Source organism: Faecalimicrobium sp. JNUCC 81, from assembly GCF_053667625.1.
In genome coordinates this window covers 2075408-2536780 of record NZ_CM132203.1, presented here as the reverse complement: position 1 = coordinate 2536780, position 461373 = coordinate 2075408, and the positions used below count along the sequence as shown (strand labels likewise).

The 461373-nt window shown below is 27.6% G+C and carries 488 protein-coding genes, 1 pseudogene, 7 riboswitches and 4 other annotated features (2 of these 500 only partly in view); of the genes and pseudogenes, 398 read left to right on the top strand and 91 right to left on the bottom strand.

Annotation, left to right across the window (positions count from 1 at the left end; genetic code table 11):
* A protein-coding gene (locus tag JNUCC81_RS12700; protein WP_454093816.1) for a hypothetical protein crosses the window boundary here: on the bottom strand, nt 1-677 show its start. It extends 844 nt beyond the left edge of the window; 677 of the gene's 1521 nt are visible here — the first part of the coding sequence; it begins with the start codon at nt 675-677; its stop codon lies off the left edge, out of view.
* Between the two features lie 288 nt (nt 678-965).
* Between JNUCC81_RS12700 and JNUCC81_RS12695 the strand changes: the two genes are divergently transcribed.
* From JNUCC81_RS12695 to JNUCC81_RS12680, 4 genes are all read left to right on the top strand, one after another.
* Nucleotides 966-2258, top strand: coding sequence for a conjugated bile salt MFS transporter (locus JNUCC81_RS12695; RefSeq protein WP_454093815.1), 1293 nt, complete (start codon nt 966-968; stop codon nt 2256-2258).
* A gap of 54 nt (nt 2259-2312) precedes the next feature.
* Entirely contained in the window at nt 2313-2564 is a 252-nt protein-coding gene (locus tag JNUCC81_RS12690; RefSeq protein ID WP_454093814.1) for a DUF975 family protein, read from the top strand.
* A gap of 88 nt (nt 2565-2652) precedes the next feature.
* Nucleotides 2653-3840, top strand: coding sequence for a M20 family metallopeptidase (locus JNUCC81_RS12685; protein WP_454093813.1), 1188 nt, complete (start codon nt 2653-2655; stop codon nt 3838-3840).
* 547 nt (nt 3841-4387) lie between these two features.
* On the top strand, nt 4388-5482 hold the full coding sequence (locus tag JNUCC81_RS12680) for a DUF871 domain-containing protein (RefSeq protein ID WP_454093812.1): 1095 nt from the start codon (nt 4388-4390) through the stop codon (nt 5480-5482).
* Between the two features lie 41 nt (nt 5483-5523).
* On the opposite strand, the gene JNUCC81_RS12675 is transcribed toward JNUCC81_RS12680, so the two are convergent.
* Nucleotides 5524-6798, bottom strand: a complete 1275-nt coding sequence (locus JNUCC81_RS12675) for a DUF1002 domain-containing protein (protein ID WP_454093811.1) — start codon at nt 6796-6798, stop codon at nt 5524-5526.
* A gap of 319 nt (nt 6799-7117) precedes the next feature.
* Between JNUCC81_RS12675 and JNUCC81_RS12670 the strand changes: the two genes are divergently transcribed.
* Together JNUCC81_RS12670 and JNUCC81_RS12665 are read left to right on the top strand one after the other, a co-directional pair.
* Nucleotides 7118-9016 carry a PAS domain-containing sensor histidine kinase gene (locus tag JNUCC81_RS12670; RefSeq protein ID WP_454093810.1) on the top strand — a complete coding sequence of 633 codons (1899 nt, stop codon included), beginning with the start codon at nt 7118-7120 and terminating at the stop codon, nt 9014-9016.
* Nucleotides 9017-9185: 169 nt separating this feature from the next.
* Entirely contained in the window at nt 9186-11075 is a 1890-nt protein-coding gene (locus JNUCC81_RS12665) for a PAS domain-containing sensor histidine kinase (protein ID WP_454093809.1), read from the top strand.
* Between the two features lie 57 nt (nt 11076-11132).
* Here JNUCC81_RS12665 and JNUCC81_RS12660 read toward each other — a convergent pair whose 3' ends face one another.
* Nucleotides 11133-11924, bottom strand: coding sequence for a CAP domain-containing protein (locus tag JNUCC81_RS12660; RefSeq protein WP_454093808.1), 792 nt, complete (start codon nt 11922-11924; stop codon nt 11133-11135).
* A gap of 360 nt (nt 11925-12284) precedes the next feature.
* On the opposite strand from JNUCC81_RS12660, the gene JNUCC81_RS12655 reads away from it, so the two are divergent.
* The 6 genes from JNUCC81_RS12655 to JNUCC81_RS12630 all read left to right on the top strand — a co-directional run bounded on the left by JNUCC81_RS12655 (nt 12285) and on the right by JNUCC81_RS12630 (nt 17798).
* Nucleotides 12285-12866, top strand: coding sequence for a hypothetical protein (locus JNUCC81_RS12655; protein ID WP_454093807.1), 582 nt, complete (start codon nt 12285-12287; stop codon nt 12864-12866).
* A gap of 365 nt (nt 12867-13231) precedes the next feature.
* The gene (locus JNUCC81_RS12650; RefSeq protein ID WP_042274989.1) at nt 13232-14116 is read left to right on the top strand and encodes a sigma-70 family RNA polymerase sigma factor; all 885 of its coding nucleotides are present in this window, start codon (nt 13232-13234) and stop codon (nt 14114-14116) included.
* A 207-nt stretch (nt 14117-14323) separates the two neighbouring features.
* Nucleotides 14324-14493: riboswitch (cobalamin riboswitch) on the top strand.
* 92 nt (nt 14494-14585) lie between these two features.
* Nucleotides 14586-15095, top strand: coding sequence for an ATP:cob(I)alamin adenosyltransferase (locus JNUCC81_RS12645; RefSeq protein ID WP_454093806.1), 510 nt, complete (start codon nt 14586-14588; stop codon nt 15093-15095).
* A 27-nt stretch (nt 15096-15122) separates the two neighbouring features.
* A complete protein-coding gene (locus tag JNUCC81_RS12640; protein ID WP_454093805.1) occupies nt 15123-16031 on the top strand; it encodes an ABC transporter substrate-binding protein in 909 nt (302 codons plus the stop codon).
* A complete protein-coding gene (locus JNUCC81_RS12635) occupies nt 16021-17037 on the top strand; it encodes a FecCD family ABC transporter permease (protein ID WP_454093804.1) in 1017 nt (338 codons plus the stop codon). The genes JNUCC81_RS12640 and JNUCC81_RS12635 overlap by 11 nt, the downstream gene beginning before the upstream one ends.
* A 5-nt stretch (nt 17038-17042) precedes the next feature.
* Nucleotides 17043-17798, top strand: coding sequence for an ABC transporter ATP-binding protein (locus tag JNUCC81_RS12630; protein ID WP_454093803.1), 756 nt, complete (start codon nt 17043-17045; stop codon nt 17796-17798).
* 71 nt (nt 17799-17869) lie between these two features.
* Here JNUCC81_RS12630 and JNUCC81_RS12625 read toward each other — a convergent pair whose 3' ends face one another.
* Nucleotides 17870-18286, bottom strand: a complete 417-nt coding sequence (locus tag JNUCC81_RS12625) for a DUF3783 domain-containing protein (RefSeq protein WP_454093802.1) — start codon at nt 18284-18286, stop codon at nt 17870-17872.
* Between the two features lie 183 nt (nt 18287-18469).
* Between JNUCC81_RS12625 and JNUCC81_RS12620 the strand changes: the two genes are divergently transcribed.
* The 3 genes from JNUCC81_RS12620 to JNUCC81_RS12610 are packed head-to-tail and all read left to right on the top strand — an operon-like array spanning nt 18470 to nt 20531.
* The gene (locus JNUCC81_RS12620; RefSeq protein ID WP_454093801.1) at nt 18470-18841 is read left to right on the top strand and encodes a GntR family transcriptional regulator; all 372 of its coding nucleotides are present in this window, start codon (nt 18470-18472) and stop codon (nt 18839-18841) included.
* A complete protein-coding gene (locus JNUCC81_RS12615; RefSeq protein ID WP_454093800.1) occupies nt 18842-19744 on the top strand; it encodes an ABC transporter ATP-binding protein in 903 nt (300 codons plus the stop codon).
* Nucleotides 19719-20531, top strand: a complete 813-nt coding sequence (locus JNUCC81_RS12610; protein ID WP_454093799.1) for a hypothetical protein — start codon at nt 19719-19721, stop codon at nt 20529-20531. The genes JNUCC81_RS12615 and JNUCC81_RS12610 overlap by 26 nt, the downstream gene beginning before the upstream one ends.
* Nucleotides 20532-20595: 64 nt before the next feature.
* Here JNUCC81_RS12610 and JNUCC81_RS12605 read toward each other — a convergent pair whose 3' ends face one another.
* Both JNUCC81_RS12605 and JNUCC81_RS12600 read right to left on the bottom strand, forming a co-directional pair.
* A complete protein-coding gene (locus JNUCC81_RS12605) occupies nt 20596-21921 on the bottom strand; it encodes an MATE family efflux transporter (RefSeq protein WP_454093798.1) in 1326 nt (441 codons plus the stop codon).
* Between the two features lie 142 nt (nt 21922-22063).
* The gene (locus JNUCC81_RS12600) at nt 22064-22879 is read right to left on the bottom strand and encodes a ZIP family metal transporter (RefSeq protein ID WP_454093797.1); all 816 of its coding nucleotides are present in this window, start codon (nt 22877-22879) and stop codon (nt 22064-22066) included.
* A gap of 162 nt (nt 22880-23041) precedes the next feature.
* Between JNUCC81_RS12600 and JNUCC81_RS12595 the strand changes: the two genes are divergently transcribed.
* The 7 genes from JNUCC81_RS12595 to JNUCC81_RS12565 all read left to right on the top strand — a co-directional run bounded on the left by JNUCC81_RS12595 (nt 23042) and on the right by JNUCC81_RS12565 (nt 30490).
* Nucleotides 23042-24766, top strand: coding sequence for a GTPase (locus JNUCC81_RS12595; protein WP_454093796.1), 1725 nt, complete (start codon nt 23042-23044; stop codon nt 24764-24766).
* A 5-nt stretch (nt 24767-24771) separates the two neighbouring features.
* Nucleotides 24772-26460, top strand: coding sequence for a dynamin family protein (locus tag JNUCC81_RS12590; protein ID WP_454093795.1), 1689 nt, complete (start codon nt 24772-24774; stop codon nt 26458-26460).
* Between the two features lie 122 nt (nt 26461-26582).
* On the top strand, nt 26583-27248 hold the full coding sequence (locus JNUCC81_RS12585) for a DUF969 domain-containing protein (protein WP_454093794.1): 666 nt from the start codon (nt 26583-26585) through the stop codon (nt 27246-27248).
* An 18-nt stretch (nt 27249-27266) separates the two neighbouring features.
* Nucleotides 27267-28199, top strand: coding sequence for a DUF979 domain-containing protein (locus tag JNUCC81_RS12580; protein WP_454093793.1), 933 nt, complete (start codon nt 27267-27269; stop codon nt 28197-28199).
* Between the two features lie 21 nt (nt 28200-28220).
* Nucleotides 28221-28862 (top strand): pyroglutamyl-peptidase I, encoded by a 642-nt coding sequence (gene pcp / locus JNUCC81_RS12575; RefSeq protein WP_454093792.1) that lies wholly within the window; start codon nt 28221-28223, stop codon nt 28860-28862.
* Nucleotides 28856-29272 carry a gamma-glutamylcyclotransferase family protein gene (locus tag JNUCC81_RS12570; protein WP_454093791.1) on the top strand — a complete coding sequence of 139 codons (417 nt, stop codon included), beginning with the start codon at nt 28856-28858 and terminating at the stop codon, nt 29270-29272. The genes pcp and JNUCC81_RS12570 overlap by 7 nt, the downstream gene beginning before the upstream one ends.
* A gap of 132 nt (nt 29273-29404) precedes the next feature.
* Complete coding sequence (locus JNUCC81_RS12565; RefSeq protein WP_454093790.1) at nt 29405-30490, top strand: glycosyltransferase; 1086 nt, start codon at nt 29405-29407, stop codon at nt 30488-30490.
* Nucleotides 30491-30523: 33 nt separating this feature from the next.
* On the opposite strand, the gene JNUCC81_RS12560 is transcribed toward JNUCC81_RS12565, so the two are convergent.
* The 3 genes from JNUCC81_RS12560 to JNUCC81_RS12550 form a co-directional block, all read right to left on the bottom strand.
* A complete protein-coding gene (locus JNUCC81_RS12560) occupies nt 30524-30748 on the bottom strand; it encodes a hypothetical protein (RefSeq protein ID WP_454093789.1) in 225 nt (74 codons plus the stop codon).
* A gap of 341 nt (nt 30749-31089) precedes the next feature.
* Nucleotides 31090-33210 carry a ferrous iron transport protein B gene (gene feoB / locus JNUCC81_RS12555; RefSeq protein WP_454093788.1) on the bottom strand — a complete coding sequence of 707 codons (2121 nt, stop codon included), beginning with the start codon at nt 33208-33210 and terminating at the stop codon, nt 31090-31092.
* A gap of 27 nt (nt 33211-33237) precedes the next feature.
* Nucleotides 33238-33474: a FeoA family protein gene (locus JNUCC81_RS12550; RefSeq protein ID WP_454093787.1), complete on the bottom strand. Its 237-nt coding sequence runs from the start codon at nt 33472-33474 to the stop codon at nt 33238-33240.
* Between the two features lie 148 nt (nt 33475-33622).
* Here JNUCC81_RS12550 and JNUCC81_RS12545 point away from each other — a divergent pair, with 148 nt between their 5' ends.
* The 7 genes from JNUCC81_RS12545 to JNUCC81_RS12515 all read left to right on the top strand — a co-directional run bounded on the left by JNUCC81_RS12545 (nt 33623) and on the right by JNUCC81_RS12515 (nt 42392).
* The gene (locus tag JNUCC81_RS12545; RefSeq protein WP_454093786.1) at nt 33623-34084 is read left to right on the top strand and encodes a metal-dependent transcriptional regulator; all 462 of its coding nucleotides are present in this window, start codon (nt 33623-33625) and stop codon (nt 34082-34084) included.
* 332 nt (nt 34085-34416) lie between these two features.
* Nucleotides 34417-35898 (top strand): UDP-N-acetylmuramoyl-L-alanyl-D-glutamate--2,6-diaminopimelate ligase, encoded by a 1482-nt coding sequence (locus JNUCC81_RS12540; protein ID WP_454093785.1) that lies wholly within the window; start codon nt 34417-34419, stop codon nt 35896-35898.
* Between the two features lie 120 nt (nt 35899-36018).
* The gene (locus tag JNUCC81_RS12535) at nt 36019-36987 is read left to right on the top strand and encodes a DUF2232 domain-containing protein (RefSeq protein ID WP_454093784.1); all 969 of its coding nucleotides are present in this window, start codon (nt 36019-36021) and stop codon (nt 36985-36987) included.
* Between the two features lie 18 nt (nt 36988-37005).
* Complete coding sequence (locus JNUCC81_RS12530) at nt 37006-37767, top strand: glycerophosphodiester phosphodiesterase family protein (protein WP_454093783.1); 762 nt, start codon at nt 37006-37008, stop codon at nt 37765-37767.
* 80 nt (nt 37768-37847) lie between these two features.
* Nucleotides 37848-38097: a binding site (T-box leader), on the top strand.
* Nucleotides 38098-38146: 49 nt separating this feature from the next.
* Nucleotides 38147-39352 (top strand): tyrosine--tRNA ligase, encoded by a 1206-nt coding sequence (gene tyrS, locus JNUCC81_RS12525; RefSeq protein ID WP_454093782.1) that lies wholly within the window; start codon nt 38147-38149, stop codon nt 39350-39352.
* 200 nt (nt 39353-39552) lie between these two features.
* Nucleotides 39553-41946: an ATP-binding protein gene (locus JNUCC81_RS12520; protein ID WP_454093781.1), complete on the top strand. Its 2394-nt coding sequence runs from the start codon at nt 39553-39555 to the stop codon at nt 41944-41946.
* Between the two features lie 98 nt (nt 41947-42044).
* Nucleotides 42045-42392 (top strand): DUF4870 domain-containing protein, encoded by a 348-nt coding sequence (locus JNUCC81_RS12515; protein WP_208334863.1) that lies wholly within the window; start codon nt 42045-42047, stop codon nt 42390-42392.
* A 52-nt stretch (nt 42393-42444) separates the two neighbouring features.
* On the opposite strand, the gene JNUCC81_RS12510 is transcribed toward JNUCC81_RS12515, so the two are convergent.
* The gene (locus JNUCC81_RS12510; protein ID WP_454093780.1) at nt 42445-43329 is read right to left on the bottom strand and encodes a polysaccharide deacetylase family protein; all 885 of its coding nucleotides are present in this window, start codon (nt 43327-43329) and stop codon (nt 42445-42447) included.
* Between the two features lie 197 nt (nt 43330-43526).
* Between JNUCC81_RS12510 and JNUCC81_RS12505 the strand changes: the two genes are divergently transcribed.
* Entirely contained in the window at nt 43527-44468 is a 942-nt protein-coding gene (locus JNUCC81_RS12505) for a DMT family transporter (protein ID WP_454093779.1), read from the top strand.
* 231 nt (nt 44469-44699) lie between these two features.
* The gene (locus JNUCC81_RS12500) at nt 44700-45245 is read left to right on the top strand and encodes an NADH peroxidase (RefSeq protein ID WP_454093778.1); all 546 of its coding nucleotides are present in this window, start codon (nt 44700-44702) and stop codon (nt 45243-45245) included.
* A gap of 34 nt (nt 45246-45279) precedes the next feature.
* On the opposite strand, the gene JNUCC81_RS12495 is transcribed toward JNUCC81_RS12500, so the two are convergent.
* Both JNUCC81_RS12495 and JNUCC81_RS12490 read right to left on the bottom strand, forming a co-directional pair.
* Entirely contained in the window at nt 45280-46071 is a 792-nt protein-coding gene (locus JNUCC81_RS12495; RefSeq protein WP_454093777.1) for a nitroreductase family protein, read from the bottom strand.
* Between the two features lie 117 nt (nt 46072-46188).
* On the bottom strand, nt 46189-46590 hold the full coding sequence (locus JNUCC81_RS12490) for a hypothetical protein (protein WP_454093776.1): 402 nt from the start codon (nt 46588-46590) through the stop codon (nt 46189-46191).
* A gap of 190 nt (nt 46591-46780) precedes the next feature.
* Here JNUCC81_RS12490 and JNUCC81_RS12485 point away from each other — a divergent pair, with 190 nt between their 5' ends.
* The 3 genes from JNUCC81_RS12485 to JNUCC81_RS12475 all read left to right on the top strand — a co-directional run bounded on the left by JNUCC81_RS12485 (nt 46781) and on the right by JNUCC81_RS12475 (nt 50548).
* Nucleotides 46781-47929 carry a DUF362 domain-containing protein gene (locus tag JNUCC81_RS12485; protein ID WP_454093775.1) on the top strand — a complete coding sequence of 383 codons (1149 nt, stop codon included), beginning with the start codon at nt 46781-46783 and terminating at the stop codon, nt 47927-47929.
* Between the two features lie 127 nt (nt 47930-48056).
* Nucleotides 48057-49271 (top strand): hydantoinase/carbamoylase family amidase, encoded by a 1215-nt coding sequence (locus JNUCC81_RS12480; RefSeq protein WP_454093774.1) that lies wholly within the window; start codon nt 48057-48059, stop codon nt 49269-49271.
* A 2-nt stretch (nt 49272-49273) separates the two neighbouring features.
* Nucleotides 49274-50548 carry a dihydroorotase gene (locus JNUCC81_RS12475; protein ID WP_454093773.1) on the top strand — a complete coding sequence of 425 codons (1275 nt, stop codon included), beginning with the start codon at nt 49274-49276 and terminating at the stop codon, nt 50546-50548.
* Between the two features lie 72 nt (nt 50549-50620).
* Here the strand turns inward: JNUCC81_RS12475 and JNUCC81_RS12470 are convergent, their stop codons facing one another.
* The 6 genes from JNUCC81_RS12470 to JNUCC81_RS12445 form a co-directional block, all read right to left on the bottom strand.
* Nucleotides 50621-51118 (bottom strand): hypothetical protein, encoded by a 498-nt coding sequence (locus tag JNUCC81_RS12470; RefSeq protein ID WP_454093772.1) that lies wholly within the window; start codon nt 51116-51118, stop codon nt 50621-50623.
* Nucleotides 51119-51282: 164 nt separating this feature from the next.
* Entirely contained in the window at nt 51283-52521 is a 1239-nt protein-coding gene (locus JNUCC81_RS12465) for an ABC transporter permease (protein WP_454093771.1), read from the bottom strand.
* 3 nt (nt 52522-52524) lie between these two features.
* Nucleotides 52525-53229: an ABC transporter ATP-binding protein gene (locus JNUCC81_RS12460; RefSeq protein ID WP_454093770.1), complete on the bottom strand. Its 705-nt coding sequence runs from the start codon at nt 53227-53229 to the stop codon at nt 52525-52527.
* On the bottom strand, nt 53198-54268 hold the full coding sequence (locus tag JNUCC81_RS12455; protein WP_454093769.1) for an efflux RND transporter periplasmic adaptor subunit: 1071 nt from the start codon (nt 54266-54268) through the stop codon (nt 53198-53200). Before JNUCC81_RS12455 ends, JNUCC81_RS12460 begins: the two co-directional genes overlap by 32 nt.
* Nucleotides 54269-54477: 209 nt before the next feature.
* Nucleotides 54478-55482: a sensor histidine kinase gene (locus JNUCC81_RS12450; RefSeq protein ID WP_454093768.1), complete on the bottom strand. Its 1005-nt coding sequence runs from the start codon at nt 55480-55482 to the stop codon at nt 54478-54480.
* A 19-nt stretch (nt 55483-55501) separates the two neighbouring features.
* On the bottom strand, nt 55502-56176 hold the full coding sequence (locus tag JNUCC81_RS12445) for a response regulator transcription factor (RefSeq protein WP_454093767.1): 675 nt from the start codon (nt 56174-56176) through the stop codon (nt 55502-55504).
* 184 nt (nt 56177-56360) lie between these two features.
* On the opposite strand from JNUCC81_RS12445, the gene JNUCC81_RS12440 reads away from it, so the two are divergent.
* Together JNUCC81_RS12440 and JNUCC81_RS12435 are read left to right on the top strand one after the other, a co-directional pair.
* Nucleotides 56361-57128: an ABC transporter ATP-binding protein gene (locus JNUCC81_RS12440; RefSeq protein WP_454093766.1), complete on the top strand. Its 768-nt coding sequence runs from the start codon at nt 56361-56363 to the stop codon at nt 57126-57128.
* A complete protein-coding gene (locus JNUCC81_RS12435) occupies nt 57115-59019 on the top strand; it encodes an FtsX-like permease family protein (RefSeq protein WP_454093765.1) in 1905 nt (634 codons plus the stop codon). Before JNUCC81_RS12440 ends, JNUCC81_RS12435 begins: the two co-directional genes overlap by 14 nt.
* 63 nt (nt 59020-59082) lie before the next feature.
* Here the strand turns inward: JNUCC81_RS12435 and JNUCC81_RS12430 are convergent, their stop codons facing one another.
* Entirely contained in the window at nt 59083-59676 is a 594-nt protein-coding gene (locus JNUCC81_RS12430) for a GNAT family N-acetyltransferase (protein ID WP_454093764.1), read from the bottom strand.
* 707 nt (nt 59677-60383) lie between these two features.
* Here JNUCC81_RS12430 and JNUCC81_RS12425 point away from each other — a divergent pair.
* Complete coding sequence (locus JNUCC81_RS12425) at nt 60384-61622, top strand: VanW family protein (protein ID WP_454093763.1); 1239 nt, start codon at nt 60384-60386, stop codon at nt 61620-61622.
* 38 nt (nt 61623-61660) lie between these two features.
* Here the strand turns inward: JNUCC81_RS12425 and JNUCC81_RS12420 are convergent, their stop codons facing one another.
* Nucleotides 61661-62275, bottom strand: a complete 615-nt coding sequence (locus JNUCC81_RS12420; RefSeq protein ID WP_454093762.1) for a PH domain-containing protein — start codon at nt 62273-62275, stop codon at nt 61661-61663.
* A 214-nt stretch (nt 62276-62489) separates the two neighbouring features.
* Here JNUCC81_RS12420 and JNUCC81_RS12415 point away from each other — a divergent pair, with 214 nt between their 5' ends.
* The 3 genes from JNUCC81_RS12415 to JNUCC81_RS12405 all read left to right on the top strand — a co-directional run bounded on the left by JNUCC81_RS12415 (nt 62490) and on the right by JNUCC81_RS12405 (nt 64443).
* Nucleotides 62490-63041 carry an NADH peroxidase gene (locus tag JNUCC81_RS12415; RefSeq protein ID WP_208334585.1) on the top strand — a complete coding sequence of 184 codons (552 nt, stop codon included), beginning with the start codon at nt 62490-62492 and terminating at the stop codon, nt 63039-63041.
* 182 nt (nt 63042-63223) lie between these two features.
* Entirely contained in the window at nt 63224-63769 is a 546-nt protein-coding gene (locus JNUCC81_RS12410) for an NADH peroxidase (RefSeq protein ID WP_454093761.1), read from the top strand.
* A gap of 128 nt (nt 63770-63897) precedes the next feature.
* On the top strand, nt 63898-64443 hold the full coding sequence (locus JNUCC81_RS12405) for an NADH peroxidase (RefSeq protein ID WP_454093760.1): 546 nt from the start codon (nt 63898-63900) through the stop codon (nt 64441-64443).
* Between the two features lie 40 nt (nt 64444-64483).
* Here JNUCC81_RS12405 and JNUCC81_RS12400 read toward each other — a convergent pair whose 3' ends face one another.
* On the bottom strand, nt 64484-64678 hold the full coding sequence (locus tag JNUCC81_RS12400; protein ID WP_208333534.1) for a hypothetical protein: 195 nt from the start codon (nt 64676-64678) through the stop codon (nt 64484-64486).
* 279 nt (nt 64679-64957) lie between these two features.
* Between JNUCC81_RS12400 and JNUCC81_RS12395 the strand changes: the two genes are divergently transcribed.
* The 14 genes from JNUCC81_RS12395 (at nt 64958) to JNUCC81_RS12330 (ending at nt 80808) form a co-directional block, all read left to right on the top strand.
* A complete protein-coding gene (locus JNUCC81_RS12395; RefSeq protein WP_454093759.1) occupies nt 64958-66382 on the top strand; it encodes an MATE family efflux transporter in 1425 nt (474 codons plus the stop codon).
* A gap of 77 nt (nt 66383-66459) precedes the next feature.
* Entirely contained in the window at nt 66460-67107 is a 648-nt protein-coding gene (locus JNUCC81_RS12390) for an FMN-dependent NADH-azoreductase (protein WP_454093758.1), read from the top strand.
* A gap of 132 nt (nt 67108-67239) precedes the next feature.
* Nucleotides 67240-68586 (top strand): APC family permease, encoded by a 1347-nt coding sequence (locus JNUCC81_RS12385; protein WP_454093757.1) that lies wholly within the window; start codon nt 67240-67242, stop codon nt 68584-68586.
* 188 nt (nt 68587-68774) lie between these two features.
* The gene (locus JNUCC81_RS12380; RefSeq protein ID WP_454093756.1) at nt 68775-69584 is read left to right on the top strand and encodes a polysaccharide deacetylase family protein; all 810 of its coding nucleotides are present in this window, start codon (nt 68775-68777) and stop codon (nt 69582-69584) included.
* A 37-nt stretch (nt 69585-69621) separates the two neighbouring features.
* On the top strand, nt 69622-70572 hold the full coding sequence (locus JNUCC81_RS12375; protein ID WP_454093755.1) for a peptidylprolyl isomerase: 951 nt from the start codon (nt 69622-69624) through the stop codon (nt 70570-70572).
* A gap of 181 nt (nt 70573-70753) precedes the next feature.
* Complete coding sequence (locus tag JNUCC81_RS12370; protein ID WP_454093754.1) at nt 70754-71062, top strand: YhdT family protein; 309 nt, start codon at nt 70754-70756, stop codon at nt 71060-71062.
* Entirely contained in the window at nt 71062-72564 is a 1503-nt protein-coding gene (panF, locus tag JNUCC81_RS12365) for a sodium/pantothenate symporter (protein WP_454093753.1), read from the top strand. Before JNUCC81_RS12370 ends, panF begins: the two co-directional genes overlap by 1 nt.
* A gap of 123 nt (nt 72565-72687) precedes the next feature.
* Nucleotides 72688-73092, top strand: a complete 405-nt coding sequence (locus tag JNUCC81_RS12360) for a hypothetical protein (protein WP_454093752.1) — start codon at nt 72688-72690, stop codon at nt 73090-73092.
* 220 nt (nt 73093-73312) lie between these two features.
* Nucleotides 73313-74263: an alpha/beta hydrolase gene (locus JNUCC81_RS12355; protein WP_454093751.1), complete on the top strand. Its 951-nt coding sequence runs from the start codon at nt 73313-73315 to the stop codon at nt 74261-74263.
* Nucleotides 74264-74701: 438 nt separating this feature from the next.
* The gene (locus JNUCC81_RS12350) at nt 74702-76090 is read left to right on the top strand and encodes a cation:dicarboxylate symporter family transporter (protein ID WP_454093750.1); all 1389 of its coding nucleotides are present in this window, start codon (nt 74702-74704) and stop codon (nt 76088-76090) included.
* A 247-nt stretch (nt 76091-76337) separates the two neighbouring features.
* Nucleotides 76338-77129 carry a G5 domain-containing protein gene (locus tag JNUCC81_RS12345; RefSeq protein ID WP_454093749.1) on the top strand — a complete coding sequence of 264 codons (792 nt, stop codon included), beginning with the start codon at nt 76338-76340 and terminating at the stop codon, nt 77127-77129.
* A gap of 117 nt (nt 77130-77246) precedes the next feature.
* The gene (locus JNUCC81_RS12340) at nt 77247-78977 is read left to right on the top strand and encodes a phospho-sugar mutase (protein WP_454093748.1); all 1731 of its coding nucleotides are present in this window, start codon (nt 77247-77249) and stop codon (nt 78975-78977) included.
* A gap of 174 nt (nt 78978-79151) precedes the next feature.
* Nucleotides 79152-79979 (top strand): YihY/virulence factor BrkB family protein, encoded by an 828-nt coding sequence (locus JNUCC81_RS12335; RefSeq protein WP_208334728.1) that lies wholly within the window; start codon nt 79152-79154, stop codon nt 79977-79979.
* Between the two features lie 244 nt (nt 79980-80223).
* A complete protein-coding gene (locus JNUCC81_RS12330) occupies nt 80224-80808 on the top strand; it encodes a hypothetical protein (protein ID WP_454093747.1) in 585 nt (194 codons plus the stop codon).
* Nucleotides 80809-80877: 69 nt separating this feature from the next.
* On the opposite strand, the gene yaaA is transcribed toward JNUCC81_RS12330, so the two are convergent.
* On the bottom strand, nt 80878-81648 hold the full coding sequence (gene yaaA, locus JNUCC81_RS12325) for a peroxide stress protein YaaA (protein WP_454093746.1): 771 nt from the start codon (nt 81646-81648) through the stop codon (nt 80878-80880).
* Nucleotides 81649-82018: 370 nt separating this feature from the next.
* Between yaaA and JNUCC81_RS12320 the strand changes: the two genes are divergently transcribed.
* The 3 genes from JNUCC81_RS12320 to JNUCC81_RS12310 all read left to right on the top strand — a co-directional run bounded on the left by JNUCC81_RS12320 (nt 82019) and on the right by JNUCC81_RS12310 (nt 85239).
* A complete protein-coding gene (locus JNUCC81_RS12320; protein WP_454093745.1) occupies nt 82019-82645 on the top strand; it encodes a YitT family protein in 627 nt (208 codons plus the stop codon).
* Between the two features lie 210 nt (nt 82646-82855).
* Nucleotides 82856-83887, top strand: a complete 1032-nt coding sequence (gap, locus tag JNUCC81_RS12315) for a type I glyceraldehyde-3-phosphate dehydrogenase (RefSeq protein WP_454093744.1) — start codon at nt 82856-82858, stop codon at nt 83885-83887.
* Between the two features lie 182 nt (nt 83888-84069).
* Nucleotides 84070-85239, top strand: a complete 1170-nt coding sequence (locus JNUCC81_RS12310) for a CD0519/CD1768 family membrane protein (protein WP_208334749.1) — start codon at nt 84070-84072, stop codon at nt 85237-85239.
* A 48-nt stretch (nt 85240-85287) separates the two neighbouring features.
* On the opposite strand, the gene JNUCC81_RS12305 is transcribed toward JNUCC81_RS12310, so the two are convergent.
* Nucleotides 85288-86742, bottom strand: coding sequence for an amino acid permease (locus tag JNUCC81_RS12305; RefSeq protein ID WP_454093743.1), 1455 nt, complete (start codon nt 86740-86742; stop codon nt 85288-85290).
* A gap of 148 nt (nt 86743-86890) precedes the next feature.
* Nucleotides 86891-87060, bottom strand: a riboswitch (Lysine riboswitch).
* Nucleotides 87061-87220: 160 nt separating this feature from the next.
* Complete coding sequence (locus JNUCC81_RS12300) at nt 87221-87364, bottom strand: hypothetical protein (protein ID WP_154658896.1); 144 nt, start codon at nt 87362-87364, stop codon at nt 87221-87223.
* 184 nt (nt 87365-87548) lie between these two features.
* Between JNUCC81_RS12300 and JNUCC81_RS12295 the strand changes: the two genes are divergently transcribed.
* From JNUCC81_RS12295 to JNUCC81_RS12250, 10 genes are all read left to right on the top strand, one after another.
* Nucleotides 87549-89144, top strand: coding sequence for a Na/Pi cotransporter family protein (locus JNUCC81_RS12295; protein WP_454093742.1), 1596 nt, complete (start codon nt 87549-87551; stop codon nt 89142-89144).
* Nucleotides 89145-89346: 202 nt separating this feature from the next.
* Complete coding sequence (locus JNUCC81_RS12290) at nt 89347-93585, top strand: acyl-CoA dehydratase activase-related protein (protein ID WP_454093741.1); 4239 nt, start codon at nt 89347-89349, stop codon at nt 93583-93585.
* A gap of 94 nt (nt 93586-93679) precedes the next feature.
* The gene (locus JNUCC81_RS12285; protein WP_454093740.1) at nt 93680-94357 is read left to right on the top strand and encodes an NAD(P)/FAD-dependent oxidoreductase; all 678 of its coding nucleotides are present in this window, start codon (nt 93680-93682) and stop codon (nt 94355-94357) included.
* Nucleotides 94358-94543, top strand: a complete 186-nt coding sequence (locus JNUCC81_RS12280; protein ID WP_042274902.1) for a DUF1858 domain-containing protein — start codon at nt 94358-94360, stop codon at nt 94541-94543.
* A gap of 211 nt (nt 94544-94754) precedes the next feature.
* A complete protein-coding gene (locus tag JNUCC81_RS12275; protein WP_454093739.1) occupies nt 94755-96053 on the top strand; it encodes a hypothetical protein in 1299 nt (432 codons plus the stop codon).
* 72 nt (nt 96054-96125) lie between these two features.
* Nucleotides 96126-96390, top strand: a binding site (T-box leader).
* A gap of 131 nt (nt 96391-96521) precedes the next feature.
* Nucleotides 96522-97286 carry an amino acid ABC transporter substrate-binding protein gene (locus JNUCC81_RS12270; protein ID WP_454093738.1) on the top strand — a complete coding sequence of 255 codons (765 nt, stop codon included), beginning with the start codon at nt 96522-96524 and terminating at the stop codon, nt 97284-97286.
* Between the two features lie 11 nt (nt 97287-97297).
* A complete protein-coding gene (locus JNUCC81_RS12265) occupies nt 97298-97909 on the top strand; it encodes an amino acid ABC transporter permease (RefSeq protein ID WP_454093737.1) in 612 nt (203 codons plus the stop codon).
* A 9-nt stretch (nt 97910-97918) separates the two neighbouring features.
* A complete protein-coding gene (locus JNUCC81_RS12260) occupies nt 97919-98581 on the top strand; it encodes an amino acid ABC transporter ATP-binding protein (RefSeq protein ID WP_454093736.1) in 663 nt (220 codons plus the stop codon).
* Nucleotides 98582-98736: 155 nt separating this feature from the next.
* On the top strand, nt 98737-99003 hold the full coding sequence (locus JNUCC81_RS12255; protein WP_454096399.1) for an ArsC/Spx/MgsR family protein: 267 nt from the start codon (nt 98737-98739) through the stop codon (nt 99001-99003).
* 435 nt (nt 99004-99438) lie between these two features.
* On the top strand, nt 99439-99678 hold the full coding sequence (locus tag JNUCC81_RS12250) for a hypothetical protein (RefSeq protein WP_454093735.1): 240 nt from the start codon (nt 99439-99441) through the stop codon (nt 99676-99678).
* Nucleotides 99679-99716: 38 nt separating this feature from the next.
* On the opposite strand, the gene JNUCC81_RS12245 is transcribed toward JNUCC81_RS12250, so the two are convergent.
* Both JNUCC81_RS12245 and JNUCC81_RS12240 read right to left on the bottom strand, forming a co-directional pair.
* A complete protein-coding gene (locus tag JNUCC81_RS12245) occupies nt 99717-100226 on the bottom strand; it encodes an ImmA/IrrE family metallo-endopeptidase (protein WP_454093734.1) in 510 nt (169 codons plus the stop codon).
* 106 nt (nt 100227-100332) lie between these two features.
* Complete coding sequence (locus JNUCC81_RS12240; protein ID WP_454093733.1) at nt 100333-100683, bottom strand: helix-turn-helix domain-containing protein; 351 nt, start codon at nt 100681-100683, stop codon at nt 100333-100335.
* A gap of 183 nt (nt 100684-100866) precedes the next feature.
* Here JNUCC81_RS12240 and JNUCC81_RS12235 point away from each other — a divergent pair, with 183 nt between their 5' ends.
* The 34 genes from JNUCC81_RS12235 to JNUCC81_RS12070 all read left to right on the top strand — a co-directional run bounded on the left by JNUCC81_RS12235 (nt 100867) and on the right by JNUCC81_RS12070 (nt 123694).
* Entirely contained in the window at nt 100867-101082 is a 216-nt protein-coding gene (locus JNUCC81_RS12235; protein ID WP_454093732.1) for a helix-turn-helix transcriptional regulator, read from the top strand.
* A gap of 113 nt (nt 101083-101195) precedes the next feature.
* Entirely contained in the window at nt 101196-101396 is a 201-nt protein-coding gene (locus JNUCC81_RS12230; protein WP_454093731.1) for a Rha family transcriptional regulator, read from the top strand.
* Nucleotides 101397-101427: 31 nt separating this feature from the next.
* Nucleotides 101428-101631, top strand: coding sequence for a hypothetical protein (locus tag JNUCC81_RS12225; protein WP_454093730.1), 204 nt, complete (start codon nt 101428-101430; stop codon nt 101629-101631).
* Between the two features lie 196 nt (nt 101632-101827).
* On the top strand, nt 101828-102772 hold the full coding sequence (locus tag JNUCC81_RS12220; RefSeq protein WP_454093729.1) for a phage replisome organizer N-terminal domain-containing protein: 945 nt from the start codon (nt 101828-101830) through the stop codon (nt 102770-102772).
* Nucleotides 102699-103448, top strand: a complete 750-nt coding sequence (locus JNUCC81_RS12215; RefSeq protein WP_454093728.1) for an ATP-binding protein — start codon at nt 102699-102701, stop codon at nt 103446-103448. Before JNUCC81_RS12220 ends, JNUCC81_RS12215 begins: the two co-directional genes overlap by 74 nt.
* A gap of 565 nt (nt 103449-104013) precedes the next feature.
* Entirely contained in the window at nt 104014-104136 is a 123-nt protein-coding gene (locus JNUCC81_RS12210) for a hypothetical protein (RefSeq protein ID WP_454093727.1), read from the top strand.
* Between the two features lie 11 nt (nt 104137-104147).
* A complete protein-coding gene (locus JNUCC81_RS12205; RefSeq protein WP_454093726.1) occupies nt 104148-104648 on the top strand; it encodes a dUTP diphosphatase in 501 nt (166 codons plus the stop codon).
* A 183-nt stretch (nt 104649-104831) separates the two neighbouring features.
* Nucleotides 104832-105335, top strand: a complete 504-nt coding sequence (locus JNUCC81_RS12200; RefSeq protein WP_208333418.1) for a hypothetical protein — start codon at nt 104832-104834, stop codon at nt 105333-105335.
* 465 nt (nt 105336-105800) lie between these two features.
* Nucleotides 105801-106061 carry a hypothetical protein gene (locus tag JNUCC81_RS12195; protein ID WP_454093725.1) on the top strand — a complete coding sequence of 87 codons (261 nt, stop codon included), beginning with the start codon at nt 105801-105803 and terminating at the stop codon, nt 106059-106061.
* Entirely contained in the window at nt 106061-106489 is a 429-nt protein-coding gene (locus tag JNUCC81_RS12190) for a phage tail terminator family protein (RefSeq protein WP_454093724.1), read from the top strand. Before JNUCC81_RS12195 ends, JNUCC81_RS12190 begins: the two co-directional genes overlap by 1 nt.
* Before the next feature lie 4 nt (nt 106490-106493).
* The gene (locus JNUCC81_RS12185) at nt 106494-106673 is read left to right on the top strand and encodes a hypothetical protein (protein ID WP_208332415.1); all 180 of its coding nucleotides are present in this window, start codon (nt 106494-106496) and stop codon (nt 106671-106673) included.
* Nucleotides 106674-107984 (top strand): phage tail sheath family protein, encoded by a 1311-nt coding sequence (locus JNUCC81_RS12180; protein WP_454093723.1) that lies wholly within the window; start codon nt 106674-106676, stop codon nt 107982-107984. It abuts the gene before it with no gap.
* Between the two features lie 18 nt (nt 107985-108002).
* Nucleotides 108003-108473 (top strand): phage tail tube protein, encoded by a 471-nt coding sequence (locus JNUCC81_RS12175; protein ID WP_208332411.1) that lies wholly within the window; start codon nt 108003-108005, stop codon nt 108471-108473.
* A gap of 66 nt (nt 108474-108539) precedes the next feature.
* Entirely contained in the window at nt 108540-108962 is a 423-nt protein-coding gene (locus tag JNUCC81_RS12170; RefSeq protein WP_454093722.1) for a phage tail assembly chaperone, read from the top strand.
* 2 nt (nt 108963-108964) lie between these two features.
* On the top strand, nt 108965-109147 hold the full coding sequence (locus tag JNUCC81_RS12165) for a hypothetical protein (protein ID WP_454093721.1): 183 nt from the start codon (nt 108965-108967) through the stop codon (nt 109145-109147).
* A 61-nt stretch (nt 109148-109208) separates the two neighbouring features.
* Nucleotides 109209-111158 carry a tape measure protein gene (locus JNUCC81_RS12160; protein WP_454093720.1) on the top strand — a complete coding sequence of 650 codons (1950 nt, stop codon included), beginning with the start codon at nt 109209-109211 and terminating at the stop codon, nt 111156-111158.
* A gap of 12 nt (nt 111159-111170) precedes the next feature.
* Complete coding sequence (locus JNUCC81_RS12155) at nt 111171-111866, top strand: LysM peptidoglycan-binding domain-containing protein (protein WP_454093719.1); 696 nt, start codon at nt 111171-111173, stop codon at nt 111864-111866.
* Nucleotides 111859-113619: a C40 family peptidase gene (locus JNUCC81_RS12150; protein WP_454093718.1), complete on the top strand. Its 1761-nt coding sequence runs from the start codon at nt 111859-111861 to the stop codon at nt 113617-113619. Before JNUCC81_RS12155 ends, JNUCC81_RS12150 begins: the two co-directional genes overlap by 8 nt.
* A gap of 19 nt (nt 113620-113638) precedes the next feature.
* Nucleotides 113639-113944 carry a DUF2577 domain-containing protein gene (locus tag JNUCC81_RS12145; protein ID WP_454093717.1) on the top strand — a complete coding sequence of 102 codons (306 nt, stop codon included), beginning with the start codon at nt 113639-113641 and terminating at the stop codon, nt 113942-113944.
* Between the two features lie 5 nt (nt 113945-113949).
* The gene (locus tag JNUCC81_RS12140) at nt 113950-114345 is read left to right on the top strand and encodes a DUF2634 domain-containing protein (RefSeq protein WP_454093716.1); all 396 of its coding nucleotides are present in this window, start codon (nt 113950-113952) and stop codon (nt 114343-114345) included.
* Entirely contained in the window at nt 114346-115395 is a 1050-nt protein-coding gene (locus JNUCC81_RS12135; protein ID WP_454093715.1) for a baseplate J/gp47 family protein, read from the top strand.
* On the top strand, nt 115388-115936 hold the full coding sequence (locus tag JNUCC81_RS12130) for a putative phage tail protein (RefSeq protein ID WP_454093714.1): 549 nt from the start codon (nt 115388-115390) through the stop codon (nt 115934-115936). The genes JNUCC81_RS12135 and JNUCC81_RS12130 overlap by 8 nt, the downstream gene beginning before the upstream one ends.
* The gene (locus JNUCC81_RS12125) at nt 115936-116331 is read left to right on the top strand and encodes a hypothetical protein (protein WP_454093713.1); all 396 of its coding nucleotides are present in this window, start codon (nt 115936-115938) and stop codon (nt 116329-116331) included. The genes JNUCC81_RS12130 and JNUCC81_RS12125 overlap by 1 nt, the downstream gene beginning before the upstream one ends.
* A gap of 310 nt (nt 116332-116641) precedes the next feature.
* The gene (locus JNUCC81_RS12120; protein ID WP_454093712.1) at nt 116642-118090 is read left to right on the top strand and encodes a hypothetical protein; all 1449 of its coding nucleotides are present in this window, start codon (nt 116642-116644) and stop codon (nt 118088-118090) included.
* Nucleotides 118091-118106: 16 nt separating this feature from the next.
* Nucleotides 118107-118493 (top strand): hypothetical protein, encoded by a 387-nt coding sequence (locus tag JNUCC81_RS12115; RefSeq protein ID WP_454093711.1) that lies wholly within the window; start codon nt 118107-118109, stop codon nt 118491-118493.
* Between the two features lie 2 nt (nt 118494-118495).
* Nucleotides 118496-118630, top strand: coding sequence for an XkdX family protein (locus JNUCC81_RS12110; protein ID WP_454093710.1), 135 nt, complete (start codon nt 118496-118498; stop codon nt 118628-118630).
* Between the two features lie 37 nt (nt 118631-118667).
* Complete coding sequence (locus JNUCC81_RS12105; protein ID WP_454093709.1) at nt 118668-118952, top strand: hypothetical protein; 285 nt, start codon at nt 118668-118670, stop codon at nt 118950-118952.
* The gene (locus tag JNUCC81_RS12100) at nt 118949-119773 is read left to right on the top strand and encodes an N-acetylmuramoyl-L-alanine amidase (RefSeq protein ID WP_454096398.1); all 825 of its coding nucleotides are present in this window, start codon (nt 118949-118951) and stop codon (nt 119771-119773) included. The genes JNUCC81_RS12105 and JNUCC81_RS12100 overlap by 4 nt, the downstream gene beginning before the upstream one ends.
* Nucleotides 119774-119776: 3 nt before the next feature.
* Nucleotides 119777-119980 (top strand): hypothetical protein, encoded by a 204-nt coding sequence (locus JNUCC81_RS12095; RefSeq protein WP_454093708.1) that lies wholly within the window; start codon nt 119777-119779, stop codon nt 119978-119980.
* 57 nt (nt 119981-120037) lie between these two features.
* Entirely contained in the window at nt 120038-120430 is a 393-nt protein-coding gene (locus JNUCC81_RS12090) for a hypothetical protein (RefSeq protein ID WP_454093707.1), read from the top strand.
* Between the two features lie 678 nt (nt 120431-121108).
* The gene (locus JNUCC81_RS12085) at nt 121109-121483 is read left to right on the top strand and encodes a GntR family transcriptional regulator (RefSeq protein ID WP_454093706.1); all 375 of its coding nucleotides are present in this window, start codon (nt 121109-121111) and stop codon (nt 121481-121483) included.
* A 12-nt stretch (nt 121484-121495) separates the two neighbouring features.
* On the top strand, nt 121496-122347 hold the full coding sequence (locus tag JNUCC81_RS12080) for an ABC transporter ATP-binding protein (protein WP_454093705.1): 852 nt from the start codon (nt 121496-121498) through the stop codon (nt 122345-122347).
* Between the two features lie 4 nt (nt 122348-122351).
* On the top strand, nt 122352-122999 hold the full coding sequence (locus JNUCC81_RS12075) for an ABC-2 transporter permease (protein ID WP_454093704.1): 648 nt from the start codon (nt 122352-122354) through the stop codon (nt 122997-122999).
* A 116-nt stretch (nt 123000-123115) separates the two neighbouring features.
* Nucleotides 123116-123694 (top strand): hypothetical protein, encoded by a 579-nt coding sequence (locus tag JNUCC81_RS12070; protein ID WP_454093703.1) that lies wholly within the window; start codon nt 123116-123118, stop codon nt 123692-123694.
* A 19-nt stretch (nt 123695-123713) separates the two neighbouring features.
* Here the strand turns inward: JNUCC81_RS12070 and JNUCC81_RS12065 are convergent, their stop codons facing one another.
* The gene (locus JNUCC81_RS12065; RefSeq protein WP_454093702.1) at nt 123714-123947 is read right to left on the bottom strand and encodes a hypothetical protein; all 234 of its coding nucleotides are present in this window, start codon (nt 123945-123947) and stop codon (nt 123714-123716) included.
* 219 nt (nt 123948-124166) lie between these two features.
* Between JNUCC81_RS12065 and larE the strand changes: the two genes are divergently transcribed.
* The 9 genes from larE (at nt 124167) to JNUCC81_RS12020 (ending at nt 133811) form a co-directional block, all read left to right on the top strand.
* Nucleotides 124167-124976: an ATP-dependent sacrificial sulfur transferase LarE gene (gene larE / locus JNUCC81_RS12060; RefSeq protein ID WP_454093701.1), complete on the top strand. Its 810-nt coding sequence runs from the start codon at nt 124167-124169 to the stop codon at nt 124974-124976.
* 9 nt (nt 124977-124985) lie between these two features.
* Nucleotides 124986-126128 (top strand): THUMP domain-containing class I SAM-dependent RNA methyltransferase, encoded by a 1143-nt coding sequence (locus JNUCC81_RS12055; RefSeq protein WP_454093700.1) that lies wholly within the window; start codon nt 124986-124988, stop codon nt 126126-126128.
* Between the two features lie 64 nt (nt 126129-126192).
* A complete protein-coding gene (locus JNUCC81_RS12050) occupies nt 126193-126951 on the top strand; it encodes a hypothetical protein (protein WP_454093699.1) in 759 nt (252 codons plus the stop codon).
* Nucleotides 126952-127112: 161 nt separating this feature from the next.
* The gene (locus JNUCC81_RS12045; RefSeq protein ID WP_208332364.1) at nt 127113-127724 is read left to right on the top strand and encodes an HD domain-containing protein; all 612 of its coding nucleotides are present in this window, start codon (nt 127113-127115) and stop codon (nt 127722-127724) included.
* Between the two features lie 21 nt (nt 127725-127745).
* Nucleotides 127746-129119, top strand: a complete 1374-nt coding sequence (locus tag JNUCC81_RS12040; protein ID WP_454093698.1) for a hypothetical protein — start codon at nt 127746-127748, stop codon at nt 129117-129119.
* Between the two features lie 18 nt (nt 129120-129137).
* Nucleotides 129138-129836 (top strand): cell wall metabolism DNA-binding response regulator WalR, encoded by a 699-nt coding sequence (gene walR, locus JNUCC81_RS12035; RefSeq protein ID WP_454093697.1) that lies wholly within the window; start codon nt 129138-129140, stop codon nt 129834-129836.
* Between the two features lie 2 nt (nt 129837-129838).
* On the top strand, nt 129839-131269 hold the full coding sequence (locus tag JNUCC81_RS12030; RefSeq protein ID WP_454093696.1) for an ATP-binding protein: 1431 nt from the start codon (nt 129839-129841) through the stop codon (nt 131267-131269).
* A 37-nt stretch (nt 131270-131306) separates the two neighbouring features.
* Nucleotides 131307-132044 (top strand): tRNA pseudouridine(38-40) synthase TruA, encoded by a 738-nt coding sequence (truA, locus tag JNUCC81_RS12025; protein WP_454093695.1) that lies wholly within the window; start codon nt 131307-131309, stop codon nt 132042-132044.
* Nucleotides 132045-132130: 86 nt separating this feature from the next.
* Nucleotides 132131-132342: a binding site (T-box leader), on the top strand.
* A gap of 221 nt (nt 132343-132563) precedes the next feature.
* Complete coding sequence (locus tag JNUCC81_RS12020) at nt 132564-133811, top strand: argininosuccinate synthase (RefSeq protein WP_454093694.1); 1248 nt, start codon at nt 132564-132566, stop codon at nt 133809-133811.
* A gap of 44 nt (nt 133812-133855) precedes the next feature.
* Here JNUCC81_RS12020 and JNUCC81_RS12015 read toward each other — a convergent pair whose 3' ends face one another.
* Both JNUCC81_RS12015 and JNUCC81_RS12010 read right to left on the bottom strand, forming a co-directional pair.
* Complete coding sequence (locus tag JNUCC81_RS12015) at nt 133856-134236, bottom strand: DUF4363 family protein (RefSeq protein ID WP_454093693.1); 381 nt, start codon at nt 134234-134236, stop codon at nt 133856-133858.
* A 15-nt stretch (nt 134237-134251) separates the two neighbouring features.
* Nucleotides 134252-134911 carry a DUF421 domain-containing protein gene (locus JNUCC81_RS12010; protein WP_454093692.1) on the bottom strand — a complete coding sequence of 220 codons (660 nt, stop codon included), beginning with the start codon at nt 134909-134911 and terminating at the stop codon, nt 134252-134254.
* A 281-nt stretch (nt 134912-135192) separates the two neighbouring features.
* Here JNUCC81_RS12010 and miaB point away from each other — a divergent pair, with 281 nt between their 5' ends.
* Both miaB and JNUCC81_RS12000 read left to right on the top strand, forming a co-directional pair.
* Nucleotides 135193-136626, top strand: a complete 1434-nt coding sequence (miaB, locus tag JNUCC81_RS12005; RefSeq protein WP_454093691.1) for a tRNA (N6-isopentenyl adenosine(37)-C2)-methylthiotransferase MiaB — start codon at nt 135193-135195, stop codon at nt 136624-136626.
* 95 nt (nt 136627-136721) lie between these two features.
* Nucleotides 136722-138476 (top strand): sensor domain-containing diguanylate cyclase/phosphohydrolase, encoded by a 1755-nt coding sequence (locus tag JNUCC81_RS12000; protein WP_454093690.1) that lies wholly within the window; start codon nt 136722-136724, stop codon nt 138474-138476.
* Nucleotides 138477-138514: 38 nt separating this feature from the next.
* Here JNUCC81_RS12000 and JNUCC81_RS11995 read toward each other — a convergent pair whose 3' ends face one another.
* Nucleotides 138515-139888 (bottom strand): alanine/glycine:cation symporter family protein, encoded by a 1374-nt coding sequence (locus JNUCC81_RS11995; RefSeq protein WP_454093689.1) that lies wholly within the window; start codon nt 139886-139888, stop codon nt 138515-138517.
* Nucleotides 139889-140062: 174 nt separating this feature from the next.
* Nucleotides 140063-140151: riboswitch (glycine riboswitch) on the bottom strand.
* A 628-nt stretch (nt 140152-140779) separates the two neighbouring features.
* On the bottom strand, nt 140780-141391 hold the full coding sequence (locus tag JNUCC81_RS11990) for an NUDIX hydrolase (protein ID WP_454093688.1): 612 nt from the start codon (nt 141389-141391) through the stop codon (nt 140780-140782).
* A 186-nt stretch (nt 141392-141577) separates the two neighbouring features.
* Nucleotides 141578-141676, top strand: a riboswitch (TPP riboswitch).
* A gap of 135 nt (nt 141677-141811) precedes the next feature.
* On the opposite strand from JNUCC81_RS11990, the gene JNUCC81_RS11985 reads away from it, so the two are divergent.
* From JNUCC81_RS11985 to JNUCC81_RS11945, 9 genes are all read left to right on the top strand, one after another.
* Entirely contained in the window at nt 141812-142102 is a 291-nt protein-coding gene (locus JNUCC81_RS11985) for an MTH1187 family thiamine-binding protein (protein WP_208332352.1), read from the top strand.
* On the top strand, nt 142077-142841 hold the full coding sequence (locus JNUCC81_RS11980; protein ID WP_454093687.1) for an ABC transporter permease: 765 nt from the start codon (nt 142077-142079) through the stop codon (nt 142839-142841). Before JNUCC81_RS11985 ends, JNUCC81_RS11980 begins: the two co-directional genes overlap by 26 nt.
* 10 nt (nt 142842-142851) lie before the next feature.
* Nucleotides 142852-143859 (top strand): ABC transporter substrate-binding protein, encoded by a 1008-nt coding sequence (locus JNUCC81_RS11975; RefSeq protein WP_454093686.1) that lies wholly within the window; start codon nt 142852-142854, stop codon nt 143857-143859.
* Nucleotides 143840-144562 (top strand): ABC transporter ATP-binding protein, encoded by a 723-nt coding sequence (locus tag JNUCC81_RS11970; protein WP_454093685.1) that lies wholly within the window; start codon nt 143840-143842, stop codon nt 144560-144562. The genes JNUCC81_RS11975 and JNUCC81_RS11970 overlap by 20 nt, the downstream gene beginning before the upstream one ends.
* Nucleotides 144563-144689: 127 nt before the next feature.
* Nucleotides 144690-145775: a hypothetical protein gene (locus tag JNUCC81_RS11965; RefSeq protein WP_454093684.1), complete on the top strand. Its 1086-nt coding sequence runs from the start codon at nt 144690-144692 to the stop codon at nt 145773-145775.
* A gap of 158 nt (nt 145776-145933) precedes the next feature.
* A riboswitch (SAM riboswitch) is annotated at nt 145934-146038 on the top strand.
* A gap of 79 nt (nt 146039-146117) precedes the next feature.
* Complete coding sequence (locus JNUCC81_RS11960) at nt 146118-147191, top strand: methionine ABC transporter ATP-binding protein (RefSeq protein WP_454096397.1); 1074 nt, start codon at nt 146118-146120, stop codon at nt 147189-147191.
* Nucleotides 147151-147831, top strand: a complete 681-nt coding sequence (locus tag JNUCC81_RS11955; RefSeq protein WP_454093683.1) for a methionine ABC transporter permease — start codon at nt 147151-147153, stop codon at nt 147829-147831. The genes JNUCC81_RS11960 and JNUCC81_RS11955 overlap by 41 nt, the downstream gene beginning before the upstream one ends.
* A 20-nt stretch (nt 147832-147851) precedes the next feature.
* Complete coding sequence (locus tag JNUCC81_RS11950) at nt 147852-148664, top strand: MetQ/NlpA family ABC transporter substrate-binding protein (RefSeq protein ID WP_454093682.1); 813 nt, start codon at nt 147852-147854, stop codon at nt 148662-148664.
* Between the two features lie 24 nt (nt 148665-148688).
* The gene (locus JNUCC81_RS11945) at nt 148689-149915 is read left to right on the top strand and encodes a M20 family metallopeptidase (RefSeq protein WP_454093681.1); all 1227 of its coding nucleotides are present in this window, start codon (nt 148689-148691) and stop codon (nt 149913-149915) included.
* 57 nt (nt 149916-149972) lie between these two features.
* Here JNUCC81_RS11945 and JNUCC81_RS11940 read toward each other — a convergent pair whose 3' ends face one another.
* Nucleotides 149973-150506, bottom strand: coding sequence for a GNAT family N-acetyltransferase (locus tag JNUCC81_RS11940; RefSeq protein ID WP_454093680.1), 534 nt, complete (start codon nt 150504-150506; stop codon nt 149973-149975).
* An 18-nt stretch (nt 150507-150524) separates the two neighbouring features.
* Nucleotides 150525-150878, bottom strand: a complete 354-nt coding sequence (locus tag JNUCC81_RS11935; protein WP_454093679.1) for a hypothetical protein — start codon at nt 150876-150878, stop codon at nt 150525-150527.
* Nucleotides 150879-151043: 165 nt separating this feature from the next.
* Here JNUCC81_RS11935 and JNUCC81_RS11930 point away from each other — a divergent pair, with 165 nt between their 5' ends.
* From JNUCC81_RS11930 to JNUCC81_RS11825, 22 genes are all read left to right on the top strand, one after another.
* Nucleotides 151044-151739, top strand: a complete 696-nt coding sequence (locus JNUCC81_RS11930; protein WP_454093678.1) for a response regulator transcription factor — start codon at nt 151044-151046, stop codon at nt 151737-151739.
* On the top strand, nt 151736-152980 hold the full coding sequence (locus JNUCC81_RS11925) for a sensor histidine kinase (RefSeq protein WP_454093677.1): 1245 nt from the start codon (nt 151736-151738) through the stop codon (nt 152978-152980). Before JNUCC81_RS11930 ends, JNUCC81_RS11925 begins: the two co-directional genes overlap by 4 nt.
* A 62-nt stretch (nt 152981-153042) precedes the next feature.
* Nucleotides 153043-153726, top strand: a complete 684-nt coding sequence (locus JNUCC81_RS11920; protein WP_454093676.1) for an ABC transporter ATP-binding protein — start codon at nt 153043-153045, stop codon at nt 153724-153726.
* Nucleotides 153719-156133 (top strand): ABC transporter permease, encoded by a 2415-nt coding sequence (locus tag JNUCC81_RS11915; protein ID WP_454093675.1) that lies wholly within the window; start codon nt 153719-153721, stop codon nt 156131-156133. The genes JNUCC81_RS11920 and JNUCC81_RS11915 overlap by 8 nt, the downstream gene beginning before the upstream one ends.
* A 158-nt stretch (nt 156134-156291) precedes the next feature.
* Entirely contained in the window at nt 156292-156858 is a 567-nt protein-coding gene (locus JNUCC81_RS11910; RefSeq protein ID WP_454093674.1) for a helix-turn-helix domain-containing protein, read from the top strand.
* 8 nt (nt 156859-156866) lie between these two features.
* A complete protein-coding gene (locus JNUCC81_RS11905; protein WP_454093673.1) occupies nt 156867-157778 on the top strand; it encodes a trans-4-hydroxy-L-proline dehydratase activase in 912 nt (303 codons plus the stop codon).
* Nucleotides 157779-157782: 4 nt separating this feature from the next.
* Nucleotides 157783-160152 (top strand): trans-4-hydroxy-L-proline dehydratase, encoded by a 2370-nt coding sequence (gene hypD / locus JNUCC81_RS11900; protein ID WP_454093672.1) that lies wholly within the window; start codon nt 157783-157785, stop codon nt 160150-160152.
* Between the two features lie 25 nt (nt 160153-160177).
* Complete coding sequence (proC, locus tag JNUCC81_RS11895; protein ID WP_454093671.1) at nt 160178-160984, top strand: pyrroline-5-carboxylate reductase; 807 nt, start codon at nt 160178-160180, stop codon at nt 160982-160984.
* Between the two features lie 129 nt (nt 160985-161113).
* Complete coding sequence (locus JNUCC81_RS11890) at nt 161114-162139, top strand: AAA family ATPase (RefSeq protein WP_454093670.1); 1026 nt, start codon at nt 161114-161116, stop codon at nt 162137-162139.
* Nucleotides 162139-162930 carry a DUF3226 domain-containing protein gene (locus JNUCC81_RS11885; RefSeq protein ID WP_454093669.1) on the top strand — a complete coding sequence of 264 codons (792 nt, stop codon included), beginning with the start codon at nt 162139-162141 and terminating at the stop codon, nt 162928-162930. Before JNUCC81_RS11890 ends, JNUCC81_RS11885 begins: the two co-directional genes overlap by 1 nt.
* Before the next feature lie 138 nt (nt 162931-163068).
* Nucleotides 163069-163794 carry a TraX family protein gene (locus tag JNUCC81_RS11880; protein WP_454093668.1) on the top strand — a complete coding sequence of 242 codons (726 nt, stop codon included), beginning with the start codon at nt 163069-163071 and terminating at the stop codon, nt 163792-163794.
* A gap of 243 nt (nt 163795-164037) precedes the next feature.
* Entirely contained in the window at nt 164038-164277 is a 240-nt protein-coding gene (locus JNUCC81_RS11875) for a (2Fe-2S)-binding protein (RefSeq protein WP_208331362.1), read from the top strand.
* 115 nt (nt 164278-164392) lie between these two features.
* Nucleotides 164393-165121: a TMEM164-related integral membrane acyltransferase gene (locus JNUCC81_RS11870; RefSeq protein ID WP_454093667.1), complete on the top strand. Its 729-nt coding sequence runs from the start codon at nt 164393-164395 to the stop codon at nt 165119-165121.
* An 89-nt stretch (nt 165122-165210) separates the two neighbouring features.
* Nucleotides 165211-168084, top strand: coding sequence for a DNA mismatch repair protein MutS (mutS, locus tag JNUCC81_RS11865; protein WP_454093666.1), 2874 nt, complete (start codon nt 165211-165213; stop codon nt 168082-168084).
* Nucleotides 168085-168186: 102 nt separating this feature from the next.
* Nucleotides 168187-170208: a DNA mismatch repair endonuclease MutL gene (gene mutL / locus JNUCC81_RS11860; protein WP_454093665.1), complete on the top strand. Its 2022-nt coding sequence runs from the start codon at nt 168187-168189 to the stop codon at nt 170206-170208.
* A 16-nt stretch (nt 170209-170224) separates the two neighbouring features.
* Nucleotides 170225-171157 carry a tRNA (adenosine(37)-N6)-dimethylallyltransferase MiaA gene (gene miaA / locus JNUCC81_RS11855; RefSeq protein ID WP_454093664.1) on the top strand — a complete coding sequence of 311 codons (933 nt, stop codon included), beginning with the start codon at nt 170225-170227 and terminating at the stop codon, nt 171155-171157.
* 75 nt (nt 171158-171232) lie between these two features.
* On the top strand, nt 171233-171496 hold the full coding sequence (hfq, locus tag JNUCC81_RS11850; RefSeq protein ID WP_208331367.1) for an RNA chaperone Hfq: 264 nt from the start codon (nt 171233-171235) through the stop codon (nt 171494-171496).
* A 112-nt stretch (nt 171497-171608) separates the two neighbouring features.
* The gene (locus JNUCC81_RS11845) at nt 171609-172124 is read left to right on the top strand and encodes a 3H domain-containing protein (protein WP_454093663.1); all 516 of its coding nucleotides are present in this window, start codon (nt 171609-171611) and stop codon (nt 172122-172124) included.
* Nucleotides 172125-172199: 75 nt separating this feature from the next.
* Nucleotides 172200-172763, top strand: coding sequence for a hypothetical protein (locus JNUCC81_RS11840; RefSeq protein ID WP_454093662.1), 564 nt, complete (start codon nt 172200-172202; stop codon nt 172761-172763).
* Nucleotides 172764-172938: 175 nt separating this feature from the next.
* A complete protein-coding gene (locus JNUCC81_RS11835; RefSeq protein ID WP_454093661.1) occupies nt 172939-174216 on the top strand; it encodes a methionine gamma-lyase family protein in 1278 nt (425 codons plus the stop codon).
* Between the two features lie 13 nt (nt 174217-174229).
* A complete protein-coding gene (locus tag JNUCC81_RS11830) occupies nt 174230-174787 on the top strand; it encodes an NUDIX hydrolase (protein ID WP_454093660.1) in 558 nt (185 codons plus the stop codon).
* 130 nt (nt 174788-174917) lie between these two features.
* Nucleotides 174918-176288 carry an MATE family efflux transporter gene (locus tag JNUCC81_RS11825; protein WP_454093659.1) on the top strand — a complete coding sequence of 457 codons (1371 nt, stop codon included), beginning with the start codon at nt 174918-174920 and terminating at the stop codon, nt 176286-176288.
* Nucleotides 176289-176369: 81 nt separating this feature from the next.
* Here JNUCC81_RS11825 and JNUCC81_RS11820 read toward each other — a convergent pair whose 3' ends face one another.
* The 3 genes from JNUCC81_RS11820 to JNUCC81_RS11810 all read right to left on the bottom strand — a co-directional run bounded on the left by JNUCC81_RS11820 (nt 176370) and on the right by JNUCC81_RS11810 (nt 179200).
* A complete protein-coding gene (locus JNUCC81_RS11820; protein ID WP_454093658.1) occupies nt 176370-176759 on the bottom strand; it encodes a 4Fe-4S binding protein in 390 nt (129 codons plus the stop codon).
* Nucleotides 176760-176910: 151 nt separating this feature from the next.
* Nucleotides 176911-178515: a HAMP domain-containing sensor histidine kinase gene (locus JNUCC81_RS11815; protein ID WP_454093657.1), complete on the bottom strand. Its 1605-nt coding sequence runs from the start codon at nt 178513-178515 to the stop codon at nt 176911-176913.
* A complete protein-coding gene (locus tag JNUCC81_RS11810; RefSeq protein WP_454093656.1) occupies nt 178484-179200 on the bottom strand; it encodes a response regulator transcription factor in 717 nt (238 codons plus the stop codon). The genes JNUCC81_RS11815 and JNUCC81_RS11810 overlap by 32 nt, the downstream gene beginning before the upstream one ends.
* A gap of 286 nt (nt 179201-179486) precedes the next feature.
* Between JNUCC81_RS11810 and JNUCC81_RS11805 the strand changes: the two genes are divergently transcribed.
* On the top strand, nt 179487-180257 hold the full coding sequence (locus JNUCC81_RS11805; protein ID WP_454093655.1) for a class I SAM-dependent methyltransferase: 771 nt from the start codon (nt 179487-179489) through the stop codon (nt 180255-180257).
* Between the two features lie 88 nt (nt 180258-180345).
* A complete protein-coding gene (locus tag JNUCC81_RS11800; protein WP_454093654.1) occupies nt 180346-181251 on the top strand; it encodes a hypothetical protein in 906 nt (301 codons plus the stop codon).
* A 76-nt stretch (nt 181252-181327) separates the two neighbouring features.
* Here the strand turns inward: JNUCC81_RS11800 and JNUCC81_RS11795 are convergent, their stop codons facing one another.
* Entirely contained in the window at nt 181328-182299 is a 972-nt protein-coding gene (locus JNUCC81_RS11795; RefSeq protein ID WP_454093653.1) for a helix-turn-helix transcriptional regulator, read from the bottom strand.
* Nucleotides 182300-182392: 93 nt separating this feature from the next.
* On the opposite strand from JNUCC81_RS11795, the gene JNUCC81_RS11790 reads away from it, so the two are divergent.
* The 17 genes from JNUCC81_RS11790 to citG all read left to right on the top strand — a co-directional run bounded on the left by JNUCC81_RS11790 (nt 182393) and on the right by citG (nt 202227).
* Complete coding sequence (locus JNUCC81_RS11790; protein ID WP_454093652.1) at nt 182393-182932, top strand: dihydrofolate reductase family protein; 540 nt, start codon at nt 182393-182395, stop codon at nt 182930-182932.
* Between the two features lie 91 nt (nt 182933-183023).
* A complete protein-coding gene (locus JNUCC81_RS11785) occupies nt 183024-184052 on the top strand; it encodes a threonine aldolase family protein (RefSeq protein ID WP_454093651.1) in 1029 nt (342 codons plus the stop codon).
* A 356-nt stretch (nt 184053-184408) separates the two neighbouring features.
* Nucleotides 184409-184651, top strand: a complete 243-nt coding sequence (locus JNUCC81_RS11780) for a hypothetical protein (RefSeq protein ID WP_454093650.1) — start codon at nt 184409-184411, stop codon at nt 184649-184651.
* Nucleotides 184652-184814: 163 nt separating this feature from the next.
* Nucleotides 184815-186206, top strand: coding sequence for a TldD/PmbA family protein (locus tag JNUCC81_RS11775; protein WP_454093649.1), 1392 nt, complete (start codon nt 184815-184817; stop codon nt 186204-186206).
* A gap of 1 nt (nt 186207) precedes the next feature.
* Nucleotides 186208-187551, top strand: coding sequence for a TldD/PmbA family protein (locus JNUCC81_RS11770; protein WP_454093648.1), 1344 nt, complete (start codon nt 186208-186210; stop codon nt 187549-187551).
* Between the two features lie 173 nt (nt 187552-187724).
* The gene (locus tag JNUCC81_RS11765) at nt 187725-188414 is read left to right on the top strand and encodes a response regulator transcription factor (RefSeq protein WP_454093647.1); all 690 of its coding nucleotides are present in this window, start codon (nt 187725-187727) and stop codon (nt 188412-188414) included.
* Nucleotides 188395-190455, top strand: a complete 2061-nt coding sequence (locus JNUCC81_RS11760) for a histidine kinase dimerization/phospho-acceptor domain-containing protein (RefSeq protein WP_454093646.1) — start codon at nt 188395-188397, stop codon at nt 190453-190455. Before JNUCC81_RS11765 ends, JNUCC81_RS11760 begins: the two co-directional genes overlap by 20 nt.
* Nucleotides 190456-190709: 254 nt before the next feature.
* The gene (locus JNUCC81_RS11755; protein WP_454093645.1) at nt 190710-191366 is read left to right on the top strand and encodes an HAD family hydrolase; all 657 of its coding nucleotides are present in this window, start codon (nt 190710-190712) and stop codon (nt 191364-191366) included.
* 445 nt (nt 191367-191811) lie between these two features.
* On the top strand, nt 191812-193914 hold the full coding sequence (gene nrdE / locus JNUCC81_RS11750) for a class 1b ribonucleoside-diphosphate reductase subunit alpha (RefSeq protein ID WP_454093644.1): 2103 nt from the start codon (nt 191812-191814) through the stop codon (nt 193912-193914).
* Between the two features lie 14 nt (nt 193915-193928).
* Complete coding sequence (gene nrdF / locus JNUCC81_RS11745; RefSeq protein WP_454093643.1) at nt 193929-194888, top strand: class 1b ribonucleoside-diphosphate reductase subunit beta; 960 nt, start codon at nt 193929-193931, stop codon at nt 194886-194888.
* A 314-nt stretch (nt 194889-195202) separates the two neighbouring features.
* Nucleotides 195203-195487, top strand: coding sequence for a citrate lyase acyl carrier protein (gene citD, locus JNUCC81_RS11740; RefSeq protein WP_042274784.1), 285 nt, complete (start codon nt 195203-195205; stop codon nt 195485-195487).
* Between the two features lie 11 nt (nt 195488-195498).
* Nucleotides 195499-196401, top strand: coding sequence for an aldolase/citrate lyase family protein (locus JNUCC81_RS11735; protein WP_454093642.1), 903 nt, complete (start codon nt 195499-195501; stop codon nt 196399-196401).
* A 2-nt stretch (nt 196402-196403) separates the two neighbouring features.
* On the top strand, nt 196404-197954 hold the full coding sequence (citF, locus tag JNUCC81_RS11730; RefSeq protein WP_454093641.1) for a citrate lyase subunit alpha: 1551 nt from the start codon (nt 196404-196406) through the stop codon (nt 197952-197954).
* 117 nt (nt 197955-198071) lie between these two features.
* On the top strand, nt 198072-199424 hold the full coding sequence (gene citS, locus JNUCC81_RS11725) for a citrate/sodium symporter CitS (protein ID WP_454093640.1): 1353 nt from the start codon (nt 198072-198074) through the stop codon (nt 199422-199424).
* Nucleotides 199425-199569: 145 nt separating this feature from the next.
* Entirely contained in the window at nt 199570-199764 is a 195-nt protein-coding gene (locus tag JNUCC81_RS11720) for a hypothetical protein (RefSeq protein ID WP_454093639.1), read from the top strand.
* A 14-nt stretch (nt 199765-199778) separates the two neighbouring features.
* Complete coding sequence (gene citC, locus JNUCC81_RS11715; protein ID WP_454093638.1) at nt 199779-200795, top strand: [citrate (pro-3S)-lyase] ligase; 1017 nt, start codon at nt 199779-199781, stop codon at nt 200793-200795.
* A 70-nt stretch (nt 200796-200865) separates the two neighbouring features.
* Nucleotides 200866-202227 carry a triphosphoribosyl-dephospho-CoA synthase CitG gene (gene citG / locus JNUCC81_RS11710; RefSeq protein ID WP_454093637.1) on the top strand — a complete coding sequence of 454 codons (1362 nt, stop codon included), beginning with the start codon at nt 200866-200868 and terminating at the stop codon, nt 202225-202227.
* Nucleotides 202228-202315: 88 nt separating this feature from the next.
* On the opposite strand, the gene JNUCC81_RS11705 is transcribed toward citG, so the two are convergent.
* On the bottom strand, nt 202316-202996 hold the full coding sequence (locus JNUCC81_RS11705; protein ID WP_454093636.1) for a GntR family transcriptional regulator: 681 nt from the start codon (nt 202994-202996) through the stop codon (nt 202316-202318).
* A gap of 316 nt (nt 202997-203312) precedes the next feature.
* On the opposite strand from JNUCC81_RS11705, the gene JNUCC81_RS11700 reads away from it, so the two are divergent.
* The 11 genes from JNUCC81_RS11700 to JNUCC81_RS11650 all read left to right on the top strand — a co-directional run bounded on the left by JNUCC81_RS11700 (nt 203313) and on the right by JNUCC81_RS11650 (nt 213254).
* Nucleotides 203313-204716 carry an oxaloacetate decarboxylase subunit alpha gene (locus JNUCC81_RS11700; RefSeq protein ID WP_454093635.1) on the top strand — a complete coding sequence of 468 codons (1404 nt, stop codon included), beginning with the start codon at nt 203313-203315 and terminating at the stop codon, nt 204714-204716.
* Nucleotides 204717-204734: 18 nt separating this feature from the next.
* Nucleotides 204735-205013, top strand: coding sequence for an OadG family protein (locus tag JNUCC81_RS11695; RefSeq protein WP_454093634.1), 279 nt, complete (start codon nt 204735-204737; stop codon nt 205011-205013).
* Nucleotides 205014-205058: 45 nt separating this feature from the next.
* Nucleotides 205059-205409, top strand: a complete 351-nt coding sequence (locus JNUCC81_RS11690; protein WP_454093633.1) for a biotin/lipoyl-containing protein — start codon at nt 205059-205061, stop codon at nt 205407-205409.
* Nucleotides 205410-205434: 25 nt separating this feature from the next.
* A complete protein-coding gene (locus JNUCC81_RS11685; RefSeq protein ID WP_208334427.1) occupies nt 205435-206565 on the top strand; it encodes a sodium ion-translocating decarboxylase subunit beta in 1131 nt (376 codons plus the stop codon).
* Between the two features lie 234 nt (nt 206566-206799).
* Complete coding sequence (locus JNUCC81_RS11680) at nt 206800-207462, top strand: GntR family transcriptional regulator (RefSeq protein WP_286184222.1); 663 nt, start codon at nt 206800-206802, stop codon at nt 207460-207462.
* Between the two features lie 118 nt (nt 207463-207580).
* On the top strand, nt 207581-207946 hold the full coding sequence (locus tag JNUCC81_RS11675; protein ID WP_454093632.1) for a BlaI/MecI/CopY family transcriptional regulator: 366 nt from the start codon (nt 207581-207583) through the stop codon (nt 207944-207946).
* A 19-nt stretch (nt 207947-207965) separates the two neighbouring features.
* Nucleotides 207966-209186 (top strand): DUF4825 domain-containing protein, encoded by a 1221-nt coding sequence (locus JNUCC81_RS11670; RefSeq protein WP_454093631.1) that lies wholly within the window; start codon nt 207966-207968, stop codon nt 209184-209186.
* 164 nt (nt 209187-209350) lie between these two features.
* Complete coding sequence (locus JNUCC81_RS11665; protein ID WP_454093630.1) at nt 209351-211267, top strand: OPT family oligopeptide transporter; 1917 nt, start codon at nt 209351-209353, stop codon at nt 211265-211267.
* The gene (locus tag JNUCC81_RS11660) at nt 211260-211607 is read left to right on the top strand and encodes a PqqD family peptide modification chaperone (RefSeq protein ID WP_454093629.1); all 348 of its coding nucleotides are present in this window, start codon (nt 211260-211262) and stop codon (nt 211605-211607) included. Before JNUCC81_RS11665 ends, JNUCC81_RS11660 begins: the two co-directional genes overlap by 8 nt.
* A 195-nt stretch (nt 211608-211802) precedes the next feature.
* Nucleotides 211803-212657: a CPBP family intramembrane glutamic endopeptidase gene (locus JNUCC81_RS11655; RefSeq protein WP_454093628.1), complete on the top strand. Its 855-nt coding sequence runs from the start codon at nt 211803-211805 to the stop codon at nt 212655-212657.
* 39 nt (nt 212658-212696) lie between these two features.
* A complete protein-coding gene (locus tag JNUCC81_RS11650; protein ID WP_454093627.1) occupies nt 212697-213254 on the top strand; it encodes a beta-class carbonic anhydrase in 558 nt (185 codons plus the stop codon).
* Between the two features lie 74 nt (nt 213255-213328).
* On the opposite strand, the gene JNUCC81_RS11645 is transcribed toward JNUCC81_RS11650, so the two are convergent.
* A complete protein-coding gene (locus tag JNUCC81_RS11645; protein WP_454093626.1) occupies nt 213329-213925 on the bottom strand; it encodes a DUF3793 family protein in 597 nt (198 codons plus the stop codon).
* A 328-nt stretch (nt 213926-214253) separates the two neighbouring features.
* On the opposite strand from JNUCC81_RS11645, the gene JNUCC81_RS11640 reads away from it, so the two are divergent.
* The 4 genes from JNUCC81_RS11640 (at nt 214254) to JNUCC81_RS11625 (ending at nt 218660) form a co-directional block, all read left to right on the top strand.
* Nucleotides 214254-215600, top strand: a complete 1347-nt coding sequence (locus JNUCC81_RS11640) for a M20 family metallopeptidase (RefSeq protein WP_454093625.1) — start codon at nt 214254-214256, stop codon at nt 215598-215600.
* Nucleotides 215601-215742: 142 nt separating this feature from the next.
* Nucleotides 215743-216822, top strand: coding sequence for an SIR2 family protein (locus JNUCC81_RS11635; protein WP_454093624.1), 1080 nt, complete (start codon nt 215743-215745; stop codon nt 216820-216822).
* Nucleotides 216823-216974: 152 nt separating this feature from the next.
* Entirely contained in the window at nt 216975-217661 is a 687-nt protein-coding gene (locus JNUCC81_RS11630) for a DUF554 domain-containing protein (RefSeq protein WP_454093623.1), read from the top strand.
* 123 nt (nt 217662-217784) lie between these two features.
* Nucleotides 217785-218660, top strand: coding sequence for a kinase (locus JNUCC81_RS11625; RefSeq protein WP_454093622.1), 876 nt, complete (start codon nt 217785-217787; stop codon nt 218658-218660).
* Nucleotides 218661-218804: 144 nt separating this feature from the next.
* Here JNUCC81_RS11625 and JNUCC81_RS11620 read toward each other — a convergent pair whose 3' ends face one another.
* Entirely contained in the window at nt 218805-219011 is a 207-nt protein-coding gene (locus JNUCC81_RS11620; RefSeq protein WP_454093621.1) for a hypothetical protein, read from the bottom strand.
* Nucleotides 219012-219215: 204 nt separating this feature from the next.
* Between JNUCC81_RS11620 and JNUCC81_RS11615 the strand changes: the two genes are divergently transcribed.
* On the top strand, nt 219216-220184 hold the full coding sequence (locus JNUCC81_RS11615) for a DUF2804 domain-containing protein (protein ID WP_454093620.1): 969 nt from the start codon (nt 219216-219218) through the stop codon (nt 220182-220184).
* A 147-nt stretch (nt 220185-220331) separates the two neighbouring features.
* Here JNUCC81_RS11615 and JNUCC81_RS11610 read toward each other — a convergent pair whose 3' ends face one another.
* Entirely contained in the window at nt 220332-221408 is a 1077-nt protein-coding gene (locus tag JNUCC81_RS11610) for a M24 family metallopeptidase (protein ID WP_454093619.1), read from the bottom strand.
* Between the two features lie 233 nt (nt 221409-221641).
* Here JNUCC81_RS11610 and JNUCC81_RS11605 point away from each other — a divergent pair, with 233 nt between their 5' ends.
* Together JNUCC81_RS11605 and rfbC are read left to right on the top strand one after the other, a co-directional pair.
* Complete coding sequence (locus JNUCC81_RS11605; protein WP_454093618.1) at nt 221642-222376, top strand: tetratricopeptide repeat protein; 735 nt, start codon at nt 221642-221644, stop codon at nt 222374-222376.
* A gap of 138 nt (nt 222377-222514) precedes the next feature.
* Complete coding sequence (gene rfbC, locus JNUCC81_RS11600; protein WP_454093617.1) at nt 222515-223060, top strand: dTDP-4-dehydrorhamnose 3,5-epimerase; 546 nt, start codon at nt 222515-222517, stop codon at nt 223058-223060.
* A 43-nt stretch (nt 223061-223103) separates the two neighbouring features.
* On the opposite strand, the gene JNUCC81_RS11595 is transcribed toward rfbC, so the two are convergent.
* The 7 genes from JNUCC81_RS11595 to JNUCC81_RS11565 all read right to left on the bottom strand — a co-directional run bounded on the left by JNUCC81_RS11595 (nt 223104) and on the right by JNUCC81_RS11565 (nt 228071).
* Nucleotides 223104-223583 (bottom strand): ABC transporter substrate-binding protein, encoded by a 480-nt coding sequence (locus JNUCC81_RS11595; RefSeq protein WP_454093616.1) that lies wholly within the window; start codon nt 223581-223583, stop codon nt 223104-223106.
* 37 nt (nt 223584-223620) lie between these two features.
* Complete coding sequence (locus JNUCC81_RS11590) at nt 223621-225144, bottom strand: recombinase family protein (protein WP_454093615.1); 1524 nt, start codon at nt 225142-225144, stop codon at nt 223621-223623.
* A 206-nt stretch (nt 225145-225350) separates the two neighbouring features.
* On the bottom strand, nt 225351-226118 hold the full coding sequence (locus JNUCC81_RS11585) for a DUF1829 domain-containing protein (RefSeq protein WP_454093614.1): 768 nt from the start codon (nt 226116-226118) through the stop codon (nt 225351-225353).
* Between the two features lie 24 nt (nt 226119-226142).
* Nucleotides 226143-226586: a DUF6978 family protein gene (locus JNUCC81_RS11580; RefSeq protein WP_454093613.1), complete on the bottom strand. Its 444-nt coding sequence runs from the start codon at nt 226584-226586 to the stop codon at nt 226143-226145.
* 39 nt (nt 226587-226625) lie between these two features.
* Entirely contained in the window at nt 226626-226985 is a 360-nt protein-coding gene (locus JNUCC81_RS11575) for a helix-turn-helix domain-containing protein (protein ID WP_454093612.1), read from the bottom strand.
* Between the two features lie 114 nt (nt 226986-227099).
* Nucleotides 227100-227567 carry an ImmA/IrrE family metallo-endopeptidase gene (locus tag JNUCC81_RS11570; protein ID WP_454093611.1) on the bottom strand — a complete coding sequence of 156 codons (468 nt, stop codon included), beginning with the start codon at nt 227565-227567 and terminating at the stop codon, nt 227100-227102.
* 18 nt (nt 227568-227585) lie between these two features.
* A complete protein-coding gene (locus tag JNUCC81_RS11565; protein ID WP_454093610.1) occupies nt 227586-228071 on the bottom strand; it encodes a helix-turn-helix domain-containing protein in 486 nt (161 codons plus the stop codon).
* 105 nt (nt 228072-228176) lie between these two features.
* On the opposite strand from JNUCC81_RS11565, the gene JNUCC81_RS11560 reads away from it, so the two are divergent.
* Genes JNUCC81_RS11560 through JNUCC81_RS11550 form a run of 3 tightly spaced genes read left to right on the top strand, consistent with a single transcriptional unit; the run spans nt 228177 to nt 229425 of the window.
* On the top strand, nt 228177-228452 hold the full coding sequence (locus tag JNUCC81_RS11560; RefSeq protein WP_454093609.1) for a helix-turn-helix domain-containing protein: 276 nt from the start codon (nt 228177-228179) through the stop codon (nt 228450-228452).
* 12 nt (nt 228453-228464) lie between these two features.
* Nucleotides 228465-229217 carry a phage regulatory protein/antirepressor Ant gene (locus tag JNUCC81_RS11555; RefSeq protein ID WP_454093608.1) on the top strand — a complete coding sequence of 251 codons (753 nt, stop codon included), beginning with the start codon at nt 228465-228467 and terminating at the stop codon, nt 229215-229217.
* Nucleotides 229218-229263: 46 nt separating this feature from the next.
* Complete coding sequence (locus JNUCC81_RS11550) at nt 229264-229425, top strand: hypothetical protein (protein ID WP_454093607.1); 162 nt, start codon at nt 229264-229266, stop codon at nt 229423-229425.
* Here the strand turns inward: JNUCC81_RS11550 and JNUCC81_RS11545 are convergent.
* Nucleotides 229409-229681 (bottom strand): hypothetical protein, encoded by a 273-nt coding sequence (locus tag JNUCC81_RS11545; protein ID WP_454093606.1) that lies wholly within the window; start codon nt 229679-229681, stop codon nt 229409-229411. The two genes, JNUCC81_RS11550 and JNUCC81_RS11545, sit on opposite strands and share 17 nt — an antisense overlap.
* Nucleotides 229682-229794: 113 nt before the next feature.
* On the opposite strand from JNUCC81_RS11545, the gene JNUCC81_RS11540 reads away from it, so the two are divergent.
* The 20 genes from JNUCC81_RS11540 to JNUCC81_RS11445 all read left to right on the top strand — a co-directional run bounded on the left by JNUCC81_RS11540 (nt 229795) and on the right by JNUCC81_RS11445 (nt 238557).
* Nucleotides 229795-229992, top strand: a complete 198-nt coding sequence (locus tag JNUCC81_RS11540; RefSeq protein ID WP_454096396.1) for a helix-turn-helix domain-containing protein — start codon at nt 229795-229797, stop codon at nt 229990-229992.
* An 83-nt stretch (nt 229993-230075) separates the two neighbouring features.
* Nucleotides 230076-230264, top strand: a complete 189-nt coding sequence (locus tag JNUCC81_RS11535; RefSeq protein WP_454093605.1) for a hypothetical protein — start codon at nt 230076-230078, stop codon at nt 230262-230264.
* 149 nt (nt 230265-230413) lie between these two features.
* Nucleotides 230414-230692, top strand: a complete 279-nt coding sequence (locus JNUCC81_RS11530; RefSeq protein WP_454093604.1) for a hypothetical protein — start codon at nt 230414-230416, stop codon at nt 230690-230692.
* Nucleotides 230693-230781: 89 nt separating this feature from the next.
* Nucleotides 230782-231279, top strand: coding sequence for a siphovirus Gp157 family protein (locus JNUCC81_RS11525; RefSeq protein ID WP_454093603.1), 498 nt, complete (start codon nt 230782-230784; stop codon nt 231277-231279).
* A gap of 12 nt (nt 231280-231291) precedes the next feature.
* Complete coding sequence (locus JNUCC81_RS11520; protein WP_454093602.1) at nt 231292-231885, top strand: ERF family protein; 594 nt, start codon at nt 231292-231294, stop codon at nt 231883-231885.
* A 132-nt stretch (nt 231886-232017) separates the two neighbouring features.
* Entirely contained in the window at nt 232018-232974 is a 957-nt protein-coding gene (locus JNUCC81_RS11515) for a phage replisome organizer N-terminal domain-containing protein (RefSeq protein WP_454093601.1), read from the top strand.
* Nucleotides 232898-233650 carry an ATP-binding protein gene (locus tag JNUCC81_RS11510; RefSeq protein WP_454093600.1) on the top strand — a complete coding sequence of 251 codons (753 nt, stop codon included), beginning with the start codon at nt 232898-232900 and terminating at the stop codon, nt 233648-233650. Before JNUCC81_RS11515 ends, JNUCC81_RS11510 begins: the two co-directional genes overlap by 77 nt.
* A gap of 161 nt (nt 233651-233811) precedes the next feature.
* A complete protein-coding gene (locus JNUCC81_RS11505; RefSeq protein ID WP_454093599.1) occupies nt 233812-234063 on the top strand; it encodes a hypothetical protein in 252 nt (83 codons plus the stop codon).
* A 33-nt stretch (nt 234064-234096) separates the two neighbouring features.
* On the top strand, nt 234097-234675 hold the full coding sequence (locus JNUCC81_RS11500) for a sigma-70 family RNA polymerase sigma factor (RefSeq protein WP_454093598.1): 579 nt from the start codon (nt 234097-234099) through the stop codon (nt 234673-234675).
* 127 nt (nt 234676-234802) lie between these two features.
* The gene (locus JNUCC81_RS11495) at nt 234803-235360 is read left to right on the top strand and encodes a BC1881 family protein (protein WP_454093597.1); all 558 of its coding nucleotides are present in this window, start codon (nt 234803-234805) and stop codon (nt 235358-235360) included.
* 108 nt (nt 235361-235468) lie between these two features.
* Entirely contained in the window at nt 235469-236080 is a 612-nt protein-coding gene (locus tag JNUCC81_RS11490; RefSeq protein ID WP_454093596.1) for a DUF5662 family protein, read from the top strand.
* 26 nt (nt 236081-236106) lie between these two features.
* A complete protein-coding gene (locus tag JNUCC81_RS11485) occupies nt 236107-236514 on the top strand; it encodes a hypothetical protein (RefSeq protein WP_454093595.1) in 408 nt (135 codons plus the stop codon).
* A 21-nt stretch (nt 236515-236535) separates the two neighbouring features.
* Entirely contained in the window at nt 236536-236838 is a 303-nt protein-coding gene (locus JNUCC81_RS11480; protein ID WP_454093594.1) for a hypothetical protein, read from the top strand.
* A 12-nt stretch (nt 236839-236850) separates the two neighbouring features.
* On the top strand, nt 236851-237057 hold the full coding sequence (locus JNUCC81_RS11475; protein ID WP_454093593.1) for a hypothetical protein: 207 nt from the start codon (nt 236851-236853) through the stop codon (nt 237055-237057).
* Between the two features lie 28 nt (nt 237058-237085).
* Nucleotides 237086-237334, top strand: a complete 249-nt coding sequence (locus tag JNUCC81_RS11470; protein ID WP_454093592.1) for a hypothetical protein — start codon at nt 237086-237088, stop codon at nt 237332-237334.
* Between the two features lie 32 nt (nt 237335-237366).
* A complete protein-coding gene (locus JNUCC81_RS11465; RefSeq protein WP_454093591.1) occupies nt 237367-237702 on the top strand; it encodes a hypothetical protein in 336 nt (111 codons plus the stop codon).
* Nucleotides 237703-237715: 13 nt separating this feature from the next.
* Nucleotides 237716-237916, top strand: coding sequence for a hypothetical protein (locus JNUCC81_RS11460; protein WP_454093590.1), 201 nt, complete (start codon nt 237716-237718; stop codon nt 237914-237916).
* A gap of 27 nt (nt 237917-237943) precedes the next feature.
* Nucleotides 237944-238108 carry a hypothetical protein gene (locus JNUCC81_RS11455; protein WP_454093589.1) on the top strand — a complete coding sequence of 55 codons (165 nt, stop codon included), beginning with the start codon at nt 237944-237946 and terminating at the stop codon, nt 238106-238108.
* A gap of 22 nt (nt 238109-238130) precedes the next feature.
* Nucleotides 238131-238334 carry a hypothetical protein gene (locus tag JNUCC81_RS11450; RefSeq protein WP_454093588.1) on the top strand — a complete coding sequence of 68 codons (204 nt, stop codon included), beginning with the start codon at nt 238131-238133 and terminating at the stop codon, nt 238332-238334.
* A 34-nt stretch (nt 238335-238368) separates the two neighbouring features.
* A complete protein-coding gene (locus tag JNUCC81_RS11445; protein WP_454093587.1) occupies nt 238369-238557 on the top strand; it encodes a DUF7167 family protein in 189 nt (62 codons plus the stop codon).
* 129 nt (nt 238558-238686) lie between these two features.
* On the opposite strand, the gene JNUCC81_RS11440 is transcribed toward JNUCC81_RS11445, so the two are convergent.
* Nucleotides 238687-239025 carry a hypothetical protein gene (locus JNUCC81_RS11440; protein ID WP_454093586.1) on the bottom strand — a complete coding sequence of 113 codons (339 nt, stop codon included), beginning with the start codon at nt 239023-239025 and terminating at the stop codon, nt 238687-238689.
* 62 nt (nt 239026-239087) lie between these two features.
* On the opposite strand from JNUCC81_RS11440, the gene JNUCC81_RS11435 reads away from it, so the two are divergent.
* From JNUCC81_RS11435 to JNUCC81_RS11420, 4 genes are all read left to right on the top strand, one after another.
* Nucleotides 239088-239303 carry a helix-turn-helix domain-containing protein gene (locus JNUCC81_RS11435; RefSeq protein WP_454096395.1) on the top strand — a complete coding sequence of 72 codons (216 nt, stop codon included), beginning with the start codon at nt 239088-239090 and terminating at the stop codon, nt 239301-239303.
* Nucleotides 239304-239533: 230 nt separating this feature from the next.
* Complete coding sequence (locus tag JNUCC81_RS11430) at nt 239534-239938, top strand: RusA family crossover junction endodeoxyribonuclease (protein WP_454093585.1); 405 nt, start codon at nt 239534-239536, stop codon at nt 239936-239938.
* 16 nt (nt 239939-239954) lie between these two features.
* Complete coding sequence (locus tag JNUCC81_RS11425; protein WP_454093584.1) at nt 239955-240425, top strand: hypothetical protein; 471 nt, start codon at nt 239955-239957, stop codon at nt 240423-240425.
* Between the two features lie 258 nt (nt 240426-240683).
* Nucleotides 240684-240827 carry a hypothetical protein gene (locus JNUCC81_RS11420; protein WP_454093583.1) on the top strand — a complete coding sequence of 48 codons (144 nt, stop codon included), beginning with the start codon at nt 240684-240686 and terminating at the stop codon, nt 240825-240827.
* Between the two features lie 17 nt (nt 240828-240844).
* Here the strand turns inward: JNUCC81_RS11420 and JNUCC81_RS11415 are convergent, their stop codons facing one another.
* Nucleotides 240845-240970, bottom strand: coding sequence for a hypothetical protein (locus tag JNUCC81_RS11415; protein WP_454093582.1), 126 nt, complete (start codon nt 240968-240970; stop codon nt 240845-240847).
* 63 nt (nt 240971-241033) lie between these two features.
* Between JNUCC81_RS11415 and JNUCC81_RS11410 the strand changes: the two genes are divergently transcribed.
* The 7 genes from JNUCC81_RS11410 (at nt 241034) to JNUCC81_RS11380 (ending at nt 246364) form a co-directional block, all read left to right on the top strand.
* A complete protein-coding gene (locus tag JNUCC81_RS11410) occupies nt 241034-241330 on the top strand; it encodes a hypothetical protein (RefSeq protein ID WP_454093581.1) in 297 nt (98 codons plus the stop codon).
* 67 nt (nt 241331-241397) lie between these two features.
* Nucleotides 241398-241682 (top strand): YjcQ family protein, encoded by a 285-nt coding sequence (locus tag JNUCC81_RS11405; RefSeq protein WP_454093580.1) that lies wholly within the window; start codon nt 241398-241400, stop codon nt 241680-241682.
* Between the two features lie 56 nt (nt 241683-241738).
* Nucleotides 241739-242449 carry a phage terminase small subunit gene (gene terS, locus JNUCC81_RS11400; RefSeq protein ID WP_454093579.1) on the top strand — a complete coding sequence of 237 codons (711 nt, stop codon included), beginning with the start codon at nt 241739-241741 and terminating at the stop codon, nt 242447-242449.
* Nucleotides 242436-243707 (top strand): PBSX family phage terminase large subunit, encoded by a 1272-nt coding sequence (locus JNUCC81_RS11395; RefSeq protein ID WP_454093578.1) that lies wholly within the window; start codon nt 242436-242438, stop codon nt 243705-243707. Before terS ends, JNUCC81_RS11395 begins: the two co-directional genes overlap by 14 nt.
* Nucleotides 243708-243718: 11 nt before the next feature.
* Complete coding sequence (locus tag JNUCC81_RS11390) at nt 243719-245143, top strand: phage portal protein (RefSeq protein WP_454093577.1); 1425 nt, start codon at nt 243719-243721, stop codon at nt 245141-245143.
* On the top strand, nt 245136-245429 hold the full coding sequence (locus tag JNUCC81_RS11385) for a DUF2829 domain-containing protein (RefSeq protein WP_454093576.1): 294 nt from the start codon (nt 245136-245138) through the stop codon (nt 245427-245429). Before JNUCC81_RS11390 ends, JNUCC81_RS11385 begins: the two co-directional genes overlap by 8 nt.
* Entirely contained in the window at nt 245429-246364 is a 936-nt protein-coding gene (locus JNUCC81_RS11380; protein WP_454093575.1) for a hypothetical protein, read from the top strand. The genes JNUCC81_RS11385 and JNUCC81_RS11380 overlap by 1 nt, the downstream gene beginning before the upstream one ends.
* A 39-nt stretch (nt 246365-246403) precedes the next feature.
* Here JNUCC81_RS11380 and JNUCC81_RS11375 read toward each other — a convergent pair whose 3' ends face one another.
* Entirely contained in the window at nt 246404-246817 is a 414-nt protein-coding gene (locus JNUCC81_RS11375; protein WP_454093574.1) for a DUF2513 domain-containing protein, read from the bottom strand.
* A 75-nt stretch (nt 246818-246892) separates the two neighbouring features.
* Here JNUCC81_RS11375 and JNUCC81_RS11370 point away from each other — a divergent pair, with 75 nt between their 5' ends.
* From JNUCC81_RS11370 to JNUCC81_RS11265, 22 genes are all read left to right on the top strand, one after another.
* Complete coding sequence (locus tag JNUCC81_RS11370; RefSeq protein WP_454093573.1) at nt 246893-247462, top strand: phage scaffolding protein; 570 nt, start codon at nt 246893-246895, stop codon at nt 247460-247462.
* Nucleotides 247463-247482: 20 nt separating this feature from the next.
* Nucleotides 247483-248370, top strand: a complete 888-nt coding sequence (locus tag JNUCC81_RS11365; RefSeq protein ID WP_454093572.1) for a phage major capsid protein — start codon at nt 247483-247485, stop codon at nt 248368-248370.
* 28 nt (nt 248371-248398) lie between these two features.
* Nucleotides 248399-248533 carry a Rho termination factor N-terminal domain-containing protein gene (locus JNUCC81_RS11360; RefSeq protein WP_454093571.1) on the top strand — a complete coding sequence of 45 codons (135 nt, stop codon included), beginning with the start codon at nt 248399-248401 and terminating at the stop codon, nt 248531-248533.
* Between the two features lie 8 nt (nt 248534-248541).
* A complete protein-coding gene (locus tag JNUCC81_RS11355) occupies nt 248542-248790 on the top strand; it encodes a hypothetical protein (RefSeq protein ID WP_454093570.1) in 249 nt (82 codons plus the stop codon).
* The gene (locus tag JNUCC81_RS11350) at nt 248790-249152 is read left to right on the top strand and encodes a hypothetical protein (protein WP_454093569.1); all 363 of its coding nucleotides are present in this window, start codon (nt 248790-248792) and stop codon (nt 249150-249152) included. The genes JNUCC81_RS11355 and JNUCC81_RS11350 overlap by 1 nt, the downstream gene beginning before the upstream one ends.
* Nucleotide 249153: 1 nt before the next feature.
* Nucleotides 249154-249498 (top strand): hypothetical protein, encoded by a 345-nt coding sequence (locus JNUCC81_RS11345; protein ID WP_454093568.1) that lies wholly within the window; start codon nt 249154-249156, stop codon nt 249496-249498.
* Nucleotides 249499-249507: 9 nt separating this feature from the next.
* Complete coding sequence (locus JNUCC81_RS11340; RefSeq protein ID WP_454093567.1) at nt 249508-249855, top strand: hypothetical protein; 348 nt, start codon at nt 249508-249510, stop codon at nt 249853-249855.
* Entirely contained in the window at nt 249856-250413 is a 558-nt protein-coding gene (locus JNUCC81_RS11335; RefSeq protein ID WP_454093566.1) for a hypothetical protein, read from the top strand.
* A gap of 74 nt (nt 250414-250487) precedes the next feature.
* On the top strand, nt 250488-250952 hold the full coding sequence (locus JNUCC81_RS11330) for a hypothetical protein (RefSeq protein WP_454093565.1): 465 nt from the start codon (nt 250488-250490) through the stop codon (nt 250950-250952).
* A 4-nt stretch (nt 250953-250956) separates the two neighbouring features.
* The gene (locus JNUCC81_RS11325; protein ID WP_454093564.1) at nt 250957-251121 is read left to right on the top strand and encodes a hypothetical protein; all 165 of its coding nucleotides are present in this window, start codon (nt 250957-250959) and stop codon (nt 251119-251121) included.
* A gap of 12 nt (nt 251122-251133) precedes the next feature.
* Nucleotides 251134-254451 (top strand): phage tail tape measure protein, encoded by a 3318-nt coding sequence (locus tag JNUCC81_RS11320; protein ID WP_454093563.1) that lies wholly within the window; start codon nt 251134-251136, stop codon nt 254449-254451.
* A 13-nt stretch (nt 254452-254464) separates the two neighbouring features.
* Nucleotides 254465-255346, top strand: coding sequence for a phage tail family protein (locus JNUCC81_RS11315; RefSeq protein WP_454093562.1), 882 nt, complete (start codon nt 254465-254467; stop codon nt 255344-255346).
* 1 nt (nt 255347) lies between these two features.
* Nucleotides 255348-256460 (top strand): siphovirus ReqiPepy6 Gp37-like family protein, encoded by a 1113-nt coding sequence (locus JNUCC81_RS11310; protein ID WP_454093561.1) that lies wholly within the window; start codon nt 255348-255350, stop codon nt 256458-256460.
* Nucleotides 256461-256462: 2 nt separating this feature from the next.
* Complete coding sequence (locus JNUCC81_RS11305; RefSeq protein WP_454093560.1) at nt 256463-257374, top strand: hypothetical protein; 912 nt, start codon at nt 256463-256465, stop codon at nt 257372-257374.
* Nucleotides 257374-257877: a hypothetical protein gene (locus tag JNUCC81_RS11300; RefSeq protein WP_454093559.1), complete on the top strand. Its 504-nt coding sequence runs from the start codon at nt 257374-257376 to the stop codon at nt 257875-257877. The genes JNUCC81_RS11305 and JNUCC81_RS11300 overlap by 1 nt, the downstream gene beginning before the upstream one ends.
* A gap of 23 nt (nt 257878-257900) precedes the next feature.
* Complete coding sequence (locus JNUCC81_RS11295; protein WP_454093558.1) at nt 257901-258233, top strand: hypothetical protein; 333 nt, start codon at nt 257901-257903, stop codon at nt 258231-258233.
* Nucleotides 258234-258235: 2 nt separating this feature from the next.
* The gene (locus JNUCC81_RS11290) at nt 258236-258370 is read left to right on the top strand and encodes an XkdX family protein (protein ID WP_454093557.1); all 135 of its coding nucleotides are present in this window, start codon (nt 258236-258238) and stop codon (nt 258368-258370) included.
* Nucleotides 258371-258443: 73 nt separating this feature from the next.
* Nucleotides 258444-259103, top strand: a complete 660-nt coding sequence (locus JNUCC81_RS11285) for a Rha family transcriptional regulator (protein ID WP_454093556.1) — start codon at nt 258444-258446, stop codon at nt 259101-259103.
* A gap of 180 nt (nt 259104-259283) precedes the next feature.
* On the top strand, nt 259284-259496 hold the full coding sequence (locus JNUCC81_RS11280) for a BhlA/UviB family holin-like peptide (RefSeq protein WP_454093555.1): 213 nt from the start codon (nt 259284-259286) through the stop codon (nt 259494-259496).
* Between the two features lie 2 nt (nt 259497-259498).
* Nucleotides 259499-260248 carry a peptidoglycan recognition protein family protein gene (locus JNUCC81_RS11275; RefSeq protein ID WP_454093554.1) on the top strand — a complete coding sequence of 250 codons (750 nt, stop codon included), beginning with the start codon at nt 259499-259501 and terminating at the stop codon, nt 260246-260248.
* A gap of 243 nt (nt 260249-260491) precedes the next feature.
* Nucleotides 260492-262396 carry a cell wall-binding repeat-containing protein gene (locus tag JNUCC81_RS11270; RefSeq protein WP_454093553.1) on the top strand — a complete coding sequence of 635 codons (1905 nt, stop codon included), beginning with the start codon at nt 260492-260494 and terminating at the stop codon, nt 262394-262396.
* 94 nt (nt 262397-262490) lie between these two features.
* Nucleotides 262491-262628 (top strand): hypothetical protein, encoded by a 138-nt coding sequence (locus tag JNUCC81_RS11265; protein WP_454093552.1) that lies wholly within the window; start codon nt 262491-262493, stop codon nt 262626-262628.
* A 27-nt stretch (nt 262629-262655) separates the two neighbouring features.
* On the opposite strand, the gene JNUCC81_RS11260 is transcribed toward JNUCC81_RS11265, so the two are convergent.
* The 4 genes from JNUCC81_RS11260 to JNUCC81_RS11245 form a co-directional block, all read right to left on the bottom strand.
* Nucleotides 262656-263234, bottom strand: a complete 579-nt coding sequence (locus tag JNUCC81_RS11260; protein WP_454093551.1) for an ABC transporter substrate-binding protein — start codon at nt 263232-263234, stop codon at nt 262656-262658.
* A 158-nt stretch (nt 263235-263392) separates the two neighbouring features.
* On the bottom strand, nt 263393-264196 hold the full coding sequence (locus JNUCC81_RS11255) for an ABC transporter permease (RefSeq protein WP_454093550.1): 804 nt from the start codon (nt 264194-264196) through the stop codon (nt 263393-263395).
* Nucleotides 264183-264356, bottom strand: a complete 174-nt coding sequence (locus JNUCC81_RS11250) for a hypothetical protein (protein ID WP_454093549.1) — start codon at nt 264354-264356, stop codon at nt 264183-264185. The genes JNUCC81_RS11255 and JNUCC81_RS11250 overlap by 14 nt, the downstream gene beginning before the upstream one ends.
* Before the next feature lie 22 nt (nt 264357-264378).
* A complete protein-coding gene (locus tag JNUCC81_RS11245) occupies nt 264379-266007 on the bottom strand; it encodes a recombinase family protein (RefSeq protein WP_454093548.1) in 1629 nt (542 codons plus the stop codon).
* A gap of 171 nt (nt 266008-266178) precedes the next feature.
* Here JNUCC81_RS11245 and JNUCC81_RS11240 point away from each other — a divergent pair, with 171 nt between their 5' ends.
* From JNUCC81_RS11240 to grdF (JNUCC81_RS11215), 6 genes are all read left to right on the top strand, one after another.
* On the top strand, nt 266179-266418 hold the full coding sequence (locus tag JNUCC81_RS11240; protein ID WP_454093547.1) for a hypothetical protein: 240 nt from the start codon (nt 266179-266181) through the stop codon (nt 266416-266418).
* Between the two features lie 270 nt (nt 266419-266688).
* A complete protein-coding gene (locus tag JNUCC81_RS11235) occupies nt 266689-268068 on the top strand; it encodes a sigma-54 interaction domain-containing protein (protein ID WP_454093546.1) in 1380 nt (459 codons plus the stop codon).
* A 296-nt stretch (nt 268069-268364) separates the two neighbouring features.
* Nucleotides 268365-269102 (top strand): isochorismatase family protein, encoded by a 738-nt coding sequence (locus JNUCC81_RS11230; protein WP_454093545.1) that lies wholly within the window; start codon nt 268365-268367, stop codon nt 269100-269102.
* A 132-nt stretch (nt 269103-269234) separates the two neighbouring features.
* On the top strand, nt 269235-270632 hold the full coding sequence (hydA, locus tag JNUCC81_RS11225; protein ID WP_454093544.1) for a dihydropyrimidinase: 1398 nt from the start codon (nt 269235-269237) through the stop codon (nt 270630-270632).
* A 50-nt stretch (nt 270633-270682) separates the two neighbouring features.
* On the top strand, nt 270683-271969 hold the full coding sequence (grdG, locus tag JNUCC81_RS11220; RefSeq protein WP_208333528.1) for a sarcosine reductase complex component B subunit alpha: 1287 nt from the start codon (nt 270683-270685) through the stop codon (nt 271967-271969).
* Between the two features lie 21 nt (nt 271970-271990).
* Nucleotides 271991-273304, top strand: coding sequence for a sarcosine reductase complex component B subunit beta (gene grdF / locus JNUCC81_RS11215; RefSeq protein WP_454093543.1), 1314 nt, complete (start codon nt 271991-271993; stop codon nt 273302-273304).
* Between the two features lie 161 nt (nt 273305-273465).
* On the opposite strand, the gene JNUCC81_RS11210 is transcribed toward grdF (JNUCC81_RS11215), so the two are convergent.
* Complete coding sequence (locus tag JNUCC81_RS11210; RefSeq protein ID WP_454093548.1) at nt 273466-275094, bottom strand: recombinase family protein; 1629 nt, start codon at nt 275092-275094, stop codon at nt 273466-273468.
* A gap of 171 nt (nt 275095-275265) precedes the next feature.
* Here JNUCC81_RS11210 and JNUCC81_RS11205 point away from each other — a divergent pair, with 171 nt between their 5' ends.
* The 6 genes from JNUCC81_RS11205 to grdF (JNUCC81_RS11180) all read left to right on the top strand — a co-directional run bounded on the left by JNUCC81_RS11205 (nt 275266) and on the right by grdF (JNUCC81_RS11180) (nt 282391).
* Nucleotides 275266-275505 (top strand): hypothetical protein, encoded by a 240-nt coding sequence (locus tag JNUCC81_RS11205; protein ID WP_454093547.1) that lies wholly within the window; start codon nt 275266-275268, stop codon nt 275503-275505.
* Nucleotides 275506-275775: 270 nt separating this feature from the next.
* Nucleotides 275776-277155, top strand: a complete 1380-nt coding sequence (locus JNUCC81_RS11200) for a sigma-54 interaction domain-containing protein (protein ID WP_454093546.1) — start codon at nt 275776-275778, stop codon at nt 277153-277155.
* Nucleotides 277156-277451: 296 nt separating this feature from the next.
* Nucleotides 277452-278189, top strand: a complete 738-nt coding sequence (locus JNUCC81_RS11195) for an isochorismatase family protein (protein WP_454093545.1) — start codon at nt 277452-277454, stop codon at nt 278187-278189.
* A gap of 132 nt (nt 278190-278321) precedes the next feature.
* On the top strand, nt 278322-279719 hold the full coding sequence (gene hydA / locus JNUCC81_RS11190) for a dihydropyrimidinase (protein ID WP_454093544.1): 1398 nt from the start codon (nt 278322-278324) through the stop codon (nt 279717-279719).
* Nucleotides 279720-279769: 50 nt separating this feature from the next.
* Nucleotides 279770-281056 (top strand): sarcosine reductase complex component B subunit alpha, encoded by a 1287-nt coding sequence (gene grdG / locus JNUCC81_RS11185; RefSeq protein ID WP_208333528.1) that lies wholly within the window; start codon nt 279770-279772, stop codon nt 281054-281056.
* 21 nt (nt 281057-281077) lie between these two features.
* Nucleotides 281078-282391, top strand: coding sequence for a sarcosine reductase complex component B subunit beta (grdF, locus tag JNUCC81_RS11180; protein WP_454093543.1), 1314 nt, complete (start codon nt 281078-281080; stop codon nt 282389-282391).
* A gap of 106 nt (nt 282392-282497) precedes the next feature.
* On the opposite strand, the gene JNUCC81_RS11175 is transcribed toward grdF (JNUCC81_RS11180), so the two are convergent.
* Nucleotides 282498-283109, bottom strand: a complete 612-nt coding sequence (locus JNUCC81_RS11175; RefSeq protein ID WP_454093542.1) for an ABC transporter ATP-binding protein — start codon at nt 283107-283109, stop codon at nt 282498-282500.
* 491 nt (nt 283110-283600) lie between these two features.
* Here JNUCC81_RS11175 and JNUCC81_RS11170 point away from each other — a divergent pair, with 491 nt between their 5' ends.
* The 22 genes and pseudogenes from JNUCC81_RS11170 (at nt 283601) to JNUCC81_RS11065 (ending at nt 306649) form a co-directional block, all read left to right on the top strand.
* Nucleotides 283601-284404 carry an enoyl-CoA hydratase-related protein gene (locus JNUCC81_RS11170; protein ID WP_454093541.1) on the top strand — a complete coding sequence of 268 codons (804 nt, stop codon included), beginning with the start codon at nt 283601-283603 and terminating at the stop codon, nt 284402-284404.
* A 22-nt stretch (nt 284405-284426) separates the two neighbouring features.
* Complete coding sequence (locus JNUCC81_RS11165) at nt 284427-285269, top strand: 3-hydroxybutyryl-CoA dehydrogenase (RefSeq protein ID WP_454093540.1); 843 nt, start codon at nt 284427-284429, stop codon at nt 285267-285269.
* A gap of 63 nt (nt 285270-285332) precedes the next feature.
* Nucleotides 285333-286517 carry an acetyl-CoA C-acetyltransferase gene (locus JNUCC81_RS11160; RefSeq protein WP_454093539.1) on the top strand — a complete coding sequence of 395 codons (1185 nt, stop codon included), beginning with the start codon at nt 285333-285335 and terminating at the stop codon, nt 286515-286517.
* A gap of 30 nt (nt 286518-286547) precedes the next feature.
* Nucleotides 286548-287672: an acyl-CoA dehydrogenase gene (locus JNUCC81_RS11155; RefSeq protein ID WP_454093538.1), complete on the top strand. Its 1125-nt coding sequence runs from the start codon at nt 286548-286550 to the stop codon at nt 287670-287672.
* Between the two features lie 33 nt (nt 287673-287705).
* Nucleotides 287706-288503, top strand: a complete 798-nt coding sequence (locus JNUCC81_RS11150; protein ID WP_454093537.1) for an electron transfer flavoprotein subunit beta — start codon at nt 287706-287708, stop codon at nt 288501-288503.
* A gap of 59 nt (nt 288504-288562) precedes the next feature.
* Nucleotides 288563-289537, top strand: coding sequence for an electron transfer flavoprotein subunit alpha/FixB family protein (locus tag JNUCC81_RS11145; RefSeq protein ID WP_454093536.1), 975 nt, complete (start codon nt 288563-288565; stop codon nt 289535-289537).
* 91 nt (nt 289538-289628) lie between these two features.
* Complete coding sequence (gene kal / locus JNUCC81_RS11140) at nt 289629-290009, top strand: 3-aminobutyryl-CoA ammonia lyase (protein WP_208334606.1); 381 nt, start codon at nt 289629-289631, stop codon at nt 290007-290009.
* Between the two features lie 20 nt (nt 290010-290029).
* Nucleotides 290030-290875 (top strand): 3-keto-5-aminohexanoate cleavage enzyme, encoded by an 846-nt coding sequence (gene kce / locus JNUCC81_RS11135; RefSeq protein WP_208334605.1) that lies wholly within the window; start codon nt 290030-290032, stop codon nt 290873-290875.
* A 19-nt stretch (nt 290876-290894) separates the two neighbouring features.
* Nucleotides 290895-291548, top strand: coding sequence for a 3-oxoacid CoA-transferase subunit A (locus JNUCC81_RS11130; protein WP_454093535.1), 654 nt, complete (start codon nt 290895-290897; stop codon nt 291546-291548).
* The gene (locus tag JNUCC81_RS11125; protein ID WP_454093534.1) at nt 291549-292208 is read left to right on the top strand and encodes a 3-oxoacid CoA-transferase subunit B; all 660 of its coding nucleotides are present in this window, start codon (nt 291549-291551) and stop codon (nt 292206-292208) included.
* 14 nt (nt 292209-292222) lie between these two features.
* Nucleotides 292223-293254, top strand: a complete 1032-nt coding sequence (kdd, locus tag JNUCC81_RS11120; protein WP_454093533.1) for an L-erythro-3,5-diaminohexanoate dehydrogenase — start codon at nt 292223-292225, stop codon at nt 293252-293254.
* Nucleotides 293255-293273: 19 nt separating this feature from the next.
* Complete coding sequence (kamA, locus tag JNUCC81_RS11115; protein WP_454093532.1) at nt 293274-294524, top strand: lysine 2,3-aminomutase; 1251 nt, start codon at nt 293274-293276, stop codon at nt 294522-294524.
* Between the two features lie 114 nt (nt 294525-294638).
* Nucleotides 294639-295658 (top strand): lysine 5,6-aminomutase reactivase subunit KamB, encoded by a 1020-nt coding sequence (gene kamB / locus JNUCC81_RS11110; RefSeq protein ID WP_454093531.1) that lies wholly within the window; start codon nt 294639-294641, stop codon nt 295656-295658.
* Between the two features lie 33 nt (nt 295659-295691).
* Nucleotides 295692-297131, top strand: coding sequence for a lysine 5,6-aminomutase reactivase ATPase KamC (gene kamC, locus JNUCC81_RS11105; RefSeq protein WP_454096394.1), 1440 nt, complete (start codon nt 295692-295694; stop codon nt 297129-297131).
* 18 nt (nt 297132-297149) lie between these two features.
* Complete coding sequence (gene kamD / locus JNUCC81_RS11100; protein ID WP_454093530.1) at nt 297150-298745, top strand: lysine 5,6-aminomutase subunit alpha; 1596 nt, start codon at nt 297150-297152, stop codon at nt 298743-298745.
* A complete protein-coding gene (gene kamE / locus JNUCC81_RS11095; protein WP_208334392.1) occupies nt 298745-299530 on the top strand; it encodes a lysine 5,6-aminomutase subunit beta in 786 nt (261 codons plus the stop codon). The genes kamD and kamE overlap by 1 nt, the downstream gene beginning before the upstream one ends.
* Nucleotides 299531-299566: 36 nt before the next feature.
* Nucleotides 299567-301048 carry a Na+/H+ antiporter NhaC family protein gene (locus JNUCC81_RS11090; RefSeq protein WP_454093529.1) on the top strand — a complete coding sequence of 494 codons (1482 nt, stop codon included), beginning with the start codon at nt 299567-299569 and terminating at the stop codon, nt 301046-301048.
* A gap of 307 nt (nt 301049-301355) precedes the next feature.
* Nucleotides 301356-302567: a S41 family peptidase gene (locus JNUCC81_RS11085; RefSeq protein WP_454093528.1), complete on the top strand. Its 1212-nt coding sequence runs from the start codon at nt 301356-301358 to the stop codon at nt 302565-302567.
* Between the two features lie 45 nt (nt 302568-302612).
* Nucleotides 302613-303869, top strand: coding sequence for a sodium/glutamate symporter (gltS, locus tag JNUCC81_RS11080; protein ID WP_454093527.1), 1257 nt, complete (start codon nt 302613-302615; stop codon nt 303867-303869).
* A gap of 77 nt (nt 303870-303946) precedes the next feature.
* Nucleotides 303947-304558 carry a HutD family protein gene (locus JNUCC81_RS11075; RefSeq protein ID WP_454093526.1) on the top strand — a complete coding sequence of 204 codons (612 nt, stop codon included), beginning with the start codon at nt 303947-303949 and terminating at the stop codon, nt 304556-304558.
* A 420-nt stretch (nt 304559-304978) separates the two neighbouring features.
* A pseudogene (locus JNUCC81_RS11070) lies at nt 304979-306175 on the top strand (MFS transporter).
* A 144-nt stretch (nt 306176-306319) separates the two neighbouring features.
* Nucleotides 306320-306649, top strand: coding sequence for a hypothetical protein (locus tag JNUCC81_RS11065; RefSeq protein ID WP_454093525.1), 330 nt, complete (start codon nt 306320-306322; stop codon nt 306647-306649).
* 156 nt (nt 306650-306805) lie between these two features.
* Here JNUCC81_RS11065 and JNUCC81_RS11060 read toward each other — a convergent pair whose 3' ends face one another.
* From JNUCC81_RS11060 to JNUCC81_RS11040, 5 genes are all read right to left on the bottom strand, one after another.
* On the bottom strand, nt 306806-307141 hold the full coding sequence (locus JNUCC81_RS11060; protein WP_454093524.1) for an SdpI family protein: 336 nt from the start codon (nt 307139-307141) through the stop codon (nt 306806-306808).
* A 359-nt stretch (nt 307142-307500) separates the two neighbouring features.
* Entirely contained in the window at nt 307501-307779 is a 279-nt protein-coding gene (locus JNUCC81_RS11055) for a hypothetical protein (RefSeq protein ID WP_454093523.1), read from the bottom strand.
* 104 nt (nt 307780-307883) lie between these two features.
* Nucleotides 307884-308285: a hypothetical protein gene (locus JNUCC81_RS11050; protein WP_454093522.1), complete on the bottom strand. Its 402-nt coding sequence runs from the start codon at nt 308283-308285 to the stop codon at nt 307884-307886.
* A 227-nt stretch (nt 308286-308512) separates the two neighbouring features.
* A complete protein-coding gene (locus tag JNUCC81_RS11045; protein WP_454093521.1) occupies nt 308513-308989 on the bottom strand; it encodes a hypothetical protein in 477 nt (158 codons plus the stop codon).
* Between the two features lie 61 nt (nt 308990-309050).
* Nucleotides 309051-309695, bottom strand: a complete 645-nt coding sequence (locus JNUCC81_RS11040) for a hypothetical protein (RefSeq protein WP_454093520.1) — start codon at nt 309693-309695, stop codon at nt 309051-309053.
* A 289-nt stretch (nt 309696-309984) separates the two neighbouring features.
* On the opposite strand from JNUCC81_RS11040, the gene murJ reads away from it, so the two are divergent.
* From murJ to JNUCC81_RS11025, 3 genes are all read left to right on the top strand, one after another.
* Complete coding sequence (gene murJ, locus JNUCC81_RS11035) at nt 309985-311532, top strand: murein biosynthesis integral membrane protein MurJ (RefSeq protein WP_454093519.1); 1548 nt, start codon at nt 309985-309987, stop codon at nt 311530-311532.
* A 148-nt stretch (nt 311533-311680) separates the two neighbouring features.
* Complete coding sequence (locus JNUCC81_RS11030) at nt 311681-311983, top strand: hypothetical protein (protein ID WP_454093518.1); 303 nt, start codon at nt 311681-311683, stop codon at nt 311981-311983.
* Nucleotides 311984-311985: 2 nt separating this feature from the next.
* Nucleotides 311986-312180 carry a helix-turn-helix transcriptional regulator gene (locus tag JNUCC81_RS11025; RefSeq protein WP_208334404.1) on the top strand — a complete coding sequence of 65 codons (195 nt, stop codon included), beginning with the start codon at nt 311986-311988 and terminating at the stop codon, nt 312178-312180.
* Between the two features lie 135 nt (nt 312181-312315).
* On the opposite strand, the gene JNUCC81_RS11020 is transcribed toward JNUCC81_RS11025, so the two are convergent.
* Nucleotides 312316-312732 (bottom strand): helix-turn-helix domain-containing protein, encoded by a 417-nt coding sequence (locus tag JNUCC81_RS11020; protein ID WP_454093517.1) that lies wholly within the window; start codon nt 312730-312732, stop codon nt 312316-312318.
* Nucleotides 312733-313029: 297 nt separating this feature from the next.
* Here JNUCC81_RS11020 and JNUCC81_RS11015 point away from each other — a divergent pair, with 297 nt between their 5' ends.
* The 3 genes from JNUCC81_RS11015 (at nt 313030) to JNUCC81_RS11005 (ending at nt 315273) form a co-directional block, all read left to right on the top strand.
* Nucleotides 313030-313242, top strand: a complete 213-nt coding sequence (locus JNUCC81_RS11015) for a helix-turn-helix transcriptional regulator (protein ID WP_454093516.1) — start codon at nt 313030-313032, stop codon at nt 313240-313242.
* A gap of 158 nt (nt 313243-313400) precedes the next feature.
* On the top strand, nt 313401-314207 hold the full coding sequence (locus JNUCC81_RS11010; RefSeq protein ID WP_454093515.1) for a phage antirepressor KilAC domain-containing protein: 807 nt from the start codon (nt 313401-313403) through the stop codon (nt 314205-314207).
* A 34-nt stretch (nt 314208-314241) separates the two neighbouring features.
* The gene (locus JNUCC81_RS11005; protein ID WP_454093514.1) at nt 314242-315273 is read left to right on the top strand and encodes a YqaJ viral recombinase family nuclease; all 1032 of its coding nucleotides are present in this window, start codon (nt 314242-314244) and stop codon (nt 315271-315273) included.
* Here the strand turns inward: JNUCC81_RS11005 and JNUCC81_RS11000 are convergent.
* Entirely contained in the window at nt 315270-315524 is a 255-nt protein-coding gene (locus JNUCC81_RS11000; protein WP_454093513.1) for a hypothetical protein, read from the bottom strand. The two genes, JNUCC81_RS11005 and JNUCC81_RS11000, sit on opposite strands and share 4 nt — an antisense overlap.
* 76 nt (nt 315525-315600) lie before the next feature.
* Here JNUCC81_RS11000 and JNUCC81_RS10995 point away from each other — a divergent pair, with 76 nt between their 5' ends.
* The 6 genes from JNUCC81_RS10995 to JNUCC81_RS10970 all read left to right on the top strand — a co-directional run bounded on the left by JNUCC81_RS10995 (nt 315601) and on the right by JNUCC81_RS10970 (nt 320838).
* The gene (locus JNUCC81_RS10995) at nt 315601-316380 is read left to right on the top strand and encodes a recombinase RecT (RefSeq protein WP_454093512.1); all 780 of its coding nucleotides are present in this window, start codon (nt 315601-315603) and stop codon (nt 316378-316380) included.
* 178 nt (nt 316381-316558) lie between these two features.
* A complete protein-coding gene (locus JNUCC81_RS10990) occupies nt 316559-317560 on the top strand; it encodes a DnaD domain protein (protein WP_454093511.1) in 1002 nt (333 codons plus the stop codon).
* A complete protein-coding gene (locus JNUCC81_RS10985) occupies nt 317505-318233 on the top strand; it encodes an ATP-binding protein (RefSeq protein WP_454093510.1) in 729 nt (242 codons plus the stop codon). The genes JNUCC81_RS10990 and JNUCC81_RS10985 overlap by 56 nt, the downstream gene beginning before the upstream one ends.
* Before the next feature lie 351 nt (nt 318234-318584).
* Complete coding sequence (locus JNUCC81_RS10980) at nt 318585-318932, top strand: hypothetical protein (protein ID WP_454093509.1); 348 nt, start codon at nt 318585-318587, stop codon at nt 318930-318932.
* Nucleotides 318933-318988: 56 nt separating this feature from the next.
* A complete protein-coding gene (locus tag JNUCC81_RS10975) occupies nt 318989-319183 on the top strand; it encodes a YwbE family protein (protein WP_454093508.1) in 195 nt (64 codons plus the stop codon).
* A 170-nt stretch (nt 319184-319353) separates the two neighbouring features.
* A complete protein-coding gene (locus JNUCC81_RS10970; RefSeq protein WP_454093507.1) occupies nt 319354-320838 on the top strand; it encodes a flotillin family protein in 1485 nt (494 codons plus the stop codon).
* A gap of 39 nt (nt 320839-320877) precedes the next feature.
* Here JNUCC81_RS10970 and JNUCC81_RS10965 read toward each other — a convergent pair whose 3' ends face one another.
* The 7 genes from JNUCC81_RS10965 to JNUCC81_RS10935 form a co-directional block, all read right to left on the bottom strand.
* On the bottom strand, nt 320878-321300 hold the full coding sequence (locus JNUCC81_RS10965; RefSeq protein WP_454093506.1) for a hypothetical protein: 423 nt from the start codon (nt 321298-321300) through the stop codon (nt 320878-320880).
* 138 nt (nt 321301-321438) lie between these two features.
* Nucleotides 321439-321897, bottom strand: a complete 459-nt coding sequence (locus JNUCC81_RS10960) for a DUF6773 family protein (RefSeq protein WP_454093505.1) — start codon at nt 321895-321897, stop codon at nt 321439-321441.
* A gap of 2 nt (nt 321898-321899) precedes the next feature.
* Complete coding sequence (locus JNUCC81_RS10955) at nt 321900-322094, bottom strand: helix-turn-helix transcriptional regulator (protein ID WP_208331810.1); 195 nt, start codon at nt 322092-322094, stop codon at nt 321900-321902.
* 368 nt (nt 322095-322462) lie between these two features.
* Nucleotides 322463-323065, bottom strand: coding sequence for a VanZ family protein (locus JNUCC81_RS10950; protein WP_454093504.1), 603 nt, complete (start codon nt 323063-323065; stop codon nt 322463-322465).
* A gap of 291 nt (nt 323066-323356) precedes the next feature.
* Nucleotides 323357-323503, bottom strand: coding sequence for a YvrJ family protein (locus JNUCC81_RS10945; protein ID WP_454096393.1), 147 nt, complete (start codon nt 323501-323503; stop codon nt 323357-323359).
* 110 nt (nt 323504-323613) lie between these two features.
* The gene (locus tag JNUCC81_RS10940; protein ID WP_454093503.1) at nt 323614-323844 is read right to left on the bottom strand and encodes a DUF2922 domain-containing protein; all 231 of its coding nucleotides are present in this window, start codon (nt 323842-323844) and stop codon (nt 323614-323616) included.
* Nucleotides 323845-323882: 38 nt separating this feature from the next.
* Nucleotides 323883-324101: a DUF1659 domain-containing protein gene (locus tag JNUCC81_RS10935; protein WP_208333190.1), complete on the bottom strand. Its 219-nt coding sequence runs from the start codon at nt 324099-324101 to the stop codon at nt 323883-323885.
* A gap of 263 nt (nt 324102-324364) precedes the next feature.
* On the opposite strand from JNUCC81_RS10935, the gene JNUCC81_RS10930 reads away from it, so the two are divergent.
* The 5 genes from JNUCC81_RS10930 to JNUCC81_RS10910 all read left to right on the top strand — a co-directional run bounded on the left by JNUCC81_RS10930 (nt 324365) and on the right by JNUCC81_RS10910 (nt 325968).
* Nucleotides 324365-324541: a Mor transcription activator family protein gene (locus JNUCC81_RS10930; RefSeq protein WP_454093502.1), complete on the top strand. Its 177-nt coding sequence runs from the start codon at nt 324365-324367 to the stop codon at nt 324539-324541.
* Nucleotides 324542-324652: 111 nt separating this feature from the next.
* Nucleotides 324653-324868 carry a DUF3791 domain-containing protein gene (locus JNUCC81_RS10925; RefSeq protein WP_454093501.1) on the top strand — a complete coding sequence of 72 codons (216 nt, stop codon included), beginning with the start codon at nt 324653-324655 and terminating at the stop codon, nt 324866-324868.
* Complete coding sequence (locus tag JNUCC81_RS10920; RefSeq protein WP_454093500.1) at nt 324868-325362, top strand: DUF3990 domain-containing protein; 495 nt, start codon at nt 324868-324870, stop codon at nt 325360-325362. The genes JNUCC81_RS10925 and JNUCC81_RS10920 overlap by 1 nt, the downstream gene beginning before the upstream one ends.
* Nucleotides 325349-325579, top strand: a complete 231-nt coding sequence (locus tag JNUCC81_RS10915; protein WP_454093499.1) for a hypothetical protein — start codon at nt 325349-325351, stop codon at nt 325577-325579. The genes JNUCC81_RS10920 and JNUCC81_RS10915 overlap by 14 nt, the downstream gene beginning before the upstream one ends.
* A gap of 134 nt (nt 325580-325713) precedes the next feature.
* Nucleotides 325714-325968, top strand: a complete 255-nt coding sequence (locus JNUCC81_RS10910; protein ID WP_454093498.1) for a Mor transcription activator family protein — start codon at nt 325714-325716, stop codon at nt 325966-325968.
* Between the two features lie 74 nt (nt 325969-326042).
* On the opposite strand, the gene JNUCC81_RS10905 is transcribed toward JNUCC81_RS10910, so the two are convergent.
* Nucleotides 326043-327641 (bottom strand): peptide chain release factor 3, encoded by a 1599-nt coding sequence (locus JNUCC81_RS10905; RefSeq protein ID WP_454093497.1) that lies wholly within the window; start codon nt 327639-327641, stop codon nt 326043-326045.
* 561 nt (nt 327642-328202) lie between these two features.
* On the opposite strand from JNUCC81_RS10905, the gene JNUCC81_RS10900 reads away from it, so the two are divergent.
* The 16 genes from JNUCC81_RS10900 (at nt 328203) to JNUCC81_RS10825 (ending at nt 345337) form a co-directional block, all read left to right on the top strand.
* Nucleotides 328203-329942 carry an ABC-F family ATP-binding cassette domain-containing protein gene (locus JNUCC81_RS10900; RefSeq protein ID WP_454093496.1) on the top strand — a complete coding sequence of 580 codons (1740 nt, stop codon included), beginning with the start codon at nt 328203-328205 and terminating at the stop codon, nt 329940-329942.
* 210 nt (nt 329943-330152) lie between these two features.
* Nucleotides 330153-331124 (top strand): TIM barrel protein, encoded by a 972-nt coding sequence (locus JNUCC81_RS10895; protein ID WP_454093495.1) that lies wholly within the window; start codon nt 330153-330155, stop codon nt 331122-331124.
* A gap of 146 nt (nt 331125-331270) precedes the next feature.
* The gene (locus tag JNUCC81_RS10890) at nt 331271-332284 is read left to right on the top strand and encodes a LacI family DNA-binding transcriptional regulator (protein WP_454093494.1); all 1014 of its coding nucleotides are present in this window, start codon (nt 331271-331273) and stop codon (nt 332282-332284) included.
* 275 nt (nt 332285-332559) lie between these two features.
* Complete coding sequence (locus JNUCC81_RS10885; protein WP_454093493.1) at nt 332560-333384, top strand: MIP/aquaporin family protein; 825 nt, start codon at nt 332560-332562, stop codon at nt 333382-333384.
* A 304-nt stretch (nt 333385-333688) separates the two neighbouring features.
* Nucleotides 333689-334597 carry a ribokinase gene (rbsK, locus tag JNUCC81_RS10880; RefSeq protein ID WP_454093492.1) on the top strand — a complete coding sequence of 303 codons (909 nt, stop codon included), beginning with the start codon at nt 333689-333691 and terminating at the stop codon, nt 334595-334597.
* 63 nt (nt 334598-334660) lie between these two features.
* Nucleotides 334661-335056: a D-ribose pyranase gene (rbsD, locus tag JNUCC81_RS10875; RefSeq protein ID WP_454093491.1), complete on the top strand. Its 396-nt coding sequence runs from the start codon at nt 334661-334663 to the stop codon at nt 335054-335056.
* 34 nt (nt 335057-335090) lie between these two features.
* Entirely contained in the window at nt 335091-335918 is an 828-nt protein-coding gene (locus tag JNUCC81_RS10870; RefSeq protein ID WP_454093490.1) for a transketolase, read from the top strand.
* On the top strand, nt 335909-336838 hold the full coding sequence (locus JNUCC81_RS10865; protein ID WP_454093489.1) for a transketolase family protein: 930 nt from the start codon (nt 335909-335911) through the stop codon (nt 336836-336838). The genes JNUCC81_RS10870 and JNUCC81_RS10865 overlap by 10 nt, the downstream gene beginning before the upstream one ends.
* Nucleotides 336839-336853: 15 nt before the next feature.
* Nucleotides 336854-337492 (top strand): fructose-6-phosphate aldolase, encoded by a 639-nt coding sequence (gene fsa / locus JNUCC81_RS10860; protein ID WP_454093488.1) that lies wholly within the window; start codon nt 336854-336856, stop codon nt 337490-337492.
* A gap of 218 nt (nt 337493-337710) precedes the next feature.
* Entirely contained in the window at nt 337711-339726 is a 2016-nt protein-coding gene (locus tag JNUCC81_RS10855) for a BglG family transcription antiterminator (protein ID WP_454093487.1), read from the top strand.
* An 18-nt stretch (nt 339727-339744) separates the two neighbouring features.
* Entirely contained in the window at nt 339745-340146 is a 402-nt protein-coding gene (locus JNUCC81_RS10850; protein WP_208333131.1) for a PTS sugar transporter subunit IIA, read from the top strand.
* Nucleotide 340147: 1 nt separating this feature from the next.
* Nucleotides 340148-340420, top strand: coding sequence for a PTS sugar transporter subunit IIB (locus JNUCC81_RS10845; protein ID WP_208333130.1), 273 nt, complete (start codon nt 340148-340150; stop codon nt 340418-340420).
* Nucleotides 340421-340514: 94 nt separating this feature from the next.
* Nucleotides 340515-341888, top strand: a complete 1374-nt coding sequence (locus JNUCC81_RS10840; protein ID WP_454093486.1) for a PTS ascorbate transporter subunit IIC — start codon at nt 340515-340517, stop codon at nt 341886-341888.
* A 203-nt stretch (nt 341889-342091) separates the two neighbouring features.
* The gene (locus JNUCC81_RS10835) at nt 342092-342820 is read left to right on the top strand and encodes an alpha/beta fold hydrolase (RefSeq protein WP_454093485.1); all 729 of its coding nucleotides are present in this window, start codon (nt 342092-342094) and stop codon (nt 342818-342820) included.
* Between the two features lie 124 nt (nt 342821-342944).
* Complete coding sequence (locus JNUCC81_RS10830; protein WP_042274691.1) at nt 342945-343220, top strand: metal-sensing transcriptional repressor; 276 nt, start codon at nt 342945-342947, stop codon at nt 343218-343220.
* Nucleotides 343221-343396: 176 nt separating this feature from the next.
* Nucleotides 343397-345337, top strand: coding sequence for a heavy metal translocating P-type ATPase (locus JNUCC81_RS10825; RefSeq protein ID WP_454093484.1), 1941 nt, complete (start codon nt 343397-343399; stop codon nt 345335-345337).
* A 32-nt stretch (nt 345338-345369) separates the two neighbouring features.
* On the opposite strand, the gene JNUCC81_RS10820 is transcribed toward JNUCC81_RS10825, so the two are convergent.
* The gene (locus JNUCC81_RS10820) at nt 345370-345810 is read right to left on the bottom strand and encodes a hypothetical protein (RefSeq protein WP_454093483.1); all 441 of its coding nucleotides are present in this window, start codon (nt 345808-345810) and stop codon (nt 345370-345372) included.
* 76 nt (nt 345811-345886) lie between these two features.
* Here JNUCC81_RS10820 and JNUCC81_RS10815 point away from each other — a divergent pair, with 76 nt between their 5' ends.
* The 16 genes from JNUCC81_RS10815 (at nt 345887) to JNUCC81_RS10740 (ending at nt 364549) form a co-directional block, all read left to right on the top strand.
* On the top strand, nt 345887-346960 hold the full coding sequence (locus tag JNUCC81_RS10815) for a serine/threonine-protein kinase (RefSeq protein ID WP_454093482.1): 1074 nt from the start codon (nt 345887-345889) through the stop codon (nt 346958-346960).
* Nucleotides 346961-347050: 90 nt separating this feature from the next.
* A complete protein-coding gene (locus tag JNUCC81_RS10810) occupies nt 347051-347461 on the top strand; it encodes an FxLYD domain-containing protein (protein ID WP_454093481.1) in 411 nt (136 codons plus the stop codon).
* Between the two features lie 201 nt (nt 347462-347662).
* Nucleotides 347663-349249 (top strand): ABC transporter permease/substrate-binding protein, encoded by a 1587-nt coding sequence (locus JNUCC81_RS10805; RefSeq protein WP_454093480.1) that lies wholly within the window; start codon nt 347663-347665, stop codon nt 349247-349249.
* An 8-nt stretch (nt 349250-349257) separates the two neighbouring features.
* A complete protein-coding gene (locus tag JNUCC81_RS10800) occupies nt 349258-349992 on the top strand; it encodes an ATP-binding cassette domain-containing protein (protein WP_454093479.1) in 735 nt (244 codons plus the stop codon).
* A gap of 268 nt (nt 349993-350260) precedes the next feature.
* Nucleotides 350261-350956, top strand: a complete 696-nt coding sequence (locus JNUCC81_RS10795; RefSeq protein WP_454093478.1) for a response regulator transcription factor — start codon at nt 350261-350263, stop codon at nt 350954-350956.
* Nucleotides 350946-352010 (top strand): sensor histidine kinase, encoded by a 1065-nt coding sequence (locus JNUCC81_RS10790; protein WP_454093477.1) that lies wholly within the window; start codon nt 350946-350948, stop codon nt 352008-352010. Before JNUCC81_RS10795 ends, JNUCC81_RS10790 begins: the two co-directional genes overlap by 11 nt.
* Nucleotides 352011-352230: 220 nt before the next feature.
* On the top strand, nt 352231-352920 hold the full coding sequence (locus JNUCC81_RS10785) for an ABC transporter ATP-binding protein (protein WP_454093476.1): 690 nt from the start codon (nt 352231-352233) through the stop codon (nt 352918-352920).
* Complete coding sequence (locus tag JNUCC81_RS10780) at nt 352907-355471, top strand: ABC transporter permease (protein WP_454093475.1); 2565 nt, start codon at nt 352907-352909, stop codon at nt 355469-355471. The genes JNUCC81_RS10785 and JNUCC81_RS10780 overlap by 14 nt, the downstream gene beginning before the upstream one ends.
* Nucleotides 355472-355712: 241 nt before the next feature.
* A complete protein-coding gene (locus JNUCC81_RS10775) occupies nt 355713-356423 on the top strand; it encodes an ABC transporter ATP-binding protein (RefSeq protein ID WP_454093474.1) in 711 nt (236 codons plus the stop codon).
* A complete protein-coding gene (locus JNUCC81_RS10770) occupies nt 356416-358011 on the top strand; it encodes a putative ABC transporter permease subunit (protein WP_454093473.1) in 1596 nt (531 codons plus the stop codon). Before JNUCC81_RS10775 ends, JNUCC81_RS10770 begins: the two co-directional genes overlap by 8 nt.
* A 233-nt stretch (nt 358012-358244) precedes the next feature.
* Complete coding sequence (locus JNUCC81_RS10765) at nt 358245-359858, top strand: ABC transporter substrate-binding protein (RefSeq protein WP_454093472.1); 1614 nt, start codon at nt 358245-358247, stop codon at nt 359856-359858.
* A gap of 18 nt (nt 359859-359876) precedes the next feature.
* Nucleotides 359877-360869, top strand: a complete 993-nt coding sequence (locus tag JNUCC81_RS10760) for an ABC transporter permease (RefSeq protein ID WP_454093471.1) — start codon at nt 359877-359879, stop codon at nt 360867-360869.
* The gene (locus JNUCC81_RS10755) at nt 360866-361744 is read left to right on the top strand and encodes an ABC transporter permease (protein ID WP_454093470.1); all 879 of its coding nucleotides are present in this window, start codon (nt 360866-360868) and stop codon (nt 361742-361744) included. Before JNUCC81_RS10760 ends, JNUCC81_RS10755 begins: the two co-directional genes overlap by 4 nt.
* Before the next feature lie 31 nt (nt 361745-361775).
* Nucleotides 361776-362717: an oligopeptide/dipeptide ABC transporter ATP-binding protein gene (locus tag JNUCC81_RS10750; protein WP_454093469.1), complete on the top strand. Its 942-nt coding sequence runs from the start codon at nt 361776-361778 to the stop codon at nt 362715-362717.
* On the top strand, nt 362707-363312 hold the full coding sequence (locus tag JNUCC81_RS10745) for an ABC transporter ATP-binding protein (RefSeq protein ID WP_454093468.1): 606 nt from the start codon (nt 362707-362709) through the stop codon (nt 363310-363312). The genes JNUCC81_RS10750 and JNUCC81_RS10745 overlap by 11 nt, the downstream gene beginning before the upstream one ends.
* Nucleotides 363313-363490: 178 nt before the next feature.
* A complete protein-coding gene (locus JNUCC81_RS10740) occupies nt 363491-364549 on the top strand; it encodes a lysylphosphatidylglycerol synthase transmembrane domain-containing protein (RefSeq protein WP_454093467.1) in 1059 nt (352 codons plus the stop codon).
* A 65-nt stretch (nt 364550-364614) separates the two neighbouring features.
* Here JNUCC81_RS10740 and JNUCC81_RS10735 read toward each other — a convergent pair whose 3' ends face one another.
* Nucleotides 364615-365139 carry a hypothetical protein gene (locus JNUCC81_RS10735; RefSeq protein WP_454093466.1) on the bottom strand — a complete coding sequence of 175 codons (525 nt, stop codon included), beginning with the start codon at nt 365137-365139 and terminating at the stop codon, nt 364615-364617.
* Between the two features lie 246 nt (nt 365140-365385).
* On the opposite strand from JNUCC81_RS10735, the gene JNUCC81_RS10730 reads away from it, so the two are divergent.
* From JNUCC81_RS10730 to JNUCC81_RS10585, 30 genes are all read left to right on the top strand, one after another.
* Nucleotides 365386-365550, top strand: a complete 165-nt coding sequence (locus JNUCC81_RS10730; protein WP_154658894.1) for a hypothetical protein — start codon at nt 365386-365388, stop codon at nt 365548-365550.
* 25 nt (nt 365551-365575) lie between these two features.
* Entirely contained in the window at nt 365576-365728 is a 153-nt protein-coding gene (locus tag JNUCC81_RS10725; RefSeq protein WP_454093465.1) for a hypothetical protein, read from the top strand.
* 227 nt (nt 365729-365955) lie between these two features.
* Nucleotides 365956-367182: an MFS transporter gene (locus tag JNUCC81_RS10720; RefSeq protein WP_454093464.1), complete on the top strand. Its 1227-nt coding sequence runs from the start codon at nt 365956-365958 to the stop codon at nt 367180-367182.
* A gap of 277 nt (nt 367183-367459) precedes the next feature.
* Nucleotides 367460-368800, top strand: a complete 1341-nt coding sequence (locus tag JNUCC81_RS10715; RefSeq protein WP_454093463.1) for a uracil-xanthine permease family protein — start codon at nt 367460-367462, stop codon at nt 368798-368800.
* A 292-nt stretch (nt 368801-369092) separates the two neighbouring features.
* Nucleotides 369093-369671, top strand: coding sequence for a TerD family protein (locus tag JNUCC81_RS10710; RefSeq protein ID WP_208331753.1), 579 nt, complete (start codon nt 369093-369095; stop codon nt 369669-369671).
* Between the two features lie 30 nt (nt 369672-369701).
* Entirely contained in the window at nt 369702-370280 is a 579-nt protein-coding gene (locus tag JNUCC81_RS10705; protein WP_454093462.1) for a TerD family protein, read from the top strand.
* Nucleotides 370281-370299: 19 nt separating this feature from the next.
* Nucleotides 370300-370929 carry a TerD family protein gene (locus tag JNUCC81_RS10700; protein ID WP_454093461.1) on the top strand — a complete coding sequence of 210 codons (630 nt, stop codon included), beginning with the start codon at nt 370300-370302 and terminating at the stop codon, nt 370927-370929.
* A 2-nt stretch (nt 370930-370931) separates the two neighbouring features.
* The gene (locus JNUCC81_RS10695) at nt 370932-373709 is read left to right on the top strand and encodes a calcium-translocating P-type ATPase, PMCA-type (RefSeq protein ID WP_454093460.1); all 2778 of its coding nucleotides are present in this window, start codon (nt 370932-370934) and stop codon (nt 373707-373709) included.
* Nucleotides 373710-373798: 89 nt separating this feature from the next.
* Nucleotides 373799-375370, top strand: coding sequence for a YceG family protein (locus JNUCC81_RS10690; protein WP_454093459.1), 1572 nt, complete (start codon nt 373799-373801; stop codon nt 375368-375370).
* Entirely contained in the window at nt 375361-376494 is a 1134-nt protein-coding gene (locus tag JNUCC81_RS10685; RefSeq protein ID WP_454093458.1) for a toxic anion resistance protein, read from the top strand. The genes JNUCC81_RS10690 and JNUCC81_RS10685 overlap by 10 nt, the downstream gene beginning before the upstream one ends.
* A 59-nt stretch (nt 376495-376553) precedes the next feature.
* Nucleotides 376554-377630, top strand: a complete 1077-nt coding sequence (locus tag JNUCC81_RS10680) for an HpcH/HpaI aldolase/citrate lyase family protein (protein WP_454093457.1) — start codon at nt 376554-376556, stop codon at nt 377628-377630.
* A complete protein-coding gene (locus JNUCC81_RS10675) occupies nt 377611-378804 on the top strand; it encodes a phosphoribosyltransferase family protein (RefSeq protein WP_454093456.1) in 1194 nt (397 codons plus the stop codon). The genes JNUCC81_RS10680 and JNUCC81_RS10675 overlap by 20 nt, the downstream gene beginning before the upstream one ends.
* A 143-nt stretch (nt 378805-378947) precedes the next feature.
* Nucleotides 378948-380036, top strand: coding sequence for a cysteine protease StiP family protein (locus tag JNUCC81_RS10670; RefSeq protein ID WP_454093455.1), 1089 nt, complete (start codon nt 378948-378950; stop codon nt 380034-380036).
* On the top strand, nt 380037-380834 hold the full coding sequence (locus JNUCC81_RS10665) for an HAD hydrolase family protein (RefSeq protein WP_454093454.1): 798 nt from the start codon (nt 380037-380039) through the stop codon (nt 380832-380834).
* 192 nt (nt 380835-381026) lie between these two features.
* Nucleotides 381027-382844: a sensor histidine kinase gene (locus JNUCC81_RS10660; RefSeq protein WP_454093453.1), complete on the top strand. Its 1818-nt coding sequence runs from the start codon at nt 381027-381029 to the stop codon at nt 382842-382844.
* Nucleotides 382845-382848: 4 nt separating this feature from the next.
* Complete coding sequence (locus JNUCC81_RS10655) at nt 382849-384048, top strand: response regulator transcription factor (protein WP_454093452.1); 1200 nt, start codon at nt 382849-382851, stop codon at nt 384046-384048.
* 118 nt (nt 384049-384166) lie between these two features.
* On the top strand, nt 384167-385543 hold the full coding sequence (locus JNUCC81_RS10650; protein ID WP_454093451.1) for a carbohydrate ABC transporter substrate-binding protein: 1377 nt from the start codon (nt 384167-384169) through the stop codon (nt 385541-385543).
* A 192-nt stretch (nt 385544-385735) separates the two neighbouring features.
* Nucleotides 385736-387895 carry a 1,3-beta-galactosyl-N-acetylhexosamine phosphorylase gene (gene gnpA / locus JNUCC81_RS10645; protein ID WP_454093450.1) on the top strand — a complete coding sequence of 720 codons (2160 nt, stop codon included), beginning with the start codon at nt 385736-385738 and terminating at the stop codon, nt 387893-387895.
* A 204-nt stretch (nt 387896-388099) separates the two neighbouring features.
* Nucleotides 388100-388276: riboswitch (cobalamin riboswitch) on the top strand.
* Nucleotides 388277-388486: 210 nt separating this feature from the next.
* Nucleotides 388487-389170: a response regulator transcription factor gene (locus JNUCC81_RS10640; RefSeq protein WP_454093449.1), complete on the top strand. Its 684-nt coding sequence runs from the start codon at nt 388487-388489 to the stop codon at nt 389168-389170.
* 318 nt (nt 389171-389488) lie between these two features.
* A riboswitch (cobalamin riboswitch) is annotated at nt 389489-389662 on the top strand.
* A 234-nt stretch (nt 389663-389896) separates the two neighbouring features.
* On the top strand, nt 389897-391645 hold the full coding sequence (locus tag JNUCC81_RS10635) for a cell wall-binding repeat-containing protein (RefSeq protein WP_454093448.1): 1749 nt from the start codon (nt 389897-389899) through the stop codon (nt 391643-391645).
* 32 nt (nt 391646-391677) lie between these two features.
* Nucleotides 391678-392436 (top strand): DUF4430 domain-containing protein, encoded by a 759-nt coding sequence (locus JNUCC81_RS10630; RefSeq protein WP_454093447.1) that lies wholly within the window; start codon nt 391678-391680, stop codon nt 392434-392436.
* Nucleotides 392437-392459: 23 nt separating this feature from the next.
* Nucleotides 392460-394364 (top strand): prenyltransferase/squalene oxidase repeat-containing protein, encoded by a 1905-nt coding sequence (locus JNUCC81_RS10625; RefSeq protein WP_454093446.1) that lies wholly within the window; start codon nt 392460-392462, stop codon nt 394362-394364.
* Between the two features lie 210 nt (nt 394365-394574).
* On the top strand, nt 394575-396242 hold the full coding sequence (locus JNUCC81_RS10620) for a dockerin type I domain-containing protein (protein WP_454093445.1): 1668 nt from the start codon (nt 394575-394577) through the stop codon (nt 396240-396242).
* A gap of 35 nt (nt 396243-396277) precedes the next feature.
* Nucleotides 396278-396955 (top strand): hypothetical protein, encoded by a 678-nt coding sequence (locus JNUCC81_RS10615; protein ID WP_454093444.1) that lies wholly within the window; start codon nt 396278-396280, stop codon nt 396953-396955.
* A gap of 18 nt (nt 396956-396973) precedes the next feature.
* Nucleotides 396974-398218: a DUF4430 domain-containing protein gene (locus JNUCC81_RS10610; protein ID WP_454093443.1), complete on the top strand. Its 1245-nt coding sequence runs from the start codon at nt 396974-396976 to the stop codon at nt 398216-398218.
* Nucleotides 398219-399109 (top strand): energy-coupling factor transporter transmembrane component T, encoded by an 891-nt coding sequence (locus JNUCC81_RS10605; RefSeq protein WP_454093442.1) that lies wholly within the window; start codon nt 398219-398221, stop codon nt 399107-399109.
* Nucleotides 399082-400779 carry an ABC transporter ATP-binding protein gene (locus tag JNUCC81_RS10600; RefSeq protein ID WP_454093441.1) on the top strand — a complete coding sequence of 566 codons (1698 nt, stop codon included), beginning with the start codon at nt 399082-399084 and terminating at the stop codon, nt 400777-400779. The genes JNUCC81_RS10605 and JNUCC81_RS10600 overlap by 28 nt, the downstream gene beginning before the upstream one ends.
* Nucleotides 400734-401474 carry an ECF transporter S component gene (locus JNUCC81_RS10595; RefSeq protein ID WP_454093440.1) on the top strand — a complete coding sequence of 247 codons (741 nt, stop codon included), beginning with the start codon at nt 400734-400736 and terminating at the stop codon, nt 401472-401474. The genes JNUCC81_RS10600 and JNUCC81_RS10595 overlap by 46 nt, the downstream gene beginning before the upstream one ends.
* A gap of 141 nt (nt 401475-401615) precedes the next feature.
* Nucleotides 401616-402392, top strand: coding sequence for a sulfite exporter TauE/SafE family protein (locus JNUCC81_RS10590; RefSeq protein WP_454093439.1), 777 nt, complete (start codon nt 401616-401618; stop codon nt 402390-402392).
* Nucleotides 402393-402474: 82 nt separating this feature from the next.
* The gene (locus JNUCC81_RS10585) at nt 402475-403389 is read left to right on the top strand and encodes a CPBP family intramembrane glutamic endopeptidase (RefSeq protein ID WP_454093438.1); all 915 of its coding nucleotides are present in this window, start codon (nt 402475-402477) and stop codon (nt 403387-403389) included.
* Between the two features lie 263 nt (nt 403390-403652).
* Here the strand turns inward: JNUCC81_RS10585 and JNUCC81_RS10580 are convergent, their stop codons facing one another.
* From JNUCC81_RS10580 to JNUCC81_RS10570, 3 genes are all read right to left on the bottom strand, one after another.
* Entirely contained in the window at nt 403653-404285 is a 633-nt protein-coding gene (locus tag JNUCC81_RS10580) for a VanZ family protein (protein ID WP_454093437.1), read from the bottom strand.
* A 265-nt stretch (nt 404286-404550) separates the two neighbouring features.
* Nucleotides 404551-405321 (bottom strand): hypothetical protein, encoded by a 771-nt coding sequence (locus tag JNUCC81_RS10575; protein WP_454093436.1) that lies wholly within the window; start codon nt 405319-405321, stop codon nt 404551-404553.
* Nucleotides 405314-405796, bottom strand: coding sequence for an RNA polymerase sigma factor (locus JNUCC81_RS10570; RefSeq protein WP_454093435.1), 483 nt, complete (start codon nt 405794-405796; stop codon nt 405314-405316). Before JNUCC81_RS10570 ends, JNUCC81_RS10575 begins: the two co-directional genes overlap by 8 nt.
* Before the next feature lie 322 nt (nt 405797-406118).
* Here JNUCC81_RS10570 and JNUCC81_RS10565 point away from each other — a divergent pair, with 322 nt between their 5' ends.
* A complete protein-coding gene (locus tag JNUCC81_RS10565) occupies nt 406119-406556 on the top strand; it encodes a hypothetical protein (protein ID WP_454093434.1) in 438 nt (145 codons plus the stop codon).
* Between the two features lie 80 nt (nt 406557-406636).
* On the opposite strand, the gene JNUCC81_RS10560 is transcribed toward JNUCC81_RS10565, so the two are convergent.
* Nucleotides 406637-406966: a hypothetical protein gene (locus JNUCC81_RS10560; protein ID WP_208333522.1), complete on the bottom strand. Its 330-nt coding sequence runs from the start codon at nt 406964-406966 to the stop codon at nt 406637-406639.
* A gap of 211 nt (nt 406967-407177) precedes the next feature.
* On the opposite strand from JNUCC81_RS10560, the gene JNUCC81_RS10555 reads away from it, so the two are divergent.
* From JNUCC81_RS10555 to JNUCC81_RS10545, 3 genes are read left to right on the top strand one after another with little or no spacing between them, the layout of a single operon-like run.
* Nucleotides 407178-408293, top strand: a complete 1116-nt coding sequence (locus JNUCC81_RS10555; RefSeq protein ID WP_454093433.1) for a helix-turn-helix domain-containing protein — start codon at nt 407178-407180, stop codon at nt 408291-408293.
* 14 nt (nt 408294-408307) lie between these two features.
* Nucleotides 408308-408592: a hypothetical protein gene (locus JNUCC81_RS10550; RefSeq protein ID WP_454093432.1), complete on the top strand. Its 285-nt coding sequence runs from the start codon at nt 408308-408310 to the stop codon at nt 408590-408592.
* A gap of 13 nt (nt 408593-408605) precedes the next feature.
* Nucleotides 408606-410276 (top strand): MutS-related protein, encoded by a 1671-nt coding sequence (locus JNUCC81_RS10545; protein WP_454093431.1) that lies wholly within the window; start codon nt 408606-408608, stop codon nt 410274-410276.
* 184 nt (nt 410277-410460) lie between these two features.
* On the opposite strand, the gene JNUCC81_RS10540 is transcribed toward JNUCC81_RS10545, so the two are convergent.
* On the bottom strand, nt 410461-411414 hold the full coding sequence (locus JNUCC81_RS10540; protein ID WP_454093430.1) for an exonuclease domain-containing protein: 954 nt from the start codon (nt 411412-411414) through the stop codon (nt 410461-410463).
* Nucleotides 411415-411611: 197 nt separating this feature from the next.
* On the opposite strand from JNUCC81_RS10540, the gene JNUCC81_RS10535 reads away from it, so the two are divergent.
* Genes JNUCC81_RS10535 through JNUCC81_RS10525 form a run of 3 tightly spaced genes read left to right on the top strand, consistent with a single transcriptional unit; the run spans nt 411612 to nt 412619 of the window.
* On the top strand, nt 411612-411932 hold the full coding sequence (locus tag JNUCC81_RS10535) for a hypothetical protein (protein ID WP_454093429.1): 321 nt from the start codon (nt 411612-411614) through the stop codon (nt 411930-411932).
* 40 nt (nt 411933-411972) lie between these two features.
* A complete protein-coding gene (locus JNUCC81_RS10530) occupies nt 411973-412131 on the top strand; it encodes a GNAT family N-acetyltransferase (RefSeq protein WP_454093428.1) in 159 nt (52 codons plus the stop codon).
* 29 nt (nt 412132-412160) lie between these two features.
* Nucleotides 412161-412619 (top strand): HIT family protein, encoded by a 459-nt coding sequence (locus JNUCC81_RS10525; protein WP_454093427.1) that lies wholly within the window; start codon nt 412161-412163, stop codon nt 412617-412619.
* A gap of 260 nt (nt 412620-412879) precedes the next feature.
* On the opposite strand, the gene JNUCC81_RS10520 is transcribed toward JNUCC81_RS10525, so the two are convergent.
* Both JNUCC81_RS10520 and JNUCC81_RS10515 read right to left on the bottom strand, forming a co-directional pair.
* A complete protein-coding gene (locus JNUCC81_RS10520) occupies nt 412880-413401 on the bottom strand; it encodes a hypothetical protein (RefSeq protein ID WP_454093426.1) in 522 nt (173 codons plus the stop codon).
* Nucleotides 413402-413666: 265 nt separating this feature from the next.
* Nucleotides 413667-413966 carry a hypothetical protein gene (locus JNUCC81_RS10515; RefSeq protein ID WP_454093425.1) on the bottom strand — a complete coding sequence of 100 codons (300 nt, stop codon included), beginning with the start codon at nt 413964-413966 and terminating at the stop codon, nt 413667-413669.
* A gap of 159 nt (nt 413967-414125) precedes the next feature.
* Between JNUCC81_RS10515 and JNUCC81_RS10510 the strand changes: the two genes are divergently transcribed.
* From JNUCC81_RS10510 to helD, 8 genes are all read left to right on the top strand, one after another.
* Nucleotides 414126-414683, top strand: a complete 558-nt coding sequence (locus JNUCC81_RS10510; RefSeq protein WP_454093424.1) for a GNAT family N-acetyltransferase — start codon at nt 414126-414128, stop codon at nt 414681-414683.
* Between the two features lie 376 nt (nt 414684-415059).
* Nucleotides 415060-415737, top strand: coding sequence for a hypothetical protein (locus JNUCC81_RS10505; RefSeq protein ID WP_454093423.1), 678 nt, complete (start codon nt 415060-415062; stop codon nt 415735-415737).
* Between the two features lie 9 nt (nt 415738-415746).
* Nucleotides 415747-416562, top strand: coding sequence for a polymer-forming cytoskeletal protein (locus JNUCC81_RS10500; protein WP_454093422.1), 816 nt, complete (start codon nt 415747-415749; stop codon nt 416560-416562).
* A gap of 12 nt (nt 416563-416574) precedes the next feature.
* A complete protein-coding gene (locus JNUCC81_RS10495; protein WP_454093421.1) occupies nt 416575-417195 on the top strand; it encodes a YhbD family protein in 621 nt (206 codons plus the stop codon).
* Between the two features lie 515 nt (nt 417196-417710).
* Complete coding sequence (locus tag JNUCC81_RS10490; RefSeq protein ID WP_454093420.1) at nt 417711-418085, top strand: ribosomal maturation YjgA family protein; 375 nt, start codon at nt 417711-417713, stop codon at nt 418083-418085.
* A 245-nt stretch (nt 418086-418330) separates the two neighbouring features.
* The gene (locus JNUCC81_RS10485; protein ID WP_208333509.1) at nt 418331-418525 is read left to right on the top strand and encodes a hypothetical protein; all 195 of its coding nucleotides are present in this window, start codon (nt 418331-418333) and stop codon (nt 418523-418525) included.
* Nucleotides 418526-418917: 392 nt separating this feature from the next.
* Complete coding sequence (locus JNUCC81_RS10480; protein WP_454093419.1) at nt 418918-419925, top strand: C45 family autoproteolytic acyltransferase/hydolase; 1008 nt, start codon at nt 418918-418920, stop codon at nt 419923-419925.
* Nucleotides 419926-420166: 241 nt separating this feature from the next.
* Entirely contained in the window at nt 420167-422413 is a 2247-nt protein-coding gene (gene helD / locus JNUCC81_RS10475) for an RNA polymerase recycling motor HelD (RefSeq protein ID WP_454093418.1), read from the top strand.
* 66 nt (nt 422414-422479) lie between these two features.
* On the opposite strand, the gene JNUCC81_RS10470 is transcribed toward helD, so the two are convergent.
* On the bottom strand, nt 422480-423268 hold the full coding sequence (locus JNUCC81_RS10470) for a CPBP family intramembrane glutamic endopeptidase (protein WP_454093417.1): 789 nt from the start codon (nt 423266-423268) through the stop codon (nt 422480-422482).
* A 191-nt stretch (nt 423269-423459) separates the two neighbouring features.
* Here JNUCC81_RS10470 and JNUCC81_RS10465 point away from each other — a divergent pair, with 191 nt between their 5' ends.
* From JNUCC81_RS10465 to JNUCC81_RS10455, 3 genes are all read left to right on the top strand, one after another.
* Complete coding sequence (locus JNUCC81_RS10465) at nt 423460-424266, top strand: class I SAM-dependent methyltransferase (protein WP_454093416.1); 807 nt, start codon at nt 423460-423462, stop codon at nt 424264-424266.
* A gap of 9 nt (nt 424267-424275) precedes the next feature.
* Entirely contained in the window at nt 424276-424896 is a 621-nt protein-coding gene (locus JNUCC81_RS10460; protein ID WP_454093415.1) for a class I SAM-dependent methyltransferase, read from the top strand.
* A gap of 70 nt (nt 424897-424966) precedes the next feature.
* Nucleotides 424967-426271, top strand: a complete 1305-nt coding sequence (locus JNUCC81_RS10455) for a S41 family peptidase (protein ID WP_454093414.1) — start codon at nt 424967-424969, stop codon at nt 426269-426271.
* Nucleotides 426272-426335: 64 nt separating this feature from the next.
* Here JNUCC81_RS10455 and JNUCC81_RS10450 read toward each other — a convergent pair whose 3' ends face one another.
* A complete protein-coding gene (locus JNUCC81_RS10450) occupies nt 426336-426830 on the bottom strand; it encodes a GNAT family N-acetyltransferase (RefSeq protein ID WP_454093413.1) in 495 nt (164 codons plus the stop codon).
* Nucleotides 426831-427222: 392 nt separating this feature from the next.
* Nucleotides 427223-427463 (top strand) — a binding site (T-box leader).
* A gap of 72 nt (nt 427464-427535) precedes the next feature.
* On the opposite strand from JNUCC81_RS10450, the gene JNUCC81_RS10445 reads away from it, so the two are divergent.
* From JNUCC81_RS10445 to JNUCC81_RS10425, 5 genes are all read left to right on the top strand, one after another.
* Complete coding sequence (locus JNUCC81_RS10445) at nt 427536-428705, top strand: MalY/PatB family protein (RefSeq protein WP_454093412.1); 1170 nt, start codon at nt 427536-427538, stop codon at nt 428703-428705.
* 30 nt (nt 428706-428735) lie between these two features.
* Nucleotides 428736-430151, top strand: a complete 1416-nt coding sequence (gene nhaC / locus JNUCC81_RS10440) for a Na+/H+ antiporter NhaC (RefSeq protein ID WP_454093411.1) — start codon at nt 428736-428738, stop codon at nt 430149-430151.
* Nucleotides 430152-430745: 594 nt separating this feature from the next.
* On the top strand, nt 430746-431267 hold the full coding sequence (locus JNUCC81_RS10435) for a YcxB family protein (protein WP_454093410.1): 522 nt from the start codon (nt 430746-430748) through the stop codon (nt 431265-431267).
* A gap of 37 nt (nt 431268-431304) precedes the next feature.
* Nucleotides 431305-432498: a WD40/YVTN/BNR-like repeat-containing protein gene (locus JNUCC81_RS10430; RefSeq protein WP_454093409.1), complete on the top strand. Its 1194-nt coding sequence runs from the start codon at nt 431305-431307 to the stop codon at nt 432496-432498.
* 170 nt (nt 432499-432668) lie between these two features.
* Complete coding sequence (locus JNUCC81_RS10425) at nt 432669-432902, top strand: hypothetical protein (RefSeq protein ID WP_454093408.1); 234 nt, start codon at nt 432669-432671, stop codon at nt 432900-432902.
* A gap of 108 nt (nt 432903-433010) precedes the next feature.
* Here the strand turns inward: JNUCC81_RS10425 and JNUCC81_RS10420 are convergent, their stop codons facing one another.
* Complete coding sequence (locus JNUCC81_RS10420; RefSeq protein ID WP_454093407.1) at nt 433011-433907, bottom strand: DUF4179 domain-containing protein; 897 nt, start codon at nt 433905-433907, stop codon at nt 433011-433013.
* 191 nt (nt 433908-434098) lie between these two features.
* Here JNUCC81_RS10420 and JNUCC81_RS10415 point away from each other — a divergent pair, with 191 nt between their 5' ends.
* The 6 genes from JNUCC81_RS10415 to JNUCC81_RS10390 all read left to right on the top strand — a co-directional run bounded on the left by JNUCC81_RS10415 (nt 434099) and on the right by JNUCC81_RS10390 (nt 438054).
* Nucleotides 434099-434452 (top strand): GNAT family N-acetyltransferase, encoded by a 354-nt coding sequence (locus JNUCC81_RS10415; RefSeq protein ID WP_454093406.1) that lies wholly within the window; start codon nt 434099-434101, stop codon nt 434450-434452.
* Nucleotides 434453-434456: 4 nt separating this feature from the next.
* Nucleotides 434457-434663 (top strand): GNAT family N-acetyltransferase, encoded by a 207-nt coding sequence (locus JNUCC81_RS10410; protein WP_454093405.1) that lies wholly within the window; start codon nt 434457-434459, stop codon nt 434661-434663.
* Between the two features lie 90 nt (nt 434664-434753).
* The gene (locus JNUCC81_RS10405; protein ID WP_454093404.1) at nt 434754-435272 is read left to right on the top strand and encodes a GrpB family protein; all 519 of its coding nucleotides are present in this window, start codon (nt 434754-434756) and stop codon (nt 435270-435272) included.
* Between the two features lie 151 nt (nt 435273-435423).
* Complete coding sequence (locus JNUCC81_RS10400) at nt 435424-435951, top strand: RNA polymerase sigma factor (protein ID WP_454093403.1); 528 nt, start codon at nt 435424-435426, stop codon at nt 435949-435951.
* 3 nt (nt 435952-435954) lie between these two features.
* The gene (locus JNUCC81_RS10395) at nt 435955-437337 is read left to right on the top strand and encodes a DUF4179 domain-containing protein (RefSeq protein ID WP_454093402.1); all 1383 of its coding nucleotides are present in this window, start codon (nt 435955-435957) and stop codon (nt 437335-437337) included.
* A 318-nt stretch (nt 437338-437655) separates the two neighbouring features.
* Nucleotides 437656-438054, top strand: coding sequence for a hypothetical protein (locus JNUCC81_RS10390; protein ID WP_454093401.1), 399 nt, complete (start codon nt 437656-437658; stop codon nt 438052-438054).
* A 163-nt stretch (nt 438055-438217) separates the two neighbouring features.
* Here JNUCC81_RS10390 and JNUCC81_RS10385 read toward each other — a convergent pair whose 3' ends face one another.
* Nucleotides 438218-438520: a hypothetical protein gene (locus JNUCC81_RS10385; protein WP_454093400.1), complete on the bottom strand. Its 303-nt coding sequence runs from the start codon at nt 438518-438520 to the stop codon at nt 438218-438220.
* A 43-nt stretch (nt 438521-438563) separates the two neighbouring features.
* On the opposite strand from JNUCC81_RS10385, the gene JNUCC81_RS10380 reads away from it, so the two are divergent.
* The 7 genes from JNUCC81_RS10380 to JNUCC81_RS10350 all read left to right on the top strand — a co-directional run bounded on the left by JNUCC81_RS10380 (nt 438564) and on the right by JNUCC81_RS10350 (nt 443073).
* Nucleotides 438564-439391 carry an NRAMP family divalent metal transporter gene (locus JNUCC81_RS10380; protein WP_454093399.1) on the top strand — a complete coding sequence of 276 codons (828 nt, stop codon included), beginning with the start codon at nt 438564-438566 and terminating at the stop codon, nt 439389-439391.
* Between the two features lie 10 nt (nt 439392-439401).
* Complete coding sequence (gene pxpB, locus JNUCC81_RS10375) at nt 439402-440100, top strand: 5-oxoprolinase subunit PxpB (protein WP_454093398.1); 699 nt, start codon at nt 439402-439404, stop codon at nt 440098-440100.
* The gene (locus JNUCC81_RS10370) at nt 440100-441116 is read left to right on the top strand and encodes a 5-oxoprolinase subunit C family protein (RefSeq protein WP_454093397.1); all 1017 of its coding nucleotides are present in this window, start codon (nt 440100-440102) and stop codon (nt 441114-441116) included. The genes pxpB and JNUCC81_RS10370 overlap by 1 nt, the downstream gene beginning before the upstream one ends.
* 581 nt (nt 441117-441697) lie before the next feature.
* On the top strand, nt 441698-442078 hold the full coding sequence (locus JNUCC81_RS10365; protein ID WP_454093396.1) for a DUF3796 domain-containing protein: 381 nt from the start codon (nt 441698-441700) through the stop codon (nt 442076-442078).
* A gap of 5 nt (nt 442079-442083) precedes the next feature.
* Complete coding sequence (locus tag JNUCC81_RS10360; protein WP_454093395.1) at nt 442084-442287, top strand: helix-turn-helix transcriptional regulator; 204 nt, start codon at nt 442084-442086, stop codon at nt 442285-442287.
* Nucleotides 442288-442318: 31 nt separating this feature from the next.
* Nucleotides 442319-442543 (top strand): DUF4177 domain-containing protein, encoded by a 225-nt coding sequence (locus tag JNUCC81_RS10355; RefSeq protein WP_454093394.1) that lies wholly within the window; start codon nt 442319-442321, stop codon nt 442541-442543.
* 188 nt (nt 442544-442731) lie between these two features.
* Complete coding sequence (locus JNUCC81_RS10350; RefSeq protein WP_454093393.1) at nt 442732-443073, top strand: hypothetical protein; 342 nt, start codon at nt 442732-442734, stop codon at nt 443071-443073.
* A 71-nt stretch (nt 443074-443144) separates the two neighbouring features.
* Here JNUCC81_RS10350 and JNUCC81_RS10345 read toward each other — a convergent pair whose 3' ends face one another.
* The 3 genes from JNUCC81_RS10345 to JNUCC81_RS10335 all read right to left on the bottom strand — a co-directional run bounded on the left by JNUCC81_RS10345 (nt 443145) and on the right by JNUCC81_RS10335 (nt 445918).
* A complete protein-coding gene (locus JNUCC81_RS10345; RefSeq protein ID WP_454093392.1) occupies nt 443145-444407 on the bottom strand; it encodes an amidohydrolase family protein in 1263 nt (420 codons plus the stop codon).
* Between the two features lie 423 nt (nt 444408-444830).
* Nucleotides 444831-445439: a zf-HC2 domain-containing protein gene (locus JNUCC81_RS10340; protein WP_454093391.1), complete on the bottom strand. Its 609-nt coding sequence runs from the start codon at nt 445437-445439 to the stop codon at nt 444831-444833.
* On the bottom strand, nt 445436-445918 hold the full coding sequence (locus JNUCC81_RS10335) for an RNA polymerase sigma factor (RefSeq protein WP_454093390.1): 483 nt from the start codon (nt 445916-445918) through the stop codon (nt 445436-445438). Before JNUCC81_RS10335 ends, JNUCC81_RS10340 begins: the two co-directional genes overlap by 4 nt.
* 305 nt (nt 445919-446223) lie before the next feature.
* Between JNUCC81_RS10335 and JNUCC81_RS10330 the strand changes: the two genes are divergently transcribed.
* The 10 genes from JNUCC81_RS10330 to JNUCC81_RS10285 all read left to right on the top strand — a co-directional run bounded on the left by JNUCC81_RS10330 (nt 446224) and on the right by JNUCC81_RS10285 (nt 457998).
* Nucleotides 446224-446949 carry a DeoR/GlpR family DNA-binding transcription regulator gene (locus JNUCC81_RS10330; protein ID WP_454093389.1) on the top strand — a complete coding sequence of 242 codons (726 nt, stop codon included), beginning with the start codon at nt 446224-446226 and terminating at the stop codon, nt 446947-446949.
* 335 nt (nt 446950-447284) lie between these two features.
* Complete coding sequence (locus JNUCC81_RS10325; RefSeq protein ID WP_454093388.1) at nt 447285-447995, top strand: LytR/AlgR family response regulator transcription factor; 711 nt, start codon at nt 447285-447287, stop codon at nt 447993-447995.
* Entirely contained in the window at nt 447989-449365 is a 1377-nt protein-coding gene (locus JNUCC81_RS10320) for a GHKL domain-containing protein (RefSeq protein ID WP_454093387.1), read from the top strand. Before JNUCC81_RS10325 ends, JNUCC81_RS10320 begins: the two co-directional genes overlap by 7 nt.
* 178 nt (nt 449366-449543) lie before the next feature.
* The gene (locus tag JNUCC81_RS10315; protein ID WP_454096392.1) at nt 449544-450971 is read left to right on the top strand and encodes an MBOAT family O-acyltransferase; all 1428 of its coding nucleotides are present in this window, start codon (nt 449544-449546) and stop codon (nt 450969-450971) included.
* An 18-nt stretch (nt 450972-450989) separates the two neighbouring features.
* Entirely contained in the window at nt 450990-452183 is a 1194-nt protein-coding gene (locus JNUCC81_RS10310) for an alginate O-acetyltransferase AlgX-related protein (protein ID WP_454093386.1), read from the top strand.
* 109 nt (nt 452184-452292) lie between these two features.
* Complete coding sequence (locus JNUCC81_RS10305) at nt 452293-453402, top strand: hypothetical protein (protein ID WP_454093385.1); 1110 nt, start codon at nt 452293-452295, stop codon at nt 453400-453402.
* Between the two features lie 191 nt (nt 453403-453593).
* Nucleotides 453594-454262 carry a hypothetical protein gene (locus JNUCC81_RS10300; protein ID WP_454093384.1) on the top strand — a complete coding sequence of 223 codons (669 nt, stop codon included), beginning with the start codon at nt 453594-453596 and terminating at the stop codon, nt 454260-454262.
* Nucleotides 454263-454307: 45 nt separating this feature from the next.
* Entirely contained in the window at nt 454308-454688 is a 381-nt protein-coding gene (locus JNUCC81_RS10295) for a DUF3139 domain-containing protein (protein ID WP_454093383.1), read from the top strand.
* 22 nt (nt 454689-454710) lie between these two features.
* Nucleotides 454711-457275, top strand: a complete 2565-nt coding sequence (locus JNUCC81_RS10290; protein WP_454093382.1) for an ABC transporter permease — start codon at nt 454711-454713, stop codon at nt 457273-457275.
* 54 nt (nt 457276-457329) lie between these two features.
* Entirely contained in the window at nt 457330-457998 is a 669-nt protein-coding gene (locus JNUCC81_RS10285; protein WP_208333468.1) for an ABC transporter ATP-binding protein, read from the top strand.
* 83 nt (nt 457999-458081) lie between these two features.
* Here JNUCC81_RS10285 and JNUCC81_RS10280 read toward each other — a convergent pair whose 3' ends face one another.
* Nucleotides 458082-458579 carry a 2'-5' RNA ligase family protein gene (locus tag JNUCC81_RS10280; protein ID WP_208333467.1) on the bottom strand — a complete coding sequence of 166 codons (498 nt, stop codon included), beginning with the start codon at nt 458577-458579 and terminating at the stop codon, nt 458082-458084.
* 94 nt (nt 458580-458673) lie between these two features.
* Entirely contained in the window at nt 458674-459147 is a 474-nt protein-coding gene (locus JNUCC81_RS10275) for a hypothetical protein (RefSeq protein WP_454093381.1), read from the bottom strand.
* A 420-nt stretch (nt 459148-459567) separates the two neighbouring features.
* Between JNUCC81_RS10275 and JNUCC81_RS10270 the strand changes: the two genes are divergently transcribed.
* From JNUCC81_RS10270 to JNUCC81_RS10260, 3 genes are all read left to right on the top strand, one after another.
* Nucleotides 459568-460074: a hypothetical protein gene (locus JNUCC81_RS10270; RefSeq protein WP_454093380.1), complete on the top strand. Its 507-nt coding sequence runs from the start codon at nt 459568-459570 to the stop codon at nt 460072-460074.
* A gap of 275 nt (nt 460075-460349) precedes the next feature.
* Nucleotides 460350-461039 carry a LytR/AlgR family response regulator transcription factor gene (locus JNUCC81_RS10265; RefSeq protein WP_454093379.1) on the top strand — a complete coding sequence of 230 codons (690 nt, stop codon included), beginning with the start codon at nt 460350-460352 and terminating at the stop codon, nt 461037-461039.
* Nucleotides 461029-461373, top strand: partial view of a sensor histidine kinase gene (locus JNUCC81_RS10260; RefSeq protein WP_454096391.1) — the 5' end (the start) only. It continues 996 nt past the right edge of the window; only the first 345 of its 1341 coding nucleotides appear in the window; its start codon is at nt 461029-461031; its stop codon lies off the right edge, out of view. The genes JNUCC81_RS10265 and JNUCC81_RS10260 overlap by 11 nt, the downstream gene beginning before the upstream one ends.

The following is a 461373-nucleotide window of genomic DNA, read 5'->3' as shown; positions in this document are numbered from 1 at the left end:
TTGTATATTTCGAAATTCAGTGAAGGATATGTTGAGATTAAATTTATGCCTAGTATTGAATTAAGTATTTCATTTTGATTTTCTCCTTTTAATCCTAATAAAAATTTGACTTTTATATTAGTTTTTTTACTCATTTCATAAAAAACTCGTTTCATATCTCCTAAAGATATTTTCTCTTTATAATTTATATCAAATAAATTTAGAGATACCAATATTTCTAAATAGTCCCCTTTGTCTGCATATGAATCTATTTCATCGAGTAAACTTTTTTGTATCAAAATAGGTTTAACATTAGAAAGACTGTTATAATACTCTTCTGAATGAGTATTTTTAGGAATACTTTGCAACGATTTATTATTTGTATTTGCTGTATCTAAATATATTTCTTTTAACGTATTTTCAATATATTTATTTAGGTAATCTTCATCACAATTTTTATCTATTTCAAAGTATTTTACTAAATTTGCATATGTAGACTCTGTAAGGGAGTCTACTATGAAATCAGATATATTTTTACAAATTTCATTTATTCTCTTTGAACTAGGAAGGTTTTTAGATGATATCCATTTATTAACATAAGATATATCATAACCTAAAGCTCTAGCTAAGCTACCCTTTTTTTGGTTAGATAGATATAGTAAATTTTCTAATACATTTCCAAATGTTATATTTTTCAATTTTATGATTCTCCCTAAGAAGTTATTTTTAAGTATTTATCAGTATAATTATTCATTTCAATTATATCATTATTTAAGCTAAAAAATATTGAATCAAAATTGACTGATTTGGAGTCAAAATGAGTCAAGGACGAATACAAGGAATTCCCTAAAACCTAAAAGTTCCTAAAAGTGCATAGCTATGACTATGTTTACAATGCTATTATAGCTTTAAAGGGTAATACATTTTCACAAGTACAATCAAGAAAACGTTATTAAGATGAAAAATCGACATAAGGGAGTGTTTTTGTGAGTACTTTAAGAAATAATAAAAAACAATTTATGGCAGGTTGGATGATAGTAGTTGCATGTATGCTTATACAAGCAATTCCATTTGGAATAGCAGCAAATATACAGGCTCTATTTATGCACCCCGTTACAAGTGATAGAGAATTTAGTATAGCAGGATTTTCTCTTATATTTACAATAGGTACAATAGTGGCAGCAATTGCAGGACCGTTTATAGGAGCGTCTTTTTCAAAAATTAATGTTAAATTAATATATATATTAGGATCTATTCTTGTTGGGGTGGGATTCTTACTATACTCTATGTGTACAGAATTATGGCAATTTTATTCAGTAGCAGTTATAGTTCAGTTAGGAGCTACAGCTATATCGGGTATAGGAGTTCCTCTTTTAATAAGTTCTTGGTTTGATGATTTGAGCAAAGGAAAAGCTATGGGGTTAGCATTTGCAGGAGGCTCTTTAGGTAATATTTTTCTTCAACAGATAGCTACACAATCTATAGCAACTAAAGGGTATTCTTACTCTTATTTTATGTTTGGTATTGTTGCTTTAATATCAGGGTTAATAATATCTATTTTAATGATAAGAATGCCTAAAAATGATAATGAAATAGTTAGAAGTAAAAATGTAGAAGGGTTGTCATCTAAAGAAGATAGTAGTGAGTCTGGATATTCCTTAAATGAAGTTAAAAACATTAAGTATTTTTGGATGGCTGCAGTAGGATTTTTATTTGTTGGAATATATGTATCAGCATACTCAATTCAGTACGCTGCATACTTTCAAGGATTTTTAAAGTTTGATGTAGCAACAATTGGTATAACAGGTTCAATATTTGCAATTTGTTCACTAGGTGGAAATATAGTTGGAGGATTTTTATTTGATAAACTAGGAGTTACAAAATGCTTAATAATATCTTCAGTGTTAGTATTTATATCTGGAATAGCGTTAATGATGTCTAATCAATCACCAATATGTGCACATGTATTCTCAGCTATAAAAGGATTAGCTGTATATGTTTATATGATGGGACCAGCATATATGACAGGATCACTATTTGGAAATAAAGATTATGGAAGTAAATTAGGACTAGTTCAATTATTATTTGCAGTAGGATTCTCTTCAGGATCAGCACTATTTGGGGTATTTGTTGATAAATTAGGATATAATATTTCTTGGTCAATTATATTAGTATCTGTAGTTTTAGCTTATATATTACTTATAAACTCATCAATAGGAATGACTAAACTAAATAAAGAAAAAGAATTAAAATTAAGCAAATTTGAAAAAATAGCTTAATAAAAATCTATAGGAACTTTATTATTAATAATACTTGGGATTATAGCTATGTTCATGTTTTCTCAAGTATATTTTATATTAGCTCAAGATCCTAGTATAGGTGTTATAGAATGTTTACAAAGAAGTTCTGAAATGATGAAAGGTCATAAGTTAGATTTATTTATACTTGAATTAAGTTTTATTGGATGGCTTATACTTTGTATATTTACACTTGGCATAGGTTTTCTATGGTATCAAATGACACTAACTAACTTTTATTTAAATTTAAAAGAATCTCATAAAGAATTAGGTCTAGATGAAGAATAATTTTAAAAGTAAAGCCTAGTTATATACTTAATTTAGATAAGTGCATAACTAGGTTTTATTATAACTATTTTGTATAGGGGGGATTTATATGAATTTAGACGAATTAAAAGATTTATCGTGTTCCATAGAAGAAGAACTAAAAGAAGAATTTGAAAAAGTTAGTGATTTTATTTTTAATAATCCAGAACTTGGAGGAGAAGAGTATGTATCTTCAAAATATTTAGCTGATAAGATTAAAGAATATGGATTTAAGGTAACAATGCCATACTGTGATATAGACACTGCATTTAGGGCAGAATTAGGTGATGAAGGTGAAACAACAATTGCCTTTTTAGCTGAATATGATGCTCTACCAGGGTATGGAGAAAATAATGAAGCAGGTCATGCCTGTGGTCATAACTGGATAGCTGCAGGAACATTAGGTGCAAGTGTAGTTTTAAGCAAACTAAAAAAGTATTTTAAAGGTAAGGTTGTTTTAATTGGTACACCAGCGGAAGAAACTATTGGATATAAATGTAACTTAGTTAATAGAGGTGCATTTGACGATATAGATGCAGTTTTTCAGATGCATTTAGAAGCATATAACAATGTAAATTGTAAAGCTCTAGCAATGGATTCTTTAGAATTTACATTTGAAGGAGTAGCAGTCCATGCAGCTTCCCATCCTCATATGGGGGTAAACGCATTAGATGCAGTAAATCTTACTTTTGCAGGAATAAATGCTATTAGACAACATGTAAAACCAGACGTCAGAATACATGGAATAATATCTGATGGAGGACAAGCTCCAAATATTGTTCCAGATAAAGCTGCATGTAAATTTTATATAAGAGCTTTAGATAGAAATTATTTAAATGAAATTACATCAAAAGTTATTAATTGTGCAAAGGGAGCTGAATTAATGACAGGTGCAAAATTAAGTTATAGAAACTTTGAAAATTCATTTGACAATATAGTTAATCATCCTAAATTACAAAAAATAATGAAGAAAAACCTTGAAAGAGTAGGAGTTATAGACTTTATAGAAGGATGTGATGGGCCAACAGGTTCAACTGATATAGGAAATGTAAGTCAAGTTTGTCATACAATGTATACAGAGCTTAAATTAGATATTAATCCTATGTCTTATGTCCATGAAAAAGAATTTCTACAGCATGCAAATTCTAAAGAAGCTTATGATAAATTACATAAATCAATTAAAGCTATGGTTGGAGTATCTCTTGAATTATACTTGGATAAAGAATTACTTAACAAAATGAATAAGTATTCTAAATAGAAAACTATTTGTATTAATTAGATTATTTTACAGAATTTTCCTTAAAATAGATGATGAATTTAGCAGGAAGTTACAAAATTCGACAAATAGAGTATTATATAATATAAAAGGGGTTAGGGATTTATATATATTTAAATAGAGGGATGTAGTTAACTAAAGAGGGAGATAGTTATCTATAAAATAATCGAATTTATATTAAATTACTAATGCAGTAGGGGAATGTAATAAATACGGAATAATTATTAAATATCAAATATAAAATAAGTACTATATATGGGAGTTTATAGTACTTATTTTATATTAAATTTAAATAATCTATATAAATTTGAATTTATGGTGTTAACTAGCGAAGTTACAATAGTATAACCTTATATGCATTGAAAATGGTAGAGTCTATGGAGAGATCCAAAGGCTTTTTTTATTTAAAAATCTTTTTTTAATAAATAAAAATTTTTACTAGATTAAATTAATTTAAAGTAATATAATTAGTACTAGAAACGTATAGACAAATTAAAAATAATATATATACAATAAGGATGTGGTTAGAATGGGAAGATTAGGAATTTCAATTTATCCAGATAAAAGTAGTAAAAAAGAAATTTATGACTATATAAATAAAGCTTCAGAAAATGGATTTTCAAGAATATTTTCATGTCTACTTTCGGTAAACGATACCAAAGAAAATATAATAAAAAAATTTAAAAGTATAAATGAATATGCAAAGAAAAAAGAATTTGAGGTAATATTAGATGTTGCTCCTTCAGTATTTAATGATTTAGAGATAAGCTATGATGATTTAAGCTTTTTTAAAGAAACTAATGCAGATGGAATTAGATTAGATGTAGGATTTACAGGATTAGAAGAGTCTTTAATGACTTTCAATTCTCAAGATTTAAAGATAGAAATAAATATGAGCCAAAATGTTCATTACTTAGATACAATAATGGATTATAGACCTAATAAAGAAAAAATAATTGGATGTCATAATTTTTATCCACATAGATTTAGCGGACTTAACTTAGAACACTTTAAAGAATCAACTAAAAGATTTAATAAGTATGGATTGAAAACAGCAGCATTTGTAACTAGTCAAAATGAAAATACTTTTGGGCCTTGGCCAGTTACAGATGGACTTCCTACGATTGAAATGCATAGAAATCTGCCGATAGATGTGCAAGCGAAGCATTTTATAGCTTTAGATTGTATAAATGATATAATAATATCAAATTGTTACCCAAGTGATAAAGAGATAAAAGCACTAGGTTCTATGAGAAAAGACTTAGTTGAATTTGATGTTAATTTATATGATGGAGTATCTGAAGTAGAGAAAAAAATATTATTTGAAGAGATTCATTTTAATAGAGGAGATATAAGTGAATATATGATAAGATCAACTCAGCCAAGAGTAAAGTATAAAGGACATCATTTTGAGCTATTTAATGTACCAGATGTTATAAAAAAAGGAGATATTGTAATAGAAAGTAGTGACTATGGAAGTTATGCAGGGGAATTGCAAATTGCTCTTTGTGACATGAAAAATAGTGGAAAATCAAATGTAGTTGGTCGTATAAGAGAAGAAGAAGTTTTCATAATAGATGATATAAAACCTTGGCAAAAGTTTAAATTTAAAGAGATTAAATAATAAAAGGCGCTATAGTTATACATAGCGCCTTTTATTTATCTCTATTGTGCTGATGGTAATTCAGATGAAGAACTTCCTTCTTGAGAAGATGTGTTATTGTTAGTTGAATTATTATTTTCTTCTTGAGGATTACTTGTATTATCTGCATTAGAATCAGGTACACTTGAATTCTCTTTAGATTTATCATTAGAATCCTTGTTTAAGTTTCCATCAGTTGGTGTACTTTCGCTTTTTTGTGGAGTTGTAGTACTATTTCCAGACTCATTTTTATTAGAATCATTAAATAATCCTGTAAACCAGTTCCATATTTTAGCGAAGAAACCTTCAACTTCTTGGCTTGATGGTAAGTTTATAGCATTTTTGTCAGTAGCATCTATTTGTGCATTATCTCCAAGTAAACTATCATTAGTATTCTCTAATATACCAAGGTCTTTATTTTTTTCACCAAATAAATTACTAAACCATCCCTTTATAGTGTCAAATATACCAGAATTTTTAACACTTTCACCGAGATCAGATAAATTTTTATCAACTATATTAGAAACATTAGATAGTGTATCTTTTACCTTACTATAATCATAATCTTGTTGAGATATTTTTGACATTAAACCTTCTACTTGTTTTTGTTGTTCAGGACTTAATGTTATATTGTAGTTATTTGTTATATTATTTATAGTTTCTGCTATTTGAACAGTATCTTTAGTACCATTTTTTATAATCTCTGTTTTAATATCATTTATTACCCCTGTAGCTTTATCTTGTCCGATATCATCACCAAGATCACCAGTAGTAATTAATTCTTCAGTTGCTAACTCTTTTTTATCTTCTGGTAATGGCTTACCAGTTGCATCTTCAAAAGCTTTCATAACACCAGTTAAACCACCAGTACCAGAAACAGGGAAAGGTGCAGCAACTATTACGTTTGCGTCTACTATGCCAGCAGTTGATAGAGTAGTTGCTATCATTGAACTTGTTACCCATGTAAGGTTAGCAGTTTTTACATTTATACCACTACCTTTTGATGTTGGCTCAACATAAGAACATGATATTGTTATTTTACCAAGCTGTTGTTCGCTAGCAACACCTTTTAAGTATTTTCTTTCTTCTGTATTGTTAACTTCTAAAACAACAGCTTCATCTGGATTAACACCAAAATATTTAAGCATTTGTTCCTTTTGAGCAGGCTTTAAGTTTGCGCCAAGAGTAACGACTTTACTACTATCAGCAAACGAAAGGCTAAAGCTTGATAAACAAAGACCAAGTGCAAGTGTAGTTGCAATAGATTTCTGTTTAAAGTTTGTAAATCTTTTATTCATAAATTTTCATTCCTTTCAACTTAAAAGTTTCAATAATATACCCCTGCTATAGTATACTATAAACTATTTTAAAGTGGAAGACGATTACAAGATTGTAATAAAATATCATTTAATATGAGTTTATTTCTATATATATAGGATATATAATAAAGTAAATATTTAATTAAATATTTGGGAAAAAAATCAAAAAAATGTAAGATTTTGTCATACGAAAAAGCACAATATAATTTGTCAAATATTGAAAGTAATAATGTGATATATGATAAAATAAAGTAAGGAATTTAACTGTGCAAAAGGACTGTTTAGGGGGGCGATTACTTTGCAAATTATAGATTATATAAAAGTATTTAATAAAACTCCACTCCTTGGATTATTGGGAGAATTTAAAACAAACGAAGAAAATAATTGTGAGGTATTTGAAGTCTTAAAAGTAAACTTAAAAATGAAAGAGGTATTAAACGAAGTAGATGTTTTAGGGAAAGATATTGTAGACATATTTGGAATAAGAAATAGAGAAAAAATAAAATTAATATATAAACAAATAAAAAAAGAAAAGGAGTATTCTATAGAAGAATATATACCTAGATTAAAGAAGTTTTATAAACTTGAAATATTACATATTTGTGAAGAGATATACGTAGTATGGATGAAGCCATTTTTTGAATTTGATAAATGTATATCTAATGCATTAGCTAAATTAAATTGTTTGACATGGATAAAAGATAAAAGAGGTAGATATATATCTACAAATATTAATAAAAAGGAATTTTATAATTTAAATGAAGAAAATATCATAGGAAAAACAGATTTAGAAATTTTCCCAAAAGAAGTAGCAGATGCATTTGTCAAGGGAGATTTAAAACTATTAACTAAAGAAGTAGATTATATATCTATGTTGAGCTTTGTAAATGGTAAGCATTATGATGTATCATCATATCCAATATATGATGATAATGAAATAGTAGCTACTATAGGATTTGCTAGAGACCTTACAGGAGAAGATAATTGTAAAATAGAATCAGAAACACAAAAAAAGATGATAGAATTAATAGGGGATAATATTCCAGACCATATATTCTTTAAAGACTCTGAAGGCGTATTTAGATATTGCAATGATGCTTTTGCAAAATCTAATGGAGTAAGTAAGGATGAGATTATAGGTAAGAACGATTTTAATTTAGACTCAGTAAGAAAATTCTGTGCCTTAAAATATGTAAAAGAAGATGAGAAGGTGTATAAAAGTAAAGAAGGGATTATAGTAGAAGCTCAAGAGACTGGAGATGATGGACGTAAAATATATAGAGAAACTATAAAAGTACCTTTTGTTGATAGTAACGGGTTTGTAGGTGGGATTTTAGGAATATCTAGAGATATTTCACATAGAAAAGAAGCGGAAATGGAGTTTGAAAGACTTAGAATGGAGTTTTTTGCAAATTTATCACATGAATTTAGAACACCACTTAATTTAATATTTAGTTCTGTACAACTTTTAAATATGAAATTAAGTAAATGCGATATTTGCAATAACTGTAAATTTAGTAATAAAGAATATGGTAAGTATATAGATATTATAAATAGAAATGGATTTAGATTATTAAAATTAGTTAATAACTTAATCGATATAACTAAATTAGATGGAGGAACTTTAGAGTATAACCCTGTAAATTACGATATAGTAAAATTTATTGAAAATATTGTTGATTTATCATCAGATTTTGCAAATAAAAATGGTATAGAAATGATATTTGATACAAGTATAGATGAAAAGATAATAGCTTTTAACTTAGAGCAAATGGAAAGAATAATATTAAATTTAATATCTAATTCAATAAAGTTTAATAAGCCAGATGGCAAAATAGAAGTAAGTATAGACTGTAATGATGAATTTGTAGAGATACAAGTTAAAGACAATGGTATAGGAATTCCAGAAGGGGAATTTTCAGAAGTATTTGAAAAGTTTAATCAGGTAAATAATAGAATGACTAAAGTTAGTGAAGGAAGTGGAATAGGATTATCTTTAGTTAAGTCTTTAGTAGAATTACATAACGGATCTATTAGCATTGAAAGTGAACTTAATAAATATACTAAATTTATTATCAAAATACCTAACGTAACCACTAGTAATGAATATAGCGTAAAAGAAGAACATTTATTATCAAAATACGCAGAAAACATTCAAATTGAGTTTTCTGATATATATTCAAATTTAAATGTATAGAAAAAATAAAGTATCTGGTAATTTCAGATACTTTATTTTCGTCAATAAACTTAAATTAAAGTAAATATATTAAATGGTAAAAAATGTAAAGTGACAGCTTAAGATGTAAATGCATAGGAAGTATGTTAAAATAAATAATTCAATGAAAGATATATGAGGGGGATTTATTTTGGAGTTTCAAAACTACATAAAAATGATAGAAAAAGCGCCAGTAATTTGTTTATGGGGGATCTTAAAGGAAAAAACAAGTTCTTTTAAATTGCTAGGTATGAATCAAAAAGCAAAAGGAGCATTTAATATAAATAATATTGTAGGAAAAGACATATTAAATGTTTTAGGTATAAAAGAAAAAATAAATGATAATTTAATAAATGAAATAATAAAAAACAACAAAAAATATACATTAGAAGAATATATACCTATATTAAATAGATTTTATGAAATAGAAATAGTAAATATTTGTGATGATTTATTCGCGGTATGGCTAACTAAATGCTATGATTATAGTCAATATACTAAAGAAATATTAGATAAATTAAATGTTCTATTATGGGTTAAAGATAAAAAGGGAAGATATAGGGTTACTAATTTATCTTTTGATAATTATGGAAAAATAAATTCTGAAGATATGATAGGGAAAACTGATTTTGAACTTTTTCCTATAGATATAGCTACCAATTTTAACGTCTCAGATCAAAAGATTCTTAATAAAGAAATAGATAAAATATTAACTCTCACCTTTATAGATGATAAATGCTATAATGCTTCATTATATCCTATATATGATAATAATAAAGATGTAGTAGGAACAATAGGATTGTGTATAGATATAAATAAAAATCAAAGTGCAAAGGACGAAGCTCAAATCCAAAAGAAAATGTTAGAACTAATAAGTGATAATATTCCAGATCATATATTTTTTAAAGATGCTAATGGAATATTTAAGCATTGTAATGAAAACTTTGCAAAAGCATATAAATGTACTAAAGAAGAAATAATTGGAAAATCAGAGGATGAAATATCAATAACAAATGATAAAAGTCATATAAGATATAAAGAAGAAGATGCCAAAGTATGTAGTGCAAAAAGAAAAATTATAAGTGAAGGTGTGGAAGTTTTACAAGATGGAAGTAAAGTTTATACAGAGACAATTAAAGTTCCTTTTATAGATGAAAATGGAATGGTAGGTGGAATATTAGGTATATGCAGAGATATTTCACATAGAAAAGAAGCAGAAGTTGAATTTGAAAGACTTAGGATGGAGTTTTTTGCTAACCTATCCCATGAATTTAGAACACCTCTTAACCTAATATTTAGCTCAATACAACTGTTAGACATGAAATTAGAACAATGTAAAGATAATGAAGAAAATTATAGTAGTATTAAAGGATATGAAAAATACATAAATATTATAAGACAAAATGGATATAGATTATTAAAGCTTGTAAATAATTTAATAGATTCAACTAGATTAGATGTTGGAAGCATAGAATATACCCCTAAAAACTATGATATTATAAATTACGTAGAAAATATTTTTGATTCAGTAGTAGAATTTGCAAATCAAAATAGTATAACTATGATATTTGATACAATGATAGAAGAGCATATAGTTGCTTTTGATTTAGATAAAATGGAAAGAATAATACTGAACTTGATTTCAAATGCAATTAAGTTTAATAAGAAAAATGGACTGATAGAAGTTAACATAGATTGTAATGATAAGTTTGTAGAAATAGAAGTAAAAGATAGTGGAATAGGTATACCTAATGATAAATTAGGAGAAGTTTTTGAAAAATTTAAACAGGCAAATAATAGAATGACTAAAGTAAGTGAAGGTAGCGGAATAGGATTATCACTAGTAAAGTCATTAGTTGATTTGCATAGTGGCAAAATTGAAGTTGAAAGTAAACTGGGAGAATATACTAAATTTACTGTAAAAATACCAAATGTTTTAGTAAAAGAAGATACATATATAAACGATGAAAATCACTCATCTAAATATATAGAAAATATTAAAGTAGAATTTTCAGATATATATTTAAATTTAAGTATCTAAAAAAATCCCTTAGGATGTATATCCTAGGGGATTTTATATGTTTAGAAGTTTTTTATATTACCCTATAAACATTTGAGTCCAGTATAGTGTACCATTACTCTTTTGAGCAACACCAACACCTATTTTTGTAAAGCTAGAATTTAAGATATTTTTTCTGTGACCTTCAGAATTCATCCAAGCAGTTACAACTTCTTTAGGACTTCTTTGTCCCATTGCTATATTTTCTCCAGCTGCTCTATAGCTTACTCCAAATTGCTTCATCATATCAAATGGAGAACCGTAAGTTGGAGAGTTATGGTCAAAGTAGTTTTTATTTATCATATCTTGAGATTTCTTTGTAGCTACATCTGAAACCTTAGAGTCAAGTGTAAGTGGGCTTAATCCTCTTTTAGTTCTTTCAACATTTACTAAATCAACAACTTCTTTTTGATAAGCTGCGAATTGTCCAGTTGTAGAACCTGAGTTATTATTGTTATTATTTTCAGGTTTAGCTTCAGGTTTATTAGTAGAACCTGAGTTATTATTGTTATTATCTTCAGGCTTAGCTTCAGGTTTATTAGTAGAACCTGAGTTATTATTGTTATTATTTTCAGGCTTAGCTTCAGGCTTGTTAGTAGAACCTGAGTTATTATCTTCTGGCTTAAGTTCTGGCTTTATAGGACAGTTTGGATTTGTTGGTAATTTGTATTTAACACCGTTTATATATAAATATACTACACTTTTATTATTTAATTTTGTATATCCCTTATGAGATAAAGCACTTACAGGAACGATACTAGAAGCTGTTGCTACAGTTACTACCCCTAAAGTTAATAAAGTTTTTAGTTTTGTTGATATATTTTTTGTCATTGTAAAACACCTCTTTATTTGAATTTTGTAAAAATGTTACTGATTTGTAACCTTTAGTGTAGGGGTTGCCCCCTGTGAAACTATGATAACACAAAAAATGTCGAATTTTGACTGTAAAGATATGCCAAAAGGTTAGAAATCATACTGAAAGTTAGTTATATACTGGGATAAAAAAGTTTGAAAATTTATTAAAAAAAGAATATTTATATGAAAATTAACATTAAATGAGGGTAAAAAGGGTATAAATAAATTATATTTGTAAATATTTTTATGAAGAGATTGAAAATTTAATAAATGTATTATACTATAATAAGGAAAAGTTTGGGTATATGACCATAAACTGAAAGGAGAACAAAAGATATGTCAAAAGAATTAGTCAAAGAAAGAGTTATAAAATATTTAATGGAGGACTTATTAGTTCCGCATGATATGATAGATACAGATGTAGCTTTATCAGAATTTGAAGAAGGTGCAGAAGGTGTACTAGATGTAGTAGTTAATGTTAAAGATAAAGAAGATTACTATGCGCCAGTTATGATAATACAATGTTTAGATGAAGATATAAGATTAGAAGGAGAAGTCGTACAAAAACAAGTAGACTTCTTAGAAGATGTAGATAATATAACTATGGCAGGAAGATTAGTTTTAACTAATGGAGATGCTATGATGTATGCTGATTGGACAGGAGAAGAATATGATACAGAAGCTTCACTTCCAACATATGATACTATGGTAGAAGAATTCTTTAAGATGGAAGAATTATCACAAGAAGGTGAGCATAATCATGACCACGGACATGATCATGAATGTTGTGGAGGACATGGACATGACCACGGACATGATCATGAATGTTGTGGAGGGCATGGACACGACCACGGACATGATCATGAATGCTGTGGAGGACATGGGCACGGTTCTGACTGTGGTTGTCATCATGAATAATATATACATATAATATACGAACTTGACTATACTTTTTAATGATGTTATTATTAAATGGTTAAAAATTCTATATAAAACCGTAAGTGTTGGGGCAAACGCTGGAAGGATTTATTAATAAGGGATTTATAACGTCGTTCGAGAAAAAAAGACTGCATATTGTGTGGTCTTTTTTTCTGTAAAAAAATAATACAAAAAAGAAGGAAATTTGAAGTCTGAAGTAGAATATTAGATAAATAAATTTATTGACATTTTAGTTAAATTGAATGGAATTTTTTTATAATACAAATCATATTATAAAAATAACTGAAGCTAAAGACACTTTACCATTTCAATTAACAAACTATATGGATAGAAGGGGTTAGATTATGGGGGCTAAAAGAGAACATACTTATGAAAACTATATTTATGGGGATTCATCAAATACATCGAATGCGATGAAAATGTACTTGAAAGAAATTGAAGAGTACAAAATGTTGTCTGCAGTAGAGGAAGTTGAATTAGCAAAAGCAATAATTAACTCTTCACCTGAAGCTAAGGAGCAGTTTATAAATGCAAACTATAGGTTAGTTGTAAGTATTGCTAAGAAATACAGAAAAGAGAGTGTAGATATGCTTGATTTAATTCAAGCAGGTAACATTGGACTTATAAAAGCTGTTGATAAATACGATTATAAAAAAGGATATAAATTTAGTACTTATGCTACATGGTGGATAAAACAAAGCATAACAAGATACATAGATGACTGTGAAAATACTATAAGAATACCTGTTCATCTTCATCAAAGAATAAACTTTGTAAAAAGAAAAAAACAAGAACTTTCAAATGTACTTCAAAGAGAACCTAGCTTAGATGAAATAGCAGAAGTATGTGACCTTGATGTTCAAAAGGTTATAGATATATTAAAGAGGGATAAAAATATAGTATCATTAGATACGCCTATAAAAGAAGACGAAGATAGTAGTTTAGTTGAATTTATACCATCAGATGCTAATTTTGCAGATGTAGTAATTCATGAAGTAGAGCAAAAGAACTTAAGGGAAAAAATAGAGGAATTATTAACAGGACTTGGTGACCAAGAACAAAAGGTACTTAGAATGAGATTTGGATTAGATGATGATACTCCAAAAACATTAGAGGAAATAGGAAAAGTATTTGGAGTAACAAGAGAACGTATAAGACAAATTGAAGCAAAAGCAATAAGAAAACTAAGACATCCAAGTAGATTAAAACAATTAAAACATTTTTATTAATTTATAAAATAAAGTAGGTGAATTTTGCCTGCTTTATTTTTGGTTTATATTTTAATTTTAGGGTAAATATGGAAAGGTACTTCTTAAAATAAATGATAGCATAAAATACATTGGAAATCATTTAAATAATAAAAATAAATAATTATATTGATAGATATTATTATTAGAAAACTTATTGCTTGTATTAAGCTAGTAGGTCTTATAAAATAATTATATAAAGTATTAGGTGTATTACTTAAAAGAGAATTGGATGAGGTTTCCAAACTACCCCAGTAACCGTGATATGGACGAAATCTTAAATGCCACTGAATTTTTCGGGAAGGCTAGATCGTAGGATGAAGTTAAGTCGGGAGAACTGCCTAATATATACTAATATCTGCTGAGGGTAAGGTGTTAGATGCAAATATAATAATAAAAACTTAATATATTTAGCATCTTACTTAATTTAAATTGAGAAAGGAGGAATAAAATGAGCAAATATTTAGCATACCCTTTCTTATATGACAAGTCTTTAGATTTAAGATGTGATTTTGAGATTTTAACAGATGAAATTTCAAGTATTATAGGTCTTTTAAGATCATTTATAACAGATGACGATATGAAAGATGAACTTAGTAAAATAAATGAATTGATGTATCATATAAATCCATCAATAAGAACAAAGACTACAGTTACACAAGAAGAATTAATATGGCTAGAAAAAAGATTTTTAGAGATTCAAGAAGAAGTAAAAGACAGATTTAATAAATTTATACTTCCACAAGGATGCACCGAAGCAGGATATTGCCATGTTATAAGAAGTAAATGTAAATCATTAGTTAGGCTATTAAGTAGATATCAGGAACAAGGAAATAAGGTAGATGATTTGTTATTTGATTTTACAAATCTTTTTTCAGGATATTTCTTTGTACTAGCACTTAAGTTTAATAAAGATAATGGTTTAGAAGAAACAGAATTTATAAGTAGAAACTATAAGTAAGAGAGTTAAAAGTTAAGGAGAGAACAAATGAAAAAAAAGTTTTTATCAATTTTAATGGTATTTATGATGTTTATTATGGTTGGATGTAGCACTGATAATAAAAAAGAAGTTACAGACAGAGAAGGAACAAAGGTAAATATACCTAAAAAAATAGACAAAATAATTTCAACAGCACCATCAAATACAGAAGTAATAGTAGACCTTGGATTAAGTGATAAATTAGTTGCAATAGATAAATATTCAAGTGATGTTAAAGGTGTTAATAAGGATTTAGCAAAAATAGATTTTTCAAGTCCAGATGCAGAAACAATAATAGGGTTAGAACCAGACATAATAATAGCATCTGGGCATAATAAGACAGGCTCAAGTGAAGATCCATTTAAAGTTATAAGTGAGTCAGGCATTCCAGTTGTTTATATACCAAGCAGTGATAGTATAGACGGAATATATAAAGATATAGAATTTATATCTGATATATTAGGAGTGCAAGATAAAGGACAAACCTTAATATCAGATATGAAATCTCAAATAGATGAAATATCAAAAATAGGAAAAACTATAAATGATAAGAAAAAGGTTTACTTTGAAATATCACCAGCTCCAAGCCTATTTACGTTTGGAAATTCAACATTTTTAAATCAAATGATAGAAATAATTGGCGCTGAAAATGTATTCAAAGATGAAAATGGATGGATATCACCAAGCGCTGAAGCTGTGATAGATAAAAATCCAGACGTAATATTAACAAATGTAGATTACATAGAAAATCCTATTGATGAAATAAAAAAACGTGATGGCTTTGAAAATATAACAGCAGTAAAAGAAAATAAGATTTACCAAATAGACAAAAATTCAGCTTCTCGTCCATCTCACAAAATAATATTAGCTTTAAATCAAATGGCTAAAGCAATTTATCCAGAGAAATATGGAAAATAAGAAAAAAGTATTACTAAGCATAATAATAGTATTTATAATTATTGGTATTGGAACTTCTATAGGAAGTTCTAATATTAATATTTTAGATACAATATCAGTAATTAGTAATAAATTATTCAATATATCATTGAGAGAAGGAATAGATCCTAAAAATGTTTCAATAGTTTGGAAGCTTAGATTACCAAGAGTACTACTAGCATTTATAGTAGGAGGCTGCCTAGCATCTAGTGGTGCAGTAGTTCAATCTATACTAAAAAACCAATTGGCATCACCTTATACACTAGGTGTATCTTCAGGTGCATCTTTAGGAGCGGGGCTTATAATAGTTAGTGGTATTTCTGTTCCGTTACTAGGAGCTTATACACTTCCTATAATAGGCTTTTTATTTGGACTTGGAACTGTTTATTCGGTAATTAAATTTTCATCAAAAATAGATAAGACAATGTCAAACAATACGATAATACTTTGTGGTATGGTACTATCTTTATTTGTAAATGCATTACTTACAACTTTAACTGCATTATTTTCTAATGATTTAAAAAGCATATCTCTTTGGCAAATGGGAAGCTTTGCCATGAAGGGATGGTCTTATGTAGGTCTGATAATGCCATTTTTTATAATAGGTATGTTTGGGGTTCTTAAATATACTAGAGAAATGGATATACTTACTTTTGGAGAAGAACAAGCAAAGTCAATTGGAGTTGATACTGAGAAAGTAAAAAAGAAATTATTCATTTATTCAACAATACTTACAGGAGGAGCTGTTTCTTTAAGTGGGACGATAGGATTTGTAGATTTAATAGCACCTCATGTAGTAAGAAAAATATTTGGATCAAATCATAAATATGTTGTGCCGATGTCATTTGTATTTGGTGGTTGTTTAATGGTAATAACAGACCTTATAGCAAGAACTATAGTTTCTCCATCAGAGTTACCAGTAGGAGCTATAACTGCTATATTTGGAGCACCGTTCTTTGCATGGGTATACTTTAAAAAAGCTAGGTGAGTTTTATGTTAGAAATAAAAGATATTTATAGTGGATATGAAGATATAGATATAGTAAAAGATGTAAGCTTTACTGTAAATAGAGGAGAAAATCTATGTATAGTAGGTCCAAATGGTTGTGGAAAAAGTACTCTTTTAAAATCTATAGCTAATATAATTAACTATAGAGGTAGTATAAAAATAGATTCTAAGGAAGTATCTTCATTAAATAGAAAAGAATTGGCTAAGAAAGTTGGATTAATGAGCCAAATTTCACAAATACATTTTCCGTATACAGTATATGAAACAGTATCTCTTGGAAGATATGCATACTCTAAAGGTGCATTTTATAATCTAGGTAAAAAAGATAAAGAAATAATACTAGACAGCATAGAAAAAGTAGGTCTTTTAGATTCTAAAGATAAAATGATAAGTGAATTATCAGGAGGACAACTTCAAAGAGTATTTTTAGCAAGAACATTTGCACAAAATCCAGATGTGATATTATTAGATGAACCTACTAATCATCTTGATTTAAAGTACCAAATAGAGCTCTTAGAGCATTTAAAAGATTGGACTAAAGCAAATAATAAAATTGCTGTAGGTGTATTACACGATTTGAATTTAGTTCAATATACAGCAGATAATGTTTTGTTATTAAATAATGGAGAAGTTGTATCTTATGGGAAGCCATCAAAAGTACTTAATGAAGAAAAATTAAAGGATATATACGATTTAGATATAAAAAAATTTATGGTTAATATATTAAAGAAGTGGGAGTAAATTTAAAATTTACTCTCACTTTTTTTATTAAAGGAAAATCTGAATTTACACCCCTTTATATAATTTTAAGTTTAGTGTTTTACTGTTTTCCCAGATTTCATAGCAATTCTTTCTTCTAGTAAATGAGAAATTAAAGTGTCTAAGCTCCAATCAATATTTCCTTCTGTAGTAACAGCGATAAGAGGTCTATTAATTCTAAACGTCTTAAGGCTATCTATAAAAGCACTAACTTTCATATGAACTACATTATTAAAAACCATAGCCTTTTGATTTATACCACTTTCACATGTGCTGTCTATATTATTATCAATTATATTTCGTATTGTAGAATTAGCATTTTTAGGTGAAAGTATAACCTGGTCTCTTATTCCAAACATATTACATATATTTTTTATCATACTAGCTTCTTTAGTATTAAAGTTATATAAAATAACAAAGCTTCTTGTTTCATTATCTATTTCAACATTATTCATTTTTTCAAAACTCATAAATATTCTCCTTTTGTATTTATATAATAATAATTATTACCCAGAAATATAAGTTTTTAAATATTTTTTTACGAAAATTAAAAAATATTTTGACACACAATGAAATAATAGATATTATTGAGTTATAGTTAGTTACTTAAGTAACTAACTGATTAATTAAAGAAAATTAATCAGGAGGTGCATATGAAACTTATATTAAATGATGATGAACCTATATTTATACAAATAGCAAAAACTATAGAGGACACAGTATTAACTGATGATATTAAAGAGAATGAACAGATTCCATCAACTACAGAAATATCAAAGCTATATAAGATAAATCCAGCTACAGTACTAAAAGGGATAAATATATTAGTTGATAAAAATATTTTATATAAAAAAAGGGGTATTGGTATGTTTGTATGTGAAGGTGCAAAACAGATTATAAAAATATCTAGAAAAGAGCAATTTAAAAATTCATTTATAAAAAATTTACTACAAGAGGCTAGAAAATTAGAAATAAATAAAGATGAACTATTAGATATTATAAAAAATTGCGAGGAGATGAATTAAGTGGGGGATGCGATAAAGATTACAGATTTATCACATAATTTTAAGGAACAAATTGTATTAGATAATATATCTATAACCTTTGAAGAAAATAAAATATATGGTTTATTAGGAAAAAATGGATCAGGAAAAACTACTTTACTTAATATAATCACTAATCAACTTTTAAGTAAATCTGGATATGTGGAAATACTAGGAAAGAATCTTAAAGATAGCGTAGAAGTATTAGATAATATTTGTATAGTAAGAGAAAGAGAATTTTATAATGCTGAGATGAAAGTAAAAAATATATTTGAAATGTATTCTTACTTTTATCCAAATTATGATAAAGATTTAGAAAAACAACTATGCGATTATTTTAATATAAATATTAAAATAAGATACCAGCATCTATCAAGGGGAATGAAAAGCCTAGTATCAAATATTATAGGATTATGTTCAAATGCACCTATAACTATATTTGATGAACCTACAATCGGATTAGATGCAGTAAATAGAGAAGAATTTTATAATATATTATTAGATAACTATATAAAAAATCCAAAAACTATAATTATATCAACTCATTTAATAGATGAAATGGAGAATGTTTTAGAAAATATAGTTTTATTAGATAAAGGTAAAATAGTTATAAATGATAATATAGAAAATATAAAAGAGAAATCTTATTATATAACTGGAAATAAAGATGATTTGTCAAAATTAGAATGCTTAAAGAATAAAAAAATATATAAGAGTTTTGGAAGTACGTTAATGTATTATTATTATGGAGATATATGTGAGAAAGATTTAGATTTAATAGAAATATTAGATATAAGTATAGAACATATGAGTATTCAAGAATTGTTTATAAATCTTACTAAGGAGGGTGAGTTTAAATATGAAAAGAATGAATCCGTATTATAGTATTATAAGAAGGAATACTATATTTCTTTTATTACTTACATTTTCAATAATTGCTTTTAATACATTTACCGAATTATCTGTGATGATTATGACTTCTTCATATCTAGATAATTTAGTAGATGGAAATGTAGTTTTTATCAATAGCTCTCATTTCTCAGCAACTATTGTAATAATTATATATGGGACACTATTATCATATAAAGAATTTAATGGAGCTATGTCTATAAAGTCAAATAGAAAAGAGTATTTAAAATATAGTATAGTATTTATAATAATTGTTAGTATAATTCTTTCAATATTTAGTGTATGTGTTGATTTAGTATCTAAATTAATATTAGAATATAAAACAGGATACAATGCATATGTTTATACTAATTTAGGTATTTCTATTAATGAAATACAAACATTACTAGAAAAAGTTGGTATGGGAATGTCTTTTAGTATTTTTTATCAATATGATATAAATTATATAGAAGTTATATTAAACACATTTTTAATTATTATGGGATTAGGGTCGCTAGGATTTATGTTAGGAGCCTTAATATATAGGCTAAAAAAAATGACATCAATTTTAATATTTATAGGTATACCATTATGTATAATATTATTTATAATAGGAAATATAATGAATAATTATGGAGTAATACATATCTATCTAATACAGATTATATTATTGTTTACAAGCAATAATATAATAACAATTACTTCAACAATATTAAGTTTTGTTATAGGAATACTGCTTCTTAGAAATGCACCTATAAAAGAGTATGCACATGATTTAATATAATATTAGTTTATTTATAATATAAAAATAAGAAAGAGTGTAGATAAATTCTACACTCTTTTGAATATTAATACTTATATTTAGTTCTATATTTTTTTATATATATTATAGATAAAAATATAGTTATTAGTTCGGCAAAAGGAACTGTAAGCCATAAACCATCTAATTTTAATACTGGTGGTAGTATAAGTATACCAATGATTATAAATACAAATGCTCTACTAAAAGAGATAATAGCTGAAACTTTTCCATTATGAAATGCCGTGAAAAATCCTGAAGCAAATATATTTATGCCAACAAATAAAAATGCAAATGCAAAAATTTTTAATCCCTTAAGAGCTAAGTTAAATACTTCATCTAGAGGATTTACAAATACTTCAACTATAATTGGTGCAAAAACTAACGTTGCTACAAATACCAATATAGAAGATACAAATATAAATTTTAGAGAGTATTTAAATATCTCTTTTAATTTATTGCTATTATTTGCACCGAAATTATAGCTAATTAATGGAGAAACTCCTGCAGAAAAACCTAAGTAAATTGAAGTCATTAAAAAATGAGCATATAAAACTATAGTAAGGGCAGCAAGTCCATTTTCTCCAGCCAATTTTAAGGCAACTATATTAAATAAAAAAGTTGTAATACCTGTAGATAATTCTGTGACCATTTCAGAAGATCCATTAATCATGGTATTTAATATAAGCCTAAAATTAAATTTAGGTATTTTCAGCTTTAAAGTTGATTTACCTGATAAAAAGTATATAAATCCAATTAAACAAGAAACTAAAATACCTGAAAAAGTAGCAAGTGCAGCTCCTAAAATACCCATATTAAAGATTTTTATAAAAACATAATCTAAAATTATATTAGTAATACCTCCTACTATAGATAAAAATAAGCTAAAGTTAGAATTTCCATCAGTTCTAGTAAAATATTCAAATAAAAACTTAGCAATAAAAAATGGAGCAGAGATAATCATTACTTTACCATAAGTTATAGCATACGGTAAAAGTTTATCTGTGGCACCAAGCGCAATTGATATATTTTTTACAAAGAAAATAGAAATAATAGTAAATAAAGCTCCAATAGTTATAGAAAAAAATAATATAAATGAAAAAGAATTATTAGCTTCTTCATAATTTTCTTCACCCATTTTTATAGATACTATAGCTCCTCCTCCTGTTGCCATCATAATACCAAATCCACAAATAAGATTTATTATAGGTAAGATAATATTTATACTAGCAAGTGCATCAGAACCCACTAACTTAGAAACAAATATTCCATCTATTATAGTATATAGAGATATAAATATCATAGATATGATTGCAGGAGAAACAAATTTTAGAAATTCTATGGGCGTAAATTGTTTAGTAAATGATCTTTCCATAGTTTACCTCCGTTGATATATTTAATTAGATAATAAAGTATACCGTAACTATATAGTCAAGTAAAAAAATAAAAGACAGATTTTATATAATATAACACCTGTCTTTTAATCATATACATGAAAGTAAAGTTTTATAAAAATATTAGCCTAAGGCAACATCCAAAATCATCATTATTACAAATCCTAAGATAACACCAATAGTAGTAAGATTTTTATTTTCTATACATGCTTCAGGAATAAGTTCAGAAGAAACAACTCCAACCATTGCACCAGCTGAAAATGCCAGCAAAGCAGGAAGCATACTTCTCATAGTTAAAGCCATAATAACGCCTAATACTCCGGCAACTGGTTCAACTAACCCAGATGCTTGGCCATATAAGAAACTCTTTTTAAGAGAAAAACCTTCTCTTCTAAGGGGTAGGGATACAGCAGCTCCTTCAGGAAAATTTTGAAGACCTATACCAACAGCAAGAAGTATAGCGCTTATTACCGTGCATCCAGGTATTCCAAGAGCAGCACTACCAAATGCAACTCCAACAGCTAATCCTTCTGGGATATTATGAAGAGTAACAGCTAAAACTAACAATATACTTTTCTTATATCTTTTAGCTTGGCGAGTGCTTATAGTAGTTAAATCTTTAAAACTAAATCTATCTAAAAATTTATCAGATAGTACTATAAATAACCCTCCCAAAATAAATCCTATTGCAGGTATAAACCAAGAATTAAACCCAAGTTCTTCACAAAGTTCTATAGCAGGATTTAGTAGAGACCAAAAACTTGCAGCAATCATAACTCCGGCTCCAAATCCCAACATTAAATTTAAAATACTTTTTTTAACATCTTTAAATAAAAATACTAAAGAAGCCCCTAATGCAGTTATTAACCATGTAAATATTGTGGCAAGTAACCCTTGCAAGACGGGATTAAGTGATAAAAAATAGTTCAAGATATTCACCTCACAAAGATATTAGTATAATAATTATTCTATTTTATATTATGAAATTGACATAATTTTGTGAAAACAATTTAAGTTAATAAAAATTAGTATTCAAGTTTAAAAAGTGAATATATTATATTGAAGGATCTATATAAATGTCCGAGAAAAGGATGGATAAAAATGTATTTAAGTAGAGAAGAAGAACTTTCAAAATTACTAAATTTAATTGACAGCATAGAACATAATATTATAAAAATTAAAGAGCTTATAGACTATAACAATATTTATAATAAAAAATCTTTAAATAATAAAACTATAAAGTTGATAGAAAATATAAATTTACAAATTAAAGAAAATAAAGATAGTATAAATGAACTTAAATTTCCATTTTTATTATTTATAGTGGGTTCTGGAAATTATGGTAAATCAACATTAATAAATACTTTACTAAATCAAGAAACAGTAAAAACTGGAGATTTACCAAATACTTGGAAGCTAGATTTATTTATAAAATCAGAATTAGAAAAGTTACAAATAACTTATGAAGATGAGAGTACAGTAACTAAAAATATAAAAGAAGGTAATAAACTTTTAAAAAAAGAGGAATGTAAATTTAAAGAATCAAAAAGAAAAGTAGCTAAAATGGTTAATGAATATAAATCATTAAATAATAGAGATATAAAAATATTAAAAAAATATAAAAAAGAACAAGAAGAAAAGTATCTATATAAATCCAAAATAATACAAATAAAATATTTTATAAAAAAAAGTGGCATACTAGACGAATTTATTATAGTAGATACTCCAGGTCTTAATCAAAATTTAATAAAAGATACAGTAAATAGAATGAAAAGTTATTATGTTAAAGCAGATGGTGTTATATGGTTAGTAGATGCACAAAATTTAGTATCAAGAGAGAGTAATAAAATTATAGAGGAAATAAATGAAATGGATGAATTAGGGACAGAAGAAAAGAATAAAATAGTAGTTATAAATAAAATGGATATAATAAGAAATACAGATTCTGATAATGTATATAAAGTTAAAAAAAGAGCTTGTGAGCTGTATGAAAATAAATTTAAGGATATAGTCTTTATATCTGCAAGAGAAGCGCTAGAAGGCATAATTAAAAATGATAGTAATCTAATAAAAAAAAGTAATATAGATACATTATTTAAAAGTATTGATGATAATTTTTCTAAAGTAGCAAAAGAAAAACAAATATCTTCAAAGTATAAAAATATAGACATAATGAAAGAAAATATTATTAGAGAAATAAATGATTACAAAAGATGTTTATATAAAGATATATCTACTTATAATGAAGTTGAGTTTCAATTAGAAGAAAAAACTAAAAATTTAAAAATCTATATAGTAACATATTTAGAGGATTTAAAAAATAAACATTATTTAAGTAAATATGATTTAGATAACTTAAATAAAAGTATAATTGACTTAGAGAAAATTTGTAGTTTAAAATTAGAGCAAATATATAACTTTTTATATCTAAAGAGCAATCTAAATAAAACTTTTAATATAAAAAAAATAAATACAGAAATTTATTTTTCAAAGAGTAAGTATTTAATCTTTGATTTTAATAAATTTTATAAAACACAGAATCAAAATACAAATCAAATGGAAAATATATTAAATAAACTTACCTCAAAAAATTTAAATAACCAATCTTATGATGAATCATTAATAAAAAACATTGTATCAAAAAATCTAAATAACTTATCTAGAGAAATAATTATAATTCTAGATGAAAAGATAGAAATGATTAAGAAAAGTATAGATGGAATTAAAGAAAAAAGCTTTGAAAATACTTATTTAGAGTATAAAAATGTAAAATTGCACATTGAATTTCTAAATAACATAGAAAGTATATTTATAAAAATGAGGTGATAGTTTTGGAACTTGCAAAACAATGTATTTATGAAATAAAAGAATTATTGCTACAATCTCCAATAAGAGAAAGATTAAAAGAAGGATCAAATATGCCTTTTAAGGATTTAATTTCAAGACAGTTAAATGAAGCTATAGATAATATTAAAAGCTTAGAAAATAATAAAAATAGTCCTTTGAAAGTTGTTATAGTAGGGGAGGTTAAGTCCGGAAAATCAAGTTTACTTAATGCTTTAATGGAATGTAAAGTTAGTGAAGTTGATGTATTAGAAGCTACATCAAATATAATTGAAGTTGGTTATTATAAAGAAGAATATGAAAAAAATACAGACTATATTTCTAAAGTTAGATTAAATAAAGAATTTCTTAAAAAAATAAATATAGTAGATACACCTGGACTTAAAAGTATAACCGATAAAAATGAACAAATTACATTGAATTATATTAAAAATGCAGATTTAATATTGTTTGTATTAGATTCAACTCATTTAGGTCAAGAAGATGTATTTGAATCTCTAGACTTAATAAGCGAGTATAAAAAGCCAATAGTGGGAGTAATAAATAAAGCAGATTTATTAGATGATAATAAGGATGAAATAATAGAGTATATAAAAGATGAATATGGAATTTATATTGATGATTTTTTTATGATATCTTCATACTTGGAATATCAAGATGCAGTAGGAAAAAATGCAGTAATTAAAAGTACTGATATAGCTATATCTAATAATACTGAACTAAGGAAAAATTTTAAAAACCTTAAAGAGTATATAAATAATATCTATAAGGATTGTGAAAGTTTAAAAATAGATAGTATAAAATATGATTTAGAATCAATAATTCATAAAGAAATAATAAATCATCATGATTATTTAAAAAGTATACTGATGATTATAGAGGAGTTAAAAAAAGATCAAGTTACCCTTGAAAATAAATATGATTATATAAGTTCAAAAATGGATTTTGAAATAAATGACTGGGTAAATAGAATTTTTTTAAGCGAAGAATTATCAAAGATAAAAACAGATTTAAATTCTTCTAGTATATATATAAATGAAAATTATATAAGTGACATAATAAATATAAAAAAAATAGAACTAGATAATTTATTTTTTTCAGAGTGGGATGAGTGTTTAAAAGAAGTTAGTGATGATATGAATGAAGATATAAAAAAATATATAGATAGTATAAGTTATGAAAATGAGCTACTAGACACACCTAATTTTAAATTAGACTACAGTAAAACAGAGATCAATGAAATATTATCAACAGTAGGAACCGGAGCTATATTAGGCGCAACATCAGGAGGAATAATATCTATTTATAGTGCAGCGATAGGTCAATCAGCAGCATCAATAACTATAAGCAGTGCTATGATGACTTATTGTCCACCACTTCTTATAGCTGGAACTGTAACAGGCGCAGTTGCTAAGGTTATTTACGATAAAGTAAAAATAGATCAAAAAAATAAAGAAATACTAAAAGATATAGATGACTTTATAGAAGAATTGAAACTTAAAATAATAGAAGAATTAAAAAGTGGATACAATAACTCAAGTGAAGAAATAGTTTTTACAACTCTGCAGATACTAAAAAATATAAAGGGTATATCTATAAGTAAATATGAAATTGAAGATATTGAAGTAGAAATAGGAAGCTATGTAAGTAATTTAAAAAAATTTATAAAAAATTAAAATATTCAATATATTTGCAAAATATGTCGGATTAATGTATACTATCTTAAAATAAAAAAATATCTTCAAAGTATACATAACAAAAGAAGATTTAAAGACATCAAAAGAGAGGAGAATAACTAATGATAAAACTAATTGGAGTTTTAATAGTTGTAATAGGGTTTATATTCAAGGTAGAAACGCTATTTACAGTATTAGTAGCAGGGATAGCAACAGGACTTGTAGCAGGGTTAGATTTTAATGAAATCCTTACTATACTTGGGCAATCGTTTGTTGCAAATAGAGCAGTATCGTTATTTATATTAACATTACCAGTAATAGGAATATTAGAGAGATATGGTTTAAGACAAAGGGCAGTTTATTTAATTGAGAGATTAGGAAAACTTACGACTGGAGGAGTATTAAGTATATACATGTTCGCTAGACAAATAGCTGGAGCATTATCTATAAGAATGAGTGGACACCCTCAATTTGTTAGACCTTTAGTTAATCCGATGGCACAGGCTGCTGGAACTAGTCAAAATGGGGAATTAAATGAAGAAGAAGAAGAAGGCATAAAAGCATTATCAGCCGCATCAGAAAACTATGGTAACTTCTATGGTCAAAACTTATTTGCAGGAAGTAGTGGAGTTTTACTTATAGCTTCAACGCTTACTCAATTTGGATATGATGTAACTGGGCTTGCAATAGCTAAAGCAAGTATAATAATGGCTGTTATCGCATTTATAATAGCTGCAGTTCAGTTTAGATTATATGATAAAAAATTAAGTAGACGCATTAAAAAATAGTTTTATGAGGAGGACAATATGCAAGATTTTATAAATATATCATTAGAAATTTTCTACGCATTAATGGGATTTTTAATGCTTGTAATAGCATTTAAATCTTTTACAACTATAGATAGTAGTAAAAAATATGGAACAGCATTGTTTTGGATATTAATATCAATACCTTTTATATTCGGGTCTAAGGTACAAGCAAATATAATAGGAGCTATATTAGTACTATGTAGTTTGTTAACACTAAGCAAGCAAGTTGTGTTTGCAAGATATGAAGAAGCAAGTGAAGAATTTGGACAAAAACATGCAAACAAATTAAAAAATAAAATATTTATACCATCATTAGTATTAGCATTTGCTTCAGTAGTTGTAGCTATGGCTTTAGCTAATTTTGCAAATTCATCACAATTTGCAATTGGAGTTGGTTCTGCAGTTGCATTAATATCTGCATTTATGATAAGTAAAGCTAAAACATCTACAACTATAGAAGATGGAGCAAGATTACTTCAACAGATGGGACCTGCGAGTATGTTACCGCAACTTTTAGTTGCCTTAGGTGCACTATTTACTCAAGCAGGAGTTGGAGAAGTCATATCAAATATGATTTCAGGTGTAGTTCCAGCAGACAATAGATTATTTGGTGTTATAGCTTATGTGCTAGGTATGGTTATATTTACTATGATAATGGGGAATTCATTCGCAGCATTTTCAGTAATAACAGCAGGAATAGGTATACCATTTGTATTAGCGCAAGGAGGTAACCCTGCAATAGTCGGAGCTTTAGCTTTAACAGCAGGATATTGTGGAACATTACTTACACCGATGGCTGCAAACTTTAATATAGTTCCAGCAGCATTATTAGAAACTAAAAGTGATTATGTGGTTATGAAATATCAAGCTCCAGTAGCTTTAATATTAATAGTGGTACACATAGTGGCAATGTATTTCTTAGCATTTTAATGAAATTTAGGAGGTAATACTATGAAAGTTTTATTAACAGGATTTGATCCATTCGGAGGAGAACCAGTAAATCCAGCAGAGGAAGCTGTAAAAATGGTAAGTAATAATATAAATGGGGCTGAAGTTATAAAAATAACTATACCAACTGTTATGACAAAATCAGTTGAAGCAATAGAAAAGGCAATAGAAGAATATCATCCTGATATAGTTATATCTGTAGGACAAGCAGGAGGAAGATTTGACATAACTCCTGAAAGAGTTGCTATAAATATGGATGATTTTAGAATAAAAGATAATGAAGGAAATCAAGTAATTGATAAAACTATAAAAGAAGATGGACAAGTAGCCTATTTTTCGAATTTACCAATAAAAGCTATGGTAAAACACATGAATGAAAATCAAATTCCAGCTTCTGTATCAAATACGGCAGGTACATTTGTATGCAATCATGTAATGTATGGCATTCTTTATATGATAGATAAAAAATATCCAAATATAAAAGGTGGATTTATACATATACCATATATGACATCACAAATTATAGATAAGAAAAATACTCCATTTATGTCTTTACAAGAAATAGTAAGAGGCTTAGAATTAGCTATTGAAGCTTGTACTTTATATCAAAATGATATAAAAGTAATAGGTGGAGAAATATGTTAGTTAACAAAATATTTGTATATGGAAGCTTAAGAAGTGACATGTTTAATTATAAAAAGCTTCTAGAAGGAAAAGTATCTAATGTAGTAAAGGGACGTATAAATGGAGATCTATTTCATCTAGATAATAAAGGATATCCAGCGGTTATACCAGGAAATAACAAAATACAAGGTGAACTAATGGAACTTATTGATTTTAATCAAAGCTTAGATGAATTAGATGAATTAGAAAGATACTGTGAAGATAATAATATCAATTGTGAATATTTAAGAAAAGAAGTCGATGTTTTTTTAGAAGATGGTACAATAGAGAAAGCATATTATTATGAATATAATCCAAAGGCAAATATAAATTTAAATGATAAAAAAATTCCAGTTTCAAATGGTGATTGGAAAGAATATATGAGTAAGTAAAAAATGCTAGAACATATTTTGTTCTAGCATTTTTTACTTAGGAAAATTATAATATCTAAATAGTTAAATAATTTAACAAAAATGTCGCTTTATCATATATTAAAGTAGAGGACAAAATAAGGAGCAATCAGTATGATTACTATAAGTTTATGTATGATATTAAAAGATGAAGAAAAGGTAATAAATAGATGTTTAGATAGTGTAGTAGATATTGTAGATGAAATAGTCATAATAGACACAGGATCAACTGATAAAACTAAAGAAATTGCAAGCAGTTATACTGAAAAAATATATGAATTTAAATGGATAGATGATTTTTCTATGGCTCGAAACTTTTCCTTTAGTAAAGCTACAAAAGATTATATATTATGGTTAGATGCAGATGAATTAATAGATGAAGTGAATAAAAATAAACTGTTAAACTTAAAAAAAGATATGAGTAAAGATATTGATGTAATTACAATGAACACATATATGGATATGGATGAAAATAATAATCCACAGATAACAGCTAGAAGAAATAGAATTGTAAGAAATAATAAAAATTTTAAATGGATTGGATTTGTGCATGAGTACATTAATATAGATAAAAATTCAAAAGTATGCGATAGTGATATAGCTATTATTCATGATAAAGTAAAATGTGTAGATGATAGGAATCTTAAAATATACAAAAAAAATATAAGTTTAGGTAAAGAAATGAGCAATAGAGATTTATACTATTATGGAAAAGAGCTGTATTGTAATAATGAGTTTGATGAATCAATAAAAGTGCTTGAAGAATTTATAGATAAAGCTGAAAATGAAGAAGAGATAATGGATGCATTATGTAGAATTGGTGAGAGTTATTTATACAAAAAAAAATGGGCTGAAGGTAGGTATTACCTATATAAAACATTTGAATACACATCTCCTAGAGGAGAAGTATTATATAACATAGCATTATCTTTTCAACGAGAAAAAAAATATATGCAAGCTATAAATTGGTATGAAATTATTTTGAATATAGAAACTCCTACAGATTGTAGTCAATGTTTAAATTTATGTTGTTGGAGGTTTAAGCCACATTTAAACTTATGTGCGTGCTATTTTAAAACTGGTGATATATCAAAAGCGTATTACCATCATAAAAAATGCTTAGAAATAAACCCATTAAATCCGTGTGTTGTATCAAATGATGAGTATTTTAAATCTATATTAAAATTTATTAAATTATAAAACCTAGGACAATTATGTCCTAGGTTTACATATTTACTTAATATTATTGGATACTTTATACAAACACATAGCACAACTTTTTACAATGCTATTAAAGTTAGTAACTAAGGTACCACTATTATTCTCATCAGAATATAATTTAGTTACATCCATACCCAATCTTAAATTAATATTATTTATATAACTAAACTGAATACAAACCATAGATAAAAAGTAAATTAGTCCCATAAAAAGTAGTAAAATAAAAATAAGAAACACTAAAATCCCCCCTAAAGCAAAGGTACAACTTGTCCTTTAAGTAAATTCTACTATAATATTTAACTTATATCATCTTAAAAATAAATATAAAAAAATACAAAAAATAACCAAATAAAACAAAATAAGCCATAAAAAATACTTAAGGCTTATCGAATTTCGGAATATTATATATTAATATATACGACATTGTATAAAGAAAATTTATATAAATAGTAAATAAACATCAAGATTTATTTGATATTTAAATGATAAATATTTTGGATATTATGATGATTTTTAGGTTGGAAAAATATACCTAATAGAAAAAAAGAAAGAGATGGATAATATTATCCATCTCTAATTTATATAAAAATATTATATATGCTAGTTGTTAAGAAACATACAAAGAATCCTATTACAGTTGGAATTAAAAATCCTAAAATAGTCCATTTCATACTTCCAGTTTCTTTTTTTATAGTTATCAAAGTAGTAGCACAAGGCCAGTGAAGTAAGCTAAATAACATGACATTTAACGCTGTTAAATATGTCCATCCATTATTACGTAAAACATCACCTAATGCACTTAAATTATCAAGTTCTAGCATTGAACCAGTAGCAAGGTAAGACATGAGAAGAATAGGTATAACTATTTCATTGGCAGGAAGACCTAGTATAAAAGCAAGTAGTATAAACCCATCAAGCCCTATAAATCTAGCGATAGGATCTAAAATATTTGCAATATAAGCCAATAAGCTCACGTCACCAACATATATATTAGCGCATACCCAAATTACTATTCCAGCTGGAGCAGCTACAATAACTGCACGGCCTAATACAAACAATGTTCTATCTATTATAGATGTATATACAACTCTACCAAATTGTGGAGTTCTATATGGTGGTAATTCTAATGTGAAAGTAGATGGAATACCTTTAAGAAGGGTTTTAGATAACAAATAAGAAACTAATAATGTTATACATATACCAAAGATAACGACTAAAGATATACATGCAGCAGTTACCAAGCTAGATGTGAAAGAATTACTTATTACAGAACTAAAGAATATAGTAGATATAGCTATTAAAGTAGGAAATCTACCATTACAAGGAATAAAATTATTAGTCAGTATAGCTATTAATCTTTCACGAGGAGAGTCGATTATTCTACAACCTATAACTCCACAAGCATTACATCCAAATCCCATGCACATAGTAAGGCACTGTTTTCCATGAGCGCAGGCCTTTTTAAATAAATGGTCCATATTAAAAGCAACTCTAGGTAAATATCCAAAGTCCTCAAGTAAAGTGAATAAAGGAAAAAATATAGCCATAGGTGGTAACATAACGGAAACTACCCAAGCAAGAGTTCTGTAAAGACCAAGAACTAACATATTATTTAGCCACTCAGGTGCATGAAGCATATTTAAAAAATTTGTAATATTAGGTTCAAGACCAAGTAATAAATTTGACAGTAAGGTAGATGGATAATTAGCCCCCTCTATAGTAATCCATAGTATAGCACCTAATAAAAGTAACATAATAGGCATTCCAAAATATTTTGATGTAAGTATTTTATCTAATTTATCATCTTTGTCTAATGTAGCATTATTATTTTTTATACAAACTTTTTCACTTAAGCTTTTTGCATAATCATAATTTGTTTTAGTAAAATTATCTCTTATTTTACACTTATCTAAAGTTTTAGGAAACTTTTCTTTGATTTTATATAAAGTATCTATATAGTTTTCATCTATATAATTATGCATGGAATCAAATATACTTTTATCTTCATCTATAAGTCTAAGAGCTAGCCATCTAGGATTTATAAAATCAATAGTACTTTCTAATTCTGACTTAAATGAGTCAGCTACAAGTTCAATATTATTATCATAAAGAACAGGTTTAGCATTAAACTTATAGTTATTAGATGAAACTAAATCTAAAGTATTTAATAGATCACTCATACCTTTTCCACTTCTAGCAGCTGTTAAAACTACTGGTATACCTAACGCTTTTTCAAGTTTTTTACTATCTATAGAAATACCTTTTTTCTCAGCCTCATCAGCTAAATTAACACACAATATTATATTTTGTGTTAATTCCATTACTTGAAATACTAAGTTAAGATTTCTCTCAAGTGAAGTCGCATCGCATACTACAATTACTACATCGGGTTTTCCGAAACATATAAAGTCACGAGCAACTATTTCTTCTTGAGATAGTGCAAATAAAGAGTAAGTTCCAGGTAAATCAATTAAAGCATAATCATTATTATTATATTTAAAATCACCACGAGCTGTAGCAACAGTTTTTCCAGGCCAATTTCCAGTATGTTGTTTTAATCCTGTTAGATAATTAAATACAGTACTTTTCCCTGTGTTTGGATTGCCTGCTAAAGCAACTATTAATTGGTCGTCAGCTTTATCTATATCAAACATATCCTTTAGTGATTTGATTTTAGCAGATTCATGTGTTAACCCCACTGTAATATCCCCCCCTTAAAATATAGTCTAATTTTCAGAAACAATTATTAAATTGCTTTCCTCAGATCTTAATGCGATCTTAGTTCCTCTAATGTTGTAAACAGTTAAATTACCTTTAGGCCCTTTTCTAATCACTTGAATAGATGCTCCACGTGTTACACCAAGCGCTAACATTCTTTCTCTTAAATTACCATTGAATAAGAGGTCCTCTACTGTAGCAGTATTTTTAACTGGAATGTCTGTAAGAGTTTTCAATATTAACATCTCCTTATAAATAATTTTTTATTGTTAACCTAAGCTAACTTTCTTAATTTTAAATTATGCAAATTAATAAAATAGTGTTACTAAAAATAGTAATATAAAATATTTAATGAAATATAATTAATATAATATAAAAAGGAGGGGGTATAATTTGGAAAATAAAAAAGAGTATTATACTTTCAATGAATATATAAAGAGAAGCGAACTAACACCTAGTGAAGAAGATTATATAGAAATGATTTACAGATTATTTTTACAGGGGGATCATGTAAAAGTTAGTGATATATCTAAACATCTAAATATTACTCCACCTTCGGTAACAAAAATGGTAAAAAAACTAAGTGAAAAAGAGCTAATATTATATAAAAAATATGATTATGTTGTTTTAAGCGATATGGGTAAGATAATAGGCCAGCAACTTTTAAACAGACATGACATAGTAAATAAATTTTTGAATCTATTAGGAGTAAAAGATAAAATACATGAAGAGACAGAAAAAATTGAACATACCATAAGTATAGAGACTCTTATTAAAATAGAAGAACATATTGAATTTTTTAATTCTAATAAAGATATATTGGAAAAATTAAAAGAATATCAAAAAAAAGGTTAAAAAAAAGATGGGTATATTACCCATCTCAAATATGTATAATTCTTACTTTTGGGGAAAGTAGAATAAAAGTTAACATTTTTTATTTATAATGAAAATAAAAAAGCCAGAAGACGCAAAAGTCTCCTGACTCTAGTAAGATATTTTCAAATATCTTTATTTTCATTAAATATGTAACTCTTAATTCTATTGTAGATAATTAATATTAATAAGTCAATAAAAAATAGAAAAATAAGGAAAAGTATATACTAAAACTTTTAATCATATTTTATATCTATCATAAATTAAAAAAAATTAAATATAATTTAGTAATAGTAGGAAAGGAGTTTTTTCTCATGGAATTATACAAGCTCATAAAAGATTTAGATGTTTTAGAATTAAAAGGAAATATTGAGATAGATATAAGTAGTATATATTATGATTCAAGAAAAACTACAGAAAATAGTCTGTTTGTATGTATAAAAGGATTTGATAATGATGGTCATAAATATGTAAATAAAGCAATAGAAAATGGAGCAAAAGCATTTCTAATACAAGAAGACGTAAATATTAAAGAAAGTAACAATTATACATTTATAAAAGTTAAAGATACAAGAAAATCAATGGCAAAAATAGCGGCTAATTTTTATAATAATCCAACACAAAAAATAGAAATAATCGGGGTAACAGGAACTAATGGAAAAACAAGTATAACAACTGTACTTAAAGACATTTTAAATTATAAATCTAATGTTGGATTAATAGGAACGATTAAAATAGAAGATGGTAAAAATGATATAATATCTAATAACACAACTCCTGAAAGTATAGATTTGCAAAAGTATTTTAATAATATGGTAAAAAATGATTGTAAGTTTTGTGCCATGGAAGTATCGTCACATTCATTAGCGCTACACAGGGTAGACGAAGTTGATTTTAACATTGGAATATTTACAAATCTTACACCAGAGCATTTAGATTTTCATAAAAGTTTAGAAGAATACAGAGCTACAAAGGAAAAATTATTTTATAAAACTAATATGGCAAATATTATAAATATAGATGACAGTTCAGGTGTTATTATAAAGAATAATATAAGAAACTTAAAAGTTCCAGTATATACATATGGAATAAATAATGAAGCAGATTTTATGGCAAGTAATATAAAATTATATCCACATGGAGTTTCATATACACTAAAAACGCCTACATACACTGATGAAATTTATGTTAATATACCTGGCAAATTTACAGTTTATAACACTTTAGGAATAATATCAGCTTGCTATATACTTAAAGTACCTATTGAAATAATAAAAGATAAATTAAAAAGCATTAAAGGTGTTGAAGGAAGATTTGAAAGTGTAAAAAATTCAAAAGGATTTAATATAATAGTAGACTATGCTCATACACCAGATGCACTAGAAAATATACTTATAGCAGCAAATGAATTTGTAAAAGGAAAAGTAATAACAGTATTTGGATGTGGAGGAGATAGAGATAAAACTAAAAGGCCTTTAATGGGAAAAATTGCACAAGACAATTCAGACATAGCAGTAATAACATCTGACAATCCAAGAACAGAAAATCCAAATTCTATAATAAAGGATATACTAAGTGGAATAGACAAAAGCAACCATAATTATATAACAATAGAAAATAGAAGAGACGCTATTTATAAAGCGATAGAACTAGCTAATAATAATGATTTAGTAATTATAGCAGGAAAAGGCCATGAAGATTATCAAATAATAGGAAAAACAAAGTATCATTTTAATGATAAAGAAGTTGCTAAAGATGCTATAGAAAGCAAGAATTCATCTTTATATAATATATAAAAAATAGTTATACCTAAATTTAGGTATAACTATTTTTTTATAATAGAGACCCCTTTATAATTTTTTTACTAAATAGTATGATATATTATAATAATACTTAAAAATAGGAGGAAACTGAAAGTGAATAGTACTAAGAAACTTACAGAGGCAGCATTACTTTCATCGTTATTTGTTGTAAGTACTATAATTGCTGTAGGTAGTGGTTTGGGGTATGCGCTTTATTTGGATTTTATAGTACCAATTTTCTTTTGCATAATATGCTTAAAATGTGAGCTTAAATATACTATATTATCTAGTATAAGTTCTCTTGCAATAGTTGCTCTAGTACTTGGAAATATAGGAACTGCAATTTGGGCAGCTCAAAGTGTGATATTAGGAATTATATGTGGATTTCTAATGTCAAAAGCAACAACTATTATTGATGATATTATTTATGGATCAATAATTGGCATAGTACTTATGGTATTTATAGACTTATACGCATCAAAGCTTATTGGATACAGTTTTATGAAAGAATTTAGTCAGTATACTAAAATGTTTCCTCTAAAAGGATACAGTGAAATGATTTACTATATGTTAATAGCTTTATTCCCTATGGGAACTGTGTTTAGTATATATTTTTTATCGTTATTATTATCTAAAAAATTGAATATATTAAAAGGTAATGCAAAAAGAAAATTACATATGATAAATAATTTTAGAAATTGCTCTAGATTTATTTGTTGCTCTAAGAAAGTATTTTACTTATGTTCAATATATTTAATTTTAGTTGAATTAATGAGTATATTAAACATTAATATATCTATTGTATATTTAAAAACTATCATTATATCAATACAATATTTATGTTTTTACTTTGTTATAAGAGATGGATATATAATAGTGCAAAATTATGTGATATCTAAGTATCAAAAAATATCTTATGCAAGAATTTTATCTTTAATAACTATAGTACTACTTTTATTTATGTTTAAGGTAACAACTTTGGTAATTGTAATTTTAAATTTAATATTAGATAGTAAAATAGATATAAGAATTAAGCAAATTTTGATAGTAGACAACTATGTAAATAACCTGGTAAGTAAATAAATATAAAAGGTGGTTTATATGGAAAAAGATATGGACTGGATAAGGGAAATACCAATAGCACATAGAGGATTATATAATGAAAAATATCCAGAAAATTCTATTGGGGCATTTAAAAATGCAGTTAAGCATAAATATTCAATAGAACTAGATATTCAGTTCACTAAAGATAAAAAAATAGTAGTATTCCATGATAATAATTTATATAGAATGACTAAAGATGAAAGAAATATTCATGATTTAGATTATGATGAACTTAAAGAATTAAGATTATTGGATTCAGATGAAAATATACCAACGATAGAAGACGTGTTAGAAGTAGTAGATGGAAAAGTAGGAATACTTATAGAAATAAAAAATAGTAAGGATATATTTGATTTGTGTGAAGGGTTATATAATACAGTTAAAAGATATAATGGTAAATACTCAATACAGTCATTTAATCCATTTGTATTAGTATGGTATAAAAATAATGCAAATAATATTTTAAGAGGGCAAATAGCAGGTTTACCAAGGTATTCTTATAGAAATTTAAGTTGGTGTAAAAAATTTGCCCTTAAAAACATGATATTAAACTTTAAAACGAAACCTGATTATATAGCCTATTCAATTAGAGGGATAGATAAAACAAGGATAGCTTACCTAAGAAATAAGGGGATTCCAATAATATCATGGACTATAAAAAATAAAGAAGATATGATATATGCGTATAAATACTCAGATAATATAATATTTGAAGGATTCTATCCACCTAGTAATAAAAATAATTATAATTACTTATAATATAAAAGATTTTGTAAATAATAATAAAAATAGTTGACAAAATATTAAATAGCGAATATATTAGAATTAATAATTAATATAAAAAAGCTATGAAAAGAACAAGTAAAACTAATGTAGTCTAACAGAGAGTTTCCGGATGGTGAGAGGAGCAAGTTAAGTTAGTTTGAATACATCTTAGAGCAGTAATCCCAAAAGATAACAACTAGTAGGGATTAACGTAGTAGCACACGTTATAGTGCTAAGGTATAGATATTGTACCTATTGAGGTTAATGCTGTAAAGTATTGATAAACTAAGGTGGTAACACGTGAGTAATGCTCTCGTCCTTTTATGAGGATGAGAGCTTTTTTATTGCAATAAATAAATATAGGAGGGTAAATATGATAAACTTAGATGAACAAATTAAAATAATATTAAAAGGTGTAGATGATATCATAGATGAGAAAGACCTTAGAGAAAAATTAGTTAAAGCGGATAAAGAAGGTCGTCAATTAGTTGTAAAATTAGGACTAGATCCATCGGCTCCAGATATACACTTAGGACACACTGTAGTTCTTAGAAAAATGAAGCAATTACAAGATTTAGGACATAAGGTAGTAATAATAATAGGAGACTTTACAGGTAAAATAGGAGATCCAACTGGTAAATCTCAAGCTAGAAAAGCATTAACAACAGAGCAAGTCTTAGAAAATGCAAAAACTTATGAAGAACAAATATTTAAAGTATTAGATAAAGAAAAAACAGAAGTTAGATTTAATAGCGAATGGTTAGCTAAATTAAACTTTGAAGATGTAGTAAAATTAGCTGCAACTATAACTGTAGCTAGAATGTTAGAAAGAGAAGATTTCAAGAAAAGATACGAAAGTCATACTCCAATATCAGTGCATGAATTTTTCTATCCATTAATGCAAGGATATGATTCAGTTGCAATAAATGCTGATATAGAACTTGGAGGAACAGACCAAAGATTTAATCTGCTTATGGGACGTGCACTTCAAAAAGATTTTGGACAAGAATCTCAAGTTGTTATAATGATGCCTTTAATAGAAGGTTTAGACGGTGTTAACAAAATGAGTAAGAGTTTAGGAAACTATATAGGAGTAGATGAAGAAGCTGGAGTAATGTATCAAAAAGCTATGGAAATACCAGATGAATTAATAGTTAAATACTATAATTTAGTAACTGATGTTCATCCTGATGTAGTTAATAAAATAGAAGAAGATTTAAAGGAAGATAGAGTTAACCCAAGAAATGTAAAGATGGAGTTAGCTAAAGAAATAGTAAGATTATACCATGGAGAAGAAAGAGCTAATTTTGCAGAAGAAAGATTTAAATCAGTATTCCAAAAAGGCCAAATACCTGTAGATATATTAACGGTAGAAGCAAGTAGCGATAGCTTTGATTTAGCACAAATAATAGTAGAAAATAAACTTGTTCAAAGCAAAAGTGAAATGAGAAGATTAGCAACTCAAGGTGGAGTTAAAATAAATGGAGAAAAAGTTACGGATTTACAAAGTGTAGTACCACAAGGTGAATTAGTAATTCAAATAGGAAAGAAAAAGTTTATAAAAATAATATTTAAATAATAAAAAGCCTCTTAAGTATATACTTAAGAGGCTTTTTATTAAAAAAATTATAAAATAATTTATTTAAATAAAAATCTTTGTAGAAAAATGTAAGTGGATTTTTTAGAAATACTTAAAAAATAAATGTTATAATGAGATTATTAGTAAAAAATGTAAATTAATTATTGATTTAAGTTTTATTTATTTTAGGGGGCATATTTGTGATTAAGCTATTAAATACAGTAAACGATTATATTATAGTTATGGATAGAGAGGGTGAGATAAAGTTTTGTAATGAAAAATTATTATCAAGAATTGACCTTGATAATAAATGTATAAAAAATATTAATATAAAAAATATACTATATAGAGATAATAAAAAATTATATGAGTCAATTAGTAATATAAAAAAGGATGAAGAAATTAATATTAGTGTAGAAATTATAGATTCAAAAAAAGAAAAGATTTTACTAAATGGAAAAATAATATTAAGTAAATTTAATAATAAAGAATCTATATTTCTAGTATGTAAAGAAGATAGTAATAAGCTATATAATATAAATGATTTAGAAACAGCTTTAGATACAATACCCTATGCTGTATGTATAAAAGGTACAGATGGTAAATATATATATGGAAATAAGTATTTTTATGATTATATCTCAATAGAAAAAATGAATATTTTGGGCAAAAAGCTTGAAGAGATAAGTGAAGTAAATACATATGAAAATATATCAAACATAGAAAAAAAGATAATAAAAATTAAAAAGCCTAGATTAATAGAGGCAGTTGTTGAAAAAGATGATAATCCATTAAACTTGGATATGTTTATTGCGCCAATTTTTAAAGAAAATGATAAATTAAAGTATATAGTTACAATGATTAAAGATGTGACTATAAAAAAAACAATTGAAAAAAATATAGAAATATTAAAATTAAATAATACTACATCTGATGATATAGAAATTAATTCATTACTAGATAATTTATTAGAAAATATATCTAATTATTTAAAATTAGATTCAATAACATTATACCTATATGACAAAGAATCTGAAACTTTAAATCTAGGAAGTTTATATGGTGAGGTAAAAAATATATCTACTACACCAAAAAGTATAAAATTTGGAAAAGAAGATTTAAAAAAAATACTAGATGATAAAAAAATAGGAAGAATATTAGAAGTTTCTGGAATAAGTGATATTAGGGTTTCCGCATTTAAAGGTATAAATAAAAATCTTAGTTTTGCAGGTTCATATAATTTAATGAATGGTGATGAATTTATAGGGATATTAAATATATCATATTTAGGTGATAATGAACCTGAATATTATCAAAATGACTTTATGAATAATTTATGTTCACGCATTGCATTAATTATAAAAAACTATAAGTTATCTAAAATGGCTAAACTAGAACTTGAAAGACGAATAGATATAGAAAATGAATTAGAAAGATTGTTAGATATATCAGTGGATATGTTTGCTACAATAAATGAAGATGGATATTTTAAAAACTTAAGTCCACAGTGGAGCAAAACTCTTGGATGGACTGAAGAAGAACTTAAATCTAGAAAGGCTATTGAGTTTATTCACCCAGATTATAAAAAAGAAGTAAGAAGTATGAGCAAAATAAAAGGTAATAATAAAAATAGAACAATAAATAGAGTATTATCTAAAAATGGAGACTATCTATGGTTTAAGTGGAACTACAGATATATAGAAGAAAAAAAATACTTTATAATTACAACTAGAAATATAACTAAAGAGAAAGAAGAAGAAAAAAATAGAAAGTTATTAGAGAAAGCAATAGAAGTAGAAAGTATAAAAAATGAATTCTTTGCAAATATATCTCATGAATTTAAAACACCTATAAACATAATACTTGGAACAATGCAATTATTAGAAAAACAGTCAACTAAAGATGTGACTATATACAATAATGGATATAATTTAAATAAGCATATAAAATCGATAAAGCAAAATTCATATAGGCTGTTAAGATTGGTTAATAATTTAATAGATATGACTAGAATAGATACAGGGTTTTATGAGTTGAATTTAGGAAACCATAATATTGTAAATATAGTAGAAGAAATAACACTATCTGTAGCAGAATATATTGAAGGTAAAGAGATAAATCTTATATTTGATACTAACTCAGAAGAAACAATTATAGCTTGTGATCCAGATAAAATAGAGAGGATTATATTGAATATTTTATCAAATGCAATAAAATATACAGACAAAAACGGTGAAATAAAAGTTGATATAAAGATTATAAAAGATAGAGTAGTAGTATCTATAAAAGATAATGGAGTTGGGATTTCAAAAGAGAAGCTTCCATTTATATTTGATAGATTTAGGCAAGGAGATAATGTACTTACAAGAAGATGTGAAGGTAGTGGAATTGGATTATCGTTAGTGAAATCTCTCATAGAGATGCACGAAGGTCATATTCATGTAGAAAGTAAAGTAGGATATGGGTCTGAATTTATATTTGAATTACCAATAAGATTAATAAAAGAAAATAAGCGTAAAATATCGAAAAGTAGTTTTAATCAATCTAAAATTGAAAAATGTAATATAGAGTTTTCTGATATATACTCTATATAAATTTTTTATTAAAATTGAACTATATCTTAAAATAAAGAATATTATAATTATATATACAAATAATTAGCATAGTATTTGTATTTAAGAAAGGAGATAAAATGGATAATTACTCAAGGTCAATACCTAAAGAAAACTTAATAATGTTAATGATGGCAGCAGCAATAGTACTATTTAATATAGTAGGATTTATAATAGTATATTTTGTATGGAAAGAGTATAGCAAAGAATCTGATTATATATACACTAATGGGAAAATGCTTATGAATTTTCATATAACTTTTGTAATATATGAAATAATTGCAGGTATTTCAATTATAGCCTTTATAGGAGTTATATTAGTACCTTTAGTTAGTTTAGTATATTTTATACTGACATTAATAGGATTAATAAACTATGGATCACACAAAGACTATTTATATCCTTTGACATTTAATATAATAAAATAATTAACTATAAAAAGACTATTAATTTTTTAATAGTCTTTTTTATATTAGTGTATTAAACTAATATTTTAAATTGATATCCATTTTCTTTAAAATAAGGTATTATCATATCTAATGCTTTTACAGTTTCTTCTTTTCCATAAGTATCATGCATTAAGACAACTACCATTTCTTTACCTTGAGAAGTTTTTACAGCATATTCATATAATTCTTGAGCATTCTTTTTTTTACCTTCAGCATCAGCATTTAAAGCATTCCAATCAATAGATGACATACCATTGTTTTTTAGATAATCTTTAAGTGGTTGCATATTTTTCCAAGACATATATCCACCAGGACATCTTAAAACATTTGAAGTAAATTTGTCTCCTAAAACTTTTTTCATAGCTTCAGTAGTCTTATTAATTTCATTAGTAAAAGTATCTAAATTTAAACTTCTATTAGGATATAGCTTTTTATAATCATGTGTATATGAGTGATGAGCTATTGCATTACCTTCATCAAAAGTTCTTTTTAATATTTCATTAGCACCTTTTACTTCTAATGAGTTACCCTTAATAAAGAATGTGCCTTTAACATCATATTTATTTAAAGTATCTAATACTTTAGGCGTATTAGTTGTAGATGGTCCGTCATCAAATGTAAGGAATACAACTTTTTCACCATTATTAGAAGAATCATAACTATTTAGTTTATCCCAAACCACATTTGCATCGTATCCGTATTTTTTAACAGAATCTTTTTTTGCTCCGACTATGGGTTCATTTTTTTCTCTCTCAATTTGTTCTAATCTTAAAATTTCTTTACGCTTAGCTAATTCTCTTTCTTCTTTTTTCTTAGCCATATCAGCCCATACAATAGATCCAATTCCTATTACTAACACTGTAGCACCAGTAATTATTGCTATTTTTTTCTTACTTTTTGCTTTTTTAGATAACATAACTTACAATCTCCCTTTTTTCATCAAATACAATCTAATTTTCATAGACAATTATAGCTAAAAATATACATTAAGTAAAATAACAATGTTGTAATAAAAAATAATCAATTTATCAAAACTTTAAGTTATGTAAACTGATATAATATGTGTAGAGAGTATTTTAAGGGCATGTAAATAATTGTAAGGGGGGAGTTTTATTGAAGAAGTATATTGGTGAAATAGGGTTAATATTAATTGCTATTATATGGGGAAGTGGGTTTGTAGGAACTAAATTTGCGCTAGATGGAGGATTTACGCCAATACAGATAATAACTTTAAGGTTTTTTATATCATCTATTTTATTAAATATAATATTTTTTAAGAGAATTAAGAAAAATATTAATAAAGATATAATAAAAAAAGGGAGTTTATTAGGTATTTTTTTATTTATTGCATTTGCAGTGCAAACTTTTGGACTATTATATACAACTCCATCTAAAAATGCATTTATAACTGCAGCAAATGTAGTTATAGTACCTTTTATAGGATATATAATTTATAAAAGGAAGCTTGATAAAATTGGTGTAATAAGTAGCGTAATCACTCTTATAGGTATAGGGATTTTATCTTTAGAATCTAATTTTTCTGTTAATTTTGGAGATTTTTTAACTTTAATTTGTGCGTTTGGATTTGCAGGACATATATTTTTTACAAGTGAATTCGCAGTAAATAAAGATCCTATAATTCTGACATCTATACAATTTAGTGTAGCTTTTATATTATCATTAATAGTCCAAGTTTTTATAGGAGAGGTAAAAGTATACTCACAACCTAGTGGTTACTTAGGGGTATTATATTTAGCTTTATTTAGCACAACTATAGCATTTTTAATGCAAACTATATGCCAAAAGAAAGTTTCAGGAACTAAAACTGCTATAATACTTTCAACGGAGGCAGTATTTGGAACATTATTTTCAATAATATTATTAAATGAGCAAGTTACATTAAAAATGATAGTAGGAAGCTTATTAATTTTTGCATCAATTATAATGGCAGAAACTAAGTTATCATTTTTGAAAAAAGAAAACAACTACATAAAGGAATTAGAATGCATTGAAAATAAAAAAGATATAGAAGAAATAGATACAAGTATTGACTAAATAATTAATAATATTTTATATTAAGACAATATACTTAAAAATGTATTCTATGTATTGATATTAATATATAATAAATGGTAAAATGTAGGAAATGGGAAATGTTTTCCATTAATACAATAAGAAATAATTTTAAATTTATTGTTTAAGGTACATAACCAAGGGTATATATATGTTATAACAATTTAGACAATAAAATTAAAATTTATATAAATATAACAGGAGGGAATAATTATGAAAAAATTTGTTTGTACAGTATGTGGATATATACATGAAGGGGAAACTGCACCAGAGCTATGTCCAGTATGTAAAGTAGGACCTGAGAAGTTCGAAGAAATGAAAGGTGAAATGGTTTGGGCTGATGAGCATAGAATAGGAGCAGCTCAAGGTGTTGATGAAGAAATATTAGAAGGGTTAAGAGCTAACTTCACTGGAGAATGTACAGAAGTAGGAATGTACTTAGCAATGAGCCGTCAAGCTGATAGAGAAGGATACCCAGAAGTAGCAGAAGCTTACAAGAGAATAGCATTTGAAGAAGCAGAACATGCAGCTAAATTTGCTGAATTATTAGGAGAAGTAGTAGTAGCTGACACTCAAGCTAACTTAAAAGCAAGAGTAGAAGCAGAATACGGAGCAACAGAAGGAAAATTAAAAATAGCAAAGAGAGCTAAAGAATTAGGACTTGATGCTATACATGATACAGTACATGAAATGTGTAAAGATGAAGCAAGACATGGTAAAGCATTCTTAGGTTTATTAGAAAGACATTTCCAAAAATAAGAATTAAAATAATTTATGCAAAAAGGAGAAAGAACTATCTTTCTCCTTTTTTATTTTCACCTATAAAAAATTTGATATTTTTATTTATAGAGCGATTCATTTCCAATGCAAAATTAGAACTTATTTTTCTCATAAATAATAGTTGACCAAAATTATCAGCATTAAAAATATTAGTCTTTGGCATATTATTTTCTTTATTTTTAAACATATCTACAAGTTCGTTATTATTCAAGTCTTTATACTTTTCATCAAAAACTATATATTTCTCGTCAAATCTATCTCGAAAAGTTTTTTTATAATCTTTAGGATAATACCCTAGAGTGAGCATGGCAGCAGGAAATGTATAATCAGGCAGATTTAATAAACTCTTATGTATTTCATAATTTTCCATTATATCTCCTATATAGCAACTACCAATTCCTAAACTTTCAGCAGTAATAACCACATTTTGAGCAGCTATTAATGCATCATTTACAGCGAGCATGAAGTCATTAATTCCAGGGGATGTAAATTCTTTATTATTACTTTTAGCTATTTTTTCTACGTCACAAATCTTAAAGTATTTATACCACTTATGCATATCAGCCACAAACAATAAAACTAAAGGAGCTTTTTTTATAAAAGTCTGATTATCACAAGTTATACTTAACTTTTCCTTAGTTTCTTTGTTTGTTACTTTAATTATAGAATACATCATCATATTACCCGCAGTAGGAGCCTTTATTGCGCTTTCAATTAATAAGTCTAAGTGTTCCTTAGATATAGGTTGTTCTTCATATCTTCTTAGAGATACTCTATTATTTATTGTTTCTATTGTAGCATTCATACAAAATCCCCCTAAAATAAAGTATATATAAAGTTCTATGCAAAGCATAAATATCCTTTACAAGTTGTTACTTTTAACAAATAAATAAAAGCCTAGAATTTAATCTAGGCTTTTTATTTATCCTAACTCAATAGGTGGTGTTGATGGTTGAGAAAGAGCTTTGAAAGGTATAGTATCAACTTGTGTACCTAAAGGTTTTAACTGTAATGGTTCATTCCAAGTAATCCATACTCTAGTAGTTTCATTTTTATTTCCTAAAAATGCTAAGTCTTTTAGTTCTAAGGATACAGTGCTTTTACCAGGAACTAAAATATCTCCTTGGTATTTATCGCCATAAGCTCCCCACTCAACAGTAATATCTCTAGTAGTATGATTTGTTATATCTACAACAGGATAATGTTTATCTTGAGTCATTTTAACGTTATTATCAGCAGTTATAGAGCTATTATCAGCATAAGAAATAATACCTAGTGATAATACCATGAGCATTGTAAGTAAAGATAATTTTAATTTATTCATATAAATCACTCCTATATTTTGTTAGAAATAAAACCTTTTATATAGTATCCTCATGTTCAAAACTAAATATGTAAAAATATAGATAGTAAATTATGTATTAAATTTTATCTAATAAAGATAAACATGATATATAATTAATAAAAAGAAATAAAATACTAATATATAAATTTAAGTTAATAAAGGGGAAAAAATGAAAAAGGTATCTGTTATAAGATGTGATAATTATGATTATGAAAATGTATCAAAATCTATAGAAAGAAACTTAGAAAATATAGGTGGATTAGAATCATATATAAAGCCAAAAAGTAAAGTACTTATAAAGCCTAACTTATTAATGAAAAAGACTCCTGAAGAAGCTACAACAACTCATCCTATTGTAGTTAAAGTTTTATGTAAAAAACTTTTAAATTTAAATTGTGAAGTAATAATAGCTGATAGTCCAGGAGGTCCATATACACAGGGATCACTAAAAGGAATATATAAGTCTTCTGGTATGGAAGATGTAGCAAATGATTTAGGGATAAATCTAAACTATGATGTTTCGGATATTAAAGTAGAAAATAAAGATGCACATGCGCTTAAGTATATGGATATTATAACACCCATAACAAAAGTAGACCATGTAATAAATGTATGTAAATTAAAAACTCATGGAATGGCAACTTTTACTGGAGGAGTAAAAAACTTATATGGTTGTATAGCTGGCTTAAAAAAAGCAGAAATACATTATAGATTTCCTACAGAAGAATTATTTTGTGAAGATGTGCTTCTAGATATATGTTCCTATGTAAATCCAACTCTTACTATAATGGATGGAATAGTTGGAATGGAAGGTGATGGACCTTCAGCTGGATCTCCAAGAAAAATAGGTGTATTATTAGCATCTTCTAGCCCTTATGCAATAGATACTGTAGCTTGTAAAATTATAAATCTAGATTGTGACAAAGTTCCAACAATAAGAGGTTCTATAAAAAGAAATTATATACAGAAAGATTTATCGGATGTAGAAATTTTAGGTGATGATATAAATCCATTAATAATAAAAGATTTTAAAATTCCAAGTACTAGCAAAGATTTTAGATTATTATCATCAACTCTACCTAAATTTTTGCATGAACCTATAACAAAACTTATTACTCCAAAGCCGATAATAAGAGATAAAGATTGTATAAAATGTGGTAAATGTATTGAGGCTTGCCCAGCAAAAGTTATGAAATTAAAAGATAAGAAAGTAGTTATAAATTTAGATAAATGCATAAGATGCTATTGTTGTCATGAATTATGTCCTAAAAAAGCGATAGATATTAAGCGTAATTTTATATTTAAATTATTAAAATAAATCGAATTTTATTAGAAAAAATATAAATTTAATTCGTTATAATCATTTAAAATCATGTATATATAGGGTATAATATAGTAAAAAGGTCGTATATAAGTAAATATTCAAATATAATGGGGGATATATTATGACTTCAAAAAGAGAAGATGTACAATATTTAGAGTATGTATTTGGAAAGTTTTATGATATTGGAGCTAATTCATACGGTGGAGTAACAAGACTAGGATACTCTAAAGTAGAAGACGAAATGCACGATATGTTTAAATACTTAGGGGAGAAAGAGAATTTTTATACTTATATAGATGAAGTAGGAAATACTTATGTAGCTAATGATATTAGCGATAAAGAATATTATTTATTAGGTTCTCATTTAGATTCTGTTGTAAATGGTGGAAGATACGATGGTGTAGCAGGAGTTATAGCAGGACTTTTAATATTAAGTTGGGCTAAAAATGATAAGTTAGATATACCAATTAGAGTTGCAGCATTTAGATGTGAAGAATCAAGTAATTTTGGAAAATGTACTATAGGTAGTGGACTTATAACAAAAGAACTAACTAAAAATGATGTACGTGGATTAGTCTCTAAAACAGGTAAATCAATTATTGAGATATTTAATAATAAAGATTATAACTTAAATCCTAAAAAAATAGAAAATATAAAGCAATACTTAGAACTACATATTGAACAAGGAAAGGTATTAGAAGAATATGGTATAAAGGTTGGAATAGTTAGTGATATAGCAGGACCAAGAAGGTTTAGTTTATGTATTCATGGTGAAGCAGAACATTCAGGAGCAACTCCTATGGATATGAGACAAGATGCACTTTGTGCCGCATCAGAATTTATATTAGAACTTGAAAGAATAGGTAGGGAAGAACTTTATAGGAAGTCTGTAACAACTGTAGGAGTAATAAGCAATGGTCCGAATGTATTAAATGTTATACCAGGAGAAGTTAATCTTGGAATAGATATAAGAGGAATTGATATAGAAAGCTTAGATAGTATTGTAGAAAAGATGAATCTGGCTATAACAGATATTTCACAAAAAAGGGATGTTAAATTCTTTTTACAAGATGAAGGATCTTTTGATCCTGTAAAAATGAGTTCTTATATTCAAAAAAAATTAATTGAATGCAGTGATAAATTAAAAATATCTCATAAGGTAATGCCAAGTGGAGCAGGACATGATGCTATGGCATTTACAAAATTATGTGATAGCGCAATGGTATTTATCCCATGTTATAGAGGGATTAGTCATAATAAAAGTGAATTCTCTTCATTATTAAGTATATATGATGGAGCAAGGGTTATATATGAATATTTAAAGGGAGAAATATAGACATGATACTTATAAAAAATGGGAGAGTAATCGACCCTAAGACAAAACGAGATGAAGTTTTAGATATAGTTATAAAAGAAAATAAAGTATACAAAATAGGAAAATTTCCAATAACAAGTGAATACACAAGTGTAGTAGACGCTAGTGGATACATAGTAGCGCCAGGGTTAATAGACGTACATGTTCATTTTAGAGACCCAGGATTTACGCATAAAGAAGATATAGAAAGTGGATCATTATCAGCAGCAAGAGGTGGATTTACTACGGTTATATGTATGGCTAATACTAATCCAATAGTAGATAATGAACAAACTTTAAAATATATAATGAATAAATCTAAAAAATCACCTATAAATGTATTACAAGTAGCATCTATAAGTAAAGGATTTAAAGGTGAAGAATTAGTAGATATGGAAAAATTAAAATCATTAGGTGCAGTTGGATTTAGTGATGATGGTTTACCTATAATGAATAGTGATACTATTTTAAAAGCAATGAATAAAGCTAAAGAGATAAATGTTCCTCTAAGTTTTCATGAAGAAGATCCATCTCTTATAAGTAATCCAGGGATAAATGAAGGTGAAATTTCTAGAAAGCTTAAAATAAGTGGAGCATCAAATGTAGCTGAAGATGTTATGGTAGCCAGAGATTGTATGCTAGCTATAAAAACAGGTGCAAAAGTAAATATACAACATATAAGCTCTGGAGTTTCTGTTGAAGTTGTAAGGATGGCTAAAAAATTAGGTGCGAATGTTTTTGCAGAAGCAACGCCACATCATTTTACATTAACAGAAGATGATGTACTTAAGCATGGTACTAATGCTAAAATGAATCCTCCACTTAGAACTCAAGATGATAAGTATAAAATAATAGAAGGGCTACAAGATGATACTATTGAAATAATAGCAACAGACCATGCGCCACATACCAATGAAGAAAAGGACGTAGAATTTAAAAAAGCACCAAGTGGCATAATAGGCCTTGAAACAGCGCTATCTTTAGGGGTAACTAATTTAGTTAGAAAAGGTCATTTAAGCATAATGAAGTTAATTGAAAAAATGACTATAAATCCTGCTAAATTATATAACTTAGAAAGTGGATGTATAGAAGAAGGCGGATTAGCAGATTTAGTTATATTTGCTCCAAATGAAAAGTATATAGTAAAAGATTATGTATCTAAGGCAAGTAACTCACCATTTACGGGAAGTAGTCTATATGGAAAAGTTAAATATACCATATGTAGAGGTAAAGTAGTATTTGAAGATATAGAAGAGTAGTATAATTATAATATAAATAAAAAAGATGATTTTATATAAAATCATCTTTTTTATTTATATGTATTACAAAGTTTATTTATTTTTATTATAAATTTTAATTGTTTCCTCTATATGATTTATATATTTATCTGTAAGATTGGCATTATAGTTATTTTTTAATTTCATTATAGCTGGATAACCTATTTTAAATGCTTCCTCATGATATAGCATAGTCTGTTCATAATCTCCTTTCATTGCAAACTCAGTTGATTTTATTTGAAATTCTAAACCTTGACTTACTTGTATTATAGTAGATTTTAAGTTATTATCTTTTATATTTTTAAGCGATTTTTTAGAATAATTTTTCATTTCATTTTCATATATAGACATTTCTCGATTATAAAATTCTTTCTCATTTATTTTTCCTTTATTATAATCTTCATCTAATTCATTAATAAGACTATATCTATTATTTAAATTATTAGATACCATATCTAAGGCTTCATCATCATTTAACTTTTTTAATGAATTAAAACCAAATAAAGATATAGTAGTAAGTATAAATATTATCAGTATAAATGCTTTTTTCATTTATTCACAACCCTTCATATAATATTATATTTAGAGTATATGTTATTTATAATCTACTATTCCAGATGAAGTGAAATTAATTAGTGTAAATTTTGTTATTTATAAAATTTTAATTTTACTAATTAAAAAAAGAGAGTAGCTAAACTCTCTTTAATATATTATATCTATTTGTAAATAGCTTTTATAGGGTCTAGCCTAGATGCTTTAAATGCAGGTATAATACCAAATATTACACCTGTAACAACTGTAGTTATGCTAGCAAAGAAGAAGCTATTTATGTTAGGTATAGCTTTAAATGGAAGATAATTTGATGCATAGTTAACTACTATAAATCCTACTATTATTCCAAGTATTCCTCCGCATACTGTTATAAATACAGCTTCAACTAAAAACTGAAACATTATAGTACGAGGTTTAGCTCCTATTGCACGTCTTATACCTATTTCTCTTTGTCTTTCCATAACAGAAACATACATTATATTCATAACTCCAATACCTCCTACAAACATTGATATAGCAGTTATTAAAGTAACAAACTTATTTATAGTAGAGATCATATTATTAAGCTCTTGAGTAGATTCAGATGGATCATCAGTATTATATGAACCATTTATATCAGGATGAAGTTCATAAAGTTTACTAATGACATTATTTGCAACTTCAAAAACATCATATCCTTTAGAGACAACTAAATCTAGGGCATATATTTCTTGAGAATAATTATATTGATTAATTAACCCATCTAAAGCTTTTTTAGGCATGTATGAAGTAACAAATCCTTCCATAGGATTCATATTGTATATAGATTTATTCTCATCAGGTTTATTAGAAATAGAACTTTCATCTACTATACCAATTATTTCATATATTGTGCCATTTATTAAGATACCTTTACCAAGAGCTCTTTCAGGATTGTCAAATAAATCAGTTGCATTTTGCATAGTAAGAATAATAACTTTTCTATTAACATCATCTAAAGAAAAGCTTCTTCCATATATAGGATTTAGTTTAGTATCTTTTTTTAACTCAGCAATTTCTACAGAAGTAGTTTTTTTATCATAAGTAGCTTCATTAAAATAAGTTGAAGCAAAGTCAAAATCTTCTTTACTAGGACCTATTTTTTCAATACCTTCAGTAAAAGATAGTTGTTCTATATCTTCGTTAGTAAAAGGCTTTAAAAATATACTCATATTCGTCATACTATAATCAGCAGGTTCAAAATGAATTCTTGCTTTATTAGGATTTACCTTATTAACTGAAGTTTCTACTTCTTTTTTTAGCCCATTACCAATAGAACTGACTAATATAACAGAAGTAATACCCATAATAATCCATAAAAGAGTTACAAAAACTCTAAGTTTATGTCCTTTTAAATTGGCTAAGGTACTTTTAACTAAATTCATGATTTACACCTCCAAAGATAACACACCATCTTTAAGTCTTACAACTTTAGTAGCATATTTTACTAAGTCAGCATCGTGTGTAACCATTATTATAGTTTTCCCTTGATTATTTAAATCTTTAAGTAAATTCATAATTTCTTCACTTGTCTCGCTATCTAATGCACCAGTGGGTTCATCTGCAAATATTAGTTGAGGATTATTAACCAATGAACGAGCAATAGCTATACGTTGTTGTTGACCACCAGACAGTTGAAGAGGCGGTTGTTTTATTTTATCAAGCAATCCCACTGATTCTAGTTTTTCTTTTACAATTTTTTCTCTTTCAGATTTTCTTAAAGATGCATCGTAAATAAGAGGCAATTCAACATTTTGATAAACATCTAAAGTTTCTATTAAATTAAATTGTTGAAATACAAATCCTATATTTTTATTTCTAAATGTAGAACGTTGATTTTCATTTAAGTTAGTTACATTTTCACCATTAAATATATAATCACCATCATCAAATTTATCTAAAAAACCTAAAACATTAAGTAAAGTAGTTTTACCACTACCTGATTTACCCATTATCATTACAAATTCACCAGATTCTATCTCTAAGCTAAGTGATTTTAGTACATGAAACTTTTCTTTTCCTACTTTATAATACTTTTGAATATTTTCTAATTTAATTATATTACTCAACTTTTTCAGCCATCCCTTCATCATTAGAAGGAGTATCACCCGCATTTATAGCATCTCCTTCTTTCATACCTTCTGATGGGTATCTAACTAAAACATCATTTTTATCAAGGCCAGATTTTACAACAGTAAGTTCTTCATCAGTGCTTGCTATTTCAACTATTTGTTTTTTTAGAATTCCGTTTATACTTTCAAATACATAAGGTTTATCATTTTCATCTCTTAATATACATGATGTTGGTATTTTAGATAAAGAATCTCTAATTTCGATAGAAGCTTGAACGTGGAATCCATTTACTAGACCTTCTTGGTCATCAAATGAAATGCTTATATCGTAATAAGATAGAGAACCTTGACCACCCATATTCATATCATTAGCTTGAGATGAAGGTCTATCAGATATAAAGCTTATTCTTCCGGTTACTTTTTTATCTGTTGAAAATACTAAAACATTAACAGGATCATCTATTTGAAGTTTAGATAAATCTTGTTCACTAGCTTGGCCTTTCATATAATATTGGTTACTTTGAAGTGTAATAAATGAAGTAGGCTCAGCTGCATTTTCAGATTTTTCATTTAAATATACTTTTCCATCAAATGGAGCATAAGTATTTATATAAGCTTTTTTATCCAAAGCCGCTATTTGAGCATTTAATTTACTTATTTCTGTGTTTATAAGAGGATCATCAGAACTATTAGATTTTTTCAGTTCGTTTACTTGAGATTTTAGACCATCGATTTCATTTAAAATAGCATCATTTTTACAAGTAAATAAAAGGTCTCCCTTTTTTACGATTTTCCCATTTGTAACATTTAACTTACTTATTTCACCTTCTGAAGAAGGATTAAAATCTTTTGATTCAGTAGGTAAAATTTTACCATTTATAAATACTTTTTCATTATCTGCGATAGTATAAGTTTCAATATAATTTTCAGTTTCCCCTAATTTTTCATTATTAATTTTACTTCTGCTGTAAATAAATATACCTGTAGCTAATACAATTATAGTTACAACTCCAATCCCTATTAATACCTTTTTGTTTTTTAATTTTTCTAAAAAAGACATATACCCCTCCTAATGTAAATAATACTCCAAGTAAATTATAGGACTAAATATAACTATAAGTCAAAGCAAAATAAGAAATAAAACAATATTGTAATTAAGTTGACAATTTTAAAAAAAATATTATAAAATTTTATAGAAAAAAATATAAAAAAATATCGGAAATTTATAATATTAATAAAACAAAAAGAATTAGCGATAGAGCTAATTCTTTAATTAATTATATTTAATTTTATTATAAATTCACTATATTCCCCGTAAGAAGATTTAACCTCAATATCGTGATTTAGCTTAGAGCAGAGTTCTTTTACTAAGTATAAACCAAGCCCTGTAGATTTAGCATTATGTCTTCCATTATTCCCAGTAAATCCTTTATCAAATACTCTAACTAAATCTTCTTCTTTAATGCCACATCCAGTATCTTTTACTTTTATTAAAATACAATTTGATAAAATCTCTCCAGTTATGGAAATAGAATCACCTTTGTCTGTATATTTTAGAGAATTTCCGACTAATTGATCAAATATAAATAAAAGCCATTTTTTATCAGATAAAACAGTATAATCTAAGTTATCTAATGTTAAACTTATTTTATTTGATATAAAATATTTAGAATACTTCTTTATTATTTCTCGAATAACTGGTTGAAGATTTACCTCCTGAACTAGGAAATCTCTATGGAAATCATCAAGCCTAGAAAGATAGAGAACTCTTTCAACTGAATTCTCAATTCTCATTACTTCATTATCTATTTCATCTAAGGTTTTCTCAAAGTATGGATTTTCATTTTGCTCTATTATAAGTTTCATTATAGCTATAGGCATTTTAATATCATGAACCCACATGTCCATTATTTCTTTGTTTTCTTTTACTTTATTAAAATTATTATCAATAAGGTCTTCACATTTTATTTTATAATCATTAATAATATCTAAATAAATTTTTTCCTCCAGAGACGTTTTAAATATACTTACAGAATTAAGATTATTAGAAGCTAAACCTTCATCTAATAATTTTAAAAATTTATTTTTCCTAGAATAACTAATAAATAAATACAAAAATAAAAGGACTAAGTTAAGGATTATTATATAAGAGACTGTGTCAATTAAAAGTTCATTGATAGGAGAAAGTAAAATGACAGATATAGTAAAAAATAAAAATATAAAATTAAATAATAATAAACCTTGTTGGTCTTTTAAAAAATCTTTAAATTTCATTTATTCACCTAATTTTAAACTACACGATTATATAGCCTAAACCTCTCTTAGTTTCTATAAAGTTTTCAAGATCAATATCTTTTAATTTAGTTCTTATTCTATTAACATTTACAGTTAAAGTATTATCGTCGACAAACCAATCACTATCCCATAATTTTTTCATAAGTTTATCTCTACTTACTATCTGAGATTTATGCTTCATAAGTTCATGAAGTATTTTTATTTCATTTTTAGTTAACTCTATTGATTTATCATTATAGGTAATAAGTGCAGTTGATAAGTCAAGAGTAACCCCATTATGAACTATTTTATCAGATGAATTATCGGAAAAATTATAAGTTCTTCTAAGTAAGGCATTAACTTTGGCAACCAATACATCTATTGAAAAAGGTTTTTGAATATAATCATCTGCACCTAAATTTACACCCATAATAACGTCCATATTAGAGTTTCTAGATGATATAAATATTATTGGAACTTGAGAGATTTTTCTTATTTCATTGCACCAATGAAAACCATCATAAAAAGGTAGATTTATATCAAGCAAAAGTAATTGAGGATTGAAATTTTTAAATTCTTCAACTACATTTTCTAGGTTTTCTATTTTATGAACATTATGCCCCCATCTAGATAAACATTCACAGATTTGATTCTTTAGGGCTGTATCATCTTCTACAATCATTATTTTAAACATTGTTTCCTCCATATTAAGTATTGATATATTTTAAATATACGTATATTTTAAACATAAATTAGAGAAAAATGAAGAATTTTTAAAAATACTTACGAAATTGTAAGGTATACTTAATTTAATTAAATGGTTAAAAATATTTCGTAGATATATAATAAGTTCATAAGAATTTTATAAGGAGGATAAAATGAAAGATATATTAAAGGTAGAAAATGTAAGAAAGGAATATGGAAAAAGGAATACTAAATATGAAGCCCTAAAAGGGGTAAGTTTTAAAGTGAGAAAAGGAGAATTTGTTGGTATAATGGGGGCATCGGGAGCTGGTAAATCAACTTTACTAAATATTATATCTACAATAGATACTCAAAGTAGTGGAAAAGTTTATATAAATGATAACGATATAAAAAATATGAATCAAAACCAAATAGCTGATTTTAGACGAGATAATTTAGGATTTGTTTTTCAAGACTCAAGCTTACTCGATACACTTACAATTAAAGAAAATATAATGCTACCATTATCTCTTAAAAATGAAAAAGTAAAAAATATAGAAGTTAGAGTAAAAGAAGTAGCAAAATCACTTAATATATTAGAACTATTAAATAAATACCCATATGAAGTTTCGGGAGGACAAAATCAAAGAGTAGCAGTATGTAGATCAATAGTAGGGAAACCATCATTAGTACTTGCAGATGAACCAACTGGAGCTCTTGACTCAAAATCAGCAAGAGATCTTTTACATACGTTTAGTCATTTAAATAAAAATGAAAAAGTAACTATACTTATGGTAACTCATGACCCAATGAGTGCTAGTTATTGTGACAGAATTTTATTCATAAAAGATGGAATTATTTTTACAGAACTTATAAAAGGGGATAGCACAAAGGAATTTTATCAAAAGATATTAGGTACGGTAGCCATGCTTGGAGGCGTTGATAGAAATGAATTTATTTAGTATTTCTTTTAAAAACGTAAAAAATAGTGTGTCAAATTATATAATGTATTTTATATCTATAGTATTTAGTGTATTTATATATTTTACTTTTAAATCTATACAATATAATGAAGCTTTATCTATATTAGGTAAGACAAAAAGAACTGGAATTAATTCGGCAGCCATAGTTATAGCATTTTTCTCATTTATGTTTGTATATTACTCAAATGCTTTCTTTTTAAATAGAAGAAAAAAAGAAATTGGAACATATAGTTTATTAGGAATGAGAAAAAATCAAATTTCAAAAATGTTTTTTTATGAAACTTTAATAATAAGTACGTTTGCAATAATACTAGGGGTAACTTTAGGATTTTTATTTTCAAAGCTTATTACTATGCTACTTGTTAAATTAATGGGAGAAATTGTAGTAGTTAAGATGACATTAAATATAAAATCATTAGCTAGCACTATTATAGTATTTTATTTAATATTTACATTAATTGGAATAAGGAATACATTTGTAATACGACAAAAGAAACTTATTAGATTATTTAAACAAGAACCTGAAGTTAAATCTTATAAAAAGCCATCTGTGTTATTAGGCATTTTAGGTATAACTTTAATAATAATAGGATATATTATGGCGACAAGTAAGATGTTAGAAATGGAAATTATTTTAGCACCACTTATACTGATTTTTATAATACCAGGCACATTTTTATTTTTTTCAAGTGTGCTTTCTATAATATTAAATACAATCAAGAAAAATAAGATTTTTTATTATAAAGGTATAAATTTAGTTGCATTTTCAGGGCTTAGTTATAATATAAAAAGTAACTCAAAATTATTAGCTACAATAGCAATTTTAATAGCAACGAGTGTTACTATTTTGGGATTCAATATATCATATTATTACACTATTGCTCAAGGTATTAGAGAAAATTATAAATATAGTTATAACATAAATACTGAAAATGATTATGTAAATAAAGAAGTAGATAAAATATTAGAGAAGTATAAAAATAACATAACTCTTGATAAGACAATAGAATTAATAGATACAGAAACTAATTACATAGACATAATGTACTATGGCATTAAACAAGAAACTAGAGATAACATATCTATAATGAAAGAAAGTGATTTTATAGATATACAATATAAAGAAGAAAATTATGAAAAATTAAAGTCAGATAAATATATATATTATTCAAGTGATATATACAAAAAATATAGGTATAAATCTCTTGAAGGTGAAATTCTAAATATAGATAAAAATAAGCTTAAAGTACAAAATGAATTTTATGAACCTATGGTAAATGAAGGATCAACATATAATATAGTTGTGGTTAGAGATAGTGTATATAATAAATTAGAAAAAGATAATGAAAGTAGAAAATTAAGAATAATAAATATAAAAGATATGGATTCATTAGAACTAGCAGATAAATTAGTAAAAGTTGTTGAAAATAATATTGGAAAAAATTATCCATTTAATATTACATCTAATATAAAATCACATGCAGAAACTATGCAAAGCGGAGGATTGTTGTTATTTATAGGGATGTTTTTATCAGCTGTATTTCTACTTTGTACAGGAAGTATAATATTATTTAAACAATTATCTAGTATATATGATGACAAGAATAGATATATAACTCTTAAAAAAATCGGAGCAAATAATAAAGATATAGAAAAAATATTATCAAAGCAATTAAAATTAATATTTATACTACCACTACTAGTAGGTACAATTCATAATTTATTTGCAATGATTATAGTACAAAAACTTATACAGAGAAATATACTTGTACCGATTTTAATAACACTAGTTATATATTATATAGGATATTTTATATATTATTTAGTAACATTAAAGTATGCTAAAGATATGTTAATAAATGAAATATAAAATTATATTGGGTAAATTAAAATAAAGAGGATAATTTATATCCCCTTTATTTTAATTTATTTTTTAAGCTGTAAATTCTATTTCTGGACTTACTGTATTATCTAATTTTTTCATAAGGATATTACGTTTTGTACCACACGGATTTTCTCTTTGAAGTTGAACTTCAAATCCTAAGCTTAATATTGTTTTTTGGCTATAGATATTTTCAATAGCTACAGCCGTTACTATATGGCTTTTTCCTCTATCTATAGATTCTTGTATTCTAGTCTCAAGTAGTAATTTATGTAATGCATTTCCACGATAAAGAGGGTCTACCATTACATAACCAGAGATATACGTTGAATCTATTTCGGTTTGACTTAAATTCATATCATAGAGATTATTTAAATAATTGCCACTTGGAACTTCACACATGGCTGATGCTATTAAAGTCTCTTCAACATAACACCCTATTATAAAGCCACCATTAGCTAAAACATCTTTCAATTGGAGTGTATCACGAAACTTAAGCCAATTTTTATTATCTAGGGTAACGCTTACCCTATTATATAAATTAGTAACGTCATTAAAGTTGGCCTCTGTAATAAAGCAAACATCAGCGTATAAGTTTTCGCAAAGTTCTCCATTGAATTTAGATAATTTTACCTTTTTTATCAAAATAGACACCGGTTGTTCACATAAGTTCGCTACACTTATGCAGTTCTCTTAAGTAATCACATTGGCGATTACTTTTATGAACTTCTCATATTTTCAAATGAGAGCAGACTATTTCTTCACCCTCGACATTACTCGTTAGGGGCAACCTACTTCCACTATCAATAGCTTATAGTGTACGACCTATCGGTCTAGTCGTTGAAGGTTTCCCTATTCGGGACTTCCCTGCATGAACATCCATTGTACTAGCACTTAGGGTTTAACCATATGCCATCCTAAGACTTTTTTCTACTTTCGTTCCGTCACGCTTAAAGCTATTCGCTTTTACGTTGTGGCACTTAGGCTTTAGGAATTATCTGCAATTCAAGTTGTGTCCTATGCAGATTTCTCTACATACGAGGCTTAAATCGTTACCTCTTTTCGTAATTAAGGAGAATAATCTCCAGTTTATATAAATTTATAAAAATGCTAACTATATTTTTATAAATTTACATAATGTAAATTTTATAATAAGTATTATAACATAATACTTAGAAAATGGAATTATATTTTACACACTTTTAACAAAAAAAACGAATATTTATAAATATGTATAAAAAATATCAGTAACATCTAAAAATAATACATATTTTTAATAAAAATATAAAGTAGAATATAAAAAAATATATAGGAAAATATAAATGTATATAATTATATTAAGGAGTATTTTTATGATAAAGCAAAGAATAATTACTAAGAAATTAATTTTTTTATTTTGTTTATTTATTATATCAACACTAAGCTTAGGTATGAATAAGTTAGAAGATGATTTAGATGGTAAAATATTTAAAAATATTTACATAGAAAATATAGATGTAGGTAAAATGAATATTCATGAAGCTAGTAAACAAATTAGTAATACATACAAATTAAAACCTATAAACATAAAATATATTTCTAAAAGATGGACGATAAACCCTAAAGACATAAATTTAGATTACAATATAGATAAATCTTTGCAAAATGCATATTCATATACAAGAAGTGATAATAGTAAGGAAAATTTAAAGAGAATTTTTAATCTAACATTTAAAGAAAAATATAAGATAGAACTTATAGCAACTTATGATGAGATAGTTTTAAGTAAACTTATAGAAAATATATCTAAAGAAATAAATAGAGAAGTTAAGCAAGCATCAATACAAGTAACAGAAAGTTCTCAAATACTAAAAACTCCATCTAAAGAAGGTATAGAAGTAGATATAGTAAAATTAAAAGAAGAAATATATAATATGTTAGATAAAAAAGATATAAAGGAAATAGAATTACCTACTCGTATAATAAAACCTACTATAACAACAGAAGATGTAGATTCTGTTAATACAATTTTAGGGCAATATAGTACTAGTTTTAATGATAATACTCCAAGAGGTAGTAATATTCATGTAGCAGGTCAAAGTACTAGTGATATACTTATAATGCCTGGAGAGACATTTTCATACAATAAATCTACAGGAGCTAGAACTTGGAGTAATGGATATAAAACTGCAAAAGTAATAGTAGGTGGAAGGTATGTAAACGGAGAAGGCGGAGGAGTATGTCAAGTTTCAACAACAATATATAATGCTGCCTTATTGGCTGGCATGGAGATAGAAGAGGTTCATAATCATACATTTGCATCAAGGTATGCACCTAGAGGAAAAGACGCAGCAGTATCATATGGATATACAGATTTAAAGTTTAAAAATCCTTTTTCTCATCCGATTTATATAAAGAATATAGTTAGTAATGGAGCTATAACATCAAAAATATATGGGTGTAAACAAGATAGAGAAAAATTATATATAAGAACTGAAGAAAAATACAATAAAGATAAAATAAATGTAAAGACATATAGAATATATTTAGATGAAGAAAATAATAAAATAAGAGAAGAATTAATTGCCGAAAGTAAATATAAGATAAAATAAAGCTAGTCAAAATGACTAGCTTTATTTTTATATAAATTTTAATTATTAATATACTTTTCGAAAACATATCCAAAATCTCTAATACTATATTTATTCTTAGAAGATACTAACCATTCAAACACATATTCATTAATATTTTTAAAGTTTTCCTCTAAATTAATGCCTTCAATACGATTAGATGACATAAGCGTAGCTGTTGTACGTATTGATTCATTAGTATAGTTTAATAAGATTTGATTATCTCTAGTAATTTCAGATATTTTTATTAAAGCTTTATATAAATCTTTTAACTGTTCTAATTGTTTTTTATCAACATCTATAGAAAAAATTTTTTGACCTATTGTAAACTTAATCTCAACGTCTAAGTCTATAGTTCCGGCAGTCTCTAAAGAAACATCAGATATATTATTAAGGTAGTAATCATAACGATATAAATTACGTTTTTTACTAATAGCATTTTCTCCATCAATATGAATTAAAGCTTTGTTAGTAAAACAATATTCATCAGATTTAGATTTTATAAGGAAATATATTGTTTCTCCATCCTCATGCATTATATAATCATCTGAATCCACTTTTTTATAGTCTTCAGGTCTTATTATCATACCTATATCACTTATACCAAGTGCATCGGAAGCAAACTTTTTTAACATGTGTAAACTCCTTTTGAAAATGTAATTTTAATTAATAAACTACTTAATTGAGTATTATTATAACATATATGTATAGATAAATATAAAAAGTTTATAATTGTTGTTTAGAGCAATTATCACCGGGTATATATAAGTTATAACAATGAATAATTAAGTTTAGATGAACTGAAATAAATTATATAGAAATTAAAATAAAAACTAGGAGGATATAAATATGAAAAAATTTGTTTGTACAGTATGTGGATATATATATGAAGGAGAAACAGCACCACAAGTATGTCCAGTATGTAAAGTAGGACCTGAAAAGTTCGAAGAAATGAAAGGTAACATGGTTTGGGCTGATGAACATAGAATAGGGGCAGCTCAAGGAGTAGATGAAGAAATATTAGAAGGATTAAGAGCAAACTTTGTTGGAGAATGTACAGAAGTAGGAATGTATCTTGCAATGAGCCGTCAAGCTGATAGAGAAGGATATCCAGAAGTAGCAGAAGCTTACAAGAGAATAGCATTTGAAGAAGCAGAACATGCAGCTAAATTTGCTGAATTATTAGGAGAAGTAGTAGTAGCTGATACTCAAGCTAACTTAAAAGCAAGAGTAGAAGCAGAATATGGAGCAACAGAAGGAAAACTAAAAATAGCTAAAAAAGCCAAAGAACTAGGTCTTGATGCTATACATGATACAGTACATGAAATGTGTAAAGATGAAGCAAGACATGGTAAAGCATTCTTAGGATTATTAGAAAGACATTTTGGAAAAAAAGCATAGATTAAATAAAAAACTGCCTTTAAAGGCAGTTTTTTATTTTCTTATAAATCTTAAAAATATAGAAGTTATAAAATTTATAAAAAAATAAATAAAAAATGTTTTAAGTAATACATAGCGGGTATAAATATATCATAACAGTAATCATTACTATTATTAAATGATAATTTTGAGAGGATGTAAATATGAAAAAATTTGTTTGTACAGTATGTGGATATATACACGAAGGAGAAACAGCACCTCAAGTTTGTCCATTATGTAAAGTAGGACCTGAGAAGTTTGAAGAAATGAAAGGTGAAATGGTTTGGGCTGATGAACATAGAATAGGAGCAGCTCAAGGAGTAGATGAAGAAATATTAGAAGGATTAAGAGCAAACTTTGTTGGAGAATGCACAGAAGTAGGAATGTATCTTGCAATGAGCCGTCAAGCTGATAGAGAAGGATACCCAGAAGTAGCAGAAGCTTACAAGAGAATAGCATTTGAAGAGGCAGAACATGCAGCTAAATTTGCTGAATTATTAGGAGAAGTAGTAGTAGCTGACACTCAAGCTAACTTAAAAGCAAGAGTAGAAGCAGAATACGGAGCAACAGAAGGAAAATTAAAAATAGCAAAGAGAGCTAAAGAATTAGGACTTGATGCTATACATGATACAGTACATGAAATGTGTAAAGATGAAGCAAGGCATGGTAAAGCATTCTTAGGTTTACTAGAAAGACATTTCCAAAAATAAAATAATAAAAAATAAATAAATTTGTTTTAAGTAGTATCTTTTGGGTATATATATGTTATAGCAGTAATCATTACTATTATTGATAAAGTAAAACTTTAAAGTAAATAAAATCTAGGGAGGATATAAATATGAAAAAATTTGTTTGTACAGTATGTGGATATATATATGAAGGAGAAAAAGCACCAGAACTATGTCCAGTATGTAAAGTAGGACCTGAAAAGTTCGAAGAAATGAAAGGTGAAATGGTTTGGGCTGATGAGCACAGAATAGGTGCAGCAGCAGGTGTTGATGAAGAAATATTAGAAGGATTAAGAGCTAACTTTGTTGGAGAATGTACAGAAGTAGGAATGTACTTAGCAATGAGCCGTCAAGCTGATAGAGAAGGATACCCAGAAGTAGCAGAAGCTTACAAGAGAATAGCATTTGAAGAAGCAGAACATGCAGCTAAATTTGCTGAATTATTAGGAGAAGTAGTAGTAGCTGACACTCAAGCTAACTTAAAAGCAAGAGTAGAAGCAGAATACGGAGCAACAGAAGGAAAATTAAAAATAGCAAAGAGAGCTAAAGAATTAGGACTTGATGCTATACATGATACAGTACATGAAATGTGTAAAGATGAAGCAAGACATGGTAAAGCATTCTTAGGTTTATTAGAAAGACATTTCCAAAAATAATAACAAATAAAAAAACTACACACTTAAGTGTGTAGTTTTTTTATTTGTTATTATTTTCAAAATTAGTATCATAGTCTTTATTATTTTTTAAAGGATATGAGTTATTTTTATTAACAACTCTAAAATCTATAATATCTGTAGTTTCACTATCTGTACTTTCTATGATATCTAAATTATCTTTTATTTGTTGATGTTGATCATCATATTTATCAGTAAAATAAGTATTATCTTTCATAAATTTAACTCCTTTAAAATAAATATTTATACTATATAGTATTTCAAAAACAAGGTCATATATACTTTTAAAAATTTTAGATATCATATGAAAATATATTAAATTAATTTATCAATATAAAATTACAAATATTATAGTAATTATAAATAGATTAAGATGCATATTATATTAATAGTAAAATAAATTAAAGAAGCAGAAAAACTTCATATATGTAAATATTTTAATATTAAGGAAATAGTTGTTAACGCAACTAAAGTATTAGTGAAAAGGAGGTATAATATGGATAGTCAACAAGTGCTAGGTACGGAACCTATAAGGAAGTTATTATTAAAATATTCTATACCAGCAATAATAGGTATGCTAGTAAATGCATTATATAATGTAGTAGATAGAATATTTATAGGAAATATACCTGGAGTCGGTCCATTAGCTATAACAGGACTTGGAATAACTATGCCAATAATGACCATAATATTAGCATTTGGTATGTTAATTGGTATAGGAACAGCTACAAATATATCTATTAAATTAGGTCAAGGTAAAAAGGAAGAGGCTCAAAAGCTAATAGGGAATGCAATGGCTCTTGCAGTAATTATAGGACTTATACTTACTTTTATAGGTATTGTATTTGCAGATAAAATTCTTATAGCATTTGGAGCAAGTGAAAATACTTTAATTTATGCAAGTGATTATATACATGTAATACTTATGGGGACGATATTTAATCTTTTAGCATTTTCTCTTAATCATTCAATTAGGGCTGATGGAAGTCCTAAAATTTCAGCTGGAATAATGGTAGTTGGTTGTGTTACCAATATAATATTAGATGCAGTATTTATATTTATATTTAATATGGGAATAAAAGGAGCTGCATACGCTACAATAACATCGCAATCTATAACTGCAATTTTAACATTGAATTATTATTTATCAGGAAAGTCAAATTTAAAATTTGCTAAATCTAGTTTAAAACTTGATAAGAAATTAGTTATGGCAGTGTTTGCTATAGGTGTATCACCTTTTGCAATGCAACTTGCAGCTAGTATGGTTCAAGTTATATCAAATAACGCATTAAAAATATATGGTGGAGATTTAGCAATAGGTGCAATGACAACTATATCTTCAATAAGTATGATTTTCTTAATGCCAATATTTGGGTTAAACCAAGGATCACAACCTATTATAGGATTTAACTATGGAGCTAAAAAATATAATAGAGCTAAAAAAACTTATTTAGCATCTCTTATTGCAGCTACAGTAATTTTGCTTATTGGAACTATTATTGTTCAGTTATTCCCCAAAATTATTATAGGCTTATTTAATAGAGATAAAGAGCTTATGAGTATAACTGTCAGTGGGATAAGAATATATTTATTAATGATGCCTATAGTAGGGATATCTATAACAGGAACTAACTATATTCAATCTATAGGAAAAGCTAAAATCGCAATGTTTTTAAGTTTACTTAGACAGGTAATATTATTAATACCAATTATAATGATATTACCTAAATTTATAGGACTAAATGGTGTTTGGTTAGCGCAACCAATATCGGATTTTATATCAACTCTTATAACAGGTACAATTTTATTTATAGAATTAAAAAGTTATAATAAAATATCAAAAGAAGAACATAACAAAGATTCTAATAAAAATATAAATACAGAATTTGCAATTGAAAGTGATACAAAGGATTTTAGATAATTTTAATCTATATACTCTTAGAATAATAAATTTTATTTAAGAAATAATAAAATAAAGAGTATTCTAGGAGGCATATAATGAAAAAATTACTATATATAAGTGTAAATTCAAAGTCAGAAAATTTATCATCTAGTAAAACGGTAGCTAGAAAATTTATAAACAGATTTTTAGAACTAAATAAAGATTTTGCTGTAGAAGAAATAAATCTTTACAAGCAACATATACCAAGATTAGAATATCAGTATTTTGAAAAAAGAAACTGCATAAAAAAAGAAGAAGATACAAATAAGCTAGATGATAAAGATAAAAGAGAAGTGGAAAAAATAAGAAAATTATGTGAACAATTTAAAGAAGCTAATGTATATGTAATTGCAGCACCTATGTGGAGTTTATCATTTCCTGCACCGCTTAAAGAATATATAGACTGTATAATTCAAGATGGTGAAACTATAACATTTAATGAAGATAAACCAGAAGGTCTTTTAAATGATATAGATAGAAGTATGGTATATATACAATCTTCAGGAGGACATATACCTTGGTTATTAAAGCCAGTTATGAATAAAGGATTAAATTATGTAGAAAGTATAATGAAGTTTATAGGAATTAAAAAATTTGAAGAATTATTAGTAGATGGTACGGGTACTAGTGAGGAAGAAAGATTAGATGCTATCAAAAAAGCTAGTTATGAAATTGATGATATTATTAAATCGATGAAATATTAAAATTTAATATATATATAATAGGTAGGATAAATTTATTTATCCTACCTATTATACTTTATTAATAAAAAATAATAAAAAGTCGTAAATTGTTGAAAAATATAACAAAAATGACAATTCAACAAGGAGAAGAAAATGGAAAATAGGCAATCTATTGAAAATGAAGAGCTTAAAAAAGAATTAGGTATATCGTCTGCTTTATCTACAGTTGTAGGTATGGTAATTGGAGCAGGGGTATTCTTTAAGCCTCAATCAGTTTATATGTCAACAGGAGGAGAACCAGGACTTGGGATTATAGCATGGATATTGGCCGGAATTATAACAATAACTGCAGGTCTTACGACAGCTGAGATTTCTGCAGCTATACCTAAAACGGGCGGAATGATGATATATATAAAAGAAATATATGGAGATAAATTAGGATTTTTAACAGGATGGATGCAAACTGTATTATTTTTTCCGGGTACCGTAGCTGCACTTGGGGTTATATTTGCACAACAAGCAACATCTTTAATAGGTAATTCTTCCTTATTACTACCTATAGCAATAGGGATAATAATTTTAGTGGCTGGATTAAATACTCTAGGTTCTAAAACTGGAGGTTCTATACAGACAGTATCTACAGCCTGTAAATTAATACCACTTATACTTATAATGGTATTTGGGTTTATAAAAGGAAGTGGTGAAAATGCAATAATATCGCCACTTGTTGGAGAAAGTATAAGTATGGGAAATGTGTTAGGACAAGTTTTAATAGCAATACTATTTGCTTATGATGGATGGATAAATGTTGGAGCGTTAGCCGGTGAAATGAAAAATCCAGAAAAAGATTTACCAAAAGCTATAGTTGGTGGATTAGCATTAGTTATGGCAGTTTATTTAGTAATAAATTTAGCATATCTTTGGGTATTACCAGCTGGTGATTTAGCTAAGTACTCAGCACCTGCAGCTGCAGTAGCAGAAGCTATATTTGGATCTGTTGGTGGTAAAATTATAACATTAGGTATATTAATATCAGTGTTTGGAACATTAAATGGATTTATTCTAACAGGGTCAAGAGTAACATATACACTAGCTAATGAAAAGACATTACCAGGATACAAGAGTTTATCAAAGTTAAATAGCTCTCAAGTACCGGCAAATTCAATAATATTAATAGCAATAATTTCATCTATATATGCCCTATCAGGTCAATTTAATTTATTAACTGACTTAGCGGTTTTTGCTGTATGGATATTCTATGTTTTAACATTTATAGGTGTTATAAAATTAAGAAAAGAACAGCCAAATTTATATAGGCCTTATAAAGTACCACTATATCCAATTATACCTTTAATAGCCATATTTAGTGGTTTATTTGTAGTAATTAATCAATTATTTTTCTCAGGGATCAAGACTACAATGATATCAGTCGGAGGACTTTTAATAACAGCTATAGGTATACCTGTTTATAATTATATGATAAAAAATAAATTAAAATAAAAAAACTCAAAGTTATTTAACTTTGAGTTTTTTTATACTATAATTTATTTTTTTAATTTTATATTTTACTGATAAAAGAGAAAAATTGACTAATAATATATAAAGGAAGTAAATATAGAGTATATTTAAATTTAATAAAAAATTAAAATTATAAGGTATAAATTAAGACATAATATGGAGGCATAACCATGAACAAAATGAATAAAGAACAAAAATTTATATTTTTAAGTACAGGGATACTAACACTAGGAATAATTTCATCTAATATAAAGATAGGATATGGTTATACCAAAAACTATAAAGACTTTAGAAATGATAATTTATCAAATACAACAATAACTGAAATTATCTATAACACTACTCAAGAAGTGAATAAGGGTCCAATGAGGAATTATGGAAAAGTTGCATATATAACAATAGATGATGGGCCATCTAAATATACTGATAAGATTATAGAAATCTTAAATAAATATAATGCAAAGGGAACATTTTTCTTGATAGATAGAAATATGAAAAATTATCCTGAACAAGTTAAAAATATAGTTGAAAGTGGAAATACTGCAGGATTTCATAGTGTATCTCATGATATACACAAACTTTATAAAAAAAGTATTTCTGCAAAAGAAGAGTTTGATATAAATAGAAAAACATTTTATGATATCACAGGTCAAGAATCTAGTCTAGTAAGATTACCTTATGGAAGCAAGCCATATACACCATCTGAATCATACAAAGCATTAGTAGATGCAAATTACAAAGTTTGGGACTGGAACGTTGATACAGAAGATTGGAAATCTGACGCAAATAAAATTTTAGAAAACGTAAAAACATACTCTAGTAATGAAGATGATATAGTAGTTTTAATACATGAAAAAAAACAGACAGTAGAAGCGCTAGATAAAGTATTAAAGTATTTATCAGAACAAGGGTATGAATTATTACCAATAAGTCAAAACCAAAATCCTAAAAATTTCTGGATAGGTAATTTATATAAATAAGTTAAAACAAAAGATACAGTAGATGAGGTGCATTATAGTGAAAAGGACATTTTATGTAGGTATAATTAGCCTATTATTTTTATCAATGGTAGGATGTAGTAATAAAAATATTGCAACAGTAAATGGAGTTAATATAACAAAAGAGCAGTATGAAAAAACAATTGATATAATAAACAACACAAGTAAATATAAAGATATAAATTATACTGATAAAATAGAAAATAAAAATAATAAAGATATAAAAAATAATATACTATCTTTTATGATTGATAATGAAGTTTTATATCAAAAGGCAAAAGAAAAAGGATTTACACCAAAAGAAGAAGATATTGAATTAAGGTATAAAGAAATAAAAAATGCTTTAAATAAAAATATTAAATATAAAAAATTAATAGATGAGATTAAATTAGATAAAGAGTATTTAATGGAAGAAATTAAAAAAGATATGACCATAAATAATTATAAATCAGACTTCGAAAAAAAAATAAAAATAAATAATGATGATATTAAAACATATTATATGCAAAATAAAAATAATTTTAAAACAAAAGAAATAAATGCATCTCATATTTTAATATCTAACTTAGATAAAGATAATAACTTAGTGAGTAAAGAAGAAAATGAAGCTTTAAGAAAAAAGGCTAGTGATATATTAATTAGAATACAAAATGGAGAAAGTTTTGAAGAACTAGCTAAAGAATATTCAGATGATAAACTAAGTGGAAAAAATGGTGGAGAATTAGGGTACTTTAATAAAGATGATAAAAATGTAGAGTTTACGAATGAAGTGTTTAAATTAAATAAAGATGAAGTTTCTAATATTATTGAAACTAGCAAAGGATATCATATAGTAAAAGTTAATGATAAGATTGATAAAATAAAATCTATACAAGAAAGTAAAGATCAGATAAATAAAGAAATATTAAAAAAATATTATATCGAGCATATTGAAAAATTAAATAAAGAATCAGATATAAAAATAAATTAAATTTTAATTAACCACCTTATACAAGGTGGTTTTGTATTCAAAATACAAAATTAGTCAAAATATGAGAAAATATGTTATTATAGACAAGTATAAAAAATAGCTTATTAATTTATAATAAAGGAAGTTATACTTATAAATTAATAAGCTATTTTTAGGATATTAGTAAGAAAGGAGAATATTTATGAAATCTAAAAAAATTATAGAAGATCCAAGATTTAAACAGTGTAATAAAGAAGCGATTATGGGATTAGGTCTTGGTGTAATTAACCTTATATGGTGGTTTGGATGGGGATATGGATTAGGTAAGAAGCCTATTTCAGAGTATACATATATATTAGGATTTCCAACTTGGTTTTTTATGAGTTGTATAGCAGGGGGGATACTTTTTTCTATACTAACTGTAATTATGATAAATAAATATTTTAAAGACATGTCTCTAGAAGGTTTAACAAAAGAAGAAATTGAAAAATATACTAAGGAGTTTGACTAATGAATAGTGTAAATTTTGGAGTATTAATTCCTATAATAGTTTATTTTATAGCAATTTTCGCTGTAGGATTTTACTCAATGAAATTTGTAAATAAAGCAAGATATTCTAACAATAAAAATAATGAATTTATGGATGAATATATGACAGGTGGTAGAGGACTAGGTGGATTTGTTCTTGCAATGACATTAGTCACTACATATTTAAGTGCAGGAAGTTTTATAGGTGGACCGGGTACAGCTTATACAGAAGGGTTGGCATGGGTATTTTTAGCTATGGCTCAAATGCCGACTGGATATTTTACATTAGCAGTGCTAGGAAAAAAATTCGCAATCATATCAAGAAAAATAAATGCAGTTACAATAACAGATTTTTTAAGACAAAGATATAAATCAGATATAGTTGTTATAATAACATCTATATCAATAGTAGTATTTTTTATAGCAGCAATGGCAGCGCAATGGGTAGGGGCAGCTAGATTATTACAAGGTTCAGTAGGATTAGATTATAATATTGCACTAACAGCTTTTGGAATAACAGTAATTGTCCATACTGTAATCGGAGGATTTAGAGCAGTAACATTATCGGATACAATACAAGGTGTAATAATGACAATTGCAACTATCTTAATATTTATAACAACGGTTATAGCAGGCGGAGGAGTAGGAAATATTGTTAAAAATATGGCTATTATTAATCCTGGTATGATAACTCCATTTGGAGTTACTGAAGGGAAAATGACAATTCTTTGGGTAACGTCATTTTGGATATTAGTAGGATTTGCAGTAGTTGGAATACCTTCAGTATCTCAAAGGGCAATGAGTTATAAAGATACTAAAAGTTTACATCAAGGTATAAAGTACGGTACAGTTGTGTCAATGATTTTATTATTGGGAATGCATTTAGTAGGAGCATTTGGATCTACTTTAGTAACAGGAATAGAATCTGGAGATTTAGTTGTTCCAACTCTAACAACTAAGCTTTTCCCATCGATGTTGGCAGGTATACTTTTAGCAGGGCCGCTTGCATCTATAATGTCTACTGTTGATTCTCAGCTTTTAGTAGCCTCAGGTTCAATAGTAAATGATATAATAGTAAACTATATAAAGCCTAGCTTAAAAGAAAACTCAAGAAAGATAGGAAAAATAAGTATAATAGCTACAGCTATTATTGGAATAGCTATATATATAGTTGCTATTAATCCGCCAGATTTAATAGTTTGGCTAAATCTTTATGCAAATGCAGGTATAATAGCTACTTTTTTATGGCCTATAATTTTAGGTCTATATTGGAAAAGGGCTAATGATAAAGGAGCTATAGCATCTATAATATCAGGTATAGGAAGTTACATATTATTTAGCTATTTATGGCCTAGACCATTTGGAACACATACAATAGTATTTCCTCTTTTAATATCTTTAGTATTATTTATAATAGTATCTAAATTTACAAAAGCTCCAGACGATGAAGTTATAGAAATGTTTTGGGGAATATATCATAAATAATAAAAAACATCTTGAATTATCAAGGTGTTTTTTATTAAAAAACTATTTTATAGTAGTAAAGTAAAGAATATTGAATATAATTTAATATCGATAATACTAACCGTAAAGGAGCGAAGCGAATTTATGGATAATAAAAATAAATCGCAAACTGGAAATAAAAACAATAATTCTTGTAATAATAATCAAGGAAAGGACAAAGGTTTAGGATTAGCGTCTTTCTCATACGCAGACTTTATATTGCTATCATCTACAATATCATATGCCTTAGCAGAGGAATTAAGCGAAACAGACTTAGCACTTTTTATAGTTTTCTTAGGGATGGTTACATCAGATCTTGCACTCCTTACAACTCAGAAGCAAGTAGGAAAAACTCTAAGTGAAAATATTGAAGAAGATATTGTAGGAGAAGAAGAAGCCGAGGAGGGGGGGATAATTGGAAGTACAATAGTGATACCTACTGTTGGAAGAAATAGTAAAATGAAAAAAAGAAAACGTATAAAACGTATAAAAAAGGTAAAGAAAAAGTAACTTTTCGATAAATATGGATTGAAGAAGTTACTTTTTTTAGTGTGTTAAGTGTGTTAATAGATTAATATCAATTTAAAATGGTTAGAAAGTTAAGTGTTTTATAATTAAATTCATTTTGATATAATAAAATTTATAAATAATGGGTATAAATTGGTAAATATAAAGTACATTAGAGTATAAAATTATAAATTTTTATTAATGGAGGAGGAGAGAAAGTTTTATGAAGTTAACAAATTTTACATTTAAAGGAAAAGAAGAGTTAGATATAAATGTATATAAGTGGGAAGATGAAGAAATAACTCCTAAGGCAGTAGTTCAAATAGCACATGGAATGTCAGAAACTGCAGATAGATATGAATATTTTGCTGAGAGACTAACTAAAAATGGATATACAGTATATATAAATGACCATAGAGGTCATGGCAAGACTGCTAAACATATAGACAATGTAGGATACTTAGCTGAAAAAGATGGATTCAAATATTTAGTTGAGGACATGAATACACTAACTAATATAATAAAAAATGAAAATAAAGATTTACCTATATATTTATTTGGACATAGTATGGGTTCATTTGCATCTCAAAGGTACATAATGGAATATGGAAGAAATTTAGAGGGACTTATATTATCTGGTTCAAATGGAAATCATGGATTTATATTAAATTTAGCAGATATAGTTATATCAAATGAAATAAAAAGGTATGGTAGAAAATATAGAAGTAAGAAATTAGACAATCTAATATTTGGTGGAAATAATAGAAAATTTAAACCATCAAGAACAGAATTCGATTGGCTAAGTAGAGATAATGATGAGGTTGATAAGTATATAAACAACCCTTTCTGTGGAGTGTTGTTTACAGCTGGGTTCTTTTATGATTTCGTCCAAGGTTTAAAAGAAATTGAGAGAAAAGAAAATCTTAAAAAAGTTCCAACAGATTTGCCAATTTATATTATGTCAGGAGATAAAGACCCTATAGGTAAAAATGGTAAGGGTGTTTTAAGGCTTAAAGATAGATATATAGATTTAGGAGTAAAAGATGTTTCATGTAAATTGTATGCTGGTGGAAGACATGAAATGTTAAATGAAATAAATAAAGATGAAGTTATAGAAAATATATTAGCTTGGATAGACAGTAAAGCTGAATTAAAAGAAGTTAAAAATATATAATAGAATATAAATTTACATATATAGTTAGAAATAGTACTGATTTAATTATAAAAAATATGGAAAATAAAGAAAAAATATTATAATATAAGTCAAAAATAAAGAAAAATTGAAGTAAACTTTAGAAAATTATATAAAAAGAGAAAAAAACTTAAAATATTGTTAAAATATTATTGACACCAAACTGTTAATAATATATCATGATTTGTGTAAGAACAATAAGCTAATACAAGGAAGTTAAGTATTTATTTAACAGCAATTATACTTGGGTATTATATAAGGAAAACGTATTTATAGGGTGTTTATTAAATATTTAAATTATATTTAGTATTACAGTGTAAAATTTAGTTAAAAAATATTTAAGGTAAAACAATCCAAAATAGGGTATTGGATTTATTTAAGAAACATTAAAAAATTAAATTTACATCGTGGAGGAGAAAAATGGGAGAAAGTTCATTCTTATCACAGTTCCTTATGGTTACAGACATTAAGACAGTTCTTTTTATAGCTGTACTTTTAGGGACATTTGTTATTGTTAAGCAATTTGAAAAGAAAAAAATTAAATTCTCAACAAGAACAATTTATGCAACAATAATAGGTCTTATACTAGGTGTCATAATACAATTAGTGGCAGGTCTTCCTGAAGATCCATCAAAAGTAACTTGGCTACAAGAAGTAAGTAAGTGGTATGGATTATTTGGATCAGGATTTATGGATTTACTAAAAATGTTAGTTGTTCCAATGGTATTTGTATCAATATTAAGAGTTATCATCAATATGGGTGATGGAGATAACTTAGGAACCTTAACGTTTAGATCATTAGGAATGTTACTTGCAACAACTGCACTTGCAGCTATCGTAGGTATAGTAGTTGGTAATGTTATGAAATTAGGGTATGGTGCTGATATAGCAGGAATAGAAACTCCAGAACTTAGAGAAATAACTCCTTTAGTGGATACTTTAAGAGGATTATTACCATCAAATCCAGTAGCATCAATGGCAGAAGGTAATATAGTTGCAATAATAGTATTTGCAACATTCTTAGGTCTTTCAGTTAAGAGATTAAATAAGAAATATTCAGATATAATAAAACCATTTGTTGATTTAGTAGAAGCATTCTATAAAATAATAGTAAGTGTTGCTATGACTGTTATTAAGTTTATGCCATATGCAGTTGTTGCACTACTTGCAAATACATTAACTGCTCGTGGATTAGCATCTATGGTATCAGTTGTTCAATTTATAGTAGCTCTATATATATCAGTAGCTATACTATTTATAATACATTTAGTAATAATAACTTTAAATGGATTAAATCCTGTAACTTATATAAAAAATGCAGCAGAGCCTTTACTTTTAGCATTTACATCTCGTTCAAGCTTAGGTACATTACCTGTTACTATAGAAGCATTAACAGATAAGCAAGGTGTTGAAGAAGGTGTAGCAAGTTTCACTGCAAGTTTAGGTGCTAATATGGGTATGAATGGATGTGCTGGTATATATCCCGCATTAATGGCTATAACTGTAGCAAACATGGCTGGAGTAGATAAAGATATAAGCTTCTATGTTATGTTATTAGTAGTTATAACTATAAGTTCATTAGGTATAGCAGGTCTTCCAGGAACAGCAACAATGGCAGTATCAGTAGTTTTATCAGGTGTTGGATTAGGTTCATACTTCCCACTAGCTGGTGGTATAATAGCTATAGATCCAATATTAGATATGGGTAGAACAATGATAAATGTAAATGGAGCTACTACCACAGCTATAACTGTTGGTAACTCACTTGGAAAAATGGATAAAGAGACGTTTAATAAAAATAACGCTTAATATATAAAACCTTCAACTAAATAATAGTTGGAGGTTTTTTTTACAAAAATATAAAATACGACAAAATAAATTGACACTATATTTAGACAAAATTAGAAATTGACAATGCCAAAACCAAAAGTTACAATTTAGTTACATAAATTCACCGGTGCATTAATATAATATAAAAACGTATTAAGTCTGAAAATATTAAGGCTCACAAAGTTTATAATTTCACGTTTATTATAAAAATGAGGAGGAGAATATTATGGACAAGAAGTATAAAAAGAATATAGTTATAGGTTTGACTAGTATAAGTTTAATAGGAATATTAATAGGTGGGTATAGTTTTTTAAATAAAGAACAGATAAGTTTAGTTGTTAAAGGTGAAGAGGTTAAAGTGTCAACATTTAAAAATACTGTTAAAGATTTATTAGATGAAAATAGAGTAAAGTATGATAGTGATGATAAGATAACCCCGAGTTTAGATTCAAAATTAACAGACAATATGAAAATAAAAGTCATTGACATAAGTAAAATGCAAGAACGTGAATATGAAGATATAGCCTTTGAAGTTAAATTAGTAGATGATAAAAATTTATTAAAAGGAAAAACGGAGGTAAAAGTAGAAGGAGAGCTAGGCAAAAAAGAATTAGTATATGACTTAACTTATCTTGACGGAAAATTAGTAGAAAAAAAATTAATAAATGAAAATATATCAAAAGACCCTGTTGATAAAATAGTAAAAAAAGGAACAAAAGAAGAATTTATTGTTGCATCTAGAGGAAGTAATTCTAGACGTATGAATGTAGAAGCTACAGCTTATTCAGGCGATGGGATAACGTCTACCGGAACAATACCTAAGTGGGGAACCATAGCAGTAGATCCGAGAATTATACCATATGGATCAAAGGTATATATACCTCAATTTAATAAAACTTTTACAGCTGAAGATTGTGGAGGAGCCATAAAAGGTAATATAATAGATATATTCATGGGAAGTAACAGTGAAGCTTATAAATGGGGGAGACGTAGAATTGATATATATGTTACTAATTAAAATATAAACTATACTATATTTACTTAATATTAGAAAAATTATAAAATTAGATTGACAAATTAGTTATATTTAATAAATATTAATATAAAAGCTTATGAAGAAAGGGAGATTAAAATTATGGAGTGCACAAAGCAAAGAGAAATTAAAATTAATGATTATGTGAGGCAATACGAGGAGTGGTTAAATAATCCATACTTTGATGAAACGACTAAAAATGAGTTAAGAAAAATCGATGGGGATACAAAAGAAATAGAAGATAGATTCTATAAGGATTTAGAATTTGGTACTGCTGGACTTAGGGGAGTAATAGCAGCTGGTAGAAATAGAATAAATATATACACAGTGAGAAGAGCTACGTTTGGTCTTGCAAACTATATAATAAAAAATACTACAGAAGAAGAAAAAAATAGAGGAGTAGTAATAGCGCATGATAATAGACATATGTCTAGAGAATTTTGTATAGAAACTGCCAATACTTTAGCAGCATGTGGTATAAAAGCATACATATTTGACAGTTTAAGAACTACACCAGAATTATCTTTTGCAGTTAGAAATTTAAATGCTATATCTGGAGTAGTAATAACAGCAAGTCATAACCCAACGGAATACAATGGGTATAAAGTATATTGGGAAGATGGAGCTCAAGTTATGCCTCATATTGCAAGTGCTATAACTGAAGAGATAAATAGTATACATGATTATAGTATTATACCTACATTAACAGAAGAAAATAAAAATTTAATTATAATGCTAGATGAAAAAGAAGATACAAACTTTATAGAAGCTGTAAAAAGTCAAATAATAAGACCTGAATTAGTAAAAAATATTGGAACAGATTTTAAAATAGTTTATACACCACTTTGTGGAACAGGTAATGTACCAATAAGAAGGGCTTTAAATGAGGTAGGTTTTGAAGATGTATTAGTTGTTAAAGAAGAAGAAATGCCAGACCCTAATTTTTCAGGAATAGATTATCCAAATCCAGAAGACAAAAAAGCTTTACAAAGAGGTATTGAACTTGCTAAATGCGAAGGTGCTGACCTTGTAATAGCAACAGATCCTGATTGTGATAGAGTTGGAGTTGCTGTTAAAACTACAAGTGGAGAATATGTATTACTCACAGGTAACCAAATAGGTGGAATGTTGACTAATTACATAATAGAGGGATTAAAAGAAAAAAATGAACTAAAAGAAAACTCTGCTCTTATAAAGACTATAGTTACATCAGAATTTGGAGCTGATATTGCTAAAGCAAATAAGGTAAATGTATTAAATGTATTAACAGGATTTAAATTTATAGGTGAGAAAATAAAGCTATTTGAGGGAACTAAAGAAAATACTTACGTATTTGGATATGAAGAAAGTTATGGATATTTAGTAGGAACTCATGCTAGAGATAAAGATGGAGTTGTAGCATCTTTATTAATATCTGAAATGGCAGCATTTTATTCTTCTAAAGGAATGAGTTTATACGAAGGTTTAATTGAACTTTACAATAAATATGGATTTTTCAAAGAGGAAACTATATCTTTAACACTAAAAGGAATAGAAGGTTTATCTAAAATAAAAGATATAATATTATTCTTTAGAGAAAATGATATAAAAAATATAAATAATATAAATGTAGTTGATACTAAAGATTATTCTAAAGGCATAGACGGATTACCTAAAGCTGATGTATTAAAGTATTTCTTAGAAGATGGTTCTTGGGTAGCTATAAGACCTTCAGGTACAGAGCCTAAGCTTAAATTTTATATAGCAGTGAAAGGTGAAGATGAAAGTATATCAGATAAGAAAATAAAAGGAATAAAAACTTATATAGAAAACACTATAAAAAAGTTAATGTAAAATATAAAAAGGATATAACTTAAGTTATATCCTTTTTATATTAAAACTATATATTAATATAAAAAGGACATATAAGCTTAGTATAAAACTATCATATATAAAAGATGTTAATCATAATTATTTACGAATACTTATTAAAAATATAAGGCAAACATCTAAGAAAGGAGGAATCTCATGGTAAAGGTAGATAAACAAAATATTAAAAATATAATACAAGAATCTAATTATAGTGAAATAAATTCAAAGGCAGCTGAGATGTCTTTTTATTTACTTCTATCTCTCTTTCCATTTTTGATGTTTACCATAAGTAGTATAGTGTATATACCAATACTACATTTAAATAAATATATAGGTTTAGTTGAAAATATAATGCCTGAAAGTGCATTTGTAATAGTATTATCAATCATAAATTCAGCGAGAAGCAGCAAAAGTATTAGTTTTATTATAATGAGTTTTTTTCTTACAGTGTGGACATCATCAAGAGCTGTAAGAGCTATAATAAGGGGAGCTAATAAGTCTTATAGAGTAAAAGAAACAAGATCATATATAAAGGTATTTATAATAGGTTTGTTGTTTACTGTTGGTCTTTTACTTTTGATTTTTTCATCAATGATATTTTTAGTTTATGGAGAAAAAATAGGATACTTTTTATTCGATCTTATAGGTTTAGATAATATATTTATTAATATATGGGATGTATGTAGATATACAATAGGAATAATAACTATAATCTTAATACTTATGAATTTATATAAACATACTCCAAACCAAAAGTTAAGTACAAGAGAATCTATTCCAGGTGCCATAATTGCTACATTTGGATGGATTTTAGTATCATTTTTTTACTCTTATTATTCAAATTATTTTGCAAATTATGAGGTTATATACGGAAGTATAGGTGGAATAATTGTACTTATAACATGGATTTATTTAAGTAGCTGGGCTATATTAATTGGATCTGAAATAAACGCGAGGTTATATTTTAGAAGAAAGAATAGATAAATGAGATAGAGAAATAATACCTGTAAATTTAGTATAATGCGGTTGCAAGATAATATATCAAAGATATGTATTTTTAGAAACATCAAAAGTTTTGTACTGGATTATAAAGTGATTGTAAAAAAGTAAAAAAATAAAATAAAATGTAGAAAAAAGCAAAAGAATGTAACTTATAACCGATTATTTCCATAGTATATTGTATGAGAGAAATTTCTCATACAATATTATTAAATGGAGATGTATCACTATGAATAGAAATTTTGGTTGTGAATCAAGAAGAGGGATAATGTCAGGTAATAACAATAATAATTATATAGATCAAAGAGAAATGGAAGCTATGAGAGAAGAATATTGGCAAGCATATAATCAAAATAACCTATTAAGTCAAAACAATATGTATAATGGAGATTATATGAATGAAGACTATGTATTAGGAACTGAAGACTATTTTAATGAAAATGATAGAGATTTCAATAATCAACGTGAACATAAAAAACATGACTGTTGTTGCAAGAGAGATAGAGATCATGACTGCTGTTGCAAGAGAGATAGAGATCATGACTGCTGTTGCAAGAGAGATAGAGATCATGACTGCTGTTGCAAGAGAGATAGAGATCATGACTGCTGTTGCAAGAGAGATAGAGATCATGACTGCTGTTGCAAGAGAGATAGAGATCATGACTGCTGTTGCAAGAGAGATAGAGATCATGACTGCTGTTGCAAGAGAGATAGAGATCATGACTGTTGTTGCAAGAGAGATAGAAATCATAACTGCTGTTGCAAATCTCGTAAATGCTGTTGTTGTAAATCTTGTAAATGTTGCTGTAGATAGTCATTAATATATAAAAGGCTATGAATTATCATAGTCTTTTTATATATTAATGACTATAAAATTTTATACTTATCTAGTAAATGTAAATACTTCATTATTGGATAGATTAGGATTAAACTCATATCCTTCCTTATTAAATAACTTAAGATGTTCTATATCACTAACTCTGTTCTTTACAATATACTCAACCATATAACCACGAGCTTTTTTAGCATAAAGGCCTTTTACTTTATAAGTATCATTAATAGGGTTATATTCTTTAAATACAATATCTACAAATTTATAAGATTGTTTTAAAAGTTTTAAATCTATACATTTAATATATTCAGAAGAAGCTAAATTAACTAAAACTGAGTTGTCGTGATTTTTTAACTCATCCATAATATGATTAGTTATTTTTGATTTCCAAAACTTATACAAATCTTTTCCGCAATTATTTTCAAGTTTAGTTTTCATTTCAAGTCTATAAGGTTGTATCATATCTAATGGACGTAAAACTCCATAAAGTCCAGAAAGTATCCTTAGATATTTATTTGCAAAATCTATATCTAAATCGTTAAAATTTGAAGTATTCATAGAGTTAAATACTTCACCATCAAAAGCAAGTATACTTTGTAGTGTTTTATTATTAGATTTATTAAAACTTGAATACCTATTAAAATTTAAATTTGATAATTCATCGCTTAAATTCATTAAATTTTTTATATCAGAATTTGATAGTGGCTTTAATAAATCTATAAGATAATTAACTTCATCAGAAAAAATAGGGAATGAAGATTCATTTAATTTTATATTTTTATCAAAATTCATAGTCGTAGTTGGAGAAATTATAGTTATCAATGTTGTTCACCTCTTAATTTGTAATAATAAATATTATATACCAAATATGTATGCGTTTAAATCATAAGTATATAAAAATAGGCTAGTACTAAGGATAGTATTTCTAAACAAATAAAAAAATTATATAAACATGAATTTATTTATACTAAATATAAAAAGTATTAATATAAACTTTTAGAAAAAATAATATATGTGAAAGTATTGCAAATACTTAAGTACATATATAAAAATATAAAAAAATAAAAAATGATTAAAAAACCATTGAAAAAAAATAAAAAAAATAGTATAATTTTAAGTTTCAAAAAGTCGTGTATACAAAGCTATATTTATCTAATATAATAAAGTAAATCAAGAAAAAGGAAGGGATATTATGGCCGATCGGCGACTTTTAAAAACCATAGGGCTTATACTTTTAGGATCATTTATATTAGCATTTGGTTTTTACAATTTTTATTATTTAAACAATATAACAGAAGGTGGAGTGTTAGGACTTTTACTACTGTTAAAGAATCTATTCAATATACAGCCAGCACTAGCAAATATAGTAATTGATGGAGCACTTCTTTTAATAGGATATAAATTCTTTGGTAAAAAATTCTTTATATATTCTATAATTGCATCATTAAGTTTTTCATTTATGTATGATTGGTTTGAAGCTATAGGGCCACTCGTACCAAAAATTGATAGCATGTTTTTATCTACTATACTTGCAGGAATAAGCGTGGGTATTGGGGTAGGACTTATCGTAAAAGCAGGTGCTGCTGCTGGAGGCGATGATGCTTTAGCATTAGTTATTGCTAAGACTACATCTTTAAATGTTGGTCAGGTATATTTATTAGGAGATGTTTGTATATTAATTTTATCACTATTATATTTATCAGTATTTGATGTATTTTACTCTTTAATAGCTGTAACTATAAGTGGCAAAGTTATAGATTATATCTATTATTACAACAATTCAAATAATGATTCAAAAAATCTTATTGAAAATATATAAAAAAGATAGGGTGTAAGTTATTTACGCTCTATCTTTTTTTATATATGTAAATACAGGTCGAAAACAATAAAAAGTGTATACTATTTATCAAAAAATGACGAAAAAACAAATAATAATTAAAAAATGATAAAATGTGTTGCACAATTAATGCAAAAAGTATACAATAATCAATGAAAGTATATATCTTAGCCAATATAGGGGGATTTAAATATGAAAATAAAAGTAGGTATGAATGGATTTGGTAGAATCGGTAGAGCGGTTTTAAGAATTGCACAAGAAAGATTAAACGACGATATAGAAATAGTAGCTATAAATGCGAGAGCAAATGCAGAAACTTTAGCACATTTATTTACATATGACTCATGTTATGGAACATTTAAAGGAAATGTAGAAGTTAAAGATGATGATACTTTAGTAGTAAATTCAAAAGAAATAAAAATCGTAAGACATAATGATCCAGCTAATATACCATGGGGGGAATTAGGTGTAGATTTAGTAATAGAATCTACGGGATTATTTACTCAAAAAGAAAAAGCGCAAAAGCATATAGATGCAGGAACTAAAAAAGTAATATTAACTGCTCCTGGAACTAACGAAGATATAACTGTAGTTATGGGTGTTAATGAAGATAAATATGATAATGAATTACACAATATAATATCTAATGCATCTTGTACTACTAACTGTTTAGCACCATTTGTTAAAGTATTAGATGAAAGCTTTGGTGTAGAAAAAGGATTAATGACTACTATACATTCATATACAAATGATCAACAAATATTAGATAAAAATCATAAAGATTTAAGAAGAGCAAGGGCGGCAGCTGAATCAATGATACCAACTACAACGGGTGCTGCAAAAGCTGTTGCAAAAGTATTACCTCAATTACAAGGTAAATTAAATGGATTTTCAGTAAGGGTTCCGACTCCAACAGTTTCTTTAGTAGACTTAGTATGTGAACTGAAAAAAGAAGTAACTGTAGAAGAAGTAAATGCTGCTTTAAAAGAAGCATCTGAAGGTAAACTAAATGGAATATTAGGCTATAGTGAAAAACCACTTGTATCAGTTGATTACAAAGGAGATTCAAGATCATCTATAATAGATGGATTATCAACTATGGTGTTAGAAAACAACATGGTTAAAGTAGTTTCTTGGTATGATAATGAGTGGGGTTACTCAACAAGAACTGTTGATTTAGTAAACTATGTAGTAAAAAATATGAACGTAGCTCATAACGAGTAAATAATAGAAATGGGAGAGAATTAAAAAATTCTCTCCCATTTTTATTCTATTGATACATTGATATAAGTAAGTTTGTATAGATTAATAACTTTATTTATTGTATAATATTGTAAACGCAGATTAAAAGTTATTTTACAAAGATGCTCTTAGTCACAAAATTTAATAAGGGAGACGAAATTTATATGGAAAAAGGCATATCAAAAAGAAGTACAAAAGCCATAGGCATAGAAGCTTTTGTATTTACTGGACTTTTATTAGCTGGATTTTTATATGTAGCTAATATCATGGGTGCTGGAATAATGTTTAAAGTTATTATGAACACAGCACATGACTTACTTTTAAACACAGTATTTTTAATAATGGCAATGGCAGTATTAGCAGGTGCATTAAGTGCACTATTATCAGAGTTTGGTGTAATAGAACTACTTAACAAAATATTTGCCATTTTTATGAAACCCTTATATGGACTACCCGGAGCGAGCATAGCTGGTGCAATAACTACTTATTTATCAGATAACCCTGCAATAATATCATTTAGCAAAGATAAATCATTTACTAAATATTTTAAAAACTATCAAATCCCAGCTTTATGTAATTTAGGTACATCTTTTGGAATGGGACTTATAGTAACTACATTTATGATATCTCAAGGTGAACAGTATGTATTACCTGCAATAATAGGAAATATTGGTGCGATAATAGGAAGTATCGTAAGTGTAAGGATAATGTTACACTTTACAAAAAAGTTTTATAAGTATAGTTCTGAGCAAGATTTAAGTAATTTAAAATTATCTAGAAGTGAAGATTTAAGAGAGATTAGAGAAGGAAATGTATTCCAGAGGTTTTTAGATGCAATGTTAGAAGGGGGAAAAAGTGGAGTAGAATTAGGACTAGCGATAATACCGGGAGTGCTAGTTGTATGTACCGTAGTAATGTTATTAACATTTGGTCCATCTACTGATCCTAATACTGGGGCTGCAGTATATACAGGTGCAGCATATGAAGGTATAGGACTGCTTCCAATTATAGGAGAAAAGCTTAGATTTATATTAGAGCCATTATTTGGTTTTACATCACCAGAAGCTATATCATTCCCAATTACATCATTAGGGGCTGTTGGAGCAGCGATGTCACTTGTACCTAAGTTTATAACAGATGGCATAGTAACTCCAAATGATATAGCAGTATTTACAGCTATGGGAATGTGTTGGAGTGGATATTTAAGTACGCATGTAGGTATGATGGATGCTTTAGATGCTAGACAAATAACAAGTAAAGCAATATTATCACATACAATAGGTGGTATATGTGCTGGTGCATCTGCACACTTTATATTTATGCTTGTAGGATAAAAAAGAGTATAGACATTTTGTCTATACTCTTTTTTATATAATAAGTATTTATTTTTTAACTTCTTGTAAATATTTATCAGTATTTTCAGTATAGGTTAAATCAACTTCATTTAGAGGAACAACCTTAGTTTTAAATTTAACTTTATAACCAATATATAATCCTAAAAATAAAGGAATACCGATGTAAGAAGCTATTAGCCCATTAAGGTCAATTCCATCGGGTTTTATATAAGAAAATCCTTGACCTATTATAATAATCATACACATTAATAGTGATAATATAGGTGCAAATGGATACAACTTAGCTTTAAATTTTAAATCTTTTAAATTATTACCTTGATGAACATAAACTTTTCTGAATCTATAGTGACAAATTGCTATACCAAACCATGATATAAATCCAGCAAGTCCAGAGGCAGCAACCAACCAAACATAAACAGTACTTTCTGCAAATATACCCGTCAAGAAACAAAAAGAAGCGACTATAGTAGTTAATATTAAAGCATTTACAGGCACACCTCTTTTATTAGTTTTTGCAAAAATTTTATGAGCCATACCTTCTTTAGCCATAGAATGAAGCATTCTAGTTGATGCATACATACCAGAGTTACCAGCAGATAATACAGAAGTTAATATTACGGCATTCATAAGGGAAGCAGCTCCAGCTATACCTGCTTTTTCAAATACCATTGTAAAAGGGCTTTCAGAAACTCCTGCCTGTGTAAAAGGGATTATAGCACCTAAAACGATTATTGTTCCTAAATAAAATATAAGTATTCTCCAAAATATCGATTTTATAGCTCTTGGGATAGTCTTTTCAGGATTTTCACTTTCACCAGCGGCAACGCCTATAAGTTCTGTACCTTGAAATGAGAAACCTGCAATTAAAAAAATAGCAAATATCGACTTTAATCCACCATGAAATGGACCATCAGATATAAAATAATTATGAAAGCCTATATTACTAGAGCCCATTATTCCAAGTATCATCAAAGTGCCTATTATTAAAAAAATAATTATAGTGACTAATTTTATTCCAGCAAACCAATATTCAGATTCACCGTATGCTTTTGATGATAAAAAGTTTAAAGAAACGATTATAACTAAAAATAATAAGCTCCAATAAATTCCAGAAATATTAGGAAACCAATATTTCATAATTAAAGAACCAGCGACCATTTCAGCTGCTATTGTTATAGCCCAGTTGTACCAGTAATTCCATCCGAGTGCAAACCCAAGTGCAGGGTCTATAAATTTAGAGGCATAGGAACTGAAGGATCCGGATATAGGCATAAAAGTCGCCATTTCTCCTAAACTTGTTATTAAAAAATAAACCATAATACCTACTAAACTATATGCCACTAATGCTCCACCAGGACCAGCTTGATTAATAGTATTTCCCATTGCAAGAAATATACCTGTCCCAATAGAACCACCTAGTGCTATCATATTTAGGTGCCTTGCTTTTAAACCTCTTTTTAACTCTTGACTTTGCTCATTCATTTTAATTATCCTCCTTATGGTAATGTTTTTCCATAAGCAGGTAACTAAGATAATATAAAATTTTTTGACAATAAAAAAGCCATGAGCCTATACCCATGACGAAAATACGAAAACTTCATACAATAATATGAATGTATCGTACGTTTTCATTGAAAATAGCTCTTCACGAATTGTGACAGTCTTATATATATTCTACATAAGTCCAGCAAATAGTATTAAAGCTATTAACTATTCACTTCGGCGAAATTTCCTTTTATATTACTTCATTGAGCTTACCTCCATAATATTACTTTTAAATTTCGCGCCTCTATCTCAGTTATCTACTTGTTGTTTAAAATTATAACTTAAATAAATAATAAGTCAATAGAAAAAAGAAAATGTTTTCTGTATTTAGCTAGTACAAATTTTGATTTATAATATGTAAAAAGCACTACTTTTTTTAATTAAGTAGTGCTTTTGTGAATAAATAATTTAATATCTATTTATGAGAACTTACGGGTCTTGCGGTATTTTGGCTTACAGATCCAGTCTTAGAAGGTCTTAATCTTGGTTCAATATTAAGTTCTTCTGCTATTTCTAATTTTGTATTTTTAGCTTTTTTATTGTTTTTATTTTTAGCCATGATTTCCTCCTTAATACATTTAGTCATTAATAATTTAACCAAGAATTATATTAATATTCTAATGTTATAGGATTAGAAAATACTTATCTAATATTGTTTAAATTAAAGTTTATTTATGAATTATAACTGTAAAAATAGATAATCCTAAGCTTATAATATTTAAACATAAAAAGGAGGGATGCATTTGAATATAGCGATAAGTCTCTTAGGAGGATTAGGACTTTTTTTGTATGGAATGAATTTAATGGGAGAGGGTTTACAAAAATCCGCAGGAGATAAATTAAAAAGAATAATAGAACTTTTAACTAGTAATATAATTATAGGAGTTTTAGTAGGAACACTTGTAACTGCAATTATACAAAGTTCTAGCGCTACTACTGTAATGGTAGTTGGATTTGTAAATGCTGGAATAATGACTTTGAATCAAGCAATAGGAGTTATAATGGGAGCAAATATTGGAACTACAGTTACAGCTCAACTTGTAAGTTTCAATTTAGAAGGTTTAGCTCCTATTACTTTAGGTATAGGTATTATATTATATTTATTTTCATCGAAATCTAAGATAAGAAACTTAGCGGAGATATTACTTGGATTTGGAATTTTATTTACAGGAATGGAGTTTATGAAAGATGCAGTAAAACCATTGGCTGAATTTAAAGGATTTACAGACGCATTAGTAGGATTTGGACAAAGACCTGTATTAGGTTTACTATTAGGTTTTGGAATAACTGCAATTGTTCAAAGTTCAAGTGCTTCTATGGGAATGTTAATAGCTCTTGCATCACAAGGATTAATTCCTTTAAATGCTGCCCTACCAATACTATATGGTCAAAATATTGGTACTTGTGTAACATCAATAATTTCAAGTATTGGAGCTAATAGAAATGCCAAAAGGGCAGCAATTATGCATCTATTATTTAATGTAATAGGAACATTATTATTTTTAATACTTTTAAATAGGCCAACAGTATCTATAGTTACTAAAATAAATCCAAATGATATAGCTAGACAAATAGCTAATACTCATACAATTTTTAACATAGTATCAGTTTTAATTTTACTTCCTTTCTCGAAATATATAGTAAAATTAGCGATGAAAATTGTTCCTAGTGATGCAGATGAAGAAAATAATAAAACTTATCTTGACGAAAGAGTATTGGAGACTCCGTCTATTGCTTTTTCAAATGCTATCAAGGAAACTCTTAAAATGGGAGAAGTTGCTAAAGAATGTTTAGAAAGTTCTATCAAAAGTTTTGTTAATAAGTCAGAAAAAGAAGTGAAGGTAACTTTTGAAAAAGAGAAAATAATTAATGATTTTCAAAAAAGTTTAATAAGCTATCTTTTAAAATTATCTAAAAAATCAATACAACATGATTTAATTGAAGATATAGATAATCTTTTTAGTACTGTAAATGATATTGAAAGAATTGGAGAACATTCAAAAAATATATCTGAACTATCGCAAATAGCAATTGAAAGAAAAGCAAAAATGTCTGATGAAAGTATATCAGAAGTTAGCAATATGTATAAAAAAGTAATGGAAAACTATGAAAATTCTTTAAAACTTATTGATAATAGAGATAAGGATATAGCAATAAAAATAATTAAAATAGAAACTGAAGTAAATAAAATAGAAAAATCTATTCGAGTAAATCATATATCTAGATTAAATAATGATAAGTGTGAAATTGATATGGGAATATTATATATAGAATTAATTAGTAATCTAGAAAGAATTTCAGACCATTGTTCAAACATAGCGAAAAGAACTCTTAAGTAAAAAGGCGTATATATACGCCTTTTTTTATTTAATTAAATTATATAAATCCTATATTTAAAGTATAATTTCAGTATTAAATTTTAAAAAGTAAAATATAGTTCATACAATTATATTTCCAAGAATAAATTACTATTAGTAGAAATTTTACCACCTTAAAATTGCAATAAGAAGTAAATTACATATAAATCGTGGGGGGAATAGAATGGATGGAGTATTTAATTTAGGAATAGATATTGGATCAACAACTATTAAAGCAATAGTAAGTGAAAATAATGATGTAATTTATAAAGAATACAGAAGACATTACTCAGATATAAAAAAATCATTAAAGGAAGTATTAGTTAATATATATGAGAAAATAGGAGATTCGAATATAACTATTATAATAACTGGGTCTGGGGGAATGGATATATCAAAAGCTTTAAATATTGAATTTATTCAAGAAGTAATTTGTAGCACAAGTGCAATACAGAGATTTTATCCAGATACAGATGTAATAATAGAACTTGGAGGAGAAGATGCAAAAATAACATACTTAAGTGGTGGTATAGATCAAAGGATGAATGGCATATGTGCAGGAGGAACGGGTGCTTTTATAGATCAGATGGCATCTTTACTAAAAACAGATGCAAGAGGTTTAAATGAACTTGCTAAAGATTACAATGTTATTTATCCAATAGCATCAAGATGTGGCGTATTTGCAAAGACAGACATACAACCTCTTATAAATGATGGTGCAAAAAAGACAGATATTGCAATGAGCATCTTTAATGCAGTAGTAGTTCAAACTATTAGTGTATTGTCATGTGGAAGAAAAATAGAAGGTAAGGTTGCCTATTTAGGTGGGCCGCTATATTTTTTATCACATCTTAGATATGCATTTAACCAAGCATTAAATTTAGAAGAGAAAGATATAATTTTTCCTGAAGATGCCCAACTTTATGTAGCACTTGGAGCTAGTTTATTATCTAAAGATAAAGGTGAGATAAATATAACGAAACTAATTAAAAATGTTGATAACTTAAAAAATAATAAACTAGATATATCTAATAATTTAGAGCCACTTTTTAAAGATGAAAAAGAGTATGAAGAATTTTTAGATAGACATAGTAAAAATAAGGTAATGGAAAAAGATATAACTGATTTTAAAGGTAATTGCTTTTTAGGAATAGATGCAGGCTCAACAACTACTAAAGCGGCTTTAATTGATGAAGATGGAAACTTACTATACTCCCATTATAGTAGCAATAATGGTAGCCCTTTAGAAACCACATTAAATGTAATGAAAAAAGTATATGAAGTATTACCATCTAAGAGTAAAATAGTGAGTTCAACAGTAACAGGATATGGTGAAGGGCTTATAAAAAAAGCTCTTAAAATAGATTATGGAGAAATAGAAACTATAGCACATTATAAAGCAGCAAAATTTTTCAATGAAAATGTAGATTTTATATTAGACATTGGTGGACAAGATATGAAGTGCTTAAAGATAAAAAATGGAGTTATTGATAATATAATTTTAAATGAAGCTTGTTCTTCTGGTTGTGGATCATTTTTAGAAACTTTTGCAGATTCTTTATCTATGGACATAAAGGAATTTTCTAAAGAAGGAATATATTCAAAAAGACCTGTTGATTTAGGATCTAGATGTACTGTTTTTATGAATTCTAGAGTTAAGCAAGCTCAGAAAGAAGGAGCAACTATAGCAGATATATCAGCGGGTTTATCTTATTCAGTTATAAAAAATGCATTGTTTAAAGTTATAAAAATAAGAGATTTAAATGCGATAGGAGAAAATATAGTAGTTCAGGGTGGAACATTTTATAATGATTTAGTTTTAAGAAGTTTTGAAAAACTTACACAAAAGGAGGTTACAAGACCTAATATATCAGGTATTATGGGAGCTTATGGAGCTGCATTAATATCAAAAGAAAACTACTTTATAGGGTATGAAACTGAGTTAATAGATAAAGAAGAAATAAAGGATATAAAACTAGATATAGAAGTAAAAAGATGTTCTGGATGTTTAAATAATTGTTTATTAACTATAAATAAATTTTCAGATAAAGATTTGTTTATATCAGGAAATAGATGCGAAAAAGGAGAAGCAATATACAGTAAAGACATAGTAAAAAGTAAGACTAACAATATAAATGGATTTAAGTATAAATATAACAGACTTTTTAAGTATAAAACTATAAAAAAAGAAGATGCTACTATGGGTGAAATAGGAATACCAAGAGTATTAAATATGTATGAAAACTATCCATTTTGGTTTACATTTTTTTCAAATCTAGGATTTAGAGTTATATTATCAGATAGATCATCAAAAGATATTTACAAAAAAGGAATAACTAGTATAGCTTCAGAAACAGTTTGCTATCCCGGGAAAATGGTTCATGGTCATATTGAAAATTTAATTGAAAAAGGAATAAATTATATATTCTATCCATGTATAACCAATGAAGTAAAAGAAGATATTAACTGTGATAACAATTATAATTGTCCAGTTGTAATATCATATTCTGAAGTTATAAAAAATAATGTTGAAAGAATAATGGAAAAAGATATAAAATATATTAATCCTTTTTTAAGTTTAAACAATAAAGAAAAGTTAAAGGAAAGACTTTATAATGAGCTATCAATATATTTTAAAGAATTATCAAGAGAAAGTATAAATAATGCTGTAGAGTTAGCAGCTAAAGAACAAGAAAAATTTAAACAAGATATAATGGATTATGGACAAATGGCTATAGAAGAAATAAAAAATAATAATATAAAAGGTATAGTTTTAGCAGGAAGACCATATCACTTGGACCCGGAAATAAATCATGGCATACCAGAACTTATAAATTCACTGGATATGGCAGTTCTTACAGAAGATTCAATATGTAATTTAGCAAATTTAAAGCGTCCATTAAGAGTTGTGGATCAATGGGTATACCATTCAAGATTATATAAATCAGCAAGTTTTGTAAAAGACAATGACTATTTAGAACTAGTTCAATTAAATTCTTTTGGATGTGGTATAGATGCAGTTACAATAGATCAAGTACAAGAAATATTAGATGAAGGCGAAAAAATTTACACTGTTATTAAAATAGATGAAGGTAATAATTTAGGAGCTGCTAAAATTAGATTAAGATCTTTAAAGGCAGCTATGCTAGAAAGAGATAAAAATAATATAGATAAAGAACATATAGAAAATAATGAAATAAAATATAAAAAAGGAACTATATCAAAGAATCATACTATTTTGGCACCTCAAATGTCACCAATACATTTTCAATTCTTTGAAAAAGCAATAAACTTAAGTGGATATAATTTAAAAATTTTAAATAACTATAATTCTGAAATAATAGAAGAAGGGTTAAAATATGTAAATAATGATGCTTGTTATCCGTCTATAATTGTTATAGGTCAAATAATACATGAACTAAAATATGGAGAATACGATTTAGATAATTTATCAGTTGTAATAACGCAAACAGGAGGCGGATGTAGAGCTACTAACTATATAGGTTTTTTAAGAAAAGCACTATATGATGCTGGATTTAAAGATGTACCAGTAATATCTTTAAGTGTAAATGGAGTAGAAAAAAATGGATTAATAAAAAATTTAACTATTAAATTAATAAATAGACTGTTTATGGCAGTTATTTATGGGGATTTATTAATGAAAGTATTATATAGAGTAAGACCTTATGAAAAACATAAAGGAAGTGCTAATAAACTATATGATAAATGGGTAAAGATATGTAAAGAGTCATTGGATAAGGGTAGTATATTTACGTTTAAGAAAAATATAAAATCAATAATATATGAATTTGATAGCTTAGAAATATTAGATATAAAAAAACCTAAAGTTGGCTTAGTTGGAGAAATATTAGTAAAGTTTCATCCAATTGCAAATAATAATCTAGTAGAGATAATAGAAGATGAAGGTGGAGAAGCTGTAGTACCAGAACTTATAAACTTCTTTTTAAGCTGTTCGCTAAACTCATCTTATAAATACAAATACTTAGAAGGTACAAAAACAAATAAAATGTTAGGTAATTTTGCTATATACATTATTGATATATATCAAAGAACATATAAAAAGGAACTTAATAATAGTAAGAGGTTTAAATCTCCAAATCATATAAGACATATTGCAAAGAATACTGAAAAAATTATATCAATGGGAAATCAAACAGGTGAAGGATGGTTATTAACAGGAGAGATGATAGAACTTATAGAAGAAGGAGTAGAAAATATTATATGTATGCAACCTTTTGGATGTTTACCAAATCATATAACAGGTAAAGGCCAAATAAAAGAATTAAAAAGAGTTTATGAAAATGCAAATATAATACCTATTGACTATGACCCTTCTGCAAGTAAAACTAATCAATTAAATAGAATTAAGTTAATGCTTTCTACTGCATTTAAAAATATATAAAATGTGTAACTAATGTTACGCATTTTATAGTAATAATAGTGTATAATAATGTAAATATAAGGTATAAAGTAATCAAATCATAAAGGAGAACTTGATGTCTAAGTATGGAAACTTACAAAAGATAAAAGATGGGAAAAGAACTTTTGCCATCACTCCACATATACCAGGAGGATTTGTTCTACCTGATACTCTAATAAAGATATCAGAAGTAGCTAAAAAATATAAAGGCGTTTTAAAAATTACCTCAGGCCAGAGGATAATGATAACTAACTTAAAAGAAGAAGATTTAGAAACTATCTGGAAAGAGTTGGAAATGGAGCCAGCGGTAAAGAATCAATATTCAGTAAAAAATGTTGAGATATGCCCAGCGAATTTTTGCAAAAGATCTAAATATCCTACAATAGGCGTAGGAATGAAGATTAGCAAAAATTTTCATGGAATGAGCCTACCAAATAGAACTAAGATAGGTGTTTGTGGATGCCAAAATGCATGTACAAGTGTTTACTCAAAAGACGTTGGTGTTTTAGTTGATTTTCATGGTAAGTTCTTTGTAACAGCAGGAGGAAGTGCTGGATTTAATCCAAGGCCTGCAGATATAATTACTAGAGGTTTAACTGAAAAAGAAGCCTTTTTACTTGTAGAAACTACTTTAAATTACTACAATGAAAATGCACATATGGGTGAAAAACTTGGAGAATTTATTGATAGAATAAGTATTGATAAATTTAGAAAAGATATTTTAGAAAAATCAAATTTAAAGGAGATAATATAAATGATAACTAAAGATATGACAATAGCAGAAATATTAAACAAAAAACCAGAGGCAGCACAAATTCTTATGGGACTTGGAATGGGATGCTTAGGTTGTCCATCAGCTAGTATGGAAACACTAGTAAATGCTTGTGAAATACATGGATTAGAATTAAATGATGTTTTAGAAAAATTAAATCAAAACTAATTAAAATATAAAAACACCGTGATTTAGGTAATATAGCTAAATCACGGTGTTTTTTATATTTATAGTATAAAATTTGAAATAATATAGATAAATATATAAAGCAAGAATTTATAATTGCATTTGAACAAATAATTAGCTATTAATTTACATTTTAATATGTTTAATATGATATAATGATATAGTATTATATGAAAGTAAAGGTGGTCTAGCTATGAAGGCAGTTAACAATGCGATATCATCTGATTACCTGAGGTATAAGGTAGATGAAGATATAAGTATTTATGAAGGAAGGTTTTGTATTTATTTAGATAAAAAATATAAATGTAGTGGAATAATCTATTATAAAATGACACCGCCAGTATCTATAAACTTTAAGGCTCAGATATTATTTATTGAAGATGAAGATGTGGATTTAGATTTAGATTATGATAATGCAATACTTGAAATGTACGGATATAAACCTATATCTGTAACAATAAATACTATAAATGACTTTAATATAGAAGGATATACAAATGACAATTATATAAAATCAAAAAATTCATATGTAGAATATATAGATTTTCACATAATAAATTTAGATAAATTTTCTGGAAATCTTATAAAACACGTGGACAAGTTGTTCGCAGGTAGAATAGAATTTGATATAAATGATTTTACAGTTACTATAGATAAAAGATATGATTATAGGAAAGAATTAAGTGAAGAATTAAAAGCTAAATCAGGTACTATAATAACTCATATAGGGAGAATAAAAAGAAAAGATAATAAACTATTTAAAACCAACAATATGCTAAACTTTTTAGATAGAATATCTAGTAGTTTAAGTTTTATGTGTGGAAGGTATGTAGGAATTTGTTTAGCAAAAGGATACCAAAATAATAATAATGTATTTAGGCTTTGGAGAGAAAATCTTGTAACTCCATTTAAGTTTGTACCTACATGGACTGATACTATATCTAATCATCATAATATAGAAAAATATATGGCTCTTATGTGTAAAAAATTAGAGGATGGATATTGTGGTCCAGCAATAAAGAATGTTATTGATTGGTATATAGAATCTCTTGGTGACATAACTATGGAAAATAATATAATATCTATACAGATAGCTCTTGAAGCGCTATCCTATATTATTTTAGTAGAGCAAGAAAAACTATTGTCTGATGAAGAATTTGATAAAAATAGTGCGTCTAAAAATATTAAAATGGTACTAGATATATGTAAAATACCATATGGTAATGATGAACTTGGTCTATTTGATGATTGGACGAGAGCTAAATTTGATGATGGTGTTGATTTAGTTATTTACTTTAGGAATAAAATAGTTCATCCAACTAGAAAAGATAATAGAGCAAGTTTAACTGTTGAAGATATGTGGAATATAATTCAAATAGGAACTAAATACGTTGAACTTATAATGTTATCATTTATAGGATACAAAGGTGAATACTCTAATAGACTTAAAGAAAGATGGTTTGGAGAAGTAGAAGTTGTCCCTTGGGGATAAAATATTAAAAAAAGTATTGACAATAATTATTAAAAAAAATATAATAAAAAACAAGAATTGAATGAAGTTATATTAAATGCGTTGATAAGAAATAGTAAAAATAATTTTCTTAAACAGAGAGTTTCCGTTTGGTGAGAGGAGCATTAGAATTTATTTTGAACACATCTTTGAGCAGAACACCGAAAAGATTTTTAATCTTAGTAGACTGTTTCCGGAATCCTTGCACCCGTTATCGTGCTAGAGTATAAGCAAAATATTTGCCGTACTTAAAGAGGTTAGTGTCGTAAGGCATTAATAAAATAAGGTGGAACCACGTGAGTTAACTCCCGTCCTTAGCAATAGCTATAGGAGGGAGTTTTTTTATTGCCTAAATTAGTATAAAAATGAGCCTTAAGCGCGCAAGGCTTATTTTAAAATACAATATCTTTAAAAATAATATTCGAAATATTTTGAAAAGGATGATTAAATATGAAAAATAAATTTAAAATACTTAGTTTATTAACTTTGATAATAATTATGTTAGTAGGATGTTCAAATGATAATAAAAATAAAAATGAAATAGTGGTAGGATTTGATAATGGATTTATACCTATGGGATATATGGATGAATCTTCAGAAATAGTGGGATTTGATATTGATTTAGCAAAAGAAACATTTAAAAGATTAGGTATAAATGTACAATTTCAATCAATAGATTGGTCAATGAAAGAAACTGAGTTAATGTCAGGAAATATAGATGTTATATGGAATGGATACTCATTATCTGAAAAAAGGAAGAAAATAGTATCATATACAGATCCATATCTTCAAAATAAACAAGTAATAGTAACTTTAAAAGACTCAAGCATAAACAACAAAAGTAATTTAAGTGGAAAAACTGTAGGAACACAGCAAGGTTCAACTAGTCTTGAAGCTATAAATAAGGATAGTAGCTTTATAAATTCTATAAAAGATAAACAACCAATTCTTTATGATACCTATGATAAAGTTTTTAGAGACTTAGAGGCCAAGAGAATCGATGCAATTGTTGTAGATGAGATACTAGCTAGATATTATATAAGTAAAAAAGACTCTAGCAAATATAAAATATTAGATGAAAACTTCGGAACAGAAGATTATGTTATTGCCTTTTCTAAAGATAATATAGAACTAAAAGATAAGGTAAATAAAACTTTGAAGGATATTAAAAAAGATTTGACTTTTGATGAAATATATGACAAATGGTTTAAATAGGAGGAATTAGTATGATACAAGGTCTTACAGTTACATTATCTATATTTTTTATAACATTATTATTAGCGCTACCGTTAGGGTTAATGCTGGCATTTATGAGATTATCAAAAAATAAATTAATAAAAAATATATCTAGAGCTTATATTTTAGTTTTTAGAGGAACACCATTACTTTTACAATTAATATTTATATTCTTTGGTTTACCGTTAGTAGGAGTAGTATTTAATAGATTTAATGCAGCTATAGTAGCATTTACATTAAATTATGCAGCATATTTTGCAGAAATTTATAGAGGAGCTATATTAGGAATAGACAAAGGTCAATACGAAGCAGCTTTAGTTTTAGGTATGGATAAAAAAACTATGTACAAAAGGATAATACTACCTCAAGTTATAAAGAAAATACTTTCACCTATGTCAAATGAAATAATTACACTAATAAAAGATACATCAATAGTATATACTATAGGTCTCAATGATATATTAAGAATTGCACAAATAGCACAAAATCAGCAAGTAAGTTTAATACCATTAATTGAAGTTGGTTTAGTATATTTAATTTTAGTAGGTATTATAACTAAGATATTTAAGATAATAGAAAATAAATATTCATATTATGTTTAGGAGAATGTTATGTTAAAAGTAAATAAATTAAGAAAAATATATAATGAAAATACAATATTAAATAATATAAATTTTGAATTAAAAGAAGGAGAAGCGGGTGTATTGCTTGGGAAATCAGGAGCAGGAAAAACAACAATATTAAGATGTATAAATGGTCTTGAAGAATTTCAAAGTGGAGAAATTATAGTAGATAACGAAAGTATAAAATCAGTAAATGATATGGCTAAAATAAGAAAAAATATAGGGATGGTTTTTCAAAACTTTAATTTATTTCCGCATATGACAGTACTTGAAAATATTATAGAATCTCCAATAAATACGTTAAAAATAGATAAAAATGAAGCTATAAAAAAAGCAAAAGAATTATTAAAATTAGTAGATTTACAAGATAAAGAAAATTCATATCCACATGAATTATCAGGAGGACAAAAACAAAGGGTTGCAATCGCTAGGGCTTGTGCATTAAGTCCTAAAATACTTTGTTTTGATGAACCAACATCAGCACTAGATTATGAAAATATAATTAAGGTTATAGATATAATAGATAAATTAAAAAGTGAAAAAATAAGTATCCTTATAGTAACTCATGATAATTACTTTGCTAAGGAAGTCGGAGATAAATTTATAAAAATTAATAATGGAAATATTGAGGATATTAGTAATATATTGTAAAATTGTTTTAAGATGAAAAAAATGGGTAATATAAAAATATATTATAATAAGGAAAGGGATAAACGCAAATGATAAAATTTTACGGGTATTCAAAATGATCTTCAGTTAGGAAGGCCAAGGCTTGGCTTAGTGAAAATAACTTAGAGTTTGAAAATATTGAAATAGTAAAAAATCCTCCTACTAAGGAAGAGTTAGAAGAAATGTACAAGGTTAGTGGATATGAACTTAAAAAATTCTTTAATACTAGCGGAGTTAAATATAGAGAATTAGGTCTTAAAGATGTACTTAAGACTGAGTCTGATGAAAAACTTTTAGAAATTTTAGCTAGTGATGGAATGCTTATCAAAAGACCTATAGCTTATGATGGTAAAAATATAGTTATAGGATTTAAAGAAGACGAGTGGAAAGAAAAATTATTATAAAAAATAGTAAGACCGCATATATAACAATATATATGCGGTCTTTTATTTCAATTTCATCTGCTATAGATTTTCTCAAATATAATGTAGCTTTTATCTAATCATTCTCATATATAAATTATATTAACAAAATAAGAATAAATTATCATAATAATTAAAAATCACTTTCTTAATTTTAAGAAATAGTAATAACACTAAATAATCCTATTAGAATAATAAAAATGGGATTTTTTGTAAATAAATTTTCTTATGTATTGTCCGATAGATAGAATTACTAAAATTGTAGTCACAAGTGTAATATCAAACTTTAAAACAGATTGAATATATATCAATAAAGTACTATAGCATATTAGTATAAATGTAGTAAAGTTAAGCTCAAATAAAATTCTAACTAATTTACCAAGAGACCTTTCTTTAAATTTATACTTTGATTGAAATATGAACTTAAATAATATATTTAAGTTAAACAAAGTATCTTTTAAACATTTAAGTATAATAGCAGATAAGATTATAGCTGTTAAGAATGATAGATTTATGTTAGTAAATATTAATAAACTAAGCATCATAAATGCTAAAAATATAAAAGTATTTTTAAATATCTTAAAAATAAAAATTATTGCTAAAGCGAATATCATAATTTCGGCTAAAATATCCATAATAAACTCTCCTAAACATTGAATTTATATATATTTTAACCTAGTTTAAAAAAAGTATAACTAAAGTAGAGGTTCGTATATATAGATATTAGGTAGATTGGTTAAGACTAAGTATTTACCATTTCTAAGGTCTAACATATTTTTCTTTTTAGATAAGTATTCAAGTCTTTTCATTATAGTCTTTACATCAACTCCAAGTATTTCAGCCATATCATAAAAACAAGTTACATTGCTATTTACTAAATTAATAATATCTTCTTCTGAAACTAAAGTAAATGAAGCCCATCTAGTAGCCTTATTTTCACATCTAGCTATATCTAATTTATCTTTATATGTTTTTATACTATTTATGGAATTTCCGCAACTAGTAAAATGATGTCCTAACTCTTCAGCTAGAACCTCAATTAATTTATAGTTATTCTTTTTAAGAGAAGAATCTAAGAAGATCATATTAGGTAGTCCTTCTTTTTCTATAGTTAATCCTAAACATCCTATTTCTTTTAAGCCCATCCAATGTATATTAATTTTTTCATTTCTAGCTAATTCAAATAATTTCTCTAATTTATTCATAATACCCCCTAAATAAATATGTTCTATAAAATGTTCCGAATTTACGTTCGATTAATTTCCCAAATAAAAGAGCAGAATAACTGCTCAGGCTAATAATATTTATGATTTATTTATTATATTTCAACTTTATCATTTCTATATATTCATTTATCTTTTCAATGGCTTCATCTGGAAGGTTATCAATATCTCCTATTCTATGTGCAGATATAGTTGTTATACTTTCATCTAATTTATTTTTTTCTATATTTGAGTTTCTTTCATCTGTTCTTCCAAGAAGGTAGTCTACTGATACTTCAAAATAATCTGCCAATTTAGATAAAGTAGCACTATCTGGATTCCTATTTCCATTTTCCCAATTTGATACTGTTTGTTTTGTAACGCTAAATATTTTTGCAAATTCAGCTTGGTTTAAGCCAGTCTGCAAGCGTTCATATTTAAGTATTTCAGCAAAATTCATATAAGTGCTCCTTTCACTATATTTCACAATATATTATAAACGATTTGTTGATTTTCTTAAACTAATTATAACAAAATGAATACTTTTTATAGTGAAATGTAAAAAAATTGTTGACAGTAAACTATACGTTGACTATAATTAAGATATAAAAGACAACAGAATGTTGACAAGGAGGTGAATAAATTGTTAAGTCGTAAGCTTAAAGCTGCAAGAGAGTTAAAAAATGTAAAACAATCAGAAGTAGCTGAATTTCTAGAGATAAGTCCAAATACATATTGGAACAAAGAGAATGGAAAAACTGAATTTACAATATCAGAAGCTAAAAAGCTGTCAGAATACTTTGATATATCAGTAATGGAACTTTTTTTTAACAACTCAGACAACGTAAAGTTGACTTGAGGAATAATAAAAGGTATAGATTACTTTTTCGGTAAAAAATGTATATAAAATAGGATAGTTATGAAATGTAAAATTTAGTAATATTAGGAAAATTTCAGGGAGATTTAGTAGCCATGACGGATAGTTTACAAGTCGTAATCGAGCTAACCAAAGAACATAAGACTATAATGAGAGATATAAGAGCACTTATTGAAAAATTAAAAAATGAAAATGTAATAAAAGAGATAGCACAGTATAATTTTGTACCATGCACATATATAAATTCTAACAATCGAGAAATGAAAATGTACTTAATTACTAAAGAAAGGTTTTGAAAACCTTATGTTTACATATAACGGGACAAAGATGGTAGTAAGGAAGGCTAAATTTATAAGAAGATTTCATGAAATGGACCAACGAATTAAAAATCTACATTTAGGAATGTCAAAAGAACTTCAAGCTATATTTACTATAGATAACTGTATTCCTAATTATAGTAGATATAAGAAAGGAATAATATCAGGTCTTGAATTTAATATAAATGAAATGCAAAAGGGGATAATTTATTAAGTGAGCATGAGTCTAAAGATACAGAAAATATAGTAAAAGATATAGAGTTTACAGAGGTCAAAGATAATCAAACATCTCTATTTGAGGATACAAGTAATGAAATTAATATTTATGACATTACTAGCGGATACTATCATAGCTTTGATAGTATCGTTAGTAATATAAAACTCTTAATAAAGAAAAAGTAGGTAATAGAATGTCAAATAAAAAATACTATTGGTTAAAGCTTAAAGAAAATTTCTTTGATGAAGATACTATAGCTTGGGTTGAAGAACAAGAAAATGGAAAAGAATATTGTTTATTTTACTTAAAGTTATGTTTAAAATCTTTAAAAACAAACGGATTACTTATAAGAAATGTTGGAAGTATGTTAGTTCCATATGATGCTAAACAACTATCTAAGGTAACTAATACAGAAGTAGATACTGTAGTTGTAGCAATGGAACTTTTTAAAAGAATTGGATTAGTTCAAATATTAGAAAATGGAGAAATATATATTGCTCAGCTTCAAAATATGGTTGGAAGTGAAACCTCTAAAGCTCAACTTATGAGAAATAAAAGAGAAAAAGATAAAAAGAAAGAGGATAGACTTGAATGTGGTAACAATGTTACTAAGTTGTTACCGATAAGTTACTCAGATGAAGAAAATTGTGACATAGAGGTAGATATAGAGAAAAAATTAGAGAATAGAGAAAGAGATAAGAGAAAAGAGATAGATATAAAAAAAGAAGAAGATATTATGTATGTAGATAGCTCTGAAAACTTGAAAAAATTTAGTAGACTATATGAACAAAATATAGGACTTATAAATGGAGTATCAGCAGAATGGATAAAAGAAATGTCTGAAAGAACCGATTATAAGTTGTTTAAAAGAGCAATAGAAATAGCAACAGATAGAAATAGATGTAGATTAGATTATATAAAAGGAATTTTAAAACAATGGACAGATAAAAATATTATAAAACTTGAGCAATTAGAAGCTTATCAATTACAAAATAAAAATCAAAAGGGAGTGAAGTCAGATGTCAGAGGAAGAGAAAGAAATGTTGAAACAGAGAGCCCGAAATATGATAGAACAAGTGAAGAAGCAAGAAGAAATGAACTCCTTGAGGCATGCAGAAGGGCAGCTAGAGAAGAGTAGCTACAAGTGTGAAAAATGCAGAGATATGCTTTTTATATTGCAAGGTGATGGATCAGCAAAGGAATGTGAATGTAGGCAACTAAGAATAGCAGAAGAAAAACTAAAAGCATCTGGAATAAGTGAAGAGTTTAGAAGTAAAAGATTTGAAAACTATAAGTATGACAAAAGTACGAAAATGATGGAAGCGTTCTTAACAGCAAAAAATTACTCTAAAAATTTTGAGTATATTAGAGCTGCTCGTAGAAATTCATGTTTACTTAGTGGACAAGTAGGTAGTGGTAAAACACATTTAGGAATGTCTATAGCCAATAATTTGTTGGATAAGAGCATAGGAGTTATATATATGCCTTATAGAAGTATTATAACTAATTTAAAGCAATCCATAACTGATGAATATAATTACCAAAGAGAAATTCAAAAATATAAAAATGCTCAGGTACTTCTAATAGATGATCTATTTAAAGGTCGAATAACTGAATCAGATACTAATATCATCTATGAAATTGTAGATTATAGATACTTTAAAAATCTGCCAATGATAGTCACTACTGAAAAGACAGTAGAAAACCTATTAGATGTAGATGAAGCTATAGGAAGTAGGCTTTATGAAATGAGTAAAGATTATGTTGTAACTATGCAAGGTAAGGAGTTAAATTACAGAGTTTATGGGGGCTAATGCTTACTAGAAAATATAAATTAAAAAAAGGATCAAGAACATTAAGTTCAAGAGCCGAAAGATAATTGGTAAAATAAATTAAAGAAGAAGAGTTGATACAAGTTAATGCCTCGTTCAAGAAAAGCATTGTTGATTGAATCTTAAAATCTTTTTTGTAATTTAAAATATGATCTAATAAAATATCATGAAACTTTTTAGTTAGATTAAATGCTTTTTTTATTTTGTTAAATAATAAAGGTTTAACTTTTTTGATTTGCATATTATGCCTATATTTTAAATTAAATTTGGATTTATATTCTGTGAAAAGTTATAACATAAAATGATTACATATAGGAATAATCACAGTGAATTGAGAATATTTATACAAAATATATAATATGAAGAGGATATACATGGATATTGAAAATACAAGGATAAATGCTTTAGTTGAGTGAAAGTAATTGATAATTTGAAAAAGGAACTAGGATATTTACATGAGGAATTTGGCAATGACAAAGCCACTGTATGTATGAATCAATATATCAGTGGACTAATTGAAGAAAAGAATAGATTAAGGTGAGAAAATATGGAACTATCAAATGTAAATAAATTAATACAAAAGGCATATGAGATATGGAAAGATGGGTATGACGTTTTAACTGCATTACAAATTGCAGAAGAAGAATTAACTAAAGAAGAGAATAGCTAGGGGGAAAGATAATGATTGTAGATTTTAACTATGTACAAGAAGTACAAAAGAATTTCTTAAAGCATTTAAAAAAGAAAAAAGGTATAAATTATCAAGATGATAAATTCAATGTGCCTATGTGGCTTATATTAGCTCTTCAAACTGAGCTTGGAGAAGTTACAAATGCAAGTCAAGTCAATAAGTGGTGGTTCAAAGAGAAAATTGATAGAAAGCACTTAATAGAAGAGTTATCAGACTTATTAAGCTATATAGGAAGTTTAGCGAATATATTAGAAGTAGAATTAGTTTTAAATATAGAAAAAGTGCAAGTAATAGCTATAGAAAGTACAGTTAATAATTTAGCTTATAGAATAACAACTTTAAACAGGAATAAAAGACATGCTAGGAGTACATTAATTAACTATATAATACCTTTATTTATAGAACTAGTTTATTCATTAGGATATAACTTAGATGAATTGGAAGAAACTTATAAGTGTAAAATGGGTGAGAACTATCTAAGGTTTATATAGGTAAGATAAAGTTAAACAATGAAATAAATGAATTAATACTATATACAAGTATATAAAAAGAACACATACAAAGAAATATAAACATGATGTATAGGAAGACTTATTAGGTTTATATGATACTATTTCAAAATAGGAAATCAAGGATAGAAGTATATATAGAAAATATATAGGAGGCGAGATATTATGAAAGATATTAATTTAGAAGATAGATGTTTTAAATTTACGGAGAAGATTTTATATAATTATAAACACATGGAAAGTCATATAGAAAGTTTAAAATCATTAAAAAATGATATAACAGCTGGAGATAAAGTAGCATTGAGAGCTATAACATATGATAATATAAAAGTATCACCTACATATAAAATATCTAATGCTGTCATGGACGGAGTAATAGATCCAGTTAAAACTATTCAAGAAATAGATATAGATATATATCATGAGAATAGTTTAAAGAAGAAAATCGATAGAGCTATAAATAATCTAGACATAATTAGAAAAGAGATAATAAAGCTAAGATATGAGGAAAAGAAAAGCTGGTTGGAAATGTCACAGGATTTATATTATGATGAAAAAACACTAAGAAAATACAAAAATGAAGCTATAAAGAGTATATCAATAGAGTTATTTGGTAGTAAAGTATTTAAAGAAGAAGAACCTACATTATTTGATATGCTAGTTATTTAGAGTATATGTTTTTATATCTATATTGATAAAAGATAAAGAAATAGAAGAACTTAAAAGAAATAAAGCTAAAAATAGCCTAAGATTAATATCTTAGGCTATTTTTATTTATAAATAATCAAGATATGTTATTTGGTTTAAATTTTTTATGAAATACCGGTTTATTACCTACATTAATAAAATAAACATGAGATAATAGTACTATAGAAATATTCCCAATAGGCTTTATATATACATTTAAACCAGGATTAACTATTCTGGTTAATATGTAAGTAGTAGCTTTGGAAGATATAATTCTTATAACTTACATCAAAAGCAGTTTTATCATAAGAAGCTTAACATTTAATGCTATTTTGGTAAGAGGGATGGTGAGTTTGAATTTTATAAAATTTTAAATTTATAGAGAAGAATCCGATTTATTAGGATTCTTTTTTAGTTCTCAAAATAACCAATAAGGGAGGTAGTTATATGCCAAGATATTTAAATGAATATTTATTTAAAAGAGGACCACCTGTAGGAAGTAAGAATGCTGCTGAATCGCTTTACAATAATGAAGCTAGTAAGATATTGTCGGATAGCTCTATAAATATATTAAAAAATATATATTATTCATCAACTGGGAAAGTTAGAAAAATTTATCAAATTGAGATACTAAATTTCATAAAAATAGACTCTCAATCAGATAAAATAATAGAAAAAAACAATAAAGATATTAGGAGATACTTTTAATGGTAAATAGTATTATAGATGGAATATCAATGAAACTTAATGAGATATTTGGTGATAGTTATGAAATTTATAGTGAAGCTAGAGATCAAGGATTTAATGAGCCTTGTTTTTTTATATCTCTACTAAATTCAACTAATACACCAAAATTAAAGAATAGATTCTATAGAGAATATACTTTTGAGATTCGATATTTCCCTAGTTTATCAAATAAAAAGAATAAAGAAATTAATGATATAAATGAAAAACTAATTAATGGATTAGAGTATATCTCACTTAATGAAAGTTTAGTGAGAGGAAGCAAGATAAACTCAGAGGTCTTTAGCAACGTATTGCATTTTTTCATTAATTACAATGTGTTTGTAGTAAAGGATAAAGTTAAAGATGAATCAATAGAAAGTATTTCTATAAAACAAATAATAAAGAGGTGATTTCATGGATAAAAAGAGTGAAGAAATTAAAATTAATAAATTTAGTAAAAATCAAATAACTAATTCTAAGAAGTATAGAAAAAGAAGAGATTTGTTAAATGCTATTTTAGATAAAAGCAAACATTACTCTATGGATGAAGTTGATAGATTAATAGAAAAGTTTATGAAGGGTGAGGTGAAATAGATGGCATTAGGTGGTGGAGCATTTATAGCTCAGAATAAGATATTACCTGGATCGTATATAAACTTTGTCAGTGCATCAAGAGTATCATCTATGATGTCTGATAGAGGTGTTGTAGCATTAGCACTAGAACTTGATTGGTGTTCTGAAGATGAAGTATTTAAAGTAACATATGAAGAGTTTCAAAGATATGCACTTAAGAAATTTGGATATAACTATGACCACAAAAAATTAAAAGGTTTAAGAGACTTATTTAAAAATGCTAAAGAAGGATATTTTTATAGATTAAACAAGGGTGCTAAATCTACTAATAAATTTGCTACTGCCAGATATAGTGGCATAAGAGGAAATGATATAAAGATAATTATAGAAACTAATATAGACAATGGAGACTTATTTGATGTAAGTACAATGTTAGATAATAAAAAAGTAGATTTACAGATTGTAAGCGCTACTACTGATTTAAAGGACAATGACTGGGTTTCATGGAATAAAGGTCAGGCTTTAGAGTTAACGGCATCGACACCTTTAGCCGGTGGAACAAATGGAAGTTCAGTAACAGGAACTGAATATCAGAAGTTTTTAGATAAAATTGAATCTTATAACTTTGATACAATAGGATGTTTATCTACATCAGATGAGATAAAAAATCTATTTGTAGCCTTTACAAAGAGAATGAGAGAAGATATAGGATTAAAGTGCCAGGCTGTATTATATAAAAAAGAAACTGCAGATCATGAAGGTATAATATCTGCGGAGAATTCAGTTAAAGATGATGGTGAATTAGAATCAAGTTTAGTTTATTGGACATTAGGAGCTGAAGCTGGATGTGCAATAAATAAAAGTAATACAAATAAAAAATATGATGGTGAGTTTATAGTTAATGTTGACTACACTCAGTTAGAACTAGAAGAAGCATTATTAGCCGGTAAATTTATATTCCATAAAGTTGGAGATGAGATACGTATATTGGAAGATATAAATACATTTACATCTTTTACTGAAGAAAAAACAGATGACTTTGCTAGCAATCAAACTATACGTGTATTAGACCAAATTGCAAATGATATAGCTATGTTATTTAATAAAAAATATCTAGGAAACATTCCAAATACACCTTCTGGAAGGGTTAGTTTTTGGAACGATATAGTTACGCATCATAAAGGATTAGAAGAACTTAATGCATTAGAAAGTTTTAAACCAGATGAAATTATAGTTGAAGAAGGAAATTGTAAAAAATCTGTAGTAGTTACTGATGCAGTTGAAGTAATAAATGCAATGGAAAAACTGTATATGACAGTTGCAGTTAAATAATTAAGGTGGTGGATAGTTATGACTCAAACAATGAATGCTAAAGATACAATAAGTGCAAATCTAGCAGAATGTTTTATTACAATAGAAGGTAATAGATATAATTTTGCACAAATGATTAGCCTAGAGGCTAAACTTGAGAAGACGAAATCTAAGGTGCCTATACTAGGTAAAACAGGTAAAGGTAATAAGGCAACTGGATGGGAAGGAACTGGATCTGCGACTATGCATTATAATCAAAGTATATTAAGAGAGTTAATGTATAGATACAAAGAAACAGGAGAAGATGTTTATTTTGATATACAGGTTACTAATGAGGATCCTACATCATCAATAGGTAGACAAACAGTAATATTGAAAGATGCAAACTTAGATGGTGGAATATTAACTAAATTCGATGCTGATGCTGAATATTTAGATGAAGATGTAGACTTTACATTTGAAGATTTCCAAATGCCAGAAAAATTCAGAGTATTAAGTTGTATGCTTTAAGCACATATATATTCTTCTAATATATATGTGTTTTTTATTTAAAATAAAATTTGGAGGTACAGTAGTATGAGCTTAAGCGCTTTTCTAAGTCAAAATGTAATAAAAATAGAAAATGAGAAACATGTTGTTTCAGATAGATTCGTAATAAATGGAAAACCAGTCGAGTGGGAAGTACAGCCAATAACTTCTCAAGATGATGAATTATTAAGAAAATCTTGTACAAAAAGAGTCCCTATACCGGGAAAAAATAATCAGTTTACAGCAGAAACAGATTTTAATAAATATGTAGGGTTATTAGCTGTAAAATGTACAGTATATCCGAATTTAAATGATGCAGAATTACAAGACTCTTATAATGCCATGGGAGCAGATGAAACGTTGAAAAAAATGCTATTACCTGGTGAGTATGCAGATTATTTAAGTTTAGTTCAAAAGATAAATGGATTTGAACAATCATTTGAAGATAAGGTAGAAGAAGCAAAAAACTAATTTTGGGAGGCGATTTTGATAGCAATATAGCTCATTATTGCATCCACAAATTAAAATGGAAACCAAGTACTTATGATTTGATGCCTGTTCAAGAGAAAGCATTTACTGCAGCATCTATTCAAATTAAAATAGATGAAGATAAAAAAGAAGCAAAAGAATTAAAGAGAAAAAATAAAAAAAGATAATAATAAAAAGATACTTACATCTATAGTAAGTATCTTTTTATTAGATAAAGGGAGGTGTTATATGGCAACTATTAAAAAGTCAGCTACTATGGGTGAGATGTTTAATAGGATGACTAATACAATGGTAGGATTTGCCTCTAACTATATAACAATACCTAATATAAGTGAAGTCATGCAGCTATCAGATGAGTTAATTAATGCTCAAACTAGAATAAGTATGATAAATGATGGAGCACAAAGTATAGATGATTTAAATAAAAAAATATATACATCTGCTCAAAACTCAAGAAGTGCATATGAGGGAACTTCCCAAATGGTATACAGTTTGGGTGTAAATGCAGGTAATGCTTTTAATTCTACATCTGAGATGGTAGATTTTGCAGAGCAACTAAATAAAAACTTTATAATGGCTGGAACAAGTGGTGAAGGGATTAATTCAGCAATATCACAATTAACAAATGGATTAGGATCTGGTTCACTTAGCGCACAACAATTGAATGATGTATTTAAATCTGCACCTAATATAATTCAGTCAATTTCTGATTACTTAGACGTTCCTACTAATAAAATATTTGAAATGGCATCTAAAGGTCAGCTTTCAGCAGATATAGTTAAAAATGCTATTTTAAGTACATCAGAGGAGACAAATAAACAGTTTGAAAGTATGCCTACTACATTTGGGCAAGTTTTTACATCATTAAAGAGTCAATCTAGCATGGCTTTTCAACAAATATTAAAAGATTTTAATGAAATTGCAAATAGTAACGCATTTCAAAGTTTTGCTTATGGCATTGTTACAGCATTTACATTGATTGGAGTTGTTTTAGGGAATTTAGCTTTAGGTATAGCTAATATATTTATTCAAAATTGGTCTATTATGGAACCACTAATTTGGGGACTTATAGCAGCATTGATAGTTTATAACGCTACAATGGGTATTGCATGGTTAAAGACATTAACAACGGCTGCTGCCGAAGCATTCCAAGCTATTCAAAGTGCAATATTGTCGATTGCTATATTTGGTCTAATTCTTGCTCAAGAGGGATTAAATGCCGCCTTAAGCGCATGTCCTTTGACATGGATAATAATAGGTATAATAGCAATAATAGCTTTATTCTATGCTGCAATAGGAGCTATTAATCACTTTGCAGGAACATCTCTTAGCGCTACTGGAATGATTGCAGGAGTATTTATGATGGCAGGAGCGTTTATAGGAAATTTAATTATTGCTTTAGCTAATATAGTTGTAGATGTGTTTGCTACGATATGGAACGTAATAGCTACTGTAGCAAATTTTGTAGGTAATGTTTTTACCGATCCTATAGGAGCGGTTATAAGGCTATTTGCAGGACTTGCTGATACTGTTCTATCGATATTATCAGGAATTGCTAGTACTATAGATACTATATTTGGGTCAAATCTTGAAAATACAATAAATGGATGGAAAAAAAATTTAAAAGGAGCAGTAGATGGTTTCGTAGGCGAAGGAAAAGTATTTATGGAACCAGTAGATGCTTCTAAATTTAAAACATCAAAGAGACTTAATTATGGTGATGCATTTAACATAGGAAATAAATGGGGATCTGAATTAGGAAGTAAGTTTAAAATGGAAAATCTATTTGGTAATACCAAAGATAAATCTGGTTTAGGTAAAGAAAGTGACTTACTTAAAAATTTAAAAGAACGTGGACCTTTAGATAATTTAAAAAAATCAAATTCTTTAGATGGGCTAAAAAATTCTATGGCTGATGCTGGAAGTGGATCTAAAGATACAGCTAGTAATACAGCAAAGATGGCAAATACAATGACAGCATCTGCAGAAGATTTAAAATATCTTAGAGAAATTGCAGAACAAGAAGTTATAAATAGATTCACTACTTCTCAAATAAAAATAGATATGAATAACAATAACAATATAAACTCTGAATTAGATTTAGATGGTGTAGTTAGTTATCTAGAAGAGAAAGTTTATGAATCAATGGTTATTGCATCTGAAGGAACACATATATAAAGGAGATTAAAAATGGCTTATTACTTTTATTTAAATACACTATTATTACCAATAGCACCTTCTAAATTGGATTTAAAAATAAATAATAAAAATAAAACTGTTGACTTAATTAATCATGGTGAAGTTAATATTTCAAAAAAAGCCGGATTAACAGATATTACATTTGATGCACGTATACCACATAGTAAATATCCTTTTGCTACATACAAAGAAGAATTTAAAAATGCTCAATACTTTTTGGATGAAATAGAAAAATTAAAAAATGGTAATCCATTTCAATTTATAGTGTCACGAACTTCACCAAGTGGTACTATTTTATTTCATACAAATATGAAAGTTACCATAGAAGAGTATTCTATTACTGAAGATGCTGAGGATAATTCAGATATAACAATACCTATAAAACTAAAACAATATAGGGACTATGCAACTAAAAAAATCGTTGTGTCAAAACCAGATAATGGATCACAAAACCCATCAGGAACAGTTGACAACAAAAGACCAGATTCAAACCAAAAACCATCAAATAAAACTTATAAAGTTAAAAAAGGTGATTCTCTTTGGAGTATCTGTAAATCACAGCTTGGAAATGGTAGTAAATATCCTGAAATATATAAACTAAATAAAGAACTAATGGACTCATATAATAAAAAATATAAAACTTCAAAATATACTATATATCCTAATCAGGTGTTAAGGCTTGAATAATAATATAGAGATAGTTTTACAAAATGGAAATGATCTATATGAACCATTAGTTGAAGGAGATTTAGTTTGGGAAACACAACGAAAAGGTGCTCCAGGAAAATTAAGTTTTAACATACTTAAGGATGATGTTATAAACTTTGGAGAAGGTAATGCAATTAGAGTAAAGCTTAATAATAAAAATGTTTTTTATGGTTTTATATTTAATCATAGTAGAAATAAAGATAAATTAGTTCAAGTTGTTGCCTATGATCAATTAAGATATTTTAAAAACAAAGATACATATATATATGAAAATAAAACAGCAACAGAGATAGTTCAAATGTTAGCAAAAGACTTTAATTTAAATTGCGGAACACTTGAAAATACTAAATTTAAAATCAAATCTAGGGTAGAAGAGGATAAAACTTTATTTGATATAGTTTTAAATGCATTAGATACAACTATAGAAAATGCTAAAGAAATGTATATATTATATGATGACTTTGGACAAATAACATTAAAAAATATTAGTTCAATGAAATTAGATACATTAATAGATGGAGATGTAAGTGAAGACTTTGATTATTCTTCTTCTATTGATGGAAACTCATATAACAAAATAAAGTTATCAAAAGATAACAAAGAAACTGGCAAAAGAGAAATATATATAGCTCAAGACTCCAAAAATATTAATAGTTGGGGTATACTACAATATTTTGAAAGTATTAATGAAAATCTTGATGCTAAGGTGAAAGCAGATGCTCTCTTAAAATTATATAATCAAAAAGTTAAGTCTTTAAATATAAAAAATGTATTTGGAGATATAAGAGTTAGAGCAGGATGTTTAGTAGCTGTGGTATTAGATTTAGGAGATATGAAAGTTCAAAATTATATGTTAGTAGATAAAGTAAAACATACTATAAATAGTGATGAACACTATATGGATTTAACATTAGTTGGAGGAGAATTCGTTTCAACATTAGCATCATCTAGTAGTAGTTCTGGTAATTCTAAAGGTAATTCATCTAGTGACAATTCTTCTAATACTACTAACTCAACGAAGGGTAAAGAAGTTAATGCTTTATTTACAGCTTATTATCCTGCTAATAACAGCATGGAAGGTGGGTTATATGATGCTCAAGGTAATAGACTTAATCCAAAAAATAAAACTTGTGCAGCACCTAAATCAATTCCTTTTGGAACAAAGATTAAAGTACAAGGTACAGGAACTTCTCGCGATGGAGAAATTTACACTGTAACAGATAGAGGTGGTGCTATAACTGTTAAAGATGGTGTATATCACTTTGATTTACTGATGAGAAGTAGAAAAGAATGTAATACTTGGGGTAAGAAAAAAGGTAAGGCAGTTATATTAAATAATAATCAAATTAGTACAAGTTCAACATCAAATAGTAAAAAGGCTAGTCAGATTATTACTCTAGCAAAGGGAAAACTTGGTTCAAAATATGTATGGGGAGCGACAGGGCCAACAAAGTTTGATTGTTCAGGATTTACTAGCTGGTTATATAAGCAAGTTGGAATAACAATACCAAGAACATCTAGAGACCAAGGTAAGGCTGGTACATATGTAGCTAAATCAAACTTACAACCAGGTGATTTAATCTTCTTTAATAAACCAATAAGTCATGTTGGTTTATATATAGGTGATGGACAAATGATTCATGCGTCTAATCCTACTCGTGGAGTGGTCAAAGATAGTATTAATAGTAGTCATTATAAGAAAATTTATAATACATCTAGAAGATTCTTATAGAGAAAGGGGGGCTTATTATATGCCTAATTTAGTAGAGATAATTAAACAAGCAGCATTAGAAGCATTTAAAGAAAGTAAACCTATGGAAATAATATATGGTACAGTTGAAAAAGAGTATCCCCTCGAGATTAGAATTGACCAAAAGAGATTATTTACAGAAACATTTCTAGTACTATCTAATGCAGTTAAGGACTTTAAAACTAGAATAAATATAAACGGAATTACTCAAGAATGTACTATATATAATTCTTTAAAAAAAAATGAGAAGGTAATCTTATTAAGATTTCATGATGGCCAAAAATATCTCGTTTTAGATAGGATGTGATACATATGATCCCTACAGATAATGATGCTAACTTATTTGATTTTGAGGTGAAAAAGCAACCTAGTAAGACTTATGCTTTAAATGATGATAGAGTTGGTGGTATATGTAATAATTTAGATTCAGTTAAACAGGCTATATACTTAATCCTGAATATAGAAAGGTATAAATATCCTATATATTCATGGGATTACGGAGTAGAGTTACAGGACCTATATGGTGAAAGAAAATCTTATGTTATTCCAGAATTAGAGAGAAGAATTAAAGAAGCATTACTTCAAGATGATAGAATTGAAAGTGTTGATGGATTTATCTTTAAAAGTAGCAAAGATAAAATCTTAGTTAACTTTATAGTACATACCATTTATGGAAATATTGATGTGGATAAGGCGGTGAATATATAGATGTTTGATGATTTGACATTTGAGTACTTTTTAGAAAGTATGATAGAAAGAGTTCCTAATTCTTTTGATAAAAGAGAAGGATCAATAATATATAATGCTCTAGCTCCTGCAGCAGCAGAGATGGCTGAGTTAGTAATTTTATTAAGTATATTTTATGATGAAAGCTATGTAGATACTGCTAGCTATAATTACTTAGTAAGAAAATGTAAAGAAAGAGGCATCATACCCAATGATGCGACTAATGCAATTGTAAAAGGTGAATTTAATATAGATGTTTCTATAGGTTCTCGTTTTTCACTAGATAATTTAAATTATGTTGTTACTGAAAAAGTATCAACTGGTGTATTTAAATTAAAATGCGAAGATACAGGACCTATTTTTAATTTAGGTAAATTAATACCTGTTGAATATATAGAAGGTCTAGAAACGGCACAATTAACTGAGATATTAATTAATGGAGAGTATGATGAAGATGAAGAAAGTCTTAGAAAAAGATACTATGATAGCTTAGAATCAGAGGCTTTTGGTGGGAATATTTCAGATTACAAAGAGAAAGTAAATAAACTTCAAGATATTGGTGGAGTTAAAGTATATCCGGTATGGAATGGTGGAGGTACTGTAAAACTGGTTTTAATAAACTCAAGTTACGACACTCCAAGTACAGAGTTAATAAATCAAACTCAAGAAAAAATTGATCCTATTCAAAACCGAGGTAAGGGTCTAGGAGTTGCTCCAATAGGCCATATAGTGACTGTAGTTGGTGTTGAAAAGATTTCAGTTAATATAAATACTAATATTACATATCAAGATGGGTGGAATTTTGAAGAACTTAAAAGTTCTATTGAACAAACTATAGATGATTATTTCAAAGAATTAAATAAAACTTGGTCAGATAAAGAGAATCTTATCGTTAGAGTAAGCCAAATAGAAACTAGATTACTAGATTTAGAAGGAGTTCTTGATATAGAGAATACTACTATAAACGGTAATGCATCAAATTTAACTATAGATAAAGATAGTATTGTTGCAAGAGGTGATATAGTTGGATAAATCTATAAATCTTATTGAATATTTACCACCTATTTTACAAGATAAAATGGAATATAAAGAAATATGTAATACAGAAAGTAAAGAATTTATTTTTCTATGGTCCAAGATGGATGATGTACTTAATGATCAATTTTTAAGTACCTTAACTATACATGGTGTGAAGAGATGGGAAAAGATAATGAAGATAACTCCTAAATCGTCAGAAACCTTAGAAGATAGAAGATTTAGAATTATAAATAGATATCTTAATAAATTACCTTATACCATGAATAGTTTAAAACATCACTTGAATTCTTTATGTGGTGAAAATGGCTATAAAGTAAATTATGATAGTTCTAACTACACTTTAACTATAAGACTTGAGTTAAGTATTAAAAATCAGTTAGATGAAGTTGTTAGAAGTCTAAAAAGTATAATTCCTGCTAATTTGGTTCAGGATATAAGTTTACTTTATAATCAGTACCAAACCGTAGGTAAATTTACATATGCTCAATTAAAAAAATTTACATATCTTCAAATAAGAGAGGAGGCACTTAATTAATGAAAGTGACAACTAATTATAATTTAAAAAAACCTAATGAAAATGAGTTTTTTGACTTAGAAAATCATTTTAATCATAATGCAGATTTAATTGATGCAGCGTTAAAAGAGAATAAAGATATAGCAGATTCAAAAGCACCTAAGAGTCATACTCATAATGCTTCGGATATAGAAGGCTTAAGTATAAATGCTAAAGATATAAATTATGATAATAAAACAAGTGGATTAACTTCTACTAAAGCTCAGGGAGCAATAGATGAGGTACATGATAAAGCTAAATCTGCTCTATCTAAAGCTAATGCTAATGAAACAAGTATTTTAAATCTACAAAACGAAGTTGGGACTAATAAAACAAAAATGGTAAAATCGGTTAACAAAATTACTGATTCATTGTAAGCAGAAAGGAGTTGTTTATATGGCTACTGGCGATATACATAAGTTTGGTACGCTTTATATTAATAATACCAAAATAGCAAACCCTACTAGACCTTGGTCGACTGGGAGAACAGTAAACGGTAATCTTTCCGAGCTTGGATTAGGTAATTGTCATGACTATAAAGAAGCGGGCAAGGGTTCTATTGAAATTAAGAATACTGACAGTGATGAAATTTATAAAATAAAATGGGTTGAAGTTGATTTTCCTAGTTACAAATTATTTATATGTGATAGAAATATATTATGCAATATTTGTTATGACGATTTAAATTTGTATGGGTTAATCAACAAAAAAATAACAATAGATGGCAAGCAATATATTCTTAGGATTCCGGATGGTGGATATTCAACACAAATAGATAGCGATTCATATAGTGGAGCAAATCCGAGTTTTAACGAGTGGGATTCTATTATTTGCAATGAGCTTGGCTTTGATGGATTGCCTACTGGTAGAGTTGAAGATAGTAATAATACCTTCTTTACACTAGACGAATTTAACGCGCCTTTAAATAAATTATGGAACTATGCAGAAATGGGAAGCCACTGTTTTAATTTTTCGAGTACACATCCTACAACAAGCGTAAAAGGAAATACTATTAGAGGAAGTAGAAGGAATGCTAAGTATTTCAGTAGCTACAATAGAGATATTCCTCTATCAAGTTACGGATACAGGCCTATCTTGGTACTGAAAAAAGAAGCTGTTAATTTACCAACAGACACTAGTCTTAGCGAAGTCGAATCTAAAGTTGATGATATTAGCAAAGAAATATGTCACAATCGTTCTAAGCTGTATGCAATAATTAAGGAAGAAGATGTTGACATAACAGAATCTGAAAGCAAAATATCAAGTTTGATTGACAAAATTAAGTATATTCCACGATCTGTATTCCCTCAATGGACTACTCCATTATATCAGCAATCAGCTATAGGAACGCTATCTGAGGCTGTAAGAGGATGCGCATGGTCGTGTCATGAAGGAAAAATATTTTTAAGTAAGAGTAACAGCGGATATTACTTGCATACTTATAATATATCAACAAATACCTATGTGCGCAAAGCTACGCCTCTTAATACTATTCTTCACCAAAGGAGCTGTATCTTAGGGAACAAGCTTTACTATTTTAATTCAAGTACATTTGGGGAATACGATATGACAACAGATACGCATAGTTCTATGTCTAATATACCATCAACAGGAAGTATGGACACTTTAGGGGCAGCAAAAGGCAAATTAATATTTAAAGCTGGGGACAGTGCTGGCGGATACGTATACAACCTCGCAACCTCTACTTCTCAGTATGTTAGTAAAATAAGTTATTATAATGCTTGGTATTCCTATGTTGTAACAGTAGGTAAGAAGGTGTTTGTTGTCAGTAGTAATAGGAATAATCGAGGTTACATATACATAGACGAATTTAATATAGATACTAACACTTCTACAAATATTGCAATATACAAAGATGCACAAAATACTAACGGGGCATTAAAAGTATTCACAGAAGGAGATAATATTTATATATACTATAGATCTATAGATACAGGCAATTATGTTGACAAGATTATAACTTACAATATTTCGGATAATACTTTTAATATTATAAGTTATAATCCTATGTTGAATGGTTTTGGGGCAAGCTTTGATTCGCCTATAATTATTGATAAATTGGTGTCGGTTGCATACAGTGTTTATCACGGCTTATATTATTTAAATCTAAAATAAAAGGAGATGCTTATAAATGATAAATGGTTATAAAATTTGGGACAAGGAAAGTTCAATAAATGGAGCAGATGCAGAGTTTGTAATGCAAAGTGATACAAAGTTCAGAGATATGGTTACATTATTTTTACTTAAAGATAATAAACCAGTTAGACATATGTTTTTTGAAATTGAACCAACAGAAGAAGAGTGCCAAGCTATATTATCAGAAATTCAAAAAGAACAACAAGTCGAAGAAGATAAGAGATTGTCTTTAGAAGAAGCGGAAAAGAAAATATCCATTTTAAGCGAACAGAATGCGAAGTTATTGCTTGATAGTGCAATTAAAACAAATGAAATTAGTGCTTTAAATAAAAATGCTGCTAATTTAACTTTAGAAATAGCTAAAATGAAAGGTGGTATGTAATTATGTGGAAGGATACTATTAAAGCTTGGTATAAGGAAAGTTTATATAATAATGAGGATGTAAAAGTATTTGTTGTAGCAAAGATGATAACAACTGAAGAATATAAAGAAATAACTAACGAGAACTACATAGCATAGTTCTTTTTTTATACAAAAAATTAGGAGTATTAAAATTATGGATTTTACAACATTAGTACAAAGTGTAGGTTTTCCAATAGCTTGTTGTGTGGCTCTTGGATTATACCTTAACAGCAAAGATAAAGCAGATAGAGAAGAAAGAAAAGAAGATAAAGTAGCAGATAGAGAAAGAGAAGATAAGATACTAGAAACTAATGCAAAGTTACTTGCTACAAATGAACAATTAGCAGTAAGTGTAAAAGTGATAGCTACAGATTTAAAATCAGATATAAATAGAACAGAAAATAAAGTAGATAAAATATTAGAAAAGGTAGGTGAATAATTATAAAAATAAATGTACATGCAGGACATGGATTAGATGGTTCTAAAAGTTGTGGTGCCATAGGTTTAATAAAAGAATCTACAGAGGCCAGAAAAGTAAAAGATGAAGTTATAAAACTTCTAAAATTAGAAGGACATACTGTATATGATTGTACAGTAGATTACCCTGATAACCAAAATGATTGTATAAATAAAATAGTTGGAAAATGCAATTCAAATAAGGTTGATGTAGATATATCTATACATTTTAATTCTGGTGCTAAAGATACTAAAGGAAATGGAAAGACAACTGGTGTTGAAGTTTGGGTGTATAACTCTACATCTAAAGCTAAACCATTTGCAGAAAGAATAGAAAAGCAAATGTCTAAATTAGGTTTTAAGAGCAGAGGAATTAAGTATACTAATAAATTAGGAGTACTAAAGACCAACAATCCTAACTTATTGATAGAATGTTGTTTTGTTGATGATAAAGACGATGTTAATATATATAACTATAAAGATATGTCAAAAGCTATAGTTGAAGGTATATTAAATAAATCTTTAAGTCAAAATATTAATATAAATAAGAAGCATACTAACGCTATTTTATATGGAAATGATATAGATAAAGTAGCAGCAGAAATATTAAGTTGGAGTAAAGAAGATTGCATAGTAAAAAATGTAAAGGATCATATTTCTTGGGAAGCTACTAATCTATTTATTGTAGGTGGACCGGCTAAAGTAGAATTAGATAAAATGAAAACAGGCGAAAAATATACAACTATAGCTGGAAATGATAGATATGATACAGTTAGAAAATGCCTAAATCATATAGGAAAATAAAATGTGACTAGAATTATACGAAAAGAGCCATTAATATTAATGGCTCTTTTTTTATTTAAAGAATTAGAGAGGATTAAAATAAAGTTAATTGACATAGTTTCAGAATATCAAAATGAAAACAACGATATTATTCTAAATATTTTAGATAAATTTAAATTTAGCAAGAAAAAACTTTCTAATAAGTTAAAAAGTAAATCTGATTTATAAGTATGATATACTAATAATACATAATAATGAATAATACATAGTAAAGAAGGTATAATCATGGACTTTAATTTATTATTTGGAATATTTTGCATATTAGGATTGATAATCCTTAATGTTGAATACGTACTTAATACTATAAAAAAACTAAAATTGAAATTAAGAACAAAAAATTTAAATGAATCTATTGTAGAAGTTGAAATGAAAAACAAAAATTTTGTACATGGTTTTAGTGAGCCAATGTCATTGGAAAAAGGGAAAGGTTTTACTACAAATCGTATAGATTCTTATCTAGTTGAGTTCGAATATAAAGAAAAAGTATATACTATAGATTCAAAATATATTTTTGAAAAATATAATATAGGAGACTTAGTTAAAATTAAATTAGTAGAATCTTTAGATAAAAATAATTTGATTCTTAAATCTGAATTTTTTGCTGACTATAAGTTATAAAATAGTAGAAGTTTTTTAGCATTCTAATTTATTAATATAATGTTGCTTTGTTGATGATAAAGACGATTGCGATTTATATAAGAAATTAGGATATAAAATATTAGCTAAAAAAATAATTTTAAATGTAACGACAAATAATACCAAGAAATATGAGAATTGCATCTTATATGATAATGAAGTAGATAAAAATATAGCAGGAGTTTTAAGCTGGAGGAAAAAAGATTTTATAATTAAAAATGTAAAAGCTCACATAGCTTGGGAAGGTAGAAATTTATTTATTATAGGTGGAGAAACTAAAGAAGAATTTTTAAAAATGAAAACCGGCGAATATTGTACATATATGGTAGGTAAAGATAGATTTGAAACTTTAGATTTAGTTTTAAAGCACATAGGTAGATAAAAGAAAATTAAATTTAGCTAGTGATGAAATGTTTATAAAAATACCTATAGCCTATAATAGTAAAATTTAGTTATAAGGTTTAAATAAGATGCGTAGAAAGAAAAATTATTATAAAAGACCGTGTATATAGCAATATATACACGGTCTTTTTTTATGTGAAAATAAATTAAAATCAAAAATAAATAGACATTATATAATTAAAGTGTTAATATGTGTATATAGATAATATACACACTTTATATACAGTGTTACATATAATAATGTAAAGAGGTGATAAATTGAATATAAACATAAATAATTCATCAACAGTTCCTTTGTATGAGCAGATACAAAATCAAATAAAAGCCCAAATTTTAAATAGCTCATTAAAGCCAGGGGAAGGTCTACCATCAATAAGAAACTTAGCAAAAGAATTAAAGGTAAGTATAATAACAACTAAAAGAGCTTATGAGGAACTAGAAAAAGAAGGTCTTATACAAACTGTAACAGGAAAAGGTACATTTGTAGCAGTCCAAAACACCGAAAGATTAAAGGAAATGACTATGTTTGAAATAGAAAGTAAATTAGAAGAAATTATAAAGCAAGCTAAGTCTGTAGGGGTTACATTAGAAGAAGGATTAGAAATATTTAAAAGTATCTATGAAGAAGTATAGGGAGGATAATATATGAATGCTATAGAGATAAATAATCTTAGTAAAAACTTAAATGAATTTGAATTAAATATAAAAAATTTAGAAATAAAAAAAGGCTTTATTACAGGATTTATAGGTCCTAATGGTAGTGGAAAAACAACTACAATAAAATTAATTATGAATATGCTTTTTAAAGACAGCGGAAGTATAAAAATATTTGGTAAAGAGTATAAAGATGATGATATAAGTATAAAAGAGGTTATTGGTTATGTTGGAGATATCCCTGGTTATGTAAATGAATTAAAACTTATAGATATTAAAAAAAGCATATGTATATTTTATAAAAACTGGGATGAAAAACTATATAAAAGGTATATAAATCAATTTAAGTTAGATGAAAAGAAAGTATATAAAGAGTTATCAAAAGGACAACAAAAGAAGTTTGAACTTATAATGGCACTTTCTCATCACCCAAAATTAATAATAATGGATGAACCAACAGCGAACTTAGATCCATTAGTTAGAAATGAATTTTTAGATATAATTCAAGAGCATATAGATAAAGAAGAAGCAACAGTATTTTACTCAACTCATATAACTTCAGACTTAGATAAAGTATCTGATTATTTGGTATTTATATACAATGGAGAAGTAATACTTAAAGGAGACAAAGAAAGTATATTAGAAAATCATAAACTAATAAGAGGAAATAAGGAATTATTAGATAGTGATACTAAAAAAGAATTAATATCTTTCGCTGAAAATTCTTTTGGGTTTGAAGGATTAACATCAAATATTAAAAGTGCAAAAGAAATATTTGGAGAAGAAGTAGTATATGATAAGGCAAATTTAGAAGATATATTAATGTATTATACAAGGGGGTAAATTTATGAATAATATAGCTAATCTTACAAAAATGAGTTTTTTGAATTTAAAGTCTGTATTTAAACAAATAGCATTTGTACTTGTTATATGGACAGCTGTAGCAATATATAATCAATATTTTCTAAATATATTATTTGGATTTATAATACTTATGACGCTATATCAAGTAATGGTATATGAAGATATGAATGGAATCGATAATTTAATATCGGTACTTCCAGTTAAAAAAAATGAATATGTAATGTCTAAATATTTATTTGGAGCTATAATTATCTTACTAACAGGGATTTTTTTAGTAGTAGTATACAATATAGGAAATAAAATAAATCCAATAGATATACCATTAAAAGCGTTTTTAGGAATGGGTATAACTTCAGCAATATTTGCTACATCTTTTATAATACCAACAGTTTTAAAATTCGGTGCCAATAAAATGAGAGTGGTTATGGCAGTGATATTTATGATTTTAATAGGGTCAGTATCAGGAATGATGGAAATATTAAGCCAAAACCCAGAAATAATGGTAAAGATAACTAATATATTAGATACAATGGGAATATCAATGATATTAATCATTTTTAACGCAGTAATATTAATGATTTCGATGATAGTTTCTATAAAAATTTATAAAAATAAAGAAGTAAAAAAATAATTTTAAAATATATAAAATGAACTTTAAGTGAACTTTTTAATGAAAGTTCATTTTTTTTACGCAGATAGTATATAATAATATAAAAAATACTAACTAAGGTAAATAGGAGGAGAAAATTGAACAAAAATATAGGGAAAAAGTGCCTAAACGTAGCTTTACTTATTGCATATATATTTTCTATTGTATATTTTTTTATAAATAAAGAAATTGTAAGCTTGTCAATATCTATAGCATGTTTATTAGGTACAATTATATTGTATATAGTTAATCAAAAGAAAAATAAATTAATTGATAATAATCTATATATTGTACTTGTACTGTTTATTTTATTTTCATCTTTACTTGGAACTTGTTATAGATTTTACGATATAATAAATCGATATGATGATTTTTTACATGTTTGGTCTGGATTTATTAGTGTTAGCGTAGCATTTTCAATATTAAATTACTTAAATAAAGATGAAGTAGTTATTAAAATAAGTAAATTATTTATAGCTATATATTTATTCATGTTTAGTATGGGAGTAGCAAGTTTGTGGGAAATTATGGAGTTTTTACTTGATACATTTTGCGGGCTAAATACTCAAGCTGGAGGACTTACAGATACTGTAGTGGATATGATAGATGCATTAGTTGGTAGTACAATTATGGTGCCAATAATTATTAGGAAAATAAAAAATAAACATAAAAAATAGCGTAGATTTAAAATCTACGCTATTTTTTATTTAATATATATTTTGGTATGTACATAGTAATTCCATCTAAATTAGTTATAGAATTATATATTATATCGCTATGTTCTTCTATATTATTACTACTTAGTTCTAAGCTTAAAATAACATCATTAAAAATAACTACATCTAAAATATTACTATTTTCTCTAAACTTCAATTTAATATTTTTATTACATCTAAGAAAGTTTTGTAAGATGTCATAATTAATACTCATTGCCTCACCCCTAACTAAATTTATGATACAATAATTATCATAAATTATCAAATATTATAAAGTATACTAGCTTAGCATTTGTATATAAATAATATTTGGACTCAAAATGGATTTTAATGTATAATAGAAAGGCTAGACTCTAATCTAGTAGCAAGATTTGATTCTTAAATATTATATGTTTTATATAACTAATTTAGCGAAAATTTTGGGGGGAGTATAATGGATCTTAGTCAAAAACTAGAAAATTTAAAATCTAGGCTAAAAGAATTAGGAAGTATAGCTGTTGCATATTCTGGAGGAGTAGACAGCAACTTTTTATTAAAGGTAGCAAAAGATACATTAGGAGATAATGCTATAGCAGTAACCATTCATGCAATGATGCACTCTGACGTTGAGATAAATGAAGCAAAAGAATACGCAAGAAATTTTAATATTAAGCATGTTGTTTTTGAAATAGAAGATTTTAATTTAGAAAAATTCTTAGAAAATGGACCTAAAAGATGTTATTACTGTAAGAGTGAAGTTTTTAGTAAGATAAAAGAAATAGCAAGAGCAAATAATATTAAATATGTAGTAGATGGAACTAATTTAGATGATATAGGTGATTATAGACCAGGTCTTAAGGCACTAGAAGAATTAGATATAATAAGTCCACTTAAAGAATGTAATTTGACTAAAGAAGATATACGAATCCTGTCAAAAGAAATGGGACTAAGTACCCATAATAAGCCTGCTTTTGCATGCCTTGCAACTAGAATTCCATATGGAACACGAATTACTAAAGAAACGCTTGAGATGATAGAAAAAGGTGAACAATATTTAATAGAATTAGGATTTACTCAATTTAGGGTAAGACATCATGGAGATATTGCAAGAATTGAAGTAGATAAAGATGAAATACATAAATTCTTTAGCGTAGATACATTAGAAAAAACAAATAATAAATTTATAGAAATTGGATTTAAATATACGACCTTAGATATGAACGGATATAAAATGGGAAGTATGAATAAAACAATCGAAAAATAGGAGGAAGACATGAAAAACTATACACTAATATCACCTTGCTTTTTTGGTGTAGAAAAATTATTAGCAAGAGAAATAAAGAACTTAGGGTTTGAAATATTAAAGACAGAAGATGGAAGAATAACTTATAAAACTGGTGAAGATGGTATAGCTAAAGCTAATATGTGGCTTAGATGTGCTGAGAGGGTAAACCTTAAGGTCGCAGAATTTGAAGCTAAATCTTTTGACGAGTTATTTGAAAATACAAAAAGAATAAATTGGTCAAAATACATTCCTTATGGAGCACAATTTCCAGTAGCTAAAGCATCATCTATAAAGTCAAAGCTATATAGTACAACAGATATACAATCTATAGTTAAAAAATCAATAGCTGAAAGTTTAAAAAAGAGCTATATGGAAGATGGATTAATAAAAGAAGATAAAGAAAAATATCCTATATATGTATTTATACACAAAGATAAAGTAACAATATCTATAGATACAACAGGAGACGCACTTCATAAAAGAGGATATAGAGAAAAAGCAAACGCTGCTCCAATTAGAGAAACATTAGCAGCTACAATGATGTATTTAACACCATGGAGACCAGGTAGAATGTTAGTAGATCCTATGTGTGGATCGGGGACAGTTTTAATTGAAGCTGCGATGATTGGAATTAATATGGCACCAGGACTTAATCGTGAATTCATATCTGAAAAGTGGAGAACTATAGATAAAAAAATATGGTGGGATACAAGAAAGAAAGCTTTCGAAGCAATAGATGAAGAAGCAAGTTTTAAAATTTATGGATACGACATAGATGAGGAAGCAATAGAAATAGCAAAAGAAAATGCAGAAATAGCAGGAGTAGATGAATATATAGAATTTAAAGTAGGAAATGCTCTTGATTTTAAAAGTGATGAAGAATACGGATTTATAGTTACGAATCCACCATATGGAGAAAGGCTAGAAGATAAAGAAAGCGTACAAACTCTTTATAAGCATTTAGGTTATACATTTAGAGAACTTAAAAATTGGTCTTACTATTTAATAACTTCATATGAAGAATTTGAAAATGAATTTGGAAAAGAAGCTGATAAAAGAAGAAAATTATATAATGGTATGCTAAAAACTAATATGTATCAATATATTGGACCTAAGCCACCTAAAAAATAAATTAATAATTTCCCCCTTAATATAATATATATAATAGAAAGAGTATTTTAAGGGGGGTGTCATAATGTTTAGAATGAATGGAAGTAGAAGAAAAAAAGTATCTAAAGGTATACATTCAAATCAAATGGAAAAAACCGCTGAAAATAAAACACAATACACAGAAGATTTCAACGAGATAATATTAAATGATTTAGTTCCAGAGGAAAAAAGGTCAGAACTCGGATTAGAAAGTCAATCTGAAAAAAAATCTGGTGGATTAAAATTAAATTTAGGATTAGGAACAAAAAAATCATCTAAAAAATCAAATAGTAATAAAGTTGAAGAAAATAAACAAAATAACAAAAAATCATCTAAATCATCTAAATCAAGTAAAGGCGCAAATAATGAAAGTAAAAATCAAAATGCTAGTAAGCATAAAAGTAATAAACCTAATAGTGATTCAGTAGATAAACATAAAAAGACAAAATCAAAATCTAAAAAAAGTTCAAAACAATCTCAAACTGAAGCATATGAAGAAATAACACCAATTCAAGAAACTGAGGAGGTTGTTCAACAACCTAAACAATCTAAAAAAACTCACAAAAAAAATGTAAGCCAAAATAAAAGAAGAAGAAAACAAAATATCCAAGAAGAAGAACTAGAAGTAAAAAATGATGTAGAATTAGAAGTAGATGAAGTAAATGAAGATGAATATATAAGTGAAGAAAGTTCAGACTCTATATCATTTAGAGGAAAACAACCAGAAGAAGAATTCAATGAAGAAAATTTAAAAAATAAATTTGAAGATTTAGTATGGTCAGAAGACAAATTTCCTAAAAAGTAAATATGTAAAATATTAAAGAAAAATGTAAATAAATCATAAAAATAGTGTTAAAATATAATAAAGGCTTAGTATATATGCTAAGCTTTTATTTTTTTTATTTATAAATGTAAAATAAAAAATTCACATAAAAAACATGACAAAATTTAGAAAGTGGTGGTTTTATGGTTTATAAAAATACATTTAATGAAATAAATAAAATTTTATTAGAAAGTATGAAACCTTCTGAGGATATAAAACGTCTAATAAAAGAGGGGAAATTAGATATAGAACCTTTTAAATTAATTAAAAAATTAGAAAATATAGAACAAAATAAAAAATATCATCCTGAAGGAAGTGTATTAAATCATGTATTGTTAGTAGTAGATAAGGCTAGTGAGCATAAAGGGTATTCTGAAAATAAAGAAGTATTTATGTGGGCAGCACTTCTACATGATATAGGAAAATTAACTACAACTAGAATTAGAAAAAATCGAATTACATCGTATAATCATGATATAGAAGGTGAAAAAATAGCCTTTAAATTTTTAGACGCTTTAACTGATGATCAAGATTTTAAAATGAAAGTGTCTAAATTAGTTAGATGGCACATGCAACCTTTATTTTTCGATAAAAACCTTCCATTTTTTGAGCCACAAAATATGTTAAGTGATGTTGATTATAAAGAGGTTGCACTATTGTCATTATGTGATAGACTAGGAAGAGGAGAAATGGAAAAAAGTAAAATAGAAGAAGAAGAAAATCGAATAAAAAATTTCAAAGATTACTTTAAGTAAAACTAAAATGGGAGGTTTTGGATGAAAGTATCAAGATTGACAGTTTTAGCCAGTTTATTAGTTCTTTTTACTACAGGATGTAGTATAGATTCTGAATCTCCAGAACAGCTAATAAAGGATAAACCTGTTTATGATAAAAATAAAAAAGAGCTATATAATGCTATAAAACAACAACTTCCTTCAATAAATTCTTCATTAATACTTCCATCCAACTCAAGTGAAGTTGGAAAGATTAATGAAATTGATTTAAATAGCGATGGGGTAGATGAGATTGTGGCATTTGAGAAAAAAGAAAGTATAGATCCTAGCCAAAATGAAGTAGGATTTTTAATATTGGAAAAAAATCAAAATGGATCATACAGTAATAAAGCTAATTTACTTCAAAAAGGAGAAGCGATAGAGTATGCTAGCTTTTATGATTTAGACTCGGATGGAAATAAAGAGATAATTTTATTGATTAAAGAAAATGAAAAAACTAATCTTCATATTTATTCTTATAAAGACGATAAGATAAAAAAAATATATACTCTAGATCCAACATGGTTAAAAGATAAAAGTAATTTACAAGATATGAAAATTAAAATTGGTCATATGGATAATGATAATATAGCAGATATTCTAATTATGCATTATAACACAAAGACGAACAAAGCCTATGCAAGTATGGCTAATTTTAATAAAACTTTAGAATTTAAAAGTTATGTAGAGTTTGAAAATATTAGGAGTTTAGGAGATTCTTATATAACTATAGGAAATATAGCAACTGATAAAAGAGGTATAATATTAGATATGCCAACTATTAAAGGTAATAATTACATGACCCAAATATTATATATGGAAAATAATAACTTGAAAAAGGCATTTAATGATTATGAAAAAAATATAATGAAACCTTATTATATACCTGTAGCAGATATAGATAAAGACAAAGATAAAGTAATAGATATTCCAATTGTTAAGGGAAGTGGAAATACTTATACTGCGAAAAACTCAGCTACTGTAACATGGTATAAATGGAATGGGAAATCTGAAGAAAATTCAGGGTTAGTATTTATAGGCCAGAGATATTATAATTATAAGTACAATTATCAATTACTTATTCCAAATAAATTAATGAATAAATTATCTGTAAGGGAAGATTACCCAAGTGATGGTCCTGTATTTTATTTTGAATATTATGATACTGATAAAAATAAGCCAGTTAAATTATTTACAATATCTTTAAATAATAAGAAAAGAGTGGATGAAAATAAATCTATTGTATCTCAAAATGTCTTTGTTTTAAGGGAAGATGAGGAAAATACATACGTTTTATACATAGATAATGAAGCAGAAATGAAAAAACTAAAATTAAATCAAGAAATAATAAAAGAATTTTTCTTGCCGATATATTAAGTTTATTTGGAGGATATTATGAAGGAAAAAATATTAATAATGGAAGATGAGATAGGAATTAGAAGTTTCGTAAGTATAAACCTAAAAAGAGAAGGTTATGAAATAATAGAAGCTGGAACAGGTCAAGAAGCTATAGAAAAGATGAATAGTGAAAAAGATATACAATTAGCATTACTTGATGTAATGCTACCTGATATGAGTGGTATAGATGTATGTAAGTATATAAGACAAAATTTTGATCAAGTAGGTATAATAATGCTTACAGCAAAAGCTCAAGAGGATGATAAGATAGAAGGATTTATATCAGGAGCAGATGACTATATAGTAAAGCCATTTAGCATAAAAGAATTATTAGTTAGAGTTTCAGCACTAATTAGAAGAGTGAGAAAAGATGATAATATACCTAAAAATAGTGAGATAGTATCAGCACCATTTACTCTTGATTTAGATAAAAGAAAATTATTTAAAGATGGAGCTGAAATTGAACTTACACCTACTGAATTTTCAATAGTTAAATACCTAATGACTAATGCAAAGCAATCTCTAAGTAGAGATCAAATACTTGATGAAGTATGGGGAACTAATTATCTTTATGACTTTAAGATAGTTGACGTAAATATAAGAAGAATAAGAAATAAGATAGAGGATGACCCATCAAAACCTAAATATATACAAACTATTTGGGGTTATGGATATTGCTTTAGAAAGGAAGAGTAATAGTGCTACATTTTGAGGGTCTAAGAAAAAAGATAATTAAAAACTACTTTACGATAATAATTATAACAGTTACATTATTTGAAGGTTTATTCATATTCTATATTCAAAATTATTACTATGATTATGTAAGACAAAACTTAAAATATGTAGTTGATAGTACTAATTCAAATTATAATGGTAATATAGGTATGGAAACTGTTAGTTTTGAAAAAAAAGTAAATAATATAATTGAAAAAGAAAATCTAAAATTTAACTCTAGGTATGCAGTTACAATTATAGATAAAAATAAGAATATAGTTTTAGATAGATATGGATTTAAAACTAATGAAAAAGCAAATTATGAGGATGTAGATAGAGCATTAAAAGATAAAGAGTCAATACCTTATACACATAGAATTACACAGACTAATGAGCATGTAATGAGTATATCTATTCCTCTTAAGACTAATAACATAATTGAAGGTGTTGTAAGATATACAGTATCTTTAGACCATATAGACCAAGTGATATTTAAGTTAATATTAGGTTTAATACTAGCAGGAATATGCATTTTACTTATTGCTATATCTTTAAGCCTTAGATTTGCAGAGGGACTAATACAACCGCTAATAGAACTAAAACAATTTGCAAATGAACTAGCACATGGTAACTATAAGATAAAGCTTAAAAATAGAAAAATATCTGATGATGAGATTGGTGATTTAGCAGAAACTTTTGAATATATGGCATCTGAAATTGATAAAAGTGAAAAGCTAAAAGAGGAGTTTATATCATCTATATCTCATGAGCTTAGAACACCGCTTACATCAATAAAAGGGTGGAGTGAGACACTAGGTTATGAGGGAATCGGAAAAGAAGAACTTGACTTAGGTCTAGGAATTATTCAAGATGAAACTGAAAGACTTATAAAATTAGTTGAAGAATTACTTGATTTTTCAAGACTCGCATCAGATAGAATAAAACTACAAATTGATATGGTAGATATTAATGCACTTGCAAATGGAGTAGTTAATCAACTTAGAGTAAAATCAAATGAAAAAAATATAAAATTAGAAGCAATATTTGAAACTGAAAATATTGAAAATGTGCAAGGTGATAAAAATAGATTAAGACAAGTTCTTATAAATTTAGTGCAAAATTCAATTAAATTTACTTCAGATAGTGGATTTATAAAAGTAGTAGTATCACAAGATGAAGAATTTACTACAATGAAAGTAATAGATAATGGAGCAGGAATAGAAACAGAAAATTTAGATAAAGTATTAGACAAATTCTTCCAAGAAGACTATAATAAAGCCGGTAGCGGGTTAGGACTAGCCATAAGTAATGAAATAGTTAAACTTCATGGTGGAAATATGAGATTAGAAAGTAAAAAAGGTATAGGAACAACGATAACTGTAACAATAAAAAATAAGTTGATTGAATCAATTTAAATTATAATTAGTAACTATTTCTAGAAAGAGGAAGAATATGAAGAATATAAAAATGACAATAAAGTACGATGGATCAAGATATAAAGGTTTCCAAAGATTACAAGATAATGATATGACTATACAGGGAAAAATTGAATCAGTACTTAGTAAAATGACTGATGAAAATATTGAGATAATAGGTTCAGGAAGAACTGATATGGGAGTACATGCTTATGGACAAGTTGCAAATTTCAAAACAAATTCTGATATGTCCATAAAAAAAATGGAAGCATATTTATATGAGTATTTGCCAGAAGATATAGTAGTTACTCAATTAGAAGAAGTTGAAGAAAGATTCCATAGTAGATATAATGCTAAATCAAAAGTATATCTATATAAAATATATAATAACAAAGTGCATGATCCGTTTTTAAGAAAATATACAACTCATATATCTAAAAGATTAGATTTAGATTTAATGAAAGAAGCGAGTCAATTTTTAATAGGTGAACATGATTTTACTAGTTTTGCATCATCAAAATCTAAGAAAAAATCAAACATAAGAACTATAGAATCTATATCAATACAAGAAAATAATAATGTCATAGAAATTTATGTTGAAGGTGATGGATTTTTATACAATATGGTGAGAATAATAGCAGGAGCATTATTAGAAGTAGGTTTAAGAAAAAAATCTCCACAAGATATAAAAGACATGTTAGACGCTAAAGATAGAACTAAAGCATCTGATACAGCACCAGCAAAAGGATTATATCTTTATAAGGTAAAATATTAAATTTATAAAAATAAATTTATATGATTGACATTAACTATAATCTGAACTACTATTATTTACAAGATTAAAACTATTAATTTAATATTTAAAATTCTATGAAAAAGAGAGTAGCTTAAATGTATTTAATAGAGAGCTAGGGATGGTGGAAGCCTAGTAAAGAAACTTAAGTGAATAGAGCTTTGGAGAATACTATCTGAACATACAGTAAGGTAGTAGGTGAGTCTCGCCTTAAGAGAAAGAGTGGATAAATATATTTTATCAATTAGAGTGGTAACGCGGATAATAATTCGTCTCTTGGTTTTAACCAAGAGGCGTTTTTTATTATATATATTTTGTATTTTTTATACAAAATTCTAATTATAAGTATAATTTATCAATAAGAGTGGTACCGCGGTAAATTTCGCCTCTTAGTATTTTTATACTAAGAGGCTTTTTTTATTTTACACAAGCTATAGAAAAAGTAATTAAAAAGCTAATGAAGTTAAATATAAAAATTATAAATAATAGGAGGTAAAGATTATGAAAGAAAAAGTTATATTAGCATATTCAGGAGGACTTGATACATCGATTATAATACCGTGGTTAAAAGAAAGTTATGATATAGAGGTAATTGCTGTTTGCGCAAATGTAGGTCAAAATGAAAATATGGATGAAGTACATGAAAAAGCAGTAAAAAGTGGAGCTAGCAAAGTTTATATAAATGATTTAAGCGAAGAATTTGTAAAAGAAACTATTTTTAAAGCCATAAAAGCTGAGGCAAAGTATGAAGGTAAATATTTATTAGGTACATCTTTAGCAAGACCTATTATAGCTAAAAAGTTAGTAGAAATAGCACATATAGAAGGAGCAAAATATATATGTCATGGATGTACAGGAAAAGGTAATGATCAAGTAAGATTTGAAGCATCTATTTCTGCACTAGATCCAAGTATAAAAATAATAGCTCCTTGGAGAATTTGGGATATAAAATCAAGAGAAGACGCAATAGAGTATGCCAATAAAAATAATATACCAATAACGGCAACTAAAGAAAAGATTTATTCAGTAGATGCAAATCTTTGGCATATATCAACAGAAGGAGGGGATATAGAATATCTAGAAAATGAACATCAAGATAATATATATAAAAAATGTTGCTCATTAGAAAATGCATCTGAAGAAAGTGAATACGTTGAAATATATTTTGAAAAGGGAATACCTAAGAAAGTAAATAAAGTAGAGCTTTCTCCAGTTAACCTAGTAAATACATTAAATTATATAGGGGCAAAGCACGGAATAGGTGTAATTGACATAGTAGAAAATAGACTAGTAGGAATGAAATCAAGAGGAATATATGAGACTCCAGGGGGAACTATACTTTATGAAGCTCATAACATGTTAGAAAGTGCAACTTTAGATAAAGAAACTCTGCATTTTAAACATCAAATATCATTAAAGTATGGAGAACTTATATATAATGGTTTATGGTATACAAAAATAAGAGAATCAATTGATTCATTTATAGAAACAACACAAGATAATGTAACAGGTAGTGTAAAAATTAAACTTTATAAAGGAAATTTAAAACCAGCTGGAATATTTACAGAAAATGCACTTTATGAACAATCTGTTTCATCATTTGGAGATAGCAATCTTTATAATCATGAAGATGCACAAGGATTTATAAATTTATTTACATTACCGCTTAAAATAAAAGCACTAAAAGCGAATAATAAGTTTTGCGAAAATGATTTATACGAGGAAATAGCAGTAGAAAAAACTGTTTAAAAATATAAAAAGTAGGCTTTTAAAATTGAGCCTACTTTTTATATTTATAGAATATGGTTTAAATCACATTTTTCACTTTCTAATATATTTCCTAATGTAACTTTTATTATTTCTATATTTTCTAGTGCTTTCGATTTGTCATTAGTATTTATACTTTTATCTAGTATGTTAAAATGGAGACTTATTAAGTCAAAAGATTCATGGTTTAATAGTTTATACCAAGGAGATTTTTCTTTATCCCAAGAACTAGAGACTTCTTTTAATGCAATCTTAGCGTTATTCCAATTATCTTCTTCTATATAGTTTTCTATTATAGTAACTTTATTTTTATAATCATTTGTAAAATCACCAACTTCATTTGTAACGTAAAATCCAAATGTTATAAATAGAATAGTCCATATTAATACATAAACAAAAGACTTCAATGTAATCACCTCAACTTAGTTGACATCTTTTCTTTGAATAAATATATTATCATCTTCATCTAATATACAAATTAAAACATCTTTATAATTATCGATATTATTAGATTTTAAAATATCAAAAAGCCACTCTTTATCTTTATATACACTCTTAAGACTATTATTAATTATTTGACCATCTATTATTAAAGATATTGGTAAATGTTTAAATTCTTTAGAAGAATTACTATCATGATCAGGTGATGGAATTACACTTAAATTTCCATCAGTTTCTAAAATAGCATATTGAACATCTTTAATACTAAAAAAACCTTGAACTCTAAGTTGTTCAAAAATTTCATCAATAGTTATTCTTTCTTTTTTTAGAACTTTATAATCAATTTTACCTTTATTAATTAAAATAGCAGGTTTACCAGATAAGAATGAGCTAAGTCTTCTGCTTTTTAAAGCGAAATAAGATATAAAAGTTTGCATAAAAACAAGACCAGTTATAGATGCAATTCCATATATTATAGGAATATTATTATTTTCCATTGGAATAGATGCAACTTCTGCTAGTAAGAATGTTATAACTAAGTCAAAGGCATTCATTTCAGCAATTTCGCCTTTTCCCATGATTCTAAGTGATATTAATACTGCTATATATAATATAATACTTCTTATTAAAACTATAACCATTTTATTATCCTCTTTCAAAATGATATAATAAATTTATTATTTCCAATATATAAATATTGATACTTAAAACTTAAATCTAACATCTTTTAAAAATTATTCAAATTTGATATAATAAACTTCAAATGAAATTTTAAATATTAATCTAAAAATATTAATTTAAATGGAAAAATTTATAAAAATAGAAAGCTATATTTAACTTAAGTTTAAGTAAATATACTAAAATTAAAAAATAATTTTTAATATTTGTGGTTATAAGGTTTTATAACTAAGGAGGAGATACTATGGGGAAAAGAAAACAAGTACAAGTTCCTATTGAAAAAATACAAGAACAAGATAGATTTATAGAGGTAGTAGCAGAAAATAATAGTAGATTTTATGCAATACATCAAACTAAGCCTAAATATATGATACAAACTTTTGGCTGTCAAATGAATGAACATGATTCTGAAAAATTATCATCTATGTTAGAAGAAATGGGATATGATAGAGGAATGATGGTGGATGAGTGTGATTTAATAATATACAATACTTGTGCAGTAAGAGAAAATGCAGAACTTAAAGTATATGGAAATCTTGGACATTTAAGATTAGCAAAAAGAAAAAATCCAGATTTAAAAATAGCTGTTTGTGGATGCATGATGCAACAACCTCATGTTGTAAAAGAATTAAAATCAAAATATAATCATGTAGACCTAGTATTTGGTACTCATAATTTATATAAATTCCCTGAGCTATTAACTAAGTCAATGGGTGCAAGTAAAATGCTAGTTGATGTTTGGGATGTTGATGGAGAGGTAGTAGAAGGCCTTAGAAGTAGTAGAAAATTTGAACTTAAAGCATTTGTAAATATAATGTATGGTTGTAATAACTTCTGTACTTATTGTATAGTTCCTTATACAAGAGGTAGAGAAAGAAGTAGAACACCAGAAGATATAATGAATGAAATAAAAGAATTAGTTGCAAATGGAACTAAAGAAATAACTCTACTTGGTCAAAATGTTGATTCATATGGAAAAACATTAGAAGAAGAAATAACATTTGCAAAGCTTTTAAGGATGGTAAATGATATAGAAGGAATTGAAAGAGTTAGATTTATGACTTCTCACCCAAAGGATATATCAGACGAGGTAATATATGCTATGAGAGATTGTGATAAGGTATGTGAATTCCTGCATCTACCAGTTCAATGTGGAAGTACAAGCTTACTTAAGAAAATGAATAGACACTATTCTAAAGAATATTATTTAGAAATAATAGAAAAAGCTAAGGCCGAAGTTCCAGGAATAGCTTTCTCTACAGATTTAATGATAGGATTCCCAGGGGAAACTGAAGAAGATTTGTTAGATACAATTGATGTAGTTGAAAAAGTAAGATATGATTCTGCATTTACATTTATATATTCAAAGAGAAAAGGTACACCAGCAGCTGAAATGGAAAACCAAATAGAAGATAGCATAAAGCACGAAAGGTTTAATAGAGTATTAAATAAAGTTAATGAAATATGTGCTGATATAAATGAAAGCTATAAAGGTAAAACAGTTGAGGTTTTAGTTGAAGGCGCAAGCAAAACAGATGAAAATGTATTAACTGGAAGAACTAGACAAAATAAATTAGTGAACTTTACAGGGGGAAGTAAAGACTTAGTTGGTAAATTAGTTATGGTAAAGATAAATGATCCAAAGACATTCTCGTTAAATGGTACTTTAGAAGTATAAAAAACAAAAAATTATAAGGGTTTATTATTAAAGTCCTAAGATTATATGTCTTAGGACTTTTTGGAGAGTAAATTAATAATATGGGAGAAGTATAGATGTTTAATAATTTATTAGAGTTACTATTAGATACAGTTCCATATTCAATATGGATGATGAGTATAGATAGAAAATTTGCTTTTGCAAATAAGTTTTTTTGTGATTCCCTAAATAAATCTAAAGAAGAAGTTTTAGGAAAAACTTTATTTGATTTATACGAAAAAGAATTAGCAATAGAATATACAGGTAATTATGATGAGGTTTTAAAATTAGACAAAGCCAAATTATTTACAGGATATCAAGGTAATTTATTTTTAGAATGTTATATAGCTCCAATAAAAAATGAAGGCAAAATAATTGGTTTTCTGGCTATACATCAGGATCAGACAGAACGAAAAAAAGATGAAGAAGAAATAATAAGACAAAAAAAATTATTGAAAACTATAATGGACACTATACCAGATTCAATTTTTTATAAAAGTATAGAAGGTACTTATTTAGATTGTAATATAGCATTTGCGAAAGATTACTATAATCTAGAAAAAGAAGATGTTATAAATAAAAAGGATATAGAGATAGTAAAAGATAGTAAGCTTATAAAAAAGATTGTTGAAACAGATAGTAGAGTAATTCACAATAAAACAAAAGAAGTTAACCGTATTAAGATAAAAGATAACAAGAATATAAAATATATGGAAAGTATTAAAACTCCTGTACTGGATAGTAAAGGAGAAGTTTGGGGTATTGTAGGTGTATCGCGAGATATAACATCAAGAATATTACTTGAAAGAGATTTAAAAAGGCTTAGTTATAGAGATAAGCTTACGGGGGTTTACAATAGAGCCTATTTCGATAAAAAAGTAGAAGATATGAATAAAGATAGCTATTTTCCTCTTAGTCTAATTGTTGGAGATGTTGATGGGTTAAAGATAGTAAATGATACATTAGGCCATTTAAAAGGAGATGAACTTTTAATTAAAATAACCAATATTTTAAAAAAGGTGTGTAAAAAAGAGAATATAATAGTTCGTTGGGGTGGAGATGAGTTTGTAATTTTGCTACCAAATACTGAATATGAAGAAGCAAAAACATTATGTGGAAAAATAAAATATGTATGCAAAATGGAAGAACATAAGGATATACCACTTAGTATATCTTTAGGATGCTCTACAAAGAGGAGTTTAAATCAAAGCATAGATGATGTTTTAAAGGAAGCCGAAGATGAAGTTTATAGACAAAAACTTCAAAGCCAAAGTAACTCTAAAAGCTATTTGTTATTATCTTTACAATATACATTAAAAGAAAAGTGTATAGATACTCAGGAACATACAGATAGGGTAGTAACATACGCTAAAAGACTAGCTAATAAGATGAATTTAAGTGAAGAGCGTACCGATGAACTGATTTTAGCAGCAACCTTACATGATATAGGAAAAATAGGAATACCTAATGATATTTTATTAAAACCTGGTAAGCTAACGGACTTAGAATATAAGACTATAAAAACACATTCGGAGAAGGGATATAGAATTGCGAAGTCAAATTATGAAATAGCTCATATCGCAAAATGTATATTATCTCACCATGAAAGATGGGATGGTGATGGTTACCCTCTAGGATTAAAAGGAGAAGAAATTCCATATTTAGCTAGACTTATATGTGTACTTGATTCATATGATGCAATGACTAGTTCAAGACTATATAAAGATAAGATATCAAATAAAAAAGCATGTGAAGAAATTAGAAGATGTTCAGGGACTCAGTTTGATCCTAATATAGTTAAAATATTTTTAGAAGAGTTTGAAGATTTATAAAGGGCATTTAAGGGTTATCTTAAATGCCCTTTTGTTCATTATGTAGTTTTTTGTGTATTTTTTAAATCTTTATTAGAATTTATATAGTTAAAATATAATTTTGTTTCAGAAACTACTATAGGTGAAAGTGCAATAAGTGCTATTAAGTTTGGAATAGCCATAAGACCATTTACGATATCAGCTATTATCCACACTAGCTCGAGCTTTAAGAAGGCTCCAAGTAAAACCATTAATACAAATAACATTCTATATCCATTTATACCTTTGACTCCAAATAAAAATTCAAAACATCTTTCTCCATAATAACTCCAACCAAGAATAGTAGTAAAAGCAAATAAGCTTAAGCTAATTGTTAAGAACAATGGTCCAATAGAAGGTAATACAGTTTCAAAAGCAGATTGAGTCATAAGTGCTCCATTTAAATCTGATTGCCATACTCCAGATAATATAAGAGCAAACCCTGTAAGAGAACAGATTATTAAACTATCGATAAGAGTACCTGTCATAGAAATAAGTCCTTGTTCAGCTGGCCATTCAGTCTTTGCAGCAGCAGCAGCTATTGGAGCACTACCAAGTCCAGATTCATTTGAAAACACTCCACGAGCGATACCATTTCTAATTGCCATTGATACAGTAGCACCTAAAAATCCACCAAAAGCAGCTGTTGGAGTAAATGCACTTTTTATTATTAATACAAATGTTTCTGGTACTTTATTAAAGAAAGTTATAATTATTAAAGAACATATTAATATATACACAGTAGCCATAAAAGGTACGATTTTAGTTGCTACATTAGAAATGCTTTGTAATCCTCCAAATATTACAAACGCAACAAGCACTGCGATAATAACACCTGTAATTTTAGGATCTACACCAAAACTTCCGTTTATAGAATCTGTTATAGAATTAACTTGTGTAAAAGTTCCTATTCCAAGTAAAGCAACTAATATACCACTTACAGAGAAAAATATAGCTAGAGGTTTATATTTTTCGCCCATTCCATTTACGATATAATACATTGGACCACCTGAGATATTTCCGTTTGAGTCCTTTACTCTGTACTTTATAGCAAGAAGACCTTCTGCATATTTTGTAGCCATTCCAAAGAAGGCAGCAAGCCACATCCAAAATAAAGCACCAGGACCACCTGCTTTTATAGCAGTTGCTACACCAACGATGTTTCCTGTTCCTACTGTAGCAGCAAGTGCGGTACATAAAGCACCGAAGCTTGAAATATCACCAGTACCACTATTTTCAGCCTTAAATATAAGTCTTAAAGACTGAGGTAACTTTCTTATTTGTAAGAAACCAAGTTTAAAAGTAAATAATATACCAGTACCAACTAAAAGAACTAGTAATGGTGGACCCCATATAAAAGAGTCGATTTTGTTAAAGACATCAATTAAATTCATAAAAAACACTCCTTATTTTTTATGCCCTAAAATCAATAGAGTTTTAATTGACAGGTAGTTAATAAAGTGATTAACGAAATATGTGTAATAAAAAAAGCTAAATCTAAAAGATTTAGCTCTGGATATACACTAGGATACTTTAAATTAAAGCACAATAAGCACATTAATAAAAAATATGTTATCCCTGTCCTTTTGCCTGAGAGATTGAGCGTTATTGCCTTGCCCCTTCGGCGCCTATAATAGGTCTCTCCAGAGTTCCCTAAGCTTTACAGTCCTACTTTTATAAGGAAAAGTACCTGAGAGTGCAACTCCTTCGGTGTGCCATTTTGACAACTCTTCTATAAAGCTTCAATCGGGTATTGATTTGTTATAGCATTATTTAATATTTATGATATATATATAATTAGTAAATGTCAACTAAAATTTAAAAAATATATATAATGTTAAATATTTATGAAAAGTAACTTTAATTCAAATAATAAATTTTTTATAAAAAATAAAAATAAAATGAATTTAAATTTAACAATTGGTTAATATATTATTACATAGTTAATGAAAGTTAATTATGTATCTATACTTACTAGATAAAAGCTAGGATAATACCTAATCTTTTACTAGTATCTATTGGGGGTATAGATGATGAGATATCAATGAGATATCATATTAAATAGATTAAATATATTAAAACAACCTCATTTTAATATATTACTTTTAGTTTTGTAATCAATTACCAATAGGTGATTTATATACTAATTTGTAAGTTCTATTTAATAAAAGTCAAAGAGAGGAAAAGCTTACTAAAAGTAAAAGCTTTGGTAAAAGGCATTAGGTTTGATGGATATAACTATTAAATCTAGTGTCTTTTGTTTTGTAAAAATAAAAATAACTTCTTTAAGAAGTTATTAAATTTAAGAAGTTTTCTAATATTTTTGCGGTTATTCCCCAAATTACATAGTTATTATATTTATAAAAGAAAACATCATATTTGCCTACAGCAAATTTATAATCTCTTTTGTTTGGTATTATATCATAAGGAAAATTATCATGAGGAATAATTTGTATCTCGTTATCAAAATAAGTTGGTTTATTTTCTAGTAAATAAGCAAGAGGTACTAAAAAAATATGATCAACTTCATCTTTATTTATATTTAAGTCTCTAATATCCTTTATATAACCTAAATAAGGATGAACTATAAGATTCATCGGTGTTACAAGTAAGTCAAGTTCAGATATAATCTTAATATTATCACTAAATGTTCCTAGTTCTTCGCAAGTCTCACGAATTGCCGTATTATAAGGATCTTCACCTAGTTCTATTTTACCACCTGGAAAAGATATTTCATTAGGTTGAGATCTTAGATTTTTAGATCTAACTTCAAATAGTATATAATAAGAATCTTCTTTTTTTACTATAGGTATTAAGACAGAAGCTTTTTTCATATCACTAGACCCATTTATATAAGGTTTATAATTTTTAAATTTATTTTTTAAATCGTCTAACATTGTTGTCCTCCTAGTTTTGCATAAATATATACATATATTATATACTATATTACAGAAGTTGATTTATATTAACAAAATATTATTAAATATTAAAATTTATATAAATAATTGATAGAGATATATAAATTTGGGTAACTATAAAATAATTGTTAAAATATGATAAGTATAGTATAATCAAGTTGCAAATGAATATATCAGGGGAGCTAATTGCTGAGAGGAGATTATAATCTCGACCCTTTAACCTGTTTGGATAATGCCAGCGTAGGGAGACAAGAAAAAGATAGTATAAGTCTTATCCTTAATGGGATAAGGCTTTTTTATTATCATATAAAATTACTGACCTAATTTAAAACTTAACAGGGCAAAAGGCTTCAAAATATATCATAACTAAGACAAAATAATCTGGAGAGGATGATTTAAATGGTAATAGCAGATGTATCTGTAATGCCCCTAAGACCTTATGGTGGGGAAGAAGAAATGTACAAAGTAGTAGATGCTTGTATAGAAGAAATTTCAAAGAGTGGATTAAAATATGAAATTGGAGCTATGAGTACTACTATAGAAGGTGAATTTGATGAAGTATTTGACCTTTTAAAAGTAATACATAAAATACCTTTTAGCCTTGGATGCGAAAGAGTTATAACAATAGCTAGAGTAGATGAAAAAGCTGGAGGCATAACAATAGATGAAAAACTTAAAAACCATAGATAAAATAAAAAATAGTTTATATCCTATACTTACATTTTTATTTATATTGGTTATTTGGCAAGGTGCTGTAAATATATATGATATACCACAATATGTGCTACCATCACCAAGTGATATTGTACAAGTTTTTTTTAAGGATTACCAAAACTTATATACACATACTATAGTAACCTTAAATGAAGCAGTAATTGGTTTTGTAGTCTCAATAATATTATCAATAAGCATTGGTATACTAATGGATTTTATACCATTATTTAAAAAATGTTTTTATCCAATAATGCTTGTATCTCAAACTATACCAACTATAACTATAGCACCGCTTCTTATAATATGGTTTGGATTTGATTCACTGCCTAAAATAATAATGGTAACATTAACTTGTTTTTTCCCAATACTTATAAATTTTGTAGATGGGATAGAAAATATAGACAAAGATTATTTGAATTTGTTTAAAACTATGAACTCTAATAAATTCAAAACATTTATACATCTTAAGTTTCCAATGTCTATGGATAAACTTTTTTCAGGTCTTAAAATATCAGCAACTTACGCAGTCGTTGCTGCAACTGTAGCTGAATGGCTAGGAGGAACTAAGGGACTTGGAGTATATATGGTAAGATCAAAAAGTGCTTATGCACTAGATAAAGTTTTTGCATCAACTATATTAGTAGTAATATTTAGCTTAGTATTTGTTGCAATTATGCAAGCTATAAAAAAAGTAGTACTTAAGCATAAGAATTAGGGAGGATATTATGAAATTTAATAAATTATTATCATTAGGATTAATAAGTGCACTTACAATAGGTACGTTATCAGGATGTAGCAAAGAGAATAAAAATATAGATAACAAAGATAAAAATCAAAAAGTTACTATGGTACTAGATTGGACTCCAAATACTAATCATACAGGACTATATGTAGCACTTGAAAATGGATATTTTAAGGAAGAGGGATTAGATGTTGAAATAGTACAACCAGCAGATGGAGGAGCTGCTACTTTAGTAGCTACTGGAAAAGCTGATTTTGGAATAAGTTATCAAGAGGAAATGACTTTTGCTAAGACTAGTGAAGATCCACTTCCAATAAAGGCAGTTGCAGCAGTTATACAGCATAATACATCAGGATTTGCTGCACCAAAAGATAAAAATATAACTTCAGCTAAAGATTTTGCAGGTAAAACATATGGTGGATGGGGTTCTCCTTCTGAAGATGCTATACTTGATGCAGTTATGAAAAATTCAGGAAAAGATTTTAAAGATTTAAAGGTAGTTAATATTGGAGATGATGATTTCTTTACAGCTGTAAAGAAGAATATAGATTTTGCGTGGATATTTGAAGGATGGACAGGAATAGAAGCTAAACAAAAAGGAATAGAACTTGATTATATAGCTTTAAAAGATTTAGATAAAAGATTAGATTACTATACTCCAGTTATAATATCTAGTGAAAAATTACTTAATGAGAATCCAGAGTTAGCTAAAAAGTTTTTAAAAGCAACTACTAAAGGATATGAATATGCAATAAAAAATCCTACTGAAGCTGCTAAAATATTAGTTAAGCACGCTCCAGAGATAAATGAAGAATTAGCAATAGAAAGTCAAAAATACTTAGCGACTAAGTATAAAGACGATGCAGCTAGATGGGGAGAAATGAAAGATAGTGTATGGGATAACTATACAGAATTCTTAAAAGATTATAAAGTAATAAATAAAGATATGAAAGCAAGTGAGGCTTATACAAATGAATTCTTACCAAAGTAAAAAGGTTAAGATAGACATAAAAAATATATCTAAAAACTATGATGAAGTTAAAATTTTAGAAGATATTAGCATAAAAGTTTTAGAAGGCGAATTTGTATCAATTCTTGGCCCAAGTGGATGTGGAAAAAGTACAATATTTAATATTGTAGCAAACTTAACTGATTTTAGCAGTGGAAGTATTGATATAAATGGAAGATTAAGTTATATGTATCAAAAAGATTTATTACTTCCATATAAAACGATAATAGATAATGTGTCATTACCTTTGATTTTAAAAAATACAAATAAAAATAATGCATATGAGAAAGTTAAATCATATTTTAAAGTGTTTGGTCTAGAAGGATATGAAAAAAAATATCCAAGTGAATTATCTGGAGGAATGAAGCAAAGAGCTAATTTTTTAAGAACATATATAAATTCTAATGACATAATGCTTTTAGATGAACCTTTCGGAGCATTAGATTCTATAACTAAAGCATCAATGCAAAAGTGGCTATTAGATGTTAAGAACAAAGTAAATGCTACTATACTTCTTATAACTCATGATATAGATGAGGCTATAATGTTATCTGACAGAATTTATGTTATATCAAATAAACCTTCAAAGGTTAAATCTGAATTTGTAGTTGATAAAGATTTCTATAACGAAGATAAATTAGAACATATAGCAAATTTAAAAAAAGAAATAATTAAACTTTTATAATATAAGAGCAGTAAGAATTTTAATCAATTCTTACTGCTTTTTTATTATAAAAATGAGAGTTTAAATAGATTATTTTTTTATTTATATGTATAATGTTAGATAGAATTAAGTAATAAGGAGAATTAAAATGGATAAAGACAACGTAGTTAAATGCACAGAAGAACTCTTAACAGATAATAACCTAAAATTATGTATAAAAGAAAAGAATACTTATATAGATATGCCAAAAGAAATTATAAAAAATATAAATAGTGAAAAATCTATATTACAAGATTATATTAGAATATACACAAGTATAGAAGATTTAAAAGAAAATATTAACAAATATTTATTTGATAAAAATAGCAGTATAAGTTCTAGTGAAATAGGAAATCAACTTATGAAAATCAAATCAGAAGACAATTTACATAAAATCCTACCTTACATAAATACAGATATATATAAATTAGAAGAAAGATTTAAAGTACTAGTGTCATACTTTGGTATAGATATAGAAGAAATAAATTCTATGAGAGAAGAAGTTAAAAAAAATTATATAAATAATTCATACGATAATAGTGGTGTTATAGATAAGTACTATTTAAAAGAGATAATAGATAGTGTTAAAAATTCTAAAATGTATTCATTAAAATCAAAGTCTAGATATGGAAGTATGTCTAGTGAGTATGATTTAAACAATAAGGAAGATATAATTGATTTTAATGATGAAGAAGTTGGCGGAGAATACTGTCCAATACTTGTTGTATATAAACCGGCTAAGTATAATAGAGGTTCTTATGTCCTTGAAGATAAATCTTATGTGTATATAAAACGTCAACCATTAGATGCCTTAATAAAACAAGAAAGATTAGAAGAAAGAGGTATTGATGGTATGGGGGCAATTACTTACATAAAATTAAAAAGGGATCTTACTAACGAAAACTTACAAGATATAATGGCAGAGCTATATGTATATGGTCAAAAAAATGATATTAAATTTGAAAATGTCAAATTAGCTGATATATCATCAAATAAAATTTGGCTTACTGCAGATAAATTAAAAAAAGAGTACAAAGAATTAAGATATTACCATAAAAATTTAACTCAAAAAGTAAAGGATATATATGAATCTACAGGGACTTATTATACTCAGATAAGTGGAAAGTACATATTTGATAGTAGAGAACTTTTACATTGTTACAATACTTTTAAGCATAAAGATATAAACAGTTAGAATATATGTTTAAGTAAAGAAGTTACAATAAGAGAAAGTGCTTGTGGTATAAAGAAAATAAAAAAATATATATAAATAAAATTTTATAATTGACAATGTATGTTTTAAAATATACAATTAGTTTCATAAATAAAAATATTTTGAAAATTAAATAAAAAACCTTATCAAGAGAGACCGAGGGAATGGCCCTATGACGTCTCAGCAACCTACCTTAAATGGTGTGGTGCTAATTCCAACAGGATTTTAATCCTGAAAGATGAGGGGAAGTATATTAATATAAACGTTAAAAATCTTCTTCTCATTTTTGGGAAGAAGATTTTTTATTTGGTTAAAAAGGAGGGAATGTATTTGATTAAACTAAAAAATATAAAAAAAACATATGTATCAGGAAAAAATGTGGTTGAAGCATTAAAGGGTGTAAATTTAGAGATTAAGGAAGGAGAAATATGCGGAATAATTGGATTTAGTGGAGCTGGGAAAAGTACATTAGTTCGTTGTATAAATTTACTTGAAAGGCCAACATGTGGAGAAGTTTTTATAGGAGATAAAGATATTACACTTTTATCAAATAAAGAATTAAGAGAAAGTAGAAAAAACATAGGTATGATTTTTCAACATTTTAATCTTATGAAGTCAAAAACTGTGTTTCAAAACATAGAATATCCATTAAAAGGAAATGGATTGTGCAAGAATGAAATAAAATTAAGGGTTAGCGAACTCTTAGAATTAGTCGGATTAAGTGATAAGGCAACTAGTTATCCATCTCAGTTAAGTGGAGGTCAAAAGCAAAGAGTTGCAATTGCAAGGGCACTAGCAAATAATCCAAAAGTACTTTTATGCGATGAAGCAACTTCAGCCCTTGATCCTCAAACAACACATTCAATACTTAATTTATTAAAAGATATTAATGAAAAGCTTAATTTAACAGTAGTTATAATCACACATGAGATGAATGTAGTAAAAGAAATATGTGATAAAATTGCGGTTATGGAAAATGGGAATATAGTTGAAAACGGAGATATACTTGAAATATTTTCAAATCCAAAAGCTAATGTTACAAAAGACTTTATTTCAACTTTATTTCAAAATAATAAAATATATGATTTATTAAAAAAAGACTTATTTATTCAAGATATAAGTGAAGATGAAGTTTTAGCTAAAATTTCTTTTGTTGGTCAAAATACAGGTCAGGCATTTATATCAAAAATATCAAGAAAGTTTAAAATCGACGCAAGTATATTATTTGGAAATATAGAAATGGTAAAAAATGTTCCAATAGGAAATTTAATTGTAAAGTTAAGTGGTCAAATTGAAAATATACTAAATGCAGATAAGTATCTTAAAGAACATAATATTAGTTTGGAGGTAATTGACTATGATAGAAACATTAAAAACACTAATACCCAATGTAGTTAATCTTTATCCTGAAATGATAAAAGCATTATTTGAGACATTATATATGGTTTTTGTATCGGGAATAGTTTCAACATTAATAGGGTTCCCTATAGGAGTAACGCTTGTAGCAACAAGAAAAGGTGGAATATTAGAAAATAAAATTATAAATAATATTTTAGGTAAAATAATAAATACTCTACGCTCCATACCATTTATTATTTTATTAGCAGCAATAATGCCAATTACTAGACTTGTTGTAGGAACCACTATAGGTACATTAGGAGCATTAGTACCACTTATATTTAGCTCAACACCATTTGTTGCAAGACAAATTGAATCGGTAATTTTAGACATAGATAGTGGCGTAATTGAAGCAGCTCAATCTATGGGTTCAAGTCCAATTGAAATAATTTATAGAGTTATGTTACCAGAGGCTCTTACTGGAATTGTATATGCTATTACTATAACAACAATAAGCTTGATTGGATTATCAGCAATGGCTGGAACTGTTGGTGGTGGTGGACTTGGAGACTTTGCAATAAGATATGGATACCAATATTTTCAAACTGATGTAATGATAGTAACGGTAATAATACTTCTTATTTTAGTAAATATTGTTCAAGGATTTGGAGATATACTACTTAAAAAACTTAGTCATTAATTTAAAGGAGGAATTTTAATATGAAAAAAATAATTACATTACTTTTAACAATAATAATATCAATAGTTAGTTTAGTAGGATGTACTAACACACAAGATAGCGATAAAAAAACTGTAAAGCTAGGAGTTACAGGTGAAGAACATGAAATATGGAATTTAGTAAAAGAAAAATTAAAAAAAGAAGATATAAACTTAGAAATAATTAGTTTCTCTGATTATATAAAGCCAAATATAGCACTTGATGAGGGAGAAATTGATTTAAATGCGTTTCAACATCACGCATATTTAGAAAATTTTAAAAATGAGAGAAAATTAGAATTAACAGCTATTGGAGATACAGTATTTGCACCAATGGCAATATATCCTGGGAAATTAAAATCACTTGATGAAATTAAAGATAAATCGACAATTGCAGTTCCAAATGATGCTACAAACCTAGGAAGAGCTTTAATACTTCTTCAAAATGCAGGATTAATAAAACTAAAAGAAGATGTAGGTTTACTTCCAACTCTTAAAGATATAGCTGAAAACCCTAAAAATCTTGAAATAAAAGAATTAGTAGCAACTCAAATACCAAGATCACTTCAAGATATTGATGTAGCAGTTATAAATAGTGGAGTAGCTGTAAATGCTAAATTATCACCAACAAATGATGCTTTATTTATTGAAGATTCAAGCTTAGAGACGTCAAAGCCATATATAAATTTAATTGCAGTAAGAAGTAAAGATAAAGATAATGATATTTATAAAAAGGTAGTAAAAGCTTATCAGTCACAAGAAATAAAAGATGCTATAAATAAAGTATTTAAGGGAGAGTCTATACCAGCATTTTGATAATTAAAATAAGGGGAAAATAATATGGGAAATTTAAATATAGATATAAAAGAATTAAATCTAGAAGATATAAAGAATGATTTAATAAAGAAAATAAATGAAAATAAAGAAATTTATATAAATGTAAGTCATTCTATTCACAGCAATCCTGAAATAGGAAATGAAGAATATTTCGCTTGCGAAACACTTTCTAATTTATTAAAAGAAAATGGGTTTGATGTAAAAACTAATATTGCAGGTCATCCTACTGGATTTATAGCAAAGAAAAAATCTAAAATTAATATAGGAAAAACTATTGGATTTTTAGCGGAATACGATGCTTTGCCAGGTCTTGGTCATGCTTGTGGACATAATATAATCGGAGTAGCTAGCTGTGCAGCGGCTATATCTTTATCTCAAAAAATCGATGAGATTGGTGGAGAAGTAATTGTATTTGGTTGCCCATCTGAAGAAGGTGGAGAAAATGGTAGTGCTAAAGGAAGCTTTGTAAAATCTAATTTATTTGATAATGTTGATGCTTGTTTAATGATACATCCATCAAATGAAACTTCAATTACGGGAACTAGTTTAGCAGTTGATCCTATAGATTTTGAATTTATAGGAAAGCCAGCACATGCAGCAGCTTGTCCGGAAAAAGGAATAAATGCACTTGATGGAGTAATTCAACTTTTCAATGGAATAAATGCACTTAGACAACATGTACCTGATGATGTTAGAATACATGGAATAATAACACATGGAGGGGAGGCACCAAACATAGTACCGGAATATGCAAAAGCTAGATTTTATATAAGAGCACAAACTAGAAAAACATTAGATGAAGTAACTAAAAAAATAAAGGCTATAGCTAATGGAGCAGCATTAAGTACAGGAGCGAGTGTTAATATAAACTTTTTCCAAAATCAAGTAGACAATTTTTATGTAAATAATAAATTTAATGAAGTCTTTATTAATGTTATAAATGATCTAGGTCATGAAATATGTACTGAAAAACAAAGTGGATTTGGTTCGACAGATGCTGGAAATGTAAGCCATATAGTTCCAACACTTCATCCACATATAAAAATAGGACCATCTAGTTCAATAGGTCATACAGAAGAATTTTGCAAAGCATCAGCATCAAAAGAAGGAGATGAAGCTTTAATAATTGGAGCAAAAACTTTATCAATTACAGCTTTAAAACTTTTAGTGGATGATGAAATTCTTAAAGAAATAAAAGAAGAATTTGAGAAGAATAAGCATTTATTATAAATAAAAAATTAATAAATTTATAAATAATATAAAAGGCTATGATATAAAATCATAGCCTTAAAATAATAATGACATACTTATAGTATTATAGTAAATGTCATTTATACAAATATCATTTTTTAAAGTACCTTCTTCTTTAAACCCAAATTTTTTATATAAAGTAATAGCTTTAAAGTTATCTTCTCTAACCAATAGAGCTACTTTTTTAGTTATATTATTAGATTTAGCCCAATTTATTAGATAAGCCATAACTTCATTAGCAATACCAAGTCCCCAATATTTACTTAATACACTAATCCCAAGAGTACCAACATGTTTAAGTCTATCCTTTTGAACGGAAGTAATTGAAGCAATACTTACAATTTCTCCATCAACTAATGCAACTATCATTATAGAATTATTTGTATCTTCATGAGAATTTATATATTTTTCTTCATTTTCTAAACTTATATTAAATTCATTTTTTCCGAAAGTTAAAAAGTCGCTTTCACCACCAATTTTATTAAGATAGTCAATTATTTCTTGAGCATCTTTTGAATTAGCTTTTCTTATTATAGCTTTCTTGTAATTTTTTAGTAAAATTTCTTTCATGAATTATCCCCCTATAAACTAATCTATTTTAATCTTAGCCCAGGTAGTTTTATTGCAAAATGGGCATTTAAGCCTTCTAGTATCACCGGTATGCAAAGCAAACATATCTCTAAATTTAATATTAAAAACTTGATAGCAGTTTCTACATTCATAAGGAAATTTAACTAACTTAGAATATACACTAATAACTAAAAAAATAGGTATACCACCTAAAATTAGCCATGCCAAAATGCTATTAATAGGAATCTTAAACACTTCAAGAATTATAGCTCCTATTATATAAACTACTGTAAATATACCAATATCTATCCAAATAAGTTTTTGAAGTTTCTTAAAATAATTTTCCTTTTTTATAAAAATCAATCCCTTCATACACTATTAAAGTAATTGTATATATAAAGTAAAATATTTGCAAGTAATTAAACATAGTGCTAAAAATAATAATTTATGAATTTTAAAAGGTATATATTATATAGTTTTTCTAGAGTTTATTAAGTATAATTAAAAATAGCGATCAATGTAATTTAGGAGGGGTATATGAAAAATATATTATTATTAGAGGATGATGAATCTTTAAACAGTGGTATAAGCTTTATGCTAAAAAGAGAGGGGCATAATGTATTTTCTGCATTTAATATAGGACAAGCAAATGAATTTTTTTATAAAAATGATATAAATTTAATTATCTCAGATATAAATTTACCTGATGGAGATGGATTGTTATTTTGTGAAGAAGTCAGAAAAACAAGTGACGTATTTATAATATTTTTAACTGCTCTTGATGAAGAAGTAAACATAGTTAATGGGTATAACGTTGGAGGAGACGATTATATAACAAAACCTTTTAGCTTAATAGTATTAATATCAAAAGTAAATGCATTTATGAAAAGAGTAAGTAAAGAAGAGTATAGCTTTAAATACATGGTATCTAAAGATATAACTTTTTATTTAGAAGATCTAAAATTAATAAAAAATAATGAAGAAATAACACTTACTAAAAATGAGTACAAGCTTCTTAAATATATGATGGAAAATAGTAAACAAATATTAACAAAAGATCAATTATTAGATTGTATCTGGGAATGTGATGGACAGTTTGTGCATGACAATGCAGTAGCAGTTAATATAAAAAGATTAAGAGAAAAGGTTGAAGATGATATAAAAGATCCGATATACATAAAAAATGTAAGAGGAGTAGGATACATTTGGGCTGAAGGATGTGTTAAAAAGTGATAAACATATTTAGAAAAGAGCCATTATTAAAAAAGTTAACTATAAAAATTAGTTTAGTATTTTTGTTATCTGTATTAATTTTAAATATATTTCATATAACACAATTAGATAAATTATATAAGGAACAAATTAATTTAACTGAAAATATAGTGGGACAATTAGCCTTAGAGTATCCAAATGATGAAGCTAATATTGTAAAAGCTATTAAGTATAAAGATGAAAGTATAAAAGAAAAAGGTAAAAATATATTAGAAAAATATGGATATAAAGAAGATAGTATTTTAAGTAGTAGTAATAGTAAAGCTATAATTTACAAATCAGTAGTTGTATTTTTTCTTGTTTCTATAATATCTTTAATACTTAATATAAATTTATTAAGCAAATTCTTTAAGGAAGTAATAAAAACTATAGAAAATATATCTTATTATATAGATAATTTTATAAAAAATAACTATGAAGTTGAAGATGAATTTGAACAAGATGGAATATTCATGAGTTTAATATCTAGAATAAAAGATTTAGGAAAAAAACTAAATAATCAGTTATATAAGTTAAATGATGAAAAAGAAAATCTAAAATCATTAGTAACTGATATATCACATCAATTAAAAACACCATTATCATCTATAAGTTTATATAATTCAATACTATTAGAAGATGATATATCAAAAGAAGATAGAAAGAATTTTGTAATTCAAAATGAAGAAAGTACAAAAAAATTACATAATCTTATAGACTCTCTTGTTAATATATCAAGGCTTGAATCGAGTATGATAACAATAAAGCCAGAGTGTAAAAACATAAAAAAAACCATTATAAAAGCTATAAATAGTATTTATATAAAGGCGATGGATAAAAATATTGAAATTAATTTAGATGAATTTGAAGATATAAATATAAATCATGATCAAAAATGGACTGAGGAAGCTATATTTAACATTTTAGATAATGGAGTAAAGTATACAAAAAATGATGGAAATATAGATATTAAAATATCTCAGACTATAAATTATCTAAGAATAGATATAAAAGATAATGGGATAGGAATAAATAAAGAGGAAATAAATAACTTATTTAAAAGGTTTTACAGAGGTAAAGATACTAAGTATATTGAAGGTTCAGGAGTTGGTCTATACTTAAGTCGAAAAATAGTAGAAGCTCAAGGTGGCTCGGTAATAGCTAGTAAAAATATAGATAAAGGAAGTACATTCTCTCTATTATTGCAAAAATGCAATAATTAATGACATTATATTGAAAGATTAATCTCTTATTATATAAGTATATCAAATAGGGAGGAAGTAAAATGAAAGTATTAGAAACTAAAAATTTAAAGAAATATTACGGAAAAAATGAGAATATAGTAAAAGCAATAGATAATACATCAATAGAAATAAATCAGGGTGAGTTTGTTGCTATAGTAGGAAAATCAGGAAGTGGAAAAAGTACACTACTTCATATGATAGGGGGATTAGATAGACCTACTAGTGGAAGTGTATACATAGATAATAAAGATATATTTTCTTTAAATGATGATAAATTAAGTGTATTTAGAAGCAGAAATATAGGATTTATATTTCAGTATTATAATTTAATACAGAGTTTAAACATTTGGGAAAATATAGTATTACCAATAGGACTTGATAATCGTAAAGTAGATATTAACTTTGTAAATGAGGTACTAAAAACATTAGGTTTAGAAGATAAGAAAGAGAGTTTACCAAATACATTATCAGGTGGACAGCAACAAAGGGTTGCAATAGCAAGGGCATTAGCAGCAAGACCGTCAATAATACTTGCTGATGAACCAACTGGTAACTTAGATTCTAAAACTAGTGATGAAGTTATGACAATGCTTAAAACCATGGTTAAGAAGTACTCACAGACATTAGTAATGATAACCCATGATGAAACTATAGCACAAATGGCAGATAGAGTTATACATATAGAAGATGGTAAAGTTATAAAAGGTGGTGCTATAAATGAATAGCATCATCAATAATATAGTAAAGAGTAATTTAAAAGAAAATAAATTAAGAAGTATAATGACTATAATAACAGTAATACTTACAACTACATTACTGACATCAGTTGGAATAATAGCACTAACTATGATGCAAAATCAAAAAGAGCGTACAATAGAGAGTTACGGTAAAGCTCATGCTTATTATAGAAAATTACAGGATGATCAAGTAGAAAAATTAAAGGTACATAAAGATATAGAAATAGTTGGAGAAAATAGTAGCGAACTTGGAAAATTTGAGCTCGGGGAGTCTTTCTTTAACTTTGTATATGTAGATGAAAATGCAATGAATCTTTCTAATAAGCCTATTATAAAAGGTAAATCTCCAACAAAATCAAATGAAATAGCTTTAGATAAATACGGACTTGAAAAATTAGGATATAGTGATGAAGTAGGTCAAACTATAAAGCTTAAATTTCATGATATAAATAAAAATTATATAGAAAAAGATTTTATACTAAGTGCTGTGATTCCTTTAGATGAAGGTTCAAAGGCAAATAATGGCCATGTTGTGGTAGTTTCAAAGAAATTTATTGAAGAGGGTAATTATAAGACATTAATAAGAGCAAATATAAGAATAAAGGATGAAGATAAATTATCAAGAATTGAATTAGAGGAAAAAATAAATGAAGTATCAAGTAGCTTAGGTTTTAAAGAAGAAAATACAGTTTTAAATAATATGTATTTAATGTGGATGAAGCCAGATCCAACAACTGTTTTATGTGCATCAGTAGTATGTTTATTAATTATGTTTTCTGCAATTCTTGTAATTTATAATATATTTTATATATCAATAATAAATAAGATACAAGATTTTGGAAAATTAAAAGCAATAGGTTGTACTAAAAAACAACTAAAGCAAATTATAATAAAAGAAGGTATGATATTATCCATAATAGCAATTCCATTAGGTATTATATTAGGATATATAATAAGTAGCTTAATATTAAATAATATATTAGGATTAATGGGAGAAAAAGCGTCAAATTTAAGTTTAAAAACTAACGTATTAATAATGATAGGCTCAGCTATACTTACATTATTAACAGTTTATATATCATTACTAAAGCCTAGTAAAATAGCAGCAAAAATATCGCCAGTTGAAGCTATGAAATATATTGAAAGTAGCAATGAGAATAAGAAAAAGAAAAGAAAAGGATATATAGATATAGACATATTAAAACTTACTAAGGCAAATTTATCTAGAAATAAAAAACGTACATTAATAACAGTGTTATCACTTTCACTAAGTGGAATACTTATAATAGCAGCATCAACTATCATGATGAGTATAAATACAGAGCAAATGGTTAAGTATGGGTTATCAAGCGATTTTTCATTTAACCATAAATATATTGGATATGATTTTGAAAAAGAAAAAGCTGATTTTTTAAATAATAACCCATTAAATGAAGATTTTATAAATAATATAAAAAACATAGATGGAGTAGAGGGAATTGATGAGGTAAGAGAAATTAGAGTAACTATCCCAAATATAGGTGGAGAAATGAAAAAATTAGAGCCAGAGCTTAAAGATGTAGAATTAGAGTTAGCTGGTTATACTGATGATATGTTAAAGCTTGCAGGTAGTGATTTAACTTCTGGTAAATTTAATTTAGAAAAAATAAAAAGTGGAGAAGAAGTTTTAATAAATGGTTCAGCTGAACATTGGCATGGATTTAAAGTTGGTGATTTAATAACAGTAACTGTAGAAGAAGATAATAAAAAAGTAGAGAAAAAGGTGAAAGTTCAAGGAAGAACAAAGTATCATTTAGGTGGAAGAATAATAACTAGTGTAGACTTTATAAAAAATCCTAAGTATATAAATTCTATATCAATTAGTGTTGATAAAAATAAAGAAGAAGCTATAAGTAAAGTTTTAACTAATATCTCAGATGAGCATAAAAATTTAGAGTATAGTTCACTTAAAGATGAGTTAAATAGTTATAAAGCATCATTTGGAGTAATGAATACGATGGGATATTCACTTATAGGTATTATAGGACTTATAAGTTTAGTAAATCTTATAAATACTATGATAACAAGTATAATATCTAGAAAAAAAGAAATAGGTATACTACAAGCAATTGGAATGAGTGATAAACAACTTTTAAAAATGCTTAAATTAGAAGATGTATTTTATACAATATCAACTTTAATTTCTTCATTAATATTTGGAAGTGCTATCGGATACCTTGGATATAAGGTAATGTATAACACAGGAGCTGAGTATATGATTTATAAATTCCCAATAATTCCAGCTGTAATAGTTGTAGTAGTTATGATATTAGTTCAGTTTGCTATAGGATATGTAATAAATAAAATATTTGATAAGGAATCTTTAATAGATAGAATAAGATATAGTGAAAATTAGCACATAAAAAATAGTATTGCATTTATGCAATACTATTTTTTATGTTAATAGAAAAAATTTGATAATACTAAAATTAATTCATAAAAATATAAAAAATAGTGGAATTTTATTACTATAAATAGTACATTTATAGTATAAGTAAAATATGGAGGTGTACATTGAAAGAGGATATAGGTTTAAAGATAAAACAATTAAGAACAAATAAAAATATGACATTAAAAGATTTAAGTGAAAAGACAAGTTTATCAATAGGATTTTTATCCCAATTAGAAAGAGGATTAACTAGTATTGCTACAGATACGCTACAAACTATAGCTGAAGTTTTTGATGTAGAGTTATCTTATTTTTTCTTAAAACCAAGAATAAAAAATAAGCAAGTAGTAAGAAGCTATGAAAAAGAAGTGTACAATATATGTACTTCTGGATGCATACAGTACAATTTATCAAATAATCTAAATGATAAACAAATACTTCCAAGATTGGTTGAAATACTTCCTAATAATAGTGATGAAGATATTCAATCTTATAGCCATGAAGGAGAAGAATTTATTTATATATTAGAAGGAAAATTAACATTATTTTTAGATGATAAAGAATACGAACTTTATCCAGGAGATAGTGTACATTTTAGTTCCCTACAGCATCACAACTGGGCAAATTATACAAATAAAATGGTAAAGATTATAGTAACATCTACACCAAATCCATATAAAAATAAAATATAGGTGATATTATGAACAATTCATTAATAATTAATATACAAAAATGTAGTATACATGATGGACCAGGTATAAGAACTACTGTTTTTTTCAAAGGGTGTCCACTAGAATGTGCTTGGTGTCATAACCCAGAGAGCCAATCTTATAAAAAAGAAGTTCTTTATAATGAAGAAAAATGTAGCCGATGTGAGACTTGTATTAAAAAGTGTCCACATGATGCTATATATAAAGAAGAAAAAGATATATATTTGGAAAAAAATAAGTGTCAGCTTTGTGAAACTTGTTTAGATTATTGTATAAATAATGCTAGAGAAATAGTAGGAAATAATTATAAAATCAAAGATTTAGTTAAAGAAATTGAAAAAGATATGATATTTTATGAACAATCTAAAGGTGGGGTTACCTTATCTGGAGGAGAAGTAATGGCTCAAGATATAGGTTACATAGAAAGTATTGTATCAGCTTGTAAAGAAAAAGGAATAAATGTAGCAATTGACACTTGTGGATATGCTACATTTGAAAATTATGAAAAAATACTTCCTTATGTAGATTTATTCTTATATGATATAAAATTAATTGACAATGAAAAACATAAGAAATTTACAGGAAAAAGTAATGAACTAATTTTAAATAATTTAAAAAAGTTAAGTAAGAAAAAAGCAAATATAAATGTAAGGATACCTTTAATAGAAGGTGTAAATGTAGATGAAGAAAATATTGAAATATTAAAAATTATAGAATTTTTAAAAGATATTAATGTAGAAAAAGTTAATCTTCTTCCTTATCATAATATAGGAATTCATAAGTATAAAAAACTTTATAAAGATTATAAAGGAGCAGATTTTAAAAAACCAAATGATAGTAAGTTAGAAGAAATTAAATATTTATTTGAAAAAAATAACTTTAAAACTAAAATAGGGGGATAGGAAAATGGATAGAGGAAGTTTTGATAGAACTAAAAAGCTAAGAAAGCAAAGTATAAATGAAACGCCTCATATAACTATTGAAAGAGCACATCTTATAACTGAGGCATACAAAAAATACGAAGGTACTGTTGAAACACCAGTCCTTAGAGCTTTAGCTTTCAAGCATTATATGGAAAACAGAGCATTATGTATAAATGAGGGAGAACTTATTGTAGGAGAAAAAGGAGATCGTCCGCAAGGAGCGCCAACTTATCCAGAGTTATGCTGCCATACTTTGGACGATTTAGATATAATGGATCAAAGAGATATAATATCTTTTAAAGTAGATAATGGAGTTAAAAAAATACAAGAAGAAGAAATAATACCATATTGGGAAAACCGTCAAATAAGAAAAAAAATAATGGATTCTATGAATAAAGAATGGCTAGATTGTTATGAGAGTGGAATATTTACGGAATTTATGGAACAAAGGGCTCCAGGACATACGGTTGGTGGAGGAACTTTTTATAAGAAAGGATTTTTAGATCTTAAAAAAGAAATTAAAGAAGAAATAGATAGGTTAGATTTTATAAATGATTTAGATGCATATGATAAAAAAGCACAATTAGAAGCTATGGATATAGCTTGTGATGCTTTAATTATTTATGGAAAAAGATATGCTAATTATGCTAGAGAATTAGCATATAAAGAAACTGATGAAAGTAAGAAAAAAGAATTATTATTAATAGCAAAAAACTGTGATATAGTACCGGCTAATAAACCACAAACTTTCCATCAAGCAGTTCAAATGTATTGGTTTGTTCATGTTGGAGTTACAACAGAATTAAATATATGGGATGCTTTTAGTCCAGGTAGATTAGATCAACACTTGAACCCTTTCTATGAAAATGATATTGAAGAAGGCTCATTAAATAAAGAAAAAGCAAAAGAAATACTAGAATGCTTATGGATAAAATTTAATAATCAGCCAGCACCACCTAAGGTAGGTATAACTTTAAAAGAAAGTGGGACTTATACTGATTTTGCAAATATAAATACTGGTGGTATAACAGAAGATGGAAAAGATGGTGTAAATGATGTAAGTTATATAATACTAGATGTAATGGATGAAATGAAGCTATTACAGCCAAGTTCAAATGTTCAAATAAGTAGAAAAACTCCGCAAAAATTCTTAGAAAGAGCTTGCGAGGTATCTAGAAAAGGATGGGGTCAACCAGCTTTTTATAATACAGAGGCAATACTACAAGAACTTATAGAAGCAGGTAAAAGTATAGAAGATGCTAGACATGGAGGAACTAGTGGGTGTGTTGAAACTGGTTGTTTTGGAAAAGAAGCATATATACTTACAGGATATATAAATCTACCTAAAATACTTGAAATAACTTTAAATAATGGTATAGACCCTATGTCTGGTAAAGAGGTAGGAATTAAAACTGGAGATGCAAGAAATTTCAAAAACTATAAGGAATTATTTGAAGCGTTTAAGGCCCAATTACACCATTTTATTGATATAAAAGTAAATGGAAATAATATAATAGAAAAAATATATGCAAAGCATATGCCTGCACCACTTATGAGTGTTATAGTTGACGATTGTATTAAAAAAGGAAAAGATTATAACGATGGAGGAGCAAGATATAATACTAAGTATATTCAAGGCGTTGGTATAGGTACAATAACAGATAGTTTATGTGCTATAAAGTATAATATATTTGACAAAGAAAAATTTACTATGGATGAACTTTTAAATGCACTTTCTAATAACTTTGAAGGCAATGAATTAATTCATAATCTAGTAGTTAATAAGACACCTAAATATGGAAACGATGATGATTATGCAGATGAATTGATGCAACAAGTATTTAATGCTTTTTATAAAGAAGTTACAGATAGAAAGTCTGCTATAGGTGCTAAATATAGAATAAATATGTTACCTACAACTTGCCATGTATACTTTGGTGAAGTTATGAAAGCAAGTGCAAATGGAAGACTTTCACAAAAACCACTGTCAGAAGGGATATCTCCAGAAAAAGGAGCAGACACAAATGGACCAACAGCAGTAATAAAATCATGCTCTAAAATGGATCATATAAAAACAGGAGGGACACTGCTTAATCAACGATTTGCTCCATCTGTAGTAGAAGGCGAAGATGGACTTAATAATATGGCAAATTTAGTTAGAGCATACTTTAACATGGATGGACATCATATACAATTTAATGTATTTGACAAGAATATTTTACTAAAGGCTCAAAAAAATCCTGATGAATATAAAGATTTAATAGTAAGAGTGGCAGGGTATAGCGATCATTTCAATAATTTAAGTAGAGCATTACAAGATGAAATAATAAATAGAACTGAACAAGTTTTTTAATGAAAAGTGTAAAGGAGATTAAAAAATGAACAAAAAGATTGGTTTTATAGGTTCTGGGAATATGGCAAAAGCAATGATAGGTGGAATAATCAAATCAGGATTAGTTAAGTCTGAAAAGATAATTACATCAGATTTAAATGAAAATACGTTAAAAAGCATTAAAAGTGAATTTAATATAAATACAACTACAAAATCAGAAGAAGTAGTTAAATACAGTGATATAATAATAGTTGCAGTTAAACCTAATATATATGATATAGTTTTAGAAAGTGTATATCAGTTTATAGATAATAAGAAAATAATAGTAACCATAGCAGCAGGAAAAACAATATCTTCTATTGAAAGTGTTATAGGGGATGATAAAAAAATAATAAGAACTATGCCAAATACTCCAGCTTTAGTAAATGAAGGTATGAGTGCCTTATGCCCAAATAAAAACATAGACGATGAAGAGCTAGAAATGGTTAAATCTATATTTAATTCATTTGGAAAAGCTGAAGTAGTAAATGAATATTTAATAGATTCCGTAATAGGGGTTAGTGGATCAGCTCCTGCATATGTATTTATGTTTATAGAAGCTATGGCAGATGCGGCAGTACTTCATGGAATGCCAAGAAGTCAAGCTTATAAATTTGCAGCTCAGGCGGTAATGGGATCTGCAAAAATGGTACTTGAAACAGGCACTCATCCAGGAGAGTTAAAAGATATGGTATGTTCTCCAGGAGGAACTACAATAGAGGCGGTTAAAACATTAGAAAATAAAGGATTTAGAGGTTGTGTAATAGATGCAATAACAGATTGTGTTGAAAAGTCAAAAGAAATGAGCCAATAGATTAATAAAAGATTTATATTACAAATAAAATAATTATAAATATTTAAATAAGACTAGATATATTATACTAGTCTTATTTTTATGCCTTTGAATATAATTTTATATAAGTGTTTTGAGGAGGGATATATATTGCCAAACCATATAAAAGATATTTATATACAAAGTTTTAAAGGTATAAAAGATTTAAAATTAGAAAATATGAAATCAGTAAATATATTAGTTGGAGATAATAACTCAAAAAAAACTACTGTACTTGAAGCTGTAGAGCTATTTGAAAGACCTTATGACTTTATATCTCATATAAAAAGGGTTAGTAGAAAATACAATTTAAAAACTGTTAAATATAATAAAATAAAGGAAATGTTTTATAATTGTGACTTAGATAATGAAATTAACGTAAATTTATATGTAAAAGATAAATTAAATAGACTATGCATAAATGGAAAAGAAGAACAGCTTATATGTATTGATGATGATAGTCAAACAAATGAGTTAAAGGATTTTGACAGAACTATACTTAAGTATGAGTTTAATAATGAATCTAGAGAATTTATTATGAATGATAACCAAAAGAGCTTTATAAGGCAAAAAAAGCAATTAAAACTTTTAAATATAGGGTATATGATGCCAATAGATACATATATGGAAAATAGCTCAATAGAAGCAATAGATAGGGTTATAAAAAAAGGAGAGAAACAAAGATTAATAGATATGCTAAAAATATTTGATGATAATATAGTAGATATAAATTTTACATCTGACAGAGAGATATATATAACTACTAATGATAAATTAAGTATGAGTATGGGCAGTTTTGGTGATGGATTTAAAAAGGCTATAATACTTACTTCTAAGGTTATAGATGCTGAAAATGGAATATTATTAGTAGATGAAATAGAAACAGGAATACATAAAGATATAATAGGCAAAATTTTTAAAGAAATAATAAAAAATAGTAAATTATATAACACTCAAATAATAGCGACTACTCATAGTCTAGAGGCAATAGGAGTATTACTTGAGAAATTTGATGAAAGTCTAAATGAGGTAGCTATATATAGATTAGAAGAATTTAAAGGTCAAATATATTCAAGAAGATTTTCGGGAGATAAGGCCTATGAAATTGTAATACAAGAAGGTGGTGATTTAAGATAATGAATCATTACCTTTTTATAGTAGAAGGAGCTCATGATGTTGCATTGATATCAAATATACTTAGGGTATTAAAGTTCAGATGCATAAAAGATATTAACAATGTAATAAAACCTTTTAATAATTTATTAATAGATAGATTTCCATGTGAAAAAAATAGTCTAGAATCTTATAATAAGATACCAAGTTTTTATGAAAAAGAAAATAAAAGTGTATGTATAATAAGTGCAGACGGAGAAACCAAATTAATTAAAGCATTAGATAATGCTATAAGTAAGTTTAGGTTAGATGAACTAGATGAGATCACGAAGGTAGTAATTTTTTGTGATGGTGACCTTAAGATTAGAGAAGATAAGATAAGAGAGTTAATCAAAATTAGTTTTCCAAAGAACAACGATTTAGAAATAAGTAAAGATAAGTTAATTAATGGTTTTTTGTCATTAAATAATGTAGACATTATAAATATAGAAACTGAGTTCTTTGTTATGCCAAATAATAAAGATAGCGGAAGACTAGAACAAATATTAATAGAGGCAATAAAATCAGTAGATAAAATTTTACTAGAGGAGGTAGATGTATTTTTATCTAATATTCCGGATGAATATAAAAGTAAATGGGGGGAAAGTAACTCAAGATATGATAAAACTAGAATATCTTGTGTTGGAAACGTTAAAAACCCAGCTTCATCTATGGGTTCATTGATAGGAAGTAGTAAATGGATAACATCAGATACAGTAAAAAACTGTAAACTACTTGGAGGGATATATAAATATATAGAAAAAACAATTAAATGATCCAAATTTAGGTCATTTTTTATTGAAATATTTTTTAACCTTACTAAAATGTAAGTACAATGTAATACAATTAAATGTCTTCTTTTAGAATATGATTATATAATTAAAACATAAAATCATAAGAGATAAGGAGAGAATATGAAAAGATTAGACGGATTTCAACTAAAAATTATAGCGCTTGTATTAATGCTACTAGATCACTTATACTTTACATTTCCAGAAGTATTTCCAACATGGATTCATCCATTATCAAGAGTAGTTGCACCTATATTTGCGTATTTGATGGTAGAAGGATTTTTCTATACTAGAAATAGATTTAAATATAATTTAAGACTTTGTGGGTGGGCTTTATTTATGGAAGCTGGAAATAGAATTTTGAGTATGGTTTTAGTTTCTAAAGAAGTAGGAGTTCATAACAATATCTTTATGACTTTAGCACTAGGTCTTACATTACTTAATTTAATAGAATTAGTTAAGAAAAATAATGGATTTAAAAAGATAGGATTAATAGTAGTTACTTTATTATTACTTCCATTAACAATATTAGTAGAAGGAGGAATAGCATTAATACCTTTTATATTAGTAACATATATCTTTAGAGGAAATATGAAAAAAACAGTTATTGGTTATACCGTTTTATCATTAATCTTATTTAAGATGGATTTTGTATGGTATGGAAATATTAAAGAAACAATAGATATGTTAATGTTTAACTCAGACTTTTTACTTATATTAGCAGTACCATTTATATTAGCTTATAATGGAGAAAGAGGGCTTAATAATAAGTTTTCAAAATATTTATTTTACGTATTTTATCCGCTACACCTATGGGGATTAGCTATATTACAATTTATATTAAAATAAAAAATTTTAATATAAATATTGTTCTTAAAAAAGATAAGAATAGCTATGTAATCAAAGGAGATTTAAATCTTATGAAAGATATTTTAAATATTGTTACTGGTGGAGGAACTGGTTATTTAGAAGTTTATAATGAAAAACACTCTGAAGAGGTAAAAGAATAAATATAAAAAGTTATAGTTATGAATTTATGGGTATATATAATAATAATTTTTATCAAAACTATAAATTTGAAAGAGGATTATTATGATAAAAAAACTTGTAGATAAATATAAAAAATATTTTAAAGCAAATAAAAATGAGCAAGTGTGCCGTTGCTTTAATGTAACTAGTGATGACATAGAAAAAATAATTAATGAAGGCTCAAGTTCTATAAAAGATATAAGAACAATTACTAAGGCAGGCAAGGGATGCGGTAGATGTAATGCAAGTGTAGAAAGAGTTACTTATAAGGCTATAAAAATGAAAAATAAACGATTAGATTAAGAGTATGATAAACGTCCTACTCTTTTTTTATTTTGCCAAAATAAAAAGTTAAAATAACATTTAATAAAACTCATATATATAATAAACTGTTAAATTTTAAGGGGGATGAGATTATATGTCTGAATTCTTTAATTATGTAACTGTATTTGATCATAAGACAACAGTACTTGAAATAGGAATTCCAATGTTATTTATAGCTATTATTATAATATTAATATTTACTTTTAGGAATAAGTTGAGCTTAGGTAGTAAAGCTGATAAAATAGTAAGATTTATATTATTTATTTTATTATTAACTTTTTATGTATCAAATTATATTTTATTATGGACTCAAAGTAGTATAAAAATATCAAATCTTCCACTTCAATTATGTCCAATAAGTGCACTACTTTGTATTTTATTATTAATTAATAAAAATAAAAGAATATTTAACTTTGTTATATTTACAGGAGTATTAGGAGGAATAGGGTCAGTGCTTAGTCCTGATGTTTCTTGTTCATTTATCTATTATAGATATTATCAATTTATGGGTATGCATATGTTAATTGCAATAGTTCCTATTTATTATGCAATAGTTTATAAGTATTTACCAAATAAGAAAGAGGCTATAGAAACATTTGTAGCAGTACATATACTGGCAGTTTTTATGGGAATATTTAATACAATATTTAAGACTGACTATATGTATGTATCATTTACAAAGAATATAGGTCCAAGGGGAACTATACTTGCAGCTCTTGGAGAGGGATATATGTATTTTATAACCTTTGAAGTATTTGTAGCTGTTTTATTTATAATATGGTTTTATGTAGTTAAATTTATTTTTAGAAAATATATATTATAAGTACAATAACATTTGAAATTGTGCATATAAGATTACAATAATTTTCACTTATGATATAATAATTATCTAGAAATAAAGGAGGTTTTACAATGACAATAGATAGAAATAAACTAACTCCTATGATGAAACAATACTTTGAAGTTAAAGATAGATATCCAGATTGTGTATTATTTTTCAGATTAGGAGACTTTTATGAGATGTTCTTTGAAGACGCAATAGTAGCTTCGAAAACACTTGAAATAGCTCTAACAGGAAAGTCGTGTGGTCTAGATGAAAGAGCTCCAATGTGTGGAGTACCTTTTCATAGTGCCAATTCATATATATCAAAACTTGTAGAAGCAGGATTTAAGGTTGCAATAGGTGAGCAGTTAGAAGACCCAGCAACTGTTAAAGGTATAGTAAAAAGAGATGTTATAAGAGTTATAACTCCAGGGACTGTACTTGAAGGAAATTTACTTGAAAATAAGAAAAATAATTATTTATTATCAATATACAAAGAAAATGAAAATATAGGTTTAACCTATGTAGATATAAGTACTGGTGAAGTCAATGCAACTAATTTATCTAGTGATAAAGTAGTTGAAGAAATAGCTAAAATTCATCCTAGTGAAATCATTATAAATGATTTAGAGTTTATACCAAGTCTTCAAAATATGATAACTCTAGGTAATATATATGTAAATGAAAGTTTTAATGAAAGTTATTTAGATATAAAAATATTAAATGGATATTTTAGCGATGACTATTTATCTAATATAAGATTTGATGATAAAAATCTTATGAAAAATAGTTTATCTATACTTTTAAACTATATATATAATACTCAAAAACAGGTGACTTCTAATATAAACTCTATAAATGTATATAATTCTAGTGAATATATGGTATTAGATATGTTTACTAGAAACAATTTAGAACTTACTCAAACAATAAGAGGAAATAAAAAGAAAGGTTCTCTACTTCATGTACTTGATAAAACATCTACTGCAATGGGTGGTAGACTTATGAGAAAGTATGTAGAAGAGCCTTTAGTTAATAAAGATAAAATAGATGAAAGATTAAATGTTATAGAAGAAATAAAAGATGATTTTATGTTAAGGGAAGACTTAAATGATATACTTAAAAATGTATATGATATAGAAAGAATATGTGGAAAAATTGCCTTTGAAAAAGTAACTCCAAAGGAAATGATACATTTAAGAAATTCAATAGAAAAACTTCCAATTTTAAAAGAAACTATAAATTCATCAAATGGAGATATAATTAAAAAATATATAAAAGACTTAGATGATTTAAATGATATTTATAGATTAGTAGATGAAGCAATAATGGAAGAACCTTCAATAACTATAAAAGATGGAAATATAATAAAATCAGATTTTAATGATGAATTAAAAGAACTTAGAGATATTTCTCAAAATGGTGCATTTTTAATAAAAGAAATAGAAAATCGTGAAAAAGAAAAAACAGGAGTTAAATCTTTAAAAATAGGATTTAATAAAGTGTTTGGTTATTATATAGAAATAACAAAAGTAGGGCTTACTACTGCTAAAATAGATGAAACTTATATAAGAAAGCAGACTCTAAGTAACGCAGAAAGATTTATAACTCCAGAACTTAAAGAAATAGAAGATAAGATACTTAATGCACAAGATAAAATAAAAGCACTTGAGTATGAGATATTTGTAAATATAAGAAATGAAATATATAAAAATATAGATAGGATACAAAAGGTTGCAAAGACTATTGCAAATATAGATGTATTTGTATCTTTAGCGACTGTTGCCTATATTAATAATTATGTAAAACCTAATATAAATGAAGAAAATAAGTTAGATATAAAAGATGGAAGACATCCGGTTGTTGAACGTATTGTTGGAGAAGAAAACTTTGTAGCAAATGACACTTATTTAAATAGTGGCGAAAATATTATAAATATAATAACAGGTCCCAATATGGCAGGTAAATCTACATATATGAGACAAACTGCTATAATAGCTTTAATGGCACATATTGGTTCATTTGTTCCAGCTGAATATGCAAATATTCCAATACTAGATAGGATATTTACTAGAGTTGGAGCTAGTGATGACTTAAGTCAAGGACAATCTACATTTATGGTTGAGATGAGCGAAGTATCATTAATCCTTAAAAATGCTACAGAAAAAAGTTTAGTTATACTTGATGAAATAGGTCGTGGAACTAGTACTTATGATGGTATAAGTTTAGCGTGGTCAATAGTTGAGTACATTCAAAATAATATAAAGTGTAAGACTTTGTTTGCAACACATTACCATGAATTAACGGATCTAGAAAATGAATTTGAAGATGTTAAAAATTATTCTATAGCGGTTAAAGAAGATAATGACGGAATAATATTCTTAAGAAAAATAATACCTCAAGGTGCAGACAAAAGTTATGGAATATACGTTGCAAAGCTTGCAAAACTTCCAGATAAAGTTATAGATAGAGCAAAAGATATACTAAAAGATTTAGAGAAAAATCATGTATATAATAATATAGCTATAAACTCAGATAGTTTAGTTGATTTACAAGTAAAAGAGAATATTGTATATGAAACTACGGACAAAATAAGAAGCCTAGAAATTGAATTAGAAAGATTAGGACAAGATAAGCAAGCTTTAGAAGAACAATTAACAAAAGTAACTAAAGAAAAATTTGAAAATGAGTCTATAAAAAATGATTATCAAATTTTAATTAAAGAAAGCGAAAAAACTAAAAAAGAGTTAGATAAAATAAATAATGAGTATAAAAAGATAAAAGAAGAATCAAATAATGCTGTAGCTGAAGTTGCACTTACTCAAATTTCTTTCGATACTATAAATGATAGCAATTTAAATGATGAAATATTAAATTTAGATATATTAAATATGACTCCACTTGATGCTATGAATGCACTTTATAATCTTCAAAAGAAAGCGAAAAATTCGCTACGCTCATAGCGCCAACGATGTATCTTTGCTTTCGCTTCAGATACATCCGTTGCTTAAAAGATTCGCCATAATCGTAGCGATAAAGAATTATATTTTAGAGGAGGTGTGTATATGAATAGAATTAATATATTAGATGATTTAACTATAAATAAAATAGCGGCAGGAGAAGTTGTAGAAAGGCCTTCTTCGGTTGTTAAAGAACTGATTGAGAACTGCATAGATGCAGGTGCATCTAAGGTAGTTATAGATATAGCTGATGGAGGTAAAAAATTCATAAAGATTATAGATAATGGTAGTGGAATAGCTTCTAGTGAAGTTGATAAATCATTTTTAAGACATGCCACTAGTAAAATAAGCAAAATTGATGATTTATATGACTTATATTCTCTAGGTTTTAGAGGAGAAGCATTAGCATCTATATCAGCAGTTTCAAAATTAGATATGATTACAAAGACTAAAGATGAGCCAGTTGGTACTAAGGTTTATGTAGAAGGTGGAAAAATAATATCTAAAGAACCAGCTGGAGCAAATAATGGTACTACTATAATCATTAAAGATATATTTTATAATACACCTGTAAGACAAAAGTTTTTAAAATCAACTCATGCAGAAACTATAAATATAAGTGATTTAATTAATAAGTTAGCTATAGGAAACCCAAGTGTTCAATTTAAGTATGTTAATAATAATAAACCAATGTTAAATACTCCAGGAGACGGTAAGCTAACCAGCGTTATAAGAAGTATCTATGGAAAAGATGTATGTGAAAATTTAATTGAAGTAAATTATGATTGCAAATATTTTAAAATAAGCGGATTTGTAGGAAATAATAATGTTTATAGATCTAATAAAAATTTACAACATATTTATATAAATAAAAGATTTGTAAAAAGTAAGGTAATATTAGATGCAATAAGTGAAGCTTATAAATCTATTATTCCTATAAATAAGCATGCAGTATGCTTTTTAAATATGCAGATAAATCCAGCGAGTATAGATGTTAATATACATCCAACAAAACTTGAAATAAAATTTGAAAATGAACAAGAATTATATATAGAACTTAGAGACTATTTAAGAAGTAAATTATTAAGTTCTAGCCTAATAGGAAAATATGAAGTTTATGATAAAAATAAAATTCAACCAAGACCTATTAACAATTTAGCTGAAAGAAAAATAGAACCATTTGAAAAAGAACATAAAAAAATTGAAGTAATAGAAATAGATAGTGAAAAACCAATAGATACATTTTTATCTGTTAATGACATAATAAACAAAAACTCAAGTATAAATGAAGAAAGTAATAAAAATTTATATATGAATGAAAATATAAAAGAAGCTAATGTATACTCATTAGAACATTCTTTTAAGGAAAATAAAGATGATTTTAATGATCAAATAGATAATATGTATAAATCTCAAGCTATAAATGAATACAATCAAAGTAATATAAATGAATTACAGAGTATAAGTGAAAATCTTTCAATTTACAATGTAGATGGAAAAGAAGATGAACAACAAAATTTCCTTGAAGAAAAAATAGATGACAATAGATTTTCATTAGATGATTATAATGTTATAGGAACTATATTTGATACTTATATAATATTATCAAAAGGTAATTCTATGTATTTATTAGATCAACATGCTGCACATGAAAGAGTTTTATATGAAAGGTATATGAATAAGTTTTATAAATCAGATATAAATATGCAATTGTTACTTAATCCTATAGTAGTAGAGCTTTCGAATGTTGATATGTTAAAAGCTGAAGAAAACCTAGAATTATTTAAGAACTTTGGTTTTGAAATAGATATATTTGGTAATAATCATATAATGATAAGATGTGTGCCAACTATATTTGGTGTTCCTGAATCCGAAAAATTCATATTACAAATAATAGATAATATAGATGAAATAAAAAATAACTATGAGCTTAAAGGTGAAAGATTTGCATCGATGGCATGTAGGTCAGCGATAAAGGCTAATGATAAAATAAATACTTTAGAGATAAAATCTTTATTTGAACAAATGAAAGAATGTAAAAATCCCTTTACTTGTCCACATGGTAGACCTATTATAGTAGAAATTTCTAAAACTGAAATAGAAAAAATGTTTAAAAGAATTATGTAGTTAGGAAAGGAACATTATGAAAAAGACACCAATTATAATACTTACAGGCCCAACGGCTGTTGGTAAAACTGATTTATCAATAAATTTATCAAAAGAACTAGATGCCGAGATTATATCAGCAGACTCTATGCAAATATATAAGTATATGGACATAGGTAGTGCAAAAGTAACGGAAGAAGAAATGGGTGGAGTTAAGCATTACTTAATAGATGAAATTACTCCAGATTTTACATTTTCGGTTTCAGAGTTTCAAGATAGAGCAAATAAATATATTAAAGAAATAAATGAAAAAGGAAAGAAAGTACTGGTAACTGGAGGTACTGGACTTTATTTAAACTCTTTAATATATAATATGGATTTTGCAAAATCTGATGCTGATAATGAACTTAGAGAGAGATTAAGAATAGAGCTTGAAGAAAATGGTATCGATTATATGCACAATAAATTAAGAGAACTTGATTTTGATAGTGCAAATAGAATACACAAAAATAATACAAAGCGAGTAATAAGAGCTTTAGAAGTGGCATTAAGTGGTAAAAAAATGAATGATTTTTCTAATGATTTAAAGTTTAATGATAGATACGAGCCTATAATAATAGTATTAAATAGAGATAGAGAGCATCTATATCAAAGAATAAATAAAAGAGTAGATATTATGATGGAGTCAGGGCTTATTGAAGAAGTAAAAAGATTAATTAGTATGGGATATACTAAAGATATGATATCTATGCAGGGCATAGGTTATAAAGAAATAATCAAATACTTAGAAGGCGAATATGAACTTGATGAAGCTATTGAAATAATAAAAAGAGATTCAAGAAGATATGCCAAGCGACAATTAACTTGGTTTAGAAGATACGAAAATGCAAAATGGTTTGACTTAGATAGCTATACTGATAGCAAAGTACTTAAAGATGATATAATCAAGCATATTGAAAATATGGTATAATATGTATAGAATATAAGAATAGAGAAATAGTAAAAAATAAAAAATATATTAATTTAAATTTCGGGAGGATATCTAATGAAAAATGTAGCTTTAAATTTACAGGATTTATTTTTAAATAATGCGAGAAAAGAAAAAATACCTGTAACTATATATTTAATGAATGGGGTACAAGTAAAGGGGATTGTCAAAGGATTTGATAGTTATATAATAATGTTAGAAGGGGATAACAGACAACAAAACATGATATATAAACATGCTGTTTCTACTATATTACCTGGAAAATATATAAACTTACAAAATAATAATCAACAAGGAAATAATAACAATAACCATAGATAATTTAATATATAAATTAAAATAAGACTGCTAAATTTAAATAGTAGTCTTATTTTAATTTTACGAGCAAATGTTATAATAGATTTATAGTATTTAAATTAAGGAGAAATGTTAAATGAGCGTTTTAAGTAGAAGAGAAAATATATTAAAAATATTAAAAAATTCTAAACAAGCAGTTAGTGGTACAAGTTTAGCAAGTGAATTAAATGTAAGTAGACAAGTTATAGTAGGGGATGTTGCAATCCTTAAAGCTGCAGGTGAAGATATTATATCGACATCAAAAGGATATATATTAAATGATAAGAAAGAAAGTGAAGGTTATATATTAAAAACTATAGCTTGCAAACACAGCAAGGAGTACATTGAAGATGAACTTAACTCAATAGTTGATGAAGGTGCAACTGTAGTAAATGTAATGGTTGAACATTGTCTATATGGTCAAATAACTGGAGATTTATATTTATCATCTAGACGTGATGTAAAAGAATTTATTCAAAAACTTAAATCTGACATAGTAAACCCTTTAGCGGATTTAACTGATGGTATACATTTACATACAATAAAATGTAGGGATGAAGTATCATTTAATGAAATTATAAAAAGCTTAGAATCAAAAGGATATTTATTATAATATTGACAAGAACATTCTTTTTATTTAAAATGTAATTACAGATGTATATACAGTTTAAATAAGGGGGATAAAAGTATGAATAAAAAAGTAAACACTCAAGCTGTTGTTATTTCAGCAATTTTATGTTCTATTGCAATTATAATACCTATGTTTTCACCAATTAAAATAATATTAGAGCCTGCATCATTTACATTAGCTAGCCATGTTCCGATTTTTTTAGCTATGTTTATTTCGCCGGGGACAGCAATATTTGTTACAGTTGGCAGTACTATAGGTTTTTTATTGGGAGGATTTCCAATTACGGTTGTGTTAAGAGCATTAAGTCATTTAGTATTTGTTATAGCAGGATCAATATATTTAAAAAAACATAAAGATATAATTGAGGAAGGTAAATCATCGTTAATTTACTCTTTTACGGTTTCTTTAATACATGCAATAGGGGAAGTGTTAATAGTAATACCATTTTATTTAGGGTCTTCTTTATCTCAAGGTTATTATGATAAGGGATTTATTGTTTCAATACTAGGACTAGTTGGAATAGGAACTATAATACATAGTATGATAGATTTTTCATTATCAAAGTATATATGGAAACTAATGCCTAAGGATGTAGTCAAAAAAATTGTGGTAAATATATAGTATATAAGTTTATAAATATAAAAATGGCTACTATAAAAAATTATAGTAGCCATTTTTATATTTATATATTTAGTAAAAATATATTCAAAATTCTAGTAAATGTCAGATAGCTTGAACTAAATTATTTAGTGTGATAAAATTTTAATGTTAAAATTAAAAGAGACAGGTGAAAAATATGCTAAACGAAACAAAAGAGTTATTAAAAGGGTTTTATCAATTAGATGATGAAATATTTGAATTATCTGAAGGTGTTATGGATGACATTAAAGATAGATTTGAAGAAATAAAAAAAGTAAGAGAATACAATCAGTATAAGGTATTGAAAGCTATGCAAAAGGCTCACCTAAGTGATAATCACTTTAACTGGACTACAGGATATGGATATAATGATATTGGACGTGAAAAAATAGAAGAAATATATTCTGAAGTTTTTGGTGCAGAAGATGCTTTAGTTAGACCGATAATAGTTAACGGTACTCATGCTCTTACACTTTGCTTACAAGGTATAGTAAGACCTGGTGATGAAATACTTTCAGTAACTGGAAAACCATACGATACATTAGAAGGTGTTATAGGAATAAGAGAAGAAAAAGGTTCTTTAAAAGAATTTGGAGTTACATATAATCAAGTAGATTTCTTAGAAGATGGAAATGTTGACTTAGAAGGAATAAAAGAAAAGATAAATGATAAAACAAAACTTGTTATGATTCAAAGATCTAAAGGATACTCTTGGAGAAAATCACTTACAATAGCAGATATAAAAGAAGTAATAGATACTGTAAAATCTATAAATAAAGATCTTATAGTTATGGTTGATAACTGTTATGGAGAATTTATAGAAACTAAAGAACCAACTGATGTTGGAGCAGACATAATGGCTGGTTCATTAATCAAAAATCCAGGTGGTGGCCTTGCTTTAACTGGTGGATATATAGCAGGTAGAGCTGACTTAGTTGAACTTATATCATATAGATTAACTTCTCCTGGAATAGGTAAAGAATGTGGATTAACATTTGGAACTAGTAGAAGTGTACTTCAAGGATTTTTCATGGCTCCATATGTTGTATCTCAAGCTGTAATGGGTGCAATATTCTGTGCAAGAGCATTTGAAAAAATGGGATATGATGTTCTTCCAAAGTATGATGATGTTAGAAGTGACATCATACAAATAGTAAGACTTAAAGATGCTAAAGAAGTTATAGCTTTTTGTCAAGGAATACAAGCAGCGGCTCCTGTTGATTCATATGTTAAGCCAGAGCCATGGGCAATGCCAGGTTATGATGATGAAGTTATAATGGCTGCAGGTGCATTTATTCAAGGCTCTTCTATAGAATTAAGTGCAGATGCTCCAATAAGACCTCCATATAATGTATACTTCCAAGGTGGACTTACATTTGACCATTCTAAGATGGGTACATTAAAGGCAATACAATATATGAAAAACTCAAAATAATAAGGGGTGTAGAATGAATTGGATTGAGGAAATAGAGAGATATGTTCCTGTTGATGAACAAGAAAAAAAAGATAAAGAAATAATATTAAAATGTATAAAAGAAAATGATGATATATTAACTAGAGAAAATGAAGTAGCACATATTACTAGCTCTGGATTTATTGTAAATAAAAATAGAGATAAAGTACTTATGATTCACCATAATATCTATAATTCTTGGGGATGGACTGGTGGTCATGCTGATGGTGATTGTGATTTATTGCATGTTGCTGTAAAAGAAGCAAAAGAGGAAACTGGCATTAAGAATGTAGTACCAGTAACTAATAATATATGCTGTATAGATATACTACCTGTAATTGCTCATATTAAAAGAGGAAAATATGTTGCATCTCATTTACACTTATCAATAGCCTATGTACTGGAAGCAGATGAAAGTGAAAAATTATTTGTCAAAGAGGATGAAAATAGTGGTGTTAAGTGGATTAATATATCGGATATAGAAAGTTGTACGGATGAAAAACATATGCTAAATGTTTATAATAAATTAGTTAATAAAGCTAGATTATATTAATATAAAAGTACCTTGTAATTGTTACAAGGTACTTTTATATATTTCTATATTTAATATAGAATTTTTAGGGTATAATTAAAACTTATTAGCAAAACATATAAAACTATTAAAAACTGAATAAGGAGATAATATGAAAGGCAGAATTGATTTAACACAAGGAAAAATTGCAAGTAAGTTAATTAAATTAGCACTTCCAATAATGGGAACATCATTTATACAAATGGCTTATAACTTAACTGATATGATATGGGTTGGCAAAGCTGGAAGTAGTGCAGTGGCTGCTGTTGGTACAGCTGGATTTTTCCCATGGCTTGCTATGGCATTTATAACTATATCTAAAATAGGCGGAGAAGTAAAAGTAGCACAAAGTATAGGTGAAGGTGATATAAAATCAACAAAATCATTTATAAAAGCAGCTATAGAAATAAATATTATTTTATCGGTATTATATACTATATTTTTAGTTTTATTTAATAGACAATTAATAGGTTTCTTTAGATTGGGTGATGCACAAGTTATTAATATGTCTAGACAGTATTTAGTAATAGTTGCACTAGGAATGGTATTTTATTTTATAAATCCAGTATTTACAGCAATATTTAATGGTCTTGGAAATAGTAAAACTCCTTTTAAGATTAATACTATAGGGCTGGTTACAAATATTATATTAGACCCCGTATTAATACTTGGACTTGGTGGGTTTCCAAAGCTTGGAGTAGTAGGTGCTGCAATAGCTACAGTTATTGCACAAATAGTTGTGGCTACATCATTTTTAATTATAATCATAAAAAATAAAAATGAATATTTCAAAGTGAAATTATTTAAAGATATAGAATTAAATTATTATAGTGTACTATGTAAATTAGGGCTTCCTGTTGCTATACAAAGTGGTATGTTTACTGTATTTTCTATGTTAATAGGAGTAGTTGTTGCTGCATTTGGACCAGTAGCAATAGCAGTTCAAAAGGTAGGGTCTCAAATTGAATCTATCACGTGGATGACAGCAGAAGGACTTGCAGTAGCACTTGGAAGTTTTGTAGGCCAAAATTATGGAGCTAAAAAATATGATAGAATAAATAAAGGTTGCAAAATAACTTTAATAATAGCTTTAATACTCGGTATCATTAATACACTAATATTAGTATTCTTTGGGAAATATATATTTAGTGCATTTATACAAGAGCCAGATGCTATAAGAGAAGGGACTATATATCTTAAGATATTAGGATATTCTCAGTTATTTATGTGCTTAGAAATAATAACAACAGGAGCATTTAAAGGACTTGGAAAAACATTTATACCAGCATTAATAATAACAGTTTTAACAGGTGCAAGAGTACCAGCAGCCTATTTTTTATCGAAACCACAAATACTTGGACTAGATGGCGTATGGTGGAGTATTAGTTTAAGTAGTATATTAAAAGGTATTTTAATGCTAAGTATATTTATTATAATGCTTAAGTGTGGTAAATTATATGGTGAATATAAAAAATCTGAATAGTTATAGAATAGATTAAATGGCGTGAGTATATTAAATACTCATGCCATTTTGATTTTAATGATTATGTAGGTACTGTTAAGATTATGCTTCTTGAATTTCAAGGATACCCATAGGGCAGGCATCAACGCAAATTCCACAAGAAATACATTTGCTTGGAACAGGTCTTTCTTCAACTTTTGCCATTACATTTTTTGGACAGATATCAACACAAGTAAGACACCCAGTGCATAATTTTTTATTTATCATGTAGACACCTTTAGCATTTTGAGTTATAGCTCCCGTAGGACATTTTTTTGCACATAAGCCACATTGATTACAAACTTTTACAAGTATAGAATTATCTTTCTTTGTGTCAATTTTAATACAAGTTGTGGAGTCTCCATAAGTTTTGTAAAAAGCTTGAGAACAAGCTAATTCACATGACAAGCAATTTTTACATAAAGAACGGTCTGTTACGGCTAATTTTTTCATATTCTAATCCCCCATAAATACCAATTATCTCAAAATATTTTCAAGTTAAGTGTAGGATACAATAAAATAAAAAGCAATTAAAAAATCAGAATTATTTTATATTTAATTTCCTTTTTATATAAAATAGAGTATAAAAAATTTTAAATAACAATTATAAGTTTATGGATTTAAACGTTACAACAACTTTAAATAAATCACCATCGATATTTAAATCTAAAGTACCATTTTGAAGATCAACTAAATTTTTAGATATTGAAAGTCCAAGTCCACTTCCATCAGTATTACGAGATATATCTCCTCTAACAAATCTCTCTAAAAGTTCATTTGAGCTTATATTTAACTTGTGATTAGATATGTTTTTCATAGTAATAATTATATTATCATCAATAATATTTAAATCAATATAAACTCTAGTACCGCAAAGAGAGTATTTAGTTATATTATTTATAAGATTCTCAAATATCCTAAAAGTTTTTTTACCATCTATATTAGCAAAAACAGAGTCATCAGGAGTGTTTATTATAAAATCAAGTTTTGATTTTTCTATTTTATCTTCAAGCTCTACAATACTTTGTATAAGAAGTTCTTTAACATCCGTTTTTTCTATAGAAAGCTCTATATCACCACTATTTATTTTAGAGGCTTCAAATATATCTTCAACCAAAGTCTTAAGTCTTGTAGCCTTTCTGTCTAATATATTTATATAGTCTTTTGTAGTTTTTAAATCAAGTTCATTGTTTTTAAGTATATCAATATAACTTACAATAGAAGTTAGTGGAGTTTTTAAATCATGGCTTACATTTGTTATAAGTTCTGTTTTCATTTTTTCACTTTTAAGTTTTTCTTCTAATGCATTTTCAAGGCCATCTGTTAAATTATTTATGCTACTTGCAATAGAAGTTATTTCATCATTTCCAATTATATCTAATTTATACTCTAAATTTCCAGATTCAATATTTTTAATATTAGTAGATAAATAGTTTATATAATCGGTTTTTTTATTTAAAAAATAGTATATATATGAATAACATATAATGTTAAATAGAGAGAAAACTATTGCAAGAACTAAACCTCCAGCAAAATCGGACCATCCTGCAAAAAATATAAAATATAATAAAAATTGAATAATTATACCTGATACAAAAACTAATTTTAATTTTTTATTAAAAGATTTTTTCTCATGTTTACTTAATGTATTTTTAATAAATTTTAAAATAATAATTCTATCTTTTAAGTTTTCATTATAAAGTTTAAGGTTATTATAAGTAAAATAAAGAGAACATAGAATTATAAAATCAAATATAATTAAAAAATTATCATAAAACGAACCAGTGTTGCTCCAAAATATATATCTAATTAAAACTGATGAAATTATAAATAAGACAATACTATCTATTGAAAATCTTGATAATAGTTTAAAAATATTATTTAAAAAATTATTGTCAGTATCTTTATTTAATCTATAAATTATAAAGAATATAATAGACAAAATGAAAGTAGTAAAAGCAAGAGCTTTTACAGTATATATAATATCAAAATTAGGTAATCTCTCAACAGGACCAAAGAATATATACTTAGCTATAGGTGACATTTTATATAAATTACCAAAGCTAAATAATAAATTAAAGCAAGCTTCAAAACATATTGATACGCTTAAAAAAAGTAAAGTTAATGATATGAGCTTTAACTTAGAATTATTAGCAAATGATTTTAATCTATGGTTATTAGTAATTAATGTTTTCAATTTTGTATCCAATTCCCCACACCACCTTTAAATATTTAGGATCTTTAGAGTTTATCTCTATTTTTTCTCTAATCCTTCTTATATGTACAGCAACAGTTTTTTCACAGTTATAAGCAATATCTTCCCAAACTTTTTCATATATATCCTTAGATGAAAATACAACACCTTTATTTGAAAGTAAAAGTTCTAATATTTTAAACTCAATAGGAGTAACTTTCACTTCTTCTCCATCTAGAGTAACTTGCTTGCTATCTTTATTTAAATAAAGTCCACCGCTAGTTAAGATGGTATTACTATCAACTATAGAGTTGTTATTTTGCATAGTATTTAAGTTTATAAATCTTCTTAGTTGAGATTTGACACGAGCTATAAGCTCTAATGGATTAAATGGCTTAGTGATATAGTCATCAGCTCCCATGTTAAGACCTAAAATTTTATCTATATCTTGATTTTTAGCGGATAAAAGTATTATAGGAATATTGTTATTTTCCCTAATTGTTAAAGTTGTTTTTAGACCATCCATATTGGGCATCATAACATCCATTATTATTAGGTCTATTTTATTTTCTATCAAAGTTTCAATAGCTTCAAGACCATCATAAGCTTTAAAGGTATTAAATCCCTCTGGCTTTAGATAAAATTCAATAGCATCTACTATTTCTTTATCATCATCAACGATTAGTATATTTTTATTCATTTGATTCACCCCTTTAAAAACTATTATATCATACACATTTATAGTGTAAATTTACAAAATACAGCCTAAATAATTAAGAATTTATAACATAAAATTATAATTATTACAAATTTATTAAGAAAAGAAAACGATTAATACAAGATGTTATATGTTTCTAAAGATGGAATACATAAGTATAAACAATAGATGAGCCAAGAGAAGGGATGACTGTAATGTTTTTTAGCATCTACTGTGATACTATTTATAATAAATAATTAAGTATATATTTATAAAGGGGGATGATAAAATGGATATATTAAAGCATAATAGTATTGCTTGGGATAATGAGGTGAGAAATAAAAATAAATGGACAATACCAGTAACCTCAGATGAAGTAGAAAATGCAAAAAATGGAGAATATACATTACTACTAACTCCAACTAAAGCAGTTCCGAGAGAGTGGACTTCAAACTTAAAAGAGAAAAATGTATTATGTCTTGCATCTGGTGGAGGTCAGCAAGGTCCAATATTTGCTGCTTTAGGAGCAAATGTAACAGTTTTTGATAATAGTAAAGAGCAATTATTAAAGGATAAGATGGTATCTGAAAGAGATAATTTACATATACATTTAGAAAAAGGCGATATGAGAGATTTATCAAGGTTTGAAGATGAAACTTTTGACTTTATATTCCATCCAGTATCTAATTGCTTTATTGATGATATTAAAGCTGTTTGGAAAGAATGTTATAGAGTACTGAAAAAAGGTGGGATATTAATATCTGGATTTACCAACCCTATTATATATATTTTTGATTTATATGAATGGGAGAAAAATAATAAATTAATTATTAAAAATCACATTCCATATTCTGATATAGAACAATTACCAAAAGATCAATTGAAAGAAAGATTAGATATAAATGATACTTTAGAATTCGGGCATTCGCTTCAAAGTCAGATTGGTGGGCAAATAGATTCAGGATTTTTAATCAGTGGATTTTATGAGGATAATTCAGGAGGAGATTTATTAGATAAATATATAAATACATACATTGCTACTAAATCAATAAAATTATAAAATAAATAACAAAAACTGCAAGACAAAAAATACAAAGTATTATAGTATATAAGTTATATGTAATTTATATATTGTGGGGGAAGTAATAATGAATAAAAAAACAGTCAGCAAAGTTTTATCGATAATTCTTTGTATATTATTGGTAATGCCAACAGTGGTAGAAGCAAAAAGAGGTAGGAGTTCATCATCTAGAGCATCAAAAAGTAGTATAAGTTCATCTTATAAGAGAAGTAGCTCAAGTAGTAAATCAAATTCTTCACTTGAAACTAAGTCAACTAAAGATAAATTAAATTCGTCTACTTCGAAAGAATCATCTAATGATTCAACCAAAAAAAATACAGGTAACGATTCATCAATTTCTAACTCTAGTACTAAAAAAACTGATAAAGTAAAATCAGGAGATTTTAGTAAGAGTAAATCTGATTTAAAAGATAAGAAAAGCGTTGATTCAGAAAATAAATCAAAAAAAGAAAATGATAAAAGTAAAAGTAAAGCAACGACAGCTCTAAAGGTAGGCTCTATGGCAGGAGCAACTACAGTTGCTGGTAATACAAAAAAAGTAGATGCAGACTCTAACAAATCTTCACTTAAAGCAGATAGTGCAAATTTTACAGTTAAGCCTAAAAATATAGATAAAAATAAGAAAGAGAACACATCAACAAATAATAGCTCAACGTACAAGCCAAGCTATTATAAGAATTACAGCAAAAATAACTTTTTCTCAACAAATAATGCATGGTTTTATTATTATGCATTAGACAAAGTGTTTAATAATAGAGATAGAGTGACAGAACAAGATATAGCTAGAGAGTTAGAAGAACAAGGATATACAAAAGAAGAAATAGATACTATAATGTCAGAAGGAAAGAAAGAGCAAAAAGAAGTAAAAAAAGAAGTTTCAAAGAAGAAAAGTAAAAATATTTTTAAATATATAAAAATAGGTACTGTGGTATGTATCTTAGGATGTATTATATATATTAAAAAAATAAGATAGTACATAAAACAATTATATATAATAAAAAACTGATGATTATACTTTTATATAAATAAAGCTAGGAAGATTCCTAGCTTTATTTATATAAACTAATAACCTCTAATGCTTTTTTCTTAAGTTCATCAATAGCACATTCAGGTTCAATTATTTTAATATCTTTACCATAACCAAAAGCAAATTCTATCCCTTGGAATAAAGAATCAAATTTTATATCAATATAAATATCATCATTTTCAATAATTGTTTTACTTATATTTATAAACATTCTTTCCTTTATATGATTTAAGATACAGGAATTTACTTTAAATTTAAAAGTATGTTTAGGGATTGAACTTTTAAATTTACTAGTTGAATTTTTCCAATAATCTTCTAAATTAAAATCAGTTGGTCTTATAAAATTATCTTTCATTAAAAATGCAGATTCTATAGACGTTACTTTGTATGTTTTGATAATTCCATTATTTAATCCAACTAAATACCATGTTCCTCTTTTACATACAAGGCCTAGAGGGTTTAATATTACTTCTTTAGTTTCGTCTATTTTTCTATATAAAATATTTAAAGTTCTAAATTTCCAAATGGCATTTTGTAATGTATTAAGAATATCTTTGCTTACATTATTTGTTTTATTCCATGTATTCATATCTATATAAATATAATTTTTAATATTCTCTATTTCTTGTATTTGACTATGAGATGAACTTCCTAAAAGTTTAATTAATGTAGAACTTTTCAGCTTCTCAATACCTAAATCATCTAAAATTTTATCTCCAGTAGGAACAAACAAAGAAAATATTTCATTTGTACTTATGCCAGTTAATGAAGTTTTATAATCTCCTAAAAGTTTTATTCCTCCATTTGCCCCTCTATCGCTACTTATAGGTATGCCAAGGCTACTTAGTGAATCAATATCTCTATAAATAGTTCTTACAGAAACTTCTAAACGATTAGATAATTCATTAGCGGTTAGTTGTCTGTGCATTTGAAGTAACATAAGTATAGATATAAGTCTATCAGCTTTCATAAATTTTCCTTTCAAATATGACATAAGGTGTCAACAATTGTTTTGTATAATATATTTTGTAAGTAAGTTAATAAATATTATAATTAAAATGGATAAAAAAAGAAAGGATACAAAATTATGAAAAGAGAGAGGAAAGTAATTTTATATATAGCAATGAGCCTAGATGGATATATAGCAAGAAAAAATGGAGATATTGATTGGCTTTGTGGCGATGGAAGTGAACCAGATAGTGATTTTGGATATAATGAGTTCTATAAAAATATAGATACTGTTATACTTGGAAGAACTACTTATGACCAAGTTGTAAATGAACTAAGTGTAGGTGTTTGGCCATATGAGGGTATAGATAGTTTTGTGTTTACAAGTAAGGATACTAAAGATAATAAATATGTTAAATTTATAAAAGAGGATATATGTGATTTTGTAAAAGATTTAAAGAAAAAAGAAGGAAAGGATATTTGGGTAGTAGGTGGAGCTGAGTTAATAAGACATCTAACAGAAGTAAACTTAATAGATGAATATATCATAACAGTTATACCGACTATTTTAGGTGAAGGTATACCTTTATTTAAAGAAGGAAGTAAAGAATTAAAGCTTAAATTAAAAGAATCTAAAGTTTATAACGGAGCTGTAATGATTCACTATATTAGAAACTAATTAAAAAATAATTGTATATGATATAGATACTAATTCTAAATAATGTTAATATAAAATTATATTTAATTTATACAAAAGAGGGGGAAAAGGTATGTATAGTTTCAAAAGTGATTACAGTGAAGGAGCGCATCCTCAAATTCTTGAAGCTTTAGTTAAAACAAATCTAGAACAAAGTGAAGGGTATGGTTTAGATACATATTGTGAAAAAGCAGTAACAGCTATAAAAGAAAAATTACAAAATGAAAATGTAGATATTCATTTTATACCTGGAGGAACTCAAACTAATTTAACAGCTATATCGGCATTTTTAAGACCACACGAAGCAGCAATATCTGCAAATACAGGACATATATTTGCAAATGAAACAGGTGCAATAGAAGCTACTGGTCATAAAATTATAACAGTTGATGTGGAGGATGGGAAGTTAAGAAAAGAAGATGTATTATATGCACTTTCTAAGCACACTAATGAGCATGTTGTAAAGCCAAAACTTGTTTATATATCAAACTCGACAGAAATAGGAACTATATATACTAAAAGTGAATTAGAAGAATTAAATAAAGTTTGTAGAGAGAACAATTTAATTTTATATATGGATGGAGCAAGACTTGGTTCTGCCTTATGCTGTAGAGAAAACGATTTGACATTATCTGATATAAGTAATTTAACAGATGCTTTTTACATAGGTGGGACTAAAAATGGAGCATTATTTGGAGAAGCTATAGTGATATGTAAAGAATCTCTTAAAGAAGATTTTAGATATTACTTAAAGCAAAAAGGAGCTATGCTTGCTAAAGGAAGATTATTAGGAATACAATTTTTAGAACTATTTAAAGAAGATTTATTCTTTGAAATAGGAAGACATGAAAACGAAATGGCTAATATTTTAAGAGATGGAATAAATGAATTAGGATATAAATATTTAGTAGATTCTCCGTCTAATCAAGTATTCCCTATATTTAATAATGATGTAATAGAATCTCTAAAAAATAATTATGCATTTAGTATATGGGCTAAAGTTGATGAAGATAGTACAGCTATAAGACTAGTAACTTCATGGGCAACAACTAAAGAGTCAGTACTAAGGTTTATAGAAGAATTAAAAAAAGTATCTAAGTAAATATAAAAGAGGGAGTCGTATTTTACGACTCCTTTTTAAATATTAAGATCAACTAAAAAAGTGCTAACTAAAAAAGAAGCTATTAATATTATTTGAAACAATTTAATAATTATAACTGGCAAAACATATAAATTAAAAAGATAGTAAATAGTAGATTAACATACAATATGTATAATAAACCTATGAAAGAGAAATAAAAGTAAAAAATTTAGATAAATCACACAGTTCTCCTAATAAAAAGCTATATTAAAATTTTTAATATGGTCTTTTTTTTATGAAAATAATACAAAGTTAAGCTTAACTTAAGGATAAAATGATATTAATTATTATAATAAAACTTAGAAGGTGGTAATAAAATGAATCGTAGTTTGCAAAGAGTAAAGAGAAAAAGAGAATTAGATAAAATAAATAAAGCGAAAAAACAACAAGAAAATATTGAAAAAAGAAATTTAATAATAAAAATAAGTACATTAGTCTCTATAATAGCTCTGATCTTTATAGTAGTTAGTGTATCAATAAAAGCAGATAATTTTATATCTGATATCTCAAATATATTAAATATATTTAATGTTGGAAATCCATATAAGAATGTATACTAATTTTAGATGATATAGTTTTATAATTTATCTCAGCTAAGTCTAATACATATGCTAAATAAATATATTATGATTACATATAAATTTTATTGGATAATTATAGAAATAAAAGATATAATTAATACTAAAATGAAATAAAGATCTAAATATAGATTGGAGGAAAGTTATGATTTTACGAGAAATTGCTACACAAGTACTGGAAAAGTGCTTAATTACAGGTGGAGATTTTGCAGAAATATTTGAAGAAGATACAATCACTAACTCAATAGGATTAATAGATAATAAAATAGAAAATGCTCTAGGTGGGAGAAACTATGGTATTGGAATAAGAATATTTAAAGGATTTAAGAGTGTTTATGCATACACAAATGATAATTCATTAAGTGGTATGCTTGATACTGCATATAAAGCAGCACTAGCGTTAGGTAGCTTATCTGAAGAAAAAATGGTAGTACTAAATAATAATAAAATTTTAACAGATATAAACCCTATAAAACTATACCCAAGTAGCGTAGACTATCAAAATAAAATAAATGTAATGAAATCTGCATATAAAAATGCAAAAGAATATAGCACAGATATATCACAAGTAAGTATAAGTTACACAGATAAAGATCAAAAAGTTTTAATAGCAAACACTGAGGGATTATACGTTGAAGATAGAAGAATAAGAACAAGACTTGGTATAAGTTCTGTAGCATCAAAGGGAAGTGAAAATCAAACTGGATTTGAAGGTCCTGGAGGATGTAAAGGATTTGAGATATTTGAAGATATAGACCCAGAGTATTATGGAAAAGAAGCATCAAGAGTAGCATATACTATGCTAAATGCTAGAAATTGTCCTGCTGGTAAAATGACAGTAGCAATAGACAATGGATTTGGAGGAGTAATATTCCATGAAGCTTGTGGTCACTCTCTTGAAGCTACAGCTGTTGCTAAAGGGAACTCTGTATTTGCAGATAAGCTAGGTCAGCAAATTGCATCAAGTAAAGTAACTGCAATAGATGATGGAACGCTTAAGAATCATTGGGGTTCAGCAAATATAGATGATGAAGGAACTCCAACTAAAAGAAATGTACTAATAGAAAATGGTATATTAAAATCATACATGATAGATAAATTAAATGGAAGAAGAATGAAAATGGAGTCAACTGGAAGTTCTCGTAGACAAAGTTACAAGTTTGCTCCAACTTCAAGAATGACAAACACATATATTGCAAAAGGTGAAGATAAGCCAGAAGATATAATAAAATCAATAGATAATGGATTATATGCAAAGAAAATGGGAGGCGGTTCTGTAAACCCAGTAACAGGAGAGTTTAACTTTGCGGTATCTGAAGGTTACCTAGTTAAAAATGGTGAGATAGTAGAACCAGTAAGAGGAGCTAGCTTAATAGGTAAAGGTAGCGACGTACTTATGGATATAGATATGGTTGGAAATAATTTAGCTCAAGCTCAAGGTATGTGTGGGTCATCATCTGGAACTATACCAACAAATGTAGGTCAGCCTATGATAAGAGTAAGAGAAATAACAGTTGGTGGAAGAAAGGAGGACTAATATGAACTTTATAGAATTTAAAGATTTATTATTTAAAAAAGCAATTGAAGAAGGATTTAAAGAGTGTGAAATCTATTATAGCGATGGTGAAAGCATAAGCATAAGTGTTTATGAAGGAGAAGTTGAAAAGTACAATTTATCTAAATCATTTGGGTTATCATTTAGGGGAAAAATAGAGGGGAAAATGGGATATTCATATACCGAAATATTAGATGAAGATGCCATAAATATGCTAATAAATAATGCTAAGAGTAGTGCTAATTTAATTGAAAATAATGATGTTCAGTTTATATATGAAGGAGATAAAGAGTATAGTAATGTTAAAACATATTCAAAAGAACTTGAAAATATAGACCCGGCTAAAATGATAGAATTGGTTCTTGATTTAGAAAAAGAAACTAAAAAGTGTTCAGAAAAAGTTGTAAATTTAAATGGTTGTAAAATATCATACTCTTCATCAAACTATGGAATATACAATACTAAAGGATTAGAACTTACGAATAAAGGAAATATACTTACATCCTATGTAGTAGCTATAGTTGAAGATAAAAATGGAAAAAATGATGGAGTAGGATACGTAGTAGCCAACTCTTTAGATGAAGTAGTTCCTAAAAAGATCGCTAAGCAAGGTGTTGATGAAGCTTTATCTAAGTTGGGAGGAAAGAGTATAAAATCTGGAAGCTATAAGACTATAATATATAATGAAGCTATGGTTCAGCTTCTTGAGACTTTTGCAGGGACTTTTAGCGCAGATGCAGCTCAAAAGGGGTTATCACTTTTAAAAGATAAAGAAGGGGAAATGGTAGCATCAAAAATAGTTACTATAGTTGATGATCCACTATTAGATGATGGATTAGCATCAGCTCCTTTTGATGATGAAGGGGTAGCCACTTTTACTAAAGAATTAGTTTCAAATGGAAAGTTAATTACATTACTTCACAATTTAAAAACTGCAAATAAGGCAGGAGTAAAGACTACAGGTAATGGATTTAAATCTTCATACGCATCATCTGTTGATGTATCTGAAAGTAATTTATACTTACAAAAAGGTGAGAAGTCTTTAGATGATTTAATGAAAGAAATAAATGAAGGTTTAATGATAACTGATTTAGCAGGTCTACATTCTGGAGCAAATGCTGTAAGTGGAGATTTTTCATTAGCAGCTAAAGGATTTTATATAAAAAATGGCAAAAAATCATTCCCTGTTGAACAAATAACTGTAGCAGGAAATTACTTTGAGTTACTTAAAAATATAGCTGAAGTAGGTAGTGATTTAATATTCCCTATGAGTAATGTTGGTTCACCTTCTGTAATAGTTAAAGGTTTATCAATAGCTGGAGAATAGAAATAGAAAAGAGAGCTGATTTTTTCAGCTCTTTTTTATTTTAAAAAATCTTAATAAAATCTTAATAATTTAGGAACTAAATATTAAAAATTATATCTCATAATAATAGATAGATTAGCTAATTTATTCAAAAATATATATAAATGTTATAATGTGAGGTGAGGTGATGAAATATGTTTAGAGGGAATATATTATTAGTTGATGATGATAGGGATATAGTTAATTCTATGGAGATACATTTAAAAAATGAAGGATTAAATGTTTATAAAGCTTATGATGGAATAGAAGCTTTAGAGGTATTAATGGATAAAAATATTCATTTAATACTTATGGATATAATGATGCCAAAGCTAGATGGATTAAGCACAACATTAAAAATAAGGGAAGAAAAAAATATACCAATAATACTTGTATCTGCAAAGACACAAGACACAGATAAGATTATAGGTCTTAATATGGGAGCAGATGATTATGTAACAAAGCCATTTAATCCACTTGAATTAGTTGCAAGGGTAAAGTCTAATTTAAGAAGATACACAAGTTTAGGAAATTATACTGAGGAAAGTAGTGATATTTTAAGATATAAAGAACTGGAATTAAATAATATTAGTAAAGAGGTAACTGTAGATGGAGAATTAGTAAAACTTACTCCTATTGAGTATAAGATACTAGAACTATTACTTAGAAATCAAGGAAGGGTATTTTCTTCAAGGCAGGTATATGAAAATGTTTGGGAAGAGCTAGGATACAATTGTGACAGGATAGTTGCAGTACATATAAGAAGGATAAGAGAAAAAACTGAGATAAACACAAAAGATCCAAAATATATAAAGGTGGTGTGGGGTGTTGGATATAAAATTTAAAATAAATAAAGAAATATTAGTAGCCATTATGTGTTTTTGTATATCAGTAATTATTTTTAGAGTAGATTTAATATCTAATTATATGTATTGGTATAGTAATAATAAAGATTTTTATAGAAGCTACCAATTAGAAGGAGCAATATATGAAATAGGGGAAAGTTCTGTATATACAGTAGTTGGAAATAATGCAAGTGAAAATATGTTGGCATATAGAAATAAATCAAGTACTATGATTGAAGAATTTAAAAGTGCACAAGTATATGTAGTAAATAATGATAGTAAAAAGACTTATTCTAATAATGGTATTAATAGTATAGAAGAGTTTAATAAAGTAACAAAAGATTTTCCTTATATTTTAGAGCTTAATTTTAAAGATAAGACTTTAAAAAAAATAAAAAACGGAAAGAAAGAAAATTATATTACAAATAATTATGGAAACATAGTAGACGCGAAAAAAGAAGATGTAACTACATATATAGCAATACCAAGTATTGAGAAAATAAAAGAAAGTGATTATGATAAAAATGGGGATAGAGTTAAATTATTATATGAAGACAATATAAGAAGTAATAGAGAAGCGATGATTTTTCTAGGCTCTAGAATAATTGCAGCAGTAGTTTTATTAAGTAGTTTTCTGCTTTATATAAATAATATGATTAAGATCAAAAAGAATTATAAAAATAATGAAGATTACATAGAACAGCATAAATTATATTTTAAATCAAAAAGTAGTAAAATATTTAACTTAGAGGGCTTATTTATAATAGGGGTTATATCATTAATATTATTAAATATGTTTAAATACCATGGTTTTTATATATTATTTAATACAATTTTGCTTTTAGATATATACTATTTTATATATACAGTAATAGCTATAAAAAATATAGAGGATTTAGTTAATAAAAGTAAAGCGTTTAAAATGTTATATAAAAAAGAACGTATTTCACAAAATAAAATAGTAATAACAAAATTTGCAATACTGTTTACATTAACACAGATTATAGTATTATTTATTATACTTTATACTATGTATGGAACGAATAGTATTAGTGGTATATCAGATTTTATTACGTATACGTTAAAGTATGGCATACCATATTTTATTTCGTATATGCTAGAGTATAACAAATATATAATAATCATGTTTATAGGTATTGTATTAGGAAATATATTACTAGCTTCAATAATAATTAAAAAAATGAAAGGAATCACAGACATACAAACTTCATTAAGTGAATTTAAGAGTGGTAACTTTAATCATAAAATAGAAGTAAATGAAAATGATATGTTCAAAGAATTAGTAGAAGATATAAATAGTTTAGGTGAAGTTATAAATGAATCTGTAGAAGAAAGATTAAAAAGTGAAAGAATGAAAACAGAGCTTATAACAAATGTAAGCCACGACTTAAAAACACCACTTACAGCTATAATAAACTACATAAGTTTAATGAAAAAAGAAGATATAAAACCAGAACATGTAAAAGATTACGTAAAGGTACTTGATAATAGAACGCAAAAGCTTAAAGTATTAATAGATGACTTATTTGAAGCATCAAAAGTTAGTAGTAATGATATAGAAGTTAATTTAGAAAAAACTGATATAAATCAATTACTGACACAAAGTATAGTAGAAATGGAAGAAGAAATAGAAAAAACTAAATTAGACTTTATTATAAATACACCAGATAAAGAAGTTTATATAATGGCCGATGGAAGAAAGCTTTGGAGAGTGTTTGAAAATCTTATATCAAATATTTTAAAATATTCATTAGAAGGTACTAGAGTATATATAGACATGATTACAAAAGATAATAAAGTAAATATAACTATGAAAAATATATCTAACTATCCTCTTAATTTTAATCCAAAAGAAATAACAGAAAGATTTACAAGAGGTGATTTATCAAGAAATACGGAAGGATCAGGCTTAGGATTATCAATAGCTAAGGGATTTGTAGAACTTCAATATGGAAGCTTAGATATTGAAATAATAGGTGATTTATTTATAGTTACTTTAATATTTGATTTAGTAAAATAGTATAAAATATCAATGTTATAATGTAGTGAGAAATTCTATCAATAAGCTACATAGAATAAAGGGATTTAGTAGATAATGTAGTATTATAAAGTATAGATGAAAATATCTAATAGATATTTATTCTATACTTTTTTATTTCACTTAAAATATAAAAATGTTAAACCACACTTTAAATTTTAAGATGAATATATTTATATTATATAGGTTATAACATATGGAGTAATTGGAAGTTAAATATTAAAGGGGGCATAGATATGTTAAAAGCCGTTATTTTTGATATGGATGGAGTATTAGTTAATACAGAGCCAGTTTACTATAAAGTTACAAAAGAAATATTAAATGAAAATGGTCATGATATAGATTATAAAGAATATGAAAAATATATAGGAATGACTAATGAGTGTACATGGGAACTACTAAAACAAAAGTATTCTATAAATATAGATACAAATGAATTAATAGAGAATATGATGATATTAAAAGATGTTATTATAAAAAGAGATGGATATGAATTAATAGATAATGTAGAAAGTTTATTAGAGAATTTAAAGCAAAATAATATAAAAGTAGGATTAGCTTCATCATCTCCAATATGTGATATATTAGATGTAACTAAAAGTACTGGTATATATAAATACTTTGATAAATTAATTACTGGAGAAAGTGTTGAAAAATCAAAGCCATCTCCAGATATATTCTTAAAAGCTGCAAATGAATTAGGTGTAAATAGTGAAGAATGTATTGTAATAGAAGATTCTAAAAATGGAGTACTTGCAGCAAAGTCTGCTAATATGAAATGCATAGGATTTTTTAACAAAGATTCAGGTAAACAAGATTTAAGTTTATCAGATATGATAATCTCTAATATGAGAGATATAGATTATGATTATATTAAAAAATATTTAACATAGACAAAAAATAAGAGCGCCTTAAGGTGCTCTTATTTTTTATACTAAAGTCTAATGTTTTAGTAAAAATAAATATATTAATAAGTACAAAAATAAAACAAAAGAACACTAACTAGTGTTCCTTAAAGACATAAGAAGAAAAATATTTACTTTATATATATATTAGACTTAATTTAAAATAAACCTTTAAAAAATTTAAATTTATCTGATATTTATTTTAACTACCCATTTATATATAAATTAAACGTAATATACGAAAATTTTAAGGAAAAATATTTCCAAAAAATATTGAAGTAAATACTATATATAGTTTAAAATAAACAAGCGAGTACTACATATAGTATATAATGATTAATTTGCTTAAAATAGTAAATAAGCCAGTAATTGCAATGGTTAAGAGAATAATATCTCATAAAAATCATAAAAAACGGTAAAAGGAATGATAAATATGAAGTGGATAGAATTAAATAACCAAGTTATCATAAGAGATGATAATGGTAAGTTTCAATTAGAAAAAGATAAAGAAGCTCTTAATGTATATATTAATGAATCAATAGAAAGCAGAATGAAGCACTTTAACAATATTGAAGAAAAAATAGATTATCTAGTTAGAAATAATTATTACTCAAAAGATGTTATAGAAAAATACGATATATCATTTATAAAAGAACTTTATAAAAATATTAAATCTCAAGAATTTGAATTTAAATCTTATATGAGCTCAAGCAAGTTTTTTGAAAACTATGCTTTAAAGGATAATAATGGAGAAGAAATTTTAGAGAGTTATGAAGATAAGGTATTAATATGTTCATTAGCATTAGCTGATGGAGATGTTGATTTTGCTAGAAAAATTTCAGATAAATTAATTAAACAAGAATTTCAGCCTGCAACGCCAACATTTTTAAATGCAGGAAGAGCAAGAGCAGGAGAAATGGTGAGTTGTTTCTTACTTTCTATTGAAGATAGTTGTGAAGGTATATCTTATGCGGTAGCTTCTGCAAATCACTTATCTAAAATTGGAGGTGGAGTTGCTCTAAATTTAAGTAGACTTAGAGCGAGTGGAGAAAGTATAAAAGGAATTGAAGGAGCAAGTGGTGGAGTAGTTGGTGTAGCTAAAATGTTAGAACAATCATTTAGCTATTTTAATCAAATGGGAGCAAGACAAGGTGCAGGAGCAGTATATTTAAATGTATTACACCCAGATTTTGAGCTTTTAATGGATACTAAAAAGATTAATGCTGATGAAAAAATAAGGCTTGCAACATTATCAATTGGAGCTATTATCCCAGATAAATTTATGGAATTAGCACAAAAAAATGAAGTAGCATATGCATTCTATCCTCATACTGTATTTAAAAAATACGGAGTTAACATTGATGATATTAATATGGACGAGTGGTATGAAAAATTAGCTAATGATAAAGACATTAGAAAAAAGGAAATAAACCCAAGAAAAATATTAACAAGAATTGCTCAAACCCAACAAGAAAGCGGATATCCCTATGTAATGTTTGTTGATAGCGCAAATAAAGAACATGTTCTAAAAGATTTAGGAAAAATTAAAATGTCTAATTTATGCTGTGAAATTTTCCAATATCAAACTCCATCAGATATAGTTGGGTATAAAGGTGAAAATAATTGGGGACAAGATATAAGTTGTAATTTGGGTTCTTTAAATATTTATAATGTAATGAAAAATAGAGATATAGAAAATGTAGTAGATACGGCAATAAGAGCACTTACAGTAGTTTCGGACAAAACAAGTATAGATGAAGTCCCAACAGTAAAAAATGGGAATAATGCGTCACATGCAGTAGGTCTTGGAGCCATGAATTTACACGGATATTTAATGAATGAAGATATATTATATACATCAAGTGAAGCGTTAGACTTTTCAAATACTTTCTTTGCAATGATTAGATACTATGCTATAAAAACGTCGATGCAGTTAGCTATTGAAAAAGGAGAAACATTTAAAGGCTTTGAAAAATCTGAATATGCAAAAGGTAAAGAAAGTGAAGTTCTTAAAAAATATTATATAGAAAGCTATTTACCTAAAACTGATAAAGTGAAAAAATTATTTGAAGGTATTTATATACCAAGCAATAAAGACTGGGAAAGGTTATTAGAGGAAGTTAAGGAAAAAGGGATATACAATGCATACTTAATGGCAATAGCCCCAACTCAAAGTATTAGTTATGTTCAAAATGCAACTTCAAGTATAATGCCAATAACAGAACAAATAGAGGTTAGAACTTATGGAGATTCTACAACAATATATCCAATGCCTTTTTTAACTAATGAAAATCTACTATATTATCAATCTGCATATAGAATGGATATGTTTAAGGTAATAGATATGGTATCAGTTGTGCAAAATCATGTAGATCAAGGAATTTCAACTACGCTATTTGTAACAGATGATAAAACTACAAGAGATATTGCAAGATATTATATATATGCTTATAAAAAAGGATTAAAAAGTCTTTATTACACAAGAACGAAAATGTTAAGAGAATCTGTTGATGAATGCGTGGCATGTTCTGTATAGAAAGGGTGGTAAATATGACATTTATACATAAGGCGGTTAATTGGAACAGAGAAGATGATGATTTTACACAATTATTTTGGGAACAAAATGTTAAGCAATTTTGGCTTCCAGAAGAAGTACCAATATCTAAAGATTTAAAGTCATGGTCAAACTTAAATATTGATGAAAAGAATTTATATAAAAAAGTATTAGGTGGATTAACATTATTAGATACAAAACAAGGAAATAATGGAATACCATCAATGATGAGCTTAACAGAAGACTTACAAAGAAAAGCAGTACTTTCATTTATGGGAACAATGGAAGAAATTCATGCGAAGAGCTATTCTTCTATATTTACAACATTACTTTCAAATGCTGAAATAGATGAATTATTTGAGTGGATAGAAACTGAACCTACCTTACAAAATAAAGCAGAAATAGTTTTAAGACAATATGAAAATACAACTGATAAAAAAAGTTTATATTTATCAATGGTTACAAGCGTATTTTTAGAAAGTTTCTTATTCTATAGTGGATTTTTTTACCCTCTATATCTAGCAGGTCAAGGAAAGATGGTAGCTAGTGGAGAGATTATATCTTTAATACTAAGAGATGAATCGTTACATGGAAAGTATATAGGATTACTTGCACAAGAAATATATAATTCATTAGAAGTTTATGAACAAGAAGAAGTAACTAATAAAATGTATAAAATACTTCGTGAACTTATGGAAAATGAAGAAAATTATACAAGATTAATATACAAGGGAACAAATCTTTCTGATGAAGTAATAAACTTTTTAAAATATAATGCGAATCAAGCACTTGAAAATCTAGATTTTCCTAAATATTATGAAGTAAAACCTATTAATCCAATAGTTTTAAATGGATTAAGTACAGAGACAAAAACTCATGACTTTTTCTCAACTAAAGGTAATGGATATCAAAAAGGAATTTATGAAGAATTAGAAGACAGTGATTTTATATTTTAAAATTATAAGTAAATTATAAAAAAGCTAGGTACTGCTTAATTAAAAAGCAGATCTAGCTTTATTTTAATGGTAAAAAATAAAGCTATGCCTTAGATAATAAAATAGAAATTATTAGAAAAACACCAAAAGAACATTGAAAAGAATGTTGAAAAATCAACGTTTTTGTAAGTTGAATTTTATATATCGTTAAAATTATATTGAATAAAAAAAATACATCTTATATAATTAAATCAGAAAAATGGTATACAATAAAACATAATTGTATACAGGTATACGCATGTATACTTAATAAAATTACAGGAGGAATACTAGCTATGGAATTAAAGGTAGTTGCTAGTGCTGGGACATTAGAATCAAGTGATATTCAAATCATATTAGAGCCAAGTGATAATGGAATATCTATAGAGCTAGAAAGTACTGTGATGGCTCAGTTTGGCGAACAAATTGAAAACGTTATCGCAGAAACATTAAAAGCACTTAATGTTACAGACGCGAAAGTATTTGCAAATGATAAGGGAGCAATAGATCCAGTTATACAAAGTAGGGTTCAAACTGCTGTCTATCGTTCAGCACAATGTAGTGAATATAAATGGATATAAGGAGAGAACTAATGAAACTAAGACGTTCAATGTTATTTGTTCCAGGTAATAATCCAGGAATAATAAGAGATGTTCATATATACAAGCCAGACTCAGTAATGTTTGACTTAGAAGATGCAATAGCAATAACAGAGAAAGACTCTGCAAGATTTTTAGTACATAATATGTTAAAAAAATTAAGCGATTATTATAAAGAATTAAACATAGAAACTGTAGTTCGTATAAATGGACTTGCTACAGAATTTTGGAAAGATGACATAGAAGCTGTAGTAACTGGTGGAGTAGAGGTAGTAAGAATACCAATGACTGAATCAGTTGAAGATGTTATGGCTGTTGATGCTGAAATAGAAAGAGTAGAAAAAGAGTGTAAAAGGGAAGTTGGTTCTACTAAAATAATGGTAGCAATAGAAACTGCACTTGGAGTTATGAATTCATTTAATATAGCTAAGTCACCTACAAAAAGATTAATAGGTATGGCTATAAGTGGAGAAGATTTTGTAACAAGTATGAAAACTACAAGAACACCAGAAGGAGACGAACTATATGTTGCTAGAGGAATGGTGGCAATGGCAGCTAGAGCTTGTGGACTTGAAGTGTTAGATACAGTTTATTCTGATATAAACAATGATGAAGGTTTCCTAAAAGAAGCTAATCTTATAAAGAGAATGGGATTTGGTGGTAAATCATTAATTCACCCAAGACAAGTCGAGCTTATACATGATGTATTTACACCAAGTGAAAAAGAAATAGCTAAAGCTCAAAAAATAGTGGATGCAACTAGAGAAGCTTTAGAGCAAAACTTAGGTGTGTTTACAGTAGATGGAAAAATGGTTGATAAGCCAATCATAGAAAGAGCTCAGAGAGTTCTAGAACTTGCAAAAGCTGCAGGGGTTTTAGTTGGAGGTGACAATTAATAATGGAGACTAAAAGAGTTAGTAATGAATTGTTAAATAGCATAAAAGGTTATGAAAATAGATCAGCTTATGTTGCTCCTTTCTCTAGCCAACCATCAGATAAAATAGTTAAGTCTGATAGTGAAAACTTAAAAGAGCATGTAAGAAGAGATAAAATAGTTGGATCTTTAAGAGATGCTATAGAAAAATGTGAAATAAAAGATGGAATGACAATATCTTTCCACCATCACTTTAGAGCTGGTGATAAGCTTTTAATGATGGTTGTTGATATATTAGCAGAAATGGGAATTAAAAATCTAAGAGTAGCAGCAAGTTCATTAACTAGTGCTCATGATGGTTTAGTTACTCACATTGAAAATGGAGTTGTAAACAGAATAGAAACTAGTGGTCTTAGAGGAAATTTAGCTAAAGCAGTTTCTGAAGGTATATTAGGAGAACATCCAGCAGTTATACGTTCTCATGGTGGAAGAGCTAGAGCTATAACTTCAGGTGATGTTAAAATAGATGTTGCATTTTTAGCAGCTTCTTCAGCTGACTGTATGGGTAATGCAAACGGTGTTGTAGGAAACTCTATATGTGGATCTATGGGTTATGCAAAGGTAGATGCGGCTCATGCTAAAAAGACAGTTGTAGTAACTGATACTATAGTTCCTTATCCGAACTTCCCACAAAGTATACCTCAAACTCAAGTTGACTATGTAGCAGTAGTTGATGAAGTAGGTGATTCTAAAGGAATAATGTCTGGTGCTACTAGATTTACAAACAACCCTAAAGAATTATTAATGGCGAAGAGAGTTTTAGATGTAATGAAAGCTTCAGGGTTATTCGTTGATGGATTCTCTATGCAAACAGGTTCTGGTGGAGCATCACTTGCTGTTACTAGATTTGTTAAAGAAGAACTTATAAAAAGAAATATAAAATTAAGTTATGCTTTAGGTGGAATAACAGGTCCTATGGTCGACTTATTAGAAGAAGGACTAGTTGATACATTATTTGATACTCAAAGTTTCGATTTAACTGCAGCTCAGTCTGTAGGTAAAAATGAAAAGCATGTTGAAGTAAGTGCAGATTTCTATGCATCTATAGGAAATAAATCAGCAGCAGTAGACAAGTTAGATTTTGTTATACTAAGTGCTCTTGAAATAGATACAGATTTTAATGTTAACGTTATAGCTGGTTCTGATGGAGTTATAAGAGCTGCATCTGGTGGGCACAGCGATACATCTGCAATGGCTAAAGTATCAATACTTGTAGCGCCTCTTACAAGAGGTAGATTATCTACAATAATAGATAAAGTTACTACTGTTGTTACTCCAGGAAGTACAGTTGATGTAGTTGTAACAGATTATGGTGTAGTAGTTAATCCAAGAAGACAAGATTTAATGGCTAAGTTTAAAGAAGCTGGAATCCAACTTATAACTATGGAAAAATTAAGAGAAATAGCTACAAGATTAGTTGGAACACCAAAAGAAATAGAGTTTAGTGATGATGTAGTAGCTGTAGTTGAGTACAGAGATGGAAGCATAATAGATGTTATAAAAAAAGTAAAATAAATCCTAGTAAATGTTTAATAAAAAATATTTAAAATATTAACACCATGGATATTAAAAAATCCATGGTGTGATATAGAAATTATATTATAATAGAAGATAATATCGGAGGAGAAAACGATGGCAGTGATCAATGCTAATAACACAGTTAAAAAGGAAACATTGAAATTCTTTGGAATGCCTTGGTACATATTTGCAGCAGTAGCAGGAATAGTATTTATAGCAACAATGAATAATTATTTACCAAGCAATACAATAGGAGCATTTGCGCTACTTTATACACTAGGTATAACATTTGGATACATAGGAGATAGAATACCTGTATGGAATACTTATATAGGTGGAGGTTCAATACTTGCATTCTTAGGATCAGCATTTTTAGTTTATAAAGGATTAATACCTGATGCAGCAGTTGAAACTGTAAAAATATTTATGGATACAACTGACTTCTTAGATTTATTTATAGCAGTACTTATAACAGGTTCAATATTATCAGTTAACAGAAAATTATTATTAAAAGCTTTTGCAGGATACTTACCAGCAATACTTGCAGGGGTAGCAGGAGCAATAGGTTTAGGAATAGCGGCTGGTATGATATTTGGAGTTTCACCAGCAGATATAGCAACTAGATATGTATTACCTATAATGGGTGGAGGAACTGGAGCAGGTGCAATACCAATGGCAGATATTTATGCAAATGCTACAGGAAAGGACCCAGCACAATGGCTATCATTTGGATTATCAATACTTACAATAGCTAATATAATAGCTATAATAGCAGCAGGAGTACTTAATAAATTAGGAACAACTAAAATTGGTTCTAAATTCAACGGAAATGGTGAATTAATAAGAAATGCTGAAGATTTATCAAAATTAGAAGATACTCAAGAAATAAAAGTAACAGCTAGAGATATGGCAGTAGGATTAATATTATCTTGTACATTCTACGTATTAGGAAATATATTATCTAAAGCAGTTCAAATACCCGAATTTACACTATTTGGATCAGTATTAAAAATAGACATACATAGATTTGCATGGATGGTTTTATTAGTTGCAGCAGCTAACGTGTTAGGTTTAATACCAGCTGAATTAAGAGAAGGCTCTAAAAAATTACAAGGATTCTTTGCTAAGCAATTCTTATTAGTAATAATGGTTGGTGTTGGTATAGCATTAACTGATTTAGGAGAATTAATAGCAGCATTAACACTTGCAAACGTTGTTATAGCGGCATTTATAGTAACTGGTGCTATATTAGGTTCAGGACTTGTTGGTTGGTTAGTTGGATTCTATCCAATAGAAACTGCAATAACAGCAGGGCTTTGTATGGCAAATAGAGGTGGTTCAGGAGACTTAGCAGTTCTTGGAGCTGCAAAGAGAATGGAACTAATATCATTTGCACAAATATCTTCTCGTTTAGGTGGAGGATTAATGCTTATAATAGCGAGTGTAGTGTTTGGAATATTCAGATAAGAAAAATTTATTATAAAATATTAGAATATTCAAACTGTATTATATATTATTAAAAAGGTATTGTAGTTATGCAATACCTTTTTATGATAATATTTTGTATAAGGATTTTTATTTAATCACTAAATTAGTAAAATGAGGTGTTAGTATGAGTAAAAAAAATAAAAAAACTAATAAAGAACTTTTAAAGGAAGCAAGAGAAGAAGGTTTATTTAAAGAAGCAGAAGAATACACTAAGAAAAAATATGTAATAGCAAGTTTGCCGGATGGGATATTAATGGCCATTATAATTTTTTTAGGTATAATAGTATTTACATTCGCTAATAATTTCTTTGGTGTTTAAGAAGGTGATTAAATATGTATTATAATGTAGAGAGTGTAAGTTTAAAATCAAAATATGAAATAAATGAAGTTAGAGATTTTTTAGAAAAATTTGACTTAAAATATGAAGATGTGGATTATAGCGTAGTAATAAAAGATCAAGGTGAAATTATTGCTACCTGTTCTAAAAAAGGAAATATACTTAAATGTTTTGCAGTGGATGAAAATTATCAAGGTCTAGGTCTTTCGAATAATTTAATATCAAAAGTTACAGAAAAATTATTTTTAGAAAATAAATATCATAGCTTTATATTTACAAAGCCAGAAAGTCAAAATATCTTTGAAATGTTAGGATATAAAAATATATTTACAACTGATAAAGTAAGTTTACTTGAAAGTGGAAATAAGAATATAAATAAAAGCTTAGATAATTTAAAGTCAGAATATAAAATAAATGAAAATGAAAGTTATGCATCTATAGTAATGAACTGTAACCCATTTACTTTAGGACATAGATATTTAATAGAAAGAGCTAGTAAAGAAAATAAAAATGTAATAATTTTTGTTGTAGAAGAAGATAAGTCAATATTTCCATTTAATGTGAGATATAGATTGATTAAAGAAGGTATTAAAGACTTAAAAAATGTACTAGTAGTACCAGGAGGACAATATATAATATCATCTGCAACATTTCCAAATTATTTTTTAAAGAAAAATGATAATAGTCTTAAAGAATATACGAAGTTAGATTGTAATATATTTGGAAAATATTTTGCACCTAAGTTTAATATTACTAAAAGATACGTTGGTAGTGAGCCACACTGTGAGGTAACTAATATATATAATAGTACTATGAAAGAGGTATTACCTAAATACAATGTAGAAGTTGAAATTTTAGAAAGAAAAGAAATATTAGAAGATGCTATAAGTGCATCAAGAGTGAGAAGTTTATTAAAAGAAAATAATATAAAAGATGTAGAAAAGTTAGTACCTAAAAGTACAATGGACTTTTTACTTAGTGAGGAAGGTGAAATAGTAATAAATAAGCTTTAAGCAAAGCGAATTTTGAGTGACTGTGTCGGCGATATGAGCGAAGCGAATTTTTACTAAGTCAATTATGAATATGGATTTAATACAAGAATTTCTAATGGATAGAGAAAAAAGAGTGTTTCACCAAGAAGAATTAATAGAAAATAATAAGACTAAAACTTTAGTAACAATAAGAATTAATTACCCTGGAATTGAAAAATCAAATTATATTACAGATGATATAGTAAACATTATATATAATGATATAATGACTTATCATAAAAGTGATATAATTTATAATGATAGATATAAAAATAAAGAAGGCTTAGTATGTCATATTTTATTTAACACAGACGTTGTAAGTGTAAAAAAACTTATGATAAATATAGAAGAAAGACATATTTTAGGGCGTTGTGTAGATATAGATGTGTATTCTTATAAAGATAATAAAGCAGTAGGTATATCACGTTCAGATTTAAATAAATCACCTAGAAAATGTTTTATATGTGAATTAGATGCAAAAATATGTTCAAGATCACAAACGCATACTATTGATGAAATTAAAAAATATTTTGAAGATGTATATATAAAATACAAAGAAGAAGAGAAGAAGATAGACCATATATCATACGATATATCTCAAATTGCACTTAAAGCTATGATAAGTGAAGTATCTACTTTCCCATCATTTGGATTAGTATCTCCAATAAGTAATGGATCTCATAAAGATATGAACTATTACACATTTTTAAATAGTTCTATGGCAATAGCACCGTATTTAAAAGAAATGGCTAAAGTTTCTTATACTTATAATAAGCCACAATGTATATTTAATGTAATAAGAAATATAGGTGTTATATGTGAAGAAAAAATGTTTGAAGCTACAAATAACGTAAATACTCATAAAGGAATGATATTTTTAATGGGTACTTGTATAAGTGCTACTATGAAATCAATTTACGATAACAAAGGGTTTTATAATATACAAGATATAATAAAGGATATGACACAAGATATATTAGATGATTTTAAAAATTTACATTTAAAAGATAAGTTAACTCATGGAGAAAAATTATATATAGAGCATGGATTTACAGGTATAAGAGGTCAAATAAAAGATGGCCTAGCAATAGTTTTTGACGAAATAGTAAGTAAGTATGAAAATAGTGATTTAATAGAAAATGAGCTATATATTCAAATGCTAATTTCTCTTATGTCTTTAGTTGAGGATAGTACAATTGTTTATAGACATGATATAAACACTTTAAGAAAAGTACAATCTGATGCAAAAGAGTTATTAAAAATAGGTGGAGTTAATACTATCTGTGGTAAAAAACAAATTGAAAAAATGGAAAAAGAGTATATTAAAGAAAATATAAGCCCAGGTGGATGTGCAGATTTGTTGGCTATAAGCATATTTCTGATGGATATAAAACATAAATATATGAATATATAAAAAGTGTGTACCTCAGGTACACACTTTTTATATATAATTTATAATTATTAAGTAAAAAAATTTCATATTATATGTAGCAAAGAATACTTTAATCTATTTCTTTTAACACAACATTTAAAGAAATATTTAGATGAGATTTTATAATTTCTTCAGCTAAAGTTTTATCTTTAGAGACAATAGAATTTAATATTTGTCTATGTTCAATTAGAGCCTTTTCTCTTCTTTCATCATCTAGTATAGATATGTTTCTAAATCTTTGCAAATAGCTATTTAAATTAGAAATCATAATAGGCAATCTTCTCATTTTAGAAGATTTATATATAAGAGAGTTAAATTCTCTAAATAAGTCAATAACTTCATCTATTTTACCCTCTTGATTTAAGTTTTCAGTAAGATCTAAAAGAGCAGAAATTTCTTCTACTTCATGGGGGTAAATGTTTTCCATAGCCTCAAAAATAACTAATAGTTCAAGGGATTCTCTAATTCTATATATTTCAATAACATCATCTTTTGTAATTTGTTTTGCAACAACTCCAATTCTTGGTATATATTCTACAAGATCTTCAAGTTCTAATTGTTTTAGAGCTTCTCTAACTGGAGTTCTACTTATATTTAATCGTTGAGCATATTCTTTTTCTACAATTCTTTCACCTATAGGAACTTTTCCACTAATTAATGTACTTCTTAAGCTTTCATACACAACCTCTCTAATAGGTTTATTTTGAGATAAGTCTGTATTATTTACAAATTCATCCATCCAATTATACATATATTATATTCCTTTCAAATACTTATTATTAAATATATTTTAACTTAAAACGACAAAAAAACCAATATTTTTCACGAAAATAGTATACAAAATATTAAAAAAGTATACAATATGATACAAAAAAACACATAAAACACTTAAAGAACACTAAAAAGACTTGGTATACAAAATGTTAAGTTATATAATAAATTTGTAGAGAAAATTAAATGCAAATAACAAAAAAGATTGCTTTTTATAAATGAAGAAAACATTTTAGTAAATTTATTAAAATAGCAAATTTTTGTTTAAATAAGTTTTACAGGAGAGTGATATTTAGGTGAGTAAGCTAAAAATAACTGAAACTGCTCTAAGAGATGGACATCAATCCTTAATAGCGACTAGGTTAAAAACAGATGAAATCATACCAATCTTAGAAACGATGGATAAGGTAGGATACCATTCTATGGAAGTTTGGGGAGGAGCTACATTTGATTCATGCATACGTTTTTTAAATGAAGACCCTTGGGAAAGATTAAGACTTATAAGAAAGCATGTAAAAAATACAAAGTTACAAATGCTTTTAAGAGGTCAAAATTTACTTGGATACAGAAACTATGCTGATGATACAGTTGACAGATTCATAGAGTTATCTATAAAAAATGGTATAGATATAATAAGAGTATTTGATGCACTAAATGATGTAAGAAATATAGAAGCATCAATGAAAGCTATAAAAAAATATAACGGACATTGCCAATGTGCAATATCTTACACAACAAGTCCAATACATACTACAGAGTACTACTTAGATTTAGTTAAGACAATGGAAAGTATGGGAGCAGATTCAATTTGTATTAAAGATATGGCAGGAGTTTTAACACCATACAATGCTTATGATTTAGTTAAGCGTATGAAAAACGTTACTAAATTACCAATAGAACTTCACACTCACTGTACAAGTGGAATAGCTGACATGATATATATGAAAGCTGTTGAAGCGGGGGTAGATATAATAGATACAGCTATATCTCCATTTAGTGGAGGAACATCTCAACCTCCAACAGAATCATTAGCAGTAACTTTTGCTGAAATGGATAGAAATCCAGGATTAGATATGGATGCACTTTTAAAAGTTGCAGAGTACTTTAAGCCGATAAGAGATAAGTATATGAGCGAAGGAATATTAAATCCAAAGGTATTATTAACAGATCCACAAACGTTAAAATATCAGGTTCCAGGGGGAATGTTATCGAATTTATTATCTCAGATGCAACAACAAGGTGCAGCTGATAAATATGAAGATGTATTAAATGAAGTTCCAAGAGTAAGAAAAGATTTAGGATATCCACCACTTGTTACTCCTATGAGTCAAATGGTAGGTACTCAAGCATTATTTAATGTTTTAACAGGAGAGAGATATAAATTAGTTCCTAAAGAAATAAAGGATTATGTAAGGGGGCAGTACGGAAAAGCACCAGCAAAGATAGACCCTGAAATTCAAAGAAAGATTATTGGTGATGAAGAAATAATAACAGTTAGACCAGCAGATTTATTAGAACCAGAATTTGAAGCTATGAAAAAAGAGGCCGGAGAATTAGCTAAGAGCGATGAAGACGTACTAGCGTATGCATTATTCCCACAAGTAGCTTTAAAATTCTTAGAACAAAAATATAATAAGAACGTTAAAGAAGAAACTGATACTAATGAAAATAGTATTCAGTATATAACAGTAACTATGTAGAGAATAGGTGATAATATTATGGGAAATCAATTAACAATGGTAGATGCCTTATCAATAACGGTATCGAGTATGACAATAGTATTCTTAACGTTACTAGTAATTTCAGTTATATTAGGTTCTTTTAAGAATATATTCAAAGAAAAGCCTAAAGTTGATGTTAAGAAAGAAGTAGCACAAACAGTAGTGGAAGATGATGAAGAAGAAAGAATAGTAGTTGCATTAACAGCATCTATAATGGCTGGAAATGGAAAAGTAAATCCAAATCTTCATATAAAAAGTATAAAAAGAGTTAAATAAAAATTAGACCAATTGCTTAAATAAGGAAAAAGAAAGGGATAAAAAATGAGCGCAAAAACATATCATATAACATTAAATGGAAAAGTATACGAAGTTGAAATAGAGGAAGTTAAGGCTGGAACGACTCCAAAGCAAACTGTACAGCCATCTGCACCTAAGCAAAAGCCAGTTGCTAGTGGAAATGGAGAAAGTGTAACTGCTCCAATGCCAGGAACAATAGTAAATGTATTAGTAAAAAATGGAGATGCAGTTAAGAAAGGTCAAGTGGTAGCAGTACTTGAAGCTATGAAAATGGAAAATGAAATAGTTGCTCCTGTAGATGGAACAGTAACATCAGTAAGCGTTGACAAAGGGCAAAATGTAAATCTTGGCGATAGCTTATTAGTAATAGCATAGTACCAGTCTGAAGGAGGAATTTAACATGGGAGAAATGATAACTAGCTTCTTTGCAGAGTCAGGATTTGCGATGCTGACACCAAAGAGTGCTATAGTAATAGCAATAGCTTGTATATTCTTATACTTAGCTATAAAAAAAGGATACGAGCCATATTTATTAATACCAATATCAGTGGGTATGTTACTTGCTAATATGCCAGGAGTAAACTTAATGCAAGCAGCAACAGATTCAGAAAGTGGAGGACTGTTCTACTATTTATATCAAGGTGTTAAGCTTGGTATATATCCACCAATTATATTTTTATGTATAGGTGCAGGTACAGACTTTGGACCAATGATAGCAAATCCAAAGACAATGTTATTAGGTGCAGCTGCACAGTTTGGAATATTCTTTGCATTTTTAGGAGCAATATTATTAGGTTTTAGCGGGCCAGAAGCAGCATCTATAGGTATAATAGGGGGAGCAGATGGACCGACAGCTATACAGTTAACGGGACAATTAGCGCCACATTTATTAGGAACAATAGCATTAGCTGCATATTCATATATGGCTTTAGTTCCGGTTATACAACCGCCAATAATAAAAGCATTAACAACTAAAGAAGAACGTAATATTAAAATGGAACAATTAAGACCAGTTTCAAAAACTGAAAAAATAGTATTCCCTGTGGTAGCTATGATAATAGTTATAGGATTATTACCAACATCAGCTCCTCTTGTAGGTATGCTTATGTTTGGTAACTTATTAAAGGAATCAGGAGCAGTGCCAAAGTTAGTAGAAACTGCACAAAATTCATTAATGTATATAGTTACTATATTCTTAGGGTTAACAGTTGGGGCGACTGCTAATGCTGAAACTTTATTATCATCACAAACATTAGGTATAATAGCAATGGGACTTGCAGCATTCTCTGTAGGTACAGCATCTGGAGTATTATTTGGGAAATTAATGTGTAAATTAACTAAGGGGAAAATAAATCCAATGATAGGTGCAGCAGGAGTTTCTGCAGTTCCTATGGCAGCGAGAGTTGTACAAAAAGTTGGACAAGAAGAAAATCCTTCAAACTTCTTACTTATGCATGCAATGGGACCAAACATAGCAGGAGTTATAGGGTCTGCCGTAGTTGCAGGTATACTACTTAAGTTTTTTGCTTAATTAATGCAATATAATAATATATATTAAAAATATGCACTTAGATGGCTTACATATCCATTGAGTGCATATTTTTTATGTAAGAAAATTGTATTTTATATGTTTATAAAAATGTTGATCGAATTAAATTTTGTATAGCTAATACATTATAAACGAATTTTTATTATTGATAAATGTAAAAAGGTTAATGTATAATCTAAGGATAGCTATAAAAAAGTAGTAATTGAGGTGTAAATAATGTTTAGTAAAATAGAAAGTTCGGATTTAAGACCAATGAGAGAAATAGTACTGTATGAACTTAGAAGTGCTATTTTTGAAAATAAATTAAAACCAGGTGATAGATTAGTAGAAAATATAATCGCATCGAGTATGGGAGTTAGTAGAACTCCAGTTAGAGAGGCATTAAGACAGCTAGAAATAGAGGGGTTAGCTATCAATATGCCAAGAAAAGGAACTTTAGTAAAAGGTATCTCAATAGAAGATGCTACGGAGATATATGATTTAAGAGAAGTTTTAGAGGGGCTAGCAGTAAGACTTGCATGCTTAAATATATCTAGAGTAGAAATAAGAAGATTAAAAGAAATATTAAATACTATGGAAGGAAATATATGCGATATAGATTATCCAGACTATATAAAAGCTCATGGTGAGTTTAACTCTATAATTCTTCACGCAAGTAAAAATAAGAGATTAATCGAGAAATTAGAACATATATATGAATATCTAAAAAGCTTAAGAAAAGTAAGTTTAAATAATATGGAAAGAAGAAAAGTAGCACTAGAAGAACATATAAGAATAGTAGAAGCTATATCAGAAGGTGATGAAATTTTAGCAGAGAAAGAAGCTAGAGAGCATGTTGTTAATGCAAAGAAAAGTTTTATCGAAGGGTATAATTTATAATTAAATAATATTTTTTAAGTAAAGTAGAAACTACTTTACTTTTTTATTGACAAAACTGGATTACAAATGTAATATTTAATTAAGCTTACAAACGTAATCTTAAAAGGAGATGAGAAATGTGAATCAAATAACAGATGCAGAATTAGAAGTAATGAAAGTGCTTTGGGAAAATGGAAGTTGTAGTAGCTCTCAAATTGTTGAATTGTTAACTACAAGTACTGACTGGAAACCAAAAACAATTCAAACATTAATAACTAGATTAGTATCAAAAGAGGCTATAAATGTAGATAAAACTAATAAAAAATCATATATGTATTCAGCAAATATAAGCGAAGAAGAATATAAAACTTATGCTAATGAATCATTTTTAAAAAAACTATACAATGGATCAGTTAATATGATGCTATCTAGTTTTATAAAAGAAAAAAAGCTTTCAAAGGATGATATAAATGATTTAAAAAAACTACTTGATGAAGATAACTAATATATAAAGAGGAGAAAATATGAAGTTTTTTAAATATAAAAAAAATATATTTATATTAATAGGAGTCTTTATTATCCTATCATTAGGAGCTATACTTTTAACAATTTATAAACAAGAATTAGATTATGTAACTCCCTTAGAATTAGACTATTCAACTGCTTTATATAAACATAAAACTAAGTACATAGATGACATAAGCAATACAACACAATTAGTATATAGATTACCATTAAGTAAATATCACAAATCAACAGAACTTATAACAGAAAAAGAGACACACGGTTTAAAACTCTTTTATGATATTGATAATAAAAATTTAAGCAAAGAAGAAATAGATAAAAATTTATACTCAAGTTCAGTAGTATTATTTTCTTTGATGGATAATTTAGACAACACTATCTTTAATATTAAAAACCATAGAGAAGAATATACTTTAGAGTATAAAAGAGAAGATATAAATAAAATACTTAATATTGATATAAGAGAAAAATCTAATACTTTAGAAAATTTTAAAGAACTAATTAGTACGTTAGATATTAATAATCTAAGTAGTGATAGTTTAGATAAGGCTATATCATTAGCTATACAAAATTTTTTTACACCAAATCCTGGAGAAGAGTTTGTAGCTGAAGGGCATGTAATATTAGATAAAGAAGAAAATGACAAAGAAGTAAAGGTATATTTAATAGCAAGTGCAAATGCATATTCATTTGAAAATGAAATATTTACATCAACATCAGGATATGGAGCTATGCCTATTGTTATGAAATTCTCTAAAAATGGAACTAACTATAACCATATATCAACAATAGAACCTCAGAATGGTTCGTATTATGTTGATTCTATAGAAAAAATGTTTCCTAAAAAATTATTAAAAAAAGCATTAAATCCAGATGAATATTTAAATAAGCTTACAGAACAACAAGAAAAACAGACTAAACTTTATTTGAAAAGTATAAATAGAAAAGCTAAAGTTCAAGGAGATTTTGTAGATAAAAAGCAAGCAAAAATAAGCATCGCTGCAAGTAATAAATTATTAGAAAAGGAAGAACTACAGGAATACCCCGACTGGATTGGAACTAAAGAATCTCTTATAAATGGGATTAGGTATATCTATGAAACAAAGCAAGAAAAAGAAAATGGATATGATATTATTACTTACACAAAGAGAACTGAAGATAAAAGAATAATTGAAGAGTATAAATATAAAATAATTAATGACAAAGTAGAAGAAATCTAGAGTATATAAAATAATAAAAAATGCAATAAGTTAGTTTAATTAGACTAGCTTATTGCATTTTTTATTATCTATTTATTAATTACTATATTAATTTTATTTTATTATGGATATATTTTCTGATTTTTTTGAATATGTTTTAGTAAATGAAGAAGGGAGGTATTTTAATGAATAAAAAATTATCCAAAGATGCGTATGGAGGAATACATGGAAAAGACTATGTTCCATACGTAACAGACAAATCAAAAACAGGCGGAAATATGGCAGTATTAATTATAGGAATTATTTTAGCTGCTGTTTTTGCTGCTTCTACAGCTTATTCTGGTATGAAAGCAGGTCTTACAGTTGCAGCAGGAATTCCTGGTGCTATAATAGGTTCAGCATTTATTGGAGTATTTGCCCGTAAAAAAGGTATCCTTGGTAAAAACTTAATTCAAGGTATGTCAAGTGGTGGAGAATCAGTTGCAAGTGGTATTATATTTGTATTACCTGCTGTTATTTTAATTGGTAGTCAAATTTCTTTCTTAGAAGGTATAGCTGTAGGAATTGGTGGGGTTTTATTTGGTATTGGATGTGCATCACTTGTTCACAACTACTTAATTGTTGAAGAACATGGTAAACTTATGTACCCAGAATCTATGGCTATTTCTGAGACACTTGTTGCTTCAGATACTGGTGGAGATGCTATAAAATACATGGGAATGGGCTTTGGTATTGGTGGAGTCATTACTTTATTAACAGGATCATTTTTTAATGTAGCAAACAACGTAATTAGTTTTGTAGGAAGTAAATTCTACAAATGGAAGTTTGAAGTGGAAGTAAATCCTCTTCTTTTAGGGATTGGATTTATAGTAGGTCTTGAAGTAGCTTTAACGATGTTTGCAGGTTCTATATTATCAAGTTTTGGTATTACACCTTTAATAGGATACTTTACTGACCTTGCCGGTGAAGGTGCTAAAGTTTGGAATGACCCTTCAATGAGCATGAATCAAATGGAAGTTGGAGCAATTGCTGGTAACTATGTAAAATACATAGGTGCTGGTATGATGCTTTGTGGTGGTATTATAGGTGCTGTTAAACTTATACCAACAATTATAGCTTCTGTTAAAGAAACTCTTAAAGCAAAATCAGGTTCTAAAAATGATGGTTCATCTATTGAAATGTTAATTTTATTAGGTGGAGTAGTAGTTGGATTTGTAGCAGCATTTATGATTTCAGGTAATGCTATAATGGCAATTATTGGAGCTATTATATCTCTTTTATTATCTTTATTATTTGTTATAGTAGCAGGACGCCTAACAGGTACAATAGGAACATCAAACCTTCCAGTATCTGGTATGACAATTGCATCTTTAGTTATAGTAACATTAATATTTGTTTCAATGGGATGGACTAGTGAAGTAGATAATAAATCACTTCTTTTATTTGGTACATTTATAGTTGTAGCGATTGCTATGGCTGGTGGATACAGTCAATCACAAAAGGTAACTTATATTATAGGTGGTAGTAAAAATGAAATGCAACGTTATTTTACACTTGCTGGTATAGTAGGAGTAATAGTTGTTGTAGGTACTATATTATTACTTGCTGAACAACTTAAAGTTACTGGTGATGGTGCTCAATTTGCACTACCACAAGCAAACTTAATGTCAACATTAACTTCTGGTATTATGTCAGGTAAATTACCTTGGGTTATGATTATTGTTGGTGTATTTATGGCAATTGTTTTATATTTACTAGGATTACCAATTATGACTGTAGCTATAGGATTCTATTTACCAATTGCAACAACTTCTATAATTTTAGTTGGAGCATTAATACGTGTACTTGTTGAAAAAATGGCTAAATCTGAAAAAGAAAAAGAAGTTAAAATTTCAAATGGTATAAGTTTATCTTCTGGTCTTGTTGCTGGTGGTTCTATAATAGGTCTAATAGGTATAATCTTACAAGTAACAGGAATTGTAAAAGTAGGTTCACCTAGTGGATTTGCAGCGGGTAATGGAATGGCAGTAGCTTTATTAGTAGTTTTATGTATACTTTCAATATTACCTATTATTTTATCTAAGGTAAAGCATAATGAATAATAATGAAGTTTTAGATATTGTATTTAAAGTATCTGATAACATTGAATACGAAGTAGATAAAGAAGGATTAGTAACTGTAGCTGAAAAACAAGACCATAAAATACAAAATTTTTTCAGAAAATTGAAATTTAAAATTCCAATGTATAAGAAAACTACATTAGATAAATATGGTAGTTGTGTATTTTTACAGATTGATGGTAAAAAAACAATTAAGGAAATTGGTGAAGGTTTAGAATTTAAATATGGAGAAGAATCTCATCCTCTTTACGAGAGATTGTTGATTTTTTTAAATCATGTTGAAGTGAATTGTCACTATATTGAAAAGTTAAATAAACAATAAAAGATATATAAAAATAAAGGAGTTACTTCATGTACTCCTTTATTTTTATGCGCAATTTTGGGAGCCTAAAAATTTAACAAAATAAAAAGGATTTACACTAACTTATAATATGAATCTGTGAAAATTATTGCATCCGTTATGATATAATAATATTAGAAAATTAAGTAAATTAATGTATTAAAAAGGAGAAATCTAGTGGTTATCAAAAAAGAAGTTAGAATAAGGGATGTAATAGGTGTAATAATATTATCTTCTGCAATAATATTGGGATTATATTTACTGATTACATTTTTAATTGGTATACATCTTGATAAAGATATTTATATTTTAGCACTGGGAATATTGATGATTTTTATTTTATCAATAAATATAATACAATCAAAAGATCATTTAAAGTACATGTACACAGATTTTAAAAGTAAAGTAAATTTAAAAGAAATAGGTGGAAGATATTTAAACTCACTAGTAATAAATCTAGGAATTGAATATTTGCTAGTTGGAATACTTATATTAATAAATGCCAGCTTTACAAATAAAATATTAAATACTTCATCTTCAAAAGAAATATTATATACAGGTAGTATTATAATAAATTCTATAAAGGTAGTTATGATAGCTCCAATTTTAGAAGAAATAATATATAGAAAAGTAATCTTTATAAGATTATCTAAAAAAACTAATAAAGGTATAGGATTAATACTATCTTCAATAATATTTGGATTAAGTCATGCTAAAGATTCTATGTTTTTTGCAATTTTATTTGGAATAGTACTTTGCATATTATACTTAAAATATGAAAATATATTAGTACCTATATTTTTACATTTTATAAATAACTTAATGTCAACTTTAATTTTACTAGGATCATTAGGTAAGAAAAGTAGTGGAGCAACTACTTTTGTATATCAAGGTTCAAGGTCCTACTTAATATTTGGCTCTATATCAACAATTATAGGCTTATATTTTTATATAAGATACATTAATAAAAATAAAGCTTACTTAAAAATAGATAAAAATCAAAATAACAAAACTGAAGTTAAATATACATAATTGGGTAATATATATTTAAATATATGAATGAGGTATGTCATGAGACCAAGTAGATTAGATGAAATTTTATTATATAATAAAAAATTTATAGAAAACAAAGAGTATGAACAATATGAAACAACAAAAAATCCAGATAAAAAGATGGTGATTTTATCATGTATGGATACAAGGTTGACTGAATTATTACCAAAGGCAATGAACATAAAAAATGGTGATGCAAAGATAATAAAAAATGCAGGAGCTACGATAATGCATCCTTTTGGAAGTATCATTAGAAGTTTAATTGTTGCGGTTTATGAATTTGAGGCTAAAGATGTAATAGTTGTTGGACATTATGGATGTGGTATGAGTAATTTAGATACTAATAGCCTTATAAATAAGATGTTATCAAGAGGAATATCTAAGGACACTTTATCAACAGTATATAATTGTGGTATAGAAATTGATAAATGGTTACATGGATTTGATTCTGTAGAAGATTCAATAATAGAAAGTGTAAACGCTATTCAAAACCATCCATTAATGCCAAAGGATGTAAATGTCTATGGATTAATTATTGATCCTCATACAGGAAAAATTGAAGCTATATCAAGATAATAAAAAGAACTCTCTTAAGTAGGATTAAGAGAGTTCTTTTTTATATATTAAATTGAAAAAATTTGTAGGCATTATTAAATTACTTTTTTTAATTCATCTAAAGAATTAAATTCTAAAATTTCCTTCATTTTATTTCTATCCTTTATGAAACTATCACATACCATATCAGATATAGATGGATCTCCATAAACTTTCCAGTATCTAACTTTACAGAACTTATAGTTACCATATCCCATAAAACCAGCGACATCTTTAAGAGGATAACCTAAAAATATACCTATTTCATGAGGAAATTCTTTAGAATGAAGTTTATCTACTAAAACATCTATGTAATTATCTATACTGTAGTTTGATGGATAGCCTATAAACTTTAAAAAGTTTATATACTTTTTATTATCTAATACTTTAGATAAAGATTTTTTATTAATAAATAAAATCCTAGTACCTCCATCAGTTGTACTTATAACTTCATAGTTTACTTTAAAACAGTTACTAAAGAAGTTCTCTATATCATTAAGTTTATTTAGTCTCATTTTATCTTTTAAAGGGATATTTAATATTTCACATGGTTTAGAACCTAGTATTACTGGTCCTAATACTTCTAATATCCATTTTATATAATCTGAATTTGTATTATTTTTGCAACAGTTTTTTACGCAATTATTATTCACGTTATGCCTCCTGAAATTGATAATTGTTATTAATTAAATAATAACATGAATGAAAATAATTATCAATAACATTTATAAAAATATTTTTTATAAATTAAAAATTAGCAATAAAACAAAATAAAGTAGTTACCCGACGTAGCACTTTATTTTGTTTTGATAAAAATATAAAAATGTTTAGAATATAAATAATAAACGATAAATATATTTAATAATATATCATAAGGCTTGCAAATTACTAAAAAAATAAACATAGACTAACTAAAGCAAAATATAGTATATTTAAAGTGCATAGATAAATTTATGACGATTTTAAAGGGGGATATTTAATATGAATGAACAAATAAAATTAAAAGTTAATTCTCTACAAAATGATATAATATCATCTATTAAAGGTTGTGTAAAAATACCTAGTGTGATAGATGAAGCTACAGATACTTGTCCTTTTGGAGAAAATATTGATAAAGCTTTAAGATATACTCTAGATTTATGTGAATTTCTTGGATTTAAAACTGTTTATAAAGATGGATACTATGGATATGCAGAGATAGGTCAAGGAGAAGAACTAATAGGTATACTTGGTCACTTAGATGTAGTTCCAGTAGGAGAACTTGAAAGTTGGGAATTCCCTCCATATGATGGTGTTATAGATGGAGACAAATTATATGGTAGAGGTACTCAAGATGATAAAGGGCCAACTATTGCAGCAATATATGCAGTTAAAGCACTAATGGATTTAGGCGTAGAATTTAATAAAAGAGTAAGATTTATATTTGGGACAGACGAGGAAAACCTTTGGAGATGTATTAATAAATACTCAGAAAATAAAGAAGAAATACCAAACTACGGATTTACTCCAGATTCTAAGTTCCCAATGATAAATGCTGAAAAAGGATTGTTACAAGTATTTTTAAATGGAAAAGGTAGTGAATATTTAGAATTATCACTTGGACAAGCGTTTAACTCTGTACCAGATAAGGCTATATATTCTGGAAAACACAATGAAGAGCTAATAAAAGAATTAGATAGATTAAAATTTGAATACACTTTAGATGGAGATAAAATTTGTGTCATAGGTAAAAGTGTTCACTCTGCTGTAAGTGATACTGGTATAAATGCTATAGCAAGATTAGCTATTGCACTTAATAATATAGGTATTCAAAATGATGCTATAAAGTTTATAGCAAAAATTATAGGACAAGATGCTAATGCTAATAATATAATAGAAGGTTGTATGGATGATGTTTCTGGTAAACTAACATTTAACATAGGAAAATTAAATATAGATAAAGAAAAGTCTAGTATAGGTATTGATGTTAGAATACCTGTTACATATAAAAAAGAAGAATTCACTTCTGCCTTAGAGTCTAAAGCTAAAGAATATAATTTAATCTATGAAGAATATGATTATTTAGCATCAATATATGTTGCCGAAGATAATTTCTTAGTTAAAACTTTAAAGAAAGTGTTTGAAGAAGAAACATGTCTTGATGGAACACCACTTTCTTCAGGAGGAGCTACTTATGCAAGAGCATTAGATAACTGTGTTGCGTTTGGATCAGTTTTCCCGGGAAAACCTAAAACAGAGCATCAAGCTAATGAATATATAATCATAAGTGATTTAATGAAAGCTACTGAAATATATGCACTTTCAGTATATGAATTATTAAAAGGATAACTTATAAAATAATGTATATAAAAAGAGGCTATAATTTTATAGTCTCTTTTTATATATTTACATATAAATAAATTAAAAATAATGCATACTTAATTAGTATATACGTAGATTATACATATATAGTATAAAATGGAGGTGTTATATGAAAATCTCTATATTTTTAGGAGCAGGAGCATCTGCAGCAGAAAATTTACCAATTCAAAATGAATTGTTTAGTGAGTATTTTAAAAAATTAAAACAAGATGATTTTAAAAGCGACATGAATATGGAATTATATAAATTTTTTAAGCAAATGTTTAATATTGATATTATAAAAGATGACATGGAAAAAGCTGAATTTCCTACCTTTGAAGAAGTATTAGGACTTCTCGATTTAGCAGAACAAAGAAGAGAAGGTTTTAGAAATTTTGGTCTTGAAAATTTAAGTAAAAGAAGTGATAGTATAAGGTTTTTAAGACAATATATAATTTTATTAATGGCTAAAGCAATACATAAAAGCGAAGGAAGTAATAATTATCATAGACTATTAGCTAAAAATTTACTTAAAGAAAATTTATTAACAGATACAACATTTATAAGTGCTAATTATGATATACATATAGATAATGCATTAGCATCACTATATAAAAAAGAAAATCCTATAATGCTTGACTATGGAGTTAGATTTACAAATTTTAATATAGAAAATAAATGGGTACCTCCAAAAGATCCTTTAGTAAAACTTTATAAAATACATGGATCTTTAAATTGGTTATATTGTCCTGTATGTAGTAGTTTGACATTAACACCTTATGATGAAGGAATAATGAAACTTTTAAGCGAAATAGAAGAGGTAAAATGCTTAGAATGTAGAAGTTTAACAGTTCCGATAATAGTACCTCCTACGTATTTTAAAAATATGGATAATGTATTTTTATCTACTATATGGAACAAAGTCGAAAGTTCATTAAGAGAAAGTGATTTAGTTATATTTTGTGGATACTCATTTCCTGATGCAGATATACATATCAAATATATGCTAAAAAGAATTCAAACAAATAGAAATACACCATTAAAGTTTATAGTATTTAATTATCATAAGGGGAAAAAAGATGAATCAATGAAAAGAGAAGAAGACAGATATAAAAGATTTTTAGGTAAAGATGTAATATTTACTAAAAATTCTTTTGAAGATTTTTCAGCTAATCCAATAAAATTTATAAATGATTCTTTAAAGACTTAATATTTTAAATTGAAAATATTAAGTCTTTAAATTAATTAGATAAAAAATAAATTTTATATAATATTTGCGTAATCTAAATAGACTATCATATAAAGTGAAATTATAATTATATTTATATAACTTAAAAGAATTACAATAAAGGGGGGGAATTTATGATTGCAACAGTAGTTAATTGTCTAGCGATAGTGCTAGGATGTGTAGTAGGGCTTTTAATAAAAGGGAATATATCTGAAAAAATAAGCACTAATATAATGAATGGAATTGCTTTGTGTGTATTATATATTGGAATATCAGGTTCACTTAAAGGTGAAAACACTTTAATAACTATAATATCTATGGCAATAGGTGCTCTAATAGGAGAATTTATAGACCTTGATAAAGGATTAAATAAATTAGGTGATAAGTTAGAAGAAAAGTTTTCAAGTGAAAAAGGAGAAATTTCTATATCAAAAGGTTTTGTATCAGCAAGTTTACTATTTTGTGTAGGAGCTATGGCTATTGTAGGAAGTTTACAAAGTGGATTAACTGGTAATTATGAAACTTTATTTGCTAAATCTATTTTAGATGGAATATCATCTATAATTTTTGCAGCTTCATTAGGTATAGGAGTTATGTTTTCAGCTATATCAGTATTTTTATATCAAGGAATTATAACAATAGGTTCATCTTTTATGTCGAATATACTAAGTGATTCTGTCGTAAATTCTATGACAGCTATTGGAAGTTTGTTAATAATAGGATTAGGTCTAAATATGCTAAAAGTCACTAATATAAAGGTTGCTAATTTGTTGCCTGCTATTATTATTCCGATTTTATTTGGATTATTTGGGTTAATATAGAAAAAAGTATTAGACAAATTTCTTATTTAGAAGGATTATACCACTAAAAATCAAATTAAATAGATATAGTAAAGTTTAAGCTGATTGTATTAAGATTCAAAGATAAAATTAGGGGGGAATGTAGTGAGTAAGTTTGATATAAATGGGGCTATTATAGAATTTGATGAGAAAATGGATAATTACAATGAAATAAGAAGGAAATTTAAAATATATGCAAATGACGCATCTAAAAGCTTTGAAGAAAATTGTCTAGCTAACATTAAAAATATTAAAGATTTATCAGAAAATTGTTTAAAAATAGGCACTGATATTATTGAGGAAGTTCTTAAAAAGGGAGTAGAAACAATAGTTAGTTTTGATATTATAACAATAGATTTAAATACTTTTAAAGAGATTTATTGTAAGAGATACTTAGATTATGAAAGATTATTTAATAATTTAAATAAAGAAATGTTAGTTAATAATAAAAATAAAAAAAATAATCATGCAAAGTTTTATAGAGTAAAACCTATAATAAAAAAAATAAGTGATTATATATACAATGACTGCTTTAATATCCATTATGCTATTATTGATGCATTAGTAGAAAATAATGTTGATAAAGTTGGATTAAGTATAAATGAAGAAGGTATAAAAAAATCTAGTGCATTATTTAATAACTATAAAGATGGATTTATAACTAAGCCTGATGAATGTAGGGTAGTAGAACAAGTAATAACCCTAAATCCTTATAGAGAAGATATATATGAATTTTTCATAAGGGAAGATGGAGATTTTAACGGAGAAATAGAAAGATTAACAAACTTTTTAGGTTATAATATTAAGGGTTATAAAGGTAAATTAATGGATTTATATATTAAAGAATTAGTAGAAACTAGCATAGGAGACTTAGAACTTGAAAAGGAAAAGATAAAAAAATATGCAAAGTATATAGGTTGTAAGGAAGAAGCTATATATTTAGCAAGGATTGATGCTATATATACTTTTGAAAACGCTTAATATATTTAAAAATGAAAAAGACTTCTACAGTAAATGTAGAAGCTTTTATTTTATAAGACCAACCGCTAAGCTTCAGCAACGGAGGTAGTCATTGGCGATATAAAACATAGCGCCAACGTAGTGGCTTAAGCAAAGTGAATTTTACTAATCAAAATAATTTAAAGTATCATCTTGATAAAAGCTATGTTCAAAATAATTATCGTCTTCTAATATAATATCATCATAATCATTACAATAATCGCTATCATCATATGGTAAAACATCGTCATAAATAAAACTATTATTAAAATTTAATAATTTTAATAATTTATTGCTATCTTTTTTACTAAATGACTTAGGATATATATTCATTATAAACACCTCTAATATTAATATAAGAACATTTGACACCAATATTATTATATTCAATTTATTACTTTTTTATATTATATTAACTAAAGTTTTTGAAAAAATTTTTTTATATGTTAAAAATTATTGTTATGTTGAGTTTTTTAGAAATATCTTATGCTTAAAAGCATATATAATAAATTAAATAAAAGAATGAGGGGGGAGTGTATGGAGGAATTAAAAGGTAAAAACTATATATGTTCAAAAGAAGGAACAATAAATCATGAATCTATAGGATGGAGTAGAAATGTATTTAAAAATTGCGATATAGAGACCGGATTTTTTAGAAAAAAAATATGGAATCATTATATGTGGATGAATGAAAAGTTTATATGTACATTTGCCCTAGTAAAGCTAGATTACGTAGGAGTAATATATGTAGATTTTTATGATATAAGAAAAAATAATGAAATTCACAAGTGCATTTATATACCACTTTGTAATGGTATAATTATACACAATAATATAGGTTCATATGCTCATTTCCAAAATAAACAAATGTATGCAAATATTATAAGAGTCAGTAACAGTCTAAATATTATACTAAAATGGGATGAAATTGATATAGATGCAAGTATAGAAATAGAAGATGAATCTTTAAATGTTTTAGTACCATGGAGTGATAAATTATTTCACTATACCTCTAAGCAGTTTCCACTAAAGTCTAGTGGGTATATTCAAATAGGAGAAGAACAATGCTATATCGATGAAGCTATGATGTTTATTGATTATGGAAGAGGGATTTGGGAAAGAGAGAAATCTTGGTATTGGTTAACTTGTGGATTTGAAAAAGATAATAAAATAATAGGGTTAAATTTAGGATCTAAATGGACAGATAATACTGGAGTTAATGAAAATTGTATAAAGATAAATAATAAAATATTAAAGATAAACTCAGATGTAGAATTTAATAAAATAGATGAAAATAACTGGGGCATAAAATCTATAAATAGTGATGAAGTTGATTTAGCATTTGATATGATAAATTTAAATGAAAAAATATCTAGTAAGTACATTGTAAAATCTGATATGAAGCAGAGAATCGGAATATTAAATGGTATTGTAAAATTAAATAATGAAGAGATTGAGTTTGAAAATAATATTTGCTGGTTTGAAGATCACTATGCAAAATGGTAAAAATAAAAAAGGATTAACTAATTAGTTAATCCTTTTTTATATAATAAGGTATTATAAAATATCTGGTTTGTGGATGATTTATAATATCAACAGCTAAATTTGAGCAACGGACGCAGTCGTTGGCGACATGAGCGAAGTGAATTTTTGTTATTTTATAATATTTAGTTCTTTTGTATGTTTGTTTAGTATTTCATGTCCATTTTCTGTAACTAATACTAAATCTTCTATTCTAACTCCAAATTCACCTGGTAGATATATGCCTGGTTCAACAGAGAAAATCATACCTGGCTTTAATACATTAGTGTTTACTGCTGATACATCTCCCATATCATGAGTTTCAAGTCCTATAGAGTGACCTGTTCTATGAGTAAAATACTTACCATATCCTTTTTCTGTTATATAATCTCTTGCTGCTTTATCTATATCACAAAACCTTACACCTGGTTTTACCATTGATATTGCTCTTTTATTAGCTTCAAGTACTATTTCAAATACTTCCTTAGCTTTTTTAGGTGCTTCTTTATAAAATACAGTTCTTGTCATATCAGAACAATATTTATTTTTTACGCAGCCAATATCTAATATTACAGCATCTCCAGGCTTTAATTTATTATTGCCACATTTAGCATGAGGATCAGCCCCGTTAGCTCCATATGCAACTATCGGAGAGAAAGAAAATCCATCAGCTCCAAGGTTTTCATAAATTTTAGCTAATTCTGATGCCATTTCTTTTTCTGTTAAGTTATTTAAAAGAGTTTGTTGTAGTTTATTCATGGCCATATCATTTATCTCTGATGCTTTTCTCATCAAATCTTTTTCTTCTTCATCTTTTTGCATTCTTAAAGTGTCTATTATATAAGAAGAGTTTATAAACTTTATATCTTTTAAAGATTCCATAAGAGCTAATAAAAACCTTGCTGGCCAAGATTTATCTATACCCATTACTTCTTTTTCATTTATGTAAGTAGATAGTAACTCTATAGGGTTTTGAGTATCATTAAACCAAACTTTTTCTACCCCAAGGTTTTCAGGTACAGGGAATAATTCATTTACAAATAATTTATGACTACCATTTGTATTAATATACAAGGCTAAAAACCTTTCACCTGGATGTATCATTTTTCCAGTTAAATAAAATATTGATGTAGGATCTGTAACTATCATTTGAGTTAAATTATCACTTTTCATCGCTGATATAACGTTTTCAAATCTATTTGCTTTCATATGAACACTCCTTATATTTATAAATTTAATATTTATAGTATAGCATAGCACTTGAAATATATCAAAATATTAAGAAAATAATAAAAATACCATATTATTTTAGCTTTATTTAATATAAATATTTAAAATATTTCAAAATTGTAATATAACTAAGGGGTAGAATGTAATATAAATTTGATATTATATAGTTAAGTAACTATAAAAATAAATATTATAAATGATGGGATGATTTTATGAAAAATACAGTTAAAAATTTAAATATAGATGAATTTTTTAAAAGTAATACAAATGATTTATTTGAATTAGGTATGAGATATTACTTTGGAGACGATGAGATATTTCAAGATTATGAAAAATCTTTTGATTTTATACAAAAAGTATATGAAACGGATTTAAAATATGAACTAAATGAAAAATATAAAATATACAATGTATTATATAGCTTAGGAAAAATATTTAGAGATGGAATAAAAGCAAAAAAAGACTACGATAAAGCTTTATATTGCTTTAAAAATGCTTCAGAACAAGGACATTCAAAAGCACAATATAACTTAGCTCTTATGTATTATCATGGGTATGTGGTAGAGCAGAATTATAATAAGGCTTTTTATTGGTTTGAAAAATCTTGTGAAAAAGGAAATTCAGAATCTAAGTGTAATATAGGGGTTATGTACTACTATGGCCAAGGTGTAGAAAAAGACTATTATAAAGCTATAGACTACCTAGAAAAATCTGCATCTAAAAATAATGTAGATGCTCAATATAATCTTGGGTTTATATACTACAATCTAAATGATATAGAAAAATCTTTATATTGGCTACCAAAAGCAGTTAGAAATGGTAGTGGGCAAGCAAAACAATTATTAAAGAAAGTAAAGAAAAAGAACACAATAAAAAATGTGATTAGGAAAGTACCCAATTTGGCATTTAAACCTGTAAAATTTAATAAAAAAATAGAATCTATTTAAATAGGTTCTATTTTTACTTTTTGAAGACCTACTTTAAGATATATTAAATTAAATTATTCTAAAAATATAACTACTTACATAAATTATTTAATAGTCAAATATTTAAAGTATGAAAACTTTACAACTAAGGAGGTAGTTATGGGAAAATTTAATTTTATAGAAACAAAAATAAAAGACTTATATATAAAAGAGCCTTATGTATTTAGGGATGAAATGGGATATATTATGGAAACCTATAATGAAAGAGACTTTAAATCATTTAACCTAGATATAGATTTGAAGTTTGTTCAATTTAATGAAGTTAAGTTTAAAAAGGGAGTGTTAAGAGGTCTTAGATTTCAAGAAAAGCATGCTCAAAACAAATTAGTAAGAGTAGTAGGTGGAGAAGTCTTTGATGTAGCCGTTGATTTAAGAAAAGATTCACCTACCTATTTACAATGGGAAGGTGTTACACTATCGTCTGAGAATAAAAGACAACTTTATATACCAAAAGGATTTGCACATGGTTTTTTAGTTTTATCTGATTATGCGGTAGTAACTTGTAACTACACACAATATTATCTTCCACAATTTGAAAATGGAATTGCATATAATAATCCAACTTTAGATATAAACTGGCCAATTGATGATATAGATGAAGTATTACTCTTAGATAGAGACAGAAATTGGGAAAATATAAAATAGAGATATGTTTTAATTAAAGCATATCTCTATTTTTTTATTGAATCTATTTATTATTAGATATAGCAGTATTTGCAAACTCAGTATTAACTATACTGCTGTAAGGAGGTTCTTTATCTAACTCATTAGCTTCTTTCATAACATTCATTAAAGCATTTAAAGAATCTTCTTTTAATAGAGGATCAGTAGACCATGCATCTATTGACTTATATCTATCAACAACTTTTATTAGATCATCCATTTCTATATCTTCAAAGAATGGATGCATAGCTCTAGCTATTTCTTCGTTAGAAGCAGTTTTAACCCATTGTTGACCTTTATATAATGCGTTAGTAAATCTTTGTATTAAATCAGCATTATTATCCATATATGACTTAGTAGTAGAATAAGCAGTATAAGGTATTTCACCAGAGTCTTTACCTATTGAAGCTACTATATGTCCACTACCTTCTTTTTCCATTTGAGTTCCAGTTGGTTCAAATACTGTTGTAAAATCAGCTTCACCACCAGCAAAAGCACCTGCCATTACCCCAAATTGGTTATCAGTTTTATGATACCTCTAATTATACATCGCTCTTTAATTTAATGTCCATTTCAAAGATAGCATTTCTACTACCTTTTTCTTTATAGTAAATTATATTATCAATTACACTTTTAAGTAATTTATTTTTTTCACTTATATTTTCAGTCTTAGGGTAGAGCTCTAGTACATTTTCTAGCATGGGTATAATTTTATCTATATCGATATACTCATTTTCTTCATCTTCAATATCTATTTTCACTTTTTCAATAGCTTGCTTATTATTTTCTATTTTAGCAGTCAATATTTTAGAACGATCTAAGTAAGTATCTACATCATAAATACCTTTCTCTAATAGATCATGTAGATTTTCCTTTTGATTAACTAATGTAATAGATTCTTTTTCTAGTTGATGCAATAGTTTATTATATCCAACTAGCTTAGAAGATTCATTATCTAATTGCATATCTGAACTATCTATATATAATCTATAGTTATCTATAGTTTCATTAAGTGAATTTAGAATTTCTTCTTCAAGTACATATAATTTAACTCCAGCAGTTTCATAACAATTCTTGCATACTAAAAATTTTACATAACCTTCATTTTTATAAGAAGATGTTTGACAAGTCATAGTATGATTACAACATTTACATTTTACTAATCCAGCCAAAGGATTTGCTAAGACTTTATTATCTTTAAGTGGAGATATACTCCTTTTTAATCTTATACTTTGAGCTTTATTCCAATCAGATTCACTTATTATAGCTTTATGATTTCCTTTAGCGTGTACTTCTCTATCTGGTGTTTTACGACTTGAATTTCTTTTTCTTTCAACTTTGTTCCAAACTACATAACCACAGTAAACTTTATTTTTTATGATATCTCTTATACCTTTTTCATACCAAGTACGACCAGTAGTAGTTCTATATCCAAGTTCATTTAAATAATTAGAAATTTTATATGCTCCTATTCCTTGTAAATACATATCATATATTATTTTAACAACTGTTGATTTTTCTTCATCAATTACTAAAATCCTATCTTTATTTCCGTTTATATATTCAAATTTATAACCGTATGGAGCACTAGAAGCGATAAATTTACCTTCTTCAACACTCTTAATACGACCTCTTTGCATCCTTCTCGTTATAAGTTTAAGTTCTTTACGAGCCATAAATGCTTCAAATTCAGAGTATTCTTCATCGAATTCATTAGATAAATCATAAATCTTGCGAGGTGTTATAATTTTAGTTTTAGATTTCTTAAATGTATCTAGTATAAGACCTTGATCCTGCATATTACCTCTGCCAAGTCTATCTATATCCATAACTAAAACAGCATCATACATACCTTGTTTTACTTCTTCTAGCAATTCCATCATCTTAGGCCTATAAGATATACTTTCTCCAGATACAAGTTCTTCTTTTATTTCAACTATATTTAAATTTTTCTCTCTAGCTATTTTAAGTAGGGCAGAGCGATGCCTGCTGAGAGTTTCATATTCTCCCCTTTTCTCGGCTTCTTCATCAGCACGAGATTTTCTAAGATAAATTGCAGTTTTCATCTAATCACTCCTATCTATAAATTAGTATAAAATATCTATAACAGATATTCATAGATAAATTATTAAGGATGTCAATTTTTTAATTTCTATCTAACTTAAATAATTTTTCTAATTTATTCATAATACCTCCTAAATATTAATATTCTATAGTATGTTCCGAATTCATGTTCGATTAATACCCCAAATAAAAGAGCAGATTAACTGCTCTACATAACATTTTTAAGATTTGATAATATTTCATTTTTATCAGACCAAAGCAATGGTTTAATGTTATATGTTTTGTATGCCGAAAGTATTTCTGGTTTAACCTCTGTATTAGTATCATTTAAAATAACATACATTCGGTTGTCTTTTTTTCTACTATTCTGTAAATCACTCCATGTAAAAAGTGTACTTTCAGTATTACTTTTGTTAGGATTATTTATTACTTTTAAGTATTTTTCAGGTATATTTTTCTTTTTTAGTCCAGCAAGCATATAATCTATATTATGGTCAAAACCACTTTGACCTGTTAGTTTTACATTTTCATTATATCCTATATCGTTGTTGTCTAAGAAATCAACAAAATCTTCTGCAAATAAAGAGGAGACATTAGATTTATTAGTTGCATATAAATCATTGATAGACATTATACCTTGTATATAAAAATGTTTCCTTGATGGGAAATTAGTTATATCTGTAAAAGTAGTAAGGCATCCATCTTCAAGTCTAATATGATAGTTAAGTAAAATATTGTTTAATAATTCTTTTCTTTTAGGAGTATTGAAAGTGAAACCGCAATCTTCTAAGTCGCTTAAAACATAACCATCATCTGTTAAGATTATATTATTATCTGATGTCTTTTTCATATAAAATTGTATACAGTCATTATGTCTATCTAAGAATGGAGTTGTAATCTCTGTATATTCTCCAACTTTATTGATAATAGTATTTTGTTTTAACCAATTAAAATAATTATCAATTAACTCTTTCATATTAACACCTCCCTTTTAGTTAAATTATACCATTTTTTCGACTGATAGAATAGTTGGAATATCTTGTACATTAAAATATATTAAAAAATCTCTTAAAAGATTACTTAAATTACAAAAATCAGAAAAGATAGTAGCATCAAGAGGTATCGCCCATTTATCTCCGTAATTTTCTTTATATATGTGTATATGAGGACATTCTATAAATTCTCCGTCTGGATTAAGGTGGCGAGGCCCTTTAGTATCTATTCTTAATAGAACTGTATTTGTAGCTTTATCCCTAGTTTGATATTTAACTTTTTTTAAGTCAATTCTCCCTCTTTCTATATTCAGTATAAACTGATCATTTGAATTTTTACTATGAAGATTACGAGCTATTTTACCACCATCATCAGGAAGTACTATTGGTGAATTATCTTCAAAAGTTTTAAAATGTTGCATTAATTGTGTAAAATCGTCTTGCGTTAACAATATTATGTCCCCCTTAAAAAACTTTAAACTATTCGTTAATTACTTATTGTACTTTAACTTTACCATCTCTATATATTCATTTATCTTTTCGATGGCCTCATCAGGAAGGCTATCTATATTTCTGATTCTATGTGCAGCTATTGTTGTTATCCCTTTATCTAATTTCACTTTAGGATTTCTTTCATTTGTACGACCAAGAAGATAGTCCAAACTAATATCTAAAGTATCAGAGATATGTTTTGCAACTTCTAGATTAGGACTTCTTTTACCTGTTTCATAGCCATTATAAGTATTGGGAGGGACATCAAGTTTTTGAGCCATATCCTTTTGCATTAACCCTAAGCGTTCTCTTTCTTGTCGTAATCTATTTGAAAATATTAATTTTTCATCAAATGACATCGAAATCACCTCCTATATACTCATAATAATATACTAAAATACGCATATTGAGTAGTTAATTCGAAAATTAAAACTCTCTACGTAAGTAGGGTTCAGTTCAATTTACCTAGTCTTTTATATTTCTGTGCAAATATAAAACCTCGGAGTAAAGAAAATCGTATCCCTACCAACCTTAGCATAATGCCCATGTTTATTTTTATAATACTCTAATGCTTCATCTAAGAATGTTTCTGTAATATTCAAATATTCAGCAAATTCGTATCTGTTTTCACATCGAGCATGGAATGCTTCAACAAGTTTATTTAAACTAACAAGTTTATTATAAGCTATTTCTCTTGCTTTATATTCTTGCTTTAAATTGGATATATCTTTTAAATCAATTATATTTCCATAACTAGTGTAGTGATGCCCCAGTTCTTCAGCAAGAACGCATATTTTTTCATTATCATTATCTAATTTATTCTTGTTTAAAGCAATTTTACAATCTTTGTACAGTCCATCAGAATTAGAGTTGAGAGAGACTTCTTTAACTATTATATTCTCATCATATGCCTCTTGATATAATTTCTCCAGTATATTCATAAACCCCTTAAATTTACTCTACCATTTATCCATTTCTTCGAAATCTTGCATTATTTTATCTATTTCACCAGGATTGTCTAAATGATCATTATGGGCTGCCATAGTTTCAATTTTAAATTCTTGATTAGAATATTTACCAATCTCACTCAAATCACTTGAATAGTTAATAACTTTCTTTTTACCCAAATCATTAAGTTTATTAAAGTTATGTAGTAATTTTTCTTCTTCGATACTTATAGAGTCTTTATTTTGATTAATTTTTTTAGTATTTTCTTTTTCTTCCCAACCCATGAGATATGCGGGAGATAAATCTAAAGCATTAGCTATTAGCTCTAGTTTATCAATAGGCATATTTTTTATTGAACCAGTTTCATATCTTTGAAGCGTAGATTTACTTAAACCAGTTCTATTAGCTAGATCTTGATAAGATATATCTAATTCATTACGTCTATTTTTTATTTTATTCATAACTTCACTCATAAAATTTAAATTTTCATTTTCCATATAAAATACCTCCTAAGTATTAGTATAAAGTAAAATTTCATAAAGGCAACGAAAAAATTAAAGAAAATAAAAAAAAGTTGCATTTTTGAGTTGACACCCATATATATGGATGGTAATATTGAATTATCCCAAATATGCAACGGAGGTGATAAGGAAATGAGATTTAGAAAATTAAAAGGAAAATTAAAAGAGGAAGATTATACTCAAAAAGAAATTGCAGAAATATTGGATATAACACCACAAGCATTTAATTCAAAGATAAATAACCGAACTCAGTTTACATTAGACGAAGTTATAAAAATGACAAATATATTAAAAATTGATAATCCAGTAGAAATTTTTTTTACAAACGGCATCCCAAAAATGCAACAAACAAACTAAGGAGGAAATAAAATGAACAACTTAACGGTTATCAATCAAAATAATCAACTTTTGGTTGAAAGTAGGGAGGTCGCAGAATTAATAGGGAAAGAGCATTCTCATTTAATGAGAGATATAAGAGTATATATAGAAGCGCTAAATAAATCTGAAAATCCAAGATTGGATTCTCAAGTTTTCTTTATTGAAAGTACATATCAAGGTGAAAGAAGAAAAGAAAAATGTTTCCTGTTAACTAGAAAAGGTTGTGATATGGTAGCAAATAAAATGACAGGAGAAAAAGGAATTTTATTTACAGCTACATATGTAATTAAATTTGAAGATATGGAAAACAAGCTTAAAAATAACTTACCAACTACATATAAAGAAGCACTTATAAAATTAGTTGAGCAAGTAGAAACAAATGAGAAGCTACAACTAGAGAACCAAGAGTTAAAACCAAAAGCAATATTTGCAGATGCAGTAAGTGCAAGTCAAACATCAATATTAGTAGGAGAACTAGCAAAGATACTAAAACAAAATGGAATAAATACAGGTCAAAAGAGATTTTTCGAATGGCTTAGAGAGAATGGATATTTGATAAAAAGAAAAGGTGCTGATTATAATATGCCAACTCAAAAATCAATGGAGCAAGGTTTATTTGAAATAAAAGAAACTACGATAAATCATTCAGATGGTCATATAAGTATAAGTAAGACACCAAAGGTAACAGGAAAAGGTCAAATATACTTTATAAATAAATTGAAGCCAGTAAGTCTAATGGTATAACAAAACAAACTAAAATAGGTAGCCAATGGGCGTAGGAGGTAAATAAATGAAGAATTATAAGAATTTGGTTATATTTTTGGGAGGTACTAAAAAATTTAAGATTATAGTCAGAGATTTTAAAGAAGTTATAGAAAAACATAACTTACAATGTACTCCGACTATATTAAGAGATTTAATTGAAGAGATTTTGACTAATCATCAAATCTAAATTTTTCAAAAGGAACATGGTAGTTCTCTATAGATACTTCGAATAAATCTTCACTACGTTCATCATGGTATTTTCTAAAGTGGTAGTTGACATCATTAACAGTACCAAGAGCATTTATTATCATATTCCACATTTTATCATCGATTTCAGCATCACAATGTGGACAACTGATGATTTTATCCCTAGATATACCTGACCAATAAACATAATAATTACAATTGCAATTAAAACAATGTATTTTAGCTTGAGTAGACATGGAATCACCCCCTTTACTTTCAATAAATTGGAAAATATTCCAATTATAGCATAACAAACTGGTGATACAAAAAGTCTATAAAATATAACCTAATTAGAAAGTGGGTGATTTAGATTAAAATAAGTGAGAATCTGAGGACAATTTTAAAAGAAAGAAATATAAAACCATGTGCTTTAGAAGAAAGAATAGGCATGAAAGATTCAGGATACATATACAGAATAATCCGAGGCGATATTGAAAACCCAAGAGTTTATACAGTAAAGAAAATAGCAGATTATTTAGAAGTAAGCATCGAAGAATTAATTATATAGAATTAAAACACTCAAAAACAAAATAAACATTATAATCATAGGACAAATTTTATAAGACATAAATTACTAAGGGGTGCATTTATATGGAAAGGGAATATAAATTACGTGAAGTAAAGAAAACAAAGAGAGCAATAATAAGAATCTTTGTACCTGCTAATGAAACAGAGGAAGAAAAAGAAGCATTTAGAAGAGAATGCGTAAAGGTTAATATTGAAATAGCTACAAGGTTATACAAAGAAGGTAAGTTACAACCTAGAGTTGCTAATAACTAGCAATTCTTTGTAAAAGAACTTTGGACAAGGAGTTGAGTTAAATGTCTATTAAAATACTACAAGCTTTTGTAGAAGAATTTAGAGGTAAAGATATAGATAAAAAATTTGACACTTTAAAAAGATATAAGAAAGTAAAGGAGCTGAGATAAATGAATACAGTAGATAGTTTGTTAGAAGTAAGAAATACATTAAATAATCATCTAAAAATAGCAAGTGAGTTTCAAGAGGAATATGAAAAAAGCCTATTAGATAACAAAGAAGATAAGATTATAGCATCAATAAGGAAAGCAGATATAAGATACTGTGAAGGAATGAAAGTTATAGCAAGGTCAACTATTAAAAAGATTGATGAAATTTTAGAAAATGAAATAAGTACAGGAGTAAGAGAAATACCTTTTGATGATTTACCTATTTCTATACATGGATAGAATTGAGAGGTTCTGCAAAACCCCTCAATTCAATAAAAAGTAAAAATTTAAAACTGATTATATTATAAAAAACTTTGGAGGAAATATCAATGAAAAGTATTAGTCTTTATGAATTAACTAATGATTTAGTAGAACTTATGGAAGTTGAAGACATTGAATTAAATGAAGATATGAAATCTCAAATAATAGAGCAAATAGAAGATATGATAGAAGGAAAATCAGAAAATATAATAGCGGCAGTTAGGAATTATGAATCTACTATAAATGCAATAAAGGAAGAAGAAAAGAGACTAGCAGATAATAGAAAATCTAAAGAGAATAAGCTAAATAGGTTAAAAGAGTATACAAGAGAATGCTTAGAAAGAACTGGAAAGAAAAAGATTGAAACAAAACTTGGTTCAATAGGTTTAAGAAAGAAGCCGCTAAGCTTAATTATAGATAGTGAAGAATTAGTACCAGATTTATATAAAACAACTAAAGAAGTAGTAACGATAGATAAAAATACTATAAAAGATTTCATGAAAAAAGGTCATTTGATTGAAGGTTGTAGATTATCAGAAGAGAGCTATAGCTTAACTATAAAGTAGGAGAATATTAATATGCAAAAACTATACAAAAGCTTTATAGAGTTTCAGAAAGAATTTAAAGGCATGACACCGGATGCTACAAATCCTTTCTTTAAATCAAATTATATTACGCTTGATGGAATATTAGAAGTAACGAGACCTTTATTAGTTAAAAATGGACTGGCTATAATGCAAAATGCATTTTCAGATAATGATGGCAATATGTGTTTAAAGACCATTTTACTTCATGAAAGTGGAGAATCATTAGAAACTGAAATTATGAAAATGAAACCTCAAAAAGATGATGCACAGCAAAGAGGCTCAATAATAACATATATGAAAAGATACCAGTTAGGAGCGTTGTTAGGAATATGTGAAAGTGTAGATGATGATGCGAATATTGCAACTTACGGAGTTAATAATCATCAAAATAATAGTCCTAACAATATCACTAAACCATTATCAGATGCGCAATTAAAAAGATTATATGCTATAGCTAGTAGTGCAGGAGTAGATAAAAATAAAGTGCAAGAGCAAGTATTTAAGAAATTTGGTAAAGATGTAGTTAATCTTACCAAGTCTGAATATGACATTGTTTGTACTGGATATGAAAAAGCGAGGGAATAAAGTGATCTTCATAAAAGAAGTAGGAGTATACTACTTACTCTTACTTCTAATAATAAGATTCAAATTAAGGAGATATTAAATGCAATTAATATATATGGTACTGCTAGTTGATGCAATCATAGCTTTGATGGTATGGCTAGTAGTACAAAATTCATACTAAAGATAAAGCAAGTAGGTGAGAGAATGGCAAATAGTAATAAAAAATACTATTGGTTAAAGTTAAAAGAAGATTTCTTTGAAGAAGATGCAATAGCATGGATTGAGGAACAAGAGAATGGAAAAGATTATTGCTTATTTTACCTAAAACTATGTTTAAAATCTCTAAAAACAAACGGACTGTTAATAAGGAATGTTGGAAGTTTATTAGTTCCCTACGATGCTAAAACATTAGCAAAAGTAACTAACACTGAATTAGATACCGTAAAAGTAGCTATGGATATTTTCACTAAAATAGGATTAGTTCAGATATTAGAAAATGGAGAAATATTCATATCTCAACTTCAAAACATGGTTGGTAGTGAAACTAAGTGGGCAGAGAAAAAAAGATTGCAAAGACAGAAAGAGGACAATGTCCCTAAACTGTCCGGACATTGTCCGATAGAGATAGAGATAGAGATAGAGAAAGAGATAGAGATAGAGTTAGAGAAAGAAAAAGATATAGATACAGAAAAAGAAAATGTAGGTATATCTGTGAATAATTCTAATAATAATTTAAAAGAATTTAGTAAGTTATACGAGCAAAACTTAGGTTTAATAAATGGTATAACAGCAGAATGGATTATAGAAATATCTGAAACTATAGATACTAAGTTATTTAAAAGAGCAATAGAGATAGCTACAGATAATGGAAAGTGTAATCCTGGATACGTTAAAGGAATTATTAAACAGTGGTTAGATGCAAATATAAAAACTTTTAAACAATTAGAAGCCTATCAATTGCAAAGGAAAAATCAAAAGGAAGTGAAGTCAGATGTCAGAGGAAGAGAAAGAAATACTGAAACAGAGAGTTCAAATGATGATAGAGAAAGTCAAGAAGCAAGAAGGACCGAACTCCTTGAAGCATGCAGAAGAGCAGCTAGAGAAGAGTAAATATAAGTGTGATAAATGCAGAGATATGCTTTTTATAGAATTAGAGAATGGAAGTTATGGATCTTGTGAATGTAGACAGTTAAGAATAGCAGAAGAAAAACTAAAAGCATCTGGAATAAGTGAGGAATTTAGAAATAAAAGATTTGAAAACTATAAGTATGACAAAAGCATGGAAACGATGGAAGCTTTTTTAACAGCAAAAAACTACTCTAAAGATTTTGAGGATATTAGAGCAGTTCGTAGAAATTCATGTTTACTCAGTGGACAAGTAGGTAGTGGTAAAACACATTTAGGAATGGCTATAGCCAATAACCTACTAGATAAGAGCATAGGAGTTATATATATGCCCTATAGGAGTATTATAACCAACTTAAAACAATCTATAACTGATGAAGAAAATTATCAAAGAGAAATGCGAAAATATAAAAATGCCCAAGTGTTACTTATAGACGATCTATTTAAAGGTCGAATAACTGAATCTGACATTAGTATAATTTATGAAATTGTAGATTATAGGTACTTTAAAAGTCTGCCTATGATAATTACTACTGAAAAGACAGTAGAAAACCTATTAGATATTGATGAAGCTATAGGAAGTAGAATCTATGAAATGAGTAAAGATTATGTAGTAACTATGCAAGGTAAAGAATTAAATCATAGAGTTTATGGAAGCTAATACTCGTAGGAGGTAAGTATATGATTAAAGAGTTAGAATATATTCTTGATTTTATAGGTAAGAATTGTGGCTATAAAAGTGAAGCTTATATAGAACTTGAAAAGGCAATACAAGCATTAGAAACTAAAGAAAACTAAATAAATATAGGGGAGATTGAACAAATGATAATAATAAGAAGCCAAGAAAGAGATGCAGCAGGAAGATATATGGAAGTAAAAGTAGATGAATGTATGGTAAAAGGAATAAGTGCATTTGGAACTATGACAGTAATAGGAGTTTACAAGAGTAGAGAAAGAGCTATAAAGGTTCTTGATTACATACATAAGTTTATAGAAGATGGCTCACAAAGAGATTACATGGATAAGAAATGTAGAATAAAGCAAGAAATGGTTTTTAATATGCCACTTAAATAAGATAAAACTTAATATAGAATGGGGAGAAATAAAATGAGAACTAAAGAAGAAATAGATAGATTAGTTGAGGAAAATATTAAACTTGTAAATTATGTAATAAATAGATACTATAAGCAATTTAAATCAATATATCCATACTTAGTTGATGATTTATACCAAGAAGGATGCATAGGGCTATTTAAAGCAGCTAAAAATCATGATGAAAGCAAAGGTGCATTTTCTACTATAGCTACACTTTATATAAAAAGTTATATGCATAATTTTGCAACAAGATATGTTAATAAGCATTATAGCAATAATACATGTAATTTTGAAAAGACAATTTATAATAATGGAGATTCTAATGAATTAACACTATTAGATATGATATCAATTAATGATGAAATCAAAGATGATAGAATTGACTTAATAAATATAAGAGCTAATAATTCTAGTATTAAATATATTAATACTATAGTTAAAATGACAGAGAGAGGATATTCTCAAAGGGAAATTGGTGAAGTTATAGGGATACCTCAAAGTAATGTTTCAAGAAGATTAAAATCATTGGGAGAAGAGATTTTAGTAATTGATAAATTAATGGAGATTTTATACAAAAATAAAGTTAGTTAGATTAGAATGATTAAATTAACAGGAGAGTAGGCAAAGATCATATTACTAATCTAAATGCCTATTCTCAAATAATAATCAATAGCAAAGTAAAGTTGGATTTTAAACGAAGAAAATGGAGGATGAAAGTATGAAGAAAGTATTTTTAGGTGGTACATGTAATGAAAGTAAGTGGAGAGAATTTTTAATTCCATTATTAAAAATAGATTATTTCAATCCAGTTGTTGAAGATTGGACAGAAGAATGCATGAAAGAGGAAATAAGACAAAGAGAGATATGTGATTATTGCTTATATGTAATAACTCCAAGAATGACTGGGGTATATTCAATAGCTGAAGTTATTGACGATAGCAATAAAAGACCAGACAAAACAGTATTTTGTTTATTAGCATATGAACAAAATGGTGATACATGGGAACATGGTAAATGGAGATCACTTAACCAAGTAGGTAAAATGGTTAAAAGAAATGGTGGTAAGTATTTTAGTGACTTGAATGATGTTGCAGAATACTTAAATTATAAGAAAATGGAGGATGAAAGTATGAAAGATTTAAGAGAAATAACAACTAAGGAATTAGTTAGAGAGTTAGAAAATAGAGAAGGAGTAGAAATTAAAAGAGTAGACCCTTACCAATATGAAACAATAAATGTCAATGGGTCTTGCATTGTTATAACTGTTATAGATTAACCTATATGGTCATAGTAGTAAAAGTCTTTTACTACTATTGATTAAAAATGAAGTAGTTCAAAAAATAACCTGGGGCTTCATGCTCCAGGAGATATAGGAGGAGATAATATGAAAACAAATTATTTTGGATACTTGACATATGTATTAGAACATAAGAAGAATGTGTTTAAAACTTGTTGGAAAAGAGGATTATACTTACATGCATTTACTCATGATTTAAGTAAATTTAGACCTAGTGAGTTTGTACCATATGCTAAATGGTTCTATGGGAAAGAAGGGAAAGAATTAGAATCATTTATAAAAAAATGGGATAACAAAATAGAAGATGTAGATTTTGATAAACTTAAAGAAAGAAATAGAAGATGTAAAGTATATTTTAAGTACGCATGGTGTGATCATTACGAAAGAAATAAACATCATTGGAATCATTGGTTTAACCCGATAACAAATAAATGTAAAAGGATGCCATATAAATACATAATGCAAATGATATGTGATTGGGAAGCAATGGCATTAAAGTTTGGAGATACAGCGCAACAATTCTATATGAATAACTACGATAAAATAGAGTTATCAGTAGAGAGTAGATGCGATTTAGAGTTTGAATTAGGTTTAATACCAGGAGAATTATTATGTAGTAATGTTACTTGGAAACAAGCATGTGAAAGCTGGAAGGTTACGATGGAAGAAGATCTAAAAAGACTTGGATATATAAAGTAAAAGATGGGTTTTAATTGGAGGGAAATATGAAAATAGATTTATTAAGTTTAGATAATGTAAAACAAGCTTTTGCAGTGGCCAATAATGCTATTTATTTTGCAGATAAAAGTGACTACAAGTCGGCATTATATGAAGTATGTAAAACTTTAAACCCTATAATAGATAATGAATTAATAGGTTCTAAATATATAGAAGAAGATGTTAAAGAACTTGAAGAACAAAGTAAAACTTATGAATATCTAGTTGTATATGAAATGGCTAATATAAGAGGAAGATGTAAAGTAGATAGAACTAAATTATTAGATAGTTTTAAAGAACTAGAAGAGTTAGAAGAATATTTAAGGGGAAGTAATGCAGTTGCACCAGACATACCAAATGATATAAAAAGTAAATTATTAGTCATGGATTTTAAATTACTTAGAACTATAGATTAGAAGTGAAAAGAGGAGTTTCAAATGCAGAAATCAGAGCAATTAAAACTTCTAGGAAATATTATAGAATTTCCTAAGAATAAAGAATTTAGAAATAAAGAAATGCAAGATAAGTTTTATGTTGCAACAGAACTACTAAAAAGAATAATAGAACATGGGCATGAGTTTAATATAACAGTTACGAGAGAAGCAGCATCAGAGGTATTTGAAGGGAAAAATGGTGAAATAAAAGACTTATTAGTCATAAGCACTAGTAAAGATTTTGAAAGAGAGATTAAGTATAAAGACAAATGTTATTTTTATGTAACAGGTGATGAGTTTAAGTAGGTGATGGAGATTATGGAAAATAGTTATCTATGTTCAAATTGTAAAAGAAAAATAGAAGGCAAAGAAATAGAGTTTTATCCAGTACTAGAAACGTCAGGAGCATATATTCCAACTTGTAGTATTGAATGTGCTGAGATTATTAAACAAGAAAATATAGAGTATGGAAAGAAGTGGCTGGATGATGTTAGAAATCAGAAATTAGAAAAAGAAAAGTGGTAATTAAATAAGGTTTTTAAAGGGTGAGATTATGGATTACATAAAAGTAGTATTAGAAAAAATAGTAGTTGAAGATAAAGACCAAGTACTAGAATATCAAAAAACTGGTGAGGATTTCAAATATCATCCTCATTGGAAATGTTTTAAATGTCATAGACAATTCTACTTATTAGAAAATTATAAGAAAAGAAGTACTACTTGCCCTCATTGCGGGACTAAACATTACACAAAAATTTATAAGAATGGGAAATGGTCACAAAGGTTAGTTAGTAACAAATAAAATCAGTATTTAGTTAGATGGAGGAGATTGTTATGGAGATAGAAAAAATAAAAGTTTATAAAATATATGATAGTGAGTTTATAGCATCAAAATGGAGTCTTGAAGATACTAAAAAATGGTATGAAGAAGAGTATGGATTTGAAGATGTTGATATAGAAGAAGTGTCCGTTAAAGGTGGTATGTGGATACATGCAGATGAAAATGCAATTAAACAATTGGGGGATTTAGATGAGCTAAATACTAAAGAGTATATTGGTAGTATACAATGGAGTTTTGGACAGGTTTGGAAATGTATAACTATGGAAGAACAAATAGTAAAAAATGGTGACTTTGAAAAACCTTATTTATTATGTAGTACAGAACTTTAGAGGTGGTGTATATATGAGTGATAGAGAGAAATTAGAAAATCTAAAAGCAATGCTAGATACATTAATAGTTACTTGTAAAAACGAAATGTCAATAACAAATAAACTCTTAACTAAAACTAATAATACTAGAGAAAAGAGCAAGTTACAAAAAGAGCTAGCATTTTGGCAAGGTAAATTAGAAGTAGCCAAGTATGCAAGACATTTTGCAGAATAAAAAACATATTTTAGAGGTGGATATTAGATGGATAACTTGATTTTTGGGCTTATTATTATAGTCTTATTAACTATTGTACTTACACCTATAGTGAATTTATATAGAGCTTTAAATACAACGTTAGAAGAAATAACTATTAGGAAGAAAATAAGACTTAAAGAGTATAAACAAATACATAAAGATTTATTTTAGGTAATGAAAGGGAGAATTTAGTATGACGAATGCTGATAAAATCAGAAGTATGACGGATGAAGAATTAGCAGAATGGATAGATAAAACAAACAATCAGGATAGAGAGGATTGGGATAGCATAGGGTGTTACAATTGTGTTTATTATGGTACACATCACTATCCAAAAGATTGCGGAGATTGTAGATGGAAGTTAGGAATATTGAATTGGCTTAAAGCTGAAGCGTAATGCAAATAAAACAATAATTTAAGGAGGGTTAGCTATGAAGATAGAATTAAGTGCAAGTTTATTGGGATTTAGCGTAGGTGGATATAATTACACTACTGAAATAGAAATAAGTGATGAAGATACAAAAGGAATGACTGAAGAGCAAAAGGAAAAATATATTGAAAAACAAGTTTATGATTATTTAATGGATACTTTGGATTGGGGCTATGAAATAAAGGATTAGAAAATAAAACGATGATTTAATGATGGGAGGATATTATGAACGATAGAATAAAAAGTTTAATTAAAAAGAAACCAATAATAGTATCAATCACATTGAGTGTACTGGTTTCAATTTTAACAAGTATGTCGGTTATTTTGTTATCCAAAGTGTTAGAAAACTAGTTACAATAGATGTCAAAAATGCAACTAAAACAGGAACATAGACAGACTGGATTTTAAACTTTCTATCTTCACTTTTTTTATTTTCTAGATATTGAATACCTTTTAGTGTAATTCTATATTTTGTCCTAAGAGAGACTGTACAATCTTCTCTTTCTTCCTGTGATAGAAAAGGATCACTTTTTTCTATTAGATTTTCATTCAAAAGGTATGAAATTCTTCCAGAAAAACCTTCTAAGCAGAGTCCTCTAACAAGGACATAAAATTGATCGTAGTTAAGAGAATCATGATCTTTTAATAGGCTTAGCATTGTAAAAGATTTTTTATCCAAAATAAATTCTCCTTTCGTATTAATAAAATTAGAGTATATAAATTATAGCAGAAAGAGTAGTAAAAAGTGAGCATAAGCGACAAAAAAATCAAATAATTAAAGAAAAAAATATAAGTGTACATAAGTTAGCAAAAGATACAGGAGTACATCATAGTGGAATATATAGGATTTTAAATAATGAAAATAAGAATCCAGGTATTTATACAATAAAGAAGATAGCAGATGAATTAGGAATTAGTATAGAAAGTTTATTATGATAATAAAACAACGATTTTCTATCCAAAAAGCAAAACCAGCTAACATTATAAGTTAGCTGGAACAATTAGATGCGCAAAATAATTATAGACGGTTTTGAAATTGAAGATATATGTATTATAGCCATCTTTACAAAAATGATTCATATTATAATGATTTAAATATAAAACAATTATTGTTATCTAAATATGTTGATAATGATTACTAAAGGATAATACAAGGGAGATAAAAAATGAAAGTTGATTTTACGATAGAGGGAGAACCAGTAGGGAAAGATAGACCTAGATTTAATACAAATACAGGAAGAGCTTACACTACAGATAAAACTAGGATGTATGAGGACTATATAAAACTATTATATAGGTCACAAGTTAAGCACTTTTTTGACAGTTATGTAAGATTGAGTATTAAAGCATATTATTCAATAGCTAAAAGCGATTCTAAGAAGAAAAAACAAGATAAATTATTAAATATATTAAGACCAAGTAAAAAGCCGGATGGAGACAATATATTAAAATTAATAGCAGATAGCTTAAATACAATAGCATATAAAGATGATGCTCAAGTTGTAGAAATGAATGTAGAAAAATACTTTAGTGATAATCCAAGAGTAGAAGTAACCATAGAAGAAATATAATTTTAGGGGTGAGATTATGAGTTTAGACAAGAAAAAATTATTTAGAGAAGTAGAAGGGAAACTACATAATTATAAATACTTAGAGATGCAAATAAATAATCTAGAGTTAGATATAAAAAAAGAAAAGAATGACTATAGGGGATGTGGAGCTATAAGCTATGATGAAAGAACAGGCGTAACTTATAACATAAATAGATCAGTTGAGAATGAAGTTATAGCAAAAGAAAAAAGAGTAGGAAAGTTAATGCAAACCAAGTTAAATAAAGAAATTGAGAAAATGAAAATAGAAAATGCTTTAACAAGTTTAGATACTAATGAAACAAATTTTTTCGATTTATTTTATAATTCTAAGAGTAAAAATAATATGAAATACATAAGTATGAAATTACATATGGATAGAAGTCATTGTTATACAGTAAGGAAGAGAATCGTATATAAAATAATGGGCATGATGTACCCAGATTATAGTGATTTGCCATTATTTTAGAATAAACCAACACTTTAACTACACTTTGTCTACAAAATAAAGATTTTTAAGGTGAAAATATGTGTTTTAATAGTATTATAGAAATACTCCCCATAACCTTTATAGATATATTTAGACCAGGATTCCCCTTTCTGGTCAATATGTAAGTAGTAGTATTGGTAGGTGCAACTCCTACAACTTACACCAATAGCAGTTTTCCTTCCAAGGAGCTTAGTATTTAATTACTAGGCTCTTTTAATTTTCACAGGAGATGATAACTTGAAGAAGAAAGTTTATAAGGATTTTGATGAAGTAGTGAAACCTACTAGAGTACCTAAAAAGCTTTGGTTATATGAAGATGAAATGAAAAAGAAACCTAAAAAGTGGGATGAATGTAATAAAAAAGATAAATCTAAGAGGTAGATCTATCTTTTTTATTACTATTTCTTTGGAGTATGTCTCTTATGAGGAGAGACTTTAGTTCCATCTTTCTTAGTATGACCACTTACTTTTACAGTCATAGGACCTTTTCTGGCTGGTTTTTCTGAGCACTTACCTTTAGCCATAGCATCACATCCTTTGTTAGAATTTGTTGTAGCTAATAAAATTATAGCACTAGGAGGTATATTATGGTAATAAAAGATAAAATAAAAATAGGTTCTATGGAATATGATGTTATTAAAACAGACCAAGCAATATTATTAGATAATAAAGTATGCAATGGAATTATAGACTATGAAGATTTAGTTATAAAAATAAGTACTGATAGGTCTATACAAAGACAGGAAGAAACCTTTGTGCATGAAGTTTTACATGGGATTATAAGAGATAGAAATTTGATTCTCGAAGACGAAGAAATGATAGTTGATGAAATAAGCAAAGGGTTGTATCAAGTTATAAAAGATAATCCTGAAATATTTAGATAAATAATAAGAAAAAAGAAGGAAAACATCGAATTAAGTAGAATTATTTACTTGAAAGTGAGGTGTTTTTATGAATAAGAAAAAGTTTAGATATGCAATATTGAAAGAAATTGAAAAAGGAAATTTGCGCTTTGATGAAACAATATTTGAAGTAGATGAAGAAATATTCGATGATAATGTTAATTTTCTAAAAAGAGAAGGATATATAGATGGGGTTAGATACTATGATAATAGACCTCATTTTGATGGATGCGTTTATTTAACTGAAAAAGGAGAACAATTTTTAGAAGAAAATAGTTCTTGGAGTAAGTTTTATAAAGGTGTAAAAGAATTTAAAAGTTGGATACTTGGATAAGAACTCTCTAGTAGGGTTCTTTTTTTATTCCCAAAACGAATAAGCGAGGTGGTGATATGGCTAGGGTAAGAAGTCCAAATAGAGATAAAGCTTTTGAAATATATAAAGAGCATAGCGGAATTATTGCAAATAGAGAGATTGCTAAAATTTTAGATATATCAGAAAAGACTGTATCAGGTTGGAAAGTTAAAGATAAATGGAATGAAGAATTAAATGGAGTACTCCAAAAAGAAATACGGAGTACTCCAAAAGAAAAACGTAACAAAGGTGGTCAGCCTAAAAATAAAAATGCTGAGAAGTTTGGATTTTTCTCTAAGTATCTACCGGAAGAAACTCTAGAACTTATGGAAACTATAACTGAGAAAAGCCAGTTAGATATATTATGGGAGCAAATTACAATACAGTATGCAGCTATAATAAGAGCACAGAAAATTATGTATGTTGAGTCTAAGGAAGAAATGATAAAAGAGCTTAAAAAAGAAGAGTATACAGCAGATGGTGATTCTAAATTAGAATATGAGTTCCAATTCTCGTGGGATAGACAATCAACCTTCTTAAATGCTCAAAGTAGAGCTATGGGAGAGTTGAGAGGTTTAATTAAACAATATGATTCTATGGTTAATGCTAATTTAGAATTAGTAACTGAGGAACAAAGACTAAGAATAGACAAGCTTAGAGCTGAGGTTAAAAAGCTTAGTGGAGATAATAAAGACAACAATATAACTATAAAAGTAATAAGGGCGAGTGAGCAAAATGGAAGAAGTTAGTTTTGCTGTAAATGACCATTTTGAGGATTTTATCTTTAATTGGGACTATAAAGATTATTTCTTAGTCGGTGGATATGGTAGCAGTAAAAGCTATCATGTTGCTACTAAAATATTACTTAAGCTTCAACAAGAAAAGAGAAAATGCTTAGTTGTAAGGGAAGTATATGACACTATAAGAGATTCTTGTTATTCACTATTTGAAGACATAGTTGCAGTTATGGGATTAGAGGATGAAATAAGGTTTAAAAGTTCTCCTATGAAAATATTATTTCCTAATGGCTCACAAATAATTTTCAAGGGTCTTGATAAACCAGCTAAGCTTAAATCTATAAATGGTGTATCTATAGTTTGGCTAGAAGAATGTAGCGAATGTAAATATACGGCATTTAAAGAACTAAGGGGGCGTCTAAGACATTTAACAGATACTAACCATATAATATGTTCTACTAATCCAGTAGAAAAAGCTAATTGGACATATTCACATTATTTTATAGATGAAGAAAATGACAACATTGTTTTGAGTGATGATGAACTATATGACAAAAGAGTGGTTATAACTAATAATACATATTATCATCATAGTACTTGTGATGATAATTTCTATTTACCGCAAGACTATATAGAAGAACTTGAAAAGATGAAAGCATATGATAGTGACTTGTATAGAGTTGCTAGGCTTGGTAGATATGGTGTTAATGGTACAAGAGTGTTACCACAGTTTAAAGTTATGCCTGATGAATGGGTACAACAACAAATAGGCGGAATATCTGAACGGTGGTATAGGTATGGTATGGACTTTGGTTTTGAAACTTCATATAATGCGTTGATAAGTATGGTTATAGATGATGTTAACAAAGACTTATATATATTTAACCAATATTATAAAAATAAAATGACAGATGATAAAACAGCAATTGAGATAGCAGATTATAAAGGCAAGCTAATAACTGCTGATTGTGCAGAGCCAAAGACAATTAGATATTATCAACAGCAAGGGTTTAAAATGAGAAAGTGTAAGAAGTTTGCGGGAAGCAGACTTCAAAATACAAAGAAAATAAAAAGATTTAGAAACATTTATTGCTCTGATGCTTGTAAGGATGTAGTGAAAGAGCTTAAAAACTTAACTTATGCAACAGATGCAAAAGGAAATATAATCTATGATGAATTTAATATAGATCCTCATAGTTTTAGTGCTATTTGGTATGGCTTAGATGATTATGAAGTTGCAGACTTAAAAAGAACATTTAACAGTAGATAGGAGGTGTTAACTTGATAAACAATATAATAAATGCTGAACTTGGTGGACTTTATGGCTCAGAGGTTATAAAAGAAATAAATGAAATTATAAGGCTTTATGATATATATGAAGGACCAGGGCAAGATTGGGCAAGTGATGAAACTGACTATGTACCAACTAAAAAGAAAACTAACTATATTAAGAAGTTGATAAAAGAAGAAGCTAGATTCTTATTTGGTAAAACACCTACATTTACTGTTCAAGTTGAAGATGATACATTGAAGGATCAAGCAGAAGAAATTAATAAATATATTAAAAAGCTTCTTAAAACTAATTTACTTAGTGAGAAATTAATAAAAGGTGCTAGAGATTGTTTTATAGGTAAAAGAATAGCTATAAAGCTTCATGCAGATACAATTACTAAGAATATAAGAGTTATGTTTATACCTAGTTTAGAGTTTGTATATGAACCATTTGAAGATAAGGCAGATGAACTTAAAAAGATAATATTTTTCCATCAGCTAAATGCTGAAAAAGAAAAGCAGAATCAGAGGATTTGGAAGCAGAAATATAAAATGGTAGATAATAAATGCATACTTAATGAAGCTATCTATGATGGATATGGAAACATAGTTGATATACTGGCTGATAATATTGACTTAAAACTTTCTGGAATACCAGCATATGTTATCTTAAATGATGGCCTAAGTGGTGATTTAAAAGGTGAGAGTGATGTTGAAGAGATACTTGATAATGGAATAGCTTATAATAAATTAGCTAGTGAAGATATAGATGCTCTTAAAAAAGGTATGAATAGAATTATCTATGGTACAGATGTAGATCCAGATGCATCTGAACATTTTAAATTAAAACCAGGAGCCTATTGGGATGTTGCTACAGACAAAACGGCGAGTGAAGGAAAACAAGCTCAGATAGGAACTGTTGAAACTGATTTTAACTATAATGAGCGTATGGAAAATACACTTAATAGAATTAAATCAGATATGCATGAGGTTTTAAATATACCTATGATAAATAATCAAGACTTAAAAGGTATGATGACATCTGGTAAATCAATGAAGGCCTTATATTGGCAATTGATTAGTAGGTGTGAGGAAAAAATGAAAGCTTGGGGTCCTGCATTAGAGTGGATGATAAAAGCTATTCTTGAAATGACAGAAGTTTATAAGATAGCTACATTACCGAAGATAGAAAACTTTGATGTAGTTGTAGAAAATCAATATCCATTACAAGAAGATGAAGATAATGAAATGACATTAGATATGCAGCAAGTTAATTCTCAAGTTATGAGTAGAAAGTCATATATGAAGAAATGGGCTAATGCTACTGATGAAATAGCTGATGAAGAATTAAAGCAAATACAACTAGAAAAACAATTATTAGAAGATAGTTTTAGTCAATTTGAAACTAATATAGGTGGTGATGATGATGAATAAAGAAATATCAATGACAGTAAATGTAGAAGTAGATATGTGTTTTAATTTTGGTATAGCTTTGGAGTATATTAAAAAAGGGTATAAAGTAGCTAGAAAAGGTTGGAATGGTAAAGGTATATTTATAGAATTACAAAGACCTAATGAACATAGTAAAATGACACATCCTTATATATACATAGATACAACTGGTTTACAAACAAATAATCTAGATGCGCCTAAGGATAGAGTGCCTTGGTTGGCTTCTCAAACTGATATGTTAGCAGAGGATTGGCAAGTGACTAAGTAATGGCAAGTAAAGACTACTTAAGGTTATGTGAAGAAGCTCAAAGAAAGAAACTTAACCTAGCTAAGAAGCAGGAACAACAGATAAAACAAATATACAATGATATGTATAAGAATTTATCTAAGAAACTTAATAAAGTTAATCCAGACAGCTTAACTAAAAGATACTTGGAAGAGTTGCAGAAGGAATTAGCTAAAGAGATTAGGATCATCCATAATAAAGTTGAAAAAGTTATAAAAAAGAATACAGAAAAAACAACGAACCTAGCTAACAATGTACAGCTAGATTTTTTTATGCAAATAAACGAGCAGTATAGCTTAAATATGAAAGATACTTTTTCTAGTATGTTTTCTAAAATACCTAAAGCTGCTATGGATGAAATATTACATGGAACAGCTTACAAAGACCGTAAAGGCTTATCTGAAAGGATATGGCAATATACTAAGACGTTTGATAAAGACATAGATTATATAATTACAGAAGGTATCGCTAATAAGAAAACTGCTTATGAAATAACTAAAGATTTAGAGATATATGTTAATCCTAATGCTAGTAAGCCTTGGGATTGGTCGAATGTATATCCTAATTCAAGTAAAAAAGTAGACTACAATGCTCAAAGATTAGCTAGAACAGCTGTTAATCACGCTTTCCAACAATCACAAAAAAGAAGTTGCGAAAAGAATCCTTATGTTACAGGAATAAGGTGGGTAAGTGCTGGTATTCATGGAAGAACATGTCCTGTATGTAGTGATAGAGACGGACAACTATTTAAAGTAAATGAAGTACCATTAGATCATCCAAACGGATTATGTACAACTATTCCAGAAATACCTATGAGTTTTGATGAAATAGGAACAGAGCTTAGATATTGGATAGATGGAGAATTAAACAGTAAGCTAGATAGTTGGTTTAGTGAATATGGAGATGAATTTATATAAAAAGCACTTAATTTAGACTATTAAGTGCTTTTTATATTTTTATTGAAATTGTGCTGTTATTAAGTTGGATATAACAGATGCAGAAATATCTTTAAGTGCATTTATTGAAAAAGAGCCAACAGATTTAGCTATATCTTTGGTCTTATTCCAAGTATTATCATTTTTAATATTTTCAAGGAATTCATGACCATAAAATGTTAAATCATGAATAGAGGTTATTCCTTTTATATATGTACCTCTTTGAGGCAGGGTTTCTATATCAATAAAACCTGCTTCACCGAGCTTTAAGCAACAATAATGAATTTCATCTTCTGAATATGAAATTTTAGATGCTAATTTTTTTACATTCCAATAGTCGCCTAAATTGCCTGCTTCAATAGTTAATAAGATATCTCTTACACAATCTGGATTTAATATCAAAAAATCACCTTCTTTCCAAGAATATTTTATCATAAAAGATAATTTTATGCTTTTTCAGTTTTATTTTAAGTATGTATTTGCAAAATTAGAGTACAGGAGGTAATGGGAATGAATTTAAAAGAATTATTAGGTGAAGATTTATATTCACAAGTAACAGCAAAACTTGGAGATAAAAAAATAATCGTTGATGATGGTAACTTTATATCAAAAGATATATATGACAAAGTTAATGACGATAAGAAAGCATATAAAAAACAAGTAGAGAATCTTCAAACAGACTTAGAGGGTATAAGAAAGAAAGCTGGTGAGGTAGAAGGTCTTAATACTGTAATAAATGATCTTAAGCAGAATTTAGAGAAAAAAGATAAAGAAATAGCAGATAGAGAGTTCAATTACAGTTTAGACACAGCTTTAAAGGATGCAAAATGCAAGAACACAAAGGCTCTGAAAGCTTTACTTGATATGGAAGGAATAAAATATCAAGAAGGTAAGTTTGAAGGTTTAGAAAAGCAATTAGAAGGTTTAAAGCAATCAGATAGCTATTTATTTGATTTAGATACTTCTCCAGGGAATACAGGAAGTCTTGGAAACTTTGGAAGAAATAATAACAATCCATCAGATGGAGATAGTCAAACTTCATTTATGGAAGTTATAAGTAATAATTCATTAAGAAAATAATAAAAAGGATGGTGCTAAATATGGCAGATAACAAGTATTTAAAGGATAATTTAAAAGGTTTTGTACCAGTAGAAACTGCTGCTGGAATAATGGAAGGAATAGTTAGAGGTTCATCTATATTACAATTATCAGATGTTAAACCTATGAAATCTGATACTATGAAGTTTCAAGTTTGGGCAGATAAACCAGGAGCTTACTGGGTCGGAGAATCTGAAAGAATAAATACTTCTAAAGCTTCTTGGATATTTCCAGAAATGAAAGCTAAAAAAATAGCAGTAATAATACCAGTAACTAAGGAAAAATTAAATGATACTACAATAGATGTATTTAATGAATTAAAGCCGCAAATAGCAGAAGCTTTTTATACAACTATAGATAAGGCTTGTTTATTCGGAACTGATTCACCTTTTGAAAAGAATATATTAGGAGTTGCTACTAGTGCTGGAAATGTAGTTACAAGAAATACTCAACTGTTAGATCTAGACGTATCTGACTTAATGGGCACAGTTGAAGATAACAATTTAGATGTTAATGGATTCGCTGGACATTATGGATTAAAGAGAGAATTAAGAAGCTTAAGAGATGCTAACGGAAATCAATTAGCTGTTATGGGTATGAAGGAAAACTCTTTATATGAAAATCCATTAACATTTGTTAGAAATGGAGCATTTGATAAAACAAAAGCAGAATTAATAGCAGCAGACTGGTCTAAGTCTATAGTAGGTATAAGAGAAGGTATAGAGTTCAGCATATTAACAGAAGCAACTCTACAATCTGTTACTATGGAAGATGGTAAACCATTATCATTAGCAGAGAATGACATGATAGCTATAAAAGCTACTATGAGGTTAGCTTACTTACCAATAAAAGAGGAAGCATTTGCTGTATTAAAGCCTAAAACTCTCTAGCAAAGGATTAGCTTCATCTATCGAAGATGTGGAAGTCCCACAAAACATAAACTATTCTGAACTTAAAGTTGATGAATTGAAAGCTATAGCAAAAGAAAAAGGATTAGAAGGATATTCTTCAATGACTAAAGCTGAATTAATAGAACTTATAGAGAAAGCATAGGTGCTAATATGGGAGAAATTCAAGAACTTAAAATAAGATTAAGGGAGGAATCCTCTCCCTTTTTTACTGAGGAAGAGTTAGAGTATTATTTAAAACAAAATAATAATGATTTAGACTTAACAACTTATGAATGTCTACTATTAAAAGCAGAAGATGATTCAATAAGTTTACCAGGTGGTTTACAGTTAGCTAATAATAGTCAGTATTGGTTAAGATTAGCTAGGAAGTATAAACCAAATGGAAGTAGGTGTTTGTAATGAGTAATATAGCTAATAAAATAAAGCCTAAAGTTAAGAAAGTAATAGATAAGTTTCCAACTAATGTAGAAATTTATAGAGATACTAAAAATAAGTTTGGAGAGCCTGGAGAAAAGGAACTTGTATGCTCTGTTAAAGGATTCTATCATGAAGGAAATAATATGATAAGTGCTGTTACTACTGACAAAGGCGAAGTCAAAAGAAGTAAGCAAAAGTTTTTAATGGTTATTTATGATGAAAAAACTGTTAAGATAAAAGAAAATTACTATTTTGAATTAGATGGTGCTAAGTATAAGATAGTTGACTTAGGGAATCAAAATAGGCTTAATATTTATTTCGATATGCTATTGGAGAGGTGCTAATATGGGTTTTAAATTTGATGCTAGTGGACTCATGAGAGGATTAGCAGAAAGAGAAATAAAAACGAGGGCAGCGCTTGGATTATATGGTGATACTGTAGCTAAGAAAATGGAAGCTCATGCAAAGACTAATTATAAATGGACTCCTAGAAGTGGTGCAGCACATCAAAGAATTAATAGTAGCTGGAAATGGCAAGGTTCAACAATAAGAATAGAATTAAGTCATGGAGTTGATTATGGTATATGGCTAGAATTATGTAATGAAAAAAGATATGCAATAATTAAACCAACTATAGATTTAATAAGTCCTCAAGCTATAAGAGGATTAGAAAAGATAATATTTAAATAGGAGTTATAGATGTTTAAAGAAATATATATTTTTTTAAAGGAAAAAGGATTTGATGTGTATTCAATCGGTCAACACGAAGGAATATGTTCAAGTCCTTATTTAGTTTTAAAAGAAAGCACTGAAATGGATGTAGTAGGAACTTCTTTTAGCAATGATTTGCTAGATGTAATTATATATTATCCGATTGGTAAATACAGCGAGTTAGGAATGTATTTAAAGAAAGTTAATAGTGCTTTAAAAGAGATAAAGAAAATAAAAAGAGCTTATGATCCTACACCTATAGTTATTGATGATGATAAAAAGTCTTATACAACTTCACTATCATATAGAAAAATAAAAAAGAAAGAAGGGATTTAAATGTCTGTAGTATTAACACAATTACCTTTAACTGATGTTAAGAAAACTCAAATAATAACTAAAGAAGAAACTTCTAGAACTTTTACTTTTGATACAGCTGATGAGGTTACAACTAAAGAGGTTGTAGAAGAAGGAAAAGATAGACCTTTACAAATAAAGAATAGAATAGTAGCTAATGTTCCAGCAGAGAATGTTCTGTTAGGATATGATTTAGAATTTAAAGATAATGTATTTTGCCCTGAATTATTACATGTAATGCAGGGAGGTACATTAACTTATGCTGAAGATAAAACGACTTTTAAATCTTATGAGCCACCAGCTATAGGAACTTCTGTTACTAAAACTAAATTCGACGTAGTTACTTATTCAGCTGAAGTAGGGACAGACGGAGAAACAGGAAGATATGTAAAGATGACATGGTTTAATGGGAAAGGTAATTCAGTTCCTATATCACTAAAGGATGGCGAATATTATGCTAATACTTATACAATAAATTGTAGACCAGCTCAGGGTCAAAAACCATATAAGATGGAAATAGTAGATGTATTACCTGAGTAAAGGTTAATTTAAAGGCACTCTTTGGAGTGCTTTTTTAATTTACTTATTTTAAGAAATATAAGGGAGGAATTTATATGTTACAACCAACTAGTTTACAAGAATTAAAGGCTTTAGCAGAACAAACAAAAGGAGAGGTCATAGAAATACCTGGCTTTTTAGATACACAAGTATTAAGAGTTAGAGTTAAACCTGTATCCTTAGTAGAATTGACTCAATGCGATTTATTACCTAATGCTTTAATGCTAACGGTAAATGATATAATCCAAAAACAACAAAAAGGTGAGATGTTCTCAGGTAAAGAAGCAGCAGTAGCTAAAAAGAATATGGAAACATTTACAGATATAGTTTATAAGGCTGCTTTAGTAGAACCCTCTTATAAGGATTTCAGAGATGCAGGTATAGAATTAAATTTAATACAAAAAAGGATGATAGCAGAATATGCGATAGGTGATGTATCTACTCTTAATCGATTTCGTCAGTTCAGAAAAGATTTTGAGAGTAATACTGCAAGCGAGGTATTACAAGAAACTACCGAGTGAAATAATGGGGATAACTAATACATATCAAGCCTTTTGTTTTAACGAAGCATGCCTACATATTGATTTAGCTTGGCAAGATGAAAAAACTACTCTTAGATTTGCTGAAGATAAAGTCAATATGGCTACAGGTAAAAGAAAGACCTTCCAGAGTGAAGTACTAAAGTTATAGGGAGGTGATGGAGTGTCTCTAAATGTTGGAACAGCTGTAGGGTACTTAGATTTAGATACTAAGAAATTTGAGTCAGGTATCAAAGGTGCAATGAAGCAATTAGAGGTATTTAGTAATAATACATCAACTAGCGGGCAAAAAATGGAAGCTTTAGGCGGAGTAATGAAGAATGTTGGTGCAGGTATGACTAAATTCGTAACTGCTCCTTTAGTAGGTGTAGGAGCCTTATCCATAAAGACAGCAGCTGATTTTGAAAGTGGAATGAGTAAAGTACAAGCGATAAGTGGAGCTACTGGCGAAGACATGAAAAAGTTAGAGAATATGGCTAAAGATTTAGGAGCGAGCACTAAATTTAGTGCTAGAGACGCAGCAGACGCACTTTCGTATATGGGTATGGCCGGTTGGAAAACTGAAGATATGATGTCAGGATTACCTGGAGTACTTGACTTAGCGGCAGCTGGTGGTACTGATTTGGCATTAACAAGTGATATAGTAACTGACGGTTTAACAGGGCTTGGTCTTACTGCAAAAGATACAGGTATGTTTGTTGATGTAATGGCTGCTACATGCTCTAATTCAAATACAAGTATAGAACTAATGGGAGAAACATTAAAATATGTTGGTCCAGTTGCAGGAGCATTAGGAATTAATATGCAAGATTTATCGTTGGCCATTGGACTTATGGGAAATGCGGGTATAAAAGGAAGTTCTGCAGGTACAGCTTTAAGAGGCGGTTTAACTAACCTTGTAAAACCGACTAAGCAAATGCAAAAAGTAATGGATAAATATAATATAGAAATCCAAAAAAATGCAGATGGCTCTGTTGACTTAATGGGAACAATGAACCATTTGAGAGATAAATTAGGTGGATTAAATGAAACTACCCAAGCTAATGCATTAGCTACGATATTTGGTAAAGAAGCGATGTCTGGTTGGGCAGCTATTATAAATGCGAGTGAAGGTGATTTTGAAAAATTATCTGGAGCAATTAGTAACTCAGAAGGTACAGCTAAAACTATGGCTGAAACTATGCAAGATAATTTAAAAGGTGCTATAGATAACTTAAAATCAGCATTTGAAGGTGCTTGCATTGTTATAGGTGAAAGATTAATACCTATGTTTCAAGGTATAGTAGAATGGGCTACAAACTGTTTAACTTGGTTTAATAATTTAGACAGCGGAACTCAAGACCTTATTGTGGCAGTAGGAGTACTAGTTGCCGCTATAGGTCCTTTAATTTTTATAGCAGGTACATTACTTACAGTACTCCCTAATATGGTTGCAGGATTTAAATTAGCTAAGACAGCAGTAGTAGCTTTTCAAGGAGCTACACTTGCAGTACCCATTGCTATAGGGGCCGTAATAGCAGCTCTAGTAGGATTAGCATCTTGGGTAGGTAGTAGCTCAACGGCTATAGCATTCTTACAGGATAAGTTTGGATTACTAGGTTATGTAATAGGAGGAACTTGTGAGATTATAAACGGCATAGTCCAATTAACTTTTGGTAATATGATTATAATTATTCAGACTGCAGCTAAGGCTATACAAGCTATATTTAAAGGGCAGTTTTGGAAACTGGATGATATAGCGAGAGAAGGTTGGGCGAAGGTAGAAAATAATACTGCAGAAGCTATGAGTGATATTGCTGGAGAAACAACAGAAGGTGTAAGGTTAATAAAGACTAGAACCGAATCTGAATTAAAAAATGTCACTGATGTCTTTGATAAAGCTATGAAGGAATTACCTTCATTAACTAAAGATAATGCAGGTGAGATAGCTAAATCCTTTACAGATGGATTGGATAAACTAGATCAAGAATCCCTAACTATTCTTAGGGGTACTTCTGATAGTATGGCTGTACTATTCGAGGGTATAAAAGAAGGAATGAATCCAGAAGCAGCTACTAAGAAGTTTACTGCTAACCTAGAAAGTATGGCAGTATCAGGTAAGTATGATATGGAAACTTTACAAGGTGATATAGATAAAGCTATGAAAACTATCACAGCTAATATGCTTATAGAATCTGAAGCATTTAAACAGAATGCCACTAATGTATTTAATGAGTTTAAGACTGTTGGTAGTCAAGGCGTAGAGGGAATGGCCTCAAATGTGGCTAACATCATATATCAAATGGATGCTGAAACTGTGAGTCAGTTGTCTAATATGGGTGGCACATGGAATCAGATATTAAGTGGTATAGCCTCAGATGGTTCTATGAATACTACTCAGATGAAAGAAGCTATAATAGCTAATCTAAATAGTATGGGTATAGATGGAGCTCAATTAATATCTCAGTTAAGAACAGAGTCATCGCAACACATGAAGGCTATGGTCGATGATGCGGATAAGAACTCTAAAGAATTAGAGAAGGCAGTAGATGATGGAACTAAGGGTGCCAAAGATAAAGGTACTAAAAATGTAAAAGAGTATGCAAAGAATGTAAAGGATGGAACTAAAGACGGAACTGACGGAGCTAAAAAGAATACTCAAGACTTAGCTAAGAATACGGAAGATGATCTAAAAAAAGCTGGTGATAGTGCAAAGAAGAATATGAATCAGGGGGCTAAAGGAGTAAAAGAAGCTACTAGTAAAATGTCATCAGAAACTAAAAAGGATACAGCTAAGGTAGCTAAAGATATAGATGAAGACTTTAAGAAAGGTACTAAGAGTGTTAAGCAAGAGGCTACTAACATGTATAATGGAGCTAAAACTTCATTTACTAAATTAGCTCAAATTGCTAAACAAGCTGGTTCAGATGCCTATAATGGAATAAGAATTTCATTTGGGAAAATACCAGGTATAGTTGAAAATAGCATTACATCAGCTGCTGATTCAGCTAAGAGTGCAGCAAGTTCATTCAAGTCAGCAGGTCAAGCGGCAGGTCAAGCATGGATAGATGGATTTAATTCTAAGAAATCTGCTATGGCTTCAGCTGCAGCTAATGTTCCTAAGCCTTCAGCATCAAGGTCATTTTCTCCAGAACCTACTCTAGCACCTTCAAGAACAAGAAGAAGTGTATCTTTTATTGCTCTTCCTTCTTCTAGTAGTATGGCTAATTCTTTAAGCAGATCAGTTGCAAGTTTATCTGCACAACCTAGTCTTCAATCTGCGACATTATCTGATAGAATGGCTAGCAGTACCTTAAAAGATTCATTAAAATCTACTATTAAGGATTTTGAGGAATCTATGAAGATTAAAGGCAAAGAATCAAAAGAGAGTAGGAATATTAACTTCTATAATACTTACAATTCACCCAAGCCTTCATCAATAAGAGATTTAAAAAGACAGGATGAAATACAAATGAGGAGACTTGCTTTAAAGTTTAGATAAGGAGGTATCTTACATGATTGATAAAATTGAATATATAAATGAAAGAGGTCAATTCATAACGCTAAATCATGAAGGACCTCTTTTTCTTTTTGAGCCTGAAGGTTTTCATGGTTTAGAATCAGATGTTATAAGCTCAAAGAGTGCTTATCAAGATGGCTCAAATTTTAAAGGTGTTACGCTTAAAGATAGAATTTTAACTCTTAACTGTTACATTCTAGTAGACTCAGAACTTCAAAGAGATAACCTAAAGAGGAAACTATATCAAGTGTTTAATCCAAAAGTTAAAGGGAAGATGAAAATATACAAGGAAACTACAGAGAGAGGAGCATCTAACCTAAGAGTAATACAAGCACCCGTGTTTAATGATGATTATAAGACTGATAATCTATTAGTACCCTTTCAGATACAGTTAGCCATGCCATTGCCTTTCTTTGAAGATAAGAATGAGATAAGAGTAGATTTCGGAAATGATGTAGGTAATTTTTTCTTTGACTTAGAGATAGAAGAACAAGGAAGAGAATTATCTATTAAGAATAATTCGATTGTAACTAATATCTATAATGCAGGAGATGTAGAAACACCTATAAAAGTTGTATTCAAGGCAAAATCAGCTGTTAAAAATCCAAGCATATATAATGTTTATACAAAAGAGTTTATTAAGATAAATAAAACTATGCAAGCTGGAGAAGAGATAACTGTAACTACCCACAAGGGGAATAAGAGAGTGGATAGTTATCTAAATGGAATTACGACAAATATATATAATCACTGGGATTACCAGAGTTCTTTCATATGGTTAGATGTGGGAGATAATACCATAAGATATGATGCTGAAGAGTTAATAGAACAGTTAGAGGTATATATTTATTACTCTAACTATTATTTGGGGGTGTAATATGGAATTATTAGTATTAAACCCTAGATTAGAGATAATAGGAATAATAGATAATTATCAATGTCTTATGTGGAATCGAGAGCTTTATCAAATATCAAATTTCACTTTAGAGGTAATTCCAGAGTTTCTTCAATTCGGACTTTTAAAAAAAGGTAACTTCCTAATTAAGAAGGATAATCCTAAAGAATGCATGGAAATATATCATAGACAATTAGAAGAAAATGATGAAGGTATAGAGATATTAGTGGTATCTGGTTTTAGTCCTTCTCATTTATATAGTAAGAAGATAACGTTAGTAAATGAGATTAAAGAAGGTACATCTGAAGATGTTATGAGAGCCTATGTTAATGACCATTGTATCAATCCTACTAATATTAATAGAAAAGTTCCTAGGCTGTCTTTAGAGGATTCTAAAGGGTTAGGTAATATAATTAAATATCCGAGTCATTATAAGTCATTAGATGAAGAACTAGAGACTATAGCATCTATGTCAGAGTTAGGATATAGAACTAATTTTAATATAGGTCCTAGAAACTTCTCTTTTGAGGTCTACCAAGGATTAGACAGAACAGTGAATCAAAATATTAATTCTCATGCTATATTTAGTGCTGAATTTGAAAATGTATCTAATTTAAGGTATATAGATAATGATGGAGACTATAAAAGTACTGCTCTAGTAGCTGGAGCTGGAGAGAATGAATCTAGAAAAACTTTATGGATAGGAGATGAAATTTCTGGCTGGAATAGATGTGAGCTATTTGTAGATGCGAGGGATATATCTGATACTAAAAATAATGACGGAAGTTCTGAGGATATACCTATCCCTAAAGAAGAATATGATGAACTTCTAAGAACTAGAGGTAAGGAGAAACTAAATGAACATCAAAAGATAGAAACTTTTAACTGCACCTTATTAAACTCAGGTAGCTTAGAGTATAGAAAAGATTTTGATCTAGGTGATAAAGTTAGTATAGTAAATAAAAAATGGAATCTGATACTACATGAAAGAATTACTAGTATAGAAGAAACCTATGATCAAGATGGTTTAACAATAGAAATAAATATAGGAAATAACATTCCAAGTTTATTAGATAAATTGAAAAGGAGGATATAATTATGGCAGAAAAGAGTTCATTCTTTACATCCCTGAATGGAGATAGAAGATACAAAGCTAGTGACTTTGCTGAATATTTTTCTAGATTTATAGGAGATGGAGTATTTCCTAATCCTTCTACAGGTTTGCAAGTAACAGCTAATAATGATATGACATTAACACTAAATCCTGGATATGCATGGATAAAGGGTTATATGTATGGTAATACCGACATTTTAACCCTAACAGTTGATGCTTCAGATAGCGCATTAAAAAGAATAGATAGAGTGGTAGTAAAATGTAATTATGTAAACAGAGAGATTAGAACTTATGTGAAGAAAGGTACTTTCTCACAAAACCCAGTAGCTCCTACATTGGAGAGAGGAGCAAATGCCTATGAACTAGGTATAGCCGAGATACAAATAGACGCAGGAGTAATTTCTATACAACAAAGTAAAATAACTGATACAAGGCTTAACTCTGACTTATGTGGAATAGTAACACAAACCATAAATGAAATAGATACAACTACTTTATATAATCAGTTACAAGCTCATATAGAAGAAAAAAGTTTAGATATGACTACTTGGATACAAGAAGCTAAAGAACATTTCAGTATTTGGCTAGGCGATACTAAAACTGAATATACAAATGAATTTAATACATGGTTTGATAGTGTTAAAGGTTCACTCGATGGTGATATAGCTGGGAATTTATTAAATAAAATAAATGCACTTGAAGAGATAGTAAATAATATGGAACTTACTTCAACTAAGGTATTAAGACCTAATAAAAAAACGGTAGAAGAATCCATTTCAGCAACTGAAACAAGTATTCAAGGCGTACAAGATGATATACAAAATTTACAAACAGAATTAGGAACTAATAAAACTATATTAAAAAATAACATTAATACAATAAGAGAGGTGCTTTAATGTCTACTCTTAAAAATTTAGTTGATGAAACTACTAATATAAAAAATGATTTAGTAACTTGTCATACTAATTTAAAAAATAATTTAATATCAAAAGGTATGGAAATATTAGATTCTGATAAAATCCCATCTTTGATTAATAAAGTAGGTAATATTGAACTAGGAAAAAAATTGGCTAGTGGTACTATTATTTACAACAATGAAAGAGGAGATTTCTTTAATGGATTTGGTAATAAAGTTACAGGTATTAATTATATCCGTATAAGTGGTTTAAATTTCAAACCAAGACTAATTTTTGCTAGAGCCTCTAATTCTTCAGGTAGCATTTTTTATGTTTCTGTCTACAAAAAAGGTGATGGAATGTATAGGTCTTCTTATACTCAAAGACATGACGGTTCAAATGCAACGGGTACGTTTGCATCTCAAATGATAGGTAATGATGTCCTATTACCTATCGCATCTAGTTCTACTGGCCTTGTTTGGACTTGGGACGCTTACGAATAAAAAATATAGAATGGAGAATGTAAATGAATAAAACATTAATAGTTTATGATCATGATGGTGAAGTAATTCTTAATATATCAGGTAATTATAGAATTCCAAATGGGTTGCCATATTTAGAAATTAAAGTACCTGACGGAAAATATGTTGTTTCTGTGAATGTTGAAACAAAAGAACCTATATATGAAGATATTCCAAAAAGTCAAACAGAAATATTAGAAGATAAAATATCCATTTTAAACGAGCAAAATTCTAAACTATTACTTGATAAAGCTAAAAATGAAATACAAATAAATACTTTAAATAAAAATCTAGCTAACATAACTTTAGAAGTAGATAAAATGAAAGGTGGTATGTAATTATGTGGAAGGATACGATTAAAGCTTGGTATAAGGAAAGTTTGTATAATAATGAGGATGTAAAAGTATTTGTTTTAGCAAAGATGATAACAACTGAAGAATATAAAGAAATAACTAACGAGGACTACATAGCATAGTTCTTTTTTTATTGGCTAGAATTAACTTTCTAGCCTTTTTTAATACAACAATATAACTATAGGGGAAAAAATAATGAATAATATAAATAAAATATCAAGTGAAAATGTAGAAATATTAAGAGTAGATAGTAGAGAAGTTGCTGATATGGTAGAAATGAGACATGATAGATTATTAAGAAAAATAGATAAGATAACTAAAGATTTTAACCAAACCAAAATTGGGGTGGTTAATTACTGGATTGAAAGTACATACAAAGATGGAAAAGGTGAAGAACGAAAATGTTATTTAGTAACAAAGCAAGGTTGTGAATTCATAGCTCATAAAACTACTGGTACAAAAGGTAATATTTTTACTCATAAATATATGCAACGATTCAAAGAACTTGAGTCAATAGTACATGGAACAAAGTCTATTAATCCAGAGGATATAATAAGCGTTGTATCTAGTAAAGTAGACAACGAAATAGATAGAATTTCTAATCAATATTCTAATTATATAAGACCTTTAGCAATAGATAAGGCTAGAATAGGAAAATACATAAAACAAAGATTAGGAATCAAAAAAGCTAATGAAGATTTTTATTTAGTCAAAGAGAGAGTTCTTATATTACTTGATGCTGATAAGTGGGAAGATGTACCTGTAAATAAGTTAAAGAATGCATTTAATTTAGTAGATGAGAGCATCGATGCTTTAGTTCGAACTAGAGAAATAAAACAAACTCGCTGGTTTTAAATTTTTCATTAACACAAAAAGAGACCGTAAAAATTTTTGGAAAGGTTTTTAACGGTCTCTTTTTTAGTGCTTCTATCTATAATTAAACTACTTAGACACAATTCAATAATATCATATGAAAGGAGGAAGTATTATATTTTTCCAAACCAAAATCAAATAAATTTTAGAAAGGAATAAAAAATGGAAAATTTAAGTTTTGATTATTTAGTATCGCAAGGAATATTTGCGGTACTTTTTGTTTGGCTACTTTTCGATAGCAAAAAAGATAGTAAAGAAAGAGAGAAAGAATATCAAAAGACTATAAATAGCCTAGCAAATAAGATTTCAATAGTAAATGAAATAAAAGAAGATGTAAATGAAATAAAAATTAAGTTAGAAAAGGATGGTAATTAATTATGATAATAAACCAAAATTTAGTTAGCAAAAGTAAGTATAATATAAAATGCCCTTACTCATTAAAGCCTGAGTATATAACCGTACATAATACAGATAATACAGCATCAGCTAAAGATGAAGTTGGCTATATGATTAGAAATAACAAACAAATTAGTTTTCATGTTGCTGTAGATGATAGAGAAGCCATACAAGGGATACCATTTAATAGAAATGCTTGGGCGGCAGGTGATGGCAAGAATGGTACAGGTAATAGAAAATCAATACATGTTGAAATATGCAAAAATAAATTAGGTGCTAACAATATTACATTCAAAAAATGTGAAGATAATGCAGTTAAAGTATGTGCTCAATTATTAAAAGAATTCGGATTAGGGATAGACAAATTAAGAAGTCATAGAAATTGGAGTGGAAAGAATTGTCCATCAACTACTAATTTTGATAATTTTAAATCTAGAGTAGAAAAGGAGTTAAAGTCAATGACGCAAGCTAAAAAATATAAGAATTGTATTTTATATGGTAACGATATAGATAAAGTTGCAGCAGAAGTTTTAGGTTGGGGTAAAACTGACTGTATAGTTAAGCATGCGAAAGATCATGTGGCAGGAGAAGGATTTAATTTATTTGTTATAGGTGGACCAGCAAAAGAATTATTAGATAAAATGAAAACAGGCGAGAGATATACATCTATAATAGGAAGTAATAGATTTGTTACTATTATAAAGGTTTTGAAAAATATAGGTAAATTATAAAATATATGATAAAATAATTAAGATATTGACAATAGTTTTATAGTTTATTGGTATAGTTTTATATAAAAAGGTACGGTTTCCTAATCCCGTACCTTTTTGTTTGTAAAAAATAGGAACTCCAAGTAAATTAAGACTTTATATAAAAATAAACAAAAAATAAAGTATAATACAAAAATTTACAAAATTAGACATTAAAAATATTATATACTGTACTTTGATGCTTAAAATATTAGGAGGGAATAAATGAAAATATCTAAGAAATTATTATCATTAGGGTTAACGTTATCATTAGTATTAGGGTATGCCACTAGTATTAATGCTGCGGTATCAAATGTATCTGAAATAAAAGGGGGAAACAGATACGAAACAGCTGCAAAGATAGCAGATAATCAAAAGTATACAACTGCTATATTAGTAAATTCAGATAAAAGCCTAGCGGATGGATTAAGTGCTAGTGGATTATCTGGAGCGGTAAATTCACCAATACTTTTAACTAAGAAAGATACAGTACCAAATGAAACACTATCTAGACTTAAAAATGTAGAGAAGGTTTATGTTATAGGTGGCCCTAACGCAATTAGTTCAAAGGTAGAAAATCAACTAAAGTCTAAAGGTATAAAAGAAATAGAGAGAATACAAGGAAATAACAGAATAGAAACTAGTTATAAAGTAGCTAAAGAAATAAGTAAAATAAAAAAAGTTGATAAAATAATATTAACTAATGGAACTAGAGGGGAAGCGGATGCAATGAGTGCTTCTTCAGTAGCAGCTAGAGATGGAGCGCCGATAATACTAACAAATGGACAAAGCTTACCATTTGATGCTAGTAAAGTAGAAAGTTATGTAATAGGATCAAGTTCAGTAATGAGTGATGAATTAGTTAAGAAAAGTAATTCAACTAGACTTGGTGGAAAAGATAGATATGATACTAACAAGAAGGTAGTAGAGAAATTCTATAAAGGAACTAAAGAATTTTATTTATCAAAAGGAGATTTATTAGTTGATGCTCTTACTGCATCTCCTTTAGCTAAAAATTCTCCAGTAGTTCTAGTTAAAAACTACAGTGATAAAACTATACTTAACGGAGCAACGAAGCTTACTGCATTAGGCGGAATAGATACAAAGGTAGTAGACCAATCTATCCAAGCAAGTAAAGGAGTTTATATAACTCAAAATATGGAAATTCATTTCATAGATGTAGGTCAAGGGGATGCAACATACATAGAGCTAGCAGATGGGACTGATATATTAATAGATGCTGGCGAAAGTAAATATGGTAACATAGTAGTAAACTATTTAAAGAATTTAGAAAAGGATATAGATATAGAGTATTTAATAGCTACTCACCCCGATAGTGATCATATAGGGGGAATGCAACAAGCATTTAAGGATTTAAAAATTAAGAATTTCTACTATCCTCAAGATGCACCACATAACACGCAAACATGGAATAATGTACTTAATTTAGCTAAAAATGAAGGATGCAGTATAATAGATGCTAAAAGTGGAACTACGCTTAACTTAGGTGGAGCGGTATTAAAATTTGTTCATCCAAACGTTGATTATAAAGGGAGTAATGAAGATAGTGTTGTAGCATTATTAGATTATAACGATACTGAAGTATTATTAACTGGAGATGCAGAAGCTATAACAGAACAAGATATGGTAAATCAAAATTTAGTAGGATATATTGATGTTTTAAAAGTAGGTCATCATGGATCTAATAGTTCATCAACTCAAACATTCTTAAATAAAGTTAAGCCAGAAAATTCTGTAATAAGTGTTGGAAAAGACAATAATTATGGACATCCAACTTCAGAAGTTTTAAATAGATTAGTTGGAGTAGGTTCAAAGGTGTGGAGAACAGATAAGAATGGGAATATTGTTTTAAGTAGCGATGGATATACATATAATATAAAAGCAAATGGAAACCCTCAAACTGGATCAGTTGAGGGAGATAATGGAAATAATAACAGTGGAAGTGGTATAACTGAAAACACAACAGTATATGTAACTCCTTCTGGAAAATCATATCATTCTACTAAAAATTGCACTACATTAAAAAGAAGTACAACTATACTAAGCATGACTTTAAAAGAAGCAAAAAATAAAGGGAAATCAGACCCTTGCAATGTATGTGTAAAATAAACCTAAAAAAGTAGTAGGCTTAATTAGCTTACTACTTTTATTTTTATTATAAAAACTTAGGATATCGAAGCTAAATATATTAAATTATTACAGTATGTCATTATCATATTTATTAGGTTTTCTAGGGACAAGTAAAGGAATGGATGCAAGCAAGTATTTACAATCATATTATTTTAATAATGCCTCAGAAAATCAAGCGTTATTGTGGGATAAAGAACAATTAAGTAAATAAAAAATTTAGGTTGTATATATTAGTATATTAAATATAAAGGTATAAACAAACACCGAATTGTACATCAGTTCTAACGTTAGTTTCACCTTTAGCTGTGTTTTCACCTATTGTAAGTCCATTTTTCTTTAATACATATTCAAAAGTCATTAGAGGAACTCCACCTTTTCTTCCTCCAAGAACCTCTTTACCTTTTAAGTCTTCATATTTGAAGTTAGGCATTTCTTCTCTAGCCATTAAGAAGCTTCCATCTCTTTTAGTAAGTTGAGCAAAGTTTACTGCATAATCCTTACTTCCTTGATTATAGACATAAATTGATGCTTCAGGGCCCATAAGACCGATTTGAGCTTCTCCTGATATTAAAGCAGCCATAGTTTTGTCAGCACCTTGAGTATTTATGATATCAATATCAATACCTTCATCCTCAAAAAATCCTTTTGTTATAGCTGCATATTGTGGAGCATAAAATACTGAATGAGTAACCTCTGCAATAGTAACTTTATCTAATTTTTTCTCTTCTGGAGCTTTAGTAGTGTTATTTGTGCATCCTGTAAGGCAAAGGGCGCTTAATGCTAAGGAGCTAGTAAGCGTAATAAACTTTTTAAACATATTAATCCCCCTTATATAAAAAGTCTGTAGTATTAAAAAATACTAACGATATTACATATTATTAGTTTTACAGTTTAATTGTTACTTTTAATAAGATGCACAACATAATTTATAAATTTTTTATTATATATAATTAATCTCCTTAAATTTAAAAAATATTATCTTCTTGAATTATATATTTTTTCAACAATATTTAAAATTTCATACATAACCCAAGCACAAAATGCTAAGACAAAGACACCCATCATAACTAGATCTAATTTAAATACTTGGCTACCATAAACTATTAGATATCCAATACCACTTCTAGAAACTAAGAATTCCCCTACTATAACACCAACCCATGCCATACCAATATTTATCTTAGTAAGGTTTATAAGGTTTCCTATATTTGCAGGAAGTATTAATTTAAACAATACTTGATGTTTTTTTGCTCCAAAGCTTTTAAGCATTTTAACTTTTTCTTCATCAACGCTTATAAAGTATTGATAAGCTGATAGAATTGTAACAACTACTGAAATAGTAACTGCAGTCACAACAATGCCTGAAATTCCAGCTCCAGCCCAAACTATAATAATAGGAGCTAGGGCAGTTTTAGGAAGAGCATTTAATACAACTAAAAAAGGATCTAATATCTTTGATAATTTTTTAGACCACCATAGAGCAATTGCTACTAATATTCCAAGAACTGTACCAATTACAAGTCCAAGTAAAGTTTCATAAACTGATACCCAAACATGTTCTAGAAGCTGGCCATTTTGGATATATTTCATAAATAAGTGATATATATCACTTGGCTTACTAAATAAGAATGTATTTATAATATTGTAATTTGCAAGAATTTCCCATAAAACTAAAAATCCTACCAATAAAATTATTTGAAAGAATAATACATTTCGTTTTTCGACTTTAGTCTTTTTAATATAATCTAAATAACCTTGAGAATCTTTACTTAACCTCATTAGAATCAAACTCCTTCCATAATTTATCGAAGTAGTCTTGGAACTTTGGAACCTTACGTGTTTGAAGAGGTGTTAAATCATTATCTTCACGAAGATTTATAGTGTATATACCTTTTACAGTAGAAGGTCGTTTAGAGAGTACAGCTACCTTATCAGACATACTAATAGCTTCTGCTTTGTGTTTAAAAATGCAACTTTGAGTTTATTTTATCGGTAGGGTTTAGTGAATTTAATTGAGGATTAAAGCCAACATAGTTAATTATTAAAGTATTATTACTAGAAGACCAATCCACGGATTCTAGTATGGAATTTAATAATTGTTTTTTTTTATCTACATTAGCATTATCAATCTCATCATTGAATCTATTTAGATTGTTTATTAAAACATCTAAGTTTAAATTTGAATTGTTTATTTCTTGAGTATGACTTTTTAAAGAATCAAGTTCAGATTTTAAATTTAATATTTCATTATTAAGCATTTCTATTTTTTTAATTATAAAAGAGGAAGCTAAGCTATCTTTAAATTTAGCTAATTGCATAACTAGATTATCAACAAGTTTTTCTTTTTCTTTCATAGTTGAACTTAATGAGCTTATTTTTATGTCTAGATCTTTATTGTTTTGTTTATTAATTAATTTAGATTTTTTATATTCTTTTATCATGGATTCTACATTTACATTTTTTATACGAGAAATTACTAGTGGCTCGATTTTATCAGCTCTTATATTTTTACAGCTACAAGCAGATTTACCAAGTGTTTTTTTCTTTCCACATACATAATAAATGATAGTTCCATTAGCTGAGCTTTTATATGATAGTCTCATACTTGATCCACATATTGAACATTTTAAAATGCCTGAAAGTAAAGTATTAGATCCAGTTCCAGTCCTAGGAGCTTTATTACTATTAATATCTAATAATTTCTGAACTTTAATCCAATCTTTTGCGCATATAACTCCTTCATGGTTAGCTAAAGCGGCAATAGGAGTAGAGCTATTTTTAGCATATGTTAATAGGCCATGTTTATTATCAGGAGATCCTATAACATCAAAATGTTTACTTCTCAAATAGTTAAATACTTCTTCAGTTGCATTTACATATGCAGGATTTCTTAATAAGGTAGAAACTGAGCTAGGAGAGAAGCTACCATCGTAAGGACCTTTTATACCATTTTCATATAAATGTTTATGGAGTTTAGTTAGAGATCCAAGTTTAATATACTTATTGAAAATGTATTTAACAACTTCCATACTTTCTTTATCAGTTTCTAATTTATACATTTTACGTTGTGTCATATTTTCATCAAAATATGTTATGCAAGAAGATTTGAATCCATAAGGGGTTCTTCCACCTAACCATCGTCCGGTTTTTGCTAATTCATACATATTATCCCTGACGCGTTCGGCGATAGTTTCACGTTCTAGCTGTGCAAATACGGATGAAATATATAGCATGGCTCTTCCCATTGGAGTTGATGTATCGAATTGTTCTTTGATAGATACAAAGTCAATGTTTAATTTATTTAAATGTTCTATTAAAGATGAAAAATCTGATATATTTCTTGAGATTCTATCTAAGCGATAGCACACTAAACAGTCAAAGTTTTTACTATTAGCATCAGATAGTAACTTTTTAAACATAGGTCTATTCGTATTACTTCCAGAATAACCTTCATCCTGATATACATATATATCATCCTTTGAAACAGAGTAGTGAGAATTAATGTAATCATTGCATAATTGGATTTGATTTTCTATTGACTCTCCTTTCCCTGTGAATACGGATTTACGAGAGTATATAGCTATTTTCATTTATTACCTCCATTTATTAACCTAGATATATATTATAATATAAGGATTTAATATATTTTGTTAACTTATATAAATATATAAATTATTTTAATATAAAAACATAACGAAGGTAACAACACACAGTTATATTGAATATCGTAGTATAAAAGGATTCGCAGGGAGGATGACTTTATGCGTATTAGTTCAGAAGATATAAAAGTAAAAGTAAATTATCCAGAAGATAGCTATTTAAATGATGAAATAGAGAGTATAAAGGCAAAGTGGATACTAGATCAACAGTTAGAATTATATGGAGAAGAGAATTTAGCACTAGCGTATCAAATATGGATTTCTATTAAGGAGATAGAACATACAGGGGCTACATATGAACAGGCTAAAAAGATTGTTTTTAAACGATATATAGACATATAGGATAAATTAACAGATTATAAGCTTAAAGTATAGTGTTAATTAGTAGCAAATATACCATTTACGGATTATATTACCAAGAATAAATTTAATATATAAAATATAAGCCCTAGGTCGTGATTAATGACATAGGGCTTATATTTTATAATTTACGTAATTATTATACTCTTAGATAATATCGTCTATAGCTAGAGGATAAGATGTTTATTAATAGAATAAATTATGAAGTAGATAATTTATAAATAGTTACCAATAATAAAGGAGGAGTAAATATTGAATAGTAGCTTTTATAAGTATGCCATTGACTCATCTTATGATGGGATATTAATTACAGACGGAGAAGGAAACATAATATATGTAAATTCACAGTATGAAGATATTACAGGTTTAAAAAAAGAGGATATTATAAATAAGAATCTTTTAACTCTTTTAAATAATGGAATTATAAATAAAGCAATATCTTTAGAAGTTTTAAAAAATGGAAGGTCTATTTCTACAACACATAGATATATAACTGGAAAGTCAGCTATTAGCTCTGCAAAACCTATTTTTGATAATAACAGAAAAATAATAGGTGTCATAAATAATACTAGAGATATGGAAGATCTTGCAAAGTTAAAAGAAGAGATTAAGGAATATATCGCTAAAGAGAAAAAAGCAAATCAGAAGATAATAAATTTAAAAAACTTAATAAATAAAAGTGAAGATTATATATTTACAAGTAAAGCAATGAAAAATACAGAAAATCTTGCTTCTAAAGTAGCAATTTTTGATTCAACAGTTATGATATATGGTGAATCAGGTACGGGAAAAGAAGTATTAAGTAAGTATATTCATAGCCAAAGTTTAAGAAAAGATAATATATTTATAAAAGTAAACTGTGCAGCAATACCAAAGGAATTATTTGAATCAGAACTATTTGGATATGAAAAAGGAGCTTTTACAGGAGCTTCTACTAATGGGAAAATAGGATTTTTTGAACTTGCAAATGGCGGGACTTTATTTCTTGATGAGATAGGAGAGTTAGAATTATTAGTACAATCAAAATTACTTCGTGCTCTTCAAGAAAAAGAAATTACTAGAATAGGTGGGAAAAATAGTATTAAACTTGATATAAGAGTCATTGCATCTACAAATAGAAACTTGGAACAGGAAGTTGAAAATAAAAACTTTAGACAAGATCTTTACTTTAGACTTAATGTTTTTCCAATTACAATACCTCCTCTTAGAGAAAGGAGTGAAGAAATAGAAGTATTTATAAAATATTTTATTAAAAAGCTTAATAACAAGTATAAGACAAATAAAGAAATATCTAAAGAAGCCATGAATTATCTTTTAAGATATGATTATCCAGGCAATGTTAGAGAACTTGAAAATTTAGTAGAATATCTATTTATTTTAAGTGAAAAAACAATAGAAGTAGAAATGATACCTGGAAAAATTTTATCGCAAATAATGATTTCCGATTATAAAAGTGGTAGTAATCTTATAAAGAAAGAAAAACTAAATTATCTTATGGGACTATATGAAAAAACAATAATAGAAGATACAATTTCAAAATATCACACCTTAGAAGAAGCCTCAGCAGTTTTGGGGATACACTACTCTACATTATCAAGAAAAATGAATAAGTATAAATTAAAATTTACATAAAATAAAAAATATAAAAGAAAATTCATAACCTATATATAAATTTGGGATAAATCTATGATTTATTTTGAAAAACTGCAAAAAAAGTTTTTCTTTTGCAGTTATGATAAAACTACAATATTAATGGATAAGACACAAGATAATTTAATTCATTTGCAAAATTGCAAATGAATTTTACTTTATAACAGAAAAATAGCTTTATAGCTTAGTTTTCAACTTTATTTATTTTTGGCATGAACCTTGCTATATAAAGGCAAAGGAAACATTCCTTAAAAATAAATAAGGGGGAATATTTTATTATGAAGAATAAGGATTTTAAATTTGTTGATAATTACCAATTTGATGAGGAACTATTAAGAAAGGCATTTGATGAAGCAAGGGAAGTTTACAAAGAAAGAGGATTTATGAGAAAGATGGGTTATGGTAAAGCACCAGCTATAACAACTGTTGATATGGCTAAGGCTTGGATGAGTGAAGGCCATCCATTTACTTGTGATAAATCTGAAGCAGTTTGTGCAGAGGCACTTAAAGTTTTAGAAGCAGGAAGAAAAGCTGGAGTACCAATATTTCATACTACAACTGGATATATTGGAGATGCACAATGGGATCTTCCAAGATGGGATGAAAAAATACCTATGAGTGCTCTTGATATTAACTCTGAGTGGCTGGAAATAGATCCTAAATTAAAGCCAAGACCAGAAGAACCAGTTATACATAAAAAATATGCATCTAACTTCTTTGGAACTCATTTAGCTCAAACTCTTAATTACTTAGGTGTAGATACATTAATAGTAATGGGAGCTACTGCTTGTGCATGTGTTAGACATACAGTAATGGATTCTACAGGATATGGATTTAAAACAATAGTTCCAAGAGGAACAATTGGTGATAGAGTTCCTGGAGTTATTGAGTGGAACTTATTTGATATGGAAGCTAAGTTCTGTGATGTTGTTTCTGTTGAAGAGGTTGTTGAGTACTTAGAAGGAATAGACTCAAGTGTATATACTAAATCAGATAGAAAGTATGGCAATAAATAGTATTAAAAGTAAATAACAAATAATTTACTAACATAGGAGGTACATAATATAAAGTGCCTCCTTTTCAAATTTTAGAAACAGGATGAGAACTTACTAAGTGAGCCAAGTAATTTTTAAATGGGAGGTATGTATATGGGTATAGTTATTAAAAATGGTACAGTTTTATCTGCTAATGACGAATTTGTTTCAGATATCCTTATAGAAGGAGAAAAAATTATAGAAATTGGTCTAAACTTATGTGAGGATGGTCATGAGGTAATAGATGCTACTGATAAATATGTAATTCCAGGTGGAGTAGACGAACATGTACATATGGGTTCTTTTGCTACACTTTCTTTTGAAACATCTCATGCAGCACTTGTAGGTGGAACAACTACTATAGTTGACTTTGCTCCTCAGATTAAAGGTAGGGGTATAATTGAATCTATTGATATACAAAATAAAGAATTTGCAGATGGAAAATCATCATCTGATTACTCATTCCATGGAATGGTTATGGATACTAATGAAAGTTTGCTAGATGAAATTCCAAAGATGGTTGATGCTGGTATTACAACTCTTAAATTTTTTATGGCATATAAATATACGCCTTTTATGGTACCAGATGATTTAATATTTAAAGGTATGCAAATAGCTAAGGATTATGGAATAACTATTATGGTTCACGCTGAAAATGGAGATATGGTATATACTCTGCAAAATCAGTTATTATCTCAAGGGAAAACTGAGCCAGTTTATCACGCATATTCAAGACCTGCTATTGTTGAAGATGAAGCTACACAAAGGGCTATTTATCTATCAGAACTTGCTGGATGCCCTTTATTTGTAGTCCATGTTTCATCAAAAGGAGCTATGGAACATATTAAAGCTGCTAATGAAAAAGGATTACCAGTATACGGAGAAACTTGTACTCATTATCTAACTCTAAATCAATCCTTCTTAGAAAAACCAAACTTTGAGGGTGCTAAATATGTATGTTCACCAGCACTTAGAACAGATGAACATATTGATGCTATGTGGGATGCAATAAAAAATAATTACTTGCTTGCTGTAGGTTCAGACCATGCAGCTGTTAAAGGTGGCTTTGAAAAGAAAAAAGATGGTCTTAATAATTTTGCAAAAATTCCTAATGGTTGTCCTAGTGTACAAGATAGAATGGTTATGCTTTGGACTCAAGGAGTTGAAAAAGGAAAAATTTCAAAACAAAGATTTGTAGATATATTTGCAACTACACCTGCAAAAATAGTAGGACTATATCCTCAAAAAGGAGCTATACTTCCAGGTTCAGATGCAGATATTGTAATATATGATCCTTCTTATAGAGGAACTATTACACATGCTGATAGTTATGAAGGAACTGACTATGCAGCTTTTGAAGGATTTGAAAGATATGGAATAGCTGATAAGGTATTTTTACGTGGTAGCCTTGTAGCACAAAGAGGAAAATTTGTAGGTGAAAAAGGTAAGGGAAAATATATTAAACCAAAGCCATATGCACTATGTTATGAAGGATTTAAGATAAAAGATTAATACCTAAAAATAGCAAACAATATATCATATAAACAAAAGGGGGTATTTTAATGAAGTTAGAATTAGGTAAAATATTTATAAATGATGTACAATTTGGAACAGAAACTAAGGTAGTAAAATCAACTCTATACGTAAATAAAGATGAAGTTGAGAGATTAGTATTAGAAGATGAACGAATAAAAGAAGTTAAAGTTGAGTTAGCTAGACCGGGTGAGTCAATTAGAATTGCTCCAGTAAAAGATGTTATAGAGCCAAGAGTCAAAGTAGACTCTGAAAGTGGAATATTTCCAGGGATTATAAGTAAGGTTAAAACTGTAGGAGAAGGAAGAACTCATGCATTAATTGGAGCTTGTGTAGTAACTTGCGGTAGTATAGTAGGTTTTCAAGAAGGTGTAATTGATATGAGCGGACCAACTGCAAAGTATACACCATTTTCAAATACAAATAATATTTGTATCGTAGTAGAGCCTAAGGAGAATTTAGAAACTCATAACTATGAGGCAGCTGCAAGAATAGCAGGTCTTAAAGTTGCTACATATATAGGTCAATCAGGTAAAGAAGTAGAGCCAGATGAAATAGTAACATACGAAACAAAACCATTAGCAAAGCAGATAAAAGAATATGAAAATCTTCCTACAGTAGCATATGTTCACATGCTGCAATCTCAAGGGCTTTTACATGATACTTATTACTATGGAGTAGATGCTAAGCAAATGGTTCCTACATTTATGTATCCAACAGAAATCATGGATGGGGCTATAATATCAGGAAATTGCGTTGCACCTTGTGATAAGGTAACTACCTTTCATCACTTAAACAATCCAGTTATAGAAGACTTATACAAAAGACATGGAAAAGATTTAAACTTTGTAGGAGTTGTATTAACCAATGAAAATGTGTTTTTAATGGATAAAGAAAGAAGTTCTGATATGGTTGCAAAGTTAGTTGAATACTTAGGAGTAGATGGAATTATCATAACAGAAGAAGGATATGGAAACCCAGATACAGATTTAATGATGAACTGTAAAAAATGTACTAATGTAGGTTGTGATGTTGTATTAATAACAGATGAGTTCCCTGGAAAAGATGGAAAGAGTCAATCAGTAGCAGATGCAACTAAAGAAGCTGATGCATTAGTGTCTTGTGGTCAAGGTAATTTAGTAGTACATTTCCCAGCTATGGATAAAGTAATAGGTACTTTAGAGTATGTAGAGATGATGATAGGTGGATATAAAGGTTGTATTGAAGAAGATGGAAGTATGTATGCAGAGATTCAAATAATCATAGCTTCTACCATAGCAAATGGATACAACCACCTAGCAGCTAGATACTATTAATATTAAATAGGGGGGAATTTTATGAGTAAGTTAAGAGTAGTTCATTATATAAACAATTTCTTTGCGGGAATTGGAGGAGAAGAAAAAGCTGATATAAAACCTGAAAAAAGAGTTGGAGTAGTAGGTCCTGGAATAGCTCTTCAAAAGTCATTAGGTGAAGAAGCTGAAATAGTAGCAACTGTAATCTGTGGAGATTCATATTTTGGAGAAAATATTGAAGAAGCTAGTAAAGTATTATTAGAAATGATAAAAGAGGAAAGACCAGACATATTTATAGCAGGGCCAGCTTTTAATGCAGGTAGATACGGAGTTGCTTGTGGTAGTATATGTAAAAAAGTTGAAGAAGAATTAAATATACCGGTAGTTACAGGAATGTATGTTGAAAATCCAGGCGTTGATATGTTTAAGATTGATTTATATATAGTATCAACTAAAAGCTCAGCAGCAGATTTAAGAAAATCTATCCCTAAAATGGCAAGTATTGGTATAAAATTAGCAAAAGGTGAAGAAGTAGGTCCACCAGAGGTTGAAGGTTATATTCAAAGAGGAATAAGAATTAACTACTTCCATGAGCTAAGGGGTTCTGAAAGAGCAGTAGAAATGTTAGTTAGAAAAATGAATAAACAAAACTATATAACAGAGTATCCTATGCCAGAGTTTGATAGAGTTGATCCTGCTAAAGCAATAATTGATATATCAAAAGTAAAGGTTGCATTAGTTACATCAGGAGGTATAGTTCCAATTGATAATCCAGATAGAATAGAATCTTCAAGTGCTACAAAGTATGGTATATATGATTTAACAGGAATGGATTCTATGTCAAAAGATGATTTCACAACAATACATGGAGGATATGATAGAGCTTATGTGCTAAAAAACCCTAACTTAGTAGTTCCACTTGATGTTTTAAGAGAGTTAGAAAAAGAAGGTGTAATAGGAGAGTTAGCAAACTATTTTGTAACTACAACAGGTACAGGAACGAGTGTTGGTAATGCTAAAAGTTTTGGAGAAGATTTTGCTAAGAAATTAGTAGCAGATGGTGTTAAAGCTGTGATACTTACTTCTACGTGAGGTACTTGTACACGTTGCGGTGCAACGATGGTAAAAGAAATAGAAAGGGCAGGAATTGCTGTAGTTCATATATGTACAGTAGTACCAATATCTTTAACGATAGGTGCAAATAGAATAGTACCAGCAGTAGGTATACCATATCCACTAGGGAATCCAACTTTAAGTGATGTAGATAGCAAGAAAATAAGAAGAAACTTGGTATTAAGGGGATTAAAAGCACTTCAAACAGAAATAGATAATCAAACAGTATTTGAATCTAATTAAAATAAAAATCAATATAAGCCCTAAGTCGTGGATATTGACTTAGGGCTTATATTGATTTTTATTTAATATTACCATGTTTTATAGTAAATCAGTTAATAAATAGTAGTTACACCAATTTTATCAAAGGTTGCACTTTGTGACAGATAGCTTCTGCTTTGTGTTTAAAAATGCAACTTTGAGTTTATTTTATCGGTAGGGTTTAGTGAATTTAATTGAGGATTAAAGCCAACATAGTTAATTATTAAAGTATTATTACTAGAAGACCAATCCACGGATTCTAGTATGGAATTTAATAATTGTTTTTTTTTATCTACATTAGCATTATCAATCTCATCATTGAATCTATTTAGATTGTTTATTAAAACATCTAAGTTTAAATTTGAATTGTTTATTTCTTGAGTATGACTTTTTAAAGAATCAAGTTCAGATTTTAAATTTAATATTTCATTATTAAGCATTTCTATTTTTTTAATTATAAAAGAGGAAGCTAAGCTATCTTTAAATTTAGCTAATTGCATAACTAGATTATCAACAAGTTTTTCTTTTTCTTTCATAGTTGAACTTAATGAGCTTATTTTTATGTCTAGATCTTTATTGTTTTGTTTATTAATTAATTTAGATTTTTTATATTCTTTTATCATGGATTCTACATTTACATTTTTTATACGAGAAATTACTAGTGGCTCGATTTTATCAGCTCTTATATTTTTACAGCTACAAGCAGATTTACCAAGTGTTTTTTTCTTTCCACATACATAATAAATGATAGTTCCATTAGCTGAGCTTTTATATGATAGTCTCATACTTGATCCACATATTGAACATTTTAAAATGCCTGAAAGTAAAGTATTAGATCCAGTTCCAGTCCTAGGAGCTTTATTACTATTAATATCTAATAATTTCTGAACTTTAATCCAATCTTTTGCGCATATAACTCCTTCATGGTTAGCTAAAGCGGCAATAGGAGTAGAGCTATTTTTAGCATATGTTAATAGGCCATGTTTATTATCAGGAGATCCTATAACATCAAAATGTTTACTTCTCAAATAGTTAAATACTTCTTCAGTTGCATTTACATATGCAGGATTTCTTAATAAGGTAGAAACTGAGCTAGGAGAGAAGCTACCATCGTAAGGACCTTTTATACCATTTTCATATAAATGTTTATGGAGTTTAGTTAGAGATCCAAGTTTAATATACTTATTGAAAATGTATTTAACAACTTCCATACTTTCTTTATCAGTTTCTAATTTATACATTTTACGTTGTGTCATATTTTCATCAAAATATGTTATGCAAGAAGATTTGAATCCATAAGGGGTTCTTCCACCTAACCATCGTCCGGTTTTTGCTAATTCATACATATTATCCCTGACGCGTTCGGCGATAGTTTCACGTTCTAGCTGTGCAAATACGGATGAAATATATAGCATGGCTCTTCCCATTGGAGTTGATGTATCGAATTGTTCTTTGATAGATACAAAGTCAATGTTTAATTTATTTAAATGTTCTATTAAAGATGAAAAATCTGATATATTTCTTGAGATTCTATCTAAGCGATAGCACACTAAACAGTCAAAGTTTTTACTATTAGCATCAGATAGTAACTTTTTAAACATAGGTCTATTCGTATTACTTCCAGAATAACCTTCATCCTGATATACATATATATCATCCTTTGAAACAGAGTAGTGAGAATTAATGTAATCATTGCATAATTGGATTTGATTTTCTATTGACTCTCCTTTCCCTGTGAATACGGATTTACGAGAGTATATAGCTATTTTCATTTATTACCTCCATTTATTAACCTAGATATATATTATAATATAAGGATTTAATATATTTTGTTAACTTATATAAATATATAAATTATTTTAATATAAAAACATAACGAAGGTAACAACACACAGTTATATTGAATATCGTAGTATAAAAGGATTCGCAGGGAGGATGACTTTATGCGTATTAGTTCAGAAGATATAAAAGTAAAAGTAAATTATCCAGAAGATAGCTATTTAAATGATGAAATAGAGAGTATAAAGGCAAAGTGGATACTAGATCAACAGTTAGAATTATATGGAGAAGAGAATTTAGCACTAGCGTATCAAATATGGATTTCTATTAAGGAGATAGAACATACAGGGGCTACATATGAACAGGCTAAAAAGATTGTTTTTAAACGATATATAGACATATAGGATAAATTAACAGATTATAAGCTTAAAGTATAGTGTTAATTAGTAGCAAATATACCATTTACGGATTATATTACCAAGAATAAATTTAATATATAAAATATAAGCCCTAGGTCGTGATTAATGACATAGGGCTTATATTTTATAATTTACGTAATTATTATACTCTTAGATAATATCGTCTATAGCTAGAGGATAAGATGTTTATTAATAGAATAAATTATGAAGTAGATAATTTATAAATAGTTACCAATAATAAAGGAGGAGTAAATATTGAATAGTAGCTTTTATAAGTATGCCATTGACTCATCTTATGATGGGATATTAATTACAGACGGAGAAGGAAACATAATATATGTAAATTCACAGTATGAAGATATTACAGGTTTAAAAAAAGAGGATATTATAAATAAGAATCTTTTAACTCTTTTAAATAATGGAATTATAAATAAAGCAATATCTTTAGAAGTTTTAAAAAATGGAAGGTCTATTTCTACAACACATAGATATATAACTGGAAAGTCAGCTATTAGCTCTGCAAAACCTATTTTTGATAATAACAGAAAAATAATAGGTGTCATAAATAATACTAGAGATATGGAAGATCTTGCAAAGTTAAAAGAAGAGATTAAGGAATATATCGCTAAAGAGAAAAAAGCAAATCAGAAGATAATAAATTTAAAAAACTTAATAAATAAAAGTGAAGATTATATATTTACAAGTAAAGCAATGAAAAATACAGAAAATCTTGCTTCTAAAGTAGCAATTTTTGATTCAACAGTTATGATATATGGTGAATCAGGTACGGGAAAAGAAGTATTAAGTAAGTATATTCATAGCCAAAGTTTAAGAAAAGATAATATATTTATAAAAGTAAACTGTGCAGCAATACCAAAGGAATTATTTGAATCAGAACTATTTGGATATGAAAAAGGAGCTTTTACAGGAGCTTCTACTAATGGGAAAATAGGATTTTTTGAACTTGCAAATGGCGGGACTTTATTTCTTGATGAGATAGGAGAGTTAGAATTATTAGTACAATCAAAATTACTTCGTGCTCTTCAAGAAAAAGAAATTACTAGAATAGGTGGGAAAAATAGTATTAAACTTGATATAAGAGTCATTGCATCTACAAATAGAAACTTGGAACAGGAAGTTGAAAATAAAAACTTTAGACAAGATCTTTACTTTAGACTTAATGTTTTTCCAATTACAATACCTCCTCTTAGAGAAAGGAGTGAAGAAATAGAAGTATTTATAAAATATTTTATTAAAAAGCTTAATAACAAGTATAAGACAAATAAAGAAATATCTAAAGAAGCCATGAATTATCTTTTAAGATATGATTATCCAGGCAATGTTAGAGAACTTGAAAATTTAGTAGAATATCTATTTATTTTAAGTGAAAAAACAATAGAAGTAGAAATGATACCTGGAAAAATTTTATCGCAAATAATGATTTCCGATTATAAAAGTGGTAGTAATCTTATAAAGAAAGAAAAACTAAATTATCTTATGGGACTATATGAAAAAACAATAATAGAAGATACAATTTCAAAATATCACACCTTAGAAGAAGCCTCAGCAGTTTTGGGGATACACTACTCTACATTATCAAGAAAAATGAATAAGTATAAATTAAAATTTACATAAAATAAAAAATATAAAAGAAAATTCATAACCTATATATAAATTTGGGATAAATCTATGATTTATTTTGAAAAACTGCAAAAAAAGTTTTTCTTTTGCAGTTATGATAAAACTACAATATTAATGGATAAGACACAAGATAATTTAATTCATTTGCAAAATTGCAAATGAATTTTACTTTATAACAGAAAAATAGCTTTATAGCTTAGTTTTCAACTTTATTTATTTTTGGCATGAACCTTGCTATATAAAGGCAAAGGAAACATTCCTTAAAAATAAATAAGGGGGAATATTTTATTATGAAGAATAAGGATTTTAAATTTGTTGATAATTACCAATTTGATGAGGAACTATTAAGAAAGGCATTTGATGAAGCAAGGGAAGTTTACAAAGAAAGAGGATTTATGAGAAAGATGGGTTATGGTAAAGCACCAGCTATAACAACTGTTGATATGGCTAAGGCTTGGATGAGTGAAGGCCATCCATTTACTTGTGATAAATCTGAAGCAGTTTGTGCAGAGGCACTTAAAGTTTTAGAAGCAGGAAGAAAAGCTGGAGTACCAATATTTCATACTACAACTGGATATATTGGAGATGCACAATGGGATCTTCCAAGATGGGATGAAAAAATACCTATGAGTGCTCTTGATATTAACTCTGAGTGGCTGGAAATAGATCCTAAATTAAAGCCAAGACCAGAAGAACCAGTTATACATAAAAAATATGCATCTAACTTCTTTGGAACTCATTTAGCTCAAACTCTTAATTACTTAGGTGTAGATACATTAATAGTAATGGGAGCTACTGCTTGTGCATGTGTTAGACATACAGTAATGGATTCTACAGGATATGGATTTAAAACAATAGTTCCAAGAGGAACAATTGGTGATAGAGTTCCTGGAGTTATTGAGTGGAACTTATTTGATATGGAAGCTAAGTTCTGTGATGTTGTTTCTGTTGAAGAGGTTGTTGAGTACTTAGAAGGAATAGACTCAAGTGTATATACTAAATCAGATAGAAAGTATGGCAATAAATAGTATTAAAAGTAAATAACAAATAATTTACTAACATAGGAGGTACATAATATAAAGTGCCTCCTTTTCAAATTTTAGAAACAGGATGAGAACTTACTAAGTGAGCCAAGTAATTTTTAAATGGGAGGTATGTATATGGGTATAGTTATTAAAAATGGTACAGTTTTATCTGCTAATGACGAATTTGTTTCAGATATCCTTATAGAAGGAGAAAAAATTATAGAAATTGGTCTAAACTTATGTGAGGATGGTCATGAGGTAATAGATGCTACTGATAAATATGTAATTCCAGGTGGAGTAGACGAACATGTACATATGGGTTCTTTTGCTACACTTTCTTTTGAAACATCTCATGCAGCACTTGTAGGTGGAACAACTACTATAGTTGACTTTGCTCCTCAGATTAAAGGTAGGGGTATAATTGAATCTATTGATATACAAAATAAAGAATTTGCAGATGGAAAATCATCATCTGATTACTCATTCCATGGAATGGTTATGGATACTAATGAAAGTTTGCTAGATGAAATTCCAAAGATGGTTGATGCTGGTATTACAACTCTTAAATTTTTTATGGCATATAAATATACGCCTTTTATGGTACCAGATGATTTAATATTTAAAGGTATGCAAATAGCTAAGGATTATGGAATAACTATTATGGTTCACGCTGAAAATGGAGATATGGTATATACTCTGCAAAATCAGTTATTATCTCAAGGGAAAACTGAGCCAGTTTATCACGCATATTCAAGACCTGCTATTGTTGAAGATGAAGCTACACAAAGGGCTATTTATCTATCAGAACTTGCTGGATGCCCTTTATTTGTAGTCCATGTTTCATCAAAAGGAGCTATGGAACATATTAAAGCTGCTAATGAAAAAGGATTACCAGTATACGGAGAAACTTGTACTCATTATCTAACTCTAAATCAATCCTTCTTAGAAAAACCAAACTTTGAGGGTGCTAAATATGTATGTTCACCAGCACTTAGAACAGATGAACATATTGATGCTATGTGGGATGCAATAAAAAATAATTACTTGCTTGCTGTAGGTTCAGACCATGCAGCTGTTAAAGGTGGCTTTGAAAAGAAAAAAGATGGTCTTAATAATTTTGCAAAAATTCCTAATGGTTGTCCTAGTGTACAAGATAGAATGGTTATGCTTTGGACTCAAGGAGTTGAAAAAGGAAAAATTTCAAAACAAAGATTTGTAGATATATTTGCAACTACACCTGCAAAAATAGTAGGACTATATCCTCAAAAAGGAGCTATACTTCCAGGTTCAGATGCAGATATTGTAATATATGATCCTTCTTATAGAGGAACTATTACACATGCTGATAGTTATGAAGGAACTGACTATGCAGCTTTTGAAGGATTTGAAAGATATGGAATAGCTGATAAGGTATTTTTACGTGGTAGCCTTGTAGCACAAAGAGGAAAATTTGTAGGTGAAAAAGGTAAGGGAAAATATATTAAACCAAAGCCATATGCACTATGTTATGAAGGATTTAAGATAAAAGATTAATACCTAAAAATAGCAAACAATATATCATATAAACAAAAGGGGGTATTTTAATGAAGTTAGAATTAGGTAAAATATTTATAAATGATGTACAATTTGGAACAGAAACTAAGGTAGTAAAATCAACTCTATACGTAAATAAAGATGAAGTTGAGAGATTAGTATTAGAAGATGAACGAATAAAAGAAGTTAAAGTTGAGTTAGCTAGACCGGGTGAGTCAATTAGAATTGCTCCAGTAAAAGATGTTATAGAGCCAAGAGTCAAAGTAGACTCTGAAAGTGGAATATTTCCAGGGATTATAAGTAAGGTTAAAACTGTAGGAGAAGGAAGAACTCATGCATTAATTGGAGCTTGTGTAGTAACTTGCGGTAGTATAGTAGGTTTTCAAGAAGGTGTAATTGATATGAGCGGACCAACTGCAAAGTATACACCATTTTCAAATACAAATAATATTTGTATCGTAGTAGAGCCTAAGGAGAATTTAGAAACTCATAACTATGAGGCAGCTGCAAGAATAGCAGGTCTTAAAGTTGCTACATATATAGGTCAATCAGGTAAAGAAGTAGAGCCAGATGAAATAGTAACATACGAAACAAAACCATTAGCAAAGCAGATAAAAGAATATGAAAATCTTCCTACAGTAGCATATGTTCACATGCTGCAATCTCAAGGGCTTTTACATGATACTTATTACTATGGAGTAGATGCTAAGCAAATGGTTCCTACATTTATGTATCCAACAGAAATCATGGATGGGGCTATAATATCAGGAAATTGCGTTGCACCTTGTGATAAGGTAACTACCTTTCATCACTTAAACAATCCAGTTATAGAAGACTTATACAAAAGACATGGAAAAGATTTAAACTTTGTAGGAGTTGTATTAACCAATGAAAATGTGTTTTTAATGGATAAAGAAAGAAGTTCTGATATGGTTGCAAAGTTAGTTGAATACTTAGGAGTAGATGGAATTATCATAACAGAAGAAGGATATGGAAACCCAGATACAGATTTAATGATGAACTGTAAAAAATGTACTAATGTAGGTTGTGATGTTGTATTAATAACAGATGAGTTCCCTGGAAAAGATGGAAAGAGTCAATCAGTAGCAGATGCAACTAAAGAAGCTGATGCATTAGTGTCTTGTGGTCAAGGTAATTTAGTAGTACATTTCCCAGCTATGGATAAAGTAATAGGTACTTTAGAGTATGTAGAGATGATGATAGGTGGATATAAAGGTTGTATTGAAGAAGATGGAAGTATGTATGCAGAGATTCAAATAATCATAGCTTCTACCATAGCAAATGGATACAACCACCTAGCAGCTAGATACTATTAATATTAAATAGGGGGGAATTTTATGAGTAAGTTAAGAGTAGTTCATTATATAAACAATTTCTTTGCGGGAATTGGAGGAGAAGAAAAAGCTGATATAAAACCTGAAAAAAGAGTTGGAGTAGTAGGTCCTGGAATAGCTCTTCAAAAGTCATTAGGTGAAGAAGCTGAAATAGTAGCAACTGTAATCTGTGGAGATTCATATTTTGGAGAAAATATTGAAGAAGCTAGTAAAGTATTATTAGAAATGATAAAAGAGGAAAGACCAGACATATTTATAGCAGGGCCAGCTTTTAATGCAGGTAGATACGGAGTTGCTTGTGGTAGTATATGTAAAAAAGTTGAAGAAGAATTAAATATACCGGTAGTTACAGGAATGTATGTTGAAAATCCAGGCGTTGATATGTTTAAGATTGATTTATATATAGTATCAACTAAAAGCTCAGCAGCAGATTTAAGAAAATCTATCCCTAAAATGGCAAGTATTGGTATAAAATTAGCAAAAGGTGAAGAAGTAGGTCCACCAGAGGTTGAAGGTTATATTCAAAGAGGAATAAGAATTAACTACTTCCATGAGCTAAGGGGTTCTGAAAGAGCAGTAGAAATGTTAGTTAGAAAAATGAATAAACAAAACTATATAACAGAGTATCCTATGCCAGAGTTTGATAGAGTTGATCCTGCTAAAGCAATAATTGATATATCAAAAGTAAAGGTTGCATTAGTTACATCAGGAGGTATAGTTCCAATTGATAATCCAGATAGAATAGAATCTTCAAGTGCTACAAAGTATGGTATATATGATTTAACAGGAATGGATTCTATGTCAAAAGATGATTTCACAACAATACATGGAGGATATGATAGAGCTTATGTGCTAAAAAACCCTAACTTAGTAGTTCCACTTGATGTTTTAAGAGAGTTAGAAAAAGAAGGTGTAATAGGAGAGTTAGCAAACTATTTTGTAACTACAACAGGTACAGGAACGAGTGTTGGTAATGCTAAAAGTTTTGGAGAAGATTTTGCTAAGAAATTAGTAGCAGATGGTGTTAAAGCTGTGATACTTACTTCTACGTGAGGTACTTGTACACGTTGCGGTGCAACGATGGTAAAAGAAATAGAAAGGGCAGGAATTGCTGTAGTTCATATATGTACAGTAGTACCAATATCTTTAACGATAGGTGCAAATAGAATAGTACCAGCAGTAGGTATACCATATCCACTAGGGAATCCAACTTTAAGTGATGTAGATAGCAAGAAAATAAGAAGAAACTTGGTATTAAGGGGATTAAAAGCACTTCAAACAGAAATAGATAATCAAACAGTATTTGAATCTAATTAAAATAAAAATCAATATAAGCCCTAAGTCGTGGATATTGACTTAGGGCTTATATTGATTTTTATTTAATATTACCATGTTTTATAGTAAATCAGTTAATAAATAGTAGTTACACCAATTTTATCAAAGGTTGCACTTTGTGACAGATAGCTTCACTTATATCATGTGTAACTAAAATTGCAGATTTATTTTCATTTCTTATAATTTTATAAACATCATCACTTACTAAAAGTCTTGTTTGATAATCAAGTGCAGAGAAAGGTTCATCAAGAAGCAAAATATCAGGATTTACTGAAAGAGTACGAATAAGTGCAACTCTTTGTCTCATACCACCAGACAGTTCTTTTGGATACATATTTCTAAACTCCCAAAGTCCATAAGTTTTCAAAAGTTCTTCAACTCTGGCTATTGCTTTTGTCGTTTTTTTCTTTTGAATTTCAAGACCTAGTGTTATATTGTCCATTATGTTTCTCCATTCTAGTAAATGGTCTTTTTGAAACATATACCCAATATTTCCATTTACGACTACGTCTCCATTAGTTGGTTTTAAAAGTTTTGTAAGAATGTTTAAAATAGTTGACTTTCCACATCCAGAAGGACCAAGAAGTGTTAGAATTTCTCCCTCATTTAAAGAAAAATTCATATCATTTAGAACTTGTAGCTCCCCTTCTTTATTGTAGAAAGTCATCGAAAGATTTTTGACTTGTACTATATTACCCAAGTTGTCACCCCCAGTTAAAATTGAAACTATACTTTATAGTATTAAATTTGAATAGGATTTGTACCAGTTTGGAGTTGTTAATTACGTTTAATAGATAAGAAATTTGATAAGTGTATCTTAGAGAAAATAACAGAGTAGAATGATTTTCTAGCTACTTGTTGAAATTAGATTAAATTGCTAGAAATTTATCTTGATAACTATATCTATGAAAAAATAAAGAAAAAGAAAGTTTAGGTAGTTGTAATTTGCTGTAAAGTGGTGTAATATAATGTGTGATATGAAAAGAAAATATAAAAAAACAAATTAGTATGTAAGCAATTGTAGAATATTTTAATTTAAAATGAAATAGTTAATTTAAAATAAAAAAAATAATTTAAAACAAGAGAAGGAATACGTAAATCCATGTAGAATATTATATATAAATAAAACTTTATATTAAAGTTTTGTTTATAAAAACATACACATTACTATTATTAAAAGGGTGGAGATATATGTTTAAAAATTTAATATGTACTAAAGAGGAAAACGTATACACAATAAAGATAGCCAGAGAAAAATATCTAAATGCATTAAATGAAGATGTATTAAAAGAATTAGATATGGCTATTGATATCATCAGTAATGATGAAGAAATTTATGTAGGTATAATAACAGGAGAAGGAAAGGCTTTTGTAGCAGGGGCAGACATAGAAGCTATGAAAGGTATGAACTTTGAGGAAGCAAGAATATTTTCAAAAACGGGAAATTGTTTATTTAGGAAAATAGAAAACTGTGAAAAACCTATAATAGCAGCAGTAAATGGATTTTGCTTAGGAGGTGGATTAGAACTTGCTATGAGTTGTGATATTAGAATAGCAAGTACGAAAGCAAAATTTGGACAGGTAGAAGCTAATCTTGGAATATTACCAGGATTTGGTGGAACTCAACGATTGCCTAGAATTGTTGGGGTAGGTAAAGCGAAAGAGCTTGTATACAGTGCACAAATAATAACCTCGAAAGAAGCATTAAATATAAATTTAGTTAACAAAGTTGTAGAACAAGAAGATTTAGTGAAAGAATGTGTAGAGATGGCTAAACTTATTTCATCTAAAGGACAGTTAGCTATAAGATATGCTAAAAATGCTATAAACAGAGGTTATGAAATAGATATAGATAGTGCTATAAACTTAGAAAACAATTTATTTGGCCTATGCTTTGCAAGTTATGATCAAGAAGAAGGTATGAGTGCTTTCTTAGAAAAAAGAGAACCAAAATTTAATATACATTGTGAAAAAAATTTAAGTAGTTCATTATAGTTCATTAATAGGGGGAAAAATTATGAAAATAATGGTAATAGGAAGCGGTACTATGGGAAGTGGTATTGCACAAGTATTTATAGCTAATGGACATCAAGTAATACTTAGGGATTTAAACAATGACAGCTTAGAAAAAGGAATCAAGACAATAACAAAAAGCTTAGACAGGAAAGTAGAAAAAGCAAAAATAACAGAAGAAGAAAAGAATGAAACTTTAAGTAGACTTTCAAAAACTATAGACTTAGAAAAAGCTAAAGATTGCGACTTAATAATAGAAGCTATAGTTGAAAATATGCAAATCAAAAAACAACTATTCGAAGAATTAGACAAAATATGCAAGGAAGAAACAATATTTGCAACAAACACATCATCATTGTCAATAACAGACTTATCAATAAGCACGACTAGAGCCGAAAAGGTAATAGGAATGCACTTTTTCAATCCAGCACCAGTTATGAAATTAGTAGAAGTAATAGACGGTATGCTGACATCTAAAGAAACTCACGACACGATATATAAATTATGTACACAATTAGATAAAACTCCTGTAAGTGTAGCTGAAGCACCAGGATTTGTAGTTAATAGAATATTAGTACCTATGATAAATGAAGCAATAGGAATATTTGCAGAAGGTATTGCAAATGTAGAAGATATAGATAATGCAATGAAATTAGGAGCAAATCACCCAATAGGACCACTAGCTTTAGGGGATCTTATAGGTTTAGATGTATGCTTAAATATAATGGAAGTACTATATAGTGAATTTGGGGATTCAAAATACAGACCTCATCCACTTTTAAGAAAAATGGTAAGAGCTGGCATGTTAGGGAGAAAGAGTAAGAAAGGATTTTATGATTATAAATAATTAATCACAAAATTCATTCAATAAATCACAAAGCAATCATTGATATTGTCAAGGGGGTAAAGCATGAGGGAAGTTGTAATAGTTTCAGCAGTTAGAACTCCAATAGGATCTTTAGGTGGCTCGCTTAAAGATGTAAGCTCTGTAGAATTAGGTACTATAGCAGCAAAGGAAGCTATAAAAAGAGCTAATATAAATCCTAAAATAATAGACGAAGTGCTAATTGGTAATGTATTAAGTGCAGGTCTTGGGCAAAATGTAGCAAGACAAGTTGCTGTAAAATCTGGTATTCCAGTAGAAGTTCCAGCACTTGCTATAAACAAAGTTTGTGGTTCTGGACTTAGAGCAGTTAGTATGGCAGCACAATTTATAGCTCTTGGAGATTGTGATGTAGTATTAGCTGGAGGCTGTGAAAGTATGAGTAATGCTCCATATTTACTAAATAAAGGTAGATATGGATATGGTTTAGGGGACAATAAATTAGTTGACTCTTTAGTAAATGATGGATTAACAGATGCTTTTAATCATTATCATATGGGAATAACTGCAGAAAACTTAGCACAAAAATTTGGGATAACTAAAGAAGAACAAGATGAGTTTGCACTTTTAAGTCAAGAAAAAGCTAAAAATGCTCAATTAAATAATAGATTTAAAGATGAAATAGTTGAAGTTTTAATACCTCAAAGAAAAGGCGATCCTATAATATTTGATACTGATGAGCATCCAAAGCACAATACTACTATAGAAAAATTATCTAAATTAAAACCAGCATTTAAAAAGGATGGAACTGTTAGTGCAGGTAATGCATCTGGGATAAATGATGGTAGTGCAATGGTAATACTTATGAGTAGAGAAAAGTGTAATGAATTAGGATTAAAGCCATTAGCAAGTATAGTTTCATATGCTTCAGCAGGTGTTGACCCAAGCATAATGGGATATGGACCAGTTCCAGCAACCCAAAAAGCTCTTCAAAAGGCAAACCTAAAGTTAGAAGAAATAGATTTAATAGAAGCAAATGAAGCTTTTGCAGTTCAAGCTTTATCAGTATCAAAAGAATTAAACTTTGATATGGAAAAAGTAAATGTAAATGGTGGTGCAATAGCACTGGGTCATCCAGTAGGAGCTAGTGGGTGTAGAATATTAGTTTCTTTAATATATGAAATGCAAAAGAGAGAAGATGTTAACCTAGGACTTGCTACACTTTGTATAGGTGGAGGACAAGGTACTAGTTTAATAATAAAAAAATGCTAATATAGTATATTCAAAAGAGGGGAGATATTTATGGAAAAATATGAATTATTAAAACAGATGTATAGAGAGTTTACAGTAAATGAGGTAGCTCCTATAGCACATGAAATAGATGAGGAAGAAAAGTTTCCATATGAAACCGTTGATAAAATGGCTGAATGTGGAATACTAGGAATACCTTTTCCAAAAGAGTATGGTGGAGAAGGAGGAGATTATTTAGGATATACATTAGCTGTTGAAGAACTTTCTAAAGCTTGTGGAACTACAGGCGTAATAGTATCTGCTCATACTTCACTAGGAGCTAATCCTATATATGAATTTGGTACAGAAGAACAAAAGCAAAAGTTCTTAGTGCCACTTGCAAAAGGTGAAAAATTAGCTGCTTTTGGTTTAACTGAACCTAATGCAGGTACAGATGCATCATCTCAACAAACTACTGCAGTTTTAGATGGAGATAACTATATATTAAATGGAACTAAGGTATTTATAACTAATGCAGGTCCTGCTGATATATATGTAGTTATGGCTATGACTGATAAATCTAAAGGAACTCGTGGAATATCAGCTTTCATAGTAGAAAAGGGAACAGAAGGATTTACTATAGGTAAAAAAGAGAAAAAACTTGGTATAAGAGGTTCTGCAACTTGTGAACTTATATTTGAAAACTGTGTAATACCTAAAGAAAATTTATTAGGTAGAGTTGGGCAAGGGTTTAAAATAGCTATGAAAACACTAGATGGTGGACGTATAGGTATAGCTGCACAAGCCTTAGGAATTGCTCAAGGTGCATTAGATACTACTGTTGATTATGTAAAAGAAAGAAAGCAATTTGGTAGAAGTTTATCGGCTTTCCAAAATACTCAATTTGAACTTGCTGATATGAAAACTAAAATAGAAGCTGCAAGACTTTTAGTATACAAAGCTGCTAGCAAAAAAGATGCAGGAAAACCTTATAGTGTAGATGCAGCTATGGCAAAACTTTATGCATCAGAAGTGGCAATGGAAGTTACAACTAAAGGAGTACAACTTCACGGAGGATACGGATATACTCGTGAATATGATATAGAAAGAATGATGAGAGATGCAAAAATAACTGAGATATACGAAGGAACAAGTGAAGTACAAAGAATGGTTATAGGTGCAGATTTACTTAGATAAATTAGATGAGGCGAATTTTTAGGAGGGAAAAATATGAATATATTAGTTTGTGTAAAACAAGTACCAGATACAACAGAAGTAAAATTAGACCCTAAAACTGGTACATTAATAAGAGATGGGGTTCCAAGTATAATAAACCCTGATGATAAAGCAGGAATAGAAGAAGCAGTAATATTAAAAGAAAAAATGGGTGCAACAGTTACAGTATTAACAATGGGACCACCTCAAGCTAAAAATGCGTTAAAAGAAGCAATAGCGATGGGTGCTGATAGAGCAATACTTCTTACAGATAGAGCTTTTGCAGGAGCTGATACATTAGCTACTTCAAAAACTATAGCAGGAGCTATAAAGAAGTTAGATTATGATTTAATAATAGCAGGAAGACAAGCAATAGATGGAGATACAGCACAAGTTGGTCCTCAAATAGCAAATCACCTTGATATACCATCTATAACTTACGTTGAAAAATTAGAAGTAGAAGATGACCATGTAATAGTAAATAGAGCTTTTGAAGATGGATATCAAGTTATAAAGGCAAAGATGCCACTTCTTATAACTACTTTAAAAGAAATGAATACTCCAAGATATATGAGAGTTTCTAGAATATATGATTGTATGAGAGAAGATAAAATAGAAACTTGGAATTTAAAAGATATAGATGTTTGTTTAGAAGAGATAGGACTTAAAGGTTCTCCAACTAAAGTTAAAAAGTCATTTACTAAAGGAGTTAAAGCTAAAGGAACACTTTATAATGTAGATGAAAAAGAAGGAGCATCAATAATAGTAAATGCACTTAAAGAAAAGTTTATAATAACTGAAGCTAAGGCTTAAAAAACCAAATAATTTGACGAAATATTTCTCAAAGAGTAGTAATTATAGGAGGGAAAATAATGAGTGTAATGATTTTTGTTGAACAAAGAAGTGGTGAAATACAAAATGTTTCTTTGGAATTAATAGGAAGAGGTAAAGAGTTAGCAGATAAATTAAATAGTAAAGTAAGTGCAGTACTTCTTGGACACAATGTTAAAAATTTAAGTGAAGAACTTATACAATATGGAGCAGACGAAGTAGTTTGTGTTGATGATGAAAATTTAGATGTATATGTAACTAATACATACGCTAAAGCACTTTGTGAAGTTATAAATAAAAAAGAACCAGAAATCGTTTTAGTAGGAGCTACTACAATAGGTAGAGATTTAGCTCCAAGAGTTAGTGCTACTATTGAAACAGGTCTTACAGCAGACTGTACATCACTTGAAATAGATGATGAAAATAATGGACTTTTAATGACTAGACCTGCATTTGGTGGAAATATAATGGCTACTATAATATGCCCAAATCATAGACCACAAATGAGTACTGTAAGACCAGGGGTTATGAAAAAGTTAGAAAAAGATACTGCAAGAACTGGAAATATAGAAAACTTTGTAGTAGATTTTAGTGAAAATGGTAAAAACGTAGAAGTATTAAAATACATAAAAGAAACTGTAAAGAGTATTAATATAGAAGATGCTAATATACTTATATCAGCAGGAAGAGGAGTTGGCTCTAAAGAAAATATGGATGCTTTATATGAATTAGCAGACATATTAGGAGCTGAAGTAAGTGCTTCTCGTGCTGTAGTTGATGCAGGATGGGTTGATAAATCTCGCCAAGTAGGTCAAACTGGTAAAACTGTAAGACCAGATCTTTACCTTGCTTGTGGTATATCAGGGGCTATACAACATTTAGCTGGTATGGAAGAATCTGAATTTATAATAGCTATAAATAAAAATAGCGAAGCACCTATATTTGAAGCTGCAGATGTTTCAATAGTGGGAGATGTTAATAAAGTTGTTAAAAACTTAATACAAGAATTAGCATAATAACTAAAGCTTACTAATTGGTGTAGGTCTAGCTTTAAAAGGCCTACACCAGTTAATAAATATATAAATAATCATAAAGGGGGAATTTAACATGAAAGCAATGATAAGAATGAGAATGGGAAGTAATGATGCTCATTATGGTGGAAATTTAGTAGATGGCGCTAAGATGCTTCAATTATTTGGAGATGTAGCAACTGAACTACTAATACAAAATGATGGTGATGAAGGATTATTTAAAGCTTATGATAGCGTAGAGTTTTTAGCACCAGTGTTTGCTGGTGATTATATAGAAGCTGTTGGTGAAATAGTTAATGTAGGAAATAGTTCAAGAAAGATGGTATTTGAAGCTAGAAAAGTTATAGTGCCAAGAACTGATATAAATGAATCAGCAGCAGAAGTTTTAGAAAATCCAATAGTGGTATGTAAAGCTAGTGGAACTTGTGTAGTACCTAAAGATAAACAAAGATTATAGTTATGTAGGGGGGCTTTAATATGCAAAAGGTTATAATAACTGCAGCTATATGTGGTGCAGAAGTAACAAAAGAACATAATCCAAATGTTCCATATACTGTTTCTGAAATAGTAAGAGAAGCAAAGTCTGCATATGATGCTGGAGCGAGTATAATACATCTTCATGTAAGAGATGATGATGGAACTCCAACTCAAGATATAAATAGATTTAGGGAATGTATAGAGGCTATAAAGGTTGAGTGCCCTGATGCAATTGTTCAGCCTTCAACTGGAGGAGCAGTTGGAATGAGCAATGAAGAAAGAATCCAACCGGTAAATTTATCTCCTGAAATGGCAACTCTAGACTGTGGAACTTGTAACTTCGGTGGAGACGAAATATTTGTAAATACTGAAAATACAATAAAAGAGTTTGGAAAGAAAATGATAGAATTAAATGTTAAGCCAGAAATAGAAGTATTTGATAAAGGTATGGTAGATATGGCTATTAGACTTAACAAAAAAGGATTTATAAATGATAACATGCACTTTAACTTTGTAATGGGGGTTAATGGAGGCATAAGTGCAACTTATAGAGATTTAATGTTTATGAGAGAAAGTATACCTCAAAATGCTACATTTACAGTAAGTGGAATAGGAAGATCTCAATTTGATATGGTAGCTTTAAGTATATTATTAGGTGGGCATATCAGAGTAGGATTTGAAGATAATGTATATATGAAAAAAGGGGTACCAGCATCTTCAAATGGAGAATTAGTTAAAAAGGCTGCAAATATAGTAAGAGAGCTTGGTAGAGAAGTAGCTTCACCTAAAGAAGCTCGTGAAATACTAGGTTTAGAGGTTAATATATTAAGCACACAAGAAGCTTAAACTATCTAGGGGGGATAAAATGAGCAAAGTTATATCTGTAGAAACATTAAAGAATCTTTTTAAAGATGATATGACTATTATGGTAGGTGGATTTTTAGGCTGTGGGACAGGAGAAGTTCTTATAGATTCACTTATAGAATCTGGTGCTAAAAACTTAACTATAATAGGAAATGATACTTCTTTTGTGGATAAAGGAATAGGAAGACTTATAGTAAATAATCAAGTTAAAAAGGTTATAGCCTCTCATATAGGAACAAATGCCCAGACGGGAAGACTAATGAATGAAGGCAAATTAGAAGTTGAATTATCTCCACAAGGAACACTTATAGAAAGAGTAAGAGCAGGTGGATTTGGTCTAGGCGGAATATTAACTCCAACAGGAGTGGGAACTTTAGTTGAAAAAAATAAAGAAAAAATAACTGTAAATGGTAAAGAATATTTATTAGAATTACCACTAAGAGCAGATATAGCACTTGTAAAAGGTAGTGTCGTTGATTCATTTGGAAATACAGTTTATAGGGGAACTACTAAAAACTTCAATCCAATGATAGCTATGGCAAGTGATTTAGTAATAGTTGAAGCTGAAGAATTAGTGGAATCTAAAGACTTAGAAAAAGAGATGATAATGACTCCAGGTGTAGTCGTAGATTACATAATAAAGGAGGCGAAATAAATGAATCCTAAAGAGATTATAGCTAAAAGGGTAGCTAAAGAATTTAAAAATAATCAATTAGTAAACTTAGGAATAGGACTTCCAACATTAACAACAAATTATCTAGAAGAAGGTATAAATGTAACTTTCCAATCAGAAAATGGAATGGTTGGTATGGGAAAACTTGCAAATGAAGATGAAGTAAATCTAGATATAACTAATGCAGGTGGTCAATTTGCAACAATAAATGAAGATGGAGCTTTCTTTGATTCATCAATGTCTTTTGGACTTATAAGAGGAGGACATGTAGATGTAACAGTACTTGGAGCTTTAGAAGTAGACCAATATGGAAACCTAGCTAACTGGATAGTTCCTGGGAAAACGGTTCCTGGGATGGGCGGAGCTATGGATTTAGTAGTTGGAGCAAAGAAAGTTATAGTTGCTATGTTACACACTGTAAAAGGAAAATCTAAAATACTTAAAGAATGTACTCTTCCATTAACTGCAAAAGGTGTAGTTGATATGATAATAACTGAATTTGCTGTTATGGAAGTAACAAAAGAAGGTTTAGTTGTAAAAGAAATAAGTGAAGATATAACTATTGAAGAATTAAGGGCTATGACAGAGGCTGATTTAATAATCGCCGATGATTTAGTATGTAGAAATGCACAAACAGTATAAAAGGGGGATTAGTCATGAAAGGATGTAAATACGGAACACACAGAGTTATAGGGGAAAATGTACTTCCACAACCAGCTAAAAAAATAAATAATGATATGAATATTTATGATAATGAAATATTAATAAATGTTTCTGCTTTAAACATAGATTCAGCAAGTTTCACTCAAATAGAAGAAGAATGTAATCATGATGTAGAAAAAATAAAATCAAAAATATTAAGCATAGTAGAAGAAAAAGGAAAAATGCAAAATCCGGTTACTGGTTCTGGTGGGATGTTAATAGGAACAGTAGAAAAAATAGGTTCTGATTTAGCAGATAAGACAGATTTAAAAATAGGAGATAAGATAGCAACACTTGTATCATTATCATTAACTCCATTAAAAATAGAAGAAATAATAGATATAAAAGCAGATATAGATAGAGTTGAAATAAAAGGAAAAGCTATATTATTTGAAAGTGGTATATATGCAAAATTACCAACAGATATGGAAGAAAATTTAGCGTTAGCAGCGTTAGATGTTGCTGGTGCTCCTGCTCAGACACAAAAGTTAGTTAAAGAAGGAAATAGTGTTTTAATACTTGGGGCTGCTGGTAAATCTGGAATGCTTTGTTGTTATGAGGCTAAGAAAAAAGCTGGTAAAAACGGAAGAGTAATAGGGCTTGTTAGAGATGAAAGACAAGAGAAGTTCTTAAAAGAAAATAATCTTGTAGATGAAGTTATAACTGTAGATGCACAAAATCCTAATGCAGTTTTAAATAAGGTATTAGAAGTAAATGAAGGAAAAGAAGTAGATTTAGCTATAAACTGCGTAAATGTTCAAAATACAGAAATGAGTACAATACTACCTGTTAGAGATGGAGGAATAGTATACTTCTTCTCAATGGCAACAGCATTTACAAAAGCTGCACTTGGTGCTGAAGGTGTAGGTAAAGATGTAGATATGATAATAGGAAATGGATACACAAAAGGTCATTCAGATGTTACAATAGCTGCTTTAAGAGAAAGTGAAACAATAAGAAACATATTCAAAAAACTATACGTATAAAATATAAGGGGTGGGGATTATGGAAAGAAAAATATTTACAGACGTTAGCAATGAATTATGGAATGACTGGAAATGGCAAGTAAAAAATAGAATAACAACAGTTGAAGAATTAAAAAAATATATACCACTTACAGAAAGTGAAGAAGAAGGGGTTAAGGAATGTCTTAAAACTTTAAGAATGAGTATAACACCTTATTACTTATCATTAATAGATCCAGCTAATGCAAATGACCCAATAAGAAAGCAAGCTATACCAGTTTCAAGTGAACTTAAAGTATCAGATGCTGATTTAGATGATCCACTTCACGAAGATGGAGATTCACCAGTACCAGGACTTACTCATAGATATCCAGATAGAGCATTACTTTTAATAACAGATCAATGTGCAATGTATTGTAGACACTGTACTAGAAGAAGATTTGCTGGACAAAATGATGGAGCTCAACCAGTTGATAGAATAGATAGAGCTATAGAATATATAAGAAATACTCCAGTTATAAGAGATGTATTATTATCAGGTGGAGATGCACTTTTAATGAGTGATGAAAAATTAGAATACATCATAAGCAAGTTAAGAGAAATACCACATGTTGAAATAATAAGAATAGGAAGTAGAGTTCCAGTTGTTATGCCACAAAGAATAACTGATGATTTAGTAAATATGCTTAAGAAATATCATCCAGTTTGGTTAAATACTCACTTTAACCATCCAAATGAAATAACTGAAGAATCTATAGAAGCTTGTAATAAAATGGCAAATGCAGGTATACCTTTAGGAAACCAAAGTGTTTTATTACGTGGGGTAAACGATTGCATGCATGTAATGAAGAAATTAGTTAATGATTTAGTAAAAATAAGAGTTAGACCATACTACATTTATCAATGTGACCTATCTACTGGAATAGAGCACTTTAGAACTCCAGTATCTAAAGGTATAGAAATAATAGAAGGTTTAAGAGGACATACATCAGGATACTGTGTACCAACATTTGTTGTAGATGCACCAGGTGGTGGAGGTAAGACTCCAGTTATGCCAAACTATGTAATATCTCAAAGTTACGATAAAGTAATACTTAGAAACTTTGAAGGTGTTATAACTACTTATACAGAACCAACAAACTACAGTCATATATGTGAATGTGAAGTTTGTAAAGGTGAAAAAGAAGTTCATAAGGTAGGAGTAGCAGGTCTTTTAAATAATGAAAGAATGACACTTGAACCAACTGAATTAGATAGAAAGAAAAGAGAGTTAAGCGCTCATTTAGGTTAATAAAAACTAATACTAAGAGATATTATAGGTTATATAGCTTATAATATCTCTTAGAAAAAGCATTAAGACCTACATCGCTTAGAAAAATTATTTCAAATTTTTAAGGATATAATTATGGATATATTAAATGAAATATTAAAATATAAGAGTATGTCTATTATAGGAAACTATAAAAATGTAGGTAAAACAACAACTCTAAATTATATATTAAAAGAATGTATAAATAAAAATATAATATTAGGGCTTACATCAATAGGTGTAGATGGAGAAGGTGTAGATGTTGTCACTAAAACGCAAAAACCTAGAATATATGTAAATAAAAATACTATAATAGCTACAGCTAATAGTTTGGCCTTAAATAGTGATATAACCAAAGAGATACTAGAACTTACAAATATAAGCACACCACTAGGAAATATAGTTATATTTAGATCCTTAAGCGATGGATATATAGAACTTGCAGGTCCATCTATAAATACTCAAATAAAATACATTTGTGAAAGATTAAATCACTATGGTGCAGATTTAAGTATAGTTGATGGAGCTTTATCTAGAAAGACATTAGGCTCACCATCTATAACAGAGTCTACAATATTTTGTAGTGGAGCTGTAATAAATAAAGATGTAAATAAGGCAATAGAAAAAATCATATATGAAGCTAACATCTTAAATATTGATAAAATCAATGATGAAAAGTTTTATGAAATCTATGAAAATATGAAAGAATATAAGGTTAGTTTAGTAAATAAAGATTATTCATACAAATGCCTAAATATAAATACAACTCTAAATTCTTATAAAGAAATTATAGATAGTGTAGGTGAATTTACTAAGTATATAGTTGTAAATGGAATAGTTACTAATAATTTTATAGATGGTCTTATAAAAAGTGGTAGTAACTATAAAAATATAACTATATTGGTTAGTGATAGTACAAAGATATTTTTAGATAAGGAAATATTTGATAAGTTTATAAAGCTTAAAGGAAGTATTAAGGTCATAAATAAAGTTAATCTAATTGGATTAAGTATAAACCCAACATCAATAGAAGGATATAGCTTTGATGATAAATATTTTATAGATAGTATACAAAGTAAAACTAATATAAAAGTATTTAATGTTATGAATGTTTAGAAATTAAGCTTTTATAAACAAGAAGGTGATTATATTAAGTCATTTATAATAAACGAAGTAAATACAATTACACCATATGGAGAAAAAGAAAAAGCTAATATAAAAATATATAAAAAAGAAAATATTGATAAATTAGTAAAAGAACTTAATTATATAGAAAATATGATTAAGAGCTTAAAAGAAAATGATAAGGTGTATGACGATATACAATATGAATTTTGTAAAACTAAAAATATAATAAATACTATAAACAGGCTGGATGCAAAAAATACATTAGATGAAATAGAACTGTTTGAAATAAAGAACTTTGCTATAAATTCTAATAAAATAATAAAAAACTATTTAAAGTTAAATATTGATATAGACTATATAAATTTCAAAGACTTAGATAAAGTTGTAAAGTTATTAGACCCAGATGAATTAAATTTAACCACATTTCAAATATATAGTGCATATAGTAAAAAACTATTACACATTAGGCAAAATAAGCTAAATATTGAAAAGAAGATATTTAGTGAATCTAATAAAGATACTGTAGATAAATTAAAAGTAGAAAGACTAGAAATTGTTGTAGAAGAAGAACAAGAAGAACTTAGAATAAGAAAAGCTATAAGTGAAAAGTTGTATAACTATTTAAACGACATAAATGAAAATATAAAATCTATAGGTAAGTTAGATTTACTTATTGCAAAAGTAAAATTAGCACTTAAATATGAAGCTGTAAAACCTAGTATAAATAATGAAAATAAAATTTTCTTTAAAGAGCTTATAAATCCAAATCTTCAAACACTTTTAGACTCACAAAATAAAAAATATATTCCAATAAGCATAGACATAGATAAAAAAATAACCATAATAAGCGGTGCGAATATGGGTGGTAAAAGTGTAAGTATGAAAACTATAGCACTTAATTTATACTTATTTCAATGTGGATTTTACGTATTTGCTAAAGAAGCTAATTTATGTGTATTAGACTTTATATACATAATAAGCGACGATATGCAAGATATAAATAAAGGTTTAAGTACATTTGGTGCAGAGATTATAAAATTAAAAGAAATAACAAAGCTTATGAAATTAAAAGATGGGTTTGTAGCATTAGATGAATTTGCAAGGGGGACTAACCCAATAGAAGGTAGGTTACTTTTAAAAGGAATATGTGAATATTTTAAAAAGTACAATTCAATAAGCTTAATATCTACGCATCTAGATGATATAAATATAGATGATGTCAGCTATTACCAGGTAATAGGTCTTAAAAACGTAGATTTTGATGGTTTAAAACGTCAAATAGATTTAAAAATCAAAACAGGCAAAAGTTCAAATGGTGTACAAATACTTCAAGAGTATATGGATTACAGATTAGAAAAAGTAACCAAAGAGACTAAAGTTCCAAAAGATGCTATTAACATATGTAAATTGTTGGGACTGGATAATGAAATAGTAAATATAATTGACAAACTAAGTAAATAGAGGTTGAGGGGGATTAATATGAGTAAAGTAAATTTAGATTTTAGTATAGTTGAAAAAGCTCGTGAATCAGCAAAAAATATAGTGTTAGATACACAAGAATTCATAGATAAGCACACTACAGTAAGTGTTGAGAGAACTATACTTAGATTACTTGGTGTTGATGGTGTAGATGAGTTTGGTGTCCCACTTCCAAATGTAGTTGTAGATAGTATAAAAAATTCAAATAACGGCTCTTTAGGTATGGGAGCTTCTTATTACATAGGTAATGCTATGATAAACACAGGCCTTACGCCACAAGAAATAGCACAAAAGGTGTCACAAGGAGAATTAGATTTATGTTCACTTAAAGAACATGATATATTTGATGTTAAACTTAAGATAAATGAAATAGCTGTTGAGAGCACAAAACAAATAAAAGAAAATAGAAACAAAAGAGAAGAATACTTAAATGAATATGGAGATAAAAGTGGTCCTTATATATATTTAATAGTTGCAACAGGAAATATATATGAAGATATAACTCAAGCAGTAGCTGCAGCTAAACAAGGTGCAGATATAATAGCAGTTATAAGAACAACAGGACAAAGTTTACTTGATTATGTTCCATATGGAGCTACTACTGATGGATTTGGTGGAACATATGCAACAGGTGAAAACTTTAGATTAATGAGAGAAGCACTTGATAAAGTTGGTAAAGAACTTAAAAGATACATAAGACTTTGTAACTACTGTTCAGGATTATGTATGCCAGAAATAGCAGCACTTGGAGCACAAAATAGATTAGATGTTATGTTAAATGATGCTTTATATGGAATATTATTTAGAGATATAAATATGAAAAGAACAATGATAGATCAATACTTCTCAAGAATAATAAATGGATTTGCTGGAGTTATAATAAACACTGGTGAAGATAACTACTTAACAACAGCAGATGCAGTAGAAGAAGCACATACTGTACTTGCATCTCAATTTATAAATGAACAATTTGCATTAGTTGCAGGTCTACCTGAAGAGCAAATGGGACTTGGTCATGCTTTTGAAATAAGTCCTGATGTTGAAAATGGATTCTTATATGAATTAGCTCAAGCTCAAATGGCTAGAGAGATATTCCCAAAAGCACCTCTTAAATATATGCCACCAACTAAGTTTATGACAGGTGATATATTTAAAGGTCAAGTACAAGATGCACTATTTAATATGGTAACTATAATGACAGGCCAAAAGTTACACTTATTAGGAATGCTTACAGAAGCAATACACACTCCATTTATATCAGATAGAGCAGTTTCAATAGATAATGCACAATATATATTTAGTACTATGAAAGATTTAGGAAGTGAAATAGAGTTTAAAAAAGATGGAATAATGTGTAATAGAGTTAATGAAGTTTTAAATAATGCATATGATTTAATTTCTCAAATAGAAAAAGATGGATTATTCAAAACATTAGAACAAGGTAAGTTTGCAGGGATAAAAAGACCAATAGATGGTGGAAAAGGTCTTGATGGAGTTGTTATAAAAGAAGCTATGTATTTTAACCCATTTGTAGATTTAATGCTGGACAAAGAACTAGTAGCACGAAAAGAGTTAGCGTTAGGAGGTAACTGTTAATGAGCGGACTATATTCTATGGAAGCTAAGGAATACGATCAAAATCTTGATTTAAAAAACGTAAAGCCTTATGGAGATACATTAAATGATTCTAAAGTACAAGTAAGCTTTACATTACCTGTAAAAGATGATGAAAAAGGTATAGAAGCTGCAAAACTTACAGCTAAAAATATGGGGCTTGGTGATATAAATGTGGCACATCACAAAGCACTTGATAGTGAATTTACCTTCTATGTTGCATATGGAAGTTTAGAAAAAGGCGTAAACTACGAAGATATACATGTAGAAGTAGCACAAGAAGATACTATGGACAAGTATGAAATAGAAGAATATATAAAAGAAAATATAAAAAGAGATGTAGTAGTAGTAGGTGCAAGTACAGGAACTGATGCACATACAGTTGGAATAGATGCAATAATGAATATGAAGGGTTATGCAGGAAACTATGGATTAGAAAGATACGAAGGAATAGAAGCTTACAATTTAGGAAGCCAGGTTCCAAATGAAGAGTTTATAAAAAAAGCAGTAGAACTTAAAGCAGACGTATTATTAGTTTCTCAAACTGTAACACAAAAGAATATTCATATAGAAAACCTAACTAATTTAGTAGAACTATTAGAAGCTGAGGGATTACGTGATAAAGTAGTACTTTTATGTGGTGGACCAAGAATAAGTCATGAACTTGCAAAAGAATTAGGTTATGATGCAGGATTTGGACCAGGTAAATTTGCTCAAGATGTAGGAAGTTTCTTTGTAGAAGAGTTAGTAAATAGAAATTTAGTATAATAAAAAAAGGATTATATTAAGGGGGCCTATTCCGTCGTGGATAATTTAGTTGGATTGTTGAAGTTTTCACCAGTATTTTTATTAGCAGGTTTAATGATGTCAGGTATGGATTGTTTAATGGCAGCACCAATAGCTACAATATATGCATTTGTTGTAGCTTCAATAACAGATAAGTTGAAGTTTAATGATTTAGTTGATTGTGCAGTTGATAATGTAAAACATTTAAATTTAGTTTTCTTTATACTAATGCTTGCTTATGCTATGGCAGAAGCATTTATGGCTACAGGGGTTGGAGCATCAATAGTTAATATAGCACTTTCCCTAGGTGTAACAGGTAAAACTGTTGCAGTAGTTGCATTTATAGTTACTGGTATACTTTCAGTAGCTACAGGAACTTCATGGGGAACTTTTGCAGCATGTGCTCCAATATTTTTATGGTTAAACCATATGGTTGGAGGAAATATATTATTAACAACTGCATCAATAGCTGGAGGAGCTTGCTTTGGAGATAATATAGGACTTATATCAGATACAACAGTTGTAAGTTCTGGTATACAGGGTGTTGAGGTAATAGATAGAATTAAATCTCAAGGTCCATGGTCTTTAGTATGTCTAGTAATATCAATAATAATCATATATGCATTAGGTATATCAATGAAATTGCCATCAGAAACTGCAAACGCTGCACTAGCGATAAATCAAATACCTGCTAAAGTAATGGCTGATTTAGAAGTTGCAAGACCATCAGCAGTAGAGCTTTTAAATCAGGTGAAAACAGGAGTACCATATTATATGGCAATACCACTAATATTAGTTTTAGCAGTAGCTATTAAAGGATTACCTACACTTGTATGTTTAGGTGTTGGTATAGTATCATCATTAATATTTGGATCTTTTGCAGGAACTGTAGGTTCTTTAGATGGTTTCTTAAAGTTAATGATGAATGGATTTAAAGATGCAGGTTCTTGGGTTATAGTAATGATGATGTGGGTAGGAGCATTCGGTGGAGTAATGTCTAAAATGAAGGCTTTTGAACCATTATCAAAATTAGTTATGTATCTTGCGAGAAGTGTAAAGCAGCTAATGTTTATGAATGGCTTATTATGTTTAGTAGGAAATGCTGCACTTGCAGATGAAATGGCTCAAATTGTTACAGTAGGGCCTGTAACTAAAGAATTAGTGGAAAATAATGTAGATGGTAGTGAAGAAGATTTATACCAACTGCGTTTAAGAAATGCTACTTTTTCTAGTTCCCTAGGAGTGTTTGGTTCTCAATTAATACCATGGCATGTTTATATAGGGTTCTACTTAGGAATATTAACAGCAGTGTATCCACTACATAAATTTGTAGCCATTGATATAATGAAATATAATGTTATGGCATTTGTTACAGTTGGATCTATACTTATATTAACATTAACTGGGCTTGATAAGTTTATTCCTAAGTTTGGTTTACCAAGTGAGCCAGATGTTAGATTAAATAAAAATCCAAGAGAAGAACAAGAAGCTTTATCATAGTAGCCATACATGGCACTTGAATAAAGGTAATAATTAAAGTATGAAAGTAAGATGAAAATAGACTTTAGGGTAGATTTAATTATGAGTTTACCTTAGAGTCTATTTTAGTTTTTATTAATGTATAAACTTAAAGGAAATATGTATCATGGAAATTAAGATATATTTAAAATTAATACTAATAAAGGAAATCTACTTACAAATACAGAACTTAATATAGGTCATATTGAGACGACTACTATTTTCCTGGAAATATTTCTATATATAAAAGGTTGTAAAGTTATAATTAATAAAACAAGGAGGATTAATAGTGAAAAAATTTCTATCTATGATAATGGTAGTAATTATGTTTGTAATGCTAGGTGGTTGTAGTAGTACTAATGAAGAATCTCAATTATCAACCAAAGAAAAAGTAGAAGATTTTGAATATATGTATAAGGTTATTAAAGAAGGATATCCATTCTTAGAAGTAAATAAGCGATTAAATAATGAAGATTGGTTGGCTAATAAAGATAAGTATTTAGAAAAAATAAAAAACACTACAAATGATGATGAATTTGTAAATGTAATGACTGAAATAGTAATGGAGTTAAATAATGGTCATACTCATATTATTAATGACAGAGATACATATAACTTTGTCAAAAGTGTGTACAGTCAAGCAAACTGGTATGATTTTTTAGATAATGAAGAAGTAATAAATAGATATAAATCTACAGATTCGACAGAAAAAAGTACAAAAAGTCCTATTATTAAGAAAAATGTAAATGTAGAAGATGTTATAGAAGGTAAGATAGGATATATGCATTTACCACAAATGTATATGGTGTCTGAAGGCATTACAAAAGAGGATATTGAAAAGGATATGAAGATAATAGATGATTATATTAATACATTAGAAAATCATCAAGCATTAATTATAGATATAAGAGGTAACACTGGTGGAAGTGATTCATATTGGACTAACATAGTTTCGAAAGTTACACCAAAATATATTGAGCGAAAAGGGTATTTAGCTTTTAAAACTGAAAGTGACATTATGAGAAACTACGTTAATAAGAAGGGGATTGAACTTAAACCTATAGAAAATTTGCCTAAAGAGGTATTAAATAATGCACCAAAAGAAGTATTGACTAAATTTAGTGAATTTCATGAATCTATATTAGGGATAAAATCGAACAAAACATCTAAATTTAAAGGTAATATATATCTTTTAGTTGATAAAAGTGTATATTCTTCCTCAGAATCTTTTTCTATATTTTGTAAAGACACTGGATTTGCAACACTTATAGGTGAAATAACTGGAGGGGATGGAGGTGGAGTAGATCCTGTGTTATTTAACTTAAAAAATAGTGGGCTTATAGTTAGAATGTCTAGTGATATGTATTTAACAGGAAAAGGTATATGTAATGAAGAATTTAAAACTACTCCAGACTATGAGGTTGAGGGAGCTAGTAGGACTGAGAAATTTGAAGATGACAAATGTATTCAAAAAGTTTTAAAACTAGAAAATATTAACTAATTGTATTTATAGTAAGCACTATAATAAAAGTAAAGGAGAAGTTTTATGAGTTTTGAAGTTGTAGATGGGTTAAGGACTATTAACCTAGACATGATAGCAACTGTGACTTTGGCATCCTTAATGTTATTATTTGGTAACTTTCTTAAAAAGAAAATTACAATTCTAGAAAAGTTCTGTATACCAGGACCAGTAATTGGAGGACTTTTAGTAGCAATTATAGTATTAATTCTAAAAACTAGCAATATATTAAATATATCTATGGATACAACTCTTCAATCGCCTTTCATGATAACGTTTTTTACAACGGTTGGATTAGGTGCAAGTTTTACATTAGTTAAAAAAGGAGGTAAACTACTTATAGTTTATTGGTTATTGTGTGTTGTTTTATCAGTAGCACAAAACTTAATAGGAGTGATAGGAGCAAAATTAACAGGAATAGATCCTTTAATAGGGGTAATGTGTGGAACTGTATCTATGGAAGGGGGACATGGATCAGCAGCATCTTTTGGTGCAACAGTAGAATCTTTAGGAGTTACTGGTGCAGCAACTATAGGTATGGCAGCTGCAACTTTTGGAGTAGTATGTGGTGGACTTATAGGTGGTCCAATATCAAGATACTTAATAGATAAAAATAATTTAAGGCCTACAGAAGATATAACTTCTAAAGATAAAGGTAATTCAGTTGGAGGGGGAGTATCAGCAGAAGAAGTCGCTGGTATAAAAATTAGTGAATCCTTCAACTCAAATACAATGATTATACAAATTGCCGTTTTATTATCATGTATGACAATAGGAACAGTAGTTAGTTCGTGGTTTACTAATATAACTGATGTTGTTCTCCCGGGATACGTTGGAGCAATTTTTATAGCACTAATATTTAGAAATCTAAATGATAAGTTAAAACTTGTAAATTTAGATTTATATTGTGTAGATATAATAGGCAATATATGCTTATCAATATTTTTAGCAATGGCACTTATGACTATGAAGCTATGGGAACTAGCAGACCTAGCAGGACCAATGATTATTATAGTTGTAGCCCAAGTTGCATTTATAGCTTTATTTAGTGCATTTATTGTATTTAGATTATTAGGTAAAAGCTTTGATGCAGCAATAATGGTTGCAGGATTTTTAGGGCATGGATTAGGTGCTACACCAAATGCATTGGCTAATATAAATTCAGTAACATCGAGATATGGAAATTCTACAAAAGCAATGTTAATAGTTCCATTAGTAGGCGCATTTTTAGTAGATTTAGCCGCTATACCCATTATAGTAACGTTTATAAATTTCTTTAGCTAATACTTAAGCATGTTTATATAATAAATAGCCATTCGTATATTAAAATATGAATGGCTATAATTTTAGGAGAGTTAATAATGGGAAATGAGATAAAAGTAATAAGAAAAGATGAATATAAAACAAGCACATGGTCTGGAGGAACTACTACTCAGTTATATATATACCCAGAAGAATCACAGTATAATAAGATGGAGTTTTTATTTAGAATAAGCTCAGCAAAGGTAGAAGTAGAAGAGTCAGTGTTCACACATTTACCTGGCATAAATAGAGAAATAATGATTATAGATGGAGAGTTAGAATTAGAACATGAAGGTCATCATAATACTAAGTTAAGTAGATTTGATAAAGACAGATTTAGTGGGGATTGGACTACTAGAAGCTATGGAAAAGTAACGGATTTTAATCTTATGATAAATAATGGTTGTAATGGAAGTTTAGAACATATTGAGGTTAAAAGAGGAAGTAGAAAGAGTATTAAGTTGTATAAAGATGAAAAGTGCGACAAAGTAGCCAATGTTTTATATTGTGTAAATGGTAGCGTAGTTATAGAGCTAGAAGAAAATACTGTTTTATATGAGGGAGATTTATTTGTATTTATCACGGATACAAATATTAATAAAGATAGTATAAGTATTTTTAATGGATCGAATGAAGATTCAGATATAATTATTAGTAGAGTATATTTTTAGTTAGAATTTAATAGCGCTTCAAGTGAAAGTGAAATGAATGAGATTTACTTCGCAATTGTTATATAATGCCAAACAAAGATACTTGTGATACTATATAGATAAATAGGAATTTGAGTTATTTATTATTAAAATGTTTAGTATAGTAATAATGTATATTACTATACTATTAATTAAAATTGCAAGGAGTGATGATGGTGAACATATAATCTATATTTCAGAAAAAACAGAAATACTTTCAGGTTTCTACTATTCTTATGTAGTAGGTTTAATTTCTGTTACCGAATTATAGATTATATTTCTTAGTATCACTTGATGTAATATGGTCAAGTCTTTTTAAGTATGGTCTGTTTTCGGTTTTTTATCTGAAAGCAGATTTTTTATTTAAGGAGGAGAATTATAATAAATCAATTATTAAACATTTTGAAAAGAAAGGATTTCTCAATATTATTTATAGGGCAATTTATATCTAAGATGGGTTCCGCAATTAATACGATAGGGCTATCTTTATGTGTACTTAAATTTGATAATCCTGTTTTAGGTATGGGAACATTATCTTTACTATTAACAATACCTTGGATTATCTTTGGTCCTATTGCTGGAGTATTTGCAGACCGTTATTCAAAAAAGCAAACTATAATAGTCTGTGATATTACAAGAGGGTTGTTTAGCTTAGCATTATTTTTTACCCAAGATATAGTTTTATTTTATTTAATAGTATTTTTAATGACTATATTTGATGTAATATTTTCTCCAGCTATAAGTGGATTTTTACCTTTTGTAGTAGATAAGGATGATTTGGAGAGTGCTAATTCTATTTATTCAGGTTCTGGTGAATTAGCATATTTAATTGGTCCAGCAATAGGAGGAGTTTTAGTAGCTTCATTTGGAGTTTAAATGGTGTTCGTAGTAAATGCTATTTCATATATTTTATCTGGAATATCAGAGATGTTTATAGTATCCCGTGGATATATAAAGAAAGAAACAAATGAAAAAATCTCAACTTTTCTTGAAATGAGACAGGGGTTTATTTATGCAAAAAGCCATAATACCATTGTATTTGTAATACTATTTTTTGCTGGTGCATCTGCTGTATTAGGAGGAATTCCAATACTATGCTCTAATTATATTGTTAATGAATTAGGTGCTTCAGACCAAGTTTATGGGCTTTTTATGAGTATAAGAAGTATTGGTTCAATGATTGGAGCATTGCTACTTCCAAAAGCATTAAATAGAATAAAAGAATTACCGATGATGATATTAAGTACTGGAGTTTATGGTGGGCTATTTATTTTATTTGCGGTGTGGAGATGGATTCCATACTCTGTGGCTATATATTTTTCTATAGGATTTATTGTTTCTTTTATTAATGTAACTTACGGTATATTCCTTCAAAAAAATGTAGATAAAGAGTATATTGGTAGGGTTTTTAGCTTTGATATGAGTCTTAGCAATTTTACAATGATAACCTCTATAGTATTTGTTACTTTTACTGGGAACTTTTTAGGAACTCAAAATTTAATGATTATGTATGCAATTGCAATAATTTTTATAAGTTTAATTGGTTTAGTAGTAATGAAAAAATTGAAGTTGAATGATATTGATAAACTATCAAGTTGATATAAAAAATAAGTTATACTAATTGATACATTTTAATTTATAGGGCTATATTTAATTAGTCAGTTTTCAACTAGATTTAGAATATTAAGAAAGTTACACATATTGTATAGTTATAATTTAAAAAATGAAGGGGGAGCAATTAGTATGAAGAAGAATGTATTTGGGAATTTTATTCCAATGATAACTATGTTAGTAATAGTTATTCTAGGGTTTGTTTTGGGATTTAAGGGATTGTTTATAGTTGGAATAGTAGGGATTATACCAATATCTTTTTTTATAGAGGGAGTAATGTGTTCGAGAAAAAATATAGGATGGATAATTCCATTGCTTGTATCACTTATTGCATTTTTTATTGTAATTATAGTATTTATGAATGATTCTGCAAATGTATATTTAAAATATTATGCAATAGCATATATTTTAGGTTATGTACTTGAGAAGTTGATTTCAGTATTAAAAAATAAAATTAAATGAAGTGAAAAAATAGCTAGATATGCCTTTGATTGCAATAACTCTAGCTATTTTTATAACTTATTTATCATATAATTATTGTTTATTCCACTTATAGTCAGATATATAGAATAACATATATTTTTTGAACATATTTATTTAACTTGGAAGAGATTAAACTTAATATGTTTTTTTCTTTTCTTTGTATAAATGTATTTCTGTCACTATTGAAATAACAACAAATACTGTTACAAATACAAGTAAAGATATTCCTACTTCATTTTCTAAAGTAAAAAATATATCTATGCAATAAAAAACTATAGTATAAGCAAATCCACAAATTATACTTAGTTTTCCGGCATACTTATTTGCAATAACCCAGTTAGTACCGTTTTTGCAAGAAGTCCATGTTTTATAGCCTGATGAGTTGGGTCTTTCCCCTGTACCATATCTCATAATTAAACCTACTATTATTATTAATATACCTAGATAGTATGAGTTTTCAAGATGATACATTTTATACCTCCCTTATTTTAATATTGACATATAAGACTAGCCATTTTATATTTTATAATCATTCACCCTAATACAAAACCTAAAATGCCGACTATTAGAATTATTATGCTAAGTACAATATTTATAACGTCCCTTTATAAAAAAATAATATAGCTAAGTTATACCATTTTGCAAAAAGATATACAATAATATTGCTTGAATTACAGAGATATTTACATAAGATACAGAATAAAAGTAAATGTCCACCAAAACAGATGTTTTTGAACACAAAAATAGGAGCATATTGATTTGCTCCATTTATATTTTCAATATATTAACATTATTCAAAATACTAATCCTATATTGGTGGCGATTAGACATTACTTTTTCTTTATTGTCATTCCTATAATCATTCCGCCTAACATTCCAAAACATATGCCATAAGAAATAGAATTTGGACCAAAGGTATTAGTAAAGGCTGAACCTATTGCTACACCAAAGCACATTCCTAACGACATTCCTAATGACATATAGTCTTCATTTGTACTTTGTTCATCTTTGTTTATTTTTTCATTTTTCTTCTTAACACTATTTATTAATAAAACCATTGAAATTCCAACAGCTATTAATGGTAATATAATAATTATAATATCACTCATAATTTTAAACCCCCCATAATTAGTTACTATACAAAGAAAGCTTTCTATAATAGAATTAAATTCTTCTAGAAAGCTGTTTTTTAATTATTTATTAATTTCTAAAACTAAATACTAGGATTATACAATATACTACCCACATTAGTACCATTGCCAATTTTATTTATTTTAAATATCTTTTCACTAATATCAAATTTGACTAAATAATTTACAATGCTTGGCACAATAAATTTAAATACAATAGTTATAGGTATTATTATGTATACTAACATAATAACCCAAAAGTTATCAAGTAAGTCTGGTAAACTTTTGTTTAAACTAGCCGTAATATAAAAAAGTGAAAAACACACACTAATATATGGAGATATTAGACTATTGTATTTATCATACCTTATAAAATACTTCAAAAAGTAGTCTTTATATGAAGGGATAGTTATACTATCTAAAACATGTTCTCTATTCTTAAAATCAGAATTATCGCTATACATATAAACTTTTACTAAGTACATAAGCATATTTTCTTTACTATTATCTACATTTGATAGCTCTAACTTAGGTATTTTTTTAGAAATTGTTTCAATTCTAAATGCTTTTTCTGCTAGTACCTCCTCTAGTTTACTTTCTATTGTAGATTTTACATCTTTCTTATTACTATTTATATCAATAATAAAGCTATTATCGTAATAAATAATATTAAAATTATTACTCTCATTCTTTATTATTTTTAGTTAAAATACTATATACTTTCTAGTATTACCCATACAAGTTCTTTTTGCTGATTAGATAGCTCACTATATACAAAGTTTATTTTAATTTTCGTTTTACTATCTATATATTCATGAGATTTCAGTCCTTGATCTTTATCATACCAATATTCTTTATAATTAGAACCCAATATATCTGTAATTTGATCTATTTTTTCAAACTTGTTTTTTTCATCTATAGATAAAAAATTATACTCTGATATATTTAACCATATTTTATCGATATAATTATTAGCATTTGTTTTAATTTGTAACTCTTTAAATTGATAATTATATTCATTGTCATATTCAGCTTTTGATTCATATTTTGATAAATCTACAGCATCAACAGCCTGACCTAATGAGATATTATCTATCTTGATATTACTCAAATTTGTACTTTCTAGCGAAGTACAAGCTACAAACATTAGTGATAGCATAATAATTACTGTTAAGTGTATTTTTTTCATATTAATACCTTTCTACTTTTTTAACTAAATTATACCATATAAAAGATGTCTTTTTTAATTATTAATTTCTAAAACTAAATATTAGGATTATAAAATATACTGCCCATAGTAGTACCATTGCCAATTTATTTATTTTAAATATCTTTTCACTAATATCGTATTTGACTAAATAATTTACAATGCTTGGCACAATAAATTTAAATACAATAGTTATAGGTATTATTATGTATACTAACATAATAACCCAAAAGTTATCAAGTAAGTCTGGTAAACTTTTGTTTAAACTAGCTGTAATATAAAAAAGTGAAAAAAATACACTAACATATGGAGATATTAGATTATTGTATTTATCATACCTTATAAAATACTTCAAAAAGTAGTCTCTATATGAAGGAATAGTTACACTATCTAAAACATGTTCTCTACTCTTAAAATCAGAATTATCGCTATACATATAAACTTTTACTAAGTACATAAGCATATTTTCTTTACTATTATGTTCATTTGATAGCGTTAGTTTAGGTATTTTTTTAGAAATTGTTTCAATTCTAAATGCTTTTCCTTCTAGTATTTCTTCTAGTTTGCTTTCTATTGTAGACCTTGCATCTTTCTTAGAACTATTTATATCAATAATAAAGCTATTATCGTAATAAAGTATATCATTATAGTCATTTTCGACTACTATCCCTATAGTGTTTGTATTCATAATTCCCCTCCGATATAATTTATCCCTCATATAGCACTTTCCCATGTATAGTGCAATAAAATATATTATTTTGTAATAACTTGTTAACTAAATGTTAACACAATATTTTAAAAAAAGGTAATAAAAAATTCGCTCCCTTGAAAAGTTACTATTATTAAAATAAATTTAAACATAAGAGAAAATGGAAAGTTTTTGTTTATATAAATAAAATTATTCTCAAAAAATTAATCTAATGATATACTAGGAATATTGACAATGAAAAATAATTATAAGATTCATGGAGGATTTTATGAGTAATAATTTAGCGAAATCAGCATTTTGGCTTATGGTAGTTACTATGCTATCTAAAATATTAGGATTTACTAGAGATATAGTCCTAATGTATTTTTATGGGACGGGTGCACAAAGTGATATATATGTAACAGCTATGAATATACCAGTTGTGGTGTTTGCTGCTGTTGGGGTTGCACTTTCTACTACATTTATACCGCTTTATCAAGAAGCACTTGAAAATGGTGGACAAAAAAGAGCTCAAATATTTGCAAATAATATATTATGTATAGTTAGTATAATAAGTATATTTTTAAGTATATTTGGTTATATATTTGCCGAGCCTATAGTAAAATTATTTGCTATTAGCTTTACTGGTGAAAAGTTAGCAATGACTGTTGAGTTTGTAAGGATAATAATAGTTGGTGTTTTATTTATAGGCCTTAGCAATATTATGACTGCTTACTTACAAATACAAGGAAACTTCACTATACCTGGTATGGTGCAACTTCCAAATAATATTATAATAATTATATCTATGATAATTGGTGGTATTACAGGTAAATTCTATATACTAGCAGTAGGAGCCCTTATAGGTATGGCTTCACAATTTTTATTCCAAGTACCTTTTGCTATAAAGCGTGGATATAAGTTTAAACCTGTAGTTAATTTTAAAGACAAGTATTTTAAAAAGATGATATGGCTAATACTTCCTGTCTTAATAGGTGTTGCTGTAAATCAAGTCAATGCTATGGTAGATAGAAGTTTAGCTTCAAGCTTAGGTGATGGGGTTATAGCTGCACTAAACAGTGCGAATAAGCTTAATTTCTTCGTTTTAGGACTATTTATAACTAGCATAGGTTCTGTTATATATCCTACACTTGCAAAATTATCTACTAATAATGATAACAGAAAGTTTGCAGATGCAGTATCAACTAGTGTAAACTGTGTAAGTTTAATAATACTTCCTATAACTGTTGGAGCTATAGTACTTGCTACTCCTATAGTTAGAATATTATTTGAAAGAGGGGCTTTTGATGATAAGTCTACTCAAATGACTGCAATTGCCCTTATATGTTACTCTGTTGGTATGATTGCTTATGGACTTAGAGATATACTAAGCAAAGTGTACTATTCATTAAAGGATACTAAAACACCTATGATAAATGGGATAATTGCAGTGGGTGCTAACATATTCTTTGATGTTACATTAATGAAAGTATTTGGTATTGGTGGACTAGCACTTGCTACTAGTTTATCTTCTATAATAGGTATATTATTACTATTTAGAGGATTAAAGAAAAAGATGGAGTACTATGGACAAGATAGAATAATTAGAACTTTTATAAAGTCTTTAATAGCTTCTATAGTAATGGGTGTTATAACATACTTTATGTATAAGCTATCAAGCAATATATTAGGAGTTGGATTTATTCAAGATGTTATAGCTACTGGTATATCTGTATTAGTAGGTGCAGTTGTTTATGGTGTACTTATTAGTAAGTTTAGAGTTAGAGAAGTTAAGATGCTTAAGAATATGGTTATGAAAAAATTAAAAAGAGCGTAATGAAAAAAGAGATCTGCTATAGATCTCTTTTTATATTTAGTCTATAAAGTTATATGTAAAAAGTTTTTGACATATTATTCTAATATAGATATAATAATAAATGTAAAAAACTTTTTACATTTTTATATACAGAAGGGGGGGATTTTATATGAACATTTTTATAATATTATTTTTTGGAGTTTTAGTAGTGATGGGAATATCGATATCAATGATGCTAAATTCACTATCTAAGCAAGGTGATGAAAGACGTGATTTTATTATAAACAAAGCAATAAAGGGAACTTTCATTATTCTTGTAGGAATATTAATGATATCAGTTTTTGAATCGGCTTATATTTCATTAGTAAAAGATACGAGTGTAAAGGGAATTAATCCATTTATATTATTATCAATAACATCAATTGTATTTGCCCTGGAATTACTGTTTACAAAAAAGAAATTTGGAGACTAAGCATGAAAAATAGAATAAACGAACTTAGAAAAAATTCAAAAATATCTCAAGATGAACTTGCTAAATTATGCAATGTTTCAAGGCAGACTATCAATGCAATTGAAAACAATAAATATGACCCAACTTTATCTCTAGCATTTGAATTAGCGAAGAATTTAAGTGTAACAGTAGATGAATTATTCATATACAATAGTTAGTATTTATAATGTAGAGGTTTATAACCTCTACATTATTTTTGTTATTTACTACAAGAAAGTTTAACATAGACTATATTTATCTAAATAGCAAAATCTACCCTTTTAAAATGTATATTTATTTGAGTAACATGTTGGCTAAATACTTTTATTTCTTTTTTTCTTTTGTTCATCTAAAGCTAAAAGCATCCCCATTCTCATAGCTTTAAGCATGCCATCTATTGCTTCCTTTGTAGCAGGTTCTCCATCAAACATTACACGTCTTTGTATAAATTGATTTTCAGCTTCTTTAACTATAGCTTCAAACTCTATTTCTGATTTATCATCTAAACTACTATTTTCAACTTCCATTTTATCGCTAAGGCCTAATAAGTAGTCAGTAGAAACTTCTAGAGCTTTTGCAAGTTGTGTAAGAGCAGCAGCTTTTGGCTCTCTTATATCATTTTCATATCTAGATAGACTACCTTCTGTTATATTAGCCTTTATAGCTAATTCTTTTTGATTCATATTCATATGACGTCTAGCTTTAGATATTCTATATCCTATGGTATCCAATTTAAACACTCCTTTTCTAATTATTTTGTATTACTAATAACAATGTTTTATATGCTTAATAAACTTTATTTAAAAAATATTTTTGTAACAATTTGGTAATTAAATGGTAACACGATATTACAAAAAAGGAAATAAAATTATAAAAAAGGTAATAAAAAAGCTTGAAAAGTTGCTTTTATTGAAATAAATTGCAAAATGGGTAATTGACAATGGAATAATATAGTAATACTATGTAATTGTAAAAGTGGTAAGAAAAAATAAGTAGAAATAAATAAAAAACACTTAAGGGGGAAGTAAATGGGACTGAGACTACTAAAATCAAAAAGAGTTTTAAAAGGACTTACGCAAGAAGCTATAGCAGCTAAAATAGGGATAAATACTAAAAGTTACAATATGAAGGAGAATGGTAAAAATAAATTTTCTCTAGAGGAAGCAGCAAGAATTAGTGAGTACTTAGATCTTAACCTAGAAGAAGTTAATGATATATTTTTAAATATAAGGAAATTATAATTTCCATCTACTAAATTTAAAACTATTCGCCAACACGTTGCTCAAGCAACGGACGCAGTCGTTGGCGACATGAAGAGTAGCGCCCACGCAGTGGTTTAAGCGAAGCGAATTTTGCAAATAAAGTTACCAAAGAGCAATATTTAGAGGGGGAGGATAATGTGGAAGGCTTAAAAATCTTTAATAATAGTGAGTTTGGAGAATTAAGCGTGGTTGTCAAAGACAATAAAGAGTATATAGAAGCTATATCAGTTGCACAAATTTTAGGATACTCAAATCCTAGAGCTGCAATAATAAGTCACTGTAAAAAAGAGGGGGTAATTTTTTACGACGTAGGGGTAGTTACTGGTAAGAAAGGTGACTTAACTAATGCAATTCAATATGTAAGTAAAAAATTTATAGATGAAGGTAATTTGTATAGACTTATTATAAAATCAAAGTTACTAAGTGCTAGAAAATTTGAAAAATGGATAATGGAAGAAATTATCCCTAGTATAAGAAATCATGGAGCATATTTAAGTGATGATGCAATAAGCAAAACATTAGAAAATCCAGATTTTATAATTCAACTAGCAACTAAATTAAAAGTAGAAAAAGAATCAAAACTTATAGCATTAAAAAGAGCAAAAAACTTAGAAAATATTATAACTTTGGATAGACCGTATACAAAGTTTGGAAAAGCTATAGCACAATCTAGTGATTCAATAACTATAGGTCAGTTTGCTAAGGTACTAAATAATAACGACATACTTATTGGAAGAAACAGGTTATTTAGTTGGCTTAGAGACAATGGATACCTTATAAAAAGTGGAAAAGATAAAAATATGCCAAAGCAAGTTTATTTAGAACAAGGACTGTTTAAAGTTTCAGAAAGTATAGTAAGAACTTCAGAAGGGGAAATAATCTCAGCTACAACACTTATAACAGGTAAAGGACAACTATATTTCCTAGGAAAATTTGAATGTTAATATAATAGTTTAATTAAGATGTAGGGGAAAACAAATGAGAAAATATTTAGATTCATATATAGCCTATGAAACTAATAATATGAGCAAAGATGAGTGGTTAGAAAAAAGAAAATGTGGAATAGGGGGAAGTGATGCAGCAAGTGTGCTAGGTCTTAGTCCATATAAAAGTTCAATGAGTGTATATATGGAAAAGATTCGCGATGCTCATTTCGCCAACGTCTGCTCGGCAAGCTCACATCCCGCCTTTCAAAATTGCCATAGCGCCAACGACTCAAAAGGCGAGTCCGCCTTTCAAAATTGCTACACTGATGAAGAAGTAAATTATAGTATGAAGCTTGGAAATAAGTTAGAAAACTTTGTAGCTAGTGAATTTAGCTTAAAGACAGGTAAGAAAGTAAGAAATATTAATGGAATACTTAAAAATTATAAATATCCCTTTGCAATAGCTAATATAGATAGAGCTGTTATTGGAGAAAAAGCTTTTTTAGAGTGTAAAGTGACTAATAGTTATTCTAAGAAATTGTGGGAAAAGGAAGTTCCAATCCACTATCAAATACAATGTCATCATTATATGGCAGTAACTGGAGCTACTCATTGTTACGTAGCCGTACTTATTGGTAATGAGGGATTTGTAATTCATAAATTAGATAGAGATGAAGATCTTATAAATCAAATTATGGATTTGGAGAAAATGTTTTGGGACAAGTGTGTAATTGGTGGAGAACTACCAACTCCTGATGGAAGTGATGATTATGGAGAAGTACTTCAATATTTATATAAAGATAGTAAGGAAGAAGAGCTTATATTATTTGAAAAAGAAGAATTATTAAATAGATATGATGAAGTTTGTGGACTTGTCAAAGACTTAGATAGTGAGAAAAAGACAATAGAACAATATCTTAAGTTACAAATGAAAGAATATGAAATAGCATATCTTGGGGATAGAAAGATAACTTGGAAAAAGCAAGTTAGAAATAGTTTAGATAGTAAGAGATTAAAAAAAGAACACCCAGAAATAGCTAATAAATATATGAAAACTACTACCTCACGAGTGTTTCGAATTTAAATTTTAAGTAATTTTAGAGTCAGCATGATAATTAAACATATAAGTATTATACCGTTAACAACCAAAGTAGAGTTTATCTTGCCAGTATTTTTATAATTGATAATACCTTTATTTATATCAGGAATCCAAGCAATAAGAAGTCCTATCATTATTAGCATCGGCTCTTTAATAAAGAAATTAGAAATTATAATTATAATTCCTATTAATTTAAATATATTGAATGTATCATCCATAGAAAAGAATTTTTTCAAAGTAAGACCTCCTATAATTTAATAACTTAATTATAGCGTTAATCTAAAAAACTTTCAATAAAGGGGATAAAATCAAATGAGTAACTTAAAAAATACATTGAAAAATAAAGAAGATAAAGGAAGCAATATAGCTATAAGTAAAGCTTATGCTATGAAACAACTTATGATAAAAATGAAAGGGGAAATAGAACAAGCACTTCCTAGTCAATTAAGTAGTGAAAGATTTCAAAAAGTTTCCTTAACTGCTTTTAATTCAAATCAAAAACTTCAAAATTGTGAGCCAATGACTTTTATTTCAGCTATGATGCAAAGTGCACAACTTGGTCTTGAACCAAATACACCCCTTGGCCTTGCATATTTAATACCATATAAAGTAGATGGAGTTTGTAAAGTACAGTTTCAAATTGGATATAAAGGACTAATTGAACTTGCTACTAGAAGTGGTAAACTAAAAACTTTGTATGCACATGAAGTTAAAGAAAATGATGAATTTGATATAGACTATGGACTTAAGCAAAAGTTAATTCATAAACCTCTTTTAAAAGGAGATAGAGGAGAAGTTATTGGATATTATGCAGTTTATCATTTAGAGCCAAGTGGATATAATTTTGTTTTTATGACTTATGATGAAGTTAAAAATCATGGTAAGAAGTATTCTAAAAACTTTGATAGTGAGATATGGGAAAAAGAGTTTGATTCTATGGCTAAAAAGACTGTTATTAAAAAGCTACTTAAATATGCACCATTAAGTATTGAGATGCAAAAGGCTGTTGCATTTGATGAAAGTGTGAAAGATGTTATTGATAGCGATATGTTGTTAGTTGATAGTGTAGACACGCTTGATGTTAATATATAAGTCTTCCTCCAGGCTAACGCATTGTCGGTGCGACTTATATATTAACATCTTCGCTAGGTTACCACGAGCAACTTATATATTCCCCCATCTTCGCTGGTTAACTCTGGATACTATAGATTTCAACTTGAGGTGTGGTAGGAATTTTAAAAGATTATAAATTATAAAGGGGGGGAGTTATATGGCAGTTTATAGGCATATACACATAGATTATTGGCAGGATGGTTTTGTACTTGATTTAACACCTGAAGAGAAATATTTTTATATTTATCTTATGACAAATTCAAAGACTAGTCAGTGCGGAATATATGAGTTACCTAAAAGGATTATAGAAACTGAAACTGGATATAATCGTGAGACTGTAGAGAAGCTTATATATAGATTTGAAGAATATGAAAAGATTGTTTACTTTGAAGATACTAAAGAGCTATTTTTAAAGAATTGGATAAAGCATAATAAGGTTGTAAGCCCTAAAGTTAAAAAATGTATAGAAAAAGAGTTACTGAACGTTAAGAGTAGAAAACTTATTGAATTATTTTTAAATGAGTGCAATAGATATGGATACAGTATAGATACTAATAATTTAAAATTAAATACCACTATTGATAGTGTATCTATACCCGTAGCCTATGATGAATACAAACTAGACAACCACTATAGGGAAAAAGAAAAACAAAAAGAAGAAGAAAAAGAAAAATATAAAGAAAAACAAAAACTTGTTAATCACAATTTGGATAGTGAAACTAATTTAGGTAATGAAGATTTAGATAATAAGCATGTAAGTAATATAAGTAAGTTTAAAACTTTATATGAACAAAATGTAGGACTTATAAATACTATTGTTGGGCAGTGGCTATTTGAAGTGTGTGAAAGTATAGATTATGAACTTTTTAAAAGAGCTATAGAAATTGCAACTGATAAAGGCAAATGCAATAAGGGATATATAAATGGGATTTTAAAACAATGGAGTGACAACAATATAAAGTCTATTAATGATTTAAAAGCTTATGAGATAACGTTAAAAAATAGGGGAGATAGTTATGGAAAATATAAATGTGAGCCTTCAAAATCTAAATATGCCACAACACTTGAAAAAGAGGATGAAGGAATTTATAGAAGACCAACAGATGAAGAGGTCGAATCTATTAGAAGAGAGAGGGAGTCACTTAGAAACAGAGAGTGAGTATAGATGTGATAAGTGTAGGGATTTAACTTTTATAATAGATGATGGAGTAGCAATTCCTTGTGAATGTAGAGCTATAAGAGAAGCGGAGGATATACTTAAAAAGAGTGGTATAAGCGAGGAGTTTAGGAATAAGACTTTTGATAATTTTGATTATGCTTATGATGTTCAAACATTTGATGCTTATAGGGTTGCTACTAAGTATGTTAAGGATTTTGATTGTATGGAGAAGAGTAGGAATAATTCTATAATGTTTGTTGGACAAGTTGGGTCTGGTAAGACCCACTTGTCTTTGGCTATAGCTAATGAGCTTATGGATAGTGATGTTGGGGTTGTTTATATGGGGTATAGGGATGTTATTGTTAGGATTAAGCAAAATATTATGGATAAGGTTTATTATCATAAGGTTATGAATCGGTATAAAAATGCTAGGGTGCTACTTATTGATGATTTGTTTAAGGGTAGTGTGAGTGGTAGTGATATTAATATTATTTTTGAGCTTGTTAATCATAGGTATTTTAATAATTTACCTGTTATTGTTAGTAGTGAGAAGGGATTTGAGGAGTTGATTGAGATTGATGAGGCTATTGGGAGTAGGTTACTTGAGATGTGTAAGGGTTATAGGGTTGAGATTAAGGGGAAGAGGTTAAATTTCAGGATTTATGGAAAATAAATATAAAGATTACTGCATATCCATTGTATAAGTCATTTGATAGAACTCATTCAGATTTATGTTACAAATCCAATCAGATGAGATTTTATCGACTCCTATATAAGCCCCTAGTAAATAGCTATAGCTAAGGCTTCTTCACCTAAGCAATATTCTTAATTCAAGATAATTATGTGCAATGAAAATAAGCCAATAAATTATAACAAAGGCACTAGATAAATACGTGTGAATTTGTTATCTTTAAAGATAGTGTATAAAATGTATTCAAAGTGTACTATAATGGTAAAAGTATATGCCTCTAAAAGATGGAAATATAATATAATAAGAGAATAAACTATATTAGGAGGAATCACCGTGGCAAAATTAGAAGGAAAGACATTATCAGATAGTTTAAATTCGTTAAAATCATTTCATAGATTTCATGATTTTGAGTGTAGTGAGTTTGATGTAGGCATAAAGGCTATTTCAAAGTCAGATAAAAAAGTTATATTTGATAAACATGTTCCGGTACGTGTTGTATTTAATAAAGATAGACAAGCTATAACTATAGTATGGCAAGAGGCTGGGATAAAAAATTATAGAAGTAAGCAGCTCTTTGAAAGGTATGATCCTAATTTTAATGAGATGATTATTGATGAAGATAATTTTTCTTTAGAAATTAATTCTGCGGAGTCAGATAAAATACTAATTATTAATTACTAGAAGATAAATACAATAAAATGTATAAATATCTTACAAGAAAGCAAGAGGTATAAATTATGGACGGAACTAAAAGAAGTGATATAAAAATAGGAGCAAATGTTTTTGTAGTACAAAAGCAAGATCAAAGAAGCGGAAAGTTAACAGAAGGAATAGTTAAAAGAATTCTTACTAATTCACCAAATCATCATCATGGAATTAAGGTAATGCTTGAAAGTGGAATTGTTGGAAGGGTTAAAGAAATAAAAATATAAAAAATAGTATTTAAGCATAGGTTAAATCCTATGCTTTTAATTTTGCTCAAATTTTGTTACATTAAATGAACAGACCATTTTATTATGAAATATAAAATAAATTATGTTAATTATACATAGACTTAAACAAGGGTAAGCTACTAAAATAATAAAATAATAGGGGGATTTTGATGTTTTTTGATGGTTCTATTTTAATACCAATGGTGGCAGGTGTAGTAGTCTTAATTTTAGTTTTAGCTTTAGTATCTAGAGGTTATGTCAAAGCACCAACAGATAAAGCCTTTATAATCTCTGGACTTAGAAAACAACCTAGAGTAGTAATAGGAAGAGCAACTATAAAAATACCATTTTTAGAAAGAAAAGATGAACTAGCGCTACAATTAATACAAATAGACGTTAAAACTGCTAGTACAGTGCCAACTGCAGATTATATTAATGTAAGAGTAGATTCCAATGTCAACGTAAAGGTAGGAAGTAGTGATGATTTAATAAAATTATCAGCTCAAAATTTCTTAGGCAAAGATACTAACTACATAGCTAGTGTAGCTAGGGAAGTGTTAGAAGGAAATGTTAGAGAAATAGTAGGTACAATGAAGTTAGAGGACATGGTAAAGGATAGGAAAAAGTTTGCTGAGGCAGTAAAAGAAAATGCAGAACCGGATTTAAATGCAATGGGGTTAGAATTAATAAGTTTTAATGTTCAAAACTTTATAGATGATAATAAAGTAATTGAAAACTTAGGTATAGACAACATAGTGACTATACAAAAAAATGCAGAAATAGCTAAAGCAAATTCTGAAAAAGAAATAGCTAGGGCTAAGTCAAAAGCAGATAAAGAAGCTAATGATGCTAGGGTAACTGCAGAACAAGATATAGCTATAAAAAATAATGAATTAGCTCTAAAACAGTCAGAATTAAAGATAAAAGAAGATGAGAAAAAAGCTGAAGCAGATGCTGTATATAAGATAACAGAAGAGATACAAAGAAAGAGACTAGAGACAACTAGAGCTGATGCAGATATAGAAAAACAAGAAAAGGCAATAGCTATAAGGGAAAAAGAAGCTTTAGTAAAAGAAAGAGTACTTGAAGCCGAAATCAAAAAACAAGCAGAAGCAGATAAGTATAAAAGAATGCAAGAGGCAGATGCAGAGGCTTATGAAAAGCAAAAAGAAGCAGATGTAGAACAATATAAAGCTAAAAAAGAATATGAAATATTAAAAGACAAAGCAGAAGCAGAGTTAGTAGCAGAGCAAAAAAAGGCTGAAGGTATAAGTGCGGTAGGTAAAGCGGATGCAGAAGCTATAAGAGCTAAACTATTAGCAGAGGCAGAAGGTCTAGATAAAAAGGCAGATGCCATGAATAAGATGCAACAGGCAGCAGTAATAGAAATGGTAGTTGAAAAATTACCTGAGATAGTTAAAAATGCAGCATCTCCATTAGCAAATGTGGATAGTATAACAATGTATGGTGAAGGTAACGGTGCTAAGATGGTAGGCGACATCATGACTACTACAGATAAGGTAATAAAGGGATTAGAAGGTGCAGTTGGTTTAGATATTAAAGCATTAATATCAGGTGCACTAGGTTCTACATTGATTGCAAATAAAGATAACTATACTACTGTGGATTCTGAAAGTTTAGAATCTAAGGAATAATTATAAAAATAACCCTGGGTCTTAAAAATAGACTCAGGGTTATTTTAATAGATTTTCTACAGTTTTTTTATCTTCGTCGCTAAATGTTTGATCAAAATATGCAGGTGTTTTATCAATATTTTTTAATTGTATTGGTTTGCCTTCGTTTAGATTTTTTACTAGATTTTCTATATTAAGGTTAAAAGAATCATTTTTTTCTAAGTTGATTTTTAACTCAGCAGTATCTCCTTTTAAAATATAGTTTCTATCTCCTAAACTTTCATATGTTCCCTTATTTACTTCTATATTGTTAATATATGCAACAAAGGTACTATCATCATTTTGAAAAGCAAATTGTATATGATATCCATTTAGCATACTACTTTGATAAAAACCTTGCAATGCTGGACTTGTAAGATTTGAACATCCTACTATTAATAGTGTAATAGCCATAGATATAGCTATAATTAATCTTTTTTTCATTTTACATCCCTCTAATCAACCCCTATGAAATTTATAACAATTTCAAACTTTAATTATATTATGCATAATATTTAATTATTTTACAATTACAAAATAGTTTCATTCAATAAATCTATTTCTAATTGCGTTTTTAGTATATTACTCAATATCATCTTCATCCATATCTAGTTCTCTCTCAATTTTATTTTTCTTCTTTTTACTAATATAGTAGACAAGATAAGTCATACAACCAGATACTGCTGTGAAGGTTAAAAAGTAACTTAAAAGATTACCAATATTTTTATCACCTGTTAACAAAGCAAAAAGAATAACAGACCCTACACCAGAAAATATGGTATTTTTAAAAAGACGCTTACCTGAACTTTTATCATCACCAAAAAGATTATTACCTATATTTAAATTACGAATAAGATTATAAAATCCAGCACCTACTAAACATAAAAACTCAGCCATGTATTGACTAGGTGGAGCTTGTAAAAGGAACTGCTGAACTACCACAGATATAAGTAATGCATAAGTTAATAATTGAAATCCATCACTTTGAATTTTTCTTCTTTGAGCTAAAACTCTTTCATCTTGATTTTTAACACTTTTCATTATTATTCCTCCCAAAATAAATCATCTAAGGTTTTCCCTAAAGCCTTACATATTGCAATACAGAGATTTAGAGTAGGGTTATAGTTTCCTGACTCTATTAACCCAATAGTCTGCCTTGTTACTCCTACTGCTTTGGCTAAGTCATCTTGTTTCATATCACATTCGATACGAGCTATTTTCATTCTTTTATTCTTCATATAAACCTCCTTATATTACATATGATATGATAAATATTACAAAAAGTAAACTATATATTGCATTATGTCATAAAAATTAGCTATATTTTAATACAATGTTGATTTTATTAACTATCTTAACAATAAAATAGGGAGCATACTGATATGCTCCTACCTTTAAGTTCGTAATATAATAAATTTGTGAATATATTAATATGTTCAATTAAACATCACTTTTATTTCTTGAGCAATACCTAATTGAGTTAATTATAGTTAGAACAATAAAAGTTACCTGCAATAATTGTACAAAATAATAGATGTTTTCTTGAACACTAAAAAGAGAGTAAAACAACTACTCTCTTGATTCATAATTTAATAAAAAAATGTAATTAAATTTCTTCTATCAGTTTCGGATATATTTCATCTAATGTACTTTTTATTTTTCCTTTATACATAAATTTAAATATGTACCAGGCTACAACTCCACCTATTGTATTTAATATTAAATCTTCTACATGAACTGCTCTCATATCAACTAAACCTAAAATATTCATTGCTAACTGAGTCAGCTCTATTGATAATGATATTAATAAAGCAGTTGTTGCAGATGATTTTAAACTCCTTATTTTTTCATACTTCGCACACAAATATAGTATAAATGGCAATAGTAACAATAAATTTCCAACAACATTTCTTATTATAGTTCTAAAATAAATACCACCATTAAAGTAGTCTAAAAATGGTATAAAATGTATATTACACCTTTCTATGAAACTTAATTCCTGTAAGTGTGGCAGACCACCTATATATATAGGCAATATAGTTATCCCAATAAGTAAAAATAGATATATAACAAATAAATTTGTAAAAATTTCATTTCCTATATTAACTTTAATGCAATTTTTTCTTTTTTTTGCAAGAGTTAACCCCCTTAGAATTACCCATATTGGTAATCCAAAAATAAATAACCCATGTAATTCAAATGAATACATTTCTTACTCCTCCTTATATCAAAATCAGTCTATTAATTATAACATACTATTAATTTATCAAGTATCCACTAAAACAGATGTTTTCGTGAATACTTAAAATAACTATAAAATGTACTTCGTATTATATCATTTTCAACATTGATTAAAAACAGAGTTTAAAAATTATTCATTTAATATATTTAGACTTATATTTATAAAACGAAATAATTAATTCTATTATAATATTTGGGATTGGGTAGGTTATAGATTTGCCAAATATTAATAAAAAGGAGTCTTATTTTTAAGACTCCTTTATTTCATACCTATTATATTTTTAGATAATTCATTAATACTATCAGATAGAGTCTGAAGTTTACCTTCTATCCTAACAAGTAAATACATGCTAAGGGCTATAGGAAAGCCAACAGAAGCTATCAATGTTTGAATCTCTGAATTCATCATATACACAACCTTTCGATATAAATTTTATAAGTAAAAGACTATGCTAGGAAATAGAAGCTTTATAGCATAGTCTTTATTAGTTATATTAAATTTGAGCGAAGGGAATTTTACCCTATAACTAAGTCATAAGGAGTAGTGTCAGTAACAACTACTTTAGCTTCAACAACTGCTACTAAATCCATTCCATTAGGAGCAAATATATTTTTAGCAAGTATTAATTCCATAGCTGATTTTATTTCTTCTTCAGTTATATCATCTTTAGGATCTTCTACAGATAAAGAGATTTTTTTATCATCACTATTTTTAAAAGTCATAAGTAATCTTTTAGTAAGTTCCATATTAAAGTTCTCCTTTCATAAAAATTTAATACAAAGGTTTATGCACCAAGTGTTGTATTATCAACTTTGATTATGTCTAAAACACCATGTTCTTGCAGTCCCATTATAGCTTCAGCAACATCATATACATCTTGTAAAGAAGCATTATGTTTTAAAGAAGTATAAGATTTAGTTCTAGTTTTAGATTTTCCATCTACCATGCCTAAATCTAATCTTACTTTTAAGCTTGAAGGGTTCTTTATTTCAACAACAGCCATTATGTTTACCTCCTTTTAAATTTTATTTAAGAAAAGTAATAGCTAAACTTGAAATGTAGCGCCCACACATTGCTTAAGTGAAGCGAATTTTTGATTACTTTCTTAATATGAGTATAGAAGATTTATTTTTTTAGTTATATTAAAGTATTTTAGAAAAAAGTTTAAATAAATAATTTTAAATTTATAGACTTAGTTTGTTGTTATATAAGTACCTCTAAATCTTTTAGATACAGATTGATTGTCCAAAATCTAGATACAATTTAATGAAGATGGGAGGAATTTTATGTGGGAGTAGTTTGTATATATCTAATGAGAGTAGTATTGTTAAGTCTTTTAGGAATAAGAAGATTAGAGAAAGTTTTGATGGGGAATATAAGACTATTTCTAGAAAGTTTGGTATTAGTGAGATTCAGGTTAGAAATATAGTTAATACTAGATAAATGTAGATTGATTGTATGTTTTAGAATAAATTCTTCAAGTTAGTAAGTTTTGGCTTAGGTATTTATTTATGCTATAATTAATTCATAATATATAACAAAGAGGTATATAAAATGGATGAGAAAGTATTAGAGTTTACTATTTTTTGTATAGATAATTTAGCTGAATATCTTAAAAAAGATACTAAAGAAATATATAGATTATTAAAAAAAGAAACAGATATATTAGATAACTATATAATACCTTGTTATGAAACCCTTCATAGCCAAAGTAAGAACTATATAATAGAAGATTTAGTAGAGGTTCTGAAAGAAAAGGGGTCTATATAATGATTTTATATCATGGTTCATATTGCGAAGTTGATAAGCCAAATATATCATATTCTAGAGATTCCCTAGATTTTGGTAAAGGGTTTTATCTTACATATATAAAAGATCAAGCATTAAGTTGGTTTGATAGATTTATTAGACGTGGAAGAGCTGGATGTTTAAATTCATACAATATTGACTTAGATAAGATGTGTGATTTGTATAGAGTAAAAACTTTTGATAGATATAATATAGAATGGTTAGATTTTATATTGAGCTGTCGAAATGGTGGTAGTGAATATTTAAGCTATGATATTGTAATTGGTGGAATAGCAGATGACCAAGTATATAATACAATTGAATTATACGAATTTGATTTAATAACTAAGGATGAAGCTTTAAAAAGATTAAAGTATCATAAACCTAATAATCAGATATGTATATTAAATCAAAAGATATTAGATAAATACTTAGTATTTGACAATTGTGAGGTGATAGCAAATGGAAGCAAATAAGGTGATACTTCAAAAGATGTACACAAAGATAATTATAGAGTTCTCTAATCAAACAGGTAAAGATGTACTAGAAAGTATGGATTATTTCTATAACTCTACAACTTATGACTTAATTAAAAATGGTGTTTCAGATATCCATTGTAGAGGATATAAATACTTAGCTGATGAATTAATGTTAGAGTATGGATTTAAAAATCATAAAGGATATGTTAACTAAAGTACCCTGGGTCTTAAAAACAGACTCAGGGTATTTTTAAACTTATGTTACTAAATTTACTATTAAGAAGTATGTTAAAGAATTTTATAAAAGATATGTAGGTGATATAATTTAATTAAGATGGGAGGGATTTTATGCTTAAGTATTTGAGTAAAGAGGATCTACCTGAGTCAGTTTTAGACATTGTTGATACTATAGGTATTGATGCATTTAAGGATTTGGTGAGACTTTTAGGTGGGAGTAGTTTGTATATTCCGAGTGAAAGTAGTCTTGTTAAGTCTTTTAGGAATAAGAGGATTAGAGAAAGTTTTGAAGGGGATTATAAAGCTATTTCTAGGAAGTTTGGGATTAGTGAGGTTCAAGCTAGAAATATTATAAACTTTAAGTAAGTATACACAATTAATCCCCCTACGTTTAAAAAATAGACGTAGGGGGATTAATATTTATTTTAGAAGCGAATTTTTTATAAAGAAGTTTCTCTTAAAACTATATTTTCATTTCTCTCAATTAAATGTCTAATAGACCATTCATTTTGAAGTAATACTACTGGATTGCTATTTTTATCTTCAACTAACAATGTATCCATTGGCATTGAAAGCCTACCATATTTGGAAAGATCATTTTCAATCCAACGTACATGGCGATAAGGTAGTGGATTCATTAGCATATCAACACCATATTCTTGTTTTAGACGATATTCTAAAACTTCAAATTGTAAAACTCCAACTACTCCTACAATAAGTTCTTCCATACCAGAATGAGGTTGTTTGAATATCTGTATAGCGCCTTCTTCTGATAATTGTGTAAGACCCTTTACGAATTGCTTTCTTTTAAGAGCATTTTTTGTAGATACTCTTACGAAATGTTCGGGAGCAAATTGTGGTATACCAGTGTATTGTAACTTTGATTGCTTTTCACTTAATGTATCACCAATATTAAATATTCCTGGGTCGTGTATCCCTATAATGTCCCCTGGATAAGCTGTGTCTATTATAACACGGTCTTGTGCCACAAACTGTTGAGGTTGCGAAAGTTTAACCTTTTTGTTTCTTTGTACATGATTTACTGTCATACCTTTTTCAAATTTACCAGAGCAAATTCTAAGGAATGCAATTCTATCTCTATGATTTTTATCCATATTAGCTTGGATTTTAAATATAAATCCTGAGAAGTTATCAGAATTAGGGTCAATATCACCTAAATTACTGCTACGAGGATTTGGTGGAGGCGTTATTTCTAGGAATGATTCTAAAAATGGTTCTACACCAAAGTTAGTAAGGGCACTTCCGAAAAATACAGGTGTCAATTCACCATCTAATATTGTATCTAAATCAAAATTATCTCCAGCAATATCTAAAAGCTCAATATCCTCTAGTAGTTTTTCATGAAGAGCATCACCTAATAAAGTTTTAAATTTTTCATCAGATATATCTCCAGTTGTAGAATTAGCGATAGATTGTCCATGGTTACCATCATCAAATAGTTCAACTTGATTTTTATGACGGTTAAACACACCTTTGAACTCTTTACCAGAACCAATTGGCCAGTTTACTGGGCAAGAGCGAATTCCTAAAACATTTTCGATATCTTCAAGTAGTTCAAATGGATCTCTTCCTTGACGGTCCATTTTATTGATGAAAGTGAAAATTGGAATTCCTCTCATTTTACAAACTTGGAATAATTTCTTTGTCTGATCCTCAACACCTTTAGCAGAGTCAATAACCATTACTGCACAGTCTGCTGCCATAAGAGTTCTATAAGTGTCCTCACTGAAATCTTGGTGACCTGGAGTATCAAGAATATTTATGCAAAAGTTATTATATTCAAATTGAAGAACACTTGATGCAACAGATATACCTCTTTGTTTTTCAATTTCCATCCAGTCAGATACTGCATGTTTTTGAGATCTTCTCGATTTAACCGAACCTGCTTCACGAATGGCACCACCATATAATAGAAACTTTTCAGTTAATGTAGTTTTTCCTGCATCGGGATGGGAAATGATTGCAAAGGTTCTTCTTCTTTTAACTTCATCAATCAAGTTTAAATTTTGTTCTGTCATTTTTTATCATCCTTTATTTTAATATATTGAAAGATTATAACTTATATGGTTTATAGATAAGTTATAATTGCAACCGCTTAATAGTTTTAAAATGAACATAATTTTCTATGTACTATAAAAAACTACAATCCTTTTGATATTATAACTTTATTGAAAAACTGTCAATATAAAAACCTTATGAAAATAGTATTACTATTTTACTGTTTTACTATATAGCACAAAGCCCTCTTTAAGATTAAGATGACTTTTTTATAATTTCAGCAAATATAACCTAGATGGTAGTTTATATATAAAAGAGATTAAATCTATAAACTCAAGTATGTATGATAAGTATAGAGATATCCTAAAACAAGGAGTTAATTCTTTAAAATCATATGTTTTGATGAAGCTCAAAGGGATTATTTATACCATATTATAATGATAAGTTTTAATATAAAATAATTGAAATTAGTCTAAAAAAGTGTTATGCTATCAAAAGTAAATCCAAAAATAATGTCGTTACTATATATTGAAGAGCTTATTTTTATAAGCTCTTTTTAAATGATAAAGAGAGGTAATAATATGATAAAAATTGACAACTTGTCCTACTCATTCCCGCAAAAAGATCTATATAATAATATTTCATTTACAATAGAAGATGGTCAACACTGCGCTTTTATAGGAGCAAGTGGTAGCGGAAAAAGTACACTAATAGATATAATTATGGATCCAGAAAGATATATGTTTGATGGTAATTTAGAAATGGATCCAAACTGCAAAATTGGATATGTAAGCCAGTTCTCACAATTAGATAAAACAAAAGAAATTACAGTGTTTGAATATATAGGAGAAGAATTTATTAAGCTACAAGAAAAAATTGCATCTATATGTACACAAATGGAAACATCTTCAGATATTGAGACTTTATTAGAACAGTATCAAGAAGCTTTAGATGCAATTGATGCAATTGATGGTGATGATTTTGAAAGCAATATTAATAGGAAACTAAATCTTGCAAATCTAAGCAAGCATAAAGATAAAATGATATCTGAACTTAGTGGTGGGGAATTTAAACTTATTCAAGTAATTAAGGAAATGCTTAACAATAAAGACTTAATGATTATGGATGAACCAGATGTGTTTTTAGATTTTGAAAATCTAAATGCTCTTAAAAATCTAATTAATTCTCATAAAAAAACAATGTTAATTATTACGCATAACAGATATTTACTTAACCATTGTTTTAATAAAATTATACATCTTGAAAACACAGAGCTTCAAGAATTTGATGGAAGATATATTGATTATAATTTATCATTACTTCAAACTAAAATTGAATTACAAGAATTATCTATTGCTGATGATGAAGAGATAGCAAAAAATGAGATACGAATAGAAAAATTGAGAGAGAGAGCAACTTATAATGCAGAAGCTTCTAACGGTAGAGCATTAAAAGCTAGAATGAAAATACAAGAAAGATTAGAAGCTCGTAGAATAAAAGCTCCATTTGTAGATATTAAAAAACCTTATATAAGATTAGTTACAGATAATGAAATAGAAGAAATTACTGCTCTAAAAGTTGAAGATTTAAGCATTGCATTTGATGAAGTGCTTTTAGAAAATGTTAACTTTGAGATTAAGTCTAATGATAAAGTAGCTATTGTTGGTACAAATGGTGTTGGAAAAACTACTTTACTTAGATCAATCTTTAAAAATAATCATGACTCAATTGAAATAAATAATGATATTGAAGTGGCTTATTTATCACAGATGCAAGGCGAAATACTAGATGAGTCTAATACTATACTTCAAGAGTTTTATGATGCTGGGTTTGAAACTTACGCAGAGATAAGGTCATACATTTCAAAATATGGTTTCGGGTCAGACTATATTAAGCAAAAGATAGAATCTTTATCTGGTGGAGAAAAAAATATTCTTCAATTGGCTAAAGTATCATCTAGTAAAGCAAATATGTTACTTCTTGATGAGCCAACAAGTCATTTAGATACTTATTCTCAAATGGCACTTGAGGAAGCTATAGAAGATTATAATGGTGCTATTTTAATGATTTCTCATGATTATCAATTTATAAATAATTGTATGGATTATGTTTTAATGATTGAAGATAAGACTATTAGAAAAATGACTATGAAAAAGTTTAGAAGAATGATTCATGCTAACCATTTTGACAAAGACTATTTAGAAATAGAACTAAAGAAAAAGGCTGTTGAAACAAAGATAGCAAGAGCTTTAATAGATACTGATTTTGAACTTGCAAAAACTTTATCTAAAGAGCTAGAAGAGCTGATTAAGTTACTTTAGTTTAAAATATTATCAAATAAAATACCCTGGGTCTTAAAAACAGACCCAGGGTTATTTTTATAAGTAATACAATATAACCATTTAAGTATTTAAAGTTTAAGATAGCATTTATTATATAGAAATTATACAATATCTTTAAGTATGGTAAAATAAGTAATACAATTAAAATAAAAGGACAATTTAATTATTAAGTTTATGGGGTGATATGAAATGTTAAAAATGATTAACTTATCTACATATAATTACGATATGGAAAGATACAACAACAACTACGAAAATATAAATAAATTCTTAAAAAATCATAATATAGATGCAATAGAACTATTTGCACCATTAGGCTATAGTGAAGAGTTAATACCTAAAAATAAAATAAAAGGAATACATTTAAAGCACTTTCCTACTTGGCTAGATTTTTGGAATGGAAATAAAAAAGGGACATTAGAAGACTTTGATAGTGTAGAAAATATAACAAACAATTTTGGTGGAAATGATAAAAAAGCAATAATAAATCAGTATAAAGAGGAAATAAAAATAGCAGAAAGTTTAAATGCAGAATATGTAGTCTTTCATGTAGCTAATGTAAAGCTAAAACATTGCTATAATTACAACTTTACATATACAGATAAAGATGTAATTGATGCAACTATTGAGTTAGTAAATGAAATATTTAAAGATTTAGATACAGATGTAACAATACTTTTTGAAAACTTATGGTGGCCAGGGCTTAGAATGGTAGACAAAGAATTAGCAAAATATTTTATTGAAAATATAGAATACGAAAATAAAGGATTTATGTTAGATACAGGTCATTTACTTAATACAAATTTAAATATAAGTACAGAAGAAGAAGGAATCGATTATTTATTAGATACTATAAATAATTTAGGTGAGTTAAAAAAATATATAAAAGGAATTCATTTAAGTAAGTCAATTTCTTCAAAATATGTTAAAAGTCAAATTCCAAAATATGAAAATTTAGAAATGGATTATAATGAAATAATTAATGATATAGTTTTTCATATATTAAAGATAGATGAGCATAAACCATTTACAAATAAAAAAATAAAGACTGTAATAGATATAATAAATCCAAAGTATTTAGTATATGAATTTATAACTACATCTTTGGATGAACTAAGTGATTTTATAAATATACAAGATGAAACTTTAGAATTATATTAGTAAGTATAATATGATTAAAAATATGAAATAGTATATTGACTTAATAATAACTATAATATATTATGCAAATATAAAAATAAGAATTATTAAGACATTATTATAAATATATAGCAAAGTATTAAATTATGAAATTGAGGAAAACTTATATGAATATAAAAGTAAAAGATATAGCGGCTAAATCAGGGGTATCTATAGCTACGGTTTCTAGATATTTAAATAAATCAGGATATGTAAAACAAGAAACAAGGGAACTTATAAAAAATGCAATACAAGAAATAAAAGACCAAGACAAAACATATCAAAGGGAAAAAAACATAGCAGTAGTATTTCCAGACTTATCGAATATGTTTTTTACAGATGTACTTAAAGGATTAACTGAAGAAGCAGAAAAATTAAATTATAATGTATTTTCATTTGATAGTGGTGAAAATATAGAAAAGGAAATGAAAATAATTGATGCGTTAAGTGATTTTAATATTTGTGGGTTAGTAATTACCACGACTATAAAAAATAGGGAAACAACTAAGCAACATATTCAAAAACTAAACTCTTTAGGTGTACCTGTAATATTATTAGATAGAGATTTGATATTCTGTGATTTTGATGGAGTTTTTATTGATAATCAAAAGGGTTCATTTGATGGAGTAGATACTTTAATAGCCTCAGGACATAAAGAAATAGCAGTAATAACAGGTCCCCTAGAATACGAAACAGCAAGGCTTAGACTAGAAGGATACAAACAAGCTTATAAAATAAATGGATTAAAAATTAATGAAGAGTATATACATGAAGGTGATTACCATGTTGAATCAGGGTATAACAAAGCAAAAGAGATAATAAAAAACAATAAAGATGTAACAGCAATATTTATTTGTAATAATATGATGACATTAGGTGCTATAAATGCATTAAATGAGATGAATATAAAAATAGGACAAGATATATCACTATTAGGATTTGATGACCTAGATTTCTTTACATACTTAGGATTAAATATAAGTGTTGTTTCTAGGCCAACTTCAGAAATGGGAAGAATGGCTTTTGACGTATTATATAAAAAGCTAATGGATGAAGAACCTTGTACTACTCAAAATATAGTATTAAAACCAAGTGTTGTAATTAGAGGTTCAGAAAAATTAAAAGATAATGATAAAAAATAGAGGTAAAATTACCTCTATTTTTTTTGAGAAATAGTATTTATGAAAATATATGAAATAAAAATGAAATGAATTAAAAATAATATGAAAAAAACATGAAAGGAATATGGAAAAAAGTATTGAAAAAGTAAAAGGAATAATATATTATATGAATATAAGTTAGGAAAACGATATTTTAAATATGAAATAAATCTGAAAATAAAAGACATCGCTAATCAATCAAGTTTAGCAGTTGGAAATTACAATTAAAGAATTATTATAAAAGGGGAGAAATCAAAATGAATGTATACTTAGCAGAATTTATAGGTGTAACAATGTTAATATTCTTTGGATGTGGGGTTTTAGCAGGAAATGCATTAAAAACTTCAGGCTCGTACCAAGCAGGAAATGTAGCGATAAATATTGCTTGGGGATGTACAGTTGCTATGGTTATATTTTGTGTAGGAGACATAAGTGGTGCACATATTAACCCAGCAATAACTATTATGCAAGCTGTAAAAGGAAGTTTTGAATGGAGCTTAGTACCAGGATACATATTGGCACAAATAGCAGGTGGGATGTTTGGTTCACTTTTAGTTTATCTTCAGTTTATTAATCATTGGGAAAAAACAAATGATGAAAATACTAAGTTAACAATATTTGCAACAGCACCGACTATAAGGAATAATTTAGCAAACTTCTTTAGTGAATATATAGTGACATTTGGATTAGTATTTTGTATATTAGGAATGGATACAAATACATTCCCAGAAGGATTAAAACCTTTAGCTATTGGATGTTTAATATTCTTAGTAGGAACATCATTTGGAGGGGTAACAGGAGCTGCATTAAACCCAGCTAGAGACTTAGGTCCACGTTTAGCACATTTTCTACTTCCAATAGCAGGTAAAGGAAGTTCTGATTTTAAATATTCATGGATACCTATAATAGCACCTATAATGGGAGCAACTACTTCTGGATTAGTACATATTGCTTTGTATGAAGGTATAGTAGATTATAGACTTTATATGGTGTTAGGATTAACAATAGCTACATTTATTACTATTAAATTATTAAGTAAAGATAAAAAGATATCAAATGATTTAATAAGTCAAACTTCATAGAATGGGAAAATGTTTGCATTAGTATACTATACTAATGCAATTTTTATACAAAAAATTCATTTCGCTTAAGTGGTTCTCCAACACGTTGCTTAAACTACTATGTAAGTTGATTAAAAATAAATAATATATGTAAAAAATATGTAAGAATTATGTAAAAAATATGGAAAAAATAATTGCAATTAATAAAAAAGTGTTATATTATATATTCAAGGAAAACGATATTTATAAAGTTCGAAATGTTTAATATATGAAAATATATATGACAAATTAGAATTAAATGACAATAGAGAGAGGGGAATTTAATATGGAAAAAATATGTGTAATAGGAAGTCTTAATATGGACTTAGTTGTAAATGTTTGTGAAATGCCAAAAAAAGGTCAAACTTTAATAGGAAGTAACTTTAAAGAAATACCAGGTGGAAAAGGTGGAAATCAAGCAGTTGCTGCGTCAAGACTTGGTGGAGATGTATACATGATAGGTAAAGTCGGCAATGATGGTTTTGGACAAAGTTTATTAAAACAATTAAAAGCTGACAATGTAAATACTGAGTATGTACAAGTTGAAGAAGGACCAAGTGGTGTAGCTCTTATAACAGTAGATAAAAATGCTGAAAACTCTATAGTAGTATCACCAGGGGCAAACTTTAAGTTAACAGAGGATGATATAGATAAATGTATAGATGCAATAAAGGATAGCGCTACAGTAGTAATACAACTTGAAACACCAATAGATACAATAAAATATGCTTTAGAGAAATCAAAAGAATTAGGCAAATTTACAATATTAAATCCAGCACCAGCAGTTAAGCTAAGCGATGATATTATAAAAAATGTAGATTTATTAACGCCAAATGAAACTGAATTAGAGATACTAAGTGGATTAAGTATAAACTGTGAAGAGGATATAAAAAAAGCTGCTAATGTAATGTTAAAAAAGGGTGTAAAACAACTTATAGTTACATTAGGATCTAAGGGTAGTCTTTACTTAGATAAGGATACTATGGAATTTAAAAAATCATATAAAGTAGATGCAGTAGATACTACAGCTGCAGGGGATAGTTACACAGGAGCGTTATCAGTAGCACTTTCTCAAAAGAAGAGCATAGATGAAGCTATGGATTTTGCATCAAAAGTAGGGGCTTTATGTGTTACTAAAATAGGAGCACAAACTTCAATACCTAACTTATATGATATTGAAAATCACAAGTTCTAATACAATTACTAAAAATTATACATATCTAAATTAAAAAATAGCACATAAATAAGGAGAGTAAATATGAAAAAATCAGTTTTAATAAATAGCAACATATCATCAGTAATAGCTAAAATGGGGCATACAGATATGTTAACAATATGTGATAGTGGTCTTCCAATACCAAAGAATGTTGAGAGAATAGATTTAGCATTAAGTAAAGGAATACCAACATTTTTAGATACATTAGATACAGTATTAGAAGAATTAAAAGTTGAAGAAGTTGTAATAGCTTCTGAAATAGAAAAAGTTAGCAATGAAATGTATAAAGAAATAGAAAAAAGATTTAAAGATATAAAAATAACTAAGGTGTCTCATGAAGATTTTAAAACTATGACTAAAGATTCTATGGCAATAGTTAGAACCGGGGAATTTACACCATATGCAAATATAATATTAAAATCTGGAGTAGTATTTTAATAATTTAATCGAAACAAAATAGAGAGGGAAAATTATGAAAAATTTAGAATGTAATGCTAACAACGTTAGAAAAAATATTGTTGATATGATTTATTCATCAAAATCAGGACATCCAGGGGGATCTTTATCAGCAGTTGAAATACTTACATATTTATACTTTAAGGAAATGAATATAGACCCACAAAATCCGAAAAAACAAGATAGGGATAGATTTGTACTAAGTAAAGGTCATGCAGCACCTGTTTTATATGCAACATTAGCCCAAAAAGGTTACTTTGATAAAGATATGTTAAACACATTAAGAAAATTACATTCACCGCTACAAGGACATCCAGATAGCAAGAAATTAGTTGGTGTTGATGTATCTACTGGTTCTTTAGGTCAAGGTATATCAAATGCAGTAGGTATAGCTTTAGGTGCAAAAATAGATAAGAGTAATATTAGAGTGTACTCATTACTTGGTGATGGAGAAATGCAAGAAGGATTAGTATGGGAAGCACTTATGGCAGCAGCACATTATAAATTAGATAACTTAGCTTTAGTAATAGATAATAACGGATTACAAATAGATGGTAAAAATGAAGATGTAATGAATATATATTCTTTAAAAGATAAATTAAAAGCATTTAACTTAAACGTATTAGAAATAGATGGGCACTCTTTTGAAGAAATAGAAAAAGCATTTGATAATGCAAAAAGTACAAAAGGAATCCCGACAGTTATAATAGCTAAGACTGTAAAAGGTAAAGGTGTTTCATTTATGGAAAATGAAGCCGGATGGCATGGAAATGCTCCTAGTTTAGAACAAAGAAATATAGCAATAGAAGAATTAGAGTCTAAGGGGGAAGCGAAATGGGATTAGCTACTAGAGAAGCATACGGAAAAGCATTAGTTGAGTTAGGAAAAGAAAATGAGAATATAGTAGTATTAGATGCAGATTTATCAAAATCTACTAAAACAGCAGATTTTGCAAAGGAATATAAAGATAGATTTATAAATGTAGGTATAGCAGAACAGAATCTAATGGGATTAAGTGCAGGTCTAGCATCTTTTGGTAAAGTACCTTTTGCAAGTACATTTGCAGTATTTGCTACAGGTAGAGCATTTGAAATAATAAGAAATTCAATATGCTATCCAAACCTAAATGTAAAGATAGCTGCAACTCATGCAGGTATAACTGTTGGAGAAGATGGTGGGTCTCACCAATCAATAGAAGATATAGCTTTAATGTCATCACTTCCAAACATGACAGTAATAGTTCCAGCAGATGAGGCTGAAACTGTTCAAGTAATAAAAGAAGTAGCAAAAATAAATGGTCCTGTATATATAAGGCTAGGAAGACTTGCAGCAGAGGATTTATTTGATGAAACTTATAAGTTTGAAGTGGGAAAAGGTGTAACTGTAAAAGAAGGTAATGATATAACAATAGTTACGACAGGTCTTACTACAAACCTAGCATTAGAAGCAGCAAAAGAATTAGAAAATGATAATGTTAGTGTAAGAGTAATACACATGCCAACTATAAAGCCAATAGATGAAAAAATATTAGTAAAAGCAGCTAAAGAGACAAAATGTTTAATAACATTTGAAGAACACTCAATAATAGGTGGTTTAGGTGATAGAGTATGCTCTGTAACAAGTTTAAAATCGCCAGTAAAGGTAAGAAAAGTTGGTATAAAAGATACTTTTGGACAATCAGGTACACCTAAAGAGTTATTAGAACACTATGGATTAACTAAAGAGAATATAAAAAATATAGTAATAGAAGAGATAAATAATTAACATAGGAGAGAGATTATGAAAATATTTATAGATACAGCAAATGTAGATGAAATAAAAGAAGCAGCAACATGGGGAATATTAGATGGTGTAACAACTAATCCTTCATTAATAGCTAAAGAAGGAAGAGATTTAAAAGAAGTAATAAATGAAATATGTTCTATAGTAGATGGACCAATAAGTGCTGAAGTAATAAGTTTAGAGTGTGATAAAATGGTAGAAGAAGCTTTAGAATTAGTAAAGTTACATAAAAATATAGTAATTAAGATACCAATGTGCATAGAAGGATTAAAGGCAGTTAGCATATTATCTCAAAAGGGAATAAAAACTAATGTAACTTTAATATTCTCATCTGGGCAAGCATTACTTGCGGCAAAATCAGGAGCTACTTATGTAAGTCCATTTGTTGGAAGATTAGATGATATAGGTATGGTTGGAATTGATTTAATAACTGAAGTTTCAGTTATGTTTAAAACTCATAACATAAAGACAGAAATAATATCAGCAAGTGTTAGAAATCCAATACATGCATCACGTTGTGCATTAGCAGGTTCAGATATAGCTACTATACCATTTGGTGTATTAAAGCAAATGACTAAACATCCTTTAACTGAAATAGGAATAGAGAAGTTTTTAGCTGATTATAAAAATATGTAATTAAAAATTTCATAGCATCGCATATGGCTTAAAGGGTAGCAACGTTTCTCAAAAGGCTAATACCATTAGAACTATTCTCAGTGGTATTAGCCTTTATTTTGTATAAAAATATATAATTTTAGTGGGGGTACAAAATTTTGCACAAAAAAGTTGACTGTTTTTAATCTTTTGTGCAAAATGGATATGTAGTATATTGATATTAAGGAAAGGCAAACAAAATGTACATTAACAAAAGACTAGAAGAAATTCTTAAAATACTAATAAAAAAAGATTATGCAACAACACAAGAAATTTCCAAAAAGCTAAATATGTCAAGGAGGACAACCTACTATGACATAGAAAAGCTAGAACACTATTTACGAATAAATTCAGTTGAGCTTAAAAACAAAAGAACTTTAGGATATTATTTAAGCAACAAAGATAAAGAAGAAGTAAGTAAATTGTTAAAGTATGCAAGTGAAGATTATATACTTTCTCCAAAAGAAAGGTACTTAAAAATAGTAATTTACATTCTTACATATAATGAGAAGCTTACAATAGAAAAACTTTGTAATCTACTACAAGTAAGTAGAAATACAGTTTTGAATGATTTAAAAGATGCTAGAAGTTATATAAGTAAATATAAACTAAACATTGAATCTTATAACGGTTATGAAATAAAAGGAGACCTAAAAGATAGAAGATATTTATTTATTAATTTATACAATGACTATGGCTATCTATTTAAAGAATGTGAGTTTTTAGAAGAATATAATGCATTAAAAGAAACTTTAGAAAGTATTAATCCAAATGTAGAAAAAGAAACATACATTAATTATACGTTAAAGTATCTAACAAATATGTATAAGTATTATTATAGAGATTTTGAAAGTTTAAGTTTCTCAGAGGATGAAATAAACTTTTTAGAATCATTAAGTTGTAAGAATTTAGCAAACGATATCCTAGTAGAATTAAGAAAAGTATTAAATAAAGATATAGCAGATAGTGAAATCTACTATATACAAACTTTTATTATTAGAGATAGTGAGATAAAAGAGTTTTTCATTAAGCAATCGATAAAAGATAAGTATATGTATGAAATAAATATGATGGTTAGAGAATTTGAAAAGATATCTTGTATCTATATAGACGATTATAAAGAGCTTACAAATAATATATTTAATCATTTAGTACCATCCCTTTTTAGATTAAGATATGGCGTATATTATCCTAACCCTATTAAGGAAGAAGTAAAAAATAAGTACAAATCAATATTTCAGTTTACTAAGCAAATAGTAAAGAATGTTGAAGAAGTACTAGGATGTTTTTTTAATGATGATGAATTAGCATTCATATCAATGTATTTTGGTGGCTATGCAGTAAAAATGGGAGTTGAAATAAAAATTCCTAAAATAGTAATTGTATGTAACTCTGGAATGGCAACCTCACAACTGTTAAAAAGTCAGATAAAAGATATCTTTGATTTAATAGAGATAAAAGATATTTTATCACTAGATGAGTTTAATAATTATGAAAAAAGTTATGACTTTGCTATAACAACTGTTGATATTTCAAAGGATAATGGAAATGTCATAAAAGTAAATCCAGTACTAAATAATTTAGATAAGCAAAATCTAATATCTCAAATATCTAGCACTCAATCAAAATTCAACTTAGGTCAACAGATTGTAAGGAGAATAATGAATAGTGTAGAGAGATATTCTACAGTTACAAACAAAGATAAATTAAGAGAAGAAATTGAAAACATAATTTTATCAACTGAAGAAAAAAATGAAATTTACAAGGTTACATTAGCAGACCTTTTAAATAAAAATACAATCAGCTTAAATCAAGAAGCAAAAGATTGGAAAGATGCAATTAAAGTTAGCTCAAGAAGTTTAATAGAACTAGGTGTTATTGATAAGTCTTATGTAAAGGCAATGATTAGAAATATTGAAAATTTAGGGCCATACATAATAATTTTAAAAAATGTTGCTCTTCCTCATTCTAAACCAGAAAATGGTGTAAATAGGTTAGGAATTAGTTTAACTACATTTAAGGAAGAAATATGTTTTTCAGATAATGAGAGACATAAAGCTAGAGTCTTTATAGTTTTGGCACCTAAGGACAAAGAATCACACTTAAATGCGTTAGTATCTATTAATAAGATGTTGTCTAATAAAAGTAATTTAGAAAAAATACTAAATGCATCTTGTGAAAGTGAAATTTTAGAAATAGTAAAACAATATTCTTAAGGATTGGAGGGAAATGTCATGATAGTAAAGGTATTAGATGAAGTAAATAGCTATGATGAAGCTATAAAAATATCTTGTGACATCTTAAAGGAAAGAAACTCAATAAATGATAATTACTTTGATGCAATAATAAATAAGATAAATGAGTTTGGTCCATATTTTTGCATGGCACCTAAATTGGCAATGCCTCATGCTAGACCAGAAGATGGAGCATTAGAAAATGATTTATGCCTACTAAAGTTAAATAAACCTGTTGATTTTTTAGGTAAAGATATAGAGTTATTTTTAACTTTAAGTGCTAAGGATAGTAATTCCCATTTAGAATTAATGCAAACAGTAGCTAGTATATGTATGGATGAAAACAAATTAAATAAAATATTAAATTCAAATAATGAAGAAGAAATAATGGAGGTAGTGTAAAATGAACAGAATAATGGCAGTATGTGGATCAGGATTAGGATCAAGTTTTATGGTAGAAATGAATGTAAACGAAATCTTAAATGAATTAGGTTTAAGTGGATTTGAAGTATCACATAATTCTTTAGCTGATGCAACTGCAGACCAAGCAGATATATTTATAACAGCTAGAGATTTAGAGCCAAGTGCTTCTCACTTACCGAACTTAATAGTATTAGATGCTTTATTTGACAAAGATGAATTAAAAGTTAAACTACAAGAAAAATTAGGATGCTAATAAATTAATACTGGTTAAATTAAATAATTTAACCAGTATTAAAGGAATAATAATATTTTTAATAGACACTAATAAATAGTTTGGAGGGTCAAAAATGAACGGATTTTTAAAAGTATTAATTGATTTCGTATCTGAACCAGCAGTTTTAATAGGTATTATGGTTGTGCTAGGATTAGTACTTCAAAAGAAACCTATAGAAGATATAATAAAAGGTTCTTTAAAGGCAATGGTTGGTTTTGTTGTGATATCAGCAGCTGCTGGTGTTATAGTTGGCTCTCTTGAGCCATTTGGTAAAATGTTTGAATATGGTTTTAATGTTCAAGGTGTAATACCAAATAATGAAGCAGTAGTTGCAATGGCTCTAGATCAGTATGGTACAGCAACAGCTCTAATAATGACATTTGGTATGATAGCTAATATGTTAATAGCAAGATTTACAAAGTTTAAATACATATTTTTAACAGGTCATCATACATTATTTATGGCTTGTATGATAGCAGTAATACTAGTTTCAGGTGGAATGAGTGGATTTAATTTAATATTCACAGGTTCTTTAGCATTAGGGTTAATAATGGTGCTTTCTCCAGCAATATGTCAACCTTTTATGAAAGCAATAACGAAAAATGATTCAGTAGCATTGGGACACTTCTCATCTACAGGATATGCATTAGCTGCGTTAGTAGGTAAAGCGGTAGGTAAAGGTTCTAAGTCTACAGAGGAAATGAAGGTTCCTAAATCTTTAAGCTTCTTAAGAGATTCTGCAGTATCTATATCTATAACAATGTTAGTTTTATATTTGATAGTTGCATTAGTTGCAGGATCAGAGTTTGTTGAAACTACATTATCAGGTGGAAAGAACTTTATAGTTTACTCAATGATACAAGCATTAACATTTGCAGCAGGATTTATATTAATTCAAAATGGTGTTAGATTAGTTTTAAATGAGATAGTACCAGCATTTAAAGGTATCGCTGCAAAAGTAGTACCAAATTCAAAACCAGCACTAGACTGTCCAATAGTATTTCCATATGCACCAAATGCCGTATTAATAGGATTTTTAAGTTCATTCTTAGGTGGAGTGGTGTCAATGCTTGCACTAGGAGCAATGGGGCTTACAATAATAATACCAGGTGTTGTACCTCATTTCTTTACAGGAGCAACAGCAGCAGTATTTGGTAACTCTACAGGAGGTAGAAGAGGGGCTATAGTTGGTTCATTCTTAAACGGTATAGTAGTATCACTGTTACCGGTAGTATTATTACCAGTACTTGGTGGATTAGGAATAGCAAACTCTACATTCTCAGATGCAGACTTTGGAGTTATGGGAGTATTCTTAGGTAAAATTCAAGAGTTTGTAGGTCAAGTAGGGCTTACAGGTATACTAATTGGAGTTGTAGTAATACTAGTAGTTATAAGTAAAATTCCTAAAAAAACAATTGGAAACACAGATCAATCTAAAACAGCTTAATAAATATCTCCTAAAGATATTACTTTATAAAAAAGATGACCAATATATTTAACTTGGTCATCTTTTTTTTATAATAAATCTAATGTAGAAATGAATCTAAGCTTAGTAAATAATTTACTTAAATATTACAATATCACTTAAAGGTAATATAATAAAGTATGTAGTATAAATATAGATAGTTTATTAATGGGGGAGATATATAAATGAAAATTAAAGAAAATTGGGTAGATAATAAGGGGATAAAAATACATTATATTGACAATGAATTAAAGGATACTAATAAAACACCACTACTAATTTGTCCAGGATTATCAGAGTCTTGTGAAGATTATATAAATATTATAGATGCTTTGAATGATAGAAGGTGTGTAGCACTATCATTTAGAGGAAGAGGAAAAAGTGACTCACCGGATAAAGGATATACTTTAAAAGACCATGTTGATGATATAAGTTCAGTAGTAAATGAATTAAGATTAAATAACTTTTGCATTATGGGATATTCAAGAGGTGTATCATATGCATTAGGATATTCTATTTTAAATCCTAATTTATTAAAAGGAATAATAATTGGAGAATATCCAGCAGAACATAAAAAAATGCCTAATGGATGGGCAAAAGAATCGATTAAGTTTTATAATACACATTGTGAATCAATATCTATTACATATGAAGCTTTAAAAAGTATAGAAAAAGAATCAGATCAAGTTTATTTTAAAGAAGAATTAAATAAAATTAACTGTCCATTTTTATTATTAAAAGGTGAACAAGAAGAAACATTATTATCTAGAAAAGATATATTAAATTACATAGAGTATTTAAATAGTAGAAGTATTAGAATAGAGTCTTTTGATAAAGCAGGTCATGATATAAAATGTGATGATTTTATAGGTCTTATGAAAGTGATAAATGAATTTTTAGAATCAATAGATTAAAACATACTAGTGATATATTTATAAAATAAATAATAGCAAAACTGATTAATTGACTTTGATATTGATGAATGATATTCTTTCTATATAATATTAAGCGAAATTAAAGCTAGATGGAGGAAGTAATATGCGTCAGTGTATGGATTCAGATAATATACATAGAAGAATTAAAAAAGTAATAGGGCAATTAAATGCCATAGATAATATGGTTGATGAGGATATACCTTGTGAAGATATATTAATGCAAATAAATGCAGTAAAAAGTGCAGTTCATAAAGTTGGGCAAATAGTATTAGAGGGGCATATAAGCCATTGTGTAAAAGATGGATTAGAACATGGTGATCATGAAAAAACAATTAAAGAGTTTTCAAAAGCAATAGAACATTTCTCAAGACTTAAGTAATCTTTAGGCAGTCAAATTTGACTGCTTTTTTTATTTTAAAAATTTACATTTTATATAAGTTAAAAATTCTAAAGAGTGTGATTAATTTAGCTAGTTAAATTAATTTTTATTGACAAATAGTATGGATAATACTACCATGTACCTATACCCCTATGGGTATAAAAAGGAGGAAATATATGAAATTATTAATAAAAGATGAAAGAAATAGAGAGATTTTAATACTAGTATTGTCTGCTATATCTCTAGTTATTAGTTTCTTAGATTTAATTACATCACCAATTGATTTTTCATGGGTTGCAGTTATATTATGTGGTTTTCCGATATTTAAGGGTTCAGTTATAGGCCTTTTAACTGATTTTAATATAAAAGCAGGAGTACTTGTATCAATGGCGTTAATTGCATCTATATTTATTGGAGAAGTATTTGCAGCTGGAGAAATTGCATTTATAATGGCACTTGGAGAGATGTTAGAAGAATATACTCTTTCAAAAGCTAAAAAGGGAATTGAGAAATTAATAAATTTAACACCAACTACAGCTAGAGTTATAAAAAAAGGAATTGAAAATGTAATTGATGCTAAAGATGTAGTTGTAAATGATATTATAAAAGTTTTACCAGGTGAAACTGTTCCTGTAGATGGTATATTGATAAATGGTGAAACGTCTATAGACCAATCTGTTATGACAGGTGAATCAATGCCTGTTGACAAAAGAGTAAATGATGAAGTATTTAGTGGAACCGTAAATCTATTTGGGGTATTTGATATGAAAGCAACTAAAATAGGTGAAAATAGTTCACTTCAAAAGATGATACGTTTAGTAAAATCAGCTGATGCTAGTAAAGCTAAGATAGTAGGATTGGCTGATAAATGGGCTACTTGGATAGTAATTATTGCTTTAGTTTCAGCAGGATTAACATGGATGGTAACGGGTGAAGTAATACGTTCTGTAACAATACTAGTTGTATTTTGCCCTTGTTCTTTAGTATTAGCAACTCCAACAGCTATAATGGCTGGTATAGGAAATGCTACAAAGTTTGGTATCTTAATTAAAGAGGGAGATGCTTTAGAGAGATTATCTAAAGTTAAAAAAATTACTTTTGATAAAACAGGTACATTAACCTATGGAAAGCCTAAAGTCACAAGAGTATATTCTTTTGATAAAAATATAGATGAAAATGAACTATTAAGATTAGTATCTAGTGTTGAAAGGTACTCTGAACATCCGCTTGGAAAAGCTATACTATCTCACTATAAGTCAATACTAAATGAGAACTTATATGAAGCAACTAACTTTAAAATGGTAATAGGTAAAGGTGTTTATGCAAATATAGATAATGAGAAAATATTAGCAGGGAATAAAAAATTATTAGAAGAACATAATTTAACTTTATCTAACAAACAAGAAAAAGAAGTTAAAGCTTACATAGAAAAAGGAAGTACAATTATATTTGCTGCAAAAAATAATTATATAAAAGGATTTATAGTACTTGAAGACATCATTAGAGATAATGCAAAAGATATGATAGAAAGTATTAATAAATTAGGCAAAACTAGTATATTACTTACAGGAGACAACAAACAAACTGCTGAAAATATAGCTAATATATCTAAAATAGATAATGTATATCCAGAGTGCTTGCCAGAAGATAAATTATACATAATTGATAAATTACAAAAAAATAATGAACAAGTTTGTATGGTAGGAGACGGTGTCAATGATGCACCAGCACTAAAGAAATCATATGTTGGAATTGCAATGGGAGGAATAGGAAGTGATATTGCAGTTGAAGCAGCAGATATAGCTCTTGTAGGAGATGATATAAAGTATATACCTCATTTACTAGAGTTAGCTAAAAAAACAATGAATACTGTAAATATTAATATAGTCATATCTATGGTATTAAACTTTTTATCAATAATACTTGCTATGGTTGGAGCGTTAGACCCCATATTAGGAGCATTGGTTCATAATATAGGTTCAGTAGTTGTCATTATACATTCAGCTTTATTACTAAAATGGAAAAGTAATAAGCTAAATAATATATATGACAATAATAAAATCACTTATAATAAAAATGATTTTAATAAAGAGAGTATAGAACAGATAAATATATAATAAATATAGGGATAATATTATTATCCCTATATTTATTCTTCTCCGAGAATATTAAATCCATATCCAAAAAGCAATTCATTAATTTCTATAATACCAAGTTTTTTATTTATACAAAATATAATAACACTGTCTCTTGGAACTTTAGCATAAAGTTCACCAACATTACCAAGTTTTAAAGCTTTATTAGTTTCTTCCAGGCTGAAACTAGCTCCAATACAAATTTGTAAAATTTTATCACGGCTAGGTTTTTTATCACCTCTTAAAATCTCATATCCATAAGTTCTATCTATATCAGCATTTTTAATGACAGTGCTTTTGCTAAGACCCTTAGCTTTAAATAAATTCTCAAAGTATTTATGTAAACTTAAATCATTTGAGCTTGTTAATGTATTAGAAATATAATCATCTAAATTTGACTCACTATCTATATTTTTTAATAAGCTCATAAGCTCAACAGTTTTAATATCATTCATACTAGTATTTCACCTCTTCTATTAATATGATATAATTTTAAGGTTATAAAATCAATAAGTAAGAGGTGTAAAATAATTGAATTTAGATATAGAGTATAAGTTGTCTTTATATGAAGAATTAAAATCAATATATAAAAGTAAAAAAGTAGAAATATTTTTAGTTCAAAATATACAAGATGATAAAATATATATAAAAAAAGAATTAAAAGAATATACAAAAGAAGTATATGAAGGATTAAAAAATATAGAAAGTATAAATATGCCTATAGTTTATGAAATATTTGAATTAGATGAAAAATTAATAATAATTGAAGAGTTTATAAATGGAGATACTTTACAAACTATTTTAGAAAAAAATAATAAGTTAGATGAGCAACTTGTTATAAAATACGTTATTTCATTATGTGATGTATTAAGTGAAATACATAATTTGAATCCTCCTATAATTCATAGGGATATAAAGCCATCAAATATAATTATAAGTAATGACAACATATTAAAACTTATAGATTTTGATATTGCAAGAACTTATAAAGATGGTGAGAATTTAGATACTACACTTTTAGGAACTAAGGGGTATGCCTCTCCTGAACAATTTGGATTTGACCAAACTGATTGTAGAAGTGATATATATGCAATAGGTATAATGATGAATGTACTAACTACAGGAAAGCATATAAAAGAAGAAGAGAATAATGGAATTTTAAAAAATATAATAAAAAAATGTACTAATATATCAGCAGATAAAAGGTACCAAAGTGTAGAAGAATTAAGAAAAGATCTAGAAACAAAAATTTATAAAAAAGAAATTGAAATTAAGAGTAAAAAAGAATATAAAGAAGAAAAAATACTAAAATATATTCCTGGATTTAGAAGAGGAAATATTATATTTATGATATTAGCAAGTGCTTGGTATTTATTTTTATTAATTGGTCTATTTACCCACAAAAATACTGCTGAACTTATTAACAATAGAATAGTGGTTATTATTCTTTTATCTATATATTTAATGTATACAAATTTCTTAAACATCAAAGAAAAATTACCAATGATAAGAAGTAATAAAAAAATTACAAAAATATTTGGGTATTGGTTATATACAATGGTAATATTTCTTTTAGGTGGAATATTAATTAATCTATTTGAATAAATTTTTACTTGTATGCTGCTAGCATACCAACCTTTATATGATGGAATATATAATAAAATCATAATAAGAAATCATTTATGGAGGTTTGGTATGAAAAAAATAATATTAGGAATAGTTATAGGCTTTGTAGTTATTATAGGAGGATGTGTAGCATTTTTAGGAGCTGGTGTATCTAGTGTAGACAATGCTATTAAAGATGTTGAGAAGCAAACAGCTAAAGTTGATTCTAAATTAGAAGAAATGACAAAGGATATAAAATGGGAAGTTAAAAAAGACTCATTTAGCACTAAGATAGTAGGAACTTTTGAAAATACTAGTGATGAAAAAATAGATTATGTTCAGTTTGATTATAAGTTAATGGATAAAGATGGTACAGTTATTGAAAGTTCATTTACTAATGAAACAGATGTTGAACCTAAGGAAAAAAGAAAAATAGAAATACTTTGCATAGAAAAAAACTTTGATACTTATACAATAACTTCAAAATCAAGTGCGTTTTAGTAAAGCACTAAACAAAACCCCTTAAAATACTGTTTTAAGGGGTTTTTTATATAAATTAAAAAAGTGAAAGGGGTTACTTTCTAGTAATTGGTTACTTAAAAGTGCATACTTTTAAAGATATTAATTTTAGCATATTATTTTATGGGTAAATATATATTTTAACTATATTAAATAAATAGAAATATGTATAAGGAGGCGAATATGCCATTAATAAAGGAAATATTTAATCTATACTTAGATAAATCAGATTTTTTTATAGAGTTAATAGGTCAACACATTACTATTTCAGCAATATCGATACTAATTGCATCAATAATTGGAATTAGTTTAGGTATTTTAATATCTGAAAATAAAAAATTAACATCTCCTATAATAGGAGTTACTAACTTTTTATATACTATACCTTCAATTGCAATATTAGGTTTTTTAGTTTCTATTTCTGGAGTAGGTAATACAACTGCTATTATAACTCTTATAGTATATGCACTACTTCCAATGGTAACAAGTACGCATACAGGAATAAAAAATATAGATGAAAGAACTATAGAATCGGCAGTAGGAATGGGAAGTACTAGATTCCAAATTTTATACAAAATTAAATTACCTCTTGCACTTCCTGTAATTTTTTCAGGATTTAGAAACATGGTAATAATGACTATAGCATTAGCTGGTATTGCATCATTTATAGGTGCTGGAGGCTTAGGTGTTGCCATATGGAGAGGTATAACAACTAACAATTCTGCAATGACAATAGCAGGGAGTTTATTAATTGCACTAATTGCATTAGTGACAGATACTATATTAAGAAAAATAGAAAAATATATAAACTATAGAGTTACAGGAAAAAGAACAAAAATATTAAGAATAAACAATATAATAAGAAAATATACAAAGCCTATAATCGTAATAGCAATCATTATTCTTATAGTTTTAGGATCGATATTTGTACCAAAGATATTTAAAAAAGATAAAAAGATTGTTATTGCATCAAAGCCAATGACAGAACAATATATTTTAACTGAAATGTTAGCTCAATTAATTGAGGAAAAAACAGATATAAATGTTGAGATAAAAAAAGGTATTGGTGGAGGAACAGCAAATATTCATCCAGCAATGCTAAAAGGGGAAATAGATATTTATCCTGAATATACAGGGACATCATGGGAGTATATTCTTAAGAAAAAATCAAGAATAGAAGACCCAATTAAACTTTATGAAGAAGTGAAAAAAGGATATAAAGAAAAATATGACCTTAATTGGTTAGGGTTATATGGTTATAACAGCACATATGCAATAGTAATAAATAAAGATACAGCAGACAAATATAATATAAATACTTATTCAGACTTAGCTAAAGTAAGTGATAAATTAGTATTTGGTGCAGAGTATGATTTCTTTGAAAGAGAAGATGGATATAATGCACTAGCCAAAGAATATGGATTTAAATTTAAAAATAAATTAGATTTAGATATTGGATTAAAGTATCAAGGCCTAGAATCAAAGAAAGTTGATGTTATAAATGCTTCAACAACAGATGCAAAACTTAAAGATGATCAATATAAAGTTTTAATAGATGATAAAGGATTTTTCCCAAGCTACTTAGCAGGAACTGTTATAAGGGAGGAAACACTTAAAGATTATCCAGAAATTAAAGATATATTAAAACTACTAGATAATAATATAAAAGAAGAAGATATAGTTAAAATGAATTACGAAGTAGAAGTAGATAAAAAGGATGATAACACAGTAGCAAGAGAGTTTTTAATAAATAAAGGATTAGTAAAGTAGGTGAAAATATGAGTAATAAACCAATAATAACTTTTAAAAACGTATTTAAAAGCTATGATGAAAAAGAAATATTATCAGATTTTAACTTAGATATACACAAGGGAGAATTTGTAACGGTAATAGGAAGTTCAGGAAGTGGTAAAACAACTACACTAAAACTAATAAATGGGTTAATAAAAGCGGATAAAGGTGAAGTTATAGTAAAAGGTGAAAATATAAATAGTACAGATATTATAAAATTAAGAAGAAATATAGGTTATGTAATACAGGATATAGGGTTATTCCCACACATGACAGTAGAAAAGAACATATCTTATGTGCTTGATTTAGAGAAAAATGATAAAAATAAGGTATCAAATAAGGTAAATGAATTAATGGATATAGTAGAACTTGATAAAGATTTACTATACAGATATCCAAGTGAGCTAAGTGGTGGTCAAAGGCAACGTGTAGGTATTGCAAGAGCATTAGCTTCAGACCCTGAAATAATACTTATGGATGAACCATTTGGTGCAGTAGATGAAATAACTAGAAAATCTCTACAAGATGAACTATTAAAAATACAAAAGAAATTAAATAAAACTATATTTTTTATTACCCATGATATAAAAGAAGCTTTTAAATTAGGAAGTAAAGTAGTAATAATTGATAAAGGAAAGATAGTTCAACATGGTAATGAAGAGGATATAATAAAAAGTCCAAATAATGATTTTGTAAAAAATTTAGTAAGTAGTGTAGTTTAAAAATATTTATTAAATAAAATTGTTATTAAGTGAGAGCGAGTAAAAATCACCTTATCTATAATTATAGATAAGGTGATTTTTAATTTTTATATAAAGCAATAGGCTAAAGAATTTATAAAGGATTTAAGGTTATCTGATATTTAAAATTTAAATTAAAGAACATTGGCAAAAATTAATATAAATATGAATTTGAAAAGTTATTTTGAAAAATGATATAATCATTTTATAATATAATGAAATATATAATTTACAAAGGGGAATAAACAAAATGAAAAACATATTGATAGTAGAAGATGATACTATGCTAAATAACGGTATATGTTTTAATTTACAAGCAGATGGATTTAATATAATACCTGCATACAATTTAAAAGAAGGGGAAAATGAACTTAATAAAAATAATATAGACTTAATAATACTAGACGTAAATCTACCAGATGGAGATGGATTTGAATTTTGTAAAAAAATTAGAAAAAATTCTAATGTAGGAATATTGTTTCTAACTGCATGTGATATGGAATCAGACATTATAAATGGGTTTAAAATAGGAGCTGATGACTATATAACAAAACCATTCAGTATAAATATATTAATGCAAAGAGTAGGGGCTTTACTTAGACGTTGTAACAATAATGAGAAATCTGAAGAACTTTTAATTGAAGGAGAATTTGAATTTAACTTCGAAAAAATGATAGTAGCTAAAAATAAAGTAAATATGGTGATATCGCCAATAGAATACAAAATACTAAAAAAATTAGTACAGTGTAAAAATCAAATAGTTACAAGACAAGCACTAATAGATGCAATTTGGGATAATGATGGAGAGTATATAGAAGAACACGCTTTAACAGTAAATATTAATAGAATAAGAAGTAAAATAGAAGATAAATCATCTGATTATAAATACATAAAAACAGTATATGGTATGGGATATATGTGGGTTGGTGAAAAGAATGAAAAATAGTAAAAGTATTTTTAATAACTGCTATATAAACTTTTCTATTTTATACATTATAATATCATCAATACCATTTTTTTTAATCAAACAACAAACAAATGCTATTTTAAAAACCTATCCAAATTCTTTTGATGCAGTTAAAAATATTAATAATATAAGCCTTTGTTTTGGATTACTATCACTAATAATAGGTGTATTATTCGTATACATTATAAGGCTAAATATTGTTAAATTTAGTGATAGCATTATAGATAATATAGATTCTTTCATATATCAAGATAAAGAAATAATTCTAGAAACTAATAAAGATACTTTGCTTTCTAAGATACAAAATAAATTTAAATATATGATAGAAATTATGGAAAATAAAAATAGAAGATACTTAGAGGAAAAAGATAATATAAAGTCTTTAATATCTGATATTTCTCACCAAATAAAAACTCCTATAGCCAATATTTCTATGTATAATGAAACTTTAATAAATAGAGAACTAGATAGAGACAAACAGATAATATTTTTAGAAAATATGCAAAATCAAGTCAATAAATTAGAATGGCTAGTTAAGTCACTTATAAAAATGTCTAGACTAGAAAGTGGAATGATAGCCTTAGATATAGAAAAACATAGAATAAGTGATACAATTGCAAATGCACTTAGTGGAATATATTTAAAATCAGAAGAAAAAAATATATCTATAAATGTGGATATTGACGAGAAACTAGAGCTTTATCATGATAAGAAGTGGACTAGTGAGGCAATATTTAATATTGTTGAAAATTCAGTGAAATATACAAAAGATAATGGAAGTATAAATCTAAAGATAGATAAAATGGAGCTATTTACTAAAATAAGTATAATAGACAATGGTATAGGGATAGATGAATATGAGATTAATAATGTATTTAAAAGATTTTATAGAAGTAGCGATGTGTCTAATACAGAAGGTGTGGGAGTTGGGTTATATCTAGCAAGAGAGATTATAAATAAGCAAAGTGGATATATAAAAGTAGAGTCTAAAAAAGGAGTAGGAACCAGCTTTTATGTATATATGAAAAATTAAACTATATGAAATATAAGCACTGTTAATTAATAGTGCTTTTTTGTGTTAAATATCTCAATATTGTTATGATTTATACAAACAATATCACAAGACTGTGAGGATTTAAAATATATTTATATGATAACATTTAAGTATATTAATAATTAAAGTTAATTAACTTAGATAGAATTATCCTAAAAAGATATTAATAATATAAAAAATTTAAAGGGGATTTTAATTAATGAAAATATTAGAAAGTAAGAACTTAAAAAAATACTACGGAAAAGGTGAAAGTCTAGTTAAAGCACTAGATGGAGTTGATATAAGTATAAACAAAGGGGAGTTTGTTGCTATAGTAGGTACATCAGGAAGTGGTAAAAGTACATTACTGCATATGCTAGGAGGACTTGATAGACCTAGTGAAGGAGAAGTGATAATTGAAAACAATAACGTATTTAAAATGAGTGATGAGGAACTTACAATATTTAGAAGACGCAACGTTGGATTTGTATTTCAAAACTATAACCTAGTTCCTATACTTAATGTTTATGAAAATATAGTACTACCAATAGAACTAGATGGATGTAAAGTAGATAGTGATTATATAAATGAAATAATAAACATACTAGGACTTAGTAAAAAGATAGACTCTCTACCTAACAACTTATCAGGGGGACAACAGCAAAGAGTTGCAATTGCAAGGGCTTTATCAACAAAACCGTCTATAATACTTGCAGATGAGCCAACAGGAAATCTAGATAGTAAAACTGAACAAGATGTACTTGGACTTTTGAAAGTAACTAGTGATAAGTTTAGTCAAACTATAATAATAATAACTCATAATGAGCAAATAGCACAAATGGCAGATAGAATTATAAGAGTTGAAGATGGAAAAGTTGTAAGTAGAGGTGAAAGCCATGCTACAAAATAACAACCAAGAAATTATAAAAAAGCTAAGTAAAAGAAGCTTTAAAGCTAATAAAATAAGAAATATTATATCTATTTTAGCAATAACATTAACCACAGTTTTATTTACATCATTATTTACAGTAGGTGTATCTATAATGGATTCTTTTAATACTTATATGATGATGCAATATGGTATTAGTTCTCATGTACAAATGCAAGATGTAGATAAAAGTCAGATAGATACAATAAAAAATAATGAAAGTGTAGATGAAAGTAGCATAGGTACAGTTAAAAATATTGATAGTGCTAAAAATCCAGAGTTTTCAACTCAAACTGTAAATCTAGCAGTTTATGACAATCAAAGTGTAAAAAATTCTATACACACAGAGATGATAGAGGGGAGTTTACCAAAATCTAAAGAAGATATAGTTATGCCGATAGAAGTATTAGATATGTTAAAACTACCTCATAAAATAGGTACTGAAGTAAATATAGATATTCCAGTAGTTAAAGAGGGCGCTTATACTGGAGAAAATAAAACATATAAATTTAGATTAAGTGGATATTTTACATATAAAACAGCAACAGCTATGCCACTTCATGATACTTATATAAGTGATGATTTTTACAATGAATACAAAAAAGACAATGAAGTAGGATATACATGTATAAGCTTTAATTTTAAAAATGATAAAAATTTAGAAAAACAAGTTGAAGATTTAGTTAAAGATATTAAGCCATATTCAGGTAAATATAGTGTAAACCCAGCATTTTTAGATAATCAAGTAACAAACACTAGTGAATTTATAAAAAATGCTCTTCCAATAATTTTATTAGTATTTATAATACTTACAAGTGGATATCTTTTAATATACAATATATTTTATATTTCAGTAGTAAAAGATATAAAACACTATGGTCTACTTAAGACTATAGGAACATCACCAAAGCAACTAAAAAGATTAATAATAAATCAAGCTAATAGATTATCATTAATAGCAATACCAATTGGACTATTTTTAGGATTTATAATAGGAAAAATATTACTTCCTATAGCTATGGAACAAACTACTGTATCAAGTTTAAAATCAATAGATTCAAGTAATCCGGTTATATTTATAGGAGCTATTATATTTTCATATGTAACTGTTAGAATATCTTGTATGAAACCTGCAAAACTTGCAAGTAGCGTATCTGAAGTAGATGCTACAAGATATAGCGATAGAGATAGTAATATAAAGCGTAAAGCAAAAAAAGGTAAGAGCGGTTCTAAAATTCATAAAATGGCACTTTCAAATATGTTTAGAAATAAGAAAAAAGCATTATTAGTTTTGATGTCTATGTCTTTAAGTTGTATTATATTTTTAAGTGTATCAACTATAATAAGTAGTATGAATCCAAAAAGAGCAGCAGATGGTATGATGGTAGGTGATATAGAAATACAACATGGAGAAGCTCAAAATTCAAGAATACATGAAAATATGATACCGATAGATGAAGAATTTATAAAAGATGTTAAAAGTTTAGATGGAGTAAAAAATATAGATAAAATATATAAGGACTATTTAGGCCGTGTAGCTTATGAAGGAATATTAAAAGAAGAATTACTAAGCCAACCAATAAATGAAGACCATGTAAAAAGATTTTGGCAAGGGCATGACTTTATAGAAATTGCAGATATGAACAAAAGTGTATCTTTAGATATAATTGGAGTATCTTCAGGAAGAGTAATTAAAGAAATGATAGAAAAGAATATGTTAGATTATTATGATGAGGGAAATATAATAGAAGGAGGATTAGATATAGATAAGTTTAACAAAGGTGGATACATAATAATTAGAGGTCATGAAAATAGCAAGATAAAAGTAGGAGATAAGATTAAGTTAAAATATCTTAAAGGTGATACATTAGAAGAAGGATATACGGAAAATGAACTTGAGGTAATGGCAATAATTGGTGCAGGAGAAAACTTCACTATGGATGTATACGTAAATGAACAAGATTATAAAAAAATAGTACCAAAAGCATATGTACAAAATGTGGTAGTAAATACAGATAAAAATGTAGACGAAGTAGAAAATAATATAGAAAATTTAAATGAAGAGTATAACAATACATACACTCATATATTCTCAAAGAGAACCTATATAGAAGAAGCTAAAGAAACTCAATCTATTATAACTATTATAGGAATGAGTGGTGTATTTATAATAGGTTTAATAGGAGTGCTAAATTTTATAAACACTATGGCAACTAATATAATATCAAGAAATCAAGAATTTGCAATGCTTGAAGCAGTAGGAACGACTAAAAAGCAACTTAAAAATATGTTAATACTTGAAGGTATGTATTACGGGGTTACAATAACCTTTATAAATATTACCCTTGGTAGTATGGCCACTTTATTAGGATTTAATATTATAAAGACTAGATACTCTGTATACACTTATCCAATAGAAGCTTTATTAATATGTACAGTATTAATATTTTTAGTAAGTTTAATAGTTCCTTTAATGGTTTATAAATCAACATCTAGAGAGAGCATAGTAGAAAGAATTAGAGCCACAGAATAAAATGTATTTAACTAACTTATTAGGTATGTGCGATATTAGCATTTTATTTAACATAGCTTATTAAATAGTTTAAAAATCCCTCTAGTAGACAAATTACTAGAGGGATTTTTTATATGCTAGTGAAAATTTCAGTTTTGAAATTTTGTTATATAAAAAGTATAACAAATATAATAAAAGTTATTGCACAAAAAATATAGTTGTTATATATTATATATAACAACTATATTTTGGAGGAGATAAAATGTTAAAGTTAGTAAATGTTTCTAAGTCGTACAAAAATAAGTTAGCAATAGATAATATATCACTAGAAATAAATAAAGGTGAAATATTTGGATTTATAGGTCACAACGGAGCAGGTAAAACAACAACAATAAAGGCAATAGTTGGAATACATGACTTTGAAAAAGGTGATATATTAATAAATTCACATTCTATAAAAACTAATCCAATAGAATGTAAACAAGATATAGCATATATACCAGATAACCCAGACCTTTATGAATCTCTTACAGGAATACAATATCTTAATTTTATAGCAGATATATTTAAAGTAGAGAGAGTTAAAAGACAAGATTTAATACAAAAGTACTCTAGAGAATTTGAAATAGAAAAAGATTTAGGAAGTTTAATATCATCATACTCACATGGTATGAAACAAAAATTAGCAATAATATCAGCATTGATACACAGTCCAAAAGTATTAATACTTGATGAGCCATTTGTAGGACTTGACCCTAAAGCTTCATTTACAGTAAAAGAAATAATGAAAGAGTTTTGCGAAAAAGGTGGTTGTATATTTTTCTCAACTCATGTGTTAGAAGTAGCTGAAAAGATATGCGATAAAATAGCAATAATCAAAGATGGGAAAATAATAGCATCTGGAACTACATCTGAGGTAAAGGGAGATAATTCTCTTGAAAATATGTTTATGGAGTTGATTGAACATGAATAATTTACTTTTATTATTAAATACAAATATAATCAATGAATTCAAATTAAATAATATAAAAAATGCTGATAAAAGGGAAAAAAATAAAATATTAGGAACTACAATGCTAATTTTATTTTCAATATGTATTCTAGCTTACTATATATTTTGTATGTGTATTTCAATTTCAGATATTTTAATACAAATAAATCAAATGGAGCTATTATTAGTAATTGGATTTTTGGGTTCAACACTATTTACTCTTTTTACATCAATATACAAAGCACCATCATACTTGTTTAATGCTAAAGATTTTGATATGTTAACTAGTCTTCCTATAAAAGACTCAACTGTATTAAGTAGTAAAATATTGATGTTACTTTTTACCAACTATTTATACTCATTAGGGGTTATGTTAATACCAGCTATAGTGTATTTTATAAAGGTTGATATTAGTGCAATTTACTTTATATATTTAGTATTATTAATGTTAATGATGCCATTAATACCAATAGTTATATCTTCTATTATCTCATTTTTTATAGGTGGTATTTCATCAAAGTTCAAATATAAAAATGCAGTTTTAATAATTGGAAGTATATTATTACTTATAGCATATATGGGTGTTGCCACTCAAATAGAATCTATAGGTATGAATATATTAAAAAATAGCAAAGGAATAATAGATGGAATTAGTAGGATATATCCACCTACTTACTATTTTATAGATGCTTTAAAAAATAGCAATTTAATATCTTTATTAATATTTTCAGTAATATCTTTAGTGCCATTTTTATTATTTGTTAAGATATTTTCTAAACAATTTAGAAATATAAATGCTAAAATGAATGAAAGTTATAAAGAAAAGGATTATGAAGTAAAAGAGCTTAAATATTCTTCACCAACAGTGGCTCTTATGAAAAAAGAGATAAGTAGATATTTTTCATCTTATATATATGTACTAAATACATCTGTTGGAATTATACTTTTGACCTTAATGACAATTGGTATTTTAGTATTTGGTGCTGACAAGATAAATATGATGCTTAATCTTAATATAGATATGAATATGATAAAGCCTCAAATAATAGTGGCTATATTATTTATAATAATTATGTCTTGTACAACTTACTGTTCTATATCATTTGAAGGTAAGAATTTATGGATATTAAAATCATCACCAATTAAAGAAACTGATATATTTAAGGCAAAGATATATATGAATTTACTTTTAAATATTCCAATACCTATTATATGCTTTTTACTTTTAGGATTTAAGTTAAAATTTGATTTAGGTTTCATAGCTATAATGACACTTACAATAATAGCTATGTCTATACTTGTTTCATTATCAGGACTATTTGCAAATTTACATTTTCCAAATTTAGATTGGAAAAATGAAGTAGCAGTAGTTAAAAGAAGCATAGGTATAATGATAGTGCTATTTGGAGGTATGATTTATTTAGGTATATATGCAGGAATTTATTTTATTTTAAATATAAGTAACTTAAATATATATTTATTAATAGGAACAATTATAACATTAACATTAGACTATATACTTTATAATCTGATAAAAAATAAAGGAGTAAAGCTCTTCAAAGCTATTTAGATAAGAGTATTAAGTCTTAAATTTTTTTAATAATATGAAAAATGTAAATAAAACGAATATTTAGTTGACATATGAATATTAACCTAATACAATTTACTTGAAATCAAAATGCAATAATTTTTAATAACAAAACCATGAAGGTTTTAGGTTTATTTTTAGACTTAAAATCTTCTTTTTTTGTGTAAAAATTATAATTTTTTAATTTAATCAACACTAACAAGGGGGATAAAGGGATGAAATTAAAAAAGTTTTTAGCTATGTCTTTGACAGTAGTTATGACAACATCTTTACTAGTTGGATGTTCTAGTACAAAACCAGAAAGTAAAGGGGAAGGTAGCACTAAGGTAAACTCAAGAAAAGAGAATAATGAATTAGTGGTATCAGTTGGTTCAGAACCAGAAGGATTAGATCCAACAACAGGGGGACACCATGCAGTAACTAGAGTATTTTTTAGTACTTTACTTACTAGAGATAAGGATATGAAAATAAAAAATGATCTTGCAACAGAATATAGTGTAAGTGATGATAAATTAACATGGACTGTAAAAATAAGAGATGATGTAAAATTTACAGATGGAAGTAAGCTAACAGCAGAAGATGTGGCATATACTTTTGAAACAGCAGGTAAATCAGCATCTGTTGTAGATTTAACATCAGTAGAGAGTATAAAAGCGATTGATGAATATACAGTAGAATTTAAGTTAAAAGAGCCACAATCTACATTTGTTAATAAATTAATAAATATAGGTATAGTACCAAAAGATTTACATAATGATAAATATGCTACAAACCCTGTAACATCAGGACCATATAAATTTGTTCAATGGGATAAAGGTCAACAAATAATAGTTGAAGCTAATGAAGATTACTATGGAGAAAAGCCAAGTATTAAAAAACTTACAATGTTATTTTTAGACAGTGATGCAGCACTTGCAGCTTTAAAATCTGATGAAGTAGATATGGCTTCAATACCAGCATCTTTTGCAGATCAAAAGATAGACGGTAAAGTATTAAGAGAAGTTGATAGCATTGAAAACTTAGGTATTACTTTCCCAACTGTAAAGAGTGGTAAAAAGACTAAAGATAAAAATCCAATAGGAAATGACGTAACTAGTGACTTAGCGATACGTCAAGCAATAAACTATGGAATCGATAGAAATGAATTAGTTGAAGGGGTATTATCAGGATATGGTACACCGTCATATGTAGGGCTAGAAGCTATGCCTTGGTATAATAGCGAAGTTGAAATAAAAGATGGTGATATAGAAAAAGCTAAAAAAATATTAGCTGATGCTGGATGGAAAGATAGTGACAATGATGGAATTGTTGAAAAGAACGGTTTAAAGGCTGAATTTAAATTATGTTACATAATGGAAACAAAGCATAGACAAGAAATGGCACTAGCAGTTAGTGAAAAATTAAAAGAAATAGGAATAAATGCAGTACCAGAAGCTAGAACTTGGGATAATGCTATGGAAGTAATTCACTCAGAACCAGTTATATTAGGTTGGGGTGAGCATGATCCAGCTCTTATATTCCAATTATTCCACAGTAAAAACTCAGGTGTAGATTGGTATAATACAGGATTTTATAAAAACGAAAAAGTTGATGAGTATATAAATAAAGCAATGACAAGTAAAAGTGAAGAAGAAGCTTTAGAGTTTTGGAAGAAAGCTCAATGGGATGGTAAAACTGGTATAGCGCCAGCAGGAGATGCACCATGGGCATGGTTAACAAATGTAAATCACTTATTTATAATGAATAAAGATTTAGATATAGGAACTCCTAAGCCACAACCACATGGTGGGGCTATCCTTGAAAATATAACACAGTGGAAATGGAAATAAATTTAAGGGGGAAAATAAATGGCTAAAAAAGAAAGTATAGGTTTATTTGCAGGTAAAAAAATATTTAGATTAATAACTTTATTAACTGCACTATGCATTCTTACATTTATCCTGATGGAGGCATCTCCAATTGACCCTATAAGAGCTTATGTAGGAGCAGATTTATCTGTAACTCCAGAGCAAAAACTAAAAATAGCAGAGTATTGGGGGCTTAATGCCCCCCCTTTAGAAAGATTTACTAATTGGTTTAGCTCACTAGCTCAAGGAGACTTTGGTACTTCTTTAATATTTAGAAGACCTGTTATAGAAGTTATAGGAGAAAGATTTATGGCATCTCTTGGGCTGATGGTTGTAGCGTGGGTACTTTCTGGGGTATTAGGGTTTATTTTAGGAATTATATCAGGTGTTAATGAAGGAAAAATCGTAGATAAATTTATAAAAGGATATTGTTATATATTAATATCAACACCAACATTTTGGCTAGGATTACTTTTACTTATGGTATTTGCAGTAAACTTAAAATTATTTCCTATAGGGCTAGGTGTTCCAATAGGAGTTTTAAGTGAGGAAGTTACAATGTTTAGCATGATAAAACATATGATACTTCCAGCTATGACCTTATCAATAATAGGTGTTGCAAATATTTGTCTACATACAAGAGAAAAAGTTATCGAAATACTACAAAGCGAATATATATTGTTTGCAAAGGCAAGGGGAGAAAGTACTAAAAAAATAGTATTTAACCATGTTATAAGAAATATTGCACTTCCAGCTATAACTCTTCAATTTTTATCTTTTAGTGAATTATTTGCTGGAACTATATTTGCAGAACAAGTATTTTCATATCCAGGACTTGGGCAAGCAACAGTTGATGCAGGTTTAAAAGGAGACTTACCACTTCTTATGGGAATTGTTATTATAAGTGCAATATTTGTATATAGTGGAAATTTAATAGCCGATTTATTATATAGAGTAGTAGACCCAAGGATTAAGGAGGGATACAAGATATGATGGAAGAAGCAGTAAAAGTTAAAAATCCTCCTGTAATTGAAAAAAGCAAAAAAATTAAGTTTGGAGCTAGAGAAAGGACAATATCTTTAATAGTGTTTTGTACTTTAGTAATCTTAACAACACTTATAATAGGTAGCAATGTTAATGATATGGATTTAGCAGTAAACTTTTCAAAGAAGAATTTAGCACCAAGCATAAATCATTTATTTGGTACGGACTGGATGGGAAGAGATATGTTTGCAAGAACTATGAAAGGAATAACATTAAGTATAAAAATAGGTTTATTATCTAGTTTTCTTAGTGGGATAATGGCATTAATACTTGGCATTATGTCTGCTACTTGTGGTAAGATAGTTGACTCTATAATAAGTTGGTTTGTAGATTTAGTGTTAAGTGTACCTCATATATTATTAATAATATTAATATGTTTTGCAGTAGGTGGAGGACTTAAGGGAGTCGTTATAGGGGTTGCCCTTACTCACTGGCCGTCTTTAGCAAGATTAATAAGGTCAGAAGTAATGCAAATAAAATCTTCAGAGTATGTTCAAATATCAAAAAACTTTGGTAAGTCAAATATATACATAGCAAAGAAACATATATTACCACATATATTACCTCAGTTATTAGTGGGAACTCTTTTAATATTTCCTCATGCAGTACTTCATGAAGCATCTATAACATTTTTAGGTTTTGGACTATCACCTCATGAACCAGCAATAGGAATAATATTATCTGAATCTATGAAATATTTATCAACTGGATATTGGTGGTTAGCATTTTTCCCAGGGTTAGTACTACTTATAGCATCTATGATGGTAGATACAACTGGGCAAAATTTAAGAAAACTTATAGATCCTAAGACTGCTTATAAATAATTTATATAAATGAAAGTAGGTGAGTATTTCAATGAAAGAAAGTATAAAGCCAATATTACAAGTAAAAAATTTAGGTGTTTCTTTTTCGCAGTATACAAAAGGTCTTAGAAGGCGTGAACTAAATGTAATAACAGGGCTTGATTTAGATCTTTATGAAGGTGAAATAACTGCTGTTGTAGGCTCAAGTGGTTCGGGCAAAAGCTTACTAGCACATGCTATACTTGGAATACTTCCTCATAATTCCAGTACTCAAGGAAAAATAATTTATAAAGATAAAGTTTTAAGTAAAAAAGATAAGATGAATTTAAGAGGAAAAGAAATAGTATTAATACCTCAGTCAGTAAACTATTTAGATCCTCTTATGAAAGTTTCAAATCAAGTAAAAATATCAATAGAACAAAAAGAAAAAGCAAACAAAATACAAAGAAACGTATTTAAGAAATATAGTCTTGATGAAAAAGTTGATAAGCTATATCCATTTCAACTGTCAGGTGGTATGGCTAGAAAAGTATTACTATCAACAGCTCTTGTTTCAAATAGTAAAGTTATAATAGCTGATGAGCCAACTCCAGGTCTTGATGAAAAATCATTAAATGAAGCACTATCTCACTTTAGAGAAATTGCAGATAAAGGTTGTGCAGTTCTTATGATAACTCATGATATAAATGCAGCTTTAAAAGTAGCAGATAAAATAGCAGTATTTTATGCTGGAACAACTCTTGAAGTAGCAAGTGCAAAAGATTTTAGAGGAAATGGTGAAAACTTAAGGCATCCTTACTCAAAAGCTTTATGGAATGCACTTCCTCAAAATGAATTTAAGCCAATAAAAGGATCTCAACCTCTTCCAAATGAATTACCTAAAGGATGCTTATTTAATAATAGGTGTGATAAGGTAACTAGTGAATGTATAACAGTTAGACCTAAAGCTAAAATCATAAGAGACGGGATAGTGAGGTGTATACATGCAACTTAGAGCTGAAAAAGTAAGTTTTAAATACAATGATGAAGATGATTTTATACTAAAGAATGTAGACTTTACTATAAATGAAGGTGAGATTGTTGGCTTAGTTGCACCTAGTGGATATGGTAAAACTACACTTGCAAAAATATTAGCGGGTTACAAAAGTCCAAATAAGGGAAAAGTTGTTTTAGAAGATGGGAAAGATGGTAGGTATAATCAAGTTCAATTAATATTTCAACATCCAGAAAAAGCAGTAAACCCTAAATGGAAGATGAGAGATATATTAAATGAAGCATATACACCTTCAAAAAAACTATTAAATGATATAGGAATAGAAGATGAATGGCTAAATAGATGGCCAAATGAATTATCAGGTGGAGAGCTACAAAGATTTTGTGTTGCAAGAGCGCTATCACCTCAAACTAAGTTTTTAATAGCTGATGAGATGACAACAATGCTTGATGCAATAACTCAAGCTCAAATACTAAATGTTGTACTTGATATTGTCAAAAAGCAAAATATAGGACTTGTGGTAATAAGTCATGAAAAAGCAATATTAGACAAAATATGCGATAGACTTGTTGATTTAACTAAGTTTCAAAAATAATAAGAATAATATATTTATAAATAAAAACATCACTTATAGAAAAAAAGTGATGTTTTTATTTATAAATATACAATATTATTTCAAAAATGTAATATTTATAAATGGTCTAAACTATTGCACAGATATTATAAAATGGTATATGATGTATAAATGGCTAATAAATATTGGGAGAACGATTATGAGAAAAATAACAAAGAAGCAAAAAGCTTTTATACAGTATGCATTTTTATTGTTCTTAATATGTCTTACAACTTACTTAGTATCGACAACGTTAGACATTACACTAATACCTCATATTTTAAAGGTAGTCGATATAAAATATATAATAACTGGAATTTTATTGATAGTTATATATATATTATTTGAAGCATATATACTTCAATTAGTAATAAATTCAATAGAAAAGACTAAGGCTAGATTTTTGGGGTTTAAGATAGGGACAATGGGATTATATTATAATTTAGTTACGCCATTTGCATCAGGCAGCCAACCAATACAGATATATGCATTAACAAAGTATGGTATAAGCCTAAGTAAGTCAGTAGCTATAATAACAAATAAAACAATAGTATTTCAGACTGCAGTTACAGCGTATTGTGGATACTTAATATTAGTGAATTTAGATTTATTAAAAACTGAAATGCCGTCAATTATGATTTTAGTAGCGGCAGGAATGATTATGAATATAGTTATGTTAGTTGGAGGAGTATTAATAATACTTAGTCCAAATAAAATAAAAATGATAACTAGTTATATATTAGATAAATTATCTAGATTTAAATTTTTTAAAAAGTTATCAAACAAAAAAGACACAATAAATGAGTATATTGATGAATATAGTTATTCAATTAAGATGTTTATGAAAAATAAAAAGAATTTAGTTTTAAGCTTAATTTTAACAGCAATTCAACTTGCTATATTCTTTAGTATAACTTACTGTATATATAAAGCATTTAATTTAAATGGATTATCTTATTGGCATGTAATGACATTACAAGTTTTTTTATATATGGCTGTATCTCCAATTCCAACGCCAGGGAATGTTGGAGCTAATGAACTAGCATTTTTCTCTATATTTGCAAATGTGTTTCCAAAAGAAATTATTGGATACTCAGTATTTTTATACAGTTGGTTTGCATACTATATGATAGTTATAATAGGTGGAATATTTACTATAAATACCCATCATAATATGAATAAATATAAAAATGAAAAAATATATGCTAATAATAAATAAAAAAGCTAAATCATATTTATGATTTAGCTTTTTTATTTAGCAAAATATATCTAATTAAAATATTATTATAAGTTATAATAAACATCTATATATGCTACCATTTGGTCACCGATGCTAAGATAATAGTATATATAAGTTAAATAATTAGAATGAAATAATGTAGAAGCTTCATAGTCATTACTTAAAAGTGAATTTATTAAAGCTAATTGTTGAACTAAAGTCATTTTATACGTTTCTACTATGATATTAAGCTGTTGTGAAAATAATAAATCTGGTTCAGAATTACTATATTTTTTATTAAAAGTATCAAGTTTTGTTTCTATTTCTGTTAATTGTGTTATATAAAAGTTTATTTGTTTTTTTAGTTCTGTTGATTTATCTTTTATAGTAAGTGCATTTATGTCTATAGTACGAATATTTTCTCTAATAGATTTTATTTCATTAAAAATACTTACTAACTCATCTTTACCTTTTGCATTTTGAAGCATTGGAGGAACGGTTATATTAGACTCCTGGGCAAAAATTGGTACTACATTTATCATAATGGATAATAATAATATTGCAGTTATTAATACTTGTCTTTTTTTCATTATTGTCTCCTTCTATATCTAAATTATATATATATGTTTTCCTGTGAATTATAATTTATTCAACCTATATATGTTTTTACTTTAAATTAATTGATTATATTTTAAAGATTAAAATATTAAAAAATACTACATAATAATAAATAGAATCAAAGTAAATTATATGAAAAATCACAAAAATATTATAGTAGTAAAACTATCAAATATGGATACCTTAAGAATATAGTCAAATAAAGAAAGGAAACCAATATGGAAACTAAAAGAGAAGAATTAGACAATAACAAAGAAATAAAAAAATTATTAAAAGAAAATGATACAAAGATGGAAATCGCAGAAGAAGTTTATTCTAATAAAAAAGTATCAGATATATTAGGAGATAGACTAGCTAGACAAAGAAGATTTCCTCCATGTTAAAAAATTATATTAAGGAGTGAATTAGATGAGCGAAAACAGATTGGAAAGTGGACATTATAAAGACGCCCTGCAATACGCAAAAGATGTATTGAGTAGTAGTTCCTCCATCGATGAAATAATTGCTAATTCAAACATAAAAGAAGAAAGTATAAAAGATTTAAAAAAAGAAAATGAATAATAAAAAAGGATGAGATATTTAATATTTCATCCTTTTTTATATATAAACTTGAGAAACGAATCTTATTTAGAGGTCGTTTTAGCCAAGGGTGGGAGAATTACTTGAGCGACATGAGCAAAGCGAATTTTTATTGTAATATTTTGAAAATTTAAACTATAAATTGAAAAAAGTAATATAATTATTTATAGGATAAAGTAAATCACACCATATAAAAAGGGGGGATAAAAATGAAAAGTTTACTAAATCCATATAAGGGGCTACCAAAAGAAATATATATTTTATTTGTAGGAAAGATAGTAAACTCAATAGGAGCATTTGTACATCCACTTATGTCATTAATTCTAACGCAAAGAATAGGAATGTCGGCCTTTGAGGCTGGTCAATTTATAACAATGTTGGCTGTTTTTCAATGTCCGTGTATGATATTAGGAGGAAAGTTAGCAGATAGTATAGGACGAAGAAAGGTAATAATAGGCTTTCAGACTTTAGGAGCACTTATGTTTATAGTTTGTGGACTTATACCTATATCCACTTTAACAGCAAAAATGATGATATTATCGGCATGTTTTTATTCAGTATCTTCACCTGCTTATGATGCATTAAACGCAGATTTAACAGATGAGTCTAATAGAAAAGAAGCATACTCACTATTATATATGGGTACTAATATAGGTTTTGCAATTGGGCCTATATTAGGTGGTTTTTTGTATAAAAATTATCTTCCGCTAATATTTATAGGAGATGCTATAACTACATTAGTAGCTCTTTTCTTATTTATAAAATATGTAAAAGAAACAAAACATAAAACTTGTGAAAATGAAGTGGAAGCAATAGAATTTGAAAATAGTAAAGTTTCAACTGTTAAAGTAATGTTAAAAAGACCAATACTTATTTTATTTCCATTAATGATGATTTTATTTCAATTCGTGTATTCGGGGTGGGGATTTTCACTACCGTTACAAATGGGGGAATTATTTGGAAATGAAGGGGCTAAGTTATATGGTTTCTTGGGAGCATTTAATGCAGTTATTGTAATAACATGTACTCCTTTATTAACTAGTAAAACTAGAAAGTATAATCCTTTAAATATAATGTCTTTAGGAGGATTATGTTATGGATTATGTTTTTTAATTTATGGATATTCAAAAATAATGACACTATTTTTCTTAGGAACACTTTCTTTAACTATAGGTGAAATATTAATAGCTATAAATAGTTCTACATTTATAGCAAATAACACTCCTTCTTCTCATAGAGGACGAATTAGTTCTATAATACCTATATTAATGGGATCTGGATATGCATCAGGACCAATGATAATGGGAAAAATTATTGATATAAGTGGAATGTATATGGCATGTATGATTGTAACTATAATAGCTGTGATTGGTGCTGTGGGAATGTTTTCCCTAAATAAATTAAATAATATTAATAACTCATATGAAAGAAAATAAATATAAAAAAGTAGCTTATGGTTAGTATAAACTATAAGCTACTTTCTAGTTTAAGCGACATATTTGATTATATTGGAAAAAAATAGAACTTAATGTAATAATTAATATGATTAAATAAATATAATATGGGATAATCCGTATTTTATATTTAAAAATTAAAATAAAGTTCATAAAAATGTTGATATATTAAATTAATATGCTATAATAAAAATATAAATACGAATAATAAATATAAAAAATAATAAAAAGTATTTGTTTAGGGGAGGAAAAAGGATTTATGACAAATAAAAGTTCGGTTATTTACCAACTAGATGGGAAACCAAGACTAAAAGAGGCATTACCGTTAGGGATACAGCATATACTAGCGATGTTTGTTGGTAATGTAACACCACTTATAATAATATCAGGCGCTCTTAATATGAACTTAGCAGATAAAACAGCTTTAGTTCAATGTGCAATGTTTGTATCAGGTATAGCAACATTAATTCAATGTTATAAGCTAGGACCATTTGGAGCAAGACTTCCAATAGTAATGGGAACAAGTTTTGGATTTTTACCAGTAGCAACAGCAATAGGATCTAAATATGGATATGAAGCAGTACTTGGGGCATGTTTAATAGGTGGATTAGTAGAAATAATTCTTGGAAATGGAATGAAAAAATTAAGAAAATTCTTCCCACCAGTAGTATCTGGAACTGTGGTTTTAGCAATGGGGATATCACTACTTCCAACTGGTATAAAATACTTTGCAGGTGGAGTTGGGGCACCAGATTTTGGTTCACCTTCAAATTTATTCTTAGGAACAGTAGTTTTATTAACTGTATTATTTTTTAATCAATATACAAAAGGTATAACAAGCTTAGCGTCAATACTTATAGGACTTATAGTAGGATACATAATAGCAATACCAATGGGAAAAGTAGATTTTTCTCAATTATCAACAATATCAATGTTATCTATTCCAACACCATTTAAATTTGGGATGGAGTTTCATATAGACGCAATAGTAGCAATGGTATGTATGTACTTGGTTTCATCTGTTGAAACAGTTGGTCATATAACAGCTATAGCATACGATGGAGTAGGACGTGAAGCAACTGATAAAGAAGTTTCAGGTGGAATAATGGCAGATGGACTTGGAAGTATGATAGCGGCAATGTTTAGTATATTACCAAATACATCTTTTGGTCAAAATGTAGGATTAATAGCTCTTACAAAAGTTATAAATAGAAATGTTATAGCATTAGGCGCGCTATTTTTAATACTAGCAGGAATATTCCCACAACTAGGGGCTGTAATATCTATAATGCCATCAAGTGTATTAGGTGGAGCCAGTATAATGATGTTTGCTATGATAGCAGTAAGTGGTATAAAGTTAATAACAAGTGAACCATTAAATAATAGAAATAGTACAATAGTAGCTTTAGCTATAGGAATGGGAGTTGGACTTTCATTTGTACCAGATGCTTTAGCTAGTATGCCAGAGTCAATACAACTTATATTTGGAGATTCAGGATTAGTACTTGTAGCACTTATAGCAGTTGTGCTAAATATAGTGCTACCAAAGGAAGACAAAAACATAGAAGAAAGTGGAAATCTAGAAACTCAAATAGTTTAATATATATAAAATCCTTTCATTAAAATTGAAAGGATTTTTTTATTACAAAAATAACTAAATAAATCAAATACAGGTTAAAAATCACATAATTTTGAAGGAGGATATTGCCTCTTAAAAAGGTGGGAAATTTATTATATAAGAAACTTTTTATATTTAAAAAATAAATAGTAAGAAGATTGTTAAAGGTTAGAAAAAAAAGGAATAAAAAAAAGAAATAAATCATGTTATAATATAATTAAGTTAAAATAAAAAGATTTTAAAATAAAAAGAATTTCAAGGGGTGATGTAAATTATGGGCATAACATTAGCTAAAGGTCAAAAAGTAGATTTAACAAAGGGAAATCCTGGATTAAAGCATGTATTAATAGGACTTGGTTGGGACACTAACAAGTATGATGGTGGATTTGATTTTGATTTAGATACAGCTGCATTTTTAATAGGAGAAAATGGAAAAGTTATTAGTGATTTAGACTTCGTATTCTATAATAATGCAAGTCATACTTCAGGGTCTGTAAAACATTTAGGTGATAATAGAACTGGAGCAGGAGATGGTGATGATGAGCAAATACAAGTTGATTTATCATTAATACCAAGCAATATAAGCAAAGTTGCTTTTACAGTAACGATACATGAAGCTCAAGAAAGAAGGCAAAATTTTGGTCAAGTAAGCAACTCATATATAAGGGTAGTAGATGTTGACAAAAATGAAGAATTAATTAACTTCGAATTAGGGGAAGACTTTAGTATAGAAACTGCAGTAGTAGTAGCTGAAATATACAGACATAATGGAGAATGGAAATTTAATGCATTAGGATCTGGATTTGAAGGTGGACTAGCTGCTTTATGTAACAACTTTGGTATAAACATATAAGATTATAAATTATATATAGGAGAAATTATTATGGCTATAACTTTAAAAAAAGGTCAAAAAATAGACTTAACAAAGGGGAATCCAGGACTAAAAAATCTTAAACTAGGACTAGGATGGGACACTAATTCATTTGATAGTGGATATGACTACGATTTAGATGTTAGCGTATTTATGGTAGGTAAATCAGGAAGAGTTGAAAGAGATGAAGACTTTATATTCTACAATAACTTAAAACATATATCAGAATCAGTTGAGCATTTAGGTGACAATAGAACTGGTGAAGGTGATGGAGATGATGAAGAAATATTAGTGTCATTAGACAAAATACCAAATCATATAGAAAAGATAGCTGTAACTGTTACTATTTATGAAGCTTCAGATAGAAGACAAAACTTTGGTCAAGTAAATAACTCTTATGTTAGAGTATTAAATGCTGACAATGAACAAGAAGTATTAAGATATGACCTTGGAGAAGAATTTAGTATAGAAACTGCAATAACTGTATGCGAAATATATAGATATAATGGAGAGTGGAAATTTAGTGCGGTAGGAGCTGGATTTGAAGGTGGATTAGAAGCTCTTTGTAAAAATTATGGATTAAGTGTTTAACAATTAGGGGGAGATTATTATGTCAATAAGCTTACAAAAAGGACAAAAAATAGATTTAAAAAAATCTAATCCAGGTCTAAGCTCTATAATAGTAGGATTAGGTTGGGATCCAGTAGCACAAAGCGGAGGAGGATTATTAAAATCATTACTTGGTGGAGCAGGATCAAATATAGATTGTGATGCATCAGTATTTATGTTAAATGAAAAAGGACAAATGCATAGTTCAAAAGATTTGGTTTATTTTGGAAATCTACAAAGTGTTTGTAAATCAGTAATACATACAGGTGACAACTTAACTGGAGATGGAGATGGAGATGATGAACAAATACTAGTTAATTTAGATAAGGTGCCTTCTACTGTACATAAATTATTGTTTGTAGTAAATATATATAGCTGTGTGTCTAGAAAGCAACATTTTGGTATGATAAAAAATGCATATATTAGGGTGATAGATCAAGATAATAGAAAAGAAATCGCAAAATACAATTTAACTGATGATTATTCAGAGAAGACTTCTCTTATAGTTGGAACTATATATAGGCACAATGATACATGGAAATTCTCAGCTATAGGTCAAGGAAGTAATGATACTGGCCTTAAGGATATAACACAAAACTTAGCCAGAATAGAATGTGCATATGGGGTATAAAAATGAAGTATTATAATGTAGATCAAGAAGACGTCTTAAAAAACTTAGGCGTTGATAATGAAAAAGGTCTTTCAAGTAGTGAAGTAAAGGCTAGAAGAGAGAAATATGGATTAAATGAATTTACTCCAAGAGAAGAAGGAAGCTTTTGGGATGATTTAAAAGAGAACCTAAGTGAACCTATGATACTTATATTAATAGCAGCAGCTGTTATAAGTGCAGTAATAGGAGAAACACATGATGCAATCGGTATAGTGTGTGCCATAGCAGTAGGTATAGGTATAGGTATGGTTACTGAAGGTAAATCTAAAAAAGCAGCAGATGCTTTATCTAAACTAACTGAAAATATAGAAGTAAAGGTACTAAGAGATGGAGAAGTTCATCAAGTATCTAAAAATGAATTAGTCCCAGGAGATATAGTTTATATTGAAACGGGAGATATGGTTCCAGCAGATGGTAGACTTATAGAATGCATAAATCTAAAAGTAAGAGAAGATATGTTAACAGGTGAGTCTGATGATGTATCTAAAAAAGCAGACATCATAATACCTATGGAAGAAGTAGAATCTAAAGGTAAGCTTATAGTACAAGAGCCAATACCAGCTAAGCAAATAAATATGGTATTTGGTGGAACATTGGTAGCTTATGGTAGAGGTACTATGGTAGTAACTTCAATAGGTGATAGTACAGAAATGGGGGAAATAGCTGGGCACTTAACAGGATCAGACGAAGAAACTCCTCTTCAAGCAAAGCTTGGGAAGCTTGGTGGAACTATAGCTAAGATATCTTCAGCAATAGCTGGATTATTATTTTTATTTATGATTTTTCAAATGGTAAGTAAGAATGTTTTAAACTTAGATATGTCTGGTATTATGCCATTCTTAAACTCTATAGGACCGGCAAAAACAGCATTTACAGTGTGTGTTGCATTAATAGTTGCGGCAGTGCCAGAAGGGCTTCCAACTATGATAAACATGACTTTAGCTATAACAATGCAAAAAATGGCTAAAATTAATGCTTTAGTAACTAAAAAAGAAGCTTGTGAAACTATAGGTTCTGTATCTGTTATATGTTCAGATAAAACTGGTACATTAACGCAAAATAGAATGACCGTAGAAGTTGCATATATAGATGGTAGATACCTAGAAGATAGTGTAGGAAATACAAATAGTTATTTTAAAGAAAATTGTATGATAAACTCTACAGCGGATATAGAACATCATGATGGTGAAGTTAAATATTTAGGTAGCGCAACAGAGTGCGCATTATTACTTTACAATAAAGAAATAGATTATAGATCTATAAGAAAAGAATCAAATATAGTTGCTCAAAATCAATTTACTTCTAATACTAAGAGAATGACTTCTGTAATAGAGAAAAATAATGAATACGTACTTTTATCAAAAGGTGCACCAGAAGTACTTCTTGAACTTTGCTCACATGTACAAAAATCTGATGGCATAGTTCCTATAACAGATTCAATTAAAAATGAAATACTATCTGAAATTGAAAAGTTACAAGTTAAATCAATGAGAACTTTAGGATTTGCTTATAAAGAGATTTCATTAAGTGGTGAAGAAAGTGAAGCCGCTTTAACAATTGAAGCAGAAGCTATTGATATTGATGCTGAAGAAAATAACTTAGTATTTAGTGGATTTGTTGGAATAAGAGACCCACTAAGACCTGATGTTATAGAGTCAGTATCTATTGCAAATAAAGCTGGTGTTTCTGTAAAAATGCTTACAGGAGATAATATAAATACAGCTAGAGCTATAGGAGAAGAACTAGGATTACTGAAAAATAACATGAGAGCTGTTGAGGCATCTTTTATTGATACATTAACAGATGAAGAATTAAGAAAAGAAATTCAAACTATATCAATAGTTGCTAGAAGTAAGCCAGATAGTAAGATGAGAATAGTACAAGCTCTTCAAACTGATGGTGAAGTAGTTGCAGTTACAGGAGACGGTATCAATGATGCTCCAGCATTATCAAAAGCTGATGTTGGTATAGCGATGGGTATATCTGGTACAGAAGTATCTAAAAACGCAGCAGATATTATCTTAACTGATGATAGTTTCTCAACAATAGTAAAAGGAATACAATGGGGTAGAGGAATATATGATAACTTCCAAAGATTCGTTCAATTCCAATTAACGGTAAATGTAATAGCATTCTTAGTTGCCATAATATCTCAAGTTATGGGTCAAGAAATGCCATTTACAACAATACAATTATTATGGGTAAACATAATAATGGATGGGCCACCAGCATTAGCATTAGGTCTAGAGCCAGTTAGAAATCACGTATTAAATAGAAAGCCAGTAAATAGAAATGCAAATATAATCTCTAAGTCTATGACATTTACTATAGGATTAAATGCATTATTTATTACAGCTATCTTAATGATACAATCTACATTTAATGTATTAAATGCAGCACCAGATCAACAAGAAACAGTAATGTTTGCCTTATTTGCATTCAGTGCATTATTTAATTCATTTAACTGTAGAGAATTTAATGCTGATAGTATAATACCAAACTTCTTTAAAAATACTTTAGCGTTAAAGATTATAGCTATAACAGGTATAGCTCAAATAATATTTACACAAGTATTTAAAGATTTCTTTAACTCAGTGCCTCTAGAAGTTACACTATGGATAAAAGTATTACTAGTAGCATCAAGTGTAGTTATAGTAAATGAAATAGTTAAATTAATAATAAGAACATTCTCTCGTAAAGACAAGGAAAGAGAATTAGAATTATCTAAACAAGAAGGATAAAATAATTTTAAATCAATGGGGAGGTCTCAAAATAGGGAATATTTTGAGGCATCCCTAAAAAATATATAGGGTTAAATTTGGGAGGATAAATGAGTGATTCAGTAGTATTTGAAAAAATATTCTCCAGCCAATCTGATAGAGGAAACTATACACCTTCAAAAGGATATACAAGTTACTTTATTGCTAATATTGGAGTAGTAAGTGAAGATTTATATAATTTAGAAATTTTTAAAGCAAATTCTTTTATAGATGAAAGAATGGATATTGTTTTATTTTCACAAAGTCTTGCTAATCCTAGTGATTTTGATATGATAAATCACTTTAAAAATAGCTTATCAAATTATAGGGGAAGTATATTTGATCTAAATATAAGTATTGTAAATGATAAAGAAATAAACAATAGAATAAAAAAAGCATTTGATTTTATTTTAAAAGAAGAAAATCATGAGTTTACCAATGATAGAATTAAGCAAAATTTTATTGTGAAAATTATGGCTTGGATAAAAATATATATAGGTAAGCTTAATATAAATAAATCTGAAGCTCCAAAAATTATTTTTTATGGAGAAATAAAAAAACATGAAATTTATCTATTACTAATATTAAATTTAGCTGGATTTGATGTTTTATATCTGAATCCTAATAGTGATAGTAATATAGATATCTTAAAAAAAGAAAAATATAATGTAGAGTTTATAAACAATACAATAATAGATAATATATTAAGCTTTGAAGAAAGAGTAGAACTTGGTGAAAAGGTTGAAAAATCGTCAATAAAAAAAGCCTTTACAATAGGAGCTGAAGCTTCTAAGAGAATAAGCGATGAGCTATTAAATGACTCTGGCTTTATAAAACCTTGGCAACTACAAGATAGGTCTATAAAGAGTTTACTTCTGAGTTCTACGATTGATGAAATATCTATTTATTGGAAACAACCATTAAAGCTAAGACCGGGATTTAACTTTGATAAAAATATAGTCCAAGCACCAGTATTTTTTTCGAAAATTAATGGTGTCTATAATGATACAAAAGAATATACTAACTTTATTAATTTATTAAAAGGTTGTGATGAAGCATTTTTCATTGAGTATGATGGTAATATAAATAACTTCACAAAAGAATTTACCAAAGAAGCTTTTAGTTTATCTTTTGTACTTAACTCAGAAGGTAAAATAGATAAAAAAGCAATATTAGATGATAAAAATTATTCTATATCGACGCTAAATGTAAATCATCAAAATATGATTTTAGATAAAATTGAAGAAGTCATAATGAGTGAAATGTTTCTAGATGGGTTAAATCGAGAAGATAGAATAAAAGGTATGTACTCAGTTTTATATATGAATAGAAGATTTGTCCATATGATAAATAACTTTGATTATTCTCTTTTAAATCCTAAGCTAATTATTTATTTAGGAAAAAGCTTAGTTTTTTACAAAGAAATTGTGTTTTTAATGATGTTACTTAGTAAGATTGGTTTTGATATAGTTATACTTACTCCTGGTGGAGAAAACTGTATTGAAAATGTAATAAATAATCAGCTTGTAGATATACACAGACTTGATAAAATGGTTTACGACTTTAAATTATCTTCACTACAAGAAGATGAATCATTATTTAAGAAATTATTTTCAAAAAGGAGCGGATTTAAATGGGGATAAGCATGAGTGGACTTTCAAAAGATAAAAATATAGTAGAGGTTGTAGATAATAATTTACAGGCAAATCAAGAAAACTTTGATATAGTCGAATATACAAACAATAAAAAAATTGAACTTAGAAAAGATAGAGAAGTTGAAGCACTTACTTCTCTTATTGAAGTAGATAATCCTGATACTATACTTCAATTTGGCCGTGCTGCATCAGAAGGTATTGCAAGAGTTTCAGATAGCTTACTTAATACTATTAAAATGAATAGAAATGAAGAAAACTCTAAAATGCTTGTACAATTAACTAAAATTATGGATAAATTTGACTTAGATGATTTCCAAGAAGCTAAAGAACCTACTCTCATACAAAAAATATTTAAAAAAGCTAATAATGCTATAGAATTAATGTTCCAAAAATATGATACTCTTGGTGGAGAAGTTGAAAAAGTTCAAATAGAGCTTGAAAAGTATGAAAGAGATATTAATATATCTAACAAGCAAATAGGTGCCATGATAAGTGAAAACTTTGATTTTTACAATGAATTACAAAAGTATATCGTAGCAGGTGAAATGGCCCTTGAGGAGATGGAAAATGAAATACTTCCACATTTTAAGAATAAGGCTGAGACTAGTACAGATCAGATGGATATGGTAGAATATCAAGATTTATTAAAAATTTATGATATGTTAAATCAAAGAGTATATGATTTAAAAATAGCAGAAAATATTGCTATACAAACAATACCAATGCTTAAAGGAATGCAACACAATAATTTTGGGCTAGTAAGAAAGATTAATAGTGCATTTGTAGTAACTCTTCCTGTATTTAAGCAATGCTTATCTCAAGCAATATTACTTAAAAAACAAGAATTACAAGCTAAATCTTTGAAGGCTCTTGATGATAAAACTAATGAACTTTTACTTAGGAATGCGCAAAATGTGTCTACACAAAGTGCTCAAATAGCAAAAATGGCGGGTTCTAGTTCGGTTCAAATAGAAACATTAGAAAAAATGTACAATACTATAAAAACTGGAATAGATGAGACTATGAGAATAGAATCTACTAATAGAGATGCAATAAAGGATAATACAAAGAGATTAGAAAGTTTAAATACAGCTATAATTTATAACAAATAGTAAGATAAAGGGCTAATTTTATTAAGTTAGTCCTTTAATTTTACTATGGGGAGGACAAATTGAGATATTTTGATTATATAAATAAAAACGAAATAGATAAAATCTTTTTTAAAAAGCCTATTGAGTTTGACAATAACACTGAAGTTGACATATTAAAATATGCTCTAGGGGCTTTTTTATATGTTCCAGCTACACAGTATAACATGATTTACAAAAGTATTACAGGGCAAGTAAGAGGTGTAAGACCTTTAGCTATATGTCTTGAAGACGCTATTGGGATAAATGGGGAAAAAGAAGCTATATATAATCTTAAATTAATATTAGAAAACTTAAGTAGTAATAAAATAAGAGGATTTAAGACTACACCATTAATATTTATTAGAATAAGAAATGTTGAACAGTTAATTAAAATTAAGGATATTATTGTAGAAAATAAAGAAGTACTAACAGGTATATTAATTCCAAAGGCAAATGCAAACTTAGTTGAAGGTTGTATAGAAGTATTAGATTCAACTAATATTAAAAGTCTATATGTAATTCCAATAATAGAAAGTAGGGAATTTATATACAATGAGACTAAGGAAAAAAGTTTTAAGAAATTATATAATACCCTTCTTAATCATAAAGAAAGAATTTTAAATATAAGGATAGGTGTAACCGATATACTTGGAATGTATAGTATAAGAAGAAGCAAGTATTTTTCTATATATGATAATTTAATTTGTTCATCATTTATAACAGATGTAATAAATTATTTAAATAGAGATGAACTAGATATCCCAATAAGCGGGGGAGTGTCTGAATTATTTGATATGGAAAATGAAGAAATAAAAAATAAATATTTAAAGGAAATATTATTAGATAAATTTCACGGACTTGTAGGAAAAACTGTTATACATCCAAATCAAATTCCACTAGTACAAGCTTTGTGTACCGTAAAGTATGAAGATTACATTGATGCTGAAACAATATTAAGTAGTGTAGGTGGAAAGTTTGGAGTTAACAAAGGTGCTTGTGGTGGAAGAATGAATGAAATAAATCCTCATTTATTATGGGCTAAAAAAATAATGATATTATCACAAATATATGGAGTATTAAATGAAGGGGTAGAATACGATGAGTTGTTTAAAATTTAATTGTGACATAAATATAACAGATAATCCACTAGACTTAAACATTGAGGATTATTTAGAAATCGCTGTAAGAAATAATCCTAAAAGAAGGTTTTTATTTGTGTCTAAGGTGTTAGGTAAGCATCTTGCTTGTAAGGCTGATGATATGGATGGTGCAGGTAGGTTAATAGTAAAAGCTTATAAAAAGAAAAATATAAATGGAAATAATGGTACGGTAATATCATTTGCTGAAACTGGAACAGCTATAGGTCATAGTGTGTTTAATTATTTAGAAGGTGATTATGAATTTATACATACAACAAGGGAAATAGTTGATGGTTATAAAAGCTTAGAGTTTTTAGAAGAACATTCTCATGCAACAGACCATAATTTGTATTTTGAAAATCTAGAGACATTAAAAAATGGAGATGAAGTATTTTTAGTTGATGATGAAATAACTACTGCTAAAACATGTGTAAACATTATTAGAAAGATACAAAGCATGTATCCTAAGAAAAGATATACTATATGTTCAATACTTAACTGGGTAGATGATGTAAATATTGAAAGAATTAAGTGTGTTGAAGAAGAACTAGATTGCAAGATTGATTTTGTTTACTTATTTAAGGGAAAATTTGATTTTGTAATTGATAGCATTCCTGTTTTAAATGAGGATACAGAGCTTAAAGATATTAATAGAGAAATAAAAGTGAACTTTATTAATTTAGATATGGATGCTTATATTAATGATAATAAATATATTAAGTACACTGGAAGATTTGGTATAAATAAAAAAGAGCAAGAAAAGCTTGTACAAGTTGTTAAGAGAGAAAGTTACAAATTAAAAATAGAAAATAAAAACTCTGATGTACTGTATTTAGGTACTGAAGAGTTTATGTATATACCAATGCTATTTGCAAAGGAGAGCAAAGGTAGAGTATATTATCACTCTACTACTAGAAGCCCTATTATTGAGATAGAAAAAGATGAATATCCTATAAATTCTAAGTTCGAGATTGAAAGTTTTTATAATAAAGGGATAAAAAACTATGTTTATAATTTAGATAAGAAAAATTATTCAGAGTGTTTCTTATTTGTTGAGTCAAAGAAAGATGAAAATGAGTTTAATGATATTATTAATACTTTTAAACATACTTCTATAAATAAGTTAAATATAGTTAGTTGCTCGTCTGTATAACATTTTTTAGTATTAAGGTATTTTTATACGCTAGGATTGAGCAACGGGATGTGAGCTTGCCGAACAGACGTTGGCGACATGAAGTGTAGCGCCCACGCAGTGGCTTAAGCGAAGCGAATTTTTTATTTGGAGGAGATTGACAGTTGAAAAATTTTGGGACGTATTCTAAAGATGATGTAGTATTTTTATTAAAAGATATATCTTCATTAATAGTTGAAGAGGGAAATAAAGAGCGTGAAGTTAAAATACAAAATGGGAGTCATTACTCAGAAATGATACCTATAGAATATGAAGTAAGTGAAGAGTACTTAAAATTATACAAAGAAAAGCTAGAAAGTAATAAAGAAGAATTAGCTTATGCAATAGGCGTAATGTCTGAAAAGATTATTAAGAAAAACGGAGAAGATGTAGTTATTGTATCCCTTGCAAGAGCAGGTATTCCTATTGGAATACTTGCAAAGAGGTATTTAAAAAATAGATATAATCTAGATTTACCTCACTATACTATTTCTATAATAAGAGATAAGGGGATTGATATTAATGCCATTAAGTATATAGTAAACAATCACCCAAATTCTAAGTTACAGTTTGTCGATGGATGGACTGGTAAGGGTACTATATCAAAAGAATTAGACAAGGCATGTATAAAACTAGAAGCTATATTTAATAAAAAATTTGACTCAACTCTTGCAGTGCTTGCAGACCCTGCTGGGTATTCAGCACTTTACGGAGTTAGGGATGACTTTTTAATACCTAGTGCTTGTTTAAATTCAACAGTATCAGGATTAGTTAGTAGAACTGTTTTAAGAGATGATTTAATTGGCAAAGATGATTTTCATGGTGCTAAGTTTTATGAACATCTGAGAGATTGTGATGAGTCTATAAACTACATAAATACAATAGATAGTTGTTTTGAAAGTCAATATGAAAAGATAAACAAAGAACTTAAAAACTGGAATGGTGATGTTATTACTAAAGATGGTGACAATGATGTTTCAAGGATTAAGGAAAATTATGATGTTGAAGATATAAACTTTATAAAGCCAGGTGTAGGAGAGACTACAAGAGTGTTACTTAGAAGAGTCCCAAATAAAATCCTAGTTAGAAATATTAATGATGAAAGTCTAAGACATATATTTATTTTGGCTAAGGAAAAGAATGTTGAAGTTGAAGAAATGGATTTAAAGGGCTATAGTTGTTGTGGGATTATTAAGAATATGAGGGATATTTAAATGATAGTTTTTTCTGATTTAGATAGAAGTGTTATTTATTCAAATAAGTTTTTAGACACTGACAGAGAACATGAAAATATTGAGATATACAATGGTAAAGAGATATCTTTTATATCTCTTGATACTATAAAATATATAAAGAAGATTCAAGAGGAAGGATTATTTATACCGACTACTACTAGAACTGTTGCACAGTTTCAAAGGATAGATTTTCCTAGTAAAAATATTGAGTTTGAGTGGGCTATAACATCTAATGGAGGAACTATCCTAAAAGACAATAAAAGATTTGATAAATGGAATAAAGAAGTTGATAAGATACTACAAAAAGCATGCCCTATTGAAAAAATGGTAAGTGATTTTGAGAAATACACAAGATTACCTGGAATCACTAATTTCAAGATTGCTGAGAAATTATTCTTTTATATAGTTGTTGATTGGAATGAGTTTAAAGTTAGTATGATAGAAGAATATACTTCAACTTTGGGATCAAAAAACTGGACTTTTTATGTAAGTGGAAGAAAGATTTATTTTTTACCAAAGGATATATCTAAAGAAAATGCTATTGATTATTTAGTTAATTATTTGGAAATAGAAAAATTCTCTGTAATTGGAGATTCAACTATGGATTTAGGTATGTTAAATATAGGTCATATGTCTTATGTTCTTAGACATGGAGATTTACTAAATTATAATATTGATAAAAACTTTATAATAAGTAAATATGAAGGTATGAGAGGCAGTGAAGAAGTACTTTCTAGTATAATTGAAAATTTCAATTTAGAAATAGCAAATGGTTAGACTTTAAAAGTAAAAAGAATAAAATGGCGTATTTAAAATATTAAAATTATTTTAAATACGCATTTTTTATTGCAATTACATTATATTTATTTTAGACCTGTAGAAAGCTTGTATATAATAGTGATATTATTTTATGGGAAGTGTGGCATCATAAATACACAATAATATATAATGTATTTAAGGGGGGAAGTTATGAAGGGAAAAATCACATCAGCAAAAGGAAATTTGTCAAGATATTTAGTAAAAAGGTTAAGACAAACTACAATAAATAAAAGGCTTTTAATATCATTTCTAATAATATCTATAGTACCAGTGATTTTAATATTCTTAGTGGTAAATACAACATCAGTAAACTTAATCAAAAACAATATAATATCAAATGACAAAGTAACCTCGAAGTTAATAACAGATTCTATAATCAATTACATAAGTAAGTTTGACTCTATAACAAATGAAATTATATGGAGTTCTACATTATTAAATGATATGAAAGGATACAACAATCTTACTGTAAAAGAAAGAGATAGATTTAATAATGAATTATCTAAGATACTACGTTCTAGAACTACATATATATCAGATGTTGCTGATTTTACACTTTTAAATGAAGATTTTAATGTAGTATATAACGAAGGATTTAGTTATATAAAACATGAAACAAAATTAGATGAAATATCAAAGGCAATAAAAAGTAAAAATATAATAAACTGGACATCAGTAACAAATGCAGAAGGTAACTATATATCAATAACAAAGCCAATTAAAATAGGTAAAAAGACTTATGGGTATATATTTTTGGCTCTTAAGGAAAAAGTTATTTTAGAAATGTTTAAAGACTATAATATTAATTTTAATGGTGGAGGCGTTATAGTAGATGAAAATAACAATATTGTAGTTACAAACAATGAAGAATTAGTTATAAATAAAAGTGAAAATTTATATGAACAGGATTATTTACAATATATAGAAAAAAGAAATTTAGATAATATAGAAATAATAAAAGAAATCGATAGTAATACAAGTATAGGCAAGATAAACGGTAAAAAATTTATAATAACTAGTAAAGGCATTAGCTATGCATCATGGGATTTATTGGGTATAATACCATACAGCTTTATATATTCAAGTTGTACTGACATTTACATAACTTATGCACTTGTAGCTATAGCTATGTTAGCATTATCTATTTTCATTGCAATAATTATACATAAATCTATAACAAAGCCTATAAATGAGATAGTTTATACAATGAATAACGTAGAGGAAAGTACGATAGGAAAAGAGATGATAATTAGCGGAAATGATGAGATATCATTTATAATGCAAAAATATAATGAAATGTCTAGAAAACTTAAAGTTCTTATACATACTGTTAAATTAAGAGAAAAAGAGAAAAGAGAAGTTACACTTCGTATGCTACAAGCTCAAATAAACCCTCATTTTCTATTTAATACATTAGGAAGCTTAAGATATGTAGCTATTATGAATAATGACAATACTGTAGGAAGTGGTCTTGAAGCATTAGCAAAACTACTAAGAAGTATAATACTTAATAAAGATGAATTTATAAGTGTAAATCAGGAAATAGAAAATGTAAAAAATTATATTACAATACAAAAGATTAGATATGGAGATTCATTTAATATCGAATATTTTATAGATGAAAGTATATTAGAAGAAAAAATACTTAAATTTATACTCCAGCCAATAGTTGAAAATTGTATACTACACGGATTTGAAGAAGCTAATGATACCAATGATATAAAAATAAATTTATATGATGGTGGAGAATTTATACATTTTGAGATAATAGATAACGGAATAGGCATAGAGGAAGAACGTTTAGAAGAAGGAAACTTTAATATAGATAAGTTTGCAGGAATAGGGGTTAAAAATATAAAAGAAAGATTAAATTTATATTATGAAGGCGTTTATATTTTTGAGATTACATCAAAATATCAAAATGGAACTATAACTAAAATAGTTATTCCTAAAATAATAGGGGGATAAAATAATGAGGGTACTAATAGTTGAGGATGAATATATAACAAGAACATTTTTAAGTTCTATAATAAATTGGGAAGAAGAAGAAATGACTTTAGTAAGTTTAGCAAAAGACGGAATAGAAGCTCTTAATATTATAGAAAAAGAAAATATTGATATAGTAATTACAGATTTAAAAATGCCTAAAATGGATGGAAATGCTTTAATTAAGGAATTAAAAAATAAGAAATTTAATGGAAAAATAATAGTACTTAGCAATTTTGATGATTTTAGTTCTGTAAAAGAAGCTATGAAAAATGGAGCTTTTGAGTATCTTTTAAAAGTAACTATAAATAAAGATGAATTACTAGGTGTTTTAAATAAAGCTAGAGAAGAACTAAAGGAAAGTAATAAGCTTATAAAAGATAGTAATATTGTTGAAATATCTAGTGAAAAGCTTAAAGTTGATGAGTATTTAGAAAAGTATCTTAAAGGAGATAAAAGTGTAGAGTTAGAAAAAAATTTAGAAAATAAATACTTAACTAATTACACATTTATATATCTTAGAGCTTTGAGTACAGATATTGAAAATGTAGAAAAAGAAAAAAAGCTAAATGCTTTTATATCAAATATAATAAGTTCTTGTGCTAATTATATAAACTCCAAATTTATATCATTAATAAATATAAAAAGAAACGAATATGTAGTTTTCATAAAGGCGAATAAAGAAAGTGATGATATAAATTTACTAATATCAAATATAACAAGGAATGTAGCTCAATATTTAGATATGGAGTTTGAAAAAGTTATACATAAAAAATGTAGCAATATTGAAGAATCCTTAAAATTAATAGAGGAACAAAGAGAAGAAGATGACTATAAAATAAATTCAAAAGTAGCTAAATGTAGAAGAGAAGTTAAAAAAATAGTTGAATATATAAATCATAATTTATCTAAGAAATTATCCCTAGAATTATTAGCAAAGCTTGTAAACATGAATGAATCATACTTAAGTAGAATATTTAAAGATGAATTAGATATGACTATATCAGATTATATAAAAATTAAAAGACTAGAAAAAGCAAAAGAACTTTTAAAACAAAGTGATATGAGAGTAAAGGATGTAGCAATAAATGTTGGAATTCAAGATCAATTATACTTTAGTAGATTGTTCACTAAATTTTTTAATATAACACCTAGTGAGTATAGAGAAAAGTACAATAAATTGTAATAATTATCCATATTAATGTAAAAATTTTATATTTTGATATAAAATTAAATGATTTACAATTATATCAAGAAAACGATTTCAAATGAAGATTTCTTATAAAAAAGCTAGGAGGGGTATTATGAAGCATCCATTTAAAAAAGTAGGATCATTATTAGCAGTTACAGTTATGGTTATGGGATCACTAGTTGGTTGTTCATCTACAGAGGGAGATAAAAAAGATGAAGGTGCTAAAGGAGAAGCAGCTTCAGGAAAAATTGAGGGGAAACTTGATGTAGCAGTATTTGAAGGGGGATTTGGTACGGCATTTTGGGAAGAAGCAGAAAAGAAATTTGAGGAAAAATATCCAGATGTTGATGTTGTATTAAATGCAAGTCCAAATATAGGAGATGTAATAAGACCACAAATAGCAAGTGGAAATTCTCCGGATTTTATATACCATAGTGCTCAAAATGCGCAAAGTGTTGCTAAAGCTTTAATAAAAGATAAAAACTTAGCTGATTTAACAGATGTATTTGAAAAACCTGCACCAGGTGAAGATAAGCCAATAAAAGATAAGATGATGGAAGGATTCTTAGATAAGCCATCTTGTGCTCCATATGAAGATGGCAAAGTTTACCTTGCACCACTTTATTATAATGTAACAGGTCTTTGGTATAATAAAGCTTTATTTGCAGAAAAAGGATGGGAAGTTCCAAAAACTTGGGACCAATTCTTTGAATTAGGCAAAAAAGCTAAGGCTGAAGGTGTAGCTTTATTTACATACCAAGGTCAAAGCCCAGGATACTTAGAAGCAATAGTATGGCCAGCAATAGCATCATATGCTGGTGAAAGTGCAGTAGAAGATATATTTAATTTTAAAGAAGGTGCTTGGGATAAGCCAGAAGTTAAAGAGGCACTTGCTAATATAGAAAAAATAGGAAAAGATGGAGATTTATTAAAAGGAACAGTAGCTATGAACCATATTCAAGCTCAAACTGCTCACTTAAAAGGTGAAGCACTATTCTGTCCTAATGGTAACTGGTATGAAGGTGAAATGAAAGATGCTATTCAAAAAGGATGGGAATGGGGATTTATGGCACCACCAGCTGCTAAAGAAGGTTCAGATCAATTTGTATCTACAATGATAGAAGAAATGTATATACCAAAAAATTCTGATAACATAGAAACATCTAAAGAATTCATGAGATTCTTATACAGCGATGAAATGGTAGAAGCTAATGCTAAATTAAATCAAGCTGTAGTTCCAACTAAAGATGCTCTAAATATAGCGAAACAATATTTACCAGAATCAAACTACAATTGTTTAACAGTATTTGAAAGTGGAGTAAAGCCAATAGTTGAAGCTTGGAAAACTGTAGAAAGTACTGAAATAAATATGAGAGAAGAAGTATTTGGCAAAGCAGGAGCTGTATTTAACGGAGAAGTAAGTTCGCAAGGCTGGATTGATGGATTAAAGAAATCAAATGAAAAAGTAATAAGTGCAATGAGTAAATAATTCACTATAGAAAGTGAAATAAAAAAGGCTGCTTAGCTGCAGCCTTTTTTTATAAAATATAGATACATTTTGAATACATTAAACAATAATAATTTTTCTATTAAAGTTTATATAACTAATTTTACTTATGTAAATTTTAATAGAAAAATGAAAATTAATACATACTAATACAAAAATGGGGGGTAAGGACAAATGGCAGGTAAGGGAAGAGTAACAATACCAACAGATGTAGGAATCGATGAATTAATGAAAGAAGTGATACAAAAGTGGGGAGCAGATGCAATTAGAGATTGTGATGGTACAAAGTTATCAAGTGATTTACAAAGATTAAATTTAAAAATGTACTCAACATATCTACCAACAAGAAATGATCAAAAGTGGGCAAAAGACCATATGGACCAACTTCAACAATTATATGTTGTAAGTGAGCCTCAAATAGCAACAGAATCAACTCTTTCAATAGATATAATGAAAGGTTTTTATAAAGAACAATTTAAACCAAACACAAAAGATGATATTAAAACTTTGTGGGAAGTTATAGATAGAACTACTGGTGAAAAGTTAGGCAGTGATAAATGGGAATATAATCATGAAACTGAATATGTAATAGTAAAAGAAGTTATACTTTTTCATGAATATACAGTAAGTTTTTTAGTATATCAAATATGGGACCCAACTCAAATGTATAACCATATAACTAATAACTGGGGAGATAAAGCTCATGAAATGCCGTATGACGGAAGACATAAAGAAACATTTGAACATATGAAAAGTTATCTTAAAGATTGGATAGAAGAAAACCCAGAAATAGATGTAGTAAGATTTACAACTTTCTTTTACCACTTTACATTAATATACAATGATATGGCAAAGGAAAAGTTTGTTGATTGGTTTGGATACTCATCATCTCTTAGTAAAGAGTGTTTAGATGAATTTGAAAAAGAAAAGGGATATAGACTAAAAGCTGAAGATATTATAGACGAAGGATACTATAATTCACCATTTAGAATACCGTCTAAAGAATATTTAGATTTTGTAGATTTTCAATCAAAGTTTGTAGCAACTCATGCTAAAGAGTTTGTAGATATAGCACATGACGCTAAAAAAGAAGCCATGATGTTTTTAGGTGATAACTGGATAGGTACAGAGCCATATGGAAAATATTTTGAATCAATAGGTCTTGATGCAGTAGTAGGTTCAGTTGGTAATGGTACTACTATGAGAATGATATCAGATATTCCAGGGGTTAAATATACAGAAGGTAGATTTTTACCATATTTCTTCCCAGATGTATTTAGAGAAGGTGGAGACCCAGTAGGAGAAGCTAGGGAAAACTGGACTCAGGCAAGACGTGCAATACTTAGAAAACCACTTGATAGAATAGGTTATGGTGGATATTTAGGATTAGCACTTAAGTTTCCTGAATTTGTTGAAGAAGTAGAAAGAATATGTGAAGAATTTAGAATAATTCATGATAATATAAAAGAAACAAAAGCTCACACTGCACCATTTAAAGTAGCTATACTTAACTGTTTTGGAAAAATGAGAAGTTGGCAAACAAACCAAGTAGCTCACGCTCTTTGGTATAAAGAAATATATTCATATGTTGGAGTAATAGAGTGCTTAAGTGGAATGCCAGTAGATGTTGAGTTTATAAACTTTGAAGATATAAGAAATGGAGTACCAAGTGATATTGGAGTAATAATAAATGCTGGAGATGCTATGACTGCTTGGAGTGGTGGAGAAAACTGGATAGATGAACAGATAATAACTACTTTAAGAAAATGGGTATATGAAGGCGGAGGATTTATAGGAGTGGGTGAACCTACTGCTTATCAAAAGCAAGGTAAGTACTTCCAATTATTTGATGTACTTGGAGTAGATAGAGAATTAACTTATGGATTATCATATAGAAAGTATCATGAAGAAACTAAAAATCACTTTATAATAGATGAAATAAATGATAAATTTAACTTTGGTGAAGGTAAAGAAGGAGTATTTAAAAAGAGAGATAGCGTAGAAATACTATCTATTCATAAAGGAGATATAGCTTTATCTACTAATACTTATGGAAAAGGTAGAGCAGTTTATATGTCAGGACTTCCATATACTCCAGAAAACTGTAGATTACTTTTAAGAAGTATTTATTGGGTTAAGAATATGGAAGATAATATGAAAGAATATTATGTAAGTAATATAAATACAGAGTGTGCAGCGTTTACTGAAGTTTCAAAGATGGCTGTTATAAATAACTCTTTTGAAACACAAATTACAGATGTATATGTAAAAGGAGAAGTAGTTGAAACTTTAACACTAAATCCTGGTGAACTTATCTGGATGAATATTAAATAAACATATTAAGTTAGAAAAACTGTACAAAAATAATTTGTACAGTTTTTCTAATATATTTTAATGTTAATTAACAGTTAGTAATATGAAATATTTTGTGAAATAAAATATTAAAAAGGTATAAATATATAATATAGTACATGTGTCTTATAAGAAAATGTTTATATATGTTGAAAAAATACTAAAGGTAGTATAGTATTATAGATAACAACTTAAAATATTATAGGTGCTTTAATATAGCATAAAGGGAAAAAGGTCAAAGCCTTTGCAGCACCCGCTACTGTAATGTGGACGAACGTTTAAAACCACTGTAAGATTTTTATGGGAAGGTAAACTAGTAGGATGAAGCTAAGCCAGGATACCTGCCTATAATATCAAAGAAGTTCTTCGGGGATGGGGAATATTCTTATTATCAAATATGAGATAAATGCATTAATGATATAAAGAAAACTCAGCCAATATGGTTGAGTTTTTAAACTTTTATTAAATTAATTTAGGAGTAATTAATTTTATAAAATGTTTTATCCCCCAGATAAAAGAACTTCTTTATATATATAAAAAGTCAATTTTACAAAGTGGGGAGTGTGAAATAAAGTGTCAAATATATCAATTTTGATATGTGATGCTCAAGAGTCAGTGCATGACACAATGGGAAAATATTTAAAATTAGAGGGGATGAACTATGTATCTGCATATGATGGAGCAGAAACATTATACAAAGCAAATATGATTAAGCCTAATTTAATATTATTAGACTTGATGATGCAAAATATGTCAGGTACTGATGTGTGCAGAGAGATTCGTAAAAATAGTAATGTACCAATTATTATACTTAGTGAGAAATCAGAAACGATAGATAGGATAATTGGTTTAGAATTAGGAGCAGATGATTATATTGCAAAGCCATTTTCAGAAAGAGAAGTTGTAACACGAATAAAGGCAGTGTTAAGGAGAACAGAAAATATAAAAAAAACAAGCAATTATATAAAATATAAAGATCTTGAAATTAATATAGATAGCTATGAGGTATACATAAAAGGAGAGTTAGTAAAAATTACACCAAAGGAAATAAAAATACTTCATATGCTTGTTTCTAATCCAGATAATATATTAAATAGAGAGCATATATTATCTGAAGTTTGGGGGTATGACTATCTTGGAGATACTAGAGTTGTAGATACTCAAATTAAAAGACTTAGGAAAAAGCTTAAACAATATGATTTAAGTTGGAAAATTAAATCAATATATGGAGTTGGATATAAGCTTGCAACATCTTAATAAAAATATATCTGGAGATATATATGTGATAAATAAATTAAAAAGAGAGCTATTTAATAAATTAAATAGCTCTCTTTTTTCGTTTATTTATATGAATTATAGCGAGTACTAAGTCAGTTTTAGATAAATACTTTAGTATATTTTGTAATATTTTATAAAATGTACTATTTATGACACAATTACAACGCAATTATGACACAATTAAAACAATTCACAGATATATAATAATAGTATAGAAAAATTTTTAAAAGTATGTTTTACATAGATTAACTAAAAAAATTATAAGTTATTAATTCAATAAATTATTCAAAATAAAAAGTAAGTATAAATGGTAAAGGTGTAATTATTACTTAATAGGGAATTTGGTTAGATGCCAAAGCTGCCCCAGTAACTGTATTCGATGACGAATTAGCAATACCACTGTGAAAAACGGGAAGGTGCTAAAGAGGATGAATCGTAAGCCAGGAGACCTACCTATACCAAATATATCTTTCTGGGGAGAGATTTTAGAAAATGTAGTATTTTGTTTATATACTACATTAGAATAGCCCTTTCTAGATAGATATTTGTAATAAATATCTATTTTTTTATGCAATAGTTAAAAAAATAGTAGCTATATGCTGATTAATAACTAGTAATTTAAAAGATTATTTAAAATAAGAGGAGGAGATAGTTCTATAAATTTAATTAGGAAAATAAAGCAATTAAATGAGGGGGGAGAAGGAAGTGAGAAATAAGATAGCTAAAAAAATAACTACATTATTAATGACAATAGCTATATGTTTAGTAAGTATACCGATATCTTTTGCAGATTCTCCGAAGGGATATGTGACTATATCTGTAGAGAAATTTACTTTAGGTCAAGGGTACATAAAAGATCCAGTTAAAGTGCCATTTTATGAGGGACAGAGTGTAGCACATTTAATAGATAAATTATTAGGTGGCAAAGATAATTACACAAATACTGGTAGTATAGGAGATACTTCAGGAACTGTAGAAACAGGATTTTATTTAGCAAGTGTAAAAGATGGTTTTGATGGATCTGAAAAAACAAATATACCTAAATACATACTAGATGAAATAGAAAAGGATGGTAACAGTGTTGAATATGAAAGATCAGAACCAGAATTTTTAGGTGAATTTGATTATACCAATATGTCAGGGTGGATGTATTGTGTAAATAACTGGTTCCCAAACTATGGAAGTTCTGTATGTTGGCCTAAAGATGGAGATGTTATAAGATGGCAATTCACTACATATGGATATGGAATGGATATTGGTGCAAATGGATTTGGAGCAGGAAAACCATATGTTGATATAGCTAATAAAGACTTACTTACAAAAGAAGTAGCAGAAATAAACAGTTCATCAGATAAATCTAAAATTCTTTCAAATACTCAAGTTAAAAATGCATATGATAAGGCATATAAAGTTCTTGAAAAAGTAGATTCATCTCAAATAGAAGTAAATAATTCGTTAGAACAACTTAATGATGCTTTAAATGCAGATCCAGAACCACCAGTTACTCCAGACATAAAACCACCAGTAAGACCAAACCCACCAGAGGTTAAGCCTGAGGAAGTAAAAGAAGAAAAAATAATTGGAAATACAAGATATGAAACAGCAGTTAAGGTATCAAAGAGTGGATGGGATAGTGCCAATAACGTAGTAATAGTAAATGGAGATAAATTACCAGATGCACTAGCTGCTACACCATTTGCAAAACAAAAAGATGCACCTATTTTATTGACAAATACAGATAAATTAAATAAAGAAACAAAAGCAGAATTAGAAAGATTACAAGCTAAAAATGCTTTTATAATAGGTGGAGAAAACGTTGTATCTAAAGCTGTCAAAAGCGAATTAGAAAAAATGGGAATAAAAGTAGATAGAATATCAGGAAGTACAAGATTTGAAACATCATTAGAAATAGCTAAAAAGATATCTAATGTATCTGAAATAGCAGTAGTAAATGGAGAAAAAGGACTTTCAGATGCAACTTCAATAGCAGCAGTAGCGGCTAATAAAAATATGCCAATAGTTCTTATGCCGAACAAAGGGACAAACATATATGATCAATTTATTAAAGATAATAATATACAAAAAACATATATAATAGGGCAAACGGGAGTTATATCAACTGAAATAGAAAGTAAACTACCAAATAGTGAAAGAATTGGTGGATTAGACAGAAATGAAACTAATGCTAAGATAATAGAGAAATTCTATACAAGTAGTAAATTAGACAATATGTTTGTATGTAAAAATGGAAGTATTAAGCAAGATCAATTAATAGATGCATTATCAGTTGGTGTATTAGCTGCAAAAGAAAATTCACCAGTTGTTATTGTAGGAAATAGTCTAAGTGAGTATCAAAAAAATGTTCTAAAAAATAAAGAAGTTAAAAAAATGACACAAATTGGAGGAGGATGTGAAAAAGCATTTGAAGATATAAAAGGTTTATATAAGAAATAGGATATAGAAGATTAGATAAGGAGGAAAAAGTAGTGAAAAAGAAAAATATATTTCTAAAATCAGTACTTTCTATGGTGATTTCATTAAGTATATTCCTAGGAAGTATACCGATCTCTTTTGCACAAGAAGCAAAAATGAATACCGAACCTAAGGGACATGTAATTGTATCTGTTGAAAAATTTACCTTAGGGTTAGGGTACATAAAAGATCCAGTCAAAGTTCCTTTTTATGAAGGTGACAATAATGCAGACATACTAACGCGATTGTTGGGGTCTGGAAATTATAAAAATATGGGAGATATTGAATCTTCATTTTATTTATCTAAAGTAAAAGATAATGATACAAGGACTCCTAATGTACCACAGTATATACTTGATAAATGTGGAGAAATAGGAGAAAGAGAAGAGGCAAACTGGTTAGGAGAATTTGATTATACGTTTATGTCAGGATGGATGTATGCTGTAAATAATAGTTTCCCAAATGTTGGAGCATCTGGTTGTATTCCAAAAGACGGAGATGTAATAAGATGGCAATTTACTACTTATGGATATGGGGCTGACATCGGTGGAGATGGATTTGGAGCAGGAGAGCCTTTTGTTAAAATAGCAAACAAAGATAGCCTGACTAGAGAAGTAGCTGAAATAAATAGTGCACCTAATAAAGCTGAGTTGTTAGATAAAAAAGAAGTGAAAGATGCTTATGATAATGCATATAAAGTACTTGAAGTTGTAGATATAGCTCAAAGTAAAGTAGATGTAGCATTAAAAGAGCTTAAGGAAGCTTTAAAATAGACTGTATCAAGGGGGATAATAAAGTGAAAAAGAAAAATAGATTTTTAAAAATAGTAATTTCTATGGTTCTTTCATTGAGTATATTCTTAGGGAATATACCAATGTCTTTTGCACAGATTTTACAAAGTAACATAGATGTGGTTTTACCTAGTGTATCTATTAAAGATGCCATAAATAAAACTGGAGAATATATGTATAAAAATACTCCAGATCCTAAGATAGGTACTATAGGCGGAGAATGGACAATACTTTCACTAGCAAGAAGTGGATATAATGTGCCAAAAGAGTATTATGATAAATATTACGAAAATGTAGTCAATGAATTAACAGCGAAAAATGGTAATTTACACAGCGTAAAATATACAGAATACTCAAGAGTTATATTAGGATTAACATCTATAGGTAAAGATGTTACTAATGTTGGAGGATATAATCTTTTAGAAAAACTTGCAGATTTTAATAAAGTAATAAGACAAGGAATAAATGGACCAATATTTGCTCTTATAGCATTAGATACAAACAACTATGAAATACCAACTGTTGAGGGTGTTAAAAAACAAACTACAAGAGATAATCTTATTGAATATATATTAAGTAAAGAAATAACTCAAGATGATGGAACAATAGGTGGATGGGCTCTTAGTGGAAATACACCAGATCCAGATATAACAGCTATGGCACTTCAATCATTAGCAAAATATAAAGACCAAGAAAAGGTAAAGCCTTATATAGATAGAGCACTTGATATATTATCTAATATCCAACTTGCAAATGGTGGATATGATAGTTGGGGAAGTCTAAACTCTGAGAGTATAGCACAAGTAATAGTAGCTCTTACTGCTCTTGGAATAGACCCTAAAACAGATTCTAGATTTATAAAAGGTGATGGAAACTGGGTAATACCTGCGATAATGGAATTTTACGTAGAAGGTGGAGGATTTAAACACACACTAGATGGAACTGTCAACGCAATGGCTACAGATCAAGGAGCATACGCACTTGTTGCATATAATAGATTTGTAGAAGGTAAAAACAGTCTTTATAATATGACAGATGAATTTAGTGAAATACCAAAAGTACTATATGTAGATAAAATAGATAAATCTGTAGAAAATACAGTAAATTACTATAAAGGATTAAATCATGTATTATCTTGGTGGGATATGTTAGCTCTTACATCAGCAGGAGAAGATATAATAAAATCATCATATAAGCTGCCTGAATGGACATCAAATATAATAACTACAAATACATCAGTAACAAGTGATGCAGGATACTTATTAGGATTAGTTTCAAGAGGAGAAAATCCAAATAGTTATACTGATAAAAAAGTAAACTTGAGCAAAATATTAGCAGACAAGCAAGATAAAAATGGAAACTTACCAGGAGGAGTGAATTCTCAAATTTGGGGGATGATAGCTCTAGAAGTAACTGATGAATATTATGATAGAGAAAAAGCATTAGATTCATTAATATCAAACCAACTAAATAATGGTGGATTTGCATTCTTTGGAAATCAGGCAGATCCAGATATGACAGGTATGGCATTAATATCACTATCATTTTTTAAAGGAAATGAAAAAGCAGATGCAAGTATAGAAAAAGCAGTAGAATGTTTAAATACTATACAAAAAGAAAATGGGACGTTTGAAGCATATAATAAAGAAAATTCAAATTCAACAGCAATGGCAATGACAGGGCTTATGAGTGTAGGAGAAAATTTAAATGAACCTAAATGGAGAAATATAGTAGATGCGCTTATGAAATTTCAGATACAAGAAGGAACAGCATCTGGATCATATGAATATTTAATAGGACAAGGTTCAAACTTAATGGCTACACAACAATCTTTAATAGCGATGGGTGAAGTTAATTCAAATAAAAGTTTATGGCACGAATTAGATTCTATGTTTAAAGGTGATAAATAACTACCAAATAATTCATCAAATAGTTACTCTACATTTAAAGAAATAAAAGCATTATATTAAAATAAACAGTATCTTTCTGGTGCTAAAATTAGTACCAGAAAGGTAAATTTCTTTAATCTAAAATATTAATCAATATTAATATTTTAGATTAAAGAAATTTACCTTAAGTTATGAAAAATATAAAAATAAGATATAAGGGGGAGTAGAATTTTGAAAAATAAAAATAAGCTAATAAAGACGTTATTTACAGTAGTTCTTACGATTAGTTTATGTTTTATTTATGCGCCAGAGTTACTTGCTAAGACATTAGTTAGCCCAAGTACAAATATAGAAATGGCCATAGATAAAACAGGAGCATTAATGTATAAAAATACTCATAATCCGACTGTAGGTACACTGAGTGGGGAATGGACTATACTTTCATTAGCAAGAGCGGGATATAAAGTTCCAAATAGTTACTATGATAAATACTATGATAATGTTGTTAAAACATTAAAAGAGTGTGATGGAAATTTACATAAAGTTAAATATACAGAATACTCAAGAGTTATATTAGGTTTAACTTCTATAGGTAAGGATGTTAGAAATGTAGGTGGATATAATCTTTTAGAGAAACTTGCAGACTTTAATAAAGTAATAAAGCAAGGTATAAATGGGCCAATATTTGCTCTTATAGCCTTAGATACAAATAATTATGAAATACCGATTGCAAAAGACGTTAAAGTTCAGACTACTAGAGAAATGCTTATTGATTACATATTAGATAGAGAAATAAAAAAAGGAACTAGTGAAGCTGGGGGATGGGCACTTACAGGAGATATTCCAGATCCTGATATAACTGCTATGGCACTTCAATCTTTAGCGAAATATAAGAATAAAGAAAAGGTAAAGCCATATATAGATAGAGCTCTTAACGTTTTATCGAACTTGCAATTAGAAACAGGAGGGTACTCTAGCTGGGGAACAACAAATAGTGAAAGTGTGGCCCAAGTAATAGTAGCCCTTACAGCACTTGGAATAGACCCTGCTAAAGATGAGCGATTTATAAAATCTGAAGGTAAATGGACTATTAGTTCAATAATGGATTTTTATATAGAAAGTGGAGGATTTAAACACGTTTTAGATAAAGAATTAGATGCTATGGCAACTGATCAAGGTATGTATGCAATTGTAGCATACGATAGATTTGTTAAAGGTAAAAATAAGCTTTATGATATGACAGATGCTAAATCAACTTTAAATACAGGTGAAATAGAAGACTCTAAAACAGAAAATAAAGAGGAAAATATAAACAGCCCAACAATAAATAAAAATCCTATACAATCAACAAATAAACCATTAATAAATAAAGATTCAACAAATAAAAATACAAGTAAAAGTATAAGCAAAAACAGAGCTCCTGCTATTGCAAAGGTACTATATTCAGGAGAAGAAGATAACTTGATTCTAAGTGGAAAAAAGGCAGTAATTGTTCAATTTGCAAATGAAAGAGCTATTCCACAAGTTGTATTTAAGAATAATACTTTAATGTATTATTCTAATGAATTATCAAATAAGTATCAAGTAGCAACGTATATAGGTATATTTGATAAAGATGAAAAATTAGAAGAGTTAAATGACATAACTAAATACAAATTCAATAAGAATACAACCTCAGAAAATATCACATTTGGGGATGTTAATGGAGATAATATTGTAAATGCTCAAGATGCATTAAATACTATTTCAACAGTATTGGAGAAAATAGATGTACCAAGTAATAAGGAGATACTTTCTATGGATAACAACGGAGACTCTAAAATAGATAACTTAGATGTGATTGGAATCATGGAAAGATATATAAAGCAAAAAGAATGTAACGTGCTTAATAACATATAAAGTCTTAATTTAAAGTAGATAAAGAGGTGAGACTCATGATAAAAAGGATATTGAATGCTTCTAAAAAACAAAAAATTATAGGGTTGTTAGTAATTATTACAACTTTAGTAGTAATCTTAACTATAGTAACACAAGCATATAAAGATAAGAATAAGGGGATGATTTCAAGTGAGACAGAGTCAAATGTTTTAGAAGTACCATCTATTAATCTTATACCGCCAAATAAAATAGATGTCAATAATAAAGAAGAATTCGACGTAGATGTTGTCTTATCGTCATTACCATCTAACATATATCCAGCGGCAAGTATTTCTATTTACTTTGATAAGGATAAATTAGAATTTACAAGAGTTAAAAAAGGTACAATGCAAGCCTATGGAGATAAATCATCTAATGGAAAAGACTTCAGTGTTCCATATTGGGAATATGATACAGAAGCTTCTAATATGAATGGTCAAATTAACACAATGTACCTAGATAAGACAGCGGGAAGATTTGCTTACAATAAAGATGGTTTTGATAACAAATCAAAAAATGTAGTTATACGATTGGGATTTAAGTTAAAAGAAGGGGTAAAACCAGGCGAAACATATCCTTTGAATATTAAAGATGTCGTATTCGCAACAATTAATGGAGACAAAGACAACACTAGTCTTTCGAGTTCAAGAAATACTTTAAAGATTAATGACTGTGAATTAGTAGTTCAAGATTAGGTACTGGAGGAATTTATTGTGAAGAGGAAAGTAAAAAAAATATTAACAAGCCTATTAACTATAATTCTAATCTCATCACTAATGGCTTGTGGTTCAAAAGAGGTTATAAAAGATAGTAAGATATCATTAAATAATGACATACCTAAAAGTGGTATTGTAGACGCTTCTATATTTGCACAATTAATGGAAAGTAAAGAAATGGCTATGTTTAATGGAAAAAATGATGAATTCACTTATCAATGGATGTTTATAGGAAGTGATATAAAAGAGCCAGAAGATATAAATTTACTGATAAATCCTACTAATAAGAATTTAGACGAAGTAAAAAAACAAAGTAAATCAGAGCTTGTTCAAGGATTTAGTTTTAATGAATCTAAAGAACTAAAATCAAAAACGGCCTTATCAATAACATTAAATAAAAAATGGAAATGTTCATCAGCTGATATATATAAATATGATGAACAAGAAAATACCGTAAAAAAAGTATATGGTACAACAGTAGAAACCTCAGATAATACAATAGTAAATTTTAGCGTAAAAGATAGGTTAGGAGAGTTTTACATAGTAGCTAGCGACCCTAAACAAGAAGCTATAGATAAGGATGAAAAAAATGGTAAGAGTGAAACAGCACAATCTGAAACATCACAATCAAAAAAATCACAATCTGAAAAAAAAGAAGAGAGCTCACTACTTAAAGAGCAATTAGGAATAAACACAGAGAAAGGAACACCTAATGAAGGAGGCAAAGATAAATATCTAACAGATCCAATTCCAGAAGGAAAACCTAAACCTATAGAATGGAATGAAGCTGGTAATAAAGTAGATAAAAGTAAGGTGGCAGGTTATTGTACATTATCTATTAGGTGTGACACATTGTTAAAGCCAGAAAATAGAAAAGTAGCTATTTCCAATGGAAAAGGAGATATGATACCTGATGATGGGGTTATATATGCTACTAAGAAGGTTAAATTCTATAAAAATGAATCAGTATTTGATGTGCTTTTACGTGAAGTTCAAGAGCGAAAAATTCATATGGAATTTTCAATGACACCTATATACAACAGTAATTATATAGAAGGAATTAATAATTTATATGAGTTTGATGGAGGAGAATTAAGTGGGTGGATGTATAAGGTAAATGGATGGTATCCAAATTACGGGTGCAGTAGATACCAATTAAAAGATAGTGATGTAATAGAGTGGGTTTATACCTGTGATTTAGGTAGAGATGTTGGATGTGAGTGGATGGGAGGAAAGAAGTAAATGTCAAATTCATTTAAATCATTTCACGCTATAGTAAATTTTTATTACTTTACAACAGTAATTTTATTTAGCATGTTTTTTATGCATCCAGTATTTTTAGTTATTTCTTTTATAAGTTCATTTATTTATTCGGTAAGTTTAAATGGTATAAAGGCAGTTAAATTTAATATTCTTTATATGATACCACTTTTAATATTTTCAGCATTAATAAATCCGGCTTTTAGTCATGCTGGAGTTACTATACTAACATATTTTAAAAATGGAAATCCGTTAACTTTAGAATCAATTGTATATGGATTAGCTGCTGCAGTTATGTTTATATCTGTGATTTTATGGTTTTCCTGTTATAATGCCGTGATGAGCTCAGACAAGTTTATATATTTATTTGGAAGAGTAATACCAGGGTTATCTCTTATTATTTCTATGGTACTAAGATTTGTGCCAAAATATAAGGCACAAATAAAGGAAATCTCTAATGCACAAAAATGTATAGGAAGAGATGTTACAAACGGAAATATAATACAAAAGGCAAGGAATGGAATAAAAATATTATCAATAATGACAACGTGGGCTTTAGAAAATGCTATAGAAACGGCAGATTCTATGAAATCTAGGGGATATGGTCTAAAAGGAAGAACCAGCTTTTCTAATTTTAGGTTTGATAATAGAGATAAGATTACATTTATTACTATGGTAATACTTACAATTATAATATTTATAGGTTCATTAAGAGGTGAGAATACAGTAGTATTTTTCCCAGCTATAAAATCAAATCCTATTACAACTTTTTCTGTAGTAGTTTATTTATCTTATTTATGCCTATGCTTAGTACCAGTATTTTTTGACATTAAGGAGGAGATAAAATGGAAGCATTTACAATTAGAGGATTAACATTTACATATCCTTTAAAAGAAAAAGAGGCACTTAAAAATATTGATTTGACTATAAATCAAGGTGAATTTGTAGTTATATGTGGAAAGTCAGGATGCGGAAAGAGTACTTTATTAAGGCATTTAAAAACTGTACTTACTCCTCATGGAAAAAGAGATGGTGAAATATATTTTAAATTAAAGCCTTTGAATAAAGTAGATACCAGAACTCAAGCATCAGAAATTGGTTATGTACTGCAAAGTCCAGAAAATCAAATTGTAACGGATAAGGTTTGGCACGAATTAGCCTTTGGTCTTGAAAGTTTAGGCTATGATAATAAAACTATAAGGCTTAGAGTTGCAGAAATGGCTAGCTTCTTTGGTATACAAACGTGGTTTATGAAAAATGTAACAGAGTTATCTGGTGGCCAAAAACAACTTTTAAATTTGGCATCTATAATGGCTATGCAACCATCAGTTTTAATATTAGATGAACCAACATCTCAATTAGATCCAATTGCAGCCAGTGACTTTTTACAGACAATAAAAAAAATCAATACAGAGTTGGGAATAACCATAATTATGACAGAGCATGATTTAGAGGAAGTATTTACTATGGCAGATAAAATAGTGGTAATGGATGATGGAGAAATTATAGCAAAAGAAAGTCCAAAAATTGTTGGAGAAAAAATAAGAAAACTAAATCATGAAATATTTACAGCAATGCCATCTCCTATTAAAATAGCATCTCAAGTAAATAATTCTTTAGAATATCCTACAAATGTAAAAGAGGGTAGACAATGGATAAATGAGTTTCTACAAAATAGCGAGATAACTTGTACAGCAGTAGAAGAAAAAGATATTAATTTAAGTAATGAATATGCAATTAGAATGAAGGATATATGGTTTAAATATGATAAAAACTCTCAAGATATTATAAAGGATTTATCATTAGATATAAATGTAGGTGAATTTTATTGTATTGTAGGAGGGAATGGCACTGGAAAAAGTACAACAGTATCTCTTATAAATGGAATCAATAAACCTTATAGAGGAAAAATTGAGATATTTGGAAAGGATATAAGAAAATTAAGTAATAAAGAAATTTTTAATAATAATATAGCTGTACTTCCTCAAAATCCACAATCATTATTTGTAAAGAAGACTGTAGAACTAGATTTATATGAAATTCTTTCTAGAAAAAAATTAAGCAAAAATGAAAAAAAAGAAAAAGTGGAAAATATAGCAAGAATTGTGGAAATAGAAAATTTACTTTCTATGCATCCATATGATCTAAGTGGAGGAGAGCAACAAAGGGCTGCATTAGCAAAGGTATTACTATTAGAACCAAAACTTTTAATATTAGATGAGCCTACTAAAGGTATTGATGCTAGTTTCAAAATAAAACTTTCTAAAATCATAGAGAAATTATTATTATCCGGTGTAACTATAGTTATGGTATCACATGATATTGAATTTTGTGCTAGTTATGCACATAGATGTGCTCTATTTTTTAATGGAAATATAGTTACGATAAATACGCCAAAGAAATTTTTCTCAGGAAATAGTTTCTACACAACTGTTGCAAATAGAATGTGTAGGCAAGTTTTTGAAAATGCTGTAACTTGTGAGGATGTGATAAATTTATGCAAGATGAATCAAAATCAAGTGAAAGAAACAGTAATAAGTTAAGCAAAAGAACAATTATAGCTACAATACTTATTTTGATAGTTATACCAGCAACTATATTTTTCGGTATATTTTTCTTAAATGATAGAAAATATTATTTTATAAGTTTTTTAATTATTATATATACTATGATTCCATTTTTTATGGTTTTTGAAAATAGAAAGCCACAAGCTAGAGAGCTAATTATAATTGCAGTATTATCAGCAATCGCTGTGGCGGGAAGAGCTGCATTTTTTATGTTACCACAGTTCAAGCCTGTGGTTGCTATTGTAATTATTTCAGGAGTGTGTTTGGGAGCAGAATCTGGTTTTTTAGTTGGAGCAGTTTCAGGTTTTGTATCAAATTTTTTCTTTGGACAAGGACCGTGGACACCTTGGCAGATGTTTTGCTTTGGAATAATTGGATTTTTAGCAGGAATTTTATTTAAAAAAGGAAGACTTAAAAAGGATATATTTCAACTATGTATATATGGTGGACTTTCAACACTACTGATATATGGAGGATTAATTAATATAGCTGCATTATTAATGTTTTCATCAAGTTTTACATTCGAGGCACTTGTAGCTACTTATGTATCGGGATTTCCTTTTGATTTAGTCCATGCAATAGCTACAGTATTCTTTTTACTTATAATTTCTCAGCCAATGATAGAAAAGATTGATAGGATTAAAATTAAATATGGTCTTATTGAACCATAAAAATTATATAAAATACACCCATTTTACTATTAAGCTAGATGGGTGTATTTTTATATGCTAAAATTAAAATAAGTATGTATTTTGGAAGAATTAGCTAAGTAATTATATTGAGAGAGTGGTTTTATATTAGGGGGGAGAAACATGAATTCGTTAATATATTTTTTAGTTGGTTTAATATCAACAACAGTAGGGGCGATATCAGGTCTTGGTGGTGGAGTTATAATAAAGCCAGTTCTTGATATTTTAGGTAATTATGATATTGCAAGTATCGGTGTTTTATCTACTTTTACTGTTTTTTCTATGTCTGTTGTATCTCTAGGAAAAAGTATAAAAAATAAAGTTAAATTAGATGGAAAAAGAACTATTAGTCTAGCAATAGGCTCTATATTAGGTGGAGTAATAGGAAAAAGTGCATTTCAAGTATTTTTAAATATATTAAATAATGATGGATTAGCACAAAAGATACAATCTGTAATTTTATTTTTACTAATGCTTGCAGTAATCATTCTTTATAGTAAGGAAGGTAAAATAAAGGGATTTAAAATAGAGAGTGTTAGCATATGCTTTATAGTAGGATTAATATTAGGAATTATTGCGTCTTTCTTAGGGATAGGTGGAGGACCGCTTAATGTAATTGTGCTTATGTACATATTAGGTATGGATGCAAAATCATCTGCTATTCATTCTATATTTATAATATTTTTCTCACAAGGTTCAAAGCTTATAACTATTTTACTTAATGAAGGATTTTTAGTATATAGTTTAGAAGTTGTAGTTTATATGATAATTGGAGGAATACTTGGAGGTTTTTTAGGAAGTGATTTTTCTAGACGTATGAAAAGGGAAGATGTTAAAAAGCTTTTTATATATTGTATGATACTTATAATGTGCTTCAATTTTTACAATATAATTAAGTAAAATACTAAAATGTTTTAATAGAACTTATGCTGCAATAAGAATTTAAATATATAAATTTTAGTGATAAAAAAGGGGGTATTTAATGTTTAGGGAAAAAGAAACTCTTGTTGATGAAGCGAGGAAAAGTAAAAAATTACCGAATGTTATTTGGGCTATAGTACTAGCATTAATATTTATGTATGGAGGGTCACTTATTGGTGGAATTGGAATACTACCAATATTTTTGGGGTTAGGTAAGATTTCATACTTTAGGTTAAATCCAGAATTACTATACTTATTAATTACGCTTATAAGCTTTGCATTTATATCATTATTAGTTTTTTTCAGAGTCGCAAAGATAGAAAAAAGAAAAATATCTTCAATTGGTTTTCATAAAAACAATGCGTTTAAAAAGTATGCTTTAGGATTTATTATAGGTTTGGTTATGATGGGGATAGTAGTATCAATACTATTTTTATTAGGCTGTGTAACTGTTGAAAAACAACCTAACCAGCCAGTAGGAATTTCTGCGATTTTACCAGTATTAATAGTATTGATAGGTTGGATAATACAAGGTGGAACTGAAGAAGTAGTTACAAGAGGTTGGCTTATGAATGTTTTAGGAGCTAGATACAATATAGCTTTAGGACTTATTATATCTTCAACTCTATTTGGATTATTACATCTAGGTAATCCGAATGTTAATTACATTGCTATTATAAATATAATATTAGTTGGATTATTTTACGGGCTATATGTTATAAAAACTAATGATTTATGGGCTGTTTGTGGAATGCATAGTGCGTGGAACTTTGCACAAGGTAATCTATTTGGATTTGAAGTAAGTGGATTAAATGTTGAAGTTGGAAGCTTACTTGATTTTAACTTAATTGGAAAAGATTTTATATCTGGAGGTTCTTTTGGACCAGAAGCAGGGCTAGGGGCTACTATTGTATTATTAGCTGGAATAGCCATTATATATTTTTTAGATAAAAAAGGTAAATTTAATAAAATATAAATTAATATATAAAGAGCTTATACATTTAGTATAAGCTCTTTTAAATAAAGCAGAATTATTAGCTAAACTAGTAAGTAGTAGCTTTTTTATTTCTATTATTAATTTTCAATAAAGAATTAAAAAATAATTTAGGTTAATCTAGCATAGTCATGTCTCCAGCTTAAGGTATTAAGTATTTATCAGGAACATTAATTTTATCAAAGTAATTCTTAGTTACAATGAATGCAGACAATAAGATTCAGATATTTTAAGATTTGATTAAATTAAAATGTATATCTATCATAGAAACCACATATGATAATTACAATATATGGAATTAATATTCCTGATAGTAAAATAAATTTATTTTGTATAGTCTTTGATTCCGTAATAATTTTTTCAGTAAATATATTAAATATACTTTTAAAAACAGTAAATGCCAAGTATCCTAACGTTGCTCCTAAAGTATTAAGTATCAAATCATCAACATCAGTTCCTCTAGTTAAAAATAATTGTGATAATTCAATAAGCAGTGAGGTGCAAAATCCAATAACTACTACTTTTTTACAAGAATTTACTTTAGTGTATATCAACGGCAGCAAAAAACCAATTGGCATAAACATTGCAATATTTCCAATAATATTAATAAAGGAATGTGTAGTTATTCCACCTCGTAACATTTCAATAATACCTTCAAATGGAATAAAAGATATTTCATTAATTCTTATGTCAAGATGAAATCCACTCATTGGAGATATACCCGTTAAGGAAAATATAATAACCATAGAAAAAGAAAACAACATAATCCCTGTATTATATAAAGAAATTTCCCTTCTATTTTTTTGTTTGGCATTTATTATTAGTATCATAATCATAATAGCCATGCTTATTAAAATATCACGTCCTAAGATTTGCATTATAATCCCTCCCAATTAAAATTAATTTTATATATTATATAATTCTGAAGTGGTAATTATATAATATCAACGTACTTTAAAATTACAAAGTAGATTTATTGAATTTGAAAGTAAAGCACATTGATTTAAGCTAGTTCAATAAATAACTAAGCAAGCTAGCAAAGCAAAAAATAAATAAAAGAACTTAAATAAGTTCTTTTATTTATTTTTATTAAATTTGAATTAAAAATTTATACTTTAAAAAGTTAATTAGTTAAGCTAAGTTTTATTTTGAATTAATAATCTGATGTGACATTTTAACTAATTCATCTTGTGATAAGTCAGAATCTGTTACTAAAAAAGAGTAGTATACTCCATCTTGTTCCCAGTTTAAAGATTGAACCTTAGAAACTTCAACATCTTCAGATCCAAAACTAAATACATATTTACCAGATGCCTCATCCTTTTTATCTTGTTCTGTCATTTCATAATCCTCTGGAACAAGCTTATTAGCATATGAATGATAATATAAATCTATATTATTATAAGTATCAACAACAACTTCATCTTTAGATCTTTCACCTAACATCTTACCTTCCATATAAAGGTTTAATTTATTATTACCTTTTTCATATGCAAAATGAAGAGATTTTGTTTTTCCTACAGAATTACCTTGTTCATCAAATCCTTCATTATTTGAAGTATAGCCATTTTCAAATATATATCCATTTTCAAATTTATCAACTAATTTTGGATTAAATCCAAAATCATTATTTATTTGCTCCACTTTAGGTATTGTAGTATAAGTTGGTATATTACTTGAAATTCCTACAGTAGAGAATAACTTTCCTGCTGCAAATGCAGTTGTTCCTAATACAAAAGTAGCTGCTAATGCAATTATAACTTTTTTCTTTAAAGTTCCATTTTTATATATTTTTATATTTCCCATTTCACCATTCTCCTCTTGATCTGGTAAGTTATTTAATGTATCACTTACCTTATTTTTAAAACTTTTAGGTGTATCTGGAAAGGTATTATTCCAATTATAATTATTCATAAATTACCTCCATATTTTCCAATTTTATTTTTAATAACTTTCGTCCCTTTGCTAACCTACTTTTTACAGTTCCAGAAGGTATTTTTAAAATCTGCTTAATTTCTTCTACTGAATATCCCTCTACATAATAAAGAACAATTGTAATACGAATGCGCTCAGGTAATTTTTTAATAGCTAAATATAATTCGCTATAATCTTTTTTGTCATCAACCTTTACAAACTCAAAGCATTCTTCATAAGATAACTTTGGGTATTCTCTGCGCTTTAAGCTATAACATTCGTTTATTAATATTCTAATTAACCATGTCTTAAAATATTTTTCTTCTTTTAATGTATGTAATTTGTCATAAGCTTTTAAAATTGCCCCCTGAACAGCATCCTCACAGTCCTGATCATAAACCAAAATTGATTTAGACACATGATATAAAGTACGTTCAGCTTTAAGAACGTTTTCTATAAATGTATTTTTATTCAACTAACTTCCTACCTTTCCATGCAAATTGTAGCGCTACTTCTTTGCCTTACATTAATTAGATGTATATATATGCAAAATGGTTCATTTAATTTTTAAATATTTAAAAATTAAAGGCCACGGTCTATATGACCATAGCCTTTAGTTTTTTATTTTCAAGATTTAATGTTTTTATAATTAGTAGCTATAATATTAAAATCATTAGTACAAGTAAAAATATAACATATATATCTACAGATAAAAATTTAAAATGTTAATTTACATATTTTTACATTTAACTCTTTTCTGTTAAAATAGTAGTTAATAAAAATAAAAGGAGAACAAAATGTCCAAAAGAAATAAACTGATAATATTTGTGGTAATTTTACTTGCATTTGCTTTAATGATGATCTTTTATAATTATAAAGATGCATCAAAATTACCTACTGTAACTGTTAAATACAATAATGAATCTATTGTTCTTAAACCGAGTACTTATGATTATGAAAATAAAACTTCTATATTTTCTATAAATAGAAAACAATCTAAGGACAATACTTTAAATTTAAAGCCAAGTTCATCTGTTAATATAATATTTAATGAAGAGCCTCATGAGTATAATTTATCTATTGAAGAAGATAAAAATAATTCATCAAATGTAAAATTTAAAGAAAGAAATCAATTTTTAACAGAAAAAAAAGAAGGGATATTTAAGTATAGCTTAAAAACTATTTCATATGATAAAGGATTTCTTGAATACGTATTTTACATAAATTTAAAATAAAATATACTTTAATAAAGGCTATAGTCCTATTTGAGACTATAGCCTTTATTAAAGTATATTTTATAAAACTTTTAAATAGGTTAAATTTCAGTAAGATATTCTTTTTTTATCGCAAGGTGTTTTGTTATAAAATTTGAAAAATGAAATACTAGTAATATTAAAAGAAGATACGGATTTTTAATATTTAAAACAGATGCACCTAGAATAAATAAAACCATAAGTAAGCATGTAATTAAACTACTTTTAAATTGAAAGTTAAAATAATCATCTTTACTAGATTCAAGTTTATTATCATCTATAAGTTTAACATCACTTATCCAAACTGATATTTTCTTATTCTTAATACACCAGAAATTATAAAATATAAAACATGGAATAAATATTACCATGAATATGATGAGACTATACATAAATAATCACCTCTCATTATTTTTATTAGGATACTTTATATAATATAAACTCTATAGAAATACATTTTCTGAGAAAAGATTTAAGATATTATATAAAAATTATAAATTAACTTGCAGTTAAATTTATTAATCAAAAGTTAACTACCTATCCATTGTTAATAGAACTTATTTAACTTATACTATAAATATATCATATTAAAGGAGTAAACTAATGGAAAAGTTAAAAATAGGGGAAGTAATAAAGTTTTTAAGAAAAAATAAAAATATAACTCAGGAACAATTAGCAAATTTAATAGGGGTATCAACACCTGCAGTATCTAAATGGGAAAGTGGTACAAGTTATCCAGATATAACAGTATTGCCTATACTTGCAAATTATTTTGAAGTTACAATAGATGAATTATTAAACTATAAAAATGAATTAAGTAAAGAAGAAATTGAAGAAATATTTAAAGAATGTGAAGATTTAATATCACAAGAAAAGATAGATGAAAGTATAAATTTATGTGAAAAGTATATAAGAAAATATCCATCTAATTATGAATTAAAGTTTAATTTAAGTGCCATATACACTTTAGCTGCTGTAAGAAGTGCAGATGATAAAGATAAGTATAATAATATAATATCTAGAACTATAGAAATACTATTGGATATAGTTGATAATACAAAGGATATGAAAGAGAAAGAAGGTTCTCTTATACAATTGAGTAGCCAATATATGTTAATGAATCAACCAGATAAAGCAGAAGAAGTTTTGAAAGAAATATATAAGCCAACATATGACCCTAATGGTATGTTGTCAATTATATATCTTAGTCAAGGTAAGGTAGAAGAATCTAAAAAACTAATGCAAGAAATTTTATACAATGCCTTAATTGAAGCTAAAACTTCTTGTATGTCACTGGCAATGTCAGATTACAATTATAAAGATGATATGGATGAAGAAGATATAGATTTTGAAAAAGCAAAAAATTACTATGAATTAGCTTTAGGTATTGAAAAATTAACTCCAGAAATGAATATGACGCATACAATATATTCTCAATTAGCTCATATGTATATGAAAAAGAAAGATAGTGAAAACTCTATTAAATCTTTAAGAAAAATGCTTGATTACCTAAGGGATGTAAATATTAATAATCGTATGAAAATTAATGATATATGGTATTTTGATAAGATGGAAGAGAAAGCAATAAAAATGAAAACTAATTTATATGAGCATTTGATAATATCTTTAAAAGAAGGATTTAGTAATTTTAAAGAGAATAAAGAATTTAAAGCGATTATTGAGGAATTAGAAGTATTAAGTGAGAAAAATAAAATTTAAAACAAGGGGGAACTATGTTATTTATTGATGATAAAAAATCAAATTTGATAAGTAAAGTAATTATAATTATGACCGTAGTTATTAACATAGGGGCATTTTTTATATTACCAAATCAAATATTTGTTCAGATAAATAAACCACACACAATGTCAAAGATAATTGTATTAGCTATGATACCGATACTTCAAATTTTAATATTTAACATAGGAAAGGAAAGAAGTGAATTAGGCATAAATATGATAGCTTTAATAATTATGCTTGTTGCTGATATAGCTGTAATAGGCATGAATTTGTTATAAAGAGGGAGACACAATGAGAGATATAATCAATTTTTTACTAGGAATGGGATTTATATTTTTACTAGGAGTTTCATTTTCTCTATTTGATTACATGAACAAAATGAAATTCATAAAACAAAATATATTAAACAATTATGGAAAAGAAATAGATTTAGAAGATATTAAATATAAAATGGTAAGTGTTTCAAGTTATTTTGAGAATAAAAAGATAAACGAGTGTGTAGATGATATAACTTGGAATGATTTAAGTATGGATGATATATATAAGACAATAAATAATACTCAAAGTAGTGCAGGTCGTGATGTATTGTATACTATCCTTAGATGTCCATTATATGATAAAGAAGCTTTATTAAAAAGAGATAAAGTTATAGAATACTTTAGAAATAATGAAGAAAAAAGAAGAGAGATACAATATATACTAGGAAAACTTGGGGAAAGTAAAGAACTATATACTACAAACTGCTTATTTAATGAAATGGATGATAGTAAGAGTAAATTATTCAGATATAAAATTCTTTCATATATTCCTTGGATAAGTATATTATTATCACTTTTAAATGGATATTTTTTAATTTTACTTATAGCAAGTATAGGAGTTAATATATGGATTAGTTATAATGATAAACAATATAACTACAATATAGACGGTTTTACTTACATAATATCAGTAGTAAGAGCTGCAAGTAAGATAAAAGAATTAAATATAGCTGATATTGATGAAAATTTAGACGACATATCTGCTAGATTAGAAAAGGTTAAAAAAATTAGAAATAAATCAATAGATGGAAGCTCTAAAATAATTAATTCGGATGTTAATGTACTTAGTGAATATATTAACATGATAACTTTAAAAGAATTAAAAAACTATGAGAAAGTCAAAAATACTGTTATAAAAAATTCTAAAGATTTTAAAGTAATATATGATTATGTAGGGGCTGTTGATGCATTAATAGGTGTTGCATCATTTAGAGATAGTTTAGATTATTACTCTAAACCAAATTTAATCAAAAGTACGTGTAAAGAAGAAAATAAAATAGAATTTGTAGATATATACCATCCACTAATAAAAAATCCTATTGCAAACAGTGGTATGTTTAATAAAAGTGTACTTCTTACAGGTTCTAATGCATCTGGTAAATCAACATTTATAAAGACTGTAGCAATAAATGCAATATTATCTCAAACAATATTTACATCTTGCGCTAGGGAGTATAGTTCTTCGTTCTTTAATATATATACTTCAATGGCCCTAAAGGATGATATATTTAGCAGTGAGAGTTACTATATAGTTGAAATAAAATCTTTAAAAAGAATAATAGATAGTGTAAATGATGATATACCTTGTTTATGTTTTGTAGATGAAATATTAAGGGGAACTAATACAGTAGAGAGAATAGCATCATCAGCTGAAGTTCTTTCACATTTAGAAAAAAGTAATACTGTTTGTTTTGCAGCAACTCATGATATAGAATTAACTCATTTACTAGAAGATAAATTTGATAATTATCATTTTGAAGAAACTATAACTGATAATGATATAGAGTTTGATTATAAACTTCATAAGGGAAGAGCTCAAACTAGAAATGCTATAAAACTATTAGGTTTTATGGAATATGATAAGGATATAGTTCAAAAAGCTGATAATAGAGCTAAAGCATTCTTAGAAACTGGAAAATGGTAGTTAATGGAGAAATAAAAAGGCTATATTCTAACATTAGAATATAGCCTTTATGATTAATATTAGTAATTAAATATTGTAATAAAAACTACACTTAAGGCTTATATACTTAAAAATATTTGTCTTAAGTGTAGTTTATTTTTTAAAGAATATGATTGAGGTGTTACAATACTTTATAAAAATGATATTAATTAGTTTCGCAAGCTGGATAACCCATTAATATACTTTCTAATTCTTCCTCATTTAAAAATATGATATTTTGATTATATACGTTATTATATCTAACTGCTGTTCTTAATTTTGATGACATTTGAGATGAATCAAGTTTGTCTATATTAGGTGTATTAGTAATTAATATATCAGTTTTTCTTGTAACTGAATCTTTAGCTATACCACCTAGAGAAGAAATTAGAAGTTTAGCCTCATGCCTTTCCATACAGCTTAGAGAACCTGTAAAAGAAATAACTTTACCTTTAAAATAATCTGAATCTGAGTTAAATAGTGGATTAACCTCATTTCCATTATAAGTGCTTGATTTAGATGAAGTCATACCAATATGAAGTTTACTGCATGGAGTATATGAGTTTTTACCAAGTGAACCTAATTTAAATCCTACTAGCTTTGATATATCATATATATTATCTAAGCTTAATTCTTTTGATATTTCAAGCAAAATATTAGCACATGCGCTAGCATCTTCTGAGGCATGATGGTGTTTAAATTTATATCCTAAGTGCTTATTTACAGTACTAAGTTTAAAGTTATTTAAATAATTATATAATATTCTAGAAGATACTAAGGTACAAGCGTAGTCAAATACAGGATATTCTATAGAGTATTTATCTAAAGTATTTCTAAGTACTGATATATCAAATGAAGCATTATGAGCAATTACTAATTGTCCTTCCAAGTATGGTTTTATTTGTGGCCACAATTCATCAAATTCTTTTTCGTTGATAACATCGGCTTCTCTAATACCATGAACTTGTATATTTCTATTATCAAATATAAAAGGATCAGGCTTAATTAACCAATATTTTTCTTCAACTATCTTACTATTTTTTACAACTGTAATACCTAAAGAACAAGCTGATGCACGAAATGCATTGCTTGTCTCAAAATCTATTGAAACAAAATCCATAAAACTATTTTCCCTTCGTTATTTATATATTAATTATATATTAGTTTGTTAAAATTTAAAATTGGAGTTTATTAAAAAGATTATAGATATATTATTATTGTTTTGAAGATTATAATTAATGAATTTTTTGAATTTATAGATTTTTATTTATATAAAGGATACAATTACTATAGATTATAATATGATTAGAGGTGGATATGATTAAAGATTCAGTAATACTAATGAGCTACTTAGCAATGATACTTATGGGTGGAGTAGGTGCACTATTATCTAAATTTTTATCAGATAAGATTATGTCTTTAGATGAGCGAAGATTTTTTATAGAAGATAAAAGTGAATATATAAAAATAAAAAGAAAACAACTTAAAATGCTTGGATTATATTATATATTAATCGGAATATTGTTTTTAACTATTATAAAAAGTCAAATTATTATTATGATACTTTCATTTTTAATGCCAGGAGTAATAATAGGTAAGATGGAGCATAAATTAAAGCAGTTATATAAAGTGATTTAATAGTTTAATATAGATAAATTAAAGAAGTTTTATTGTAATTATGAAGGGATTTGATAATAGATGGCTTATAAGATTGGGAATCGTAAGAAAAGATAGTAATGAATTGATTGGATCTATAGCACTACATCATTTTGACTATGAAAAAAATAAGCTAGAAATCGGATATAATTTAAAGCAAGTTTATTGGAAAAAGAGATAATAAACTAGATATTTATGGGGGGGGATATAATGAAAGAGTGGCAAAAAAATAGAATTGAATCAGCTAAAAATGGAACAAATCCAATGTTAATGATTGAGACTAATGGTGGATTTGCTGTTTTTGGAGATACACAATTTCTACCTGGATATTGCGTATTATTACCTAAAAAAAATGTGTTTTCTTTGAATGATTTATCTTTAAAGGAAAGAGAGACTTTTTTAGTTGATCTGAGTATATTGGGGGATGCAATTATTGAAGTATGTAATCCGATTAGAATTAATTATGATGTTTTGGGTAATACTGATAAATTCTTACATGGACATGTATTTCCACGATATGAATGGGAAAGTGAAGAAAGGAAGAAAAAGCCAGTATGGTTATATGATGAATCTAACTGGTTTGATTCTGAAAAATTGTATAATGAATGTAAACATAAAGAAATAAGAAAAAAAATTACACAATATTTGAAAAACTATTATCAAATATAATTTTAATAAATTGAAAACTATTTATAGATTATTACAAAGTTAGCTAACATAACCTGTATTTATAATTATATATCTAAATAATCTAGACATTAATATTTTAAAGTTCTTATTATCAATTTTTAATTAGACTTTTATTGTTGTCCTTAAAGTCAACAGAAACAACATGATAGTCTATATCTGACTTACTTGCTGTAAAAAATAAAAAAGAGTTATCTCAAGTATTATATATAATACTTGAGATAACTCTTATTAAATTTAATCTAAAATGCGCATTCTATAAGGTTAATATTTCTATATTCTACAGCCATTGGTATAAATCTAACTCTACCAGATTCGCAAGCTATTCTAAATCCTTGAATACTCCTACGATCAGCTCTATCTACTATCAAGAAGAAATTAGAAGGATTAAAACCTCTTCTCATTTCTATCCTAACTATTGCCATTCTCCTACAGTTATTTATAGTAAATTGACCACCACCAGGTGATATAAAAGGAGTAGGAGATTGCCCACCACCAGGTGATATAAAAGGAGTAGGAGATTGCCCACCACTAGGTGATATAAAAGGAGGGTCATTATCCTCTTCTGAATAGTTATCATCATCGTCAAATTCATCATAATTTTCGTAATCTTCAAAAGGCATAGAAGGCGCAAATAAGTTAGCAACTTCTACGTATTCATTTGTAATATCCGCATTAGGATATGCATTTTGTAACTCTCTAATATATACAGCCATAAACTTATAATAATTGTCCCAATACTCTTGCCAATAATTTCTTTCCATTGCTGATTCCCCTTTTTATGATATAAATATTGTTCTATATATCATATGTAAATATTAAGAGATGGTTCTTACTTATATAAAATAATTTACCTTAAAAAATATAACAATAAAAAATATATAGATTATAAAATTATAAAACTCATACCCTTAGAATATAGTCTTTAGTTTGTATTTTTAATTATGCTATGGACCTTAGTTAGAAGATATCATAATAACTAAAATAAGCTTAATACTAACATTTCAAAGTTTTTATTATCAATTTTAATCAAACTTTTATTTCATCATTAAATTCAACATAAACTACGCGATAATATATATCTGACTTGATGGCTGTAAACCCAGCTAATAGGCCTAATATAACCATAAATAAAAATCCTAGAATAGTTCTAACTACAACATCTGTAATGTTTCTCTTGTATCCGATATACTTTACTTCATAACGGCTTACCATATCTTTAGAAAGATCCATATTATTCTTAGAAGATTGAAATACTAAATTTGACGTATCGTCAGAGATAGATATAGTATGATTACTGTATTCCCCTTTAATTACTACATTGTTCATTGTACAATCTCCCTAATAAATACATATATAATTTATATTATCATATATTTTAGGGATGTACTAAAATCTTTTATTAATATATTTAAGTATTGATAAAGCATGTCATTTATATTAAATATATTGCACAAGATGAACGATAGAATCAAAAGAGGTGATTAAATGGAATTTCAATTACTAGAAACGGCTAGATTATATCTAAGACAAATAAGTCAATATGATGCAGTTGATATGTTTGAATACCTATCAAATTATACAGTAACTAGAAACTTAGGTAGAGAACCATTAAATAGTATAAGAGAATCATATGAAATAATTGCTAATCTAGAATACGATTATAATGATAGTAGAGGTATGAGATGGGCAATGGTACACAAAAATAATAATAAATTAATTGGAACTATAGGATATGATTTACTAGATACAAAAAATAAAAGAGCAGAGATAGGATATGATCTAAACCAGTATTATTGGAATCAAGGATTCACGACAGAAGCTATAAGTGAAGTAATAAAATTTGGGTTTGAGCAATTAGATATAAATAGAATTAGCGCAGTAGTATTTTTGGAAAATAAAGCATCTATTAAATTACTTGAAAAGTCAGGATTTAAAAAAGAGGGTATATTAAGAGACTATATTATACAAGATTACTTTCCTAAAGATGTAGAAGTATTATCTTTATTAAAAAGAGAATATTATATAGAGTCGAATAATTATTAATTTTAAGAAAAACGTACAAAAAGAATTATTTTGTAAAAGAGTGACATTTTTCGTTTAATTACATAGCTTGTATTAAGCGAGTAAAATCGCTTAATACAAGGAGATGATAATATGCTTTGTCGTTGCAGAGGTTGTAATAGATTATTTTTCCGTTTTAGAATCTGCAGAAGATGTGGATGTTGTTGCAGATGCTGTAGATGTAGATAGTATTATTTAGATAAATATATCTAGCTTTGATTTAAAAGGAGTTGCCTCAAAGTGATTTAATAATCATTTTAAGAGGCAACTTTTTTATATGCTTATTATTCTTGACAGTGTAACAATGTTTTGCTACTATAAATATATTAAATAAAACATTGTTATGAAAGGAGTTAATATGAATAATAAATTACACTCTATAAGATTAGACGGAGTAGGACGAAGTGGTGGCGGAAAATTTGAAGATATAAATATATCAGGTGTTTATTCAATTGATGGAGATTTAAAATGCAATAAATTTGATGTCTCGGGAGTTGCAACTATTGAAAAAAATATACATTGTGAAGAGTTTATAGTATCAGGAGTACTAAAGAGTAGTGAATCATTAGAAGCACGAAATATAAATGTATCGGGAGTTGCAACCATTGAAAAAAATATAAAATCTCAAAATATTTCAGGAGAAGGTTGTATAAAGGTAAAAGAAGATATTGAAAGCGAGAAAATAGACATAGAAGGTAATATTAGATGTGATGGTCTTATAAATTGTGAAGATTTTTATTTATTTGCAGTAGGAGAATCAAAAATTGGTGAAATAGGTGCAACTAATATTGAAATATATGGTGAAGAAAACTCTAAGAATATATTTAAAGTATTTGTACCTAAAAAAATTAAAAACAACAAAGCATATATTAAAGTAATTGAAGGTGACAATATAAAGTTATCAGACTGCGAGGTTGATATAGTAAGAGGTAAAAACATAGTTATAGGTGAAAACTGTAAAATAAACACAATAGAATATAGTGAAAGTATTGATATAAATGAATTATCAAAAGTTGATAATGTAAATAAAATATAGGAGGAAAAAATGGAGAAATCAAATATAAAGTTATTAGGTGATGGATTTATCTCTGAAGGTGAGTATAACAATATAAAGATTATAGGAAGTGGCGAATCGGTAGGTAATATAAAAGCAAATAAAGTAAAAATAGTTGGAGATTGTAGTTTTGATGGTAATTTAGAGTTTGAAAGTTTAAAAGTAATTTCAGATGCTACTATAAAAGGTACTCTAAATTGTAAGGATTTTAAAGTAATAGGTAGCACTAGGATAGATGGAAATTTAATTTGTGATAGTCTTAAGGTAGTAGGTGACTTAGTTGTAAAAGGAACTTGTAAAATAAATGATTTAGTGGTAATTGGAGAAGTGGAGTCTTTTTATAATATAGAGTGTAACAATGTTACAATAAAAGGCGCACTAAGATGCAAAGAAAATATAAATTCTAAGTATATAAAATCTTATGGGGACTTAAAAGTAGACAAAAATATAGAATCAGAAATTATAAATATATATGGAAAGATTATTTGTAATGGCTTATTAAATGCAGAAGACGTAATTATAGCTCCAAGAGGAAGATGTAATTGCAATGAAATTGGAGCTAGTACTATAGAAGTTACAAAAAAGCATAAAGGGATTTTTAAGCCTGTTACTTTATTTGATAGAATAGGAACTTTAAGTTGTAACTTAATAGAGGGAGACAGAATAAGTTTAGAAAAATCTAATGTAAAAAACATAAGAGGCAAAGAAATTAAGTTGAATAATAAATGTAGAATTGATAATGTAGAATATAACGACGTATTAGAAGTATCATCTGATTCTACTGTAGTAAGCAGTAGCAGGATTTAAGTAGGAGGAATTATGGAAAAAAATTTAATATCTAAAAAGGAATTACTAGAAGTTACTAATATCTCTTATGGACAATTATATAGATGGAAAAGAAAAAACATTATACCTGAAGAATGGTTTATAAAAAAATCTACCTTTACAGGTCAAGAAACATTTTTACCTAAAGAAAAAGTTTTAGAAAGAATAGAATATATATTATCAATGAAAGATGACATATCTTTAGATGATATGGCAAATATGTTTGCTAAGAAAGAGAGCGATAAAAAATTTGATATAGAAAGCCTTGTATCAAAGAATGTAGTATGTGAAAATACTAAAAATATATTTGAACAAGTATATAAAACGGATGAGGTTGGAAAAAAAGAATTATTAATACTAAATATAATAGAAAGTTATTTAATTAAATCTATTATAACTATAGAAGAGTTAAAACAAATAATATCTATAATAGACAGTAGTTTTGATAAATTGTATGATGAAGACGCAACAATATATTTATTTAGAAAATTAGGTGTACCTTTTGCAGTGGGATGTAAGAGCTATAAAGATGTTTTCTTTGATGAAAATATGGTGAAAATTATTGATATTAATTTAGTAAAGGAAATAAGTGAAATAGCCAAAAAAATGGTCTAAAGGAGAGAGATACTATATATTTAAATTTATCACTTATGGATTATATCTTTTGTTATATATAATTGAGAAAAGAAAAATATAAACTAAATATTAGTAAAATATTTAGTTTATATTTTAAAAGATGTTATATATGTTTACATCTAAGTTAGCGAATAATGAAATTTTTAGATGAATGATTTGATACTTTATTATCAATCATTCATTTTTCATTCTCAAAACATTAGCTCCTAGTAATGCTAATCCTATAAAAGTAATAGATACTATATAATCGGCTGAAAGAAAATAGAATAATACAACAAAGAATATGAAATGTAATAATATTATAATTGCGTTTTTAATTGCTTGAATATAGATCACCTCTATTTAAGTTATAATAAATTAATATTTTGAAATACAGTTTAATTATAATCTTAATTATAGTCATAGTAAACTAAATGTTATATTAAATACATATTTAAAAATTCTAGTAGAAGGATAATGGATAGATTAAATAAAAGCTCTAAGGTGGTGATATTTTGAAAAAGAGGATTACATATTTTATAATTACCATATCAGTAATGTTTATGGGCTTATTATCAAGAAAATTTATGTTTATATTTCCCAAAAGTATTGCTCCATTTGTAGGTGACATGTTTTGGGCTATGATGGTTTATTACGGATTTAAGTTTTTATTTTTAAAACTAACTAATTTAAAGAGTTTTTTAGTAGCAATTATTTTTTCTTTTTCTATAGAGGTGAGTCAGTTATATCAAGCTGATTGGATAAATAATATACGAGCAACTACTCTTGGAGGATTAGTACTAGGATATGGTTTTTTATGGGAGGATTTAATAAGTTATAATATAGGAATAGTACTTGGAGTAGCGATTGATAAATTTGTTTTTAATTAAAAAATAGTTAAAGGAACATTATAATGTAATGTGCCTTTTTTAATCGCAAGGAAAATATAATATTTAAATATGTTTTTATAGAATTAAAGGAAGAATAGTATAAGAAAAAATCTAAAGAAATGCGGAGAAATTTGCCTTTTTTAGCGTTAATAATAAAATATTGGATATCTTAAATTTAATTGAAAATATTGCAAGGTATCTAATATAAATTAAAGAGAACAATAAAAAATAAAGGAGATAAACAAATGGAAGATAAATCACTTATGGAAGATTTAAAAGATTTAGGTAGACAACTTCTTTATTCAGAGGCTGAAAATACAAATACAGATACAGAAACAATAGTTGAAATTGATAGTAATGGTAATAAAAGATATGTAACAAGAGCAGGTGCAGGTCCTGAAACTCATAATACATTAGATGGTAATAGAGATTTAAAATAATAGATATATAATAAATAATAAAATGACTATAATAAAAATTATAGTCATTTTTATTATTTGATTTATTTAGTCATATTATAATCTCTTGAAAATACTAATATTGAGAATTTCAAATATGATAACAATTAAAATAGTTTTAATATAATTTAGATAAACAATTAGTAAATAGGTATTAAATAAATTTATTGATCCTTGTTTTACTACAATTAATTGTAACATTTAAAACTTAAATTATAATTTTATAAATATAAAATATAGTAATTTCAACGGGTTTAGATTATATAAAATTGATAAATGTTATCAATTTTATATAATCGTTGAATATAAAATTTTATTCAAATATAATGAATTTAGGTTCCGGAGCCTAATACAGAAAATAGGAGAATCAAATTATGTATCATGGAAGATTTAAAGGAACCCACTATGAAGCAGGATATAAGTGGGGAGCTTTACTAAATAAAAATGGAAAGACACTAAGCGACTGTCCCACTTATGATATAGAAGAAACAAAAATCCAATTTGGAAAAGAATGTAAAGAGATATTTGAAAAATATTATCCTGAGATAGTTCAAGAAGTTAAAGGAATCGCCCATGGAAATGAAACTTCCTTTGAATACTTATGTGGAATGTTATTTTCTATGTATTGTTTTGAATTTGATAATAAATGTACTTGTTTTGCCATAAATAACAAAGAGCAAATTTTATTTGGCAGAAACAGTGATTTTTTAGTAAGTCTAGAACAACTATATATGAACTGTCTTTACAACTTAGATAATGTTTACTCATTTAATGGAAATACAACAGCCTTTGTTCAAATGGAAGATGGAGTAAATGAAGAAGGTTTAGCAGTAGGTTTAACTTTTATATATCCAAAATTAAGAAAACCAGGATTTAACGCAGGATTATTAGTTAGATATATTCTTGAAAAATGCAAAACTACGCAAGAGGCAATTACAGCCATAAAAACTCTACCAATAGCCTCACAACAAACTATTACACTTGCTGATAAAAATGGCCATATAGCGGTAGTTGAATGTAACTGTGAAAAAGTGGTAGTGATAACACCAAAAGTTGGAGAAGATTTTGTAGCAACTGCTAATAATTTTAACACTACTGAAATGGAAGACTATAAAAACACTCAAATAGACGATTGGCGTTCTGGTGAGAGATATGAAACAACTAAAAATGCCTTAGCTAAGAATAAAGATAAGTATGGTCTAGATTTTGCTATGAATTTACTTGGTGGTAAGTATGGGTTTATGTGTCAATATGATAGAAAAACTAATGCTGATACTGTTTGGTCAGTAGTTTATGATTTGAAAAATAATCAAATTTGGAGGGTAGAAGGCAACCCTGGTCGTAAGAAGTTTAAGGAAGATATCCGTTTTAAAATAAAATAGTTTAATAAAAGTACAATCTATCTAATAAATTATATAGAACTTAGTGTATATAATAGTAATAGATATAAGCAGGAGCATATGCTCCTGCTTTTAGTGTTCAATAAAAAATGTATTATTTCTCTCCCACTGTAATTATACCATAAATAGATTCTTTTTTTAAGACTAGGAATATATCTCCATTTCTATATAATTGATAGAGTGAATTAAACAAGTTAATTTATATAATAAAGGAGGATATACTATGAGTCTAAATAATTATGAATGGAATCTCGAAAATGAGTGGTTGCAAAAAGTTCTTAAAGAAGCTAAAAGACAACTTGATGAAAAACGTAATGCTAAAGATAAGTTAGAAAAAGAGGCTCGAGAAACACAAAGAGAACTATGGAATGACTTAGGATCTATTTCTATAGAAAATGGATTAGACCAACTTTCAGACTTCATGTCATTTATGGATACTATGAAAAATCAGAAAAGAAGCCATGAATTTACTAAAAAACTTGAAGCAAAGTATGAAAAAATGCTCGAATCTCCTTATTTTGGTCGAATTGACTTTGTTGAAGAAAATGAAGATTTTACTCAAAAGTGTTATATTGGGTTATCAAATCTTATTGATGAAGATTATGATTTTCTTGTGTATGACTGGAGAGCGTCTATTTCGAGTATGTTTTATGACTATGAAATAGGCCTTGCAAGCTATGAATGTCCAGAAGGTAGAATCTCTGGAGAAATTACTGGTAAACGACAATATAAAATCAACAACGAAAAAATTGAGTATATGTTTGACAGTAACCTAAGTATTGATGATGAAATGCTACAAGAAATTTTGAGTAAAAACTCTGATGATAAAATGAAAGGTATAGTTACAACTATTCAAAGAGAGCAAAATCAAGTAATTCGTAATGAAGATTGTAAGCATTTAATTGTTCAAGGAGCCGCTGGAAGTGGTAAAACTTCTGTAGCACTTCATAGAATTGCATATTTACTATATAAACATAAAAATAGGATAACACCTCAAAATATAATAATATTTTCTCCAAATAATATTTTTAATGACTATATTTCAAATGTATTACCTCAACTTGGTGAGGATAATATGTATCAAACAACATTTAAAGATTACATGCATAAAGAGTTAGGTAACGAATTTAAAAAAGAGACTTCTTCTCAAATGATGGAATATATACTTGATTCTAATGAAAAATTAACATATCAAGATAGGATTAAAAATATAAAGTTTAAAACATCATTAGAGTTTATGAATATTCTAAAACAATATATAAATGACTTAGAAACAATATCTAGAGATTTTGAAGATATTATTGTAAAAGGTAAATTAATAATTTCATCAAAAGATATACAAAATCTATTTATAAATGATTATTCAAATTTACCAGTTAAGAGAAGACTTCAAAAAATAAAATCAAGAATAATGTTTATTGTTGAGCCATATGAAAAAGCTTGGATTGATGAATTATATCAAGAACTTGATGAATCTGGAGAGTTTATAGATAAAGAAGAAATGGTGGAGAAAAGCACTTCTATTGTAAAGCAAAATCTAAAGGACACTTATGATAAAATTTCAAAAATGACAGAGTTTAATTTAATTGAGATTTATAAAGATCTATTTAAGAATTTAAGTACAATTTCAAATAAAATAAATATTGAATATGATAAGAATTTTATAGACCATATAAAGACTTATACAATAGATAACTTAAATGCAAAGATTATTTATTATGAAGATCAGGTTGCATTTTTATACTTAAAAGGGGCACTTGGGGATATCTTAAATACGTCACAAATTAAGTATGTGATTATAGATGAGGCACAAGACTACACACCACTACAATATGAAATATTTTATCAGCTTTTTAAATCTGCCAATATGACTATATTAGGAGATATAAATCAATCAATTAATCCATTTATGAATGTTGGAAATTATAATAATATTTATAATATATCAAAGGATGATACTTGCATAATAAACCTAACAAAAAGTTATCGTTCAACAATGGAAATTACTAAATTTTCAAGAAATATTTTAAATGAAAATGTAAGTGATGAATATGTTGAAAGACATGGTGAAGAGCCTAATGTTATTGGTTTTACAGATAAATATTATATGAATAAAAAGCTTATTGAAGATATAAAAACTTACAAGGAAAAGAATTATAAATCTGTTGCTATTATTACAAAAACCGCACGTGAAGCTAAAGGTGTATATAGCTTGTTAAAAGAAAATGATATTGATGTAGTATCTATAACAAAAGATGATGATGATTATAAAAATGGTGTATTAGTGATACCTTCATATCTAGCTAAAGGTCTTGAATTTGACGTAGTTCTTATTTATGATGCAAGTAATAAAAATTATAACAGTGAAGATGAAAGATTACTATTTTACACTTGCCTAACAAGAGCCCTTCATGTGTTAAATATATATTATTTAGGAGAAGTTACTTCTTTATTAAACTATAAATATTGAGAATATAATAAAAACTGTACATGAAAACATATTTTTATGTACAGTTTTAAATAGGTCATTTTTAATTTAAAATAGTATAGGTAAAAATAATAATTGCATAAATATATGCGAAAACATATGAGATATAATAGAATACTCCAAGCCTTTTTTCCAATATACATATCCAAATAATATTCCTGCAAAAGCATTCATAAATATAATTCTAAAAAGTACAATAGACGTTACATTAAAGCTTAAATAAGCTGCAGGTAAATGCCCTAGTCCAAATACTAAACTTGATATTATTATAGAAATCCAGTAAAAACTTTGTGGGATATCTTGCTTATCTTTTTTTCTTGCAAATATTTTATATAATATAAAAGTAACTAGTGACATAAAGAATAATCTTAGCATGATTTCTTCAACTATCCCACCATACACTATTCCAGATAATAAATATAAAGGTGAAAATGTAGAAGTTGAGTTAGCTATCTCTGGAATTAATTTAGCAAATACGAACTTTTCAGATAAAGTGATTACTGCTGCATTTATAAATCCAAATAATATTGCTAGTTTAGCACTACCTAAGTTAAATTTATACTTTTTCTCAGTGAATATAGTTTGTAATAAGCCTTTGTTTAAGTTTGTTGCTCTAGATAGTTTTAATCCTAAGAATCCTAAAATAAGTCCATATAATATGGCACTTTGAATTGTAAATATACTTATGAAAATTTCCTTAGACATTCCCTGAAGTTGCTCAGGGCTTAAAAGTGGAAGTTGATATAATCCTGTCAATAACCCCCCTAATCCTGCAAAAATCATAAATATAAAACTTACTTTTAAGTCATTTTTATTTAATATTTTTTTATCCAACATACTCATATCCCCTTTAGAATTTATTTTTATAGTTGTTATATATAATATATAACAACTATAAAAGATGTGCAACTATTTTTAATTATGTTAAATTGAAATGTTTTCAAAAGATATTGAATAATTAACATCTTATTTTTATAGCATAAATACTATATTATATACTATTATTTAATTAATAAATTAAAAGGCTAGTGGTAGTTATAAATATTTTTGAAGAATTAAATAAGTATTACGAAGACTACGATGAAGATAGCAGATTAATAAAAGATAAGGCTCATAATGTTGAGTTTATTACAACAGTTAATTATTTAGATAAGTATATTAAAAATGATAACAAGATATTAGAAGTTGGAGCAGGTACTGGTAGATATTCTTTTTACTATAGCGAAAAAGGGATTAATGTAACAGCTTTAGAGTTATGTGAAAAGCATATAGAAATAATGAAAAATAAATCTAGTTCTAGTGACAGTAATATAGAGATACTTCAAGGAAATGTATTAGATTTAAGTATGTTTAATGATAATACATTTGATGTAATTTTGTGTTTAGGACCTTTGTATCATCTTACAAGCAAACAGGATAGAGATACTTGCATAAAAGAGTGTGTAAGAATATTAAAACCTAAAGGTATATTAGCTGTATCATATACGAATAGACTTTCTCAATTTATAAAGATGGTGAACCGAAGCAAAGATAATGTAAATGATATAGAACTTAAAAGAGTAGTAGAACATGGTTGTGAATTTGGGGATTCAAGAGATGTATTTTATTTTTCAAATTATGATGAAATTGAAGCTCTAATGAGCTCTAATTCAATGGAAAAGTTGCATCATTTAGGTACTGATGGAGTATCTGATTTACTTAGAAATGAAGTTAATCGATTTGATGATAATGAGTTTAATTTATGGATTAAATATCATTTAGATACTTGTGAAGATAGAAGTATTATAGGATATAGCATGCACGGCTTATACATAGGGAGTAAACTTAAAAAGTGAGGGGATAAAATGCTAGATAACAAAGGGTTTGACATATGGTCAAAAGAGTATGATGAAAGTGTTGAAAAAAGTTCTAATGAATATCCATTTGATGGATATTATAATGTGTTAAATTATGTATACAATTTAATTAAAAGTAAAGAAGACATTAAATTATTTGATATAGGGTTTGGAACTGGATTACTAACAAATAAATTATATTCAGATGGAGCAAATATTTACGGTATAGATTTTTCACAAGGTATGATTGATATTGCACAGAAAAAAATGCCTAATGGAAAATTTATAAAATGGGATTTTAGCTTAGGTATACCTTCTCAACTAGAAAAAGAAAGATTTGATTATATTATATCCTCTTATGCAATTCATCATTTGGATAATGATAAAAAAGTTGAGTTTGTAAGTAAGTTAAAAGATTTATTAAATGAAAATGGTAAAATAATAATTGCTGATATTGCATTTAAGACAGAAGATGAATTAATTAATTGCAAAGATATAAATAGCAATAAATGGGATGAAGATGAAATATACATGGTTGAAGAAAAAATTGTACCACAATTATTTAATAAAGGCATTCATTCAACATATACACAAATTTCTTCATGTGCAGGAATTTTAGAAATCCATTAGAATTTTTAGAGTAAATACTTTATTTTATGACTAAAGATTAGTAATTAAAAGAGTTATGTGGAGGATATTTATGAAAAAAATAATAATAATTATTTTTATATTCTCAGCAATTATTTTATCTGGATGTAGCACATCCATTGGTAGAGAGAAAACACTAGAAAATAAAAAATGGATAGGAGACATAGACTATATGGATGAAAATATAAGGCTAAGACATCCGGATTTATTTAGATACATCACAGAGGAAACATGGAATAAAAATCTAAGAAAACTCAAATCAGAGGTCAAAAGACTATCAGATATTAGCATTTCTTTAAGAATAGCACAGATTATATCCTCAATAAATGATGGGCACACAAGCACAGATATATTAAATTTACTAACACCTATAGGTAAGGAAAAAATAACTATTGGGGAAATTTTTGAATTTCCAATTAGATTTGAATACTTTGATGATGGATTAAGGGCTATAAAGTGTGATAGCCAGTATAAAGATGTATTAGGATATAAATTATTATCTATAAATGGTATACCTACAGATGAAGTAATAAAAAAGGTTTCAACTATTATGAGTTACGATAATGATCAATTTGCAAAGGAAAGAGCAAAAGAGTATATGCCAACATATGAATACCTAAAATTTTTAGAAATAGTTGATAGTGATGAAGCGCAATATGTATTTGAAAATGATAAAAAAGAAGAAATAATAGTAAAAGCTATAAAAAATGAAGACGTAAATTATATAAACCTAAATAATAAAAAATCTAAAATAAGTGAAAAAATAAAGGAACAAAATGATTTTTACTGGTTTAAAGAGTTTAAGGAAGATAATTTGCTATATTTTAAATATAATAAAATTTTTACAAACCAAGGACCTAATATTGATAAAGAAAATGCATCTAATTACCCAAATTACTATGACTTTCACTATAAACTTATAGATAAGATAAATAATAATAAATTTGAAAAGCTTGTTATAGATTTAAGAGATAATCTAGGAGGAAAGTTGTCACTTGTTGATTTTCTTATACATGAATTAAAATATAAAATTAATTTAAAAGGTGAAGATATATTTGTTGTAACAGGTAAAAAAACAGGTTCAGCAGCTGTGATTTTAGCATTTAAATTACAAAGTGAATTAGGTGCAACTGTAGTTGGTGAGGAAACAGGTGGAAATGTAAATATGTTTGGTACTGAAGGTGAGTTTATAACATTACCAAATTCTAAGCTAATTATTAAACATCCTAGTAGCAGTAGAAATTATAAAGAAGGGCATGTTGGAGGAATTAAACCAGATATAGAGATAAATCAGAATTATGAAAATTATTTAGATGGAATAGACGATTGTTATGATTATATAAAAAATTTAAAATAGTTTCATAGATATAATTAAGTATCATAGACTTTGATTTCTATGATACTTAATTTATTTATATATTTTATCTTGTATTTTTCAAGCTATAATAAATCTTATCGTTATGTTTAATATTGTACTCAAATCCACACTTTTCAATTACTTTTTTAGACTGAATATTATTTTCAAAATGAGAACATATAACACAATCTAGCTTTTCTTTATTAAATGCGAAAATAAGAAGTATTTTAATTGCTTCAGGCATAAATCCTTGACCCCAATAGGCTTGAGATAAAACAAACCCTATTTCTTTGGAACCTTCACATATTCCTTCTACTGGTTCATGCAGTTCAATCCATCCTATTACTTTACTTATTTCTTTAAGTTCAATTGCCCATATTGAATTTGCTGGCTCTTTGACAAATTTTTTTAAAGTTTCAAAGCTATCATTCAAATTAGTCCTTGCATTAAATCCAGCTAGATGTGCAACTGATTTGTTAGACATAATTTCATGTAAATCATCTAAGTCAGATATTGCCCAAGTTCTTAAAATTAATCTATTACTTTCCCATATATTCATTAAATAATCCCCTTTTAAATAATATATTAAAAGTATAGTAGACATAGTAATTAAATGAAAGTACTCATTACAAAGTAATTACTATGCTCTAAAAATATATTTTAAAATTATGATAAAAACCTAGAGATTAATTTAAAATATAATTTTTCATGTATTTTAATATTAGCTTATAAAAATTATAATAGATTTATAATTAGTTAAAAATAATTTTGATGAATTCTAAGTATTATTTTTTATATCGTATTTTCTAATGTAGTCGTTGAAATACCATGGTTATATAACAATCAGAGTAACTTAATTAAATTTTTCATTAAAAAAATATTTAAAAAATGATTGACTTTTAAAATATATCATATTATTATTTATATAAATTCATACCAAATTAGTATGTTATAAATGCATTGAAAAAGTAAAGTAGCGTTTTGGAAAATCACAGAGAGGAAAACATTGGTGAGAGTTTTCTATTTAGAAGAAATGTGAAGTGCACTTTGGAGCAGAAGCTCGAATTAACAGTAGAGTTCTCCGGGATCACCCGTTATAGTGATTAGGCATGTTAGTGCTGGAATTTTCGAGCGTAGATATATTTTTTATATCTAAATTAGAGTGGAACCGCGAGTATACCTCGTCTCTATTAAATTAGAGACGGGGTTTTTTTGTATTTAAAAAACTAATTTTAAAGTTGATGATATAGGAGGTAATAGACTTATGAAATATAAATTTAATGAGGTAATAGACAGAAGTAATAACTTTTCAGCAAAATGGTCAGAGATGGATAAAAAATATGGGACTAATGAAATTTTACCTATGTGGGTTGCTGATATGGATTTTAAAACAGCACCTTGTGTAATAGATGCCCTTAGAGAAAGATTAGAACAAGGAATTTATGGTTATACAACTAGACCAAATTCTTATAATGAGTCAATTGTAAATTGGATTTTAAAAAGATTTAACTGGAATATAAAAAGTGAATGGTTAATTTATAGCCCTGGTGTTATACCAACTATAAGTTTAATAATTCAAGAAATGACTAGTAAAAACGACAAAGTAATGATTCAAGAACCTGTATATAGTCCTTTTAATAGTGTTGTAAAGGATAACGAAAGAGAACTAGTTATAAGCCCGTTAAAAAAATTAGAAGATGGAAGTTATGTTATGGACTATGAAGATATCGAGTCTAAAATCAAAGATGTTAAATTATTTATCCTTTGCAATCCTCACAATCCAGTTGGAAGGGTTTGGACAAAAGAAGAACTAAAAAGATTAGGTGATATTTGTATTAAGCATAATGTAAAAGTTATTTCAGATGAAATACACAGCGATATAATTTTTAAAGGTTATAATCATACACCTTTTGCTTCAATAAGTGAAGAATTTGCTCAAAATAGTATTACTTGTATGGCACCTACTAAGACATTTAATATAGCAGGTTTACAAATGTCATATGTAATACTTCCGAATAAAGATGATTATAAAGCATTAGATTTTGCATTTGCTAGAATTGATATAAGAAGAAACAATGCATTTAGTTTAGTTGTAACAGAAGCTGCATACAATCATGGTGAAGATTGGCTAGAAGAACTACTTGAATACTTAGAGGGAAATATGGACTTTGCTATAAAATACATCAAAGATAATATGCCTTCTCTTAAAGTTAAAAAACCTGAAGGAACTTATTTATTATGGGTAGACTTTAGTGAATTAGGATTAAACGAGAATGAACTTAATAAAGTTTTAGTTGAAAAAGGTAAGGTTGCTTTAAACAATGGTTCATCTTTTGGAGTTGGAGGTTACAATTACCAAAGAATAAATCTAGCTTGCCCTAGATCAATGGTTAAAGAAGCTTTAGAAAGAATTAAAAAAGCTATTTTAAAATAAATATATTAAAAATCGAAAGGAAATAAAATCATGAGTGAAAATATAGAAAAAAGAAAACCTACATTTAAATTTGCAATGTTAGTAATGATTGCTATTATAACTTTAACTACAGTTGGTATGGTTGTATTTAAAGCATCTATAACTACAATGTTTTTATTATCTTGGTTAATAGTAGTGCCTGCTGCTATGAGATTAGGATACACTAACAGTGAAATAGAAGAATTTGGATTTGAAGTTGGAAAGAGTGCTTTCCAATCTAATATAATTATACTTTCTGTTGGAGTTTTAATTGCTACTTGGATTGCTGGTGGTACAATACCAACAATAGTTTATAGTGGTCTTACAATAATAACGCCTAAGTACTTTTTACTTACAGCATTAATATTATGTTCTCTTACATCATTAGCTACAGGAACTTCTTGGGGTACTTTAGGAACTTCTGGTATAGCATTAATGAGCATTGGTAATAGTATGGGAATTCCTGCTGGTCTTACAGCTGGTGCTATAATATCTGGTGCATTCTTTGGAGATAAGATGTCTCCATTATCAGACTCTACAAATCTAGCTGCTGCTATTTGTAAAACTGATGTAATGACACATATGAAGCATATGATGTTTACAACTGTTCCAGCTTATCTAATATGTATAGTTTTATATACAGTTATAGGATTAAAATATGCTAACAATTCCATAGATTATAATCAAATAAATCAAATAAAAGAAGTATTAAGTTCTACATTTAATATTGGATTTGTATCTTTAATTCCTATAATATTTTTACTTGTATTATTATTACTTCAAAAACCACCTATAGTTTCTATATTATCATCTGCTGCTCTTGGAGGTTTTATAGCAGTAGTTCAAGAAGGTCAAAAAGTTGGAGATTTATTAAACTATGCTCTTAATGGTTACTCTATAGAAACTGGAATTACTTATGCAGATAAGTTATTAAATCGTGGGGGAATAATGAGTATGGCTGAAACGGTACTATTAGTATTTATAGTCTTTATAGTAGCTGGAATACTACAAAAAACAGGATTCTTAGAAGTGTTATTAAAACCTATGATAGATAGAATTGGTAATTCTAGAGCTAAGTTAGTTGGATCTACATTTGTTGCAAGTTATTTTGCGAATGCTTTTAGTTCTTCTATGATGTTTACATCTGTATTTGTTGGAACTGTAATGTCTCCTTTATATAAAGAATTTAAATTAAAACCAGAAAACTTATCTAGAATAATAGAAGATACGGCTACACTAGGTGGAGCGTTAATACCATGGAACTCTAATGCAATATTTACTAGCCAGACGTTGGGAGTTAGCCCATTTGAGTTTATACCATATTGTTTCTTAAATTGGATAACTCCAATAATATCATTTATATACGGTGTTACTGGAATTACAATGAAAACTTATGAAGAACAAGAATTAAAAAATACAGCTATCTAAAATAGTGTAAGTATATGTTATTTTTAAGTGTTGTAAGATAAGGAGTAATTTTATATGGAATTTCATTATTATTATTTAATACAAGATTTTTTAGGAGTTTTATTATGTTTTTTAGGTATTAGAATGGTCTATTTATGCTTAAGAATAATTTATATAAAAAGTTTTTCAAAAAACTCAATATTATTTTTAATTAAGTACAGTTTATTTATACTAGCAGGAGCTAATCTATTATTTAATAATTTTGAACTTAAACCGTGGATTTTAAGTATAATTCTAATTATTACTTCTGCTATTATTACACTAAAACATAATAAATTAAGCAGTTAAATATGTGCTTATATAAAGATAGATAAAATAAAACTGGGTATGAGTAGGGGAAACCTACCTATGCCCAGTTTTTATTTTTAAAATTTATAAATAAAAAATAAATTTTTTAAAACGTTTTATATAAAATAAAGGTCTAATAATAAAAGGTATCTATAAAGTAGCTGAATAAATAATATCAAAAAACATAAATCTATATTTAGTCTATAAAATATAGATATCAAAAATATTAGATGTAAATTATCTAAAAAAATATAGGGAGAGAAGACAATGGTTATAAATTATGAAAATACACGTGAAGATTATGAAAAGGGATATGAAAGTTTGTATAAAAGCTCTCTATTAGTAAAATCAATACAGATGGGTTTTGGAATGCTTATTCTTATGGGACTATTTTTTTATTTTCTATATGAAATGTCTACATTTTATAATATAGATAACAAACCATATATTAGTGTAATAGTAATACTAATTATTATTTATACAATATTTCATTTTTTACTAAAAAAAATCATTAAAAAAAGTGTAAGTAATACATTAGATAAACTTATAGAGTTAAACCCATCAATGTTAGGAGAAAAATCACTTGAAATTTCCGATGGGAATCTTATATGTAAAAGTGAAAAAAGTTACTCAGAATATAAAACTAAAGCTATTGATAATGTGGATGAGAAAGATGGAAGAATTATTTTATATATTCAAAAATTAAATCCTGTATACATAATACCATGTAGTGCATTTAATAGTGAGTCAGAGAAAAATGAATTTCTTAAATTAATTAAAAAAGTTTAACTTAAGAAAGGAAAATTTTAGATAAGAGGATGTAAAAATGAATAATAAGAAAAAATTTATAATAATTGGGTTAATTATATTTGCTGTAATATTAGTATCAATTCCTTTATATTCTAATTACAAAAAGAGTCAAATGAATAAACTAATTGATATTACTAATAAATTCTTTGAAGAATACGTAAAAGAAGGCAAAGAATCTTATGCTAAAGATAATATGAATGCTACATATAAAGCCACAGAAACAAAAATAATAGCAGGAGATAAAAATGAGTTTGTAGGGCAAGTATATTTTGAAATTGACATTGATGTAAATGGTGAGAAGGACTACACTTCAACAGAACGTACAATAAGAATTAAAAAAATGGATAAGGATGAGTATAAGGTAATTGATGAAGGTAATAGCGTTACTATAGACGGATTAAAATCAGTAAATTACTCAAATAAAGATAAAGACAAGGAATTATTAAATAAAACAAAAGAAGAACTAGATTCATTAGAGTTTAAAAAAGTAGCAGGGATATATTACTCAATAGAGTGGGATGGCATAAAATTAAGCTATGACAAAAAGAAAATTTGGGTAGATGTGCCTATTCCAAATGAATATGCACTATCAAATTGTTCAAAGGATAAGAATAATATGTACCTAAAGGAAAATACTTATTATGTATCACATAAGAAAACAGCATTTATATCTACAAATGAATCAGATATATTAATAACTATTAGCGATGACAAAGGCAAATCTTGGAATAAAGTAACTTTAGAAAATTCATATCAAGGTGGAGAGTTATTTATAGGATTTAGCTCAAATGATGTAGGATATTGTGCAATGACTACTGATACAGCTATGGGTAAGCAGTATAATTATATATACGTAACTAAAGATGGGGGAAAATCATGGAATGAAATAGGTAATACCAATGAAGTTTATTCTCGTGTAGTTACAGGAATTGGATTTTTAGATGATAAGATAGGATTTATTGGATTTAGATATGAAAGTGAAAATAATCCTACAGTATATAGAACTGATAATGCTGGAGTTACTTGGGAAAAGTTAGAGATACATCTTCCTTATGAATATGTCTCTGATTATGCAACACCTCTTACACCTAAGTTTAAAAATGGTAAAGGGGTTTTACCTGTTAAGCTTAGAGATAATAATAAAACTATTTATTTTGTAAGTGATGATAAAGGTAAGACATGGGAATATAGTTCTAATATTAATGAATAGATTATAAAAAATAACTCTTAATTTCAATAAAAGGCTATTGTTGACGTTTAATATATTATTATTGCTCTTAGGTTATAATATAAGTATATATATAAACTATATAGAAATGAACAGTTGTTATATAATGATAACTAATTATTAAATAAATTAAGATTTAGAGGGGTGTTATTTTGGGAAATGATATTAAATTAGTATATTGTATTTTAGGTAGCGTTATTATTGCGCTACTTTCAGCACCAATATTTCAAGATGCACTAGTAGGTGGACTTTATCAATTTGGACTATATAGAATAGGAGAAATTCTTCTAACTTGTAGCAACGTATTATCATCTATAGGCGTAATTTTAACTGTATATTATTCTTTAAAATTGATAATAAGAAATACTAACTTGAAAGATAAGTAAATATAAGCCAGCAAAATATTTGCTGGCTTAATTAGTAATATAACAAGTTTTATCTACTTTTATTCACATATCAACTTAATAATTAAATGCCGTTCTTAAAGAGAGTATTTAATTATTAGTATTATCGTTATTTATATAAACTTTAAACTCAGTAATATTATCTTCTGATTTATCTTTTAAATCTAAAAATTTAACTATTATATACTGAGTTGTATTATAATATCCTATTCCATAATGATTATCGGTTACGATACTATCATAAACCATACCATTTTTTATCTTATATTCCTTAGTATTTATATCATCTTCATAGCTTTTACCACCAAAACCTGAGGCATACATGTATTCTAACTTTATATATGGATCTTTGAATTTATCATTATCTAGTATAAATTCCTTTGGGAATCGCACATTAACAGTTACACTATAAGGGCTTACTTCTAATGAGTCAACTGTAAATCCATTTTTTGTTTCATTTACATTTATAACTTTGCTCCATGTATTAGGTGAAACTTTTAATTTAAAGTTGAAAGGACCTTCTATATTTTCAGATACTGTTTCAGAATAAGGTTTATTTGTATAGATATTATTTATTAAAAGATTTAAATTTATTACTTTAGGTGCTTTTTTACCCTTAAATGTTAAGTCATACGTAGTCATTCCTTCATACGTAGAATCATCTAAATAGCCCTTTGTTGAACCTCCAACTTCAGTTGCAGTTCCATTTTTTACATTTACTTTCATATCTAATAGTAAACGGTCTTTAGAAAAGCCTTCTTCTCTTTGACGAGGTAATTTATTTTTTGATTTTATAGTATAAGTAAAATATATTTTATGTCCATCACAGACTATTTCATTAATAGTTACACTTACACCATTTACAGTTTTAGTTAAGTTAACTCCTTGTGCATATGTAGTATATTTATCTTTTTCTTTCATAGTAAAACTCATATTTTCAAAAAAGCCATCTAAGTTAGGTATTTCATTTGCTAAAGAAGAATTCAAAGTTGTGATACATTTTTTTATTTTAGTTTTCTTATGTAGATTACTATTATAATATTTTTTATAAAATACCATCACTTTATGATATTTTAAGTAGAACAAATAGTCTAGAAGAATATATTTTATTGCTAGCATATAGACAATTTATATATTAATATTTAAATAAACTATAAGTTTAAAAGGGGAAATACAATATGATAGAGGGAAAAAACATAATAGTAAGGCCACTACAAATTGGAGATGAGGACCATCTATATAATTGGTGGAATAACGGAAAGTTAATGGAACATGCAACACATAAATTTGGAGTACTCCAAAGTAAAGAGAGTATAAAAAAGAGTATTATTAATGAATTTGAATGCAGTCAACTATTTCCAATAAGTAAAAGATTTATCGTCTGTAATAAAGAAGATTTAAAACCTATTGGGGAAGTTAATTACTGTGATTATGATGCTAGAAATCAAAAGGCTGAATTAGGTATAAAAATTTGTGAATTAGATGAACAAGGAAATGGAAAGGGGAAGGATTCATTATATCCATTTTATTGATTTTATGTTTAAATTTCTAAACTTAAATAAAATTGAATTAACTACTATGGAAGATAATAAAAGAGCGCAAAGCTTATACGAAAAATTTGGATTCAAAAAAATTGGTGTAATAAGAGAAGCATATTTTGATAGTAGATATGGAGAATTTAGTAATGTGATTTATATGGATTTACTAAAAAAAGATTGGATTAATATAAAACTAGACTTATAATTAGTAAATTAGTTACTTTTTAATATACAAATATAGTAAGTAGATTTAAAATATTTATGAGTTATAAAATAATAAAAAGGGGGAGTAAATATGAATATAGTAGTAGTTGATTACAATCCAGAGTGGCCTTTTTTATTTCAAAAAGAAGCAGATAGTATAAAAGAAATACTTAAAGATGAATTAGTAGAAATTCATCATATTGGAAGTACTTCAGTTAAAAATTTAAAGGCTAAACATATCATTGATATTATGCCAGTTGTAAATAATATTGAAAAAGTAGATAAGTATAATCATGAATTTGAAAACTTAGGATATGAGCCTATGGGGGAGTATGGAATCAAAGGTAGACGATTCTTTAGAAAAGGTTTAGAAAATAGAACACATCATATACATATATTTGAGGTAAGTGATACTCATAATATAAAAAGGCATCTTGCAGTTAGAGATTATTTAAGAACTCACCCTGAAAAAGCACATGAATATGGAGAATTAAAGCAAGAGTTGGCAAATAAATACTCATATGATATTGAATCATATTGCTTGGGAAAAGATTCATTTGTAAAAGAATTAGAAAAAAATGCAGTTGCCTGGTATAACCAGAAAAAATAAAAAGCACAAATAAGTATGATAAAATAATATATAGATTAAAATGAGTTTAAATCCAAGTTATAGATAGCTTGGATTTTTATATTGTAAAAATTTATTAATTCGGGAACCTTTGACAATTGCAAATGGTCTTATATATGTAGGAGGTGATGAAGTGTTTAGTATTGGCGCCAATATTAGTAGAAAAATAATAAATATAAAAAAGAAAGAAATAACAAAAGAAGAGTTTGTAGATTTAATACAGGATAATAAAGTATCTTTATATAGATTTGCAAAAAGCATATTAAAAAATGATACAGAAGTAGAAGATGCTATAAGTGAAGCAATACTTAAAGCCTATAAAAATAAGGATAAGTTAAGAGATAAAGAAAGCTTTAAACCTTGGATAATGAGGATAGTTTCAAATGAATCTTATAACTTAATAAGAAAAAATTCTAGATTAGAGTTAGTTGATAATATAAACAGTTTAAATCTAGTGTATACAGATAAAAGGTATTCTAGCCTTAGAGAAATAGTTGGTGATTTAAGTGAAGAATTTAGTTCGGTAATAGTCTTATTTTACTATGAAGATATGAGTATAAAAGATATTAGCAAAGTGCTAGAAATATCTGAGGGGACTGTAAAATCAAGATTATATAGAGCTAAAGAAAAGTTAAAAGTTTTACTAAAAGAGGAGGTATAACTTATGGATAGCTTTGATAGAAAAATTAAACATTTAGCAGAAAGTGAAGTTTTTGAAATACCGGATAATGTTGATAATAGTATAAATGATATTTTAGAAAATATAGATAACCCAAAATCTAAGAAGAAAAGACCATTTAAAGTAGCGATATTAGTAGCAACAATATCAGCGCTAACTATTACAACAGTATTTGCTATAGAAAATATTATAGAGTACTTTAATCATAATAAAAATTCTATATATAAACCAGATGAAAAAGACTTTACTGTCTTTGGTAGTGTAGTAAATAAAAGTGTGAAAGATAAAAATATAGAATTTACAGTTGATAATATATCTATTGATGATAATTACATAAATATTTTTTACACTGTAAAAAGTAATGAAAACATAAAAAATATAGATGAATCGTATAAAGATCCATATGTTGCAAATCCAATACCAGATGTATTTATGAATGGTGAAAATATAACACCGTATGGGTTAGTTGAACATGAAGCAACTTTTGTATCTGATAAAGAATTAAAGGGAATGAGAAAAGTTGATGTAAGTAATCAATATATAAAGGATAATTCAGAAATTGAAATTAAAGTTAATGAGATCTTTAAAGAAGAAGGTAATTGGAGTATAAAAGTTAGTGCAGATAAAACAGATTCTAAAGAACATACTTACAATTATGATATAAATAAGAGAGTGAATGTAAATTTAAGTTATGACTACAATGGCAAGAAAGTAGATGTAGAACATAAATTAGATATTAAAAAGGTAAGTATATCACCTTTTGCAAGTAAAATAAATATAAAAGAAAAGTCTAATAAAGTCTTTGGAGACTGGAGACCTATGATAGGTAATTCATTTGCATTATTTGATGAAAATAATAAATCTTTAGATGTAGTTGATAAAGGTGGTTTTGGACCTAATGCAAATGGAGAGATTACAGCATCACATGAATTTTTAAAAGCTAATAAAGATACAAAATCATTAACATTAGTACCAATAGAGTTTGATGATAGTGTAGAAAATCATATGCTAGAACCTAAAAGCATTGATAATTTACCGATAGTATTTAAAACTAGTAAATATGGAAATCTAGTATTAGAAGATTTAAAAATAAGTGATAAGGAAATAAGGTATACTTTTTACAAAGATGGAGTAGTTCCTTATTATCCAAACTTTTGGTTCTTTGATGAAAATGGAAATGAAATAAGTATAAGTAGTAGGATAGAAGAATCACTAGATAGACACACAGGAAGATATACTGTTATACACTATCTTCAAAAAGACTCTGATGATGTATCAAAAATAAAGAAAGTGTCTACATTTACAGGTAATGACTTAAAATTAAGATACGACCAACAAGTAAAAATAGATTTAATAAAGAATAATTAAAATAACTATATAATTTCAATAATATTATCAAAGGTACTAATATAATAAATAAAAATAAAGGGTAGAGCAATAGTATATCCTTTATTTTTATTTATTTAAGAACTACTTATTATAGTCACAAAATAATATAGCGCTATATTGAAAGTTAATTCATTTTAAAGTAAAATATATTGTGAAGTAAAGATTGTTTGTATAGTATTATAGATAAATAAGAATTTATCAGTTAGGCTATTTTACTCTGAAATGATAATTACATGTTAGGAAGTAGGTTTTATTATAATTAAATACAGGGAATGCTAGAATAAGTGAGGAATAATAATGTTGAGAAAAAGATACATATGGGGGTTAATAATTGTTTGGGGATTGACATTTTTGGGAATAGAGAATTTAACTAGACCTCAAATTGGATTAGACACATACTCAGTCAATGAAATTAAGATAAATAAAAAAGGAGAAACTTACGGAACTTATATAATTGACGAAGATGGAAAAACTATTGAACCTGATTTGATGGCAGTTATAGGATTAAATAATGTAAAAGGATATGTAAAGAAGTCGGATTTATATAATGAAAAAAATCAACCACAGAACCCAGAAGAAGCACTTGCTATGCAATATAAGGAATCAATACTTAGATGGAATCCATTTTATAAAAATACTATAAAAGTTTATAGTAATGATGGTGAAACTATATTAGGAAAGTATAAAATCAATTAAAAGAAAATGAATTTTAAAATAATGAGAGCCTTATAAATCTAAATTTGTAGGGCAGATCAAATCAAATTAAAGTGAATAAATTATGAAATAACTCTATCTTAGCATATTTAACATTACAAAAAACTAAGATAGAGTTATTTTAAATTGAAATATATTTTAACAACTAGATTGTTAATAAAACTGCAATGTAAATCATTGTAATAAAAATTAAAATAGAAGTAATTATAAAATTTTTTTCTAGAATTTTAAATTCGAAATCTTTAGAACTTTTGATATTTTTAATAAGACAATATTCTAAATAAGCACCAAATAAAAATATAATAGAAAAAATAATAATATTGTAAGTACTTTTACATATAATATCTATAATAAAATCTTTAGAAACTGTAATAACTAAAAATATTAAAAGTATAAGCCATTTCCATTCTTTCAATCTTTTATTTAAATCATTTAATTCATTACGCAACGTGAAATCCCCCAAGTGACATTTTTAGTTTATATAACAGCTGATGATATATATATCAATAGCTATATTTTTAATAAAAGAGTCAGGACCAGTTATAGATAAATTGACAAGACTTTTGGCTATTGTAGTTATCATAGTAGTAGGTTATGTTGCAGTAATAAATAAGCCAGATATTGTATCAGTTGCAAAGGGAACTTTTATACCAGAAAATCCATCTAATTTAATATTTCCTATAATAACTCTTTTAGGAGGAAGTGTTGGAGGATATATTACTTTTGCAGGTGGACACAGATTAATTGATGCAGGAATAACTGGAGAAGAAAATTTAAAAGATATAACTAAATCATCAATCTTAGGAATAAGTGTAGCTACTATAGTCAGAATATTTTTGTTTTTGGCTATATTTGCAGTTGTTTCAAAAGGACTTACTCTAGACCCCAAAAATCCAGCAGCATCAGCATTTAAGTATGGTGCAGGAAATATAGGATATAAATTCTTTGGGCTAGTATTGTGGTGTGCAAGCATTACTTCTGTAATAGGAGCAGCTTATACTTCAGTTTCATTTATAAAAACTCTACATCCATTTATAGAGAAAAATGAAAATAAATTTATAATCATTTTTATATTTGCATCTACTTTAATAATGGCATTAGTAGGAAAGCCTGCTAGTCTATTAGTTCTAGCAGGATCTTTAAATGGATTAATACTGCCAATAACTTTAGGAGTTATATTAATAGCTTCTAAAAAAGAATCGATAGTTGGAAATTATAAACATCCCAAGTGGTTACTTATTTTAGGAATAATAGTAGTTATAGTAACTGCTGTTGGTGGAATAATTTCTTTAAAAGATATTACTAAGTTATTTGTTTAGGGGGATAATCATGGAAAGTAAGTATTTACTAGCAGGAGATAAGTCTATAGTAGTTGAGTTTGGAGATTTTATAGATGAATCTATAAATAAAAAGGTTATTCAGTTAATGAAAACTATTGAAAATTCACCTTTGATGGATGCAATTTATGAGATGGTACCAACTTATAGATCTCTTATGATAAATTATAACCCATTAAAAGTTAACTTTGATGAGTTTATAAATTCTATTAAATCTTTGGAGAAGAATTTAGAATCAGTAGATAAGATTGATAAAAATGTTGTAAAAATACCTGTTCTTTATGGAGGGGAATACGGAGAAGACATAGAAACAGTAGCAAATCATAATAACATATCAATAGAAGAAGTCATAAAAATTCACAGTGAAAGAGAATATTTAGTATATATGCTAGGATTTACTCCAGGATTTACATATTTAGGGGGAATGGATGAAAGAATAGAAACTCCAAGGCTTGAAAATCCTAGAGTGAAAATTTCAGCAGGTTCTGTTGGAATTGCAGGTAAGCAAACAGGGGTTTATCCAATAGATAGTCCTGGTGGATGGCAGTTGATTGGAAGAACGCCAATAAAATTATACGACCCTACAAATGAAAGTCCCATACTTTTAAGTGCAGGAGATTATGTGAAATTTGAACCTATAACTAAGGAAGAGTTTGATAATATAGCTTCTAAAGTTGGAGGTGAAATTTAATGGGATTTACTGTTAAAAACAAAGGACTTTTAAGTCTTATCCAAGGGGGTGCAAGAATTGGATATCAACAATACGGAGTATCAGCATCAGGTAGTATGGATGAATTTTCTTTGAGAGTTGCTAATATTTTAGTTGGAAATAAAGAAGATGAAGCTTGCATAGAAACTCTTGTTATGGGACCGACTATAACATTTGATGAAAAAACTGTTATTGCTATAACTGGCGGAAATTTAGGTCCAATGTTAAATAGTGTTAAATTGGATATGTGGAGAAGTTATGTTGTTAATAAAGGAGAAACATTATCCTTTAGTGGAGCTAGTGAAGGGTGTAGAGCTTATATAGCTTTTGAAGGTGGAATTGATATTCCTTTAGTAATGGAAAGTAAGTCTACTTATACAAAGGCTAAGATAGGTGGTTTTAAAGGAAGAGCTTTAAAAGAAAATGATTATATTAAGCTAGGAAAAGGTGAAGGAAAATACATTTTTACTCTTAAAAAGGATTATATAAAAAATTATGAAAATAACGTAGAGCTTAGAGTTATAAGAGGACCTCAAGATAATATGTTTGATGAGGAAGAAATTTTAAAGCTTTTTTCAAATGAATATATTCTTAGCAATGAATGCGATAGAATGGGGTATAGGCTAGAAGGTGAAGCTATAAAGCATTTAAATGGTGCAGATATAGTTTCTGATGGTATAGCCTTTGGTGCAATACAAGTTCCTGGTCATGGTAAACCTATAATAATGATGGCAGATAGGCAAACTGTTGGTGGATACACTAAAATCGGAAATGTTATAAGTATTGATTTATGTAAGTTGTCACAGTTAAAGCCAGGAGATAAGATACGTTTTAAAGAAGTTGATATTTATGAGTCTCATAGATTATTAAAAGAGTTTGAAGATAATATTAAAGAGATAAAAAATAATATAGAAAAGTTTGAAGTTATAGAAAAGAAGAGATATAGTATTTGTTTAAATGGAACTAACTTTGATGTTATAGCAGAAGAAGTTAAATAATACTAAAAAATAGTCCTAATAGTCATAGGGACTATTTTTTAGTATTATTTAACTACATGTTCTATTACTTAACTGTTTTGATAATTGGTATGGTGGATATATTTAAAAACTATCCTAGCAATGGAACTTGGATGATAGGTTTACTTCTACTTTCAACAAATAGGAGTAGTAGAAGTAAATATTAAAGGAAGAAAATTTTGGGATTCATTAGGATATCAACATGTAAAATCAACAACTATAAATATGGGAAATAAAGAGAATAATTTATATATATTGAGATTAATACTTAAATAATTTTAAGTTCTCGAAAAAACATAACTTTTTATATACATATTTAATTAGGTAAAGGGATACATAAAAGTATATAGAATACTATTAAAACTGAATATGAAATAAAAAGCACATTTTTGAAGCTAATATTTATAGTTTATGAATGTGCTATTTTATAGGTTATTCCTTAATTACAAGGAGACTAAAAATATTATTAAAGATTAATAACTTTTTAGTTCTAGAATTGACTTTGGCGTAATATATTTATCACAAAAGGATACAAATATATCACGTGAAGGGGTAGGTTATTTATGGGAAAAATAAAGTCAAGCAAATATTTATTTCTATTTGGGTTATTCGGTTTTTTTGGATTTAGAGGATTTTCAGGAATAAATGGGGATCCTGCTGATTTATTGTGGTTTGCTTCTTGGGGATATTTTTCTAATTTTTGGTGGTCTAAATTGGGTCAATTTGAGGATGAGCGTTTAAAGTATAATAAATATAAAGCTGGTGCAATAGCTTTTAGCGTATGTTTTGCAATAGCATTTATATTAAGTGTATTAAGTTTTTTACAACCAAATTTAACTTTTGAGATACTTTGCAGAACACTATTATTAATAGTAGCATTAACTTTTGCCGTATCTGCCAATCTATGGGCATTTTTAACTTATAGATTTGATATGAAATCATAAACACTATGACAAAGTTTACTAGCAATTTAAAAAAATACCGCCAATTTAATGAATTAACACAAGAAGAATTAGCCATTAAGGTTAATGTTAGAAGAGAAACTATTGCTCGTTTAGAAAATGCTAAGTATAATCCTTCACTTGAATTAGCAGTTAGAATTTCAAAGGAATTAAATATTTCGATTGAAGAACTATTTATTTTTGAATTTTGATTAATAGATCTATAGTTAGGGGGAAATTTATATGTATGAGTATAAATTTATAGAAGTGCCATTAAAGAAAGGGTTTAAAGTTAAATCTGGTGATACTTTTGAAGAATGTAAAAGTATCATTCATAAAGAATCTAAAAATGGATGGAGATTAAAGCAAGTTATTATTCCAGCAAATGAAAATACGGGATTTTCAGCTTCGGGTGTATATGCTGCATATTGCTATCAAATTGTGCTTGAGAAAAAAGTCACTTTTTAATTACAAGGAGATTATAATACCTCAAAATATGTGAAAAACTTGTGTATTAAAGTAATATCAATGTATTAAAGAAAATAAAAAGTAACAAAAAGGTTAAAAATATAGTGTGTATATTGGGTGAATGCTATAATAAAGATAAGTTCGAAGTTATTATATTATCAATCTGATTATAGGGGAGGAAAATGGGAATGGTAGTAATTTGTTTGGGGATAATTATGTATTTTGTGGGTGCGATTTGTAAATATTTACATGATGACTACAAGCAATATCCTAATATACATGCGGGTTATAAAATTGGTTCTGCGATGAAAGATAAAGAAACTTGGGAAGAAGCAAATACATATATTTATAAGACTTGTACAATATCTCTAATATTTTCTATGAGTTTTATCGGATTAACTAATTTAATGGATTTGAAACTTCCAAGTGTAGCTTATTACATAGCAGAAATATTAATTTTACTTGGACCTATAGCTTTAACTGAAATTCATCTATATAAGTTTAATAAAAATAGGGGTGTAAATAATTAGTCTAAACAAGTTATATCAAATAAAATAGTCTTGGCAAGTGATAATGCTTACTAAGACTATTTTTATTTATATTAGAAAGTACTTTTTATAAAAGAGTTCTTTATAATAGTTCCTTCTTTCATTATAATATCCATATTTTCAACAGCTATTGCACGAATATTTTCTAAAGGATTTCCATTTATAACTAGAAGATCAGCAAATTTACCTTTTTCCAAAGTACCTGTAATATCACCTACTTTAAGCATTTCAGCCCCTACTTTAGTAGCAGCCATTATTGTATCCATAGGTGAAATGTTAGCTTTTTCAACGAATGAATACATTTCTCCAATAGCAGTTATACCGTAGGGTGTTAAGCTTGAGCAGAATGAGTCAGAACCAATAGTTAATCCTATTCCTTTTTCCTTAGCTTTTCTAAGATTAGCATAAACACGATTTAATTCCTTTTCAGCGACAGTATCACCTGGGTATTGATCATGCACATCTGGAATATACGGTGGAGCATATGTTTTGAACCATTCATTAAGAAATTGAATAGTAGGGCAGAAGTAAATATTTTTTTGAGCCATTATATTTAAGCATTCATCACTAAGTGTTTGGCCATGAATAATTAGATGAACACCAGATTTAGCTGAATCAAGTGCACCACCATAACCTTCAGCATGTGACCATACAGGGATACCTACCATATTACATTCATCAACAACAGCTTGAATTTCTTCAAGTGTATAGTGCTGGTCAAGTTTTTTATCCCATCTCCAGATACCACCACCTGTTGACCAAATTTTTATAGCATCAGGATTTTCTCTTAATCTTCTTCTAACAGCTCTTCGAAGTTCCCATGGTCCATCAACACGTTCAGCCCATGGATGAGATTGTTCATTATACCATAAAGGAACTTTGTGAGAATCACCATGACCACAAGTACGTGAAAATCCTAAACCAGTACCTACTATACGAGGCCCTTGCATAATACCTGACTCAATCATATTACGAATATGTAAACCTGAACGTGAAATTTCACCAACAGTAGTTAGACCATGTTCAAGGCATTCATGAGCTTGTTGGACTGCAACAACTGTTTTTTGAATAGAATCTTCTAAAATCCAGTCACTATCATCGTCTGTGAGATTGCCAGAGAAGTGTAGATGACTATCTATAAGACCAGGCATAATTGTTTTTCCTGATATATCAACCTTTATGTAATCTTTTTCAAAATCCTTTTTAGGACCAGTGTATTCAATCTTTTTGTCTACTACTAATACCAAAGAGTCTTTAATAGGATCTTTTCCAATACCATCAATGAGTAAACCACCTATAAAAGCAATTTTATTCATTATAGATTCCCCCTTACTATAATATATAAATACCTTAATTTATATATCAAAGTATATTGCTTATTAATGTAAATTACAACAAGTTAATCATTTTTATATTTAGTTTAAAATTTTATTAGTTCTTTATTTTATCCTTATAGATATAATTTTAAATATTTTCGTATATTAGAATCAATATAAGTCTCTTACCAGCTGAAATATTCTTATGCACGTTTTTAGGATTAAAATATAAATAAATAATTTACTGAAAATACAGTTAAAATGTAACTATGAAAATTTATTAGAGGTTTAAAACTATGTGAAAAAATATATTTTTCTGAATAGGTAGGAGAATTTTAATTACTCTAGTAAAAATACCCTCAAAATCTAAATAAATGGATGATAAGGGCATTAATTTTACTTTAAATATTAATATTTTAATGATTAGTTTAACTTGAGTTCTTCTGAAACTTGCTTTAAATTAATTTCTTTTACTTTATCTTTGAGTTTTAATTTTAAAACATCTTTATCTTTAAATTTAATAACCTTACCTTTTTCATTTTTGAAATGTACTTCATAAGAAAATTCATTTGGATGAACTCCTCTATCATCTAATACACTACCAAAACATTCAGTAAATGAAATTGTATAAGGGTCTTTAGCATCAGTCCACGCATTAAGAACTCTACCATTGGTTAGCTTAAAATCAAAATATATAGCATCTTCCTTTTTATGATATGTTACTTTTAAATCATTAGGATTTACCTTCCAACCAAATCCAAAGAAATAAAAATATGAGCTTAGCAAAGTTATTCCGATTAATATGGTTGCGATAACAGATTTTAAAACTCTTTTATTTAATTTCTTCAAAGGTTTGATATCTTCTTTATTTATTTTCACTAATTCTTCACTTATATCTTCCTTCATCTTATCGAGTTCATCTTTGCAATTTTTACAATTTTTTACATGCTCTTCAATTACCAGATTACTCTCATTACTTGTAAGTTCATCAATATAACTTGGTAAAAGATCTTTTATAATTTCACATTTCATATAGATTCTCCTTTTCCTATTTTTTGCTTAGCTCTATAAAATGTAACTCTTGCCCAATTTTCGTTTTTATTAAATATTTCTCCAATTTCCTTAAATGAAAATGCCCCTGTAATGCGAAGTATAACAACTTCTTTTGAAGTTTGTTCTAACTTATAAATTTGTTTCATGAGTTCCATTTTGTTTTCTTTTAAACAAATGGACTCTTCTACATTTGCATTTGTAGATGGAATTTCATCATTTAACTCATATGTTCTCTTTCTATTTCTTTTATCAAGTTCTTGATACCATATATGCTTTGCAATTTGACATAACCAAGTAGATATTTTGCAAGTACCATTATATTTATTTGAAGATTTTATAGCACGGTAAAATGTTTCCTGGGTAAGTTCTTCTGCCAATTGTTCTTCATTACAAAGACTCATCAAATACCTAAAAACCATCTGTGCATACTTCTTGTATATTCCATCCATTTCATGCATAATATCACCTCCTTCAAACATATATCCTAAAAAAATATATTTCGTTACATAGAATTTTGATTTTTATAAAAAATGTCATAAGTAGATGTCTAATGCAAAATATAAAAAAGCACTAATTAAAAAATTAGTGCTTTTGTTATATAAAGTATCACGCTAAGTTTGGCTTATAACGCTACCTTATATACTAATTATTATATCTATAGTATAATATGGTAATACATATAAATCAATATAAAATAATAAAAAACAATAATAAAAAATAATAATAAATAAGAAATTTGGAATAAAAATAAGAGGTGAAAAATTTGTTTTTAGAAGAGAGATACGAAAAAATTATAGAAATAATCAAATCAAGTGGGAGAGTAAAGGTTAAAGATTTATCCGACTTGTTTGAAGTTACGCAAGACTGTATTAGAAAAGACTTAAAAGAGCTAGAGTCTAGAGGGCACCTAAAAAGAGTATATGGAGGTGCTATTGCACAAAGAGATTTTAATGAGATAAAAAACGTTGATAAAAGAAAAGATATTAATATGCAAGAGAAAAAAGCTATAGCACTAAAAGCAATTACGCTAATAGATAATGGAGATATAATATTTTTAGATATATCGACTAATAGTCTAGAGATTGCAAAAGAATTAAACAAAATAAATAAAGAAATTACAGTAGTAACAAACATGATAGAAATTGTATTAGAATTAAGAAGTAATAAGAATATAAAAGTAATTTGTATTGGAGGAGAATTTAACAAAGAGATAGGTGCAATAGTAGGTTCAGCTGCTGATAGATACATAAGAAAATTTACTTTTGATAAAGCGTTTATAGGAGTATGTGGAATTAACTTAGAAACAGGATATATAACTACACTTAATTTAGAAGATGGAAATACAAAAAAAACTATAATTGAATGCTCTAATAAAAGATATTTAGTAATGGAAAAAGAGAAGTTTAACTATGATGGACTATATAAGTTTGCTAATTTAGATGAAGTGACAAGTATAATAACTGAGGATAAAATAATAAATCAAAATTAAGATTATTAATTAAAGAAAGGTCAAACTTAATAAAAACAAAGTTTGACCTTTCTTATTTTTTATTAATTCAGTTTAAACTAATCATATATATAGATAAAATTAACATGAAACACATATTAGTAATAATTACAGATATGACTTGGAAAGTAATTACTAAACCTAACAAAGCAAAAAAGTTAAATTTAGGACTTTACCGTATTTAGACTTGAGTATTGATAAAAATAATAAAAAAATGTTATCCTAAAGTATAAGATATAAAAATAAATATTTAAATATATCAACAAAAAAACTTTCAATATTGGATTATAATAAGAAGAGTTTAGGGGGGGGGGCTTATGATTAAAATAGCAATTTGTGAAGATGAAAAAGAAACACAGCTCTTAATAGAAGATTATCTTAATAATATATTAAAAAACATAAATATAGAATATGAGATACAAAAATATATCTCTGGAGAAGAGTTACTTGAATGTAACTTAAAAGACATAGATATATTACTTCTTGATATACAAATGGGGAGAATAAATGGAATGGATACTGCAAGAAAGATTAGAGAAGTAGATAATAAAATAGAAATAATATTTATAACTTCTTTAATAGATTATGTACAAGAAGGATACGAGGTAAGAGCTTATAGATATTTGCTAAAACCTATAGAATTAGAAGAATTAAAACAACATGTGCTAACTTGTATTAATGAGACTGAAAATAAAAATAATCATATTATAATAAAGAACAAGTCTAATACATACAAGATTTACTCAGATGAAATAAAGTATGTAGAAGTTCAAAAAAAGAATATGTTAATACACACAATCAATAAGAGTTTTGATGTGAGATATAGTCTAGAAAAAATAGAAAAAGACTTAAAACAAGATAAATTTGTAAGATGCCATAAAAGCTTTTTAGTTAATCTAAGTTATGTAGAAAATATAAAGTCAAATACTATAGTATTGGAATGTGGAGAAGAAATACCTGTTAGTAGATATAGACATAAAGAAGTTAAGGAGAAATTCTTAAGATTTATTGGTGATTCAATATGTTAAATTTGATGTCTAATTTTATATTAGCTTTATCAATACTTACACGTTTTATTATACTAAAAGGGATATTAACTTATAAAAAAGAAGGCAAAGAAAACGAACAAATTGTATTTTATATTTTATTGTTATTAATTTATACTATAGCTAGACTGTCTAATATATCTCAAATTAATGGTAATAATAGCAATTACCTAGTTGATGCCATAATATTTATTGCTTGGGTAGTATACTATAATTATTTTTATAAGATAGGATATGTTAAATATATAATTTTCTTTTGTTTATTTAATGTATATTACGACTTGATTAAAAAGTATTTATTAGATAGAATTTTATTTTTTGTAATTACAGGCAATGTTATATCATCCGAAAAAGCTCTTTTAGTATCTGATTTTGAAAATTTAAAAGTTGAGATATGTGTTAATCTGTTTATTTTATTTATCTATCTTGTATTTAGATTTTTTAATAATCGTTTACAATTACTTGATAGCGAAAAAAGAAACTATATATACTTATTATTTGCTTTAGTTGTTAATTCAATTAGTATAGTTGGAAATTATATATTTTACAAAATGCAGAGATTTGGAGTCTTATATTCAGAACAGTTTGTATTTTCTTTTCTTCTAACTCCAAAGTTAGTAGGAGCTAGTAGTATAGTTTTGATATTATTATTTAGACAAATAGTAAAAGAGAACAAATTAAAATCTCAAAATGAATTAATAAAAAACAAATTAGATATGCAATATTCTTATTACTTAAGTATTCAAGAATCTCATATGAAAGTTAAAAAACTTTATCATGATATAAATAACCATATTTGTACTATAGATAATCTTAAAAATAATAGTAAAGAAGTTAATGAATATGTAAATAATTTAAAAGATGAAATTAAAGACTTCAAATCAACTTATAATACAGGAAACATGATATTAGATATTATAATCAATGAAAAGAGTGAACTATGTAAAAAAAAGGGAATTAAATTTATTTGTGATATAAACTTTTCAAAAGTTAATTTTATAAAACCAATAGATGTATCCAGTATATTTGCTAATATTTTAGATAATGCAATAGAAGCGAGTGATAAAATACATGATGAAAATATTAATAAATATATTAGAATTAAAGGTACTATAAATAGACAATATTTTGTACTTAAATGTGAAAATAGTAAAGTTAATAGTATTAGGATTAATAAAAATAGATTATTAACAGACAAAATGGATAAATTTATACATGGAATAGGAATTCAAAGTATTAAATCATCTTTAGAAAAATATGATGGAGAAATATTATTTGAAGACCAAAAGGACAAATTTACACTAAACATATACATACCACTTAATCCAAATACTGACAGTTGGGTCGATTAACCTACTAGTTGGGGCATATATATTGATACTAAAAAATAAGGGTGTTATCTTTTTAATAACAAAAGACAATACCCTTATTTTTTATATTTAAGGAAACTGTACTAAATCAATATATATTATTATGAAAATATAGGGAAGGAGACGTGTTAACAACTTAAATTTGTTGACATATAAAAAAATGGTATTTAGTAGTTTGATGTTTTTATTTTTATTTTTACCGTGTACTTTAATATTTTATTATATATCAAATAAAAAAGTAAGAAATAGCATATTAGTATTAGTAAGTTTGTTTTTTTATGCATGGGGAGAACCAGTATACGTGTTTTTAATGTTATTTTCAACAGTTGTTGATTATATACATGGATTGAAAGTTGAAAGATTCATTGAGCTAGGAAAAAGGAAAAAAGCACTGAGGGTAGTTATATCTTCAGCAATTATAAATTTATTTGTATTATGTTTTTTCAAGTATAGCGACTTTTTAATTGAAAATATTAATATTATTTTTAATTTAGATATAGGATTATTGAATTTACCTTTACCGATAGGGATTTCATTTTATACTTTCCAAACAATGTCATATACTATAGATATTTACAGAGGAGATGCTAAGGCACAAAAGAGTATATTAGATTTTGGAGCTTATGTTACACTATTTCCACAATTAGTAGCAGGACCAATTGTTAGATACCAGACTATAGCTACACAAATAAATAAAAGAGAACATTCAATAGAAAAATTTGCAGATGGTGTAAATAGGTTTGTTTGTGGACTAGCTAAAAAAGTTATATTATCAAATCAATTATCTAGTATAGCAGATGGTGTGTTTTCAAGTGATTTGTCAAATATTTCAATACTAGAAGCATGGTTAGGTATAATTTGTTATACACTTCAAATATATTTTGATTTTGGTGGGTATAGTGATATGGCTATAGGGTTAGGTAAGATGTTTGGATTTGAGTTTCTCGAAAACTTTAATTATCCATATATATCACAAACAGTTTCAGAGTTTTGGAGAAGGTGGCATATTTCTTTAGGTAGCTGGTTTAGGGATTATGTATATATACCATTAGGTGGAAGTAGAGTATCAAAACTTAAGATGTATAGAAATTTATTTATAGTTTGGTTTTTAACTGGTATGTGGCATGGAGCTAGTTGGACATTTATAATATGGGGTCTATATTTTGGAGTATTTATAGCTTTAGAAAAAGCATTTTTAGAGAAAGTACTTTATAAAATTCCTAGAGTATTTAGACATATATATTTACTTTTAATTGTAGTTATAGGATGGGTATTCTTTAGAGCTGACAATATAACATATGCATTTGAGTTTTTAAAAGTTATGTTTAGAGTTAATTCTAATACTATAGTTAATAACGCGTTTAATGCTTACTTAATTGATTACTGGTACATTATACTTGGATCTATAATATTATCTACACCTATTATAAAAGTGTTAAAAAGATTAATTTTAAAAGTTAATAAAAAAGCCTTAAATAATGATATAGCATATTTAATGCATGGATTATCGCTAGGTATATATATGTTTATTGCTATAACAATGCTATGTAGTTCGAGTTACAACCCATTTTTATATTTTAGATTTTAGATTTAAAGGGGAAGTTTTATGAATAAAAAGAAAGCTAGGTATATAATAATACCATTTTTGAGTATAGTTTTTGGTTTTTTAATTCTTAATATTATAACTCCAGAGAAAAAGTATAGTATTGTAGAGAATAGAAATCTTGAAAAAAAGCCAGTATTAAAAGATATTAAAGAAGGTGAATTTACATCTAAGTTTGAAAGCTACTATAATGATCAATTTGTACTTAGGGATGAAATGATAAGTATAAATAAAAAATCTGAAGTTAAATTAAACAAAACAAAAGTTGGTAATTACTATTTAGTTGATAATAATTGGATTTTAGGAATGTTTTCAAAGCTTTTGAGTGAAAAGCAGTTAAATGATTACTCAAATGCAATTAATAAGTTATCTGAGATAAGTTTAAGTTTAGATAGAGATGTATACTTTACTATGATGCCTCACAAGACAAATATTTTAAAACATCTATATCCTAAATATGTAGATACTATAGAAAATATAGATATAAATAAAAATGAGTTTAGGAGAAGGTTAGAGTCTGATATAGTAACATATATTGACATGGATGAGTATATGTTAAATAATTTTAGCCAAGATGAACTAGAACGTTTATACTTTAAAACAGACCATCATTGGACAGGCATAGGAGCTTTTGAAAACTTTAAAATGATGGCTTCAAGAATAGATTTAGGGGTATCTCAGGATGAATTAAATAACCATTTTAATAGATACAAAATAACGACTGTAAAAAGTAAAAATTTTATAGGTAGTTATAATAGAAATTTAGATATGATAGTTAAAGAAGAAGAATATGCTAATTATGCTTATATAGATAATACAAAGTATACATATGAGATAAATGGTAAAAAGAAAAAAGAAGAAGATATTATTGCTACATCAAGAAATGACAAAGAATGGGATTATGGCGGGGCATATATTAGAGGAGCACAAACTAATATATTAAATATTAAAAATGAAGATGCACTAGTTGATAAAAAGATATTAATATTTAGGGATTCATATCAAGCTCCAACTACATGGTTATTTGCAGATTTATTTAGAGAAGTTGAAATAGCTGATCCAAGAAATATAGATAAAATAGACAAGACATATAAAGAAATAATAGAAGAAAGTAATTCAGATATAGTTATGTTTATGTATAATAGTTCTGGATTTGGTTCTATGATTAAAACTATGATAGATAAAGGAATAAAGTAAGGTAAAAGCCGTAAGTTTTATGTATATTCAACTTATGGCTTTTATTTTTTTGTTATGAGGGAAATATAACTTCATCAATATATTATCATGAGTTAAAGGAGACAGTGCTATGAAAAAGTATATACTAAAGTACATAGGTATAATATCTATATTAATTATAGTTAGCTTTGGAGTTTTTTCAAATCAACTCAAAAATAGTCTTATAGATGAAGCATCTGTATTCAATGAGAATTATGTAAATAAGTTGGACAAAGGTGAGAAAGATAGATTTATTGTAGGCAACTATTATTTGACTGGAAATAACTGGTTATTAGGTAAGTTTTCTAAAATTATACCGGACAATAAGATGAAGTTATATGCAAATGAAATAAATGATTTAAGTAAACTTGCTACATCACAAGGAAAAGATACTTATTTTGTATCAATGACTCATAAAACAAATATGTTAAAACATCTTTATCCTAGCTTTGTAGAAAATAAAAATAATATAGATTTAAATAAGGATTCATTAGCTTCAAAGTTAGATAAAAATTATATTTCATTTATAGATATAGATAGATATTTTTTATCTGATTTTTCAGAGAAAGAAAGAGAGAATTTTTATTTCAAAACAGACCACCATTGGAATGGAATAGGAGCATTTGAAGGCTTTGAATTTATAATTAATAATATGGACTTAGATTTATCAAGTAATGAAGTTAGTGAGTATATGAGTAAATATAAGGTTAAAGTTATCAAAGATAAAGAATTTATAGGTAGCTATAATAGAAAGTTAAACTTTATAGTTAAAGATAAAGAATTTGCAAACTATGTATATAAAAAGGGAAGTAAATTAGAGTATTTTATTACAGATGGAAGTAAGGGACATAAATTAGATGAAGAGAAAATAATGGCTACATTAAGAAATAAAAATAGTTGGGACTATGGTGGAGCATATATGAGAGGGACTAATTGTAATATATTAAAAATAAAGAATAGAAACTCACTGACTGACAAGAAAGTATTAATATTTAGAGATTCATATCAAGCACCAATGACATGGTTACTAGCTGATATATTTAAAGAAGTTCAAATAGTAGACCCTAGATACATTGAAAATATTGATATGACATATGAAGATATAATAACAAATATTAATTCAGATATAATCATGTTTATGTACAATAGTTTTGGGTTTGAAGGAATGATTAAAGAGATGATTAATAAGAAGATAGATTAAAAATACTGATAGTTGGGTCGATTAACCTACTATTTGGGGCATATATATTGATACTAAAAAATAAGGATGTTATCTTTTAACAGAAGGTAACGTCCTTATTTTTTTATTATAAGAATTAGTCACATACTAAAGAGCTATGGTAAATAATTAATAAATACGTGAGAAGTATAAATACAATGGAGGAAAGGTATATGAAAGTAAAAAAATCTATATTAGCTATGATATTAGCTACAAGTTTAAGTGTAGGTTTAATGGTAGGATGTACACATTCTGAGAATTCATCAAAAAGCTCAATTGAAACTAAAACTCAAGCAACTGAAGAAGATGAATCTATTAAGCTCTTTGAAGATTACTCAAAAAAAATTAACACTCGAGAAGGAGTGTATGAGGTTAAACAAGATTTATCTAAAAAAATCTCAAAAGCTATAATAGATAGTGGACTTAGGGTTGCCCACTCAAACCCAGATGGTAGTTTCGTGTTATCTCTAGGAGGTTTCGAAAATCTTCCTGATCAATATATTCAAAGTCTATATTACTCTATGTTCGAAAATGATAAAAAGGGTAAGGCTACACTAGATATTCTTTGGGTCAAAGAATATCCTGAAGATATGGAACTATCTGAAAATGATAAATATGTTAAAGCTATATACAACATATTTAAGTCATTAACTAACACTAAATTAACAGAGAAAGAGTTCTTTGATGCAGTTAAAAAAACATTTAATAAGAAAGAGGGTCTTGTAGAACTTCCTTATAAGGATGCTATACCGATTCAAGTTGTTCAAGTTAATAAATCTAAAAAATATATTAAAACTTTACAATTAAGATGTAATTATGACTTTGATATTTCAAAGTCTTAGTGTATCAGAAAACTTATCAACTTTTATTAAAATAAGGAGGTTTATATGAGAAAAAATATAGCTATTTTATTAGCACTAATTATAGGATTTACAGGATTTTTTGTATATGATAATTACTTTAAACCTTGGAATGAAGCTGAAAAACGTATTAATAAATATATGGTAGAACAGGGAGTTTCAAAAGATGATATAAGTAATATCACAAAAGAAAAAGCAAAGAAAGCAAGTTACAATGGTATCCTTTACAAGGTATCTTATAAAGATGATCCTCAATATGAATATCAATATTTTTATAGCGATGATTACTATTCTTTATATATAAATAAAGTTTTATTGCAAATATATGACTTAAGTAATGGTAATGAACTGACAGATGTTAAGGAACTTAAAAATGTAAAACATCCGCCAATTCACTTAGATAAATAAATTATAAAAAGGAGGAGATTTTATGGGAATATATTTTAAAATGTCACTAGCATATTTAAGAAAAAATAAAATGAGAACATTACTTTTAATATTAGGGGTTGCATTAGGTGTAGTCTTAATATTTGGAACTAGTGTTATAAAAGATTCTCAAAATAAAAATAATGTAGGAGTAATAAATAAACTTTATGGTGGATATCATGTAGAATTTAATGATTTAAATCCTGAAGGCGTTGAAAAATTAGAGAGTGAGAAGGATGTATCAAAAATTACTACAGTACAAAATTTAGGTAATATTATAGATAAACGAGGGAATTCTTTTCCACTAAAATCGGCAGATAAAGATTATATAACTGATAAGTCTTCTAAATTAATAAAAGGTAGACTTCCAAAGGATAATAATGAAATAGTAATGGGAAAAGAAGCATTAGAAGCTATGAATATAGCAGATAAATTAAACTCTACTCTAGATTTTACAGTAAAAAAGGAATATAAAGATAATGAAGGAAATAATAAAATTTATACTGTAGAGAAAAAATTTAAACTAGTAGGAGTTGTAGAAAAACCAAAGGGATTTTATGATTTTTATGATATTAATATACCTTTTGAAGCATTTACTTACAAAAATGATGGGAAAAATAACGTAATACCACAGGATGCAATTAGTTATAATAGTATATTAAGTCTAAAGGGTGGCTGGAAAAATATTGATGGACAAGCTAATAAAATTATGGCAAAACACAATTTAGGGGAAGTTAGTTATTTACCAAATATGCCTCTTGTACGACAATTAATGAATAAACAAATAGATAAGGATAATCCAGATACTTATAAAAGAGAGACTCTAATTATAATTACAGCAGCAATTTTTGTATTCAATATTTTTAATATTACATTAAATGAAACAATAAAGGAAATGGGATTACTTAGATTAATAGGTTCTAGTAAGAAAAATGTTAGAAGCATGATAATATACCAGGCATTGGTTATAATGGCTTTAGGTATAGCAGTAGGATTAATAATCGGTTGTATATCTTCGTATATAGCAGTTAATATATCTAATCCTTTTATATATCAAGAGGCAGTAATAAAGCCAAAATTATATATAAGTAATGCAAATATTATGAAAGCTATAATAACAGGTGCATTTTCTGTTTTTGCTTCTTGTATTATACCTATTTTCAAGGTAGGTAATATATCATCTATTGAAGCTACAAAGAAAAATGATAAGTTAAAAGGTTGTAGAGGAAGTTACAGAGTAGACAAACTTTTAAGTAAAATATTTGGATTTTCTGGATTTATGGGACTTAAAAACATTGGAAGGAATAAAAGTAGAGCCCTTATATCTATGATATCAATTGCACTAGGAGGATATGTATTTTTAACTACATTTTCAAGTATGCAAGATGAGGTAAATGATAAAATTGCGGATATGCAAAAAAGATATGATATAACAATACAATTTGGAGTAAATTCAGATATAGATAATGTAGAGTATTCAGAGAGTGATGTAAATAAGCTAAAAAATGTAGATGGTGTAAAAAGTGTAACTCCAATACAAATAGAAAGTGGATTATTAGATTATAAAAAGAATGAAATGGATAAAGATTTTGCAAAGAGCAAAGGAATCCAAGAAAAAGACAAAATGGAATATGAAATGAATCTAAAATTATTTGGACCAGATTATATAAAAGATACACTTAAAAACTTCTTACAAGAAGGGCATATATATGAGATTGGATCATTAGATGAAGGGGTGCCAAATGTAGCAGTATATAATTATTTTTACGATGAATCTGGGACAAATAAATTTAAAAAAGTTTTTCCTGATTTAAAGATAGGGGACATTATAACAATAAAAGTTCCAATTACAGAAAACACAAATACTGAATATAAAGAAAGCAAAGTAAGAGTATGTGCAATTTTAAAATCTGACTGGATGTCTAAGGGAGATGGAGATTTAAACCGTAATTTTGAGATTGTAACAGCTAATAGTCTTTCTAAACATATTGTTGGAGAGAGAAAATACAATAAATTAGGTATAAACTTAAAAAATTCATATGATAAAACTGTAAATAAAAAAGTAGAAGAAGTTTCTAATAGTATTCACTTATCTCAATTTGAAAGTAAGTTTAATTTTAATGAGATGCAAAAAAGTTTTGAAGTTGAGTATATTAAAACACAGTTATCAGTGATAATATTAGTTTTAATAATAGCAGGAATTAATATTTTCTGTACAATAAAAACAAATTTACTTATAAGAAAAAAAGAAATTTCAACATTTAGAGCAATAGGATTGAGTGTAAGAGATATGAAGAAAATGATTGCTTATGAAGCATTAACATATGCAATATTAAGTTTTATAATCGCTTTAGTTCCAGCAATGATAAACTTAATTAAATTTGTAAACTGGAATAATAATGCTTATAAAAACTATGGAATAGAGCATTTTATGCCTTTTACATTTCCAGTTAAAGAATCAATAATATTTTTTATTATATCAGTGACTGTATGTTTAATAGCAATAGCTACAAGTAGTAGAGACTTGAAAAAGATGAGTATTATTGAAGGAATAAAAGATAACGATTAATTACTTATATAAGTAATATTTATACATTAAGAAATTACATTGGGAGGTTAGTTTATGAAAACTTTAAAAACTATAGATTTAAGAAAAATATACGGCAAGGGTGACAGTGAAGTTAGAGCCATTGATAATATAAATTTAAAAATACAACCTCATAAATTTACAGCGATAATTGGAAAAAGTGGTTCTGGAAAGAGTACATTACTTCATTGTATGGCAGGGCTTGATAAACCAACTTCTGGCAAAGTATTTATGAATGATTTAGATTTATATACTTTAAATGACGATAAACTTTCTAAAATAAGAAGAGAAGAATTTGGTTTTATATTTCAAAGTTTTAACTTAATACCAGTTATAAATGTTTATGACAATATAATACTTCCTGTTTCAATTAGTGGTAAAAAAGTAGATAAAGAGCACGTAGAAGATTTAATAAGTAAATTAGGGCTTAAATCTCAAATAAAGAAATTCCCAAATGAATTATCAGGAGGACAGCAACAGAGAGTAGCAATTGCAAGAGCGCTTGCTAATAAACCATCAGTTATATTTGCAGATGAGCCCACTGGAAATTTAGATAGTAAAACGACTAAAGAAGTAATGGATATATTAAAATTTTGTGTTAATGAATATAAACAAACATTAGTTATGATAACTCACAACGATGAAATAGCTAAGAGTGCCGATAACATTATAACTATTAGTGATGGTAAAATTTTATCAAATTAGTGATATTTATTTAGATGTAGAGATGTGTTTTAAAATAAGAATGCCCTCCAAATTATGGAGGGTATTTTTATTTTGCAAGAATCTTATATTAGATTTTCTTTTAATATAAATCTTGAGGGGGAATATTCATACAAGACAACGCTTTCAATATAACCTGAAAAAGAAGAGAAATTTTCAGCAACAATTGGTAGTGCTTTTTGTATTATATCTGGCTCATCAAGAATCATTGTAGTATGGGCAACCCAATTAAAATTATCAGGATAGCTATGATTAAATGGTTCTTGTAAATTTAGTAGTTCATATGTAACAGATGGAGCTATAAAAAGCACTTTCATTCCAAATAATCCTATATTATCAAATGAAATAGGTATTTTTTTAGTACTTTTACAAATTTTTCTTATCTTATTTTTTAATTCAGATTCTTTATCAAGTTCAAATGACCCTAATGTAATATGATTTGGAAAATCAGAAGCTAGGTTTCCTGTAATACCAGCATCTAAAAGTGATTTTTTTATTTTATTTAATCTTATTTCAGTTTCTTCGTCATATTGAGCCATAACATACAAACGTTTACATTCCATAAACTACCTCCTAAGTTAAACTAGGTTATTATATTATTATAATATATACCAATAAATAAATATATTAAAAGGCTAAAATAAAAACTATATTTTTCTATTTAAAATCATCCTTAAAATTTACTGGTTTATATGATTGTATATGCTCAGCACCAGCATAACTTAAAAATGATCCTATTACACTTTCTTCACTGTCAACCAATAAAGATAAGTAAATCATATCATCTTCAAATTTTGACCTTTCCTCTAATTCATAATCAAATGTCTTAAGTTCACCTTTAATCTTTTTAAAATTCTTAGGTGAATAGCCACCTTTAATACAAGCTTTTTTCATTAATTTAGAAACTTCAGCATCTCCATTCATTACATACTCTTTAGTTTCAACTTTTATAGAATAGTCTTGTTCCTTTGCTATTTTTTTAGCTTCTTCAGATACGCCATCAATTCCTTGATTATTTGCCGTATTAACTATTTCTATAGATTGACTGTCTATAGATTTGATACTTTTATACCCGAATATTAATAGTGATAAAAATAAAATGCAATATAATAAATAAATATATTTTTTCATTAAATACCCCCAAAAACTTCTTTTTTCTTTTATACTATATATTTTTTGTAAAAATATCAATAATTTAGAAATAATTTAGCTATTAAATGAATTTATAATTAAATGATTTTTATTGTTTAAATTGTATTAATATAACTAAAACTACAAAATATAGGTTCAGATAATATAACCGAAAGTGCGTTCTTCAAAACATTGACATTATATATTTTAGAGAACTTTCGAGAAAGTATGAAATTAGTGAAATGCAGCTTAATAAATATTGTTAAATCTTAGTTATAGATTTCAATTAACTATTAAAAACTGTAACTAAATTTTATTGGTTTATGACAATAAAAATAGTATTATATTAATTAAAGGATAACAAAAATTCAAAATTATTATAAATTGCGAGTATAAGACTTGATATAAAGAGAGGGTATAATGGATAAAATTAAGAAAAATAAAAATATATTTATAGTACTAACTGTAATTTGTTTTATAATAGGATACTTTAAAGTAAGAGATTATTACATTTTAAAAGACTGTTTTGTATTTTCTAAAGATAATATAGTGAGAGTGTTGAACTATGATAAAGATTTAAATTCTCATAACTACCATATATCAGAAGAAGATATTAATTATTTGAGTAAAGTATTATCTAATTCGAAATTAAAAAAGTCTAGTGCCAAAGAATCACCATTTCCGAGTATGGGTGGTATGCTAATATTTTTAGATGGGAATATTAGAGAGAATAAAGATGGTACTCAAATGGAGTATAAAAGAAGTATAGAGTTAATTAAAATAAATAGTGAGAAAGTGTACTTAATTTTACAAATAAATAAACTTAGAGATGATGATAGTTTCAATATGGATGGTGTTGCGCAGAAATTTTATACCATTAATTCTAAAGAACTAGTACAATTTATAGAAAAACTAAATAGTAATTAAATTTTAATTACTATTTAGTTTTAATTCACAATGTAAGTTAAATAACTATATCTTAGCATATACAAAATATTACAAAAACTAGGATATAGCTAACATTGCCCAAATAATAAAAATAAGGCTTAGTTTAAGTCTTATTTTTTATGAATTATAGATATTCATTACAATCAGATATAAATTTAAATAGGTAAAATTAAATTTAAGGATATTAATTTGATTATTTATTATATTATTATTAAATAATTAAAAAATAAAATCTAAAAGAGGGGGCATATTATTTGAATATAGTTATAGTCGAAGATGAAAGCAATATAAGTAATTTAATTTATCAAACTATTAATGACATTTATCCTAATGCAAAATCTACTATATTTGACAATGCAAAAGATGCTCTTGATTATGCAAATGTTAATCATATAGATATATTTTTATTAGATATACAATTAAATGATTATAAGGGAACCTTATTAGCTAAACAAATAAGGTCAATAGATACATATAAATATACACCTATAGTATTTATAACAGCTTTAGCGAATGAAGAACTTTATGCATATAGAGAGATAAAAAGTTATAGTTTTTTAACGAAACCTTTTACAAAAGATGAGCTACTAAAAACGCTTAAGGATGTAATAGAATATAAAAAGCACTTAAATCCTAAAAGTAAGAAGTTAAAAATTACACAGAAGCTATTTATATTTGAATATGATTTAAAAGACATTATATATATCGAATCTTTTGGTAAAAAACTAGAAATTCATTTAAATAAAGGTAGTGAAGTAATATCTGGATATTCATTAAAATCAATACTTGAGCTTATAAATGATACAGATTTTATTCAGTGTCATAAAAGCTATATAGTTAATAAAAATTATATAGAAAAGATTGATAGGGCAAATAAGATAATTAATCTTAGTACTTCTGACAATATACCTATAGGAAAGAAGTTTGAGTATAATGTTTTATAGATTAATAGCCCAAGCATTACTTGATAGTTTATCTACATTTCTTATATATAATTATCTAATTAATAAAAATATAAATAAGAATAATAAAAACTTGCTTTGGATTTTACTTACTACAGTTATATATATAATAGCTAGAATTAACAGTACACCTGTTGATGGTTTAAGTCAAAGTAAACTTTTCTTTACCTATGCAAATTATGATTTATTCCCTGTAAATTCTATTGCAGGTGTATTATTTTTAGTGCTTGGATTTATGATTTTAAATAGCTATTTATTTAAATCTAGCAATAGTGAAACCTTTTATCTTACATTGGTTTCTATTGTAAATTTTATT

Coding starts and splice junctions, on each gene's coding strand:
- JNUCC81_RS12690 (WP_454093814.1), top strand. CDS start 2,313: ATGTTTTCTCAAGTATATTTTATATTAGCTCAAGATCCTAGTATAGGT.
- JNUCC81_RS12685 (WP_454093813.1), top strand. CDS start 2,653: ATGAATTTAGACGAATTAAAAGATTTATCGTGTTCCATAGAAGAAGAA.
- JNUCC81_RS12680 (WP_454093812.1), top strand. CDS start 4,388: ATGGGAAGATTAGGAATTTCAATTTATCCAGATAAAAGTAGTAAAAAA.
- JNUCC81_RS12675 (WP_454093811.1), bottom strand. CDS start 6,798: ATGAATAAAAGATTTACAAACTTTAAACAGAAATCTATTGCAACTACA.
- JNUCC81_RS12660 (WP_454093808.1), bottom strand. CDS start 11,924: ATGACAAAAAATATATCAACAAAACTAAAAACTTTATTAACTTTAGGG.
- JNUCC81_RS12655 (WP_454093807.1), top strand. CDS start 12,285: ATGTCAAAAGAATTAGTCAAAGAAAGAGTTATAAAATATTTAATGGAG.
- JNUCC81_RS12650 (WP_042274989.1), top strand. CDS start 13,232: ATGGGGGCTAAAAGAGAACATACTTATGAAAACTATATTTATGGGGAT.
- JNUCC81_RS12645 (WP_454093806.1), top strand. CDS start 14,586: ATGAGCAAATATTTAGCATACCCTTTCTTATATGACAAGTCTTTAGAT.
- JNUCC81_RS12640 (WP_454093805.1), top strand. CDS start 15,123: ATGAAAAAAAAGTTTTTATCAATTTTAATGGTATTTATGATGTTTATT.
- JNUCC81_RS12635 (WP_454093804.1), top strand. CDS start 16,021: ATGGAAAATAAGAAAAAAGTATTACTAAGCATAATAATAGTATTTATA.
- JNUCC81_RS12630 (WP_454093803.1), top strand. CDS start 17,043: ATGTTAGAAATAAAAGATATTTATAGTGGATATGAAGATATAGATATA.
- JNUCC81_RS12625 (WP_454093802.1), bottom strand. CDS start 18,286: ATGAGTTTTGAAAAAATGAATAATGTTGAAATAGATAATGAAACAAGA.
- JNUCC81_RS12620 (WP_454093801.1), top strand. CDS start 18,470: ATGAAACTTATATTAAATGATGATGAACCTATATTTATACAAATAGCA.
- JNUCC81_RS12610 (WP_454093799.1), top strand. CDS start 19,719: ATGAAAAGAATGAATCCGTATTATAGTATTATAAGAAGGAATACTATA.
- JNUCC81_RS12605 (WP_454093798.1), bottom strand. CDS start 21,921: ATGGAAAGATCATTTACTAAACAATTTACGCCCATAGAATTTCTAAAA.
- JNUCC81_RS12595 (WP_454093796.1), top strand. CDS start 23,042: ATGTATTTAAGTAGAGAAGAAGAACTTTCAAAATTACTAAATTTAATT.
- JNUCC81_RS12585 (WP_454093794.1), top strand. CDS start 26,583: ATGATAAAACTAATTGGAGTTTTAATAGTTGTAATAGGGTTTATATTC.
- JNUCC81_RS12580 (WP_454093793.1), top strand. CDS start 27,267: ATGCAAGATTTTATAAATATATCATTAGAAATTTTCTACGCATTAATG.
- pcp (WP_454093792.1), top strand. CDS start 28,221: ATGAAAGTTTTATTAACAGGATTTGATCCATTCGGAGGAGAACCAGTA.
- JNUCC81_RS12570 (WP_454093791.1), top strand. CDS start 28,856: ATGTTAGTTAACAAAATATTTGTATATGGAAGCTTAAGAAGTGACATG.
- JNUCC81_RS12565 (WP_454093790.1), top strand. CDS start 29,405: ATGATTACTATAAGTTTATGTATGATATTAAAAGATGAAGAAAAGGTA.
- JNUCC81_RS12550 (WP_454093787.1), bottom strand. CDS start 33,474: ATGTTAATATTGAAAACTCTTACAGACATTCCAGTTAAAAATACTGCT.
- JNUCC81_RS12540 (WP_454093785.1), top strand. CDS start 34,417: ATGGAATTATACAAGCTCATAAAAGATTTAGATGTTTTAGAATTAAAA.
- JNUCC81_RS12530 (WP_454093783.1), top strand. CDS start 37,006: ATGGAAAAAGATATGGACTGGATAAGGGAAATACCAATAGCACATAGA.
- tyrS (WP_454093782.1), top strand. CDS start 38,147: ATGATAAACTTAGATGAACAAATTAAAATAATATTAAAAGGTGTAGAT.
- JNUCC81_RS12515 (WP_208334863.1), top strand. CDS start 42,045: ATGGATAATTACTCAAGGTCAATACCTAAAGAAAACTTAATAATGTTA.
- JNUCC81_RS12510 (WP_454093780.1), bottom strand. CDS start 43,329: ATGTTATCTAAAAAAGCAAAAAGTAAGAAAAAAATAGCAATAATTACT.
- JNUCC81_RS12500 (WP_454093778.1), top strand. CDS start 44,700: ATGAAAAAATTTGTTTGTACAGTATGTGGATATATACATGAAGGGGAA.
- JNUCC81_RS12495 (WP_454093777.1), bottom strand. CDS start 46,071: ATGAATGCTACAATAGAAACAATAAATAATAGAGTATCTCTAAGAAGA.
- JNUCC81_RS12490 (WP_454093776.1), bottom strand. CDS start 46,590: ATGAATAAATTAAAATTATCTTTACTTACAATGCTCATGGTATTATCA.
- JNUCC81_RS12485 (WP_454093775.1), top strand. CDS start 46,781: ATGAAAAAGGTATCTGTTATAAGATGTGATAATTATGATTATGAAAAT.
- JNUCC81_RS12480 (WP_454093774.1), top strand. CDS start 48,057: ATGACTTCAAAAAGAGAAGATGTACAATATTTAGAGTATGTATTTGGA.
- JNUCC81_RS12475 (WP_454093773.1), top strand. CDS start 49,274: ATGATACTTATAAAAAATGGGAGAGTAATCGACCCTAAGACAAAACGA.
- JNUCC81_RS12470 (WP_454093772.1), bottom strand. CDS start 51,118: ATGAAAAAAGCATTTATACTGATAATATTTATACTTACTACTATATCT.
- JNUCC81_RS12465 (WP_454093771.1), bottom strand. CDS start 52,521: ATGAATTTAGTTAAAAGTACCTTAGCCAATTTAAAAGGACATAAACTT.
- JNUCC81_RS12460 (WP_454093770.1), bottom strand. CDS start 53,229: ATGATGAAGGGATGGCTGAAAAAGTTGAGTAATATAATTAAATTAGAA.
- JNUCC81_RS12455 (WP_454093769.1), bottom strand. CDS start 54,268: ATGTCTTTTTTAGAAAAATTAAAAAACAAAAAGGTATTAATAGGGATT.
- JNUCC81_RS12450 (WP_454093768.1), bottom strand. CDS start 55,482: ATGAAATTTAAAGATTTTTTAAAAGACCAACAAGGTTTATTATTATTT.
- JNUCC81_RS12445 (WP_454093767.1), bottom strand. CDS start 56,176: ATGTTTAAAATAATGATTGTAGAAGATGATACAGCCCTAAAGAATCAA.
- JNUCC81_RS12440 (WP_454093766.1), top strand. CDS start 56,361: ATGAAAGATATATTAAAGGTAGAAAATGTAAGAAAGGAATATGGAAAA.
- JNUCC81_RS12435 (WP_454093765.1), top strand. CDS start 57,115: ATGAATTTATTTAGTATTTCTTTTAAAAACGTAAAAAATAGTGTGTCA.
- JNUCC81_RS12425 (WP_454093763.1), top strand. CDS start 60,384: ATGATAAAGCAAAGAATAATTACTAAGAAATTAATTTTTTTATTTTGT.
- JNUCC81_RS12420 (WP_454093762.1), bottom strand. CDS start 62,275: ATGTTAAAAAAGTTTGCTTCCGATGCACTTGGTATAAGTGATATAGGT.
- JNUCC81_RS12415 (WP_208334585.1), top strand. CDS start 62,490: ATGAAAAAATTTGTTTGTACAGTATGTGGATATATATATGAAGGAGAA.
- JNUCC81_RS12410 (WP_454093761.1), top strand. CDS start 63,224: ATGAAAAAATTTGTTTGTACAGTATGTGGATATATACACGAAGGAGAA.
- JNUCC81_RS12405 (WP_454093760.1), top strand. CDS start 63,898: ATGAAAAAATTTGTTTGTACAGTATGTGGATATATATATGAAGGAGAA.
- JNUCC81_RS12400 (WP_208333534.1), bottom strand. CDS start 64,678: ATGAAAGATAATACTTATTTTACTGATAAATATGATGATCAACATCAA.
- JNUCC81_RS12395 (WP_454093759.1), top strand. CDS start 64,958: ATGGATAGTCAACAAGTGCTAGGTACGGAACCTATAAGGAAGTTATTA.
- JNUCC81_RS12390 (WP_454093758.1), top strand. CDS start 66,460: ATGAAAAAATTACTATATATAAGTGTAAATTCAAAGTCAGAAAATTTA.
- JNUCC81_RS12385 (WP_454093757.1), top strand. CDS start 67,240: ATGGAAAATAGGCAATCTATTGAAAATGAAGAGCTTAAAAAAGAATTA.
- JNUCC81_RS12380 (WP_454093756.1), top strand. CDS start 68,775: ATGAACAAAATGAATAAAGAACAAAAATTTATATTTTTAAGTACAGGG.
- JNUCC81_RS12370 (WP_454093754.1), top strand. CDS start 70,754: ATGAAATCTAAAAAAATTATAGAAGATCCAAGATTTAAACAGTGTAAT.
- panF (WP_454093753.1), top strand. CDS start 71,062: ATGAATAGTGTAAATTTTGGAGTATTAATTCCTATAATAGTTTATTTT.
- JNUCC81_RS12360 (WP_454093752.1), top strand. CDS start 72,688: ATGGATAATAAAAATAAATCGCAAACTGGAAATAAAAACAATAATTCT.
- JNUCC81_RS12355 (WP_454093751.1), top strand. CDS start 73,313: ATGAAGTTAACAAATTTTACATTTAAAGGAAAAGAAGAGTTAGATATA.
- JNUCC81_RS12350 (WP_454093750.1), top strand. CDS start 74,702: ATGGGAGAAAGTTCATTCTTATCACAGTTCCTTATGGTTACAGACATT.
- JNUCC81_RS12345 (WP_454093749.1), top strand. CDS start 76,338: ATGGACAAGAAGTATAAAAAGAATATAGTTATAGGTTTGACTAGTATA.
- JNUCC81_RS12340 (WP_454093748.1), top strand. CDS start 77,247: ATGGAGTGCACAAAGCAAAGAGAAATTAAAATTAATGATTATGTGAGG.
- JNUCC81_RS12335 (WP_208334728.1), top strand. CDS start 79,152: ATGGTAAAGGTAGATAAACAAAATATTAAAAATATAATACAAGAATCT.
- JNUCC81_RS12330 (WP_454093747.1), top strand. CDS start 80,224: ATGAATAGAAATTTTGGTTGTGAATCAAGAAGAGGGATAATGTCAGGT.
- JNUCC81_RS12320 (WP_454093745.1), top strand. CDS start 82,019: ATGGCCGATCGGCGACTTTTAAAAACCATAGGGCTTATACTTTTAGGA.
- gap (WP_454093744.1), top strand. CDS start 82,856: ATGAAAATAAAAGTAGGTATGAATGGATTTGGTAGAATCGGTAGAGCG.
- JNUCC81_RS12310 (WP_208334749.1), top strand. CDS start 84,070: ATGGAAAAAGGCATATCAAAAAGAAGTACAAAAGCCATAGGCATAGAA.
- JNUCC81_RS12305 (WP_454093743.1), bottom strand. CDS start 86,742: ATGAATGAGCAAAGTCAAGAGTTAAAAAGAGGTTTAAAAGCAAGGCAC.
- JNUCC81_RS12300 (WP_154658896.1), bottom strand. CDS start 87,364: ATGGCTAAAAATAAAAACAATAAAAAAGCTAAAAATACAAAATTAGAA.
- JNUCC81_RS12290 (WP_454093741.1), top strand. CDS start 89,347: ATGGATGGAGTATTTAATTTAGGAATAGATATTGGATCAACAACTATT.
- JNUCC81_RS12285 (WP_454093740.1), top strand. CDS start 93,680: ATGTCTAAGTATGGAAACTTACAAAAGATAAAAGATGGGAAAAGAACT.
- JNUCC81_RS12280 (WP_042274902.1), top strand. CDS start 94,358: ATGATAACTAAAGATATGACAATAGCAGAAATATTAAACAAAAAACCA.
- JNUCC81_RS12275 (WP_454093739.1), top strand. CDS start 94,755: ATGAAGGCAGTTAACAATGCGATATCATCTGATTACCTGAGGTATAAG.
- JNUCC81_RS12270 (WP_454093738.1), top strand. CDS start 96,522: ATGAAAAATAAATTTAAAATACTTAGTTTATTAACTTTGATAATAATT.
- JNUCC81_RS12265 (WP_454093737.1), top strand. CDS start 97,298: ATGATACAAGGTCTTACAGTTACATTATCTATATTTTTTATAACATTA.
- JNUCC81_RS12260 (WP_454093736.1), top strand. CDS start 97,919: ATGTTAAAAGTAAATAAATTAAGAAAAATATATAATGAAAATACAATA.
- JNUCC81_RS12250 (WP_454093735.1), top strand. CDS start 99,439: ATGAACTTAAATAATATATTTAAGTTAAACAAAGTATCTTTTAAACAT.
- JNUCC81_RS12245 (WP_454093734.1), bottom strand. CDS start 100,226: ATGAATAAATTAGAGAAATTATTTGAATTAGCTAGAAATGAAAAAATT.
- JNUCC81_RS12240 (WP_454093733.1), bottom strand. CDS start 100,683: ATGAATTTTGCTGAAATACTTAAATATGAACGCTTGCAGACTGGCTTA.
- JNUCC81_RS12230 (WP_454093731.1), top strand. CDS start 101,196: ATGACGGATAGTTTACAAGTCGTAATCGAGCTAACCAAAGAACATAAG.
- JNUCC81_RS12225 (WP_454093730.1), top strand. CDS start 101,428: ATGGTAGTAAGGAAGGCTAAATTTATAAGAAGATTTCATGAAATGGAC.
- JNUCC81_RS12220 (WP_454093729.1), top strand. CDS start 101,828: ATGTCAAATAAAAAATACTATTGGTTAAAGCTTAAAGAAAATTTCTTT.
- JNUCC81_RS12215 (WP_454093728.1), top strand. CDS start 102,699: ATGATAGAACAAGTGAAGAAGCAAGAAGAAATGAACTCCTTGAGGCAT.
- JNUCC81_RS12210 (WP_454093727.1), top strand. CDS start 104,014: ATGGAACTATCAAATGTAAATAAATTAATACAAAAGGCATATGAGATA.
- JNUCC81_RS12205 (WP_454093726.1), top strand. CDS start 104,148: ATGATTGTAGATTTTAACTATGTACAAGAAGTACAAAAGAATTTCTTA.
- JNUCC81_RS12200 (WP_208333418.1), top strand. CDS start 104,832: ATGAAAGATATTAATTTAGAAGATAGATGTTTTAAATTTACGGAGAAG.
- JNUCC81_RS12195 (WP_454093725.1), top strand. CDS start 105,801: ATGCCAAGATATTTAAATGAATATTTATTTAAAAGAGGACCACCTGTA.
- JNUCC81_RS12190 (WP_454093724.1), top strand. CDS start 106,061: ATGGTAAATAGTATTATAGATGGAATATCAATGAAACTTAATGAGATA.
- JNUCC81_RS12185 (WP_208332415.1), top strand. CDS start 106,494: ATGGATAAAAAGAGTGAAGAAATTAAAATTAATAAATTTAGTAAAAAT.
- JNUCC81_RS12180 (WP_454093723.1), top strand. CDS start 106,674: ATGGCATTAGGTGGTGGAGCATTTATAGCTCAGAATAAGATATTACCT.
- JNUCC81_RS12175 (WP_208332411.1), top strand. CDS start 108,003: ATGACTCAAACAATGAATGCTAAAGATACAATAAGTGCAAATCTAGCA.
- JNUCC81_RS12170 (WP_454093722.1), top strand. CDS start 108,540: ATGAGCTTAAGCGCTTTTCTAAGTCAAAATGTAATAAAAATAGAAAAT.
- JNUCC81_RS12160 (WP_454093720.1), top strand. CDS start 109,209: ATGGCAACTATTAAAAAGTCAGCTACTATGGGTGAGATGTTTAATAGG.
- JNUCC81_RS12155 (WP_454093719.1), top strand. CDS start 111,171: ATGGCTTATTACTTTTATTTAAATACACTATTATTACCAATAGCACCT.
- JNUCC81_RS12145 (WP_454093717.1), top strand. CDS start 113,639: ATGCCTAATTTAGTAGAGATAATTAAACAAGCAGCATTAGAAGCATTT.
- JNUCC81_RS12140 (WP_454093716.1), top strand. CDS start 113,950: ATGATCCCTACAGATAATGATGCTAACTTATTTGATTTTGAGGTGAAA.
- JNUCC81_RS12135 (WP_454093715.1), top strand. CDS start 114,346: ATGTTTGATGATTTGACATTTGAGTACTTTTTAGAAAGTATGATAGAA.
- JNUCC81_RS12125 (WP_454093713.1), top strand. CDS start 115,936: ATGAAAGTGACAACTAATTATAATTTAAAAAAACCTAATGAAAATGAG.
- JNUCC81_RS12115 (WP_454093711.1), top strand. CDS start 118,107: ATGATAAATGGTTATAAAATTTGGGACAAGGAAAGTTCAATAAATGGA.
- JNUCC81_RS12110 (WP_454093710.1), top strand. CDS start 118,496: ATGTGGAAGGATACTATTAAAGCTTGGTATAAGGAAAGTTTATATAAT.
- JNUCC81_RS12105 (WP_454093709.1), top strand. CDS start 118,668: ATGGATTTTACAACATTAGTACAAAGTGTAGGTTTTCCAATAGCTTGT.
- JNUCC81_RS12090 (WP_454093707.1), top strand. CDS start 120,038: ATGGACTTTAATTTATTATTTGGAATATTTTGCATATTAGGATTGATA.
- JNUCC81_RS12080 (WP_454093705.1), top strand. CDS start 121,496: ATGAATGCTATAGAGATAAATAATCTTAGTAAAAACTTAAATGAATTT.
- JNUCC81_RS12075 (WP_454093704.1), top strand. CDS start 122,352: ATGAATAATATAGCTAATCTTACAAAAATGAGTTTTTTGAATTTAAAG.
- JNUCC81_RS12065 (WP_454093702.1), bottom strand. CDS start 123,947: ATGAGTATTAATTATGACATCTTACAAAACTTTCTTAGATGTAATAAA.
- larE (WP_454093701.1), top strand. CDS start 124,167: ATGGATCTTAGTCAAAAACTAGAAAATTTAAAATCTAGGCTAAAAGAA.
- JNUCC81_RS12055 (WP_454093700.1), top strand. CDS start 124,986: ATGAAAAACTATACACTAATATCACCTTGCTTTTTTGGTGTAGAAAAA.
- JNUCC81_RS12050 (WP_454093699.1), top strand. CDS start 126,193: ATGTTTAGAATGAATGGAAGTAGAAGAAAAAAAGTATCTAAAGGTATA.
- JNUCC81_RS12045 (WP_208332364.1), top strand. CDS start 127,113: ATGGTTTATAAAAATACATTTAATGAAATAAATAAAATTTTATTAGAA.
- JNUCC81_RS12040 (WP_454093698.1), top strand. CDS start 127,746: ATGAAAGTATCAAGATTGACAGTTTTAGCCAGTTTATTAGTTCTTTTT.
- walR (WP_454093697.1), top strand. CDS start 129,138: ATGAAGGAAAAAATATTAATAATGGAAGATGAGATAGGAATTAGAAGT.
- truA (WP_454093695.1), top strand. CDS start 131,307: ATGAAGAATATAAAAATGACAATAAAGTACGATGGATCAAGATATAAA.
- JNUCC81_RS12020 (WP_454093694.1), top strand. CDS start 132,564: ATGAAAGAAAAAGTTATATTAGCATATTCAGGAGGACTTGATACATCG.
- JNUCC81_RS12010 (WP_454093692.1), bottom strand. CDS start 134,911: ATGGTTATAGTTTTAATAAGAAGTATTATATTATATATAGCAGTATTA.
- miaB (WP_454093691.1), top strand. CDS start 135,193: ATGGGGAAAAGAAAACAAGTACAAGTTCCTATTGAAAAAATACAAGAA.
- JNUCC81_RS12000 (WP_454093690.1), top strand. CDS start 136,722: ATGTTTAATAATTTATTAGAGTTACTATTAGATACAGTTCCATATTCA.
- JNUCC81_RS11995 (WP_454093689.1), bottom strand. CDS start 139,888: ATGAATTTAATTGATGTCTTTAACAAAATCGACTCTTTTATATGGGGT.
- JNUCC81_RS11990 (WP_454093688.1), bottom strand. CDS start 141,391: ATGTTAGACGATTTAAAAAATAAATTTAAAAATTATAAACCTTATATA.
- JNUCC81_RS11985 (WP_208332352.1), top strand. CDS start 141,812: ATGGTAATAGCAGATGTATCTGTAATGCCCCTAAGACCTTATGGTGGG.
- JNUCC81_RS11980 (WP_454093687.1), top strand. CDS start 142,077: ATGAAAAACTTAAAAACCATAGATAAAATAAAAAATAGTTTATATCCT.
- JNUCC81_RS11975 (WP_454093686.1), top strand. CDS start 142,852: ATGAAATTTAATAAATTATTATCATTAGGATTAATAAGTGCACTTACA.
- JNUCC81_RS11970 (WP_454093685.1), top strand. CDS start 143,840: ATGAATTCTTACCAAAGTAAAAAGGTTAAGATAGACATAAAAAATATA.
- JNUCC81_RS11965 (WP_454093684.1), top strand. CDS start 144,690: ATGGATAAAGACAACGTAGTTAAATGCACAGAAGAACTCTTAACAGAT.
- JNUCC81_RS11960 (WP_454096397.1), top strand. CDS start 146,118: ATGTATTTGATTAAACTAAAAAATATAAAAAAAACATATGTATCAGGA.
- JNUCC81_RS11955 (WP_454093683.1), top strand. CDS start 147,151: ATGATAGAAACATTAAAAACACTAATACCCAATGTAGTTAATCTTTAT.
- JNUCC81_RS11950 (WP_454093682.1), top strand. CDS start 147,852: ATGAAAAAAATAATTACATTACTTTTAACAATAATAATATCAATAGTT.
- JNUCC81_RS11945 (WP_454093681.1), top strand. CDS start 148,689: ATGGGAAATTTAAATATAGATATAAAAGAATTAAATCTAGAAGATATA.
- JNUCC81_RS11940 (WP_454093680.1), bottom strand. CDS start 150,506: ATGAAAGAAATTTTACTAAAAAATTACAAGAAAGCTATAATAAGAAAA.
- JNUCC81_RS11935 (WP_454093679.1), bottom strand. CDS start 150,878: ATGAAGGGATTGATTTTTATAAAAAAGGAAAATTATTTTAAGAAACTT.
- JNUCC81_RS11930 (WP_454093678.1), top strand. CDS start 151,044: ATGAAAAATATATTATTATTAGAGGATGATGAATCTTTAAACAGTGGT.
- JNUCC81_RS11920 (WP_454093676.1), top strand. CDS start 153,043: ATGAAAGTATTAGAAACTAAAAATTTAAAGAAATATTACGGAAAAAAT.
- JNUCC81_RS11915 (WP_454093675.1), top strand. CDS start 153,719: ATGAATAGCATCATCAATAATATAGTAAAGAGTAATTTAAAAGAAAAT.
- JNUCC81_RS11905 (WP_454093673.1), top strand. CDS start 156,867: ATGAACAATTCATTAATAATTAATATACAAAAATGTAGTATACATGAT.
- hypD (WP_454093672.1), top strand. CDS start 157,783: ATGGATAGAGGAAGTTTTGATAGAACTAAAAAGCTAAGAAAGCAAAGT.
- proC (WP_454093671.1), top strand. CDS start 160,178: ATGAACAAAAAGATTGGTTTTATAGGTTCTGGGAATATGGCAAAAGCA.
- JNUCC81_RS11885 (WP_454093669.1), top strand. CDS start 162,139: ATGAATCATTACCTTTTTATAGTAGAAGGAGCTCATGATGTTGCATTG.
- JNUCC81_RS11880 (WP_454093668.1), top strand. CDS start 163,069: ATGAAAAGATTAGACGGATTTCAACTAAAAATTATAGCGCTTGTATTA.
- JNUCC81_RS11875 (WP_208331362.1), top strand. CDS start 164,038: ATGATAAAAAAACTTGTAGATAAATATAAAAAATATTTTAAAGCAAAT.
- JNUCC81_RS11870 (WP_454093667.1), top strand. CDS start 164,393: ATGTCTGAATTCTTTAATTATGTAACTGTATTTGATCATAAGACAACA.
- mutS (WP_454093666.1), top strand. CDS start 165,211: ATGACAATAGATAGAAATAAACTAACTCCTATGATGAAACAATACTTT.
- mutL (WP_454093665.1), top strand. CDS start 168,187: ATGAATAGAATTAATATATTAGATGATTTAACTATAAATAAAATAGCG.
- miaA (WP_454093664.1), top strand. CDS start 170,225: ATGAAAAAGACACCAATTATAATACTTACAGGCCCAACGGCTGTTGGT.
- hfq (WP_208331367.1), top strand. CDS start 171,233: ATGAAAAATGTAGCTTTAAATTTACAGGATTTATTTTTAAATAATGCG.
- JNUCC81_RS11845 (WP_454093663.1), top strand. CDS start 171,609: ATGAGCGTTTTAAGTAGAAGAGAAAATATATTAAAAATATTAAAAAAT.
- JNUCC81_RS11840 (WP_454093662.1), top strand. CDS start 172,200: ATGAATAAAAAAGTAAACACTCAAGCTGTTGTTATTTCAGCAATTTTA.
- JNUCC81_RS11835 (WP_454093661.1), top strand. CDS start 172,939: ATGCTAAACGAAACAAAAGAGTTATTAAAAGGGTTTTATCAATTAGAT.
- JNUCC81_RS11830 (WP_454093660.1), top strand. CDS start 174,230: ATGAATTGGATTGAGGAAATAGAGAGATATGTTCCTGTTGATGAACAA.
- JNUCC81_RS11825 (WP_454093659.1), top strand. CDS start 174,918: ATGAAAGGCAGAATTGATTTAACACAAGGAAAAATTGCAAGTAAGTTA.
- JNUCC81_RS11820 (WP_454093658.1), bottom strand. CDS start 176,759: ATGAAAAAATTAGCCGTAACAGACCGTTCTTTATGTAAAAATTGCTTG.
- JNUCC81_RS11810 (WP_454093656.1), bottom strand. CDS start 179,200: ATGAATAAAAATATACTAATCGTTGATGATGATAAAGAAATAGTAGAT.
- JNUCC81_RS11805 (WP_454093655.1), top strand. CDS start 179,487: ATGGATATATTAAAGCATAATAGTATTGCTTGGGATAATGAGGTGAGA.
- JNUCC81_RS11800 (WP_454093654.1), top strand. CDS start 180,346: ATGAATAAAAAAACAGTCAGCAAAGTTTTATCGATAATTCTTTGTATA.
- JNUCC81_RS11795 (WP_454093653.1), bottom strand. CDS start 182,299: ATGTCATATTTGAAAGGAAAATTTATGAAAGCTGATAGACTTATATCT.
- JNUCC81_RS11790 (WP_454093652.1), top strand. CDS start 182,393: ATGAAAAGAGAGAGGAAAGTAATTTTATATATAGCAATGAGCCTAGAT.
- JNUCC81_RS11785 (WP_454093651.1), top strand. CDS start 183,024: ATGTATAGTTTCAAAAGTGATTACAGTGAAGGAGCGCATCCTCAAATT.
- JNUCC81_RS11780 (WP_454093650.1), top strand. CDS start 184,409: ATGAATCGTAGTTTGCAAAGAGTAAAGAGAAAAAGAGAATTAGATAAA.
- JNUCC81_RS11775 (WP_454093649.1), top strand. CDS start 184,815: ATGATTTTACGAGAAATTGCTACACAAGTACTGGAAAAGTGCTTAATT.
- JNUCC81_RS11770 (WP_454093648.1), top strand. CDS start 186,208: ATGAACTTTATAGAATTTAAAGATTTATTATTTAAAAAAGCAATTGAA.
- JNUCC81_RS11765 (WP_454093647.1), top strand. CDS start 187,725: ATGTTTAGAGGGAATATATTATTAGTTGATGATGATAGGGATATAGTT.
- JNUCC81_RS11755 (WP_454093645.1), top strand. CDS start 190,710: ATGTTAAAAGCCGTTATTTTTGATATGGATGGAGTATTAGTTAATACA.
- nrdE (WP_454093644.1), top strand. CDS start 191,812: ATGAAGTGGATAGAATTAAATAACCAAGTTATCATAAGAGATGATAAT.
- nrdF (WP_454093643.1), top strand. CDS start 193,929: ATGACATTTATACATAAGGCGGTTAATTGGAACAGAGAAGATGATGAT.
- citD (WP_042274784.1), top strand. CDS start 195,203: ATGGAATTAAAGGTAGTTGCTAGTGCTGGGACATTAGAATCAAGTGAT.
- JNUCC81_RS11735 (WP_454093642.1), top strand. CDS start 195,499: ATGAAACTAAGACGTTCAATGTTATTTGTTCCAGGTAATAATCCAGGA.
- citF (WP_454093641.1), top strand. CDS start 196,404: ATGGAGACTAAAAGAGTTAGTAATGAATTGTTAAATAGCATAAAAGGT.
- citS (WP_454093640.1), top strand. CDS start 198,072: ATGGCAGTGATCAATGCTAATAACACAGTTAAAAAGGAAACATTGAAA.
- JNUCC81_RS11720 (WP_454093639.1), top strand. CDS start 199,570: ATGAGTAAAAAAAATAAAAAAACTAATAAAGAACTTTTAAAGGAAGCA.
- citC (WP_454093638.1), top strand. CDS start 199,779: ATGTATTATAATGTAGAGAGTGTAAGTTTAAAATCAAAATATGAAATA.
- citG (WP_454093637.1), top strand. CDS start 200,866: ATGGATTTAATACAAGAATTTCTAATGGATAGAGAAAAAAGAGTGTTT.
- JNUCC81_RS11705 (WP_454093636.1), bottom strand. CDS start 202,996: ATGTATAATTGGATGGATGAATTTGTAAATAATACAGACTTATCTCAA.
- JNUCC81_RS11695 (WP_454093634.1), top strand. CDS start 204,735: ATGGGAAATCAATTAACAATGGTAGATGCCTTATCAATAACGGTATCG.
- JNUCC81_RS11690 (WP_454093633.1), top strand. CDS start 205,059: ATGAGCGCAAAAACATATCATATAACATTAAATGGAAAAGTATACGAA.
- JNUCC81_RS11685 (WP_208334427.1), top strand. CDS start 205,435: ATGGGAGAAATGATAACTAGCTTCTTTGCAGAGTCAGGATTTGCGATG.
- JNUCC81_RS11680 (WP_286184222.1), top strand. CDS start 206,800: ATGTTTAGTAAAATAGAAAGTTCGGATTTAAGACCAATGAGAGAAATA.
- JNUCC81_RS11670 (WP_454093631.1), top strand. CDS start 207,966: ATGAAGTTTTTTAAATATAAAAAAAATATATTTATATTAATAGGAGTC.
- JNUCC81_RS11665 (WP_454093630.1), top strand. CDS start 209,351: ATGAATAAAAAATTATCCAAAGATGCGTATGGAGGAATACATGGAAAA.
- JNUCC81_RS11660 (WP_454093629.1), top strand. CDS start 211,260: ATGAATAATAATGAAGTTTTAGATATTGTATTTAAAGTATCTGATAAC.
- JNUCC81_RS11650 (WP_454093627.1), top strand. CDS start 212,697: ATGAGACCAAGTAGATTAGATGAAATTTTATTATATAATAAAAAATTT.
- JNUCC81_RS11640 (WP_454093625.1), top strand. CDS start 214,254: ATGAATGAACAAATAAAATTAAAAGTTAATTCTCTACAAAATGATATA.
- JNUCC81_RS11635 (WP_454093624.1), top strand. CDS start 215,743: ATGAAAATCTCTATATTTTTAGGAGCAGGAGCATCTGCAGCAGAAAAT.
- JNUCC81_RS11630 (WP_454093623.1), top strand. CDS start 216,975: ATGATTGCAACAGTAGTTAATTGTCTAGCGATAGTGCTAGGATGTGTA.
- JNUCC81_RS11620 (WP_454093621.1), bottom strand. CDS start 219,011: ATGAATATATATCCTAAGTCATTTAGTAAAAAAGATAGCAATAAATTA.
- JNUCC81_RS11615 (WP_454093620.1), top strand. CDS start 219,216: ATGGAGGAATTAAAAGGTAAAAACTATATATGTTCAAAAGAAGGAACA.
- JNUCC81_RS11610 (WP_454093619.1), bottom strand. CDS start 221,408: ATGAAAGCAAATAGATTTGAAAACGTTATATCAGCGATGAAAAGTGAT.
- JNUCC81_RS11605 (WP_454093618.1), top strand. CDS start 221,642: ATGAAAAATACAGTTAAAAATTTAAATATAGATGAATTTTTTAAAAGT.
- rfbC (WP_454093617.1), top strand. CDS start 222,515: ATGGGAAAATTTAATTTTATAGAAACAAAAATAAAAGACTTATATATA.
- JNUCC81_RS11595 (WP_454093616.1), bottom strand. CDS start 223,583: ATGGCAGGTGCTTTTGCTGGTGGTGAAGCTGATTTTACAACAGTATTT.
- JNUCC81_RS11590 (WP_454093615.1), bottom strand. CDS start 225,144: ATGAAAACTGCAATTTATCTTAGAAAATCTCGTGCTGATGAAGAAGCC.
- JNUCC81_RS11585 (WP_454093614.1), bottom strand. CDS start 226,118: ATGAAAGAGTTAATTGATAATTATTTTAATTGGTTAAAACAAAATACT.
- JNUCC81_RS11575 (WP_454093612.1), bottom strand. CDS start 226,985: ATGTCATTTGATGAAAAATTAATATTTTCAAATAGATTACGACAAGAA.
- JNUCC81_RS11570 (WP_454093611.1), bottom strand. CDS start 227,567: ATGAATATACTGGAGAAATTATATCAAGAGGCATATGATGAGAATATA.
- JNUCC81_RS11565 (WP_454093610.1), bottom strand. CDS start 228,071: ATGGAAAATGAAAATTTAAATTTTATGAGTGAAGTTATGAATAAAATA.
- JNUCC81_RS11560 (WP_454093609.1), top strand. CDS start 228,177: ATGGATGGTAATATTGAATTATCCCAAATATGCAACGGAGGTGATAAG.
- JNUCC81_RS11555 (WP_454093608.1), top strand. CDS start 228,465: ATGAACAACTTAACGGTTATCAATCAAAATAATCAACTTTTGGTTGAA.
- JNUCC81_RS11550 (WP_454093607.1), top strand. CDS start 229,264: ATGAAGAATTATAAGAATTTGGTTATATTTTTGGGAGGTACTAAAAAA.
- JNUCC81_RS11545 (WP_454093606.1), bottom strand. CDS start 229,681: ATGTCTACTCAAGCTAAAATACATTGTTTTAATTGCAATTGTAATTAT.
- JNUCC81_RS11535 (WP_454093605.1), top strand. CDS start 230,076: ATGGAAAGGGAATATAAATTACGTGAAGTAAAGAAAACAAAGAGAGCA.
- JNUCC81_RS11530 (WP_454093604.1), top strand. CDS start 230,414: ATGAATACAGTAGATAGTTTGTTAGAAGTAAGAAATACATTAAATAAT.
- JNUCC81_RS11525 (WP_454093603.1), top strand. CDS start 230,782: ATGAAAAGTATTAGTCTTTATGAATTAACTAATGATTTAGTAGAACTT.
- JNUCC81_RS11520 (WP_454093602.1), top strand. CDS start 231,292: ATGCAAAAACTATACAAAAGCTTTATAGAGTTTCAGAAAGAATTTAAA.
- JNUCC81_RS11515 (WP_454093601.1), top strand. CDS start 232,018: ATGGCTAGTAGTACAAAATTCATACTAAAGATAAAGCAAGTAGGTGAG.
- JNUCC81_RS11510 (WP_454093600.1), top strand. CDS start 232,898: ATGATGATAGAGAAAGTCAAGAAGCAAGAAGGACCGAACTCCTTGAAG.
- JNUCC81_RS11505 (WP_454093599.1), top strand. CDS start 233,812: ATGATAATAATAAGAAGCCAAGAAAGAGATGCAGCAGGAAGATATATG.
- JNUCC81_RS11500 (WP_454093598.1), top strand. CDS start 234,097: ATGAGAACTAAAGAAGAAATAGATAGATTAGTTGAGGAAAATATTAAA.
- JNUCC81_RS11495 (WP_454093597.1), top strand. CDS start 234,803: ATGAAGAAAGTATTTTTAGGTGGTACATGTAATGAAAGTAAGTGGAGA.
- JNUCC81_RS11490 (WP_454093596.1), top strand. CDS start 235,469: ATGAAAACAAATTATTTTGGATACTTGACATATGTATTAGAACATAAG.
- JNUCC81_RS11485 (WP_454093595.1), top strand. CDS start 236,107: ATGAAAATAGATTTATTAAGTTTAGATAATGTAAAACAAGCTTTTGCA.
- JNUCC81_RS11480 (WP_454093594.1), top strand. CDS start 236,536: ATGCAGAAATCAGAGCAATTAAAACTTCTAGGAAATATTATAGAATTT.
- JNUCC81_RS11475 (WP_454093593.1), top strand. CDS start 236,851: ATGGAAAATAGTTATCTATGTTCAAATTGTAAAAGAAAAATAGAAGGC.
- JNUCC81_RS11470 (WP_454093592.1), top strand. CDS start 237,086: ATGGATTACATAAAAGTAGTATTAGAAAAAATAGTAGTTGAAGATAAA.
- JNUCC81_RS11465 (WP_454093591.1), top strand. CDS start 237,367: ATGGAGATAGAAAAAATAAAAGTTTATAAAATATATGATAGTGAGTTT.
- JNUCC81_RS11460 (WP_454093590.1), top strand. CDS start 237,716: ATGAGTGATAGAGAGAAATTAGAAAATCTAAAAGCAATGCTAGATACA.
- JNUCC81_RS11455 (WP_454093589.1), top strand. CDS start 237,944: ATGGATAACTTGATTTTTGGGCTTATTATTATAGTCTTATTAACTATT.
- JNUCC81_RS11450 (WP_454093588.1), top strand. CDS start 238,131: ATGACGAATGCTGATAAAATCAGAAGTATGACGGATGAAGAATTAGCA.
- JNUCC81_RS11445 (WP_454093587.1), top strand. CDS start 238,369: ATGAAGATAGAATTAAGTGCAAGTTTATTGGGATTTAGCGTAGGTGGA.
- JNUCC81_RS11440 (WP_454093586.1), bottom strand. CDS start 239,025: ATGCTAAGCCTATTAAAAGATCATGATTCTCTTAACTACGATCAATTT.
- JNUCC81_RS11430 (WP_454093585.1), top strand. CDS start 239,534: ATGAAAGTTGATTTTACGATAGAGGGAGAACCAGTAGGGAAAGATAGA.
- JNUCC81_RS11425 (WP_454093584.1), top strand. CDS start 239,955: ATGAGTTTAGACAAGAAAAAATTATTTAGAGAAGTAGAAGGGAAACTA.
- JNUCC81_RS11415 (WP_454093582.1), bottom strand. CDS start 240,970: ATGGCTAAAGGTAAGTGCTCAGAAAAACCAGCCAGAAAAGGTCCTATG.
- JNUCC81_RS11410 (WP_454093581.1), top strand. CDS start 241,034: ATGGTAATAAAAGATAAAATAAAAATAGGTTCTATGGAATATGATGTT.
- JNUCC81_RS11405 (WP_454093580.1), top strand. CDS start 241,398: ATGAATAAGAAAAAGTTTAGATATGCAATATTGAAAGAAATTGAAAAA.
- terS (WP_454093579.1), top strand. CDS start 241,739: ATGGCTAGGGTAAGAAGTCCAAATAGAGATAAAGCTTTTGAAATATAT.
- JNUCC81_RS11395 (WP_454093578.1), top strand. CDS start 242,436: ATGGAAGAAGTTAGTTTTGCTGTAAATGACCATTTTGAGGATTTTATC.
- JNUCC81_RS11385 (WP_454093576.1), top strand. CDS start 245,136: ATGAATAAAGAAATATCAATGACAGTAAATGTAGAAGTAGATATGTGT.
- JNUCC81_RS11380 (WP_454093575.1), top strand. CDS start 245,429: ATGGCAAGTAAAGACTACTTAAGGTTATGTGAAGAAGCTCAAAGAAAG.
- JNUCC81_RS11375 (WP_454093574.1), bottom strand. CDS start 246,817: ATGATAAAATATTCTTGGAAAGAAGGTGATTTTTTGATATTAAATCCA.
- JNUCC81_RS11370 (WP_454093573.1), top strand. CDS start 246,893: ATGAATTTAAAAGAATTATTAGGTGAAGATTTATATTCACAAGTAACA.
- JNUCC81_RS11365 (WP_454093572.1), top strand. CDS start 247,483: ATGGCAGATAACAAGTATTTAAAGGATAATTTAAAAGGTTTTGTACCA.
- JNUCC81_RS11355 (WP_454093570.1), top strand. CDS start 248,542: ATGGGAGAAATTCAAGAACTTAAAATAAGATTAAGGGAGGAATCCTCT.
- JNUCC81_RS11350 (WP_454093569.1), top strand. CDS start 248,790: ATGAGTAATATAGCTAATAAAATAAAGCCTAAAGTTAAGAAAGTAATA.
- JNUCC81_RS11345 (WP_454093568.1), top strand. CDS start 249,154: ATGGGTTTTAAATTTGATGCTAGTGGACTCATGAGAGGATTAGCAGAA.
- JNUCC81_RS11340 (WP_454093567.1), top strand. CDS start 249,508: ATGTTTAAAGAAATATATATTTTTTTAAAGGAAAAAGGATTTGATGTG.
- JNUCC81_RS11335 (WP_454093566.1), top strand. CDS start 249,856: ATGTCTGTAGTATTAACACAATTACCTTTAACTGATGTTAAGAAAACT.
- JNUCC81_RS11330 (WP_454093565.1), top strand. CDS start 250,488: ATGTTACAACCAACTAGTTTACAAGAATTAAAGGCTTTAGCAGAACAA.
- JNUCC81_RS11325 (WP_454093564.1), top strand. CDS start 250,957: ATGGGGATAACTAATACATATCAAGCCTTTTGTTTTAACGAAGCATGC.
- JNUCC81_RS11315 (WP_454093562.1), top strand. CDS start 254,465: ATGATTGATAAAATTGAATATATAAATGAAAGAGGTCAATTCATAACG.
- JNUCC81_RS11310 (WP_454093561.1), top strand. CDS start 255,348: ATGGAATTATTAGTATTAAACCCTAGATTAGAGATAATAGGAATAATA.
- JNUCC81_RS11305 (WP_454093560.1), top strand. CDS start 256,463: ATGGCAGAAAAGAGTTCATTCTTTACATCCCTGAATGGAGATAGAAGA.
- JNUCC81_RS11300 (WP_454093559.1), top strand. CDS start 257,374: ATGTCTACTCTTAAAAATTTAGTTGATGAAACTACTAATATAAAAAAT.
- JNUCC81_RS11295 (WP_454093558.1), top strand. CDS start 257,901: ATGAATAAAACATTAATAGTTTATGATCATGATGGTGAAGTAATTCTT.
- JNUCC81_RS11290 (WP_454093557.1), top strand. CDS start 258,236: ATGTGGAAGGATACGATTAAAGCTTGGTATAAGGAAAGTTTGTATAAT.
- JNUCC81_RS11285 (WP_454093556.1), top strand. CDS start 258,444: ATGAATAATATAAATAAAATATCAAGTGAAAATGTAGAAATATTAAGA.
- JNUCC81_RS11280 (WP_454093555.1), top strand. CDS start 259,284: ATGGAAAATTTAAGTTTTGATTATTTAGTATCGCAAGGAATATTTGCG.
- JNUCC81_RS11275 (WP_454093554.1), top strand. CDS start 259,499: ATGATAATAAACCAAAATTTAGTTAGCAAAAGTAAGTATAATATAAAA.
- JNUCC81_RS11270 (WP_454093553.1), top strand. CDS start 260,492: ATGAAAATATCTAAGAAATTATTATCATTAGGGTTAACGTTATCATTA.
- JNUCC81_RS11265 (WP_454093552.1), top strand. CDS start 262,491: ATGTCATTATCATATTTATTAGGTTTTCTAGGGACAAGTAAAGGAATG.
- JNUCC81_RS11260 (WP_454093551.1), bottom strand. CDS start 263,234: ATGTTTAAAAAGTTTATTACGCTTACTAGCTCCTTAGCATTAAGCGCC.
- JNUCC81_RS11255 (WP_454093550.1), bottom strand. CDS start 264,196: ATGAGGTTAAGTAAAGATTCTCAAGGTTATTTAGATTATATTAAAAAG.
- JNUCC81_RS11250 (WP_454093549.1), bottom strand. CDS start 264,356: ATGTCTGATAAGGTAGCTGTACTCTCTAAACGACCTTCTACTGTAAAA.
- JNUCC81_RS11245 (WP_454093548.1), bottom strand. CDS start 266,007: ATGAAAATAGCTATATACTCTCGTAAATCCGTATTCACAGGGAAAGGA.
- JNUCC81_RS11240 (WP_454093547.1), top strand. CDS start 266,179: ATGCGTATTAGTTCAGAAGATATAAAAGTAAAAGTAAATTATCCAGAA.
- JNUCC81_RS11230 (WP_454093545.1), top strand. CDS start 268,365: ATGAAGAATAAGGATTTTAAATTTGTTGATAATTACCAATTTGATGAG.
- hydA (WP_454093544.1), top strand. CDS start 269,235: ATGGGTATAGTTATTAAAAATGGTACAGTTTTATCTGCTAATGACGAA.
- grdG (WP_208333528.1), top strand. CDS start 270,683: ATGAAGTTAGAATTAGGTAAAATATTTATAAATGATGTACAATTTGGA.
- JNUCC81_RS11210 (WP_454093548.1), bottom strand. CDS start 275,094: ATGAAAATAGCTATATACTCTCGTAAATCCGTATTCACAGGGAAAGGA.
- JNUCC81_RS11205 (WP_454093547.1), top strand. CDS start 275,266: ATGCGTATTAGTTCAGAAGATATAAAAGTAAAAGTAAATTATCCAGAA.
- JNUCC81_RS11195 (WP_454093545.1), top strand. CDS start 277,452: ATGAAGAATAAGGATTTTAAATTTGTTGATAATTACCAATTTGATGAG.
- hydA (WP_454093544.1), top strand. CDS start 278,322: ATGGGTATAGTTATTAAAAATGGTACAGTTTTATCTGCTAATGACGAA.
- grdG (WP_208333528.1), top strand. CDS start 279,770: ATGAAGTTAGAATTAGGTAAAATATTTATAAATGATGTACAATTTGGA.
- JNUCC81_RS11170 (WP_454093541.1), top strand. CDS start 283,601: ATGTTTAAAAATTTAATATGTACTAAAGAGGAAAACGTATACACAATA.
- JNUCC81_RS11165 (WP_454093540.1), top strand. CDS start 284,427: ATGAAAATAATGGTAATAGGAAGCGGTACTATGGGAAGTGGTATTGCA.
- JNUCC81_RS11160 (WP_454093539.1), top strand. CDS start 285,333: ATGAGGGAAGTTGTAATAGTTTCAGCAGTTAGAACTCCAATAGGATCT.
- JNUCC81_RS11155 (WP_454093538.1), top strand. CDS start 286,548: ATGGAAAAATATGAATTATTAAAACAGATGTATAGAGAGTTTACAGTA.
- JNUCC81_RS11150 (WP_454093537.1), top strand. CDS start 287,706: ATGAATATATTAGTTTGTGTAAAACAAGTACCAGATACAACAGAAGTA.
- JNUCC81_RS11145 (WP_454093536.1), top strand. CDS start 288,563: ATGAGTGTAATGATTTTTGTTGAACAAAGAAGTGGTGAAATACAAAAT.
- kal (WP_208334606.1), top strand. CDS start 289,629: ATGAAAGCAATGATAAGAATGAGAATGGGAAGTAATGATGCTCATTAT.
- kce (WP_208334605.1), top strand. CDS start 290,030: ATGCAAAAGGTTATAATAACTGCAGCTATATGTGGTGCAGAAGTAACA.
- JNUCC81_RS11130 (WP_454093535.1), top strand. CDS start 290,895: ATGAGCAAAGTTATATCTGTAGAAACATTAAAGAATCTTTTTAAAGAT.
- JNUCC81_RS11125 (WP_454093534.1), top strand. CDS start 291,549: ATGAATCCTAAAGAGATTATAGCTAAAAGGGTAGCTAAAGAATTTAAA.
- kdd (WP_454093533.1), top strand. CDS start 292,223: ATGAAAGGATGTAAATACGGAACACACAGAGTTATAGGGGAAAATGTA.
- kamA (WP_454093532.1), top strand. CDS start 293,274: ATGGAAAGAAAAATATTTACAGACGTTAGCAATGAATTATGGAATGAC.
- kamB (WP_454093531.1), top strand. CDS start 294,639: ATGGATATATTAAATGAAATATTAAAATATAAGAGTATGTCTATTATA.
- kamD (WP_454093530.1), top strand. CDS start 297,150: ATGAGTAAAGTAAATTTAGATTTTAGTATAGTTGAAAAAGCTCGTGAA.
- kamE (WP_208334392.1), top strand. CDS start 298,745: ATGAGCGGACTATATTCTATGGAAGCTAAGGAATACGATCAAAATCTT.
- gltS (WP_454093527.1), top strand. CDS start 302,613: ATGAGTTTTGAAGTTGTAGATGGGTTAAGGACTATTAACCTAGACATG.
- JNUCC81_RS11075 (WP_454093526.1), top strand. CDS start 303,947: ATGGGAAATGAGATAAAAGTAATAAGAAAAGATGAATATAAAACAAGC.
- JNUCC81_RS11065 (WP_454093525.1), top strand. CDS start 306,320: ATGAAGAAGAATGTATTTGGGAATTTTATTCCAATGATAACTATGTTA.
- JNUCC81_RS11060 (WP_454093524.1), bottom strand. CDS start 307,141: ATGTATCATCTTGAAAACTCATACTATCTAGGTATATTAATAATAATA.
- JNUCC81_RS11055 (WP_454093523.1), bottom strand. CDS start 307,779: ATGAGTGATATTATAATTATTATATTACCATTAATAGCTGTTGGAATT.
- JNUCC81_RS11050 (WP_454093522.1), bottom strand. CDS start 308,285: ATGTACTTAGTAAAAGTTTATATGTATAGCGATAATTCTGATTTTAAG.
- JNUCC81_RS11045 (WP_454093521.1), bottom strand. CDS start 308,989: ATGAAAAAAATACACTTAACAGTAATTATTATGCTATCACTAATGTTT.
- JNUCC81_RS11040 (WP_454093520.1), bottom strand. CDS start 309,695: ATGAATACAAACACTATAGGGATAGTAGTCGAAAATGACTATAATGAT.
- murJ (WP_454093519.1), top strand. CDS start 309,985: ATGAGTAATAATTTAGCGAAATCAGCATTTTGGCTTATGGTAGTTACT.
- JNUCC81_RS11030 (WP_454093518.1), top strand. CDS start 311,681: ATGAACATTTTTATAATATTATTTTTTGGAGTTTTAGTAGTGATGGGA.
- JNUCC81_RS11025 (WP_208334404.1), top strand. CDS start 311,986: ATGAAAAATAGAATAAACGAACTTAGAAAAAATTCAAAAATATCTCAA.
- JNUCC81_RS11015 (WP_454093516.1), top strand. CDS start 313,030: ATGGGACTGAGACTACTAAAATCAAAAAGAGTTTTAAAAGGACTTACG.
- JNUCC81_RS11005 (WP_454093514.1), top strand. CDS start 314,242: ATGAGAAAATATTTAGATTCATATATAGCCTATGAAACTAATAATATG.
- JNUCC81_RS10995 (WP_454093512.1), top strand. CDS start 315,601: ATGAGTAACTTAAAAAATACATTGAAAAATAAAGAAGATAAAGGAAGC.
- JNUCC81_RS10990 (WP_454093511.1), top strand. CDS start 316,559: ATGGCAGTTTATAGGCATATACACATAGATTATTGGCAGGATGGTTTT.
- JNUCC81_RS10985 (WP_454093510.1), top strand. CDS start 317,505: ATGAAGAGGTCGAATCTATTAGAAGAGAGAGGGAGTCACTTAGAAACA.
- JNUCC81_RS10975 (WP_454093508.1), top strand. CDS start 318,989: ATGGACGGAACTAAAAGAAGTGATATAAAAATAGGAGCAAATGTTTTT.
- JNUCC81_RS10970 (WP_454093507.1), top strand. CDS start 319,354: ATGTTTTTTGATGGTTCTATTTTAATACCAATGGTGGCAGGTGTAGTA.
- JNUCC81_RS10965 (WP_454093506.1), bottom strand. CDS start 321,300: ATGAAAAAAAGATTAATTATAGCTATATCTATGGCTATTACACTATTA.
- JNUCC81_RS10960 (WP_454093505.1), bottom strand. CDS start 321,897: ATGAAAAGTGTTAAAAATCAAGATGAAAGAGTTTTAGCTCAAAGAAGA.
- JNUCC81_RS10955 (WP_208331810.1), bottom strand. CDS start 322,094: ATGAAGAATAAAAGAATGAAAATAGCTCGTATCGAATGTGATATGAAA.
- JNUCC81_RS10950 (WP_454093504.1), bottom strand. CDS start 323,065: ATGTATTCATTTGAATTACATGGGTTATTTATTTTTGGATTACCAATA.
- JNUCC81_RS10945 (WP_454096393.1), bottom strand. CDS start 323,503: ATGAATTCAGAGATTCAAACATTGATAGCTTCTGTTGGCTTTCCTATA.
- JNUCC81_RS10940 (WP_454093503.1), bottom strand. CDS start 323,844: ATGGAACTTACTAAAAGATTACTTATGACTTTTAAAAATAGTGATGAT.
- JNUCC81_RS10935 (WP_208333190.1), bottom strand. CDS start 324,101: ATGGCTGTTGTTGAAATAAAGAACCCTTCAAGCTTAAAAGTAAGATTA.
- JNUCC81_RS10930 (WP_454093502.1), top strand. CDS start 324,365: ATGAAGATGGGAGGAATTTTATGTGGGAGTAGTTTGTATATATCTAAT.
- JNUCC81_RS10925 (WP_454093501.1), top strand. CDS start 324,653: ATGGATGAGAAAGTATTAGAGTTTACTATTTTTTGTATAGATAATTTA.
- JNUCC81_RS10920 (WP_454093500.1), top strand. CDS start 324,868: ATGATTTTATATCATGGTTCATATTGCGAAGTTGATAAGCCAAATATA.
- JNUCC81_RS10915 (WP_454093499.1), top strand. CDS start 325,349: ATGGAAGCAAATAAGGTGATACTTCAAAAGATGTACACAAAGATAATT.
- JNUCC81_RS10910 (WP_454093498.1), top strand. CDS start 325,714: ATGCTTAAGTATTTGAGTAAAGAGGATCTACCTGAGTCAGTTTTAGAC.
- JNUCC81_RS10905 (WP_454093497.1), bottom strand. CDS start 327,641: ATGACAGAACAAAATTTAAACTTGATTGATGAAGTTAAAAGAAGAAGA.
- JNUCC81_RS10900 (WP_454093496.1), top strand. CDS start 328,203: ATGATAAAAATTGACAACTTGTCCTACTCATTCCCGCAAAAAGATCTA.
- JNUCC81_RS10895 (WP_454093495.1), top strand. CDS start 330,153: ATGTTAAAAATGATTAACTTATCTACATATAATTACGATATGGAAAGA.
- JNUCC81_RS10890 (WP_454093494.1), top strand. CDS start 331,271: ATGAATATAAAAGTAAAAGATATAGCGGCTAAATCAGGGGTATCTATA.
- JNUCC81_RS10885 (WP_454093493.1), top strand. CDS start 332,560: ATGAATGTATACTTAGCAGAATTTATAGGTGTAACAATGTTAATATTC.
- rbsK (WP_454093492.1), top strand. CDS start 333,689: ATGGAAAAAATATGTGTAATAGGAAGTCTTAATATGGACTTAGTTGTA.
- rbsD (WP_454093491.1), top strand. CDS start 334,661: ATGAAAAAATCAGTTTTAATAAATAGCAACATATCATCAGTAATAGCT.
- JNUCC81_RS10870 (WP_454093490.1), top strand. CDS start 335,091: ATGAAAAATTTAGAATGTAATGCTAACAACGTTAGAAAAAATATTGTT.
- JNUCC81_RS10865 (WP_454093489.1), top strand. CDS start 335,909: ATGGGATTAGCTACTAGAGAAGCATACGGAAAAGCATTAGTTGAGTTA.
- fsa (WP_454093488.1), top strand. CDS start 336,854: ATGAAAATATTTATAGATACAGCAAATGTAGATGAAATAAAAGAAGCA.
- JNUCC81_RS10855 (WP_454093487.1), top strand. CDS start 337,711: ATGTACATTAACAAAAGACTAGAAGAAATTCTTAAAATACTAATAAAA.
- JNUCC81_RS10850 (WP_208333131.1), top strand. CDS start 339,745: ATGATAGTAAAGGTATTAGATGAAGTAAATAGCTATGATGAAGCTATA.
- JNUCC81_RS10845 (WP_208333130.1), top strand. CDS start 340,148: ATGAACAGAATAATGGCAGTATGTGGATCAGGATTAGGATCAAGTTTT.
- JNUCC81_RS10840 (WP_454093486.1), top strand. CDS start 340,515: ATGAACGGATTTTTAAAAGTATTAATTGATTTCGTATCTGAACCAGCA.
- JNUCC81_RS10835 (WP_454093485.1), top strand. CDS start 342,092: ATGAAAATTAAAGAAAATTGGGTAGATAATAAGGGGATAAAAATACAT.
- JNUCC81_RS10830 (WP_042274691.1), top strand. CDS start 342,945: ATGCGTCAGTGTATGGATTCAGATAATATACATAGAAGAATTAAAAAA.
- JNUCC81_RS10825 (WP_454093484.1), top strand. CDS start 343,397: ATGAAATTATTAATAAAAGATGAAAGAAATAGAGAGATTTTAATACTA.
- JNUCC81_RS10820 (WP_454093483.1), bottom strand. CDS start 345,810: ATGAATGATATTAAAACTGTTGAGCTTATGAGCTTATTAAAAAATATA.
- JNUCC81_RS10810 (WP_454093481.1), top strand. CDS start 347,051: ATGAAAAAAATAATATTAGGAATAGTTATAGGCTTTGTAGTTATTATA.
- JNUCC81_RS10805 (WP_454093480.1), top strand. CDS start 347,663: ATGCCATTAATAAAGGAAATATTTAATCTATACTTAGATAAATCAGAT.
- JNUCC81_RS10800 (WP_454093479.1), top strand. CDS start 349,258: ATGAGTAATAAACCAATAATAACTTTTAAAAACGTATTTAAAAGCTAT.
- JNUCC81_RS10795 (WP_454093478.1), top strand. CDS start 350,261: ATGAAAAACATATTGATAGTAGAAGATGATACTATGCTAAATAACGGT.
- JNUCC81_RS10790 (WP_454093477.1), top strand. CDS start 350,946: ATGAAAAATAGTAAAAGTATTTTTAATAACTGCTATATAAACTTTTCT.
- JNUCC81_RS10785 (WP_454093476.1), top strand. CDS start 352,231: ATGAAAATATTAGAAAGTAAGAACTTAAAAAAATACTACGGAAAAGGT.
- JNUCC81_RS10780 (WP_454093475.1), top strand. CDS start 352,907: ATGCTACAAAATAACAACCAAGAAATTATAAAAAAGCTAAGTAAAAGA.
- JNUCC81_RS10775 (WP_454093474.1), top strand. CDS start 355,713: ATGTTAAAGTTAGTAAATGTTTCTAAGTCGTACAAAAATAAGTTAGCA.
- JNUCC81_RS10770 (WP_454093473.1), top strand. CDS start 356,416: ATGAATAATTTACTTTTATTATTAAATACAAATATAATCAATGAATTC.
- JNUCC81_RS10765 (WP_454093472.1), top strand. CDS start 358,245: ATGAAATTAAAAAAGTTTTTAGCTATGTCTTTGACAGTAGTTATGACA.
- JNUCC81_RS10760 (WP_454093471.1), top strand. CDS start 359,877: ATGGCTAAAAAAGAAAGTATAGGTTTATTTGCAGGTAAAAAAATATTT.
- JNUCC81_RS10755 (WP_454093470.1), top strand. CDS start 360,866: ATGATGGAAGAAGCAGTAAAAGTTAAAAATCCTCCTGTAATTGAAAAA.
- JNUCC81_RS10750 (WP_454093469.1), top strand. CDS start 361,776: ATGAAAGAAAGTATAAAGCCAATATTACAAGTAAAAAATTTAGGTGTT.
- JNUCC81_RS10745 (WP_454093468.1), top strand. CDS start 362,707: ATGCAACTTAGAGCTGAAAAAGTAAGTTTTAAATACAATGATGAAGAT.
- JNUCC81_RS10740 (WP_454093467.1), top strand. CDS start 363,491: ATGAGAAAAATAACAAAGAAGCAAAAAGCTTTTATACAGTATGCATTT.
- JNUCC81_RS10735 (WP_454093466.1), bottom strand. CDS start 365,139: ATGAAAAAAAGACAAGTATTAATAACTGCAATATTATTATTATCCATT.
- JNUCC81_RS10730 (WP_154658894.1), top strand. CDS start 365,386: ATGGAAACTAAAAGAGAAGAATTAGACAATAACAAAGAAATAAAAAAA.
- JNUCC81_RS10725 (WP_454093465.1), top strand. CDS start 365,576: ATGAGCGAAAACAGATTGGAAAGTGGACATTATAAAGACGCCCTGCAA.
- JNUCC81_RS10720 (WP_454093464.1), top strand. CDS start 365,956: ATGAAAAGTTTACTAAATCCATATAAGGGGCTACCAAAAGAAATATAT.
- JNUCC81_RS10715 (WP_454093463.1), top strand. CDS start 367,460: ATGACAAATAAAAGTTCGGTTATTTACCAACTAGATGGGAAACCAAGA.
- JNUCC81_RS10710 (WP_208331753.1), top strand. CDS start 369,093: ATGGGCATAACATTAGCTAAAGGTCAAAAAGTAGATTTAACAAAGGGA.
- JNUCC81_RS10705 (WP_454093462.1), top strand. CDS start 369,702: ATGGCTATAACTTTAAAAAAAGGTCAAAAAATAGACTTAACAAAGGGG.
- JNUCC81_RS10700 (WP_454093461.1), top strand. CDS start 370,300: ATGTCAATAAGCTTACAAAAAGGACAAAAAATAGATTTAAAAAAATCT.
- JNUCC81_RS10695 (WP_454093460.1), top strand. CDS start 370,932: ATGAAGTATTATAATGTAGATCAAGAAGACGTCTTAAAAAACTTAGGC.
- JNUCC81_RS10690 (WP_454093459.1), top strand. CDS start 373,799: ATGAGTGATTCAGTAGTATTTGAAAAAATATTCTCCAGCCAATCTGAT.
- JNUCC81_RS10685 (WP_454093458.1), top strand. CDS start 375,361: ATGGGGATAAGCATGAGTGGACTTTCAAAAGATAAAAATATAGTAGAG.
- JNUCC81_RS10675 (WP_454093456.1), top strand. CDS start 377,611: ATGAGTTGTTTAAAATTTAATTGTGACATAAATATAACAGATAATCCA.
- JNUCC81_RS10665 (WP_454093454.1), top strand. CDS start 380,037: ATGATAGTTTTTTCTGATTTAGATAGAAGTGTTATTTATTCAAATAAG.
- JNUCC81_RS10660 (WP_454093453.1), top strand. CDS start 381,027: ATGAAGGGAAAAATCACATCAGCAAAAGGAAATTTGTCAAGATATTTA.
- JNUCC81_RS10655 (WP_454093452.1), top strand. CDS start 382,849: ATGAGGGTACTAATAGTTGAGGATGAATATATAACAAGAACATTTTTA.
- JNUCC81_RS10650 (WP_454093451.1), top strand. CDS start 384,167: ATGAAGCATCCATTTAAAAAAGTAGGATCATTATTAGCAGTTACAGTT.
- gnpA (WP_454093450.1), top strand. CDS start 385,736: ATGGCAGGTAAGGGAAGAGTAACAATACCAACAGATGTAGGAATCGAT.
- JNUCC81_RS10615 (WP_454093444.1), top strand. CDS start 396,278: ATGATAAAAAGGATATTGAATGCTTCTAAAAAACAAAAAATTATAGGG.
- JNUCC81_RS10605 (WP_454093442.1), top strand. CDS start 398,219: ATGTCAAATTCATTTAAATCATTTCACGCTATAGTAAATTTTTATTAC.
- JNUCC81_RS10600 (WP_454093441.1), top strand. CDS start 399,082: ATGGAAGCATTTACAATTAGAGGATTAACATTTACATATCCTTTAAAA.
- JNUCC81_RS10595 (WP_454093440.1), top strand. CDS start 400,734: ATGCAAGATGAATCAAAATCAAGTGAAAGAAACAGTAATAAGTTAAGC.
- JNUCC81_RS10590 (WP_454093439.1), top strand. CDS start 401,616: ATGAATTCGTTAATATATTTTTTAGTTGGTTTAATATCAACAACAGTA.
- JNUCC81_RS10585 (WP_454093438.1), top strand. CDS start 402,475: ATGTTTAGGGAAAAAGAAACTCTTGTTGATGAAGCGAGGAAAAGTAAA.
- JNUCC81_RS10580 (WP_454093437.1), bottom strand. CDS start 404,285: ATGCAAATCTTAGGACGTGATATTTTAATAAGCATGGCTATTATGATT.
- JNUCC81_RS10575 (WP_454093436.1), bottom strand. CDS start 405,321: ATGAATAATTATAATTGGAATAATACCTTTCCAGATACACCTAAAAGT.
- JNUCC81_RS10565 (WP_454093434.1), top strand. CDS start 406,119: ATGTCCAAAAGAAATAAACTGATAATATTTGTGGTAATTTTACTTGCA.
- JNUCC81_RS10560 (WP_208333522.1), bottom strand. CDS start 406,966: ATGTATAGTCTCATCATATTCATGGTAATATTTATTCCATGTTTTATA.
- JNUCC81_RS10555 (WP_454093433.1), top strand. CDS start 407,178: ATGGAAAAGTTAAAAATAGGGGAAGTAATAAAGTTTTTAAGAAAAAAT.
- JNUCC81_RS10550 (WP_454093432.1), top strand. CDS start 408,308: ATGTTATTTATTGATGATAAAAAATCAAATTTGATAAGTAAAGTAATT.
- JNUCC81_RS10545 (WP_454093431.1), top strand. CDS start 408,606: ATGAGAGATATAATCAATTTTTTACTAGGAATGGGATTTATATTTTTA.
- JNUCC81_RS10540 (WP_454093430.1), bottom strand. CDS start 411,414: ATGGATTTTGTTTCAATAGATTTTGAGACAAGCAATGCATTTCGTGCA.
- JNUCC81_RS10535 (WP_454093429.1), top strand. CDS start 411,612: ATGATTAAAGATTCAGTAATACTAATGAGCTACTTAGCAATGATACTT.
- JNUCC81_RS10530 (WP_454093428.1), top strand. CDS start 411,973: ATGAAGGGATTTGATAATAGATGGCTTATAAGATTGGGAATCGTAAGA.
- JNUCC81_RS10525 (WP_454093427.1), top strand. CDS start 412,161: ATGAAAGAGTGGCAAAAAAATAGAATTGAATCAGCTAAAAATGGAACA.
- JNUCC81_RS10520 (WP_454093426.1), bottom strand. CDS start 413,401: ATGGAAAGAAATTATTGGCAAGAGTATTGGGACAATTATTATAAGTTT.
- JNUCC81_RS10515 (WP_454093425.1), bottom strand. CDS start 413,966: ATGAACAATGTAGTAATTAAAGGGGAATACAGTAATCATACTATATCT.
- JNUCC81_RS10510 (WP_454093424.1), top strand. CDS start 414,126: ATGGAATTTCAATTACTAGAAACGGCTAGATTATATCTAAGACAAATA.
- JNUCC81_RS10505 (WP_454093423.1), top strand. CDS start 415,060: ATGAATAATAAATTACACTCTATAAGATTAGACGGAGTAGGACGAAGT.
- JNUCC81_RS10500 (WP_454093422.1), top strand. CDS start 415,747: ATGGAGAAATCAAATATAAAGTTATTAGGTGATGGATTTATCTCTGAA.
- JNUCC81_RS10495 (WP_454093421.1), top strand. CDS start 416,575: ATGGAAAAAAATTTAATATCTAAAAAGGAATTACTAGAAGTTACTAAT.
- JNUCC81_RS10485 (WP_208333509.1), top strand. CDS start 418,331: ATGGAAGATAAATCACTTATGGAAGATTTAAAAGATTTAGGTAGACAA.
- JNUCC81_RS10480 (WP_454093419.1), top strand. CDS start 418,918: ATGTATCATGGAAGATTTAAAGGAACCCACTATGAAGCAGGATATAAG.
- helD (WP_454093418.1), top strand. CDS start 420,167: ATGAGTCTAAATAATTATGAATGGAATCTCGAAAATGAGTGGTTGCAA.
- JNUCC81_RS10470 (WP_454093417.1), bottom strand. CDS start 423,268: ATGTTGGATAAAAAAATATTAAATAAAAATGACTTAAAAGTAAGTTTT.
- JNUCC81_RS10460 (WP_454093415.1), top strand. CDS start 424,276: ATGCTAGATAACAAAGGGTTTGACATATGGTCAAAAGAGTATGATGAA.
- JNUCC81_RS10455 (WP_454093414.1), top strand. CDS start 424,967: ATGAAAAAAATAATAATAATTATTTTTATATTCTCAGCAATTATTTTA.
- JNUCC81_RS10450 (WP_454093413.1), bottom strand. CDS start 426,830: ATGAATATATGGGAAAGTAATAGATTAATTTTAAGAACTTGGGCAATA.
- JNUCC81_RS10445 (WP_454093412.1), top strand. CDS start 427,536: ATGAAATATAAATTTAATGAGGTAATAGACAGAAGTAATAACTTTTCA.
- nhaC (WP_454093411.1), top strand. CDS start 428,736: ATGAGTGAAAATATAGAAAAAAGAAAACCTACATTTAAATTTGCAATG.
- JNUCC81_RS10435 (WP_454093410.1), top strand. CDS start 430,746: ATGGTTATAAATTATGAAAATACACGTGAAGATTATGAAAAGGGATAT.
- JNUCC81_RS10430 (WP_454093409.1), top strand. CDS start 431,305: ATGAATAATAAGAAAAAATTTATAATAATTGGGTTAATTATATTTGCT.
- JNUCC81_RS10415 (WP_454093406.1), top strand. CDS start 434,099: ATGATAGAGGGAAAAAACATAATAGTAAGGCCACTACAAATTGGAGAT.
- JNUCC81_RS10410 (WP_454093405.1), top strand. CDS start 434,457: ATGTTTAAATTTCTAAACTTAAATAAAATTGAATTAACTACTATGGAA.
- JNUCC81_RS10405 (WP_454093404.1), top strand. CDS start 434,754: ATGAATATAGTAGTAGTTGATTACAATCCAGAGTGGCCTTTTTTATTT.
- JNUCC81_RS10395 (WP_454093402.1), top strand. CDS start 435,955: ATGGATAGCTTTGATAGAAAAATTAAACATTTAGCAGAAAGTGAAGTT.
- JNUCC81_RS10390 (WP_454093401.1), top strand. CDS start 437,656: ATGTTGAGAAAAAGATACATATGGGGGTTAATAATTGTTTGGGGATTG.
- JNUCC81_RS10380 (WP_454093399.1), top strand. CDS start 438,564: ATGATATATATATCAATAGCTATATTTTTAATAAAAGAGTCAGGACCA.
- pxpB (WP_454093398.1), top strand. CDS start 439,402: ATGGAAAGTAAGTATTTACTAGCAGGAGATAAGTCTATAGTAGTTGAG.
- JNUCC81_RS10370 (WP_454093397.1), top strand. CDS start 440,100: ATGGGATTTACTGTTAAAAACAAAGGACTTTTAAGTCTTATCCAAGGG.
- JNUCC81_RS10365 (WP_454093396.1), top strand. CDS start 441,698: ATGGGAAAAATAAAGTCAAGCAAATATTTATTTCTATTTGGGTTATTC.
- JNUCC81_RS10360 (WP_454093395.1), top strand. CDS start 442,084: ATGACAAAGTTTACTAGCAATTTAAAAAAATACCGCCAATTTAATGAA.
- JNUCC81_RS10355 (WP_454093394.1), top strand. CDS start 442,319: ATGTATGAGTATAAATTTATAGAAGTGCCATTAAAGAAAGGGTTTAAA.
- JNUCC81_RS10350 (WP_454093393.1), top strand. CDS start 442,732: ATGGTAGTAATTTGTTTGGGGATAATTATGTATTTTGTGGGTGCGATT.
- JNUCC81_RS10345 (WP_454093392.1), bottom strand. CDS start 444,407: ATGAATAAAATTGCTTTTATAGGTGGTTTACTCATTGATGGTATTGGA.
- JNUCC81_RS10340 (WP_454093391.1), bottom strand. CDS start 445,439: ATGAAATGTGAAATTATAAAAGATCTTTTACCAAGTTATATTGATGAA.
- JNUCC81_RS10335 (WP_454093390.1), bottom strand. CDS start 445,918: ATGCATGAAATGGATGGAATATACAAGAAGTATGCACAGATGGTTTTT.
- JNUCC81_RS10325 (WP_454093388.1), top strand. CDS start 447,285: ATGATTAAAATAGCAATTTGTGAAGATGAAAAAGAAACACAGCTCTTA.
- JNUCC81_RS10320 (WP_454093387.1), top strand. CDS start 447,989: ATGTTAAATTTGATGTCTAATTTTATATTAGCTTTATCAATACTTACA.
- JNUCC81_RS10315 (WP_454096392.1), top strand. CDS start 449,544: ATGGTATTTAGTAGTTTGATGTTTTTATTTTTATTTTTACCGTGTACT.
- JNUCC81_RS10310 (WP_454093386.1), top strand. CDS start 450,990: ATGAATAAAAAGAAAGCTAGGTATATAATAATACCATTTTTGAGTATA.
- JNUCC81_RS10305 (WP_454093385.1), top strand. CDS start 452,293: ATGAAAAAGTATATACTAAAGTACATAGGTATAATATCTATATTAATT.
- JNUCC81_RS10300 (WP_454093384.1), top strand. CDS start 453,594: ATGAAAGTAAAAAAATCTATATTAGCTATGATATTAGCTACAAGTTTA.
- JNUCC81_RS10295 (WP_454093383.1), top strand. CDS start 454,308: ATGAGAAAAAATATAGCTATTTTATTAGCACTAATTATAGGATTTACA.
- JNUCC81_RS10290 (WP_454093382.1), top strand. CDS start 454,711: ATGGGAATATATTTTAAAATGTCACTAGCATATTTAAGAAAAAATAAA.
- JNUCC81_RS10285 (WP_208333468.1), top strand. CDS start 457,330: ATGAAAACTTTAAAAACTATAGATTTAAGAAAAATATACGGCAAGGGT.
- JNUCC81_RS10280 (WP_208333467.1), bottom strand. CDS start 458,579: ATGGAATGTAAACGTTTGTATGTTATGGCTCAATATGACGAAGAAACT.
- JNUCC81_RS10275 (WP_454093381.1), bottom strand. CDS start 459,147: ATGAAAAAATATATTTATTTATTATATTGCATTTTATTTTTATCACTA.
- JNUCC81_RS10270 (WP_454093380.1), top strand. CDS start 459,568: ATGGATAAAATTAAGAAAAATAAAAATATATTTATAGTACTAACTGTA.